This is a genomic window from Desulfobaculum sp. SPO524, from assembly GCF_044987625.1.
Lineage (GTDB): Bacteria > Desulfobacterota > Desulfovibrionia > Desulfovibrionales > Desulfovibrionaceae > Desulfobaculum.
Genome location: NZ_JBJDSB010000001.1, coordinates 286,186 through 747,558 on the forward strand (window position 1 = coordinate 286,186; position 461,373 = coordinate 747,558).

379 protein-coding genes, 2 tRNA genes and 2 riboswitches (2 of these 383 cut by a window edge) are annotated in these 461,373 nt (G+C 62.7%); of the genes, 161 read left to right on the top strand and 220 right to left on the bottom strand.

The features are described from left to right. The 8 genes from ACI3L3_RS01240 to ACI3L3_RS01275 all read right to left on the bottom strand — a co-directional run. A protein-coding gene (locus tag ACI3L3_RS01240; protein ID WP_404843268.1) for a PEP/pyruvate-binding domain-containing protein crosses the window boundary here: on the bottom strand, nt 1-2,501 show its 5' portion. Its footprint begins 172 nt before the window's first position; 2,501 of the gene's 2,673 nt are visible here — the first part of the coding sequence; it begins with the start codon at nt 2,499-2,501; the stop codon falls past the left edge of the window. A 152-nt stretch (nt 2,502-2,653) separates the two neighbouring features. Further along, a complete protein-coding gene (locus ACI3L3_RS01245) occupies nt 2,654-3,406 on the bottom strand; it encodes a hypothetical protein (RefSeq protein WP_404843269.1) in 753 nt (250 codons plus the stop codon). A 2-nt stretch (nt 3,407-3,408) separates the two neighbouring features. Then, complete coding sequence (locus ACI3L3_RS01250; protein WP_404843270.1) at nt 3,409-4,692, bottom strand: sulfite exporter TauE/SafE family protein; 1,284 nt, start codon at nt 4,690-4,692, stop codon at nt 3,409-3,411. Between the two features lie 148 nt (nt 4,693-4,840). Next, a complete protein-coding gene (locus tag ACI3L3_RS01255; RefSeq protein ID WP_404843271.1) occupies nt 4,841-5,251 on the bottom strand; it encodes a response regulator in 411 nt (136 codons plus the stop codon). A gap of 9 nt (nt 5,252-5,260) precedes the next feature. After that, on the bottom strand, nt 5,261-5,701 hold the full coding sequence (locus tag ACI3L3_RS01260; protein WP_404843272.1) for a response regulator: 441 nt from the start codon (nt 5,699-5,701) through the stop codon (nt 5,261-5,263). Nucleotides 5,702-5,747: 46 nt separating this feature from the next. Beyond that, complete coding sequence (locus ACI3L3_RS01265) at nt 5,748-7,532, bottom strand: ATP-binding protein (protein ID WP_404843273.1); 1,785 nt, start codon at nt 7,530-7,532, stop codon at nt 5,748-5,750. A gap of 582 nt (nt 7,533-8,114) precedes the next feature. After that, nucleotides 8,115-9,548 (bottom strand): sigma-54-dependent transcriptional regulator, encoded by a 1,434-nt coding sequence (locus ACI3L3_RS01270; protein ID WP_404843274.1) that lies wholly within the window; start codon nt 9,546-9,548, stop codon nt 8,115-8,117. Next, nucleotides 9,530-11,017 (bottom strand): sensor histidine kinase, encoded by a 1,488-nt coding sequence (locus ACI3L3_RS01275; RefSeq protein ID WP_404843275.1) that lies wholly within the window; start codon nt 11,015-11,017, stop codon nt 9,530-9,532. Before ACI3L3_RS01275 ends, ACI3L3_RS01270 begins: the two co-directional genes overlap by 19 nt. 222 nt (nt 11,018-11,239) lie before the next feature. Here ACI3L3_RS01275 and ACI3L3_RS01280 point away from each other — a divergent pair, with 222 nt between their 5' ends. Further along, nucleotides 11,240-11,710, top strand: a complete 471-nt coding sequence (locus ACI3L3_RS01280; protein WP_404843276.1) for a LexA family protein — start codon at nt 11,240-11,242, stop codon at nt 11,708-11,710. A 10-nt stretch (nt 11,711-11,720) separates the two neighbouring features. Next, nucleotides 11,721-13,031, top strand: a complete 1,311-nt coding sequence (locus ACI3L3_RS01285) for a Y-family DNA polymerase (RefSeq protein WP_404843277.1) — start codon at nt 11,721-11,723, stop codon at nt 13,029-13,031. Between the two features lie 68 nt (nt 13,032-13,099). Here the strand turns inward: ACI3L3_RS01285 and ACI3L3_RS01290 are convergent, their stop codons facing one another. The 3 genes from ACI3L3_RS01290 to ACI3L3_RS01300 all read right to left on the bottom strand — a co-directional run bounded on the left by ACI3L3_RS01290 (nt 13,100) and on the right by ACI3L3_RS01300 (nt 15,040). Continuing rightward, nucleotides 13,100-13,615, bottom strand: a complete 516-nt coding sequence (locus ACI3L3_RS01290) for a hypothetical protein (protein ID WP_404843278.1) — start codon at nt 13,613-13,615, stop codon at nt 13,100-13,102. A gap of 181 nt (nt 13,616-13,796) precedes the next feature. Further along, nucleotides 13,797-14,426 carry a TetR/AcrR family transcriptional regulator gene (locus tag ACI3L3_RS01295; RefSeq protein WP_404843279.1) on the bottom strand — a complete coding sequence of 210 codons (630 nt, stop codon included), beginning with the start codon at nt 14,424-14,426 and terminating at the stop codon, nt 13,797-13,799. Continuing rightward, entirely contained in the window at nt 14,423-15,040 is a 618-nt protein-coding gene (locus tag ACI3L3_RS01300) for a class I SAM-dependent methyltransferase (RefSeq protein ID WP_404843280.1), read from the bottom strand. Before ACI3L3_RS01300 ends, ACI3L3_RS01295 begins: the two co-directional genes overlap by 4 nt. Nucleotides 15,041-15,701: 661 nt before the next feature. Between ACI3L3_RS01300 and ACI3L3_RS01305 the strand changes: the two genes are divergently transcribed. The 9 genes from ACI3L3_RS01305 to ACI3L3_RS01345 all read left to right on the top strand — a co-directional run bounded on the left by ACI3L3_RS01305 (nt 15,702) and on the right by ACI3L3_RS01345 (nt 25,941). Beyond that, a complete protein-coding gene (locus ACI3L3_RS01305) occupies nt 15,702-16,451 on the top strand; it encodes a (Fe-S)-binding protein (protein WP_404843281.1) in 750 nt (249 codons plus the stop codon). After that, nucleotides 16,444-17,865, top strand: coding sequence for a LutB/LldF family L-lactate oxidation iron-sulfur protein (locus ACI3L3_RS01310; protein WP_404843282.1), 1,422 nt, complete (start codon nt 16,444-16,446; stop codon nt 17,863-17,865). Before ACI3L3_RS01305 ends, ACI3L3_RS01310 begins: the two co-directional genes overlap by 8 nt. Further along, nucleotides 17,858-18,523 (top strand): lactate utilization protein C, encoded by a 666-nt coding sequence (locus tag ACI3L3_RS01315; RefSeq protein ID WP_404843283.1) that lies wholly within the window; start codon nt 17,858-17,860, stop codon nt 18,521-18,523. Before ACI3L3_RS01310 ends, ACI3L3_RS01315 begins: the two co-directional genes overlap by 8 nt. Before the next feature lie 137 nt (nt 18,524-18,660). Further along, complete coding sequence (locus ACI3L3_RS01320; RefSeq protein WP_404843284.1) at nt 18,661-19,590, top strand: DUF362 domain-containing protein; 930 nt, start codon at nt 18,661-18,663, stop codon at nt 19,588-19,590. 26 nt (nt 19,591-19,616) lie between these two features. After that, nucleotides 19,617-21,980 carry a carbamoyltransferase HypF gene (gene hypF / locus ACI3L3_RS01325; protein WP_404843285.1) on the top strand — a complete coding sequence of 788 codons (2,364 nt, stop codon included), beginning with the start codon at nt 19,617-19,619 and terminating at the stop codon, nt 21,978-21,980. Between the two features lie 116 nt (nt 21,981-22,096). Further along, nucleotides 22,097-23,185 (top strand): lytic transglycosylase domain-containing protein, encoded by a 1,089-nt coding sequence (locus tag ACI3L3_RS01330; protein ID WP_404843286.1) that lies wholly within the window; start codon nt 22,097-22,099, stop codon nt 23,183-23,185. A 144-nt stretch (nt 23,186-23,329) separates the two neighbouring features. Then, on the top strand, nt 23,330-24,205 hold the full coding sequence (locus ACI3L3_RS01335) for a DMT family transporter (RefSeq protein WP_404844106.1): 876 nt from the start codon (nt 23,330-23,332) through the stop codon (nt 24,203-24,205). Nucleotides 24,206-24,289: 84 nt separating this feature from the next. Beyond that, nucleotides 24,290-24,646 carry a hypothetical protein gene (locus ACI3L3_RS01340; protein ID WP_404843287.1) on the top strand — a complete coding sequence of 119 codons (357 nt, stop codon included), beginning with the start codon at nt 24,290-24,292 and terminating at the stop codon, nt 24,644-24,646. Between the two features lie 503 nt (nt 24,647-25,149). Beyond that, nucleotides 25,150-25,941: a DUF169 domain-containing protein gene (locus ACI3L3_RS01345; protein ID WP_404843288.1), complete on the top strand. Its 792-nt coding sequence runs from the start codon at nt 25,150-25,152 to the stop codon at nt 25,939-25,941. A gap of 901 nt (nt 25,942-26,842) precedes the next feature. Here ACI3L3_RS01345 and ACI3L3_RS01350 read toward each other — a convergent pair. The 10 genes from ACI3L3_RS01350 to aprB all read right to left on the bottom strand — a co-directional run bounded on the left by ACI3L3_RS01350 (nt 26,843) and on the right by aprB (nt 43,327). Next, entirely contained in the window at nt 26,843-28,750 is a 1,908-nt protein-coding gene (locus tag ACI3L3_RS01350; RefSeq protein WP_404843289.1) for a SurA N-terminal domain-containing protein, read from the bottom strand. Between the two features lie 32 nt (nt 28,751-28,782). Then, nucleotides 28,783-30,708, bottom strand: a complete 1,926-nt coding sequence (locus ACI3L3_RS01355) for an aconitate hydratase (RefSeq protein WP_404843290.1) — start codon at nt 30,706-30,708, stop codon at nt 28,783-28,785. Between the two features lie 56 nt (nt 30,709-30,764). After that, entirely contained in the window at nt 30,765-31,034 is a 270-nt protein-coding gene (locus ACI3L3_RS01360) for a hypothetical protein (RefSeq protein WP_404843291.1), read from the bottom strand. Further along, entirely contained in the window at nt 30,997-32,667 is a 1,671-nt protein-coding gene (locus ACI3L3_RS01365; protein ID WP_404843292.1) for a chorismate mutase, read from the bottom strand. The genes ACI3L3_RS01360 and ACI3L3_RS01365 overlap by 38 nt, the downstream gene beginning before the upstream one ends. 2,532 nt (nt 32,668-35,199) lie before the next feature. Beyond that, nucleotides 35,200-35,877, bottom strand: a complete 678-nt coding sequence (locus ACI3L3_RS01370) for a hypothetical protein (RefSeq protein WP_404843293.1) — start codon at nt 35,875-35,877, stop codon at nt 35,200-35,202. 60 nt (nt 35,878-35,937) lie between these two features. Beyond that, nucleotides 35,938-37,113, bottom strand: coding sequence for a quinone-interacting membrane-bound oxidoreductase complex subunit QmoC (gene qmoC / locus ACI3L3_RS01375; protein ID WP_404843294.1), 1,176 nt, complete (start codon nt 37,111-37,113; stop codon nt 35,938-35,940). Nucleotides 37,114-37,125: 12 nt separating this feature from the next. Next, a complete protein-coding gene (locus ACI3L3_RS01380) occupies nt 37,126-39,390 on the bottom strand; it encodes an FAD-dependent oxidoreductase (protein ID WP_404843295.1) in 2,265 nt (754 codons plus the stop codon). Between the two features lie 6 nt (nt 39,391-39,396). Continuing rightward, nucleotides 39,397-40,635 carry a CoB--CoM heterodisulfide reductase iron-sulfur subunit A family protein gene (locus ACI3L3_RS01385; protein ID WP_404843296.1) on the bottom strand — a complete coding sequence of 413 codons (1,239 nt, stop codon included), beginning with the start codon at nt 40,633-40,635 and terminating at the stop codon, nt 39,397-39,399. Nucleotides 40,636-40,783: 148 nt separating this feature from the next. After that, nucleotides 40,784-42,778 (bottom strand): adenylyl-sulfate reductase subunit alpha, encoded by a 1,995-nt coding sequence (aprA, locus tag ACI3L3_RS01390; protein WP_404843297.1) that lies wholly within the window; start codon nt 42,776-42,778, stop codon nt 40,784-40,786. Between the two features lie 63 nt (nt 42,779-42,841). After that, nucleotides 42,842-43,327, bottom strand: a complete 486-nt coding sequence (gene aprB, locus ACI3L3_RS01395; RefSeq protein WP_404843298.1) for an adenylyl-sulfate reductase subunit beta — start codon at nt 43,325-43,327, stop codon at nt 42,842-42,844. Between the two features lie 897 nt (nt 43,328-44,224). Here aprB and sat point away from each other — a divergent pair. After that, a complete protein-coding gene (gene sat / locus ACI3L3_RS01400) occupies nt 44,225-45,508 on the top strand; it encodes a sulfate adenylyltransferase (protein ID WP_404843299.1) in 1,284 nt (427 codons plus the stop codon). Between the two features lie 547 nt (nt 45,509-46,055). Here sat and ACI3L3_RS01405 read toward each other — a convergent pair. Together ACI3L3_RS01405 and ACI3L3_RS01410 are read right to left on the bottom strand one after the other, a co-directional pair. Next, entirely contained in the window at nt 46,056-47,231 is a 1,176-nt protein-coding gene (locus tag ACI3L3_RS01405) for an amino acid permease (protein ID WP_404843300.1), read from the bottom strand. Nucleotides 47,232-47,813: 582 nt separating this feature from the next. After that, nucleotides 47,814-48,989: an amino acid permease gene (locus ACI3L3_RS01410; RefSeq protein WP_404843301.1), complete on the bottom strand. Its 1,176-nt coding sequence runs from the start codon at nt 48,987-48,989 to the stop codon at nt 47,814-47,816. A gap of 391 nt (nt 48,990-49,380) precedes the next feature. Between ACI3L3_RS01410 and ACI3L3_RS01415 the strand changes: the two genes are divergently transcribed. From ACI3L3_RS01415 to ACI3L3_RS01510, 20 genes are all read left to right on the top strand, one after another. After that, a complete protein-coding gene (locus tag ACI3L3_RS01415) occupies nt 49,381-49,914 on the top strand; it encodes a hypothetical protein (RefSeq protein WP_404843302.1) in 534 nt (177 codons plus the stop codon). Next, nucleotides 49,911-50,933: a glycosyltransferase gene (locus ACI3L3_RS01420; protein ID WP_404843303.1), complete on the top strand. Its 1,023-nt coding sequence runs from the start codon at nt 49,911-49,913 to the stop codon at nt 50,931-50,933. Before ACI3L3_RS01415 ends, ACI3L3_RS01420 begins: the two co-directional genes overlap by 4 nt. Before the next feature lie 81 nt (nt 50,934-51,014). Then, nucleotides 51,015-52,115: a nicotinate phosphoribosyltransferase gene (locus ACI3L3_RS01425; RefSeq protein WP_404843304.1), complete on the top strand. Its 1,101-nt coding sequence runs from the start codon at nt 51,015-51,017 to the stop codon at nt 52,113-52,115. Nucleotides 52,116-52,196: 81 nt separating this feature from the next. Next, the gene (locus tag ACI3L3_RS01430; protein WP_404843305.1) at nt 52,197-53,045 is read left to right on the top strand and encodes a TatD family hydrolase; all 849 of its coding nucleotides are present in this window, start codon (nt 52,197-52,199) and stop codon (nt 53,043-53,045) included. A gap of 305 nt (nt 53,046-53,350) precedes the next feature. Continuing rightward, nucleotides 53,351-54,091, top strand: a complete 741-nt coding sequence (locus ACI3L3_RS01435) for a basic amino acid ABC transporter substrate-binding protein (RefSeq protein ID WP_404843306.1) — start codon at nt 53,351-53,353, stop codon at nt 54,089-54,091. Nucleotides 54,092-54,171: 80 nt separating this feature from the next. After that, on the top strand, nt 54,172-54,969 hold the full coding sequence (locus ACI3L3_RS01440; RefSeq protein ID WP_404843307.1) for an amino acid ABC transporter permease: 798 nt from the start codon (nt 54,172-54,174) through the stop codon (nt 54,967-54,969). Beyond that, nucleotides 54,956-55,696 (top strand): amino acid ABC transporter ATP-binding protein, encoded by a 741-nt coding sequence (locus ACI3L3_RS01445; protein WP_404843308.1) that lies wholly within the window; start codon nt 54,956-54,958, stop codon nt 55,694-55,696. Before ACI3L3_RS01440 ends, ACI3L3_RS01445 begins: the two co-directional genes overlap by 14 nt. 195 nt (nt 55,697-55,891) lie before the next feature. After that, entirely contained in the window at nt 55,892-56,878 is a 987-nt protein-coding gene (locus ACI3L3_RS01450; protein ID WP_404843309.1) for a 4Fe-4S binding protein, read from the top strand. A gap of 132 nt (nt 56,879-57,010) precedes the next feature. Continuing rightward, complete coding sequence (locus ACI3L3_RS01455; RefSeq protein WP_404843310.1) at nt 57,011-58,522, top strand: ATP-binding cassette domain-containing protein; 1,512 nt, start codon at nt 57,011-57,013, stop codon at nt 58,520-58,522. 54 nt (nt 58,523-58,576) lie between these two features. Further along, nucleotides 58,577-60,145: a hypothetical protein gene (locus tag ACI3L3_RS01460; RefSeq protein WP_404843311.1), complete on the top strand. Its 1,569-nt coding sequence runs from the start codon at nt 58,577-58,579 to the stop codon at nt 60,143-60,145. 17 nt (nt 60,146-60,162) lie between these two features. Next, the gene (locus ACI3L3_RS01465) at nt 60,163-60,876 is read left to right on the top strand and encodes a phosphoribosylanthranilate isomerase (protein WP_404843312.1); all 714 of its coding nucleotides are present in this window, start codon (nt 60,163-60,165) and stop codon (nt 60,874-60,876) included. Nucleotides 60,877-60,947: 71 nt separating this feature from the next. After that, nucleotides 60,948-61,781: a hypothetical protein gene (locus tag ACI3L3_RS01470; protein WP_404843313.1), complete on the top strand. Its 834-nt coding sequence runs from the start codon at nt 60,948-60,950 to the stop codon at nt 61,779-61,781. A gap of 186 nt (nt 61,782-61,967) precedes the next feature. Further along, nucleotides 61,968-62,759 (top strand): tetratricopeptide repeat protein, encoded by a 792-nt coding sequence (locus ACI3L3_RS01475; protein ID WP_404843314.1) that lies wholly within the window; start codon nt 61,968-61,970, stop codon nt 62,757-62,759. Nucleotides 62,760-63,042: 283 nt separating this feature from the next. Continuing rightward, nucleotides 63,043-63,351 (top strand): late competence development ComFB family protein, encoded by a 309-nt coding sequence (locus tag ACI3L3_RS01480; RefSeq protein ID WP_404843315.1) that lies wholly within the window; start codon nt 63,043-63,045, stop codon nt 63,349-63,351. A gap of 75 nt (nt 63,352-63,426) precedes the next feature. Then, the gene (locus tag ACI3L3_RS01485) at nt 63,427-63,906 is read left to right on the top strand and encodes a hypothetical protein (RefSeq protein WP_404843316.1); all 480 of its coding nucleotides are present in this window, start codon (nt 63,427-63,429) and stop codon (nt 63,904-63,906) included. Nucleotides 63,907-63,958: 52 nt separating this feature from the next. Beyond that, the gene (locus ACI3L3_RS01490) at nt 63,959-64,444 is read left to right on the top strand and encodes a hypothetical protein (protein WP_404843317.1); all 486 of its coding nucleotides are present in this window, start codon (nt 63,959-63,961) and stop codon (nt 64,442-64,444) included. A gap of 192 nt (nt 64,445-64,636) precedes the next feature. Beyond that, nucleotides 64,637-65,824: an aminotransferase class I/II-fold pyridoxal phosphate-dependent enzyme gene (locus ACI3L3_RS01495; protein ID WP_404843318.1), complete on the top strand. Its 1,188-nt coding sequence runs from the start codon at nt 64,637-64,639 to the stop codon at nt 65,822-65,824. Then, entirely contained in the window at nt 65,818-67,104 is a 1,287-nt protein-coding gene (locus ACI3L3_RS01500; protein WP_404843319.1) for a homoserine dehydrogenase, read from the top strand. The genes ACI3L3_RS01495 and ACI3L3_RS01500 overlap by 7 nt, the downstream gene beginning before the upstream one ends. Before the next feature lie 207 nt (nt 67,105-67,311). Beyond that, complete coding sequence (gene apgM / locus ACI3L3_RS01505; protein WP_404843320.1) at nt 67,312-68,502, top strand: 2,3-bisphosphoglycerate-independent phosphoglycerate mutase; 1,191 nt, start codon at nt 67,312-67,314, stop codon at nt 68,500-68,502. Next, nucleotides 68,499-68,918: an acyl-CoA thioesterase gene (locus ACI3L3_RS01510; protein ID WP_404843321.1), complete on the top strand. Its 420-nt coding sequence runs from the start codon at nt 68,499-68,501 to the stop codon at nt 68,916-68,918. Before apgM ends, ACI3L3_RS01510 begins: the two co-directional genes overlap by 4 nt. Nucleotides 68,919-69,619: 701 nt before the next feature. Here ACI3L3_RS01510 and sucD read toward each other — a convergent pair. After that, nucleotides 69,620-71,710, bottom strand: a complete 2,091-nt coding sequence (gene sucD / locus ACI3L3_RS01515; RefSeq protein WP_404843322.1) for a succinate--CoA ligase subunit alpha — start codon at nt 71,708-71,710, stop codon at nt 69,620-69,622. Nucleotides 71,711-71,958: 248 nt separating this feature from the next. Further along, complete coding sequence (locus tag ACI3L3_RS01520) at nt 71,959-74,952, bottom strand: NAD-glutamate dehydrogenase domain-containing protein (RefSeq protein WP_404843323.1); 2,994 nt, start codon at nt 74,950-74,952, stop codon at nt 71,959-71,961. A 152-nt stretch (nt 74,953-75,104) separates the two neighbouring features. On the opposite strand from ACI3L3_RS01520, the gene ACI3L3_RS01525 reads away from it, so the two are divergent. The 3 genes from ACI3L3_RS01525 to ACI3L3_RS01535 are packed head-to-tail and all read left to right on the top strand — an operon-like array spanning nt 75,105 to nt 77,310. Then, nucleotides 75,105-75,599, top strand: a complete 495-nt coding sequence (locus tag ACI3L3_RS01525) for a MarR family winged helix-turn-helix transcriptional regulator (protein ID WP_404843324.1) — start codon at nt 75,105-75,107, stop codon at nt 75,597-75,599. Further along, the gene (locus ACI3L3_RS01530; RefSeq protein ID WP_404843325.1) at nt 75,596-76,339 is read left to right on the top strand and encodes a DUF429 domain-containing protein; all 744 of its coding nucleotides are present in this window, start codon (nt 75,596-75,598) and stop codon (nt 76,337-76,339) included. Before ACI3L3_RS01525 ends, ACI3L3_RS01530 begins: the two co-directional genes overlap by 4 nt. Further along, a complete protein-coding gene (locus ACI3L3_RS01535; RefSeq protein WP_404843326.1) occupies nt 76,339-77,310 on the top strand; it encodes a 4Fe-4S binding protein in 972 nt (323 codons plus the stop codon). Before ACI3L3_RS01530 ends, ACI3L3_RS01535 begins: the two co-directional genes overlap by 1 nt. A 9-nt stretch (nt 77,311-77,319) precedes the next feature. On the opposite strand, the gene ACI3L3_RS01540 is transcribed toward ACI3L3_RS01535, so the two are convergent. The 3 genes from ACI3L3_RS01540 to ACI3L3_RS01550 form a co-directional block, all read right to left on the bottom strand. Continuing rightward, the gene (locus ACI3L3_RS01540; RefSeq protein ID WP_404843327.1) at nt 77,320-77,928 is read right to left on the bottom strand and encodes a chemotaxis protein CheW; all 609 of its coding nucleotides are present in this window, start codon (nt 77,926-77,928) and stop codon (nt 77,320-77,322) included. A 50-nt stretch (nt 77,929-77,978) separates the two neighbouring features. Beyond that, nucleotides 77,979-80,483, bottom strand: a complete 2,505-nt coding sequence (locus ACI3L3_RS01545) for a glycogen/starch/alpha-glucan phosphorylase (RefSeq protein WP_404843328.1) — start codon at nt 80,481-80,483, stop codon at nt 77,979-77,981. 306 nt (nt 80,484-80,789) lie between these two features. Continuing rightward, the gene (locus ACI3L3_RS01550) at nt 80,790-81,350 is read right to left on the bottom strand and encodes a hypothetical protein (RefSeq protein ID WP_404843329.1); all 561 of its coding nucleotides are present in this window, start codon (nt 81,348-81,350) and stop codon (nt 80,790-80,792) included. Between the two features lie 131 nt (nt 81,351-81,481). On the opposite strand from ACI3L3_RS01550, the gene ACI3L3_RS01555 reads away from it, so the two are divergent. Both ACI3L3_RS01555 and rfaE2 read left to right on the top strand, forming a co-directional pair. Then, nucleotides 81,482-82,252, top strand: a complete 771-nt coding sequence (locus ACI3L3_RS01555; protein ID WP_404843330.1) for a YkgJ family cysteine cluster protein — start codon at nt 81,482-81,484, stop codon at nt 82,250-82,252. Then, a complete protein-coding gene (rfaE2, locus tag ACI3L3_RS01560) occupies nt 82,252-82,758 on the top strand; it encodes a D-glycero-beta-D-manno-heptose 1-phosphate adenylyltransferase (protein WP_404843331.1) in 507 nt (168 codons plus the stop codon). Before ACI3L3_RS01555 ends, rfaE2 begins: the two co-directional genes overlap by 1 nt. 588 nt (nt 82,759-83,346) lie before the next feature. Here rfaE2 and dnaA read toward each other — a convergent pair. From dnaA to ACI3L3_RS01600, 8 genes are all read right to left on the bottom strand, one after another. Next, complete coding sequence (gene dnaA, locus ACI3L3_RS01565; RefSeq protein WP_404843332.1) at nt 83,347-84,885, bottom strand: chromosomal replication initiator protein DnaA; 1,539 nt, start codon at nt 84,883-84,885, stop codon at nt 83,347-83,349. A 559-nt stretch (nt 84,886-85,444) separates the two neighbouring features. Continuing rightward, on the bottom strand, nt 85,445-85,675 hold the full coding sequence (locus ACI3L3_RS01570; RefSeq protein ID WP_404843333.1) for a hypothetical protein: 231 nt from the start codon (nt 85,673-85,675) through the stop codon (nt 85,445-85,447). An 8-nt stretch (nt 85,676-85,683) separates the two neighbouring features. Further along, a complete protein-coding gene (gene thyX / locus ACI3L3_RS01575) occupies nt 85,684-86,358 on the bottom strand; it encodes an FAD-dependent thymidylate synthase (RefSeq protein ID WP_404843334.1) in 675 nt (224 codons plus the stop codon). A 34-nt stretch (nt 86,359-86,392) separates the two neighbouring features. Beyond that, the gene (ruvB, locus tag ACI3L3_RS01580; RefSeq protein ID WP_404843335.1) at nt 86,393-87,361 is read right to left on the bottom strand and encodes a Holliday junction branch migration DNA helicase RuvB; all 969 of its coding nucleotides are present in this window, start codon (nt 87,359-87,361) and stop codon (nt 86,393-86,395) included. Next, nucleotides 87,362-87,976 carry a Holliday junction branch migration protein RuvA gene (ruvA, locus tag ACI3L3_RS01585; RefSeq protein ID WP_404843336.1) on the bottom strand — a complete coding sequence of 205 codons (615 nt, stop codon included), beginning with the start codon at nt 87,974-87,976 and terminating at the stop codon, nt 87,362-87,364. Nucleotide 87,977: 1 nt separating this feature from the next. Then, nucleotides 87,978-88,490, bottom strand: a complete 513-nt coding sequence (gene ruvC, locus ACI3L3_RS01590) for a crossover junction endodeoxyribonuclease RuvC (protein ID WP_404843337.1) — start codon at nt 88,488-88,490, stop codon at nt 87,978-87,980. Nucleotides 88,491-88,503: 13 nt separating this feature from the next. Further along, nucleotides 88,504-89,253 (bottom strand): YebC/PmpR family DNA-binding transcriptional regulator, encoded by a 750-nt coding sequence (locus tag ACI3L3_RS01595; protein ID WP_404843338.1) that lies wholly within the window; start codon nt 89,251-89,253, stop codon nt 88,504-88,506. 88 nt (nt 89,254-89,341) lie between these two features. Then, entirely contained in the window at nt 89,342-89,941 is a 600-nt protein-coding gene (locus tag ACI3L3_RS01600; RefSeq protein ID WP_404843339.1) for an RlmE family RNA methyltransferase, read from the bottom strand. A gap of 77 nt (nt 89,942-90,018) precedes the next feature. Here ACI3L3_RS01600 and ACI3L3_RS01605 point away from each other — a divergent pair, with 77 nt between their 5' ends. Together ACI3L3_RS01605 and ACI3L3_RS01610 are read left to right on the top strand one after the other, a co-directional pair. Further along, nucleotides 90,019-91,566, top strand: a complete 1,548-nt coding sequence (locus ACI3L3_RS01605; protein ID WP_404843340.1) for a glycosyltransferase — start codon at nt 90,019-90,021, stop codon at nt 91,564-91,566. Between the two features lie 86 nt (nt 91,567-91,652). Continuing rightward, nucleotides 91,653-91,728 (top strand) — tRNA-Ala (locus tag ACI3L3_RS01610). Between the two features lie 222 nt (nt 91,729-91,950). Here ACI3L3_RS01610 and ACI3L3_RS01615 read toward each other — a convergent pair. Further along, the gene (locus ACI3L3_RS01615; RefSeq protein WP_404843341.1) at nt 91,951-92,586 is read right to left on the bottom strand and encodes an NAD(P)/FAD-dependent oxidoreductase; all 636 of its coding nucleotides are present in this window, start codon (nt 92,584-92,586) and stop codon (nt 91,951-91,953) included. 445 nt (nt 92,587-93,031) lie between these two features. Here ACI3L3_RS01615 and ACI3L3_RS01620 point away from each other — a divergent pair, with 445 nt between their 5' ends. Continuing rightward, nucleotides 93,032-93,613 carry a pentapeptide repeat-containing protein gene (locus ACI3L3_RS01620; protein ID WP_404843342.1) on the top strand — a complete coding sequence of 194 codons (582 nt, stop codon included), beginning with the start codon at nt 93,032-93,034 and terminating at the stop codon, nt 93,611-93,613. Between the two features lie 116 nt (nt 93,614-93,729). On the opposite strand, the gene ACI3L3_RS01625 is transcribed toward ACI3L3_RS01620, so the two are convergent. The 4 genes from ACI3L3_RS01625 to ACI3L3_RS01640 all read right to left on the bottom strand — a co-directional run bounded on the left by ACI3L3_RS01625 (nt 93,730) and on the right by ACI3L3_RS01640 (nt 97,043). Continuing rightward, entirely contained in the window at nt 93,730-94,368 is a 639-nt protein-coding gene (locus tag ACI3L3_RS01625) for an NAD(P)/FAD-dependent oxidoreductase (protein ID WP_404843343.1), read from the bottom strand. 216 nt (nt 94,369-94,584) lie between these two features. Then, nucleotides 94,585-94,833, bottom strand: a complete 249-nt coding sequence (locus ACI3L3_RS01630) for a zinc ribbon domain-containing protein (protein WP_404843344.1) — start codon at nt 94,831-94,833, stop codon at nt 94,585-94,587. Nucleotides 94,834-94,925: 92 nt separating this feature from the next. Beyond that, nucleotides 94,926-95,222, bottom strand: coding sequence for a DUF5320 domain-containing protein (locus tag ACI3L3_RS01635; protein ID WP_404843345.1), 297 nt, complete (start codon nt 95,220-95,222; stop codon nt 94,926-94,928). A gap of 207 nt (nt 95,223-95,429) precedes the next feature. After that, nucleotides 95,430-97,043, bottom strand: a complete 1,614-nt coding sequence (locus ACI3L3_RS01640) for an alpha/beta hydrolase family protein (RefSeq protein ID WP_404843346.1) — start codon at nt 97,041-97,043, stop codon at nt 95,430-95,432. 261 nt (nt 97,044-97,304) lie between these two features. Between ACI3L3_RS01640 and ACI3L3_RS01645 the strand changes: the two genes are divergently transcribed. Both ACI3L3_RS01645 and ACI3L3_RS01650 read left to right on the top strand, forming a co-directional pair. Further along, nucleotides 97,305-97,919, top strand: coding sequence for a class I SAM-dependent methyltransferase (locus ACI3L3_RS01645; protein ID WP_404843347.1), 615 nt, complete (start codon nt 97,305-97,307; stop codon nt 97,917-97,919). A 149-nt stretch (nt 97,920-98,068) separates the two neighbouring features. Further along, entirely contained in the window at nt 98,069-99,247 is a 1,179-nt protein-coding gene (locus tag ACI3L3_RS01650; RefSeq protein WP_404843348.1) for a histidine kinase dimerization/phosphoacceptor domain -containing protein, read from the top strand. 84 nt (nt 99,248-99,331) lie between these two features. Here the strand turns inward: ACI3L3_RS01650 and ACI3L3_RS01655 are convergent, their stop codons facing one another. From ACI3L3_RS01655 to ACI3L3_RS01665, 3 genes are all read right to left on the bottom strand, one after another. Beyond that, nucleotides 99,332-100,159: a metal ABC transporter permease gene (locus ACI3L3_RS01655; RefSeq protein WP_404843349.1), complete on the bottom strand. Its 828-nt coding sequence runs from the start codon at nt 100,157-100,159 to the stop codon at nt 99,332-99,334. Continuing rightward, on the bottom strand, nt 100,156-100,998 hold the full coding sequence (locus ACI3L3_RS01660) for a metal ABC transporter ATP-binding protein (protein ID WP_404843350.1): 843 nt from the start codon (nt 100,996-100,998) through the stop codon (nt 100,156-100,158). Before ACI3L3_RS01660 ends, ACI3L3_RS01655 begins: the two co-directional genes overlap by 4 nt. 87 nt (nt 100,999-101,085) lie before the next feature. After that, nucleotides 101,086-102,303 (bottom strand): cation diffusion facilitator family transporter, encoded by a 1,218-nt coding sequence (locus tag ACI3L3_RS01665; protein WP_404843351.1) that lies wholly within the window; start codon nt 102,301-102,303, stop codon nt 101,086-101,088. 202 nt (nt 102,304-102,505) lie between these two features. Here ACI3L3_RS01665 and ACI3L3_RS01670 point away from each other — a divergent pair, with 202 nt between their 5' ends. Next, entirely contained in the window at nt 102,506-102,913 is a 408-nt protein-coding gene (locus ACI3L3_RS01670) for a response regulator (protein ID WP_404843352.1), read from the top strand. Between the two features lie 83 nt (nt 102,914-102,996). Here the strand turns inward: ACI3L3_RS01670 and ACI3L3_RS01675 are convergent, their stop codons facing one another. Beyond that, entirely contained in the window at nt 102,997-103,374 is a 378-nt protein-coding gene (locus ACI3L3_RS01675) for a response regulator (protein ID WP_404843353.1), read from the bottom strand. Between the two features lie 400 nt (nt 103,375-103,774). Here ACI3L3_RS01675 and ACI3L3_RS01680 point away from each other — a divergent pair, with 400 nt between their 5' ends. Further along, on the top strand, nt 103,775-104,698 hold the full coding sequence (locus tag ACI3L3_RS01680) for an ADP-ribosylglycohydrolase family protein (RefSeq protein WP_404843354.1): 924 nt from the start codon (nt 103,775-103,777) through the stop codon (nt 104,696-104,698). 120 nt (nt 104,699-104,818) lie between these two features. After that, nucleotides 104,819-105,802 (top strand): hypothetical protein, encoded by a 984-nt coding sequence (locus ACI3L3_RS01685; RefSeq protein ID WP_404843355.1) that lies wholly within the window; start codon nt 104,819-104,821, stop codon nt 105,800-105,802. Nucleotides 105,803-105,872: 70 nt separating this feature from the next. On the opposite strand, the gene ACI3L3_RS01690 is transcribed toward ACI3L3_RS01685, so the two are convergent. Next, nucleotides 105,873-106,442, bottom strand: coding sequence for a hypothetical protein (locus ACI3L3_RS01690; protein WP_404843356.1), 570 nt, complete (start codon nt 106,440-106,442; stop codon nt 105,873-105,875). A gap of 141 nt (nt 106,443-106,583) precedes the next feature. Here ACI3L3_RS01690 and ACI3L3_RS01695 point away from each other — a divergent pair, with 141 nt between their 5' ends. Further along, nucleotides 106,584-107,306 (top strand): hypothetical protein, encoded by a 723-nt coding sequence (locus tag ACI3L3_RS01695; protein WP_404843357.1) that lies wholly within the window; start codon nt 106,584-106,586, stop codon nt 107,304-107,306. A gap of 27 nt (nt 107,307-107,333) precedes the next feature. Here the strand turns inward: ACI3L3_RS01695 and ACI3L3_RS01700 are convergent, their stop codons facing one another. The 3 genes from ACI3L3_RS01700 to ACI3L3_RS01710 are packed head-to-tail and all read right to left on the bottom strand — an operon-like array spanning nt 107,334 to nt 111,340. Further along, complete coding sequence (locus ACI3L3_RS01700; RefSeq protein ID WP_404843358.1) at nt 107,334-107,993, bottom strand: energy-coupling factor transporter transmembrane component T family protein; 660 nt, start codon at nt 107,991-107,993, stop codon at nt 107,334-107,336. Further along, a complete protein-coding gene (locus ACI3L3_RS01705; protein WP_404843359.1) occupies nt 107,983-109,323 on the bottom strand; it encodes an ABC transporter ATP-binding protein in 1,341 nt (446 codons plus the stop codon). The genes ACI3L3_RS01700 and ACI3L3_RS01705 overlap by 11 nt, the downstream gene beginning before the upstream one ends. A 31-nt stretch (nt 109,324-109,354) precedes the next feature. Further along, the gene (locus tag ACI3L3_RS01710; protein WP_404843360.1) at nt 109,355-111,340 is read right to left on the bottom strand and encodes a TonB-dependent receptor plug domain-containing protein; all 1,986 of its coding nucleotides are present in this window, start codon (nt 111,338-111,340) and stop codon (nt 109,355-109,357) included. 333 nt (nt 111,341-111,673) lie between these two features. On the opposite strand from ACI3L3_RS01710, the gene ACI3L3_RS01715 reads away from it, so the two are divergent. Next, nucleotides 111,674-112,432 (top strand): SDR family oxidoreductase, encoded by a 759-nt coding sequence (locus ACI3L3_RS01715; RefSeq protein ID WP_404843361.1) that lies wholly within the window; start codon nt 111,674-111,676, stop codon nt 112,430-112,432. Between the two features lie 78 nt (nt 112,433-112,510). On the opposite strand, the gene ACI3L3_RS01720 is transcribed toward ACI3L3_RS01715, so the two are convergent. From ACI3L3_RS01720 to larB, 5 genes are all read right to left on the bottom strand, one after another. Then, the gene (locus tag ACI3L3_RS01720; RefSeq protein WP_404843362.1) at nt 112,511-112,954 is read right to left on the bottom strand and encodes a hypothetical protein; all 444 of its coding nucleotides are present in this window, start codon (nt 112,952-112,954) and stop codon (nt 112,511-112,513) included. An 18-nt stretch (nt 112,955-112,972) separates the two neighbouring features. Continuing rightward, nucleotides 112,973-113,263: a DUF4911 domain-containing protein gene (locus ACI3L3_RS01725; RefSeq protein ID WP_404843363.1), complete on the bottom strand. Its 291-nt coding sequence runs from the start codon at nt 113,261-113,263 to the stop codon at nt 112,973-112,975. Next, entirely contained in the window at nt 113,260-114,333 is a 1,074-nt protein-coding gene (locus ACI3L3_RS01730; protein ID WP_404843364.1) for a M24 family metallopeptidase, read from the bottom strand. Before ACI3L3_RS01730 ends, ACI3L3_RS01725 begins: the two co-directional genes overlap by 4 nt. Before the next feature lie 155 nt (nt 114,334-114,488). Next, entirely contained in the window at nt 114,489-115,253 is a 765-nt protein-coding gene (locus ACI3L3_RS01735; protein WP_404843365.1) for an acyl-[acyl-carrier-protein] thioesterase, read from the bottom strand. After that, nucleotides 115,254-116,057 (bottom strand): nickel pincer cofactor biosynthesis protein LarB, encoded by an 804-nt coding sequence (gene larB, locus ACI3L3_RS01740; protein WP_404843366.1) that lies wholly within the window; start codon nt 116,055-116,057, stop codon nt 115,254-115,256. Between the two features lie 167 nt (nt 116,058-116,224). Between larB and ACI3L3_RS01745 the strand changes: the two genes are divergently transcribed. Together ACI3L3_RS01745 and ACI3L3_RS01750 are read left to right on the top strand one after the other, a co-directional pair. Then, the gene (locus tag ACI3L3_RS01745) at nt 116,225-117,655 is read left to right on the top strand and encodes a sigma 54-interacting transcriptional regulator (protein WP_404843367.1); all 1,431 of its coding nucleotides are present in this window, start codon (nt 116,225-116,227) and stop codon (nt 117,653-117,655) included. A gap of 86 nt (nt 117,656-117,741) precedes the next feature. Next, complete coding sequence (locus ACI3L3_RS01750) at nt 117,742-118,935, top strand: pyridoxal phosphate-dependent aminotransferase (protein WP_404843368.1); 1,194 nt, start codon at nt 117,742-117,744, stop codon at nt 118,933-118,935. Nucleotides 118,936-119,160: 225 nt separating this feature from the next. On the opposite strand, the gene ACI3L3_RS01755 is transcribed toward ACI3L3_RS01750, so the two are convergent. The 4 genes from ACI3L3_RS01755 to ACI3L3_RS01770 all read right to left on the bottom strand — a co-directional run bounded on the left by ACI3L3_RS01755 (nt 119,161) and on the right by ACI3L3_RS01770 (nt 122,850). Next, nucleotides 119,161-121,017: a carbamoyltransferase gene (locus ACI3L3_RS01755; protein WP_404843369.1), complete on the bottom strand. Its 1,857-nt coding sequence runs from the start codon at nt 121,015-121,017 to the stop codon at nt 119,161-119,163. A gap of 416 nt (nt 121,018-121,433) precedes the next feature. After that, nucleotides 121,434-121,583 (bottom strand): DUF5989 family protein, encoded by a 150-nt coding sequence (locus tag ACI3L3_RS01760; protein WP_404843370.1) that lies wholly within the window; start codon nt 121,581-121,583, stop codon nt 121,434-121,436. A gap of 46 nt (nt 121,584-121,629) precedes the next feature. Further along, nucleotides 121,630-122,049, bottom strand: a complete 420-nt coding sequence (locus ACI3L3_RS01765; RefSeq protein ID WP_404843371.1) for an SxtJ family membrane protein — start codon at nt 122,047-122,049, stop codon at nt 121,630-121,632. A gap of 591 nt (nt 122,050-122,640) precedes the next feature. Beyond that, nucleotides 122,641-122,850 (bottom strand): Trm112 family protein, encoded by a 210-nt coding sequence (locus tag ACI3L3_RS01770; RefSeq protein ID WP_404843372.1) that lies wholly within the window; start codon nt 122,848-122,850, stop codon nt 122,641-122,643. A 144-nt stretch (nt 122,851-122,994) separates the two neighbouring features. Here ACI3L3_RS01770 and ACI3L3_RS01775 point away from each other — a divergent pair, with 144 nt between their 5' ends. Together ACI3L3_RS01775 and ACI3L3_RS01780 are read left to right on the top strand one after the other, a co-directional pair. Further along, a complete protein-coding gene (locus ACI3L3_RS01775; protein WP_404843373.1) occupies nt 122,995-123,855 on the top strand; it encodes a PHP domain-containing protein in 861 nt (286 codons plus the stop codon). Nucleotides 123,856-123,859: 4 nt separating this feature from the next. Then, nucleotides 123,860-125,092, top strand: a complete 1,233-nt coding sequence (locus ACI3L3_RS01780; protein ID WP_404843374.1) for a peptidase U32 family protein — start codon at nt 123,860-123,862, stop codon at nt 125,090-125,092. Between the two features lie 946 nt (nt 125,093-126,038). On the opposite strand, the gene ACI3L3_RS01785 is transcribed toward ACI3L3_RS01780, so the two are convergent. Further along, on the bottom strand, nt 126,039-127,475 hold the full coding sequence (locus ACI3L3_RS01785; protein WP_404843375.1) for an HD domain-containing phosphohydrolase: 1,437 nt from the start codon (nt 127,473-127,475) through the stop codon (nt 126,039-126,041). A gap of 281 nt (nt 127,476-127,756) precedes the next feature. Between ACI3L3_RS01785 and ACI3L3_RS01790 the strand changes: the two genes are divergently transcribed. Continuing rightward, complete coding sequence (locus ACI3L3_RS01790) at nt 127,757-130,429, top strand: HDOD domain-containing protein (protein WP_404843376.1); 2,673 nt, start codon at nt 127,757-127,759, stop codon at nt 130,427-130,429. Next, nucleotides 130,426-131,955 carry a MinD/ParA family protein gene (locus tag ACI3L3_RS01795; RefSeq protein WP_404843377.1) on the top strand — a complete coding sequence of 510 codons (1,530 nt, stop codon included), beginning with the start codon at nt 130,426-130,428 and terminating at the stop codon, nt 131,953-131,955. Before ACI3L3_RS01790 ends, ACI3L3_RS01795 begins: the two co-directional genes overlap by 4 nt. Nucleotides 131,956-132,159: 204 nt before the next feature. On the opposite strand, the gene ACI3L3_RS01800 is transcribed toward ACI3L3_RS01795, so the two are convergent. From ACI3L3_RS01800 to ACI3L3_RS01820, 5 genes are all read right to left on the bottom strand, one after another. Beyond that, nucleotides 132,160-133,467 carry an OmpP1/FadL family transporter gene (locus ACI3L3_RS01800; RefSeq protein ID WP_404843378.1) on the bottom strand — a complete coding sequence of 436 codons (1,308 nt, stop codon included), beginning with the start codon at nt 133,465-133,467 and terminating at the stop codon, nt 132,160-132,162. Between the two features lie 570 nt (nt 133,468-134,037). Then, a complete protein-coding gene (gene pyk, locus ACI3L3_RS01805) occupies nt 134,038-135,462 on the bottom strand; it encodes a pyruvate kinase (RefSeq protein WP_404843379.1) in 1,425 nt (474 codons plus the stop codon). A gap of 206 nt (nt 135,463-135,668) precedes the next feature. Further along, a complete protein-coding gene (locus ACI3L3_RS01810; RefSeq protein WP_404843380.1) occupies nt 135,669-136,646 on the bottom strand; it encodes a UDP-glucuronic acid decarboxylase family protein in 978 nt (325 codons plus the stop codon). A gap of 249 nt (nt 136,647-136,895) precedes the next feature. Then, a complete protein-coding gene (locus tag ACI3L3_RS01815) occupies nt 136,896-138,497 on the bottom strand; it encodes a sodium:solute symporter (protein WP_404843381.1) in 1,602 nt (533 codons plus the stop codon). After that, the gene (locus ACI3L3_RS01820) at nt 138,494-138,652 is read right to left on the bottom strand and encodes a symporter small accessory protein (protein ID WP_404843382.1); all 159 of its coding nucleotides are present in this window, start codon (nt 138,650-138,652) and stop codon (nt 138,494-138,496) included. Before ACI3L3_RS01820 ends, ACI3L3_RS01815 begins: the two co-directional genes overlap by 4 nt. 194 nt (nt 138,653-138,846) lie before the next feature. On the opposite strand from ACI3L3_RS01820, the gene pgi reads away from it, so the two are divergent. Further along, on the top strand, nt 138,847-140,487 hold the full coding sequence (gene pgi, locus ACI3L3_RS01825) for a glucose-6-phosphate isomerase (protein ID WP_404843383.1): 1,641 nt from the start codon (nt 138,847-138,849) through the stop codon (nt 140,485-140,487). A gap of 96 nt (nt 140,488-140,583) precedes the next feature. Here pgi and ACI3L3_RS01830 read toward each other — a convergent pair whose 3' ends face one another. Both ACI3L3_RS01830 and ACI3L3_RS01835 read right to left on the bottom strand, forming a co-directional pair. Next, on the bottom strand, nt 140,584-142,098 hold the full coding sequence (locus tag ACI3L3_RS01830; RefSeq protein WP_404843384.1) for an L-lactate permease: 1,515 nt from the start codon (nt 142,096-142,098) through the stop codon (nt 140,584-140,586). Between the two features lie 678 nt (nt 142,099-142,776). Beyond that, nucleotides 142,777-142,959, bottom strand: coding sequence for a hypothetical protein (locus ACI3L3_RS01835; RefSeq protein WP_404843385.1), 183 nt, complete (start codon nt 142,957-142,959; stop codon nt 142,777-142,779). 347 nt (nt 142,960-143,306) lie between these two features. On the opposite strand from ACI3L3_RS01835, the gene ACI3L3_RS01840 reads away from it, so the two are divergent. Both ACI3L3_RS01840 and ACI3L3_RS01845 read left to right on the top strand, forming a co-directional pair. Further along, nucleotides 143,307-143,621: a hypothetical protein gene (locus tag ACI3L3_RS01840; protein ID WP_404843386.1), complete on the top strand. Its 315-nt coding sequence runs from the start codon at nt 143,307-143,309 to the stop codon at nt 143,619-143,621. A 411-nt stretch (nt 143,622-144,032) separates the two neighbouring features. Beyond that, the gene (locus tag ACI3L3_RS01845; RefSeq protein ID WP_404843387.1) at nt 144,033-145,553 is read left to right on the top strand and encodes a mucoidy inhibitor MuiA family protein; all 1,521 of its coding nucleotides are present in this window, start codon (nt 144,033-144,035) and stop codon (nt 145,551-145,553) included. Nucleotides 145,554-145,680: 127 nt separating this feature from the next. Here ACI3L3_RS01845 and ACI3L3_RS01850 read toward each other — a convergent pair whose 3' ends face one another. The 26 genes from ACI3L3_RS01850 to ACI3L3_RS01975 form a co-directional block, all read right to left on the bottom strand. Continuing rightward, nucleotides 145,681-146,772, bottom strand: coding sequence for a hypothetical protein (locus tag ACI3L3_RS01850; RefSeq protein ID WP_404843388.1), 1,092 nt, complete (start codon nt 146,770-146,772; stop codon nt 145,681-145,683). Then, on the bottom strand, nt 146,769-147,917 hold the full coding sequence (locus ACI3L3_RS01855) for a radical SAM protein (protein WP_404843389.1): 1,149 nt from the start codon (nt 147,915-147,917) through the stop codon (nt 146,769-146,771). The genes ACI3L3_RS01850 and ACI3L3_RS01855 overlap by 4 nt, the downstream gene beginning before the upstream one ends. 11 nt (nt 147,918-147,928) lie before the next feature. After that, nucleotides 147,929-148,924: a glycosyltransferase gene (locus tag ACI3L3_RS01860; RefSeq protein ID WP_404843390.1), complete on the bottom strand. Its 996-nt coding sequence runs from the start codon at nt 148,922-148,924 to the stop codon at nt 147,929-147,931. Then, nucleotides 148,921-150,789 carry an asparagine synthase (glutamine-hydrolyzing) gene (asnB, locus tag ACI3L3_RS01865; protein ID WP_404843391.1) on the bottom strand — a complete coding sequence of 623 codons (1,869 nt, stop codon included), beginning with the start codon at nt 150,787-150,789 and terminating at the stop codon, nt 148,921-148,923. The genes ACI3L3_RS01860 and asnB overlap by 4 nt, the downstream gene beginning before the upstream one ends. A gap of 1 nt (nt 150,790) precedes the next feature. Beyond that, nucleotides 150,791-151,837 (bottom strand): SGNH/GDSL hydrolase family protein, encoded by a 1,047-nt coding sequence (locus ACI3L3_RS01870; RefSeq protein WP_404843392.1) that lies wholly within the window; start codon nt 151,835-151,837, stop codon nt 150,791-150,793. Beyond that, on the bottom strand, nt 151,834-152,583 hold the full coding sequence (locus ACI3L3_RS01875; protein WP_404843393.1) for a glycosyltransferase family 2 protein: 750 nt from the start codon (nt 152,581-152,583) through the stop codon (nt 151,834-151,836). Before ACI3L3_RS01875 ends, ACI3L3_RS01870 begins: the two co-directional genes overlap by 4 nt. After that, a complete protein-coding gene (locus tag ACI3L3_RS01880) occupies nt 152,574-153,794 on the bottom strand; it encodes a protoporphyrinogen/coproporphyrinogen oxidase (RefSeq protein ID WP_404843394.1) in 1,221 nt (406 codons plus the stop codon). The genes ACI3L3_RS01875 and ACI3L3_RS01880 overlap by 10 nt, the downstream gene beginning before the upstream one ends. 95 nt (nt 153,795-153,889) lie before the next feature. Next, a complete protein-coding gene (locus tag ACI3L3_RS01885; RefSeq protein WP_404843395.1) occupies nt 153,890-156,904 on the bottom strand; it encodes a hypothetical protein in 3,015 nt (1,004 codons plus the stop codon). After that, a complete protein-coding gene (locus ACI3L3_RS01890) occupies nt 156,901-158,679 on the bottom strand; it encodes a hypothetical protein (RefSeq protein WP_404843396.1) in 1,779 nt (592 codons plus the stop codon). Before ACI3L3_RS01890 ends, ACI3L3_RS01885 begins: the two co-directional genes overlap by 4 nt. Continuing rightward, on the bottom strand, nt 158,679-160,136 hold the full coding sequence (locus tag ACI3L3_RS01895; RefSeq protein ID WP_404843397.1) for a B12-binding domain-containing radical SAM protein: 1,458 nt from the start codon (nt 160,134-160,136) through the stop codon (nt 158,679-158,681). The genes ACI3L3_RS01890 and ACI3L3_RS01895 overlap by 1 nt, the downstream gene beginning before the upstream one ends. 3 nt (nt 160,137-160,139) lie before the next feature. Further along, a complete protein-coding gene (locus tag ACI3L3_RS01900) occupies nt 160,140-162,578 on the bottom strand; it encodes a hypothetical protein (protein ID WP_404843398.1) in 2,439 nt (812 codons plus the stop codon). A gap of 36 nt (nt 162,579-162,614) precedes the next feature. Further along, on the bottom strand, nt 162,615-164,429 hold the full coding sequence (locus tag ACI3L3_RS01905) for a sulfatase (protein ID WP_404843399.1): 1,815 nt from the start codon (nt 164,427-164,429) through the stop codon (nt 162,615-162,617). Between the two features lie 147 nt (nt 164,430-164,576). Continuing rightward, the gene (locus ACI3L3_RS01910; protein WP_404843400.1) at nt 164,577-166,505 is read right to left on the bottom strand and encodes an alkaline phosphatase family protein; all 1,929 of its coding nucleotides are present in this window, start codon (nt 166,503-166,505) and stop codon (nt 164,577-164,579) included. Further along, nucleotides 166,502-166,732, bottom strand: a complete 231-nt coding sequence (locus ACI3L3_RS01915; RefSeq protein WP_404843401.1) for a hypothetical protein — start codon at nt 166,730-166,732, stop codon at nt 166,502-166,504. Before ACI3L3_RS01915 ends, ACI3L3_RS01910 begins: the two co-directional genes overlap by 4 nt. Nucleotides 166,733-166,763: 31 nt before the next feature. Then, on the bottom strand, nt 166,764-168,038 hold the full coding sequence (locus ACI3L3_RS01920) for a GTP-binding protein (RefSeq protein WP_404843402.1): 1,275 nt from the start codon (nt 168,036-168,038) through the stop codon (nt 166,764-166,766). Beyond that, the gene (gene cysD / locus ACI3L3_RS01925) at nt 168,038-168,835 is read right to left on the bottom strand and encodes a sulfate adenylyltransferase subunit CysD (RefSeq protein WP_404843403.1); all 798 of its coding nucleotides are present in this window, start codon (nt 168,833-168,835) and stop codon (nt 168,038-168,040) included. Before cysD ends, ACI3L3_RS01920 begins: the two co-directional genes overlap by 1 nt. An 11-nt stretch (nt 168,836-168,846) precedes the next feature. Next, the gene (locus ACI3L3_RS01930) at nt 168,847-170,700 is read right to left on the bottom strand and encodes an alkaline phosphatase family protein (protein WP_404843404.1); all 1,854 of its coding nucleotides are present in this window, start codon (nt 170,698-170,700) and stop codon (nt 168,847-168,849) included. Next, nucleotides 170,690-173,602 carry a sulfatase-like hydrolase/transferase gene (locus tag ACI3L3_RS01935; RefSeq protein WP_404843405.1) on the bottom strand — a complete coding sequence of 971 codons (2,913 nt, stop codon included), beginning with the start codon at nt 173,600-173,602 and terminating at the stop codon, nt 170,690-170,692. The genes ACI3L3_RS01930 and ACI3L3_RS01935 overlap by 11 nt, the downstream gene beginning before the upstream one ends. Next, nucleotides 173,602-174,648 carry a glycosyltransferase gene (locus tag ACI3L3_RS01940; protein WP_404843406.1) on the bottom strand — a complete coding sequence of 349 codons (1,047 nt, stop codon included), beginning with the start codon at nt 174,646-174,648 and terminating at the stop codon, nt 173,602-173,604. The genes ACI3L3_RS01935 and ACI3L3_RS01940 overlap by 1 nt, the downstream gene beginning before the upstream one ends. Nucleotides 174,649-174,689: 41 nt before the next feature. Continuing rightward, entirely contained in the window at nt 174,690-175,604 is a 915-nt protein-coding gene (locus ACI3L3_RS01945; protein WP_404843407.1) for a glycosyltransferase family 2 protein, read from the bottom strand. Continuing rightward, entirely contained in the window at nt 175,597-177,426 is a 1,830-nt protein-coding gene (locus ACI3L3_RS01950; RefSeq protein ID WP_404843408.1) for an ArnT family glycosyltransferase, read from the bottom strand. Before ACI3L3_RS01950 ends, ACI3L3_RS01945 begins: the two co-directional genes overlap by 8 nt. After that, the gene (locus ACI3L3_RS01955) at nt 177,410-178,195 is read right to left on the bottom strand and encodes an acyltransferase (RefSeq protein WP_404843409.1); all 786 of its coding nucleotides are present in this window, start codon (nt 178,193-178,195) and stop codon (nt 177,410-177,412) included. Before ACI3L3_RS01955 ends, ACI3L3_RS01950 begins: the two co-directional genes overlap by 17 nt. Then, nucleotides 178,188-178,838 carry a class I SAM-dependent methyltransferase gene (locus ACI3L3_RS01960; protein ID WP_404843410.1) on the bottom strand — a complete coding sequence of 217 codons (651 nt, stop codon included), beginning with the start codon at nt 178,836-178,838 and terminating at the stop codon, nt 178,188-178,190. Before ACI3L3_RS01960 ends, ACI3L3_RS01955 begins: the two co-directional genes overlap by 8 nt. 3 nt (nt 178,839-178,841) lie before the next feature. After that, complete coding sequence (locus tag ACI3L3_RS01965) at nt 178,842-180,248, bottom strand: B12-binding domain-containing radical SAM protein (RefSeq protein WP_404843411.1); 1,407 nt, start codon at nt 180,246-180,248, stop codon at nt 178,842-178,844. 150 nt (nt 180,249-180,398) lie between these two features. Continuing rightward, a complete protein-coding gene (locus ACI3L3_RS01970; protein ID WP_404843412.1) occupies nt 180,399-181,394 on the bottom strand; it encodes a glycosyltransferase in 996 nt (331 codons plus the stop codon). Further along, complete coding sequence (locus ACI3L3_RS01975; protein WP_404843413.1) at nt 181,387-182,406, bottom strand: glycosyltransferase family 2 protein; 1,020 nt, start codon at nt 182,404-182,406, stop codon at nt 181,387-181,389. The genes ACI3L3_RS01970 and ACI3L3_RS01975 overlap by 8 nt, the downstream gene beginning before the upstream one ends. Nucleotides 182,407-182,598: 192 nt before the next feature. Here ACI3L3_RS01975 and ACI3L3_RS01980 point away from each other — a divergent pair, with 192 nt between their 5' ends. The 6 genes from ACI3L3_RS01980 to ACI3L3_RS02005 are packed head-to-tail and all read left to right on the top strand — an operon-like array spanning nt 182,599 to nt 191,672. Beyond that, nucleotides 182,599-184,218 (top strand): DUF2079 domain-containing protein, encoded by a 1,620-nt coding sequence (locus tag ACI3L3_RS01980; protein WP_404843414.1) that lies wholly within the window; start codon nt 182,599-182,601, stop codon nt 184,216-184,218. Continuing rightward, nucleotides 184,215-185,498: a polysaccharide biosynthesis protein gene (locus tag ACI3L3_RS01985; RefSeq protein ID WP_404843415.1), complete on the top strand. Its 1,284-nt coding sequence runs from the start codon at nt 184,215-184,217 to the stop codon at nt 185,496-185,498. Before ACI3L3_RS01980 ends, ACI3L3_RS01985 begins: the two co-directional genes overlap by 4 nt. A 12-nt stretch (nt 185,499-185,510) precedes the next feature. Then, nucleotides 185,511-188,159, top strand: coding sequence for a hypothetical protein (locus tag ACI3L3_RS01990; protein WP_404843416.1), 2,649 nt, complete (start codon nt 185,511-185,513; stop codon nt 188,157-188,159). Beyond that, entirely contained in the window at nt 188,156-189,445 is a 1,290-nt protein-coding gene (locus ACI3L3_RS01995) for an oligosaccharide flippase family protein (protein ID WP_404843417.1), read from the top strand. The genes ACI3L3_RS01990 and ACI3L3_RS01995 overlap by 4 nt, the downstream gene beginning before the upstream one ends. Next, nucleotides 189,418-190,554 carry a glycosyltransferase family 4 protein gene (locus ACI3L3_RS02000; RefSeq protein ID WP_404843418.1) on the top strand — a complete coding sequence of 379 codons (1,137 nt, stop codon included), beginning with the start codon at nt 189,418-189,420 and terminating at the stop codon, nt 190,552-190,554. Before ACI3L3_RS01995 ends, ACI3L3_RS02000 begins: the two co-directional genes overlap by 28 nt. Continuing rightward, entirely contained in the window at nt 190,551-191,672 is a 1,122-nt protein-coding gene (locus tag ACI3L3_RS02005) for a glycosyltransferase (RefSeq protein WP_404843419.1), read from the top strand. The genes ACI3L3_RS02000 and ACI3L3_RS02005 overlap by 4 nt, the downstream gene beginning before the upstream one ends. 109 nt (nt 191,673-191,781) lie before the next feature. Here ACI3L3_RS02005 and ACI3L3_RS02010 read toward each other — a convergent pair whose 3' ends face one another. The 7 genes from ACI3L3_RS02010 to ACI3L3_RS02040 all read right to left on the bottom strand — a co-directional run bounded on the left by ACI3L3_RS02010 (nt 191,782) and on the right by ACI3L3_RS02040 (nt 202,793). Continuing rightward, complete coding sequence (locus ACI3L3_RS02010; RefSeq protein ID WP_404843420.1) at nt 191,782-193,932, bottom strand: hypothetical protein; 2,151 nt, start codon at nt 193,930-193,932, stop codon at nt 191,782-191,784. A gap of 408 nt (nt 193,933-194,340) precedes the next feature. After that, on the bottom strand, nt 194,341-194,691 hold the full coding sequence (locus ACI3L3_RS02015; protein WP_404843421.1) for a DUF2304 domain-containing protein: 351 nt from the start codon (nt 194,689-194,691) through the stop codon (nt 194,341-194,343). Next, entirely contained in the window at nt 194,688-195,422 is a 735-nt protein-coding gene (locus ACI3L3_RS02020) for a glycosyltransferase family 2 protein (RefSeq protein WP_404843422.1), read from the bottom strand. The genes ACI3L3_RS02015 and ACI3L3_RS02020 overlap by 4 nt, the downstream gene beginning before the upstream one ends. Beyond that, nucleotides 195,419-197,485 (bottom strand): hypothetical protein, encoded by a 2,067-nt coding sequence (locus tag ACI3L3_RS02025; RefSeq protein WP_404843423.1) that lies wholly within the window; start codon nt 197,483-197,485, stop codon nt 195,419-195,421. Before ACI3L3_RS02025 ends, ACI3L3_RS02020 begins: the two co-directional genes overlap by 4 nt. Next, nucleotides 197,461-199,467 carry an STT3 domain-containing protein gene (locus tag ACI3L3_RS02030; protein ID WP_404843424.1) on the bottom strand — a complete coding sequence of 669 codons (2,007 nt, stop codon included), beginning with the start codon at nt 199,465-199,467 and terminating at the stop codon, nt 197,461-197,463. The genes ACI3L3_RS02025 and ACI3L3_RS02030 overlap by 25 nt, the downstream gene beginning before the upstream one ends. Then, on the bottom strand, nt 199,464-200,648 hold the full coding sequence (locus ACI3L3_RS02035; protein WP_404843425.1) for a glycosyltransferase: 1,185 nt from the start codon (nt 200,646-200,648) through the stop codon (nt 199,464-199,466). Before ACI3L3_RS02035 ends, ACI3L3_RS02030 begins: the two co-directional genes overlap by 4 nt. A 6-nt stretch (nt 200,649-200,654) precedes the next feature. Continuing rightward, nucleotides 200,655-202,793: an STT3 domain-containing protein gene (locus ACI3L3_RS02040; protein ID WP_404843426.1), complete on the bottom strand. Its 2,139-nt coding sequence runs from the start codon at nt 202,791-202,793 to the stop codon at nt 200,655-200,657. A 221-nt stretch (nt 202,794-203,014) separates the two neighbouring features. Here ACI3L3_RS02040 and ACI3L3_RS02045 point away from each other — a divergent pair, with 221 nt between their 5' ends. Continuing rightward, nucleotides 203,015-204,220, top strand: coding sequence for a type II secretion system F family protein (locus ACI3L3_RS02045; RefSeq protein ID WP_404843427.1), 1,206 nt, complete (start codon nt 203,015-203,017; stop codon nt 204,218-204,220). An 81-nt stretch (nt 204,221-204,301) separates the two neighbouring features. Here the strand turns inward: ACI3L3_RS02045 and ACI3L3_RS02050 are convergent, their stop codons facing one another. Then, on the bottom strand, nt 204,302-206,614 hold the full coding sequence (locus ACI3L3_RS02050; protein ID WP_404843428.1) for a transglutaminase family protein: 2,313 nt from the start codon (nt 206,612-206,614) through the stop codon (nt 204,302-204,304). Here ACI3L3_RS02050 and ACI3L3_RS02055 point away from each other — a divergent pair. After that, nucleotides 206,582-207,442 carry a VanZ family protein gene (locus ACI3L3_RS02055; protein WP_404843429.1) on the top strand — a complete coding sequence of 287 codons (861 nt, stop codon included), beginning with the start codon at nt 206,582-206,584 and terminating at the stop codon, nt 207,440-207,442. The genes ACI3L3_RS02050 and ACI3L3_RS02055 overlap by 33 nt on opposite strands. Here ACI3L3_RS02055 and ACI3L3_RS02060 read toward each other — a convergent pair. The 3 genes from ACI3L3_RS02060 to ACI3L3_RS02070 are packed head-to-tail and all read right to left on the bottom strand — an operon-like array spanning nt 207,429 to nt 211,835. Beyond that, a complete protein-coding gene (locus ACI3L3_RS02060; protein ID WP_404843430.1) occupies nt 207,429-208,916 on the bottom strand; it encodes a GspE/PulE family protein in 1,488 nt (495 codons plus the stop codon). The genes ACI3L3_RS02055 and ACI3L3_RS02060 overlap by 14 nt on opposite strands. A gap of 3 nt (nt 208,917-208,919) precedes the next feature. Further along, nucleotides 208,920-211,013, bottom strand: a complete 2,094-nt coding sequence (locus ACI3L3_RS02065; RefSeq protein ID WP_404844107.1) for a secretin N-terminal domain-containing protein — start codon at nt 211,011-211,013, stop codon at nt 208,920-208,922. 48 nt (nt 211,014-211,061) lie between these two features. Further along, on the bottom strand, nt 211,062-211,835 hold the full coding sequence (locus tag ACI3L3_RS02070; protein WP_404843431.1) for a PDZ domain-containing protein: 774 nt from the start codon (nt 211,833-211,835) through the stop codon (nt 211,062-211,064). A gap of 168 nt (nt 211,836-212,003) precedes the next feature. Here ACI3L3_RS02070 and mrtJ point away from each other — a divergent pair, with 168 nt between their 5' ends. From mrtJ to ACI3L3_RS02125, 11 genes are all read left to right on the top strand, one after another. Beyond that, on the top strand, nt 212,004-212,474 hold the full coding sequence (mrtJ, locus tag ACI3L3_RS02075) for a JDVT-CTERM system glutamic-type intramembrane protease MrtJ (RefSeq protein WP_404843432.1): 471 nt from the start codon (nt 212,004-212,006) through the stop codon (nt 212,472-212,474). A 40-nt stretch (nt 212,475-212,514) separates the two neighbouring features. Beyond that, nucleotides 212,515-213,906 carry a hypothetical protein gene (locus ACI3L3_RS02080; protein WP_404843433.1) on the top strand — a complete coding sequence of 464 codons (1,392 nt, stop codon included), beginning with the start codon at nt 212,515-212,517 and terminating at the stop codon, nt 213,904-213,906. After that, a complete protein-coding gene (gene gspG / locus ACI3L3_RS02085; RefSeq protein WP_404843434.1) occupies nt 213,903-214,319 on the top strand; it encodes a type II secretion system major pseudopilin GspG in 417 nt (138 codons plus the stop codon). The genes ACI3L3_RS02080 and gspG overlap by 4 nt, the downstream gene beginning before the upstream one ends. Continuing rightward, entirely contained in the window at nt 214,319-214,753 is a 435-nt protein-coding gene (locus ACI3L3_RS02090; RefSeq protein ID WP_404843435.1) for a Tfp pilus assembly protein FimT/FimU, read from the top strand. The genes gspG and ACI3L3_RS02090 overlap by 1 nt, the downstream gene beginning before the upstream one ends. Nucleotides 214,754-214,761: 8 nt before the next feature. Further along, on the top strand, nt 214,762-215,130 hold the full coding sequence (locus ACI3L3_RS02095) for a prepilin-type N-terminal cleavage/methylation domain-containing protein (protein WP_404843436.1): 369 nt from the start codon (nt 214,762-214,764) through the stop codon (nt 215,128-215,130). Further along, nucleotides 215,127-215,684: a prepilin-type N-terminal cleavage/methylation domain-containing protein gene (locus ACI3L3_RS02100; RefSeq protein ID WP_404843437.1), complete on the top strand. Its 558-nt coding sequence runs from the start codon at nt 215,127-215,129 to the stop codon at nt 215,682-215,684. The genes ACI3L3_RS02095 and ACI3L3_RS02100 overlap by 4 nt, the downstream gene beginning before the upstream one ends. Next, complete coding sequence (locus tag ACI3L3_RS02105; RefSeq protein ID WP_404843438.1) at nt 215,681-216,655, top strand: general secretion pathway protein GspK; 975 nt, start codon at nt 215,681-215,683, stop codon at nt 216,653-216,655. Before ACI3L3_RS02100 ends, ACI3L3_RS02105 begins: the two co-directional genes overlap by 4 nt. Before the next feature lie 72 nt (nt 216,656-216,727). Continuing rightward, nucleotides 216,728-217,825, top strand: a complete 1,098-nt coding sequence (locus ACI3L3_RS02110) for a hypothetical protein (RefSeq protein WP_404843439.1) — start codon at nt 216,728-216,730, stop codon at nt 217,823-217,825. Between the two features lie 8 nt (nt 217,826-217,833). Then, on the top strand, nt 217,834-218,325 hold the full coding sequence (locus ACI3L3_RS02115) for a hypothetical protein (RefSeq protein WP_404843440.1): 492 nt from the start codon (nt 217,834-217,836) through the stop codon (nt 218,323-218,325). 12 nt (nt 218,326-218,337) lie between these two features. Beyond that, nucleotides 218,338-219,168, top strand: a complete 831-nt coding sequence (locus ACI3L3_RS02120; protein WP_404843441.1) for a hypothetical protein — start codon at nt 218,338-218,340, stop codon at nt 219,166-219,168. Nucleotides 219,169-219,188: 20 nt separating this feature from the next. After that, on the top strand, nt 219,189-219,875 hold the full coding sequence (locus tag ACI3L3_RS02125; protein ID WP_404843442.1) for a prepilin peptidase: 687 nt from the start codon (nt 219,189-219,191) through the stop codon (nt 219,873-219,875). Between the two features lie 85 nt (nt 219,876-219,960). On the opposite strand, the gene ACI3L3_RS02130 is transcribed toward ACI3L3_RS02125, so the two are convergent. After that, the gene (locus ACI3L3_RS02130; protein ID WP_404843443.1) at nt 219,961-220,710 is read right to left on the bottom strand and encodes a LarC family nickel insertion protein; all 750 of its coding nucleotides are present in this window, start codon (nt 220,708-220,710) and stop codon (nt 219,961-219,963) included. A 168-nt stretch (nt 220,711-220,878) separates the two neighbouring features. Between ACI3L3_RS02130 and ACI3L3_RS02135 the strand changes: the two genes are divergently transcribed. The 5 genes from ACI3L3_RS02135 (at nt 220,879) to ACI3L3_RS02155 (ending at nt 226,595) form a co-directional block, all read left to right on the top strand. Next, on the top strand, nt 220,879-221,586 hold the full coding sequence (locus tag ACI3L3_RS02135) for a CBS and ACT domain-containing protein (protein WP_404843444.1): 708 nt from the start codon (nt 220,879-220,881) through the stop codon (nt 221,584-221,586). 234 nt (nt 221,587-221,820) lie between these two features. Further along, nucleotides 221,821-224,844 carry a PAS domain S-box protein gene (locus tag ACI3L3_RS02140; protein ID WP_404843445.1) on the top strand — a complete coding sequence of 1,008 codons (3,024 nt, stop codon included), beginning with the start codon at nt 221,821-221,823 and terminating at the stop codon, nt 224,842-224,844. A 137-nt stretch (nt 224,845-224,981) separates the two neighbouring features. Continuing rightward, nucleotides 224,982-225,296, top strand: a complete 315-nt coding sequence (locus tag ACI3L3_RS02145) for a YbjQ family protein (RefSeq protein ID WP_404843446.1) — start codon at nt 224,982-224,984, stop codon at nt 225,294-225,296. Between the two features lie 8 nt (nt 225,297-225,304). Continuing rightward, nucleotides 225,305-225,754 (top strand): YbjQ family protein, encoded by a 450-nt coding sequence (locus ACI3L3_RS02150; RefSeq protein ID WP_404843447.1) that lies wholly within the window; start codon nt 225,305-225,307, stop codon nt 225,752-225,754. Next, a complete protein-coding gene (locus ACI3L3_RS02155) occupies nt 225,726-226,595 on the top strand; it encodes a M48 family metallopeptidase (protein ID WP_404843448.1) in 870 nt (289 codons plus the stop codon). The genes ACI3L3_RS02150 and ACI3L3_RS02155 overlap by 29 nt, the downstream gene beginning before the upstream one ends. A 66-nt stretch (nt 226,596-226,661) precedes the next feature. On the opposite strand, the gene ACI3L3_RS02160 is transcribed toward ACI3L3_RS02155, so the two are convergent. The 7 genes from ACI3L3_RS02160 to ACI3L3_RS02190 form a co-directional block, all read right to left on the bottom strand. After that, nucleotides 226,662-227,444: a tRNA1(Val) (adenine(37)-N6)-methyltransferase gene (locus ACI3L3_RS02160; protein WP_404843449.1), complete on the bottom strand. Its 783-nt coding sequence runs from the start codon at nt 227,442-227,444 to the stop codon at nt 226,662-226,664. Nucleotides 227,445-227,447: 3 nt separating this feature from the next. Beyond that, entirely contained in the window at nt 227,448-228,662 is a 1,215-nt protein-coding gene (gene serB, locus ACI3L3_RS02165; RefSeq protein ID WP_404843450.1) for a phosphoserine phosphatase SerB, read from the bottom strand. A 57-nt stretch (nt 228,663-228,719) separates the two neighbouring features. Further along, entirely contained in the window at nt 228,720-230,246 is a 1,527-nt protein-coding gene (gene murJ, locus ACI3L3_RS02170; protein ID WP_404843451.1) for a murein biosynthesis integral membrane protein MurJ, read from the bottom strand. 18 nt (nt 230,247-230,264) lie between these two features. Beyond that, entirely contained in the window at nt 230,265-231,107 is an 843-nt protein-coding gene (mutM, locus tag ACI3L3_RS02175; protein WP_404843452.1) for a bifunctional DNA-formamidopyrimidine glycosylase/DNA-(apurinic or apyrimidinic site) lyase, read from the bottom strand. Between the two features lie 6 nt (nt 231,108-231,113). Continuing rightward, the gene (locus ACI3L3_RS02180) at nt 231,114-232,340 is read right to left on the bottom strand and encodes a ChaN family lipoprotein (RefSeq protein ID WP_404843453.1); all 1,227 of its coding nucleotides are present in this window, start codon (nt 232,338-232,340) and stop codon (nt 231,114-231,116) included. Nucleotides 232,341-232,354: 14 nt separating this feature from the next. After that, on the bottom strand, nt 232,355-233,620 hold the full coding sequence (locus ACI3L3_RS02185; RefSeq protein ID WP_404843454.1) for a phenylacetate--CoA ligase family protein: 1,266 nt from the start codon (nt 233,618-233,620) through the stop codon (nt 232,355-232,357). Between the two features lie 215 nt (nt 233,621-233,835). Then, nucleotides 233,836-234,780 carry a tRNA (adenine-N1)-methyltransferase gene (locus ACI3L3_RS02190; protein WP_404843455.1) on the bottom strand — a complete coding sequence of 315 codons (945 nt, stop codon included), beginning with the start codon at nt 234,778-234,780 and terminating at the stop codon, nt 233,836-233,838. A 100-nt stretch (nt 234,781-234,880) separates the two neighbouring features. On the opposite strand from ACI3L3_RS02190, the gene ACI3L3_RS02195 reads away from it, so the two are divergent. From ACI3L3_RS02195 to ACI3L3_RS02220, 6 genes are all read left to right on the top strand, one after another. Continuing rightward, nucleotides 234,881-235,876, top strand: a complete 996-nt coding sequence (locus ACI3L3_RS02195; protein WP_404843456.1) for a radical SAM protein — start codon at nt 234,881-234,883, stop codon at nt 235,874-235,876. Nucleotides 235,877-235,932: 56 nt separating this feature from the next. Then, nucleotides 235,933-237,387, top strand: coding sequence for a ribonuclease E/G (locus ACI3L3_RS02200; protein WP_404843457.1), 1,455 nt, complete (start codon nt 235,933-235,935; stop codon nt 237,385-237,387). 66 nt (nt 237,388-237,453) lie between these two features. Further along, nucleotides 237,454-238,008 carry an epoxyqueuosine reductase QueH gene (locus tag ACI3L3_RS02205; protein ID WP_404843458.1) on the top strand — a complete coding sequence of 185 codons (555 nt, stop codon included), beginning with the start codon at nt 237,454-237,456 and terminating at the stop codon, nt 238,006-238,008. Nucleotides 238,009-238,011: 3 nt separating this feature from the next. Continuing rightward, nucleotides 238,012-238,458, top strand: coding sequence for a hypothetical protein (locus ACI3L3_RS02210; protein ID WP_404843459.1), 447 nt, complete (start codon nt 238,012-238,014; stop codon nt 238,456-238,458). A 90-nt stretch (nt 238,459-238,548) separates the two neighbouring features. Further along, nucleotides 238,549-239,718 carry a radical SAM family heme chaperone HemW gene (hemW, locus tag ACI3L3_RS02215; protein WP_404843460.1) on the top strand — a complete coding sequence of 390 codons (1,170 nt, stop codon included), beginning with the start codon at nt 238,549-238,551 and terminating at the stop codon, nt 239,716-239,718. Nucleotides 239,719-240,191: 473 nt separating this feature from the next. Then, nucleotides 240,192-241,070, top strand: a complete 879-nt coding sequence (locus ACI3L3_RS02220; RefSeq protein WP_404843461.1) for a flagellin — start codon at nt 240,192-240,194, stop codon at nt 241,068-241,070. A 553-nt stretch (nt 241,071-241,623) separates the two neighbouring features. On the opposite strand, the gene ACI3L3_RS02225 is transcribed toward ACI3L3_RS02220, so the two are convergent. The 5 genes from ACI3L3_RS02225 to ACI3L3_RS02245 form a co-directional block, all read right to left on the bottom strand. Further along, nucleotides 241,624-243,039: an aspartate ammonia-lyase gene (locus ACI3L3_RS02225; RefSeq protein WP_404843462.1), complete on the bottom strand. Its 1,416-nt coding sequence runs from the start codon at nt 243,037-243,039 to the stop codon at nt 241,624-241,626. A gap of 89 nt (nt 243,040-243,128) precedes the next feature. Continuing rightward, complete coding sequence (locus tag ACI3L3_RS02230; protein ID WP_404843463.1) at nt 243,129-243,653, bottom strand: metallophosphoesterase family protein; 525 nt, start codon at nt 243,651-243,653, stop codon at nt 243,129-243,131. Nucleotide 243,654: 1 nt separating this feature from the next. Continuing rightward, entirely contained in the window at nt 243,655-245,172 is a 1,518-nt protein-coding gene (locus ACI3L3_RS02235) for an MlaD family protein (protein WP_404843464.1), read from the bottom strand. A gap of 46 nt (nt 245,173-245,218) precedes the next feature. Continuing rightward, entirely contained in the window at nt 245,219-245,974 is a 756-nt protein-coding gene (locus tag ACI3L3_RS02240) for an ABC transporter ATP-binding protein (protein ID WP_404843465.1), read from the bottom strand. 6 nt (nt 245,975-245,980) lie between these two features. Then, nucleotides 245,981-246,751: an MlaE family ABC transporter permease gene (locus ACI3L3_RS02245; RefSeq protein ID WP_404843466.1), complete on the bottom strand. Its 771-nt coding sequence runs from the start codon at nt 246,749-246,751 to the stop codon at nt 245,981-245,983. Nucleotides 246,752-246,947: 196 nt separating this feature from the next. On the opposite strand from ACI3L3_RS02245, the gene ACI3L3_RS02250 reads away from it, so the two are divergent. Together ACI3L3_RS02250 and ACI3L3_RS02255 are read left to right on the top strand one after the other, a co-directional pair. Then, nucleotides 246,948-248,255 (top strand): HD domain-containing phosphohydrolase, encoded by a 1,308-nt coding sequence (locus tag ACI3L3_RS02250; RefSeq protein WP_404843467.1) that lies wholly within the window; start codon nt 246,948-246,950, stop codon nt 248,253-248,255. Nucleotides 248,256-248,330: 75 nt separating this feature from the next. After that, a complete protein-coding gene (locus ACI3L3_RS02255; protein ID WP_404843468.1) occupies nt 248,331-250,424 on the top strand; it encodes a PocR ligand-binding domain-containing protein in 2,094 nt (697 codons plus the stop codon). 52 nt (nt 250,425-250,476) lie between these two features. Here the strand turns inward: ACI3L3_RS02255 and ACI3L3_RS02260 are convergent, their stop codons facing one another. The 4 genes from ACI3L3_RS02260 to ACI3L3_RS02275 form a co-directional block, all read right to left on the bottom strand. Further along, on the bottom strand, nt 250,477-251,124 hold the full coding sequence (locus ACI3L3_RS02260) for an HD family hydrolase (protein WP_404843469.1): 648 nt from the start codon (nt 251,122-251,124) through the stop codon (nt 250,477-250,479). A gap of 22 nt (nt 251,125-251,146) precedes the next feature. Further along, a complete protein-coding gene (argJ, locus tag ACI3L3_RS02265; RefSeq protein WP_404843470.1) occupies nt 251,147-252,325 on the bottom strand; it encodes a bifunctional glutamate N-acetyltransferase/amino-acid acetyltransferase ArgJ in 1,179 nt (392 codons plus the stop codon). Between the two features lie 140 nt (nt 252,326-252,465). After that, nucleotides 252,466-254,985, bottom strand: a complete 2,520-nt coding sequence (gene secA, locus ACI3L3_RS02270; protein ID WP_404843471.1) for a preprotein translocase subunit SecA — start codon at nt 254,983-254,985, stop codon at nt 252,466-252,468. A 46-nt stretch (nt 254,986-255,031) separates the two neighbouring features. Then, nucleotides 255,032-256,225, bottom strand: a complete 1,194-nt coding sequence (locus ACI3L3_RS02275) for a (Fe-S)-binding protein (RefSeq protein ID WP_404843472.1) — start codon at nt 256,223-256,225, stop codon at nt 255,032-255,034. Nucleotides 256,226-256,428: 203 nt separating this feature from the next. Between ACI3L3_RS02275 and ACI3L3_RS02280 the strand changes: the two genes are divergently transcribed. Next, nucleotides 256,429-257,322, top strand: coding sequence for a DMT family transporter (locus ACI3L3_RS02280; protein ID WP_404843473.1), 894 nt, complete (start codon nt 256,429-256,431; stop codon nt 257,320-257,322). Here ACI3L3_RS02280 and ACI3L3_RS02285 read toward each other — a convergent pair. From ACI3L3_RS02285 to ACI3L3_RS02380, 20 genes are all read right to left on the bottom strand, one after another. Beyond that, entirely contained in the window at nt 257,294-257,746 is a 453-nt protein-coding gene (locus ACI3L3_RS02285) for a hypothetical protein (RefSeq protein ID WP_404843474.1), read from the bottom strand. The genes ACI3L3_RS02280 and ACI3L3_RS02285 overlap by 29 nt on opposite strands. After that, a complete protein-coding gene (locus ACI3L3_RS02290) occupies nt 257,743-258,018 on the bottom strand; it encodes a hypothetical protein (protein ID WP_404843475.1) in 276 nt (91 codons plus the stop codon). The genes ACI3L3_RS02285 and ACI3L3_RS02290 overlap by 4 nt, the downstream gene beginning before the upstream one ends. Nucleotides 258,019-258,132: 114 nt before the next feature. Beyond that, entirely contained in the window at nt 258,133-258,573 is a 441-nt protein-coding gene (locus ACI3L3_RS02295) for a hypothetical protein (protein ID WP_404843476.1), read from the bottom strand. A gap of 27 nt (nt 258,574-258,600) precedes the next feature. Continuing rightward, a complete protein-coding gene (locus ACI3L3_RS02300) occupies nt 258,601-259,047 on the bottom strand; it encodes a hypothetical protein (protein ID WP_404843477.1) in 447 nt (148 codons plus the stop codon). A 206-nt stretch (nt 259,048-259,253) separates the two neighbouring features. After that, a complete protein-coding gene (locus ACI3L3_RS02305) occupies nt 259,254-260,621 on the bottom strand; it encodes an FAD-binding oxidoreductase (protein WP_404843478.1) in 1,368 nt (455 codons plus the stop codon). Between the two features lie 146 nt (nt 260,622-260,767). Then, nucleotides 260,768-261,238, bottom strand: a complete 471-nt coding sequence (gene smpB, locus ACI3L3_RS02310; RefSeq protein ID WP_404843479.1) for an SsrA-binding protein SmpB — start codon at nt 261,236-261,238, stop codon at nt 260,768-260,770. A 4-nt stretch (nt 261,239-261,242) separates the two neighbouring features. Further along, nucleotides 261,243-263,024: a phosphoenolpyruvate--protein phosphotransferase gene (ptsP, locus tag ACI3L3_RS02315; protein ID WP_404843480.1), complete on the bottom strand. Its 1,782-nt coding sequence runs from the start codon at nt 263,022-263,024 to the stop codon at nt 261,243-261,245. Beyond that, a complete protein-coding gene (locus tag ACI3L3_RS02320; protein ID WP_404843481.1) occupies nt 263,024-263,323 on the bottom strand; it encodes an HPr family phosphocarrier protein in 300 nt (99 codons plus the stop codon). Before ACI3L3_RS02320 ends, ptsP begins: the two co-directional genes overlap by 1 nt. A 63-nt stretch (nt 263,324-263,386) precedes the next feature. Beyond that, entirely contained in the window at nt 263,387-264,208 is an 822-nt protein-coding gene (locus tag ACI3L3_RS02325; protein WP_404843482.1) for a PTS system mannose/fructose/sorbose family transporter subunit IID, read from the bottom strand. A 9-nt stretch (nt 264,209-264,217) separates the two neighbouring features. Continuing rightward, complete coding sequence (gene rsmI, locus ACI3L3_RS02330; RefSeq protein ID WP_404843483.1) at nt 264,218-265,102, bottom strand: 16S rRNA (cytidine(1402)-2'-O)-methyltransferase; 885 nt, start codon at nt 265,100-265,102, stop codon at nt 264,218-264,220. 81 nt (nt 265,103-265,183) lie between these two features. Beyond that, the gene (locus ACI3L3_RS02335; RefSeq protein WP_404843484.1) at nt 265,184-265,579 is read right to left on the bottom strand and encodes a YraN family protein; all 396 of its coding nucleotides are present in this window, start codon (nt 265,577-265,579) and stop codon (nt 265,184-265,186) included. After that, nucleotides 265,561-266,199, bottom strand: a complete 639-nt coding sequence (locus ACI3L3_RS02340; protein ID WP_404843485.1) for a ribonuclease HII — start codon at nt 266,197-266,199, stop codon at nt 265,561-265,563. The genes ACI3L3_RS02335 and ACI3L3_RS02340 overlap by 19 nt, the downstream gene beginning before the upstream one ends. A gap of 63 nt (nt 266,200-266,262) precedes the next feature. Next, nucleotides 266,263-266,613 carry a 50S ribosomal protein L19 gene (gene rplS / locus ACI3L3_RS02345; RefSeq protein WP_404843486.1) on the bottom strand — a complete coding sequence of 117 codons (351 nt, stop codon included), beginning with the start codon at nt 266,611-266,613 and terminating at the stop codon, nt 266,263-266,265. 42 nt (nt 266,614-266,655) lie between these two features. Beyond that, nucleotides 266,656-267,945: a tRNA (guanosine(37)-N1)-methyltransferase TrmD gene (trmD, locus tag ACI3L3_RS02350; protein ID WP_404843487.1), complete on the bottom strand. Its 1,290-nt coding sequence runs from the start codon at nt 267,943-267,945 to the stop codon at nt 266,656-266,658. A gap of 51 nt (nt 267,946-267,996) precedes the next feature. Beyond that, a complete protein-coding gene (gene rimM / locus ACI3L3_RS02355; protein WP_404843488.1) occupies nt 267,997-268,638 on the bottom strand; it encodes a ribosome maturation factor RimM in 642 nt (213 codons plus the stop codon). 90 nt (nt 268,639-268,728) lie between these two features. Next, nucleotides 268,729-268,962: a KH domain-containing protein gene (locus ACI3L3_RS02360; protein ID WP_404843489.1), complete on the bottom strand. Its 234-nt coding sequence runs from the start codon at nt 268,960-268,962 to the stop codon at nt 268,729-268,731. A 72-nt stretch (nt 268,963-269,034) separates the two neighbouring features. Next, nucleotides 269,035-269,283 (bottom strand): 30S ribosomal protein S16, encoded by a 249-nt coding sequence (gene rpsP, locus ACI3L3_RS02365; protein WP_404843490.1) that lies wholly within the window; start codon nt 269,281-269,283, stop codon nt 269,035-269,037. A 132-nt stretch (nt 269,284-269,415) separates the two neighbouring features. Next, the gene (ffh, locus tag ACI3L3_RS02370) at nt 269,416-270,948 is read right to left on the bottom strand and encodes a signal recognition particle protein (protein WP_404843491.1); all 1,533 of its coding nucleotides are present in this window, start codon (nt 270,946-270,948) and stop codon (nt 269,416-269,418) included. A 296-nt stretch (nt 270,949-271,244) separates the two neighbouring features. Then, a complete protein-coding gene (locus tag ACI3L3_RS02375; RefSeq protein ID WP_404843492.1) occupies nt 271,245-273,893 on the bottom strand; it encodes a cytochrome ubiquinol oxidase subunit I in 2,649 nt (882 codons plus the stop codon). 1 nt (nt 273,894) lies between these two features. Further along, complete coding sequence (locus ACI3L3_RS02380; RefSeq protein WP_404843493.1) at nt 273,895-274,962, bottom strand: hypothetical protein; 1,068 nt, start codon at nt 274,960-274,962, stop codon at nt 273,895-273,897. 206 nt (nt 274,963-275,168) lie between these two features. Here ACI3L3_RS02380 and ACI3L3_RS02385 point away from each other — a divergent pair, with 206 nt between their 5' ends. The 4 genes from ACI3L3_RS02385 to ACI3L3_RS02400 all read left to right on the top strand — a co-directional run bounded on the left by ACI3L3_RS02385 (nt 275,169) and on the right by ACI3L3_RS02400 (nt 279,468). Beyond that, a complete protein-coding gene (locus ACI3L3_RS02385) occupies nt 275,169-275,966 on the top strand; it encodes a type III pantothenate kinase (RefSeq protein ID WP_404843494.1) in 798 nt (265 codons plus the stop codon). Nucleotides 275,967-276,057: 91 nt separating this feature from the next. After that, on the top strand, nt 276,058-277,350 hold the full coding sequence (eno, locus tag ACI3L3_RS02390; RefSeq protein ID WP_404843495.1) for a phosphopyruvate hydratase: 1,293 nt from the start codon (nt 276,058-276,060) through the stop codon (nt 277,348-277,350). 104 nt (nt 277,351-277,454) lie between these two features. Beyond that, on the top strand, nt 277,455-278,315 hold the full coding sequence (gene folD, locus ACI3L3_RS02395; protein ID WP_404843496.1) for a bifunctional methylenetetrahydrofolate dehydrogenase/methenyltetrahydrofolate cyclohydrolase FolD: 861 nt from the start codon (nt 277,455-277,457) through the stop codon (nt 278,313-278,315). Nucleotides 278,316-278,490: 175 nt separating this feature from the next. After that, nucleotides 278,491-279,468: a mechanosensitive ion channel family protein gene (locus ACI3L3_RS02400; RefSeq protein ID WP_404843497.1), complete on the top strand. Its 978-nt coding sequence runs from the start codon at nt 278,491-278,493 to the stop codon at nt 279,466-279,468. Between the two features lie 114 nt (nt 279,469-279,582). On the opposite strand, the gene ACI3L3_RS02405 is transcribed toward ACI3L3_RS02400, so the two are convergent. Continuing rightward, a complete protein-coding gene (locus ACI3L3_RS02405; RefSeq protein WP_404843498.1) occupies nt 279,583-281,889 on the bottom strand; it encodes a PAS domain S-box protein in 2,307 nt (768 codons plus the stop codon). A 239-nt stretch (nt 281,890-282,128) separates the two neighbouring features. Between ACI3L3_RS02405 and ACI3L3_RS02410 the strand changes: the two genes are divergently transcribed. Together ACI3L3_RS02410 and ACI3L3_RS02415 are read left to right on the top strand one after the other, a co-directional pair. Then, nucleotides 282,129-282,590 carry a YbhB/YbcL family Raf kinase inhibitor-like protein gene (locus ACI3L3_RS02410; protein WP_404843499.1) on the top strand — a complete coding sequence of 154 codons (462 nt, stop codon included), beginning with the start codon at nt 282,129-282,131 and terminating at the stop codon, nt 282,588-282,590. A 164-nt stretch (nt 282,591-282,754) separates the two neighbouring features. Beyond that, complete coding sequence (locus ACI3L3_RS02415) at nt 282,755-283,534, top strand: hypothetical protein (protein WP_404843500.1); 780 nt, start codon at nt 282,755-282,757, stop codon at nt 283,532-283,534. Nucleotides 283,535-283,623: 89 nt separating this feature from the next. On the opposite strand, the gene ACI3L3_RS02420 is transcribed toward ACI3L3_RS02415, so the two are convergent. The 12 genes from ACI3L3_RS02420 to ACI3L3_RS02475 all read right to left on the bottom strand — a co-directional run bounded on the left by ACI3L3_RS02420 (nt 283,624) and on the right by ACI3L3_RS02475 (nt 304,878). Then, entirely contained in the window at nt 283,624-283,929 is a 306-nt protein-coding gene (locus ACI3L3_RS02420; RefSeq protein ID WP_404843501.1) for a Dabb family protein, read from the bottom strand. Between the two features lie 35 nt (nt 283,930-283,964). Next, complete coding sequence (locus ACI3L3_RS02425; RefSeq protein ID WP_404844108.1) at nt 283,965-284,459, bottom strand: acyl-CoA thioesterase; 495 nt, start codon at nt 284,457-284,459, stop codon at nt 283,965-283,967. Between the two features lie 209 nt (nt 284,460-284,668). Next, nucleotides 284,669-286,828 carry an L-lactate dehydrogenase (quinone) large subunit LdhH gene (ldhH, locus tag ACI3L3_RS02430; RefSeq protein WP_404843502.1) on the bottom strand — a complete coding sequence of 720 codons (2,160 nt, stop codon included), beginning with the start codon at nt 286,826-286,828 and terminating at the stop codon, nt 284,669-284,671. 1 nt (nt 286,829) lies between these two features. Further along, the gene (locus tag ACI3L3_RS02435) at nt 286,830-287,456 is read right to left on the bottom strand and encodes a lactate utilization protein C (protein ID WP_404843503.1); all 627 of its coding nucleotides are present in this window, start codon (nt 287,454-287,456) and stop codon (nt 286,830-286,832) included. A gap of 122 nt (nt 287,457-287,578) precedes the next feature. Beyond that, on the bottom strand, nt 287,579-288,796 hold the full coding sequence (locus tag ACI3L3_RS02440; protein WP_404843504.1) for an acetate kinase: 1,218 nt from the start codon (nt 288,794-288,796) through the stop codon (nt 287,579-287,581). A 27-nt stretch (nt 288,797-288,823) separates the two neighbouring features. Next, entirely contained in the window at nt 288,824-290,938 is a 2,115-nt protein-coding gene (pta, locus tag ACI3L3_RS02445) for a phosphate acetyltransferase (protein ID WP_404843505.1), read from the bottom strand. A 54-nt stretch (nt 290,939-290,992) separates the two neighbouring features. Further along, complete coding sequence (locus tag ACI3L3_RS02450) at nt 290,993-292,288, bottom strand: (Fe-S)-binding protein (RefSeq protein ID WP_404843506.1); 1,296 nt, start codon at nt 292,286-292,288, stop codon at nt 290,993-290,995. Between the two features lie 4 nt (nt 292,289-292,292). Further along, on the bottom strand, nt 292,293-293,672 hold the full coding sequence (locus tag ACI3L3_RS02455) for an FAD-binding oxidoreductase (protein WP_404843507.1): 1,380 nt from the start codon (nt 293,670-293,672) through the stop codon (nt 292,293-292,295). A 136-nt stretch (nt 293,673-293,808) separates the two neighbouring features. Further along, nucleotides 293,809-295,521, bottom strand: a complete 1,713-nt coding sequence (locus ACI3L3_RS02460) for an L-lactate permease (RefSeq protein WP_404843508.1) — start codon at nt 295,519-295,521, stop codon at nt 293,809-293,811. 1,186 nt (nt 295,522-296,707) lie between these two features. Continuing rightward, nucleotides 296,708-300,364 (bottom strand): pyruvate:ferredoxin (flavodoxin) oxidoreductase, encoded by a 3,657-nt coding sequence (gene nifJ, locus ACI3L3_RS02465; RefSeq protein WP_404843509.1) that lies wholly within the window; start codon nt 300,362-300,364, stop codon nt 296,708-296,710. Nucleotides 300,365-300,773: 409 nt separating this feature from the next. Continuing rightward, the gene (locus ACI3L3_RS02470) at nt 300,774-302,237 is read right to left on the bottom strand and encodes a sigma-54-dependent transcriptional regulator (protein WP_404843510.1); all 1,464 of its coding nucleotides are present in this window, start codon (nt 302,235-302,237) and stop codon (nt 300,774-300,776) included. After that, a complete protein-coding gene (locus tag ACI3L3_RS02475; RefSeq protein ID WP_404843511.1) occupies nt 302,227-304,878 on the bottom strand; it encodes an ATP-binding protein in 2,652 nt (883 codons plus the stop codon). The genes ACI3L3_RS02470 and ACI3L3_RS02475 overlap by 11 nt, the downstream gene beginning before the upstream one ends. Before the next feature lie 662 nt (nt 304,879-305,540). Between ACI3L3_RS02475 and ACI3L3_RS02480 the strand changes: the two genes are divergently transcribed. The 8 genes from ACI3L3_RS02480 to ACI3L3_RS02515 are packed head-to-tail and all read left to right on the top strand — an operon-like array spanning nt 305,541 to nt 316,172. Beyond that, nucleotides 305,541-307,466: a hypothetical protein gene (locus ACI3L3_RS02480; RefSeq protein ID WP_404843512.1), complete on the top strand. Its 1,926-nt coding sequence runs from the start codon at nt 305,541-305,543 to the stop codon at nt 307,464-307,466. Nucleotides 307,467-307,472: 6 nt separating this feature from the next. Further along, nucleotides 307,473-308,006: a hypothetical protein gene (locus tag ACI3L3_RS02485; RefSeq protein WP_404843513.1), complete on the top strand. Its 534-nt coding sequence runs from the start codon at nt 307,473-307,475 to the stop codon at nt 308,004-308,006. A 21-nt stretch (nt 308,007-308,027) separates the two neighbouring features. Next, nucleotides 308,028-308,579 carry a hypothetical protein gene (locus tag ACI3L3_RS02490; protein WP_404843514.1) on the top strand — a complete coding sequence of 184 codons (552 nt, stop codon included), beginning with the start codon at nt 308,028-308,030 and terminating at the stop codon, nt 308,577-308,579. Then, nucleotides 308,554-310,197, top strand: coding sequence for a type IV pilus secretin PilQ (pilQ, locus tag ACI3L3_RS02495; protein WP_404843515.1), 1,644 nt, complete (start codon nt 308,554-308,556; stop codon nt 310,195-310,197). Before ACI3L3_RS02490 ends, pilQ begins: the two co-directional genes overlap by 26 nt. Nucleotides 310,198-310,224: 27 nt before the next feature. Continuing rightward, nucleotides 310,225-311,853 carry an AAA family ATPase gene (locus ACI3L3_RS02500; RefSeq protein ID WP_404843516.1) on the top strand — a complete coding sequence of 543 codons (1,629 nt, stop codon included), beginning with the start codon at nt 310,225-310,227 and terminating at the stop codon, nt 311,851-311,853. A gap of 47 nt (nt 311,854-311,900) precedes the next feature. After that, entirely contained in the window at nt 311,901-313,613 is a 1,713-nt protein-coding gene (locus tag ACI3L3_RS02505; protein ID WP_404843517.1) for a GspE/PulE family protein, read from the top strand. 14 nt (nt 313,614-313,627) lie between these two features. Next, entirely contained in the window at nt 313,628-314,845 is a 1,218-nt protein-coding gene (locus ACI3L3_RS02510; protein WP_404843518.1) for a type II secretion system F family protein, read from the top strand. A gap of 4 nt (nt 314,846-314,849) precedes the next feature. Then, nucleotides 314,850-316,172: a sigma-54 interaction domain-containing protein gene (locus ACI3L3_RS02515; protein WP_404843519.1), complete on the top strand. Its 1,323-nt coding sequence runs from the start codon at nt 314,850-314,852 to the stop codon at nt 316,170-316,172. A gap of 240 nt (nt 316,173-316,412) precedes the next feature. Here ACI3L3_RS02515 and ACI3L3_RS02520 read toward each other — a convergent pair whose 3' ends face one another. After that, the gene (locus ACI3L3_RS02520; protein ID WP_404843520.1) at nt 316,413-316,832 is read right to left on the bottom strand and encodes a type II secretion system protein; all 420 of its coding nucleotides are present in this window, start codon (nt 316,830-316,832) and stop codon (nt 316,413-316,415) included. 421 nt (nt 316,833-317,253) lie between these two features. Between ACI3L3_RS02520 and ACI3L3_RS02525 the strand changes: the two genes are divergently transcribed. The 7 genes from ACI3L3_RS02525 to ACI3L3_RS02555 all read left to right on the top strand — a co-directional run bounded on the left by ACI3L3_RS02525 (nt 317,254) and on the right by ACI3L3_RS02555 (nt 326,087). Then, the gene (locus tag ACI3L3_RS02525) at nt 317,254-318,144 is read left to right on the top strand and encodes a DsbA family protein (RefSeq protein WP_404843521.1); all 891 of its coding nucleotides are present in this window, start codon (nt 317,254-317,256) and stop codon (nt 318,142-318,144) included. Nucleotides 318,145-318,312: 168 nt separating this feature from the next. Beyond that, nucleotides 318,313-318,807: a Tfp pilus assembly protein FimT/FimU gene (locus ACI3L3_RS02530; protein ID WP_404843522.1), complete on the top strand. Its 495-nt coding sequence runs from the start codon at nt 318,313-318,315 to the stop codon at nt 318,805-318,807. Further along, nucleotides 318,804-319,232, top strand: a complete 429-nt coding sequence (locus ACI3L3_RS02535) for a prepilin-type N-terminal cleavage/methylation domain-containing protein (RefSeq protein WP_404843523.1) — start codon at nt 318,804-318,806, stop codon at nt 319,230-319,232. Before ACI3L3_RS02530 ends, ACI3L3_RS02535 begins: the two co-directional genes overlap by 4 nt. A gap of 9 nt (nt 319,233-319,241) precedes the next feature. Beyond that, complete coding sequence (locus tag ACI3L3_RS02540) at nt 319,242-322,301, top strand: CFI-box-CTERM domain-containing protein (RefSeq protein ID WP_404843524.1); 3,060 nt, start codon at nt 319,242-319,244, stop codon at nt 322,299-322,301. 25 nt (nt 322,302-322,326) lie between these two features. Next, nucleotides 322,327-323,250 (top strand): hypothetical protein, encoded by a 924-nt coding sequence (locus ACI3L3_RS02545; protein ID WP_404843525.1) that lies wholly within the window; start codon nt 322,327-322,329, stop codon nt 323,248-323,250. Nucleotides 323,251-323,274: 24 nt separating this feature from the next. Next, nucleotides 323,275-324,483, top strand: coding sequence for a type IV pilus twitching motility protein PilT (locus tag ACI3L3_RS02550; RefSeq protein WP_404843526.1), 1,209 nt, complete (start codon nt 323,275-323,277; stop codon nt 324,481-324,483). A gap of 335 nt (nt 324,484-324,818) precedes the next feature. Beyond that, on the top strand, nt 324,819-326,087 hold the full coding sequence (locus tag ACI3L3_RS02555; protein WP_404843527.1) for an MFS transporter: 1,269 nt from the start codon (nt 324,819-324,821) through the stop codon (nt 326,085-326,087). Nucleotides 326,088-326,551: 464 nt separating this feature from the next. On the opposite strand, the gene glpK is transcribed toward ACI3L3_RS02555, so the two are convergent. The 9 genes from glpK to ACI3L3_RS02600 form a co-directional block, all read right to left on the bottom strand. Beyond that, nucleotides 326,552-328,063: a glycerol kinase GlpK gene (gene glpK, locus ACI3L3_RS02560; protein WP_404843528.1), complete on the bottom strand. Its 1,512-nt coding sequence runs from the start codon at nt 328,061-328,063 to the stop codon at nt 326,552-326,554. A 135-nt stretch (nt 328,064-328,198) separates the two neighbouring features. Further along, a complete protein-coding gene (locus tag ACI3L3_RS02565) occupies nt 328,199-329,908 on the bottom strand; it encodes an ABC transporter substrate-binding protein (RefSeq protein ID WP_404843529.1) in 1,710 nt (569 codons plus the stop codon). A gap of 154 nt (nt 329,909-330,062) precedes the next feature. Continuing rightward, nucleotides 330,063-330,362 (bottom strand): DUF2160 domain-containing protein, encoded by a 300-nt coding sequence (locus ACI3L3_RS02570; protein WP_404843530.1) that lies wholly within the window; start codon nt 330,360-330,362, stop codon nt 330,063-330,065. Nucleotides 330,363-330,365: 3 nt separating this feature from the next. Continuing rightward, nucleotides 330,366-331,163, bottom strand: coding sequence for a carbohydrate ABC transporter permease (locus ACI3L3_RS02575; RefSeq protein ID WP_404844109.1), 798 nt, complete (start codon nt 331,161-331,163; stop codon nt 330,366-330,368). Nucleotides 331,164-331,165: 2 nt separating this feature from the next. Then, the gene (locus ACI3L3_RS02580; RefSeq protein ID WP_404843531.1) at nt 331,166-332,023 is read right to left on the bottom strand and encodes a carbohydrate ABC transporter permease; all 858 of its coding nucleotides are present in this window, start codon (nt 332,021-332,023) and stop codon (nt 331,166-331,168) included. A gap of 93 nt (nt 332,024-332,116) precedes the next feature. Then, a complete protein-coding gene (locus ACI3L3_RS02585; RefSeq protein WP_404843532.1) occupies nt 332,117-333,223 on the bottom strand; it encodes an ABC transporter ATP-binding protein in 1,107 nt (368 codons plus the stop codon). A gap of 15 nt (nt 333,224-333,238) precedes the next feature. After that, on the bottom strand, nt 333,239-334,342 hold the full coding sequence (locus ACI3L3_RS02590; RefSeq protein WP_404843533.1) for an ABC transporter ATP-binding protein: 1,104 nt from the start codon (nt 334,340-334,342) through the stop codon (nt 333,239-333,241). A gap of 55 nt (nt 334,343-334,397) precedes the next feature. Next, nucleotides 334,398-335,675 carry a glycerol-3-phosphate dehydrogenase subunit GlpB gene (gene glpB, locus ACI3L3_RS02595; RefSeq protein WP_404843534.1) on the bottom strand — a complete coding sequence of 426 codons (1,278 nt, stop codon included), beginning with the start codon at nt 335,673-335,675 and terminating at the stop codon, nt 334,398-334,400. Next, on the bottom strand, nt 335,665-337,266 hold the full coding sequence (locus ACI3L3_RS02600) for an FAD-dependent oxidoreductase (protein ID WP_404843535.1): 1,602 nt from the start codon (nt 337,264-337,266) through the stop codon (nt 335,665-335,667). The genes glpB and ACI3L3_RS02600 overlap by 11 nt, the downstream gene beginning before the upstream one ends. 219 nt (nt 337,267-337,485) lie before the next feature. Here ACI3L3_RS02600 and ACI3L3_RS02605 point away from each other — a divergent pair, with 219 nt between their 5' ends. The 4 genes from ACI3L3_RS02605 to ACI3L3_RS02620 all read left to right on the top strand — a co-directional run bounded on the left by ACI3L3_RS02605 (nt 337,486) and on the right by ACI3L3_RS02620 (nt 341,580). Beyond that, the gene (locus ACI3L3_RS02605; RefSeq protein WP_404843536.1) at nt 337,486-338,364 is read left to right on the top strand and encodes a DeoR/GlpR family DNA-binding transcription regulator; all 879 of its coding nucleotides are present in this window, start codon (nt 337,486-337,488) and stop codon (nt 338,362-338,364) included. After that, entirely contained in the window at nt 338,357-339,649 is a 1,293-nt protein-coding gene (locus ACI3L3_RS02610) for a (Fe-S)-binding protein (protein WP_404843537.1), read from the top strand. The genes ACI3L3_RS02605 and ACI3L3_RS02610 overlap by 8 nt, the downstream gene beginning before the upstream one ends. A gap of 96 nt (nt 339,650-339,745) precedes the next feature. Further along, complete coding sequence (locus ACI3L3_RS02615) at nt 339,746-340,459, top strand: hypothetical protein (RefSeq protein ID WP_404843538.1); 714 nt, start codon at nt 339,746-339,748, stop codon at nt 340,457-340,459. A gap of 518 nt (nt 340,460-340,977) precedes the next feature. Beyond that, the gene (locus ACI3L3_RS02620) at nt 340,978-341,580 is read left to right on the top strand and encodes a MarC family protein (RefSeq protein ID WP_404843539.1); all 603 of its coding nucleotides are present in this window, start codon (nt 340,978-340,980) and stop codon (nt 341,578-341,580) included. A gap of 41 nt (nt 341,581-341,621) precedes the next feature. On the opposite strand, the gene ACI3L3_RS02625 is transcribed toward ACI3L3_RS02620, so the two are convergent. The 16 genes from ACI3L3_RS02625 to ACI3L3_RS02700 form a co-directional block, all read right to left on the bottom strand. Beyond that, complete coding sequence (locus ACI3L3_RS02625) at nt 341,622-342,986, bottom strand: hypothetical protein (RefSeq protein ID WP_404843540.1); 1,365 nt, start codon at nt 342,984-342,986, stop codon at nt 341,622-341,624. 57 nt (nt 342,987-343,043) lie between these two features. Continuing rightward, on the bottom strand, nt 343,044-343,520 hold the full coding sequence (locus ACI3L3_RS02630) for a hypothetical protein (protein ID WP_404843541.1): 477 nt from the start codon (nt 343,518-343,520) through the stop codon (nt 343,044-343,046). Beyond that, the gene (locus ACI3L3_RS02635) at nt 343,511-343,972 is read right to left on the bottom strand and encodes a hypothetical protein (protein ID WP_404843542.1); all 462 of its coding nucleotides are present in this window, start codon (nt 343,970-343,972) and stop codon (nt 343,511-343,513) included. The genes ACI3L3_RS02630 and ACI3L3_RS02635 overlap by 10 nt, the downstream gene beginning before the upstream one ends. Before the next feature lies 1 nt (nt 343,973). Continuing rightward, entirely contained in the window at nt 343,974-346,073 is a 2,100-nt protein-coding gene (locus ACI3L3_RS02640) for a hypothetical protein (RefSeq protein WP_404843543.1), read from the bottom strand. Beyond that, complete coding sequence (locus ACI3L3_RS02645; RefSeq protein WP_404843544.1) at nt 346,067-346,627, bottom strand: hypothetical protein; 561 nt, start codon at nt 346,625-346,627, stop codon at nt 346,067-346,069. Before ACI3L3_RS02645 ends, ACI3L3_RS02640 begins: the two co-directional genes overlap by 7 nt. A gap of 2 nt (nt 346,628-346,629) precedes the next feature. Next, a complete protein-coding gene (locus ACI3L3_RS02650) occupies nt 346,630-346,962 on the bottom strand; it encodes a hypothetical protein (protein ID WP_404843545.1) in 333 nt (110 codons plus the stop codon). 83 nt (nt 346,963-347,045) lie between these two features. After that, on the bottom strand, nt 347,046-347,432 hold the full coding sequence (locus tag ACI3L3_RS02655) for a hypothetical protein (protein ID WP_404843546.1): 387 nt from the start codon (nt 347,430-347,432) through the stop codon (nt 347,046-347,048). Nucleotides 347,433-347,440: 8 nt separating this feature from the next. Further along, nucleotides 347,441-348,355, bottom strand: coding sequence for a major capsid protein (locus tag ACI3L3_RS02660; protein WP_404843547.1), 915 nt, complete (start codon nt 348,353-348,355; stop codon nt 347,441-347,443). A 79-nt stretch (nt 348,356-348,434) separates the two neighbouring features. Further along, nucleotides 348,435-349,226 carry a hypothetical protein gene (locus ACI3L3_RS02665; protein WP_404843548.1) on the bottom strand — a complete coding sequence of 264 codons (792 nt, stop codon included), beginning with the start codon at nt 349,224-349,226 and terminating at the stop codon, nt 348,435-348,437. Then, complete coding sequence (locus tag ACI3L3_RS02670; protein ID WP_404843549.1) at nt 349,223-349,471, bottom strand: hypothetical protein; 249 nt, start codon at nt 349,469-349,471, stop codon at nt 349,223-349,225. Before ACI3L3_RS02670 ends, ACI3L3_RS02665 begins: the two co-directional genes overlap by 4 nt. Next, a complete protein-coding gene (locus tag ACI3L3_RS02675) occupies nt 349,468-351,195 on the bottom strand; it encodes a portal protein (RefSeq protein WP_404843550.1) in 1,728 nt (575 codons plus the stop codon). The genes ACI3L3_RS02670 and ACI3L3_RS02675 overlap by 4 nt, the downstream gene beginning before the upstream one ends. 2 nt (nt 351,196-351,197) lie before the next feature. Beyond that, entirely contained in the window at nt 351,198-351,419 is a 222-nt protein-coding gene (locus tag ACI3L3_RS02680) for a hypothetical protein (RefSeq protein WP_404843551.1), read from the bottom strand. A 38-nt stretch (nt 351,420-351,457) separates the two neighbouring features. Beyond that, nucleotides 351,458-352,990, bottom strand: a complete 1,533-nt coding sequence (locus tag ACI3L3_RS02685) for a hypothetical protein (RefSeq protein WP_404843552.1) — start codon at nt 352,988-352,990, stop codon at nt 351,458-351,460. Next, on the bottom strand, nt 352,987-353,406 hold the full coding sequence (locus tag ACI3L3_RS02690; RefSeq protein ID WP_404843553.1) for a terminase small subunit: 420 nt from the start codon (nt 353,404-353,406) through the stop codon (nt 352,987-352,989). Before ACI3L3_RS02690 ends, ACI3L3_RS02685 begins: the two co-directional genes overlap by 4 nt. Nucleotides 353,407-354,008: 602 nt before the next feature. Then, nucleotides 354,009-354,440, bottom strand: coding sequence for a DUF5675 family protein (locus tag ACI3L3_RS02695; protein WP_404843554.1), 432 nt, complete (start codon nt 354,438-354,440; stop codon nt 354,009-354,011). Nucleotides 354,441-354,500: 60 nt separating this feature from the next. Beyond that, the gene (locus ACI3L3_RS02700) at nt 354,501-354,965 is read right to left on the bottom strand and encodes a hypothetical protein (protein ID WP_404843555.1); all 465 of its coding nucleotides are present in this window, start codon (nt 354,963-354,965) and stop codon (nt 354,501-354,503) included. A gap of 108 nt (nt 354,966-355,073) precedes the next feature. Between ACI3L3_RS02700 and ACI3L3_RS02705 the strand changes: the two genes are divergently transcribed. From ACI3L3_RS02705 to ACI3L3_RS02715, 3 genes are all read left to right on the top strand, one after another. Continuing rightward, entirely contained in the window at nt 355,074-355,328 is a 255-nt protein-coding gene (locus ACI3L3_RS02705; protein WP_404843556.1) for a hypothetical protein, read from the top strand. A gap of 574 nt (nt 355,329-355,902) precedes the next feature. Continuing rightward, complete coding sequence (locus ACI3L3_RS02710; protein ID WP_404843557.1) at nt 355,903-356,241, top strand: hypothetical protein; 339 nt, start codon at nt 355,903-355,905, stop codon at nt 356,239-356,241. A 531-nt stretch (nt 356,242-356,772) separates the two neighbouring features. After that, complete coding sequence (locus tag ACI3L3_RS02715) at nt 356,773-359,346, top strand: putative bifunctional diguanylate cyclase/phosphodiesterase (protein ID WP_404843558.1); 2,574 nt, start codon at nt 356,773-356,775, stop codon at nt 359,344-359,346. Nucleotides 359,347-359,942: 596 nt separating this feature from the next. Here ACI3L3_RS02715 and ACI3L3_RS02720 read toward each other — a convergent pair. Continuing rightward, a tRNA-Ser gene (locus ACI3L3_RS02720) sits at nt 359,943-360,033 on the bottom strand. Nucleotides 360,034-360,412: 379 nt separating this feature from the next. Here ACI3L3_RS02720 and ACI3L3_RS02725 point away from each other — a divergent pair. The 5 genes from ACI3L3_RS02725 (at nt 360,413) to ACI3L3_RS02745 (ending at nt 365,392) form a co-directional block, all read left to right on the top strand. Next, on the top strand, nt 360,413-361,537 hold the full coding sequence (locus ACI3L3_RS02725; protein ID WP_404843559.1) for an AMIN domain-containing protein: 1,125 nt from the start codon (nt 360,413-360,415) through the stop codon (nt 361,535-361,537). A 103-nt stretch (nt 361,538-361,640) separates the two neighbouring features. Beyond that, on the top strand, nt 361,641-361,925 hold the full coding sequence (locus ACI3L3_RS02730; RefSeq protein ID WP_404843560.1) for a ferrous iron transport protein A: 285 nt from the start codon (nt 361,641-361,643) through the stop codon (nt 361,923-361,925). 212 nt (nt 361,926-362,137) lie between these two features. Beyond that, nucleotides 362,138-362,377 (top strand): ferrous iron transport protein A, encoded by a 240-nt coding sequence (locus ACI3L3_RS02735; RefSeq protein WP_404843561.1) that lies wholly within the window; start codon nt 362,138-362,140, stop codon nt 362,375-362,377. A 3-nt stretch (nt 362,378-362,380) separates the two neighbouring features. Then, nucleotides 362,381-364,570 carry a ferrous iron transport protein B gene (gene feoB / locus ACI3L3_RS02740; protein ID WP_404843562.1) on the top strand — a complete coding sequence of 730 codons (2,190 nt, stop codon included), beginning with the start codon at nt 362,381-362,383 and terminating at the stop codon, nt 364,568-364,570. 324 nt (nt 364,571-364,894) lie between these two features. Beyond that, nucleotides 364,895-365,392, top strand: a complete 498-nt coding sequence (locus ACI3L3_RS02745) for an RrF2 family transcriptional regulator (RefSeq protein ID WP_404843563.1) — start codon at nt 364,895-364,897, stop codon at nt 365,390-365,392. Between the two features lie 238 nt (nt 365,393-365,630). Here ACI3L3_RS02745 and ACI3L3_RS02750 read toward each other — a convergent pair whose 3' ends face one another. After that, on the bottom strand, nt 365,631-366,077 hold the full coding sequence (locus ACI3L3_RS02750) for a Fur family transcriptional regulator (protein WP_404843564.1): 447 nt from the start codon (nt 366,075-366,077) through the stop codon (nt 365,631-365,633). 85 nt (nt 366,078-366,162) lie between these two features. On the opposite strand from ACI3L3_RS02750, the gene ACI3L3_RS02755 reads away from it, so the two are divergent. Next, entirely contained in the window at nt 366,163-366,804 is a 642-nt protein-coding gene (locus tag ACI3L3_RS02755; protein WP_404843565.1) for a cyclase family protein, read from the top strand. 78 nt (nt 366,805-366,882) lie between these two features. Here the strand turns inward: ACI3L3_RS02755 and ACI3L3_RS02760 are convergent, their stop codons facing one another. Further along, nucleotides 366,883-369,774, bottom strand: a complete 2,892-nt coding sequence (locus ACI3L3_RS02760) for an insulinase family protein (RefSeq protein WP_404843566.1) — start codon at nt 369,772-369,774, stop codon at nt 366,883-366,885. A gap of 85 nt (nt 369,775-369,859) precedes the next feature. Here ACI3L3_RS02760 and ACI3L3_RS02765 point away from each other — a divergent pair, with 85 nt between their 5' ends. Both ACI3L3_RS02765 and ACI3L3_RS02770 read left to right on the top strand, forming a co-directional pair. Beyond that, nucleotides 369,860-370,633: an SDR family NAD(P)-dependent oxidoreductase gene (locus ACI3L3_RS02765; protein WP_404843567.1), complete on the top strand. Its 774-nt coding sequence runs from the start codon at nt 369,860-369,862 to the stop codon at nt 370,631-370,633. Between the two features lie 77 nt (nt 370,634-370,710). Further along, entirely contained in the window at nt 370,711-371,754 is a 1,044-nt protein-coding gene (locus tag ACI3L3_RS02770; protein WP_404843568.1) for an HDOD domain-containing protein, read from the top strand. Nucleotides 371,755-372,122: 368 nt separating this feature from the next. Here the strand turns inward: ACI3L3_RS02770 and ACI3L3_RS02775 are convergent, their stop codons facing one another. Beyond that, entirely contained in the window at nt 372,123-373,412 is a 1,290-nt protein-coding gene (locus ACI3L3_RS02775) for a hypothetical protein (protein WP_404843569.1), read from the bottom strand. A 180-nt stretch (nt 373,413-373,592) separates the two neighbouring features. On the opposite strand from ACI3L3_RS02775, the gene ACI3L3_RS02780 reads away from it, so the two are divergent. The 4 genes from ACI3L3_RS02780 (at nt 373,593) to ACI3L3_RS02795 (ending at nt 377,077) form a co-directional block, all read left to right on the top strand. Further along, nucleotides 373,593-374,147, top strand: a complete 555-nt coding sequence (locus tag ACI3L3_RS02780) for an HDIG domain-containing metalloprotein (protein ID WP_404843570.1) — start codon at nt 373,593-373,595, stop codon at nt 374,145-374,147. Between the two features lie 129 nt (nt 374,148-374,276). Continuing rightward, nucleotides 374,277-375,617: a YhjD/YihY/BrkB family envelope integrity protein gene (locus tag ACI3L3_RS02785; RefSeq protein WP_404843571.1), complete on the top strand. Its 1,341-nt coding sequence runs from the start codon at nt 374,277-374,279 to the stop codon at nt 375,615-375,617. Between the two features lie 7 nt (nt 375,618-375,624). Continuing rightward, on the top strand, nt 375,625-375,894 hold the full coding sequence (locus ACI3L3_RS02790; RefSeq protein ID WP_404843572.1) for a cysteine-rich small domain-containing protein: 270 nt from the start codon (nt 375,625-375,627) through the stop codon (nt 375,892-375,894). A 43-nt stretch (nt 375,895-375,937) separates the two neighbouring features. Next, the gene (locus tag ACI3L3_RS02795; protein WP_404843573.1) at nt 375,938-377,077 is read left to right on the top strand and encodes a hypothetical protein; all 1,140 of its coding nucleotides are present in this window, start codon (nt 375,938-375,940) and stop codon (nt 377,075-377,077) included. Between the two features lie 80 nt (nt 377,078-377,157). Here the strand turns inward: ACI3L3_RS02795 and ACI3L3_RS02800 are convergent, their stop codons facing one another. The 5 genes from ACI3L3_RS02800 to hflK all read right to left on the bottom strand — a co-directional run bounded on the left by ACI3L3_RS02800 (nt 377,158) and on the right by hflK (nt 382,442). Next, a complete protein-coding gene (locus ACI3L3_RS02800) occupies nt 377,158-377,868 on the bottom strand; it encodes an aspartate/glutamate racemase family protein (RefSeq protein WP_404843574.1) in 711 nt (236 codons plus the stop codon). A 64-nt stretch (nt 377,869-377,932) separates the two neighbouring features. Continuing rightward, nucleotides 377,933-378,886: a hypothetical protein gene (locus ACI3L3_RS02805; protein ID WP_404843575.1), complete on the bottom strand. Its 954-nt coding sequence runs from the start codon at nt 378,884-378,886 to the stop codon at nt 377,933-377,935. 224 nt (nt 378,887-379,110) lie between these two features. Next, nucleotides 379,111-379,833, bottom strand: coding sequence for a helix-turn-helix domain-containing protein (locus ACI3L3_RS02810; protein WP_404843576.1), 723 nt, complete (start codon nt 379,831-379,833; stop codon nt 379,111-379,113). Between the two features lie 758 nt (nt 379,834-380,591). Then, nucleotides 380,592-381,443: a protease modulator HflC gene (hflC, locus tag ACI3L3_RS02815; RefSeq protein ID WP_404843577.1), complete on the bottom strand. Its 852-nt coding sequence runs from the start codon at nt 381,441-381,443 to the stop codon at nt 380,592-380,594. Then, nucleotides 381,444-382,442: an FtsH protease activity modulator HflK gene (gene hflK, locus ACI3L3_RS02820; protein WP_404843578.1), complete on the bottom strand. Its 999-nt coding sequence runs from the start codon at nt 382,440-382,442 to the stop codon at nt 381,444-381,446. It abuts the gene before it with no gap. 296 nt (nt 382,443-382,738) lie between these two features. Between hflK and ACI3L3_RS02825 the strand changes: the two genes are divergently transcribed. From ACI3L3_RS02825 to rnhA, 8 genes are all read left to right on the top strand, one after another. Beyond that, nucleotides 382,739-384,106: a phosphomannomutase/phosphoglucomutase gene (locus ACI3L3_RS02825; protein WP_404843579.1), complete on the top strand. Its 1,368-nt coding sequence runs from the start codon at nt 382,739-382,741 to the stop codon at nt 384,104-384,106. A gap of 59 nt (nt 384,107-384,165) precedes the next feature. After that, a complete protein-coding gene (locus ACI3L3_RS02830; RefSeq protein ID WP_404843580.1) occupies nt 384,166-384,621 on the top strand; it encodes a 4Fe-4S binding protein in 456 nt (151 codons plus the stop codon). Next, on the top strand, nt 384,614-386,365 hold the full coding sequence (locus ACI3L3_RS02835; RefSeq protein ID WP_404843581.1) for an aldehyde ferredoxin oxidoreductase N-terminal domain-containing protein: 1,752 nt from the start codon (nt 384,614-384,616) through the stop codon (nt 386,363-386,365). Before ACI3L3_RS02830 ends, ACI3L3_RS02835 begins: the two co-directional genes overlap by 8 nt. 47 nt (nt 386,366-386,412) lie before the next feature. Beyond that, entirely contained in the window at nt 386,413-387,648 is a 1,236-nt protein-coding gene (locus ACI3L3_RS02840; protein ID WP_404843582.1) for an efflux RND transporter periplasmic adaptor subunit, read from the top strand. After that, nucleotides 387,649-388,332 carry an ABC transporter ATP-binding protein gene (locus ACI3L3_RS02845; RefSeq protein WP_404843583.1) on the top strand — a complete coding sequence of 228 codons (684 nt, stop codon included), beginning with the start codon at nt 387,649-387,651 and terminating at the stop codon, nt 388,330-388,332. Continuing rightward, entirely contained in the window at nt 388,316-389,563 is a 1,248-nt protein-coding gene (locus tag ACI3L3_RS02850; protein ID WP_404843584.1) for an ABC transporter permease, read from the top strand. The genes ACI3L3_RS02845 and ACI3L3_RS02850 overlap by 17 nt, the downstream gene beginning before the upstream one ends. A gap of 112 nt (nt 389,564-389,675) precedes the next feature. Continuing rightward, the gene (locus ACI3L3_RS02855) at nt 389,676-390,185 is read left to right on the top strand and encodes a hypothetical protein (RefSeq protein WP_404843585.1); all 510 of its coding nucleotides are present in this window, start codon (nt 389,676-389,678) and stop codon (nt 390,183-390,185) included. 9 nt (nt 390,186-390,194) lie between these two features. After that, a complete protein-coding gene (gene rnhA / locus ACI3L3_RS02860; protein WP_404843586.1) occupies nt 390,195-390,677 on the top strand; it encodes a ribonuclease HI in 483 nt (160 codons plus the stop codon). An 81-nt stretch (nt 390,678-390,758) separates the two neighbouring features. On the opposite strand, the gene ACI3L3_RS02865 is transcribed toward rnhA, so the two are convergent. After that, nucleotides 390,759-392,729, bottom strand: coding sequence for a methyl-accepting chemotaxis protein (locus tag ACI3L3_RS02865; RefSeq protein ID WP_404843587.1), 1,971 nt, complete (start codon nt 392,727-392,729; stop codon nt 390,759-390,761). 516 nt (nt 392,730-393,245) lie between these two features. Here ACI3L3_RS02865 and ACI3L3_RS02870 point away from each other — a divergent pair. Further along, nucleotides 393,246-394,802, top strand: coding sequence for a flagellar hook protein FlgE (locus ACI3L3_RS02870; RefSeq protein ID WP_404843588.1), 1,557 nt, complete (start codon nt 393,246-393,248; stop codon nt 394,800-394,802). A 135-nt stretch (nt 394,803-394,937) separates the two neighbouring features. Here ACI3L3_RS02870 and ACI3L3_RS02875 read toward each other — a convergent pair whose 3' ends face one another. Together ACI3L3_RS02875 and acs are read right to left on the bottom strand one after the other, a co-directional pair. Beyond that, a complete protein-coding gene (locus ACI3L3_RS02875; protein WP_404843589.1) occupies nt 394,938-395,999 on the bottom strand; it encodes a phosphotransacetylase family protein in 1,062 nt (353 codons plus the stop codon). Nucleotides 396,000-396,061: 62 nt separating this feature from the next. Then, on the bottom strand, nt 396,062-398,167 hold the full coding sequence (acs, locus tag ACI3L3_RS02880; protein ID WP_404843590.1) for an acetate--CoA ligase alpha subunit: 2,106 nt from the start codon (nt 398,165-398,167) through the stop codon (nt 396,062-396,064). Nucleotides 398,168-398,191: 24 nt separating this feature from the next. Between acs and rnc the strand changes: the two genes are divergently transcribed. Next, nucleotides 398,192-398,902, top strand: a complete 711-nt coding sequence (rnc, locus tag ACI3L3_RS02885; protein ID WP_404844110.1) for a ribonuclease III — start codon at nt 398,192-398,194, stop codon at nt 398,900-398,902. A gap of 99 nt (nt 398,903-399,001) precedes the next feature. Here the strand turns inward: rnc and ACI3L3_RS02890 are convergent, their stop codons facing one another. Further along, a complete protein-coding gene (locus ACI3L3_RS02890; protein ID WP_404843591.1) occupies nt 399,002-399,913 on the bottom strand; it encodes a flagellin in 912 nt (303 codons plus the stop codon). A gap of 348 nt (nt 399,914-400,261) precedes the next feature. Here ACI3L3_RS02890 and ACI3L3_RS02895 point away from each other — a divergent pair, with 348 nt between their 5' ends. Further along, complete coding sequence (locus ACI3L3_RS02895) at nt 400,262-400,645, top strand: flagellar protein FlaG (protein ID WP_404843592.1); 384 nt, start codon at nt 400,262-400,264, stop codon at nt 400,643-400,645. 139 nt (nt 400,646-400,784) lie between these two features. On the opposite strand, the gene ACI3L3_RS02900 is transcribed toward ACI3L3_RS02895, so the two are convergent. From ACI3L3_RS02900 to dnaE, 16 genes are all read right to left on the bottom strand, one after another. Then, nucleotides 400,785-402,410 (bottom strand): flagellar hook protein FlgE, encoded by a 1,626-nt coding sequence (locus tag ACI3L3_RS02900; protein WP_404843593.1) that lies wholly within the window; start codon nt 402,408-402,410, stop codon nt 400,785-400,787. A 12-nt stretch (nt 402,411-402,422) separates the two neighbouring features. Beyond that, nucleotides 402,423-403,172: a flagellar hook assembly protein FlgD gene (locus ACI3L3_RS02905; RefSeq protein ID WP_404843594.1), complete on the bottom strand. Its 750-nt coding sequence runs from the start codon at nt 403,170-403,172 to the stop codon at nt 402,423-402,425. Between the two features lie 21 nt (nt 403,173-403,193). After that, nucleotides 403,194-405,344: a flagellar hook-length control protein FliK gene (locus ACI3L3_RS02910; RefSeq protein WP_404843595.1), complete on the bottom strand. Its 2,151-nt coding sequence runs from the start codon at nt 405,342-405,344 to the stop codon at nt 403,194-403,196. A 316-nt stretch (nt 405,345-405,660) separates the two neighbouring features. Next, nucleotides 405,661-407,097: a carbon starvation protein A gene (locus ACI3L3_RS02915; RefSeq protein ID WP_404843596.1), complete on the bottom strand. Its 1,437-nt coding sequence runs from the start codon at nt 407,095-407,097 to the stop codon at nt 405,661-405,663. A gap of 380 nt (nt 407,098-407,477) precedes the next feature. Further along, the gene (locus tag ACI3L3_RS02920; protein ID WP_404843597.1) at nt 407,478-409,187 is read right to left on the bottom strand and encodes a LytS/YhcK type 5TM receptor domain-containing protein; all 1,710 of its coding nucleotides are present in this window, start codon (nt 409,185-409,187) and stop codon (nt 407,478-407,480) included. A 131-nt stretch (nt 409,188-409,318) separates the two neighbouring features. Further along, nucleotides 409,319-410,113: a LytR/AlgR family response regulator transcription factor gene (locus ACI3L3_RS02925; protein WP_404843598.1), complete on the bottom strand. Its 795-nt coding sequence runs from the start codon at nt 410,111-410,113 to the stop codon at nt 409,319-409,321. Nucleotides 410,114-410,142: 29 nt separating this feature from the next. Then, the gene (locus ACI3L3_RS02930) at nt 410,143-411,594 is read right to left on the bottom strand and encodes a glycosyltransferase family 9 protein (protein WP_404843599.1); all 1,452 of its coding nucleotides are present in this window, start codon (nt 411,592-411,594) and stop codon (nt 410,143-410,145) included. Nucleotides 411,595-411,600: 6 nt separating this feature from the next. Next, nucleotides 411,601-413,301: a glycosyltransferase gene (locus ACI3L3_RS02935; protein WP_404843600.1), complete on the bottom strand. Its 1,701-nt coding sequence runs from the start codon at nt 413,299-413,301 to the stop codon at nt 411,601-411,603. A gap of 3 nt (nt 413,302-413,304) precedes the next feature. After that, on the bottom strand, nt 413,305-414,051 hold the full coding sequence (locus ACI3L3_RS02940; RefSeq protein ID WP_404843601.1) for an OmpA family protein: 747 nt from the start codon (nt 414,049-414,051) through the stop codon (nt 413,305-413,307). 6 nt (nt 414,052-414,057) lie between these two features. Continuing rightward, nucleotides 414,058-414,816, bottom strand: coding sequence for a motility protein A (locus ACI3L3_RS02945; RefSeq protein WP_404843602.1), 759 nt, complete (start codon nt 414,814-414,816; stop codon nt 414,058-414,060). Between the two features lie 13 nt (nt 414,817-414,829). Next, on the bottom strand, nt 414,830-415,942 hold the full coding sequence (locus tag ACI3L3_RS02950) for a DUF342 domain-containing protein (protein WP_404843603.1): 1,113 nt from the start codon (nt 415,940-415,942) through the stop codon (nt 414,830-414,832). Between the two features lie 27 nt (nt 415,943-415,969). Beyond that, on the bottom strand, nt 415,970-416,311 hold the full coding sequence (locus ACI3L3_RS02955; RefSeq protein ID WP_404843604.1) for an STAS domain-containing protein: 342 nt from the start codon (nt 416,309-416,311) through the stop codon (nt 415,970-415,972). Beyond that, nucleotides 416,293-417,894, bottom strand: coding sequence for a SpoIIE family protein phosphatase (locus tag ACI3L3_RS02960; protein ID WP_404843605.1), 1,602 nt, complete (start codon nt 417,892-417,894; stop codon nt 416,293-416,295). The genes ACI3L3_RS02955 and ACI3L3_RS02960 overlap by 19 nt, the downstream gene beginning before the upstream one ends. Nucleotides 417,895-417,914: 20 nt before the next feature. Continuing rightward, nucleotides 417,915-418,379, bottom strand: a complete 465-nt coding sequence (gene dtd / locus ACI3L3_RS02965; RefSeq protein WP_404843606.1) for a D-aminoacyl-tRNA deacylase — start codon at nt 418,377-418,379, stop codon at nt 417,915-417,917. A 2-nt stretch (nt 418,380-418,381) separates the two neighbouring features. Continuing rightward, nucleotides 418,382-418,777 (bottom strand): 6-carboxytetrahydropterin synthase QueD, encoded by a 396-nt coding sequence (queD, locus tag ACI3L3_RS02970; RefSeq protein WP_404843607.1) that lies wholly within the window; start codon nt 418,775-418,777, stop codon nt 418,382-418,384. Between the two features lie 39 nt (nt 418,778-418,816). Further along, nucleotides 418,817-422,269 carry a DNA polymerase III subunit alpha gene (gene dnaE, locus ACI3L3_RS02975; protein ID WP_404843608.1) on the bottom strand — a complete coding sequence of 1,151 codons (3,453 nt, stop codon included), beginning with the start codon at nt 422,267-422,269 and terminating at the stop codon, nt 418,817-418,819. A 369-nt stretch (nt 422,270-422,638) separates the two neighbouring features. Between dnaE and ACI3L3_RS02980 the strand changes: the two genes are divergently transcribed. The 3 genes from ACI3L3_RS02980 to ACI3L3_RS02990 are packed head-to-tail and all read left to right on the top strand — an operon-like array spanning nt 422,639 to nt 427,018. Next, nucleotides 422,639-423,790: an ABC transporter substrate-binding protein gene (locus ACI3L3_RS02980; protein ID WP_404843609.1), complete on the top strand. Its 1,152-nt coding sequence runs from the start codon at nt 422,639-422,641 to the stop codon at nt 423,788-423,790. 55 nt (nt 423,791-423,845) lie between these two features. Further along, a complete protein-coding gene (locus ACI3L3_RS02985; RefSeq protein ID WP_404843610.1) occupies nt 423,846-424,991 on the top strand; it encodes an ABC transporter substrate-binding protein in 1,146 nt (381 codons plus the stop codon). A gap of 17 nt (nt 424,992-425,008) precedes the next feature. Next, complete coding sequence (locus ACI3L3_RS02990; RefSeq protein ID WP_404843611.1) at nt 425,009-427,018, top strand: ATP-binding protein; 2,010 nt, start codon at nt 425,009-425,011, stop codon at nt 427,016-427,018. A 141-nt stretch (nt 427,019-427,159) separates the two neighbouring features. On the opposite strand, the gene ACI3L3_RS02995 is transcribed toward ACI3L3_RS02990, so the two are convergent. Then, nucleotides 427,160-429,067: a molybdopterin-dependent oxidoreductase gene (locus tag ACI3L3_RS02995; protein WP_404843612.1), complete on the bottom strand. Its 1,908-nt coding sequence runs from the start codon at nt 429,065-429,067 to the stop codon at nt 427,160-427,162. Nucleotides 429,068-429,157: 90 nt separating this feature from the next. Here ACI3L3_RS02995 and ACI3L3_RS03000 point away from each other — a divergent pair, with 90 nt between their 5' ends. Further along, on the top strand, nt 429,158-429,781 hold the full coding sequence (locus ACI3L3_RS03000; protein WP_404843613.1) for a YigZ family protein: 624 nt from the start codon (nt 429,158-429,160) through the stop codon (nt 429,779-429,781). 503 nt (nt 429,782-430,284) lie between these two features. Here the strand turns inward: ACI3L3_RS03000 and gap are convergent. From gap to surE, 3 genes are all read right to left on the bottom strand, one after another. Beyond that, nucleotides 430,285-431,286, bottom strand: a complete 1,002-nt coding sequence (gene gap / locus ACI3L3_RS03005) for a type I glyceraldehyde-3-phosphate dehydrogenase (protein WP_404843614.1) — start codon at nt 431,284-431,286, stop codon at nt 430,285-430,287. Between the two features lie 18 nt (nt 431,287-431,304). After that, nucleotides 431,305-432,228: a class II fructose-1,6-bisphosphate aldolase gene (fba, locus tag ACI3L3_RS03010; protein ID WP_404843615.1), complete on the bottom strand. Its 924-nt coding sequence runs from the start codon at nt 432,226-432,228 to the stop codon at nt 431,305-431,307. Nucleotides 432,229-432,421: 193 nt separating this feature from the next. After that, nucleotides 432,422-433,180 carry a 5'/3'-nucleotidase SurE gene (surE, locus tag ACI3L3_RS03015; protein ID WP_404843616.1) on the bottom strand — a complete coding sequence of 253 codons (759 nt, stop codon included), beginning with the start codon at nt 433,178-433,180 and terminating at the stop codon, nt 432,422-432,424. Between the two features lie 397 nt (nt 433,181-433,577). On the opposite strand from surE, the gene ACI3L3_RS03020 reads away from it, so the two are divergent. The 9 genes from ACI3L3_RS03020 to ACI3L3_RS03060 all read left to right on the top strand — a co-directional run bounded on the left by ACI3L3_RS03020 (nt 433,578) and on the right by ACI3L3_RS03060 (nt 440,566). Beyond that, entirely contained in the window at nt 433,578-434,609 is a 1,032-nt protein-coding gene (locus tag ACI3L3_RS03020; RefSeq protein ID WP_404843617.1) for a 3'-5' exoribonuclease YhaM family protein, read from the top strand. Next, a complete protein-coding gene (tmk, locus tag ACI3L3_RS03025) occupies nt 434,585-435,250 on the top strand; it encodes a dTMP kinase (protein ID WP_404843618.1) in 666 nt (221 codons plus the stop codon). Before ACI3L3_RS03020 ends, tmk begins: the two co-directional genes overlap by 25 nt. A 90-nt stretch (nt 435,251-435,340) precedes the next feature. Beyond that, on the top strand, nt 435,341-436,114 hold the full coding sequence (locus tag ACI3L3_RS03030) for a glycosyltransferase family 2 protein (protein ID WP_404843619.1): 774 nt from the start codon (nt 435,341-435,343) through the stop codon (nt 436,112-436,114). A 337-nt stretch (nt 436,115-436,451) separates the two neighbouring features. Next, a complete protein-coding gene (locus ACI3L3_RS03035) occupies nt 436,452-437,267 on the top strand; it encodes an amino acid ABC transporter permease (RefSeq protein ID WP_404843620.1) in 816 nt (271 codons plus the stop codon). 46 nt (nt 437,268-437,313) lie between these two features. Next, nucleotides 437,314-438,039, top strand: coding sequence for an amino acid ABC transporter ATP-binding protein (locus tag ACI3L3_RS03040; RefSeq protein WP_404844111.1), 726 nt, complete (start codon nt 437,314-437,316; stop codon nt 438,037-438,039). Nucleotides 438,040-438,071: 32 nt separating this feature from the next. Continuing rightward, a complete protein-coding gene (locus tag ACI3L3_RS03045) occupies nt 438,072-438,905 on the top strand; it encodes a transporter substrate-binding domain-containing protein (RefSeq protein ID WP_404843621.1) in 834 nt (277 codons plus the stop codon). A 54-nt stretch (nt 438,906-438,959) separates the two neighbouring features. Continuing rightward, complete coding sequence (locus tag ACI3L3_RS03050; RefSeq protein ID WP_404843622.1) at nt 438,960-439,844, top strand: amino acid ABC transporter permease; 885 nt, start codon at nt 438,960-438,962, stop codon at nt 439,842-439,844. A 114-nt stretch (nt 439,845-439,958) separates the two neighbouring features. After that, nucleotides 439,959-440,213, top strand: coding sequence for a glutaredoxin family protein (locus ACI3L3_RS03055; protein ID WP_404843623.1), 255 nt, complete (start codon nt 439,959-439,961; stop codon nt 440,211-440,213). Nucleotides 440,214-440,215: 2 nt separating this feature from the next. Beyond that, nucleotides 440,216-440,566 carry a ferredoxin-thioredoxin reductase catalytic domain-containing protein gene (locus ACI3L3_RS03060; RefSeq protein WP_404843624.1) on the top strand — a complete coding sequence of 117 codons (351 nt, stop codon included), beginning with the start codon at nt 440,216-440,218 and terminating at the stop codon, nt 440,564-440,566. Nucleotides 440,567-440,778: 212 nt separating this feature from the next. Here the strand turns inward: ACI3L3_RS03060 and ACI3L3_RS03065 are convergent, their stop codons facing one another. From ACI3L3_RS03065 to ACI3L3_RS03080, 4 genes are all read right to left on the bottom strand, one after another. Next, entirely contained in the window at nt 440,779-442,245 is a 1,467-nt protein-coding gene (locus ACI3L3_RS03065) for a sigma-54-dependent transcriptional regulator (RefSeq protein WP_404843625.1), read from the bottom strand. Continuing rightward, nucleotides 442,238-444,040 (bottom strand): nitrogen regulation protein NR(II), encoded by a 1,803-nt coding sequence (locus ACI3L3_RS03070; protein ID WP_404843626.1) that lies wholly within the window; start codon nt 444,038-444,040, stop codon nt 442,238-442,240. Before ACI3L3_RS03070 ends, ACI3L3_RS03065 begins: the two co-directional genes overlap by 8 nt. A gap of 106 nt (nt 444,041-444,146) precedes the next feature. After that, complete coding sequence (locus ACI3L3_RS03075; protein WP_404843627.1) at nt 444,147-444,647, bottom strand: periplasmic heavy metal sensor; 501 nt, start codon at nt 444,645-444,647, stop codon at nt 444,147-444,149. 278 nt (nt 444,648-444,925) lie between these two features. Next, on the bottom strand, nt 444,926-446,080 hold the full coding sequence (locus ACI3L3_RS03080) for an MFS transporter (RefSeq protein ID WP_404843628.1): 1,155 nt from the start codon (nt 446,078-446,080) through the stop codon (nt 444,926-444,928). Nucleotides 446,081-446,317: 237 nt separating this feature from the next. Here ACI3L3_RS03080 and ACI3L3_RS03085 point away from each other — a divergent pair, with 237 nt between their 5' ends. Then, nucleotides 446,318-447,295: a glycosyltransferase family 2 protein gene (locus ACI3L3_RS03085; protein WP_404843629.1), complete on the top strand. Its 978-nt coding sequence runs from the start codon at nt 446,318-446,320 to the stop codon at nt 447,293-447,295. A gap of 369 nt (nt 447,296-447,664) precedes the next feature. Here the strand turns inward: ACI3L3_RS03085 and ACI3L3_RS03090 are convergent, their stop codons facing one another. Continuing rightward, the gene (locus ACI3L3_RS03090; RefSeq protein WP_404843630.1) at nt 447,665-449,311 is read right to left on the bottom strand and encodes a Na/Pi cotransporter family protein; all 1,647 of its coding nucleotides are present in this window, start codon (nt 449,309-449,311) and stop codon (nt 447,665-447,667) included. Between the two features lie 96 nt (nt 449,312-449,407). Continuing rightward, the gene (locus ACI3L3_RS03095; RefSeq protein ID WP_404843631.1) at nt 449,408-449,608 is read right to left on the bottom strand and encodes a hypothetical protein; all 201 of its coding nucleotides are present in this window, start codon (nt 449,606-449,608) and stop codon (nt 449,408-449,410) included. 196 nt (nt 449,609-449,804) lie between these two features. Between ACI3L3_RS03095 and ACI3L3_RS03100 the strand changes: the two genes are divergently transcribed. Further along, nucleotides 449,805-450,998, top strand: coding sequence for an HD domain-containing phosphohydrolase (locus ACI3L3_RS03100; RefSeq protein ID WP_404843632.1), 1,194 nt, complete (start codon nt 449,805-449,807; stop codon nt 450,996-450,998). A 90-nt stretch (nt 450,999-451,088) separates the two neighbouring features. Here the strand turns inward: ACI3L3_RS03100 and ACI3L3_RS03105 are convergent, their stop codons facing one another. Together ACI3L3_RS03105 and ACI3L3_RS03110 are read right to left on the bottom strand one after the other, a co-directional pair. Next, entirely contained in the window at nt 451,089-453,875 is a 2,787-nt protein-coding gene (locus tag ACI3L3_RS03105; protein WP_404843633.1) for an ABC transporter substrate-binding protein, read from the bottom strand. 450 nt (nt 453,876-454,325) lie between these two features. Further along, nucleotides 454,326-456,131 carry an aldehyde ferredoxin oxidoreductase N-terminal domain-containing protein gene (locus tag ACI3L3_RS03110; protein WP_404843634.1) on the bottom strand — a complete coding sequence of 602 codons (1,806 nt, stop codon included), beginning with the start codon at nt 456,129-456,131 and terminating at the stop codon, nt 454,326-454,328. 287 nt (nt 456,132-456,418) lie between these two features. Between ACI3L3_RS03110 and ACI3L3_RS03115 the strand changes: the two genes are divergently transcribed. From ACI3L3_RS03115 to thiE, 6 genes are all read left to right on the top strand, one after another. Then, complete coding sequence (locus tag ACI3L3_RS03115; RefSeq protein ID WP_404843635.1) at nt 456,419-457,657, top strand: dicarboxylate/amino acid:cation symporter; 1,239 nt, start codon at nt 456,419-456,421, stop codon at nt 457,655-457,657. Between the two features lie 136 nt (nt 457,658-457,793). Then, nucleotides 457,794-457,899, top strand: a riboswitch (TPP riboswitch). A gap of 87 nt (nt 457,900-457,986) precedes the next feature. Further along, nucleotides 457,987-458,098: riboswitch (TPP riboswitch) on the top strand. 177 nt (nt 458,099-458,275) lie between these two features. Then, nucleotides 458,276-458,476, top strand: coding sequence for a sulfur carrier protein ThiS (gene thiS / locus ACI3L3_RS03120; protein ID WP_404843636.1), 201 nt, complete (start codon nt 458,276-458,278; stop codon nt 458,474-458,476). A gap of 5 nt (nt 458,477-458,481) precedes the next feature. Continuing rightward, entirely contained in the window at nt 458,482-459,252 is a 771-nt protein-coding gene (locus ACI3L3_RS03125; protein ID WP_404843637.1) for a thiazole synthase, read from the top strand. A gap of 2 nt (nt 459,253-459,254) precedes the next feature. After that, nucleotides 459,255-460,397, top strand: a complete 1,143-nt coding sequence (thiH, locus tag ACI3L3_RS03130; protein WP_404843638.1) for a 2-iminoacetate synthase ThiH — start codon at nt 459,255-459,257, stop codon at nt 460,395-460,397. After that, nucleotides 460,394-461,008, top strand: a complete 615-nt coding sequence (thiF, locus tag ACI3L3_RS03135; protein WP_404843639.1) for a sulfur carrier protein ThiS adenylyltransferase ThiF — start codon at nt 460,394-460,396, stop codon at nt 461,006-461,008. Before thiH ends, thiF begins: the two co-directional genes overlap by 4 nt. Continuing rightward, nucleotides 461,005-461,373 carry the 5' portion of a thiamine phosphate synthase gene (gene thiE, locus ACI3L3_RS03140; protein WP_404843640.1) on the top strand. The gene runs 282 nt beyond the window's last position, so the window shows 369 of its 651 coding nt (coding positions 1-369); it begins with the start codon at nt 461,005-461,007; its stop codon lies beyond the right edge, outside the window. Before thiF ends, thiE begins: the two co-directional genes overlap by 4 nt.

The following is a 461,373-nucleotide window of genomic DNA, read 5'->3' on the forward strand; positions in this document are numbered from 1 at the left end:
ATGACTTTGAGGCGCTCGCACATGGCGGGCCTTGGGAATCCTTCGAAGCGGGCAAAGACGCTGTCGCCGCGAACGTTCACGTAGAACCCGATTTCTTCGAGAATGCCGCCGATGAAGACGGCGCGGCGGCGGCGACGCTCGAAGTCGGCGGCGCCCCCGGCGAAGCGGAAATTGACGTAGTTGCGCTCGGGATGGTCGCTGACGAGGGCTTCGACGGTGGAGAAGTGGAAGCCGAAACGCGATTGCAGATTGCAGTACTCCTTGGAGATGAGGAAGTAGTTGCGGTTGGCGAACTTGGACTGCAGCGCCGGATGCAGGGCAGGATTGGTTGTGGCTTCGGCCACGATGGACATGAAGCCCTTGGCGTTAATTTTCGGGGGGCCTTCCCACGGTATGGCGCTGATGCCCTCCCACAGCGCGAGCATGGGCACGGAGGCAATGTTGGCGATGCGCACAAAGGGGCTTTTTTCCTCACGAAACAAGCCATCCTCAAGATCAACCACCCAAAACTGCGTGGGCGCGCCGCGGCTGACAAGCTGCATGCTGCCGCACTCACGGAAGTCGCGGTTGAGGTTGAGGTCAAACATCTCCTGCACGCCTTTTTCGTGACAGTAGCGGGTGATGTCGTGCAGCGTTTCGATGTTGCGGATGCGAAAGCCCGGTGCGTCGGGGTCCAAAAGGTTGAGGGGGCAAATGTGGCGGCTTGCGCCTTCGAGAAGCTCGCGCACGGGGCTGCCTTCCATGAGGTCCGGGCGCGGCTGCCCACGTGAGACAAGTTCTTCGACGCAGCCGGGGTAGACGACACAGGCGTCGGCGTCCACGGTGACCACTTGCCCGGCGGGCAAACTCTCAAGGGCGCCGGTGATTCCTGTGATGGCGGGCACGCCAAACTCGCGCGCCACGTTGGCGAGATGCCCGGTCACACTTCCCTGCTCCGTCACGACGGCGGAACACCAGTTGAGCAGCGACGCCCACTTGGGCAGGGAGAGGCGCGTGACAAGGACGGAACCGGGCGGAAACTGCAGGGCGTCGGCGTCACGCTCCACGACAAACACCGGGCCGCAGCCCACACCGGGGCTGGCGGTTGCGCCGCCGTAGGCAATGGGGTCGCCATAGCGGCCAGATTCATCCTTGGCGTGCGGCTCGCCGATGTCGCGGCGGGCAAGGGGACGGCACTGCAGAATGTACAGGTCCCCCTGCTTGTCCAGCGCCCACTCAATATCCTGCGGGCCGCCGTAATAGCGCTCCAACTGCACGGCCATGGCGGCAAGCTTGAGGGCCTGCTCGTTGGTGATGGAAGGCTGATCGGCCTTTTCGGGGTCCTGCTGCATGAGCACAACGCCCTCATCCTTGCGGGAGATGTACAGCTCCGGCTTGCGGGCCACCCAGCTTTCGCGCACGGTCATCTTGCTGATGTCGCGGCTGCGGTCACGGGCCACCACAAAGCGGTCCGGCGTACCGCCGCCATCCACAACAAGCTTGGGAAGTCCCCAGACGGAGTTGATGACCACGGCGTCGTCGCGCACGTTGACGGGACTGCGGGAATACATGACGCCGCCGGCCACGGACTCCACCATGACCATACCGCCAACGCACATGGCGACATCATCGTCGGGGATGCCGCGTGTCAGACGGTAGGTGAGCGCGGGCAACCCATAAAGGCTGGCGACGACTTCCTTGTAGGCCTCGGGGAGGTACTCCCGGTCCACGTTGAGAATGGTGCGGAACTGCCCGGCAAAGGATGTACCCGTGGCGTCCTCGCCCAGCGCGCTGGACCGGAGGGACACATGCACCCGCGCGCCGTAGTCCGCTTGCAGGCGGTCGTACTCGCGCAGGAGGGCGTCGGCGAGGTCCTGCGGCACCGGAGTTTCCTGAATTTTTTGCTGAATGGACGCGGACAGCTCGAAGCGCTGGCTCATGTCGTCCACATCTGTAGACGTGAGCATACGGTTAATGTCGTCCAAAAGGCCATCCTGCGCCATAAAGCTGTCAAAAGCGCGGGTGGTGGCGACAAAGCCCGGCGGAACGGGCAAACCGATACGCGACTTCATCTCGCCGATGTTGGCCATCTTGCTGCCCACGGCGTCGGCGAAGGATTTGTCCACCTCGTAGAGGGGGATGACAAGGGGCGTGTCCGGGCGCTCCTTGGAGGAATCGAGCAGGGCATTGACGGCGCTTTGAATCTCCTCAAAGCGCTCGAAAAGGCGGGTGTACTTGCCTGGGGCGATGCCGTCGAGATGCTGAATAATGCTGTACACATTTACCAGCACCGCCGAGCAGGACGAACGGATAAACGACGTGCCGAACACGCGCCCGCCGCGGAGCAGGTCCTCCATCTCGCTCATCAGCTCAAGGGCCTTGGAATTGGCCGAAAGCAGCATGCGGAAATGATGGTGCTGGGCACTACACGCGGCGCGCAGTTCCTCCAGCTGTTCCGGGGTTGGGCCTTCGTCGCGCTTAATGCCGACGAGACGGTCAATCACCTTGCGAAGCCAAGCCATCTGCACTCTTTCCGTTAGGGATTGTTGTCATTTTTCAAAGCCAAAGAAGGAGCGTACCGCTCCGATACACTCCCCCACTTTGGCTGTGGGGTGGACGGACAGGGTACCCTGCCCGGCCCACCCCGGTCAAAGGCCTCGTGGCCCGATTTCGTTTACACTTCCTTCTTGCTGCCAGCGCTCATGGCCAGCCCACATCCCTCAAAGATGTAGAAGATGGCCATGCCCCACCACAGGGTGTAGACAACGTAGAAGATAAGCGAGAAGGACAGAATGCCAGCGCGGTCCGAGGCCTTCTCCGGCGCAATGCCGTAGAAGTTGTAGCCCACTTCCACACCCTTCTTGATGCAGGTGTCCACGAACTTGGCCATCGCCACATTCTGCGCGCCGCCCTGAATCTTCAGTTCCTTGTCCAGTTGGCTCAGGCCGTGCCACCACATGAACATCGCCATGCGCTCGTCCATGCCGTACTTGTCGCGCACGGTGGCTCCGTCGTTGTTGAACATGAGGCTGGCGTCCTCAAGCACCACGGTCATCAGGCGGCCCATGTCGCCGCGTACGGCCACGGAATCGCCCTCCAGCTTCACTTCGGCCACGGTGCCCATCATGGCGGCCACGCGGGCGGCCACCTCGTCGGCCTTCACGTGCACGCCTTCGTAGGCTTCGGAGCTGCCGCTGTGGAAGGTCAGGGTCACGTCATAGCGCTTGCCCTCAAAGTCCGCCGCCTGCGACTGCAGCGAGGGGATGTACTCCGTTGAGCCCTTGGCGATGGAGTTAAAGAGCTGGTCCGAGTATTTCAGGGCGTTCACGCCGTGTCCGAAGATGGGCGAGAACATCACGATGAGCACGGCAAAGAACCCAACGCTCATCACCAATCCGAGCACAAGATGCTTTCTGTTGTCAGTCATGACTACGCCTCCTCCCTGAGCAGCTTCATGCTGCCGAGGAACTTCCCAATGACCCATACGGCAAAGATGCCGATGGCGATGAAGAACAATACGTTGCCAATATTCGTCAGCAGGTGCGAGGTCTCAGCCGACAGGGTGATAATCTTCATCTCGCTGAGCTTGCCCGGCAGCGCGAACAGGCGGTTCACGAAGCCCGCAATAATGGCCGTGGCGTAGAAGCCGCGGATGTAGATGCCCTTGACCACCTTGGTGGTCAGCGCGCCAATCTGAATGCCCAGCAGGGAGCCAATGAGCATGCCCATTGCCAGCGTGTAGAAGATAAAGCCGTAAATGGCGTACTGTGCGATGGACGCATACCCGGCGGTGAAGATGATCTGCAGAATGTCCGTACCAACGGTGGTGAAGGAGGACACGCCAAGGATGTACACGAACATGGGGAAGGTCAGGAACCCGCCGCCAACGCCCATGATGGCCGCAGCAAAGCCAACCACGCCGCCGCACAGGGCCACGAACAGGGCCGGAATCTTCTTGCCGCCGGGGGTCAGGTCTTCGTCAAAGGTGATGAGCGGCGGAATGCGGCTGGCCTGCAGGCGCTCGGGCAGGCTCTTCTTACCGGAGTCGGACGCCGCGCTGGACGCCTCGCCGCCGCCGTGGGCGTCCACGCCGCCACCAGCGTTGCGCAGGCGCAGAAAGTCAATCAGCGCGTAGATGCCAAGGAACCCAAGCAGCACCACGTAGATGACGCTGATGAAGGTATCCGACAGCAGGGGGTTCATCTCGTACAGGGCGCGGTTGATGACGCCGCCGCCGGTGACGCCCACGGCGGAACCGACGAGGAACGCCACCGCAAGGCCGACGGACACGTTACCCAGCTTCTTGTGGATGGCCGTACCCATGATGGCCTTGGCAAAGATGTGGAACAGGTCGGTACCAACGGCGAGGATGCCTTTCACGCCCGCGCTCATGAGCGCCGGAGTGATGATAAAGCCGCCGCCAGCGCCGATGCAGCCGGTGATAAGCCCGGCGCACAGACCAATAAGGATGGAGACGCCAAAGATAACAGGCGTGTAGTAGGCAGGCGAGTACGCCTTGTGTCCGCCCAAAATCTCCGGCAGTTCCGGTGCGGCAATCGCCACGGAGCCAATAAGGATGGGCACGACCATTGCGGCCAGAATCCACATCTTCTTGCGGCTTTTCAAGATGTTGCGGGATGTCTCAAGGTCCCACTTCGCATAGGCCATTGAGCCTTCCAGTAGGGTTCTGTAGAGCCTTCGTCCAACGTTCATGAGTGGTTTCCTCCGTTTTCAGCACGTTCCATGTTCACTATCGCCTCCGCGCATCGCGGAATCGTCCTGTGTCGCACCCGGTGGTCCGGGCGGGGCCGCCATCTCGCGGGCTGCCCTCTCGCGCCCCTGTGAGGGGATTGGCAAATTTCTATGACGCGCCGTTTGGTGGCGGGGGGCTGCCCCCGGCCACGGCCTCGCGTATTTTTTCCACCAGTTGTTCCAGCTCGCAGGGCTTGGTGAGGTAGTCGAACGCGCCCCGGGCCATGCCCTGCCGCGCTGCCTGCCGCGACCCGTGCCCCGTCAGCATGATGACCGGCATCTCCGGAGCCATGCGCTTGAACACATCCAGCACTTCAATGCCGTCCATGTCCTCCATCTTCAGGTCCAGCACGGCAACGTCGAAGTCGTTCCCGCGCATGAGGCGCAGCGCCTCCGTGCCCGACAGCGCGCCCGTCACGTCCATGCCGCGCCGCTCCAGGCGCTTGGTCAGGACGTCCACGTAGCCCTTCTCGTCGTCCACGAGCAGAATACGGAGTTCTCTGTCGGCATCGCTGGTCATGGTGGTCTCCTAGACGCCCTTGCGCAGGACAATGTCCATGCTTTCGGCTTCCAGAATCTTGTCCTCGTGCTCGGCCTTCTTGGCTTTGGCGGCCTCCACCTTGGCGGCCAGGTCCTCAATGTCGCTGGGCTTGAGCAGGAAGTCATATGCGCCCAGCTTCATGCCCTCTATGGCGGACTCCACCGTGCCGTGCCCGGTGAGCATGACCACCTCCACAAGGGGGTACTGCCGCTTGATTTCCTTGAGCGTTTCAATGCCGTCCATTCCGGGCATCTTCACGTCCAGAATCACAACGTCCACCTTGTCGTGCTCTGTCAGCACGGTGAGGGCTTCGTCGCCGGAATAGGCGGCCAGCATCTCAAAGCCACGCTTCTTCAGCCGCTTGCTCACGGCGTCCACAAACGCCCGTTCATCATCGACGATCAGTATGGTTGTGGTGAGAGTGGACATAGTGCACCTCCATGTTCATGCTGTTGGCCACGCCGCTGGCGGGCGCTTATGACGGTATCTCGCATCCCGGCTCGGGATGCTCGCCCATAGCGGGCAAAATCACGCGGAACACCGTGCCGACGTGCTGTTCGCTGTCGACGCTGATATCGCCGCCCATCTTCTTCACAATGCCGTAGATGATGGACAGCCCAAGGCCCGTCCCCTTGCCCACCGGCTTGGTGGTGAAGAACGGATCAAAAATGCGGGGCAGGTTCGCCTTGGGGATGCCCTCCCCGTCATCCTGCACCGTGACGACAATGGCGCCGTTTTCAAGGCAGGTGGACACGCCGATGTGCCCACCCTTGGTGCCAAGGGCGTCTATGGCGTTGTTGATGAGATTCAGCAGCACCTGCTGCAGCTCCGAGGGCGAGCCTTCCACTGCGGGCAGGCCGTCCTGCAGGTCCAGCCGGAGATCAATATTGCCGTAGCGCGTCCGCTGGTCGGACAGGCTGACCACCTCGCGGATAAGGTCGTTGAGGTCCACCTCGTGCACGGTGGGGTCTATTTTGCGGGCAAAGGACAACAGCTTGTGGGTAATTTCCTTGCACCGCGCGCCCTGCGTGCGAATCTGCTCCAGAGAGGAGCGGATTTCCTCGCGGTCCTCCTGCGTTGGGTCGTCGTCGCTGACAAGGTCGCCAATCCACCCGGCCTCCTCCACCATGATAGCCACGGGATTATTGATTTCGTGTGCAATCCCCGCCGCCAGCTCACCGATGGACGCCAGCTTGCCCGCCTCGATGACCTGATCGTTCATGACTTCCTTTTCATGGTCCGCCTGCTCAATGCGCTTTACGATGCGCCGCGACAGCAGCACCGCCATCAGCACAATGGCCACGGTGCCCACCAGCACGATGAACACGACAATGTTGCGGGTCTGGTAGAGGTCGGAAAAGGCGTCGGCCACGTCCTGCCGGTAGACGAGAATCCAGTCCCCGCCCTTGAGGCGCGTGGACACGTAGATGGCTGCCACGCCGTCGGTATCCGTGTGGCGATAGACGGACACCTTGCCCGGCATGATGGCCGACGCCCAATAGGAACGCACCGGGTGGTGCGGCGCCTGCGGCACCTCGCCAATGGCGACGGCGTCGGTCTGGGCGTTCATGGCGTCCAGCAGCCACCCGGTGTCGAGGGAGGCATCGCGGGGCGGTCCGGTCTGGAACGTCCCGGCGTTGTTGATGATAAAGGCGTTGCCCGTGCGGCCTATGCGGATGTTCTCCACAAGGGAGTTAAAGGCCATAAAGTCGATGGTCGCACGCAGAATCCACTGCTTGCCGTTCCAATTGCGGCGCACGGCAATGATGAAATGCGGCACCCCGCGCAAGCCGAGGAACACATCACTGATGTAGAACTCGCTCTCCATGGCGCTCTGGAACCAGTCCGCGCCGGAGTAGTCGGCATTGGCAAGGGGGTAGGGGCCTGCATAGGCCTGCTGGGTGCCGTCCTCGTTGATGAGGCCTATATCCACGAACGCACCGCTAAACTCTTCTTGCAGGTATCGCAGTTCCTCGGAGAGGCGGGCGTTGTCGCTGAGGTCCGCAAAGCCCCGCGTGCGCGCCACCAGGCGCAGCTCGCCGAGCTTTTCACTCAGAAAGAGGTCAATGGTCTGCTGGTGCTTCTGCACCATCTCCTTGAGATGGGCTTCCACCTTGGACTTGAAGGAATAATGGAACTGATAGGAGCTCACCGCGCTGATGAGCAAGAGCGGCGTCACGGAAACGAAAATGACGAGGGCCGCCATCGACTTGGTGAGGGTGCGGTAGTAGCGCCCGGTGTGCAGGTCGTCGATATTCATGCCGCACCTGCCTTGCCGGACATCCCCTGCATGGCAGAGGAGGTAGGGGACACCATGGGCGCGGGAGCAGGCCGCACCGGCCCTTCGCAGGCCATGGCGCACAGCCCGCGCCGCAGCGTCCGAAGGGAGCCTACCGGAGTGCCCCGGTAGACTCCTGACGGATGGACGCTATCGCTATGGGAAGCGATGCGGACGGGGAGCTGAGTGGTGCGCGGTGTTGTGGCCCGCGGTGCCATGGTGGTGTTTTCCATACCCCCCACTCAGCAACCGACGTGCCAGTTTTTGCACCACCGTCCAACTTGCCCCGCAGCCCCCGCCGCGCATGTGAAAAGAGCCACAAGACATGCAGGCCCCACGTCCCCCTTGTGGCCTGCGGGTGTCGGCGCGCTTTACAGGGTGTAAAAATTTTCGACACCCCTGCTGTCAGGATTCTTTACGCCCCACGCAAAACGGCGGCGCATGCTGTCTGCATACGCCGCCGTCACAACCTGGTGCCACTCGGGCACGGTGAAGAAGCCCTCTGGTCAAAGAACCGGGCCAGCCGCTGTCGCCGCCAGCCCCTTCGCGGGGAAGCCCCCCACGCTACCGCTGTTGGGAAATGAGGGCGTCCACCTGAATGCCATAGCGCTCAATACGCGAGAGGAGCGTGGGCCGCGACATGCCAAGGAGCTTCGCCGCCTGCGCCCTGTTGCCGCCCGTCAGCTTCAACGCCTCGGTCACGGCAATGGCGCCGAAGTGGTCCTGAATCTCCTCAAAAGCGCGGTCCGTGTCCGAGGACGCAAGCCGCCGCCGCATCCAGCGCGCGGCCACATCGTCCATGGAATCGCCGCGTGCTGGGCGCAGGGTGCGCTCGCCAAATACGGCGTGCTGCATGTTTTCCTGCGTTACCGGGCATTCGCGGGAAAAAATCATGGCTTTTTGCACGGCGTTGGCCAGTTCGCGCACGTTGCCCGGCCAATTGTGGGAGCGCACCACCTGCCGCGCCTCGTCGGTGAATCCCGGCGAGGGCTTGCCCATGCGCCGCGCGTACTTTGCCAGAAAATGTTCGGCCAGCAGCACCGCGTCGTCGCCGCGCTCGCGCAGGGGCGGCAGCAGCAAGGTGACAACCTTCAGGCGGTAGTACAGGTCCTCGCGAAAGCGCCCCTCGCTCACGGCCTGTTCCAGGTCGCGGTTGGTGGCCGCAATGATGCGCACGTCCACGGGCCGCGCCGCGCCGCCGCCAAGGCGCTCCACACTGCGCTCCTCCAGCAGGCGCAGGAGCTTGGCCTGAATGCTCAGTGGCATGTCGCCGATTTCGTCGAGAAAAATGGTCCCGCCGTCGGCCTGCTCAATCTTGCCCACGCGCCGCGACACCGCACCGGTAAACGCACCCTTTTCGTAGCCGAACAGCTCGCTCTCGAGCAGCGTTTCCGGGATGGCCACGCAGTTGATGACGATGAACGGCTTCTCCGTGCGCAGGCTGTGCTGGTACACCGAGCGCGCCACCAGTTCCTTGCCGGTGCCGGATTCGCCGCGCACCAGCACAGTGGCGTCGGTGGGGGACACGCGGCCGATGGACTTGTACACATCCTGCATGGCGGGGCTGCGCCCCACAAGGGCGTCCGAGGCCTCACTCTCGGGCGCGGCGTCCACATCCACGCGCGAGCGCATAAACCGCCCCGCGTCCAGCCCCTGCTCAATCAGCGTCAGGATGTCCGGAATGTCAAAGGGCTTGAGCACGTAGTCAAACGCGCCCAGCTTGGTGGCCTCGATGGCGGTTTCCGTGGTGCCGAAGGCGGTCATGACAATGACCGGGAGCTTTGGCTCAAAGGTATGCATGGCCTGAAAGCCTTCCAGCCCGGTCATGCCGGGCAGGCGCACGTCCATGATGACAAGGTCCGGGCACTGCCGCCGCACCTCCTCAATGCCCGTCTCTGCGGACTGGGCGGTGCGCACCTCGTACCCTTCCTGCTCCAAAAGCCGCCCGAAGCTCTGCCGCAGTTGGGCGTCATCGTCCACTATGAGGATCGAAGCCATTTTCCCTCCTCCCGTACGGGCAGGGTGATGGTGAACGTCGCTCCTTCACCGGGACGCGATGTCACGTTAATCCAGCCCCCGTGGTCCTCCACAATGCGCTTGGCAATGGACAGACCGAGGCCGGTGCCTTCCTCCTTAAAGGAGTAGAACGGCTGAAAAATCATGTTGCGGCGGCTGGCGGGGATGCCGGGGCCGCTGTCTGTAATGCGGATGGTGACCACCTCGCCAAGGGGATTGACGTAGCCTTCCTCCTCGGTGATGACGATGCGCCCGCCGCGCCCCATGGCGTCGCAGGCGTTGACGATGATGTTCACCAGCACTTCCTTGAGCTGTTCCGGGTCGGCCTGCACGTCGCGCAGGGCCGCTCCGGGGCTGTGCTCCACCTGCACCTCGTACGACTCCAAGCGGTGCTTCAACAGCCGCAGGGCGCTGGTGACCACATCCGTTGGCGAGACAGTCTGCATACGCAGTTTGGGCGGGCGTGAGAACTCCAAAAAGTTGCGGGCAATGGAATCAATGTGCGCAATCTCCTCGGTGATGACCTCAAAGTCCTCCTTTTGGTCCTCGGTCAGGGACAAGCTGCGGCCAAGGGAGAACAGACGAATCTTCACAGAGGTAAGGGGATTGCGGATGCTGTGGGCCACACCGGCGGCCAGTTTGCCCGTCAGCGCCCATTTTTCTGATTGTTTCAGATGCTCGCGGCTGCGGCGGAGCTTGGTGTGGGTGACGTCTACATCCTCCAGCAGGGAGCGCACGCGCGAGCCAAGGGTGGTGAGTTCGTCCGGGCGCAGGGGGCCGCTGCGGTCGTAGCCCATTTCCTCGGCCATACGCCGGATGGGCTGGAGCACATGGCGGATGAGGAACCACGCCAAAAACACGCCAAGGCCGATGACAAGGGGCATGGCCGCAATGGAGGCATTGCGCAGGTCGTCCAGACGCTCGGCAATCTCCGCATTGGAGGTGGCGATGGTGTTTTCATGAAAACGCCGATAGCGCTGGCACAGGTCCAGCAGTTCATGAAACTGCTGGCGGATGTCCTTGTGCAGGGCCGAGCCGTCGGCGAAGCGGTCGTGCTTGTAATAATCCAGCACCTGCGCGCGGGTGGCCACGTAGTGGACGTAGCGCTCCTCAATATCGCGCAGAATGGCTTCGGCCTCGGGCGGGAGCGGATTTTCGCGCGCGGCGGCCAGCCAATGCTCAAAGTTGCCGTGCTTTTCCGCCAGCCGGTCCAGCCAGCCGGGGTCGTGGTCCTGCACGTAGTATGTGGTCAGCCCCTTTTGGGTGACAAGGGCTATGGTGAGTTCCTCGGCGGCGCGGGTTCCGGCGTAGCTGCGGCCAACGGCGGTGTTCATGATGCCGTCCACGCGCAGGGCGTACCAGATGCCCACAAGCCCAACGCACAAGGTCACAATGACCATGACGAACAGGGTGAAGAGTATTTGTCCCCGCAGGGAAAGACGGTTCAGCATATCGTGGCCCGGGCTTCGCCCCGGAATGCGGCTAAGGATTTTCTCCATGCGTCAAAGGGACATGAGAACCGATGCGGCGGGCTTTGGGCAAGACAAAAATTCCACGCGCCTCCTCCCGCAATGCCAGAATTCACGTGGAAATCCGCACTGTTCGATGGGTTCTGCCGATTGCGCGGCGCGGAGTTTTCAAGGGGACGGGGCTGTGCTATTTTCGCAGGCGACATGAACGAACACACTCCCCACACGCCGTCCGGCGCGCCAAAGCGCCGCCCGCACCTTGAGGTCATCGGCTTTGAGCCGCGATCGCATATGGAGCTTCCGCTCAATCTGTGCGCCGTTCAGGCGGGCTTTCCCTCCCCGGCGGACGACTACATCGACAAGACCCTTGACCTGAACGAGCACCTCGTGCGGCACCCCGCCGCCACATTCTTTGTACGCGTCAGCGGCGATTCCATGCGAGACGCACGCCTGCACGACGGAGACATCCTCATCGTGGACCGCGCGGAAACCCCGCGCAACAATCAGGTGGTGGTGGCCGCGCTGGATGGCGAACTGACGGTCAAGCGCATCCGGCGCACGGCGGATGGCCTGTGGCTGATGCCCGAAAATCCCGAATATCCGCCCATTGAGGTGCACCCGGAACAGGGCCTTGAAATCTGGGGCGTGGTCACCCACGTCATCCATTCGCTGTAGGGAGCGCGCCATGCCACAGCCCCGCGCCACAGCGGCCCCGGTCTATGCGCTGGTGGACTGCAACAACTTCTACGTCTCGTGCGAGCGGGCCTTTGACCCGTCCATCCGTACGACGCCGACGGTGGTCCTCTCCAACAACGACGGCTGCGTCATTGCCCGCAGTCCCGAGGCCAAGGCCCTTGGCATCGGCATGGCGGAACCCGCCTTCAAACGCGAAGGGTTCTTCCGCCAGCACGGCGTGCGGGTGTTCTCGTCCAATTACGCGCTGTATGGCGACATGTCGCGGCGGGTGATGGACATCCTCGGCTCCTTTTCCCCGGATATGGAGGTCTACTCCATTGACGAAGCCTTTCTGCGCCTGCGGCCGGTGACGGGCCGCAGCCTGACGGACCTTGCCTGCGAAATGCGGCGCACCGTGCATCAGTGGACGGGGATACCCGTCTCCGTTGGGCTGGCGCCCACCAAAACCCTTGCCAAGCTGGCCAACCACTGGGCCAAAAAGCACACCGCCTCCGGCGTGTTCGACTGCGCCGCCTGCGCCGATGTGGACGCCCTGCTGGAGCGCATTGACGTTGGCGAGGTGTGGGGCATTGGGCGGCGCTACGCGGACAAGCTCCACCGCCTTGGGGTGCACACCGCGCGGCAACTGAAGGACCGCCCGGACCACTGGGTCCAGCGGCGCCTGACCATCAAGGGTCTCATGACCGTGAAGGAACTGCGCGGTCAGCCCTGCATTCCCATTGAAGACGCCCCGCCGCCGCACAAGTCCATTATGTCCTCGCGCAGTTTTGGCCGCCCCGTCACCACATGGGACGAAATGCTGGAAGCCGTGTCCGCCTACACGGCGCGCACGGCGGAAAAGCTCCGCAGGCAAGGGAGCGTGGCCTCCAGCGTGATGGTCTTCATCAAGACCAACCACCATAAGCCAGAAGACCCGCAATACTCCGCCACGCGCACCATGCAGCTCCCCGTGGCCAGCGCGCACACGCCCACGCTCATCAAGGCCGCGCAAACGCTCCTCCGCGCCATTTTCCGTACGGGCTACCGCTATTGCAAGGCCGGGGTGATGGTTGCGGGGCTGGAGCGTGAAGACTCGCGCCAACTCAGCCTGCTCACCCTGCCGCCGGACCCGCTCCTTGCGCAGGACCCACGGCAGGACGCGCTGATGGAGACCCTTGACGGCATCAACGCCAAATGGGGCCGCGACACAGTGCAGTACGCGGCCACAGGCCTTGGCAAGCCGTGGAGCATGCGCCAGAACCACAAATCCCCGCGCTACACCACCAGCTGGAACGAACTGCCCGTGGTGAAGATGGGCTAGCGCGCCCGCGCCAGCCCCATCACCTCCACGCCTCACGCCCTATGCGCGTTGCGCGAAGGGTACCCGCGCTACTTTCTCCGGCCGCGGCCACGCCCGGGGTGGTCCCTGTCCTGCCAGCCGTCCATATGGTCACCGTTCATGTGGCGGCCATCCATCATGTCGTCATCCATACGTCTGCCGGGCATACGCCCATCATTCATATGCTGACCGGGCACGTGGTCCTCATCCATATACCGGCCGGGACGTCCGTCCGGACCGCGCCAATCCTCGCGTCTGTCGCGGTACTCGTCCTTGCGCATGTCGCGTTCGCGGTGCATGCCATCCTTGCGGCGCTGCTGCCAGTCCTTGCGCTCATCACGCATCCTCTCGCGCTCCATTTTGTCCATGGCGCGCCTGTTGGCGTCGTCCTCGCGGCGCATCTCGCGCCAGCGGGCGTCTTCTTCGCGCCGTTGGGCATTGCGCCGCTTTGGCGTCAGCATGCCATCCTGCGCAAAGGCGGCCTGCGCCGTCACCGTGGCCGCCAATGCGGCAGGAACGCCAACGAGCAGCCGCAACATCTTACGGCGGGTCAATCCATGTGGCATACGATTTCTCCTGTACTGCTTGGGTGGCGGGGTGCGCGCGGCCCAAACGAAGCGCGACCATCGCCGCGCTCCCCTTTCGAAGCACGGGCACGCATACAAAAACACCCCAGTGGAGTGTACGCCACCGGGGTGCAGTTGAAAACCGACAGGAAACATTTCTTCACAGGACGCGGCGCGCGGGTCAGTCGCCCTCCCCGTCCCGCAGCAGGTAGCGCCCCAGCAGGTCCACTGCCGCGCCGGACATACGCTCCGCCCCAAGGGGCGACTCCATCAGCACGCTGCGGTGGGCCACTTCCTCCACCACAATGTGCGTCAGCTCAACAGCGGCGTCCATATCCTCCACCCGCAGCGCGGCGCGCATCGCACTCAAAAAGTCACGCAGGCGCTGACGCACGCGGTCCTCACCGCCGCGGATGTAGGCGGCCACGTCTTCATCCTGCATCTGCATGGCCAGCACCTCGCGGTGGAAGTCGCGGTTGGGGCGATGCGAGGCAATGGAAAAGGACACCAGCGTTTCAATGACTTCACGCGGGCCCGCCCCTTCACGGCGCAGGCGCTCCCCCGTTTCGAAGATGCCCTGCATAATGCCTTCCTCCAGCCGCATGCACACGGCCAGAAAAAGCGCCTTCTTGTCTTTGAAATAGCGGTAGAAGGAACCGGTCGCCACACCGGCGTCGGCGGCGATGGCCTTGGCCGTGGCTCCGTGGTAGCCGTCCTCGGAAAAGCGTTTGAGGGCGGCGTCCATAAGCCGCTCCTTCTTTTCCTCGGCGCGGCGCTGTTTGGGTGCGTATTCCCCGTTGGTCCATGTCATGCGGTTTGGTCTGTCTCCTCTTTACGGACAATGGCCGAGCGCTCACGAAAAACCTTGGGGCGAGATTCCAGTATCAATCCAGCCTCCTGCGCCATCGTCACTTCCTGTTCAAAACGCTCCGCCCCAACATGCCCCAGAGGCTCCATGATGTACAGCCGCCCGCCCGGACGCAAAATGGCGGCGGCCTGCGCCAGCGCGGCCCTCGGGTCCGGGAGTTCATGCAGGACATTGCAGGCAAGGATAAAGTCCACAGGCGTCTGAACGGGAATGACGCGGGGCGGGCACAGGACAGGAATCATCCGCCCCATAAGGCCAGCCCGGCGCGCGCGGCGGCGCAGCACCTTCAACGCGCCCTCCTGTACGTCCACGGCATAGACCACGCCGCCCGGCCCAACCATCCGCGCCATGCCAAGGGAAAAATGCCCCAGCCCGCACCCGATATCCACCACACGCATCCCCTCGCCCACATACGGCCCAAGCAGCTTCTGCGGCGGATGCATCAGTTGGCGCAGGGGATTGTCAAAAGTATAGGCCACCCACCACGGGCAAATCTTCCCCGCATGCTTGGCGTCGTCCCCGCGTGGCTGTCCGGCCGCCTTCCCGGATTGCCTCACCTGTCCTGACCCGCCAATATCCGACGCATCCCGGCGGACGGCATCTGCTACGGCAGAGTGTGACGCCGCTTGCGCACCGCCTGCCTGCGCCGCGCACTGTGGCAACGCCGCACCCTGCGCACCATCCTGCACCACCCCGCAGAGAGACGCAGCGCCCTGAGTGTGAATCCCCGCCGCCGCGTCCTGACCCTGTCCATCCGCTCCGTCGTATGCCGGCGCTCTTCCCTGACGCCCTGCGTCCACCTCGCCGCGTGGCGACATCGCGCCATTCACTGCCGCCGTATCCCGCGCGCCGCAAGATCCATCCACGGCGCGTTCCGTCGCTGCGGGAGACATCACACCCCCGCTCCTGCCGCCACGCTCCGCGACTTGTGCCCCTGTCGGCATCTGACCTTTCCGCATATGACTCTCCTTTTGTGCTCTTTTTGGAAAACATGAACCTGAGTTCATGTTCATGTCAAGCAAAAAGAAGTCGATAACAGTTCCTATTTGCAGTAAGAATTCATAGCGAAGCGCTCGAATTGCCGCATACCCCGGCAACTGCGGCGCATCCGGCAACGGCGTAGCACAGGAGGCCTGACAGCACACCGGGAGCGTGGTACAGTATCCGCAATATTTCACGCCTAGCGGCACAATTGATTGGAAAGCATCCGGAGGCGAAATGCGCATCTATCCGCGGAAACCGAAAAACGTCTATTATTTTGGAACATGCCTTGTGGATATGGCCTATCCTGATACCGGAATGTCCGGCATTCGACTGCTTCAGCGCGAGGGGCTGCGGGTTGTGTATCCGCAGGACCAAAGCTGTTGCGGTCAGCCCGCCTATAACTCCGGCTATATGGACGAGGCCCGCGAGGTCGCCCGCAAACAGCTCGACGCCTTCCCAGAGGACTGGCCCATCGTGGTGCCCTCCGGCTCCTGCGCCGGAATGATGCACCGCCACTACCCCAAGCTCTTTGAGGGAGACCCCGACGAACTGCGCGCCAAGGCCTTTGCCGACCGCGTGTTCGAGCTGACGGAGTTCCTCGTGAACGTCTGCGGGGCCACCTACACGGACAAGGGCCAGCCCGTCACCGTCACGTGGCACTCTTCCTGCCACGCCATGCGCGAGATGGGCGTCACCGAAACCTGCAAAAACCTCGTCAGCCAGCTTGAGAATGTGACCCTCATCGAGCTGGAGCGCGAGTACGAATGCTGCGGCTTTGGCGGCACCTTCTCGGTCAAGCAACCCGAAATCTCCGCCGCCATGGTCAAGGACAAGGCCCAAAGCGCCGCCGACACCGGGGCAACCATCCTGCTCAGTGGCGACTGCGGCTGCATCATGAACATCACCGGCGCGATGGAAAAGATGAACATTGCCATGACCGGCAAACACATCGCCGACTTCCTGTGGGAGAGAACCAATGGCTAAGGCGTTCAATTTCAAAAAGAATGTCGTGGAAGCCCTTGCCGACGCCCAGCTTCGGCAAAACTTCGCCACCGCCATGGGCGGCTTTATCATCAAGCGCCGCAACCTGCTCTCCGACGCCGAGGAGCGCGAGAGCCTGCGTGATGCGTGCTCCATGGTCCGCCGCCGCACACTGGCCAAACTGCCGGAACTGCTGGAACAACTGGAAGCCAACTGCGCGAAAAACGGCATCCACGTCCACTGGGCCGAAACCACGCACGAGGCCAACGACATCGTGCTCAGCATCCTGCGCCAGCACGACGCCACCCGCGTGGTCAAGGGCAAGTCCATGGTCTCCGAGGAAATGCACCTCAACACGCATCTGGAAAAGAACGGCATGGAGGTCACGGAAACCGACCTTGGCGAGTTCATCATCCAGCTTGCGGGCGAGCCGCCCTCACACATCATCGTTCCCGCCGTGCACAAAAACCGCCAGCAGGTCGGCCGCATCTTCGAGGAGCACCTCGGCGTGCCCTATACCGAGGACATCCCCGAGCTGAACGCCACCGCCCGCCGCACCCTGCGCAATAAGTACAAGGAAGCCGACGCGGGCATCTCCGGCGTCAACTTCGCCGTGGCGGAAACCGGCACCCTGTGCCTTGTGGAGAACGAGGGCAACGGACGCATGTGCACCACTGCCCCGCCCCTGCACATTGCCGTGATGGGGCTTGAAAAGGTCGTGGAGCGCCTGTCGGACATCCACCCGGTGTACCGCCTGCTCACCGCGTCCGCCACCGGGCAGCTCATCACCACCTATTTCAACATGATTACCTCGCCCCGCAAAAAGGGCGAGATGGACGGCCCGGACGAGGTGCATCTGGTTATTTTGGACAACGGCCGCAGCACCATTCTTGCCGAACCGCTCATGCGCGAGACCCTACAGTGCATCCGCTGCGGCTCGTGCCTGAACCACTGTCCCGTGTACACACGCATTGGCGGACACGCTTACGGGCACGTCTACCCCGGTCCCATCGGCAAGATTCTCACCCCGCAGATGACAGGCCTTGAGGAATCCGGCGTACTGGCGACAGCCTCCAGCCTGTGTAATGCCTGCGAAGAGGTCTGCCCCGCGCGCATCCCCATCCCGGACATCCTGCGCGCCCTGCGGCAGGAGAACAACGCCCGCAAGGGCACCGGCTCGGTGAAGGGCCACGGCAGCAAGCGCAAGCCCACCGAGGCCTTTGTCTGGAAGGGCTGGCAGCTGGTGAACACCACCCCGGCGCTCAACGCCGTGGTCACCCGCATTGCCGGGGCACTGGGCGACAAACTGCCGCCCGCAGGTCCCCTTGGCGCGTGGATGAGTGTGCGTACCCGGCCCAAGCTGGCCAAGAAGAGTCTGCATCAGATGTGCAAGGAACAAGGAGTGGACAATGTCTAGCGAATCCGCGCGCGAGCGCATTTTGAACCGGCTTGTCCTCGCCAACCGCAAGGCCGCCGGATATGTGGGAGAGGTTCAGGCCATGCCTGTACCCACGTGGAATACCAAACAGCGCGTGGAGCGCATGCGCAAGCTGCTCACCGCCTCCAGCGCCGAGGTTATCGTCTGCCCCAAGGCCAAATGGACGGACGAGCTGAAAAAGACCATCGCCGGACGCGGATGGAACGCCCTGCTCCACGCCCCGGACACCGCTGTGGGCAAAGACGTAGCCAAGGCATGGAAGGGCGACGACGCCGACCTGCCGCCGCTGGAAACATGGTCCGGGCCTATTGAAGAATACAAGGAGCGGCTGTTTGAGGTGGACGCCTCCATCACGGGCACGGTGGGGGCCGTGGCCGAACAGGGGGCCCTCGCCATGTGGCCGACGCCGGAAGAGCCGCGCCTGATGTCGCTGGTGCCAGCCGTGCATATCGCCGTGCTGGACGCCGCGGACATCCACGCCAACTTCCCGCAGCTTATGGACAAACAGCGCTGGGGCGCAGGCATGCCCACCAACGCGCTGCTTGTTTCCGGCCCCTCGCGCACCGCGGACATCGAAATGCAGCTGACCATCGGTGTTCACGGGCCCAAGGAGCTTATCGTCATCATCCGCGAATAGCGCGCTCACGCTCTTTTCGCCGCCCAGTCGTATTCGCGCCCGCATTCCGCCATGGGATGCGGGCGCGTTGTATTTCCCTACTGCGTACGCCTGCTCCGCGCTTGCCAGTGCGCAGCAGGCATTATACGGTACCCGCCATGTCTGTTGCTCTCCCGGTTCCCGTGGCCATGGCCCACTGCCCGCAGACCACATCCAACATGCTTGCGGAGTGCATTCCCCAGTTGTTTGCCGCCTGCGGCATAACGTATCGCCCCGGCGAGCGCGTTCTGGTCAAGCCCAACCTTGTTGCGGCCAAGAATCCCCTCGGCTGCACAGACCCCGCCGTGGCCGCTGCGGCATGCCAGTATCTGCTGGACTGCGGGGCGCGCGTGACCGTGGCGGACTCCCCGGCCTTTGGCTCCGCCGAGAGTGTGGCGCGCAAGTGCGGCCTTGTGGACGCCCTTGCCCCCCTTGGCCTTACCGTGACCACCCTGCGCGACCCGCGCCCACTGGCGCTGTCCTTTCCCGCACAGGTGGGCATTGCCACGCAAGCTCTGGAGGCCGACCGCATCCTGAACCTGCCCCGCCTCAAGGCCCACTGCCAAATGCGGCTGACGGCCTCGGTCAAGAACCTCTTTGGCTGTGTGTGCGGCATGCGCAAGGCCATCGCCCACACCCGCTTTGGCGAACGCGGCAACCGCTTCGAGGCGCTGATTCTTGACGTCTGCGCCGCCCTGCCGCAGGTGGATACGCTCCTTGACGCCGTCACGGCCATGCACGTCAGCGGCCCCACGGACGGCGAGGCCCTGCACATGGGCCTTCTGGCCGCATCGCCAAACCCCGTTGCGCTGGACACCGCCCTGTACACCCTGCTCACCCAAACGCCAGACAACGTTGCCCTGTGGCGCGAGGCCATCCGCCGCGACCTGCCCGGCTGCCGCCCGCAGGACATCAGCTACCCTCTCCAGCCGCCACAGGCGTTCGACGCCACAGCTTTCATCGTTCCTGAGGCTCTCGTCCCGGTAAGCTTTCGCCCAGCGCGCCTTGCCAAAAGCGCCATGAAGCGTCTGCTTGCCAGAATCCGCTGACCAAACCGTCAACCCACACGGTGCCTATGCTCGATACGACCTCCCAGACCTCATCGGCTCAGTCCCGGATTCGCTACACCATCACCGGCGCGGTGCAGGGCGTGGGCTTTCGCCCCTTCATCTACCGCATCGCCCTTGACCACTGCCTCACCGGCCACGTGCGCAACACCCCGGAAGGCGTTGTCATCGAACTGCAGGGCGCGGCCTCCCAGCTCGACGCCTTTGACCACGACCTGCACCACCAACTGCCGCCGCTGGCGCAAATCGTCACCTGCGACACGCAGCCCCTGCCCCCGGCTGACGACGAAACCGCCTTTGAAATCCATCTTTCCACCGGTGGCGAGGGGCACTCCGTGCTCATCAGCCCGGACGTCGCCACCTGCGACGACTGCCTCAGCGATATGCTGGACCCGGACAACCCGCGCTATCTCTACCCCTTCACCAACTGCACCAACTGCGGCCCGCGCTACACCATCACCCGCTCCATCCCCTACGACAGGGACAAGACCTCCATGGCCTGCTTCCCCATGTGCGAGATGTGCCAGAGCGAGTACGACAATCCGCTGGACCGCCGCTTCCACGCCCAGCCCAATGCCTGCCCCGAGTGCGGCCCCAAGGTCTGGATGGCTGACGCATCCGGCGCGTCCGGCGCGCACGGCCCGCAGGCCCTTGAAGACGCGGCCCGCGCCCTTGCGGACGGAAAAATCCTTGCGGTGAAGGGCCTTGGCGGATTCCATCTGGTGTGCGACGCCACCAACGCCCGCGCCGTCGCCACCCTGCGCCAGCGCAAAAACCGCTACGGCAAGCCCCTTGCGGTGATGGCTCCGGATATGGCCACCGTGCGCGGCATTGCCGACGTGACGGACGCCGAAGCCGAGCTTCTGGAAGGCCGCGAGCGTCCCATTGTTATCCTGCGCCAGCGCCCCGGCGCATCGGTCCTTGCTCCGGGGCTTTCGCCGGATACCCGCGACATCGGCGTCATGCTCCCCTACACGCCGCTGCACCACGTTCTGCTCCGCCACTACGCCGCATGCCGTGGCGACGGCCACCCCGCCACCCTTGTGGCGACCTCCGGCAATATGAGTTCCGAGCCCATCAGCATCGGCAACCGCGAGGCGCTCTCCCGCCTTGCGCACATCGTAGACGGCTTTGTCTTCCACAACCGCGACATTCTTATCCGCTGCGACGACTCCGTGGTCCGCGCCGTGGACACTCCGGACGGCCCGGCCACGCAATTCCTGCGCCGCGCCCGCGGCTTCACGCCCCGGCCGGTCTTTCTGCCCGCCGCCGGCCCAAGCGTCCTTGGCACCGGTCCGGAACTCAAGGCCACGCTGTGCGTCACCAAAAAGGACCAAGCCTTTGTCAGCCAGCACATCGGCACCATGGAGAATCTTGAAACCTTCGACTTCTACAAGGAAATCGCCGCGCATTTGGTGGACATTCTCCAAACCGCGCCGGAGGCCGTAGTCCACGACCTGCACCCCAACTACATGACCACAGACTGGGCGCAGGCCGAATCCGGCCTGCCCACCATCGCCCTGCAGCACCACGTTGCCCACGCCCACGCGGTGATGGCGGACAACGCCTTTGAAGGCCGCGCCCTCGTCCTTGCGCTGGACGGCACGGGCTACGGCGAGGACAAGACCCTGTGGGGCGGCGAATTCCTCCTTGTGGACAACGAGTCCCTGACGCACGAGCGCCTTGCCCACTTTGCGCCCATGCGCCTGCCCGGCGGCGAGGCGGCCATCACCCAGCCATGGCGCATCGCGCTGGCCTGCCTGCACGACCTTGGCCTGCCAACGCCCACAGACGCGCCGTGGCTGCCCGAGCATGCCGACGCCACTGCCCTGTGCGCCAACATGCTCACCAAAAACATCAACAGCCCCGTCACCACCAGTTGCGGGCGATTGTTCGATGCCGTCAGCGCCATGCTCGGCCTGTGCACCAGCATTGACTACGAGGCGCAGGCCGCCATCCGCCTTGAAGCCGCGCAGGACCATGCCGTCACAGAAGGATACGACGCCCCCGCCCTTGCGCCGCAGGGCAGCGGCCCCGCCATTGTGCGGACGGACACACTCTTTCAGCGCGTGGCACAGGACTGGGCGCAGGGCGCTTCGCCCGCCGTCATCAGCCGTAAATTCCACCTTGGCCTCATGGTAGGCCTTGCGGACGCCGCGGCCACCCTTGCCCGCGCCCATGGCGTGGACACCATCGGCCTCAGCGGCGGCGTCATGCTCAACCGCACCCTTGCCGAAGGTCTGCCGCGCCTGCTCGCCGAACGCGGCATGCAGGTTCTGCTACACACGCAGACGCCCCCCGGCGACGCGTGCATTTCCCTTGGACAAGCCGCCTATGGCTCGCGCCTGCTTGCGCGCCGGGGCGGGCGATAACACACTTTGCTGGCACCCGATGCCACCACACGGTGCCAGCGTCCCCCCAAATTTTCACCCAACCGACATCGACTTCTGCTTCACCTTCTCCCACTCCATCTGGTACAGGTTGGATTATGCGCACTCAGCACCACGTTCCCGACACCTCGCGCCGCAAGGCGCTGAAATCGCTTATGGCAGCGTCGCTTTTGCCCCTTGTGGGCACTGCTGTCGCCCGTCCGTCCCCTGCCGAAGCCGCGCCAGCCGTGGACCCGGCGGTCAACATCATCGTCCCCACCTGCTACGCCCCGCCCGTGGAGGGTGAGGACGCGGGGCGCTACTCGTGGCGTCTCGCCAAGGCCGTGCTCGACTTTATCGAGGACAACTACGCCGGGCGCAAACTGCCCATCTGGAAGCGCCGCTTTGAAGACATTGATCTGGAAAAGCGCATCACCAACATCTGCTACTGGATTGTTGAGGGCGTGCGCGAGGCCAAGGACATCTACCCCGTAGACCCGGCATGGGTAGCCGGGCAAATTATGGCGGAATCGTTCTTTTACGAATTCGCCGTGTCATGGGCCTTTGCCGTTGGTCCCTGCCAGTTCATCAGCTCCACGGCGAGCCGCTACGACATGCTCTGCGCCACGGACCGCTCCGCCCACGCCCACGCGCCCTACAAGCATCCGGAGTACGCCGGAGAGCTTGCCCGCTACTATGACCTGCGCAGCAAATGGAAGCGCGCCCGCCGCTTGCGCACCAAAATCGGCGGGGACCGTGGGGAGCTTCTCCGCACCGCCCTCACCGCCGCCCGCGACGGAAAACGCCTTGACATGGCGGACAAATATCTACGCGTAGACGACCTTGCGCAGGACCTGTACGACCAAATGAAGGAGGCCCGCTCGCGCTTTCGCACCTACATGCAGGCCAACCTTGAAGGGCGCGACATTTTCAACTCGCGCGATTTCGACTTTTTGATGAACTTTGACCAGCGCGTGGTCTACAGCAAGCCCATCCCCGCCATGGTGCTCATGCTGGCGCGGCATCTGCGCGCCCGCAGCGGCAATATCATCGCCGCCACCGCCGGCTACAATGCCGGGCTTAAGAACACCCGCACCTCGGAACGCATCTACTCACGCTATGGCCGACTGCCCACCTTCTCCGAAACGGTGACCTACGTCAGCCGCGTGTTCATTAATCATCATGAGATAGTCTCAAGAATCTCATAACGCACCACTATTCCAAGCAATTCGGCGCAAGTGAAAAACTTTTTTCAACTTGCGCCGAATTCTCTTGCAGTCCTATGCGGGCGGCGTTAGACATCCTTGCCCTACGATATTTCGTACCGGAGGAATGTCATGTTTCGTGGTGTGATGTACGCCCTGATTTCGGCGTGCAGTTTCGGAATTCTCCCTATCATGGGAAAATTCGGTTTCGAATGCGGTATGGATACTTTCGAGATCCTCCAATACCGCTTTATCTTTGGCTCGCTGATGTTGGCGCTGTTTTTTGCCGTCACCCGGCCGAGCCTGCTGCGCATCAGTCCACGGGCGCTCATGAAGGCCGCCATGCTCGGCTTTCTTGTCTACCCGGTGCAGAGCACAGGATTCATCGGTGCCGTCAAGTATATCCCGGCGTCCACGACGTCGCTCATTATTTACGGCTACCCGGCGCTGGTGACCATCCTATCCGCTGTCTTCTTCAAGCAACCCATAACCAAAAGCCTGACCACATCGCTGGTGCTTATCTTTGCAGGATGCGCCCTCGTCTTTTACGACGCCTTCCTGCAGGAGGCCGACATCCGCGGCGTTTTGCTTGCCGTTGGGTGCATGGTGGGCATCGCGGGGAATATGATTCTCTCGCAGGTGCTGCTGAAAGGTGAAAACGCCCAGTCCGTCACGCTGTACGTGCTGTTCTTTGCGGCCATCTTCTTCTCCGCCATGGCTGGCGGTCCGGCCACCATTTTGGACCTGAACGGACGGGGCCTCGCCCTTGCCCTCGGCATTGGCCTTGTGCCCACGGTGTTCGCCATCCTGTTCATGTACCTCGCCATCGAGCACATCGGCGGCACGTATACGTCCATTTTCTCCTGCATCGAACCGGTGACCACGGTCTTTGCCGCCTGGATTCTGCTGGGCGAACCAGTCGCCATGTGGCAGTTTGTGGGCGCGGCGCTGGTTATATGCGGCGTTATCTGGCCAAACAGAAAACTTCTGCACCGCGAGATGACCCCGACCCACGCGGCTTAACGCCCATTTCCGCTGGCAGGCCTCCATTGCAATGCCGCGCGTATGTGATATGCGTTATGCAAAGAGCAATGGAGGCTTACCCGCGTGGAAGAATACCTCACCATTATTCTCGTCATCATCAGACGGGGGCTTGAAGTCTCCATCGACCTCATGACTCCCGTAGCCATCGCGCTCTATGTCCTCATCATGGGCATCATCTACGCCGCCTACTACCGCCGAGGTTCGAGCTTTGGCGCTCTCATCCACATCGTCGGCGGCTGCTTTACCTTCTTCATCATCTGGAACCATCCGGCATATTCCTACTACAAGCACAACCCATGGAACGGGGGCTACATCTACGCCCTTATCATGATTGTCACCTACGTCTACGTACCCATGAAGCTCGCCGTCTTCACCACGGAGATCTGCCGCCAGCTCTTCCGCCCCGTAGACCGCCTATAGCACCAAGCCGTCACAGCACGCGCTGGTTCACGCTACGTCCTCGCCAAGTCGGCAAAGCGCCCTTCTCCGTCCGTATCCCACAAGCGCCCGACGACGCAGGCGACAATCGCCCCCGTCCTCCCCCCGACTTTTGCCTCCCGATCCTTCACGTTCCCATCCGCCCCCTCCCTCACCTCAAACTCCCCACACCGCGCCAAATGTCTCCATCCAACGTTTCAGCGCCGACCAGAACAAGCCCCCCCCTGCTTTCCTCACCATCCTCCGCCATCCAACACCCATCGCCGCCGCCACCAATCCGCAAATCCCACCAATATCCGCAAAAATCCACACCTTGTGAAAAAAAGAACCTCTCCCCCATTTTCTCTTTTCGCCGCCTTCGAATAACGCTACACCCCAATCTCGCGCTTCCGTGGTGGGAATTTTTCGCGAAGCGCAACTTATGACACATGCCCGGGCGAGACCGCTTTCGCCCTGTCGTATTCATCTTTTCGGAGGTAGAACACATGGCCAAGCTCAGCCGCGATTATGCGTCCATTCAGAAGACCCTCATGGACGACCTGCGCCTCATGCATTACCCCATCGCCGTCAAGTACATCTTTGACGAAGAGGAACTGAAGGACTTTCAGGAAAACTGCGAAGAATACTTCTGTCCCGTCAAGCCCATGACCTTCTGTCAGTGGGAACTTGCCGCACGCATGAAGGGACAGACCGTTCTCGCCTTCAAGGATGACCAGGGCTGCTCCAACGCACGCTTCTGCCTCGGCTGGAAGCCCATGGACGAAGCCGAAGTCAAGAGCCACAAGAAGTACTGCGTGGACGCGGATCAGGCCGAACGCTTCATCAAGACCAAGTCCCGCCTGCCCGAAGACAAGCTGCTCGCCATCGTCGTGTCCCCGCTGGCCGACACCTTCTTCGATCCGGATACCGTGCACTTCTACTGCGATAACATGCAGGCCTACCACCTCGCCGTGGACTACGCCGCCGCCATGGATGTGCACCCCATCCAGACCAATATCACCATCAACTCCTCCGCATGCGGTGGCAACGTCTACTCCTTCAATGAGAAGAAGTTCAACATGCTCCCCGCCTGCAGCGGCAGCTACAACGCCGGCAAGACCGAACGCGGTGAAATCAACGTCGTTATCCCCGGTGAACACATCGGCCCGACCATCGACCGCCTGCTCTCCCGTAAGGAACAGCACGGTTCCGCGTCCATCACCCGCCCCGGTGACAACTTCCCCGGCGCAGACGTCTGCAAAAACTGCCCGCTCATCATCTTCAAAAAGCAGAAATAATTCCGCGCGATAGGCCTCCTCATAGCGCCTGTCCGTGTGACCACACGCCCCGCAGTCTCGCCCCTGCGGGGCGTTTTCTTTTGGCACACACACGCTCGCCACAAGGAAGACGAAGGCGAAGAGGAAGAAAAGAGAGCCTCCGGCGGGTTAAGGAAATAATTTCCTTAACAATCCTTAGGATTTTCAGGAGCGGAAGCCGCTCCTGAAAATACGGGTGGGAGGAACTTTCGTGCCTTATGCCTTTTCTTCTTTCGCAGACCCAACAGGGATTCTCACCGCCCTTCACACAACGCCAACGTCACCCCAAAATCTCTTCCCCATCCACACGAACGAGAGCCTCACAGGGGTGACGACCGCCACCTACAAAGGCACCCGGCATGTGCGCAAATGGGATTCCAAAGGGCCCACGGCCCTTTGGCCGCCGGAGGCCCCAAAAAGCCGCACCACACGCCACCACCTCGCCAACGCCTCTCACTTCACCCGAGAGCCTCCGGCGGCTCAAGGGTATGATACCCTTGAGAATCCCCAGGATTTTCAAGAGCGGAAGCCGCTCCTGAAAATACAGGTGGGAGGAACTTTCTTGCCTTATGCCTTTTCTTCTGTCGGAGGCCCAACAGGGATTCTCACCGCCCTTCTCACAACGCAACGTCACCCCAAAATCTCTTCCCCATCCACACGAACGAGAGCTTCACAGGGGTGACGACCGCCACCTACAAAGGCACCCGGCACGTGCGCAAATGGGATTCCAAAGGGCCCACGGCCCTTTGGCCGCCGGAGGCCCCCAAAAGCCATGCACCACACGCCACCACACGCCACTACCTTGCCAACGCCACAACACGAAAAAAGCGGCCTGCCGGTAATCCGGCAGGCCGCTTGGAATGATCGTTGGTAACCGCGATGCTTATTGCAGCACGCGGGGCTCGACGATTTCGGTCTTGGCTTTGTCCCTGAGGGAGTTCAGATAGGCGAGGTACACTTCGCGCTGCTTGGTGCGGGTGAGGGTATCGAGCACGAGTTGCTTCTGCTGTTCCCACAGCTCTTCGCTGGGCTCGATGCGATCCTGCACACGGGCGATGAGCACGCCATCCTGCACGGAGTAGGTCTGCGGCAGCCATTCGCCTTCCTTGGTGGTGAACACGGTCTCGACGAGATCGGGGTTCATGCCGAGGCCGGGAATGAAGCCCTGACGGCCGAAGGAGCTGGTAACCTTGGAGGCTTTTCCGAAGAGGGCTTCAGCCTTCTTGGTGTTGCCTTCTGCGGTCAGCCCCTTGAGGGAGGACTGGGCGGCTTCCTGCGCGAGGGCCATTGCGCCCTTGCGCTTGAGGGCTTCCACAATCTGTTCCTTCACGGCGTCCAGCGGCGCGATGGTGGAGGGCTCGGAATCCTGCTTAAAGGCGAGGATGTAGCCGTCCTTCACATTCAGGGGCGAATCGGTGGCGGTGCTCAGCGGCAGATCAAACAGCAGGTCGGCGTCCTCTTCGCTGATGCCAAGGGCGGACACGAGGGTCTGCTTGGACATAGGACCGGTCTGCTGGAGTTTCATACCGAGGTCGCTGGCGATTTTTTCGGCGCTGTCGTCGACAAGAATCTGCTCAAGGGCCTGATCGAGCTTGTCGGACATGGCGCTGGTGGCCTTTTCCTCGGCGATGATGCGGCGAATCTCGGAGCGTGCTTCATCAAGGGACTTGACGCCTGCGGCGCGCTTGTCGTCAACCTTGATAAGGTGCAGACCGAACTGGGTGCGCACGGGATCGGAAACCTGACCGGGCTTCAGGGAGAAGGCCACATCTTCGAAGGGCTTCACCATGGAGCTGCGGGGGAAGTAGCCGAGGTCGCCACCGCGAACAGCGCTGGGGCCTTCGGAGTATTCCTCGGCCAGATCGGAGAACTTGGCGCCCTTGGCGAGCTTGGCCTTCACGGTTGCCAGCTTGCTACGTGCGGCCTTGACGGCGGCTTCGGGCGCGTTGGGGCTGAGCTTCACGAGAATGTGGCGAGCGGACACCATTTCGGGGCGCTTGAACATGGAGGTATTCGCCTCGTAGTACTGGGCGATTTCCTCGGCGCTGACATCCTGCCCGGAGGCGAGAGCCTGGGGGGTGAAGGTCAGCGTCGCAAGGCTCACGGTAGCGGGACGGCGGAAGCGTTCCTCGTTGGCCTTGTAGTAGGCGTCAATTTCGGCGTCGGTGGGGGTGACGCTGGCAGTGTAGTCCTGCCAGGGGAAGAGCTGGTATTCCAGACGCGCCTGCTCACCGGCGTAGCGGAACAGGTCGCGGGCTTCCTGCTCGGTCACGTTGACGGCGAGGGAGAGATGCTTGCGGAGCTTCTGCTCGCGAATGCCACGCTCGACGTCGGCCTCGAACTGCGCGGGGCGCAGATGGCTGCCACGCAGCACAGCCTGATAGACGGTGTTATCGAAGGCGTTGTCCTGATTGCGGAACGCGGGGATGTCGAGAATGTGCGCGCGGACTTCCTCTTCGCTGGCGGTGATGCCAAGCTTCTGGGCCTCGTTGCTGACGAGCACGTCGTTGACCATGGAGTTAAAGACGCTCTGCTTGAAGGCAGGGGTCTGAATTTCCTCGGCGCTGACGCCGGGGTTCTGCCCACGGTAATTTTCTGCGGCCCGCTGGTAGGCCATCTCGAAGTCGCGGATAAGGATGGGCGTTTCGTCCACATAGGCGAGGACTGCGCCTCCCTTGCCCCGGTTGCTCATCGTCCCTGAGCCGAAGGCAAAGACGAAGACAACGATGATAATGCCGAACAGGATCTTCACAATCCACGATCCGGCATTCTGTCGCATTCCGTCGAGCATAGATTCTCCCGATAGAGTCGTAGTGTATAGCGTTAGCGTGCAAGAGACTGGCGTACAGCATTCAGCAGGCCACCTGCCTGAATAATAGCCAGCTCTTTTTCCGTCAAATCATTTGTAACAAGAAGGCGTTGCGAACCATTCACCGTCACTTCCGCGGCTTCACCGGGGGTGATGCCTGTGGTATCAAGAGAAATTGCGTCCCCTTCACCGATGCGGTCGTAGTCCGCCTTGTCCACGAACACCAACGGCAGAATGCCGAAGTTGACGAGGTTGGCGCGATGAATGCGGGCCAGCGACTTGGCGATGACCGCCCGCACACCCAGATGGCGCGGACCAAGGGCGGCATGCTCGCGGCTGGACCCCTGCCCGTAGTTTTCACCCGCAACAATAACGCCGTGCCCGGCGCCGTGCATGCGCTCCACAAATCCCTTGTCCGTGCGGGAGAAAATATACTCGCTGATGGCGGGGATGTTGGAGCGCAGCGCCGTAATCTGCGGGCCTGCGGGCAAAATGTGGTCCGTGGTGATGTCGTCACCGACCTTAAGCTGCACGCTGGTTTCAAGAGCCTGCGGCAGCGTCTCGAACTGCTCCAGCGGCACGATGTTCGGCCCACGCTCGATGGTGACGCCGCTGCCATCCTCGGGCGGGAAGATGAACAGATGCCGAATATCGGGCGTTTCCGCGGGCAGTTCGGGTTTCGCCGGGGCCTCGCCCCACTCGGCCGGATCCGTGAATGCGCCGTTCAGCGCAGCCATGGCCGCGGTCTGCGGACTAGCAAGGTATACCTGCGCGTCCTGCGTGCCGCTTCGGCCCTCGAAATTGCGGTTGAACGTCCTGACGGACACCCCCGCACTGACAGGCGAACCGCCCATGCCGATGCAGGGACCACACGTACACTCCAAAAGGCGCGCACCAGCGGTGACGAGGGGCGCAATAAGCCCTTCCGCCGCCAGCATGTTCAGCACCTGCTTGGAGCCGGGGGAAATAAGCAAGTCCGTCTCGCGGGCGGCCTGCTTGCCTTGCAGCATCAGCGCCACGGTCTTCAGGTCCGCATACGAGGAGTTCGTGCAGGAGCCAATGGCCGCCTGATCCACCCGCATCCCGGCCAGCTCGCGCACGGGGACCACGCGGTCCGGCATGTGCGGCTGGGCGACAAGAGGCTCCAGTTCGGACAGGTTGACTTCCACGGTCTCATCGTAGGTTGCGTCCGCGTCGGCGACGCACTCGCGCCAGTCCTGTTCGCGGCCCATGGCGGCGAGGAACTGGCGGGTGACGTCGTCGGAGGGGAAGATGGACGTGGTTGCGCCCAGCTCCGCCCCCATATTGGTAATGGTCGCGCGCTCCGGTACCGAAAGCGAGGCAACGCCGGGGCCGCAGTATTCCATCACCTTGCCCACGCCGCCCTTGACGGACAACTGACCGAGCACGTGCAGGATGACGTCCTTGGCCGAAGCCCAGCCCGTGAGCTGGCCGGTCAAGTGCACCCGCACCACGCGCGGCATGGCGATGTAGTACGGCTCGCCCGCCATGGCGAGGGCAACGGAAAGGCCACCCGCCCCCATGGCCAAACTGCCGAGGCCGCCGGCCGTTGGCGTGTGGCTGTCGGAGCCGATGAGTGTCGCACCCGGAACGGCAAAGTTCTCAAGGTGCAGCTGATGGCAGATGCCGGTTCCCGGAGGCGAGAACACAATGCCGAATCTGGCCGCTACGGTTCGCAGATACCTATGGTCATCCGGATTTCGAAAGCCCATCTGCAGGGTGTTGTGATCCACATAACTCACGGAGAGCTGGGTCTTGACGCGGTCAAGGCCCATGGCTTCAAACTGCAAATGCGCCATCGTTCCGGTGGCGTCTTGCGTCAGCGTCTGGTCGATGCGCAGACCAACCTCGGCGCCGGGCGTCATATCGCCATCCACACGGTGCGCGGCGATGATCTTCTGGGTCAGATTCTGGGGCATGCGTCTACCTCTCGGGCTGGAGCGCGACCCGGATGGGCCGCACGGAATACCGGTTCCTAGTGAAGAACCCCGTTCTCGGCCACTGCCATGCGCAGTCTGTTCATGCGGCGCTTGCGGATTTCCATTTCCGTATCAAGGCGCAGCTTGTCCTGCTGCAATCTGTGAATATCCTGTGCGAAGAAGACTCCCTTCTCGAAGTCCTCTTCGCTGCGGAGCTTGCGAATCTGCGCTTCAACCGTCTCCTTTTCGAGCTTGAACTGGTCAAACTCCTGAGACAGCTGTTCCATATCAGCCGATTCGCACACGTCGTCCTTTCTTTCGTCCATCGTCTTCAGGCTCCTTCTTGTCAGGTTGCGGCTCAAAACCGTTGACATAGAGCTGCCAGAACTCCGGCCAGACAGCGGAAAGCCCGCCGGGATTCGCCAGCTTGATGCCCGGGGCGGCGTACGAGGCCAAAGCAAGACCCATGGTCCACTCCGGTGCGGGGCTCACCCACGCCTCGGCGCTCTCGTCCCACGTACTGCCCTTGGGGGATGCGGCAACAACCACCTTGTTCGGCTTCACGCGGACAAAACGGCCCAGACGGTCACCAAGTTCCATGGCCGACGTGCCGTCAAAATCATCCGCAACGCGAATGCGCGCGCCAGAGTGCGACGCCAAACCGGCAGCAAGGGCCAGCGGCGCAAAAATCGGGCACTCCGTCACGTCCAGGTCAATCTCTTCAGGGCGCTCGGCAAGCTCCGCAGTGATGCCGCTCTTGGAAACCTTCACCTCAAGGCCAAGGTTTTCCAGCAGCGTCACAGCGCTTTCTGCGTCGGCGTCCTTCTTGGGCCATGCGCCGTCAAGGTGCACGCGTCCGCTGCCAAAGTGCGGCGCAGCCAAAAGCGAGGTGCACAGCACAGGGTCCAGCGGGAAGGTCACGCTCTGGGGCATGGCCAGGATTGCGCGGTCCACGGAGAAGGAATCGTCCGTCAACGTGCACGGCACGCCGCAGTCCTTAAGGATGGCGGCTACACGGGACAAAAGTCCCTTGTCGTCGAATTCCTCGTCCCACGTGAAGGCAATGCCGTCCGGGTAGGTGGGACCAAACAGTGCAATGGCAGCAGCGGCTTCAGCCGGGAAATTCTCGGGAATGCGGAAGCGGTTGGTGGTCATGCCTCCACTTTCCATGCGCACCGGCACACCGTTGGAGTGCGGCTCCAGCGAGGTCAGACGCACGCCAAGACCAGAGAGCACATGCGCCACAGGGCGCAGGTCCATCACCTTCAGCGCGGTGCCGCCACTAAACATGGAGATGCCCGGTTCAGGCAGCGCCATGGCAAGCAGCATGAAAAAGTTCAGGGGGTCGCCACCGGCAAACACCGTCTTGCCGTGGAAATCAGGCTTCTGACCGGCTGCGGTCACCTTGCCCTTTTCACGCGACATGGATGCGCCAGCGCCATTCAGGCCCTTCACCAGCTCCACAAGCGGGTCATTGAGGACGATGGGGGCAATTTCGCACGTTGCGCCCGTCGCGCCAGCAATGGCCGTCCACATGCGGGATTCCTCCAGAGCGGAAGGACCGGACATGGTCAGGTCGAGCGGCGCGCGGCGGGGACGCATGGTAAACGTCTGCTCGCCCTCTTCGCCACCCTGCGCAAAGGAATACGCAAGGCCATTCGCCAAGTTAAACAGTTTCCGCATGGTTGCCGTGTCAAAGCCATGTCTGGAGACAAGGCCGTCCCAGGCGCGGCGCATGCGCTTTTCCTGCGTCGGGTCCACAAGGGCCTTGCCCTTGCGCTTGCGCGTTCCGGCAGCCTTGGCCAAAAGCCGCGTACGGCGGGCCAAAAGGCTGGTCAGCTGGTGATCGAGGTCAACCAGCTCATCCGTAATGGAGCGCTTGTCCCTATCCTGAGGGCCGCGCTCAAAGCGCTTCCCGTCACGTTTCGTGAATTTCTTGTCGTTCGTATAATTACTCATAAATTTTTTCCGGTATGCAGAAAGGAAGTCCACCTATCTATCCTAACTCCAACCGGGGAGCAAGTGCAGAGCAAGCCGTATCAAGGCTTGCGCCACAAAAATGCACCCCGTCAGAGCCACCCGCGACACACTCAAGAGCGCCACCTCCTCCAGCGCTGTACCAGTTGCACCAGTACCCACACCCCGCCTTCAAACCGCCCCTGCAGTATACGCGTCACGCACTGCCCTTCAAGGTTTGTTGGGGTGGTGCGGCATGTATGGGGAGGCGTGGTGGAAAGAAGCGGGACAAAAAGTGGAAAATTTGGTGGCGGTGTATGAGGGCGTGGTGGGGGTGGCGGTCAGGGAAGGTGGAAGAGATGGGGTGGTTGGGGAGTTTTGGGCTCACGGGGGAGGTTTTGAGAAGTGTGGGCGGGCTGACCGGGTGCTTTGCGCCGGAGTTCGCGGTGGGCGTCTGGCGGAGCGCGGGACGGGCTGGGCCGCTCTGGACGCTTGGAAGCGTCCGAAGGCTTTGGGATTCGGTGCTTCGCGCTGAGGGATGGTGGGTGGGGAGTTTTGGGAGGAAGGGAGGGGTTGGAGGTGGGCTTGTGTTGGCGGGGCTGAGAAGTGCGTTGGCATGAGAGCAACGGCGGGCTGGTTCTGCGTTATGTTGGCGGGGCCAAGAGATGCTTTCGGTGTCGAAGAGAAAGAGGCCTTGGTGGTGCGTTGTGGTGGCGGGGCCGAGATTTGCTTTCGGTGGTATTTCTATATGTTGTCGCCATGTCTCCGACGGCCAAAGGGTGATGGGGGAACCTTGCAGGATTCCCCCCGCACCCTCTGGACACCCGTCCCCCTCCAGCCGGAGCCGGATTGTTGGAAGTGGTGGGTGCGGAGCGGTCTCGGGCGTGGTTTTTAGGCTGTGGTTGGGCTGGCTGACCGGGTGCTTTGCGCGGAAGTTGGCGGTTGGGGAGTGTTAGGGCGAGGGGGGAGGCTTTGAGAAATGTGGGCGGGCTGACCGGGTGCTGTGCGCCGGAGTTGGCGGTGGGCGCATGGCGGAGCGTGGCACGGGCTGGGCCGCTCTGGACGCTTGAAAGCGTCCGAAGGCTTTGGGATTCGGTGCTTCGCGCTGAGGGGTGGTTGGGGAGTTTTGGGAGGGTGGATGGGGTTGGAGGTGGGCTTGGGTTGGCGGGGCTGAGAAGTGCGTTGGCATGAGAGCAACGGCGGGCTGGTTCTGCGTTATGTTGGCGGGGCCAAGAGATGCTTTCGGTGTCGAGGAGAAAGAGGCCTTGGTGGTGGTGCGTTGTGGTGGCGGGGCCGAGATTTGCTTTCGGTGGTATTTCTATATGTTGTCGCCATGTCTCCGACGGCCAAAGGGTGTTGGGGGAACCTTGCAGGATTCCCCCCGCACCCTCTGGACACCCGTCCCCCTCCAGCCGGAGCCGGATTGTTGGAAGTGGTGGGTGCGGAGCGGTCTCGGGCGTGGTTTTTAGGCTGTGGCTGGACTGGCTGACCGGGTGCTTTGCGCGGAAGTTGGCGGTGGGCGTCTGGTGGAGCGCGGCACGGGCTAGGCCGCTCTGGACGCTTAGAAGCGTCCGAAGGCTCTGGGATTCGGTGCTTCGCGCGGGGGGATGGTGGTTGGGGAGTGTTAGGGCGAGGGGGCGTGGTTCTGCTCTTGGATGGCGAGCTGACCGAGTGCTTTGCGTGAGAGTTGGTGGTGGGCGCGTGGTGGAGCGCGGCACGGGCTGGGCCGCTCTGGACGCTTGGAAGCGTCCGAAGGCTTTGGTGCTTCTGTGCTTCGCGCTACGGGTGGTGGTTGGGATTATGGCTGATGGCTCTCATAAGCGGAAGGGTTTCGGACGAAGGTCACTGCCTATACAATTTCATGGTGCAGAATAACTGTCTCATGCGCGCCCTTCACCCAGTGCACTTCGTGTAGAGGCTCCTCCTCCCTCCCCCCAAAAAACACTCTTCGCCCCATCTCAAAACGCGGGAGTTGTCAGGGGTGACGACTGGCCCTTAGAAAGGCAACCGGCCTGTGCGCTCATAGGATTCTCAAGGGCCCTCGGCCCTTGAGCCGTCGGAGACACACCCTCTCCACTCCCACGTCAGGCAATACACGCCAAGCTCAGCAAGGTCTCCGCCTATACAATTTCTTGGTGCAGAATGACTGTCTCATGCGCGTCTTTCACCCAGTGCACTTCGTGTAGAGGCTCCTCCTCCCTCCCACCAAAAAACAATCTTCGTCCTCTCTCAAGACGCGGGAGTTGTCAGGGGTGACGACAGATCCCTAGAAAGGCAACCGGCCTGTGCGCTCATGGGATTCTCAAGGGCCCTCGGCCCTTGAGCCGTCGGAGACAAAACCTCCCCACTCCCCCTCCAAACAACGCTCGCCAAGTTCCCTGCGCCCTCTGGCTCCCCGCCCTGCTCCTCCCAAACAGGCCCCGAGTCAGCTCCGAGTCACCTCAACCTTCCAGCGCAAGGCCCGTTTGCCACAGAAAAAGCCCGGACCGCGAGCGGTCCGGGCTTGGGTGCATTTCTGCATAGTGGGGGTCCGGTTTAGAAACCGAAGCCGCCACCGTCGTCGGAGGAGTCGGTGCCGAAGCCGAAGTCGGCGGAGACTTCACCGGGGGAATCGGTTGCGCCAGCGTCTGCACCGGCGTCGGCGGCAGCGGCTGCGCCTTCACCTGCGGCAGCGGTGACGACACCGTGCTTGATGACTTCTTCGATCTTGGCCAGCAGGTCGTCGACCTTGCCGGTGTAGGAATCGATTTTGCCTTCGGAAACCTGCAGTTTCTTTTCGCCTTCACCGAGCTGAGCCTCGTAGGTGGTAACCTTGGCTTCGGCGTCTTTCAGCTTGGCCTTGGTCTCGGCGAGCTCTTTTTCCAGCGAGGAGATCTTGGAGGCCTGCTCCTTGTTCTTCTCCTGGGTGTCCTTGAGCTGGCTCACGACGGAGGAGAGCATGTTGGAAGTCTCTTCCGGCAGGGGCAACAGGGACACGTGAGCGCCAAACTTTTCGGCATTGCCTTTAATGCCGGTCAGCTCGGGGTTCTGCTCGTAGATCCACGCTTTGGCAATGGCCGCGGCAAACGGCTCGGACGTGGGATCGATATCCATCTGGGTCATGTACGCCAGCATTTCACGGATGCCGGCACGATTGGCATCATACTCTTCACCGGTGAGGTACGCGGCGAAGGTGGACATGGGGAAAACCTTGCGGTCTACGCTCTCAGCCATGATAGCCTCCTTATGTGAGGAAAGTCGTCTTTCTGGGTTAAGTCCTGTTTTGCACCGAGCTTAGCTCAGGGGCACTCGACCGATGTACCTGGCGTACACGAGAGCCACGGAGCGGTACACGACGTGACCCAGTTTGGACCAGGGCAAGTAGGCGAAGAGCATCCACACGGACACCAGATGCAGGTAATACATCGGGTAGGCGAGGGACGCCACGTCGGCCAGCCTGAGCAGTTCGCTGAAGATGCCGGTGAGGCCTACGGCCCAGATGACACCCAGCAGGAACCAGTCGTAGTAGGACGACTTGGTCGTCTCTTCGTTCTGGTTCATGCGGCGACGGGTCAGGAGCGTCAGGCCGACGATCATCATCACGGCGCCAACGTTGGCAAGCAGTTTATGCGGAGCCCACAGCGGCAGCGGCGTATGACCGGCGGGTGCGATGAACTCAACGACCTTGCCACCCCAGTGGCAGAACGCGATGATGCCGGTAACGATAGCGAGGGCAACGAAGCTGTAGAACAGCAGCAGATGGCCCTTGAACTTTTCCTTATCGGCCTCGGTTTCTTCGCCGCAGCTGGTGAAGTTGGAGTGCTGGCCGATCTCGTTGACGAGAACGTCCTTGATGCACGCCCACACGCTGGGCTTGTCATACTGGCCGACAAAGAGGGTACCCGGCGTCGACTGGAAGGACTTGATGAGCTTGGAACTGCCAATCACAAAGCTGAAGACCATAAAGAAGAAGGTCAACGCCATGATGGGGTCAATGGTGTAGTCTCCGGGGAAGACCTTACCAAAGACGATCTCACCGCTGGGGATGCTGAGGCCGGTGGTCAGGGACCACACGAACAGCCACAGCAGGGCCGGGATGGCGATGAGGATGGGCAGGTACTTGGAGGAGCTCATCCAGGTGCCGATGATCTTGGGCTCGACGAGGTTCTTGTATGCCATGTTGCGCAGGGCGGAAAGCAGGTCGCCCGGCTTTGCGCCACGGGGGCACAGGTCGGAACAGGTGCCGCAGTTATGGCAGAGCCAGATGTCGATGTCGTTGACCAGCTTGTCCTTGAGGCCCCACTGTGCCCACACCATTTCCTTGCGCGGGTATGGCGCATCTGCGGGCGCCAGCGGGCAGGCCACTGAGCATGTGGCGCACTGATAGCACTTCTTGAGGGTGTCTCCCCCTACCGACTGCAGTTCTTTAATGAACTGCACATCGGGTTCAATCCGAACAGCTTTCGACATGACTATCTCCTCCTAGAAGCCCTTGAACGGGTTGGGGCCCTTCTCCAGAATCATGTTCTGGAATTCTTCGATCATTCCAGGCACCTGATCGTACTCGTCGATGGCGACCTGATACTGCTCGACGCGGTCCGGCTCAACACCAAGGCGCTCAAGGGTCTCGGCGATGTTTTCCTTACGGCGGTTGCAGATCTCCGAGCCTTTCACGAAGTGGCACTGGTAGTCGTCACCGTACTTGCAGCCCAGCATCATCACGCCGTCCACGCCCTTGGACATGGCATCCGCCACCCAGATGGCGTTGACGGAACCGAGGCAGCGCACAGGAAGGATACGAACGTACTGGCTCCACTTCTTACCGCGCATGGCTGCCATGTCGAGCGCCGGGTAGGCGTCGTTCTCACAGGCGAGCACAACGATGCGGGGACCGTCAGCTTCCATGTCGTCAGGCACGTTGATGGCCTTAATCATGGAACCAATCTGGTCGATGTTGTAGTTGTCGAAGCTGATAACGCGCTCGGGGCAGGCACCCATGCAGGTACCGCAACGGCGGCAACGCGTGGGATTCGGCTTCGGCGTACCGGTTTCGTCGTCGTCGAGGGCGCCGAAGGGGCACTCTTCCGTGCAGCGTTTGCACTGGGTGCAGCGCACGAAGTTGAAGACGGGGTACGTCAGGTCACCGGAGCGCGGATGCACGGACACGCCGTGATTCACGGATTCGATGCACTGGATGGCCTTGAGGGCTGCGCCCGCGGCATCTTCTTCTGCGGTATCCATGAGCATGGGCTGACGGACGCTACCAGCGGCGTACACACCGGTACGGCGGGTCTCGTACGGGAAGCAGATGTAGTTGGAGTCGCAGAAGCCGTCGAAGAGGTCCAGATCCGGGAACGCCGGACCCTGACGGTAGGCGAACTGCATGATAGGATCTTTGGCCGTGGTCGGGACGATGCCGGTGGGCACGACGACCATGTCGGCTTTCACTTCGAAATCGTAGCCAAGCAGGTTGTTGGTCACGGTGATCAGCAGGCTGCCGTCGGCGTCTTCCTTGACGGAAGAGATGCCGCCCTTGGTCATCATCACACCGGGGTTATCCTGAGCAGCCTTGTAGTACTTCTCATGGATACCCTGAACCATCATGTCCTTGTAGATGATGTAGGCCTGGCCGTCTTCATACTGCTCGGTGACGTAGCCAGCTTCCTTCAGAGCCACAACGGAGTTGACGGCGCTGGAGTACGGCAGGTGGCGGTCGCTTTCGAGGTCCTTGTGGACGATAACGGCGGGATCGGCTTCTTCACCCTCTTCCGCTGCTGCGGCTTCAGCCTGGATGTCCTCTTCCGTCTTGGGCTGGTAGAGGGTCTCGGGCTCAGCCTTCTCGGTGTTCAGCAAGAAAGCCACACGCTTGGCGGGCTTGCCGTCGGAGGGGCGCAGGAGCTGGCCCTTCTTGGCCATTTCTTCCACGTCCCACGTGGTGACCACGTTGGTGAAGGTGCCGTAGCCAAGGGGAGCGAGGATGGAAGGATCCTGCGGCACCCAGCCAGCGGCCAGGACAACGGCGCCGATCTTCTCTTCCTTGCCGCCGGTGAACTTGGCGGTGTAGGCACCGGGCGCACCTTCAAGGGAGGCCAGCGTGGTGCCGGTCAGCACCTTGATGCGGCTCTCGGCCTGCACATCGGCGATGAGCTTTTCAATGCCGGTGTCATGCGCTTCGGTGTAGGGGTGCATCAGGGGGATGGTCTTGTGCAGCTTCGCGGCGTGACCACCCAGCTCGCTCTCTTTTTCGATGAGCACGGTGTCGTAGCCGGAACGGGCTGCGTGCAGCGCGGCGTTCAGGCCAGTCCAACCGCCGCCAACGACGAGAACGGTCTTGACGGTGTCAATCAGTTCAGGCTCAGGAATAGTGGTCTTCTGGAGCTTGATGACACCCATATTGATGTAATCTTTGGCCATGAGGGACTTGGCGTCGGCTTCCGCATCATCAGGGCAACACATGCCGCACTGCTCGCGGAGGTTGACGCGCTCGACCAGCACATTTTTGCCAAAGTCAAAGAATTCCCAGTCAACTCGGGGGGACGAACCGCAGATCAGAACGGAGTCGATGGTCCCGGCGTCGATGTCGGACTTGATCATCTTGACGCCTTCTTCACCGGGCAGAACCGGGTGAGCGGCGACGACAGGACACTGGGTACTCCAGCGGGTCTTCACGTACTCGACCAGTTCCTCGACGTTGAGGTATGGTCCGACGCTGGATTCGTCGAAATAGACTCCAATTTTTTCGGCCATTGTATACTACCTCCCTCTCACCGTCTGGATCGCCTTCATCGCGGCCCCGGTTCCAGACTGAGCAGATTTCATGACGTCAAGCGGCTTTTTGGCGCAGCCGGCAACGAAGATGCCTTTTTCTGCATTGCCAGAGGCAAAGCCGTCTTCGTCAACGGAAACATCAAAGGGCAGCTGCTCCTCGGACAGGGTGGGCTGCATGCCGGTTGCCAGTACGACCATGTCGAATTCTTCGCGGGTCTTGGTGCCGGCGATGGCATTTTCCACAGTCAGCACCACGGAACCATTTTCACCGTCGGCAGCTTCGGCGACTTTGCCCTTGATGGTGTGGATGTGCTCATCCTGCATCACGCGGTCGCGGAACTTCTGGTAACGGTCGGGGGTGCGAAGGTCGATGTAATAGATAAAGACTTCGCAGTCCGGGTTCGTGTCGCGGACATAGGTCGCCTGCTTCAGGGACGCCATGCAGCAAATGTAGGAACAGTAGTTGAGGTGGTTCTCGTCGCGGGAACCGGCGCACTGGACAAACGCGATGCGCTTGGGCGCCTTGCCGTCGGAAGGACGGACAATCTGGCCGGAGGTCGGGCCGTTGGGAGAGGCGAGACGTTCCATCTGCATGTTGGATACGCAGTTGGTGATCTCCCCGGCGCCGAGGTTGGTCAAGTTGGTCACGTCGTAGGGCTTCCAACCGGTGGCGACAACGATGGATCCGACGCTAATTTCGACGGTCTTCTCGGCATCGTCCAAGTTTACACCTTCAACATCAGCAAGTTCTTTCAGCTCGTTACTCGAGCACTCGTCCTTTTCCAAGACGTAGCGGCTGGGGTAGGCGAAGGGCATGTCAATGTGCAGAGCCTTGCGGTTGCCCATGCCGAACTCGAATTCGCTTTCGGTGGATCCGGACAGTTCCTTGGCGGCCGCCGTAAGATCGACACTATTGGGGGTCGTGTAACGGGGCTTGATCTTCAACGTGACTTTGTAGTCACCCTTGGAGCCAGTAACGGAAACCACTTCCGCCAGAGTAAAAATATTGACCAAGGGGTTTTTCTTGATGCGCTGGAACTGAATTTCCAGCCCGCAGGAAGGCGGGCAGAGCTTGGGAAAGTACTTGTTGAGCTGAGAAACGCGTCCGCCCAGGAACGGCGTCTTCTCTACAAGAAAGACCTCGTGGCCGACTTCTGCGGCTTCAAGGGCGGCCGTTATGCCGCTGAACCCGCCACCGACAACGAGCACGCTGTTGTTTGGCATTTCAATCCTCCCTACGAAATCAGGTTCGGGCCAGTTTGAAAAATGGCCTAACCCTGAACAATGAACTCTTTCACTGCTGCTCAGGCTTAGACCATTTTTCTGAGCAGGCGGCCGCAGGCAGTACCTGCGGCCGCCGTTTCAGTAGTGTTTAGTCGGGGATGATCTGGTAGTAGGGCTTCTTGAACACAGTCGTTTCCTTCTTCTCAGGATCGTACTTGGAGTTCACGAAGCACTTCCACTTGCTGTCGTCCAGGCCCAGGAAGTCGCCGCGGTAGTAGAAACCGGGGTAGCGGGTTTCTTCGCGGAACCGGATGTGCTGCATGTGCAGACGGACGGTCCACAGGCGGTGGTAGTTCTCCCAGCAGCGGAGCAGTTCGTGGAGGTCACGAGCAGCCAGCTTCATGGAGTCTTCTTCCATCATCTCGAGCAGCCAGAAGCCGGTGTCGAGAAGAGCTTCGGAGGTGGTGTAGTAGGTACCCACACCGCCGCCGTACTCGTCGGTGGCCTTGACGAGGCGCATCATGAAGTTCTTGGGGGAGATGTACTCGGGGTTCACAACCGGGTCGGTGGAAGCGCCCTTGCCAGCCTCGTAGTTGTAGTACGGGCGGTAGATCTCCTTCTTCAGGTCTTCAGCGCTTTCCTTGATGGTGGGCTTGAAGTCCTTGTGATCGAGGTACCAGCGAACCATCTGCTTGCCGACGATGCGGCCTTCAGCGTGAGCACCGGAGGAGAACTTGTGACCGGAGGCGCCAACGCCGTCAGCGCAGGTGAACAGGCCGTTGACGGTGGTCATACGGTTGTAGACCTTGCCGTTGTCGGCGCGGACCTTGTAGTCCTCGGGCACCCATTCTTCGTCGGGGCCGGAAGTCCAGATGCCGCAGCAACCGGAGTGGGAGCCGAGCAGGTAAGGCTCGGTGGGCATGATCTCGGAGCCGCGTTCCTCAGGAGCGCAGTTCATGGCAGCCCAGAGGTTGGCCTGACCAACGCACATGTCGAGGAAGTCTTCCCAAGCTTCAGCTTCGAGGTGCTTCTGCTCGGCCGGGGACATGGTCGCGAAGGAGTTCTGCAGGGCAGTCTTCGTGTCCATGAAGATCGGGCCGCGGCCTTCACGCATCTCGCGGAGCATCATGTGGTTACGCAGGCAAGTCGGGATGACATGGCCCTTGGCGTAGCCGCGATCCTCGTAGGGCTTCAGCATGGCGCGGTTGGTTTCGCAGTAGTCTTCGCCCTTGTAGTTGGTGGCCTTCGCCTTGAAGAGCAGGAACCAAGCGCCAACCGGACCGTAACCGTCCTTGAAGCGGGCGGGGACGAAGCGGTTTTCCATCATGGTCATTTCAGCGCCAACCTGAGCACACATGGTGTAGGTGGAGCCAGCGTTCCAGACGGGGTACCAAGCACGGCCCATGCCTTCACCAGTGGAGCGGGGGCGGTAGATGTTCACCGCGCCGCCACAAGCAACAACAGCGGCGTTGCACTTGAAGATGTGCACCTTGTTGTCACGAGCGTCCAGAGCAACAGCACCGGCGATGCGGTTGGGCTCATTGGCGTCGAGGAGCATCTTAACAACAAAGATACGCTCCATGTAGCGCTCTTCGCCGAGGGCATTCTTGGCAGCTTCAGCAACGATGCACTTGTAGGACTCACCGTTGATCATCATCTGCCAGCGGCCGGAACGCACGGGCTTAGCGCCGGTACGCAGGGACTTGCCAGCAGCCTTGGCGGCAGCGCCGTCGAGGTTCTTGTCGTTGTCGTCCTTGCACCATACGGGCAGGCCCCACTCTTCGAAGTGGTGGACGGAGTCGTCAACGTGGCGGCCGAGGTCGAAGATCAGGTCTTCGCGGACCAGGCCCATCAGGTCGGTACGGACCATGCGGACGTAGTCGTCAGCGTCGTTCTCGCCGAGGTAGGTATTGATAGCGGACAGGCCCTGCGCAACGGCGCCGGAACGCTCGAGGGAGGCTTTGTCCAGCAGCAGGATCTTGGCTTCGGGGGCGTACTTGTTAGCCCAAGCAACGGCTTCCCAAGCAACACCGCAGTTGCCCATACCACCACCAACGAGGAGAATATCTACATCATGTTCCTCAATGGTCGGCTCGGCCAGAGCGATACCACGAGGCTCTTCTTTACTGGGAATCATCGGCATTGTCGTGCTCCTTAAGCTTAATGTCTTAATGCGTGAGACAGCGCGTAACGCACTTGAATCAGACTACAGGACGTCCTTGACGGTCCAAGTCTTGTCAGCATCAGCCACGTCGAACTTCTTGCCGAGGGCTTCCTTGGGGGCAACGAGTTCCGTCTCGGTGAAGAGCAGTTCGCTGTCCAGGTCGCCGGGCTCAGGCTTGCCTTCGAAGGGCTTGATGGAGCCTTCAGGAGTGGTACGGATGGGGAATTTGAAGCGCTTCACGGAACCATTACGGAACTTAATGGTCCACATGATGTCTTCGGAGGAACGCAGCGGAATGGAGGTACCGCCCATGGGAGCAAAGTCAGCGTAGGGACGTGCGGTGATAGCGCCCTGGGGGCAAATCTTCACACAGGAGTAGCACTCCCAGCAGGCTTCGGGTTCCTGGTTGAAGGCCTTCATCTCCTCGGGATCGAGGATCATCAGGTCGTTGGGGCAGATGTACATGCACGCGGTCTTTTCGCCGCCCTTGCATCCATCGCACTTTGAGGGATCAACATAAGTAGGCATAGTGAATCCTCCAACAAATTAGGGTTGAAATAACAACCATTCCAAAAACATCCCCACCACGAGCAGATGGAGAATGAAAAACCGAGATGACACCAAGCCGTCTCGTTTTTTTCGGTATCTTGACACTCTTTTCGCGGGATAAGCCGCGTATGGTGTCGAGCAAATTCAGAGAGCCATCCCACTCGTGTGGTGGGGCGCTTTCGCGTCTCAAGCCTGCGCCCTTCGGGGCATCCACCTTTGTCCAAACACCGGGGATCAGAGCCTTTTCCAGTGCTTGTGATGGAATGAACAAGCAAGGTCTGTCTAGCAAGGGGGCTACCCCCTGTCAAGACGAAAGTGAATTATATATCAAGCGCGGCCATTGGTGCCTAAATCGGCGGCCTTCCCTGACTTCCTCCCCTTTTCCCAATGGGGATACAGGGGAATTTGTAAAGGCATCGAAAGCTATACATTTATTGATTTTTCATTGCAAGCCATCGTGGCCTATTTCTATAAGAGAACTACGTCTGACCTAAGCCGACTTCCGTTCGTTTCGGCTATATCGAAATTTTTTCATCGCCATTCGTGAAAAAAACACTTAGCGTATGCCCATCGTTTTCAGCAACCCCGGATTAAAACTCCAAGAAGCTGAAAAAAGGGCAAAATGGCGCCTGTGTGGCGTTTTAGCCCCTTTGAACTGCAAAAAGATCGATTCTCCTCGTTAGGGGGTACTTGACATTTGCGCATTTTTTTCACAAACCCCAACGAACGGGCTTCATGCAAAGCTTTTTGGAAAGTCCGGCCGTCCTGTAAACGTTCGTGTCTCCCGGCTGACGGGTGGAAAACAGGGTCGACCGCTTGAAGACTAAGGCTGGGATTGTGAAATTTTCTACTAACTATTCGTAAAGGAGTCCCGAGATGTCCAAACTGCTCCCCCCTCATGGTGGTAAGGGCCTGGTTTGCTGCCTGCTGGAAGGCGCTGAACTCGAAGCCGAGATGAAGAAGGCCGAAGGCCTCAAGAAAGTCGAGATCTCCAACCGCGTGAAGGGCGACCTGATCATGCTGGGAATCGGCGGCTTCTCTCCCCTCGACGGCTTCATGGGCAAGGCCGACTGGAAGAGCGTCTGCGAAAAGATGACCCTCTCCGACGGCACCTTCTGGCCCGTTCCCGTCGTGTGTGACACCAACGACGAAAACGTTGCCGCTGGCGACGAAATCGCCCTCGTGAAAGACGGCGTCGTCTACGCCACCATGAAGGTCGAAGAAAAGTACGAGCTGTCCGACGACGAAAAGAAGTGGGAATGCGAGCTGGTCTTCAAGGGCCACGGCGAAGATTCCGAGCGCTTCTGGGACCTCGCTCTCGAAGACCACCCCGGCGTCAAGATGGTTATGTCTCAGGGCAAGTTCAACCTCGCCGGTTCCGTGAAAGTCCTCTCCGAGGGCGACTACCGCGACCGCTTCCCCGGCGTGTACCTGACCCCCGCCGAGACCCGCGAAATGTTCGAAGAGCGCGGCTGGAGCCGTGTTGCTGCCCTGCAGCTGCGTAACCCCATGCACCGCTCCCATGAGTTCCTCGCGAAGATCGCTGTGGAAGTCTGCGACGGCGTCATCATCCACTCCCTGATCGGTAACCTGAAGCCCGGCGACATCCCGGCTGACGTCCGCATCCAGTGCATCCAGACGCTGATCGACCAGTACTTCGTGAAAGAAAACGTCATCAACGGTGGCTACCCCCTCGACATGCGCTACGCCGGTCCCCGTGAAGCCCTGCTCCACGCGACCTTCCGCCAGAACTACGGCGTGTCCCACATGATCATCGGCCGCGACCACGCTGGCGTTGGCGACTTCTACGGCCTGTTCGAGGCTCAGGAAATCTTCGACCAGATCCCCTACGCGACCTTCGAAGAAGCCTGCGAAGTGCCCGGTAAGGCTCTGCTCTGCAAGCCCATGAAGATTGACTGGACCTTCTACTGCTTCAAGTGCGACGGCATGGCTTCCCTGCGTACCTGCCCGCACGGCAAGGAAGACCGCGTCATCCTGTCCGGCACCAAGCTCCGCAAGGCCCTCTCCGAAGGCGCCGAGGTTCCGGATCACTTCGGCCGCGACGAAGTCCTCGCACAGCTGCGCGAGTACTACGAAGGCCTCACCGAAAAGGTGGAAGTCAAGATGCAGGGCGCCGCTTCCGGCGACCAGATGAAATAGCATCCGCCTTCTCCGATCTGTACTCTCAGGGAGGCCCGCTTAGGGCCTCCCTTTTTTTGCCCCCCAGCCTCCCTCCTTTCCGAGTCAAAAAACGAAGAATAAGAATGCCTCCGGCGGGTTAAGGAAATAATTTCCTTAACAATCCTTAGGATTTTCTGGAGCGGAAGCCGCTCCATAAAATACGGAAAGCTGGACGGGATTCCTTTGCCCCTCTTTCCCCATTGCAAACGCTCATCAGGGCTTCTCACCGCCCTTCCCCATCCACACGGACGAGAGCCGTCAGGGGGGACGACTGTCCAATCCACACGCACCCGCCATGACCGCACTCAGGATTCTCAAGGGGTCGCACCCCTTGAGCAGCTCTGCTATCTTTATCTCTAAGGCCCTTCGTCCTTTCAGGCCGAACGACCTAAGAGCTCAAGCCGCCGGAGGCACCTCTTGAACCTCGCGTTACGACCCGCCCAGCCACAACAAAAAAGGCGGCACCCCGAAGGAGTGCCGCCCAAAGCGCAACCTGACACGCCGCGCTCTGCGCGGCGTGATGTCATTAGATGTAGCTTGCTGAAACGATAACGAGGCCGAGGACGAACGCGGCGACGAGGGCGGGGGTGCCGCCGGGAACCTGATAGTCGACGGGGCGCTTAACCTTGGCCTGCCGGAGCTTCCACACCATGAGACAAGGCAGGAAGATGGCGAGAATGGCGAGGGCCGCGCCTGCGTGTGCGAGGGCCTGAATAAACCGGCCGGGACACAGCGACGAGGCAACGAGGGGCGGCACAAAGACGATGAGGGTCGTGAGGGCGCGGTGCTTAAAGGAATCGGACAGCTTAAACACCTCGGCCTGCAGATCGAACAGCGCGAGGGACACACCGAGGAAGGAAGTCAAAAGCGCCAGCGAAGCAAAGGCCGAAACCACGGTGTTGAGCCAGCTAGAGCCGTTGGACAGGGTGTGCACGAGCATGTCGACGTTCTGCATGGCGACCATCTTCTCGGGGCTGGTGCCACCGATAGAGACGTAGACCCAGAAGAGATAACAGACAAAGGGCAGCGAACTGCCGACAAGCGTGACAAGCCGCAGCTTGCGCACTGGGACGTCGAGGTAGCGAATCACGCTGGGAATGCCCGTGTGGAAGCCAAAGGACGTAAACAACACGGGAATACTGGCGAAGATGAGCGCGCTGTCGGGATTGCCGCCGGTGAGGTTCTGCACCTCAACCTCTGGCGCAAGGCTGAACAGGGCGGTGAGCATGGCGGCAATCATAACAAAGAAAAGGAACTGATTGACGCGCACGATGATGTTGGTGCCGAGGAAAACGATGAAGGCGCCGAATATGCTGAAATAAATGGCGCCGGCCTGCGGGGTAAGGACGAGGTCCACGGAAGCGGCCGTGCGGGCGATGAGTTCGCCAACACCGGTGAGATAGGCGACCAGCAGCGCGTACTGCAAAAACATCATGCTGCCGGTGGCGACAATCTGCCCGCCGGGTCCGAGAACCTTCTTGGCCATGTTGTTAAAATTCTCGCCGGGGCCGACCTTGAGATTCACCTCAAGGAGAAGAAATGCCGAATACACAGCCAGCAGCCAGACGGCGACCATCACCCCAACGGCGGTTGTGAACCCCAGCTTGCCAATAACCATGGGCAGACCGAGCATGCCTGCCCCGATGGCGGTCCCGGCCACCACACTGATGGCCCCTATTTGTCGTGATGTTGAAGCGTTCATGATACCCTATGCGTTTGGAATATAGTGATATGAAAGAGCGCGCGGGAAGCGTTGCACCTGTCGTGCCCCCACCGGACTGCTTTTCCCCAAAAGCCCGGTGAGCGAAACATTGTGGTGCTCTCGCGCGTCTGCGACTTTCCACTTGCAAAGCGGACGCCGGACCATATGCCCGCCAATTCGTGACCGTCAAGGCCAAAAATCCGCGCCATTGGCCGATTTACAGCCATCCCGCCCCTCTATGAACTGACGCAATACTTTACATGCGGGACGAGGTGCTGCAGTGGCATCCCTGCCTTCTTCAACGCGTTGCGCCACACGATACAGACGACGGCGTGAGCAAATCCTCACTCCACACGGTCCTGTTGCAACGCAGTACACGAAACACAGACCGCTGCGGGCGCAGGCTGATACCCTGTCATGCGCGGCGCTTTGTGCGTAGCAAAGCCTTGGCCGCCCTCCCCACGAAAATGACGGCGTGGCTGGGATGCTGCGGAAAACAGCGCACACCCGCCATACTTTCGCTTTGGGGGGCCAAAAGCAAACCGGGCCGCCGCGATGACGCGACGGCCCGGAGAGTCGTTTCTAGACGTAGTTTGCCGTGACGATAACCAGCCCGAAGAGGACGGCGAGCACAAGGGCCGGAGTTCCTCCGGGCACCTGATAGACGCGCGTCTGGGCTTTATCCTGATGCCGCAACTTCCACGCCATGGCACACGGCAGGAAGATGGCAAGAATGGCGAGGGCCGCGCCGGCATGGGCGAGGGCCTGAATGAACCGGCCGGGACACAGCAGGGCCGCAACGAGGGGCGGCAGAAAAACCATCATGGTGGTGATGGCGCGGTGCACGACGGTTTCGCGCATTTTGCAGACTTCGGCCAGCAGGTCGTACATGGCGAGCGCCACACCGAAGAAGGATGTGAGCAGCGCGAGGGAGGCAAAGGCGGAGAGGATGGTCTGCAACCAGCCGGACCCGGCGGCAAGGGTTGCCACGAGGGAGTCCACACTGCTCATGGCGTGCAGGCTTTCGGGCGTGGTGCCGCCGATGGAAACGAAAATCCAAAAGAGGTAACAGGCAAGCGGCAGCGCACTGCCTACAATAGTGACAAGCCGCAGCTTGCGCACCGGCGCATCCAGGTACTTGATAATGCTCGGGATGCTGGCATGAAAGCCAAAGGACGTAAACAGCACGGGCAGGCTCGCCACGATGATGCCCTGCTCCACGCTGCCACTTTGCAGGTTGCCAACGTCCACTCCGGGCACAAGGCTAAACAGGGCGGTGACCATGGCCGCAATCATGGCGAAAAAGAGCAGTTGGTTCACGCGGACGATCATCTGGGTGCCGATGAAGACAATGACATAGGCGGCCACGGCAAAATACAGCGCGCCGCTCTGGGCGGACAGCTCCAGCCCCTGCGTGGTCATAGTCTGGGCAATGAGTTCGCCAAATCCGGTCAGATAGGCGACCAGCAGGGCAAACTGCAAAAAGATCATGCTGCCGGTGGCAACAACCTGGCCGCCACGGCCGAGCACGGTGCGTGCCATATCGTTGAAGTTCTTTCCCGCACCGATGCGCAGGTTCACCTCAAGCAGCAACAGCGCGGAATACACCGCAAGGCCCCAGATGACGAGCATGATTACGGTTGCCGGGACGAATCCCAGCTTGCCAATGACCATGGGCAAGCCAAGCATGCCCGCGCCAATAGCCGTTCCTGCCACCACACTGATGGCGCCGATTTCTCGTGATGTCGGTATCTGCATCGCTCCCTACGCATTGGATGCGGCTGTCTCCGCATAGGCGCAAGCACACCGCCGTGGAACACTCCCCTGATCCACTGCGGCTTCACACCTGCTCCCACGTCGAAACATCAGCCTCGTTCTATGAAATGAATGGGGGACGATATGCTGTGGCCTGTTGTGCGTCAAGCAAATGATAGTGTCCTGATAACAGTGGGTTACGATTGACGGGCGGTCCGACTTTATCACAGCGCGCTACTGCATCCCGCAGCATACAATTCCACGCCGAGAGCTTTACAAAGAAATTGAGGCGGTTGCGCTGACGGCGGCGGGAAACGCGGGGCGGACACTACGCGCACGGTCCCGGCGGGAGAGACGCCTTGCGCCACCGAAAGGGACGGGGTATGTCGCACCGATGCGAAATCGAATTGCCTTGACCCTAGAGCTGTGCCCCGCCCTCATCTTTGCCGCACTCCTGCTGCGCTATGGTCCCGGCGGGACCGACTGGCGGACGGTGTATTTTGCCGCCGGCGGTGCGGGCGCCATGGCAACTGCCGCGGCCTTTCTGCTGCGCACGAGGCCGGACGGCATTCTGCTGGGCGTGAACGGATATTTCCTCCTTGGTGCGGCGGCCTTCGGGCTTAAGCAGTACGACCTGCTGGGCCTTTTCATGCAACTGCGCGGCGCGGCGGTGATGGGCTGTGTGGCGCTGGTGGCCGCGGCCCAATTCGCCCTGCCCTGCCGCCGTGGTCCCGAGGTTGACGCCCCGGGCATCGATAAGGCCCACCTGTGCACCACGCTCATCGCCATTAACCTTGTGTATGTGTCGTACCTGCTGCGCGGGAGCGTCATGCTTTCCGTGGTGCTTCCCATCCTTGGGCTTTTCGCGGTACGACGACTCCTGCGCAGTGCCCTCCCTCACGCCACCACAGCCAAGGACGCCGCATGACCACAACGTTCATCTTTCTGCCCCCGCTGTCGAAGCCAACTGGCGGCCTTGCCGTCCTGCACCAACTGGCCGCCCACCTGCATAAGCAGGGGTTTGCCGTTTCGCTGGTACCGCGCAGTACGCAGTTCTGGTCTCCGCCCATCTCGCAGGATGTGCCGGTGACCCTGCTTGACGATGTGGCGCTGCGGAAAGAGGACATCTGGCTGGTGCCGGAGGGCTGGGTCAACAGCCTTGCCCCGGGCCTGAATGCCGGAGCGCGGTGCATGGTCTACGTGCAAAACTGGGCGTATCTGTTTTCGTCCCTGCCAAGCGGCGTAACGTGGGACAGGCTGCCTGTGTCGTTTCTTGCGGTCTCCGACCCTGTGGCATGGTTCATTCAGGAGAGTGTTGGCGTGGACGCTCCTGTCCTGCGTCCGGGCATCGATCTTGATTTGTTCCACCCTGCCCCCAGCGGAGAAGACGCGCCGCGCGGAAGCAAAACGACGGTGCGTGTCGCCTATATGCCGCGAAAGAACAAAGCCCACGCCCGCGCGATACGTGACATCGTCACCGCCCGCGCGGCGCGGCGCGGCGGCCCTGCCATCGAGTGGGACGCCATTGACGGCCTACCACCCACGCAGGTGGCGGAGCACCTGCGGCGGAGCGATATTTTTCTGGCAACGGGATACCCCGAGGGCTGCCCCCTGCCTCCGCTGGAAGCTATGGCCAGCGGCGCGCTTTGTGTGGGGTTTGCAGGTCTGGGCGGTTTCGACTATATGCGGCAAGCCGCCGACCACCCCGGCGCATACCGCCCATGGTTCCCCCTGCGCGACACGCCGTGGGGCGGCAACGGCCTGTTTGTTGCCGACGCCGACGTCACCGCCGCCGCGCTGGCGCTGGAGCAGGCCGTGGAGCACGCCGCCGGGGAGACGGCATTCTCCCGCACAGTACGGGACGCCGCGCTTGCCACGGCCCGGCACTACAGCGTGGACAACCAGCGCCAGAGCGTCCGACGCATCTGGGAGCGCCTTACCACCTAAGCCGCACCCGTAACGAACCATACGGCAAGCCCGCAACGACGAGACGGCCCACCGCCACTCAATATTCAAAAGGACCACACCATGTGTCATAGGCTGCCCGGAAGCCATATTCCATATACTGACGCCTACTTCCTGCGCTCCAAAACCATCCTTGAGCGCGAGGGACTCTGTCCCCGCGTGGTTATGCAGGTCTTTATCCGCAAAGGCCCGGGGTATGTGTACGGCATCGATGAAGCCGTCGCCATGATTGAGGCTTTTAGCGCGCAGGGCGGGGCCAACCTGACGGTCCATGCCCTGCCCGAGGGCGCATCCTACGCCCCGCAGGAAACATTACTGCGCATCGAAGGTCCGCTGCAGGATTTCATTGAGCTGGAAACGCTCTATCTGGGGGCCATCACTTCGGCGACATCCGTGCGTAATGGCGGCCCGGAGCCGGACCTTGCGGCCATCACCCGGCACGCCGCCGCCATCCGCGAGCTGCTGCCGGACAAGTCACTTATGTATTTCGGCTCGCGCCACTGGCATTGGACCATGGACGCCGCCATCAGCAAAGCCGCTATCGACGGCGGTTTCGACGCCTGCGCCACGGATGCCGGAGCCGAAGCGGCAGGGCTTGCCGGCGGTGTCGGCACCATTCCCCACGCCCTTGTTCTGGCCATAGCCCACGCCCATGGGCGCGAGGTCGGCACAGTGGAGTCCGCCAAGGCCTTCGACCGCCACATGGACGCCGCCATCCCGCGCGTGGCCCTTGTGGACACCTTTAACCGAGAGGTCGACGACGCCATCGCTACGGCGGACGCCCTTGGCGAACGCCTCTGGGGCGTGCGTTTTGACACACCCGGCGAAAATCTCGGTCAGGGCGGCGTTCCCTTTGACGGACGCGACTACTGGACCGGCAAAGGCGTCACCGTGGAGTTTATCCGCCACATGCGCCGCACGCTCGATGAGGCCGGGCACGAGCGGGTGAACATCGTCCTGTCCAGCGGCTTTGGCAATTTGGACAAGGTCCGCGCCTTTACCGAGGGCGAATCCCGGTATGGGCGGCTGTTTGAATCCATCGGCATTGGCAGTCTGTTCCCGGCGCACTTCGCCACAGCGGACATTGTGCAGGTAGAGGGCCAGCCCTTTGCCAAGGCCGGACGCGCCGAACGCCCCAATCCCCGCCTGCGGCGCGTCCTGTAGCGCCGCCCCCGGCGGCCCCGGCGCGGACGGTTGTCATCCGCACGCGCCGGTGCTACCACCGCCAGCCGAAGGAGACGCACCATGGCAAAAAAGAAACACCGGGCCGAACCTGAATCCCTCGGCCTGCCCTGCGGCGGCGTAGAAACGCACGCCCACCTTGATTCCGAAAAATTCGCGGACGACCTTGAAGCCGTCATTGCCCGCGCCCGCGCCTGTGGCGTCAGCGCTATTGGCCACGTTTTTCTCAGCCCCGAAGCCTACGAGCAGAATACGCCCCTGTTCGCCGCGCACCCCGAAATTTTCTACATCCTCGGCATCCACCCGCAGGACGCCAAGGACCTCACCGATGCCCGCCTTGAGGCCATGCGCCGCATCATTACAGATGACCCGCGCGTGAAGGCCGTTGGGGAAATCGGGCTGGATTACTACTACGAGCTTTCCCCGCGTGAGGTGCAGTTCAACGCCTTCCGCGCGCAGTTGGAGCTGGCCAAGGCTGTGGACCGGCCTGTGGTCATCCACTCCCGCGACGCTCACGAGGACGCCGTGCGCATCCTGCTGGAAGCCGGTTTTGATGGCCGCCCCGTGCTGTGGCACTGCTTTGGCAGCGGCATCGACCTTGCCGAGGAGCTTGTGTCCCACGGTTGGCACATCTCCGTACCCGGTCCGGTCACCTACAAAAAGAACGAGGCCGTGCAGGAGGCCGTCGCCGCCCTGCCGCTGGACCGGCTGGTCATTGAAACGGACTGCCCCTACCTTGCGCCCGAACCGTGGCGCGGCAAGCGCAATGAACCCGCGTTTGTGGGCTTTACCGCCGCCAAGATCGCGGAGCTTAAAGGCATGGACCCCGCCAAACTGTGGCGCATTACCGGCGACAACGCCCGCCGCTTCTTCGGCCTCGCCGAGACCTGCGAGGGTGGCGGCACCGACTAGCCCGCCCCTGTTCCCGCAGAACATTTGCGGGACCGACATTTTCGCCACAAGGCCGCGCACTGCGCGGCCTTTTTTTGGTTGAGCAACCACTCTCTTTTTCATTTTTGGCAAAATGGACCTCAAATCGCAAATCCGCGCAATCACAGACTTGTCAATTCCGGCCAATTCGTAGTACGTCATGCCATTCCATAATCATGCAGAGGGTTTTACGGCAGTATACTCGCAACACTCCCGCCCCTGCACTGTTCTTTTCCACGTCATCCGGGATTGGTGTCCGCCAGTCCCACCCAGACCGGAGGTTTCGCATGTTGAGGAAGTTCGTCTTAACCGTCGCCGCAATCGCCTTGATGGCTGGTGCCGCACAGGCCCGCACCATCACCTTTGCGTCCGACGCCACGTGGCCGCCCATGGAGATGGTCGACGCCGACAAGAGCATCGTCGGCTTCTGCCCCGAGCTTGTGCGCGCCATGGCCAAAGCCGGCGGCTTTACCGCCGAGATCAAAAACACCGCATGGGACGGCATCTTTGCCGGACTTGCCAACGGCCGCTACGACGTTATCGCGTCGTCCGTTTCCATCACCGACAAAAGAAAGCGCGTGATGGACTTTTCCGACCCCTATTTTGAAGTGAAACAGGGCGTGGTGGTGCAGAAGGGTTCCGCCATCGCGTCCGAGGCCGACCTTGTGGGCAAGCGCATTGGCGCGCAGATTGGCACCACGGGCTACTTTGCCGCCAAGAAGGTGGACGACGCCGTGCGCAAATCCTACGACGAAGTCGGCCTCGCCATCGAGGACCTGCGCAACGGCAGACTGGACGCCGTCATTTGCGACGACGCCGTGGCAGCGGGCTTCGCCCTGACCAATCCCAACTACAAGGGCGCTCTGGCGCTGCCCTTCCTCATCGTACCGGACGAGCCGGAATATCTTGGCTTTGCCGTGCAGAAGGGCGACAGCGACACCCTCGCCATCCTCAACAGCGCCCTCAAGGCTGTGAAGGAAAACGGCGAGTACGACCGCATCTACGCCAAGTGGTTCTCCAGCAATTAACAGGCCGCGCCATACCGTGACCGACGGTCCGGGCCGGCCTCCCGCGCCCGGACCGTTTCAAGACCCTTCAAGGCAATCAAATGGCTGAACGCAAGCATGTCACTATCGACATCGGCGACGGCGCGGCTATCCCCAGAAAGCGAGACATCGGGCTGTTCAACGCCTGGTGGCTGGCGTTTCTGGGTGCCTTCGCCATCATTACCTATCTCTGCGTCACCAAGCCGGACCCGTATCTGGATATTCTCCGTTTCGTGCCCGACGGTGTGCTCGTCACCTTTCAGGTGACCATCCTTTCCATCCTGCTGTCTCTCGTCATAGGGCTGATTACCGGCCTTGGGCGGCTTTCGCGCAACAGGGTGTTCAACCTCATCGCCTCCACGTATGTGGAAGTGGTCCGCGGCATTCCCCTGCTGGTCCAGCTCTTCTACATCTATTACGCGCTGGGCCGGCTTTCCATTTTCAGCAATCTGCCGCCGCTGGCGGCCGCTGTCCTTGCCATGGGCATCTGCTACGGCGCCTATATGGGCGAGGTGTTCCGCGCGGGCATCGAAGCCATCGACAAAGGGCAGGCCGAGGCCGCCCGCTCGCTGGGCTTTGACCGGCGTCAGACCATGTTTATGGTTATTCTGCCGCAGGCATGGCGCACCATTCTGCCCCCTGTGGGCAATGAATTCATCGCCCTGCTCAAGGACTCCTCCCTCGTTTCCATCCTTGCCGTGGCCGACCTGCTGCGCCGTGGACGCGAGTTTGCCAGTGAGTCCTTTTTCTACTTCGAGGCCTACACCATGGTCGCCCTTGTGTACCTCGTCATCACGCTGCTGCTGTCCAAGGTCGTCAGCAATATGGAAACAAGGTTGAACTACTATGACCGCGACTGACCCCATCATCCGCATCCAGAACGTGAGCAAGTGCTTTGGCACGCTGCGGGCGCTGGACAACGTCTCCCTCGATATTGAGCGCGGCGAAAAGGTCGTCATCATCGGTCCCAGCGGCTCGGGCAAGTCCACGCTGCTGCGCTCCATCAACCGGCTGGAGACCATTGACGCCGGGACCATCACCGTAGACGGCCAAAACGTTTGCGACCCCAAAAACAACATCAATGCCATCCGTCAGGAACTGGGCATGGTCTTTCAGAGCTTCAACCTCTTCCCGCACAAGACCGTTCTGCACAACCTGACCATGGCTCCCATGAAGCTCAAGAAGGTGCCGCAGGCCGAGGCGGAAGAGACCGCCATGCACCTGCTGAACAAGGTGGGCATCCCGGACAAGGCGGACGCCTTTCCGTCCATGCTTTCCGGCGGCCAGCAGCAGCGCGTGGCCATTGCCCGCGCATTGGCTATGAAGCCGAAGATTATGCTCTTTGACGAGCCGACCTCGGCGCTGGACCCGGAAATGATCGGCGAAGTGCTGGACGTTATGGTCAAGCTGGCCCGCGAGGGCATGACCATGGCCGTGGTCACCCACGAAATGGGCTTTGCCCGCGAGGTGGCGGACCGCGTGGTCTTTATGGACGCCGGACGCATCGTTGAGGTGGGCACGCCGGAGCACTTCTTCGAGTCCCCCCAGCATGAACGCACCAAGCTGTTCATGCAGCAAATCCTCTAGCTTCCCCTCCCCGCACCACGAGCACCACCGGCCCGGACGCCCTGCGTTCGGGCCGGTTTTTTGTTGCAGCGTCGGCTGGGCGCCACTTTTGCACAACGTGCACAAACTTGCGGCGCGGCACTGAAAGGAGTAGCCACGGGCGGACGCACCGCTGCTGCGGACGCAGTACTCATCATCCACAGACAAGGACGACGTATGCCGCGCAACCACTCCATATCCCCTTCCACTGTCCGCCTGATTGTACAGGCCGCCTTTGCGGTGTTTTGCCTGTATGTCGGGTGGCGGTTCTGGCTCTTTCTGGGCTGGGCTTCCGGCGCCCGCGAGGCCTTTATGCCCCGTCCCCCGGCAGTTGAGGCCTTTTTGCCCATCAGCGCCCTGCTGGCCCTGAAACAGCTACTGACAACCGGCATCTGGGACGTTATCCACCCGGCAGGGTTGACCATCCTCATCGCCGCCATGCTCATTGCCTTTGTGGCGCGCAAGGGCTTTTGCGGCGCCATCTGTCCGGTTGGGCTGGTCTCGCGCCTGCTGGCCGCGCTTGGCCGAAAGCTGGATATGTATCTGTACCTGCCGCGCCCCCTGCACTGGATTCTCACCAGCATCAAGTACGTGCTGTTTGCCTTTTTCGCCCTGTCCGTCCTGCGCATGAGTCCGCGGGGCATCCAGAGCTTTTTGCAGTCCAACTACAACATCACTGCCGACGCGCGCATGCTGGAATTCTTCCTGCACCCCAGCGGCACAGCGGTTGTGATCTTTGCCGTGCTGGGAGTGCTGGGCATTGTGGTGCCCTACTTCTGGTGCCGCTATCTGTGCCCGTATGGCGCGCTGCTTGGCCTTTGCTCCAAATTTTCACCGCTGGCCGTCACCCGTGACGAGGACGCCTGTGTGGACTGCGGCAAATGCACCCGCAACTGCCCCGGCGGCATCCATGTGCATACAAAGCGCCGCATCACATCGCCGGAATGCATTGGCTGTATGAAGTGCGTGGACGTCTGCCCGGTCAAGGACTGCCTCGGCCCTGCCGTGCCGGGCGTTGGACGCGTCAGCCCCTACCTGCCAGTGATTCTCGCCGTTGGCGTGTTGCTGCTCATGTACGGCTGGGCGCAATACACCGGGCACTGGGAAATCCGCGCCCCAAGCGAAATGCTGAAGCATTTTTACTCCCTCGCCCTTAAGGGCTAATTTATGACCGTTCAAGGCAGACGGCGGCGATAGTCGCCGTCTGCTGGCTTCGTCTGCTGGCTTCGTCTGTCGTACATGCTCCTCCACACCCTTTCCTTCCCAAACCCGGCCCGTCCGGTGTACGCACAGGGCATGTCCGCACACGCCACCACGCCCATCATCACCGTCCACAATGCCTTTGTCCGCGCCGGAGCCGACTTTGCCCTGCGCGGCGTCACATGGTCCCTTGCTCCGGGAACGCACTGGGCCGTCCTTGGCCGCAACGGTGCGGGCAAGTCCACATTCCTGCGGCTACTGCGCGGGGCCGTGCATCCGGCGCAGGGACGCGGCACATGCCAGTGGCACCTTGACGGCGCCCCCGCAGACGCCCTTGCCGCGCGTGACCGCATTGCCGTTGTCTCGCCGGACGAGCAGGACGCCTTTTTGCGCACCGGCCCCAACCTGACGGGCGAGGAACTCATCATCACCGGACTGCGCCGCACCATGGCGCTCTTTTCCCCGCCAACGGAAGACGAGCGCCGTACCGCCCATTCTCTGCTGGCCGCCCATGGCGCAGAGCACCTCGCCCAGCGCGCCGTGCGCGATCTCTCGCGCGGGCAGGGGCGGCTTGTGTTCATCATCCGCGCCCTCGCCACCGCCCCGGCGGTCCTGCTCCTTGATGAAGCCTTTGACGGACTGGACCGCGCCGCACGCGGGCATCTGCGCGCCGTACTTGACGATGCGGCGGCCAGCACCGCCGTTGTGCTCTGTTCCCACCGCCGCGCGGACCTGCCGCGCATCATCACTCACGTGGCGCTCATTGAGGACGGACGCATCACGCGCCACGGTCCGGTCGCTGACGAACTCGCCGCCATCAGGAACAGCTCCGCCGTGGACTGCACGCGCCGCGCCGCGCCCGCGCCACAGCTCACGCCGCTCCGCGCGGACGCACCGTCCTTTCTGGTGCGCATGCGCGGTGCCTCGGTCCGCAGGAACGGGCGCGACCTCGTCAGTGACGCGGACTGGACCATCCGCCCCGGAGAACGGTGGGCCGTACTCGGGGCCAACGGCGCGGGCAAGAGCACCCTGCTGCGCCTTGTGACGGCGGAATACCGCAGCGCAGCCCCCGGCACTGTAGAATGGTTCGGCCACAGCGGAGCAACGGATATCTGGAGCGTTCGCCGCCGCCTTGGCATGGTCTCCCCGGAGATACAGGCCAGCTACCGCTACGACGTTGCGGCGCTGGAATTTGTGCAGAGCGGCTTTTTCGCCAGCGTGTCCCTGTGGCGCGCGCCATCGCCGGAGCAAACGGAGCGCGCCCGGCAGCTTATGGAATTTGTCGATATGGCAGGAATGGACGCCCGGAGCATCCGCAGTCTGTCCTACGGGCAGTTGCGCCGCCTGCTCATCGCCCGCGCCCTTGCGCCGCGTCCGGACCTGCTGCTTTTGGACGAGCCGTACGCCGGGCTGGACACCCCAAGCCGCGCCCGCCTTGCCGCCATCATCGCGGCCCTGTGCGAGGCCGGAGCCAGCCTCGTCCTTACGGCCCACCGCGCGGAAGAGCTCCCGCCCGGACTGACTCACGCCCTCGTTCTGGACGGCGGGCGCATCACCACCCGGCGCGCCGTCACCAGCGAGCGCGACGCCCGCGCGCTGCTTCCCTAACCTTCCGCAACACCGCACCTTCCCCGGCGCGGCTGGGTCTGCTATACACAGGCTGTGCAGTATCCATCCGCCTCCCCATGCCTGCCCCGGCTCCTTGCCGCGGCGCTTCTTGCCTGCGTGCTGTGCGCCTGCGCCGCGCACACGCCAGCGCCCGAAGCGCGCCCTGATGACGCCCCCTTTACGCTGGGCATGACCTGCCTCACGCGGGGGCACGCGGACAGCGCGGCCCGCCATTTTGCGGCAGCGACGGACGCCGGAACGCCTCCGGACGCCGCATGCTGGCTCGCCCTTGCCCGCTGGTTTCAGGGCCATGCCGACGACGCCTCCCATGCCCTGCGCCGCCATGCTTCTGAAGCGGCCAATGCCTCAGCCCTACGCGCCATCGCCACGGAACTTGACCTTCTTGCCGCGCGCCTTCGCGCCCAGCGCGCCATGGCCGAGGCCGCAGCAGGCCTTGTGCCTGTCATTGTCCCCGAACGCATTGTGGTCGCGCCCATCCAGTTTGCCGAAGGATGTCCCCCTTCCCTGCGCGCCGCAGCCCCGGCCCTGCGCCTGCTCGTCACGCGTGCCCTGTCCGGCGCGGGCATCAGCGTCCTGCCGTGGCCATTGGTCCGCGCCTACGAGCGAGAATGCGGCCTTGCCCTGCCCCCGCAGGAGGCTGCCAGCCTCGCCCCGCGCCTGCTGGGCGCAGCGGTGCTGCTCATACCACGCATCACTCCAGCTCCCGGCGCTCCAGGGCACGTGCGCACGACCATCACCCGCCTGCGGCTGGAGTCCGCAAAGACGCGCCAACGCCGCCTGACGGAGGCCATTGCCCGCCACACCCAGCGCATCACCACCCTTCGCGGCGAACTGCACCAACTGCTGACCCACAAGGACGACTGCTCCCGCACGCTGTACGCCATGACCCGCTCTGCCCGCATCGACGCCCTCATCACCCGGCGCGGCGCGCTGGAGCGCGACATTATGGCCGCCAACGCGGCAGGGGACCTTGCCACCGCCGCGCGGCTGGTGCCCCAGCATGAGGCCGCCAACGCCCGCATTGCCAAGGAGACCGCAGCCCTCAACGAATTCCGGCGCTCCTTTGTTGGCATCCGCGTTGCGGCCTACCGTCTGGACCCGGCCTCCGCCGTACAGCGCATTCAGCGCCTGCGCCGCGCCGCCAACGACCTACGGCGCAAGCTCCTCGCGGCCGAGAGCGCGCGTGCCGCCCTGCGCCGCGACCTGCGCCATGGCGGCGGACAGAGCGTGGAATCTGTCTTCACCCTCCAGACGGCGGCTCCCGAATTCTGGCCCATCAGCGCCGCCACCACCTGCGCGCGTCTGCTCCAGCCCTCCGGAGCCCAGCTTTGCGCCCTGCCCACGGCGGCGGATATGCCGCCACGCGCCGCGCTCCCCTCCCTTGCGCAAGCGTTGACAGCATGGGATAACGGAGAATATGCCACCGCGCATGACTTGGCGCGACAGCACGGGCTTGCCGCCCTTTTTCCGGCGCCGCCCGCGCCGGGGTTCGACGTCCTTGCCCTGACCTCGCGCCCCGAGGCTGACGTGCGCCGCTTGCTGATCTCGCGCCTTCGCGCCGCGCTTGGCACCACCGCTGGCCGCGCGGAGCTTCACCCCTGACCGCCACGGAGCGTCCCATGAGCAGAACCGATTCCGCCCCCGTGTGTCCGCGCATCCAAATCGCGGGCGTTATTGATGCCGCCGAGGCCGCAATGCTCACCGGCCTTGGCGTGGACAGCCTCGGCTTTCCCCTGCGCCTTGCCGTGCACGCCGAAGACCTCACCGAGCAGGACGCCGCAGCCATCGTCACGGACCTGCCGCCGCACGTCGCCGCCGTGGTCATCACCTATTTGACTGACGCCGACGCCATCCTTCAGCTCTGCGACACCGTGGGCACCCCGCGCGTGCAACTGCACGCCGACGTCGAGCCGCAGCTCCTTGCCACCCTCAAGGAGCGCCGCCCGGACCTGCGCATCATCAAAAGCCTCATCGTCCCGCCGGATGTCACGCCGGACGCCATGGTGCAACTGGCCCAGCAGGTGCGCGCCTACGCCGATCACGCCGACGCCTTCCTGACCGATTCCTTCGACCCCGCAACCGGCGCAACCGGCGCAACAGGGCACCCGCACGATTGGCGCGTGGACCGCGAACTGGTGCGCCTGTCCCCGCGCCCGGTCATCCTTGCCGGCGGCCTGCACCCCGGCAACGTGGCCGAGGCCATCGCCACAGCACGCCCCGCCGCCGTGGACGCCCACACCGGAGTGGAAGCGCCAAACGGCCGAAAGTCCCGCACACTGGTCACGCATTTCGTTACCGCCGCGCAGGAGGCCTTTGCCGCACTGGACGGATAAGACATCCATTTGCCTTTGCGCCGTGTTTCAGGCATTTAAGAATGAGGACTGGACTCAGGCGTGGAGGTAACGTGGCAAGCCATGACCGACATCCGGGATATACCCTCGACTCCATCTCGTTCTCCGCGCGGGAGACCGAAATGGTCTGTACCATTGCGGCCCCGCGAAACGAGGTGCTCCTTGCCATCTACAACGCCCTGCAGCAGTTGGGGCACACCTCGGCGCTGGTGAACCGGGCCTTTGGCCTGCTCATCGCCCGCCCGCCTTTTTCCTTTTTGAACGTAGGGCGTCGGTTCACCTTTTCGCTCACCTCCGTAAACGGCGGCACCCAGGTGACGGCCACCTACACCCACGGTCTCGTCAGCTTCCAATCCCGCGCCCGGCGCCAACAGATTCTGGAATCCCTGCTCCGCGCCACGCGCCTCAACCTGCCCCCGCGCCCCGCCGAGCACAGCGAGACCGCGCAGGGCCACAGCGACGCGGCTGCATCGCCTCAGGGCACCTCGCAACACACCCACCAGCCCCCAAAGCACGGCGAAACATCTGAGCACGCCGCCCCGCAGGCGCCATCTGCCGCCGCCAAGGCCGCAGCACCAGCGCCGTCATCCCCTGCGTCCTCCGCTCCCGCTTCCGCCCCGGCGCCGGACACACCGCAACGCCCCGCGCCGCCTCAGGCTTCCGGTGCGGACGCGCCATCCGCCGACACTCCCGCCGCATCCAACGCGCCAGTGTCTCCCCCCACACCCGCCTCTCCCCCCGAATCCCCTGTTGACGACGAAGCCCACGCCTTTGTGGCCCCGCCACGGCACGGGCGCGTCAGCGCCGCAGCATGGCGGCTGTTTTGGTTCGTCATCGGCGTTGGGCTGATGGCGCTCATCCTTATGCTCATCGACGCCGCGCAATAAGCCCAGCGGCGCGCCCGGCCGCGACTTGGCGGGCGGGCGGCTTCCGTGCTATTTCCCTGTGTGACAGACCGCGCCGCCACAGCGCGACCACGCGCATCCAACGCGGCGCGGAAAACGGCACCGGCCCGTGGCGCTCAACAGCGGGAGCATCACCGGCGCACATCACCACCGCCAGCCAAGGCACACATGTCCGCAGCAGATACGTCCGACCGCACGCCAATCAAGGGCGTCTTTTCGACAATGGAACTCAAAAGGACCGGGCAGGGCGCAACGGCGCGCAAAACCCGCGTCAAACAATACTGGCTGGTCAACGAAACGAGGGATGGGCAGGCCGAGGTGCAGCCCATCAACGAAAGCCTTATCCCCATCGGCAAAAAGCGCACCGTCTCCGTGGACGACGTGCTGGAGCGCTTCCAGCCGGAACCGGAATTCTACATCCAGTCCGGCCTTGGCGGCGACAAGGTCGCCATGGACGACCCCATCCCCCTGCGCGACCCCATCGCCACGCCGGATGACGCCCCCACGTCCACATCCATTGAAGGGTTCGACATTTCCGGCTCCGCCGAGGAGATAGAGCAAAGCGCCCGCGCCACCTTCGGCATAGCGCTCACCTACCTCAAGCGCGGCAACCTGCAGCGCGCGCAGGACGTGTTTGACCAACTGGCCGAGGTTGAGGGCGACTTCAAGCCCGAGCACAAGCACATGTTCAACGACTTCGGCGTGTCCCTGCGCAAGCAGAACCTCTTCGACACCGCCATCAAGCACTATCTGCGGGCCATGGACCTCGCCGCCGGGGACGACAACCTCATGCACAACATCGCCCGCGCCTACTACGAGAAAAAGGACATCAAAAAGGCCGTGCACTTTCTTGAAAAGTCCCTCACCATCAACCCGGACCACGACATGTCGCGGCGCTTTTTGCGCTGGATCAAACGCAAGCACCCCGACGCCACAGGTCCCGTCCGGTTGGACTTTTAAGCCAGCGCACCTTCCGCCCGCGCCAGAGCCGCCCCCGGCACACACGCACAAAAGCGGCGCATCCATTCCGGATGCGCCGCTTTTTCTTGCGCTTTTTCCATATCTTGGGCTACGCAATACATTCACTTGCGGGAGCAAACATCTTAGGAGGCTCTGCCGCAACAGGCATCACCCCCTGCAGGCCGCCCCACCGCCTGCCGCGCCTCACCGCACAGATGCCGCATGGCAATTGAAGTCCCCCTGTCCCCATGCTAGATATACAGAACAACACAAGGAGCGTCGCATGGACAAAAAGACGCAAGATTCGCTGGACGCACTCAAGGTGCAGGGCACACCGCTGGCCCATATCCGCAACAAGAATGAACAACGCGTTGTGGAAGCCATGATTCGCATCCTGCCGGAATTTAGTGGCTACGAGCCCAATAAGCTCGACCTTGAGGACATCTACGCCCTCAGCCTCAACACACTTCCCGCCCGGTACATCCAGCGCGGCAGCATCGTCCTGCGCGAACCTGTGCGGGAGGAAGTAATTGAGGAAGTCGTGCGCGACGCCATCCTCACCGTGCAAAACAGGCCGAATTACAACGCCTAAGCCATCCACCAACGCCGGACGCACCGCCACCGGCCCCTGCGGAAGGGGCGTCCGGATACCCGTCACGGAGGCCGCATGCTTAAGGATTATTCGGAATCCATCCACCGCCTCGGCAAGGGGCTTGGCCGGGCGTTTCAGCGTTCGCCCATGGTTCTTGGCGTCCCCGGCATGTCCATCGCCGTGAAAATCGACCCGCTCTATTACATTGCGGTGATGCCCGCGTTTATTAACCGCGTGGCCGAATGGTCCGGCATGTTTCCGCACTCCGCGCGCGAGGCCCTCATGCACACCGGCAACCTCATCGCCAGCGGCGAGGAGCGCCAAACCGTGCTGAACCTGCACGTGGTGTGGGGGCCACAGCCCATCGTCAAACACATCCGCGCGTCCTTCATCCTGGCAGATTTTGTGGACCGCGCCCTGCGCATGCACGGCAACCGCCCGGACCCCATGCCAGTGGCGGATTTGCGCATTCTGGCAGAGGACCGCGAACTGGTCGACGCTTTCTTCAAGGAAAAGACTTCTCTTGACAAGACGGCGTTTAGCTCGCAAACCTGATGCCACGTAACGGCTTACGCCCCTTTCGAAAACAGTAAGGAAACGCGCACTCATGGCATCGGCACAGCGCCTGCTCACCATCTTCTTTTCGGCTCTCCTCGTGGCCCTTCTGGCCGCGCCCTGCGCCCTTGCGCAGGAAGCCGCCCCCGCACAGGACATCCCCGACACTCCGGCCACGCCGGATACCCTGCGCGTCACCCCGGTGAGCGTGGTGCATGACGACGTGGACAACGTCGGCACCCGGCTTGTCTTTCAGATCAAGGAAATCCTGAATTCCTCCTCGCTGTTCACCCTCTCCGCCAAGGATGAGAAAAAGATCAAGCTGGTCATCAAGACCAAGCAGGAGTTCCCCTCTCGTCCCGAGATTGGTTCCGCCTACAGCGCGGTGTGGATTTTCTCGTCCAATGATAACGTGTTGACGCATTACCTTGCCTCCGAGGCAGGTATCGTTACCGCTGCCAACGTGGCAGCAACCGCAGAGGCCCTCGCAGGGCGTACCGATGCCGTAGCGGCACAGTACGCCTATTTGTTCGAGTAAGCAGGCCCTGCCGGCCATTTCCGGTTCCAGCCTGTTTTCAGCGGGCGGAGCCGCCCTCCCCCCGCTCATATTCAGGCATCCCGCTTTGACAGGGAGCACCACCTTCCCTAAAGTGGCAAGGCACTTGGAATACCGGCACATGGCACGGTACTCTCCGTGCCCTTCCGTTTATACTTTAAGGAGCAGTGTCGCATGAGCAATGACTTCCCCAGAATGCACCGTCTGCCACCGTACGTGTTCGCCGTGGTCAACCAGCTGAAAATGAAGCTGCGTCGGCAGAACATCGACATCGTCGACCTTGGCATGGGCAACCCCGATACGCCTACGCCCCAGCACATCGTCGACAAACTGTGCGAGGCGGCGCAAAAGCCCGTCAACCACAGGTATTCCGCATCCCGTGGCATCCCGAACCTGCGCGCCGCCATCGGCGACTGGTACGCAAGGCGCTTTGGCGTCTATCTGGACCCGGATCAGGAATGCGTGGCAACCATGGGCTCCAAGGAAGGCCTTGCTCACCTTGCCTTGGCGATGCTGCAGCCCGGTGACGTCGTGTTCACGCAGGACCCGGCCTATCCCATCCATCCGTATTCCGCCGTTATTGCCGGTGCTGACGTTCGCCGTATTCCCATTGGGCCGGAGCGCGACTTCATCGCGGACCTTGAGCTGGCCGTCAGCCAAACATGGCCCAAGCCGAAACTGCTCATCTACTGCTACCCGCACAACCCCACTGCCGAAGTTGTGGACCTGGCCTTCCACCAGAAGATTGTGGACTTCGCCATGGAAAACAACATCCGCGTCATCCACGATTTGGCGTACGCGGACTTCACCTTCGACGACTACGAGGCCCCCAGCTTCCTGCAGGCCAAGGGCGCCAAGGAAGTCGGCGTGGAATTCTTCTCCATGTCCAAAAGCTATTCCATGGCCGGCTGGCGTATGGGCTTTTGCTGCGGCAACCGCGACATGGTGCAGGCGCTGACCCGCATCAAGAGCTACCTCGACTACGGCATCTTCCAGCCCATCCAGATCGCCGCCACCGTGGCCCTCAACGGCCCGCAGGAGTGCGTGAAGGAAATTGTGGACGTGTACAAGGACCGCCGCGACGTTCTGTGCGACGGCCTGAACCGCATCGGCTGGGACGTCACCCCACCCAAGGCAACCATGTTCCTGTGGGCCAAAATCCCGGAACAGTTCCGCGACATGGGTTCCGTGGAATTTTCGAAGATGATGCTCACCGAGGGCCACGTGGCCGTATCGCCAGGGCTTGGCTTCGGCAACTACGGCGACGACTATGTACGCTTCGCCCTCATTGAGAATAAACAACGCACACAGCAAGCCATTCGTGGCATCAAGAAGGTTCTGGAGGGAGCCAAGACGTGCTAGACAAACAGGTCATCAACATCGGTCTTGCCGGGTTCGGCACCGTCGGACAGGGGCTTGCCGATGTTCTTGAGGAAAGCCGCAACGACATCCACCGTCGTACCGGCAAGGACATCCGCATCAAATCCGTGCTCATCCGCAGTGAGCACAGACGGCCCGGCGTGGAAGCCATCGGCGCCACTCCGGTCACGGATTACCGCGCCCTTATCGACGACCCGGACATCGACATCGTTGTGGAGCTCACCGGCGGTATCGACTTCCCCAAACAGCTCATTACAGAAGCCATCTCCGCCGGAAAGCACGCCGTGACCGCCAATAAGGCTCTGCTGGCCGAAAACGGCATGGACCTCTTCGCCCTCGCGGCGGAAAAGAACGTCCATCTCGGTTTTGAAGCCAGCGTCGCCGGCGGCATCCCCGTTGTGGACCCGCTGAAGGAATCCCTTGCCGGCAACAGCATTCACAAGATTCTCGGCATCCTCAACGGTACGGCGAACTACATCCTCACAGAGATGACCGACAAAGGGCTGGACTTCAACACAGCCCTCGCCGCCGCGCAGGATAAAGGCTACGCCGAAGCGGACCCCACCCTCGACATCGAGGGCATTGACGCAGCCCACAAGCTGACGCTGCTCATCCGCCTCGCCTTTGGCCGCAACTATCCCTTTGCCAGCTTGCCCGTCACCGGCATCACCGTAGTGACGCCCATGGACATCCGCTTTGCGCAGAAGTTCGGCTACCGCATCAAGCTGCTGGCGCAGGCGCGCCTTGTGGACGGCAAGGTCGAGGCGGGCGTCTACCCCGCCCTCGTGCCCGAGGATAATCTGCTGGCCTCCGTGTCCGGTGCCTACAACGCCATCCGTCTTGAAGGCGGCGCAGGTCCCGTGGTGCTCCACGGCAAGGGTGCTGGCGACAAGCCCACCGGCAGCGCCGTGCTGGCAGACATCATGGCCATTGCCCGCGACGCCGCGCCCAACAACCTCGGCTTCGTTGACCCAGCCCTGCCCAAGGCCGACATTCTGGACTTGGACGACGCCGTGTCCCTGCACTATCTGCGCTTTATTGTGCCGGACAGGGCAGGCGTACTGCGCGACATCGCCGGAGTGATGGCGGACCGCAACATCAGCATCCAGCAGGCCACCCAAAAGCCGTCCATCGACGGCGGCGGCGTGCCGCTGGTCTTCCTGACGCACGAAGCCAAAGCCGGAGACATCCACGCCGCCATGCGCGACATCGACGCCATGGGCCTGACCATCGACAGGACAATGCATTTCCGCATCCTGTAGCCCGCGCGGCATATCCGCACTGCACGCGGCCCGCCACTTTGGCGGGCCGCTTTTTTTCATCCATGCATTTGACGCAGCCGCGCCAATCATGCACCCATGTGGCAAGCACACGCCCGCGCCGCAAGCAGCGCGGGCGCTGCCCAAAGGTTGCCCAAGCGCGGGCTGCACACAGACCAGTAAAACCGCACGCACAACGCATTGCACACCATGGCGCACGCACCACTTGCCTTTCTCATCGCCGACGGCATGGCGGACTACCCCCTTGCCGCCCTCGGCGGGCGCACGCCCCTTGAAGCCGCGCACACGCCGCACATGGACGCCCTTGCCGCCCAGTGCTGCGCCGGGACCATCGCCACCATCCCCCCCGGCATGTCCGCCGGGTCCGACGTCGCCTGCATGAGTCTGCTTGGCTTCAACCCGCGCCAGCACCACACCGGACGCGGCCCCATCGAAGCCGCCGCGCGCGACTGCGACCTCGGCCCCAATGACATCGTCTGGCGACTCAACCTCGTCAGCCTCGCCGACCGCCGCATGGCCGATTTCACCGCCGGAGCCTGCGACCCGCGCCTTGCCACGCGCATCATCTCGCACCTTGCCGCGCGCCTTCCGCATCCGCGTTTCACCCTTGTCCCCGGTCTCGGGTATCGGCATCTGCTCATAGAGCGCGGCGGCGCCAACGGGCCAGCATCCAACATCAACATCCGGCCGCCGCACGACATCATCGGTCAATCCATTGCCCCGGACGTCACGGTCCTCCAACACCACGCGCCCCTTGCCGCCTTTCTCGCTAGCGCGGAGCATGAACTGCGCGCCGCCTTCCCCAGCATTGCCGCCAACGCCCTGTGGCCGTGGGGTCAGGGCGCGCCGCTGCGTCTTCCCAATTTCACCACCGCCACCGGGCACCACGGCGCCATTATCACCGCCGTGGACCTGCTCAAAGGGCTCGGCCACGCCGCCGGAATGCACGTCCCGTCCATTCCCGGAGCCACAGGCACCATCGCCACCGACTACGCCGCCAAAGTGCACACCGCCATCCAGCATTTGCGCACTGGCGGCGATTTCGTCCTCCTGCACATTGAGGCCCCCGACGACTGCGCCCATCGCGGCGACATCGCCAGCAAGGTACGCTCCATCGAACTCTTTGACCGCGAAATCGTTGGGCCATTTCTGGCCGGCACACAGGACCTCGCCCCCGCCGTGCTCATCGCCTGCGACCACTACACGCCCGTCAGCCTCCAAGTGCACACCAACACGCCAGCGCCCTTCATCCTAGCCCAACATCCGCACAGCCCGCATCAGCTCTCAGCTTTTTCCGAACACCACGCCTCACAGACCGGCGTCCACATCAACCCCGGACATTCGCTTCTGCACCGGGTCACACAGAGGTTTCGCCAATGACTCAGCCCCCCGTTTGCTACCAGCACCGCGTCTCCTACGGGGAGACCGACGCCATGCAGGTGCTCTACTACGCCGAGTACCTCCACGTTTTCGAACGCGCCAGAAGCCACCTCATCCGCTCCTTCGGCATGAGCTACAACACCGTCGAACAACGTGGCCTGTTCCTGCCCGTCCGCGAAGCCAAAGCACGCTACAAACGCCCCATCCGCTATGACGAGCTCGTCAACGTCTACACCACCATCTCCGAATGGGGCCGCGCCTCCATCACCTTCTCCTACGAACTCTACAACGAAGACAACTCCGTCCTCCACGCCACCGGCATGACACAGCACGCCTGCGTCACACCAGAAGGCCGCCCCACCCGCGTGCCCGACTGGCTCAAAGACCTCATGCAACACCACCCAACCAACGCCTAAAACACACAGCCCCCACCAAGGTCCTGAGGACCAAGGTGGGGGCCGTTATCCATACTTTTTTTCGCCTCCGGCGGGTTAAGGAAATAATTTCCTTAACAATCCTTAGGATTTTCACGAGCGGAAGCCGCTCCTGAAAATAGGGGTGGCCGGGCGGGGTCTTCTGCTTTATGCCTTCCCTCTTTTCCCAGTGCCCGAACAGGGATTCTCACCGCCCTTCACACAGCGCCAAGCCCCCCCTAAAAAACATCCACACGGACGAGAGCCGTCAGGGGTGACGACCGGCCCAGTCAAAGGCAACCGGCATGTGCGCAAACGGGATTCCAAAGGGCCCGCGGCCCTTTGGCCTGCGGAGCACACTCTTCACTCTTTTTCGCCTCCGGCGGGTTAAGGAAATAATTTCCTTAACGATCCTTAGGATTTTCAGAAGCGGAAGCCGCTCCTGAAAATAGGGGGTGGGCGGGGTCTTCTGCTTTATGCCTTCCCTCTTTTCCCAGTGCCCGAACAGGGATTCTCACCGCCCTTCACACAGCGCCAAGCCCCCCCTAAAAAACATCCACACGGACGAGAGCCGTCAGGGGTGACGACCGGCCCAGTCAAAGGCAACCGGCATGTGCGCAAACGGGATTCCAAAGGGCCCGCGGCCCTTTGGCCTGCGGAGCACACTCTTCACTCTTCCGCCGCTTCCTGTTGCCCCCGGCTCGTTACACTGACGCGACTTCGGCCTGCTGTACCAGCGCTTCGGCGACGAGTCGCGGCAGGTTGGAGAGGTCGGGGCAAATGACGAAGCCAGCTTTGACCATGGCGCCGAGTTTCTCCTCGACACCGCGCCCGGATTCAAGAATGGCTCCGGCGTGGCCGAGGCGCTTTCCGGGAGGCGCGGTCTGTCCGGCGATGAAGGCGACGATGGGCTTGCTGAAGCCGGTCTCCTTGACGTAGGCGGCGAGGTCTTCCTCGGCGCGGCCGCCAATTTCACCGAGGATGACCACGGCTTTGGTGTTGGGGTCTTCGGCGAGGGGGGCGAGCATATCCTTGAAGGTGGTGCCCACGAAGGGGTCGCCGCCGATGCCGAGACAGAGGGATTGGCCTATGCCTGCGCCGGTAAGGCGCGCTGCGGCCTCGTAGGTGAGGGTTCCGCTGCGGGAGAGGATGGCGACGGGACCGGGAGAGAACGCATGCTTGGGCATGATGCCAATTTTGGTGCGTCCGGGGGCGATGACGCCGGGGGTGTTGGGACCGATGAGCTTGGTGCCTGTGCCGCGCAGCTGCTCGCGCACCATGAGCATATCCTGTTGGGTGATGCCGTCGGTGATGCACACCACCCATTCTATGCCGTTCTGCGCGGCTTCGAGGATGGCGTCCGGGGCAAAGGCGGCGGGGACGAAGATGATGCTGGCGCGAATGTTGTTCAGCTCCATGGCTTCTTCCACGCTGTTGAAGACGGGCACATCCTGCGCATACTGCCCGCCCTTAAAGGGCGTAACGCCAGCGACAATCTTGGTGCCGTATTCCCGCATCAGCCGGGTGTGGAACTGCGCAGTGCGCCCGGTAATGCCTTGCACCAGCACCTGCATACCTTCTTCGAAGGGAAGGGACGCGGGGAAGGGCTGCGGGGAAAATGCGGGGAGACTGCCGGTGACGACGCCGCTGGAGCGCGGCTCGTAGGTGGAGCCGTCAAGGTCCTTGAGGGTGGCGATGGCGTCGTGCATCTCGGACACGATGTAGAGTTTCGGCTCGCCAAGCTCGGCGAGAAGGGCGCGGCCCTTGTCGGCAAGGTTGCCGGACAGACGCACAACAAGGGGCTTTGCCGGCGGCTGCCCGTCGAGGGCTTCGGTCAGGGCGAGGGCGACCTTCTCACAGGAGAGCACGCCACCGAAAATGTTGATGAAAACGGTCTCGACGGCGGCGTCCTCGAACAGGAGCTTCATGGCGGTACGCACGCGGTCGAGGTCTGCTGCGCCGCCAAGGTCCATAAAGTTCGCTGCGGGCAAGCCGGACAGATTCAGCAGATCCATGGTGGCCATGGCAAGGCCCGCGCCGTTGACCATCAGCCCAACGCGCCCGGAGAGTGTGTGGAAGGATAGCCCGGCTTCACGGGCGCGGTTCTCCTCGCGCGAGGCATGCTCGGGCGTGTAGAAGCGCTCCAAGTCGGAGTGCTGCAGCAGCATGTTGTCGTCCACTTCCACCTTGCCGTCGAGGGCGGTCCACTCGCCGCTGTCGTTCATGACGAGGGGGTTTACCTCGGCCAAGAGGAGGCTAAAATCTGTCACTGCCTTGTAGAGGTTACGTACGAACTCGAAAAAGCCCGGCCAGTGGTGCTTCTCAATCCCCAGATGAAAGAATGCCGCGCGAATGTGATAATTCTTGAGGCCGCCGGACATGCCCACGCGTTGCACGAGCAGGTTGTGCAGGTCCAGATTCTCCACATCCATGCCGCCCTGCCGCCCAACGGTAAACACAAGGCACCCCATCTCGCGCGAGATGGCGAACGAGCAGTAAAACTCCCGCGAATAGTCGCACGCACGCTCAAGGCGCAGCAGCGGCACGTCCTTGTCCTTGATGCTCATGCTGAGGAGCTTATGGGCGTAGGGGACAAAATCATCAGGCGCGTCGATGCGCAAAATGCCGCCAGCCTTGCCGCGGCCACCCGCCAGCACCTGCGCCTTCAAGAACCACGGCAGTGGCCACTCCGGCTTCACACGTTCAAGATTCGCTTCCGAGACCAGCACGCCTTCGGGCACGGCTATCCCGGCCTCGGCAAAAAGTCGCTTGCTTTGATGTTCGTTGAGCAGCATATGTCGAGCCTTGCAGTCTTGATGGTTCGCGCCAGTGCCGCCGGGCCGCGCCGGGCACGCCATGCGGCGGGATTTCTACCAATGATTACGCCATGTAACACATAACGCACCGGAGAGGGAACAGACAATACGCCCATTCCACCCTCCGGTGCATTCTTTTTCAGTACAGCGCCCCAAACAGGCGCGGTGCATGCCGCGCCGCACACCGAATCACGCTGATGCAGGCTGATTGCGAAGCGCCGTGGCCGTTAGTGCAGCCCAAGCAGCCGCTCCGTCATGTAGCGGCACCCGGCCTGCGCAACGATGTCGCGCAGTTCCTCGCGGTCCTGCACTGCGGCGTGGTCCAGATGCTGAATGTGCTCATACATCCGGCGCTCCTGCTGTAAATAGAGCTGCACGGCCTCGCCCACATCGCGAATCTCACTGATGCGCGGCAACCAGCCAAGCCCCTCGGCGTACACGATACGCGACGCCGCATATGCCGCCACCATGGCCTGCAAATGCCCCTCGGGAATCCGCGAGAAGATGCGGTCCGCGTACTTCTGCGAAAGCACGGCGGGACAATACTCCAGCACCAGCTTGCGCAGTTCAGGGTCGGCGTGAATGGTGCGCCCCATGCGCAGGCCCGCGGCAAGTTGGTCGGCTATGGTGTTGATTTCCTTGGACAGCTCCATGGTCAGCGCGGTGAGGGGCTTGCAGGCGCCGCAGCGCTTATACTCCCGCAGCATCATGCGCGCCTCGCTACGGGCGCGCAGCCGCAGAATGTCCAGCACCTGCTGCACGTATTCTTCCTTGATGGCGAGGAACTCCTCTTCGCTAAGAGTCAGCCCGGCCAGAATCTCGTAGGATGAGCAGATAACGCCGGTCTTGTTGGCGCTGGCCCCGTGCATGATGAGCACGCCATGGTCCTGCAAATGCGCCCGCGCTCCGGGCGAGAGGAAGATGTTCGCGCCCTCGACAATAGCCTTGGCCGAGGGGCGCCCGTCCGGGAGCAGGAACTCGTTCCAGTTGGCGTCGTTGATGGTATCCGGCCGCCCACCGGAGGGGATGAAGATATCCGCCTCGGCGGTGTTGTGCAGACTGTCGCGCATGCGGACGCCCTCGGGTGTATCCGTCCCGGCTACGGCGGCCTTGCCGCCCTTCAGCTTGGCGGGGTCGAACTCGCGGATACCCCGGTTCTCGGCAATGAGCCGCCGGAGTTCGCCGTGGTCCAGACCTGTGGGGTCAAAGGCCGCGCCGTGCCCGTCCGTTACCCCCACAATGCGCGCATTTTCGCCGTACTGGTCCATCAGCAGCAGCATGGCGTTGCCCGCCACGTCGCCGCGCGGGCCGCCCGTAAACTTCACGCGGAAGCTGTCGCGATGCGGATCTATGCCCAAAACGCCCAACATCTCCTCCGCAAAGACGATAACGCCAATGGAGGTGACGCCGTATTCCTTGTGGTTGATGCCCGATGAGGGCTTGGAACTCATAAACGCCGCCGGCCAGCGGAACCCGCGCTTGCGGGCGCGCGCGACTATCCACTCGATGTGCGAGGGCGAGATGTGCTCGTCCGGGCCAAGGTAGATAATCTCGCCGCGCTTTAAGTAGTCCACCACGCCGGGCAGGGTGAAGGAGCCTTCGCCCGTGTCCCCTGGCATGACGATGATGTCGAGCATGGCGTCCACCGCGGCCTTCACCGCAAGGTCAATGTCGCCGCGCGGCCCAAGGAGCAAAACGGCCTTTGACCCGCCCTCGGGGATGTCCTTGTTCTTGTGCTGCTGCGAGCGCGCAAGGGCCGTGACTTCGGCAAACAGGCGGTTGGATTCCAGCTCGAAGTTTTCCTGACTGCGGGTGGTGACCACGCGCACGCCGCCACGCGCCATTTCGCGGTAGCGCACGTGGAAGCCCTGAAAATGCGCGCCGTGGAAGAAAAAGAACCCGTAGGGCTTGTCGTCGCTCTCCGCCACACCGCGCAGGGGCGGCAGGTGGTCGAGAATGTCCGGGTCCATACGGAAAGACAGCGCGAAACGGTTGGGCAGATAGTAGTTGGTGCGCAGAGTGTGCATGATGAAAAGTTCCATCACCCGGAAGGTATCCTGCACCACTTCGTCCGAAACGCCGGACAGGTAGGCGTGCAGGTCCGTCAGGCGGGCGTCGCAGTGGGCAAGGCGCTCCTCGTCGTTGGGATTGAAGCGGGCCTCGAAGCAGTCCAGTAGCTGCTGGGCGGCATCGGGATGCGCCAGCACGCTATGGATAATGTTGTGCGCGGTGTAGGCGTACAGGTCCTTGCCCAGCAGAAACTGATGCGCAAATTCCGTTGCCGCGTGCAGGAACATCACCTGCGAAATGCTCCACCCGCGCTGGTCTGCGAACCACTCCAGTACGTGCCCGCCCGCGTACCATTTCACGCGGCTTAGCTGGCTCTCCAGCGCCTCCCATGAGGCCTTGTGATGCAGGGGCGCGCTGTCGCACGCGGTGAGATAGAAGCTGAAAATGCCAAACGGCTCCACCGGCGTATCGTAAATATCGCCGTATGCACGCTCCACCTTGCAGCCGCAGCGCACCATAAGGCGCACCATTTCCTGAATGATGCCGCGTTTGGGCGGTGAGGTCATGGCAACCATGATGCGGGTTTCACCGGAGTAGACTTCGTCCTCGCGGTAGACCAGCACCCTGTCGCCATCGCTGACATCCTTGTAGACCTGAAAGTGCCGCACGGCGCGGTCCACTTCAAACTTATCCACGCAGTCGCCCGTAGCCGTCGCGAGGAATTCCTCAAAGGCGGGGATCTCATCCTGGGGCAACAGGTCAGCCTTGCGAAGTTCTTCCATGGCGGCGGCAAAGGCCGCGCCGTGGCGGTCCACGGTCTGTTGGGGGGACATGATGAAGGTATCCAGCCGCAGCAGGTCGTCCTTGCTGGCATACATGCGGGCGTTGAGGATGGTATCCTCGGCCAGCTCATCCAGCGCGGCCATGAGTTTGGCGGGCTCGCCGCCAGGAGAGATGTACGTCACCTTCGTCCCGCAGGGACTCTTGAGGGCGAGGGCGTGGCGATCGGTGGTGATATCCGCCGATATAAGGCCCTGAATGTGCCGAATCTGCTCCGCCGTGTCGTGCGTGCGGAAGTAGTAGTGCGGCATATTCTGCTGAAACCACGGCACAATGGACCGGGCGCGCTCCGTGAGGCCCTGTGTTACCAATTGCGCGATATCGCCCGTCTCTCCACCTGTAACACCGGAAACAGAAGAAGCGTCAGTCACGTCTCATCCTCCAGAGTCTTGCGGTATTGGAAGGGACCGGATTCATTCATTGTATTCTCACATCAAAGCAGGAATAACAACCTCCGCGCTGTTGACGGAAACCATTAGGCTCCTTACATTATAGCCCATCCTAATCACGTGATGGAGTTGTCATGTCCGACTACGACGCAACCACAAAATTCGACGCACTGATGTCGCTGTTCGCCATGCTGCCCGGCCGGGATACCGCCGCCGTGCAGGCGGTGGTGGAACTTATGGAAACCGCCTCGGCCATGGCCCGCTGCCTTGAGGACCGCTTTTTCAAGGGCGCCATTTCCGAAGGACGCTTCACCGTCCTCGCCCTGCTTTTTGATGCCCCAAATGGCGGCATGACGCCATCGGAGTTGGCCTCCGGTGCCGGAGTCACCCGCGCCACCATGACCGGCCTGCTGGACGGGCTGGAGCGCGAGGGGCACGTTATGCGCCAAAAATTCGCCGGCGACCGCCGCAAGCTCACCGTGCAGCTCACGCAGGCAGGGCAACAGTTCCTTATGGACGTCTTGCCAAACCTCTACGAACTCATGGACTCCATCGGCGAAGCCCTGCCCGTTTCGCGCCGCGACATCATGACCACGCTGCTCACCCGCATGCGTCAGGCCATAGCATGATTGCAGGCGTGGACGGCACGCGGGACGGCTGGGTGGTGGCCTTTGCCGATGGCTGGCCCTGCCCGTCTGTGCCCCGCATGCACCTTGCCGCAACCTTTGCGGAGGTCGTCACGCTCACTGCGGACTGTGACGCCGTGGCCGTGGATATGCCCCTTGGCCTGCCTTCACGCGGAGACGTCCGCCTCTGCGACGAGCTGGCGCGCAAGGAACTTGCCGCACGCTCCGGGCCGGACGTCAAAGCCGGCTCCCGCGTTTTTCTCGCCCCGCCGCGCGAGGCCGTCTATGGGCACGGGGGCAGCCCAAAGAACTTTCAGACCCTGCACCGCGAGCACCGCGGCGTTGGCGCGGGGCTTCCCGTCTGGGGCATTGTCCCCAAGCTCATTGAAGCCGACGAAGCCCTCTGCGCCCAGCCCGCCCTGCAGGACCGCATTGTGGAGTGCCACCCGGAGCTTGCCTTTGCGCGCCTTGCGGGGCAGGTGCTGCCGTCCAAACACGCCGCGCCGGGCGTTATGCAGCGCATGGCGCTGCTCAGCCGCCACATTGCCGGATTTCACGACATCGCGCTTTCTGGCGCCTTTCGCAGCGCGACGGTCGATGACATACTCGACGCACTCGTCTGCCTGTCCACTGCCGCCTATCTGGCGACGGAGGCAGACATTTCTTCACCTCAATCGCGCAGGCTCCCTTCCCAAAGCGTCCCGCGCGACGCACGCGGCCTGCGAATGGAGATCTGGTTCTGATGACCTTTACCGAACTCCTTGAAAAGCTCCCGGTACGGCGCTCCACCATCGCCTACCTGCGGGAGGCCGACACCATTCCCGGCTATACGTGGCTGGAGAAACTCCACGGCTACATCTATGGCCGGTGGTGCTATTTTTACATAGGCGTGGGCACGGGCCAGCACCCGCTGACAAAACTGGCGCGCCCGCTTGTTTGGCTTATGGACAAGCTCTACCCCCTGCACCCCGAGGAAGGCACCGGCATGTCCGGGCGCTTTTCGTGGGCGGACTCCTACCACGGCAAGGCCGTGCCGCTGGATGATGCCGTCAAGCTGGTGCAGGTGGGGCGCGATATTGAAATCCGCGACCTTGAGCACGTCATCCCCTACAACAAGGCGCGCGACATCGTCCTGCGCAACCCGGACCACATCATCGCCCTTGATTGCCCCTGCCGCGAGCTGCGCGAGAATCCGTGCACGCCCATTGATGTGTGCCTCATTGTTGGCGAGCCGTTTGCCAGCTTTATCGCAGAGCACCATCCCAGCAAATCGCGCTGGATAACGCCCGACGAAGCCGTGGACATCCTCAGGGCCGAAGACGAGCGCGGGCACGTCCACCATGTGTTCTTTAAGGAAGCCATGCTGGAGCGCTATTACGCCATCTGCAACTGCTGCAGCTGCTGCTGCGGAGCCATGCAGGCCCAGCGCAACGGCGTTCAGATGCTGTGTTCGTCAGGATTTCTCGCCGCCGTGGACACGGCGGCGTGCGTGGGATGTGGGCTGTGCACCGACTATTGCCAGTTCAGCGCCCTGTCCGTGGCGGACAAGACCGCCCATGTGGACGCCGAAAAGTGCATGGGCTGCGGCGTCTGCATCAGCAAATGCCCCAAGGACGCCCTCAGCCTGCACAAGGCGCAAGACAAGCCGGAGCCGCTCAAGATAGAACAGCTGCTTCACGACGCCTCGCGCCACAGTACGCCGCCCGTGCATTAGGGCGGCGCGTCACGATTGGGGCGTCTGCGCCTGAGCGCCCTCACCTGCGGATTCAGACTCGGCTGCCGGAGCTTCCAGCGGCCGGGTCTCTTCTTTTTGCGTTGCCTCGGCCGCGGCCTCCATGGGACCTGTGGCGTCGGCAAGGCGCACCGCCTGCAACTCCTCGGCGGAGAAGACCGTGTCGATATCCAGCAGCATGATGAACTGCTCATCCTGCTTGGACATGCCGCTGATGAAATTGGTGTCGATGGTTGTGCCCATGCGCGGCGGCGCCTTGATTTCATCCGGCGTCAGCTCAATAACCTCGCGCACGGAGTCCGCCAGCGCGCCAAGGATCAGCTCGTCCCCGTCAAGACGCACTTCCATAATGATGATGCAGGTATTCACGGTGTATTCCGTGGCGGACATGCCAAACTTCAGGCGCATATCCACCACCGGCACCGCGTTGCCGCGCAGGTTGATAACCCCGCTCAAGAAGTCCGGCGTCCGCGGAATGCGCGTCACCTCCTGCACTTCCAGCACCTCTCGCACCTTGGAAATGTCCAAGGCGTACAGTTCCCCGGCCAAGACAAAGCTCAGGTACTGGCCCGAAGCCCCCTGTTCCTGCTGCTGTGCCATACAACCCCCTCCGGCGGCTGTCGCCGCCAAGTCACGGTTCGTCTCAACCGTTAACGCCGCTTGCCATTTTGCACGGGCTGGGCGTGCCAAATTTCCTCTGCGTACTGGCGGATGGTTCTATCACTGGAAAAGTGCCCCATGCCCGCCGCGTTGAGGATAGACCGCCGGGTCCACTCCTCCCGGTCCATGTACAACTCCGCCACACGGGTTTGCGCGTCGATGTAGGAGCGGTAGTCCGCCATCACCATGTACTTGTCGCCATTCTCCAGCCACGAGTCCGTAATGGGCCGGAAGATGTCCTTCTCACGCGGGGAGAAGAAGCCATCGCGAATCATGTTCACGGCCTCGCGTAGCTGGGAATCCTCTTCATAGTATCGTCTGGGAGTATACCCTTTTTCCACCAACGCGGCGACCTCTGGCGTATGCATGCCGAATATGAAGAACAAGTCCTCGCCAATCTCCTGCGCCATCTCCACGGTGGCCCCGTCCATGGTGCCGATGGTCAGCGCGCCATTGAGGGCAAACTTCATATTACCCGTGCCCGACGCCTCGGTCCCGGCAGTGGATATCTGCTCGGACAAATCCGTAGCCGGAATAATCTTTTCCGCGTTGGAGACGCAGTAGTTCGGCACAAACCCCACCCGCAGCAGGGAGTTGGTGTCCGGGTCGCTATTCACCACCGCTCCCACCGCGTGGATGAGGCGGATGGTCAGCTTGGCCATGGTGTACGACGGGGCCGCCTTGCCACCAAAGATGACCATGCGCGGCACGCATCCCAGCGGGCACACGTTGGGCGGCGTCTTTTTCAGCGTGTTGTACAGCGTAATGACGTGCAGCACGTTGAGCAGTTGGCGCTTGTATTCGTGGATGCGCTTCACGTGCACGTCAAACAGAAACTCCGGCGGCGCCAGCACCCGCGCACGCGGCAGCATATAGCGCGACAGGCGCTCCTTGTTCCGCTGCTTCACCTCGTGCCAGCGGCGGCGGAATTCCGCGTCCTCGGCAAGGGGTTTGAGCTTCACCAGCTTTCCAAGGTTGGTCACCCAGTCCGGACCAATGGCCTCGGTAATGAGCGCCGACATGTCCGGGTTGGCCTGCCGCACCCAGCGGCGCGGCGTCACGCCGTTGGTCATGTTCACAAAACGCCGTGGGAACAGCCGGTAAAAGTCCTTAAACACGCGCGTACGCAGCAGGTCCGTATGCAGGGCGCTCACGCCGTTGACCTTGTGGCTGCCCACAAGGGCCAAGTGCGCCATCCGCACCCGCCGGCCATGCTGTTCGTCAATGAGCGACATCCGCTCCAGCATGTCGTCATCGCCCGGATATTGGATGCGCACGGTTTCCAGGAAACGCGCGTTAATCTCGTAGATGATTTCCATATGCCGGGGCAGCACGCGCTCCAGCGTTTCCACCGGCCAGTGCTCAAGCGCCTCGGGCAGCAAGGTATGGTTGGTGTACGAGAACGTACTCACGCACACGCGCCACGCCTCGTCCCAGTCCAACCCTTCCTCATCCACCAGCACACGCATCATCTCCGGAATGGCAATGGCGGGGTGGGTGTCGTTCAACTGCACGGCAACCCGGTGCGGCATGGCCGCAATGCCGCCCTCCTGCTTGCGCGAGCGCCGCACGATGTCCTTGATCGTCGCGGCCACAAAGAAATACTGCTGCTTCAGCCGCAGCACCTGCCCCTCAACGCGCGAGTCGTCGGGGTAGAGCACCTTGGAGATATTTTCGCTGACGGCCTTGTCCTGCACGGAGCCAATGTAGTCGCCCGCCTGAAAGTCCTCCAAGCCAAACTCGCGGCTGGCCTTGGCCGCCCACAGGCGCATGTTGATGACCACACCGTTCTTGTACCCCGGCACCAGCATATCGCACGCCACGGCCAGCACATGCTCTGCGCCCACCCACACGCGCTGCTCATGCCCCTGCTCGTCCGTCAGCACGCGCACGTAGCCGCCAAACTGCACCGGATACAAGAACTCCTCCCGCTCGAATATCCACGGACTGCCAAAGCGCATCCAGTTGTCCGGGCGCTCCACTTGCCGCCCGTTTTCAATCAACTGCCAAAAGATGCCAAATTCGTAGCGGATGCCGTAGCCGTACGCCGCGTAGCCCTTGGTCGCCAGCGAATCCATAAAGCATGAGGCCAGCCGCCCAAGACCGCCGTTGCCAAGCCCGGCGTCCCACTCCATTTCTTCCAGTTCTTCCATGCTCAGGCCGTAGTCATCGGCCACAGCCTTGGCCTCGTCCTCCAGCCCCAAGCACAGAATCGTATTCTTCAGCGACCGGCCCACCAAAAATTCCAGCGACAAATAGTACACACGCTTGGCGTCGCTCTCATAGTAGGCCCGCTGGGTTGCAATCCACTGCTCGGCAAGGCGCTCGCGCAGCGCAAAAGCCATCCCCTTATACACATCTCGCGAATTGGCGCGGTCCGCATCGGCTCCGGTGTAGCAGACGATATAGCGGCGCACGGCCTCCCGCAGGTCAAACGAACCCTTCTCGGGTGCCCGATTGCTCCCCGGCTGGTCCTGTGGCTGCTTCAAGCTCATAGTGCCTCCACTGGCGGTGTACGGTTGTTTCATAAACAGGTTCCCACTCTCCTTTGTGCACCGCCGTGCGAACTTCTGCAACCCCTCCGCCGCGTTTTCCCCTCTTCCCCGCGTCGAATTCACGGCCCCCGCTTCCGTGCCTGCCAGCCCACTCACACGCCGCTACTGCGCCCCCGCCCTGCGTAGCGCCCCGGACCTGCTGTCGTGTCTGCCGCCACCTTCCCCCCCGGACTTTCAGCATAAAAAAGCGCCGCCGGAATATTCCGGCGGCGCTCAAAAAGGCCACAACGCTCTGTGCAGAGGCGCTTACCCGTGCAGAGTCTCGTGGATGTCGGCCATCACCGAAGACAGCATATCCACAAGCGCGGACGACGCCATTTCCTCAATGGTCCCCCGCGTCGGCAGGTCCTGACGGTCCCACTGGCCAGCATAGGTTTTATCAAGGACGACTTCCTTGCCGCGCTGGACCACCACATGGAGCGTCATCTGCATCGTATGGTGCACGCCGTCCACGTCCAGCACCGCGCGCAGCACCTCGCCACCAATGTTCACCTCCGGCGCAAAGGGCGAGTCCGGGGCGTCCTGCGTCACCGTAAAGCTGCGTGCTTCAAGCTCGTCGCACAGCGCCTGCGTCACCCACTTGGCCACGTCCTTGTCGGTTTCCAGCGCCTTGCCGTCCTTCACAACAAAGGCGGGCGTGGGACGTGCGTCCTCAAAGCCATGCAGGCCCACAACGCCATCGCATTTCGGGCTCCAGCGGTCGGCATCGTACCCAAGGCGTACCGGGCCACTGCCCGCGCATCCCGCAAGCAGAAGCATCGCCGCAACGGTCACAAGCGCGCTCAAACGCGCGAGTCGATTCCACATATGTCTATCTCCGTATTTTCAGGTTTGCCGCAGGCTAGCCAAGTGCCCGCCGAAGAGCAACCCCGCACCTTGCTTGACATCGCCGTCACAGCGTGGGATTCCCCCATGCAACAGCCAAACTGGAGAATGCAATGTCCGATCTTGATGCAACTCAGCAATTTCTCGAAAGTCTTCCGGAACTCAAAAAAGGGCAACGGTTCTCCTTTGCCTGCCATCCCGGCGTCCCCTGCTTCAACGCCTGTTGCAGCGACCTGAACCTGATGCTCACCCCCTATGACGTTCTGCGTCTGCGCACCGCCCTCGGCCTCAGCAGTCAGGAATTCATTCAGGATTACACCGTCTTTACCATGGCCGCCGACACCGGCTTCCCCCTCTTCCGCCTGCGTATGTGTGACGACTCCCGCAAGAGCTGTCCCTTCGTGCGCCCCGAAGGCTGTTCCATCTACCCGGACCGCCCCGGCGCGTGCCGCACCTATCCCCTCGGACGGGCGACCCGCATCGGCGACGACGGCTCCATCTCCGAACGCTTCTTCATCGTTCGCGAGCCGCATTGCAAAGGCTTTCAGGAAGAACAAAACTGGGTCTCCGGCGAATGGCTCAGCGACCAAGGGCTCGTCACCTACAACGAGAACAACGACCGCTACATGCAGCTCCTCGCCCGCCAAAAGGACAAAGCCGAGCCCATTCAGGCCGGGCAAAGCAATATGGTCGCCCTCGCCCTCTATCAGCAGGACAACTTTCTGCGCTTCATCTCCGATACCGGCCTCCTCGGACGCCTTGATATGGACGACGAACGCAAACAGGCCATCCTCACCGACGAGGAAGCACGCCTGCACTTTGCCATAGACTGGCTGGAACTCGTCCTCTTCGGTGAAAACGACTCCCTGAAGGTGCTCCGCTAATGATTCGCGCCGTCACCCCCGTCACCAGCAAAATTCTCGCCCGCGACAGCGTGCAGGACGCCCTGCGCCCCCTGCATGATACCGCAAGCATCGTCTTCACCAACGGCTGCTTTGACATTCTGCACGCCGGGCACGCCGACCTGCTGGCACGCGCACGCGCTCACGGCGATATTCTCGTCATAGGCGTCAATGCCGACGAATCCATCCAGCGCCTCAAAGGCCCAACGCGCCCCCTCAACGCCCTCCAAGACCGACTCTTCGTCCTCGCCTCACTCGAATGCGTGGACTACGTCGTGCCCTTCACAGAGGATACGCCCTACACCCTCATTCAGGACGTGCAACCCAATATCCTCATCAAAGGCGGCGACTGGAGCGTAGAAAACATCGTCGGACGCGATATCGTCGAAGCTACAGGCGGCACCGTCCTCTCCCTGCCCCTCAAACCCGGATTCTCCACCACAGGACTCATCAAAAAAGTCCTCACCACCTGCACCGACGAAGCCTAAAGGGCGCCACAACCTGCATACAAAAAGGCCGAAGCGAAAGCTTCGGCCTTTTTGTTAGCGGGAGAGGCAGGCAAAGAGGAAGAGTGCCTCCGGCTGCTCAAGGGTATGATACCCTTGAGAATCCCCAGGATTATTTGAACGGAAGCCGTTCAAATAATTTGGGTTTGGTAGGTAGAAATGAGGTTGGAGTGATTGGCGAGGCCTGGCGAAGGGGATGATATGGGAGAAAGGGAGAATTCGCAGAAGCACGCGGGGCAGCTTGCCCCACAGGGCCCCACGTCCCCCATCTTCCCCACAACAGGGATCCTCACCGCTCTTCTCACTCCACCAACGCCCACCCCCCAAAAAATCTCCCCATCCACACGAACGGGAGCCACACAGGGGTGACGACTGTCCCAGACAAAAGCACCCGGCCTGTGCGCACATGGGATTTTTAAGGGCCCACGGCCCTTAAACCTGCGGAGCACACTCTTCTCTTCGCCTCCTCTTCTTCTGTCCGCCCTACGCCAACGCCACAGCGCATGTCCAAAAAAAGGCCCGCTACGATGAGCGGGCCTTTTTGGTGGCGTTGTTGGACGGGGGTGGTGTTTAGAACGACTTGATGCGTTCCACCACGGTGTCGAGCTGCCGTCCGAGGGGGGTCTGGAGGGAGATTTCACGTTCCACGTTGGTGATGCCCTTGAGAACGGTGGAGTGGCGGCGGTTGAACTGGCTGCCAATCTGCTTCAGACCGAGGTCGGTGTACTTCCTTGCGAGGAAGAAGGCGGTGTTTCGTGCCATGACGATATTCCGCTTACGGCTCTTGGAGGCGAGCTGCTCGTTGGTGAGGTCGAAGCTGGAGCAGATGTACTTAACGATCTTCTGAAGCCCAATGGAGCGGGAGTCGTTGGTGACCGTGTAGTTCTGCAGCACTTCGGCGGCGAGGTCCATGGTGATGTGCTCACCGAGGAGCCGGGCTTTGAGCACGAGGTTCTGAATACAGCTTTCGATCTGTCGCACGTCGTCGCGGAGGTTATCCGCGAGGTATTCGGACACGTCTCCGGGGAGCACGACCTGATGCAGGCGGGCTTTGGAGTCGAGAATACGGCGACGGGTGTCGAAGTCGGGGGCGTCGATGGTTGCGAGGAACCCGGCGCACATACGCGAGGCCAACTGCGAGTCCACGTCCTTCAACTCACGGGGGAGGAAGGAGCTGGACATGACGACTTTACAGCCGCGGTTTTCGAGGGCGTTGAGGGTAGCGAGCATTTCATCCTGCGCCACCTGACGGCCCTGCAGAAAGTGGACGTCTTCGAGCAGGAGGACGTCGAGGCTGTCGCGATACTGGTTCTTAAAGCGTTCGACTTCCTTGGCCTTGATGGCAAGGATGAGCTGTCTGGTGAACTCTTCGGCGGTGGCGTAGCCAATGCGCACGTTGTCGCGATTGGAGTGTCCGGCGACCTGCGAGCCGATGGCGTGAAGCAGGTGCGTTTTGCCGAGGCCGGGGCCGGAGTTCAGGAACAGCTGATGCGTGGCCAGCTGATCGCGGCAAATGCCGCTGGCGGCGGCAAAGGCCAACTGATTACAGGGACCGACGATAAAATCATTGAACTGAAAGCGCCAGTTGCTGAAACTGACGGGTTTGGGCGCGGCCGGGGTGAGATTGGGCAGGCCAATCTGCACGGGGCGAGCGGGCGCCTTTCGCGGGGTCCTCTGCGGGGCCTGCGGCTCTGCATGCTGCTGCGGCTGCTGGGACGGCTGAGGCTGCGCGTGCTTTGGTTCCGGCTGCGACTGGGCGGCGGACACGGCGGCGGCCACGGTTGTGGCAGCGGCTTCGGAGGGCGCGCCTCTGGACGTCATGACGGGTCGCACGCCACTATGCTCGACGATGTCGCGATTCTTTCGGCGGTCCCTCTGGCGCACCTTGATGTCCACTTTAGGTCGTCTTCCGAGGACCTGAGTGGCGGCGTCTGCGATGACGTCGGTCAGCCTGTCCCCAATCCAGGAGGCCACGAAGCTGTTGGGCGCCAGCAACGTCAGAACACGATCGGAGACCTCGGCTTCAAGGGGTTTAATCCATACCTTGAACGTGCCGGGTCCGGTCGTTTTAGCGAGTATATCAGTTATTTGAGCCCAAGCTTCAGACATGAACTGTGTCCTAGTCAGGTTTCGAGAAAACGGCAACGAGTGATACTATCGCGTTGCACTTGAGTGACAACGCATGTTCTCCCCACGTACTGCCTCTTCCAAGTTGCCGTTTATATTCACAAATTTTGAAATCCACCAGAATCGGCCGTTTTCAGCCACCTCTTTTGAGGTGGCGCGGATAAAGGACCGAGAGATGACTTCACTTTTTTATCAACAGCGGTGGAAAACTTTTTCCACACCCTGCTCTGCGTTATCCGGCGAATTTCTCAGAAATTAAATCTTTTTCTCTGGTGCTACGGTGAAAATGTCAGCATTTCACCAAAAAATTCCTTGACAACGCCCTCCGGCCCCTTCGTGAGACCTTCTGGAGCCTTGCCCTCGTCAACAGGCGGGCGAAGATACACCCTGATGCCCCGCAAGACAACCGGAAATCATAGCAAAAACACGGCTGAGGGGAGGAATTGCACAGGCAAATCCCCTCAGCACAGATGTGGCGCGACTCCTCGGGTTCCGGGCGTCCGGTTGTTCCCGATTTCACGCGAAAAATAGGGCGTAGACCCTAACCGGCGTCCGGTTGCGGCGTGTCCTTCAACTCATCCGGATAGTCCTCATGCGAGTAGAGCTTCCACACCGCTTCGGGTGCGCCAAGCTCGATGAGCGTTTTTGCTATGGACTGCCCGCCGGCCCACCAGCGGTAGGCCTCGTCGCAGTCTCGGGGGATGATGAGCACGCCGTCATCGGTGATGTAGGGCTGTGCTCCCCCGGTGGGTGTCTCGTGAGCCGTCGTCATGGTCTGTTTTACTCCACGTCTCCGGCCAGTTGCCGGAACTTCTCGATATCACGGGAAAATTTCTCCCGCAAGTCATCGAACACGACGGGCACGCGCCGTGCGAATTCGTCCAGCAGCGGCAGCATGACTTCGCGAATCTGCGGATGCGCGGCGCCATCGCAGCGCAGCTTGAACACGTGGCGCCATTCGCGCAGGTTTGCGGTCATGACGATTTCGGTCTTGAGGCTGTTGGGCAGGACGGAGCGGGCCTCCTGCGCCTTGGCGCCCTTGTCGATGAGGTCCAGATACAGGCGTTCGGCCTGCTCCATGGCCTCATACCACAGGCGGTAGGCTTCGGAGTCCTCGTCCCAAAACACAGGCTTTACGACGGTGATTTCGTTGCCGAACTTGTCCTTGGAGTAGTTGGCGTAGCGCGTGCTCTCCTGACTGAACGCGGCGATGCGGTGCCGCACCAGCTCGTGGGTGACGCCCCTGTCGCACACAAAGCGCACCGTGGCCGAGCCGTGCTCGATGACGCTCTCGTGCCCGCTGGCGATGATGCGCCGCACGAACTTGCGCGCGGAATCCGAGGTAATCTTGTCCTCGGACTTGTAGCAGGTGCGCCCTGCGGCCTCGATGTTGCGGATCATTTCCTCGCCGTCGGGCAGGAACATGATGTCGAAGGAAGGTCGTACGATCTTCATGCGTCGGGGAGTCCTATCGTAAAGTTAAAACGTTCTAGCTTTGGAAAAGTTTCATGTGCGTGTAGGCCTTGGCCGAGGCCACACGACCGCGCGGGGTCCGCTTCAAAAAACCGCACTGGATGAGATACGGCTCGTAGATGTCCTCGATAGTGCGCACCTCTTCGGAGCACGCCACGGCAAGGGGCTTCACGCCAACGGGCCCGCCCCCGTAATGGTTGATAATGGTCGAGAGGATTTTGCGGTCCATGTAGTCCAGCCCCTGCTCGTCCACATCCATCCGGGTCAACGCCTTTTCGGCGATGTCGGTATCAATGGAACCGCCGCCGTCCACCATGGCGAAGTCGCGCACGCGGCGCAGCAGACGGTTGGCGATACGCGGCGTGCCGCGGGAGCGGCGGCCAATGATGTAGGCCCCCTCCTCGGAGATGCCAACACCCAGAATACGCGCGGAGCGCTGCACCACGCGGGCCAGCTCCTCGGGCGAATAAAATTCCAGACGGTTGATCACGCCAAAGCGGTCACGCAGGGGCGACGTCAGCAGACCGATGCGCGTGGTCGCTCCTACAAGGGTGAAGGGCTCAAGGTCAATCTTCACCGTCCGCGCGCCCGGCCCCTGCCCGATGACGAGGTCCAGCTTAAAGTCCTCCATGGCGGGATAGAGCACTTCCTCCACAGCGGCGGGCATGCGGTGAATTTCGTCAATGAACAAAATATCGTAGCGGCCAAGGTTGGTCAGAATGGCCGCGAGATCGCCACTGCGCTCCAGCACGGGACCGGAGGTGGAGACAAGGTTCACGCCAAGCTCGGACGCGATAATCTGCGCGAGGGTCGTCTTGCCAAGGCCGGGGCTGCCGTAGAGCAGCGTATGGTCCATGGCCTGCCCACGCTCTCGCGCGGCACTGATGAACACGCGCAGGTTGGCCCGCAGGTCCTCCTGCCCGATGAATTCATCAATCCCCCGTGGGCGGATGGTTTCATCAAGGGTGCATGGGTCTTGAGACATCTAGTTCGCCTTGCTTTGAGAAATGGCCTTCAGCGCCTCGCGAAGTGCCTCGCCGACATCCAATCCCGGCTTCTCGGCAAAGACTTGTTCAAGCACCTCGCGCGCTTCGCCATCCTCATACCCCAGATTGGTCAATCCGGCCAGAGCGTCTCGGAACACGGCAACACTGCGGCCGTCCATGTCGGGCATGGTCTGAGCGAGCTCTGCTGTGGCTTCCAGCTTGTACTTCAGCTCCACAAAAATGCGCTGGGCGCTCTTTTTGCCGATGCCGGGCACGTTGACGAGGGGCGTGTAGTCATCGGAGATGACAATGCGCCGCAGGTCGTCCGGGCCATACTGCGAGAGAATGGCCAGTGCCAGCTTGGGGCCAACCTTGGTGATGGCGAGAAGCGTCTCAAAGGTGGTCTTTTCGTCCCACGTGGCAAAGCCGTACAGCTCAATGGCGTCCTCACGCACAATGGTGTGGACGAAGAACTCCACTTCGGCGCCGGTGGCACCAAGGGCGGCAATGCCGGGAACGGTAAGACCGATGTGGTAGCCTACGCCGCCAGAGGTCAGCACCACACAGGCGCTGTCGGTCTTGGCGACGATGGTCCCCTTGACGAATGCAATCATCCTAAACTCCGGCCAGCCGCCGCATGCGGCGCATGTTGAGATGACAAATGGCAATGCCGAGGGCGTCACTTGCGTCCTCCGCCCATCCGGAATTGCGCACGCCAAGGACCTGCGCCACCATGAAGGCGACCTGCGCCTTGTCCGCGCGCCCGGTGCCCACAAGGCTCTGCTTGACCTTGGTCGGCTCGTAGGCGGAGACGGGCAGTCCGCCCACGGCGCACGCCGCAATGGCCGCGCCGCGCGCCTGCCCCAGCTTCAGGGCGCTCATGGTGTTCTTGGAGACGAACACATTCTCAATGGCGGCCTCGTGCGGGCGGTGCGTCTCGATGAGTCCGGCCAGCGCGCTGTAGATGCGGCCCAGACGCTCTCCAAGGTCCTTCACGGAAGCCACGCGTATGGTTCCGGCTTCAATAAGCTGGGCGCAACCCGAGATCTCGCGTACCAGTCCGTAGCCTGTTACGCGGGATCCCGGATCGATTCCGAGCACGATGGTCTCGCCGGATGTTTCACCCATATGTGTCACCTGACTAGCCAGCGTATTCCTCGAAGGCTTCGTCGGGCACGTTGGCGTTGTGGTGGACCTTCTGCACGTCGTCGTGGTCTTCCAGCAGCTCCAGCAACTTGATGAGCTTCACGCCCTGAGCGGTGTCCAGATCAATGTTGTTCTGGGCAAGCATGGAGACTTCGGCGCTGGTGGGGTTCATGCCTGCGGTTTCAAAGCCGGCCTGCACGTCGGAGAAGTCCTCGGGGGCGGTGCGCACTTCCCATGCGTCATCGTCGTCGCGGATGTCGTCCGCGCCGGCCTCAAGGCCCACTTCCATGACCTGCTCTTCGGAGTAGGTTTCCTTGTCGAAGTACAGGGTGCCCTTCTTCTCAAACATCCACGCAACACAGCCAGCTTCGCCCATGTTGCCGTTGTTGCGGGAGAGAATGTGGCGGATTTCGGCGACGGTACGGTTCTTGTTGTCCGTCGCGGCGTCCACGAGCAGAGCGACGCCACCGGGACCGTAGCCCTCGTACATCACTTCAAACATTTCGCCGCCATCAAGCTCGCCGGTACCCTTCTTGATGGCGTTTTCGATCTTGTCCTTGGGCAGGTTCACGGACTTGGCGGCCTGCACGGCAGCACGGAGGCGGGCGTTGGTTTCAATGTCGCCACCGCCATCCTTGGCGGCGATGATGATTTCCTTGGCGGCCTTGGTGAAGGCCTTGCCGCGCTTGGCGTCCTGACGGCCCTTGCGGTGCATGATATTATGCCATTTACTATGTCCAGCCATATTGTCCTCCGGCTCCTTTGTCCAAATTGTAGTCTTGAAAAAACGACACGACCCGCCCACCCCGTGCAGGAGCCAGGCGGCGCGTCCCTTACTCGGTCAGTCCTTTGAAGCCCATGCCGACGAAGAAGATTTCCTTGGATTCGGCACGGGAGCTTTTGGGCTTGAAGGTCTTCATGGTGTCAAAGTAGATTCGAAGCGTCTTGCCGTAGGCGGCTTCGTCCGGCCCCTGAAACACCTTGACCACGAAGTGCCCGCCCTTTACCAAGGTTTTACAGGCCACGGCAAGGGCTTCCTCGGCGAGATTCATGGACCGCGCCTGGTCGGTGAACTTATGCCCCGTGGTTTTGGGGGCCATGTCGGAGATCACCATATCGAAGGGACCAACGGCCTCAATCTCGGCTTCAAACTCCGGCGTGCGTTCAAAAACGTCTTCCTGATGGAAGGCCACATTGGGCGGGAAGGCCGTTTCCGTGTTCTGAATGTCGGCGGAAAGGACATATCCCTTCTCCCCCACCTTTTCGGCGGCGAAGAGCGTCCACGACCCCGGAGCAGCGCCAAGGTCCATGACCTTCTGCCCGGGTTTGAACAGCTTAAAGCGCTTGTCCAGCTCCTTGAGCTTATAGACTGAGCGCGCGGGATAGTTGTCCTTTTTTGCTTTAAGGAAATAATGGTCGCGGTACTTTTTCATGATGGTATCGCCTGAAGTGTGTCATCTTTTATCAGGGGCAGCGCCCCTGCACAAGCCGACGGAGAGCCGACAGTCCCATGCCGCATCGCCCCAAGCGTCCTCGCATCCAGACGGAACTCGGCAAAATGCAGACGCCACCTGACGGGGCGCGGCATATCGCGCACTTGCCCGGAAAGGGCGACGTGCTCATTCTCGGGGCCGGACCGGACCCGGCAACTGTTGCGGGGATGCTCCCGGCGGGAAAGGCCGTATACGTCATTGAGGCCCATCTGTTCAAGTCGCAGATGTCCGGGGACCCAAAACGCTCCATCCCCCCGCACTGGCGGGAGATTGCTCCCGAATCACTCACCGACGACGCCCTGCGGGACGCGGATATTTTTCTCTATCGCCCCGGTTTGCGGCATTTTCCATCCTTTTTTGGCCCGCTTGTCGCCCGGTGCCGCTGGCTCAAGACCTTGGACTCCGGCATTCCGGAACTGCGGCGCTACGCCATCCTGCCCGGCAATGAAGACAGCCTGCTCATCCCCGAACTTCTTGACGCCTTTGAGCGTACGGGACTGAAAACGCGGCGCGTGCATCCCAAGCAGGCGGGCTCGCTCATGCCCCACCTGCTCCAGCGCGAGCGCCCGGCGCTGTTCTTCAGCGTCAATTTCAGCGGATTTGATCCGTACGGCGAACTGTTCCACCTGCTGCGCGCGGCGGACGTGCCTGTCGCCACATGGTGCGTGGACAATCCCTTCCACCTGATAAGCGGCCTACGCTCGCCCTTCTGGCGCGAGATGCCCATCTTCGTCACCGACGCCTCCTTCATCCCGCTGCTGCACGACCACGGCGCAGAGCAGGTCTTCCACCTGCCCCTTGCGGCGTGGCCGGAGCACGCCGCCCCAACCGCGGACGCCGCCCCGAACTTTGCCGTAGAGGGCCGGCTCACCTTTGTCGGCCGCTCGGCGTTCCCGAACAAGGGCAAATTTTTCGCCGGATGCCGCGTGGATGAAGCCCTTAGCGCCGCAGCGCAGGCTATGCTCCGCGCGGGCCAGCGTCCAGATTTCTCGTGGTGGGTCGAGCAGACGAAAACCTCTCCCCTCTGGCCCGGCAACGCCGTGCGAAACGCCGGATTCGGCGCGGAAGCCGCCAGCCGCCAGCGACGCATCATGAGCCTGCAACACGCGGCCACGGGGCTGCCGCTCGTGGTCTTCGGCGACAGCGCGTGGAAGGAGCACTTGCCACAGGGCACGGATATCCGCTCCGGAGTGGACTATTACACTGAGCTTCCCGGCATTTACCGCCAAAGCGCGTGGAACCTCAACGTGACGAGTCTGCTCCTGCCCGCAGGCCTGACCCAGCGACACTTTGACGTCTGGGCGGCTGGCGGATTCCTGCTCACGGACGACACACCGGGGCTGGACATCTTCCCCGATGAACTCACGCGTGAAATCACCTTTGCCGCGCCCGGCGACATTCCAGAGCTCGCCAAACGCCTCGCCCCGGACACCACCCTGCGCAAGGACCTTGCCGCCGCATGGCGCCGCCATATCCTCGACCAACACACCTACGGCCACCGCGTGCGCCGCGTGCTGGATATCCTCGGCATCGATTCCAGCCCCACCCCAAGCCCCATTCCCTAGCCCCAGCCCCCACAGCACACAAAATTTCCCCTTGCATCCCGCTGCGAAGGAGCGTAAATCCTTTTCCGTTCCACGGAACACCACACGGGGATGTAGCTCAGTTGGGAGAGCGGCGCGTTCGCAACGCGTAGGTCGTGAGTTCAAGTCTCATCATCTCCACCAGAAATGACAAGGGCCTAGAGGCAATGCCTCTAGGCCCTTTTTTTCGCTCATTCAGTTTGGTCATACCCCTAAGTAGAGCCACAACCTTTTTGACGCACACGAGCGATAATCACGTCAGGCCCGCGGCCTCGGATGTGCTCGCCTCCCCCCCTCAAACCACAAGGCAAAGCTCAGCCCGCGCATTGAAGTGACCTTTGCCGTTGTCACAAGCTCAGGACTCCATCACACCAGCGCCCGGCGGACGGTCTCAATGCCCCGCTCCTCCAGAAAGTGCGGCACGCGCTGCATGATGAGGGCGTTTTCGCGGTAGTAATCGAGGAAACGGGCGATAAGGTCGAGGGCTTGGCTTTGGGATTGTTCTTCCGCCAGCACGTCGGCAACCCGCGCGCTGCATCCGGAGCTTCCGCCAACGAGTACGGTCCAGCCTTTGCGGGTGCCCACCAGCCCAAGGTCACGGACGTAGCTTTCCGCGCAGCAGATAAAGCATCCGGACACCCCCAGCTTGAGCTTTGCCGGGACCGTGGCGCAAGAAAAGCGTTTTTCAACTTCCGCCGCCATCTCCAACGCGTCCTGCACGCCAAACTGGCACCACTGGTTGCCGGGGCAGGCCTGCACGTAGTGCCCTGCGACCTTGAAGGGCAACTCGTCGCACACGGGGCCGACTTCGTCCTCCTTGAGGCCGAGTAGCGTCAGGCGCTGGCCGGAGGTAATTTTCAGGACAGGGACGGCATACTTGCGGGCCACCCGCGCCACGGTCTCCAAATCGTCGGGGGTAAGCATTCCGGCAGGGGGCGTTACCCGTACACCGTAGGTCTTCTTGTCACGCTGTTTGACACAACCGCTCGGGAGCTCGATCATTTTGGCCTCCTTGAAACAGTCTGCCGCAGCCTTCTGCGGATAGGACGTTATGCCTTTCGGCACCCTCTGACTTCTCCACTCAGACCACACAGTCTGCCCAAGGCAAGGCATTAGAGCAACATCTATGTCCCTCAAATAACTGTAAAAAAGTAGACAAATTCCTTTCCATTCGCTGTCCTGAGCACGGAAAGAGGCGTCCTCACGCCTCCTTGCGCCCACAGCCCGAGCATACGAAACCGCTCTCCCGCGCTTCCCCCTTCATGCCGCGCCCTTCACCCCCACCACGAAGCCCCAGCGCCAATCAACAGCCGCAACGCCGGCACCATCCCCGCCGCGCCACCCGCCATTGGCGGCCCCACACTTCGCCGCGGCCTCTTGAGTTTCCCGCACGGCAGACGTATCCTCACTCGCCACGCCACAGACACACAGCGCCATGGAGCACAACATGCCCACAACACTTCCCGAAGGCGAATACGTTGGCACCCGCTTCCAGGGTGAGGATTTCGCTGATGCGGACCTTTCTGAAATTGAATTCTACAACTGCACATTCACGGATTGCGTCCTCCAAACGGCCAGCCTGCGATTCAGCTTTTTTGAGAAGTGCCATTTTGAGCGGTGCAATATGACGCTGGCGGGATTTCGCGGGGCGCGGATGGTGGACGGGGCGTTCAAGGACTGCAAGCTCCTTGGCATCAACTGGGGGGAATGCGGCGGGTTCTTTCGGGCCAGCTTTACGGACTGCCTGCTGGACGAGGCCTCCTTTGCCAATATGAACCTGCAGCGCATGCGCTTTACGGGTTCAACCTTCCGGGGCGGCACATTCTCCAACACCAACCTTTCCCTCGCCAGCTTCGAGGACTGCGACCTTGAGGGCTGCCGCTTTAGTAACGCCAATCTCTACAAAACCGACTTCACCACGGCCCGAAACTACTTCATCAGCGCCGAGGACAACACCATCACCAAAGCCAAATTCTCCCTCCCCGAGGCCGTCTCCCTGTTACGCAACTTTGACATTACGCTTGTGTAGCTTTGGCGGGCACAGGCGGCTCGTGCCGTCCCTCATCCCCCACACAACAACAAAAGGCGGGACCGCTCAGGAGCGGTCCCGCCTTTTTCATACGGGGGTAGTCAGCGCGGGGCTGACTAGAGGCCGAGGGCCTCGCGGATGGCGTCGATGCCGTGGGCTTCCACGAAGCGGGCGACGCGCTGTTTCTTTTTGCCGTTCTCGCGGTAGTAGTCGAGGAAACGGTCGATACAGTCCAGTGCCTCTTCGGTGCTGAGGCCCTCGGTGAGGACGTCGGCAATGCGGGCGCGGCTACCGGAGTTGCCACCGAGGACGATGGTCCAGCCCTTACGGCTGCCAACAAGGCCAATGTCGCGGACATAGCTTTCGGCGCAGCAGATGGGGCAGCCGGACACGCCGAACTTAATCTTGGCGGGCACTGTGGCGCTGGAGAAGCGCTGGTCGATGGCGTCGGACATGGCGAGGGAATCCTGCGTGCCAAACTTGCACCATGCGTTGCCGGGGCAGGCCTGCACGTAGTGGCCCGCCAGTTTGTAGGGCAGGGCCTCACAGGCGGGATTGACGGCTTCTTCCTTCAGGCCGATGAGGGCAAAGCGCTGGCCGGAGGTGATTTTCACCAGCGGCACATTGTGCTCGCGGGCAACCTTGGCCACGGCTTCCAGTTCATCGGGGGTCACCACGCCGGAACGCGGAGTGATGCGCACGGCGTAGGTCTCCTTATCGCGCTGCGCTATGCAGCTCGCGGGGAGGTTAGACATCTGGATTCTCCTTGAAATATGTGTCCCGCAGGGCTTGCGGGCATGGAGTTCTGGGAAATTGCCAAGGCGCGGCAATGCCGCGCCGAGCTGTGCAGTCTGCCCAAAACCGCGGCGCACTGCAACCGCAAATCCCCCACTCACGCAGGGCTCTCCAGACGCACAAACGGCCCAAAGTCCGCAGGACTCCGGGCCGCAAAAGATGATGGCCGCCGCTGATCAGTGGACCTTGCCGCAGCAGGAACCGGGCACGCAGCCCTTGTCCGAAGGACGGCTGCCACAGCACCCGCGCCCGCCGGCATCCGGCGTGCGGAATGTACTGCGCCCAACACTTGAGGCACTGGTGGACAGCAGACGCTCGCCGCCTTCAGCGCCGCAGAATTCGCACGGCTGGACCGGGGCGTCCCCAATCTGCAATGCCTCATAGACCTTGCCACACGACGGACACTTGTATTCATAAATCGGCATTCTTTCCCTCCTGAACTCTGCGCCCGGAAGCGGACCTGCTTCCGGGCGAGTTGTGGTGACGTTTCCCCGCACGGGGTGGTGCGGGATGAGCGTTAGTCGTCGCCCTCGCGACGCAGGGCCTGACGCAGGGTGGCGGCCTCGGTTTCCAGCGCGCTCAGGCGCTGCTCCAGTACGGCGCGCGAGTTTGCCGCTGCGCCGCCCCAACCGCTCCCGCGCCCCATGGCGCGGCCACCGCCCATGCCACCGCGAAAACCACGGCCACAGCCGCGTCCCATACCGCGAGGCGCGCCGCCCGCAGGGCCAGCAGGCCCCGCCGAGCCACAGCGCCCGAAACCGCCGCCAGTGCGCGGTCCCTGACCAAGAGGACCTGTTCCATCGAACCCAGGCATAGTGCTCCTCCTTTGCTATTGTGACTGCATGGGGAAGAAACGCGTCCACGCGCTCCTCCTCTCTGTATTCACAGCACAAGGCATGCCACAGGATTTTTTCCCATAATATTAGAGGGATACAAAAATATACAGATCCATCACCACCGGGCAAACGGCGCATTTTTCGCCCGCCACAGCCCCTCTGCGACGCACTCTGCGCCCTCTCACCTACTTGGTGCGCACACGGCGTGATACGGGGCGCGGCAGGCCCTGCTTATCGCTCCAGCCCACAAACGCCGCGCCATACCGCAGGGGCAAAGGAAGGACGGTCTCCGGCTGGGCCGCCGCATCCTGCAGTCCGCCGAGAAGGACAAAGCGGCTCGACGCCCCCTTCACCGCGCCAAGGCGCCGCCGCAACTCCCGCCACGACTGCGCCGGGTCCGGCCCGGCAAGAAGCCACAAGGACGGCACCTTCAGCCCCTGCGGCGCCAATGCGACCTGCCCTGTGCGCCGCGCCGGGCCGCGCGTCACAAGGGAGCAGACCAAAAAGCCCTGCTCCAGTTTCTTCGCCGCCAGCAGGGCCAATTCGGCCCCACCCTCGTCACCCCACAGCCCGACGCGGGATTCGGGCAAATCCATTGCCGCGCGCAGGGCGCTGTGCGCCGCGAGGGCGTCGCTCACCTGATGCGTCCGGGTCAGCGGCCCTGTCACCACATCCGACCCACCGCAGCCACGCCCGTCGTACACCAGCACCGCGCACCCACGCAGGGCCAGCAGGCGCGCCATGGACAGGGCCGATTCCTGCGGGGTGCAGTGCTCGCAGTGCACCAGCACAAACGCCGCGCGAATGGGTACATCCGGCCTGCGCACAATGGTCCCCTGAAGCCGCACGCCCTTATTGGTGATGGTGATTGGCTCCTCCATGAAGGTGATGCGTGTGCCGTATTCCATGGGCGGATTCGGCGGCATCCACATCAACTGGGCGGGCTTTTTGATGAGCGGATTGTTGTACCTGTCCTTCTTGGGCAGGATGGTTACCACGCCTTCCACAGGTTCCTCGGGCAAAAAGTCGGGCCCGTAGGCAAAAACCATTTCCCCATCGCGCCGCAGCGCCTTGAAGAGCCCGGTTTGCGAGTCGTAGAACAAAAAAGCATCAAAGGCGTCGCGCCCGTCAATGATACTGACGAAACGCTCCCCGCCCATGTGGTAGTGGCCGAAATAATCGCCGGGCACAAAGGTATCCGCGCCGCAACGCTCCAGCGCAAAGGTTTGGGCGAATCCCGCAAACCCACGCAGACCGCCGACATGCACGGTGCCTTCCTCGTCGGTGTAGGCGCCGGGCATGGCGGACCCGTCATCTGGTGCGGGCTGTGAAGTGGCGGGCTGTGGTGGAGGCGGTGCAGACGCGGCGCCATGGCTGCTCACAGGCTTTGGGGCGCTGGCCTGCGGCGGGCCAGATTTCGGTGGTGCAGAAGGCGGCGCAGAGGGCACCGATGACGCCGCCGGACGCGGCGCGGGCGATGCCGTCTGGCGCTGTGGGGCGGGCGGCGGCGTGGCGGGTTGCGGCGTCGCCACAGGCTTTTTGGCCGGATGGGCGGAGGTCTGCTCCTGTGGCGGCTTAGTCTGTGGCGGTTCTGGTGGCGGCGGCTCTGCTGGCGGCGCGGCAGGGTGCTGGCCCTCGGCCACCAGCGGCGGCACGCGGTCCACAATATCCACGGTGTAGACGTCCGGACGCATGGGGATGAGCCGCAACTCCACGCCAGCGAGCCAGATGGCGGCGGCAAGCACCGTCACATGCAGGGCCGTGGACGCCACGGCGCAGAGTATCCGAAGCCAACGCATCCAGCCGCTCCTTCACGGCGCGCGGCGCGGCACCATGCCGCACCCGGCGCGGGTCCCATAAGTCTACACCAGTTCCAGAGCGGCATAAAGCGCAGTATCTTCATATGTTGCGAGGCCTTGCGCACCGCGCCGCAAAAGTCCTCTCCTCCCCGGCCCCGGCTGGCAGGCTTCCCTGCGTCCTGCTTCCCCAGCCGCCGCGTGCCGGAGTCCACCCTTGCCTCCCTCAAGGCGGGCCACTATGCTGGCCCGCAGGAGACGCCAATGAACCACCGCATCTACAAGAACGTCACAGACTACTACGACGCCAACGCCCGGACCTTTACGGCCGAGACCAAAGACCTTGACCTCTCCCACGCGTGGGAGCCGTTTCTTGCCGACCTGCCAAGCCCAGCGCGCATACTGGACGCCGGTTGCGGCTCCGGGCGCGACGCCCTCGTCTTCCTGCGGCGCGGACATGATGTGACGGCCTGCGACGCCTCCGCCCGCATGGTGGCCGAAGCCCGCGCAAACACGGGCTTGCCTGTGCACCACATCGCCTTTCACGACATCCCGTGGCAGCAGGCCTTTGACGGCGTGTGGGCCAACGCTTCGCTGCTGCATGTGCCCCATGCGGATCTGCCCACCGCCCTTGAGCGGCTGGGGCGCGCCCTTGTTGTTGGCGGCACGCTGTATGTCTCCTTTAAGCATGGCACGGACGAAGGCATGGCCCGTGGCGGAACGCTCTTCTTCTCCCGCTGTGATGAAGACAGAATGCGCCGACTTGTGGAGACCCAGCCCACCCTGCGCCTTGACCGGGTGTGGACCACGCCGGATACACGCCCCGCCCGCAGCCATCAGCGCTGGCTGCACGCCCTTCTCTCGCGCGTGGAGCCGTAAGGCGCCGCATGCTCCCTGCCGCGCCCCAGAAGGCCCGCCATCCACAAACGCTTTGACTCCATTCTTCACTATGCAGTAGACTCTGGCGCATATAACTCCGTGGTCCGGCTTGAGGTTCTTCGTCTTCAACCGCGCAAGGAGCACACAGGATGAGCGACTCCGATATGACGTCCACCACGCCCGCAAGCGACATTTTCCCCCCTGAACAGGCCGCGGGCATCACCATTTTGACCATTGACGACGAGGCCATGATCCGGGAAAGCATTCAGGCTTTTCTGGAGGACTGTGGATATAAGGTCCTACAGGCCGAAAATGGCCGTGTTGGTCTGGACGTCTTCCGCAATAAACAACCGGACCTCATTCTGGTGGACCTGCGCATGCCGGAGGTGGACGGACTGGACGTGCTGGCCAGCGTCACGCGCGAATCGCCACTCACGCCCGTCATCGTCGTCTCCGGAACGGGCATTCTGCACGACGCCATTGAGGCCCTGCGCCTTGGCGCGTGGGACTATGTGACTAAACCCATTCAAGACATGTCCATTCTGGAGCGCTCCGTCACCAAGGCGCTCACCCGCGCCAAAAACCTGCACCGCCGCGTCCGCTACCGCGAGGAACTGGAGCGCGACGTGGAACTGCGTACCCGCGAACTGCTGGAAGCCAACCACCGCCTCAATGAACAAATGCGCGAGCGCGAACGCGCCGAGCAGCGCCTTATAGACTCCCTGCGCGAAAAGGAAGTCCTGCTCAAGGAAATCCACCACCGCGTCAAAAACAACCTGCAAATCATCTCCAGCCTGCTGTACCTGCAATCCCAGCACATTGAGGACGACCACGCCCGCGCCGTGTTTACGGAAAGCCGCAGCCGCGTGAAATCCATGGCCCTCGTGCATGAAAAGCTCTACCAGTCGCAGGACCTCGCCCGCATCGACTACCACGAGTATCTCGTCAATTTCGTCGGCTACCTGATGCAGACCTACCACTCGCCCCAGCGCACCATTCAGTTGGACCTGCAAGTCGACGACGTCTATTTGCCCGTAGACAGCGCCATCCCCACCAGCCTCATCATCAATGAGCTGGTCACCAATGCCCTCAAGTACGCGTGGAGCGAGGACGAATCCGGCACCCTTACAGTGTCGCTGGCCTCCAACGGCTCGCGCGTGGAACTGCGCGTCAGCGACGACGGGGCGGGCCTGCCGGACGGCTTTGTGCCCGAGAACTCCGAAACCCTTGGCATGCAACTGGTGGTGAACCTCGTCACCCAGCTCCACGGCGAGTTTGAAGTCCGCACAGAGAACGGAACCGCCTTTATCATCAGCTTTGGCGTGTAGCCCCGCTCCTTCCGCCACAGAACGCGAAACGGGCCGGGAGGCATTGCCTCCCGGCCCGTTTCGCATCGTTTCTATGCCGCCGCGCTACTCTAGGCGCTTCATGGCGCGGCGCTTTTGCACGCGCGCGCCAAGGCCGCACACGGCGTAGACAACCACCGCCACGGCAATAATGGCCGCGCCGGAGGTCAGGTCAAAGACGTACGCCAACGCCAGCCCCGCCACACAAAAGCCCGCCGCAAGCAGCGCCGCCCGCCACATCATGGAGAACAGCGACGGCGCGCGGTGCACAACAATACCCGGCGGAATGGACAGCAGTGCAATGACGAGGATAAGCCCCACCACGCGGATGACCATCACCACGGAGGCACCAATCATCGCCAGCAGAACAAAATGCAGCGCCACCACCGGCACGCCGCGAACGCCCGCAAACGCGCCGTCATAGGACATGGCCTCAAAGTCCTTATACAGCGTCAGCGTCACGCACAGAATAAGCACGTCCAGCCCCGCCATCAGCCATAAATCCTGCGTGGGCACCGCAAGGATGCTGCCAAACAGAAAGCTCATCAGGTCCACATTGTACCCGGGGGTGAAGTCGAGCAAAATCATGCCCAGCGCCATCCCCCCGGCCCACATCACGCCGATAATGCTATCTGCCTGCTGCATATTGCGCGCAGTCACCGAAGCCATGGCCCCGCTGGCCGCCACGGAAAAACCCACCGCGCAGGGCAACACGGGCCAGCCCATGAACGACGCAAGGCCCAGCCCGCCATAGGCCGCATGGGCCACAGCGCCGGACAAAAACACAATGCGGTTCACCACCACAAGCGAGCCGATAACCCCGCAGGCTATGCTGGCCAGCATGGCCGCCATCAGGGCGTTTTGCATAAATTCAAACTGCAGCGCTTCTATCATCCACGGCCTCCGGCATCCTTTGTGGCGGAGCCGGGCACGGTGACGCCCCAGTTCTCGCTGTGTTCGCATGGCGCAACAACGCGGTGCGGCACGTCCCCATGGGCAAAGACCTCCACCGGGCAAGAACCCTCGGGTTCACTGCCATACATCATCATAAGCATGTCGCGCGTAATCTCGGGCCGGTCATGGAAGTGCAGGGTACGGTTCACGCACGCCACGGTATGCGCCCCGGCGGCCACGATGCTAAGGTCGTGGCTCACATGGACGATGGTCATATCCGCATTCAGCTCCGACAGCAGTTCCAGCAGGCCGGAGCGGCCCGCGGCGTCTACGCTGGCGGTAGGCTCGTCAAGCAAAAGCAGTTCCGGGTCGGACACAAGGGCGCGGGCGATGTACACGCGCTGGCGCTGGCCACCGGAGAGACGATCAATGCGCCGGGTGCGGTATTCCAGCATGCCCACACGGTCCAGCGCCTCATGCGCGCGGCGCTTTTCCTCGCGCGAGAAGAACCACCCGCGTCCGGTCTGACCGATAAGGCCCATGAGCGCCACCCGCTCCACATTGATGGGAAAGTCGCGCGCGGCCTCATTCAGCTGCGGCATATAGCCAATGCGCGAAACCACGCGCCCCGGCCGCTCGCCCAGCACACGCACGGTGCCGCTGACCGGCGTCAACGCGCCAAGCAGCAGTTTGAGGAGCGTACTCTTGCCCCCGCCATTGGGACCAAGCACCGCCAAATAGTCCCCACGCTGGACCGAAAGGTCCACGCCGTCGAGGATGCGGCCGCCCCCGTCATAGGCAAAGCTGACGCCTTGCATTGCAATCACAGTATCGTTCACGGTTCGCCTCCGGCGAAAAAAAGAGCGGACGCACCGCTCCATCATCATTCAACGGAAGAACGTGTTGTAATCCCGGTCCAAATTCTGTCAAGCACCTGCGGTGTCCTCCGGGGCGCCTTCCGCCTCGGGTTCGGCCTCGCACACGCTGCCATTGGCGTCCACCAGCCGGACGCCCGCCTCGCGCAGCACAAAGGCGGCTGTGCGCCCCGCGCCGTGCGCCACCACAACCTCGTCAGGCCGAAAGGACAACAGCCAGCGCCCAACCAGCAGCCCCTTGCCGCGCTCCGCACCGGCGTGGGGGTTCTCCACCACTTCGGACTCCTGCACCTCGCCGGTTTCCGCGTCGACCACCTCAATGCAAAATGACGGGGCCGAAGCAAAGTGCACCGGCGCCTCCGGGTCCGGACCGGGCATGGGCGTCATACGGCGGAAGGTGCTGCCATGGTCATGGTGGGTGCGGATGTGCGCCATAACCACGCGCGGGAATTGCCGGTACAGGTCTTCCTCCAGCCGGTCGGCCACGCGGTCCGCCACGGTGTGCGACGCCGTGCGCAGCACCACATCCAAATTGATGATAAAGCGCCCGCCAGCGGTCCTGCCGATACACCGTTCAACATAGCGCACTTGCGGATGGCGTTCCATAAAGTCCACCACCTCGCGGCGCACGGCCGGGTCCATGCCCGCGTCCATCAGGTCCTTGAGCGTCCGGAAAAGGAGCGAGCCGCCAGCCCAAAAAACGAAAAGGGACACCGCCCCGGCGGCGTAGCGCTCCAGATGCAGGCCGTAGGCCTGCCCCACAAGGCTGCCCACAACCACAAGGGTGGACAGGCTGTCCGCCAGATAGTCGCGGGCATCCGCCACCAGCGCTGTAGATCCAAGGCGTTTGCCCTGCCCAAGCTGGTACAGGCCAAAGGCCAGCGCCACCACAAAGGACCCCACCGCAACAGGCAGGGCCACCTGCACATCAGGCACGCCCGGCGTCCCAAAAATCACCCAGCGTCCGATCTCGTAGGCAGCAAGGATAACGGCAATGCTGATAACAAGGGTCGCCACGGTCTCGGCCTTGTACAGCCCATAGGGGAAGGACGGATGCCGCCTGCCCGCCAGCCACAGCCCTACCCACGCGGCGGCGGAGGCCAAAACATCCGTAGCCGAATGCAGCGCGTCGCCCATAAGGGCGGCACTGCCCGACGCCACGCCCGCCACGCCCTTAACCACGGCAAGAGCAAGGTTCAGCGCAACGGATGCAAGGGCGCGCCGCCGTGCGGCGCTGATTTCCATGCGGGCAACGTCCTGTATCTCCACGAAATTTCCTCCACTTCCCACAAAGGGCATTCAATGCGATAATATTCCTGACACGTTACAGACCGAGCGCCCCGAGTCAATGCCGGGACCACTCTTTCTGCGTTGACCACGCGGAGCAAATCGTGCATGGACGCACTGCCGGAGGGACGCACCGCTATGACGGGTCAGCCCCCGGACGTCACGAGAAAAGACGGATTCCGCCATGCTACATAAAAAGAATATACGCATCCTTGTGGCCGACAGGTCCGAGCTGATGCAAAAATACATCCGCCGCATCCTTCAGGACGACGGCTACCCAAACGTGGTGACCGCGGACACGGGCCTTGAGGTCATCGACCAGCTCAAGGCGTCGCACGTGGACTGCATTGTCTGTTGTTGGGATCTGCCCAAGATTAAGGGCATAGACATTCTGCGCAATCTGCGCGGGATGAACCGGACCCGCAACATCCCGTTCATCATGGTCACGGCCAAAGGCGGCGCGGAATTCCTTGCGCAGGCGCGTAAGCTCGGCGTCTCTGCCTATGTGACCAAGCCCTTCACCCCGGACACCTTTAAAAAAGGGTTCATCTCCGCCCTCGTCCGGCACGGGCACATCACCCGCGCGGACTAGCCGCGCTACATCCGCAGATGCGACGTGACGTGCGCGCGGCACGTGTCTGCCGGTGCGCCAGCCCTCTCCCTTCCCCCCGCAAATCAGGCAGAAGCACACACGCTGGCGCAGAAGCGGTTCAGCACCTCGCGCAGGTCCGCGTCCTCCACGGGCTTGGTCAAAAAGGCGACCCCGCCGACCTCGCTGGCCCGCTGCGCCGTTGCCCTGTCGGACGAGGCCGACACGAACACCACGGGTACCGGGCAGATGCCGCGGATGGCCTGCGCGGCCTCAATACCGTCGCGCCGTCCGGCGAGGTAGACATCCATAAACACCACATCCACAGGCCGCTGCCGCACACAGTGCAGCGCGCTGCCCGCGCAGTCCGCCACATCCACAGCCGTGATGCCCATGGCCCGCAGCTTATACGTCAGTTCCATGGCGATAATGGTTTCATCCTCCACCACCAGCACTCGGCACATTGACTCCCCCTTCACGCTCTGTCCCACAGCATTCTCACTTTCTCCGGTGCTCCGAAGTGTCCTATCCGGTCCGTAGAGTGCCACGTGTTGTGACAGCGTTATGCCGCATCCCCCACCCCATGGCGCGTCCGCCATGCCCTTGTACGATACACGCAAAAGATGAATCGATACAAGAACGCTTTTCTTGCACACCAGCATCGCGGCACGCCGCGCCCGCCTGCAACACTGCGGTGTTCCATGGACCTGCTGCGCCGTATTCGCCTGCCTGCGCCCCGCATCGTCCACGCCTGCGCTCCTCCCACGCTCTGTCTTGCGTTCGCATCGCCGAACACATACACTGCCAGTGCAGAAGACGGTCCATCCTGTCCGCCAGTCCATGCAACACGCCGGAGGGTTCCCCATGTCGTCCATCACCGCCACGCAGCGCGCCCTACACGCCGTTTGGGGCATGTTCGCCGCAGATTCCTTGGCCCTTACCGCCCACTGGATGTACGACACCGCCGCCATCGCCAAAGAGGTCGGACGCCCGGAAACCCTCGCCGCGCCCGTCATTTCGCGCTTTCACCCCAACCGCAAGGCCGGGGAGTTCACTCACTACGGCGACCAAGCCCTCGTGCTGCTGCGCTCTGTGGCGGCGGAGAAGGGGCTGAGCATTTTGGATTTCTTTGAGCGCTGGAAGGCACTGTTTGCGGACTACGACGGCTATGTGGACGGCGCCACACGCAACACCCTCGCCCGCATCGACTTTGGCGAAGGGCCGGACACGTCCGGCTCCAATTCCACGGACCTTGCCGGTGCCTCGCGACTGCCCGTCTTGCTGCCGCTATTCCCGGATGACGAGGAAGGCCTCGTGCAGGCCGCGCGGCTACAGACCAAGGTCACCCACAATTCCGCGCAGGTGCTGGACGCGGCGGAGTTCTTCGCCCGCGCGGCGTTTTGCGCCCTTGGCGGGGCCAGCGTAGCCGAGGCCGTGGACCACGCCGCCGGATTCGACTACATCAGCGCGCCCATTGCCGCGTGGACCGACGAAGCCCGCCAGTACGCCTCGCAGGATGTTGTGGCCGCTGTGGCCCGCTTTGGGCAAAGCTGCAACGTGGAAGGCGCCTTCCGCGCCACGGTGCAGATGCTGCTCCGCCACGCCGATGACCCACGCGAGGCCCTTATCGCCAACGTGATGGCAGGCGGCGACAGCGCCGCGCGCGGCATGCTGGCCGGGGCCATTCTTGGCGCCTGTGGCGCGCCGGACGCCATCCCGGCCGACTGGCGCGACGGCCTTGCGCACGGCCCGGAGATAGCGCGACACCTTGACGCCATCACCGCCTAGCTTTTCCTTCCACTAAAGTAGGGTTTTCAACCACCACCGGGCTTGGTATACCTGCGCTGGCCTTTCCGCAGGGGTGCCTGCCCTGTGCCCATCACACACCGCTAACCGCATCAGGACGCCATGACGACGACACCCTTCCTGCGCTCCGTAGGCGCAACCTTTCGCGACGCCACGCGCGCCAGCATTGACCTGTTCAAGGTGATGGTTCCCATCATCATCGCCGTCAAGATTCTTCAGGAGCTTGAGCTTGTAGGCTACCTTGCCATCCCGCTATCCCCAATTATGGAGATGGTGGGCCTGCCGGCCAGCATGGGCCTTGTGTGGGCCACAGGCATCGTGGTCAATATCTACTCCGCCCTTATTGTGTACGTGTCCATCGCGGCGGACGTACACATGACCGTAGCGCAGATTACCACCCTCAGCACCATGCTGCTCATCGCCCATGGCCTGCCCATTGAGTGCAAAGTGGCCCAAAAATGCGGCCCCTCCCTGACCGGGCAGATGGTGCTGCGCGTTGTGGCCGCGCTGCTGTGCGGTTTTCTGCTGCATCTCATCTATTCCAACACAGGCTCACTGCAGGAAACAGCGCAAATATTCTGGACGCCCGGCGCGCCGCCGGAAACGCACCTTGAATGGGCCATTGATCAGGCATGGAATCTCTTCTCCATCTACTGTCTGGTGGTGGGGCTGATGTTCATGATGAAGATTCTGGACAAGCTGCGCATCACCCACGCCATCAACTGGGTACTGCGCCCCATCCTGCGGCGCATCGGCATTGGTCCCTCCGCCGCCACGCTGACCGTTGTGGGCCTCACCCTCGGCATGGCCTACGGCAGCGGCCTCATCATCCACGAAAGCCGCTCCGGCAAGGTCTCGGACCGCGACGTGTTCTATTCCCTGACCCTCATGGGCATGGCGCACGCCCTTATCGAGGACACCTTGCTCATGACCATGGTTGGGGCGCATATATCGGGCATCTTCTGGGGCCGCCTCGTCTTCTGCCTGCTCTTTATGGCGATACTGGTGCAGGTTGTCTCGCGCATGTCCAACACGCGCTTTATGCAACTGTTTATGCACTCCTCTCCAAACAAACAGCCCGCCTAACCGCACAGAACACAGCGGCGCGCCCCGGAGGTTCCGGAGCGCGCCGCTGCATTTTATCTGACCCAACACATCAATCAGCAGGCGGGGCAGGGCCGCCACGCACAACGCCCGCACGGCGCACCCGCCGCACCAGCCCCGGCACGAACAGCGCCCCGGCGCAGCCAAAGGCCGCACCGGCCAAAGACTTCAGCGCCACATGCGGCAGTGCCACATCAAGCTCCATCCCCACCAACCAGTCCACAAGCAGCACGCCCGGAAAGCGGCACATCGCGGCCAGTCCGCCAACGCCACCGCACAGCAGCACGGAGCGCGTCACGTCGCCAACCAGCAGCACCGCGCAGTCTATGACCAGCCCGGGCAACACAAACTTGACCAGCATCAGCGGGCCGCCCTTGCCAGCGGCAAGGGCAATGGCCAGCAGCCCCGCCAGCAGCGCCGTGGCCGTGGCCACGAAGCGGCGGTCAATAAGCCCCCGCGCCACCAACAGAAAAAATATCACAAAGAACATGGAATGCCCCGGAATCTTCAGGTGCATCCGAAACGCCAGCTTGGACACCACAATAAGCACGGCGCACAGCCCTGCCAGCATGCCTTCGCGCAGGTCCAGCCCGCCCCAAAATGTTGTCTCTGCGCGTGTCATGCGCGTCCTCCCTTGGGTCATAATCCGGCGGACGCCGCTCCGCCCACGCCATGACTTTTGCCGAAAAATCGCCTAGATTCCACCTGTTTTTCACACCGCACCCGGCCCGGCGTCCGCCGCCAGACCGACAAGGAGCCATTCATGCGCATCTACGCCAGCTTCGACGATACGGACATTGCAGGCGCACCCATCGGCACGGGGCGTCTGGCCCGGATGTACGCCGCCACCCTGCCGGAACACTGCTCCATCTGGGGCGTACTGCGCCACCAGCAGCTAGTGGCCGAGGGCATCCCCTACACCTCGCAAAACAGTTCCGCCTGCGTGGTGGTGGACGTGCCGGGCGACGCCGTCGACGACACCCGCGCCCTGATGACGGAGCGCGCCGTGGACCATGTCCGCCAGTACATGAGCGACGGCAGCGACCCAGGCGTGTGCATCGCGGACGAGCGCGACGACCTCTCCGCCCTTGTCCCCTTTGGCCAGCGCTGCACCGTGACCCCGGTCACCCAGCAGGACGCCATGGACGCGGCCTCCGGCGTCTTTCTTGTGGGCCTCGGCGGCACCAACGACGGCATCATCGGCGCCACCGCCGCCATCGGCCTGACCGTGGCGGGCTGGTGCGGCCGGTTTATTGAATTCGGCAACCTGCGGGGCTTTCCCGACCCGTGCCCGGTGAGCGAGCTGCACTCGCGCGGGGTGCGCGTGGTCTCCACGGACCGCAACGCCACCGTCCCCGCCCCGGAGCACATGCTGCACCATAACGACTGGATACGTCCGCAACTCTGGGGCCATGGCCCGGTCCTGCCCGTGGTCGCCACCGCGCCGGGGCACTGGACCACCATGCACACCAAGAACAAAAAATAAGCTCTCGGCCGCCTCCGGGCGGCCTTTTCACACCCCGCCGCCCATGCCGCGAGAGGTCGCGGAAACGGCAATATCACGCGCCACAGCCATCATGCGGATGATGAGCGGCACAATGACGCAGCGCACAAGGTCGCGCCAGTTGAGGGGATTGGCGAGGTGCCTTGGCGTAATGCGCGCCCCGCGCAGGACTTGATGCAGATAGATGCTCTTGGTCTCGCGCATGACCAGCGGCACAAAGCGCAGGGACGTGAAAAGGACGAAGGACAGGCGCTCCGGCAGCACGCCGCGAAGCCCGCGCATCAGTTGTTCCGGGCGCGTGGTACGTTGCAGAAGCAAGGTCGGCAGCAGGGCAAAGGCGAGCTGCAGGCTGACCACCACCGCGCGCGAGGCCGCCACCTCCGGCGCAAAGCGCAACAGGTACAGCCCCAGCACCACAGGAAATTGGAGCAAGAGCGGTCGCACATCGCGCCACACATCGCGCAGGCGAAACCCCGCAATATGGTACGCGCCCACATGCACCGCACCAAGCACGCCAACGCTCAGCCCGTCGCGGGCAAACAGGGCGCAGGTGGACAGCGCCAAGGCCGCGAGGAGCTTCACGCCCGGCGGGCAGGCGTGCACCGGCGAGTCGCCCGGCGTGTACTGTCCGGGGTAGCCGTCGGCCATGTCGAACAGTCTAGACCGCATGACACCGCCCCCCGCGCATCACGTAGTGCTCATCGGCCCAGCCGGGACAACGCGGGTCGTGCGAGACCATCACCACCGCCGCGCCTGTGGCGCGCACGTAATCGTCCAGCAGGTGCAAAACCGTGGCCCGCACCCCTTCGGCAAGGCCGGTGAAGGGTTCATCAAGCAGCACCACACGCGGCCCCGCCGCAAGCACCGACGCCAGCGCCACAAGGTGCTTCTGCCCAAAACTCAAGGCCAGCGGCGCGTCCGGGGCCAAATGCTCCAGCCCCACCGACCGCAGCACGGCGCTGGCCTGCTCCTGCGCGGCGGCGCGATCCCTGCCAAGGCGGCGCAGGGAAAAGCCCACCTCGTCCAGCACGGTATCCTCAAAAAGCTGCTGCTCCGGGTTCTGCCCAAGGTACCCCACCAGCCCGCACAGGGCCGCCGGGCGCGGGGCATCCAGCCCGCACACGCGCACCGCCCCGGCGCGCGGCGTCAGCGCGCCCACAAGGCAGGCCAGCAGCGTGGACTTGCCCCCGCCATTGTCGCCGCTCACCAGCACCTTGCGACCGGGACGCACTGTCAGGTCCACCCCGCACAAAATCTCCGGGCGCGCGCTATAGCCCGCCTCCAATCCGGTAACGGCCACCACGGGGGCACCGTCCCACTCCCCGCGCGCCGTGGCGGGAAAGCCCCCGCAGGCGCAGGGGGCGTCATCGGCGGCAAAGTCCACACGGCTTGTGGCCAGGCCGTCCAGCCAGCCCGGCACATGCTCGCTCACCACCACAGCGCCGCCGCGCGCCATAACGCTGCGCACAATGTCCGTCAGGCGCTCTCGCCCGGCAGGGTCCAACTGGGTAAACGGCTCATCCAAGAGGAGCAGGTTCGGACGCAGGGCCAGCGTGGCCGCAAGGGCAAGGCGGTGCTTCTGCCCCATGGACAGCGCCTCCACAGGCCGCTCGGCGCAGGCGGCAAGGTCCACGGCCTCAAGGGCGGCCATGGCATCGCTCTTCGCCTCTGCCGCGCTTCGGCCCATATTGCGGGGACCGAAGGCGGCCTCCTCCTGCACCGTGGCGCACAGCAGCTGCGTTTCAGGATTCTGGAGCACGATTCCCGTCCGCCCCGGAGCCGGATTCTGCTCCGGAGCGGACGGAAAGCGCCTCATCTCGCCACTGACGCGGCCGGGCTCCACAAGCCCGGCCGCCGCCAGCAAAAAGGTGGTTTTGCCGCACCCGGACGGCCCACACAGCAAAACGCACTCCCCCGACTTCACCGAAAAGTCAGGAAGGCGCCCTGCTGCGCCGCCACCATGCGGCGCGAGGTGCGCGTAGCCGCGCACCTCAAGCACAGTCCGCTGTCCGCTCATCGCGGGGATGCGGTTAGAAGTTCCATGTCACTCCCGTATAGACCTGACGGCCGGGACGCGGCAGGGCGTAGCCCTCCTCGTAATCCTCATCAAAGAGGTTGTCCGCACCGGCAAAGACCTCAAGAGTATTGTCCATAAAGCCCTTGGACACGCGCAGGTCCACCACGTTGTAGGTGTTCATGGCCGTCTTTTCCGTTGCGTCGCCATTGAAGGCCCAGCTCCGGCCCACGTACATCCACGAGGCATACACCGAGAAGTCCATGGGCAGGTCGTACCAGCCTTCCACCGTCACCTTGTGCTCGGGGCGGTGCTGAAGTTCGTCCAGCGCGGCCTCGTCGGAGCGGTTTTCGGCGTCGAGGTAGGTATAGGCACCGCGCAGGCGCAGATTCTCGATGGTGGTGTTTTCACCCGCGAACTCCACGCCCGTAAAGCGGTATTTGTCGTTGTTCTCGTAGATATCGGCCGTGCCGACCTTCTCAATAAAGTCCTCGGCGTCGATGCGGAACAGGCTGACGCTCAGATCCGTCTGGATGGCCGCAATGGCCTGATCCACACCAATCTCGTAATGCATGGTGCTTTCCGCGTCGAGGTCGCTGTTGCCGGCGTCCACGTCGTACAACTGCTTCACGGAAGGAAAGCGCACCTTGCGCGACACGGAGGCCCGCAGAGTCGTGGTGTCGAACAGGTCATAATGCGTGCCGACCAGCCAGCTCCAGTCGTCGGAGTCCGTGTCATCGGAGCGGTTTTGCCCATGCACGCCCGCGCCCAGCACCACGCCAAAGCGGTCAAAGGGACTCACCTCATACTCCAGCGCGGCGTTCCAGTAGCCCACGGCGCGGTCGCCTTCGGTGACGGTCTTTTTGGTGGCGTCATCAGGACGCTCCGTCAGAGTGGAATCCCACGACGTCCGCTCCGCCGACAGAGCCGCCGTCAGCGCGCCGGGCGCGCCAAAGTCGTACCGCGCCTGCACCGCGCCGCCGACACGCTTGGTCTCGGACTCCGCATCGTAGGCCTTTTTGCCTGCCTGCGTGTCGTAATCCGAATCATCGTAGCGTTTTTCCAGCTCGGACAGCACATTGGCGTACACCCAGCCCTTAACGGTGAGGGGCATATCAAACTTATGCGTCACACCAAGCTGCGCGCCAAAGCCTTCGGAGTCATCCATCCGCTCAAACTTGGCCTTTTTGGTAAAGTCGCCGCTGGCGTCAGCCACGTTGGGCTTGCCATAGGAGCCTTGGTGCATGTTGAGGGCGAGGCCGATGGAGGTGCCCTCTTCCGGGGTGATGACGGTGTTCACAAACATGGTGCGGCGGCTGCGGTCGGAGTTTTCGCGCCTGCCGCCGTCTTCCAGCGACTCGTCCGTGGCGTCGAAGGAATCCGACGTATTGTAGCCATCGCGGTCATAGATGCTGCCGGAGGCGAACACGCTCACGTTGTCATTGCTGCCGCCAAAGGTGGCCTGTCCGTAGCGCTCGTTGCCATCGCCGACGCGGGCGGTCACGCTGCCCTCAGCGTCTTTCCCGCCGCGTTTGGTGATGATGTTGATAACACCGGCATTGCCGCCGGAGCCATACAGCACGGAGCTTGCGCCCTTGGTCACCTTGATGCGGGCAATGTTCTCCACCGGAACAAAGCCGGGGTCGAACTGGTTGTCAAAGGTGGAGTTCATGGGCACGCCGTTCAGCAGCAGGATGACCTGCCGCGTGCGCATGCCGCGCATATCAACGCGCGCCGCGCCATCGGTGCTGGTGCGGATGTACACCCCCGGCAGCAGGCGCATAGCCCCGGTGAGGGACGTCACACCGGCGGCCTTGATTTCCTGCGCGGTCACTTCGCTGACGTTGGTAACCTTTTCCACGCCCGTGGGTCCCTTGGCGCTGACGACAACCTCGCCCAGTTCAAAGACCGGCGTGTCGGCATCGTCCGCGGCAAAGGCGGCAGGACACCACGCCAACAGCGCGCACAACCCAGCGCACAGCACAGCTCTTCTTACGCTCATCTGTCCTCTCCCTCTTCTGGTCCGATTCGCAAGAGGCGGGCGGCACCCCAGACCACGTACACAAGACGTCCGCCCGCATAACTCCCCGGCATGATCACAAAAACCACACCGTCCGAACTGACTGTGCTACTGATTCAAGATCATAATCGTCAATATTTCTCACACGTTTCAGTAAGATAAACCTATACAAACCAAAACTGACTCTTTGTGACAGCACGCCGACATTTCACAATCCCTGCGGGGAGAATGCCCCCAACCTGTTGTGCAGTGCCCCCATGATGCGGTACACCTTGCCCATTCATTTCATGGTCATACAGCCACAGAGGAGGCTCCATGTCTCAAACCGTACTCATCACCGGCGCAACTGCCGGATTTGGCCTTGCCACTGCCCGCCGCTTTGCCGCGGAGGGCTGGACGGTGGTCATCACCGGCCGCCGCAAGTCCCGTCTTGACGCCATTGTGGACGAACTGGCCCCGGCCAAGGTCCATCCCCTGCAGTTCGACGTGCGCGACAGCGAAGCCATTGAAGAGGCCCTGTCCTCCCTGCCTGAGGAGTTTAAAAACATCGACCTGCTGGTGAACAATGCCGGTCTGGCCCTTGGCCTGGAGCCCGCGCAGGAATGCCGCTTCAGCGACTGGGAAACCATGGTCGACACCAACATCAAGGGCCTGTTGTACATGACCCGCCTCATCGCGCCGGGGATGATTCAGCGCGGCCGCGGCCACGTTGTGAACCTTGGCTCCATCGCGGGCACCTACCCCTATCCGGGCGGCAACGTCTACGGCGCCACCAAAGCCTTCGTGAAGCAGTTCTCCCGCAACCTGCGGGCGGACCTGCTTGGCACGCCCGTCCGCGTCACCAACATTGAGCCGGGGCTGGCGGAGAGCGAATTCTCCGTGGTCCGCTTTAAGGGCGACGCGGAAAAGGCCGCCAAAGTCTACGAGAACGTCTCCCCCCTCACCCCCGAGGACATTGCGGAGAGCATCTTCTGGGCGGCCAGCCAGCCCGCGCACGTCAACATCAACTCCATTGAGCTGATGCCCGTGCAGCAGGCCTTTGCTCCGCTGGCGGTCCACCGCAGCGACAGCTAACCCCGCGCCATACACGCAAAAAAGCCCGCACCGGATGCATCCGGTGCGGGCTTTGTCATATGTCTTGCGGAAGCAGGATTACGGCGCGGGCGTCGCCTCCTGCTGCACAAAGGTCACCCGCCGCACGTCGCGCGCGGCAAGGCGGAGCATGCCCCACTTGGTGCGGCCATAAAAGTTCACCCCCGGCTCCACGCGCACCTTGCGGGTACTGCCGTCGCGGTAGGTGACCACGGCGGCAAGGGTCGGCTCATCGTACTGGAACTCCACACTGCGGATGGCGGCGAAGTCAATGCTGACCTCGGCCTTGCCGAGGGTCACCGGCACCAGCGTCAGACCCTCTACGGAGAATTCGCGCACGGTGTAGGACGTGTCCTCGGCGTCCACCACCTCGGCAGTGAACAGCCGGTCCGGCTCAGGCACCTTGGTCACTTTTACGGACTGGCCCATGCTGCCCATTCCAAGGCAGACAAGGCTCACCAAGGCCAACACGCTCACAATCGCCATTCTCCGGGTGCGTCCCATGCTCAGCCGTCCTTGTGGTTAGTCTCCGGTGCAGGATTTGATAATGGTGAAGCCGAGTTCCTTGCGCATATCCTCAAGGAAGGTCAGCGCCTCCCGCTCCTGCCCTTTGGTATACACAAACTGCGCCACAGCGCTGTACCTGTCCACTGTACTCAAATAGGCCAAATTGTCATACCCCTCCAGAATAAACTTGAGGTACGCCATATCCGCCGGATTCATGCGCAAATACACGCGGCGCGAGCGCGCGGGGCGGATTGCCGCCTCCGCGTAGGCGCGGCTTTTGGCCTTTCCTATACGTCGTTTTCTCACAAAACCTCACAGCCGTCTTCGGTGACCAGCACCATGTGTTCCCAGCGGATGCCGCCCCACTCCGGATAATACAGCCCCGGCTCCGCCGTGACCACCATACCGGGGCGGAATTCGCCCTCGCTTCGCGGCCCGACGCCGGGCTGTTCGTGCGTCTCCAGCCCCACGCCGTGGCCGAGGGAATGCGTAAAATGCTTCTCCACGCCATACTTTGCAAACACGTCCACAGCGGCATCGTACGCCGCGCGGATCGGCACGCCGGGGCGGATGACCTTGATGGCCGCGGCCTGCGCCTCGCGCGTTCTGTCGAGAGCGTAGCGGAAGGCGTCCGTTGGCGCGTCTCCCACCCAAAAAGTGCGGGTCTGGTCGGAGCAATAGTCCTCCACGCGGCACCCCTTGTCGATGAGCACGGGACAATTGTCCGTGATGGTATCCGCGCCGGGGATGGCATGCGGCAACGCGCCATTGGGACCAACGGCGGCGATGGTGGCAAAGGCCAATTCGCTTGCGCCCTGCTCGCGGTAGCGCTTTTCAATCTCCCACGCCAACTGGGCTTCGGTAAGGCCGGGGCGCAATACGTCGCGCTCCACCTGCTCAAAGACCTTGTGGTTCAGGGCGCAGGCGGCGCGCATGGCGGCGATTTCCCGCTCGTCCTTCACAAGGCGCAGCTTCTCCACCATGCCCGTGGTGGGCATCAGGCTCACGTGGCCGGACAGGTCCTTCCAAAAGCGGTAGCTGAAGCTCGTGCTCTCAAATCCCACGGGGCCGGTGCACTGGTCGCGCAAAAACGCTCCCACGCTGTCGTGCCGGGGAGCCTTGTAGATAAACACGCGCTCCGGGTCCCACAGCCGCGCCGCGGCGTCCACAAAGCGCGAGTCCGTCAACAGCCAGTCCTCGCCGGAGCGGGTCACCAGCACCATACCCGAGGATTCGTTGCACTGCGGGTCGTGCAGTTCAAAGCCACTCAGGTAGTATCTGTTGGCCGCAAAGGAGATGAGCACCGCGTCAAGGCCATGCTCCACAAGCTTCATGCGCAGTCTGTTCCGGCGCGAGGCGAAAATGTCTGAAGTCATCAGTCGTCCTTTCCGTTGTCTGGTCAATGTGACGGGGAGCACGCTCCGGGATGTCCCTTAACAAGAGTGCGGTGCAAGGCGCAAAAACATGCCGCGCCAACGCGGCCCACGTTCCATGCGGGGCCGCCCGCCCAGCGCGTGGAATCCGCGCCCGGTTATTCACCACTCTCCTGCGCCCACGTGGTGGCAAGCCGGGCCACCTCCACGCCGTCCTCCTCGCGCACAAGGCTGTGCAGCACCCTGCCGTCCACGCGTCCGGCGTGGGAGAGGAGCATCTGCCCCGCTCCAGCCTCCGCGCGGAAGGTGATGTCGCAGGTCAGCGGGCGCGCGGGAAGCTCCTCCGGGCGGGCCTCCATGGCCCACTCCACATAGTGGACATTGTTCACGTGCCCATTGCTGTCGAGGTCGCTGCGCCGCGTCAGAATACGCGCCGTCCGCTGCCTGGCGTCGTCCCCAAGGCGGGGGACCTTGCCTGCGGGCAATTCCACGCTGTGGTCCGGTGTATCCGGATAGGCGGCGGCCACAATGGCCGGTATGGGCGCAATGCGGCGGCTGGCAACGTCAATGGTCACCCACACGCTGGTGGCGACGCCAAGGCGTTCGCCATCGCGCCCGGTGAGCACAAAGTCGCGCCGCGCACGGGTGCGCGTGAGGGACGCGGGCCACGTGGTGACGGTGACCGGCTCGCCAATGGCGGGATAGCGGTCCATGGCGATGTATTCACGCACCAGCACCCACGCCACGCCCTCGGCGGCCAGCTTGTCATTATGAAAGCCAAGGTCTGCGGCGTGCCCCGCCGCGCTGTTCTGCAAAAAATCCGCAACTGCGGCAATATCGCATATGTCGTCCACCCCGGCGTCGGCAATGCGTACGCAAAAGGGCATGTGCCCACGCGCCGGGGCTGTTTGCAATTCGTCCACTCAGTCCTCCGCTCTGGCCGGATGCGGCGCTGGCGCTCTGTGCACAGCGCGCACCACCTTGGCGGCAAAGGCCGCCGCGCCGAAGCCGTTGTCGATGTTCATGACGGAAACGCCGGGGGAGCAGGAGTTGAGCATAGCCATCAGTGACGACACACCGCCCATCTGATTCTCCCGGCCCGATGTGCTGGGTACCGCAACAATGGGCGGGGACACAAGTCCGGCAAGCACGCTGGGCAGCGCGCCGTCCATCCCGGCCACAACAATCAGCACCGCCGCACTCGACAAGGCCGCCAAATGCGGCGTCAGCCGGTGCACGCCCGCCACGCCAACATCCGTCACCAGCCCGCAGTCCAGCCCAAAGAACCGCGCCGCGCCGTAGGCCTCCAGCGCCACGCCCATATCCGAGGCCCCAGCCGTCACCACGCACACCTCACCGCGCTGCGGATACGGCCCCTCAAGGCCCAAATCCGCACCAAGAATAAACATTCCGGACTGTTCATGGTAGATTCCACTAGGCAGACGCTCGCCGAGCGCGTAGCCTTTTTCCGGCGCCACACGGGTGGCCAGCGCACGTTGGCCTGCATCCTGCAACCCACGAAGACAGGTTTCCAGTTGCGCCAAAGTTTTGCCAGGGCCGAAGACCACTTCGCCAACCCCAGTCCGGGCAAGACGGTGCGGATCAAGGGTAACGCCGCCCGCCAGCTCCGCGATGGGCATGGCCGTAAAGCGCTCCAGCGCTGCATCGGGCGACAGGCCCCCTTCTGCTATCTGCGCAAAAAGGGCCAGCAGATCGGAACCGTTCATGGGTTCTCCTTTTTTGACCGTGTGTCCACGTTTTTGACGAAAGGCCAGCACCAACGCCGAGGGTGCGGCCCCTTCCCGCCACCAGACCGCCGCCGCGGCGGGAAGACACGTCCTCCTGGCGGCCAAACGATTGAAAATACTCGGCGGAAAGGATATTGACTTGTCTCATGTCGGGCAAGACCATACTTTTTCTGTCTAAACCCCAGTCCGTGACGGAGCTGTTTCCTGCCTTTAAGGAAGCAGGCATCACCGCGGGACTGGCCGAGAACCTTTCCGGCGCTCTTGACTTTATCGCCAAGAGTGGGCCGTGCGTTGTGTTTTCCGCCAGCACGCTGCCGGGCTACAAGGTCGACGACCTGCTGACCCACGCGGCCACTGTGGCGGACTTTCCGCCCGTCATCGTTTTTACCGAGCGCGGCTCCGCGTCCGAGGCGCGGCGCATTCTTGAGCTTGGCGCGCGCGACTACTGGCTGGAGCCTCTCATCTGGGAAAAAATCCGCGCCGTTCTACCGCAGTCCAACGGCTCAAAGCCTGCCCCGCAGGCCGCGGAAGCGCCCGCCGCTTCCGCCAGTGGGTCCGGATCCGGCGTCACCATCATTGGCCGCCACCCCGTCATGCGCCGCGTGCTCGCCCTTGCCGCGCAGGTTGCGCCGTCCAAGGCGTCCGTCCTTATCTCCGGCGAATCCGGCACCGGTAAGGAAATGTTCGCCCGCTTCCTGCACCACAAAAGCAAGCGCGACGGCGGCCCCTTTGTGGCCATCAACTGCGCGGCCCTGCCCGAGCACCTGCTGGAAAGCGAACTCTTCGGCCACGAAAAGGGCGCATTCACCGGCGCAATCAGCCGCAAGCTCGGCAAGTTCGAGCTTGCCAGCGGCGGCACCATCCTCCTTGATGAAATCACCGAGATGGACCTCGGCCTGCAGGCCAAGCTGCTGCGCGTATTGCAGGAAGGCGAAATCGACCGCGTTGGCGGCTCGGACACCGTGAAGGTGGACGTACGTGTGCTGGCCACCACCAACCGCGACATTGAGGAAAGCGTCAAGGAAAAGACCTTCCGGCAGGACCTCTTCTTCCGCCTGAACGTCATCCCCTTGCGCCTGCCCCCGCTGCGTGAACGCGGCGAGGACATCATCCTGCTTGCGCAGTTCTTTGTGGACCACTATACCAAAGAATACGCGCTGCCCAAGCTGGCGTTCTCCGACGAGGCGCGCCAGTGGCTCTTGTCCTACGACTGGCCGGGCAACGTGCGCGAGCTGCAAAACCTCATGGAACGCGCCGTCCTGCTTGCCGGAGACGGCCCCATCCGCGAGGTGCACTTTCTGCTGGATACGGACTCTTGGCCCCTGCCGGAGGACGACGTTCTCAGCGCACTGCCGGAGGACGACATCGGCGCCGCAGCAGACGACGATTCCCCGCTGGAGGACGCCCTTGGCGCCAACGACATGCGCCTGCAGGACATTGAGCGCATCGCCATCCTCAAGCGGCTGGAGCAGACCGACGGCAACCGCACACAGGCGGCGGAACTCTTGGGCATCTCTGTGCGCACCCTGCGCAACAAGATCTCCGAATATAAAAAACTGGGACTGACCGTTCCCTGACGCAACACACGGGGAACACGGATACCGTAACGTAAGCGCCCTCTTCGCAACAGGGCGCTTGCGGCACTTGCAAAAAGGATAGAGCTATGCAGATTCTGGCCTCTGAAATTACGGAACATCTCAAGGGCGCATCCATGATCCGGAAGATGTTCGAGGCCGGGCTGGAACTCAAGGCGAAATACGGCGAAGACGCCGTGTGCGATTTCAGCCTTGGCAACCCGGACCTTCCCGCACCGCCCGCAGTGGGGCAGGCACTCTCCGACTTGGCCGCCGACGCCGACAAGCCCTTCACCTTCGGCTACATGCCGAACTCCGGCTATCCCTTCGCGCGCAAGGCCCTTGCCGACTATCTTTCCGGCGAGCAGGGCATCGCCATCGACGCGGACGACCTCATCATCACCTGCGGCGCAGCCGGCGGCCTGAACGCCATGTTCCACGCTGTGCTTGAGCCGGGAGACGAAGTCATCTGTCCGTCGCCCTATTTTGTGGAATACGGCTTTTATGTGGGCAACCACGGCGGCAGCCTGCGGCCCGTGCCCGCGCGCCCCGGCACCTTTGAGCTGGACATCAACGCCATCGGCGACGCCATCACGGCCAAGACCCGCGCCGTGCTCATCAACTCGCCCCACAACCCCACCGGCGTGGTCTACACCCGCGAGCAGTTGACCGAACTGGCCGCCCTGCTCACCAAAAAGACCGAGGAATACGGCCGCCCCATTTTCCTTATCGCGGACGAGCCGTACCGCTTCCTCGCTTTTGACGGGGTGGAGGTGCCCTCCATTCTCCCGCTGTACCCCTACGCCGTAACCATCAGTTCCGTCTCCAAGAATCTCTCCCTCGCCGGAGAGCGCGTGGGCTACGTTGTTCCCTCGCCCAATATGCCGGAGCTGCGCGAGTTCATCGGAGCCATCACCCTGACCAACCGCATCCTTGGCTTTGTGAATGCCCCGGCCATCGGGCAGGTGCTTATGGCCAAGGCCATCGGCTCGCAGGTGAACGTGACCGTCTACGCCGAGCGCCGCAAGGCCATGACCCGTGTGCTCGACGATGCGGGCTACAACTTTGTGATGCCTAAGGGCGCGTTCTACTTCTTCCCCGAGGCCCCCGGCGGGGACGACAAAGCCTTTTGCGCCGCCCTGCAGGAAGAGCGCATCCTCGCGGTGCCCGGTTCCTGCTTCGGCTGTCCCGGCCACTTCCGCCTCACTTTCTGTGTGGGCGAGGAAGTTATCCGCCGCTCCGCCGAAGGCTTCAAGAAGGTCTACGACCGCTTCGCCAAATAGTGCAGAGCGACCACACGCCACAACAAAGCCCCCGAGCCTGTGCTCCGGGGGCTTTTTCTCTTGCGCAGCCCGCCTGCCGCGCGGGGGCGGCGTGCCACGTCTCTTACTCATGCCATGCGCAGGGGCACGCTCTGGGCAAGCAGAACGCGGGCTGGCGGCATGGCGCAGGCAGCCCGGCCCCGCACGTTGTACGCCTCGTCGCTTGCCCCGTCCCCCGCACATCCGTCAATCCAGTTCAAAGCTCTCGCGCCAGTCGCCATCCTCGTTCCACGCTGGTTGGCGCTCCTTCACAAACACCATGTCGCCCATGACAAGGACGTCCATCTCCGTGCGCATAAAGCACGTATACGCGTCGTCCGGCGTACATACGATGGGTTCCCCGCGCACATTAAAGCTCGTATTCACCACCAGCCCACAGCCCGTGCGACGCCGGAAGGCATCTATCAGCGCCCAGTACCGGGGATTCGTCTCCCGGTGCACCGTCTGGATGCGCGCGGAGTAGTCCACGTGCGTCACCGCCGGAATCGTCGAGCGCTGCACGTACAGGCGCTCGTACATGGGCATTTCCGCGTAGCCCTCGGGCAGCGGCTTCTGCACGCCTTCCGCCACCGGAGCCACCACCAGCATATACGGCGATGGTCTATCAAGGTCAAAATTCGCTTGGCGTTCCTCATCCATCACCGACGGCGCAAAGGGCCGGAATCCCTCGCGGTATTTGATCTTCAGGTTCAACTTTTTCTGCATCTCCGGGTCGCGCGGGTCGCCGACGATGCTTCTGTTGCCCAGCGCGCGAGGGCCAAACTCCATGCGCCCCTGATACCACCCCACGACCTTGCCCTCGGCGATGTACCCCGCCACCGTCTCGGCCAGCGCATCATAATCATCATGCGTTTCATACACCGCGCCAAACCGCCGCGCCGCGCGCAGTATCGCCCCGGCTTCAAACTCCGGCCCCAGATACGCCCCGCGCATGGCGTCGCCCTCCGGCGCCGGGCGCTCCTCGCCCTTCCAGATATGCCACGCGGCATAGGCCGCGCCAAGCGCGCCCCCGGCATCGCCCGCCGCAGGCTGCACCCACACATCATCAAACATGCCCTCGCGAATCAGCTTGCCATTTGCCACGCAATTGAGCGCCACGCCCCCAGCCATCACCAAATTCCTCTGCCCCGTCAGCTCCCGCGCCGTACGAGCCAGCCGAAAGACGGCCTCCTCCGTCACTTGCTGAATCGCCAGCGCCATGTCCATGTACTCCTGCGAAATCTCAGTCTCCGGCTGGCGCGGGGCAATACCAAACAGCCGCTGCCATTTGTCATTGCAGCACATGGTCAGGCCCGTGGCGTAATTGAAATAGTCCATGTTCAGCAGCAGGGAGCCGTCCTCGCGCAGGTCCACCAGTTCATCCAGAATCCGCGCCTTCCACTCGCGCACGCGCTCGCTGCCGTCCCTGCCATACGGCGCAAGGCCCATCAGCTTATATTCGCCGCTGTTCACCCGAAATCCGCAAAACGCCGTAAACGCCGAGTACAAAAGCCCCAGCGAATGCGGGAACCGCAGCTCCCGCAGCATCGTCACGTCCTTGCCCTTGCCCACGCCAATACTCATGGTCGCCCATTCGCCCACGCCGTCCAACGTCAAAATCGCCGCCTCCGCAAACGGCGACGGGTAAAACGCCGACGCCGCATGCGACAGGTGGTGCTCCGGAAAAAGCAGCTTCACCCCATGGTCCAGCGCCGGGCCAAGCTCCTCGCGCAAGAGCCGCCGCATGAACAGCTTCTCCTTAATCCACACCGGAATCGCGGACAAAAAGCTCGTCAGCCCACGCGGCGCAAACGCATGGTACGTCTCCAGCAAGCGCTCAAACTTCAAGTACGGCTTGTCATAAAACACCACCGCATCAAGCTCGTCCAACGTCAGCCCGCCCTCACGAAGCACGTAGCGCACCGCGCGCCTCGGAAAATCCGGGTCGTGCTTGCGCCGCGTAAAACGCTCCTCCTGCGCCGCCGCCACAATCACGCCGTTCTGCAGCAACACAGCGGCACTGTCATGATAAAACGCCGAGATTCCGAGTATCGCGCCCTTCATCCGTTCCTCCCAGTCTCAAGCAAAGGCGATGTGCAGGTCATGATGCAATGCGATTTTGTGAAAAGAAGAGGAAGAACAAGGCAGAAGAGGGCCTCCGGCGGGTTAAGGAAATAATTTCCTTAACAATCCTTAGGATTTTTTGGACGGAAGCCGTCCAAAAAATAGGGGTGGGTAGGCGGGTTTTCTGCTTTTTTTGCGCACCCCTGTCAGGAATTCTTACCGGTCTGCACTTGGCGACAACGCCCCCCCCAAAAAACTCTCCCCATCCACTCAGGCGTGAGCCGTCAGGGGTGACGGGCGCTTCATTCAAAGGCAACCGGCATGTGCGCACTTGGGATTTTTAAGGGCCCACCGCCCTTAAACCTGCGGAGCACACTCTTCCCTCTTCCTTCTTCGTTCTTCCACTTTTTGCGGCCTTAGAACACGGTGTAAATAAATGGCGCAATGGCGGTGCCGCTGGTCAAGACGATGAGCACGCCAAAGACGAGGAGCGTTAAAATAATAGGCAGCAGCCAAAACTTTTTCCGAACGACTAAAAAGCCCCACAAATCACGCAGAAACTCCACTTCTGCCTCCTCCCGGCTGAGGGTGAATTGGGGCGCACGGATGCGCCTAGTACGGACGGTCCACGTCGGCGGCGGTGAATGTGTGGTCGCGCTGCACAAAGACCGAGCCGCCCCCGTCCTTCCAGCGCCGGCGCAGCAGCGGGTCGCGGCCAAGGACGCGGCGAAGCAGGCCAACAGGCGTCACCAGCACGTAATAGATAATGGTCAACAGCACCTTGGACACCACGGTACCCAGCGCATGCGACGCGCCAAACCACACCACGGCAACAGGCGCAAACACACGCGGCACCACCATCGTCAGCACAATGCACGCCGTCGCCGCAAGCGCCCACGCCCGCACCCCGGTCACAAGAAAGGCGATCAGGCACACCAGTACCATGGCCTGCCCCGTGTCCACCGCACGCCGCCGCGCATCCGTCACAGCCGTGGCCGCCGGATCACTCCGGCATTGCCCAATATCGCGCATCGTCGTCCCCTCTGGAATAAAGATGTCAGTCACCCCGCAGACCTACGCACACACTTTTCCGATCATCTGAAAATAGCCGCTCCACAGCCTACACGCAAGCAAAATCCCGATTTTGCACGCGTTCTGTACGTCCATCTTAAATGACGCCTCATATGGCTGGAGCCAGAGGAAAAGAGGGCCTCCGGCGGGTTAAGGAAATAATTTCCTTAACAATCCTTAGGATTTTTTGGACGGAAGCCGTCCAAAAAATAAGGGGGTGGGCGGGCGGGTTTTCTGTCTTTTCTTGCGCACACCTGTCAGGGATTCTCACCGGCCTTCCCCACGCGCCGAAGCCCCCCAAAAAACCTTCCCCATCCACTCAGCCGAGAGCCGTCAGGGGTGACGACCGTCCAATCCAAACGCACCCGGTCTGTGCGCACATGGGATTCTCAAGGGGGCACGCCCCTTGAGCCGCCGGAGGCGCTTCTTCCTCTTTACGCCACCGCCACCCTGCCCCCTCCCACAACCACCGACGCCACCCACAAAACGCACAAAAGCCCGCTGCTCGTATGGAGCAGCGGGCTTTGTTGCCATGTGTATGCGCTTACGGGTCTAGTCGGCTTTTGCGGGCTGACCGACGCCACCGGGCCAATCGTTGGCGGGCACGGCTTCTTCGACCAGCATGATTGGAATCTCATCACGGATGGGGTACACCTTTTTGCAGGCGGCGCAGTAGAGCCCATCCCCTTTGGGGGTCAAATGAATGGATTCCTTGCACTTAGGACAGGCGAGAATATCGAGAAGTTCCTTGTTCAGAGCCATTTCAATCCTCCTTGCTGGCGCTTGCCACGCTATACCCGCATTCCTTCTGCGACACAAGGCCGGGCGTTGACCTCCCGGCGCGTATGCACTAGCCAATGCCTCAAGCCTATACCACCTGCCACACGGCGAACACAAGGACGCAGCATGCCCATAATCGACCTCCACACCCATTCCACGGCCTCCGACGGCACCCTGACCCCAACGGAACTCATCCGCCTTGCCAAGGAGCGCGACATCGCGGCCCTGGCCTTGACGGACCACGACACGGTTTCCGGGCTGGGCGAGGCGTTTGCCGCTGGTGAGCAGTACGGGGTGGAAGTCATCGGCGGCTGCGAACTCAGCGTCAGCTCGGACCATGGGTTCATGCACATTGTTGGGCTGTTTCTGCCGGAGCGCCCCGAGCGGCTGGTGGAAAAGATTACAACGCTGACTGAGCACCGCCAAAACCGCAACACGCTCATCCTAGAAAAGCTCCGCAGCGGCGGCGTGGCCATTACGGACGAGGAGCTTCGCGCCAAGGCCGGAAACGGCAGTATCGGCCGCCCGCACATTGCCCAATTGCTCCTTGAGAAGGGGCACGTGCCGACCATTCAGGCGGCGTTTACGGACTACCTCGGCGACAAGGGCCGGGCGTATGTGCCCAAGGCAAAGCTGACGCCCGAGGAAGCCATCGCGCTGCTGAAAAGCGAAGGGGCGACGGTCATCCTTGCGCATCCGTTTACGCTGCGCCTTGCGTACGAAGACCTCTACCACTGCCTCAAGGGCCTAAAGGCCATGGGGCTGGACGGGCTGGAGTGCCACTATACCGAGCACTCCAACCGCCTCACAAAGGAATACGAAGGCCTCGCCTACCGGTTGGACCTTGCCGTCAGCGGCGGCTCGGACTTCCACGGCAGCGTGAAGCCAGAGGTCCAGCTTGGGACCGGCAAGGGCAATCTCGCCATTCCGGTCAGCGTGCTGGACGCCATAAAACAACGACGCATCAAGCAGGGACTTCCCGCCTAGAATCATGAACGCCACCATCCCCGAACTTCTGGCCCCGGCCGGAAACCGCGAAAAACTCGAAACAGCGATGACCTACGGCGCATCCGCCGTGTACCTTGGCGGCCCCACCATGAACCTGCGCGCCAAAAGCGCCGGGTTCACATGGGACGGCCTCGCCGACGCCGTGCGCACTGCGCACGCCAGCGGCGTCAGCGCCTATGTCTGCCTCAACGCCCTGCCCCGCCAGCAGGACCTGCCGCGCGTGGCCGAAGCCATGGAGCGCCTTGGCGACATGACGGACGCGGCGCGCCCAGACGCCCTCATCATCGCCGACCCCGGCGTCCTGATGCTTGCCCGCAAGCACCTGCCGGACATCCCGGTACACCTTTCCACGCAGGCAAACACCGCCAACGCCGCATCCGCCGCTTTCTGGAAGGACTTCGGCGTCACGCGCGTCAACCTTGCGCGAGAGCTTGGCCTGCGCGGCATCCGCGACATCGCCGCCGCCACGCCCGGGCTGGAGCTGGAAGTCTTCGCCCACGGCGCAATGTGTATGGCCGTCTCCGGACGCTGCACCATGTCCGCGCACATGAACGCGCGTTCGGCCAACCTTGGGCAGTGCACGCACCCGTGCCGCTTCAACTACGGCGTCCGCGCCATCGCCGTGGAGGAAAAGACCCGCCCCGGCGAACTGGCATGGGAAATCCACGAGGAAGACGGCTGGAGCAGCATCCTCGCGGCGGAAGACCTCTGCCTCGTCAAGTTCCTGCCGTGGTTCATGCGCATGGGCATCACGTCCCTGAAGATTGAAGGCCGCATGAAATCCGGCGGCTACCTCGCGCAGGTGGTGGACGCCTACGCCACGGCACTGCGCGACGTGCAAAACGGCACGTTCCGCCCACAGGCTTACCTCCACGAACTGCTCAACACCGCCTCGCGCCCGCTGACCACAGGCTTCTTCCTGCCCGGCGACAAGCGCGTCACCTACCCCGCGGCCCCAGAGCAGCGTCCCGTGCTCGCCCGCATCGTGGAGCAAACCGGCGACGACGCGTGGACCGTAGCCGTGCGCTCTAAGTGGGACACCACCCAGCCCGTGCGCATCCTCGTCCCCGGACTCCAACGCCCCGTCCTCGACGCCGGAAGCTACGCGCTGGAAAACGACCTTGGCGAAAAGCGCGACGTCGGCCACTCCGGCCTCACCCTCACCCTGCGCGCCAACCACCCCGCCCTCGCCAAAGGCCTGTTCCTGCGCCCCTAGCCGCACCACACGCGGCCGCAACGCCAAACACCTTACGCCCCAAGGCCCGCTGATTCCGTGCGGGCCTTGGGGCTTTTTGCCACCGTTTTTTTGCTCCGCAGGGTTAAGGGCCGCGGGCCCTTAACGATCCCATTCATACGCCACTTTGCCGTTCCCCCCACACAGCCTCTATCCGTCCCCGACATGGCCGCCCCACCAACGCGGCCAACTCCCCAGGCCTACAGCAAAGCACCCCACCCCTTTTTTTCGGTCTGTCCCAGACCGAAAAACCTCGGGATTCTTAAGGGGCCGCGCCCCTTAAGCCAGCGGAGCTAACCTCTGGAACCCGGCGTAACGAACAGACCAACTTTTTGCTCCGCAGGGTTAAGGGCCGTGGGCCCTTAACAATCCCGTTTATACGCCACTTTGCCGTTCCACCCACACGGCCTCTCTCCGGCCCCGACATGGCCGCCCCACCAACGCGGGCAACTCCCCAAGCCTACAGCAAAGCACCCCACCCCCTTTTTTCGGTCTGTCCCCAGACCGAAAAACCTCGGGATCCTTAAGGGGCCGCGCCCCTTAAGCCAGCGGAGCTAACCTCTGGAACCCGGCGTAACGAACAGACCAACTTTTTGCTCCGCAGGGTTAAGGGCCGTGGGCCCTTAACAATCCCGTTTATACGCCACTTTGCCGTTCCACCCACACGGCCTCTCTCCGGCCCCGACATGGCCGCCCCACCAACGCGGGCAACTCCCCAAGCCTACAGCAAAGCACCCCACCCCCTTTTTTCGGTCTGTCCCCAGACCGAAAAACCTCGGGATTCTTAAGGGGCCGCGCCCCTTAAGCCAGCGGAGCTAACCTCTGGAACCTCGCGGAACGACCCGCCCTGCCCAAAGATAAAACCGCCGCCCCGAGAAACTCGGGGCGGCGGTTTTGCGTATTGCGTCAATGGTGGCGCGAGGCGGCGCTAGTTGGGCAGGAAGAGGAATTCCTTGTGCACCACGTCGCACCATGCGTCGACGATGGCGGCATCCCATTGTGTGCCGGCGTTGCCGCGCAGAATGGAGACGGTATCCTCGACGCTCCGGGCCTTTTGATAGGAGCGGTCGGAGGTCATGGCTTCGAAGCCGTCGACGACGCTGATGAGGCGGGCGAGAAAGGGGATGCTGTCGCCGATGAGACCATCGGGATAGCCTGCGCCGTCCACGCGCTCGTGATGGTGATAGATGATGGGCACCAGTTCCTTAAAGGAAGAAATCTTGGAGACGATGTCGCGTCCCATGGCAGGATGCTGGCGCATACGCGCGAATTCGTCTTCGGTAAGGCGGCCCGCTTTGTTGAGAATCTCGTCGGGAATGCCAATCTTGCCGACGTCGTGCAGAATACCTGCGAAACGGAGAAGTTCCAGCTCACGCTCGGGCAGGCCCATCTGACGGCCGAGGAGGACGGCGTACTGGCCGACGCGCTCGGAGTGGCCCTTGGTGTAGATGTCCTTGGCTTCCACGGAGGCGACGTGCGAGGTGATGATTTCCAGATTCATCTCCTGCATCTTGCGGCCGACGCGCAGGGTCTCGAAGGCGCTGGTGCCGTGCATGGCAAAGAGTGCCAACAGGCTGAGGTTTGCCGAGGTGTAGGCGCGGGACTCGCACGAACGCATAACGACGAGATACCCGCCCCGGCCCATGGCGACGGGCGCGCACATCACGGAGACGGCGGAGGGGCAGTCGGGAACATACGCGGTCAGCTCGCCGGGGCTGAAAAGCGCGGGATCATCGCTGGTGAACAGATGCGGCGCGGCGGCCTCGAACCAGTCGCACCCGCCACGGAAGGCCTCGCCCCAGACAACTTTGGGGCTGGGCGCGGCGCCTTTGCTGCCGACGAGATAAAGGGCTAATCCGTCGGGGTCGAACACTTTGCGGGTGTGACTGAGCAGTTCACGAACAATGGATTTGAAGTCGGAATGCGCGGCGATGGCTTCGCGCAGGTTATGAACAAGGCCAAGGGCGTCTGGTGCGTCGAGCTGGGCGCGGCGCTGCTGGCGCTTGTTGAGCACGGCGTGCACCTTGTCGCGAAACTTAAAGACGTTGAAGGGCTTTTCCAGATAGTCGCTTGCGCCTCTGCTCAGGCACTGCACGGCGCTGTCCACGGTGGCGTATCCGGTAAGAAAGATGACGTCGGCATCCATGCCGCGGCGGCGCATTTCGTCAAGCATGGCGTGGCCGTCGAGAACGGGCATACGAATGTCGGAAACCACAAGATCAACGGGCTGGGCGGCCAACATATCAAGCGCCTCGCGGCCATTGCCTGCGGTAAGCACGGTATGGCCTTCCTCTTCGACCACCTCGCGGTAGATGTCGAGGATTCCGGCTTCGTCGTCCACGAGAAGAATGGTGTGCTGCTGCATGCCTGTCTGTCTGGATCGTTTGTCGGGTGGGAGCCCTGTTTGGAAAGCGTGCGAATTTGCGGGAGATGTCGCGGCCGGGGGGCCACTTTCTCAGTTGCTCTCCTGCCATACATGACGGCGGCGCACCTTGTCCAGACGGCGCAGTGGGCCTTTGTTCCGGCGTGGCGCATCCCCCCTCGGCTTTTGCCTTTTTTGCCTACTTCCAGTAATGCGGAGAACAGAAGATCCGTTCCGGACCCGCTCCCCGGTCCACCGCACACCCGTTACGAAAAAGGCTGGCCATGCACTCCGACGAATCCAGAACTTCCGGCGGCGCTGATGTCAAAGCCGTCATCCGCCACATTGAGCAACTGCCCGCACCGCCGCCCGTGGCCGTAAAAATCCTGACCGAAGTCATGGAGGAAACGGCGGACTTCGTCCATATTTCCCCCCTTATCGAGTCCGACCCGGCGCTGACCGTCAAGGTCCTGCGCATGGCCAACAGCATGAAGTACGACTACCGCGGCCACATTGAAAATGTGGAGCAGGCGCTGTCTACCATTGGCTTCACCAGCCTCAAGAACGCCATGCTCTCTGTCATCATCCGCGACACGTTCTTTGCGGAGCCGCAGCAGGGCGACACCAACCTGACGAACATCTGGAAGCACACCCTCGCCAGTGCCGTGGCGACGGAATTGCTGGCTGAGGAGGTTGCGCCGGAACTTGCGTCCGTGGCCTTTACCGCCGGAATGGTGCACGACTGCGGCAAACTTGTCCTGCTCATGGCGATGCCGCATGTCTACGAACGCCTGCTGGACGAGAGCAAAACCACGGGCGCGCCCATGCTGGACCTTGAAACCGAGGCCATTGGCGTGGACCACACGCAAGCCGGAAAATGGCTGCTCCAGCAGTGGCAGCTCCCCGCCCGCCTGACGGATGCGGCGTGGCTGCACCATCAAACGCCGGACGCCCTTGCGGGGCTGGGAGTGGACCGTAGACTTATTACCTTGGTCCAGCTCGGAAACCTGCTGGCGCATGACGTGATGGTGGATGGCTGGTCGCGCCCGCAGGACACCACGCGCGACGCACTGGTGGCGCACTTTGGCCTGACGGACGATGCGGTGGAGGCCATCAAAAGCCGCATCGGGCACGGGTACGCCAAGCGCGCGGCCATTTTTGATCTGGATGCCGACGCGGCACGGTTCTATTTCGAGGCACTGCAGCGCGCCAATGCCAGCCTTGCGGGCATGAACGCAAACCTCTTCGACACGTCGGAGCGCCTGCGCCGCGCGGGGCGCATTCTGGAGACCATTGGCGTCGTGGGGCCAAGCCTTGCCGCCATGCACGACCCGTGGGACGCATTTATCCTTATGGCTTCCACCATGCGCACGCGCCTTGGCTCGCGCGAGGGCTTTGTGTACCGCGTCAATGCAGACCTCCCGGCCATGGAGGGACTGTACTGGAACGGCACCACCACGCAGGAACTGCGCCTGCCCCTCACCGAAGAGCTTGCCCTGCCACAGGATGCGGCGGAAACCATCCCATCCGGCGCGCTCGCCGCGGTTCTGACGGGCTACCTGTCGCGCTCGCCCGTGCCGGATGGCGAAGCGCCAACGCGCCTTATCGTGCAGTCGCCGTTTTGCATTGCGCCGCTCGCAACGGGCAGCGCCTTTATTGGGGAAATGCTTTTTGTGCCCGAACAGCCCTCTGCGCGGCTGCTGACGCAGGAGCACATCGGCTACTGCCAGCTTGCCGGACTGCTGGCCGCCACGCTGGAGCGCCTTGACCTGCTGGCGCGGCTCGAAAGCCGGGCGGAGCACCTTGCCACCACCCTGCGCAAGCTCAAAGGCCTCAACTCCAAACTGGTGCAGGCCGAACGCCTCGCCGCCGTGGGCCAGCTTGCCGCCGGGGCCGCGCACGAAATCAACAACCCCCTTGCCATCATCTACGCGCGCACGCAGCTCATGGAGCACCGCGAGCAGGACGAGAAAAAAAAGCGCGACCTCAGCCAGATGAAGGAGCAGATTGAGCGCATCACGTCCATCCTCAGCAATCTGATGGACTTTGCGCGCCCCATGCCGCCCAAGATGCAAAAGACAAACCTTGCGGACGTGGTCACGCGGACGCTGGCCCTTGTGCGCGGCGAAATGGGCAAGCAGGGCATCCGGCTGGAGACCGACCTTGCCCCGGATTTGCCCCACATTCTTGGCGACGCCAACCAACTGGAGCAGGTGCTCCTCAACCTTGTCATCAACGCGGAACACGCCATTACCGAGCGCGAAGACCCGGCTACGCCGGGGCGCATCCACGTCCGGACCCGCCTGACGGGCAGTGGCCGCCGCGCGGTGCTCACGGTGACGGACAACGGCGTGGGCATGACGAATGAAACCCTCAAAAAAATTTTCGACCCCTTCTACTCCACCAAGGAGGAAGGTAAGGGCACGGGCCTTGGGCTGTCCACGTCCTACAGCATTGTTGCGGGACATGACGGCGAAATGACGTACGAAAGCGCGCCGGGGCGCGGCACCACCGCCCGCGTGACCCTGCCCCTTGCCACGCCGGACGCGCAGGCCAGCACGCCCACTCCCGCCCCAGCGCCGCCTGTGGATGACGCCATCCTTGTCGTAGACGACGAACGCCACATCCGCGACATCCTCAGCGAATCGCTGGAGGCCAAGGGCTACCGCGTTGAGACCGCCTGCAATGGTGAAGAAGGCCTTGCCCGCCTTGCTTCCCACAGCTACCGCCTGCTGCTTTTGGACCTACGCATGCCCTCGCGCGACGGGCTGTCCCTACTGACCCACGTGCAGGACAAGCTAGCGGACATGCCCGTTGTCATCCTGACGGGTATGGCCGGTCCGGACGAGGTCGACCAAGCCATGCGTCTTGGGGCAAGGCGGTGCATCCGCAAGCCCTTTGAGATAAACGCCCTGCTGACCGAAGTGGAGACCCTGCTGGGGAAGGAGGAGTCATGACGCACATGCCACCGGGAGAATCGCCCACGCGCATCCTGTCCATCGCCAGCGGCAAAGGCGGCGTGGGCAAGACCAACGTCACCGTCAACCTTGCGTGGGCACTGGGCGAAATGGGCCACAGCGTGTGCATTCTGGATGCAGACCTCGGGCTGTCCAACGTGGACATCCTGCTGGGCATCCAGCCCCGCCACACGCTGGAGGACGTCCTCTTTGACGACCTGCCCATGCGTGAGGCCATCATGCCCGTCGGTCCCGGTGTGGACCTTATTTCCGGCGCATCCGGCGTGCCCCGGCTGGCCGAGCTTACCCGCCCCATGCGCAAGCGTCTGGTGACGCAGTGCGCCTCCCTTGGCAGTTATGACTACATCATTATCGACAATTCACCGGGCATTACCGCGCAGGTGACCTCGCTGTGCCTGTCCGCCAAGGACGTCATCCTTGTGGTGAACCCGGAGGCCACCTCCATCACCGACGCCTACGCCCTGACCAAAGTCCTCTCGCGCGAGGGGCTGTGGTGGATGCCGCGCATCCTCGTCAACCGCGCCCGCAGCGCCAAACAGGCGCGGCTCATCTTTGAAAAGCTGCGCGCCACGGCTGGCCAGCGCCTTGGGCTGAACTGCTCCTTCCTCGGGCATATTCCGGAGGACAGAAGCATCGCCTCGGCCTCGGCATTTCAGCGCCCCCTTATGGAGACGCACCCCGGCTCCAACGCGGCCATGGCTCTGCGGAACGTGGCCTCGCGCATCCGCTCCACCGCCGTGTCCAAAAACCGCATGATCAGCCCGCACCGTTTTCTGGATGCCTCGGTCATGCGGCTGAAGCAAACCACGGACGCCCCGCGAAAGGCCCCCGCCACAGGAGCGTCAACGCCCATCCTGCGCCACGCCATCCACGAACTGGACCGCATCGACGCCTTGCTTGAAAGCATCGACACGGACGTCAGCCCCGCGCAGACTGCGGCCACACGCTCCGTGGTTCGAAAGCGCATCAGCGACCTGCGCGCCCGGCTCCAAAGCTCCCATACGGCGCCCCCTGCGGCCCAGCCCGCGCCGCTTCGGCCCATCTCCCAACAGCCCGCACCCCTGCGTGCGCCTCAAGATGCATTTGAAGGCGACACTTCCAGCACCCCGGCGGAGCCGAAGATGGAGCCTGCCGCCCCGCCTGTGGAGCGGCACCCCGCGCTGCTTCTGTGCCCGGACGATGCCCTGCGCGACCTGCTGGTGGAAATGCTGACGGATACGGGTTACCGGGTGGACCTTGCGCCGCTGCCCACGCGCTCGTCCATGCCGGACTTTGCGCCCTACCGCCTTGGCGTGGTGTGCTGGGACGGCCCGGCCGCGCATATTGAAAGCCTGCTGGCGCGCACCGGGGAGACGCCTGTGGTGTGGCTGCGCGGCTACCGCCGGCCCCCGGCGGCAGAACCGCACCTTGCCCCGCAGGTCACGGTTATCGACAAGCCCTTTTCCGTCTCGGACCTGCGCCGCACCTTCACGGAAGCGGCAAAGCCCGCGCACGAGGTGGCGTAACGGCGCGCACGCCACTCCTCTGGCGCAAGCGCCCGGCTTCGTCCTCCAGCCGCCCGTGAATGGTGAACGGCTGGGCACCACACTGATGGACCGGCGGCGAACGCCTCCGCCCTTCTCCCCCTGCACGACACTTTTCCAAAACAAAAGCGGCCCGGATGTCCAAGGACATCCGGGCCGCGTGTTTTTCGCGTCTTCAGCGGGCTGCTAGAAGTCGTAGCCCACGGTCACGCCCACAAGGTGGGTGAAGGTGTTGTGTCCCTTGGAGTCGTAGATGGCCTCGGCCTTGCGCTCATCAAAGTGGCGCTCCTCGGCGACGAGGTAGGTGTAGGACAGGTCGAGGGTCCAATGCTCGTCAAAGCGGAAGCCGGTACCGGCGGAGAACAGGTGCCTGTCGCCCGTGGGCAACAGGTACTCGGCGTATTCGTCCTCGATGGGGGACTGGTCGAACACGTAGCCACCGCGCAGGGTCAGCCAGTCGTTGTACTGGTACTCCGCACCAAGCTGCACGCGGATGGTGTCGTTGTAGTCCTTGGTGGAGCTGGTGCTCAAGGCTGGAACATCTTCGTTTTCGATGTTCAGCTCATTGTACAGGCTCCAGTTGGTCCACACGAGGTCGGCTTCCACGGAAAGGCGATCCGTCACGTTGTAGGACACGCCGGCAAAGATTTCATCAGGCAGGATGATGGTCGCGCCAGCATTGGCGGTCTTCAGCAATGGCTTCAAATTGTTATCCATTGTCGCATCATCATAGGAAAAGCTGACCTCGCCGTTCACTTCCTGCTTCACCTGACTGCGATATGTCAGGCCAAAAGCAAGGTCGTCATTATACTGGTAGTGCATGGCCAGCATCAGACCCATTCCGAGGCTGTCGCCCTCAAGCGCGGAGTCGAAGTCGGAACCGTAGGTCGAAGGGTTGTAAACTCCATCTGCACTCGGAGCGATTCCATGCTTCACCTTCAAGGCATTCTGATCCACTACCTTCTCCTGCCGGAACTTGAACCACATGAACTCCGGGCCGATGGCGAGGGAGAGCTTGTCGTTGGCTTTCCATGCGATGGAGGGGCTAAAGGACACCGTTTCGATGCCCGCGTAGTTCACGTTGTAGCGGCCGGACCAGTCTTCCTCGAACTCCGTGCCAAGGCCGAAGCGGGAGAACGTGGCGAGGTTGATCCACAGGTTTTCACCCTGCTGGTAGGTGAAGTACATGTGCGGCGGAATCCATACATTGGATTTGCCCGTGGCGTCGCCGTACTTGTCATCATCAAAGGTGATGGTGGAGTACGGATTAATGGCCGTGAACCCGGCCTGAAAGTGCGTACCGGGCAGATTGGTCACGTTGGCGGGGTTAAAGACAGCCGTGGAGGCATCGGGCGTGCGGGCTATGAGCGCACCGCCCAGCGCGTTGCCGCGCGCGCTATATTCGTACAGGCCATACCCCGCGGCCTGAACATTCTGGAATGCGCACATCACGATGAGCGCCGTCAGGACAAGACACTTCAAAACAGATTTCATACAACCCTCTCTTCATCATCTCAGCTGCATCAGTGATTCGGGACCGACGTATTGCGGTGTCAATTATCCGCCGCCTGAACATGGCGTGCGCCATTGATACGGCATAGTTCACCGCCGAGATAAACCGTTGTGCTTAACAATAAATTGCGAACGCAATTTTACCGGCACCGATTCAAAACTTTTGGAATCCGGACGGCATACCCTAATTCCTTGCAGATGACTAGTCTTGTCAGAAATGCCGCTGTGCACGCCTCGCAAAACGCAGCGCCCATATTTTCACAGCACAAAACGAAAAACACACCGCACCGAGCAGGCCGGATACACACAACAGCCTCGCCGCAGAATGCATCACGGCGCTACACACCATTTTTCATACACGAAGTGCCACGACCACACCCGTCAACACACATCAAGTACACACAACCCATCACCACAACTCCACGCCACAGCATACAGGTATCCGCCCTTGGATTTTGCACAGGAAAAGTGCCCCCAACCCACGCCACCCACGCAAAAGCGCCCCGCAGCCGTCGGCTGCGGGGCGCTGTCTGTTTCCGAAGAAAAAAGTTTCTACTTATAGAACAATTTAATGGTGTTCGTTTTGGTCTCGGGCTGTCCCGGCGGATGCGGCTGCCCTGAAGTAATGACCACAGAGTGTCCGGGGGCTATGCTCTCCTCGGCCCGCACAAAGGCAATAGCGCGCTGAAGGTGGCTTTCAATGCTGGAGTCCGTACCCCGCGGCACCACACCCCAGAAAAAGTTCAGCATCCGTAGCGCCTTTTCATCCGGCGACAGCGCATACATGACCAGCGACGGCCTGCGGCTGGACAGCATCCGCGCCGTGCTGCCGCTGGTGGAATGGCAGACCAGCGCCGCGCTTTCGGCATGCTCGGCCACCACGCAGGCGGAATAGGCAAGGTACTTGACGATGTTCTTCTCCGGACTCGGCCGGAAGGCGCCGCCAAGGCGCTCCAGATAGTAGTCCTCGCAGTACTGGGCAATGCCCTGGATATACGCGCAGGTCTCCACGGGATAGTTGCCGATGGCCGTCTCCTCGGACAGCATCACGCAGTCCGCGCCGTCCATAACGGCGTTGCCCACGTCCGTTGCCTCGGCGCGGGTGGGGCCGGGATTCTTGACCATGGACAGCATCATCTGCGTGGCGACGATGACGGCCTTCTGCTTGTGGCGGCAGGCGCGGATAATCCGCTTTTGCACCACGGGCAGGGTGGACAGCGAGCACTCCACGCCAAGGTCGCCGCGCGCCACCATGATGGCGTCCGCCGCCTCAACAATGGACTCCACATTCTCCACAGCGCGCTTGCGCTCCAGCTTGGCAACCACGGGCACCGACGACCCATGCTGGGCAATCAGGTCCTTCAGCTCCTTCACATCCGCCGCCGTCTGCACAAAGGACATGGCAACAGCGTCCAGCCCGATGGGCAGGCCTTCGGCGAGGTCCTGCTTGTCCTTTTCCGTCAGGGCGGGAAGCGGGTGAATTTTGTCCGGGAAGGCAATGCCCTTGTGCGAGGTGAGCAGGCCTTCGGTATTGGCCTCCATCTCGAACAGTTCGTCCTGTTCCTGCACCTCGGTCACGGTAAAGCGCAGCATGCCGTCGGCAAGGTACACCGCGTCGCCAACGCCAAGCCCCTGCAAAAGTTCGGGCACATCAAGGCTGACAAAAGTCCGGCCAATGGTCTGCGGCTGGTAGCTCGGCAGGCCAAGGAGCACCCGGTCGCCCTTGTTGATCTGCAAGGGGGAGCCTTCCACCTCCCCGATGCGGATTTTGGGACCACACAGGTCGCCCATGATGGTCAGGCGGATGCCGGTCTCCTGCTCCAGCTTGCGGATATCCGCCACCACGGGCTTGAAGGCCTCGGCATTGGAATGCGAAAAATTCAAACGAAAAATGCGGACCCCGTGCTCCACCATACCCTTCATGATGTCGTACTTCATGGAGGCTGGTCCGAGCGTGGCGATGATCTTCGTTCGCATACTATCCTTCCGGGTTTAGACGTTCGTGCCCGTCCCTCATTTCGTGTGCCGCCGCCAAGGGCGCGTGCCCAGACGGCGCAGGACGGGAAGCGCGGGGAGTTCAACTCCCGCTCCCATCCACGAATACCAAACTCCAGCCCCAAGCAAAAGGGCCGAAGCACGCGCAGGGGAAAACCCGCCCCGCGGATACCGCTCCGGCCCCGGCGTTAGTTCAGACGGCCCAGGGAGATGTCGTCCATTTCGCGCAGCAGGTCGTCAAAATACGCGATGGTGCTCTTCAGGCCATCACGCAGCGCGACCCTCGGCTCCCAGCCCAACGTCTCACGGGCGAAGGTGATGTCCGGCTTGCGCTGGGTGGGGTCGTCGCCGGGCAGGGGCTTAAAGTCGATGGAGGAGCGGCTGCCGGTCATCTCGATAACGATTTCCGCCAGCTCCAAAATGGTGAACTCGCCGGGGTTGCCAAGATTCATGGGCCCGGTCACCTCGTCCGGCGCGTCCATCAAGCGAACAAAGCCTTCAATCAAGTCGTCCACGTAGCAGAAGGAGCGCGTCTGCGAACCGTCGCCGTACACCGTGATGGGCTTACCGCGCAGCGCCTGCGTGATGAAGTTGGACACCACGCGACCGTCGTTGGGGTGCATGCGCGGGCCATAGGTATTGAAGATGCGCGCCACCTTGATGCCCAGCCCGTGCTGGCGGTGGTAGTCGAAAAACAGCGTCTCGGCGCAGCGTTTGCCCTCGTCGTAGCATGCGCGGCGTCCAATGGGATTCACGCGGCCCCAGTAGGCCTCGTTTTGCGGATGCACCTCCGGGTCGCCGTAGACCTCGGATGTGGAGGCCTGAAAAATTTTGGCGCGCGTGCGCTTGGCAAGGCCCAGCATATTGATGGCCCCGTGGATGGACGTCTTGGTGGTCTGCACCGGGTCGTGCTGGTAATGGATGGGCGAGGCCGGACAGGCCAGATTATAAATCTCGTCGCACTCCACATACAGCGGAAAGGTCACGTCGTGCCGCATCAGCTCAAAGTACGGGTTATCCAGCAGATGCGTAATATTGCGCCGCGCACCCGTGAAGTAGTTGTCCACGCACAGCACGTCGCAGCCATCATTCAGCAGCCGCTCGCACAAAAACGAGCCAAGGAATCCCGCGCCACCGGTCACAAGCACGCGCTTTCTGATATGCATCGTCAATCCTCTGTCCTAGGAAGGGTTTCGGAGCGCCGACGGATTCCCGACGCGCCCCACCAAAGCGGAGCCATGCAAGCAAGAATCGCACCTGCCCCGCTCACGGCGCGTGGGCGCACCACAGGGCAATGCATCACCATACCTATCATACACAGCGCCCCTCGCACCAGCACAGCGCACCGATATGCCAAGAAAAAAGGGGAACGCGCCACGCGCGTTCCCCTGTAGGTCGATTCATTGTGCCCAGCGTCAGCGGAAATACCGCCAGCACCGCGCAACGTGCGCGGCGTCCATTGGCTGGGTCATGCGGCTGACCACCACCGCCAGGGTCATGCTCACGGGCAGGGCCACCACGTTGGGGTCCAGCCATTGCAGCAGCCACAACGTGCTGCCCTCCGGCGCGGCCGCCGCAAGGGACGGCACACCAGCAACAGCCTCACACAGCCCAAGGGCCGCCGATTCCTTGAGGTGCACAAAAAGCAGCCAAAACATGGACACGGCAAAGCCGCCCATCATGGATGCTATGGCCCCGGTACGCGTCATGCCCCGCCAATACAGGCCAAGGCAATAGGCGGGCAAAAACGCCGCGCCGCACAGCCCGAAAAAGAACGCCGTCGCCCGGGCGATTACGCTCCCCGGTAGCACCCACGCCCACACAAGGGTCATGAAGATGGTCACGGCCACGCCCATCTGGGTGACCTTGAACGTTTCGCCATTGGACAGGCGCAGGGCCTTGTGGAACACGTCGCGCCCAAGGGACGTACCGCCCACATGATACTGGGACGACAGCGTACTCATGGCCGCGGCAAACATCGCCATAAGGAACAGCGCGGAGAACCACCCCGGCATAATGCGCTCGATGTACAGCGGGATAATGCGGTCATAGTTCCCCTCGGCCATGACGATGGCGATTTTGCCGAAGGTCTCATAGAACACCGCGTTGGACAGCGCGCCAACAACGTAGGGCACGCCGGGCAACAGCAGGATGAACACCCCGCCGTAGAGGACGGCGCGGTTGAGTTCCTTGTCGCTTTCCACAGTCATAAAGCGCACGGCAAGCTGAGGCTGCGCCAAGACGCCAATACCCACCCCGTAAACGATGGTGGTAAACACGGTGAGCCAGATGGGCGTGCCAAAGCGAATGCCCTGGGTCCAGCCCTCCATGCCCCCTGCGCGCAGGGATTCCGGCATCAAGTGCGCCATGGACGCCAGCGTCTGATGCGCCTGCGTCACGCCGCCCAGCTTGGAGTAGGTCACGGTAACCAGCACCACCATCATGGCGGCCATAATGGTGCCCTGAAAGGCGTCCGTGTACATCACGGCCTTCAGGCCGCCGGTAATGACGTACAGCGCAAGGATGAGCGTAAAGCCCACCATGGCTGTCTCCAGCGGAATGCCGAGGGACACCTCAATCATATGCGAGATGCCGAGCAAAACCGCCGCCGCATACACGGGGACGAACAGAAAAATCACTCCCCCGGAAAAGCCCTGAATAAAGCGCGACTGATACCGCGCCCCCAAAAGCTCGGGAAAGGTCAAACAGTCCAGCGCAAGGCCAAGGCGGCGGGTGCGCTTGCCAAGGACGGTCATGGCGAACAGCACGCCCACAGCAATATTCAAAAAGGTGAGCCACATCAGCGAAAAGCCGAACATTCCGGCAACGCCGCCAAAGCCGATAATGGCCGATGTGGAAATAAACGTCGCCCCGTAGGACATAGCCATAACAAACGGATGCATCCGCCGTCCGGCCAGCATGTAGTCCGTGGCGACCTTGGTGTCCTTCCAGCCTCTGTAGCCCAGATAGAACACCACCAGCATGTACAGGGTTGTGGCCAGAGCCTTCAGCATCATTCGTGCGGCTCCTCCCCGGAAGATGACGTACCGACCCCTTCGGCGTCCTCTCCTCCCCTGTTCCAGTTGACCACGCCGTAGATGACGCTCGCGGCGGCGGCCCCAAGGGTCAGCCACACGGCAAGCGCAACGGCGCCATTGTCAAAACCAAGCATGTCAAAGACCTCCCTATGCGAAAAAAACCGGAAGGATATCCGATTGCGAACTGGTTGAGTAGGCAATGGTTGTCCTTGCTGTCAAGAACCTCATCCGGCCGCGGCGTTGACTTCCCGCCGTGTTTCGTCCAAATTAGACTGCGAACTAAAGCGGTTATCACCTTGGTCCGAAAACCACATATAGAGGAACTGTCATGACAACCCTTACGCAGTCGGCGGCTTGGAAGGCCCTGAAGGCGCACTATGATTCCATCAAGGACGTGCACATGCGCGAGCTGTTCGACGCCGATCCCCATCGGTTCGAATCGTTCTCGCTGCGTCTGGAAGACATCCTCTTCGACTACTCCAAAAACCGCATCACGCAGGAGACCATGGACCTGCTCCTTGCCCTTGCCGCGGAGCGCGGCCTGGCTGCAAAACGCGATGCCATGTTCGCAGGCGAGCACATCAACTTCACCGAAGACCGCGCGGTGTTGCACGTGGCCCTGCGCAACCAAAGCTCGCGCCCCATCCTCGCGGACGGCAAAGATGTCATGCCCGGCGTGCGCGCCGTGCTGGCCAAGATGAAGGACTTTTCCCAGCGCGTCCGCTCCGGCGCGTGGACGGGCTTTACCGGCAAACCCATCACGGACGTGGTCAACATCGGCATTGGCGGATCGGACCTTGGGCCGCTGATGGTGGTCCGCGCCCTTGGGCACTACGCCGATGGCCCGCGCGCCCACTTCGTCTCCAATGTGGACGGCACGCACCTGAGCGAAACCCTGCGCCCCCTCTCGCCGGAAACCACCCTGTTCATCATCGCCTCCAAGACCTTTACCACGCAGGAGACCATGATGAACGCGGCCTCGGCCAAGGCGTGGCTGCTGGGGGCCACCGACGACGACAGCGCCGTGGCGAAGCACTTTGTGGCGCTGTCCACCAACACCGAGGGCGTCGCCGCCTTTGGCATCGACACCGCCAATATGTTCGAATTTTGGGACTGGGTCGGCGGACGCTACTCCCTGTGGAGCGCCATTGGCCTGTCCATTGTCCTCAGCATCGGCATGGAGCGCTTTGAGGACCTGCTGGGCGGCGCGTTCGAGGTGGACGAGCACTTCCGCACCGCCCCGCTGGAAAAGAATATTCCCGTCATCATGGGCCTCTTAGGGGTGTGGTACAACAATTTCTTCGGCTGCGGCACCCACGCCATTTTACCCTACGACCAGTACCTCGCCCGCTTCCCCGCCTATCTCCAGCAGGGGGATATGGAATCCAACGGCAAGGCCGTCAATGCCGAGGGCATCCCCGTGGACTACAGCACCGGCCCCATTATCTGGGGCGAACCCGGCACCAACGGCCAGCACGCGTTCTTCCAGCTTATCCATCAGGGCACCAAGCTCATCCCCTGCGACTTTATCGCCCCCGCGCGCAGCCTGAACCCGCTGGGCCAGCACCATGATGTGCTCATGGCCAACGTCATCGCCCAGTCCGAGGCCCTGATGCACGGGCGCACCACCGAGGAAGTGGCGCGCGAGATGCAGCGCGCAGGCGTGGACGCGGACCGCATCATCGCCATTGCCCCGCACAAGACCTTCACCGGCAACCGCCCGTCCAATACCATCCTCATGCGTGAGCTCACGCCCACCAGCCTTGGGGCGCTCATTGCGCTGTACGAGCACAAAATCTTTGTGCAGGGCGCGCTGTGGGACATCAACTCCTTTGACCAGATGGGCGTAGAGCTGGGCAAACAGCTTGCCGCCACCATCCAAAAGGAATTGGCCGACGACGTGCCCGTGGCCTCGCACGACGCCTCCACCAACGCCCTCATCAACGCCTACAAGTCCATGCGCCGCTAAGGGCGCGGCCAGATTGCATAACGAAGCCCCCGCATCGCTTAGCGACGCGGGGGCTTTTTTGACGCGTTTTCGCCGTGGGCGAAGACGTCCTGCGGGCTAGACGAAGCCCAGCATGATGACCGCGTAGGTCAGCACACCGTACAGGGCAAGGTAGCCGATGCAGACCTTGACGGTCTGGCCAAGGATTTCACCCTCGGAGCCAACAAGGCCGGTGGCGGCGGTGGCCACGGCGATGGACTGGGGCGAAATCATTTTGCCGGCGGTTGCGCCGCCGGCGCTGGCGGCAACCAGCCAGCGCGGGTCCACGCCAATCTCGCGGGCAATCTCCAGCTGCAGCTTACCAAACAGCACGTTGGAGGACGTATCGGAGCCGGTCACAAAGGTGCCAAGCGCGCCAATCATCGGGCCAATAAGCGGGAAGAAGCTGCCCGTCACGGCGGCAACCACCACGGCGATGGTGTTGATCATGCCGCTGTAGGCCATAACCTTGGCCATGGCGACAATGGCGATAACCGTCACAGCGGACATGGCAAGCTGGCGGGTGGTGTTGGCAAAAATCCCGGCAATGCGGCCAAAGGACTGCCCCTGCAGCATGCCGCCAAGGAAGGTGGCAATAATGATGAGCGTTCCCGGCGTGGCAATCCACTTAAACGTGAAGGGATGGTCGCCGTAGATGGCAACGGTGGTCTTCACGCTGGACAGCGCGTGCTTGATGCCGGGGAACAGGTTGCTGCACAGGATGATGAAGGCAAAAATAAGAATGTAGGGCAGCCACGCCATAAACTTGTCACGGCCGGAGGTGCCGTCCGTAGCTTCGCCGGCGGTGTGGCGGTACATGGTGCGCGCCACCAGCGTGGTGACGGCCATGCTGCACACACTGCCCGCCAAACAGGGCAGCTCCGCGCCAAGGTACTTGGCAACCATCAACTGCGGCAGGGCAAAGGACACGCCAGACACGAGAGTGATAAAGAACACACCCTTCACGCCGCGCACGCTCTTTTCCGTCAGCATCACCAGCAGGAAGGTGATAACCATGATGAACGGCGTCAGCTGCAGTGCGGTGAAATAGCTCAGCTCCGTGACGGGCAGGCCGGTGACGCTCGCCATGGTGGTCACCGGAATGCCGATGGCGCCAAAGGCTGTGGGCACGGTGTTGGCAACCAGACAGATAATGGCGGCGAACAGCGGATTAAAGCCCATGGCCGCAAGGATGCTGGCGGGGATGGCCACAGCGGTGCCGTAGCCCGCAACGCCCTCAAGGAAGCCGCCAAAGCCCCACGCGATAATCAGCACGAGGATGCGCCTGTCCGTGGTGATGGACGAGAGCATGCCCTTGATGATTTCCATGCTGCCGGTGGCGATGGACAGGTTGTAGGTAAACACGGCCGCGATGATGACGATCATGATGGGCCACACGGCGAGGGCGGCGCCCTCCAGCGCCGCGCCGGCGGCATCCGCTACAGGCATCTGCCACCAGCCGAACACGGCAATGGCAAGGGTGGCGACAAGGGTAGCCGTACAGGTTTTGTAGGCGGGCAGTCGCAGAACGCCCAGCGAGAACATGAGCCAGATGATAGGGAGGATAGCCACCCCGAATTGCAGGAATTCCATTGTACCTCTTCCAGATAACATGACGTTTACACAACATGCGGCCCTACCAGCCGCGGACCCCACACAATCCCTGCACCTGCTCACTCCGGCACAAATCCGGAGCACTTTTCCCCTGCAGGAAGATACTGGTTGTGCGCTCAAACAGTCCTGTGCGTCAAAGCTGTTTGGTTGCACAAACAGTATTGCAGGCCATCCACACGAATTTCTTCGTGTACAACAGCGAAAGTGAATGACCAGAAAGCTCAGCGAAAGTCAAGCTTGTGCAAGTTCACACAATCCCGTCATACGGGGATATTCCTGCATTCCGCCATCTGTTGCTTACGCATTTTAAGCACACACCCCACCGCCATAGCGCCCCGCACAAGAGTGCCCATGCATTGCAAAAAAAGTTTACTGCAGAGCGCAAAACAAAACAGGCCGCAGTTCCCACTTCAATGGGAACTGCGGCCTGTTTCAGGCAGATGCCGCGGCACTGCCGGATGTCCTGAGCCTATGCCTTCACGACGGACGCCGAAAGCAGTACAGCCAGCACATAGAGCGCCACGCCAAGAACGATGCGAAGCGCCAGCATGGGTTTTTTCTTCATGACTGGTCCCAGACTCCTTTCCGGATGAAAGCACGCTTTAAGCATTCTCATGCAGCACCACATAGCACCACCGCAGCAGAAAGAAAAGCCTTTCAAAACGTCCATTTTTCCGATCCCTTGACCCAATCGCCAGAAAATCCGGGCAGTTGCCGATTTTCGTTTTGCAAAGGAATTTGCCCATGTGCGACATTTTCCTCGCTAAACAGCTTAAAACATGTGCTTTTCCGTTGCCCCAAAGCCAAATACTCACCGTGGAGCGGCGCGTGTTCCTCCATGCGGCACATCCTGCTCCATGCCTGCCCCCCTTGCAGGCTACGCCGCGCACAGCCATGGTCCAACAAGTGCGGGCGACCAGCCCCAGCGCCCCCTCTCCAGCCCCGCTCAGCCGCACCTGCACGCGGAGGGATTTTACAATCCGAAACATCGTGCCTCCGCCAGTCCGGGCAGAGCACTGGCAACGGCCAGTTTTGCGGTATTGCTCCAAAAAATGCTGATGAAGCCTTGAGCCGCGCCGCGTCTCGCAGTATGACGGAGGACGCACGATACACCCGTGCCTGCACAAACAACCGCCCGCACCGGGCCAAAGCATTTGCGAGAGTTTGCGATGGAAAAGGGATGCACTGTGTACGAAGGTTGGGTTTACGGCATCGGCGAATGGTCCTTCAGCAAGGTGAACAAGCTTCTGAATAACGCTTTCGAAACAGTGTCCTACCAGCACATGGACGGCTCCGGGGCTGTCTATATCAGCGGTGCGGCCCCCATGTTTGAAGACGACGAGGAAAACCGCTCGTCGGTCTTTGACCTGCTTGCCGATGTGGTGGACGAAGACGGCAAGGGCATCATCATCGGCAAGGACTGGTCCCCACACGGCACCCTGTCCCTTACCGCCTACGACTTCACGCACAAGGACTGGTCCTCGCGCACCATTGACGTCTGACTCTTCTCTGCCACATCCGGCGCGGCGTATGGCCCATCCTGTGGGCCGCCGCGCCAGCTGGGGGCGTAGCCCGCGCCCGTGCCCCGTGCCCCCTGCCCACCGGCGTCCCTTTTGTCCTGCGCATGCGGGCGCATTCGCCCATCGGCCTTCGCTCTGCGGCCCCAATATCCCCCCTGCCGCAGCAAGCGTCACCGTTTTGCCGTGCACGGCGCCGCCAGCTCTCCATGTTGCGCCGCAACGCGCCCTGCCGCCAACGGCCCGCAGATGGTGCCGCGCCATCCCGCACACGCCAGACAACCTCCACCCCGCACCGCGAAAAACGCCCCGCCATATTGACCACCCCTGCCGCTGACGATACACCTGAAGGACTGTCCGGCAACAGCATTGCCGTTAACTTTTCAGGAGGATATCATGCGCCTACTCACGGTCATCTGTGCCGCTGTCATCGCGCTCTACCCGGCGCTCAGCGCCTTGGCCGCCCCGGTTCGGGCGGTCGTCTATCCCGATTTTGCCCGCGTTACCGAAACCGCCACCCTGCCGCTGACGCAGACCGAAGGCGGCGCCACGGCAACCTTTACCCTGCCCCACTCCGCCGACCCGAACAGCCTGCGCTTTTCCCTTGAAAACGCCGGCGACCTGACCCTTAAGGACCTCAGCGTCGACAAGGACGTCCGGCAGGAGGAAGCCCGCATCGCCGCCGCGCGCGAGGCCCACGCCAAGGCCGTTGCCGAGTTGCAGGACCTCATCGATGCCCGCGCCGCGCACACCGCCACGGCCGACTACTGGAAGTCCCTGAGCACCGCCGTCACCAGGCGCGACGCTTCGGAATTTGCCACCGCCATCCACACAGGCGTCCTCAAATCCCTGCGCGCGGCCTCGGAGCTGATTCCGCAGATTCAGGATGCCGAGGACAAGGCCGCCCGCCTGCGCCGCAAGCTGAACGACCTGACAGGCGGCAGCGACACCGCTTGGCTGGTCACCGCCCGCTTCTCCGGGCACCCCGCGGCTACGGCGCGCGCCATGTACTCCTACCGCCTGAACAATTGCGGCTGGTCCGCGCACTACGTCATCAACGCCCATCCCAAGAAGGGCGCTGTGGATGTGGCGTGGGACGCCGTCATCACCCAGAAGAGCGGGCAGGAGTGGAAGGACGTCGCCCTCACCCTGTCCACGGCGCGCTTTACCGGCGGCACGGTGCCCCCGCAGAACCGCCCGTGGGTTATTCAGCCCGTGCAGGTGCGCCCGCGCGTCAAAACCCTGCGCGCCGCTGACGCCAACATGGAAATGGCCATGATGGCCGCCCCCGCTGCTGGCGGGCCACAGGCCACCCAGCGCACGGCCTTTGACGAATACGACGCAGGCACCGTGTCCATCCAGTCCGGCGACACCCGGCGCATTGCCCTGCGCCGCCTGACGTGGAAGGCCGACTTTGACGCCATCATCCGCCCGCAGGTATCGGACCGCGCCTACGTTCACGCCGCCATTGAACTGGACGCCGCCCCCAGACTGCCGCGCGGCGAGGCCTCGTTCCTTCTGGACTCGGCCTTCATCCACAAGCGCAGCTTTGCCATGAACGATACCACGGCGGACCTCTACTTCGGCGCGGACCCGTTCCTCAACGTGTCCCTGACCACGGACGACAAGACCTCCGGCAGTGAAGGGTTCCTGACCACCAAGAATACCTACGACTGGAACTGGACCCTCACCGTGCGCAACCAGCACGCCACGCCGGTGGATATCCGCGTGGAGGACGCCCTGCCCCAGCTGCGCGACAAGGCTATCTCCGTCGATATGCGCCTTGGCGGCGCGGACAAGGAGGACGGCCTTGCCGTCTGGACCGCCACCCTCGCCCCCGGCGCAGAGGAGCGCATCCAGTACGGCTACTCCCTTGAGTGGCCCAAGGACATGCACCTTGACCTCGGCGGACGCTAGTCTCCGCTTCCATGCACCACACACTGCGGCGGGCCGCCCCACAAGGGACGGCCCGCCGTTTCTTTTTGGCCTCACATCTCGCCTGCGCGCAAAGCGCTCACCGCCGCGCCCAGTTCAACGCGGCGCGTCAGCGCGCCCTGCACCGCCGCACCCAGCACCAGCCCAGCACCACAAGGCACACCCCAAGGGTGCCAAGACTGATGGCCGCGCCGGTTAAAAAATACCGCTGTGGCTCAAATTCCACCACAACTTCAAAGTCGATGCCCTCCGGGCCTTCGCGCCAGTAGCCGGGCTGGTTCTCCGTTGCCTGAGGCAGCAGGCGCACAAGGCGCGGGTCCACCCACCAGCTATTGGCAAAGCCATTGACCACCCAGTGCAACTCCGCGGGCCACTGGTAGCTGGCCCCCGTCCCGGACGAGGCTGTCCAATGCGCCGGGGCAAAAGGCTCGTCCACGTCCAACCACTCCTTCGCATTGGCGGCAATGCGCCCTGCGCCCCAGTTTTCATCGTACGACCCGGCGGGCAGGTTGTCGTTTTGGATGCTGCGGTGGTAGGCGCGGGAGACAAAGTCCACGGTATACGTCTCCACATGGTCCACGTAATCGCGTCCGTCCTCGTCAAAGCCGTAATGCTTGCGCGATTTCTCCGCGCCATCGCCCAGCGTACTCACCCAGCCCTTGCCGATAAACTCCCGCACACGCTCCGGCGCGGCCTGACCGGCCTCGTTGCCTTCCAGAACGCGGTACTGCGCCAGCAGGGCGTCCATCTGCCGGCGCGGCTGCGGCGTAAAGGGGCGCAGGTACAGCCGCCACTGGGGATGAAAGGTCTCGTTCACCAACAGCGGAAACCCGCCCCGCGCGCCATGTACGCGGATGCGGTAGCGCACGGGACTCACCTTACGAAATTCCATCATAGGCAGGGCAAAGTCCGTCAGCGTCCGCGTCATCTGCACCGGCTGCTCGCGGTCCTGCTTCAGGAGCAGCCGCCCGCCCACGCCGCGCTCGCGCATGACGGCGTCAAGGAGCGCCGCGCCGTCCTCATTCTGGTCCGCAAAAAAGACGCCCGTCTCCAAGGTGAAGGAAGGGTCGCGTACAATGTCCACCATCAGGGTGCGCGGGTCCGGCGGCGGGGCGTCCTCTTCGGCGCGGGCCGCGCCCGCACACGTCAGCAGGCACAGCGCCAGTACCATGGCGGCAACAGCGCTTTGGCGCATGGTCATGACGTTCCCCCTTCGGCAAAGTGGTATTTAAGGGCGCAGCACCGGTAGCACGGCGGCGCGTTGGGATGCCGCGCGATGAAGGACCGGAACTCCTTGGCGACCGGGCTTTTCCATGCGCGGTGCACCCGCGAGGACGTGATGTTGCCAATGACGTGACCGTGACACATTTCCAGATCGCCATTGGCGCGGATGCTCAGCTCCGACCACGGAATGGAGCAAAACGACTGCCGCGACGGAAACCCCGGCGTATAGTAGGCCTCCACGCTGTTGGTCGAAGGCCCAAACCCCACCTTCACACCGTGCTGGGCCTCCAATTCCGGCGCGTTGGCCATAAAGGCCGCAATGCGCTGAATCTGCTCCGGAGAAAAACACCGCTCACCCACGTCCATGCCTTGGAAGGAATCGCCATAGGGCAACTTTTCCGCGTAGTGACGCTGCGGCTCACGGCACACGTCATCCACAAAACTGAGGTGCTGGAAGGTAATCTCCGCCACCCCAAGGCGTCCGGCAAGGGCCACCAGATATTCCAAATCGCCAAGACTCTCAGGAAAAAACGTCGCGTTCAGCTTGATGATGGGAAACACGGAGCGCCGGCGCGCCGCAATGTCCTGCATGGCCTCAATGCCCGCCACAGCGTGGGCAAACGCGCCTTCCAGCCCCCGGTTGGCATCGTGCACCGGCTCGCGCGCATCAATGGACACGGAGAGAAAGGTCAGCCCCGCGTCCAACAGTTCCTGCGCGCGCTTTTTCAGCAGCAGGCCATTGGTGGTCAGCCCGGTCAAAAGCCGCCGCTGCGAGGCCATGGCGATGATGTCCGGCACCTCGCGGTTCATGAGCGGCTCCCCGCCCGTGAAGTAAAACCCCGTGCCCCATGGCCCGGCCTCATCCAGCACAGGGCGCATGGACTCGGCGGTGATGGTCTCGCCATCCGCGCCGAACTGCTCGCGCGATTTCCACACAAGGCACATGGGGCAGCGCATATTGCACCGCTCCGTGGCAAACACCGTGATGATGCGCGGGAAGCCCAGCTCCTTGCGCTGGTTGAAGCGCTCCACATACAGCTTGGGCAGCAGCTTGATAAAGGTGGGCCAATACCGCAGGCCAAGGGCCACACTCTGGCGGAATCCAAGTTTTTTTTCGTCCATGCCCTCTGTCCTTACACCCGTTCGTAGGCGTCTCCGCCCCCGGCAAGCCGTCCAAGAAGCCGCGTCATGCAGTACAGGGCCAGCACCCGGTAGGTGATGCGCAGATGAAACAGCCCCAGCCCCGGGTCCACCTGCCGCACGCGGCGCGCATCGCGCCACAGGGGCAGCACCAGTGCCGCCCGCAGAAACAGCCGCGCCCAGTCCCGCAGGGTAAAGCGGTAGGAGTAAAACGCCCGCACATCGCGGTCCACCCGGCGCATAACGCGCCGCTTCTTCTTGCGCACAAAGGCTTCCGCGTCACCGGCGTGGATGTGCACCACCCCGGCCCGGACCTTGGCGAACGCTCTGCGTCCGCTCTTGACCAACAGGTGCACCACATCCACATGCAAAAACGGCGCATGCGGCACACGCATCAGGTCCGCCCGTCGCACAATGAAGCCGTTGGCCCCAAGGGGCGGAATACGGTCCGGGTCCGTCAGCACCGCTTTAATGTAGTCTCCCCTGTCCTCCTCGGTGCGTGGCGCTCCCGTCCAGTCGCCGGTGACGGCGGAAAATCTGTCGTAATAGCCAAGGTACAGCGCCACAGGGTCGTCCCCGCCAATGGCGGCGCAATAGCGCGTGGGCACGCTGTCCCCCTCGCGCGCCAGATAGTTAAGCGGCTCGCTGGCGCAGATGTCCGGGTCGGCAAAGGGCGCTGTCATTCGCGTCAGCCAGTCCGCGCCGACAAGGACGTTGTCGCTGTCGAGGCAGCACACAAGCTCCCCGCGCGCGGCGGCAAAACCAATGGGGCGGCCCTTGGGATGAATGACGTGCGGATTCTCCAACACCGTCGCGCCATACTCCTGCGCCACCTCACGCGTGCCATCCGTGGAGCCGCCGTCAAGGATGAGTACCTCCACAGCCTCTGGCGGATAGTCCTGCGCCGCAATGGACGTCAGGCACTCCCGCAGCACCGCCGCGCAGTTGTAGGTAGGAATCACGAAGGACACCACGGAATGCGCGCTCACAGATACGCCCTCCTCCACTGCATGTAGACCAGCATGGCCCACAGCAGCTTTCTGTTGTCCCGGCGGCCGTCCACGTGCTCCTCAATGCGGCGCGTCACGTAGCCGGGGGCAAAGTGCCCGCACGCGGCAAGCTCACTTTCGGCCAACGCCTCGCGCATGATTCCGGCAAGCTCGCGCCGCAGCCAGCGCCCAAGGGGAAAGCCAAAGCCCTGCTTGGAGCGGTGCACAATCTCGCGCGGCAAATACCGCTCCGCCACCGTGCGCAGCACGCTCTTGGTCCGCCGCCAGCCCCACTTGTAGCGCACGGGCAGGGCGTGGACATAGCGCGCAAAATCATGATCCAAATACGGAGCGCGCACCTCAAGGGCGTTGGCCATGCTGGCGAGGTCCACCTTGTGCATGATGTCGCCGGGCAGATACCATTCAAGGTCCGCGCGCTCCACGCGGCGGCTGGTCGGCGCGCCCGGCAGAAATTCAGCTTCGGCCTCACGCGGAAAGCGCGGTGCGGCCAGCGCGCCATCGGCAAACAGCCCTTCGCGCTCGCGCGCCATCACATGGGCCTGCCACTCAAAGTGCCGCTCCAGCACCGGCAGGCCAAGCCCCGCCGTAAACCGCCGCAAACGGAAATCAAGGCTGAAGTCCTTATACGAGGTAGGCAGCAGATCCACACCCCGCCGCACTCCGGAAAACACCATTCGCGGCAGCCAGCCCACGGTCCCGGCAAGAGCATGGGCAAGGTGCGTGGGATAGCCGTAAAAAAGCTCGTCCGCGCCATCACCGCCAAGGGCCACGGTCACATGCTCACGCGTCAGGCGCGAGAGGAGATACGTCGGCACCAGCGACATATCCGCAAAAGGTTCATCCAGCAGCGCGCCGATGTCCCCCGCCACCGCGCGCGCGTGCCCCTCCTGCATGGGCAGATAGGTATGCTCCGTGCCAAGGTGCTCCGCCGCCATGCGTGAATAGCGGCTCTCGTCAAAGGACGGATCGTCGTGCACCACGGAAAAGGTCCGAATGCGTGGATGCTCGCGCGCGGCAAGGGCGGCCACAAGGCTGGAATCAATGCCGCCGCTCAGGAACACCCCGAGGGGCACGTCCGCCTCCAGCCTGTCGGCCACCGCGCGGGTGAGGGCGCGGTCCACACCGTCCACGGCCTGTGCGTAGGTGACGCCGTTGAGCGACCCCGCCGCGCCATCAAGGCTCCAATAGCGCCTGCGCTCCACGCGCCGGGTGGCCGCGTCAAAGACCAGCATCTCACCGGGGCACAGCTTGGACCATCCGGCAAAGGCACACTGCGGCGCAGGGATGTAGCCCAACACAAAATACGTCGATAGCGCGCCCACATCCTCACTGAGGGGGACTGCGCCGCGCATGGCCTTCATTTCGGACGTAAAGGCCAGTGCCCCACCCTCGCGCCGCCAGTAGAGTGGCTTCTCGCCAAAGCGGTCGCGCGCAAGGATAAGCCGCCGCCGCGTGCGGTCCCACAAAGCAAAAGCGAACATGCCGCTCAGGCGCTCCACAAAATCGTCGCCCCACTCCAAATACGCGGCCGGGATGACCTCCGTATCCGAGTGGCCGATGAAGCTATAGCCGCGGGCGGTAAGCTCGGCCCGCAGCACGCGGTGGTTGTAGATTTCGCCGTTAAAGACCACCACAGCGCGGCGCGTGGCATCGTGCATGGGCTGACGGCCATTCTCGGACAGGTCAATAATGGACAACCGCCGGTGCCCAAGGAGCACGCCCTCGTCCTCCCACACGCCGGACTGGTCCGGCCCCCGGTGGGCGATGGCGTCGAGCATTGTGGTAAAGGTTCCAGCGTCTACGCCAAAGGCGGACGGCTCCACCATGCCAAGGATGCCGCACATGCTACGCGCCCCCATCCGTGGCGGCGACGGAGGTCGCCTTGTCCTTGGGAGCAACAACAGCGCTCAGCAGTTTGCTCCGCTGGAGCGTGTCGTACAGGGCCGCAGCAATAACGGCGTCCCCCGGCGGGTGCAGATGGATGCCATCCTTACGGAAATAGGTTTCGCGCACCACTTTGCGCGGCAGGGCATCAAAGATGCGCTCCAGGTCGCACAGCGCCGCGCCGCGCTCCTGCGCCACCTCGCGCACAATGGCGTTGTAGCGGCGGTGGGTGGGGATGAGGTCCGCAAGGTCATGCAGCCAGCGCAGTTTGAGGTACTCCGGTTCCTTACCGCGTTCATGGGATGTGGGAGCGGTCAGCAAAACGGGCGAGGCCCCGGCGGCGCGGCACATATCCACCATGGCCTCCATGTTGGCGCGGTAGTCCGCCTCGGTGACGCGATTTGTACCAAGGGTAATCACGCCGGGCTTGACGAGGTTGGTCGCCCACAGCTTGTTCATAAGCTGCACGACCCGCAGGTGGCTGAGACCCATGGGCAACAGCACAGACGAGATGTCCTTGTCCTCCACCCCAAAACTGGCCCAGTGGTCATTCCAGCCAAAGTAGATGGTCACCACCTTGGGCTGAAGCGGCAACACGTCGCGCGCCACCTGCACACGCCCCTGATAGGACGACCACCCGGCCACACCGGCGTTGAGGTACGGCACGCTCTTGCCGGGGCTTTCAGCCGCCACCAGCTCCGCAAACTGTGTGTCGTAGGAACCAATCTGCGTGCAGGAATCGCCCACAAAGACGATGCGCGGCGGATCCTCCCGCGCCTTCTGGAATGAATCCGCGTAGTCCTTGGTCACCCAAAACAGGTCATCATCAATGGTGTAGGCCTCGCGGATGGCCTTGGGGTGCGGCCAGCCGAACTGCACCTGCGTCAGGTACGGCTCAAAGGACCACCCGGCAATGCGCAAGGTCGCCTCCACCAGCCCCACGGCAAACAGTACCGACACAGCAACAAGCGCAAGGGCGATACGCCACCGCCGGAAACCACCACTCATGATGCGTCCTCCTTGTGGGCCTGTGCAGGGATAACCGTCTCCGCCGTCCATGGCCGCCGTGCGCCGCGCCGCCGCAGTTCACGCGCAAAAAAGCAGAGAATGCGCCAGCCCGTGGGCAGCGCCTTGAAGTGCGTTGTCCCGGCCAGCCGCCCGCCCTCACGCACGGGGAATTCCGCGCGCGGCAGGCGCATGCGGTAGGCGCGCACCACCATTTCCAAATCAATGCTCACGCCGCTGCGCTCCAGCCCCATGCGCCAGAAGGCGGCGGTGGTAATGCCGCGCACGCCGTGGAGCACATCGCCAATGCGCGCGCCTTCGCGCTTCCATACCAGCGCGGCGGCAAGGGCCAGCCCCTGCACAAACCATTTGCGCGGGCGAAAGAAGGTGTCGTCCTCCTCATTACGCCCGCCGGGCGCGTTGCGGCTGGCCACCACCAACTGCGCCCCGGCGTCGAAGGCTTCGCGAAAGCGCAACACGCAGGCGGGGTCAATGCTGCCCTTGGGGTGAAAGAACACTATGGCGTCGCCCGTACACTGCTCCACAGCCTCAAAATACGCCGCGTTGTAGCCCTTGCGGCGTTGGGCGCGCACGTCCACGCCCTGCTCCCGCAGGTATTCCACCGTGCCGTCGTCACTGCCGCCATCCAGAGCAAACACCTCGTCAAAGGCGTCCATGGGCAGGCGCAAAATGTCATGACGGCATCCGTCCACCTCGTTCCAGCACAATATGCACAGCGTCAGCCGCATGCACGCTCCCCGCCGCAGTCCCGCGCAGTCATCCGGTCCGCCATGGCAAGGGCGCGGGCCACCGCCACATCGGAATTCACATGCTCCCACTCGCCCCAACGGCCAAGGCCGGTAATGCCCATCCCCTCGGCCCAGCCAAGGATACGCCGCATGCGCTCCGGCTTGCGGACGGTATTCAGCGGATAGGCGTACTCATGCGCAAAGCCTTCGCCCTGCGGCGCGCGGTGCAGGGCCGTCTCGGTCCAGCCGCCGCGCGAGCCGGGCAGGAAATTCTGCCGCCACAGTTCGCGGTGGTGCGCCACATTCTCGTCCGGCACATACACCCAGTGCGCCCGCGTTTGTGGCCGCTCCGCCACAGGAGTCACACGCACACCCACATGGCGCAGGGCCGCCATGTCCCCCGCCACGGCATCCGGCACCCCCGGAAACTCCCGCCACAACGGCCACGGGATGGTGGTGACGATACGCTCCGCGCGCCACTGGCCGTTCACCGTCAGGGTGCCCGCCTCCACAGCGCGCACAGGGGTTGCGGTTTGAAGCCGGTCCCCCAGCGCCTCGGCCATGCGCAGCCACACCTCGCCGTAGCCCGCCGCGCGCGGATAATAGAACGCGGCATGCGCCGGAACCTTCCCCACCGGCCGCCGCGCAAGGCAACTCTCGATGCTGTCGCGCAGGGAGACGTCCGGGAGCTTCTCCAACCAGTACGTGCCAAGGCGCGACAGGTCTTCGCCCCACAGCTTGCGGTTGTAGGGCAACATGTATTCGTCAGCGATGCGCCGGCCCAGCTTCCACACAATCCAGTCCTCAAACCCTGTGGGCCGCGGCGCTCCCGTGGTGCATCCGGCCTCGGCAATGGAAACCAAAAACGCCACCTGCTCCTCCAGCGGCAGCTGCCAGAGGTTCGCCTCAAAGGGATAGTCCATCTCCACGCCCTTGTAGCGGATGGTGGAGCGGCGCTCATGCCGCGCCCACTCGCTTTGGGGCATGAAGGAAAAGAGCAGGTCCAGCACCGCCGGGTCGCGCACATCAAGGAAGTGCCCTCCGCCGATGTCGCAGGCCGCGCCATCCACCTGCGCACTGCGGCACAGCCCGCCGGCCTCCTCCTCGGCCTCCAGGACGACGAAGGAGTCCTCGCCCCGGCGCAGAAGCCCATGGGCAAAAGCAAGGCCTGACGGCCCCGCACCGAGGATGGCAAACCGGACATGCTTCACGGGCGCGCTCCCTGCCGAACAATGGCGGTTCTTTGAAACATTTCAGAGATTCATGCCACAATACACGCTCCGCACCACTGCGCCAAGGCGGGGCGTCATCTTTTCGGGTCCGGGACCTGCGCGCGCTGCATCAGCGCCGCCTCGTCCACGCGCACCGCCCACTTGGGTTTCATGCCCGAAAAGCGAAGCGTCACCGGCAAAACCTGCGGCGACATCAGCCACGATGGGGCGGCATCCAGCGGAACAATATACGTCCCACTGCCACCGGAAAACGTCACGCTGTGTCCGGGACCGTCGCCCCACCGGGCCTCAACACGCCCCACCGCGCCGGGAACGTTGTACCGCAGGCGCAGCACAAGCAGCCCGGCACCGCGCCCGGTTGCGTCGTCCCCGCCGGGGACGATGGTCACGGCGTCGCGTCCATTCTTGGGGCGCAGCCAGCCGCCAGTGACAGGAACATCCGGCTCCGGCTTCACAGCGCAGGCCGTCACGGGCCGCATCTGGTCAGCAAGGCTGGCCTCGGACTGCCCCCACGAGGCCGGCAAACGCTCCACGTCGCGCTGGTAAAACGCCCTGTTCCACAGCGACAGGGCCGTCTCGTCCACCATACGCGCCACGGTCACGCCGCCGGGGATGGCCTTGGCGCGGTCCACCACATCGGGCCGCAGCAAAAAGACCAGCCCGTACCACTCACAGGGCACGTAATTTTCCATAACGTAGCGGTAAACAAGATGGGCGCGCAGGGCGGCAGTGCCACCGTTGTGGTTTTGGTTGTCGGCGTAGGCAAGGACAAGGGGCGGCGGGTCCGCGCTCAGCCGCGCCACGGCGCGGCGCTGCTGGCCGGGATGCGGCATGTTGTACACGGCGGGAATGTTCACGGGGACACGCTTCCGAAAATAGAAGTACTGCGCGTTGTGGTTGGTCATGTCAAAATACGTCTCGCCGCGGCGCAAAACGGCGTCCAGAAGCATCCGCACCTTTTGCAGGCGGTTCATGTGCCGCGCCTCGCGGTCGGGGCGCTTTTTGATATAAAAGGTCTGCAGGCTGGGGATGCCGATGTCCGCGCCCTCGAACAGCGGCTCGGAATAGCGCGGCATATGAAACAGCGCCTGCACGCGGGCCTGTGGCAAAAATTGCCAAAACCCGTAGACCATACCCACCACTCCGGCGGCAAGGGCCAGCCCCCACAGCCGCCGCGCCTTGGGCCATCCGCGCCGCCGCGCAAAAAGCACAAGGGGAAGCAGCGCGCCCATGGCCCACATGGTGGCCACACCCGGCCGCGACATGCCGGAACCAATGCTCCCGGCTGAGCGCACCACAAACAGCACCATCAAGACGCTCACGGGCACCGCCACAACGGCAAGGCGCTCCCAATGCGGGCGCCCCCAGTCGCGCACCAGTAGCACCACAGGGACGACAGCCATAAAGATGAAGCCAAAGCGGAGGAACTCCCACAGCCCCGGTGCGGTCTTAACCGTGGGCTTGGCCAGCGTCAGCGACCACGGCAGGGAGTTGGCCACATCGTTGACCTGCGCATTCTCCAGCCCATAGCGCACCGCGCCGAAGATGATGCTCCCAAGGGGGGTCAGGAACAGCACCCCCACCGCCACAGCCGTCCCCACCACGGCAACGCGCGCCAGCAGAGCGCGCTCACTGCGCAGCGCCCCCCACAAAGCCATGCCGCCAAGGGGAAACGTCGCCAGCACCAATAAGCCCCCCTGTCCGGGCGCAAACAGCACCAACGCCGTGCCTATGGCCACCCACGCGGCCAGCCACCACGACGGCGACAGCCGCCACCAGAGGAGCGCCAATCCGCACAGGCCCACAGTGAGCACGGCGTGAATGCGCAGCAAGCCATCAAGAGGCAAAAAGATGATGCACACCAGCGCCGGAATGCGCCCCGCCACGCGCGAGACTGCTGCATACACGGGCAGCAGCAACAGCAGCATCTGCATGTTGCGCGCAAGGAAGAACGTCCCGGTCGAGCCATCGCCAAACAGGTCCGTGAAAAACATCTTGCAGTAGCTGACCAAGCCCCGAACAGGGTCGAAGTCCACATACGGCAGTGCGCCGTGCTCCTTCAGCATCCACCACGGCAGCAGTTGCTCGCCGGTGTGGTAGTCGCTGCGCTCCAGATGCGGGATCATACTCCCCGAAGCCTTCATGAAAAACACCGCCGCGCACACGCACGCCGGAGACAGGGCGGCAAAAAGTCCGGCGCCCCCCTTGCGGCTGCGCAGCGTCACCCGGACAAGGTCCGCGTACGCTCCGGCCAGCATCACCGCCGTGAAGCCTTCCAGCGCATGCCCACGGGCAAAGGTGTACTCCACGCCATCCACCATCCACGGCAACGGGAGCAGGAGCAGGAGAATGCACGGTACGGGAATTTGCACGGCCACAAGGAGCCACCGCAGGCGCCGCCGCACAGCCGCCCGCCGCCCGCCAATCACGGCGCTCAGGGCCGCGCTTGCCGCGCCAACCAGTCCGCCGGTGGTCAGGGCCGTCATGGCCTGCGGCGCGTGCAGACCGGGCGCGTCAAATACAAGCCGGTCCGCCACCGCCATAACGCCCACTCCGGCGGCCATGCCCATCAGTCCCATCACGGCCACACCGCCAACAGCCTCGGTCAGCGCCGCCTCATCGCAGCGGCGTACCCGCCAGAGGACGATGCAGGTCAGCGCGCCCACACCCAGCGCGCCCGCGGCCGAGGCATACAGCAGATGCTCCATGGCAGAGGTCAGCGTCACGCGCGAGGCCAACCACAACAGCGCGGGGACGGCCATCACCGCCAAAAGGCCAGCATACGGCTGCCCAAGCCCGCGCCGCAGGGCCTGTGCGCCAGCCCACGCGAGGGCGGCAAACGCCGCAAGAAAGGCCCCAACACCGCAGTAAAACGCCGCATAGTCGCCGCTCTTGGTCCAGCCCTGAAAGGCCAGATTCCCCGCCACAAAAAAGGAATAGTCCACCGGCGCATCCAGCATGCGCCAGCCTAAATACGCCGCGCCCGCGCCAACGCACAGCGCGGCAAGGGCAAGCTCCGGCAAGATGGCCCGTAGCCCCCCTGCGGCCATCTCGGCCCGGTTGGGGGCTTCCCGGAGTGTTTCGGTCATGACCCTGCCTCCACCGTCAGCGCCCGTGGGACGGGGCGCACCATGGGCGCGAACCCGCGCGGCGCGTACATATCGCACCACGGCCCGCGCACCACCCGCGTCAGCGCGCCGGACTGCTCCAGTGCGTCCTGCATGCTCCGCCGCCCATTGCGCCACACCATCATAAGGGGACCGTCCTCCTCCACATCACGGCGAAAGAGCACGGCCTTGGCCGAAAACAACGCATTCAGACGCTCCACGTCGGCGCTGTCCTGCTGCTTGTAAAAGCGCTGCGTCCACGCCCGCACAGCGGGAAACGCGCCGGAAAAGGGATAGGCAAACACCGCCGTATCCGGGCAGGCCTGCACCAGCATGTCCCCGGACTGGGCCGCCACTTGATGCGTGTTCGCAAGGTAGCGCGGGCTGATGCTCACGGGCAGAAAGGTCACCCGGCCAAGGCGGTCATCTGCCCGCGCGCCCCACAGCGCCGCGCCGTACTCCTGCGGCACCGTGTAGTTATCCAGCACGCCAACCTTTTGGGGCACCAAGCGCTCGCGCCCAAAGTCGCCACTCCAAAAGGACGCCCCGCGCAGGAGCAGCAGCGCCGTGACAACAAGCACCAGCCCCGGACGGGTGGAGCGCGCGCCAAGGGCTATGGCCAGCACAAAGGGAAACAGCACCGTCGGCAACACCATCAGCCGCTGGGGCGAGCGAAACAAATGCGTCACCGGAATATTCTCAAAGGCCCACATGAGCACCGGCGCAAATACGCCCTTGCCCACCGCCGCCACACCAACAGCCACAAGCCACGCCCCAACCAGCAAGCGCTCGCGCCTGTCCAGCGCCCGACCAAGGCCCACCATCCGCCACAGCACCACGGCAAGCACGCCGCCGGACGCCGCCAAAAACAGCAGCGTGGACGGATGCGCGCGCAGAAAAAAGTCACGGTTGTTGTATCCCGCACCAAAGAAAGTCAGGTGCAGCGCCTGTGAGGTTCTGGGAATGCCCTCGGCCTGCAGGCCGTAGTCCTGCATGGTGACGCCAAGGCCAAGGCCGCTTTGCGTCAAAAACAGCGGCGCGAGGGCGTACATGCACAGAAGGATGCTCACCCCGGCCACAAGGGCAAAGCCCGCCACATTGCGCCACGACAGCCACCACAAACAGCACAGCGCAAAAAAGCCCCAGCATAAAACGAAATTTTGCGCGGAAGGCAGCACAAGGGAAAGGAGCACAGCCAGCGCCACCACCTCCCCCGCGCCATACCGCCCGGAGGCGAAGCACACCACCCGCCACACCACAAGGGGCAGCAGCGGCAGGGTCACATACTGCGGCACCGCCCCGCCGATGGTGATGTTGAAAACAAACGGGGATATGCCATAGGCCACGCCGCCAAGCCACGCCGCCATCTGCACCCGCTCATCCTGCGCGCGGCCCTCGCCCGCCGCCGTCAGCACCCGCACCAGCACATACCGCATGCTGAGCATGGACAGCGTCAGCACCGCAAACAGCAGTCCCTTGGATGCCACGTGTCCATCCAGCCCCAGCACCCCAAGGCCGCTGTACAGCCACACAGGGAGCAGCGTGGTCAGCTTCATGCCCATCAGCCCGCCAAGGGCGTGCTTTTCCCACGCAGACGGGGCGCAATGAAAGATGTCCGCCAGATAGAACGAATACGGGGCAATGGGCGCATCCCAATTGTGGCCCACCGTGCCCGGCTCAAGGGCAAAGCGCCACAGCGCCCCCGCCGCCAGCGCGGCAAAGGCCACCACAAGAAGCACGCGACGCCCGGCGCTCATTACCGCTCCCCGAACTTCAACCAGCTCAGGGCGTAGTCCAGCGCCACCCACTCCACGGGGAAGGCGAACAGCTTCTTTTGCCAGCGCCACTGCGCAATCTTGCACAGGCTGTAGTGGATGGCCTTGAGGAGCTTTCTGTTCTCAAGGATGCCCGCGCCCCGGTAGCCCCGGTAGGCAAAGTCAAACTTGGTCAGCAGGGTGATGGTGCGGATAAGGCGGAACATGGAGCGCTCAAAATGCGCCAGATTCTTGGGGTCGTTGTAGTAGAACTCGCCCCACTCTTCGAGGGAGGCGGGGGGCGTGTAGCCTTCATCAATGCAGTTTTGCATCAGCGCCGTCCCCGGCAGAGGGGTAAAGGCCGAAATCTGCCCGATCCACACCTTGTCGTACATGTTGGAGCATGTGTCGATCAGCTCAAAGGTCTGGCGCATTTCATCCACCGATTCACCGGGGAAGCCGATCATAAAGGACAGCCCGGCGTTCAGGTCATTGTCGCGCAAAATCTCCACGGAACGGATGACCTGATCCACGGTAATCTGCTTGTTGATGAGCTTCAGGATGCGCGGGGAGCCGGACTCCACGCCAAAGTTGATCCAGTCGCACCCGGCGCGGCGGATAAGGTCCAGAAACTCTTTGTCGTACTTCACCACGTAGTTGGCGCGCGAGAAGATGGGCCACTTGAGCTTCACCCCGCGCTTGATGAGCAGCTCCGCAATGGCGGCCACGCGCTTTTGGGAGACGGCGAACTCGTCATCGGTGAACCATACCTGCTCCACGCCGTACTTGCGCACCACGAATTCCAGCTCGTCCACCACACGCTCCGGCGATTTGGAGCGCCACTTACGCTTGTGGAACACCGGGTCGTAGCAGAAGCCGCACTTGTGCGGGCACCCGCGGCTTGTCTCCAGATAAATGATGGAGGGCTTGCGCTGGAACTCCACATACCGCTCGGTTTTCAGAAAGTCGTAGTTGAGGAACGGCGTCTCATCGAGGTTCAAAAACGGCCTGTCCGGCGTGGAAACGACTTCGCCGTCCTTCGTATAGGTGATGCCCTGCACCGTGGACAGGTCGCCGCCATCCACAATGGTCTCCACCAGTTCGCAGGTAGTGATTTCACCTTCCTGCCGGGTGACGATGTCCACCAGCGGATGCTCTGCGGTCTGCTCGGGCAGTAGCGTCGCGTGGACGCCGCCGAAAACAATAGGCGTCTGCGGGCAACGCTGGCGCACAGTGGCCGCCATGGCGAGGGCGCTCTTAATTTGCGGGCCGGACAAAATGGAAAAGCCCACAAGGTCGAACCCCTCGGGGTGAAAATCCGCCATGTTCTCCACCTGCGCGTCAAAGACCACGGCCTCGTGCCCGCGCGCCTTCAGGTAGTTGGCAATGGGAATGAGGGAATACGGGAACCGGTAGCCCAACAGCCGCAAACTCGGATACACCAACAGCACTCTCGCCATAGCTCATTCCCCCACGGATTGCTCGGTCTGCGCCATATGCGCCACGCGGCGGGCGCCCCACGCCCGCGCAAGTCCCTCGTCCAGCGCCGGAAACGTGGCCGCCACAAGGGCCGTCCCGGCTAAGTAGTACATGGCCGTGGTCACGGGCGTTATCAGCGCGCGGCCATGGAGCACGCTGTCCAGCGCTACCGCCACGGCCAAACAGCCGCCCAGCACCAACGCGGCCGCCACAAACAGCCGCTCCGGCGCGGCAAACACGCCGCCCGGCCCTTCGCCAATACGGCGGTGGGCAGCGCGGCCGGCGTGCCACACCACCAGCACCAGCGCCATCCCCCCAAGGGTGAAGGCGTCGTAAAATGTCCGCAAAAAGATCACCTCGCCCCACGGCGCGTCCCAAAACGGCACCTGCGTGCGGGCGCGCATAAAGGACGGCCAATACGTCGCCGCGCCAAGCGCCAGCCACGCGGCGGCCAGCGCCGGGTCCGGAATGCGGGCATACGCCGCGCCAACCCCGCGTACCAGCCGCCCACGCCCACGCAGGGCAATAATGCCAAAGACCACGGCAAGGGCCACAATCCCCTGCATCTTGGACGGCCCCTGAGCGGCCAACGCGGCCTTGGGCGCGCCTGACGTCGTCCACGCCGGAGACGACAACGCCACCGCCCCGCCAAGCCCGCGCACCAGCGGCGCGTACCCGCGCAGGGCGTACACGCCGCACTCTTTGGCCTCGCTTTCCTGCTGCAGGGCGGCCATGGCTGGCAGAGTGCGGTCCAGCACCTCACGGTTCTCCAGCCAGATGCCTTTCAGGCGCGAATGGTCCTCCACGTCACGGCGTATGACGAGCTCATAGGCGGAAAACATCCCACCCAGCATGGCGATGCTGCGCTCGTCGCCTTCATAAGCGGTCCATGTCAGCGCATTGAGATACGGATACGCGCTGTGGAAGGGGAACACATGCACTGCCGTCTTCGGGCAACTCTGAAAGACAGGGTCGCCGCCTGCGGTTGGGCGTTGGTAGCGGCGCGGCAAATACTTCGGCGAATGCGACACCGGCAAAAACAGAATGCGCCCACTGCGCGAGTCCACAGCCATATCGCCAAGAAAGTGTGCGAACTCCGGCGCGGTACGGAAGTTGTCCATGGCGCTATTTGTCGGCTCGTGCTCCAGCTTCCAGATGCCAAGGTCGCCGCCATAAAAGGACGCGCCGCGCACAAGGGCCAGCGCCACAAGCACGGCGCACACCACCCCGCCCCGCCGGGACGAGCGCACATACCGCGCCCCCAGCATCGCCACCACAATGGCGAAAAAGAGCGTCGGCAGCAGCATCAACCGCTGGGGGGAGCGGAAGATATGCGTCGCGCCAATATTCTCATACCCCAGCATCATAATGGCGGCGAAAGGCCCCTTGCCCGATGCGGCCACACCAACGCTCACAATCCACAGCGTGATGAACAGCCGCTCGCGCCAGCCAAACTCCCGCCGCCAGCGCAGCACGCCCGCCCCGGCCATAAGCAACAGCGGCGCGGCGCACGCGGCAAACAGCCACGGCGTCAGCGGAACAGCCTTCAGGAACAGGTCCCGGTGCTTCCACCCCGCGTTCAGCGCGGTCAGATACAAATTCTGCGCATGGCGGATGATGCCGCTGGCCTGCGCGGTATAGTCCATGCCCTCCACGCCGCCGCCAAGGCCGCCGCTCGCCAGAAAGAGCGGCAGAAAGCTGTAGGCGTTCAGGAGGCAGGTCAGCGCCGCCGTGGCCGCGCAGGCCGCCACCAAGCGCCAGCGCCACCGCACCACGACGATGAGCGCAAACAGCCCCCACATGATGAAATAGTTCTGCACCGAGGCCACAACCAGCGAAAAGCACAGCGCCAGCCCCACCACGCGCGGCGCGGCGGGCCGTCCCTCGGCCAGTTCCAGCATCAGCCGCAGCATGGGCGGCAGTACCGGAAACATAAAAAACTGCACAAAGGACCCCGTCACCACCGAGCCGAACACAAAGGGCGAAAGGCCGTACAGAATGCCTGCGCTCAGGGCCACTGCCTCAGCGTGCATGGCGTCCATGCGCCGCGTGCTCTCGCTTGTGGTGAGCAGCCAGCGGCACAGCGAGGCCATACCCCACACGGACCCGCCAATGAACACCGCCACCCACAGCTTGGTGGCAAGGTGCCCATCCATATCCATAAGGCCAAAGGACGAATACAGCGTCACCGGGATGATGGTGGTCAGCTTCATGCTCATCACCCCGCCAAGGTAGTGCTTTTCCCATGCGTGAAACGCGCTGCGGAAGACATCCGCCAGATAGAAGGAATGCGGCGGCACAAGCCAATCGTTCAAGTGTCCCATGCATCCGGGCACCAGCAACAGACGCCACATGCACGCCACCGCCAAAAGAACGGGTGCAAGGCGGATGAGCCACCAGAGTGCTGTGTCTCTGCGCGTCATGGCATTCCCATTTCCGGATGCTGTGTGTGAACGGGGCTAGAGGTAGCCAAGGTCCTTCAGCCGCTGAATAAGCGCCGGGTCCTTGTGGATGTCCGGCGGCACAAAGTCCGCGTTGGCGTAGCGCGTGCGCAGCGCCGCGCAGCGGGACTGGGCGGCCACCAGCGCCGCATTCAGGCGGTAGCCGGCTTCCCCTGCGCTGTCGGCGGCATTGGTCCGCTCGCCGGGGTCCGCGCCAAGGTCATAAAAGGCGTAGCTCCCCGTCATACGGCCACGTATGAGCTTTGCCCCGCCGTAGACCATGGCGTCCTGCGCCTCGGGCGCAAGCTTATGGTTCAGCACCTCGCTGTACACCGGGCCGGCAGGAGCGCCGTCCAGTACGTGAGGCAGCAGTCCCGGCTCCCACATGCCATCGGCCTCATACCCAAGGCCCGCAAGGTCGAGGATAGTCGGCCCAAGGGCCATCTGGCTCACCGGAGTCGTCACCAGCCCATGGGGCATTCGGCCACGCATGCGCATCCACAGAGGCACACGGATTTGCTCGTCCGTCAGGCGCTGGCCATGGCCCCACCCGCCACGGTCGCCCAGCTCCTCGCCGTGGTCGGCGGTGAGCACCACAAGGCTGTCGTCATAGCGCCCACTGCGGCGCAGTTCGCCAAAGATGCGCCCTAGCTGAAAGTCCGTGTAGCGCACCTCGCCGTCGTACATGGCAACAAGGTCCTCGCGGCGGACGGTTTTCTTGTCGCATTTGTAGCACCCCGCGCCGATGGAATAGTCTTCCAGCGCTTTGTAGTCGCCGTGGCCCGGTTCAAGGTAGCCGCGATAGAAGTCCCGCGGCGGGCGATACGGCGCGTGGGGGTCGATAATGTTGATGAAGGCAAACACCGGCAGGTCCGCGTAGCGCGCAAGCTGTTCGGCGTAGGCCTCGGCCGAGTAGCGCGCAAGCTCCATACGAAAGCGCCGCCCCCCTTCGGGCAGGTCCACACTCTCGCGGATGTAGCCATACTGGTCGAAGCCCTGCGCAAAGCCAAACGTCGGCGCCAAATTCCCCACCGTGTACAGCCCAAGGGTCAGGTACCCCGCATCACGGAAACGTTCGGCAAGGGTGGTGAACTGCGGCCCGACGGCCTCCAGCCCCGGAACCAGTCCCTCATGCGCCACACGCTTGGACACCGCCATGTGTACCGACGGCGGCAAACTCGTGAGCAATGAGGCATAGCTTGGCCGCGTCCATGGCGCGGCGGAGTAGGCCCGCTCAAAGAGCGTCCCCTCGCCCATGTGGGCGTCAAAGACGGGTGTGGTTTTGCGGTGGTAGCCGTAGGCCGACATATGGTCGGCGCGCAGCGTATCGATGGTGACGAGATAGACGCTGGGGCGCTGCTGCGCGCGCTGCGGCGTAAGTACCAAGGGATTGCCGATGACCACCTGCCCTGCCGAGGTCGCCCCCTTCACCATCACGCGCGCCGCGCCGCCAAGGCCGCCCACCTGCGCCGTCAGCGTGGCAAAGGTGCCCGGCTCGGGCGAGCATTCACGGGTGATGCTGCCTTCTGGCGTATCGATGGTGACGCGCAGGTCCTGCCGCGGCGCGTCCTCCTCAAGGCCTATGGCGACCTCAAGGCGGGACCACCGCGCCGTGTGGAAGGAGCCTATATCCAGCGGCTGGCCAAGCTCGGCCACACGCGCGGGCATGGTCTGCCCGCCAAGGGTGACCTCGCGCACGCCCTCGCCGCCGGGGACCATGGGGCGCTGGACGGGCGGGATGTCACTGTCCACAGCCGTTATCCGGCACGCCGGAGCAAACAAAGAAGCCAGAGCCACACCGCCGCAGCCCTTCAGGAAGTCACGTCGTTTCATGGCAATATCCACTTGCGTTACGAAGCCAGGTGCAGTTGCACAGTCAGATGAAACGGAAGGTCCAATCCAGCACGAGGCGCAGCGTGCGCGGCCACAGCCGCGCCAGACCAATGCCGCCTATCCGGAAGCACTACGGCCGGGTGCCGCCTACGCGAGGGGCGCCCCGGTGTAGCGTTTTGGAACCGGAAGTCCCAACGCGGCAAGCACGGTTGGCGCAATGTCGCGCACGCTCGGCGCCTTGGCGGCCAGAGGAACGTTGGAGCACACAATTCCGGGCACAAAGCCCGGGGCGATGCAGTGGTCGCCGCTCCATTTTTTGCGGTTGGCGGAGACCATCATCTCCGGACAACCGCCCACGGCGGTTTGCCAGCTGGAGCGGTATCCCGGCCGGAAGCCCAGTACGATGTCCGGCGCGCCCGGCGCATCGCCATACAGCTTTTTGCCGTCAAAGGCCTTGGCCACGGCCTGCTCGCCCGTGTCATGATGGCGGAAGGATTCAAGGTCTGCGGCGATGCGCCGCACAAGCTCATCGCGGCGGGACGGGGGCACAACGCCCTCGCCCTCGCGGCCCTGCAAATTCACGTACACACTGTTCAGCCCCACGGCGTAGGCCGCCGTCTGCGCCCAATCCACATTGGCAAACAGCGCCCCGGCGTCCGGGTCCGCAGGGTCCGCCGCGCCCGTCAGCGTCAGGTGCCCCTTGGCCGCCAGCAGGCGGTTTACATGCACGGAGTGGCGGTAGGTGCTGAACCCATGGTCCGAGAAGGCGAGCAGCAGCGTCCTGTCGTCCACAACCTGCATCAGCCGGGCAAGACGCGCGTCCATGCGCTTATACAGCTCAAGGAGCACGCCGCCATAGCGCGTGGCGTACTGCTTGGAATACAGCGGATGCTTGGGATCCAGCGCGGCCCAGAACATGTGCTGGATGCGGTCCGTGGTGAACAGCACCCCGGCCATGAGGCCCTCTGGCGCGTGGGCAAAGCCGTAGTCAAACAGCTTTTCCTGCTCGGTGAGCAGGTCGTAGCACAGGGTCAAAAACGTTTCGTTGGTCAGGCGGCCCTCGGTGAGGGCCTTGGTGTCCGCGGGAATGCCAAGGGTGGCGAAATTGCCGATATTTTCGGCCAGTTCGCCAGCGTAACCCGCCGGGCTGCTGATGGGAAAGGCCGGGGCCGACGGAGTCAGATTCAGCGGCGTCAGGTACAGCCGCACATGCGGGGTCGCCTCCACAAGGCAGAAGCGCCCCATGGCGCTCACCGTGCGGCCAAAGCCCATGTTGAAGGAAAAGGTCAGCCACGGCGAAAACGCTCCGGGCGCAAGGCTGAGGTCATGCTCGCCCGCCACAAGGCGCACGCCGTCCGCCGTGCGGCGTACGGTCATGTCCACGGTGGCGGGCTTGGTGCCGGTCAGCCCCGCCACCAGCGGGCCGCGCACCTCGGTCTGGGCCGCCGCGCCGGAAAAGGCCAGCCGGACCACCTTGTGCCCAGCCGGGCCGCCATCGTCCGGGGCGTCCGTATAGAACGCATACCGGCCAATATTCCCCTGCACATCAGGCACGCCCATGCCGGAGAGGAGCGTTGCGCGGCTCTTGTCCGGCGCGGGGAAGGTGACGGGCCATTTGAGCACCGTGGCCGGAATATCCGCGTCCGCCACATCCTCCCAGAAAGGACGCGCCTGCACCGGATTCACATACTCCGGCGCGCCAAAGAGCGCCCCGCCGCTTTGCTGTCTGGTGATGGCAAGGCGGGGGGTGTAGGACTCGGGGTCGCGCTCCAGAAAATCAAACATGCCGTGCTGGCCGGGACCAACGCCCGTGGCGATGCTGGTCCACGATACCGGCGACTGCGGCGGCGTGGTGGTGGCCAGCGGCGCGGCCTTGCCGCCCTCAAGCAGCGCCTTGAACGCGGGCAGCTCCCCGGCGGCGGCGTACTTGTGCACAAGGCCAAAATCGATGCCGTCCATGCCAAGGAGCACCACCCGGCGGTAGCCCTTCGGCCGCGCCCGCACCACGGCGGGAAATCCAAAGGACGCCATGGCGCCACACGCGGCGCAACCTTTCACGAACTGGCGGCGGTTCATCCGTGCTCCTCGACCTTGGTCGTCTCCGGGTCCTTGCGGCCACGGACTTTGCGGTACAGCTTGATGATGGGCCGAAACAGCACCGCCGCCCCAGCGCCCACAAAGGCCAAAATATACGCCAGCCCGCCAAACACGGCGCTGGTGGTTCCCGGATCCACATACGCCCATGCCGTCGCCGGAATCAGCACCACGCCAAGACCGGCCACGCACACTGCGCCTTGCTTCATACGTTGCACCACGTCTGTTCCCCTTTGCTGATTATGCCCGGTCGTTCACATCCGCCGTTTCCTCCACCACGCCGACCGCGACGGCCTCTCCGCCGCGCTCCACAACCATGCGGCCCAGCTCGGGGCACCGCAGGAAGGGCAGGAACGCCACAGGCTTTTCCACCTGTATATTTCCTACCATAATATCACCGAAGAAAACAGCATCTCCCTCCTGTTCGCCGGTCCTCGCCCCTGCCGCGTCAAAGCTCATCCGCGTGGCAAAGGGGCCAAGCCTGCACGGCACCTCTTGATGCCCAAGGCGCAAAATATAGCCGTCCTCGGCCCCGAGGGGCGCTTCGCTCAGCGAGGCCAAACGCACCGCAATACTGTCGCCAACGCTCAGCGCCACATCGGACAACACATCCCCGCGCGCCGGTTCGGCCTCGCCCTCCAGCACCACGCCCACGTTCTCCCCGGGGCTGGCCGAAGCGATGACGCCTTCGGGAAAGCGCACCAGATGCGCCACCTGCGCCTCGCCCCCGCCGGGTTGCACGGCAACGCGCGCGCCCGGTTCCAGTACGCCGCTAAGGATGCGGCCCACATGCACTGGAGTGCCGTCCATGTCGTATCTATCCTGCACCGGCAGGCACGCCGCGCCCGCAATGGGGGCAGGCAGGGGCTGGGCGTCCAGCGCCTCTACCAGCGGCGGGCCGCCGTACCACGGCATGCGGGGCGACTGCTGCGCCACATTGTCGCCCCGCACGGCGGAAACGGGCACCATGGCCGCCACCTCGCACCCAAGGCGCGCGGCAAAGTCGCACACGGCCTCCTCCACGCGGCGGAAGGCCTGCTCCGCGTAGTCCACGGCGTCCATCTTGTTCACGGCGACAATCCACCGCCGCACACCAATCATGTGCAAGATGGCAAGATGCCGCAGCGTCTGATCGCCTATGCCCTGCGCCACATCCACAATGCCCACGGCCATGTCCGCCTGTGTGGCTCCGGTGACCATGTTGCGGATGAATTCCCTGTGCCCCGGCACGTCGATGAGCACATATTGCCGCATCTGCGTAGAAAAGAAGGTCTGCGCCGTGTCCACGGTGATGTGGTCGCGCCGCTCCTCAGCAAGTGCGTCCATCACGCGGGAAAAGTCCGGCCCGCCGTCTTTGGCGGAAAGCTCCAAATCATGCAGACGGTCCGCATCCAGACTGCCCGTGTCAAAGAGCAGCCGCCCGATGAGGGTGCTTTTGCCGTGGTCCACATCCCCAACCACCACCGCGCGGCCGGGTCGCTGGCCATCAGGATTCATTCTGCGCGCTTCGGTCATTACAAGTACCCCAGTGAACGCAGTTTCTGCATGGTGAAGGCGTCCTCCTTGTCCTGCGCGCGGCCCGCGCGCTCGCCCACGCTGGTGTGTGTGAGTTCCGCGATGACGGCCTCAATGCTTGCGGCCTCGGACTCCACAGGACTGCAACAAGGCATGCACCCAAGGCTGCGGTACCGCTTGCCGTCATTGGCAAAATACAATTCATTCAGTTCCAGCCCTTCGCGCAGGGCGTATTCCCAGACGTCCACTTCCGTGAAGCCCAGGAGCGGATGGATGCGCAGGTGGTGCGTCTCCTCGCTGCGGCTTTGGTACAGGTCCCACATTTCAGCGGGCTGGCGCATGTAGTCCCAGCGGAAGTCCTCGCCGCGCGGCGAAAACACGCGCTCCTTGGCGCGGATGCCATGCTCGTCGCGGCGGATGCCCACCATCACGGACTCCAGCCCCATGCTGGTCAGCGCATCGCGCAGGACGTTGGTCTTGCGCTGGGTACAGCAGTCCAGCTTGCTGGAGCCGTCCGGGCGGGCGGAGACGCTGTCCGGGCAGGTGAACACGCGCACGTCCAGCCCCCACTGTTCGGCCCAGCGGTCGCGGTAGGCGTACATCTGCGGGAACTTGTAGCCCGTGTCGATATGCACCACAGGGACGGGAATGCGCCCCAAAAAGGCCTTCATGCACAGCCACAGGAGCACTGTGGAGTCCTTGCCCATGGACCACAGGATGGCCGTCCTGCGCGAGCGGGCGTATGCCTCGCGGATGATGTACACCGCGTCGTTCTCAAGCCGTGTCAGCCTGTCCATATGCACTCCGTTCAGCGTTTGACGAGTGGTTCGCCCTGCATGGTGTCCGGCCGGGGGATGCCCAGCACCTCCAGCACGGTGGGGGCGATGTTCTCCAGCCCCGCACCCTGCGTCTCCAGCGGCAGGTTCGACAGCAAAATTCCCGGAACATTCTGCGGCGCTTGGCAATGGTCGCCGCTCCAATGATTCATATTGTCCTCAAAGACGCCCTCTCCCGGTCCGCCGAGGGCGCTCTCCCACGACACGCGAAAGCCCGGCGCCATGCCCAGCACAAGGTCCGGCGCGCCGGATGCAAACGGCCCGCTGTAGACGTCCTGCCCCAGCGCCACGTCGCTGACGGTGCGCGCTCCCGTTGCCGGGTGCCGCAGGTCCATAAGCCGGGCGCGGATGTCCTCCTGCACCTCGCGGCGCTTCTCCGGCGGCACCACGCCGCCGCCCTCGCGTCCGCGCTCGTTGATGTACACGGCGTTGAGGCCAGCGGCGTAGGCCGAGGTCTTCTCCCAGTCCACACCGCGAAAGAGCGTTCCGTCGCCCTCCGCGTGCTGGGAAAGCAGCCCCTCGCCGGACAGCCACGAATTGATGTGAAAGCTGTGGCGGAAGGTCTCGAACCCATGGTCGGAGCAGACGATGACCGGCACGTCCGGCCCCAGCCTGCGCACCACCTCGGCAAGGATGGCGTCGGCGCGCTGGTAGTAGTCGTCCACCACGCCGCCGTACTGCGCGGCGGCTGCGGCGTCGTGGAAGGGATGCGCCGCGTCCTTGTGCCGCCAAAAGAGATGCTGCACGCGGTCCGTGGTATCGAAAACAAACGCCAACACCCCGGACTGAAAGTCATCCAGCAGGGCAAAGAACATCCGCCGCCACTGGTCCATAAGCTCATCGCACAGGGCCAAAAAATGGTCCTCGCCGATGCGCAGTTCGCTGACGGCCTTGGTGTCCTCGGGCATGCCAAGGGTAAAGAAACTGCGCCCGCCGCCAAGGCTGGCCGCGAATTCCGCCGGGGCGGACAGCGGCAGGTACTGCGAGCGCGGATCAATCTGGATGGGCGACACATACAGCCGGAATTCCGGCTCCGTCTGCACCAGCAGCATCCGGCAGATGCCCCACGCCTTGGAAAAGGGCGGCAAGGGGAAGCGTACCCGCAGCCACGGGCTCCACTGCCCCGGCTCCAGATGCATGGTGGAATCCGGCAGATGCACGTCCACGCCGGTGCCTGCGCGCTCAAAGGTCATGGCGACCTCGCTGGGCTTTGGCTTGCCAAGGGCCTGATACAGCGGCCCTTCCAGCGCGGCCTTGGCCTTGCCGCCGGAGAACGTGACAGGGCGCACCTTTTCCGCGCCACTGCCCGTCAGGTCGGCTTCGTCCGTGGAGTAAAAGAGATAGCGCCCAAGGTTGCCCTGAATGTCCGGCATACCAAGGCCCGCCAGCATCCGCGTGCCGTTCATGGGCGGGGGAAATGTCACGGGCCAGCGGATGACGGTGGCGGGCACCTTGTGCCGCGAGGCCTGCTCCCAAAACGCCACGCCCCCGCGCGCCGGGGAGTACTGCTTGCCCGGCGCGGCAAAGGGATTGCGCCCGGTCTTTTTGAGGATGGACAGGTCCAGCCGGTACTCTTCGGGCGCGCGGTGGACAAAGTCGTAAATGCCGTGGCCACCGGGGTTGCACCCGGTGGCAATGGTGGACCATGCCACGGGCGACTGCGGCGGCGTAGTGGTGCGCACCGGTGAAAACGCGCCGCGCTCCGCCATGGCCGAAAACGCAGGGAGCCGCCCCTCGTCCATCAGCCGCTGCACTTCGCGCGGGTCCAACCCGTCAAAGCCAAGAACGACAACCTTGTCATGAGCCTGCACTGTGCTACTCCACATACCCAAGGTCCTGCAGGGCCTTGAGGTTCTGGTTGAGCGTCACGTCCAGCCGCGTGGTTGCGCGGCCCGCCTGCGCTCCGGCGCCACTGCCCAGTCCCCGGTACCACTTGGCGCGCCACAGGGCGGCGCGCTCCAAATCCGGCGCGGCCATGAGCAGACGTTCCTCGGCATCGTTGGCGGTAAGGCGGGTCCAGCCCTGCCCAAGGTCCATGACCACCTTGCCGTCCGCCCGCATAAAGGCGACGCGCTGGGGGGCCTCGCGCGGGTCAATCTGCGCAAAGGCCACGCCTTGCGGCGCGCGCCCATGCGCGGCAAGCAGGCTCGCCCCGCGCAGCAGCTCACTGCCCGCCCCCTCCACAAGGTCCACAAGCGTGGCGTAGACGGACACCGTGGATACCGGTCCCGCCACCGTACGGGTCGCCCCGTCAAAGCGTCCGGGCACATGCACAATAAGCGGCACATGAATCTGCTGGTTGTACAGCGACGAACCGTGCCCATACACGCCATGCTCGCCAAGGGACTGTCCATGGTCGGCGAAATAGAGCATCGCCACCCCGCCGTCGGCACCGTCCGCGCCATAGCGTGCGTCCAATGCATCGAGGAAAGCGTCGAACTTGGCGTCAAAGTACATCCACTTCATGCGGTAGCCGTCGCGGAAGTGCTGCAACCCTTCCGGAGGGTATTGCTTGCCGGTCTTCATCGTAGGCGGGGTACCGCGCGGTAGCGGATCCGCCGCGGCCATCTCCCGCGCCTCGTCCAAAAAGGCGACAAGCTGACGCGAGCGCGTATGCCGGGCCACACTGCGCACGGTAATGCGCCCGCTCACCGGCGCGTCAAAATGCAGTTGCAGCACCTGCGGTCCGGTAAACGCCTCCAGCGGCACATCCACCGCGTCCGGCCCGCCGCGCAGCATGTGGGAGACATTCACGCGGAAGGTCACCTCCGCGCCGTCCTCGGCAATGGGACGGGCCTCAGCGTACATCTGGCTGGAGCCATCCTCGCGGAAGAGGTTCACCTCCACATGCGACAGCGCGCCGCGCATGGCCGCACTGCCAAACTCCACTCGCACGTCAAAACTGCGTAGAACCACATCGTCATCAAAGGGCACCAGACCACCGGGGGCAGTGCCCATAAGCAGCCGCTGCGCGCCATTAACGGTGACTGCGGCCTCCTGCGCGTTCCACTCAAAAGCGTCGGACGCGCCCTTGTAATTGGTCAACGTCATGTCCTGCCCCTGCCGCACCCGCGTCACGGTGCCCATGTCGGCAAAGGGCTTCTTGCCAAGGTGGCGCATGTACTGGACAAGGCTCTCCGGCTTGTCCATGCAGTCCGACACCACGCGCCCTACCGCATCCGGAGAGTGCGTTTCCATGGCCTGAATGAATACAAAGGCCGGGCGGCCATCAGCGTCGCGGCGGGCCAGAATCTCCTCCGCCGCTTTGAACAGCTTCTCCCCATGCATGATGCCGAAGTGATAGATGTATTCGTCCACATAAAATTCCAAACGCGGAATCAAATACGGATTGGTGGTGACGCAGTAGGTCCGGTAGCCATGCGAACGCATGTAGGCAAACAGGTTTGAGGGCTGGGCCGGATAATAAAAGATGGGGAACTCCGCCAAATGCCGCCCGTGCAGCACAGCGTTGGTGGAAGGCGTCGTCGTGTTGGAGGGCGAATACGCGTGGGTAAAGGTCAAAGTATCCGGCCGCGCCATAAGCCGCGCCAGCCCGCGCCCGGAGCGCAGCAGGCGCTGGTCGTAGGCGGTCTGCGCGCGCAGTGAGTCCGGCACCACCACCACGATGTCCTGCGCGCGGCCAGGCGCCGCGGCGGGGACAACGCCCGTCACGCTCATGCCCGATACAATGCCCACCCCGGCGGGAAGGCCCGGCTCGCCGCCCTCGGCCTCGGCCCGCAGTACAAGGCGCACCCGCTCGCCGGGGGCAACGCGCAGCGGCACACGCACGGCGCGCATGGACCACGGCGCGCCGTCCACGTCCTGCGCGGGGTCAAAGCTCTCGCGCCACAGGGACGTTCTGCGTCCGCCCCGCTCCGCGAGCAGTTCCAGCGTAACGGGACTGAGCACGCCAAGAGGCGCGGCGCTCACGTCCATGCGCACCTCGCCCTCTCCGGCAAGGGTCACGGTCTTGGCCACCTCGGTCCCGGCGGCAATGAGCAGCGAGGGACGCACCCTGCTGTGCTCCCCATCAATTGAGGACTGAAAGAATGACGAATTCACCCCGCTGTCCCCAAGGGGCAGCATGCCGCCAGGCAGCGTAAACGAGGCGGCGTAGGGGTAGAAGATGCGGTCCAGAAAGAGCGCCACGGCAACGGCGCGGTCATGCATGGCGGCGTCAAGAGCCACGGCGCTTACGCTTTCAACGCGCAGGTCATTGCGCAGCAGTTCCGGTGTGGCGTGCCAGCGCGGGGCGTCGGATCCGGGGTCGAGGGGAACGCAGATACTGCGCGCCTCGGCCGGCGCCGCAGGCAGAAACATCTGCCGCTCGCGCCCGAGGAGGGTGTAGCTCAGCGTGGTGGGAAATGACGCCGTGTACGCCACTTGCAGGACAACGGCCTTGTCGGCGTGCCCCTTTCGCGCGGCGGCGCAGGCGGCGGAAAAATCCTCGGCAAAGGCGGTCCAGCCTGCGTTGCGCATGCGCTGGACGGTGTCGCCGCCAGCGGCCACCGGCCCGGCAGAACCAAGAACGCGCGGCGAGCCTGCGGCCACTATGCGCGTCGCCATTGTGTGCAGGGCCGCTGCGTCCACGGCCTGCATGTCCGCCCCGCGCACGTCCCAGTCGCCCGGCCAGTCCTGCGTCACCATCTGGCGCACGGCTGGCGACGCGCCGCACACGCCCGGAAGAAGCAGCATCACAATGGCAAAGAGTACAACACAGCGCCGCATTATTTCGACTCCTTCAGCGCGCCGGGCGCTGGACAATGGGTGCGGTCCTCCGGCTCATCCCACCAGCCAAAGAGGATGCCCCGAATCATACGCAAGCCAAGGCGGAAGGCGACCATAGCATTGACGTTGCCGCCCTTGCTCAGCCCCACCCGGCGATAGAACGTCACCGGGCACTCCACGATGGACTGCCCCGCTTCAAGGGCCTTGTCCATGAAGTAGGCGTTAAACTCCAAATTGATGCGGTAGAAATCCAACCCGTCCAACAGGCCGCGCAGGGCGTCGTTGCGGCACATCTTGTAGGTGGTGCCCACGTCGGACAGCGTGCACCGGCCAATGTGCTTCATCTCCAGCATCTTGCCCACAAAGGTGTTGCCGTAGTGGATAAAGGGGGTCACCTGCGTGCCCTCCTCCTGCAACTGGTCCACGGTGCGCGTGCCCACCACGATGTCGCAGTGCGGCAGATAGGCAAAAAACTTGTCGATATCCGCCGCGCGAAAGGTCATGTCACCCTCGCACAGCACGGTAACGGCCGTGTCGTCCCACTTGAGGCCCTCCTTGAGGGCGCGGTGCACGCACGCGCCGTAGCCCTGCACGCACTCGTTGTAGGCAATGGCGCCAGCCTCCTTGGCGCGCTCCAGCGTGGCGTCCTTGGAGTTGTTGCTGATGACGATAACGCGCCGTACCGCCGGATGGGCAAGGAAGTCCTTCACCGCCGGGCCGATGGCTTCCTCGTCGTTATAGGCGGTGAGGGCCACGGTGCAGGTCTGCTCGCCAATGTCGTCAAACCGGACGGTGCCGCCGTTTTTAAACCGCGGGCGAAAGACGTAGATGTCCACGCAGATAAAGAACACGCCTATGATGGCCGGGATGCCGCTGTACAAAACGATGGCGCGGTTTATCCACGTCAGCGTGTCGTTGTGCGGAAAGAAAATGTTGCGCGGAAAGCCCAAGGCCACGCCGATGACATACATGGCCAGCGCCACGCCAAAGAGCACAATGCCATACAGCGCCAGTGGTACCCGTCTTGCCCGTTTCCGGTCCGTCATGAAGACTCCCCCTGAAGGGTTTCCCAAGCCGTGTCGTCACATCACCCCACCCCGGCAAAGCGTCCTGTCAGCCCATGGGCCACGCCGCGAAGCGTGGCCCACGCAATGTCCGGCCGCCGAAAGCGCAGGGACTGCGCCACATAATACCCGGTCAAAAGCGGCATAAAACACACAAGAAACACGCCAAAGCCCACGCGGCTGGCGTTTTTGCGCATAAACAGCACCCGGTTGCGCGACACAAGGTACCCCCGCCCGGCGTTGCGCAGGCCAATGGCGTTTTGGATGCGCTGGTCCGCGTCGGAAAAGTCCGCAATGGACAGCTTGTGCCACGCCGTGGCACCGGGCACCACGCGCACCTCGTACCCCGCGCGCAGCACGCCCTCGGCAAAGTCCGACTCCTCAAAAATGATAAAGAACCGCGTATCGAAACCGCCCACGGCGCGAAACACCTCGGCCCGTACCATGAACGCCGTGGGAATGTGCCCCGTCGGGTACGATGTCCCCCGGTCCGGCGGCGTGGTCAGATACGTGGTGCGCCCGGTGACAAGGTCGATATCCGCCCCGGCAAACCACACGCGGTCCGGCTCGTCGTAGTAGTTGATGACAGGCCCGGCCATGCCGCACTGCGCGTTGACCACAAACTCGCTCACAAGGCGTGATATGGCGTCCGGCGCAACGGTGGCGTCGCTGTCCACAAAAAAGAGAAGCTCCCCTGTTGCGGCCTCACCCCCGGTGTTGCGCGCCAGCGACGCGCCGCCGTTGTGCGGCGTGGCAACATAGCGCGCCTGCGGAAAGCGCTCGCGCACCATGGCGGCGGTGTTGTCCGTGGAGCAGTCGTCCGCGACCACGATTTCAATGGAGCCATAGTCCGAGGCCTGAACGGACCGGATGCACTCCTCAAGGTCGCCCGCGCGGTTGTGGGTCGGGATGACCACGCTCACCAGCGGCTCAGCCATTGTGTCCTCCTGTGCTGCGCGCGGACGAACCATCGCCGGCGGCCACGCCCGTTTCTCCGCGCACGTCGTACACCCACGCCACAGGCACCCCATCCACGGTAAAGGTCTTTACCGGGTCAAAGCGCTCCTCAATCTGCTTGCGCAAACGGTTGTGCCCCTCGCCGGGGAACATGCCGGGGTAGCGGAACAAACGGTGCACCACCACATGCGTGGCCCCGCTGCGCTGGAGGGCGTCAAAGCCCATGCGGCGGCTTGTCTCGTCAAAGTAGGGGAACCGAAAGGTCAAATCCCCGGCCCCAAAGCCCTCTAGGGGATAGATGGACTCGTTCTGCGGCATGCCTTCCTTGTCACGCGCGGTGAACACGGCGCTTCCGGCCAGGGAGCGCGGCACATTGACGCGGCTGGAGTACATGAAGGCGTTGGGCTTGGTGCCCCACACCCACACCGTTGCGCCGGGTGGCGCGACCTCGTCCACGTACTCTATGGCCTCGCGCTGCCCTACGCCGCTGTCGGCCACGATGTAGTCCTCGCTGGCCCCCTGCATGCCGCCCACAAAGGCGTTGAAGTAGTCCTTCTGGTGCGGAAAAACGATGGCGTTGGAGGCAAGAAGCCAGCCGCCGCCCACCACCACGGCGGCAACGGCCACCACCCGGCGCAGGGCGTCCTGCCGCCGCGCGGCCCATGCAAGCAAACGGTCCACGCCGTAGCCGCCCATAACGGCCAGCGGCACAAAGGCGGGCATAATGTGGCGGTAGCCGCCATGCTTGCCCTTGCTCAGGGTGATGATGCCAAAGGTAAACGCCACCCACAGGGCAAGGAACCAAAAGTCCCGCCGCCGCTCACGCCACAGGGCCACCCCGCCGCCAAGCATGGCGATGAGGAACGGTATGGGCGTGCAGATGGCAAGGTAGACAAGGTAGTAGTCCGGTCCCAGCTCTGTTGTGCCCTTGTAAAAGCCATGCCCCACAATGGTGAACTGCACGGCGAGGTTCTTGAAAAACAGCGTGGGATCCGTCCACAGCCACGGCCACACCGCGTACAGAACCAGCGGCGATATAGGGAACCAGAGGAGCGCCTTACGGTTGGCGGACAGCCACGCCATGCCCGCGCCGCGCCCGTGCTCGCGCACGTACCACCACGCCAAGAGCAGCATATAGGTGGCAATGACAAAGCCGATACTGCCGGAAAAGAGCTTCGTCCCGGCGGAGAAGCCCACAAAGACGGCAGACAGGAAATACCGCCGCCACGAGCCGTCGCGCAGGGCGGTCATGAACAAATACGCGGCCACGGCCTGCGTGGCGACCATGCCAATCTCCAAATACGCCACACTGCCCATGCCCGTGAACGGCGGCAGGGCAATGAGCAAAAACGCGCTGAACATGCCCACGCGGCGGCTGCCAAGAATCCGCTCGCCCCAGCGCCACGCCACAAAAACCACCACAAGGGCCGCAACCACACTGGGCACGCGAAAGGCCATCACCGCCGCATCGCTCTTGAGCAGGCCCGCCGCCTGCGCGGCAAGCTCGGCCATGGAGCCGGGAAGCCCCGTCACCGCAACGTTGGCCAGCACATACACGGCAAACGCCCCGCCATAGAAATACATCATAAACGGCGGGTGAAACTCAAAGCTCCAGAACTGCGGATCAAAGGTCAGGGTGGCGAAATTGCGGAGCGCCGTCGCGCCGCCCACAACGTAGGTCAGCTCGTCGTAGAGCAGTTCCACATGCGCGGCGAGCACCGTCAGCAGCAGCCCCGCCACGGCCAAGGCAAGCGCAAGGGGACGGGCGCCCGGCGATCGGCCCGAATTACGGCGTTGACTCATGGTCTGCCTCCTGCTTGAGGGGTTCGCTCACGCGGGTCCACTGCTGCGCGTCGTCGTCATAGCGCAGGATGGCCCGAGCGGGATTGCCCGCCACCACCGTGCGTGGCGGCACGCTGGAAAGCACCACGGAATTTGCGGCCACAACGCTGTTTTCGCCAATTTCCAACAGCCCGCCCGAGGCATGCACCACCACATTGGCGGCCAGCCACGCCCCGCGCCGCACCACCACACGGCCGCCGGTCTTGATGCCCTGCCGCGACACGGGACGCGTGACGTCCTCGTAGGCGTGGGCATGGTCCAGCACGGTGACGTTGGGACCAAAGAGCACGTCGTCCTCAATGTCCACGCGGTTTGCGGCGGCAAGGGTGCATCCCGGCCCGACCCGCACGCCGCTGCCAAGGCTCAGATAGGCGCGGGCATCAGGGCGCGGCATCTCCACAAGGGGGACGCACAGCCAACTGCCGCGCTGCACCCACACCCTGTCCCCAAGGGCGATAAAGCGCGCGCCGTCCACACTGCACGTGGGGTCCACAATGACCCCCCGCCCGCAGGAGCGGAATCGGTGCCGCAACGCCCGGTGGATGCGCGCCCACACCATAAGCCGCAGGCCCTTGCACGCCAGTTCGCGCAGGGTGTAGCCCTGCCCCAAAAAGTACGTCAGCCGCTGGCGCAGGGTCCCTTCCGAGGGATGCGTGATGGCGCGCATGTCCTGCTCCGGCGCCGCGCTCTGCGCGCCATGGCGCGGGGTCATGGCCTCACCTTCATCCATCACTGCCTCCGGGCCGGACTGCGCACAGGAAGAATTGCCCGGCCATGGGCCGGATAGGGCTGCGCAAATACAGCCGCACCAGCCACGGGGCCTTGGGCAAGCGGCTCTTCATGGAAAAGGGCAAAAAGCGCGGCTCGACACGCTCCACGGCAAAGGCCAGACTCTCCAGCCAGTCCTTCATCCCCGCATCGGTAAAGATGAGGCGGTGGGTGTAGTCGTCAAAATAGGAATCCGCGCAGTATTTGAAGTTGGGCTGGATGACGAGGAGCCGCCCGCCGGGCCGCAGCACGCGGTGGATTTCCCGCGCGCAGGCCTCGAAGGTATCGCGCTCCAGGTGCTCAAAGAAGTTGCTGGCCAGCACCACATCCATGGAACCGGTCTCAAAGCGCGACAGGTCCGTGGCGTCGCCCACGTGCGCGGTGATGCCCTCGTCGGCGTAGCGCCCCACGTCCGCAAACAGGTCCATGACGTGCTTTTCGCCCGCGGGCACGGCGTTGATGAACTCGCAGTAGCCGCCGCCCACCTCCAGCACCCGCGCCCCGTCCGGGACAAAGGGGCGCAGATAGGCCGCAATCTCGTTCCACACCCCGCGCCGCCGCGGGTCGTGGGTAAAGCGTGTGGCGTGATAGTCGCTGTGCTGCATGGCCTATGTCCTGCTGAAGTCCGCCAGATGCGCAAACAGCTTGCGACCGGCGCGGATGAAGAACCGCACATCGTCCACACTGCGCACGGACACCACCTTGCGCATAAGGAACGACGGTGACAGCGCCGCGCGGTAGAGTTCCTGCGTAAAGCCCATCACGTCATCCTCGTCCACCGGGCTTTTCCACACGGAGCGCTTCATGTCGTAGTCGTCCCAGTCCTCGGTGGTCAGCCAGCCGTTTTCGCGGGCCTCCTGAAAGAGCGGCGTCCCCGGATACGGCACCACAATGGTGGCCTGCAGCGTGTCGATATACCCGCGCGAGAACATATCCTTGGCAAAGGCGATGGTCTGCTCGGCCTCGGCGCGCGTCTCCCACGGGTAGCCGACCATGGTGGTGATGTGCGGCTCAAGCCCGGCCTGTTTGGCCCATTGCAGAGTCTGGGAAATCTGCTCCACCTTCAGGCCCTTGTTCAGCCGGTCCAGCGTGGATTGCACCATGCTCTCAAGGCCAATAAGGATGAAGCGGAACCCCGCGCGCTTCATGAGCTTCCACTGCTCCGCGCTCAGCGCGCCGCAGCGCATATTGCAGCCCAGCACCACCTTGCGGTGCAGGCCGCGCTCTATGATGCCCTCGCAGAATTCCTCCAGCCACTGCCCTTTGGGAAAGCAGCCGCTGTCGTCAAAAATCTCCCGCACGCCAAGCTCCGTGACCAGCCGCTCCACTTCGTCCAAATGGCGATTCACGCTCACGGTACGGTAGGTTGCGCCGGGGTACAGCGTGGTCCAACTGCAAAAGGAGCAGCGCCCCCACCAACAGTCGCGCCCCGCCATCACATAGGTGCCGGGCGTGTACTTGAAGTTGCCGTTCTTGTAGGCGTAGCGCTCCCACTGGGTTAGCTGGCGGTCGATGATGGGCAGTTGGTCCAGATCATGGCTGACGTCCGGCTCGCCGGTGCTCATGACATCCGCGCCGCGCCGGTGCCACACGCCGCGCGGCAACTCGCCGCCGTGGTCCAGCGCGTCGCACAGGTCCGCCAGCACGAAATCATAGTCCCCGCCCGTTATGACGTAGTCCACACCGCAGGCGTCCATGCTCTCGCGCGGCAGGGCCGTGACATGGTCGCCAAACAGCGCCACCTTCGGCCCCCAGTCGCACTCGCGCTTGATGCGGTCCACAATGGTCCAGTGGCGCTTGATGACCGGGGTCTTGCTCTCCATGGCGATGAGGTCCGGGCGCTCCACACGCAGGCGCGCAAACCAGCTTTCGTGGTCCATCTCCTGCGCGATGGCGTCGTCCCACAGCACCTCATGCCCGCGCGAGGCCAGCAGCGTGGCCGCAGAGGCCGGCACCATGGGATAAATGTAGGTGGGGTTGCAGAACCACTGGAACTGCCGGTTCTGTGAAAGCAAGGGAACCCCTCTGGATGATTCCAGAGGCGGATAGGTGATGGATACCTTCATGATGCAGTGCCCCGTTCTCGTTAGTCGGTTCCGGCGCGACGTTACGGATGCGGCCACCATGGCCGGTCAGAACGCGGAGGAAGCTCGCTGTCGTCGTAGCTATCGTCCGAGTGTGCTCTTGAGGTCCCTCACAAACAGGAACCCCTTCAGAAACCGCCACCCATACCAGAAGTGCGTCCCCACAACATAGGGGACCGTGGCAAGGGCGACGCGGGCGTCGCGCAGCCGCGCGAAGATGCCCAGCGTGGAAAAGGCGATGGCAAGGGCATAGAGCGCCCAGCCAAGGGTATACAGTCCGGCAAACACGCTCCCCGCAAACAGCGCCACCCAGCCCACCACCACAAACAGGAAAAACGCCATGGGCATAAAGTAGCTGAGGCGGCGCGAGGTTTCGGGATAGCGCTTGGCAAAGAACCCGCGGTGCAGGCCATAGTTGCCCACCTGCCGCATATGCCGCACAAACCCGGAACGCCGGTGGTGGTACACCACAGCCTCCGGCTCGTAGAGAATGCGCTTGCCGCGCTCCCGCACGATGTCGAGGCACAGCTTGGTGTCCTCGCCGGGCCAGTATTCGTTGTCGAAGCCGTTGACGGCGTGGAAATCCTCGGCCCGCACAAGCAGGTTCACCGAGGGCCAATCATCCACAAAGAAGCGGCGGTCTCCGGGCCAATAGCGCCACGCGGCAGAGCCATTGAGGGGCGAGACGAATATGGCGCCGGACACCTTCTGCCAAAAGCCGTCATCCGGCGGCGTCACCTGCGGCCCGGCCACCGCGCCGATCGTCTCATCCTCAAAATGGACCACGGCCTTCTCCAGCCAGTCCCCGGCGGGGTAGGCGTCGTCGTCGATAAAGGCCAGCACGCGCCCCGTCGCCACTGCCGCGCCCTCGTCGCGCTTGATGGCCGGACTCACCGGACCGGTGGGAAGAATGCGGACATCCAGCCCCAAGGCTTCGGACAGTTCGTCCTCCATAGGGCCGTCGGGCAGCAGGATGACCTCAAAGGACGGCCCGCGCAGGGTGCCAAGGTGGGTCAGGGTCTGGCGCAGATAGTCCGACGGCGCCTGAAACGGAATAATCACCGACACCTCAGCCATGAGCGTGCCACCTCCCGATATCGGGATGTTTACAGACGCTCACGCTGCGCTCCGGGGGCGAACCATCGTCCTCGGCAAGGCGGCCGCAGGCCTGCCGCACAATGAACAGGGGCCGCCCCACCACCTCCGTATGAATATGCCCGATGTACAGGGCAATCATGCCAAGCGCGGCCAAAATCACGCCCACCAGCAGCGTATTGAGCACCACCACGTAGGCCATGGGCGTATAGAGCACGTCCAGGAACACATCCGTGACCAGCATATAGCTCAAGAGGAGCGCGGAGATGAAAATGATGAATATTCCCAGATAACCGGTAAAGCGCAGCGGCGCGAGGGAGAAGGACGTCAGGCTGTTGACCGCAAGGCGCACGAGCTTGCGCAGGGAATAGGCAGGACGGCCGGAACTGCGGCGCGGGGCCACAAATTCCACAAAGCTCTTGTTAAAGCCCATCCAGTCGATGATGCCGCGGAACATACGCGTGCGCTCGGTAAAGGTGCACAGCGTTTCCACCACGCCACGGTCCAGCAGGCGAAAGTCCGTGCTATTGGGCGGAATTTCCACATCGGACAGACGCGTCATAAGCATATAGAACACCTTGGAGCCAATCCGCTTAATAAAGGACGTGCCTTCATTATGCTTGCGGATGCCCACCACGATGTCCGCGCCCTCCTCCCACTTGCGGATAAACTCCGGCAACAGGTCCGGCGGATGCTGGAGGTCCGAGTCCATAAACAGCACGGCCTCGCTGCCGTTCATGGCCGTGACGCCGGCGGTGAGGGCCATCTCCTTGCCGAAGTTGCGCGACAGGTTCAGCCCGCACACGCGCCCGTCACGGCGCGCCAGCTTTTCGATGACCTGCCACGAGTTGTCCTTGCTCCCGTCGTTCACGAACAGAAGCTCCCACTCATAGGCAGGCACGGCGTCAAACGCCTCGCTCACCTTTTCATGAAGGAGTTCAAGGTTTTCGGCCTCGTTGTACACGGGAACAACCACTGCGATGCGTGTCTTCATAGTGCAGCAAAACCGCCGTTTATACTGATAAATGAGACTTTTGCGATTATTCAATCATATACGGAAACGCGTCAGACAAGTCAAATGCAAACTTGATAAACAGCGCTACATTCCCTACTGTATCATACACTGACGATATTGCTCGAACTTTCTCCCCTTGTCCTGCACACAAAATGGCACAAACGGTGGTTCATGGCTGCTGATACCGACATGACGCATCTTTCCCTCCGCCTCCACGGGCTTCTGCCCGCCCTTGGGCTGTGCGCCATTTTGGCGGCCATGGCCACGGCCAAATATTTCACCCTGCACACCACCTTTGCGGACCTGATTTTACTGGTAGACCATCTGGAGCACCTGAGCGAACGGGGCTGGTGGCCGGTTCTGTTTTGGGGGCACTTGCAACCGCTCAAAATTCCCCTTGCGGTTCTGCACGCCGCCCTGCCGGACGCCGCGCGCATTCCGACGCTACTCATTGGACAGGCCGTCCTGCTTGCCCTGCCCGCCGCCGCACTCTGGCGGCGGCACGGGGTCATGGGCTACGCCGCGTACGCCCTTGCCTTTCCGCTGTGGTACATCGCGCTCTTTGACGTGCACATCGACGCCGTCGCCGTCCCCCTGCTCTTTTGGTTCGCCTTTGCTGAGGCAGATGGCCGCCTTGGGCGCGCCTGTGTTCCGGCCCTTATGCTGGCGCTGGTGAAGGAGACCTTTGCCCTGCAAACCGCGGCTTGCGGCCTGTTTCTGCTGGTGCGGCATGGACGGCGCGCCCGCGTGGCGGGGAGCGCCCTTGCGCTCTTTGGCGCGGCGTATTTTGTGCTGGCTGTGGGGGTCTTGCTACCGGGACTTGGCCCCAGCGGCGGCGGACCCATCGGGGCTGGCGCTTTTGGCTGGCTGGGCGGCTCCCTTGGCGAGATGCTGCGCACCATCCTGACGGACCCCGCGCGAGTCCTGAGCATGATGTTCGGCGAGCCGGGGAAGCTCCTCTATGTGGTCGCGCTCATTGCCGCATTTTTGGGGCTGCCGCTTCTGGCGCCGTCGTGGTGGATTGTGGCCCTGCCGCCCCTCGCCTTGTCCCTCCTGTCCACCCAGCCCAATCATTATGGACTTGGGCACCACTACACCGCCGGACTTCTGCCGCCACTGACCATGGCCTTTTGCGCCGCATGGCCCCGCGTGCGGGACTGCGCCGCTACTCTCGTCCGCCCGCGCACGGCCACGGCGCTGGCGTTGTGCGCGGTGCTGGCCGTACATGTGGCGCTCTCTCCCTCGCCGGTCTCGCGCCTGTTTTGGACGGACAAGATTTGGTCCTACGGCTGGCGCGCCTACGTCCCCACCGCGCGGGATGCGATGATCCGCCGCGCGCTGGACGAGCATATCCCCCAGAGCGGCGTCACCTGCATCAGCGCGCAGAACACGGTGGTCTGGCACAGCCTGCTGCGCGCAGAGCGCGTAGTCATCTTTCCCGCCGCTGCTTATGAGGCATTCGCCCTGCCGGATTTGCAGGCGCTGTCGGAACGCAGCGCATTTCTCCGTCGCTCCGCCGATGCCCCCGGCCACGCAGCGCGCACATCCGAGGTGTCCTTTCATGCTGATTTTGTGGTATTAGACCTGATGCGTCCCCTTTATCTCGGGGACCTTGGGTGCGACTGGCGCTACGGGGCCTGCACGGACGACACCGTCCGCCGCGGCTTCCTCGCCGCCGTGGAGCGCACCAGGCAGACAACCACGCCGGTTTTTGAACGCGACGGATTCATCATCCTCCGGCGGCGCGGCGCGCCGTCATCACCACCAGCGGGCAAGGATACGCCATCATGAAGCGCTTCCTGCGGCAGAACGTTCTTATTCTGGTGCTCCTGAACTCCGGGAACCTGTTCAACTACATGTTTCAGTTCCTCGTCGGGCGCAGCCTGCCGCCGCAGGACTTTGGCGTTTTTAACGCGCTCAACTCCCTTGCCGTGTTGGCATCCGCGCCCATGATTGTTGTGCCGCTTGTGCTCTCGCGCTTTACCATCCGCATGGAACCGGAGGGGAAAGAGGCCCTGCGCGGACTGCTGCGCACCGCCCTCCTGCTGCTGACGCTGGCCGGGGCGGCGGTCTTTCTGCTGGGCACGCTGGCGCACACCGGCATCCAAAGCTATCTGCACGTGGACTCCACCGGGCCGGTTCTGCTGATGCTGGCGCTGACCAGCATCAGCTTCATCATGCCCGTTCCCCTTGGCATCCTGATGGGCCTGCAACGCTTCACGGGCTTTGGCCTTGGCAACTGCTCCTCATCGGCCATCCGACTCATAAGCGCCGCCCTGCTGGTGGCCATGCTGGGTCACGGCGTTGGCGGGGCGCTGCTCTCGGGCATTATTGGCGTAGTAGGCGCGCTGGGTCTTGCCCTCTTTTTCCTGCGCGACCTTGTCATCGGTCCGGCGAAGCCCCTGCCTGCCAACATGCTGCGGCAGGTGGGGTGGTACACCGTTCCCGTGCTTCTGAACGCCGCGCTCATCATGGGCCTTGGCAATCTGGACCTTGTTCTGGCGCGCCACTACTGCACGCCCGAAGCGTCCGGGCACTACGCCATGGCCGCCGTGCTGGGACGCATTGCCTTTTTCCTGCCCAACGCCCTGCTGATGGTGCTCTTTCCCGAGGTTGCCAAGTCCAGCGCCTCCGGTGAGGAGAGCGGCAAAACCCTCGCCCTCAGCATGGGGCTGACGCTGCTGCTTGGCGGCGGCTTCGCCCTTGTGTGCGGGCTGTGGCCGGAGCCGGTTATCCTGGCGCTGTTTGGGCCGGAGTATCTGGCCTCGGCCCCGGCGCTGCGGCTGGTGGTGACGGCTATGGCGCTCATGGCGGTGGCGAACGTTCTGTTCACCTACTGCCTTGCCTGCTCGCTGTACGGGTACCTGTGGATACTGGGCGCGGGCCTTGCGGGCATGATTACCCTCATCACCATGTTCCACGCCACGGAAACACAGGTGGCGTGGAGCCTCTTCGCCGCCGCCGCAAGCATTCTGGCGGCCACCACGGTGTGGTTTCTGCTGGTGGGCAAAAAAGCCGAAGTGCGCCGCCGCATGGTCATGAACGGACACACCATGGAAGAAACCTCCTAGCCGGAGCAGCACATGCGCCTCGCCCTCGTCACGGTTCTCGCCCTTGTTCTTGCCGCATGCGCCGCGCCCGCACGCGCCGAGACATGCGCCGCCAACGCCGCCACGTGGCGATTCACCCTTGAGGAGGACCACACAGCCCTCGTCCGCGCGCGCATCACGCCCTGCACCATCCAGCGCGACGTGGTGCGCGACTCCCGTATTCTCACCAGCGCCCCCCGCACCATTATCAATGGACAGCGCGGCCAATTCCCCACGTGGCGCATAAGCCTCAAGGACGACCCCGCCCCCGTGGCGCGGCTTCCCTATCTTGCCGTCACATGGACCTCCAACGGCGCGCAGGCTTTGCCCAGCATTCAACTGCGCGCCCGCCTGCACGGGGCGCAGGACACCGCGCCCATTACCCTCGTGTATGAAAACGAACTGGACACCACACAAAAGCCGACGCGACGCGTGAGCATCGTCCCCGCCACCCTCGGCAAAAAGGACACGCTCTATCTGGTGCGCCGGGAGCTGGGACTTGGCGCATCCGGCGGCTGGCGGCGCACGTTTGACGGCCAGCATATGGTTCTGCAAGGGCGCGTGGACATTCCCGTCACCGACGGCGGCCTGCTGCGCCTGCGCTCCCCGCGCGGGGAGGAGCCCAAGTCCATCCAGTTTTCCCTGAACACCAACGCCGCCCCGGGGCGCGATGTGTTCCTCTACTCCGACGAGGTCACGCGGCAGGACACCACCATCGGCGACAGCACCGTCACCACGCTGAACCTGCGCCCCGCCCTGCGGGCGCGGCACCTGCGGCCACAGCGCGTCACCGTCATGGAGGTTCTGCTCTTCTATCCGGCGGATTCCCCGGCGGCGCGCTCCAGCGCCGAGCGCACGCTGTCCTTCCATGCCATGGACCTGAGCGGGCAGCGTCGGGAGGTGACGGCGCAATTTCTGCCCCACGGCGTCGCCAGTACCACCATGCTCATTGACCTGCGCCACGCCCTTGGCACCAGTACGTCGCCGTATGCGACCCTGCGGCACCTGTTGCTGACCGTGCGCCCCGCCCCGTCGCAGGCCATCACCGTCACGGGCATCCGTCTGCTGGACCTCACGCCCGCACAAATTCCCGCACTGGACAAAACCATCGGCGACGCCGTGCAGACATGGGCCGAAGCGCCCCGCGCCGCGTCCCCCTTCCTGCGTTCGGTGTCCATGCCCGTCCAAAGCATCTTTTCCCTGACGGACGACGAAATATGGCGCGCGCAGTACCTGCGAAAGGAGCGCCCCGCGGCCACGTTGTGGCGCCTTGGCCTGTGGCCGGAAGCCCCGATCCCAGCAGCCGTCAATGCCACGGCGACGGACGGCTCCGCCGCTCTGCTGGACCTGCCGCCACACTTCACCGCCCTAACCGGCGATATGGCGCAAAAGGCCATCACGACGCTGACCACCATCCCGGAGGATGGCCTCCCCATCCCCGCCGGGACAACAGCGCTCCTGACGCCGCTTCTCATGACCGAAAGCGCGGACTCACCCGTCCCCCTTGGCGCGCGCGAATGGTGGACGCGGCAGGAGACGCTGGTCATGCCCCACCACACGCATGCACGGGTGGCCCGGCAGGAGAACGGGGCACTGCTGGTTACGGCGGACATGGTCCCACCAACCAGCGTCCGCTTTACCGCGCCGCAGGTCACGGCGCTGCGCTGGGACACACTCCACGCCCCACTTGCGCCCTATCCCTCGCGCATCACCCTCAACCTGCCGGACGGAGGCAGCCGCACCCTTGCCCCGGGCGAAACCTTCTCCCTGAAGGACACGGCCCCGCACATGCGCGGCGGCTCCCCCCTTACTGTGGACGTCAGTTACCTTGGCGCCGAGCCATTTTTCGGCATTACGCCGCCGCGCGTTGAGCTGTATGGCGTACGGAGCCACACCCCAAAAACCCTTGCGGCGCAGCTCCTGCACGTTGAGGGCGCAACGGCGACTCCGGGGCTACCGTTAAGCAAAACATGGAACGGCGGCTGGGCGGATGCGGCGCAGATGCACCTTGCCGCCGGTGAAACCGCCATCACCCTGCGCCCGCATCCGCTCTTTGCCGTGGACGCGGTGGAAATCATCACCCAAACGCCGCCCCACCTGCGCCGCAGCCCCATTGACGAACACGCCGGGCAAAGGCGCGCCGGGCTCCCCTTCATCAGTACGGATGTTCTTATCCTCGCCATGGCAGGCCTTGCGATGTATGCGCTCTTTAAAACCGGCAGGTTTGGCCTTGGCGCGCCCGTCAGCGCCCTGCGCGGCGTCCGCCGCGCCTTTCTGCGGCGCTCCGCGCCGACGAGATGCGCCATCGCGGGGCTGCTCATTGCCGGGGGCAGCGGCGTGCATATCGCTCAGCAGGGACCAAACGCCACCGCCACGCTCTTTTCCGGCGGCGGGGCCGCCATATTGCTCGCCATGGCGGGCGCGGCGCTCACCCGGCGCTTTGCCCCGGACATTGCCGCCCATCCGGCGCGCCGCGCCCTTGCCGCCGCAGGGCTGGCCCTCCTCGGCATCATCCTCTGCCGCGCCGCAGGATTCCTCCCCGGCGCGGAAATGCTTGCCTTCGCCCTCTTTTACCTACTGGCGCTGGCCGGATGGCGCACGCGCGGCATGTTCGCGCCACAGCCCCATGAGGACGCATCATGAGCGCGCCGCCTAAAACCGCCCTCTTGGCCCAATGGGGCGCGGCTGGATACGTCGGCGTCGTCTCCATGGGCCTCAGCTTTGTGCTGGGGCGGCTTCTGGGACCACAGGGCTTTGGAGACTACTCCGCCCTGCTCACCCTTGGCGCGCTGTTCGCCATTGTGCAGGACGGCGGCTTCAAGACCCTGCTCTACCGAGAAGGCGCGCGGCCAAGCCCGGATATCGCCGCCAGCCTGCCGGAGCTTCAGGGACGGGCCACACGGCATGTCGTCCTTGTCACCGTGCTTGGCGCGGCGCTGTGCCTGCCCACGCCCGCGCCCTACGGCTGGCACGCGGCTGTGGCCCTTGTCTGCCTGAGCCTGCAAACGACCTGTGTGTTCGTCTCCGCCTCCTTGCGCGCCAAGGGCGATTTTCACGCCGACGCCGTGTGGCAAAGCGCCTACCGCACCGCCAGCGCCGTGGGCATTGTCGGCGTTCTCCTGCTTGGGGCCTCCGGCGCGCCGTGGCTGGTCTTTGCCGGGTGGGGGCTGGGGCTTGCGCCGATGCTTGTCATGATGCGGCGTCACCTTGGGCCACGGCACCTTGGGCGGCAGCGCACTGGCCGCCGCATGCGGCGCAGTCTGTTCACCGCGTGTGTGGCCTTTATGGCCGTGGACGCCGCAACCGCCATCTACTACCGCTGCGATATTTTGCTGCTGCGCCACCTTGGTTCCGGCGCGGCGGAAACCGGCCAGTACGCCGCAGCCTACCGTTTTCTGGACGGCATCATCCTGCTGGCCGCGCCCGTGGGAGTAGTGTGTTTTCGCACCCTACGCCAGTGCATGGACGCGCCGCGCGCCTTTCTTCGCCTGCTGGCCGGGGTCAGCCTTGCCCTTGCGGGCGCGGGCGGCATTCTGCTGGCCCTTGGCGTGCCCCTTGCCGCCCCCCTTGTGCGCCTGACCTTTGGCCCGGGCTACGACGAAGCCGCGCGGCTTCTGCCCCTGCTTCTCGCCGCGCTGCTGTTCATCCTGCCGTCCGGACTGTTGACGCAGGCCGCCATCGCTCTGAACATCGAACGCTTTTACGCCGCATGCGCCGCCGGCGCGGCCATCATGAACATCGCGCTGAATATCCTTCTCATCCCGGACCTTGGCGCGCACGGCGCCGCCTATGCCACCATCGCCACGGAAGCCGCGCTCATGACGGCGCTTCTTGGCGGGCTGGCCCGGCGCCTGCGCCGCATCGCCGCCACGCACCACGCCTCATCCCACAAGGACGCATCATGCCCAGACCACAACGCATCGTCGTAAATGCCATCCCCCTGTGCAACATCGCCACGGGCATCAGCCGCTACCTGCGGAGCCTGTACACAGAGCTGGAGCGCCAATACTCCGGCAAAGCGGAGTTCCTGTACTTTGACGGCGAGGCACTGCGCCGCACCATGCCCGCAGGCCCGCAGAACCTGCGTAGCTGGTCGCGCCTCGCGGATGTGTTCTGGCGACTGCCCCCGCGCGTGGCCTACGCCATACGCCTTGCCCTGCACGCACGGCGGGCGCGGCGATTCCGGCGTTTGACCGAGGGCTGCGCGCTGTACCACGAGGCCGCGTTCTTTCCCTTTGCCACGGCAGCGGGCTGCGCCACCGCCTTCACGGTGCAGGACATGTCCCTCGCCCGCTTTCCCGAGCATCACCCGCGCGAGCGCGTGCTGTATTTCAACAAACACTTTGCCAAGAGCCTTGACGGCGTTGACGCGTTTTTATCCATCAGTCAGTTCACCAAGGACGAGCTGACCGCCCTGACGGACGTCCCCGCCGAGCGCGTACGGGTGACGCCGCTTGCCCCCGACACCTCGCTTTTTTTTCCGCGTCCGGACTCCGCCCACACGGCCCTGCGGACCCGCTACGGCCTGCCGGAGCGCTTCGCCCTCTTTGTGGGCAGTGGCGACCCGCGCAAGAATATGCAGGTCATCCCAAGGGCCCTTGCCGCCGCCGGTCTCTCCCTGCCCCTTGTGGTCGCCGGGTGGGACGGCTGGCAGGACAGCCCTCCCGGCGGCGTTATCCCCCTCGGCTACATTGACGACGAAACCCTCGCCACAGCCTACAGCGCCGCCACCATGACCGTTCTGCCCAGCACCTACGAGGGCTTTGGGCTGCCGGTTCTTGAGGCCATGGCCTGCGGATGCCCGGTCATCACCACGCGCTCTGCCAGCCTGCCCGAAGTCGGGGGAGACGCCGCCGTGTATTTTGACCCGCCAGACAACGCGGCGGGCCTTGGCGAGGCCATGGGGCGCATCGCGGAGGACACCGCCCACCGGAAACTTCTCATTGAGGCCGGGTATGACCGTGCGGCGCAGTTTACTTGGGAGCGCACCGCCCGCCTCACGTGGGACGGCTTCACCGCAGCCTTGGAGCAATCATGACCGCGCCACTCATCCTGCACGACTTTTTCAGCTTTCCCGGCGGCGGGGAGCGCGTGGCCCTGTTCATGGCCCGCCACTTCGCGGCCCGCGTCGTCACCGGGCATGTGGACGTCCGCCCCTTTCCCGTTGACGCTTTTGAAGGCATCCCCATCACCAATCTGGACGCCTTTCGCGCCGCGCCGCTGCTGGCGCGCCTCTCCCAAACCGCGGCGCTGCGCAAAGCCTTTTGCGACCTGCCGCAGCAAGACGCGCCCTGGGGCATCTTCACCGGCACGGTCAGCCTCTTTGCCCATGCCAGCGTCAGCGGACGCAAAATTTTGTACTGCCACACCCCGCCGCGCATCCTCTTTGACCTGCGCCGCGAAACCCTTGCCGCCACCCCTGCGTGGCAGCGCCCGGCCATGCGGGCCTTCATGCGTTGGTTCAAGGGGGTCTACACCGACGCCCTCGGCGCCATGGACGTTGTGCTGGCCAACTCCGAAAATGTCCGCCAGCGCCTGCTGCACTACCTTGGGCAGGACGCCCACGTGGTGCACCCGCCGTGTATGACGCGCGCCTTTCCGTGGCGGGGGCAGGATGACTACTATCTGTCCTGCGCGCGGCTTGACGGCCTCAAACGCGTGGACCGCATCGTCACCGCCTTTCTCGGCATGCCGGAGAGGCGCCTCGTGGTGGCCTCCGGCGGCCCGGAGGAAGCCCGCCTGCGCGCCCTTGCCGCAGATGCGCCCAATATCAGCTTTACCGGATGGATTGACGAACCGGCGCTTGTTGACCTCATGGGCCGCGCCATCGCCACCATCTACATCCCCCGCGACGAAGACTTCGGCATGTCGCCGGTTGAGTCTATGGCCGCAGGCAAACCCGTCATCGGCGTGGACGAAGGCGGCCTGCGGGAAACCGTCGTCCACGGCGAGACCGGCATCCTCCTGCCGCCGGACCCGTCGCCCACAGCCATTGCCGAAGCCGTCTCCTCCCTGACACCAGAGCGCGCCCGCGCCATGCGTCCGGCCTGCACCACGCGCGCGCAGGACTTCAGCGAAGACGCCTTCCTCCACCGCCTCAGCGCCGCTGCTTTTGATAGTGCGCCCCGCAACTCGCCAGACGGCGCGCCAGCCTAAGCGCCTGCCCTGCCTCCAGCGCCCCCGCCAGCACATCCCAATGCACAAAAGAAGGCCGCCCGGCATATGCCGGGCGGCCTGTTTCAGGTTACGGATTGGTCCGAGTCAGCTACTTCTTCATGCGCCGGCGCACCAGGAATGCGGCAGGAGCGATAAGCAGCAGCAGGAACTCGATGCTCCATGCAGCGGCCGGGTTGAACACGCAGCCACCGTCGCTGTCACTATCGGAGGACGTGGAGCTGGACGTGGTACCGGACACGAAGCCACTCGGGTCAGTGATAGTCGCTGTAGATGTGTCCGCATCATACACACCATTGTTTGCAATGGTGAAGTACAACGTATAATCGAAGGCCTGATTCAGGGAGAAATTGGCCGGGATGAAGTACGAAGGCGTACCTTCGAACGACAGCCAATACTGTCCCTCTGCCAGGGTCGATGTACCGGGGTTGTAGGTGAAGGCCTTGGTGCTGTTCGCGGTCTGGGCAGCGGAACCTCCGCTTATCGCATCGCGTGCGGCCGTATACAGCTTGGTGTAGGTGCCAAGCGTGTTGGGCGTCTTGCCGTGGACCTGTGCACCGTCAATGGTGCGCTCGAAGATCGTCAACTCGCCAGCTGCAGGAGTACCAGACAAGGCTGCCACGAAGGAGGTCAGATTGGTTACCGCCTGCCCACTGCTCAGGCCGAACTGGCTCACCAGATCATCAGAACTCTTGTTGAGCACAGCACTGGCGTCGCTAGGAATGTTGCTAATGTCCACAGCCGTTGGGACATTCACCTCCACACCGGAAGCCAACGTGCCGAAGCTGCTTAAGATCGTGTTGACGTCGGCAGTGGAGGTCGCCGTTGCGGGCGGCACCACAAAGCCGAGGTCCGTCATGATCTGCAGGCCGAGAGTCCTGTCGCCTGCCGCGCCATACGCCGTGGTGGAGTTGGAAGTCCCGGCCGCGACCCAAATCCCTGCGACCACATCGCCGACCTTACGGCCGAGGAAGTGGGCAAAGTAGTTGTCGTCGGAGTCGAGCAGGGTCGCGTTACCATGGGTCACGCCGCCAAGGCTGCTGGATGTTGCAACGCTCCAGGTCATCTCGTCCATGTCCGCCATGGACAGGTCGGCGCCTTCGTTGTCACCAAAGGTGGCGTTAAAGCCCACGAAGGTGGCGTTACCGTCGGTCACTTCGCTGTCCTTGAGCAGGAACTTACCAATACGGCCCTGCGCGGTGGCGTTGGTCGCACTGGAGAAGCCCTGGCCGATACCGACGAAGGTCTTGGAGTCGTCATCAAAGTCCGTGGAAGCCAGCACAGAGGCATCCTTCAGCGCGATGGCGTACAGGAGTTGATTGGTGGAATCCAGAGCAAATCCGGACAGAATCTTGCCGTTCTTGCTCAGGTTCGCCTTTGTGAACAGCTTGATTTCCTCAGTGCCAGTGGTGGTCACCTCAACATACCCGTCGGAAACGGTGCTGTTGAACGAGGTTTCCGTCGTCACCGCGGAACCGGTAGTTTCGCTGGTGTCAAACTTGTACAGCTTACAAGCGCCATCATCGAAGGTCAGCGAGCCAAGGTAGGCTACGCCATCACCCGCGCCATCACCATCAGCGCCGTACGCGTAGTAGTACCACGTGGAGGAGCCGAAGGTTGTGTTGTTGGTGATGGTCTGGTTCTGGAACAGCACACCCATGGACGGACCGTCCAGGAACGCCGTTGCCGTGCAATCGATGGGCGAACGGCCAAGGCCCGCGAACAGGCTCTGGTCTTCGTTGGTGATGAAGTAATAGTTGAAGTAGTCGGTGGTGTTGTCCACGCTCTGGGTGGCGTTTGCCAGCCGTACGACGCCGTCAAGGCCCTTATACGCGCTGTTGCCGTCCCAGTTGTCGTCGGTCAGGTTGCCTGGGTCGTCGGAGAAGGCAACCTCGTCGCCAAACCACTTCGTTGCGTTTTCGGCAAAGTCCACAGCGCCAGCGGAGGTGTCCGTAAAGGACGTCCCGGCAAAGTTCCATACCGTTACGTCGGATACGGAGCTGTTACCAAGGCCGTTGGTCTGGGTTGTGGAGACGGGATTGTCGTTCGGGGCGAGGGACTCGATGTCCGGCCCCCAGAAGACAGAGGGCGTGGACGTCGCGTTTCCTTCAGCCGTGAACTGAATGCCCGTAAAGGTCCAGTTCGTGCCGTTCAGTATGGACGGGGGTACCCCCGCAAGTGCGGCACTGGCCATCGTGATGAAGCTCACAGTGAGCAGCCATGCCAACCATTTTTTCCTCATTGCCACCTCTCCTTTGCGTGTTGAATTCTTGGCTTTGAGAACAGAGCCAAACCATTCAATTTGATTGCAAAACTCTCCACCTGATGCCATACCCCTCACAGCTAGTGGTGCAACGGCCAACCTAAACCAACCTCTACCCTACACATAACGCATACAATATCGAACTTTTCACAGTGCTTCAACACACTCTGCAACATTTAACCGCCACTCACTGCATTTTTTTCTTTTTTCACCTCGTATACCATCAACATCACAGCACATTACTGCATTACACTAAAACCCTTACACTTTTCTCAACCACCCATCACAACATGTTCAAATGCCTGCACAAATCATTTCACCCGCCACGCAAGAAAAAAGGCGCCTCTTTCAAGGCGCCTCACCAAGATTCAGTGCGTCCACTACCGGTTAGTTTCCATCGCCCTCGCCCTGCCGTCCGCCCTCCAGCAGTGCCAGTTGCTGGGTCAGGCGACGTAGGGCGCGCTCCTGCCGCGAGCGGTCGATATCCATGACGAGGCACTTCACCCCCAGCAGTATGAGCGCAAGGAGCAGCACAAGGGTCGGTGGGTACGAGACGCCTAGGGCGTGGGCCACGCGGTCCGCAAACTGGGGCACCATGGCAAAGAGCACCACGCCCCCCGCCGCCGCCAGCCACTGCAAGGAGTAGCGCGTATGGAGCCTGTCGCGCCCCACAAGAAGCAGCACACACACCGCAAACCCAATGCCGATAAGCGCCGTGGTCAGCTGATAGCTCATCATGACCGGGACCTCCCTTTGACCTTGGAAACCATTTCGCGAACCCGGCCACCATAGGTCGTCCGGGTCAGAGCAAGAACAAGACTCAGCGCCATATACACGACAATAACGCGCCACGTGCCAAACACGCGGGAGTGGCCGTTCACGCGCGGGCACATGCGCACCTTGCGCTCCACTATCCGGCACCCCGAGCGTTGCAAAAGCAGCAGCACCCCAACGTCCTGATAGTCAAGAAGCGTTGCCTCGGGCGAGGCCAGCAGTTTCACCGCGCGCGGACCATAGCCGCGAAAGCCCGAGGTCACATCGCGAATGCGCAGCCCGCTCACCTTGCGGAACAGGCTCCACGCAATGCGCCGCAACAGGCTCCCCCGCTCCACGCATGCGCCAATGACCACATCCGCCCCGCCGGAACGCAGAAGCTCCAAAACAAGGGGCATGTCCTGCGCTTCGTGCTGGCCGTCGGCGTCCATGGTCACCACATGGGAATACCCATGACGGACGGCGTAGCGCATGCCGGTTTGCACAGCGCCCCACGCGCCAAGGTTGAGGGGAAGCCGCACCACTCCGGCGCCGGCGGCCCGCGCCTCGGCGCCAGTGGCGTCAAGGCTGGCGTCATCCACCACCAAGATGTCCACATCGGGAAATCCCTCCCGTATGGCGCGTACCACCTGCCCCACGCTGCCCTGTTCATTGTGGGCAGGGATGACCACAAGCTCGCGAGGCGTCTGCGTCATGACCGCTCCTCCCGCACCAGCCACACCCCGCCGCGTCCGGGACGGACGTTAAGGGGCGTAAACCACTCCCGCACCGTCTCCGGGCGGTACAGCAGGCGAAAGCCCACACTGTCGAACAAGCTGGCGCGAATGAAATAGACAATCCCTTCATCATGATAGACCACGCAGGCCGGGCCGGGATGCGGCGTCCGCGCCACGTCCACGCGGCCTGCGCGCACGTCCACCACATGCCCGATGCGCAGCGTGCCCTGCCCCTCGCGCCGCGCCACGCCAGTTGCCCGGTCTATGTGCAGGCCATGGCGGGGCAGCCGGTCAATGACGAAGCCGCGCGCCGCGCGCGCCTGCCGCGTGCCAAGGCGCTCCCACCAGTAGGCGGTGTCCACCATGGCCCGGTGCAGATACACCGCCACCGGCGGCGCTTTGGGGAAAAACAGGTCCCGCGCCTGAGGCGTCCAGTCCAGCCCACGCTGGCGAAAGACATCCGCAGCGCCCGCAGGGTCGAGAAGCACCCGCTCCGCAAGGGCAACACCGCGTCCGGCACGCCCCGCCACCTCGTCGGCAATATCAAGCACCCCTTCACCCCGTGCCGCCACAAAGCGCATCCACCGCGCGGCCAACCGGGGCTGACGCACCGCCAAGGGGTAGGCCACCGCAAACGTCAGCCGCGGACTGGTGCGGCCACCGTCACTCATGGTCATAAGACCCGAGGCGTACTGCACCATGTAGCCACTGTCCCACCAATTCCACACCTGCACCGTCTCCGGCAGATGGGTGCGCATGGACTCGGCCAGCGCCACGTCCTGCGCGGTGAGTGCAGGCGACACCCACTGCGTGGCGCTGCGCACCAGCCCCGGCGCCAGCAGGGCCACAAAGCCGCAGGCAAACAGCGCCTCGCGCAGGCCCGGCACATGGGCAAATTGCGCCATCCGAAACAGCGACGCCGCGCGCACCGCAAGCACGCCGTACCCAAGAGCCAAAACCGGCGTAGCAAAGATGAAAAATCGTGCGGACACAGCGCTGCCGCAGGCCAGCACCGCGCAGGGGAGCAGACACACGGCAAACAGCGGACGCTGCACCAGCACCACCACACAGCCCGCCGCCGCCAAAACCAACGCGCCCCAACTGCCCATCAGCGCCGCGCCCATGCCGCGCACGTCCACGCCGCCAAGCTCCTGTACCGAACGCGTCACCGAGGCAAATCCAGCCCCCTCGCGCCCCAGGACAAGGCGCACATGCTCCGCCACACGCACCAAAACGTCCGGCCCGGACGACACCACCCCAGCCACATACAGCGCCACAAACCCGGCGCAGGCGGTGACCGCGGCGGCCAACGTCAGCTTGACGCCACGCTCAAAGCTATGCGCCGGATGCGGAAAGGTCAGCGCGTAGGCCACAACCACCAGCGCCAGCACCGACGGCCACGCTTCCCACCACAGGGCCAGCACCACCGCATCACACACCAGCGCGGCGGCCCAGCCCCAGCGCCCGCGTCCGGGGGTTGTCACAAAACCATGCAGGAACAGCCCCGCGCCAAGGACAAGGGCCGGATTCAGGCAATCCGTGTCAAAGAACCCCGGCCCGGCGCGGATCATCCAAAACCCCGCCGCAAAGCTGGCAAAGGACGCCACAAGACCTATCCACAGGTTCCCCAGCATCCCCCCAGCGCCCAGCAATGCGGCCACAAGGGAAACGCCAAGCACAGCGGGCATCCAGTAGGCAACGGTCTCCCACGACGCGCCGCTTGCGCGCTGCACCAGCACGGTGGCGTCCGCCAAAAGCGGCGGCGGAGATGGGCGGCGCACGCCGCGCAGGGCGTCCACAGGGGCGTAGCGCCCTTCGGCCCGCTCCCGCGCAAGGCGCAAAAAATAGTAGCCGTCCAGATTGCGCAAAAGCGGGCGGCCCTGCTCCACGTAGTTGGCGCTGTCGTTGGCCATACGCCAATGCTGGGCGTAGCCCACGGCAAGCGCGTACACGGCCAAAACCGCGCACCCAAGGAGCAGAAGCGGACGGCTCTCGTCGCTCACGGCGCCCTGCCGCGTCAGAATTCCTGCTTCACCCGCCATACGCCACCAAACCGGGAATCATACGCCAGCGGCTGAAAGCCCCGTGTCCTATCCGGGGCCGCCAACAGCAGGCGGTAGAGGGTGCTCTCCAACATGGCGCCATCCACCAACACAAAATGGGGCAGCGCCTCAAGATCCACCAGCGCAGGCGCGCCCGACGCGTCATAGCGCCGCACGCCAACGCCCCGCCGCCCGGCATGCACCACGGCGGAAAGCTCACTGCTCACATCCAGCCCGCTCACGCGCCCACTGGCCGTCAGGACTTGATGCCCGGCCTTGGAGAGCTGCGTGAACCGGGCCTTCTCCCCCGCGCCTCCGGCCACGTCCCACGTGCCGAAGTAGCCAATCCACGGCGTACGTTCGAGGATGCTCATGGGCAAATAGACCACAACATCCGCCGCCGGGAACAGATAGTCGCGCATGTCCGCGTCATCCGGCAGGCCGTAGGCGGCAAGCACGGCGCCAACATCGGCGTCCTGCGCAAAGACCTCGCGCAGCAGGGCCACAGCGCGCGCCGGCGTGCCCACGCGGCCCTCCAAAGTTCCCAGCGCCCCCGGACCATGCGCCGTGAAAAAGCGCATCACCCGCGCCGCGCGCACGGGGTCACGGTCCATAAGCGCCCATCCGGCGGTAAAAGTCCGCAGCGGGTCCTGACTGCCGCCGTCAAAATACACAGGGCGCTTTGAAAAATAGCGCAGCATGTAGCCATAATCCCACCACGACCACACCACCGCCGAACGCGGCGACGCCTTGGCGATAAACGACGCCAGCACGGCCTCTGGCCCGGCAAACACTGGCGGCGAGGCGCTGCGTACAGCCACGGAAACCGGCCCGGCGGCAACCGCCACGGCAAGGACAAGAGAAGCCGCCTGCGCCGCGCGCTGAAACCGGCCGGCCCCGTGCGCGGCCTGCCACGCCTCGGCCACAAGCGCCCCGCACCCCAGCCCAATGAGGGGCGCGACAAACAGCATAAACCGTGCGGACACGGCGGATATGGCGGCAAGCCCCGCCACAGGCAGCAAAAACAAGCACGCGCCCCCGCGCCGCCACACAGCGCACCCCAGCCCAAGGATGCCCGCGACCATGGTCAGCCAGCCCCCACCGGCGTAGGTGACAAACTCCCCAAGCTCCGGCGGCTTCAACTCGCCAATGGAGACGGACACAGCGGGGTACACGCCGCCCTCCTGCCGCATCACCAACCGGATATGGTTCACCGCGTCCTCAAGGGAGCGCACCAGCCACTGGGGAAACGGCTCCAGCCCCCACACCGCCAGCGTCAGGGCCACGAGAGCCACACCGCCGCCAACAGCCAGCTTCACCGCGCGTTCCCCGCGCGTCGGCGTCCACGGCAGGGACGCGGCATAGGTCACGGCCAGCAGGCCGACACACGCCGCCGTCCCGGCCCGCCACCACCAGCCAAACAGCGCCAGCACCACGCCAAGTACGGCCAGCCACACCACGCGCCGCCGCCCGGTACTGCGTACAAAGCGCAGCAGCAGCCAACTGCCAAAGAGGACAAAGAAGACGTTCAAGCAGTCCGTATCTACATACCCAACACCGGCGCGCACATGCCAATACGGCACGCTCATGCCCACCACCGCCGCCACCAGCGCGGCAAAAATATTCCGCGTCAGGGCCCGGCCCCACAGCACGAGCGCAGCGCCGGTCAGCACGCCGCACAGCGGCGGCACAACGCTGGCCACAAGCGCCAGCGGCGCGCCAGTCACCCGCGCGCCATAAGCCGTCAGCACTGAAACCAAGGGCTCACCCAACGCTGACGCGCCATGCGCCACCGCCCGCGCCCGCTCCAGATAAAAATAGCCGTCCGTGGCGTGCAACAGCGGCGCGCCCTCGAAGCGAAACAGCGCATGCGTGCTCAAAAACAGCCAGTCGTCCACATACCCGGCAATGCCAAGAATAATGGCGAGCACGCAGGCCGCGGCCCACCACATGCGCCGCGCCCCCGGCGACCCTCTCCTCATGCCTCCTCCTCTGCGCGCTGAACCCATTCCCGCCCAAGAGCGTCGTAGTACACATCGTCCATGGCCTTTTGCACCGCCACAATGTGGAACTGCTCCACAAAGCGCTTGCGCGCCCGCTCGCCCATCCGTTGCCGCTCCTCGGGGTGGGCCATCATCCAGCGCAGCGCTTCGGACAGCGCGGCCGGATCGCCGGGCGGCACCACCAGCCCTGTTTCGCCATGCTTGTTCACCCAGTTCACACCGGAACCGGGGATGGCTGTCGTCACCAGTGGACGGGCGTGTGCCATGGCCTCCAAAAGCACCACCCCAAAGGCCTCGGTCCGCTCAATGGACGGCAGACAAAACACGTCGCACATGGCAAAGAGCTTGCGCAGTTCCACCTCGTCCACGTGTCCGGGGGCGGAGACCCGGCACGGCACGTCATATTGCTCCACAAGGCGAGAGACGGCCTCGTGGCGCGGACCGCTACCTGCGATAACAAGGCGCGCCTCGGGCACGTCCACCATGGCGCGCACCAAATGCTCATAGCCTTTATAATAGGCAAATCGCCCTACGGAAAAGATCATGGGCCGCGGCTCCTCACCGGGCACGGTGCGGCCGGCATTTGCGGTGGGGCCAAGGGCCGCGCCCACACGCTCCGGCGACAGGCCAAGGGGCACCACGCGGCACTTGTGCCGCACGCCGCGCAGGGCGTCGCTGGAGTCCAAATACGGCTGGGACGTCGCCACCACCACATCCGCGCGGCGCAGGAGAGCACGCTCAAAAATCCTATACAGCGGATACAGCACGCGCAGGCCCACATCAAAGCCAGAGGGGACAACATCGGCGTGCCAGTGCACCACCACGGGCCGCCCCTTCAGCCCCAGCAGCAGCCAAAAGGCCGAAACATTGGGCATATGCACATGCACCACGTCGGGCCGGATGCGGCGCAGGGTCCGCCACAAGGCCCAGCCAAATCCCGGTGCCACGGGCGCATAGACCAGCTGCCCATAGCTGCGCACCCGGCGCACGCGCACCCCGCGCTCCATAACCATCCGCCCCACTCCCGGCTCCTTGCCTGCGTGCACAAGCACCGTCACGTCATGGCCGGAGCGCGCCTGCTCCCGCGCAAGGTCCGCGACGAAGTTTTCAATGCCACCCGGACGCGGCGGATAATACTTGCCTATGTGCACAATGCGCATGACGTTCTACAATCCTTCATAAATACGAACGTAGGGAAATCCTTCGTAGACAAGACGGAGCGCCCCATCCAAACGCGGCGAATCCGGACGGACGAGCAGCAGCTGTACCAGCATGCTGGCATAGGTGGCGTCGTCCATCACATAGGCGCGGCTGGCCGGGACATTGATGACCAAATGCAGCTTCGCTTCCGGATAGGCGTGGAACTCGCGCCCCTCGCGCGTGAGTTGGTCCACGGTGGCAACGCGGAAGCGCCGCCCCTGCACCTCCACGGTGCCGGTATCAAAATCCACGGTAAACGCGTGGCGCAGGCTGCGGCACAGCCCATGCGTGCCACTGGCGAGAACCGGGTCCCACGTGCCGAAGTAGGTAATCCACGAGGCAAGCGCGAGGTTCTCCCACGTGACCACAAGATAGCGCGAGCCATCCGCAGGCGGCACGGCGCCGGGGCGCGCGAGGCCCAGCATCATGTCGCGCACCTGCCGCGCGGTCATGTCATCCCAGCGCCGCCACGGCTCGTCATCCTCCAATGCGGCAAAACGCATAATCTGCGCGGCCTGCTGCGGCGAGGGCGTGGTCAACGCCTTGGCCAACGGGTACAAATAGCGCCCGGTATGGCGGCCCCCATCGGCAAAGGTCATCCGCCCGGAGTAGTACATGGTGGCGTAGCCATAGTCCCACCACGTCCAAACCATGCTGTCCTGCGGGGCAAACTCGCCAAGGGCCTTCAGCGCCTTGCCGTGGGGGGCGTCAATCACCGGGGAAACACCAAGGGTGGCATACCCCCGCACCGCAGGGACAAACACCACAATGCCAACGCACAGCGAGGCCGCAAGAGCCACAGCCCCCACCCCCCGGCGCCTGCCCATGCACTGCCGCGCCAGCCACACCACGGCCACAGCCAGCCCAAGCGCCACCACAGGCCCGCCAAACATGGCAAACCGAGAGCCAAACCGCACCGCCAAAAACGGCATAGCCGCAAGCGGGGCAAGAAACACCGCGCCCGGACGGGCAATGAGAACCAATGCGAATCCGCACAGTCCGGACACAACGTACCACGCACTGCCACCAAGGCGACCCAGCACTTCCATCGGGTCCACGTTGCCCGCCTCAATGATGCTCTGCACCACGTTGGGGTAAGCCGGACCAGCCCCGCTGGACGAGGCGTTGTCTCCATGCTGGGCGGCATCCCACACATCCACGGCGGAGGATTTGGCATAGAGCAGCAGCTTGTCCGCCACGGACGCGCCAAGGCCGCGCACATCAGGCGCCAGCACCATGACCGCAACAAGGGCCAGCGTCAGGGGCAGGGACTTCGCCGTCGCCGCGCGCCGCCACCGGGGCGAAGTCCACAGCACGGCGGCCAGCCCCGCCCCGGTGACGGCGCCCCACACGCCAAAAAACGCCGTCATGCCGAGGAGCACCAGCCCCAGGACCAGCCCCCGCCGCGCGCCGCGCCGCCCAAGCAGCACAACAAGCGCAGCGGCCAACAGATAGGCCATGGCGTAATAGTCGGGAATATTATGGTGCCACTGCCCGCCGCAGGCGACGGCGGCAAGGCCGATGCCCACGGGCCACGCAAGGGTCTCGCGAGGGCCGGGCGCATCCGCCGGGGCATCCCCGCAGCGGCCACGCCGCACGAGGTCAAGGGGAGTACGCAGCCACGGTCGCAGCCACAGACTCAGCAATACGCCGTGCAGCAGGGGAAAGAGCAGGGTCACCATATCGGTATCGTAGTACCCGAGGCGGCTTCGCATGTAATAGCCCGGCGCAATGGTGGCGAGCATCCCCGCGCACAGCGCGGCCTCGGGCGCGCCAAGGGCTACGGCCCACAGGGCGGTGACCACGGCAACCAGCCCAGCGGCCACGGCAGGCGCCCAAAAGGCCACCGTCTCCATGGACGCGCCTGTGGCGGCGGAGACGCCCCGCGCCAGCCGCGCAAGGGGCGAACCGGTGCCCAGCCCCACGCCGCGCGCGCCAGCCAGCCACGCGTAGGCGTCGTGCGTGGCCAGGATACGCTCCCCGTCCACACGGTAGGCCTCGGAAGAATTCCACTTGGATACATCCATGGCCCGCACGCCAAAGGCCGCCGCAAACACGGCCACAGCGCACGCCACCAGCAGCATGCCCTTTATGTCCGCGCGCAACTGAGCCTCCTGTGGAAATCCATCAGAGCCTTGCCAATATTCGAGAAAACCATGTACTCTACACTAGGCATAAGCAGTGTCTCACTCTCGACAGAAGACGAAGCACACGATGCAGGCGAATCATCCAGACGATGGACAGACCTGAGCCTATCCATCATACGACGATGCATGGGGATTCTGTCAACAACTCTTCGAAATACATCAAAGAACGGGTCATTTTCATGCCAACATACCAGTACACCGCCGTGGACGCCGACAACAAAAAGGCCAAGGGCTACATTGAGGCGGACAGTTCCGCCCGCGCCATGACGCTCCTGCGGGACAAGGGGCTGACGCCGCTGAAGTTCGCCCCGGTAGCGGACAGCGCGGCGCCGCGGCGCGGGTCGCTTTTTTCGCGCCTTGTCCCGGCGGCGCGGGTGCGGCTGTCCGAATCGTTCTATTATCTGGGCATTCTCATCCAGAGCGGACACTCCCTCGCGCGCGGGCTGGACCTTGTGGGACGCATGGCAACGGGCAAAAGCTCGCGCATTTGGCTGGACATCCGCGACAAGGTGGAACAGGGCACCCCCTTTTCCAACGCCTTAGAGGATTACCCCCGCCAATTCCCGGCGGTGTATGTAGGGATGATTCGCGTGGCCGAAACCACAGGCCGCCTTGGCGCGGTGCTGGAACAGGTGGCCCGCAACGAGGAACGCCGGGGCGAAGTGCAGGGACGCCTTGCCACGGCCATGGCCTACCCCGGTGTCATCCTGTGCGTGGGCCTTGGCGCGGTGTGGTTTCTGCTGGCCAATGTCCTGCCCAAGATTTCGTCCATCTTTCAGGCCTCGGGCAATGATCTGCCCGCCACCACGGCGTTTCTGCTGAGCCTTGGGCGGATGATGGAGTCCCTTGGCGCGTCGGTCCTGCTGGTTCCCCTTGTGCTCGCGCTCCTTCTGATGGCGGCGTACCGGCGCTTCCCGGCCATGCGCCGCGTTATTTCGCGGCAAACATGGCGCATCCCGGTGGTGCAGAAGTTTCTGCTGGCGCGTTTTTCTGGCCTGCTGGGGTTTCAGATTCAGGCGGGCATACCGCTGGTGCAGGCCATGGAAAGCTCCGCCCGCGCGGTGTCCTCGGCATTTTTGCAGGAAAAGATCATGGAGGCCCGGGCCGAAGTGGCGGCGGGCCGCCCGCTGGACAAGGTGCTGGAGGCGCAGGGCATCTTTCCGGATGTGTACATCCTCACCCTTGCCTCGGGCCAGCGCACCGGCCAGCTTGGGCCTTTTCTCTCGCGCGTGACGGGCATCATGGAGCGCGAGGTGGACAACGTACTACGGCGCATCGTGGCGCTGGCGGAGCCGCTGCTCATCCTGTGCGTGGGCCTTGTCATCGCCTTTATTGTGGTCGCCATCCTTGAACCCATCTTCGACCTGACAACGCTGGTCCGCTAGCCCCCCTACAAACGCAACCGCGCCCGCATTCTCCGGACAGCCGGAAAATGCGGGCGCGTCGGTTTGGGCGCCTCTGCAGCGTTATTGTCCGTCCTCACCCTCTGGCGGCGGATGGTCCAGCGTCCGGCGGACGATGGTCGCCTCGCCGGGGCGTACTGTGTGCAGGCGCAAGCGCAGATAGGGCTGTCCCGTCACATCGCGGCTTACCGTCGTCACAACATACCGCCCGGCGGACAGCGCCACATGCACGCTGCCGCGCTCCGGGTCGCGCCGCAGTTTGGGATTTTCCAGCCGCCTGATGTCGCCGTCGGACTTTATGACGGCCACGGCAAACTCGCGCCCGTAGGCCAGCGCGCTTTCATCAAGGGCGCGGCCACCGGCGGCAAAGCGGATTTCCAATTCGCCCCGCTCCTCGTACCACGCCTTGGCGCGGGGCTCGGCCGAGGTATCGCCAACGCCCGAGGCATGCTGGGGATACAAGGGCCGCCACGCGCGGCCGTCGTGGAATTCCACCCACGGCAGGTCGCGGTCCACGCGTGCGGGCACGCCGAGGCTCCGCAACGCCGCCACAGCAAAGACAGCTCGCTCCGCCTCGCTGGTCACAAGGCCGGACGCGGCGTTTTGCATCGGCGTCAGTGGCGGGCCGAGCACCGTATCCGGCGTTACGGCAAGGGCCGCACTGCCCCGCGCCACGCGCCGCGCCGCGCCAAGGGCCGACATCCCGCTGGAACCAAAACGCTCCGCCAGCAACCGCCGCCAATGCGAATGCGGCTCATCCGCCACGCGGCCACTGAGGACATAATCCCGGAACAGGTCATCCATGGCAGGATGCCCCGCCCGCTGCCACGCATCGCGCGCAAGGCGGGCCTCGGCTTCGGCCTCCTCGGGCCGCATGGCCACAAGATCCTTGGGGCTCATGTGCTCAAGCGCCTCGCGCAGGGGGACGGTGGGCGTGCTGGCCGCCATGATGATCGCGCGGAGCACCTCGTACCCGTCGCGCCCGGCGGCGCGGACCACCTCAAGGGCGGTCTCGCTGCCGGGCACACTGCGCCGCTGCATCACGGCGGCAGAAATGCCCGCAAACGCGCCAAGTTCGCTCATGCGGCGGGTTTCGGCGGAAGTTGTCGCCTCCTTGCGCTGGGCCTTAATGCTCTCGTGCATACCGGAAAAATGCTGTTCCACCTCCGCATAGCGGGGAAAGCGCGCCCAGCGCCCGCCCTCGGGCACGCCGCCGCGCGCAAGGTCAAGGTGCACCTGCACAGCTTCGTCCGGGGTGACCGAAGTCCATGCGTAGGCCACATGCCCGCCGCGCCCCGCGCCAATGAGATAATCGCCGCCGCCAAGGGTGATGCGCCCCTCGCCGTCCTCATCCAGCACCACCCGCGCCGCGCGCGTCAAGCCGCCGCCATTCACCACAAACACATACGCCGTGCCGCCGCCAAGAGGCCCGTCACCGCCCCGCACACTGAGGAGCACATCTCCGGGCGGAGTGTATTCATGGGTGCGGTTATATATGTCGCAGGAACGCTTTTGGGCGTAGAGCGGCTCGTCCGACGGGCCATGGCCGTAGGCCGGGGCCAACACGATGGGCGCAGCAAGGGCGGGTTTCAGGAACCACCCAACGCCAAAGTCCGCGTCAATCTCCCCCGCGCCAAGGGGCCACCAGCCCCCGGCGGCCCAGACCTCAACCCACATATGGTTGCCGTCGTCATGCCGCCATGCGGGCACAAGGCATGGTCGCGCGGGAATGCTGAGCGACCGGCACGCCGCAACAAGCAGGGCCGAAAGTTCCTCGCACCGCCCGGCCCCGCGCGCCAAGGTATCCTGCACGCCTTGGTCGCGGCGCGAGGACGGCCCGTAGGCCGCGCGAGTGAACACCCACTGGTTCAGGGACAGCGCGGCGCGGCGCATGTCGCCGCTTAGGACGCCAAGGGGAGCCAGCGCGCTGAAAAATTCCCGCCGGTACGGCTGAACCGGCTCCTGCGTGACGCGGTGGGGGACGACATAGCGCAAGAAGATATCCCACGGTACGGAGGGTCCCCACGGCATGGCGCGGCGGGCGATGAAGGCGTAGTCCACGTGCTCGGCAAGGGCGGCCTCGTCCATGGTCATGGCGTCGGCAGGCGGCAGGTTGGCCACCAGAAACCACGCGGCGCGCCGCTGCCGGGAACCAGGCTCGTACCGGCTCAGAAACCGCCGCAGCTCCGGGGCATTGTCCCCGGCAACATCCAAAACGGCCCGGATGTTTTCCGCCGCCTGCTTGGCCCCGGGGGCGTCGTCGGGTATCATGGTCTTTGGGGCACTACGCCCCGCACACCCTGCACAAACGCACAACACCAGCACCGCAAGGAGCCGCGCCGGATGCCCGAGACACCGCATCGTCGTCCTGCCCATTCCGCCCTCCTGTGGCTGCTGTGCGCCGCCACGTACTGGCTTGCCGTCACCCTCGGGCACGACACGGCAAGCACGCTGTACGGCCGCATCTTTTCCCTGTTTGGCCGCTCGGTCATGGAGGCCGCCCTCCATGCCGCAAGCCTTGCCTTCCTCGCCCTGCTTGTACTGGCCCGCCTGCGCATTGGCCGTGCGCCCGGCCACCGCGAGGTTGGCGCATGGGCCATCCTTCTCGCCCTTGTGGCCCTTACCGACGCGTTGCTGGTGGTCACCAATATTGAGCGCGTCCACTACCCGCAATACGCCCTGCTTGGCCTGCTGCTTATGCTGGCGTGTCAGGACGCCGTGGCGGCCATGCTGCTGGGCGCCTTGGCGGGGTGCGTGGACGAAGCCCTGCAGTACGCCCTGTTTCCACAGTACACCAAATACCTCGATAGCAACGACTGCATTTTGAATCTTCTTGGCGTAGCCATGGGCGTGATGCTGTGGCGCTGGGCCAGCACCCGCCCGGCGCGCGCCAGCCAGCCAGCCCGCGCCATGGGGACCGGACTGTGGGGCCTTACCCTGCTCCTTGGCCTGTGGGCGGGACTGACGGGCCGCCTCATCCCCTACGCCGCGCCCGGAAATGACTATGCCGTGTTCCCCCTCATCGACGGAACACGGCATATGGTGCTGTCCTTTCTTCAGCCCGCGACCTTTTGGACCGTGGCCGAATACGGCAGACGCTATCACATTCTTTCCCCGGCGTGGGGGCTGGCCGCGTTTGCGGCGCTGCTTTTCGCCGTCACCGCGCTGGTGCGCGCGGCAACACGCCGCGCTACAGACGCGTAACGCGCAGGACCTCCTCCACCGTGGTCCGTCCCTGCCGCACCAGTTCAAGCCCATGTTCCAGCATGGAGCGGTGCCCGCCAGCGCGCGCATACTCCTGAATGCGGTCCACGCTGGCCTTGCCAAGAATCAGCCCGCGCAGGCCTTCGTCCACGGGGAGCAGTTCAAAAATGCCATGACGGCCCTTAAACCCCGTCTGCATGCATGCCTCGCACCCCTGACTCACCTGCTGCTCCACAATATCCTTCCCGGCCTCGCCAAGCAGGCGTTTGGTTTCTTCCTCAATGGGCCGGGGCGCGGCGCACTCGGGGCAGTTGAGGCGCACAAGGCGCTGCCCCATGGCAAGGGACACCGACGACGCCACAAGAAACGGTTCAATGCCCATCTCCAGCAGGCGCGTCACTGCGGTTGCCGCGTCGTTGGTGTGCAGGGTCGCCAGAACAAGATGCCCGGTGAGCGATGCCTGAATGGCGGTGCTGGCGGTTTCCTCGTCGCGGATTTCGCCCACGAGGATGATGTCCGGGTCCTGCCGCAAAAAGGCGCGGATGGCTCCGGCAAAGGTCACGCCCGCCGCGCGGTTCACCTGCACCTGATTCACGCCCTCAAGGTTGTATTCCACCGGGTCTTCCACGGTCATAATATTGCTGGCCTCGCTGACCAGCTCCGACAGCGCGGCGTAGAGGGTGGTGGTTTTGCCGCTGCCCGTTGGGCCGGTGACAAGGACAATACCGTGGGGCGCGCTCACCACCTGCCGGAACTGCACAAGGTCCTCCCCCTGCAACCCAAGGTCCGGCAGGGACAGGATGGTCTTGGACCGGTCCAGAATACGCAGGACAGCCTTTTCGCCCTTGAGGGTGGGCACGGTGGAGACGCGGATGTCCACGTCCTTGTGCCCCACCTTCACGCGGATGCGTCCGTCCTGCGGGGCGCGCGTTTCGGCCACGTCCATCTCGGCCATGACCTTGATGCGCGCCAGCACGGTGGATTGCAGCCGCCGGTCCAACTGACGCACGGTGTGCAGAACGCCGTCGAGGCGGAACCGGATAAGAAAGCGGCCCTCGCTGGCCTCCACATGCACGTCCGACGCGCCCTGACTCACCGCCTGCTGGATGACCTTGTTCACCAGCCGGACAATGGGCGCATCGTCGTGCCCCCAGCCAAGGAGTTCCTGACTGTCCGACGCGGCGTCAAGGTCGCCGTCCTCCTCGCTCTGCTCGCCCTCCTCCTCCCACAGGGACAGGGCTTCCTCCAGCGCGGGATAGAACGCTTCCTCCGCCACCACCTCGGTGCGCAGGCCCATACCCAGCATCCAGCTCAGGTAGTCCGCCTGCACAAGGGCGCGGTCCTTGAGCACCCACACGGTCACGGCGTCACCGTCCATGCCAACGGGCAGGAACTCGTTGCGCTGTGGGAAGGACAAATAGGCCTGCACCACGGTGTCGCTCAGGCTCTCCAGCCGGATGGACTGCTGGGGCATGGTCTACTGCTCCTCCATGATGGGCGTCTCGGTCAGCGGCTTTTCTCCCACTTCGGGTGTGGGCGTGGGCGCGGGCTTGCCGCCCATGCCAAAGCTTTCAAGGCTTTCGTCCACGGAGTTGGGCGGAATCTCGTCCTCGTCGAGGTTGAATTCCTTGTTGATGGCATCCTGCACGCCCTGCGTCTGCTGGCGCGCCTCGTCCAGCTTGCGGCGGCTCAGTTCCATGGCGTCCTCGCGCGTGTGCACGATATGGGCGGAGACAAAGAGCATCAGCGTGCGCTTGACGGCCGACGTGTTGCGGCTCTTGAACAGCCAGCCAAGGAGCGGCACCTCGGAGATGCCGGGCATGGCCTTCTGCCCGCGGTCCAAGTCGTCCTGAATCAGGCCGCCAATGACCATGGTCGCGCCGTCCAGAAGCTGAACCGAGGTTTTGGTGTTTCGCTTCAGGGTAATGGGCAGTCCGTCCGTGGCGGAAATGGCCGTCACGCGCGCCACCTCCTGATACAGATCCAGATGAATGAGGCCATCCTCGGCGTTGATGTGCGGGGTGACCTGCAACTTCACGCCGATTTCCTTTTCGCGGTACTGGTTCTGAGTGGTGCCGCCGTCGGTGATGTTGCGCCCTTCCAGCACAAAACGCTCCTCACCCACAAAGATTTCGGCCTCGGCATGGTCCATGGTCAGAATCTGCGGGGTGGAGAGAATGTTCACGCCCGTGGCTTCCTTCAAATAGGACACCAGCGCGCCAAGGGAGGGGTAGCGCACGCCGTCGTAGGTGACCACATCGCCCAATACGCCAAGGGTAAAGCCGCCGGGAAGCGCCGAAAAGTTCGGTCCCTCCGGGTCGCTCTCCAGCGTTGGGGCTTGGAAGGGAATCAGCGAGCTGTCGCCGGTTTTGGGGTTGTCAATAAAGCCAATGCTGGCCCCAACGTTGCTGCCGCCGCCGCCAGCCAGCCATTCCACGCCAAAGGACTGCGCGTTCTCAAGGCTGGTCTCCAAGATGAGCGCCTCCACAAACACCTGATCCAGCGGCCGGTCCAGCTCCTCCACAATGGCGTCCACCCGCGCGAGGAAATCCGGGTCGCCCAGCACCACCAGCGTGTTGGTATCCACATCCGACGACACAAGGAAGGAGTCTTCCTTATCCTTACCCGCCATGACGGAGGTTTTGGTCTTGGCGTCCTCGCCGCCCGCGCCCGCAGGCGAGGCGGATTCATCAAGGCGCTCGCCAAGGGACGAGAGCACATCGGCCACGGTGTTGGCCTTGGCATTGCGCAGGCGGTAAATTTTGTAATTGGACGTCACGTCCTCGCCGGTATCGAGGCGCTGGAGCAGGGCCTTCACCTCATCCACCTGCGCGGGCAGTCCGGCAATGAGCACGCTGTTGGACCAGCCAAGCACGTAGGACAGCGGCTCGTCGCCGCCAAAGCCCTTGGCCTTGAGGTCGCCGTAAAACTTGGCGATAACGCGCTGGGCGTCCGTGGCCTTGACCTTTTCCAGCGGGACAATGTCGTGCTTCCAATCCGGACGCGTCAGGGGGACGGAGTCCAGCACTTCCACAATGCGCCGCACCATAAGGCGCTTGTCGCTGATGAGCAGGGCGCGAGCCTGCGGGACGGGCAACGCCGCGCCGTAGCCGGGGCTGACCATACCGGCCACCAGCTCGCTGGCGGACTTGGGCTCCAGCCCGCCCTCCAGGCGGTAGAACACGGTGATGCGCTCGTCGTCGCCGCCGGGGCTGATGCTGGGATAAAGCGTGTCGCCAATCTCCTTCACCTGCCCACGCCGGACGATGTAGTGCACGTCGTCCTTGATGACCACATCATACCCCACCAGCAGCAGCATATGCCGCAGAATGGTCATCAGCTCGGACTCCGTGACCGGCTCCTTGGAATAGATGCTCACACGCTGGGCGGGGATGCCCTCGTCGTAGACAAAGTTCTTGCCCGTGTAGTTGGCCACAAACTTGACGAGGTCCCCAATGAGGATGTTGTCCAGATTGGCCTGCACGTCCGCGCCATCCTGCGCGGCGACCGCGCCGCACAAGGTCAGCACCAGCGCCGCGCACACCACGGCATTCCGCATCAGCTTGAGCATCACGTTTCCCCCTGTTCTTCCGCGATGTTGATTCTACCCTGCTTCCGTCTAGTCGATGTTCAAGAGAAAGGTCTTCACATCCTTGCCGCGCTGCACATCCACCGTCACGGTGGTGCCGGGCTTCATGTCCTTGTAGGCCATCAGGAGCTTGTGCGGGCCGTCCATGCGCCTGCCGTTGATGCGGATGAGGACGTCGTTATCCACCAGCCCGATGGTGCTGAGGATGGAGTCCTTTTTGATGTCCCGCAAGCGGAAGCCAATCACCTTGCCCCCCTCGCGGAAGGGCTTGAAATTGGCGTGGTTGAGCATCTGGGTGGGGTCCTTGAGGTACGGGGCAATCTTTTTGCCGTCGAGGTTCACAGCCACGGACTTTTCCACCGTTACCGGCGCGGGCAGGTTTTTCTGGTCGCGCAACTGCACGCGCTGTGTGTCGCCTCCGCGCGTCCACACCACGGCCTGCGGCTCCACGCTGGTGAGCTGCCAGCCCTGCTCGCTTTGCCCGGCGGACAGGGTCTTGAACTCCTGCCCCACCATGAACAGCCCATACGAGGGCTTGCCCAGCACGGTCCCAAGGAGCCGCCACGACGCGGGGTTGACCTTGGGCGCGGCCTGCTTGGGCGCGGCGGCCTTGGGCGCCGGCGTTGCCAGACCAAGGATATTGCGGTCGCGAATGTCCTTGATAACCCTATTCTGCTCCGCCGCGGAAGCAGGCACCGCCTCCGGCGCTTCAGGACGCGGCGGCACGGACACGGGCACAGCCCACCCGCTGACTGCATAGGCAGCGGCCAACCCCACAACAACCGGCCATATCCATTTCAACATATTGAATTTCATCGTCGTTATGCTATACACCTGTAATGTAGAGGTTTCCCCATCATTACTCGGTATAAGCGATTTCACCCTCTACTACAATACGTTTCCCAAATCATTGCACAAGGTGAGCGCTTTTCATCCAGCAGATAACGGCCTGTCACGGGCCTTTGAGGGAAAATGACCAAATCAGGCACCCAAACGCCCTCCCGCAGATTCACCCGCGCCCTGCTCCGGCAGTGGTCCGCCACATGGCGGGGACTTGTGTCGCCGGGGTACCTTGCGCTGGTGCTTGCCGGGGGTGTGGCCTACGCGCTGCCCCGGCCCGCAGCGGCCCTGCCCCTTGGCATGCTGCTGCTCAAGGCCTGCGCGGAAGAAGCCGCCTTCCGCTTTGGCCTGCAGGAGACCGTGCACCGGCTTATCTCAGACCGAACCTTTGGCCCCGTCAGCGTTGCCAATCTTGCGGCGTCGGGCACCTTCAGCGCCATGCACCTTGTCTCCCACAGTCCGCCGTGGGCGCTGGCGACCTTTGTCCCGTCCCTCGCCTTCGGCCTTGTGTGGGACCGCCACCGCAGCCTACCGCTGTGCGTGCTGCTGCACTTTGTCTACAACGCCCTCTATTTCCACCGCCCCTTGCTGGGCGCAGGCTAGACGGACGGCCATGACCGCCCGCCCTCGCCAAGGAGTCACCATGCACCTGCCACACCGTCCGCGCCGCCCCCGCCCCGCCAGCCGCCTTGTCCCTGCCGTGCTGGGCCTTGCCCTTGCCGCCCTTGTCTGCGCCTGCGCGCCGCGCACCGCCCCGCAGGACGCCGCGCAAAGCGGTCCCGTCACCGTGCATGACATCCTTGCCCAGCGCCTGACGCGCCAGCATACGCCCGTGGACTCCGTCTTTTCCCCGCCGGAGGACATCCGGCACCCGCGCCACGCCATACTGCTGTCGCGCCAGCATCCGGACGTTGCCCTGCTGCGCGGCGTCACCTGCGCTATCGCCAAGGAAGACGGCGTGGCCGCCGGGTTTGAAAACGGCACCGTGACCATCCTTGGCGCAGAGGACTGCCGCACCGCCGCCCTGCCCGGACGCGGTCCCGTGGACCGCATCAGTTGGCAGCCGGGGTATCCGGCCCTTGCGGCAACGCAGGCGGGCTCGCGCATGGTGCATGTGCTGGCGGTGGAGCGTTGCGCATGGGTGGGGGAACACCGCGTGCGGGGCGATATTGAGCGCATCGCCATTTCGCCGCGCGGGGCGTGGCTGGCCGTGGTGGACGCCGCCCACAAGCTGTGGCTGGGGTCCTCCGTTGGCGTGCTGGACCATGTGGGCACCCTGCGCTTCAAGGTGCTGGCCTTTGCCTTTACCCCCGGAGAGTCCGTGCTTATGGCGGCGGACAGCGCGGGCTGGGTGACGCTGTGGACCACATCGCCCATGGCCTTTGGCGGACGCTTTTTGGTCCCAGGTGGCCCATTTGCCGCCGCGCGCTTTGACGGGCGCGTGCTGACCCTCACCCCAAAGGACGGACGCCCCGTGGGCTTTGACGTGGCAACGCGCGCCCCCGCGCCCCCACAGCCAGACGACAGCCCATTCACTCTTGCCGGCGGCGTGCTCACCTACACCGTCCCGGACAAACGCTGGGTGAAGCGCGTCGCCTTCTCCCCGCCGCCCCTTACGGCGGCCATCGCGCCGCAGGCGGAGCGCCTTCGCCTTGCGGACATGGACGGCGAAACCCGCGTGTACAGCCTGCGCACCGGACGCGAAACAACAGCCCCGGATGACGCCGCGTGGGAAAACGCTTCCATCACCGTCACAGGCGAAATTCTGCAAGGCAAGGAGCGCTACCGCGTGGCGGATCCCATCATGCAATCTTCCGGCAAGCTGTTGCTCTGCCGGTATATTGCGGGTATAGGATTCTATTTATGGTGGGTGGAATCCCCTTCCGTTGAGGGGGTGCCCGAAGCGCCGCCCGGCGCACTGCCCCTGCGGACATCCATCCGCACGGACACACGCCCCGGCGGCGTGCCGCTTGCCAGCCCGCCAGCGTCAGAGGAGTCATCCACACGCGCCAGCGACAAGGAGTCCGCACCATGACACGCGCACGCACACCGCGCCGCACACGCGGCGGCTTCAGCCTCATTGAACTGATGGTCGTCATCGTCATCCTTGGCATCCTTGCCACGCTTCTTGTGCCCAAGATTATGGACCGTCCGGACGAAGCGCGCATCACCAAGGCGCGGCTGGACATCCAGTCCATTGAAACCGCCCTCAAGCTCTACAAGCTGGACAACGGCCGCTACCCCACCACCGAGGAAGGCCTTGGCGTGCTGGCCGGGGACTATCTGGAAAGCACCGGCCTGCCGCACGACCCGTGGGGCAATGAATACATCTACCAAGCTCCCGGTCCCGGCGGCGCAGACTACGACATCGTCAGCCTTGGCGCGGACGGCAAGGAGGGCGGCACGGACACCGCCGCCGACATCAGCGCGCTGGACGAGGACGGCTGATGCCCTCGCCCGTGCGCCGCGCGCCGTCTGGCATGACGCTTATCGAAATCCTCGTAGTGATGGCGATTGTTGCCGTGGCGTGGGGCCTTGTGCTGCCGCGTCTGGACATTGGCGCGGCGGGCGATGAGACCACGCAGCGCCTCAGCGCCCTGAGCACCGCGCTGGACGCTGTGCGCGAAGAAGCCCTGCGCACCGGGCGCACACAGGCGGTGACCATCGCCATCGGCGAAAAGATGCTGGTGTGGGATACAACGGAAATGGAACTGCCCGCCGCCGTCTCGCGCGCCAAGGTCAATGGCGAAAACCCCGGCGGACTGGCCTTTGCTTTCAACATTTACCCCAGCGGCGTCAGCGACGAGGTCCGCCTTGTCCTGCGCGACGGCAGCGCCCTGCGCCTTGACGCACTGGGGAACACCTTCGATACCAATTCATGAGGACGCCCATGCCCCATGCCCCCCGCACCGGGTTCTCCCTGCTTGAGGTGCTCATCGCTCTGATGGTGGCCGCCGTGCTGGCCGTAGGGCTGATGAGCGCGCAGGGGCATATTGTGCACCTTGCCGAGCGCGGGCAGGGCATATGGGACAACCTCAACATGACCGCGCGCCTTATGGCCGAGGACTATCCGGACCGCCTCTCCACCCCGTCCGCCGGATTTGTGCCGGACTCGGAGCAGCCCGGCGGAGAGTGGCAGCTTGAGCGCACGGGCAGCATCGACGGCCTGGGGCGCTACGCCCTCACCACCAAAGTGCCCGACGCCACCCTACGCTGGGAGTGGTTGCGCAACGAACGCATCGCCGGGAGCGGACCATGACCGCGCGCCGCACGGGCTTCACCCTTGTGGAACTCTTGGTGGCGCTGGTGGTGGGCGCTCTGGTCATGGGCATTGTGCTCGTCTCCGTGGACCGCACCATCCGCAACCACGCCGTGCTGGAGCGTCAGGGCGAAGCGCTCACGCGCATGGCGCGCCTGCGGCGGCTCTTGCACCGCGACTTCGTCAACGCGGATACCGACACCCTCACCTTCACCTCCGGCGCGCTGGAACTGCACACCACCCACGCCCTTGGCATGGACGCCCCCTTCCGCGTGCTGGTGGAATGGGACTTTTCCACCGGCGGCATCATCCGGCGCGAAACCGTGGAGGACATGGACCTTGAGCGCGAGCTTACCGTCCTGCCCCGGTACGACGACTTTACGGCGGAACTCTACGACAACGGCAAACGGCGCTGGCTCCCGGCGCGGACGCTTTTTTCCATGCAGTCCCCGGCCTTCACGGCCCTGCGCCTCACCCTGACCCCGCAAGGCGGCGAGGAGATGACCATCATTGAACGCCTGCCCGCCATGAAGACTCGGGAGACCGCACCATGACGCTGCGCCCTGCGGACAGCCACGCCCCCCAGCGCGGAGCCGTGCTCATCCTTGTGCTGGTGTGCATGCTGGCGGTGGCGTCCCTCGTCCTTGGCGCGCTGGACCAGAGTTTTCGCCAAGCGCGCGAGCCAGCCCTGCTGGCCAAGGAATACCGCGCGGACATGCTGGCCGAGGCAGGCCTTGCCGCCGCAGTCCAGCGCATCCAAAACCGCGACACCCTCCCCGGAGCGGACGGCCCGCTGGACGACTGGGCCGAGACATGGACCGGACCGGGCATGACCGTGCACATCATCCCCTGCAACGCCTATATCGACCTTGGCTGGCTGCTCCCCGGCGAAACGAAAGCCGAACAGCAAACCACAACGGAGGCCTCCAAACGCACGCAACGCGCTGTGGAAGAACTCCTGCGTGATGCAAAGCTCCCCATCACCGCCGCGCAGTACCTTATGGACTGGATGGACAAGGACACAGACCGCGAAAGGTTGCACGGAAGTGAAAAATCAGCATATAGTTCAACAGGGAAGGACTACTTTCCGCGCAACGACGCCCTGCCGCGTCCTGAAGAGGCCCTGCTTGTGCGCGAGTGGGACGACGCCACCCCAGAGTGGGTGCGCGAGCACTTCACCCTGTGGGGGGAAGACGAGGCCGCGCTGAACCTGAACTTCGCGCCGGAGGACGTTATCCGCGCCTTCCTGCCGGAGCTTGAGCCATATGTGCCAAGCCTCCTGCACTACCGCGAAAAGTTCGGCCTGCGCACTCCGGCGGACCTCATGCACGGCGACATCGGCGTGCCGCAGGAGGTTTTTTTGGAGGTGGATCAATACGTCACGGTGTCGGCAGGGACCTACCGCGTGATTATTGATGTGGACAGCCAAGGCTGGCACCAACGCATGCGGTGCATCGTCAACGTCAACGAAACGCAGTGGGAACTCATCTGCGCCGATGTGTTGGAGAATTGGCTGGAGGACTAAGACGCGACACGTACTCGGGCTGGCCGCTCCACAGCGCGCCGCCCCTCACGCCCCGGAAACAGGTGGGATACAATGGCCGCAAAGCGCTTCTACGCCCTGCACTTCGATGGCGACACGGAACACTGGGAACAGTTCGACGGCGCGCGCCTCGCCCCATGCGAGCCGCCCTCCGGCACGCCGGACTTGCCCGTTGTCGCCCTCATTCCGGACGACCATATCTTTTTCTTTCATCCAGATGATATTTCGCTGACCAAGGCGAGGGCCATGCGCGCGGCGTGCCTGCTGCGCATGGAGCATCTCTTTCCCCAGCCGCAGGACGGGCAGGAGCGCGGCCTTGTCCATGGCGGCGCGGGGGGCCTGCTTGGCTTTGTCACCGGGCCGGGGCTTGACGCGTTCTGGGAACGCCATGCCGAATCCCTCGCCCACGCCACCCTTGTCTCCTCCAAGTTTCTCCTTGGGTGGAACGTGGCGGCGCAGCGCAGTCTTGACCGCTGGACCATGAGCAACGGCTCCAGCCCGCACCTCCTCACCAAAGGCGGCATGGTGCACCGCACGCCGGACTCCGCGGAGCTGTCCCGCCGCATGGATGACGGGGACCAGCCCGCCGCCGTGGATTGGCGCGAGGCCCTCACCGAGGTGGGCACCCAGCCACGCATGTGGTCGCGCCTGCGTCTGCCGCTCACGCGGTCCGGCTCCCGCGAGGGGATGCTGCGCCACGTGGGCATTGCCGCCGCGTGCATCACGGTTGCCGCCGTTCTGGCACTGTCCGTAAGCGTGCGGCAGTACCTGCACTACAGCGCGGAGGCCGAAACACGCGAGGCCGCCCTGTCCGAACTCTACGCCCGCGCCCTTGGCCCGGACCAAGGCCCGGCCCCCTACCGGCGACTGGTGTCCCTGCACGCGCGCCTCAAGGGCGAGGATATCCCCGGCTTTGACGTCCTGAGCCTGCTTGGCACCCTCAGCGCCAAAGCGCCGCAGGGGCTGAAGGTGGACTCCCTGACGCTGGCACCGGGCAAAGGCTCCCTGCGCGGCACCCTGCCAAACTACGACGCGGTGGAGCAGTACCTGAGCGCCCTCAAGGACGCTCCGGGCTACACCTTTACACTCCAACAGGCGACCACAGCCGAAGGCGGCGTCGTCTTTGGCATGAACGTCACGGTCACGAAGTAGGGGGAACCATGTCGCTCTTCGACCATCCCGCCGTACAACGCATCCTCGCCCACCCGGACAAGGCCGCCATGCTTGCCCTCGGGGCGTGGGCGGTTGTGCTTTTGCTGCTGTGGGGGGCGGTTTCCGGCGCGGCGCAGACCGCACTGGCCCGCATCGAGGACACGGACAAGCGCTTTGCCCGCGCGGCCCCCCTCGTGCGCGAGGTCCTCTACATGCAGGCCCAGCGCGCGGAATTTGAATCCATGGAGCCGCTGGCCGCCGCCCGCAAGGTCACGCGCGACCTCAAGATGGACGACAGGCTGGCCGCCATCCGCCCCACTCCCGCGGCGGACGGCAACGACGGCATCCAAATGGTCTTTGAACGCCTGAACCTGCCGCAGACCCTGAACCTGCTCAAAAACCTGCGGGACCGGGTGGGGCTGAAGGTGGTGTCCTGTTCGCTGAATAAGCGCCTCGACAACCCCGCCCTCGCAGACATGCAACTCATCTTGGTGCGCTAAAGGAGCCCACACATGGCCGAAACAATTTTGCTGTCCGAAAGAAAACGCCGCCCCGCCCTGCGCGGAGCGGGTATTACGCTGCTCTTCATCGCCGCTTTGGTGGCAGGGCTCGCCTTTTTCACCCCGTGGGACCGGGTATGGTCCGGCGCGCTGCAGTTGACCCTGTCGCGCATGGACCAAGTGGAGGCCAAGTGGAAAGGACTTGACGAGGCCAGCATGTTCCGCTTCACCTTGTCGGACCTTATGGGCATGACCCCGAGCGTGCGCTTTGCCGCGGACGCCGTCAGCGCCAGCGTCAGCACCACGCCGCTGACGGCCACCAACGTGACCATCGACCTTGGGCACACCACGGTGCGCATTGACGAAGCGCGGCTGGAGGTTGGGCTTGCGCCCCTTGTCCGGCTGACCATCAGCACCGGCCCGGAACTCACGGCGGAGCTGTATGAAGGGAAAAAGCTCCTCGTCACCGGCTCCGCCCAGGCGGAAAAGCTGCTGTCCGGCCGCCACTTCAGCGGCGTGGTGGACCTGCTGGCGGACTGCCAATGGCAGGACGGATGGACGAGCTATCCCAGCACCGGCAATGTGGACATCTACGCCGACCAGTTGCAACTGCCAAACGGCGCAATGGCCAGCAAAGTCCGGCTGGACATGGACCTGCGCGGCGAGCGCGGCATCATCCGCACCCTGTCCGCAGCGGGGCCGCTGCCCATGGCCGCACAGGGCACCGTGGAGTTCCGCAAGAACCTTTTCTTCTCGCGCGTGGCCTTAAACGGCACCATCGGCTCCGGCGAAGGCCGCATCCCATTCGCCCGTGAAAACAGGCTGACCCGACTTCTGAACTGACGCGAACCCGGACCGGAAACATGACACTGCCCGACTTCACCTTCCCCGCCGCGGCAACGGCGCTGGGACTGGCCCTTGGTGTTCCCGCCGCCACCGCCGTGCGGCGCTATCTGCGCACCCTCCCCGATGACGAATACGACGCCCCGCCCCGCCGCCTTACCCTGCTCACCGGGCTGGTCATGGCCGCGGCCAGCCTTATGCTGGCCCTGCGCTACGGTCCGGGGGCGGCGTTCACCGTGTACTTCGCCTTTACCGCCGTGCTTGTCACAGCCAGCTTCATCGACCTGTATAGCTTCATCCTGCCGGATGCCGTCACCCTGCCCTGCGCCGTGGCCGCCCCGGTGGCGGCCATTGTCCTGCTGGATATGCCCGTGGTGGAATGCGTGGGCGGAGCCGTGGCCGGTAGCGGCCTGTTCTGGCTTTTGCAACTCATCTACAGACACGTGCGCGGCGTTGAGGGCCTTGGCTCCGGCGACATCAAGCTCATGGTCTGCCTTGGCGCGCTCACGGGGCTGACGCTATTGCCCCTGACTATTTTACTCTCCTGCTTTGCCGCCCTTGGCGCGGCCCTCGCCATCCACCTGCGCGGCTCCGCCGTGGGGATGCAGACCGCCCTGCCCTTTGGGCCGTTTCTGTGCCTTGGGGCGCTGTTGGCCCTGACCGCAGGCCACCGCATCATGGACTGGTACCTCGGCGCGGTGCTGTAGCCCGCGCGCAAAAAAGCGGAGCGCCCAGCATGGGCACCCCGCCATACCACGGCGCCGTGGCGCCGCGAGGTAAGCCTTCTTCGCGCTACTGCGGCGCGGCGCATCCTGTTGGCGCGCCCTGCCACGCATCCACCAGCATCAGGCGCAGGCCCACATTGCCGGGACCAAGGTCATGGGTGCCGTAGCCTGTGCCCGTAGCCGTCACCACGCCTTCCGGACCGCTGGCAAAATGGTCCGTCACGCTGTCCAGAATAAGTGCGCCCGTAGGGGTGATGATTTCCTGCCGGAACGCCGTAGGATACACGGGCTTGCCGCGCAAAAGCTCCAGCGTGGCCGGTGCCGGCAGGCCAAGGGTGCCGTGGGCGCACTGCACGCGCCCGGTAAACCACGGCAAGGGCGAGGACACAACCCGCGTCACGCCAAGGGCCTCCAACGCGTAAAAGGCACCCACCACGTCCACAAGGGTATCCACCGCGCCCACTTCATGAAAATGCACCTGATCCACAGATATGCCGTGTACAGCGGCCTCCACCTTGGCCAGCTTGAGAAAAGCCTGCGACGCACGCTCACGCACGGTTTCGCTAAGCGGCATAAATGAAATGATGGCGATAATCTCCGGCAGATGCCTCAGGGGCTGGGCCGTATCGCCCTCCACGACAAGGCGCATGCCCACAAGGCCTGTGGCATGGGTCTCTTCCGCACGCACGCGCACATTAACCCCCAGCGTGCGCAGGGCCGCCCCCACCGGGGCAATATCCACCCCAAGGCTGGCCGACGCGGCAAGGAACATGTCTCCGGCAATGCCGAAGCCGCAATCCATAAACAGTTCTGGCATATTCGCTCCATAGGCGGGAGAGGGACCGGTCAAAGCCGGAGAATCCCCTTGAAATACCACGCCCTCTGTGCAACGTTACATACTATCAGAAGCCGTGTCCTTCCGGGGCGGGGCGCACAGCGCGCCACGCGGCACGGCGTCGTCTTCTGCCACATAAGGAGAAAGCGCATGCTGGTCGGCAATTGGATGAGCACCGAACCCGTCACGGCCCCTCCGGATACCTCCATGATGCGCGCCGCCAAGCTCATGAAGGACAAAGGCGTGCGCAGCCTGTCCATCGTTGACGACGCAGGGCTGCTGCTTGGCATCGTCACCGACCGCGACATTAAGGAGGCCTCGCCCTCGCAGGCCACCACCCTTGATGTGCACGAACTGTACTACCTGCTTTCCGAGATACGGGTCAAAGACATCATGACCGCCCGGCCACGCCTTGTCACGGTTTCGCCCGAAGACTCCGTGGAAAAGGCCGCCGTGCTCCTCCAGCGCCATAAAATCGGCGGCGTGCCTGTGGTCACCGGCGGCGACAAGCTGGTGGGCATCCTCACCCAAACGGATGTTTTTGACGTGCTCATCACCATTACCGGCGTGCTGCACGGGGGCTTTCAGTTTGGCATCGAACTGCCGGACCAGCCCGGAACCATGGCCGGTCTGGTGGAATTTCTCAACTCCCACCACGCCCGCATTATGAGCATCCTCACCGCCTACGAGCCCGTGGGCGCGCCAAACCGCCACGTTGTGGTGCGCGTGCAGGACATGGACCCCACCGCGCAGACCACCATGCTGGACGAGCTGGCGGAGCGCTACGCCGTCCTCTACATCCTGCGCGAGGACATCGAACCCGCACCGGATGACGGCGCCAGTCCCCACCCTGCGTAGCCTGCCCCTTTGCCCTGCGCCGTCTGCGTCGGGTATGGCAGATGCGGCAACGCGCCCTAATGCTTCCGCAATTTCTGCCGATAGGGAAACGTCTCGCGAGCATACCCGGCATGGCGCTGCCGATGCGGCAACTCTTTTGTACCGCACAGGGCCGTCACTTTGCCGATATATTGTGCGGGGAATATCTGCTAGAATCGTTGTAGACCACAATTCACTGCCAACCCCGCATATTCTATGAAACGGCTTCGCCACGTTTTTGTCCAACTGGGACTTTTGGCCTGCGTCTGCGTCCTTTTGGGCGTATGGAGCACCCCCGCGCTGGCGCATTTTGGCGTGGTGAACATTGGCGTGTTGTCCAAGCGCGGGCAAGCGGGCAGTTTCGCGCGCTGGAACCTCACCGCCGCCTACCTCTCCGCCACTGTGCCGGGGCATGTTTTCCGCATTATGCCGCTGTCCTTCGGGCAGGTGCGTCCCGCTGTCGCCAACCGGGATATCGACTTTCTGCTGTGCAATCCCGCCCTGTTCGTGGAGCTGGAGAAGACCAACGGCGTCAGCCCCATGTTGACGCTCAACACCACCCGCCTTGGGGTAACCAGTTCGCGTTTTGGCGGCGTCGCCTTTACCCTGTCGGACCGCGTAGACATAGAAAACATCTCCGACCTGCACGGCATCCGGTTTGCGGCGGTGGACAAGTCCTCCCTTGGCGGCTGGCTGGCCCTGCGGCGCGAGTTGCAACACATCGGCATTATTCCGGCCAAGGACCTGCGCGAACTCATCTTTACCGGCTCGCACGATAGCGTGGTGGACGCCGTCCTCAGTGGCACGGTGGACGCGGGAACGGTGCGTACCGGCACGCTGGAACGCCTCAGCGCCCAGCGCGGCATTCCGCCGGGCACCTTCAAGGTGCTCCCCCCCATTGGCGGGCACTCCATCACCTTTCCCTACGAGCACAGCACCCGGCTGTACCCGGAGTGGCCCCTGTCGCGTATGCCGCACACTCCCGAAGACCTCGCCCGCCTTGTGGACGCCGCCCTGCTGGCCATGCCTCCGGACCATCCCGCCGCCATCAGCGCCGGCATTTCCGGCTGGAGCGTGCCCCGCAACTACGAGCCCGTCCATGACCTGCTGCGCGAACTGCGCGTGGCCCCCTACGAGGACTACGGCACGCTGGACCCGGCGGCCTTCCTCTCGCGCTATTGGCCCTTTATCCTTGGCGCACTTCTCGCCGCCCTTGCCCTTGTGGGCATTACGCTGCACATTCTGTGGCTGTACTCGCGCCTAAAGGTGACGGAAACCAACTACCGCGCCCTGTTCGAGAGCGCTACGGACATGACCTTTGTCTGCGACGGCGAATTCATTATGGACGCCAACCCCGCGGCCTGCCGTACCCTCGGTTTCCCGCGCGAGGAGCTTATCGGCGCGCGGATGCAGGACATCATCGCCGAGCCTATGCACGAACTGCCGTGCGAAAATGCGGAGGCCTCGCACACCGCCCACACCTACAAAACCAGCTACCGCACCCGGGACGGGCGCACCATTCCCGTGGAGCTTAACACCAACGTCATCGAGTACATGGGCGAGGAAGCCGTCTTCCACGAAGCCCGCAACATCACCAGCCGCGTGCAGGCCGAAGCCGCCCTGCGCCAGAGCGAAGAAAAGTTCCGCGCCTTCTTTGAACAGCACTCCGTGGTCATGATGGTGGCGGACGTCGCAACCGGCGTCATCGCAGAAGCCAACGCCGCGGCCGCCGATTTTTACGGCTACCCTCTGGACACCCTGCGCGGCATGCACGTGACCGAGATCGACACGGACGACCCGGAAACCATCGCCGCCGCCATGGGCGAAGCCATTAAAGGCAAGAAGCAAATCTTCCCCCTCACCCACAAGCTCCGCTCGGGCGAGGTCAGAAGCATCGAACTGCACGCCGTGCCCATGATTGTGGACGGCAAGCAAACCATCTACGCCATTATCATCGACGTAACCGAACGCCAGCGCATGGAGCAGGAACTGCGCAGCGCCAACGCCTTTCAGGAACTCATGCTGGAAAACGGCATGATTGGCATCTGTTATGTCAGCCACACCACAATACAGTGGACCAACTTCCGGTTCACGGAAATCACGGGCTACTCGCAGGAGGAGGTCCGCCACAAGCCAGACCGCCTGTTCATCTCGGCCAAAGACTTTCAGCAATTCCGCGAGGACACGGAAAACACCTTCCAGCGAGAGGATATCTACGACGCCATTCACGAATTGATCCGGCCCGATGGCATGCGCTACTGGTGCCGCATCACCGGCAAGGCCATTGACGGCGCAGCACCGCGCGATGGCACGCTGTGGCTTATTGACGACGTCACGGAAGAAAAAATCATGGAGGACCAGCTCCGCGACACCAACCGCATGCAGCAGGTTCTGCTGGAGAACGATATCCTCGGTATCGGCCTTGTGCAGGACACCACCTTCCAGTGGGTAAACTCCCGCTTTGCCGAAATGGTGGAGCGGCCGGAGGAGCAGCTGGTCGGCGCGAAAATCAACACCCTCTTCCCCTCGCAGGACGACTTTCAGGAGCTGCGGACCAAAGCCTATGAGGACCTCGCCCGCGGCGAAACCACCGAAAGCATCATCCGCATGGGCCGGGGGAGCTACGATTCCTTCTGGTGCCGCCTCATCAGCCGTTTTCTTGTGCCGGGCGATGCCTCCAAGGGCGCCGTATGGATGATGGAGGATGTGACAGAACGCCGCCGTATGGAGGAGGAACTGCGCCTTATGGCCACGCGGGACGCCCTCACCGGCGCCCTCAACCGCAGGCGCTTTATGGAAAAGGGAGAGAACGAAGTCCGCCGCGCCCGCCGCTACGGCCACGCTCTTACCGCCCTGATGTTGGACCTTGACCATTTTAAAGTCATCAACGATACCTACGGCCACCATACCGGCGATGAAGTGCTGCGCGCCGTTGTGGACGCCTGCCACGACACCCTGCGCGACTCCGACGTCTTTGGCCGCCTTGGCGGCGAGGAATTCGCCGTCATCCTCACGGAAACCGCCGCAGAAGCCGCCTGCGACGTTGCCGAACGCCTGCGCCAGCGCATTGAGAACATCTCATCCATCAGCAGGGAGGGCGAGCCCCTGCACTTTACCGCCAGCATCGGCCTGTCCACTCTCCGGGATACCGACACCACGCTGGAGGACGTGCTCCGGCGCGCGGATGACAACCTCTACGAAGCCAAACAACAAGGGCGAAACCGCCTCGTCTGCGCCTAAGCCCATCCCTCTTCGTGTTACCAATGTCATTTTTTTGTCATTATCGCCCCTGCAATTATTGGTGTTGACATGCATACCCCCCTCACCTATGAGACTGTTCTCTTTCACCCTCAAACAGTCTCAAGAAGGAACTGATCATGATCATCACCAATGTCGAAACCGTCCCGGGCAAGACCATTACCGAGCACTACGGGCTCGTTTCCGGCAACACCATCCGCGCCCGGCATATCGGTGTCGACATCATTGCCAAGTTTAAGAATATATTCGGCGGCGAGCTTCGCGGCTACACCAAGCTGCTGCAGGACTCCCGCCAGGAAGCCATCGACCGCATGGTGGCCGAGGCCGAGCAGATGGGCGCCAACGCCATCGTCAACGTCCGCTTTGCCACCTCGTCCATCACCGGCGGCGCCGCCGAACTCTACGCCTACGGCTCCGCCGTGCTGGTGGACTAGGAGGCCGCATGCTCGATCTCCTTTTCCTCCTTGCCTTGCTTGCCATTGGCTACGCCATTGGCCGTAGCGTTGAGCGCAAGCACTACGCCTCCATCGAACGGCGCGAAGAGGAACAGGTCGCCGTGCCGACCTTTCCCTCCCGCCATCTCACGGCCAGCGACGATGACATCCGCTCTGCCAAGGTCGTCTATGGCAGCGCCGTCATCTCGGTGGACTTCTTCAAGCGCTTTTTGGCCGGCCTGTACGCCATCATCGGCGGCCGCGTCACGTCGTACGAGCCCCTGCTCGACAGGGCCCGTCGCGAAGCCATCCTGCGCATGAAGGAGCAGGCCCAGACGGCCGATATGATCATCAACGTCCGCGTGGAGACCTCCTCCATCAGCAAAGGGCGCTCCAACAAGGCCGTCGGCTGCGTAGAAGCCGTTGCCTATGGTACGGCGGTTGTGCTGCGTGGCTAGCCCCCGCATCCTTCCCCGCCGCGCGCGGACCAACGTGAACGTCTCCGACGAGCACCCCCTGCGCAACCTTGTGGCGATTCTGGGCGGCATGCTGGCTCTGGCGGTGCTGTGCTACTGGATTCTCGGCTTTGCCGTGGATATTGTCGCCCCGCACATCCCCCTGAGCACAGAACGCCGCATCAGCGACCTGCTCCTTGACGCATCGCCAAAGCTCAAGGACTCCATGAAGCCCGCACCGCGCCTACAGCACATCGCCGAGATGCTGCATGAGGACGGGGTGGACATGCCCGTGGAGGTCTACCGCAGCTCCGCGCCGATCGTGAACGCCTTTGCCCTGCCGGGCGGGCGTATCGTCATCTGCAAGGGGCTTCTCGACAGCGTCCGCTCCGAAAACGAGCTGGCGTTCATCATCGCCCATGAAATGGGGCACATCGCCCACCGCGACGCCATCCGCAAGCTGGGGCGCGCCCTCGTCTTCATGGCCATCTCCGCCAGCTTCGGCGGTGTGGAGAACGACCTGAACACCACCATCGCCGGCATGCTGAACGTGACCGAACTCGGCTACAGCCGCACGCAGGAAACCGCCGCCGATGAATACGGCGTGGACGCCATGCTGCGGGCCTATGGCCATTCCGGCGGCATCACGGACTTTTTCGAGCGCCTTGCCGAAAATAACGAGACCGTGGGGTGGTTCGACGGGTTGACCTCAACCCACCCGGAACTGCAAGACCGTATCAAACACCTGCGGGAGTATGCCCGCAGTCACGGTGGGACCGAAGGCCCCCTTCTGCCCGTACCGCCCGAACTGGGCGACGCGGCGCACAGCCTGCCCGCCATATAGCCCACACGCAAACGGCCCGGATGAATCGCTTCATCCGGGCCGTTTTTTTGGGAAAATATAAAGCGGTCAGCGCGAACGCGGACCGGCGTTGCACGCCATAAAGGGGCAAAACTCCACCGCGGAGTCCGTCAAAAGCGTTGCGTCGCCGCGCCCGGCGTACAGCGCAAGGGGGGCTTCCACGGTCATGCCGGGCTTTGCGCCCCGCACGCCCTCCACCAGCACCAGCCGCGCGGCGTCCTCAATGCGGGAATGCACAAAGCGCATGCGCTTCACCTCCAGCCCGCTGGCCGTCATGTCAGCCAAAAGTCCCGCAAGGCGCTCCGGCAGGCCGATAAAACACGCGCGCCCCTTGGTGCGCAGGGCATACGCCGCCGCCCGCACAAAGTCCGAAACCGGCGCCACAGCCTCAAAGCGCGCGGCGTCGCGCCCGGCGTCCTTGGGGCGGCGTCCCGACCCCGGCGTACGGTACGGCGGATTGCAGACCACAAGGTCATGCGCGCCGCCTTCAATGGCGCTCCCCCGCACCTCGCTCACGCTCCCCGGCATGACCGAAAAGCGCTCCGTAAGGCCAAGGCGCGCCGCGTTGGCCGTCGCGGCGCGGACCATCTCCGGATTCACGTCCAGACCGGTGACGCTGGCCGACCCCGCACCATCGCGCAGCAGCAGGGCAAGCCCCACAACGCCGCAGCCGGTACCAAGGTCCACAATGCGCCGCGCCGCGCCCGGTCCGGCAAAGCACGCCAAAAGCAGCGCATCCGCCGAAAACCGAAACCCCGCCTCCGGCTGCACCAGCCCACGGGGAAAATACTCCCGCGCGGCCTGTGCCGTCATGTGTTCGCCCGCGTCCATGCCCTACTCCAAGGCCTCCCGGTCGCTCAGTCCCAGCAGGTACAACACGCCATCAAGGCCAAGGTTGGAAATGGCCTGCCGCGCGCCCTCGCGCACCACGGGTTTGGCATGGAAGGCAATGCCAAGGCCCGCGAGGTGGAGCATGGGCAAATCGTTGGCGCCGTCGCCAACGGCCACCACCTGCTGCAGGTCAATGCCTTCCTTCCCGGCAATCTCCGTGAGCAGTGCGGCCTTGCGCGCGCCGTCCACAATCTCGCCCACCACGTTGCCGGTCAGCTTCCCGTCCACAATTTCCAGCTCGTTGGCGTGCACGTAGTCCACGCCGAATTCCTTCTGGAGCTGCTCACCAAAGTAGGTGAACCCGCCGGACAGGATGGCGACCTTGTAGCCCAGCTTCTTGAGGTTGCGGATAAGGCGTCCCGCGCCCTCGGTCATGGGGATGCTGGCCGCCACCTCGGGCAGGACCGAGGCATCCAGCCCCTTCAGCAGGCCCACCCGCTCGCGCAGGCTGGCCTTGAAGTCCAATTCCCCACGCATGGCGGATTCCGTAATGGCGGAGACCTTGTCCACCACGCCCGCGCGGCGCGCCAGCTCGTCAATGACCTCGCCCTGAATAAGGGTGGAGTCCATATCAAAGCACACAAGGCGGCGGTTGCGGCGGAAGACGTTGTCCTCCTGCAGGCCGATGTCCACGCCAAGCTCGCGGGAGATGTCCATAAACTCACTGCGCATGGCCTGCACGTCCTCCGGCTCCCCGCGCACGGAAAACTCCACACAGGCGCGGGGATTCTCCTCCGGCGTCACAAGGGAAGCCCGCCCGGACAGGCGCGTCACGGAGTCGATATTCAGGCCGTGGGCGTTGATGACGCCGGAAACGCGCTGCATCTGCGAGGACGTTACCTCACGCGAGAGCACGGTGACGATGTGCCGCCTGCGTCCCTGCCCGGCGACCCACGCCTCGTGGCTGTCTTCGCTCACGGGGGAGAAGGTCAGGGTCACGCCCATTTCGTGGGCGCGGAAGAGCAGGTCCTTAAGGATGGGGGCCGAGGCCTGCTCCTTGGGGATGTCGATGATAATGCCGAGGGACAGGGTGTTGTGGATGACGGCCTGCCCAATGTCCAGAATGTGGACGTCGTAGCTGGCAAGGGTCGTCATCAAGGAATTGAGAATGCCGGGCCTGTCGTCCCCGGTCACGCGAATCAGAACAATCTCGTGCATTGCGTTCTCCGCTGCAATCCGCTTGCGCGGCAGTTGGCTCAGGAAAGAATAGTCACATCACCGGGTCAGTCTGCGCCGCAGCACGTCCGACACCATGGTTGCCTCCGGCACCTTAAGGAGCACGGTCAGCGCGGCGTAGGCCACCGCCCACAGCGGGATAAGCGCCACGGACCACAGGCCAAGGTCCACTGTCAGCCATGCGCCGCCGCCAATGGCCGCGCCCAGCACGGCAAACAGCGCCGCCCCCTTCTGGAAGGTGGCCCACTGCCCCAGCTTGCGGCGCAGGCCCCACAGCAAAATGGCCGCGTTGCCCCACGAGGCCACCGTGGTGGCAAGGGCAAGGCCCACATGGCCAAGGGTCTGCATCATACTCACGCCGCAGGCCACGTACAGCGCCACACACAGTGTGGCGGCGATAACGGGCGTGCGCGTGTCCTCCAGGGCGTAGTAGGCCGACACCAGCGGCCGGACAATGGCAAAGGCGGGCAGGCCCGCGCTGTAGCCCATCAGGGCAAGGGCCGTGGCCTCTACAGCGCCGTCGGCAAAGGCCCCGCGCTCAAAGAGCAGCGACACCACAGGCTCGGACAGGGCGCACAGCCCCGCCGCGGCGGGCAGACTGATAAACAGGGTCAGGCGTAGGCTGGCGTTCAGGGCCTCGCGAAAACCGTCCATGTCCGCGCGGGCGCTGAGCTTGGACAGGCTGGGCAGCGCCGCCGTGCTCACGGCCACGCCAAACACGCCTAAGGGGAACTGCACCAGCCGGTCGGCATAGTACAAGTAGGAAATACTGCCCGCAGAGAGCAGCGACGCCAAAAACGTCCCAATAAGAATATTGATCTGGTACACGGCCGCGCCAAACACCGTGGGCAGCATCAGCCGCCCGGTGCGCAGTACGCCCGCGTCCTTAAAGCTCCACGACCCGCGCCAGCTAAAGCCGCGCTTGCGCAGGGCCGGCTGCTGCATCACAAACTGAAAGTGCCCCGCCGCCAAAACGCCGTAGGCCAGCACATGCGGCACGGAAGCATCCAGCGCCACAGCGGACAGCGCCGCGCAAATGAGCACCACGTTCAGCACGCACGGCGCCAGCGCCGGAGTGAGAAAGTGCCCCTCGGCGTTGAGGATGCCCATGCTCAGGGCCACGCCGCAGATGAATATGGTGTACGGAAAGCAGATGCGCACCAAATCGGCGGCAAGGGCCAACTGTTGGGGGTCCGCGGCAAAGCCGGGGGCAATAGCCAGCGTCAGCTGTTTGGAAAAGACCATCGCCACGGCGGACAATCCGCCCAGCACGATGGCCAACCATATATGGGCCGAACGCGCGGTGGTGAAGGCCGCCTCCCGCCCCTGCTCCTCGCGGATGCGCGAGTACACGGGGACAAAGGCCATGGTCAGCGACCCCTCGCCAAACAGGCGGCGCATAAGGTTGGGCAAGCGGAACGCCACAAAAAAGGCATCCGCCAGCGGCCCAGCGCCAAGGGCAAAGGCGATGATAAGGTCACGCAAAAAGCCCAGAATGCGCGACAGCAGGGTGGCCCCGCCGACAACGGCGGCATTCCGGGCTATTCCTCGAGAATGACTGTTCATTGGTGTCCTGTCAGGGTGTCATCGCTGACACGTCGGGCAATAGGTGGAAGTACGGCCCGCCACTGTACGCCGCTCCAATGTGGTTTGGCAATTGCGACATGGCTGTCCGTATTTTCCGTAGACCCTGAAATCATTCTGGAAGGCGCCGGAATCGCCGTGGGCGTCGCGGTAGTCGCTGATGGAACTGCCGTTGGCGTCAATGGCCTCCAGCAGCACCTCCTGCAACGCACCGTGTAAGGCGCGCAGGCGCTCCTCCTCCACGCCGCTGGCCGGGGCGTGCGGCAAAATCCCCGCACGGAACAGGCACTCGTCAGCGTAGATATTGCCCACGCCCGCAAGGAAGTGCTGGTCCAGCAGAAGGGACTTCACCTGCCCGCGCCGTCCGTCAAACAGCTTCACAAAGGCGTCTTCGGTAATTTCCAGCGGCTCCGGGCCAAGGCTGGCAAAGAAGGGCCAGCGCTCCATGGCTTCCGGCGGCATAACGCGGCAGTAGCCAAACTTGCGCGGGTCCGCAAAGTGCAGGTTCTGGCCTTCGGTCAGGCGGAACAGAATGCGGGTGTGCTTGTGCGGGGCTTCCCCTGTGGGGCGCACCACAAGGCGGCCGGACATTTTGAGGTGGAAGCACACGTGTAGCAGGGGATATTTGGGGCTGGCGATATTGATGCACAGCATTTTGCCGCGCCGCCATACGCCCTGAATAACGCTGCCGGGAAGGGCGCGCTCAATTTGGGCGGGGGACAGTGCGCCGCGGCCTTTTTCCACAGCGCCCTTGGACAGCAGTTCAAAGGACAGGATGCGACGCCCGCGAAGCTCTTGAAGCAATCCGCGGGCGATGGTCTGAATCTCAGGAAGTTCTGGCATGATACTTTATGATGTGCCGGGCGGCTGTGCACCGGAACCGGGTCTGGTGAGTTGAATGATAATGTCGCGCTCTGCGCCGTCGCGCCGAAGGGTCAGGCGCAAGCGGCCGTCGTCCTCGCGGTTGGCCTTCACGGCGGCCTTGTGCAAGGTCCACAGGGCCTGAACAGGCATACCCTGCGCCTTGACGATAACATCGCCCTGCCGCATTCCGGCGCGGTCCGCGCGGGTGTCCGGGGCAATGGCCGTCACCAGTGCGCCCTCAGGATGAAGCTCCACGGCAAAGCCGAGGCGGCTCTCGTGACGCAGGGGGCACAGGAAGAAATAGTCAGCGGCGTCCGCGTCAATCGGCTCAAGGCCGCGCCACGGCAGAACCGTGGTCACACTCGCGTCCGGAGCAAGAACCGTCAGCCGGTGGGGGATGCCCCAGCCGTACTCCACATGCCCCGCACCAACGATAATGGCGACAGGCCGGTGCAGGCGGCGGCTGGCGTCAACGGCGTGCTGCGCCATGACGGTATCCCACAGGGACTGCACGCGCACAAAGCGCTCAATTCGGGCGTCGAAGTCCTCGCCGCCATGAGCCATAATGTCGCGGTGCCGTTCAAATTCCTCGCGCAGGGACTCGCGCTGGGTGTCCATGGGACCGATGATGCGCTCCGGCACCAGCGCCCGCTTCGTGGCGGGCAAGGCCTCCAGCTCGCCCGCGCTCACGGCGCGGACAACATCCTTGGGGATGTTCAGCGCCACAAGGGGCAATCCATACTGCTCCGCCACGCGGAAGATGGGGCGGTACAGGGAATACGCATAGCCCCACACATCGTCCCAGCCAAGGGCGTCTGGAAGCGTGTCGGCGGTGAGTTCACCAGCGTTGAAGCGGTCCAGCGCCTGCTGGTGCGTCACCGGGACCATCTCAAGCCCCACGGCGGGGACCGGACGGCCTGCGGCGCGCGCGGCCTCGGCCATCTGGGCGAGGACATCGGCCTGCACGTTATGGTCGCAGGGGTTGGTGTGCCCCTCGCCAAGGAGCACGTACCGCACGTCCGCCACGGCAGCGGCGAGTTCGGCGGCGGCAACCTGTCGGCCGCTGTCGGTCACGATGTCGCCGGGCATGGCTGAAGGGATGGCGGAGTCAGACGTCCCGCTGCGGGGGGCCTGCTGCGGGGACAGCGCGGCGCAACCGCTCAGGGCCGCCGCCAAAATGACGGCGGCCCCAAGACGGAGTATGTGTCGCATATGTGAGGCCGGGATTAATCCCATTTCCTCTTGTCCTCGATGGGACGGATCTGTGCGGGAAGGGTACCGGGCGCAACCACGTTCAGTTGCGGACGGAGCTTGATCTGCTGGCGGAAGGCGTGCAGCAGCTCGTCCTGACGTGTGAAGTTGCTGGCCTCGACGTTCATGGTCATTTCGTCGATGCCACCGGGGTTGGTGACCTCAATCTGCCAACGCTTGATCTCCTCGAACTGGGACATCACCTGCTCCACCTGGTGGGGGTACACGAACATACCCTTGATGCGGGTGGTGGTGTCCACGCGGCCAACGATGTTGCCGAGGCGCGGGGAGGTACGGCCGCAGGCGCAAGGCGTGCGGTCGATGTAAGACAGATCGCCCGTGGCCAGACGGATAAGCGGATAGGTGTGGTTAAACGCCGTCACGACGATTTCGCCCACCTCGCCATCCTTGAGCGGGATGCCCGTGTCGGGATGGCAGATTTCCACGTAGGCGCGGTTGGCAAGGTGCAGGCCGTTGCAGTGGTAGCACTCGTAACCAATGCAGCCCACATCCGCCGTGCCGTAGCCCTGGCGCATGATGAGGTCGAACTTCTTCTCGATGGTGGCGCGCATCTTTTCGGAGAATTTCTCACCGGTGACGAAGGCCACTTCGAGGAACAGGTCCTTACGCAGGTTCAGGCCCGCTTCTTCGGCCTTCTGCGCAAGGTGCATCAGGTAGCTGGGCGTACCCACGTAGCCCGTGGTGCGCAGCTTCTGCATGATCTCAAGCTGGGTGTTCGTATTGCCCGGACCGGCGGGAACAACAGCGCAGCCGAGGTTGCGCAGCGGCTCCTCGAACATGAGACCTGCGGGGGTCAGGTGGTAGTTGAAGGTCACCTGCGCGAGGTCGCCGGAGCGGAAGCCCGCCGCGTAGAAGCCTTCGGTCCATCCCCAGTAGTCGTCGTTGCGGTCCTCAGGGTCAAAGATGGGACCGGGAGACAGGAACACGCGGCGCAGTTCGCCAAGGTCCTTGGTCAGCAGTCCACCAAGACGCGGCCCCATGGACTGCAGGAAGATGAGTTCCTTCTTCTTGATGATGGGGATGTGCTTCAGGTCGGAGAGCGTCTTGAACTTGTCCACGTTGAACTGCGCACGGTCGAAGCGCTTCTTGACGTCCTCGGAATACCTGTAGGCATAGGTCAAAAGCTCTTTGAGCTGAATCTGATAGTATTGGCGTCGTTCAGACTCGTCGAGCACCTCGCGACGGCTGTAGATGCCTTCGGTACGGTCCTTTCGGGTCATGTTCTTAACCTCGTCGTATATGGAGTGAATGGATGGGAATATAAGCGTGAGTGCAACAAGACGAAGTATCACATTTCCGTTACGCAATACAAGCCATGTTGCCAAAACACGAAAATTCGCTTCGACTTTTCACGCTTTATCGAGAAAAGTCGAAACGAATAGTTTTTCACTCGGCACAATCGAGTGCAGCTGGCTCTAACAAGCCAAAAACGCGTTTACGCGTCCGGTTCAGTAGCGTCCGATGCGGAAGCGTCCTTCTCCGGCGTTGCAGGCGCGGCTGCCTCAGCCTTGGCGGCTTCGGCCTTGCGCTTTTCACGCGCGGCCTCCTGCTTGCGCTCGCGGGTGCCACGGGGGCGGTGCTTTTCGTAGTCCTCGCTGCCATCCTGATGGCGCGCAAAGACAAGGAAACCCGTATGGGCGACCATACGGTCCTCGGGGCGCAGCCTGTCAGGGACGGTCTTCCAGCGGCGGACCAGAATCTCCAGCACCTCAAGGTCGGCGTAGGGGCCGCTCTCCAGCGCCTTGAGCAAATCGCTCACCTGCGAAATGGTGGGCAGCAAAAACGCCACGGGCGAGCCGGGGCGGATGGCGCCGGGGATGAGGTGGGTGTATTCCCACGGGGTGCGGACATCGAGAAACAGCGCATCCGCGAGGGTGTCCTCGTCGGCGGTGTTCTTCACAAAGCCGTCGGCGATATCGTGGCCGACGATTTGCTCAACGTTCTTGCCAAGGCCATAGCGTTCCAAATTCTTGCGACACAGGTTGGCAAACTCGGGGCGGCGCTCATAGGTGAACACCTTGCCCGTGTCGCCCACGGTGTGCGACAACGCAACCGTCAGGCTGCCGGAGCCGCTGCCCGCTTCGATAACGCGCGTGCCGGCGCCAATGCCCAGCTTGACCAGCAAGTAGCCGATCTCCTTGGGATAAAGCACCTGCGTCTGCCGCTTCACACCCTTGACCATATCCGCCAAGGTGGGGCGTACAAGCCGAAACGGCTTGCCAAGATGTGTATACACCAGCGAGCCGAAATCCGCCGCGGCCACATCGGCCATGGCGACTTTGCCTTCTTGCGTATGCAGGTCCTGTTCAAGGTCCAGAACCTTCATGTAACGCTTGCCCTTCGGGCTGATGAGCAGTACCAGTTGACCGGGTTCAAGCATAATATCCTCCAAATTAGACCCCGTGAGGTATGGGTACACGGTAGGAAAGTCAAGCCTCTTTCCCCCTGTCCATAAATCGAGTATAAGAGGAAACGCTACGTTGGGATACACATTCGTCTTTGGTCCGGTACACTCCGGCAGGCTCGGCCTGTCCCTCGGCATTGATGTTTTGGGCGACGCGGTCTGCACCTTTGACTGCACCTACTGCGAGGTCGGCAGGACCACCAGCCTGACCTGCGACAGACAGCCCTATGTCCCGGCACAGCACGTGCTGGATGAGTTGAAACACTGGAAGGACGAGGCCGTCCGCCTGCCAGACGTCGTCACCCTCGGCGGACGCGGCGAACCGTGCCTCAACAGCGATATGGGCGCCATTATACGCGGCGTCAAAGACATTTTTCCCAAGATTCCCGTCGCTGTGCTGACGAACTCCACGCTCCTGACGGACCCGGCGGTCCGCCGCGACCTCGCAGAGGCGGACGTGGTGCTCCCTTCCATCGACACCCTCGTCCCGGACGAGATGCGTCGTCTCAACCGTCCGCACCCCAGTCTTGACGTCGCCGCGCTGCGCGAAGGCCTGCTGGCCTTTGCCCGCGAGTATACGGGCAAACTCTATGTAGAGGTTCTGCTCGTTCAGGGCGTTAACGACAGCGACGAAAACCGCGCGCTGCTCAGGCAGTTCCTTACGGAACTCCAGCCAGACAGGGTCGACATTGTCACCATGACCCGTCCGGGCACACTGCGCGCCGCCTCGCCCGTGCCGCCGGAGACCCTCGCCCTGTGGCGAAGGGAGCTTGCTCCACAGCACACTGGCGAAACGACACAGCGGTCAACCCCCTCCACCGCGGAGGGAGACAACTTTTCAACGGAGACTGGAGCGGCCGCCACACATCGGCGCGACCTCTCCGAGACTGCCGTGCTGGAACTCGTGCTGGGTTCCGTGTCCCGCAGGCCCCAGACCGCCCGGCAACTGGCCGAGGCCCTGGTCCTGCCCCCCGCCGACGTCCGCCGCGCGCTGGACGCCCTGCTGCAGCAAGGGCACATCGCCGCCGAGGACGATGGCGGAGAAGCCTTTTACGGAGCTTTCCGGGACTAGCCGAATCACCGCATGCACGGCGCCTCCGCACATTTCTACATCAGAGGCGATATTTTATGGCAAAAAGCAAACGGCAGAAGATGTACATCAGCGTCCTGCCCGGCGAACAGGTGGAAATGGCCATCACGGAAGACGGCAAGCTCGAAGAATACTACGTCGAGATGCTGCACCAGGCCAAGACCAAGGGAAACATTTACAAAGGCGTCATCAACAACATCGACCCCAGCCTGCAGGCCGCCTTCGTCAACTACGGGGCGGAGCGCAACGGCTTTCTGCAGGTGGATGAGGTCCATCCCGAATACTACCACTCCGATTTAAAGCCCCAGAAAGGGTTCAAGTATCCCCCCCTGCAAAAGGTGCTGCGCTCCGGCGACGAAGTCCTTGTGCAGGTGGTCAAGGAACCCACCGGCAAAAAGGGTGCATTCGTCACCACCTTTCTGTCCCTGCCCGGACGCTACTTCGTGCTGACCATCGGCCGCGAGCAAATTGGCATCTCCCGCAAGATTGAGGACGAAAAAGAGCGCGCCATGCTGCGCAAGGTGGTTGAGGAGCTGAACCTCGGCCCCGGCATTGGCGTCATCGTCCGCACCGCCGCCGCCAGCGTGAGCAAAACGCGCCTGACCAAGGACCTGAAAATCCTCAAGCGCCTGTGGAAGGACCTGCGCGGCAAAGTCGCCACCCAGAAGACGCCCTCCCTCGTCTATCAGGAGATGGACCTCGCCTCTCGCGCGGTGCGCGACTACCTCACCAGCGAAGTGGGCGAAATTTGGGTGGACCATGAGGAGACGTCCAAGACCGTGGCCGAAATGGCCGCCCTCGTCTTCCCGCGCCGGCCTAATCTGGTGAAACTGCACACCGACCATGAACGCACCCTGTGGGAGCGCTTCAACATCGAAAAGCAGATTCAGTCGCTGTACGACCGCGAGGTGGTGCTCCCCTCCGGCGGCAGGCTGGTGTTTGATTCCACCGAGGCGCTCACCGCCGTGGACATCAACTCCGGCAAAATCGGCGGCAAAAAGAATTTCCGCGAGATGGCCCTCAAGACCAACCTTGAGGCTGCCGAAGAAATCGCCCACCAGTTGCGCCTACGCGACATCGGCGGACAGGTGGTGATTGACTTCATCGAAATGAAGGACAAAAACCACTGCCGCGATGTAGAAAAGACCATGCGCGCCGCCGTAAAGATGGACCGCGCACGCACCGATGTGGGCCGCCTGTCGCGCTTTGGCCTTATGGAAATGGTGCGCCAGCGCCTTGGCTCCTCCGCGCTGTCCGTCAGCACGGAGCCATGCCCCTGCTGCGGCGGCACCGGCACGCGCCGCAATCTGGAGTGGCAGTCCCTGCAGGCCCTGAAGCATATCTTCCGCCTGCTGCGCAAAAACGGCACCACAGACAGCATTGAATACCCCTGCGACTGCGAACTGGCCTCCTACCTCTCCAACCACAAGCGTACCAAGCTGTGCGAACTGGAGAGCGAATTCGGCGTCAGCATCATCATCCAGCCGCAATAAATCCACAGACCACGGCGGGGCGTCCACACGGGCGCCCCGCTTTTCCAACAGCCAAAAGGAACCACTATGCCACGAATCCTCCTGCACATGTGCTGCGGCCCATGCGCCATTGCCCCTGTGCGCCGCCTTCAGGACGCGGGCTTTGAGGTGACGGGCTTTTTCTACAACCCGAATATCCACCCGCTCATGGAGTACAAGCGCCGCCGCGACGGCGCGCTGGAAGTGGCCGAACGCCTCGGCTTCAAGGTCATCGTCAAGGACGAGGAGTACGACACGCAAAAGTACTTCCGCGCCGTGAGCTTCCGCGAGCAGAACCGCTGTTTCCACTGCTACACCATGCGCCTTGAGCGCACGGCCCAAATCGCCGGACGTGGGCGCTTTGACGCGTTCTCCACCACACTGCTCTACAGCAAGTTCCAAAAGCACGACGTCATCGCGCAGGTGGGCCGCGACATGCAGGCCGGATGCCCATCCGCCTTCCACTACCAGGACTTCCGCGAGGGCTGGAAGGAAGGCATCGACACGTCCAAGGAATGGGGCATCTACCGCCAGCAGTACTGCGGCTGCCTCTACAGTGAAAACGAGCGCTACAAGCACGAGATCAAACCCGAATCCCAATAGCCCATGCTGGAAGAGACTCTGTACCGTTCCACCCTGTTCCTCTCCCCCGTGGAGTGGCCCAAGTACGCGGCCATTATCGCGGCGGGGCTGCCCGGCCTTGTGCTGGGGGCGGCCTTTGCCAAACGGGGGATGGGGCTAGTCGCCGGCCTCCTGTGGGGCGTGGCCCACAGCGCGCTGTTCATCGGCCTGCTGAAGCTGACGTCCGGCAAGTACGCCTACAGCCTGTTCACATGGTGCAGTCCGCTGGCGGACCTTGGCCACACGGCCATCGTCAGCACCGCGCTGACCGACCGCCTGCTTACCTATGTGCTGCCCGCCGCCGTGCATGGCGTTGTGGCCGCCATTGTTGGACTTGTCGCATGGTCGGCCCTTGGGCCGCGCCGCCGTGCGCCGCGCCGCGCCCGGCGCACGGCACCTCCCCAGCGCCGCACCACAAAGCGGCGGTCCTAACCACTTCGCCGCTTGCCCGCTGGCCCCGACCAGCGTATATCATCCGCTGATTCACCGCCCACACCACCCACAACACGAGACTCGCGCCGCATGCTCCTGTACGTCCACGTCCCTTTCTGCACCCGCAAATGCCGCTACTGCGCCTTTCATTCCGGCCCACCCGCCGATGGCGATATGCGCGGCTACGCCGCCTTTGTCAGCAAGGAAATCCGCTACTGGGGCAAACGCCTCGACCATCCGGAGCTGCGCACCATCTTTTTCGGCGGCGGCACCCCCAGCCTGCTCCCCCTGCCGCTCTTGACGAACATCGTCACCGCCATCCGCGACTCCTTCTCCTTCAAGACGAATCTCGAATTCACCATGGAGGCCAACCCGGAATCCCTAACGGACTGGTCCTATCTGCACGGCATCCGCTCCCTTGGCGTCAACCGCCTGAGCATGGGCGTGCAGAGCACCGACGACGACGCCCTGCGCCTGCTTGGCCGCCCGCACAGCGGCGCCGAGGCGCGCGCCGCCTTTGACACCGCGCGCATGGTGGGCTTTCAAAACATCAGCGTGGACCTTATCTGGGGCCTGCCCGGCCAGCGCCTGTCCGAATGGCTGGGCCAACTGCGCCGCGTGGTGAAGTGGAAGCCCGACCACCTGTCCTGCTACGGCCTGACCATCGAACCCGGCACTCCCCTCGCTGACAGTGACGAACGCGGAGAACTGGAATTCGCCGGAGACGAGGAATTGTCCAAGATGTTCATCTATGGCGCGGAATACCTCGAATCCATGGGCTACCTCCAGTACGAGATTTCCAACTTCGCCCGCATGGGGTTCACCAGCCGCCACAACCTTGGCTACTGGGAAGGCCGCGACTACCTCGGCGTTGGGCCGTCCGCCGTGTCCACCATCCGTGGGCGCCGCTGGCAGGTGCCCTGCGCCCCGCGCGACTACGCCACCGCCCTGCGCTCCGAAACCCTCGATGCAAACGCCGAGGAACTGGATTTCGTCACCCGCCTTAAGGAAATGATCATGCTGCGCCTGCGCACCTCGCGCGGGCTGCGCCTTGGCGCGTACAAGGCCATGACGGGCCGCAGCTTTACCGAGGACTTCGCGCCCATGGTGCAGGCCCTGCGGCAAAACGGCCTCATCCGCATGAGCGGCGGCTACCTGCGCCTGTCCAAGACGGGCATGGTCGTCTCGGACACCATCCTTGCCAACCTTTTCGACAGCCCGGTGTGGGATACCGTGCAAAAGCCGGAGTCCGCCGAGTAATCCACCCTTTTGGCCCGTGATGCGGCAGAGTCCGCCGCCAATTCCGCCCTTATAATGAGAATGGACCATGTGCTGCGTCCGGCAGCATGGCGCAGCGCGCAGGTCCCGTCCTTAGCGTCTTTCCCAATCAGCTTTCCTCTCGCCCTCTGTTCCAACCCCTTTTTCTTGCAGACCTTCACCCCGGCCGGGGAGCTTCAATCCTTCTTTTGATAATGTCTCAACATGCCTTTATGGGATGTTTTGGGCCAATTTGCCGCTTTTTAACGACAATTGCGCATGCAAAACATCGCCATTCGCAAAACTTTCGTTATCCTCGGAACATAGAGCTGGCGCGGGTTTTCTAGACTTTCATGAAAAAAAGACATTTTTTCCCTAAACACTTTCGCCTTAGCCGCCGAAATACTTAGCAAGTGATTACGGGCACGGGCCCAACTCAGCAAGGACGCTGAAATTACATCTATGGAGGGAATACTATGTCTCTGGTAATCAACCACAACATGATGGCCGCCAATGCCGCTCGCAACCTGAGTGAATCCTACGGTGCTCTGGGCACTTCCACCCGTCGTCTGTCCTCCGGCCTCCGTGTCGGCACCGCGGCTGACGACGCAGCCGGTCTGGCTGTCCGTGAAATGATGCGCTCCGACGTTGCCGCCCTGCACCAGGGTGCACGTAACGCCAACGACGCCATCTCCATGGTGCAGACCGCTGACGGCGCCCTCGGCGTCATCGACGAAAAGCTCATCCGTATGAAGGAACTCGCCGAGCAGGCCGCTACGGGTACCTACAACGCCGACCAGCGCGCGATCATCAACTCCGAGTACCAGTCCATGGCATCTGAGATCACCCGTATCGCCAACGCCACGGACTTCAACGGTATTCACCTGCTCAACGGCAACCTCTCCGCCGACCACGACGACTCCGACGGTTCCGGCGCCATGCGCGTCCACTTCGGTACCAAGAACGACGAGAAGGAGGACTGGTACGACATCAAGATCGGCACCACCACCGCCAGCGCTCTTGGCCTTGGCGACCAGGCTGCCGACGGTGCAGGCAAGACCATTGACACCCAGTCCAACGCACAGGCTGCCTTGGAAGCCATCGACACCGCCATCGAGTCCAAGGACAAGATCCGCGCTGACCTTGGTGCCATGCAGAACCGCCTGAGCGCCACCATCTCCAACGTGACCATCCAGGCCGAGAACCTGCAGGCCGCTGAATCCCGCATCTCCGACGTGGACGTTGCCACCGAGATGACCGAGTTCACGCGCCAGCAGATCAAGGCGCAGGCCGGCGTTGCCATGCTTTCCCAGGCCAACTCGCTCCCGCGTATGGCCATGCAGCTCTTGGGCTAGCACACGCGCTGACCACTCTGCCCACACCGGCAGTTCCAAGGCCCCCTCTTCGGAGGGGGCCTTTTTATGTGCGGCGCGCGGCGTCTTCGTCCGTGCGGGACGCCGCCCAGTGCGCCCGAAGGCATCAATGCATCAGCAAGGCCCACGCCCTCGGGAATACTTCTTTGCCTTTCACGGCGACCGCATTCCCCCACGCAGGCCCCAGACAAGCCCCCAGTCCCCCAAAAAACAAGCACGGCCCCAGCCACCGCGCCGAACACAGCAAGCGACACGTCCACAAGCACAGCCCCCAGACGCAGGACGAACAAAAGCGCCGCACCGTAAACGGTGCGGCGCTCGGAATGTCGTCGCTCTCGCCCTTTGTGGCAAAGGCTCTTCATTGGGTGGCGCCTTTTCTGGCGCACGGGGCGCTCGGGGTCACGTCCTCCAGCGGCGTGCTTTTCCTCCTTCGGCGCTCAGGGTCACGTCCCTCAGCGGCGTGTGTTCCTTCTCCGCCGATGCGGGGCACCTTTCCCGCCCAAGCGCGGCGCCCTCTCACCTTCGGGAGGTGCGGCTACTCGCCACCCTTTTTGGCGCTGGGCTTCGGGCGGGTCATGGAGAGGGGGTCGAGGACGTGCTCGGCGTCCTCGCGGCTCATGTGGCCATGCTCAACCACCAAATCAATCAGCGGGCGCTGATTGCAGGCGGATTCCTTGGCAAGGGCCGCGGCGGCCTCGTACCCGATATATGGCGCAAGGGCCGTCACCGCGCCAACGGAGCGGTGGACCATCTCCTCGCAGCGCTCCTTGTTGGCCGTGATGCCGTCAATGCACCGCTTGCGCAGCATAAAGCACGCGCGGGCCAGCATATCCACGGACTGGAATAGGTTGAAGGCGATGATGGGTTCAAAAACATTCAGTTCCAGCTGTCCGGCTTCCGCGGCAAGGGTCACGGTCACGTCGTTGCCGATGACCTGATAGCACACCTGATTCACAGCCTCGGGGATGACCGGATTCACCTTGCCAGGCATGATGCTGGAGCCGGGCTGCATGGGCGGCAGGTTGATTTCATTAAAGCCGGTGTATGGCCCGGAGGACAGCAGGCGCAGGTCGTTACAGACCTTGGACAGCTTGACGGAAATACGCTTGAGGATGCCGGACACCAGCACAAACACGCCCGTGTCGCTGGTGGCCTCGATAAGATTGGCCGCAGGCACGATGTCCAGCCCGGTGATGTCCGCCAGCTTGCCGCACACAGCGGCGGCGTAGCCTTCGACGGTGTTGATGCCCGTGCCGATGGCCGTTGCGCCCATGTTGGACTCGCGCAGATGCTCCACGGCCTCTTCAAGGCGGACGGCATCTTCGCCGATGGTCACGCCGTAGGCCGCAAACTCCTGCCCAAGGGTCATGGGCACGGCGTCCTGCAGCTGGGTCCGCCCCATCTTGATGATGTCCGCGAACTCGTCGCCCTTGGCCTGAAACGCGGCCACAAGGGCGTCCATTTCCTTGAGCAGGTCATGGCAGTACCACGTCAGCGCAATTTTCAGGCTGGTGGGGTACACGTCGTTGGTGGACTGGGACAGGTTGACGTGGTTGTTGGGGTGGATGTGCTGGTACTCGCCCCGCTCATGTCCCATAATTTCCAGCGCGCGGTTGCAGATGACCTCGTTGGCGTTCATGTTCACCGAGGTTCCAGCGCCGCCCTGAATAACGTCCACGGGAAAATGCTCGTCAAAGTGGCCTTCGCGCACCTCGCGCGCGGCTTGGACGATGGCGTCGCAGATGGCGTCGTCCAGCAGGCCAAGGTCGCGGTTGGCCATGGCGGCGGCCTTTTTGACGCAGGCCACGGCCTGCACCAGCCGGGTAAAATGCGAAAACGGAATGCCCGTTATCTGAAAATTTTCCAGCGCGCGCACGGTCTGCACGCCGTAGTAGGCGTCCTGCGGCACTTTGCGCGGGCCAAGGCTGTCCTTTTCGGTGCGAAACTGCATATCTTTCCTCGCGGCGTCCTTGCCGGACGCCAGACCCGCCGCATGGCGGGGCCAGATTCACGTTTGCGCCGCCACAGCGCGCCAGGGCGCTATGCGCCGCCGCGCCGCACGGCCTCTACCGTGCCCGGAACGGACACGGATTCATGCGTCAGGTCACCATCCGGACCAATAGTCACATAGGCCAACGTCGGGTCCGCCCCGCCCTCGCGCAGGCTGCCGGGGTTCACCACGCGCATGGCGCCATAGCGCGCCCATTCCGGCTGGTGGGTATGCCCAAAGCACACAAGGTCCGCCTGCCCGTCAAAGGCCCGTGCAAGCGAGGCGGAAAGCCCCACACGCGGGCCGTAGCCAAAGCCGTGGACCATGGTGATCTCCACGCCGGTCAGCCGCAGAGAGCGGCGCACGTCCAACTCCTGCGACAGGCTGTAGTCGTCCATATTGCCCGCCACGGCGTGGAACGCGGGATGCTGGGCCAGCCACGCCCACACGGACATGCTGGCAAAATCGCCGCAGTGGAGCAGTACATCCGCCGGGGCGAGGTACCGCTCGTACACGGCCTCCATCCACGGCGTCACGTCGTAGGCGTGGGTATCGGAAATGATGGCGAGCTTCATGCTAATTGCCCATGGGTACCGGCGCGTTGCCGATCAGGTACTTGATATCGTCGTCGGTGAAGTACAGCCCAAGGCCCGTGTAGAAGGAGCTGTCACCGGAATCGCTGGCAAAGTCGTCCACACCGGCCATAGCGTAGAAGTTCTTCATGAAGAAGAGCTTGGCTCCGGCCTTGAGGTGCGGCGGGTCATCGTCGTCAAAGTCGAAGGCCTCAAAGGTCAGCTTCACGCGGTCGTCCCACAGGTAGTAGTCCGCGCCCGCGCCGCCGGTGGATTCAAACAAGCCGCCACGCAGGGCAAGGTCGCCCCAGCGCTTGCCAATCTGCGCGTTGAACTTGATCTGGTCGCGCTCGGTCTTCTCTTCCAGTTCCGTGACGGTGGAGCGGTTGCCGCTGCCGTCGATGCGGGTGGTTGTGGTTTCGGTCTCCTTGGTGCGGCCCTTGGGGTCGGAGACAACGCCCACCATGTAGAAGTGGTCCGCGGACGGCTCGATAAGCATGTTCAGGTAGGTCTTGGTATCGCCGGAGTCCGCCAGATACTCAGCGGAAAAGTCCACACTGGTCTTGAAGCTCTCCTGCTTGCCCAGATAGGTGTTGATGCCTTCCAGCGCGCGGTCCAGCTTTCGGGCGGTGGTGTCGTCGTTGACCAGCTTGCCAAGGGTGCCCTGCCCCTCGTCAATCTTGCGGGTCACGCTCTCCAACGATGCTACGGCCTCGTGCAGGTTCTGGCCCATCTCCTCATCGTTCACCAGCCGTCCGGCCGTGCCCTGCCCTTCGTCAATCTTGGCAAGCACGCTGTCCATGCGGTTCAAGGTACCCTTAAGCCCCGTGGAAGCGGATTCAAAATTGGTGATGATGGAGTTGATGTTCTGCTTGTTGGCCGAGGAGATATCCTTCAGGTCCGTGGAGAAGTCGCGCATGTTGGCGACGATGAGGTCGATGCTCTCCACGTTGCGCTGGACCATGTCGTTCAGGGTGACGGCAAGGTCGCGCATGCTGTGGAAGGTGCGCCGCAGGTCGCGTTCGCCATCAGGTCCGCCCATAACGCTGGACACGCTCTTGGACACCGAACCGATGTCGTCGGCAATCTGGCCGACCTTTTTCATAAGCACTTCAAGGTCCGCCGAACGGTCCGTACGCTGAATAACGCCGCCCTCGGCAATCTGGGGCAGCTCGCGCGAGCCAACGGACAGCGAGACATACTTGTCGCCAAGCACGCCTCGGGTCATGATGCTTGCCTGCGCATCGGAGCGCAGGGCGATGTCCTCGCGCAGTTCAAGGGTCAGCCGCGCGCGCCCGTCGTCCAGACGGATGTCGCTGACGCGTCCCACCTCGATGCCCGCAATCTCCACGGGCGCGCCCGGTTTCAGGCCGGTGACGCTGTCGAAGTAGACGTTGACGTCATACACGCCGCCGCGCAGAAAATCCGTTTCGCCCACCTGCATTGACATGAAGGCAAGCAACACCACGGCAATGAATACGAAGATGCCGACCTTGACCTCGGCTCCACTTTTGCCAGCCATACGCTCTCTCTTTGTCTGGGTCCATTGTCCCGCACAAGGGGCGGGGTTACGTCAGGCCAATGGGGCCGTCCGCGCGCCCCTGAATGAACTGCTGCACCACGGGGTCATCCGCATTCTGAATGTCCTGCGGTGTGCCGCTGGCAATGATGCGCCCGTCGTACAGCATGAAAATGTCGTCCGCAATGGCCATAGTGGCCTGAATATCATGACTGATAACCACGCACGTTGCGCCAAATTCGCTCTGCGTACGCAGAATAAGGTCGTTAATGGCGGCGGACATCACCGGGTCCAGCCCGGATGTCGGCTCGTCAAAGAGCACGATTTTCGGGTCCAGCGCCACGGCGCGGGCAAGGCCGACGCGTTTGCGCATGCCGCCGGACAGCTCCGCTGGCATCTTGGCCCCGGCACCGGACAGCCCAACCGCCGCCAGCTTGTCGTGCACAATATCGCGGATGTCGCTGCGCGAGAGTGACGTGTGCTCCATAAGGGGAAACGCCACATTTTCCTCCACGGTCATGGAGTCGAACAGCGCGGCCTCCTGAAACAGCAGACCGAACTTTTTGCGCACGGGCACAAGATCCTTTTCCGAAAAGGCCGTAATGTCCTGCCCGTCCACCACAACACGCCCCGAATCCGGCCGCATAAGGCCGATAAGGTGCTTGAGCAGCACAGACTTGCCGCCGCCGCTGCGGCCAATGATGACGCTGACGGCGTCCGGCTTCACGGCAAGGTCCAGTCCACGCAGGACGGCCTGCTCGCCAAAGCTCTTCTGGAGATTTTCGCAGGTAATAATCGGTTGCATATCGTCCTACATCATCAGTGCCGTCAGCACGTAGTCGCTGGCCAAAATAAGCACGGAGGACAGCACCACGGACTGCGTGGTGGCCCGGCCCACCCCCTCGGCCCCGCCAGTGGTGGTAAAGCCCTTGTAGCAGCCAACCAGTGTCAGAATAACGCCGAACACGGCGGCCTTGATGAGTCCGTTATAAATATCCTCAAGCGCCACAAGTTCATAGACCTTGTTCATGAAAATGGCGGCATTGATGCCAAGGAGCTTCACGCCCACCAAATACCCGCCAACCATGCCCACAAAGTCGGACAAAACGGTCAGCAGCGGCAGCATCACCAGCCCCGCAATGATGCGCGGCACGGCAAGATACTGCACGGGATTGATGGCCATTACCGTCAGCGCGTCCACCTGTTCCGTCACGCGCATGGTGCCAATTTCCGCCGCAATGGCCGAACCGGCGCGCCCCGTGACCATCAGCGCAGTGATAACCGGCCCCAGCTCACGGGTCATGGACAGCGCCACCGTGGCCCCCACAAGGGACTCCGCGGAAAAAAGGCGAAAGGCGTAGTAGGTCTGCAGGGCCAGCACCATACCGGTGAAGAGCGAGGTCAGCGCTACCACGAACAGCGAGCGCACCCCCACAAACTCCATCTGCCGAAAAAAAAGAGACAGCCGAAACGGCCGCCGCACCAGCCACGCGCACGCGTCGGCAAACAGCAGGGCCATACTGCCCATCTCATGAACGAGGGCGATGGTTCCGGCACCAATCCAGGCGAAAAAGCGGGTCATTACGTGTAGCTTCCGTCCTCTCGTGATATTGGCCGGAACGGGACGTCCCGGCAGCCTTCATCCATTATCATGTATCTCTACGGTTTACCAGTTAAGCGCGTGCCTACGGCCCTTTTCTCCGCCCGGCATCTTGACGCACCCCCGCCATCATCTACAATAAAAGACTGCCCGACCTGACGAGCGATTTGGAGGAGCCATGGCCGATCCGTGCCCGTGCCCTAAGGCACACGAAGACATCGTCGCGGAAATTATTCGCGTCAACGATGAACTGTCGCAACTCAAGGACCTCGACGCCATCCTTGACCGCATCCTCACTCGGGTGCGCAAGGTGACCAAGGCGGATGCGGGAACCATTTATCTGGTCAAGGAAGGCAAGCTCCACTTCAGCTACGTGCACAATGACACCCTCTTCTCCACCGCGGTAAACAAAGAAGTCTATGGCAACTTCGCTATGCCTATAAACGATACATCCATCGTTGGCTACGTTGCCGGGCACGGCGAACTGCTTGCCATTGACGACGCCTACGACATGCCAAGCGACTCTCCGGTGCGATTCAATCCCGCCTTTGACCAAAAAACCGGCTACCGCACGCGCTCCATCCTCACCATTCCCATCAAGACCTCGCAAAACAAGGTGGTAGGCGTCATTCAGGTCATTAACGCCAAGGACGACACCGGCGCGTCCGTGCCATTTTCCGACGAGGCCAAGCAGTACCTGCCGCTCTTTGCCACCACGGCTTCCGTGGCCATTGAACGCGCCATTATGACGCGCGAGCTTATCCTGCGCATGATGCAAATGGCAGAGCTGCGCGACCCATCGGAAACCGGCGCCCATGTCCAGCGTGTTGGCGCGTATTCGGCGGAAATCTACCACCTGTGGGCGCAGCGCAAGGGCGTCCCCGAAGATGATCTCAAAAAGACCAAGGACCTTATCCGCATTGCCGCCATGCTCCACGACGTGGGCAAGGTGGGCATCTCGGACAAAATTCTCAAAAAGCCCGCCAAGCTCACGGACGAGGAATTCGCCACCATGCGCTTTCACACCGTGTTTGGCGCCAAACTCTTTAACAACGCCACGTCGGAGCTGGACGCCCTGTCCGGCGAAATAGCCCTGTGCCACCATGAAAAGTGGAACGGCAAAGGCTACCCCGGCAGCGTGAAGAATATGGACATCCACGCCAAAAGCGCAGGCAAGCCCATGCAAGGCGAGGATATCCCCATCGCCGCGCGCATCTGCGCCCTTGCCGATGTGTTCGACGCGCTGTCTTCGCGCCGGTCGTACAAGCCGCCGTGGCCGGACGAAAAGATTATCGCCGTCATCAAAGAGGAATCGGGCCAGCACTTTGACCCCGACGTGGTGGACTGCTTTTTGGACATCTGGGACGTCATCTCCGCCATCCGGGCCAAATACACCGAGGACCTGCCAGTGGACGAACAGCCCATTACGGACAATTCCAAGGCGCCCGAGGGGAAACAGACGCCCTCAGACCCGCCCAGCACGTGATGTCTGCCTGCTGCCGCCGCGGCTTTGCGCCCCCATCCCTCACGCCTCTGCACGACGGCACCACGCGAGGACACAGTGACGCATGACCATACCCTGACCGAGCTCATCAACCTCGATGAACTGCGCGAACTTACCGAGGCCTTTTCCGCGGCCACGGGCATTACCATCGGCATTGTGGACACTGCCGGGGCGGTGCTGGTGGAAACGGGCTGGCGGCGCATCTGCACGCAGTTTCACCGCGCCAACCCAGAAACAAGCACGCGCTGCACCGAAAGCGACAATTACATTGCAACGCGCCTTGGCGACGAACCCTACGTCGCCTACAAGTGCAAGAATGGAATCTGGGATGTTGCCGTCCCCATCATCATCGACGGCGTCCACCTGGCGTCCCTCTTCGTCGGACAATTTTTCTACGACTATGAAACCATTGACGAAGAGGCCTTCCGCACGCAGGCGCGGGAGTTCGGCTTTGACGAGGCGGACTACATGGCCGCCCTTGCCGAGGTTCCCGTTTACAGCAAAGAGCAGGTGGAAAGCATTATGCGCTTTGCCACCCTGTTGGTGAATATGCTGTCCTCGCAGGGGCTGAGCACCCTCCGCCTCCAGAAGGAAATCGCGCGGCGCAAACAGACCGAAGACGAGCTGGAAACCGAGCTGAGCTTCATCCAAACCCTGCTGGATACCACGCCCGTGCCCATCTATTTCAAGACCACGGACGGCATCTACCGCAAGTGCAACGCTGCGCTGGCGACCTTGTACGGCATGGAGCAGGAGGACATCATCGGCTCGGCCATCTCCGAGATTACCCCCCAGCAGTACGCCGATGTCTTTGAGGGCAAGGACGAAGAACTCCTGCGCGAAGGCGGCGCCCAAACCTACGAGGCCCACCTTCCCGGCCCGGACGGCACGGACCGCGACGTTATCATCTCGCGCGCCATGGTCCACACCGACGGCCAGCCCGCGGGCATCATCGGCGTCATTCTGGACATGACGGAGCGCCTTGCGGCCCAGCGCGAGGCCCGCCGCCTGCGCATCATCATGGACAACACCTTCAACTCCATGCCCTCGGCCCTAGTCATCGTCAGCCCCTCGGGCGCGGTGACAAGCTGGAACTCCGCGGCGGAGTCGCGCCTTGCCGTGCCGCCCGATGCCGCCAAGGGGCAGCAGTTTGTGGACATATTCCCCAGCATGAACAAATACCAGCCCATGCTGGAAAGCGCCCTGCACAAGGGCGCCCCGTCACGCCAAACCAAAGTCAAACGCCTCGTGGGCGAGGACGTCTACTACGAGGACATCACCGTCTTTCCCCTCAGCGGCGGCGAGTCCGCCGGGGCCGTTGTTCGCGTGGACGATGTGACCGAACGGGTGCGCATTGACAACATCATGATCCAAACAGAAAAGATGATGTCCGTCGGCGGGCTGGCTGCGGGAATGGCGCACGAAATTAACAACCCCCTCGGCATCATCATGCAGTGCATCCAAAATATGGAGCGCCGCCTGACCCCCACCCTGCCCGCCAACATCCGCGTGGCCGACCCCTTGGGCGTAGATCTCGCCGCCGTAGGCACCTACATGCAGCAGCGCGGCATTACGGGGTACATAACCGGCATCCGCGACGCCGCCACCCGCTCCGCACGCATTGTGCGCAATATGTTGGACTTTAGCCGCAAGAGCGAATCCCACCGCGAAAAGACCGACGTCAACGCCCTGCTGGACCGCACGCTGGAGCTGGCCGCCAGCGACTACGACATGAAGAAAAGCTACGACTTCAAGCAAATCGCCATTGAAAAGGACTACGCCAGCGACCTGCCGCCGGTCCCCATGGTCCAGACGGAAATCGAGCAGGTGGTGCTCAACGTTCTGCGCAACGCCGCTGAGGCCATGTCGGAGCAGGGCTTAACAGCAACATCACGCATCACCCTACGCACCCGGCGCGACACGGACGGCGTCCGCATTGAGATAGCGGACAACGGCCCCGGACTGAACGAAAAGACACAAAAACGCATCTTTGAACCCTTCTACACCACCAAAGCGCCGGGCATCGGTACCGGCCTTGGGCTGTCCGTGTCCTACTTTATCATCACCACCAACCATGGCGGCCTGTTCACCGTGGAGTCCACGCCCGGCCAGGGGGCCACGTTCATCATCCGCCTACCCGTCGCCCCCTAGCCCAGAAAAAAGCGCCCGGCTCATATGAGCGGGGCGCTGTGCAGTTTTGCGGCTAGTCCTTTGTGCCGTGGCCGTTTTTTCGGCTCCACCACGACTGGTCCGGCCCAAGGAACCACCAATCGGAGTGGTCCGTTGTGCTGATTTTTTCGGCAAGCTGCTGCCCTTCCGGCGTACGCAGACGCTGGAGCGCCCCCTCCAGCCACTTGGTGGCGTAGGTATTGCCCAGGTCCGCCTGCTCCTTGAGGTTCAGGATGAAGTCAATCTGGTCCGCATCCTGCGCCAGTTCGGCTTCCTTGGTTCCGGCGTCCTCCAGCTCCACCCACATGTTCAGCAGGCCTTCGGTGAGGCCGGTTCCGGCCGTAGCGTCGCGCAGGGCGTCGGTGCGGCGGGAATCATTATACATGCGGTTCACGTAGTTAAAGTCGCCGGTTCGGGCCTCGTGCAGGTCGTGGAACAGGCACAAAAGCGTGGTCCGCGCGGTGTCGGCCCCGGCCATTTCGGCAAGGACGTATCCCACAACAGCGGTGCGGAAGCTGTGCTCCGCCACATTTTCCTGTCCCGTGCCAAGGAACTGGTACCCCGTGCGCGGGGTTTTGCGGAGCATGCCGACCTCAAACAAAAAATCCGACAGCCGCTTCAGGCGGTCCATGTCCAGATTCTTCAGGGCCGGGGAATCGTAGGTGCTTTCATCATCATGCATTGTCGTCTGCTCTGCCTTCGGACTACGAGCGGTAGTCCGCGTTGATGCTCACATACTCGTGCGTCAGGTCCGAGGCGAGCAGTTCGCACGCCCCCTCCCCGTCGCCGAGGGAAATGGTTATGTCGATGTCGGGCCCCCGCAGGTGCGAGGCCAACAGGCTGTCAAAGTCCACATCCACGGGCTGTCCGGCGCGGAAGATGACCAGCCCGCCAATGGCGATGGTCACATCCTCCGGCTGAAAGACCGCGCCGCAACGGCCAAGGGCGGCGGCGATGCGGCCCCAGTTGGGGTCCTGCCCGAACATGGCGGTCTTCACAAGGGGGGAATTGCCCACGGCGCGGGCGGCCATATCGGCCTCGGCGTCGGTCTTGGCGCCGCTGATGGTGATGCGCACCACCTTGGTGCCGCCTTCGGCGTCCTGTACAATCATATAGGCCAGCGAACGGCAGACCTCAGTCAGCGCCTCGGCAAAGGCCTCCTCGCCCACAGCGTCCAGCGACACGCCACTTGCGCCGTTGGCAAGGCCATAGACGGTGTCGTTGGTGCTGGTGTCGCCGTCCACGGTGACGCAGTTGAAGCTGCCGTCCACGGCACGGCGCACAAGGCGGCGCCATACGGGGGTATCCACTTCGGCGTCGGTGAGGATGCAGCCAAGCATGGTCGCCATATTGGGGGAAATCATCCCCGCGCCCTTGCACAGGCCAAAAATGCGGACCGCGTTCTCCCCTTCACCCACCGTGGCCCACGCCACCTTGGGGAAGGTGTCCGTGGTCATGATAGCTTTGGCGACCTCCACAGGGCCGACCTTGCCAAGGGCCTTGCCCAGCTTGGGCGTGGCCGCGCGCCACGTATCCATGGCAAACTGCGCGCCGATAACGCCCGTGGATGCGGGCAGGATGGCGTCGGGCTTCAGCTTGGCGGCTTTGGCGACAAGGGCGAGGGTTTCGCGGCAGTTGGCAAGGCCCTCCTCACCCGTACAGGCATTGGCCTGCCCGGAGTTCATGAGGATGGCGCGCGCCGTGTTCGATTCCGTCATGCGCTCGCGCCCGATGAGCACGGGTGCGGCCTGAAAGCGGTTGGTGGTGAACACACCGGCCGAGGCGGCCGGAACATCGCTGACGATGAGGGCAAGGTCATCCCGTCCGGGCGTTTTAAAGCCCGCGGCGGTGGTGGCGCATCGAAATCCCTGAGGGAACTGCATGGTCGTCTCCGGTGGTGAGGGGTCGAGGGGGGATGCTGGTCCGCGGCGGCGCAGAGGGCCGAGCCGCCGGAACCGACGAAGGCGAAAGGCTCTCGCCCTCCGCCTTCTACGCCGTGGTCTGTCAGGACCGCTGTGCGGACCTAGCGGCCACAGCACTTCTTATATTTTAGTCCACTGCCGCAGGGGCATGGGTCATTGCGCCCCACCTTGGGGGCGTCGCGCCGCACGGGCTTGGTCTTGGCCTCCGCGGCCTGGTCGCCCGCACCGGCGTACTTGACGTCGGCCACCTGCTCCTTGTGCTGGAAATCGTCCTCCTGCACCTCGTTCTTGATGCGCAGGCGGCACAGGGCGCGCAGGGTGTTTTCCTTAATGCGCTCCAGCATATCCTGAAAGAGTTCAAAGCCTTCGCGCTTGTACTCCTGCTTGGGGTCCTTCTGCCCGTAGCCGCGCAGGCCAATGCCCTCGCGCAGGTGGTCCATGTTCAGCAGGTGTTCCTTCCAGCTACGGTCAAGGTTATCCAGCAGGAAGTAGCGGTAGATTTCCCAGTACATGTCCGGGGCGTCCACCTTCAGGCGCGCCAGCTTGCCGTGCACGGTCTTGCGCGCGTCATCAAGGGCGGGCATGGCGTCCTTGAGGTCGTCGGCGCGGCCAAGGTCAAAGACCTCCTCCAGCCGTCCGGCAACAAACTCCTGTGCGTCCTCATTGTCCGCATTGGCCGCCTCCAGCTCCGCGTAAAGGCCTTCCAGCGTCTGGTCGATGAACTGGGTGACCATGGCCTCCAGCTCTTCCTGTCCGGCGGCCATGATGTCGCGGCGCTGGGAGTAGATGACCGTACGCTGCTGGTTCATGGTGTCGTCAAAATCAAGCAGCTGCTTACGAATATCAAAGTTGTGGCCTTCCACGCGGCGCTGGGCGTTCTCAATGGCGCGGGAGACCATCTTGTTCTCAATGGCCTCGTCGTCCTGCAGGCCCAAGCGGTCCATAACGCCGGACAGTTTGTCCGAGCCGAACAGGCGCATCAGTTCGTCATCAAGGGCAAGGTAGAAGCGGGTGGAACCCGGGTCACCCTGACGACCGGCGCGGCCACGCAACTGGTTGTCGATACGGCGGGACTCGTGACGCTCCGTACCAAGGATATGCAGGCCGCCAAGCTCCTTGACGCCCTCGCCCAGCACAATGTCGGTACCACGGCCAGCCATGTTGGTGGCGATTGTCACTTTGCCCTGCTGTCCGGCCTCGGCCACGATTTCAGCTTCCTGCTCGTGGTGCTTGGCGTTGAGCACGCTGTGCGGGACGCGCTTCTTTTTCAGCAGCGTGCCCAGCAGTTCGGACTTTTCGATGCTGGTGGTACCAACGAGGACGGGACGGCCCTCTTGATGCAGCTCCGCCACCTCGGTGGCGATGGCCTTGTACTTGGCTTCCTGATCCTTGTAGATGACGTCGGGGTGATCCTTACGCACCATGGGACGGTGGGTGGGGATGACGGAGACGTCCAGATCGTAAATCTGCTTGAACTCCACGGCCTCGGTGTCTGCCGTACCGGTCATGCCCGCCAGCTTGTCATACATGCGGAAATAGTTCTGGAAGGTGATGGAAGCCAGCGTCTGGTTCTCGGCCTCGACCTTCACGCCTTCCTTGGCTTCCAAGGCCTGATGCAGGCCGTCGGAGAAGCGGCGGCCGGGCATGAGGCGGCCCGTGAATTCGTCAACGATGACCACCTGGCCTTCCTTGACCACGTAGGCGTCGTCGCGGCGGAAGAGCTTATGCGCCTTCAGGGCCTGCAGCACGTGATGCTGGTAGGTGATATTGGCCGGGTCGTAGAGGTTGTCCAGTCCCAGAATTTCCTCACAGCGGGCCACGCCCTCGTCGGTGAGGGAGACGGACCGGGCCTTTTCGTCCACGGTAAAGTCGCGCTCGGCCGTAAGCTTGGCGACGATGTCGTTCATCTGGGCGTACATGCCGACGGCTGTCTCGGCCTGACCGGAAATGATAAGCGGCGTCCGCGCTTCGTCGATGAGGATGGAGTCCACTTCGTCAACGATGGCGAAGTTCAGTTCGCGCTGAACCAGCTGGTCCAGATAGAACTTCATGTTGTCGCGCAGGTAGTCGAAGCCGAATTCGTTGTTGGTACCGTAGGTGATGTCCGCGCCGTAGGCGGCCTTGCGTTCCTCGTCGGTCATTCCGTGGAGGACGGTGTCCCACGACAGGCCGAGGAAGTTGTAGATATTGCCCATCCACTCGGCGTCACGCCGGGCGAGGTAGTCGTTGACGGTGACAACGTGCACGCCCTTACCGGACAGCGCGTTGAGCACCACGGGCAGGGTCGCCACAAGGGTTTTACCCTCACCGGTACGCATCTCGGCGATGCGGCCCTGATGGAGCACCGCGCCGCCGATGAGCTGCACGTCAAAGTGGCGCATCTCCATAGTGCGGCGTCCAGCCTCGCGGACATAAGCGAAAACCTCGGGGAGCATGTCGTCCAGACTGCGGCCGTTTGCGGCCTGCTGGCGGAACTCCGCGATGTGGGTGGGGAACTCGGCGTCACCAAGCGCCCGCACCTTGTCTTCAAAGCTGTTCACGCGGTCCACAATGGGGGTGAGCTGCTTGAGGAAGCGTTCGTTCTTGGTTCCGAAAAGTTTGCGGCCAATGGCACCGAGCATATATTTCTCCTAAATGTATGAGTAGCCGCGCCCCGCAGGGCGGGCCTTATTGACGAAAAATGACGGCATCCAGCCAGTGGATGACGTCCACGCCGTCCGGCGCGCTGGCGGCAAGCTGCGTTACGCAGCCGCTACAGCCCGTGAGCACCGTGGCCGGCGCCTCTCCGGCAAGGTCCTGCCAGCACGCGCCCGCCACCGTGGCGGACAGGTCCGGGGCGGCAAGCTGAAGCACGCCGCCCATGCCGCAGCACCGGGGCCGGTCCGGGCGGCGCAACCGCCCGTCTGTAACCGCGCCAAGCAGTGCGGCGTCCGGGTCATCCTGCGGCGCGTGGCAGGGCCGGTGATAGGCCACACGCCGGGGGGCGTCGTCCGTCTCCCGAAACACGGCTCCGGCAAGGAGCGCGCTCAGGGGGGTGACGGCCCCAGAAAAGTTCCGCGCCTCGTCCTCACTGTCAAAGAGGGAGGCGTCCGCCGCGTAGGCGGCGAGTCCGGCGTGGCAACTGGCACAAAAGGTGACCACAAGGGGTCGCCCGGCCTTGCGCCACAGCGAGACATTGCGCCGGCGCGCGGCCTGCATGGCGTCCGGCAATCCGGCATGGCCAAGGGTGGCGCCGCAGCAGTCCCAACGCGGCATACGCCCCGCATCCACGCCGGCAAACTGGAGCAGCTTCTCCGCCGTCGCCGTCCACGACCGGCGCACCGAAGCGGCCAAACATCCCGGGAAAAGTACGGCCTTATCGCCCGGAGCGCAAGCCGGGGGCGTTTCGGGCACAATCCATGGCGTAACAGCGCCCGTGGTCCCCATGGCGGCAAGGCGGTCCACAGCGCGGCCCACCTGCCCCTGACGGGGCGATTCGCCGCGTCCAAGCAACGCGCCAAGGCCGCCGGCAGCAGGCCATGACAGCTTAGACGACCCAACCCACGCCTTCCACAGCCACCGGGCAAAGCCGGGATGCGCGGCGCGCACGCGGGCCACAGCGGCGGGGACGTCCATATCCTGCGGACAGGCCTGGGCGCAACGCCCACAGGTCAGGCACATGCCAGCAAGGCGGGCGGCGTCCTTTTCGGTGAGGGTTTCCGGGGCCTCGGCAAGACGGTCCAGCAGAAGCATTTTGCCCCGTGGGCCAAGCTCTTCGCGGCCCGTGGCCGCCACAAGGGGGCAGACCTCAAGGCAGCGCCCGCACTGGATGCACTGCGCCTGACATGCGCCGGTGGTGGATGATGGTGTGGATGTCTTCATGCGGTGGGAGTTCCTTGCGCCGCCGCGTCATATGGCAGTGGAAAAACGCGGCAGCAGCGCAAGTGAAGACAATACGTCCGCACCGGGCTCCAGTCAATGCGGCGCCCCGCAGCAAAACCGAATTCGCTGGACTTCCACATGCCGGGCCGATAGACAACGGCAAACCGCAACACATCCCACAACCCGACGCAAGAGGACCTCGAATGCCGTCTCGTCCTACCACGGGCACCCTCATGCCCTACATTGTTCTTTTCGCCGCCATTCTCCTCTGGAGCAGCTCCTTCGTCGCCATGAAGGTTGTCCTCCAGTACTTTGACCCCTACGTCATGATTTTTGGCAGGCTCACCGTGGCCAGCATCGCCCTCGCCCCGTTCTACAAGCTACTGCGCACCGTGCGCTACCAGCCCGGCGACTGGAAGACCCTTGGCTTTATGGCCCTGTGCGAGCCGTGCCTGTACTTTGTCTTTGAATCCAACGCGCTGCAGTACACCTCCGCCTCGCAGGCGGGCATGGTGACGGCCACCCTGCCCCTGCTGGTGGCGGTGACCGCTGTGCCCCTGCTGGGGGAGACCATTTCGCGGTCCATGATGATTGGCTTTTGTATGGCCATGGGCGGCGTCATCTGGCTGAGCCTGTCCGGCACCGCCACGGAAAGCGCGCCGAATCCCATCCTTGGCAACGCGCTGGAGGGCCTCGCCATGTGCGCGGCCACGGGCTACATCATTTCACTGAAAAAGCTGTCGTTTCGGTATTCGCCGCACTTTCTGACGGCGTTTCAGGCTGTGGCGGGCGCGGTGTTCTTTTTCCCGCTGCTCTTTTTGCCGGGGACGGAGCTGCCCACCAGCTTCCCCATGGAACCGGTTTTGGCCATTGTCTACCTTGGCGTGTGCGTCTCCCTTGGCGGATACGGCATGCACAACTACGCGGTGAGTAAGATTCCGGCCAGCAAGACCACGGCCTTTATCAATCTCATTCCGGTGTTCACGGTCATCATGGGCTGGATTATTCTGGGCGAGCGCCTGAACCCGCAGCAGATGGCGGCGTCCGTTCTGGTCCTGTGCGGCGTGCTTATGAGTCAGTACGCAAAGCGGCGCTAACCGCGCCGCGCGCGGCCTGCACGTCCGCCGGGGTCACCATCTCCAGCAGGACGAGCACTTCCTCTAAGGGCAGCTCGCACCGCGTGCCGGAGCAATACTCCTTGGCCTTGCGAAGGTTCGCCTCGGTGAGTTTGCCCATGCGCACCAGCCATTGCGCCACCGAGCACTGCTCGCGGCACTGCCGGCGCTCCGCCACGGTTCCGGCTTCCTCGCGCAGTTCCTCCATACGCTGCCGGAGTGCACTTTGGCGCTGGTCAAGGCACTCGCGCTCGCGAAGCAGACCGTCGCGGCGGTGCTCAAGGCGCATGCGCTCCAGCTCCACCATGTGTACCACCCGCTGGTAATCGCGCCGCATACGCGACACAAACAGCGCCCAGCACGAGCCAAGCAGCAGCATAAGGGCGGCGGTCAACAGCAAGCTCATGCCGCGCCCCCGGCCTGCTCCAGCGCCTTTTCACGCTCCGCATTACGGATGATTTCCCGCTCGCGCTCAAGCACGTCGCGCTCCAGCTTGGTCACGGCCTCGCGGCGCTGCGACACACTCTCCCCAAGGTGCGTCACATCGTCCTGCAGCCGTTCCACAACGCTGCGCGCCTCGTTCAGGCGGCGCAGGCACTCGCTGCGCACGCTCACCGCATGGGCGGCGCACAGGGCCACCCCTCCGGCAATCACCGCTGCGCAAAGCAACTGTTCCATACTCCCTCCCGGATGATTCAAATCCGCGCAATGGTATAGAACAGCCATAGAAGAATCAATACAGTCACGAAAACGACAGAGTACACATTACAGCGCATGCAAATGCCGCGCAGTTCACTTCCCGGCCACCTTCTTTTTTGCAGATTCCATATCATACGACGACACGATATCGAGCATTATCAGTACTTCTTCTAAGTCATACGGACTTTGTGAGCCGTCTTTGAAGTCCTTTGCCTTTTGCAGGTCCTCCTGCCGCAGCTTGCCCGCCTGCATCAGGTAGCCGATGGCGGAGTCGTACTCCACGGCGGATTCGCTGAAAGACGTCAGCCCGTGCTGCGCCTGCACAATGGCAATCTGCTCGGCCTTGAGTTCGTCTTCGCGTTCCTGCAGAACGTCGCGCTCGGCCAGCAAGCTTTCCAGTTCATCGTCCAGCTTTTGCACCTCGTACTCCAGCTTGCGGATCATATCCGTATAGCCCTTGGTCATGCGTGTGTAATAGGCCGGACCTATCATAAGAAACAGCAAGATAAGGATGGAGATATAGATGACCGTCATGGGCGGCACTCCATGGGCGGGGCGCTCTTAGCGGCGGGATGTGGCCTTGGCATTTTGCACCTCTTCGGGGCTGACAATCTCCAAAAGTACGAGCACTTCCTCAATGCTCGCTTCGCTGCCCGACTTGGCGCGGAATTCCTCGGCGCGGTCGATGTCCTCCTGCGACACGCGGCCCATGGACTCCAGCACGGACAGCGCTGTACGCTCCTCACCTGCCGCGGCCTCCTCGGCCAAACGGCGCTTTTCGCGCTCGTGCTCAAGGCGCAGGGTCTCCATGTGCCGTTCCAACAGCTTCACGTTTTCCTTACGGATGGCGATGTCGTTCTGCGCGTCGCCCATATCGATTTCCTTGCGGCGACGCTGCACGCGCAGCCGCTGGATGGTCTCGATATATTTTTCGCGCACGCCGCGCACATACAGCGCAAAAATCACGGCGAACACAAAAATGACGCCAGCAAGAATGAAAAACGGCATCCATCCCTCCAGAGCCTTGCCGGAAACGGACTTCTCGTATCATCCAATAATTACGTGAATTCGCGTATGCGGGCAACCCGGACACGGCCTCCGGCGCGCTGTGCTGTGCGCGCGCGGCGCCGCGGCTTGCGGCCATAAACGACAAACGGGCCGCCCCATCGCCACGGATGGAACGGCCCGTTTACAGAAAACCCCGCGAAAACAAGTCAGTAGGCTTTGCCCGGATTCAGAATACCGTTGGGGTCGAAGCTGGCCTTGATGCTGCGCATCAGGCGGCGCTCCGCCGCGCCAATCTGCTCGTCAAAGTACGGATACTTGGTCAGCCCCACGCCGTGCTCGCCGGACATGGTCCCGCCGGCGCCCAGCACCACGCCCAGCACCTCGCGCTTGAGGGCCGTGGCGCGCTCCAGTTCGCCGCCCGCCTTGTCGTACATGATGTTCACGTGGATATTGCCGTCCCCAAGGTGACCAAAGGTGAGCACGGTCAGCCCGTGCCGCCCCGCGGCCTCGCGGATGCCCGCAATGGCGCGCGCCACCTCGCCGCGCGGGACGGTGACGTCGTCGCTCATCTTGTCCGGGGCCACGCGGAACGACGCCGGATTGATAAGGCGGCGCACCTCCCACAGGCCTTCCTCGGCCGCGCCCTGCCCGGCCTCCAAAAAGGCGGGGGACTCGGCGCCAAGGGAGGCCTCAAGACGCGCCAACTCGCCGGGCAAGGACTCCTCGGAGCCGTCAATCTGCAGCAGCAGTGCGGCCTGCGTGCCCTTGGGCCACGGGGGCACCGTCACATGCTCCAACGCGGCCAGCACCTCTGCGGCCATAAATTCCATGGCCACGGGCAATATGCCCGCCCGAAACACCGCTGCCGCCGCCTCCAGCGCCTGTTCAAGGGTCTCGAACCCCACCAGCACCGAGGCCGTGGCCTGCGGCCGGGGCAACAGCTTCAGCGTCACCTCCGTCAGACACCCAAGGGTGCCCTCCGCGCCGACAAAAAGCCGCGTCAGGTCAAGGCCCACCACATTCTTGTGGCAGCGCCCGCCCATGCGGATGACCTCGCCGCCGGGAATGACGGCCTCCAGCCCCAGCACATACTCGCGGGTAACGCCGTACTTCACGGCGCGCATCCCCCCGGCGTTGGTGGAGACGTTGCCGCCAATGGTGGAGATGCGCACGCTGGCCGGGTCCGGCGGATAGAACAGTCCCTTGGCCGCGCAGGCGCGCTGCACATCGGCCGTTACGGCCCCCGGTTCCACCACGGCCACAAAGTCGCGCCCCGAAATATCGATGATGCGGTTCATGCGCAGGGTGGAGACCACGACGCCGCCGCCCTGCGGCACGCACGCGCCCACAACGTTGGTCCCGCGGGAGCGGAAAAACAGCGGCACGCGCTCCGCATCGGCCCAGCGCAGCAGCTCGCGCACCTGCTCCCGCCCTTCCGGACGGACCACAGCCCACGGCTGATGGAACAGGCGGCTGGAGTCGCCGCCAAAGGCGCAGGTTTCCTCAGGCGACAGCGCGCAGGCGTCGCCGGGGAACAGACCGGTCAGAAAACGGCTTTGGGCCGATGTCAGCATGAAAACCCCTCCTCCAGCAGAGAGCGCCCGGTTCGCGGAGCACCGCGCCCAGTGTACGAAGCGCCGGGCGCGGGAGCAACCACGCCGCAGCACATGAAAAAAGCCGCGCGGGGCGGCTTATTATCGGTGTCGTCCACGCGGGCGGGCTACTTGTAGCGCGCCACTTCGCGGGCGGTGTCCCGCGCGATGTCGCGCTTTTTGATGTCGTCGCGGCGGTCGTAGGTCTTTTTACCCCGTCCGAGGGCAATCTCTACCTTTACCTTGCCGCGCTTGAGGTACATCTTCAGCGGCACCACGGACAGGCCCTTCTGATCCACCTTGGCGGACAGGGCGTCGATTTCGCGGCGGTGCAGCAGCAGCTTGCGCTCGCGCTCCGGCTCGTGGCCGGTGTGCACGGCGTTCTCATACGGCGCAATGTGCACGCCGATGAGAATGGCCTCGCCGTCCATAATGCGGACGTAGCCGTCCTTGAAGTTCACGCGGCCAGCGCGCAGGGATTTGACTTCCGAGCCCATGAGGGAAATGCCCGCCTCGAAGGTGTCGAGGATTTCATAGTTGCGTCGGGCGTTCTTGTTCTGGGCGATAATCTTGATGCCGGATGGTGCTGGTTTTGCCATATGTCTATATCGATTCGTCCGCGTCGAGCAGTGACGAGTAGAATGTGAGTTCTTCCGGGAAACGCTGGAAGATGGAATCCATGACGAGATGATTAATCTTGGTCACGGTGCGGCAGTCCAATATGCGGCGCAGCAGCTCCTTGCATTCGTCCAGCGTGGTTTGCCTGATGATGCGCTTGATGCCCGGAATGGCCTGCGGGTTCATGCTCATGGAATCAATCTGCATACCGAGCAAAATGGGCACGCAGAAGGGATCCGAGGCCACCTCGCCGCACAGGCTCACCTCAATGCCGCTCTGGTGGGCGGCGTCCACAACGAGCTTGATGGAGCGCAGCACGGCCGGGTGCAGCGGCTGGTAGAGGTACGACACGTCCTTGTTGGTCCGGTCAATGCCAAGGGAATACTGGATGAGGTCGTTGGTGCCGATGGAGAAGAAATCCACTTCCTGCGCCAGCAGTTCGGCGGTCATCACGGCCGAGGGCAGTTCAATCATGATGCCCACGGGAACGTTTTCGGCAAAGGGCACGCCCTCGCGCCGCAGGTCGGCCTTGACCTCGTAGAGGACCTTGTTCGCCTCGCGCAGTTCCCGCAGCCCCGAAATCATGGGGTACATCATGGCGCAGTTGCCTTCCAGGCAGGCGCGCAGGATGGCGCGTAGCTGGGTCTTGAACATCTCGCGGTGCTTCAGGCAGTAGCGGATGGACCGCAGACCAAGGGCGGGATTGCGCTCCTGCGACTGGGCATACTGGGTCATGTTCTTGTCCGACCCAAGGTCCAGCGTGCGGTAGGTGACCTTGCGCCCGTCCATGATAAGGGCGAGGTCGCGGTATTCCTCGTACAGCTCCTCCTCCGTGGGGAGGGTTTTGCGGTTCATGTACGAGTATTCCGTGCGGTAGAGGCCGATGCCGTCGCCGCCGTGGTCGAGCACTGCGGCAACTTCCTCAAAAAGTTCAATATTCGCATTCACCTGCACGCGGTAGCCGTCGGTGGTTTCGCCGGGCAGGTGGCAGTTGCTGTGGATGCTCTTTTCGTAGGTCTCGAAGCGGCTTTGCAGGTCGGAATAGAACGTGATTTCGCTCTCGTCCGGCTCCACAAGAATGCGGCCCTTGAGCGCGTCGATAATGATAAACGCGCCGTCCTGCACGCTTTCCTCCAAACCGCTGACGCCAACGATGGCCGGAATCTGCAGGGAGCGGGCAAGGATGCCCGTATGGGAGGTCTTGCCGCCCTCGGTGGTGGTAAAGGCCATAATCTTGTCCACTTCCAGCCCGGCGGTGTCCGACGGAGCAAGGTCGTGAGCAAGCAGGATAACCCGGCCCTCAATGGCCCGAAGCTCCGTGGACAGGCCCATCAGCTTGGAGAGCACCCGGTCCGCCATAAGGCGCACATCCTGAATGCGTTCGCGGATGTAGTCGTCCTTGATGGTGGAAAAGGCCTGCTCCATATCCTTCACGGCTTTGAGCAACGCCCACTCGGCATTGATGCGCATGTCCTCAATGTAGAACTTGGCCGTCTTGGCGAGCTTGGGGTCGCGCAGGATGGTGATGTGCGAATCAATGAGCAGGGCGTGGTCGCGCAGCTCGGCGGGCAGCCCTTCGCGCACGTCGGAAAGGTCCGCCGCGGCCTGCGCAATGGCTTCATCAAGGCGCGACACCTCGTCGGCGACAATGGCCGAAGCGATGGACTGGCGCGGGATGGTGCCATGCAGCCTGCGGTTCATGAAGAAGGCCTTGCCGATGGCAATGCCCGAAGAGACCGGAATGCCGGTGATGACCTTTTGGGCCACTATTTATCCTCGCCGAATCGCGTCTGGAACAGTTCTATCAGCGTCTTCAGTGCCTCTGCGGCGTCGTCGCCGCTGGCACGGACCACAAGGTCGCACCCCTGCGGCGCGGCCAGCGTCAGGATGTCGAGGATGCTTTTGGCATCCACTTCCTGTTCATCCATGGTGAGCGTGATCTCGGCGGCGAACCGCTGCGCCTCCTGAGCGAGGCGCGCTGCGGGACGGGCATGCAGGCCCAATTCATTTCGCACGCAGACTTCGGCGCTTTGGTAGCCCTCGGCGTCTTCTTCCGGTTCGATCACGATATCCTCCAATATATCATCACCCGTACGGGGGTGCTGTCGTCACAGGCATGTGCTGCGTATTCAGGTAAAGAGACCGGCGACCAAACGCTCCAGCCAAGGATACCCAAGGTACCCGGCCACAAGAAGCGCAAGGATCACCTCGCGGGACAATCCGGCGGTGAACACCACCCCGGCCAGCCCGCCAAGGGCCAGCACAGCGGCCAGCCATTCGTACCAGAGAAACGGCTCCGGCCACGCAAGGCCCCATACAAGCACCACAAGTGCGGCGTTGCAGACCTTAACGCGCTGGCCCCAGTTGATGAGGTCCCACCGCTTGAGGGTGGGAACAAACTGAAGCCCCTGCCTGAACCCTTCAAGGAAGGTGTATGCCTTGAACGCCTGAAGCGCCGCAAAACACACCACCCCTACTATCACGGCCAGCCAGCCATATCCAGCGGCCCAAAGTAAAAATGTCACCAGCGACCACAGCACCAGCACGCTGCCGCCAAAGAACGAATCCCCAATGGCGGACAGGGCATAAATGGTGGTGCCCCGCAGGCTGTCAAAGGCTTCCGGCGCAAGGAGACCGCGTGAAATCTTCACCTCCACCCCAAGGAACACGCCAACAAGCAGCGGCGTCCAAAACGGGTGGGTGTTGTAGTGCCCCACATAGCGGCGGCGGGCTTGCCGGAGCGGCTCTCCGCCGCCATACAGCGCCCGCAGTCCGGGGTCCATGGCATTGGCGAGACCGATGTTCTGCATGCCGCGCGTGTTGAACCCCGCGCCGACCAGCAGCGTGCGCACAAAACAGGCATGCAGGACCCGGGCCGAAGGAAACGTCTGCCGCTTCCCCGCACCGCTCTGCGCCTGTTTTCCGCGCTGCTTCATCTGCCCCTCAGCCATTTTGTTCCCCTACGCTGTGGGTTCGTCGTCCTGCGCCGCCGGCCCCTCACCGGTCATCAGCGCGTACACATCCTTGGTGGACCAGCCCGCCATGCGCTCGGCCACGCGGCGCGCCACCTGACGGGGCTTGCCGCCTGCGCGGCGTTCCTCCTCAATGGCGGCGAGGACGGCCTCACGGCCCGCTTCCGCCTCCTCGGCCGGCGGGCCAATCACAACGGTAAACTCCCCAAGAAGCGGCACGTCCAGTGCCGTCAGGGCGTCCAGCCGTCCATGTATAAATTCCTCATGCGTCTTGGTCAATTCCCGCGCAACGCACACCTCGCGCGGACCAAGGGCGTCATGGGCGGCCTGAAGGGTCTCCATGAGGCGGTTTTTGCGCTCGAAGAAAATCAGCGTCGCACCGGTTTGCGCATGGGCGGCAAAAAATTTGTGACGGTCTCCGGCCTTGCGCGGCGGAAACCCAAGAAACGTAAACGGCAACGGCGGCAAGCCGCAGGCGCTCAGCGCCGTGAGTGGCGCGCTGGGGCCGGGCACAGGCACCACGGTGATGCCCCGCTCGCGGCAGGCGCGCACCAGCGTAAAGCCGGGGTCGGACAAAAGCGGCGTGCCGGCATCGGACACCATGGCCACGCTCTGCCCTGCCTCCAGGGCCTCAACCACGCGCGCGGTGCGCTTCTCCTCGTTATGCTCGTGAAAGCTCACAAAGCCGTGCGAGGGGATGCCTAGGCGCTGGAAGAGCTGCCCGGTGCGGCGGGTATCCTCGGCCAATACCATATCCGCGGCGGCGAGAATGCGGCGCGCCCGCGGCGACAGGTCGTCGGCGTTGCCGAGGGGAGTCGCCACGACGTAGAGCGCGGCGTCCAGTTCTGTATTCTGTGCAATTTCATCAGTCATGGCTATCAGGTAGGCACGCAGCCGCGCCGGAAGTTTGCTCTTTCTCTACGCACTTTCGCCGCCGGGCACAACAGAGGGTGCTCACCACGGCTGCCATCCGCCACCGGCGGACAGCTCAAAGGCGTTTTCGTAATGGGTGATGCGCGGGGCCTCGCCCTCGGCGTCGCGGACAATGGCCACCACATCAAAGCGGCACGGCACATCCCAGCTCCCCGTCCGGGTCAGGTATTCCGCCGCCGCGCGCGACAGGCGCTGGCGCTTGCCCGCGTTCACGGCCCCGGCCGGGTCGGCTTGCGCGCCGCCGGTGCGGGTCTTCACTTCCACAAAGACGATGGAGCCCTTCCGGGAGCAAATGAGGTCCAGCTCACCGCCGCGGCAGCGCCAGTTGCGCTCCAGCACGCGGTAGCCGCGCTTTTGCAGATAGTCGGACGCAGCGTTTTCGCCGCGCCTGCCAAGGCTTAGATGCCGGGCAGACACAGGGATTCCTGCTTCGGCTTTTCGTCCGGGCGCACGCCCCGAAAGGTGAGACGGTGCATGCGGCACGGCCCAAGGCGGCGGATGGCCTCCAGATGAACCTTGGTGCCGTAGCCTTTGTGTTCGGCAAAGCCGTAGCCGGGATAGCGGCGGTCCAGCGAGGTCATAAGCCGGTCGCGGAAGGTTTTGGCAAGGATGGACGCGGCGGAGATGGCCGCGACCTTGCCGTCGCCCCCAACAACGGAACTCTGGGGAATATCAAGAGGGACGGACTGGTTGCCGTCGATGGCGAGGTACACGGGCTGCACCTTCATGGCGGTCACAGCCCGACACATGGACGTCAGGGTGGAGCGCAGAATGTTGATGCGGTCGATTTCCACCGGCCACCCAACACCAATACCCCACGCCACGGCTTGCGCCTTGACACGGGGTTCGAGCATGGACCGCTTCTTCTCGGTCAGCTTTTTCGAGTCCGTCAATCCGGGGAGGTCAAATTCCTCCGGCAGGATGACGGCGGCGGCGACAACGGGACCGGCGAGGCAGCCTCGGCCAGCTTCGTCTACACCAGCAAATGGCCGGGGATAGGAATCCCCGGCCATTGTCTCACATGCAAGCAACGGCATGGACAACGTCTCCTGCCGTCTGCGTCGCCCCCGGCCGGGACGGCCGGACGGCTCTGCGTGGGATTAATCCCACTGGTTCTTGGTCTTGATGCGAGCGGCCTTGCCCTTGCGCTGGCGCAGGTAGTACATGCGGCTGCGGCGGACTTTGCCTTCGCTCAGCACTTCAACGCGCTCGATGAACGGGCTGTTCAGCGGGTAGATGCGCTCGACACCAATGCCGTCGGAAACCTTGCGCACGGTGAAGGTGCTGTTGGTGGCACCACGGTTCACGCGGAGCACAACACCCTGGAAAACCTGGATGCGCTCTTTTTCGCCCTCAATGATGCGCTGGTGAACCTTGACGGTGTCACCACCCTTGAACTTCGGGAGGTCAAGGCGCAGGTGTTCACTTTCGATTTTACGGATAGCGTCCATATCAAAACTCCTTCGCGGGATATATTTCGTCGCCGAAACTTTTTAATACGCGTCGCCCAAGACGCGGTCAACGATAATGGCTGTGGCGGAACGGACGGAGAGATGGTTGTAGGCACCAAGACTCCGCACAGGGCGAAGCACTGCATCCGCATCCTCCAGCACTTCCGGCGCCAAGCCGGAAGCCGTCCCCATAACCAGAAGCACCGGCCTGTCCTGCAGCATATTCTGCACAGCAGGAACAGTAGCGCTCCCTGCGCCGCGCGCCGAAGTGGCGACGACTGTCGGGCCCTGCCCCGTCTTGCGCTCCACGTCGGCGATGATCTCTTGCAGATCGTGCGCCGTGGTGATGGAGCCAAAGGCGTCGGTGCGGTCGCGGTTGGCCTTTCGGCCCGGACCTTCGAGCCAATGCCCGACCAGCCTTTCGAGCAGGCTACGCTGGTCGGCGAGGGGGGTTGCTATATAGTACCCTCCAAGACCGTAGGTGCGCGAAACGCGGGCTATATCGTGAACGTCGAGATTTGTCAAAGACACAGCGACGGTTTGCCCAAATTTATTGAGCACCGGCGCATGCAGTAACGCCACGTATAAATTGCGCCCAAGCGTTCCAACTCCGCCAGCAGCCCGAATTTCGCGCATGGTGCGGATATCGCTCTCGGTCAATGCTGCATCAGCCAGAATGTCCGGACGGTGCGCAAGTGTCACTTCCAGTGCCTTGCGTCGCCGCCACTCGGCAATGCGGCCATGGTCACCGCAAGTCAGAATATCCGGCACCTTGCGTCCGCGAAATTCCGCAGGTCGCGTGTAGTGGGGATACTCCAAAAGCCCATGGGAGAAGCTCTCCTCGTCTCCGGAGTCCTCGTGGCCCATAAACTCCGGCACCAGCCGGGACACAGCCTCTACGACGCACAGCGCGCCTGCCTCGCCCCCATTCAGGACGAAGTCGCCCACCGAGACGCCCTCGATGGGATATTCCTCGAACACACGCTCGTCTATGCCCTCATAGCGGCCACAGATAAGCGTTATGTTCTCCTCCTGGGCAAGCTCACGCGCGAAGGCCTGGTCCATAGGACGGCCGCGCGGCGTCAGCGCCAGCATGCGCCCGGGGGTTTCAATGCTGTCCAGCGCCTTTGTCAGCGGGTCGCACATCATCACCATACCGGGACCGCCCCCGTAGGGCCTGTCGTCCACGGTGCGGTGCCGGTCTTCCGTAAAGTCCCGGGGATTGATGCGGGTAAAGCCCACCAGTCCTTCCTCCACGCCTTTGCCCAGCATGGCGCTGGTCAGCGGGGAATCGAAGAACTCGGGGAAGAGAGAGACAAGATGGAACTGCACGTAGGATGATCCTTTCCGGTCAGGACGATGCGCGCCGCGAGACGGCGGACGCTAGTCGTCCCCAAGATACAGGTCGAGCAAACCGGGCGGCGGCGCAATGACCACGACGCGGGCGTCAAGGTCCACATCGCGCACGAATTCCTCGGCAACGGGGAAGAGCACTTCCCTGCCGTCCGGGGTATCAATGGCCCAAAGCTCCTGACCAGCGGGCATCTGCACTTCACGCACGGTGCCGAGCGCCTCGCCGCCCTCCAGAACCACACTCAGGCCCTCTATCTGATACAGATACAGTTCCTCGTCGGTGAGTTCGGGCAGGTCGGCCTCGCGCACGAGCATTTCGTGCCCGCGCAGAGCCTCCGCCGCTGTTCTGTCCGCCACACCCTCAAAGGTGACAAGCACCGCGCCCTTGTGCGAGCGCCACGACGCGACGCTGTAGCGACGCAGACGGGGCTTTCGCGGACGCATGGGGCGTCTGCCGCGCCCCTTGCGGGGTGGCGGCGTGGGTTCTTCGGCCTCTTCGGCCTGAGGACCGGGGCGGAGGTACACAGCGGAGAGCTGGTCAAAAAGAGAAGGGGAGTCCGCATACGAGCGTATGCAGACTTCCCCTCTGAGTCCGTGTGGCTTCGTCACCTCGCCGATAACGACGAGGTCTTTGCTGCCAACCGGCATGCCTTGCGATTTCGCGCTGCTCATAAGCATTCACACGATGAACCGCGTACAGCACGTCGCCGCGCAGCACGGCACGTGGCGCAGGGCGAGGGAGCCGGGAGAAAGGCCCCAGCCCTACTCGATGATTTCCAGCACAGCCCGTTTCTGGGCCTTGGTGGAAGCCGCGCCTATGATGGTTCGCATAGCCCGGGCGGTGCGCCCCTGCTTGCCGATAACCTTTCCGAGGTCTTCCTTGGCGACCTTAAGCTCGATCACCGAAGTCTGTTCTCCCTCAATTTCCGAAACCTCGACCGCATCAGGATTATCGACCAAGGATTTCGCAATGTAGGAAATCAGATCCTTCAACATGATGACCTCCGGCTGGGAAATCAGATTTACTGCAGAACACATCGCCGCGTGTGACGTCCGTACGAACGGATACTACTCGCTGGCAGACTCGGCCTTTTTCAGCAGGGAACGAACGGTATCGGAGGGCGTAGCGCCACGCTCCACCCATTTCTGCACCTTCTCGGTGTCGATCTTGATTTCCACGGGCGTGACCATGGGATTGTAGTGGCCCAGGAATTCCAGCGGCCGACCGTCGCGACGGGTGGCGCTGTCGATAGCGACAAGCCTGTAGAAGGGACGCTTTTTGGAGCCCATACGGGTGAGTCTCAGTTTAAGAGCCATGTGGTTTCCCCCATTCTGATAGATAGTATTACAATTGAAAGAAAATGCAAGCAGTCTGCGCAAAACCCGCACCTGCCTGACCGCGATCCGAGCCGGATTCGGGCCCACACCGCGGCCCGCTCTACTCCGGTATTACTTCTTTTTCCGCTTTTTATTCTTGCCGGCGGTCTTTTTACGCTTTTTGCGCTGGGTTTTGGGCTTGGATGAGCCGCCACCGGGGGCGCCCATGCCTTCCAAACCGTCCATCCCTTCCATGCCGGGCATACCGGGCATTCCAGGCATCCCACCAGGCATCCCGCCGGGCGCACCGGGCAAGCCGGGCATCCCCTTGGGCATGCGGGGCATACGGGGCTTTTTGCCCTTGCTGCCACCGCCCATCATCTTCTTCATCATCTTGCGCATCTGCTCGAAGTTCTTCACCAGTTGGTTCACGTCGTTCACAGTGACGCCGGAACCGCGGGCGATGCGCTCCTTGCGGCTGACATTGATGACGGAGGGATTGCGGCGTTCCTCCATCGTCATGGAGTTGATGATGGCTTCTACGCGGGCCATTTCCTTATCAGGCATGGACATCTCGCCGAGCTTGTCCTTCAGCCCGCGCATGCCGGGAATGAGCTTCAGCATCCCCTCAAGGGAGCCCAGCTTCTTCAGCCGGCGCATCTGCGTGCGGAAGTCTTCGAAGTCGAATTCCGCGCGCTGAAATTTTTTGCCGATGGCTTCGGCTTCTTCCGTGTCCATCGTGGTCTGGGCTTTTTCGATAAGGGTGAGCATGTCACCCATACCCAGAATACGCGAAGCGGCGCGGTCCGGATGGAAGACCTCCAGATCGCTCACCTTTTCGCCAACACCCACGAACTTCACCGACTTGCCGGTGACGGACTTAATGGACAGGGCCGCACCACCGCGGGCGTCGCCGTCCATCTTGGTCAGTACAACGCCGGAAATGTCAAGCCTCTCGTTAAAGGACTCGGCAACATTCACGGCTTCCTGACCGATCATGGCGTCGGCCACGAACAGGATTTCGCCGGGCGTGCAGGCCGTCTTGATGTTGGCCAGCTCCTGCATCAACTCTTCGTCGATGTGCAGGCGGCCAGCGGTATCCAGCAGGACAACGTCGCATCCTGCCTCCTGCGCGGCCTTGATGCCCTCGCGGCAGATGTCCACAGGATTCATATCCGGGGTGGACGGATACACCGGCACCTCAAGCTGCTTGCCGAGGGTCTGGAGCTGGTCGATAGCTGCGGGGCGGTAAACGTCGGCGGGGACGAGATACGGCTTCAGCTTCCGCTCGCGGCGAAAATGCAGCGCCAGCTTGGCGGCCGAGGTGGTCTTACCCGAACCCTGCAGGCCCACCATCATAAGGACGGCGGGGGTGCCGCGCAGGTCAACGTCCTGCGTTTCACCGCCCAGCAGTTCCACCATTTCGTCGTTGACGATTTTGATGACCTGCTGGCCGGGGGTCAGGCTGCCGAGCACCTCCTGCCCGAGGCAGCGCTCGCGGATGCGGTCCGTAAACTGCTTGACGACCTTAAAGTTGACGTCGGCCTCAAGCAGCGCAAGACGCACCTCGCGCAGGCCCTGCTGGATGTTTGATTCGTCAAGGCGCCCCTGGCCCTTGAACTTCTTAAAGACTGAATCTAGGCGGTCTGAAAGGCTGTCGAACATAATATACGTTTCCCGTCCCAAAAAAATAAAAGAGGTTCTTGTTAAAGAACCTCTCCCATTTAGTCAAGCTTGACTGGCGCGGGATGTTTACCCGACGCACATGCAAAGGTCAAGAGGCTCAGCACAAGGAGACACTTTGTCCATCATTTAGCACTGCTATGCACGGCGCATGCAGTGCGTGCCGAGGGATATAACGCCACAGGCCGAGGTGCCCCGTGGGCAACAGACACCCCGGCCACGCCATAGGCATGGCCGGGGTGCGCTTTATGATTGTATCGGCTCAGGGCCCGCCAATGCTAGCGGAAGCCCATGGGATGATGCGCGGAATCCTCCGGCGTCATCTCGGTCCCCACGTGGCACAGCGCGCAATTTCCGCGCGACCCTATGGGCCCGGCGTGTCCCATATACTGCAATGGAGCGATATTGTCACGGTCCTTACCGTAGCCGTTTTCCTGTACCGCGGGATACTCCGCATGCGGACTGCCGTGACAGGTGCCGCACATCAGCGCGCCCATGTAGCCCTTGCGCATGCGGAACAGGCCATCGGCCCCTTCCGTCCACGTATTAAAGGCATCCATGGTTTCAGGCGGCTGGAAACCAGCGTGGCAGTTGAGACAATCGGGCTGATTCACCCACGGTACACGCGGGTTGATGTCGGCCTTGCTCTCCACAGCGCGCGGACGCAGGTGCTGCATCAGGCGCTTCGCACCGGGCTTGCCCGCTGCATCCTCATGCTTCAGCAGCGACAGGGCGTGGTCCTCCAGCGTGCCGTGGCAACTGGTACAATCCAGCCCCACTTCGGCGTGGATGCCGCGCAGGCACTTGGTCGGGCCTTCGGGATTGTTGGGATGGCAGTAAGCGCAGGCCTCCGCACCACGATTCGTCAGGTAGTTGGCATGCCAGCCATGGATGGCGGCGGGCAGATTCAACAGCTCCGGCTTGCCCTCGGCGGCCAGCACCGGGTCCGGGTGGCAACTCTGGCACAGGCGCGGCTCGCCCTTCTCGGCCATCTCAAGGAGCTTGGTTTTGGTGTTGCGGTCATGCACGGCCAGCACATCGGCCGACGTTTCGTCCGAGAAGCCCGCCACCCCGGCCACACGCCACTCACCGCCGTGGCAATTCTTACAGCCCATCTCCGTAGAAGTAGGCGCCACGGTCTTGGTCGTAGCCAACACTTCGCCGGTGGCCTCGTCACGCGCGGTGATGGTGAACACGGGGTACGGGTGATAGCCGCCGGAATCCGGATACGGCACCACAGGGATCAGTCCGGCTTCAAATGCGCCAAGGGATTCGCTGTAGTGCATTTCCCCGCTTAAGCCGTTGCCGGAAACGCCCACATTCTCGGGCAGCTTTTTGCCAAAAAGCTGCTCCGCGAATTCCCAAAAGCGCACATGCTGCGCCGGGTTCTCAAAGCCCTCTTCCACCTCGTAGGTGATGGTCACGCCATCGCTGACCACTTCGGGCATTTCGCCGCGGCGCACAAGCTGGCAGTAGAGGTCATTGGCCGGCGGCAACAGAATCCAATACGGGTCGGAATCCGAAATGCAGTGCATGCCGAGGTTGTTCCACGACAGCAAAACATATTCATCATTCTCCGCGTCAAAGGGCGGCATCTCGGGCGTGGTGGCCTCCACCAGTTCCGTTTCCGGCTCAGTTTCAGTTTTGCCGTGCAGGCCCTCGACAATATAGGACGCCAAGGCCCAGCGTTCACGCTCCGTGCCGAAGAATGGCGGCATGTAGTTGTTGATCTTGCCCTGCCCGTCAAGCTGAGAATCCATGCCCAGCACGGAGAACTTTTTGGTCAGGGGCAGAATGTCGTTGGAGGGGCCATCAATGCTGTGACAGCTAAGGCACTGTTTCATGAACAGATCGCGCCCTGCCTCAAGGCGGTTCTCCGGCGTGACGTCGGTATGGCGTACCCATTTGGCCGTCTTGAGGAAGCCGTTCTCGTTGGCCTCGGCAGCGTCCGCCAGCGTCACACCGGAGGAGAACATATAGTCGTAGATGATGTACGGGCGGCGCGCGGCCTCGCGAATCCACTCAAAGGAGCCAATCTGCACAAACCCCGCCACCAGCAGCAGCGAGGCAAACAGGGTTTTCAGCTCGCGCGGCATGCGCAGGGTCAGGAACATACTCAGCACCACGATGATGGGCGCCACGGTGATAAATGCCTGCAGGAAGGGCATAATTTCATTGTTGCGCCCGGTGATCATGGCCTGCGGCACGTCAGGCAGCGCCTGAAAATACCACCACGACACCGGCACCATCAGCAGCACCGGCACAGCCGCCCAAATGGCGGAGAAGCGCATCAGATTGAGGCGCACCGGCTCGTCCTTCACGCGGGAGGCCGTCAAAAAGGCGAACAACCCGGCGATGGTAAAGGCCAACAGCGAACGGAACACAAGGGCGGGCCAGAAGGAGGGATTGAAAAACCCGTCCCAGAAGTTGCCCGTCTCCACCCACTGGCCGGGGGTCAGCATATACCCGATAATGCCGTTAATCATAAACAGCGACAGCCAGCCAAAGGCAAAGTACAGCCAGCCCACGGTCAGGTGTTTGCGCCGCTCCATGCGCCCAAAGGTGTAGTAGTACACCAGCAGGGTCACAATCTCGCCCACGAAGAACACCCACTCCGTCGCCCACCCAAAGGTAAAGGTCCGGATAAGGGTCAGGGTTGCCGCCGGATTGGTGAGGGCAATGATAAACCAGATGCCCACACCCGTCAGACTGCCAAAGACCATGGTCAAAAGCAGAAAAAACTTGGTGTGCCGCCGCACATATTCAAGGATGGCGGGATTGTTTTCACGGTGGCCTTTCATTTCCGTCAGCACAAGGAACAGGCCCCCGCCCACAGCGAAGTGGGCCACAAACACATGCACCACGGCGATGATGGCCACAAGCAGCCCGCCGCCAAAGAATGGAATCTGCCAGACTGGATAGTCCATGCTACGCTTCCTCCTTCCGGACTTCCGATGCAAGCCTGAGCACATAGGCGATGACGCCAAGCCCCACACACAATGACACGATAAACATGACAAGCGGCGAATGCTGGCCCGACGAGGGCAACTCCGCCACCTTGTAGAAGGGTTCGAGGTACGCCACACGCGCCAACTCGCGCAGGCCCACCATGGCCATCACGGTCAGGACAAGGGCAACCGCCGCAGGAACCACGCGCCCACGGAAGCCGAAGATAAGACAGCAGGCCACAAGGGCCAGCGCTATGAGGAAGACGGCGGTGTTAAAGGGACGCCCGCCCATGAAGGTGAGCATCACATCGCGGGGCATGCTCACCAGCCACCACGAGCCAACGGCAATCTGCACGGCCGTGGCGTAGGCGAAGACATTCATGCCGCGCGCGGCAGTGGCCTGCGCACCGGGCAGACTGCGCCGCCGCTTGCGCGACCAGTAGATTCCCTGTACCAGCCCACCAACAGCAATGGACGCCACCACAAAATGCAGATATCTCGGCACAAGGGTTGGCTCGCCAAAGTTCAGGAACGTGCCGCCCGGCGCCTCAAAGTACTGCGCCCAGCGCGCCGGCGTCAGCATCATGGACACGTTGTTGGTGAACAGGAAGGCCACGCCAAGCAGCAAGACGATAACCGCCCCCAATATCACCTGACGCATGCCCCCAAGGCTGTCGAAGCGAAAGTCCCAGATATAGGACCCGTAATAGGCAAGAATAACCAGCCCAACAACGGCCAGCCAGTACGGGCCCATAAGAATGTCGGAAACATAGAAGAACTGCCCATACAGCACCTGCATAAACAACAGCGGCGCAACGCCGAAGTTGACCGTCAGGGCAACAGTGGTGGGCAGCTTCCGCGAGACGTGGCGGCCAACCGGGGTGCTGCTTCCCTCCCGCATGCCCTCGGCAAAGGCCATAATGGCACTGCCAAGCAGGGTGTTCATGAAGAGCAGGTGACCAATGAAGGTGAGCAACTGGAAAAATTGAAACCAGCCCCACTCCACCATCAATCCTCCCGGACGCGGCACAAGTACAGACGGATCCATGCGAGCCTCCAGATATTCGGGTTCTATGCTCTGAAAATCTTGATATTCTCAACCGTAATACTTATACGCCGATGCACCAAAGGACAAGGCGGTCACACGACTTTACGTAAAATAACCGCTTGAAATTCCGTCTCAAACCTTTACAGTCGCTGACGAGTGACAGGACATGGAAACGCCACCCGTTCGTTTCAATGGATGAAACACCCATGCATGCATCCCACGTCATCTTTATAGATATAGGCAATACTAACACGAAGGTCGCGCTTTGGTCACCAGAAGCCGGCCCTTTTCCTGTTGCAACGCTTGCGCTGCCCACCGTTGCGGATTCGCCTGATGCGTGGGCCCAGCGCCTGCTGCACGCGGCGCGGGTGTGGGACGTTGATACGCGGCGTATCTCCGGCGTTGCCGGGTGTTCCGTTGTGCCTGCCGTTGTTCCGCACATCTGCGAGGCCGCGGAGCGCGCCTTTGGCGTCAGCGCCCGCTTTGCCCCGGACCACCTGCCCCTGCCCTTCGACAACATTGCCGACGTGCCAGACAACGTAGGCCCGGACCGCCTTGTGGCCGCCTATGGCGCGCGCCGTATGGTGGACTCGCGCAACCTTGTCGTTGTGGACTTTGGCACCGCCACTACTGTGGACTGCGTGCAGGGAAACACCTTTCTGGGCGGCGTTATCTGCCCGGGTATGGAGAGCGCGGCAAAGGCCCTCTCCTGCGGCACCGCCCGCCTGCCCGAACTCACCCTCGACCTGCCGGGCGAGGAATTCTCCTTTAGCTTCGACACCATGCACAGCCTCAATCAGGGCTTTATCTTCGGCTTTGCCGCCATGATTGAGGGCCTCATCACCCGCATGACCGGAGCACTCGGCGGCGGCGGAACCGTGCTCGCCACAGGCGGGCTGGCCCAAAGCGTGGCCCGTGTCTGCCCCTCGCTGGACATTGTGCGCCCGGACCTGCTCTTTTGCGGTCTGGCGTACGCCTGTATGGATGAATCCCCGCGCTTCTGATAGTATTTTGACGTTTGCGGGCATGCCCCGTTGTGGCGCAGGCCCGATTCTTCCGCCATGAACAACCATTTCGTATAAAAAGGAGCGAGCCATGAGCACCATCGTGAACGTATGGGCCCGTGAAATTCTTGATTCCCGCGGCAATCCCACCATCGAGGTGGAGGTCACCACCGAGTCCGGCGCGACTGGCGTCGCCGCTGTGCCCTCCGGCGCATCCACCGGCACCCGCGAAGCCCTTGAACTGCGCGACGGCGATACCGCCCGCTACATGGGCAAAGGCGTGACCAAGGCCGTGGAAAACGTCAACGGCCCGCTGGCCGAAGGCGTTGTGGGCATGGACGTTACCCGCCAGACCGCCATCGACAACACCATGCTGGACATCGACGGCACCGACAACAAATCCAGCATGGGCGCCAACGCCATGCTGGGCGTATCCCTCGCTGTGGCGCGCGCCGCGGCCAATCACCTTGGCCTGCCGCTGTACCAGTACCTCGGCGGCGTCAACGGCAAAGTGCTGCCCGCTCCCATGATGAACATCATCAACGGCGGCGAGCATGCCCCGAACAACCTGGACATCCAGGAGTTCATGATCATGCCGCTGTCTGCCGGCTCCTTTGCCGAAGCCCTGCGCATGGGCGCGGAAACCTTCCATAATCTCAAGAAGATCCTCGCCAAGGACGGCCACGTCACCTCCGTGGGCGACGAGGGCGGCTTTGCCCCCAACCTCAAGAGCCACCGCGAGGCCTTTGAGTACATCATCCGCGCCATCGAGGCCGCAGGCTACACGCCGGGCCGCGACATCGCCCTTGGCATCGACGCCGCCGCCAGCGAGTTCCACAAGGACGGCACCTACACCTTTGCGGGCGAAGGCAAATCCTTCAACGCCAAGGAACTGGTGGATTACTACGCCGAACTCACCCGCGACTTCCCCCTCATCTCCATTGAGGACGGCCTGGCCGAAGGCGACTGGGAAGGCTGGAAGCTGCTGACCAACGAACTCGGCGACAAAATCCAGTTGGTGGGCGACGACATCTTCGTCACCAACCCCGAGATTCTGTCCCGCGGCATTGAAGAGGGTGCGGCCAACTCCATCCTCATCAAGCTGAACCAGATTGGTACCGTCACCGAAACGCTGGACACCATCGAAATGGCCAAGCAGGCGGCGTACACCACCGTTATCTCCCACCGCTCCGGCGAAACCGCGGACCACTTCATCGCGGACCTCGCCGTTGGCGTGAACGCCGGGCAGATCAAGACCGGCTCCCTGTGCCGCTCCGACAGGATTGCGAAGTACAACCAGCTCCTGCGCATTGAGGAAGATCTGGAAGACGAAGCCATCTACTTTGGCCCCATCATGGCCGAACAGTGGTTTGACATGGACTAGATACGGTTGTAACGACTGCTGCACAACATTCGTCACAGGGGCGCGGAAACACGGTTTCCGCGCCCTATCCAGTTCATCCGACTCTTTTCAAGGGGGAACCGAGCATGATTCTGCTGGACGGCAAGAAGACCGCCGCCGCAATTCGCAGCGAACTGAGCGAGCAGGTGGCTGAACTTGCGACAACCCACGGCAGGGCCCCCGGCCTCGCCGTTATCCTTGTTGGCGACGACCCGGCCTCGCAGGTCTACGTGCGCAACAAGGAAAAGGCCTGCGAAAACGCAGGCATCACCTCGCTGGCCTTCCGCAAGCCTGCGGATGTGACCCAGCAGGAGCTGGAAGACCTCATCCGCGACCTCAACACCCGCGAGGACGTGGACGGCATTCTGCTGCAACTCCCCCTGCCCAAGGGGCTGGACAGCCAAGCCTGTCTGGACCTCATCGACCCGGCCAAAGACGTAGACGGCTTCCATCCCGTCAGCATGGGCCGCCTGGCCCTTGGCCTGCCCGGATTCGCCCCCTGCACGCCCGCCGGCGTTATTGAACTGCTGAAGCGCCACAATGTCACCACCGCCGGTAAGCGCGCCGTCATCATTGGCCGCTCCAACATCGTGGGCAAGCCCATGGCGATGATGCTGTGGGGCTATGGCGACTTTGCCAACGCCACCGTCACCGTGGCGCACTCCCGCACGCCCGGCCTGAAGGAGCTGTGCGCCGAGGCCGACATCATCGTCGCCGCCATCGGCCGCCCGCACTTCGTCACCGGCGATATGGTCAAGGACGGCGCCATCGTCATTGACGTGGGCATCAACCGTACGGACAACGGCCTTGTCGGCGACTGCGACTTTGACGCCATCAAGGACCGCGTCAGCGCCATCACTCCCGTTCCGGGCGGCGTTGGTCCCATGACCATCGCCATGCTCCTGAAAAACACGGTGCAGTCCTACAAAGGCCGCGTCGGCGCCTAGGCTCTTTTCTTTCCGCAAAGACAAAGCGCCCCGGTGGCAACACCGGGGCGCTCTTGCGTCCCGCGCTTCGCTCGCGCACATCCGTCAACTGCACACTTGACGCCGCGCCCGCTTCAGCGAAAACTTACAACTGGGCAGCCCTGCGAAACCACACAAGCACCGGAGCCGTTACGGCATGGAATTTCTCGCGCTCATCAAAGACAACATCCCATTTCTGTATCTGGGAATTGTCGCCATTATCGCCATCCTCATCCTGTGGCGCGCCCAGCGGCATGTCACCTCGGTCAAGGAGCGCAAACTTGAACGTCTGGACAAAATCAAACGTCTGGACCCCCTGCCCAACGATGCGCTGACCCGCCGCTCCAAAATCAAGCGCAAGCGCAAACTCACGGAGCAGGTGGACCGCCGCTTCTCCGTCATCCAAAAGTTCCTCTTTGGCGGCGTGCTCACCTTTGCCATCATCGCCGGAGTGATGCCGTTTATCGGCAACATTCCATCCACCATGCTCTCCATGTTCATCACGGCGTTTACCGTCATCCTCGGTATTGCCGCGCGCCCGTATGTGGAGAACATGATTTCCGGCGTTGTCATCTCGCTGTCCAACCAAATCCGCGTTGGCGACGTGGTCATCATTGACGACCACTACGGCACCGTGGAGGACATCTCCCCCACGCATACCAAGATCAAGATTTGGGACTGGCGGCGCTACGTCATCCCCAACAGCCGGATGATGACCAAGGAATTCATGAACCTGACCATCACCGAACGCATCATCTGGGCATATATTGAGTTCAAAGTCGCCTACGATGTGGACATTGAATACGTGGAGCGCAACGCCAAGAAAATCGCCACCCAGAGCGACAGCTTCTCCGACCGCGACGACCCGCAATTCTGGGTGATGCGCCTTGAGCCGGACGGCGTGGTGTGCTGGATTGCCGCATGGGCCGAAAATCCATCTTCCGCATGGAGCCTCAAAAGCGACATGACGCGCGGGCTGGCGACCCTTTTCCGCGAGGAAGGCATCGCCACGCAGTACACGCGCCACGGCATTACGCACGAGCCGCCCCACCCAGAAGGCGCCCCACCCGCACCCAAAGGCGAACACACCGTGCAAACCGAAACGGCAGCGGCGCCCAAGCGCCCCCGCTTCTAATCACGCAAAAACACAAAGCGCCCCACACGGGGCGCTTTTTTCATGGGCCGTCTCAACCTGGCGGCGGTGTTGTTTGGGCTTTGGGCCGCAGAGCGCCCAGCCGCGAGGGCAGGCTTAGTCCGCAGTGTCTTCGGCGTCGGCAAGGGTGAAGCCGTTCTTACCCTGCCGCTTGGTCACGTACAGAGCGCGGTCCGCCCAGCGCACCAGTTTTTCCGGGTCCTCGCCGTGCATGGGGCACAGGCTGCCGCCAATGCTCGCGCCCACCTGACACGACACCCCGCCACAGACGCACGGCTCGGACAAAGCCGCCAGCAGGTCCTCGGCGTAACGCCTCAGAGCGTCCGCATCCTCCACATTCCACAGCAGAATGCCAAATTCATCCCCGCCAAGGCGCGCGGCAACGTCGGTCTTGCGCAGGTGGGTCGTAATGCGCCCCGCCAGCACAACAAGCAGTTCATCCCCTGCCTGATGCCCGTGGCGGTCGTTCACCTGCTTGAAACCATCGAGGTCGAGGGCAAGGATGCCCACATTCTCGCCCGTACGGCGCGACTGCGCCACCATGCGCTCCAAGTTTTCGTAAAACACCGTGCGGTTGGACAGCCCGGTCAAGTCGTCATGCATGGCAAGGCGCTGCAGTTCCTCGGCCTTTCTGTGCCAACTGGTCACGTCTGTGACGATGCCTTCAATGCGCTCCAGTTCGCCATCATCCGAAAAAATGCCCCGGTAGCTGCTGCGCACCCAAAAGATGGAGCCATCACGGCGGCGGGCTTCGTACTCAAAGCCGTGCACCATGCCATGCTCGCGTACGGCATCCAGCACCTTGCCGCGCATAAGCGGGTCCACATACAGTTCGCGCCCTATGTCCTGCACCTCGGCCACAAAGGCCTCCGGCCCGGCGTAGCCAAACATCTCGGCCATGGCACGGTTCGCCGCGATGTAGCGCCCGCCGGGCAGAGACGTAAACACCCCTTCGGCAGCGTTCTCAAAGATGGTGCGGTAGACAACCTCGGCATTGCGCAGGGCGTCTTCCATACGCTTTCGTTCGGTGATGTCGCGCCCGACGCCCACCACGCCGATGATATCGCCATCCGGCCCCAGAAACGGCGTATGCAGCGTTTCAAACAGGCGCAGACCACCGCCCGGAAAGTTCACCCATTCCTCGCGCGCCAGCGTGCGCTTGCTGCGCAGCGTCTCGCGCTCATGCTCCTCAAAACGGGCGGATATATCGGCAGGGAAAATCTCACGATTCCGCTTGCCAATGAACGCCTCCACAGCAAGGCACGCCTCATCGGCAAAGGCTTTGTTCACGCCCAAGAAGCGCAGTTCCGTGTCCTTGTAATAGACAATGTCCGGCACGGAATCGATAAGGGCGGAGAGCAGGTTCCGGCTTTCCTGCACCGTGTCCATCATGCGGCGGTTGTCGGTGATGTCCAGCACCACCCCCACAATGCCAAGGGGCTTGCCCGCCTCATCCAGCAGGAGTTCCTTGGTGATGAGGGTGTCGCGGAGCATGCCGCGCCGGGATTGGACTTTGGTCTCGTAACGCTGGGTTATCGCGCCGCCGCTGGCGATAAGCTCGGCGTCCATGCGCTCGTAAATATCCGCATGCTCCGCCGGGAACAACTCCCGGACGGTCTTGCCGATGACCTCGCTCGCTTCTCGCCCGGCAATATCCTCGTAACAGCTATTGACCAGCTCAATACGCCCATGGATATCCTTAAAGAAAATCGCAATGGGCAAGGCCGAAACAAGAGACTGCATAAAGGCGTTGCGGCTACGCAGGGCAGACTTGAAATGCATCTGCTCCGTAATGTCCACAAACACGCCCTCAATGGTGCCGTCGCCAGTGGCGGTTCCCGAAAAGACCGCATGGCGTAGCTGCCCATCCCGGCGGCGGAAGCGGATGGGCACCCCACCAACGCGCCCGGTCTGCCGCACCTGCTCCACAGCCCGCTCCCGAGCCTCGGAATTCTCAATGAAGCTGCGTTCATTTTGCTCCCGGACAAGCTCCTCCGGCGAGGTGAACCCCAGCATCTTCGCCAGCGGCATATTGGCCGACAGCAAACGCGTGCCGTCCATATTCGAGCGGCACGCACCAATGGAGGCAAGGGAAAACAACGCGTTTTGCTCCGCAAGGCGGGCCTCGGAAATGGCCAAACGCCGCTCCGCATCGCGGCGGGCAGCGCTGTGCTCGCGGACGGAGCGGGACAAGCTGAGAACGCGGAGCACCAAAGCCGCCACCACTGCGACCACCGCCACAGCACCAACGACCAGTACCCAGTCCTGCGCGGTTGGACCTGCCCCAACGGACATATCAAGGCGGCATCCCGCCAATCCAAGCACGGCGGCCCCGGCGGTCACAAAACGCGCCCGGCTTCGCCATGCGGCGCATCCATGCGCCCTCTCACCCGTGTTCGCCACGTTGCTTCCCTCTCCCCACATTTCCGAAAAGACCAACAATCCCCTGCGTGCATTGGCAAAACCTATCGGTATCATAGCACAACCGGAAACACCAACGGGATGACATTATGCAACCTGCCTACAACCTGCCGGAATATAAGGCTTTATCAAGAATCCACCCTCCCCATCCATCCCCTTTGCCACCCGGTGCCCCCTCTGCTAGGATGCGCCGACCTTACAACCAGCAGGAGATTAGCCCCATGAAACTCTACAGCAGCTCTTTTCAGGAGGGGACGCGCATCCCTCTCCAGTTCACCTGCGACGCCAGCGACTTTTCCCCAGCACTTGACTGGGACGATGCCCCCGAGGGCACGCAGTCCTTTGCCCTGCTTTGCGAAGACCCGGACGCTCCGGGCGGCACGTGGACGCACTGGGTTGTCTATGGCATCCCCGGCGTGGCCTTTCGCCTTGCGGCCAAGATTCCCCGCACCGAGGAGCACCCCTCCGGCATGAAGCAGGGGCTGAACTCGTGGGGCAACCTCGGCTACAATGGTCCCTGCCCACCCGAAGGCCACGGCAAGCACCGCTACATCTTCACCGTGTACGCGCTGGACTGCGAGTTGGACCTTGACCCCAAAAATGCCACGCGCGACGCCCTCCTCGCCGCCATGGACGGACACATTCTCGACTCGGCCCAAACCATGGGCACCTACTCCCGATAGCCGCCAGCCGCTGCCCCTCCCGGTAGCGGCTTTTTTTTGCGCTCTACCCTCCCGGCATTGCAAGGCATCACGCCGGGGCTTCGCGCATGGGCCATTTTCCCCTGCACTCCTGCCCGTCCTGTGCTATGGTGTGCCTTTCGTGACATCCATCCCCGGAGGGCTCCATGCCAATACGCTCGTGGCTGATGCCATTCTACATCGGCCTTGTCCTTCTTGCGGCGCTGGCCGCGTGCGCCGGCTACCCCACGCGCCTTGCGCCCGTGCCGCAGCAGTTGCCCGCACGCGGTGACGCTATTCCCGCCGATGCGGACTACGCCGCCCGCGCCATCTTCGCCACCATACAAGGCGCCCCCCTCAACGGCGCCCACATGCCGCCGGAAGTCGCGGACGCCCTTGACGACGACTTCGACTACCCCGGCTTTACCGTGGCCGAACATACGCTCTACGACTCACGCGAGCGGGGCGACGGCCCACAGGGGCGTTTTGCCAGCGGCATACTCCGCGTTGCCGACGCCAACGGACGCGCCGCACGCATCATGTACAGCGCCACCTACACCGTAGGCCGCGGCGGCCTGCACATCGACGCCGCGCAGGCCGCGCCTGTGTCCGTAGAGCATCCACGCATTACAGCCATGCTCATCCCCAAGGATGCCATGCCGCAGGCCGATGAACTGCCAAAACACTGGACCGGCATCTATCATACCCTCAGCGCCCTCAATGTTATGCCCGAAGACGGCCTGACCAGTCTCGACCAGCTTTCCACCCACACGCTGGTGGTCTTTGTTATGGACCGCCTACCCGCCGTGGCCGAAGTCCGCATGGCCTTTGACCTCTCGGACATCGTCCGCCTCGGCAAACCGCTGGCCCTGTCCTACGATCAATATCTGGACCTTGGCGGCTGGCGCATCGCCGTCGTGCAATTGCGCCCACAGCGCACCATCTGACCTATTGCCCCAAAACGACAAACGGCCCGCCAAAGGCGGGCCGTTGAAGCGTCTTGCGCAGCGCTCATCGCCGCGCGAAAAAACATCACCTAGTCTACGCGGTAGTCCACGCAGCGGCGCTCGGTCACGACCTTTTTGATGAACTCCACCACCTTCAGGTGCTCGGGGTGCACGGCGTAGGCGGCAAGGGCGTCGGTGTCCTCGAAGGTGGTGTACAGCGCCACATCGCTCACGCCGCCTTCGGGGTCGATATTGATGCCCACTTCAAGCTCCAACGGGCCGGGGACGCGGCCCCTCAGGTCTTCGAGCATGGTCTTCATACGTTTGGCGTTTTCAGCCTTGGGCGCACCTTCGGCTTCGTCCTTCAGGGTCCACATCACGATATGCTTGATCATTTTGGCCTCCAAGCCGCGCGGGAGCGGGCTGAGTGTCAGGGGTTGCCGTGCTGGGATTCGCTCTCGCGCTGGCGCTCCTGCCTGCGGATGCGGCGGCGGTTTTCGGCCTCATTCCAGCGGCGGTGGTCTTCGTCTGTCTCCAGAATCAGGGGCGGGACCTCGCGGGGTTTGCCGTCCTTATCGAGGGACACAAAGGTTACATAGGCCGAGGCGCAGTAGCGCTTCTCGCCCGTGAACATGTTCTCGGACTCCACACGCACACCAATTTCCATGGACGTACGGCCCGTATAGTTCAGACTGGCCTTAAAGCTGACCATCTCGCCCACGTACACGGGCTGCAAAAAGTTCAAGCGGTCGATGGACGCGGTGACGGCGTTGGAACGGCAATGGCGCATGGCCACGGTGCCGGCGGCGATGTCGATGTACTTCAGCGTAACACCGCCATGGACGTTGCCCGCGGGGTTGGCATCCTGCGGGAGCATCCGTTGGTTCAGCGTGGTGGCGGACTCGCGCTTGGTCTTTCCTTTCATCATTCCTCCCTGTGCGTCGCCGCGGCGGGTGGGCCCCGGCGTTTCTGGATGCAGAATAGCGGGAAACGTCGCCGTTGTCCTCTGCTTCCCGCCCATCTGGACAGGGGGCTCCAGAGCGCCCCTTCAGATACGGCAATCCCCCGGCCATGCTGGGCATGACCGGGGGACGCCGTGGCCGGAGCCACCGGGATGGCTCCGGCTTCAAGGCATTATTTCAGGCGTTCAGCCAGTGCCTCGGCAATGTGGCGAACCTTGATGGAATCGCCACGGCGGCGGGCACCGCCACGAAGCTGCATCACGCAGCCGGGGCAGTCCGTCAGCAACTGCTTGGCACCGGTCTTCTTGATGTTGTCGAGCTTCTTGTTCAGCAGCTCGCGGGATTCCTCGGGGAACTTCACGGAGAAGGTACCCCCGAAGCCGCAACACACGTCTTCCTCGTCGGCCTTGGCGTAGTCGAGGCCGGACTTCTGGATGAGGTCCTGCGGGGCTTCCTTCACGCCGAGGCCACGGCACAGGTGGCAGGGAGCGTGGTAGGTGGTCTTCTCGGTGACGGCCACGGTCTTGAAATCGTCCGTGTCGTAGCCGAGGACGTCGCGCACAAAGGAGCTGAAGTCGATGACCTTGTCCGCAAACTGCTGCACCTTCACCTTCATGGCGGCGTTGTCTTCAAGCAGCTTGGGGTAGTTGTGCTTGAGGTGCGATGCGCAGGAGGCGCACAGGGTGATGATGTAGTCGTATTCCGCCGGATCAAAGGCAGACACGTTCTGCTCCGCCACCTCGGCGGCGTGAGACATCTCGCCCATCATCTGCAGGGGCAGACCGCAGCAGGACTGGTCCATGGGGAACGCCATCTGGACGTCCTTCTTCTCCAGCACTTTCACGGCGGCGTCCATCTGCTCGGGGTACACAAAGTCCTGCACGCAACCGGCAAAGAGGCCGACACGCAGGCCGCTACCCTTCAGGCGGGGCTCGATCTCCTTCCACATATCGCGGAAGGGCTTGTCCGCCACGGTGGGCAGAGCGCGGAAGTTGTGCTCCTTGAAGAACATCAGCGGCAGGTGCCGCAGGAAGCCTTCCTTATCCTTCATGGGCACCTGACCAACCTTGGCCGTGCGCAGCAGGGTGTGGAAGAGCTTGCGGTTCTTCATCAGCTTGCCCAGCAGCGTGGAGTACAGGGGGTGGCCCTCTTCCTCGACGGTACGGGCGTGCACTTCCTTGATGAGGCGCGGCAGATCGATGCCCGCGGCGCAGACTTCCTTACATGCGCCACAGTTGATGCAGTTCTGCACAAGGTTCTTGGCCTTGTCGCGGCCGTGGAAGAAGTAGGTCAGGATGAGGCCGATGGCGCCGATGTAGACGTGACCCATCTTGTGGCCGCCAACCAGACGGTACACGGGGCAGACGTTGGCGCATGCGCCACAGCGCACACAGCGCATCACCTGCGAAAAGTCCTTGTCCTCGGCCATGGCGCTACGGCCGTTGTCGAGGAAGACCACGTGCATTTCCTTCTTGCCGTCCGTGGTGGTGGCACACTCGTTGGCACCGGTAATCCACGTGATGTAGGAGGTCAGAGCCTGACCGGTGGCATTACGCGGCAGGGCCTTGAGCACGCGCAGGGCGTCGTGGATGGTGGGGGTCAGCTTGTCCAGGCCACACAGGGCAACGTGCACGCGGGGCAGCGTGCTGACCAGACGGGCGTTGCCTTCGTTGGTGACCAGGCCGATGGTGCCGGTCTCGGCAACGGCAAAGTTGCCGCCGGAGATGCCCATGTCTGCCTCGGCAAAGTGGCGGCGCAGTTCGCGGCGGGCCACTTTCACCAGCTTCTGGATGTCGGAGTCCTGCTGCTTGCCGGTGACGTCGGTGAAGAGGTCGCGCACCTGATAGCGGGACAGGTGGATGGCCGGCATGACCATGTGCGAAGGGCCTTCCTTGCGCATCTGGATGATCCATTCGCCAAGGTCGGTCTCCACCACTTCAAACTCACTTTCGAGGTGATGGTTGAGGTGGGTTTCCTCAGCGGTCATGGACTTGGACTTGATGATCTTCTTCACGTCGTTGTCGCGGGCGATCTTGGCGATAAGCTCGTTGGCTTCGCGGGCGGTCTTGGCGAGGTGGACGTGCACGCCTGCGGCCTCGGCCTTGGCCTTGAACTCTTCAAAGAGCTCGGGCAGGCGCTGGATGGCTTCGTCCTTGGCATCGGCAATGTGGCCGATGAGCTCGCGCTCATTCACATCGGCAAAGGCATTGATGCGGTTGGCGCGGTAGGCGGTGGCAAAGTTGTCCATGGCCTGACGCAGAAAGTCGTCGTCGAGGGCTTCCTTACAAAATTTGCGGTAATCCGAGAGGGATTTCGTCTTTACGTCCTGCATCCTAGTCCTCCAGCAGCAGAATGTGCAGTTCCAGCGGGCCATGAACACCCATGGCAAGCACGCGCTCGATGTCGGCGGTGCGGCTCGGTCCGGTGATGAACGCCATGTAGCTGGGGGAATCGTCCACCATGGAGACGAAATCCTTCTCCACCTCGTAGGTAGTGGCGCGCAGGCGGGACTTGGGCAGAATGGCGACATGATTCTCGGCAATCATCGTGGTCAGGCGGACCTCTTCGCTGGAGGACTGCTGCACCAGGGTGCCGGAGTCCGCAACGCCGTAGTCAGCAACGGTCACGCCGATGTCGATACCGGCCAGATGGTTGCGCATGCCTTCCTTGATCAGCGTAAAGCCGCCCTCCTCGCACAGGCCTGCGAGTTCGGCAAAGGCGTCATCATCAAGGGCAGGGGCAGAAATGACTTTGTCCTGCTTGGCGTCACAGGTAGCCTGCGCGCCGTCGGACAGAGCCTCGCCGCAGCCGGAAAGCAGCAGCTGGCAGGCGTCCTTCTTCGAGCAGAGATCCATGGTGTAGGCAAAAGCCTCGGAAAGGCTCTTCACCTCGGAGACGGTAGCGCCGACCTTGGTGGCGCGCTCCGAGAACTCCGTAACGAGTTGTTCATTTGAGCTCATACGTATTCCTCCCCATATCGGGCACGTTACTGTCCATTCCGCACTCCGTCAGGACGCGGATTCCTTAAAGAAAAGGTAGGGACCTCCGGCACAGAGGAGGTCCCTACCCTTATGTGAGTGGATTACGCAGACTTGGTGCCGATAAGGGCCTCAGTGTGCTGCGCGATGGCAAGCTCTTCGTTCGTGCGGATGACGAACACGGGCGTGCGGGAGCTTTCAGTGGAGATGCGCATCCAGTCGCCGGGGCGCTGGGCGTTGGCTTCGGTATCCAGCTCGATGCCAAAGTTCTCCAGACCGCTCAGGGTCTTGGCGCGGACGATGTCGTCGTTCTCGCCGATGCCGGCGGTGAAGACGATGCCGTCAACGCGGCCGAGTTCGGCCATGTAGGCGCCGATGTACTGGCGCACACGGTGGCAGAGCATGTCCAGAGCAAGCTGAGCGCGCTCGTCGCCCTTTTCGCAGGCGGCGTGGATGTCGCGCAGGTCGGACATACCGCACAGGCCCTGCAGGCCAGACTTCTTGGTGACCATTTCGTCCAGTTCATCAATGGTCATGCCCTTTTCGCGGGCGATGAAGCCAAGGATGGTGGGGTCGATGTTACCGGTACGGGTGCCCATGATGACGCCGCCGGTGGGGGTGAGGCCCATGGAGGTGTCGATGCACTTGCCGTCCTTGATGGCGGTCACGGAGCTGCCGTTACCGAGGTGGACGGTGATGAGGTTCAGCTCGTCCAGCGGGCGCTCCAGCAACTCGGCGGCCTGACCGGCCACGTAGCGGTGGGAGGTGCCGTGGAAGCCGTAGCGGCGCACGTGCAGTTCCTCGTACATCTCGTAGGGCAGCGCGTAGTGGTACGCGTGCGGGGGCATGGTCTGATGGAAGGCGGTGTCGAACACAACCACATGGCCGGCATTGGGGAACAGGCGCTGGGCCACGTTGATGCCGGCGAGGTGACCGGGGTTGTGCAGGGGCGCGAGAGGTGCAACCTCTTCAATGCCCTTCTTCACTTCCTCGGTAACGATCATGGGAGTGGTGTACTTTTCGCCGCCGTGGACGATACGGTGACCCACGCCCTCGATCTCGGACGTATCGGTGATAACGCCAATCTCCTTGGAGACCAGCTTCTCGATGACCAGCTCCATGCCGACCTCATGGTCCGCGATGGGCTGTTCGAAAACGCTTTTGGATTCCTGATCGGTGTCGGGGTAGCGCTTGTGGGAGAGGACACCCATGTCCAGACCGATGCGTTCCACAACGCCGCTGGCCAGCACGGAATCGGCGGCCATGTCGAACAGCTGATACTTGATGGAGGAGCTGCCGGAATTGATAACCAAAATCTTCATGTTTCTATCCTTTCTATTCAAACGGGCCTAGACGAGCCCTTTTTCAGCCTGCGCCTGAATGGCGGTAATAGCCACGGTGTTCACGATATCGGGGATGGTGCAGCCACGGGACAGGTCGTTCACGGGCTTGTTGAGGCCCTGCAGCACGGGACCAATGGCCACCGCGCCAACGGAGGAACGCTGCACTGCCTTGTAGGTGTTGTTGCCGGTGTTCAGGTCCGGGAAGATGAACACAGTCGCCTTGCCCGCAACATCGCTGCCGGGCATCTTGGTGGCGGCCACGTCGGGATCCACGGCGGCGTCGAACTGGAGCGGACCTTCGAGCGGCAGCTCGGGGGCCTTTTCCTTGGCCAGCGCGGTGGCTTCCTTCACCTTTTCAACGTCGGCACCCTTGCCGGAAGCGCCCGTGGAGTAGGACAGCATGGCCACGCGGGGGTCCACACCAAAGATGCGGGCCGTCTGGGCGGAGCCGATGGCGATCTCGGCCAGCTGCTGGGCGTTGGGGTTCGGGTTCACGGCGCAGTCGCCGAAGACGTGGACGCGGTCCTTCAGGCACATGAGGAACACGCTGGAGACGATGGACGCCTCGGGCTTGGTCTTCACGAACTCAAAGGCCGGACGGATGGTGTGGGCCGTGGTGTTGATGGCGCCGGAAACCATGCCGTCGGCGTGGTCCTTGTGCACCATCATGGTACCGAAGTACGTGGGGTCGAGCATCTTGTCGCGGGCTTCGTCGATGAGGATGCCCTTGTGCTTGCGCGCCTCGAAGTAGGTCTGGGCGTATTCGTCCAGCAGGTCGGAGGTGGCGGGGTCGATGATGGTCGCACCGTCGAGGTTGACGCCCAGCTCGGACACCTTGGCCTTCAGCTTGGCGGTGTCGCCAAGAATGATGACCTCGCACACATTGCGGCGCAGCAGAATCTCGGCGGCAAGCAGAATGCGGTCGCACTCGCCCTCGGGCAAGACGATGCGCATTCTGTGGCTCTTGGCCTTTTCCACAAGGTTATACTCGAACATCTTCGGGGTGACCTTGGTGGACTTTCTGGCAACCAGACGCTCGGAGAGTTCCGCGCCGTTGACGTGGCTCTCGAAGGTGCCGAGGGCAAGGGCGATCTTGCGCTGGTCCTCGGGGTCGATGCGGCCGTAGAGTTCGGCCAGCTTCTGCGTGGTCTGGTAGGTGTGGCCCTTCACGGAAAGGATGGGCAGCGGCACGCCGGTCCAGCCTTCAATAAGGCGGTGCATGTTGGCCGAGGGCTGCAGGCCGCCGGTCAGGACGATGCCGGAGATGTCGGGGTAGGCGCCAGACAGCCGGGACGCCAGAGCAGTAATGATGATGTCTTCACGGTCACCGGGGGTGACGATGAGGCTGCCCTTGGAAAGATAGTCGAGGAAGTTGCCAATCTGCATGGCGGCGACGAGGTAGTCGTCCACCAGCGTTTCCAGGCGGCCATGTCCGTACAGGACCTTGGCGTCCAGCCAGCTCATCACGTCCTTGATGGTAGGATTGCCGAGGCCTTCCTCCTCCGGAATGACGTAGACGGACAGGGGCTGGGCGCAGCGCACCTTGCATTCGATGTCGGACTTGATGGAGGCGATGTCCGCATCCTTTTCGGCCCTGTTCACAACAGCCGCAACAACTTCAACACCCTTCTCTTCCATCGTGTCGATGGTCAGCTGGGTGGATTCGACAATCTCCTCGTCGCTCTTGGAACGGCCGGAAACGATGAGCATCACCGGGCAACCGAGGTTGGCGGCGATGTCGGCGTTGAGGTCAAACTCAAAAGCGGCGTCCTTGCCCTGAAAGTCCGTGCCTTCGCACAGCACAAAGTCGTACTCGGCCTCCAGGGCCTTGTACTTGGCAAGGATGTTCTCAAGCAGCTGAGCGTGCTGGCCGCTGTTGGTCAGTTCGCGGGCCTCGGTCAGCGTGCAGGCGTAGGTGTCCTCGTAGGCGATGTCCAGATTGAACTGCTTGAGGATGAGGTTGATGTCGTGGTCCCGGGCACCATCAGCGTTGTTGTTGATGATGGGACGGAAGAAGGCGACCTTGCGCACATCGCGCGTGAGCAGCTGCATCACGCCGAGGGCGATGGCCGACTTACCGCTCCGGGATTCGGTTGCGGTGATGTACAGATTTTTCGACATGGCGATTCCTCTGTTTCCGGGCGGCGGCCATGGCCGCCGCCCGTACGCGGTTTGTTAGCCGAGCGTTTCCGCGTAGATCTCGATGACATGCTTTACGGTGATGCCATCGCCGTGCTGCGAGAGTAGATCGCTCATCTGCAGCATACACGCGGGACAGCCGGTCGTGACGACCTTGGCCCCGGAGTCGACGATGTTCTGTCGTTTGCGTTCACCGATCTTCTTGGAAACGTCGTAGTGATAGAGGTTAAAACTGCCGCCATTCCCGCAACACCTGTTGTGCTCGTTCATCTCCCGGAAGTCGTAGGCCGGGTTTGATTTCAGCAGAGCACGGGGCTGCGCGGTGACGTGCAACGACTTATCCAAATGGCACGGGTCGTGGTACGTGACGGGAGTGCCGCCCTTGGGGGCCTCTTCCGCGACCTCGACGCCGAGCTTGTCCACAATGAACTGGTTGATGTCGATGGCCTTGTCGGCCAGCTCCATCGCCGTGTGGCGAATGGCGGAGGGCATCTCCGCAGCAAACTTGGGCCACACTTCTTTAAATGCTGCCGTGCAGGAGCCGCAGGGAGTGACCAAATAGTCGAACGGCACCTTGCCGAACATCTCCACGTTCTTCTGCACCAGCCGCATAAAGGACTCCATATCGCCGGAAGCCAGCGACGGAAGTCCGCAGCATGCCTGCCCTTCGGGCATGAACACGCCAACGCCGTGGTGCTTGAAGATCTTCAGCGCGGACATGCCGACACTGGGGAAGAACTTGTCCACAGCGCATCCGGGATAGAAAGCAATCTTAATGCCAGAAGCGCCCGGCGTGGTATCTAAACTCGGAACTTCGCGGTGGAAGGCCTTCTTCGCCAGCGGCTTGAAGTGCCTGTCGCCGATGATGGGGCTCATCAGCTTGGAGCAGGACGTTCCGATAATGTCGTCCGCCTTGGAGGTCACCAGCCCCTGGAACTTGCCGCCAACGTCCAGCAGGGCGTTGAACAGCTTCGGGCGGGTGAGCATACCGCGAAGGATAGCCTTCTTGGCAGGAGAAAGGCCGAGGTAGCCGTTCACAATGCAGCGCGCCTTCAGGAAGATGTCCATAATCCGAACACCAGAAGGACAACTGGCCGCACAGGAACCGCACAGCAGACACTTGTTCAGACGCTCTTTGACGCCGTCGGCGTCCTTGATCATCTCGTGCGCCAGATTCTCCAGCAGCGCGATCTTGCCGCGCGTGACGTCGGCCTCGGACATGGATTCCGCAAACACGGGGCACACGCCCTGACACATGCCGCACTTCATGCAGGCGACCATCTGGTCGTCCAGTTCCTGCAGCATGGTTGCGAGTTTTTGCAAGTCAGCCATTCCTCTACGCTCCTATGATCTTGCCGGGGTTCAGGATACCCTTCGGGTCCACGGCCGCCTTGATCTTCTTGGCGTAGTCGATGGTCGCCTTGGAGGTCTCCTTCTCCAGCCATTTGGCCTTCGCAAGACCGATGCCATGTTCGCCGGACAGCGTGCCCTTAAGGGACAGTGCCACGTCGAAGATTTCGTCAACAGCCGCTTCCACACGCTCGAACTCGGCCTTGTCGCGGCGGTCGCACAGGATGGTCGGGTGCAGGTTGCCGTCGCCAGCATGGCCGAAGGTGCCAATCATCACGTTGTGCTTCTTGGCAATCTCGTTGATGGAACGAATCATGTTTGGGATCTGGGAGCGCGGCACAGTGGCGTCTTCCAGAACGGTGGTCGGTCTGGCGCGGGCAAGCGCGGGCAGAGCCGCGCGGCGGGCTTCCCAAATGTTGTGGCGCTCGGCGGCGTCTTTGGCGGCCTTCACGTCGATGGCGCCGCACTTCTTGGCGATTTCGATAACCTTTTCGGCTTCGTCGGCAACCTGTGCGGGGTGGCCGTCAACCTCGATGAGGAGGATGGCGTCTGCCTCGGTGGGCAGGCCAACCTTGGTGAAGGCTTCCACCAGCTCGATGGTCTTTTTGTCCATCAGCTCAAGGGTGCAGGGCACGATCTTGTTGGCGATGATGGCGGCAACCGTCTCGGAGGCTTTGTCGATGGAATCGAACACGGCCATCATGGCCTTGTTGTCCTGCGGCGGAGCCACGAGCTTGAGGATGATCTCGTTGATGACGCCGAGGCTGCCCTCGCCCGCCACCTGCAGTGCGGAAAGATTGAATCCGGTCACACACTTGACCGTACGGGAGCCGGTTTTCACCAGTCCACCGTTTACGTCAAAGAAATCGACGCCCATGACATAGTCTTTGGTAACGCCGTACTTGAGGCCACGCAGGCCGCCTGCGTTCTCGGCCACGTTGCCAGCCAGAGTGGAGACGTTCTGAGACCCCGGATCCGGAGGATAGAACAGACCACGCTTGGCAACCTCGTTGGCGAACTGCGCGGTGACAACGCCGGGCTGGACCACTGCGTACAGGTCTTCCTCGTTAATCTCAAGAATCTTGTTCATGGCATTGGTGAGAATCACCACGCCATTGCGGCCCGGAATGGTTCCGCCGGAGAGATTGGTGCCAGCGCCGCGAGGCGTAATGGGCATGCCGTTCTCGTTGCAGAGCGCCACAACCTTGCCAAGTTGTTCACTATTGGTCGGGCGAACAACCAGTTCGGGGATTACAGGATCAAGAACGGCAGAGTCGTACGAGTACGCCTGCTTATCAGGCTCGGCGTCCATTACGTTCTCTTTGCCGACTACGGCTTGAAATTCCTTTATCAGGGCATCATTCATCGTACTCTCCTGAACTCTGGGCTGACGTTACGAGATGGACCGGGGGCGGTAAAGCCCGCCCCCGGCATCTCGACATACACACGTTGTATTGGTTTCGGGCCACTTTCGCGGCGAGAAACCCTTCAATTCTTCCCGCTTAGAAGAGGTGCGGGAAGAAAACGAAGCTCATCAGGCTGGCAACAATGCCAACGACCAAGCCGTACAGCAGGAAGGGCCATACGGTCTTCTTGAGGATCTGTCCTTCCATGCCGGACAGGCCAACCACGGCGCACACAGCCACGATGTTGTGGATGCACACCATGTTGCCCATGCCGCCACCAACGGCCTGAGCGGCCACGATGATCTGGCGGGGCAGGTCAAGCGTAGTGGCAACGCCCCACTGGAACTCAGCAAACAGCAGATCGGAAACCGTGTTGGAGCCAGTGATGAAGGAGCCAAGACCGCCAACGAAGGAGGCAAACATCGGCCATGCGTTGCCAACCATGGCGGCAACCATCTTGGCCATTGCCAGCGGCATGGAGGGATAACCGTTGGGGTTGAACATCTCGTTGCCAACACCGGAACCACGGAAGATGGACACCAGCGCCACAGCAAAGAACAGCGCGATGGCGGGGTTCTTCATCTTCGCGATGGACTCGGTCCATGCCCGCTTCACTCCATCACCGTTCATGCCGTGGATGAAGATGGTCAGGATGGCAACAAGAATAAAGGGAATGGTGCCGGGCAGGTACAGGTACGCGATGGCACCGTCAACGCCCTCGTATCCAAGGATGTTGGTGAAGGAAATCTTCTGGGCAGCGAGGAAGCCCTTCAGGCCAAGCTCGGGGATACGGGTGATAACAAGGATGAGGCCGATGAGCACGTAGGGGACCCATGCGCGGAACTGGGTCATGTGCGGGCGGAACTCAGCCTTTTCGTCAGGGGCGATAGAACCAGTCCATTCGGCCTCCCACTTGCTGTGAGGACCAAAGTCCCACGTGTCCTCAGGCACGCAGAAGCCACGCTTGGCACCAAAGATCAGGATGCCGAGACCAATCAGACCGCCAATCATGGACGGGAATTCGGGTCCGACAAACCATGCGAAAATCATATACGGCACAGTGAAGGACACAGCCGCAAACATGCAGAACTTCCATGCCTTAAAACCGTCAGACCAGCAGCGGTTGGGGCCGAACACACGGGTGATGAAGCCCAGCGTGAACACAGGAAGGATAAAGATCATGGGCAGGTGCAGCAGCGTAGCCCACTTGCCAACCAGCATGTTGAAGGACTCCATGCTGGTGAAGTTCACACCAGCAAGGCCGGAAACGGCAGCAGCTTCCACAAGGTCCTTCAGGAACTTCAGGCCGAGGACGACAGGCGTACCAACAGCACCAAAGGTCACCGGGAAGGAGTTGTACACCAAACAGATAACGGCAGCGGCCAGCGGCGGGAAGCCGAGGCTCAGCAGCAGCGGTGCAGCCAGCGCAGCGGGAGTGCCGAAGCCAGCAGCACCCTCAATGAACGCCGCGAACATGTAGCCAATAATGATGGCCTGCACGCGTCTGTCGCGAGAAATATTCTGGAAGCCGTACTGAATGGTTTCCATACCACCACTGTACTGCAACGTGTACAGAATAAGGATTGCGCCAAAGACAATGATCAAAATGCCAATGGCAGTTACAAAGCCCTGAAGAGTCAGAGCGGCCACGTACCCGGTAGGCAGCTGCCACGCCAAAATAGCGCCCAGTGCGGTAACAAGCCACGCCAGAGGCATAGCTTTAGTTGCAGGCCAACGAAGGCCCACCATAAGCACCAGTGCGAGCGCTATGGGAAGAACGGCGACAAGGGCCAAAACTCCTATGGACATAGAAGGCTCCTTGGAAAGCGAGTTAGAGGTTGAACGATAATCCACACCCTCTTCAACAAATTGCGTGCCAAAACATCACCAACCACACTTTCCCAAGGATAACAGCGGTTTATGAAATCACAGCTCTGGTGATTCCACAAACACAAATCCGCACGCTGTCTGAAAAAAAGGACTCACCAAAACGCCGATCCAACCCGGGAAACCCTGCGCGATATGTGGAGCCTAATCCACTCAAATAGTTTACTCTTTTTCACTTCCCTGCACAGGCAACATCCCAGTTAAGCAGTATACTACACGGGTTTTCGCCATTTCTAAAGGGTGTCCGGCAATTCAGACGGCCACGCAGAATCTGGAAAATCAGACACCAGTCCCCTTCTGGTGAAATTTGCACTTTCCCGCATGATTCCTTGGTTTACGGGTTGACGTTCACTTTTGCGGAACACTTTTTCCCGCAAAAGTGAACAAAATGACCCTTTTTGAGGGTCCACGCCAGTGGACAAAACACCGGCACATACGACTATCCGAACCAATACGCCCCACAAAAATACCAAGCGAGGCACTTTTTTTAGCTGGGCAGGCACAATTGAAGAGAAAGAGGGCCTTCGGCGGGCGAAGGGAATCAAAAAGGAAGAGGGCCTCCGGCGACTTGAGCTCTTAGGTCGTTCGGCCTGAAAGGACGAAGGGCCTTAGAGATCAAGATAGCAGAGCTGCTCAAGGGAATGATTCCCTTGAGAATCCCCATGATTTTCGGGGCGGAAGCCGCCCCGAAAATAGGGGTGGGCGGGCTGGTTCTCTTGTCTTTTCCTGTTCGTTCTCTTTTCCTCATCCACGCCTAACAGGGATTCTCACCGCCCTGCATACAGTGCCAACGCCCCCCCCCAAAAAAAATTCTTCCCATCCACACGGACGAGAGCCACACAGGGGTGACGACTGCCCCCGACAACGGCACCCGGCCTGTGCGCACATGGGATTCTCAAGGGCCCACGGCCCTTGAGCCTGCGGAGCAAATGCCTTCCCGCCTTCTCCCCTCCCCCAGCCCTCATCCGCTCTCAACCATTCCCCCTCATCACAGCCCTCCCCACTCCTCCCGCATCAACACCTCTAAGCGCTGGATACAAAAAAAGAGGGGCGCGGCAGATGCCGCGCCCCTCTTAGGGAGCGTCGTATGACGATGGCTTACGAGAGCTTATTTGCCCTTGCGGCCGTCGTCGCATGCGTCGCCGGATTCGGGGCGGGCATGCTCGGGGGTTGCGGCGGTGGCGCACTGGTCGCCAGCATCGCCACCCTTCAGCTCAACGTCGTCGGGGCTGACGACCTTGGGGCCTTCGAGCGCTGCGAGAGACTTGTAGTACTCGAAGCGGTGCATGTACTGCTGCTCGATGGCTGCGCGGAGCTTCTTGGACTCCTCGGGGAAGGTACGTTCCAGCAGGCCGTAGCGGTTTTCGCCGCCCATGAACTCCTGAATGGTACCGTCGGGGTCCTTGGACTCGAAGATGAAGGGGTTCTTGCCTTCTTCAGCGAGCTGGGGGTTGTAGCGGTACAGGGGCCAGTAACCGGACTTGACGGCCAGTTCCTGCTCGTACTGGGAGCGGCCCATGCCCTTACGGATGCCCTGGTTGATGCAGGGAGCGTAGCAGATGATCAGGGAAGGACCGGGGTAAGCTTCTGCTTCCTTGATGGCCTTCATCATCTGCTGCTTGTTGGCGCCCATGGCCACGGAGGCCACGTAGACGTATCCGTAGGTCATAGCCATCTGGCCGAGGTCCTTCTTACCGGTCTTCTTACCGGAGGCAGCGAACTTGGCGATGGAGCCGAGAGGCGTTGCCTTGGAGGACTGGCCACCGGTGTTGGAGTACACCTCGGTGTCCATGACGAACACGTTGACGTCTTCGCCGGAAGCGAGGATGTGGTCCACGCCGCCGAAGCCGATGTCGTAGGCCCAGCCGTCGCCACCGAAGACCCAGAAGGACTTCTTGGTGAAGAGGTCTTCCATGGAGAAGATCTCGTCGAGGAGCGCGGTGGGAGCCACTTCGCACAGCTGGCCGCGGAGCTGATCGCCGTACTTCTTGGAGAGGTCGGCGTCGTCCTTGTTGTCCAGCCAGTTCTGCATGGTTTCCTTCAGCTCGGCCGGGATGTCGGAAGCGATGGCTTCCTGCACGAGGTCGGCGAGCTTGTTGCGGCGCTGGATGACACCCATGGACATGCCGTAACCGAATTCGGCGGCGTCCTCGAACAGGGAGTTACCCCAGGTCGGGCCGTGGCCGTTGCGGTTGGTGCAGTAAGGCGTGGTGGGTGCGGAAGCGCCCCAGATGGAGGAGCAACCGGTGGCGTTGGCGATGACCATGCGCTCACCGAAGAGCTGGGTCAGCACCTTCACGTAGGGGGTCTCTCCACAGCCGGCGCAGGCACCGGAGAACTCGATGAGCGGCTGGAAGAACTGGGAGTTCTTCACGTTGTCGCGCTTGGCGAGCAGGTCGCTCTTGTCGCTGATGTTGGCGGAAGCGAAGTCGAGGTTCTCCACCTGAGCGTCGAGCTGGGTGTGCAGGGGCTTCATGACGAGAGCCTTGTCCTTGGCGGGGCAGATGTCTGCGCAGTTGCCGCAGCCGAGGCAATCCTGAGCGTAAACCTGCATGCGGTACTTCATGCCCTTCATTTCCTTGGGGGCCTTCACATCGATGGTTGCGAAGGTCTCGGGGGCGCCGTCCAGCTCATTCTCATTGGCCACGAAGGGACGAATGGCGGCGTGGGGGCACACAAAGGAGCACTGGTTGCACTGGATGCAGTTTTCGGGGATCCACTCGGGCACGTTGATGGCGACGCCGCGCTTTTCAAAGGCAGCGGTGCCAACAGGAGCCAGACCGTCAGCCTCGAAGGCGGACACGGGCAGATCGTCGCCCTTCTGGGCGAGGATGGGACGAACCACGTCGGTGATGTACTCGGGCTCGGCCTTGGCGCCGCAGCAGCAGTCGTCGGCAGCGGTCAGCCAGGACTCGGGCACCTTGACCTCGACGATAGCGTCGGCGGCCTTGTCCACAGCCTGGTGGTTCATGTTGACGATCTTCTCGCCCTTCTTGCCGTAGGCCTTGACGATAGCGTCCTTGAGGAGCTTCACGGCCTGATCGAAGGGAATGACGTTGGCGAGCTTGAAGAACGCGGTCTGCATGACCATGTTGATACGGCCGCCAAGGCCCACTTCGCCGGCGATCTTCACGGCGTCGATGGTGTAGAACTTCAGCTTCTTCTCTGCGATTTCGCGGCGGAGGGAAGCGGGGATTTCTTTTTCCATCTCCTCAACGGACCAGGGGCAGTTCAGCACGAACACGCCTTCGTCCTTGATGCCGTCCAGCAGGTCGTACTGGTGCACGTAGGCCGGGTTGTGACAGGCCACGTAGTCGGCATGGTTGATGAGGTAGGTGGACTGGATGGGCTTTTCACCGAAGCGCAGGTGAGAGATGGTGATACCGCCGGACTTCTTGGAGTCGTAGGCGAAGTATCCCTGAGCGAACATGTCGGTGTTGTCGCCGATGATTTTGATGGCGCTCTTGTTGGCGCCAACGGTGCCGTCAGCACCCAGGCCCCAGAACTTGCACTGCACGGTGCCTTCGGGGGTGGTGTCGACCACGTCGGACACTTCGAGGGAAGTGTGGGTGACGTCGTCGTTGATGCCCACGTTGAACTTGGTCTTGGGCTGGTTCACCTTCATGTTGTCGAAGATGGCCTTGACCATGCCGGGGGTGAACTCCTTGGAGCCCAGGCCGTAGCGGCCGGCAACGATGGTGGGCATTTCGCCGCGTTCCATGAAAGCGGTGCAGACGTCCTGGTAGAGCGGATCGCCCAGTGCGCCGGGTTCCTTGGTGCGGTCGAGCACGGTGATGGAGGTGGCGGTAGCCGGCACCACGGACAGCAGAGCGTCGGTGGACCAGGGGCGGAACAGGCGCACCTTCACGAGGCCAACGCGCTCGCCCTTGGCGACGAGGTGGTTGATGACCTCTTCGATGGCTTCACAGCCGGAGCCCATGGCGATGATGACGCGCTCTGCTTCCTCGTGGCCGACGTAGTCGAACAGGCGGTAGCGGCGGCCGGTGATGGACTCGACCTTCTTCATGTTCTCCAGAACGATGGAGGGCAGCTCGTTGTAGAACGAGTTACATGCCTCACGGCCCTGGTAGTAGATATCGGGGTTCTGGGCGGTGCCGCGAATCTCGGGGTGTTCCGGATTGGCTCCGCGCTGGCGGAACTCTTCGATGGCTTCCCAGTTAACGATCTTCTTGATGTCCTCGTAGTCGATGACTTCGATCTTCTGAATCTCATGAGAGGTACGGAAGCCGTCAAAGAAGTGCATGAACGGAACGTTGCTGTCGATGGCGGACAGGTGCGCGACCAGAGCGAGGTCCATGGCTTCCTGCACGGATGCGGAGGCCAGCATGGCGAAGCCGGTCTGGCGGCAGGCCATGACGTCCTGATGATCGCCAAAGATGGACAGAGCGTGCGCGGCAAGGGCGCGTGCGGAGACGTGGAACACGCCGGGCAGCAGCTCGCCGGAGATCTTGTACATGTTGGGGATCATCAGCAGCAGACCCTGAGACGCGGTGAACGTAGAGGTCAGCGCGCCGGCAGCCAGGGAACCGTGAACGGCACCAGCGGCGCCCGCCTCGGACTGCATCTGCTTGACGTTCACAATCTGGCCGAAGATGTTCTTGCGGCCCTGTGCTGCCATTTCATCAGCCACCTCGCCCATGGTGGACGACGGGGTGATGGGATAGATGGCGGAACAGTCGGACAGCGCATATGCGATATGCGCTGTGGCTGTATTGCCATCCATGGTCTTCATGTGTTTAGGCATAAATCCTCTCCTTAAGATTCATGAAACGGTTTCCGATGCATCGGCACGGAACCCGCGGACATGTGGGAAAAGCGCCACAAAGCCAACAAGAACCGTGCCAGAACCTTACCATTTCTTTTTCCCTGCAAAACCGGGAAATTGGCGATAAACCGTACGAACCCACCAGCCGCTCCCGCGGCCGGAAAGTCTGTTTTTTCGGACGAAATGCCCGCGCACCTGTTTATTCGCTCAACCAGTGGCATACAGCCACTACCATCTTCTTCCTTCCATTTCGAGTATAAGTTGTCCACAAAAAATCCGCCGAAGCGCTGAAATCAACGGGTGGACGGCATGCGCCCACCGGGACCGGCCTGCGGTCTGTTTTTTCGGACAAAGTGTCAGCTGTCTGAAAAAAAGGACAACCGAAACATCATTTTGAAGAGATGCCCATCTTCTTCAGCAGCGCATAATAATGCGAGCGGGAAAGACCGGAAATCTCAAGAATTGTAGACAGTTCGCCGTCATAGCGCTGGAGAAGATACTCCAGATAATGCTTCTCCATGCGGGACTTGAAGTCCTTGAGGCTGGGCACCTGGCCGTCAAACTGCGCCTCCAGCCATGAGGCGGCGTCCTGCGCCGGGCCACCGGCAGGCGGCATGCCGGGCGCGGATGCGGGCTGGTCGTCCTTGCCGCCCTCCAGCGTGGCCTTGGCAACCTTGATGCGCACGTCCTGCGGCAAATGCATGGCGTACAGCGTCTTTTCCTGCCCGGAGGCCACAAAGGCACGCTCCAGCACGTTGAACAACTCGCGGACGTTGCCGGGCCAGCCATAGGCTCCAAGCACATCAAAAAAGTCCGACCCAAAGCCCTTGACGGGCAGCTTGTAGTCCTCGCACAGCTTGTTGATGTGATGAATGGCCAGCGGACGGATGTCCTCGGCGCGGCTGCGCAGGGGCGGCAGTTCAATGGTGATGGTCTTGAGACGGAACAGCAGGTCCTCGCGGAAGTCACTGTCCCGGACCATGGACTCAAGGTCCTTGTTGGTGGCCGCAATGAGGCGGAAGTCGCTCTTTTCCTCCTGCGTGGAGCCTACGGGCCTAAAGCGCTTTTCCTGCAAAACGCGCAGGAAGGACTTCTGGAGGGAAAGGGGCATCTCGCCGACTTCGTCGAGGAACAGGGTGCCGCCGTCGGCCATTTTGACCAGCCCCGTACGGTCCTTGTCCGCGCCGGTGAACGCGCCCTTGCGGTGGCCGAAGAGCGTACTCTCCACCAGCGTTTCGGTGAGGGAAGCGCAGTCCACCACCACAAAACGCCCGTCGCGGCGGGGACCATTTTCGTGGATGGTGCGGGCTGTGAGTTCCTTACCGGTGCCGGTCTCGCCAGTGATGAGGGTGGACGAGGCCGAGCGCGCGGCCTGCGCCATCTGGTCAAAGACGGTGTGCATGCCAGGGCCATGGCCCACCACATTTTCAAGGTTCAGGGCAATGACCGGGGCTTCGGCGCGCTTTTCCTCGCGGTACTTGAGGGCGCGCTGCACGCTGAGCATGGTCTGCTTGATGGGCGTTGGCTTGACCAAGTAGTCCCACACGCCGCCCTGAATGGCCAATTCCGCCCCATCCGGGTCACCCTGCCCGGTGAGGATAATGACTTCCGGCGAACCGGGGATGGATTTGATTTCGGGAAGCGCATCCAGTCCGTTGCCGTCGGGCAGACGGACGTCGAGGAAGACCACGTCGAAGTCGCGCTCGCGCATGGCCCGCAGGCCATCAGCCAGCGTGCCCGCGGTTTCGCAGTGCAGGAGCATGCGCCCCAGCAGGCTCTCCATGGTCCCGCGGACCTCGGGGTCGTCGTCCACAACGAGGATGTTCCCGAATATGTTCTCGTCATTGAGCATTGGTCTGCAAGATTTCCCTTATGGCTTCGGACAGGGTGTTTCTGTCGTAGGGTTTAAGCACAACCTTCACGATGTTTGGCATGGCCTGCGCCGCCTGCACCGCCCGCTCGCGTCCGGAGACCATGAGCACGGGCATGCCGGGCGACACCTCGGCAAGACTGCGGGCCAATTCCACACCGTTTTGCCCCGGCATGTCATAGTCCGTGATGACAAGGTCAAACGGCGTGTCGTCGTGGGCGATGCGGTCCAGCCCGGCTGCCGCGTCGTGCACGGGCACCACGCGGTATCCCAGCATTTCCAAAACGCGGGGGATGGTGGCTAGCTGGTCCGGGTCGTCTTCGACGAAGAGGATGCGTCCCTGTCCGGGAGTTGCGGATACCACGCTCCCGGCACTCTCGCCAGTCTCTTTTGCCACGCGCGGCAATCTGACGACGAAAGCGGTCCGCATTCCCGGCGCGCTGGTCACTTCCACACTGCCCTTGTGCACCTTGATGATGCCCAGCACCACGGCAAGCCCAAGGCCGGTGCCCTCGGCCTTGCCCTTGGTGGTGAAGAACGGATCAAAAATCTTGTCCACAATCTCGGGCGGAATGCCGGGACCATTGTCCGCCACGGTCAGCACCGCATAGCTGCCCGGCGGCAGGTTGCGCAGCTCGGAGGTGGAGACGTCGATTTCCTCGGTCTCCAGCGTAATCTCCAGCCGTCCGCCTGTGGGCCGCAGCGCGTGGAAGGCGTTGGTGCACAGGTTCATCACCACTTGATGAATCTGCGTCGGGTCCGCAAGGCAGGTGCCCATTTCATTGCCTATCTGCGTGGTGACCTTGATATTGCGCGGCAGAGAGGCCTTGAGCAGTCCCACGGCGTCGCGCACCACGTCCTCAATCTTGACATATTGGAAGCCCTCCTGCGAGGGGCGCGAGAAGGTCAGAATTTTTTTGACCAATCCACTGCCGCGCTGCGCGGCCTTGAGCACGCGCTCCAAATCCTGCCCCGCCGGGGTCTGGGTGTCCACATCCAACTGGGCCAGCTCCGTGGAGTTGATGATGGACGTAAGGATATTATTGAAATCATGGGCAATACCGCCCGCCAGCGTGCCGATGGCTTCCATCTTTTGCGACTGGAGCAGTTGCTTTTCAAGGTTGGCTTCCTTGGTGACGTCCTCGCCCGTGGTCAGGGTGCCCATGACGCTCCCTTTCTCGTCAAGCAGGGGCACCTTGTTCACTTCCAGCACGCAGGTCTGGCCCTTGGCATTGATGACCGTCCGGCGCTGGCGGCGGATGGGACGCTCCGTCTCCATGACCTGCCTATCCAGCGGCTCATCCCATTGCAGGTAGTCATTGAGCACCGGGATGGCGGATTCCTTGCGCCCTATAATCTTGCTGGGCGAGGCAAGGCCAAAGAAATCCGCAAAGTAGCGGTTGGCACCAAGGTAAATCTGCTTGCGGCCCTTCCACGTCACCAGCATGGGGATGGTGTCCATGAGGATTTCCTGAAAGGACAACTGCTTTTCCATCTCCATCTCCGCCATGCGGCGGCGGGCGATGTTGCGCACAAGAAACAGCGTCGTCACCATCAGCAGGAAGAAACTCACCATGATGGTCCAGAACAGCCCGCGGTCCACCTCGTAAAACGCCTTGGGCGCGTTGACGATGATGCTGTCCACGGGCAATTCGCTCTCATCAATGCCCATCTTCTGCAGTTGGTTGTAGTCGAATTCGAAACGGCTGGGGGTGGAATGCACCACGGGGATATCCCCAGCCCGCTCGCCGCCAAGCACGCGCAGGGCGAGTTCCGCGGCCTTGCGCCCATGCTCCTGCCCGGAAAGCAGCTTGCCGCCGACAATCCCATGCCCTAGGAGAAACTCCCAACTGGAGTAGATGGGCGACGACGTATTCCGGGACGCAATCTCCAACAGCTCCGCCGCGGAATAAAAGCGCCCCTTGATGGACTGATAGAAGGGGATGAAGAAGAAAAACGTGTCGTCCGAGGCCTCGCGCACCTGCTTGCGCAGTTCGTCGGTGTCGAATCCAGACCAGTACTCCACGTCCAGCCTGTCCTTGAAGCGGGGGGTGGCATCCAGCAGCTGGTTACGGATGGCCACGCCGGTGACGGACTCATCACCAATAATGACAAGGCGCTTCTTTTCAGGGTGGAATTTGAGGGCGATGCCAAGGGTATCGGCTACGTCAAAGTTTTCCACCACGCCCGTCATGTCGCGCCCGGAGATCACCTCCGGCGAAAAGTCGTTGATGCCACAAAAGACCGCCGGGACGCCGGGAAACAACTCCGCCCCGCGTTCAAGATAAAAATTGAAAGCGTTGTTGTCGGACAGGACGATGACGTCAAAGTGCATGCCCCGGAATTTCCGCTTGTACAAGTCGCCAAGCAGGGACGACAGGAAGCCGAGCTCGTACTTCTTGTAGTCCATATACTCCACCTGCAACTCCACCTCGCTGTGGCCCTGCAAGCCTTCGCGCAGTCCCTCGAATATATCGTCGGACCACGAATACCCGTCATGGTAGGAGTTCAGGTACAGGATATTCCCCCGCACCGGAGCCGCGCCCGCGTCACCGCCAAACGGCAGCACACACACAAGCGCGCAGAGCACAGGTAGCGCCAGCCGCAAAATATGCCTCTTCATCCCAAACCTCAGATGCTGATTTCATGTATTGCCATCGCGATATAATTGCGCTTACAACGATGTGGCTGTTTACGAAAAGTGTTGGCCCACCGTGGTTTTCTGCAATGGCAGTGCCACAGTGCGCGCGCCATACCCACGCGCGTCAGCATCAGCATGCCCGCTTTTGCGCGCAAACGGAAGGCCAAGACACACACCGGGGAGGGCGACGGGGCTGTGGCGCACTGCTGTGCGAAGCCGCGTCGCAGACGGCTCCGCTGCCCCCTCAGTGGACGTGCGGAATACGCGCTCCTGCGCACCAGTCCAGCCGGCCTTTCCCATGGGAAATACCTATCAATTCCCAGCCTAATAGGGAGACACCCCTATTTTCTTGGCAATGGCATTGACATAACGTAAACGGTGTTTGTAATAGGTCGTTCCTTTTTTGCGCGCTATCTCGGGGGGGGGGAAGGAGCGCGGGACACACCCCTTGCTTATATTATTTTGGAAATATTTCCTTGTGGCCATGTCGGCCACATCCTGTTCACGACCACCCAATCGCAGGGGCGCGCCGCTGGCCGCTTGCTGAGACGGAGGGGGAATTGGCGACTCGTAATGACTCTAGCTCTACGGAGCGCCTGCTGAGGACGATCCGGGGGGACGCCTCATCAGCACCGTCAGCTCACGTGGCTGAGACGACGGCGTCAACCGTTCAATCGGCAGACGGCTCCACATCACCAAAGGACACACGCGGCGCACTGCGTGGCGGCAAGGCCAAGGGCGTCACCCTTGGGCTGGACATCGCCCCGTACGCGCTGCGCATTGCCGTTATGGAACGCAGCGGCGGCCGCACCATGCTCCGCACCCTGCGCGAAGCCCCCTACCCGCCGCAAGCCGGACCGGGCAGCGCGGGCTTTGCCGAGTTCCTGCGCATGCAAATTTCCGCCGTAGCAGGCAGCACCAATCCCGACATCTGGGTGCTTGTTCCCACTGCGGAGGCCGACCTGTGGCGCGTGCGCATCCCAAAGGTACCCAAAAAGCGCGAATCAGAAACCTTCTGCTGGGCCATCAAGCGCGACAAGTCCATCAATGAAGCCGAACAGCTTCTGGACTTTGAAGTGCAGGGCGAGGTGCTGGACAAAGGCATCCCCAAGCTGCAGGCCATCGCCTACACCGTGCCCCGCAAGGCCCTTAAACGCTCCGTGGATATGCTGCGCGATGCCGGCTTTGAGCCCGCAGGCGCAACCATCCCGCCGTTGGCCCTGCAAACCGCCATCCGCTCCACGGATTTGGCGCGCGGCTCCGGCACCTGCGCCTCGGTCTTCATCGGCCGCGGCTGGTCGCGCATTGATGTGTTCGACGGCGACAACCTTGTCATGAGCCGCGGCATCAAGGCCGGCCTGGGCAGCATGGTGGAGGAGCTTCAGGCCGCCTACTCCATGCCCGCAGTCGCCCCGCAGCCGGCCGAGGACGACGTCCCGGTCATTGACCTGGACATGGAAGCCACAGACCACGCGCCAACCTCACTGGACGGCGTGGACTTTGAGCTGGAGGTCCACCCAGAGGAGCCAGCGCCCGCCGCGCCGACTCCCGCCCCGGCCACCGAACTTACCGACGACGAAGCCAAGGCGCTCATCCTCGCGCGGCTGCTTGGGGAGTCCATCGACGACAACGCCCCCGGCGCGGAACTCAGCACCGACGAGGTCATGGCCCTTATCCGTCCGGCCCTCGACCGCCTTGTGCGGCAGATTGAGCGCACCTTCAACCACTACGTCAACGCCGAAGGCGGCGACGCGGTCCGGCGCATCCTGCTGTCCGGACAGGTGGCGGCCAGTGCGCCCATCCGAAACTTTCTGTGCGAGCAGCTCTCGCTGGACTGCGGCCTCTTTGATCCACTGGCGTCGTCCACGCTGGCCAGCGCCGAAACCGCGCCGCCCCGCTCCGAGGCGCGGCGTATGGAATTCAACCTCCCTGCGGCCCTCGCCTTCTCGGACACGGCAACCACCCCGAACCTGCTGCGCAACTACGCCCAGCGCGACCGGGACTGGCAAGCCGCGCGGCAGGCGCGCATTATCTACGCGACCTTCCTCGCCGCCATCGCCCTGCTGGGCGGTGTGTTCGGCTGGCAGAGCATGCAGGAAAGCGCCGTGCAGACCAAGCTGGACGCCGTCAACAGGCAAATTGCCGCCTACGCCCCGCCCATCAACGAGCAGTTGCTGCTCAAGATGGCGTCGCAGGTGCAAAACAAACAGCGCGACCTCAAAGCCCTCGCCCGCAAGTACGAGGGGCTGGCCGTTCTGCGCGAGGTCGGCACCCTGACGCCGGAATCCGTTAAAATCCGGCAACTGGACCTGACCCTCGGGGCCGAAGCCGCACCCAAGAAGGACAAACGCGCCCGCCGCGCCCGCAACACCGAGCCGCCGCGCCTGCTCGTCCTTGAAGGCACCATCCCCGACGCCGAAGAGTCGCGCGACTCCATTCTGGCGTCCTACATCGTCACCCTGCAAAGCTCGCCGCTGTTCTCGGACCCCGTGGTCCACAGCCGCGAACTGGTGGGCCGTGGCGCCAATACGGGCTTGCACTTTATCCTGCACGTCAACGTGGAAAGGTAGCCGGACATGCCCAGCACACCCACACTCACCAAACGCAACATCCTGCGGACCGTCATCTGCGTGGCCATTGCCGCCGGGTTCTTTGCGCTGTTTAACTTCCGCTCCGCCGCCAGCACAGCGGCCCTGAAGGACGACATCGTCAAGGCCGAGGCAACGCGCCAGCGCCAGAAAATTCTGTTCCCGGTGTACGCCGAGTTCGCCAAAACGCTCAAAACGCGCGCCTCCACCCTGCCGCTGCCCGAGCCGACCACCCTCACCAACGACCGCATCGGCGGCGTCCAGCCCGACATCAGCGCGCTGGCCCGCAGCTGCAACCTGACGCCCCAGTCCGTGGTGTGCGACCCGCTTTCGCTGGCCATGGAGACCGGGCGCATGGCTGTGGACATCACCGTCACCGGCAACCTTGAGGACTTTCGGGAATTCTACGTGGAGCTTGGCGCCCTGTCCTACCTGCGGCGCATCGAGCACATGCGTGTGACCGAGGCCCCCGGCGAAACCCGCTTCCAACTCAAGACATGGGTCGCGGTTCAAAGCGGCTAGCCGATACGAGGGAGAAGACACATGCAAAAGCGTGAAATTGTACTCATATGCCTCATGGGCGCGGCCATCCTCTATGGCGGCTATACGCTCCTGTTCGGCACCACCACCCGCGTGGACGCCACGGCCAACGCCGTGGCCGCCGCCGACCTCAAGGCCATGGTCCGCGAAATGCGTACCTCCGTCGCCAAAGAGCACCCCAGCGAGCTGGATATGTACAAAATAGCCCTCGCCGAGGGCACGGAAATCGCCGACCCGTTCCTCAAGGTCGTCCTGTCGGACAGCGACGTCAAAGCCCAAGACGTGCTGGTGACCACCAACAGCACGGACTTTACGTACAGCGGCTTCGTCAAGCTGGGCAGCCGCAGGCTGGCCATCGTCAACGGCGAGGAATTTGGCGTGGGCGAACGCCTGAACGAGGAAGGATGCTTCGTGGTCGCCATCGGGGAAGATGCTCTCCGGCTGGAACGCCCCGAAACAGCAGGTGGCATGAGAGAACACATCATCGTCCCCATCACCGAGGACACCATAACCTTCACCGAGGACAGAGATGCGCAGAGAACTCCGCAGCACTAAGGTCATTCTGCTCGGCGCCCTGACCCTGTGTCTGGCACTGGTCATCACCGGTTGCGCCCACGACAAGGAGTCCATGGACACCAAGCACTTCCTCGACAAGTGGAAGACCATCGCGTCGCAGTCGCAGGGCTACTCCCCGGCGTACAAACCTCACAAGCAGGAAGCCATCATTCCCGCTCAGGAGGACACCGCCGCCATCGAGGAGCGCGACCTCCCCGACATGGAAGCGTCCCTCAGAATGCACGACGCCAACATCGTGGCCGTGCTGCAAGCCCTTGGGCGCATCGCCGACCAGAGCATCATCGTCAGCCCCAATGTGACCGGCTCGGTGAACGTCAACATCGTCAAGCAGCCCTGGAAGGAAATCTTCCAGAGCATCATCAAGACCAACGGCCTCACCTACGAGTGGCAGGGCGACATCCTGCGCGTTATGACGCCGGATGACCTGGAAACCGCCATCAAGCTGAGCGAGCTGAAAAACCGCCAGCCGCTGGCCTCCACCCTGCTCAAGGTCCGCTACGCCGACGCCGCCGGCCTGAAGGAGAACCTCAACAAGCTCCTCACGCAGGACAGCGAAGGCAAATCCCGCGGCAACGTTGAGGTCAACGAGCACAGCAACTCCCTCATCGTGCAGGCCGTGCCCGAAGACCTGCGCAAGATTGTCAGAATCGTCGAGTATCTGGACAGGCCAAGCCGCCTTATCCGCCTGAAGGCCCACATCGTGGAGACCAACTCCGACACCGCGCGTGAACTGGGTGTCCAGTGGGGCGGCGCATACAAGAGCGACGGCCTCGGCGGGCATAACAACAATATGTGGGTGCTCCCCGGCGCGTCCGGCGGCGCCACCGACGCCGACCCCATCGCAGGCGGCAGCACGCCGAACCTGAACTCCGGCGCAACGGGTAACTCCGGCCACGGCATGGTGTCCAACTTCATCCCCAAGGGCTTTCCCGAGGATGGACGCGGCATGAACCTTGGCCTGATGTTCGGCCACCTTGGTGGCAATATTCTGGAGGCCCAACTTGCCGCGCTGGAAGAGGACAACAAGCTGCGCATCCTCTCCAGCCCGTCCATCTCCACGCTGGACAACCAGACCGCCTTTACCGAAAACGGCGCGGAAGTTCCCTACATCTCGCTGGACGAAGCCGGCAACGCCGACGTGGAATGGAAGGACGCCACCCTGCGTCTGGAAATCACCCCCCACGTCATCGACGACGAGACCCTCAAGCTGAAAATCCTCGTCAAAAAGGACGAAGTGGACCAGACCCGCGAGGTGCAGGGCAACCCCTACATCATCAAGAAGCAGACCGAGACCACCCTCGTCACCCGCAACTCCGACACGGTGGTTATCTCCGGCCTGACCAAGCGCCGCACCAGCAAGGGCGATTCCGGTGTGCCCGGCCTGAAGGACGTGCCCGGCCTTGGCGCGCTGTTCTCCAGCGACAGTAGCTCCAACGACCTCGAAGAAGTGCTGATCTTCATCACCCCGACCATCCTCGCAGAGTGGACGCCCAACTTCGAGACCAAGACCATCGACCAGCTTGAAAAGGAATACGACGAAAAAGTCGCCAAGGAAAAGGCCGAGGCAGCAGCCGAGGCCGCAGACGGGGACCTCTAGGCCCCGGAGGACGCACCAGCGCGCGCCATGGAATACTACGGCATACTTGGCTTTGGCAGAGAGCCTTTCTCCAATTCCCCGGACCCGGACTTTTTCTATCAGTCCGAAGGGCACATGGATTGCCTGCACCGGGTGGAGATAGCCATTCGCCTGCGGCGCGGCCTCAATATCGTACTCGGTGAGGTGGGCCTCGGAAAGACAACCCTCTGCCGCCAGCTTCTGCGGAATCTGGATGTGGAGGACGCCGAGACCCACCTCATTTTGGACCCGTCCTTCGACTCCTCGCGCGAGCTGCTCCGCTGGCTGTGCACGGAGTTTACAGGCGAGGCCCCCGGCCCGGAGGCCGGCTCGTGGGAAATGAAGGAAGCCATCAAAAGCGCCCTGTTCACCAAAGCCGTGGACAAAGGCGCCCTTGTGGTGCTCATCGTGGACGAAGGGCAGAAAATCAGCGCGGATTGTCTGGAAATCCTGCGCGAACTGCTCAACTACGAGACCAACAGCGCCAAGCTCCTGCAAATTGTCCTCTTTGCCCAGCCCGAGTTTACCACCCTGCTCTACGCCATGGACAACGTACGCGACCGCGTCAACGAGCACATCACCCTGCGCCCCCTGACCCTTGCGGAAACCACACGCATGGTGGAGCACCGCATCGCCCTCGCGGCGGAGACGTACGACACGCCGGTGCTGTTCTCGCGCGGGGCCTACACGGCGCTGTACGAAGCCACAAGCGGCCACCCGCGCAAGGTGGTCGCCCTGTGCCACAAGGTTATCCTCGCCCTCATCATGAAGAAGGGCACCAAGGCGGACGCCGCCCTTGTGCGCGCCTGCGCCAAGAGCTTGCCCACACCGGCGCGGCGCGGCATGCCCCGTTGGGCGCAGGTCGTGCTCATCGTGGCAGGCTTTGCCACCCTCGCGGCGCTGACGCCGCAGGTCCGAACCGGCGTCTCGCGCCTTGTGGCGCAGTATGCCGCCCCGCTTGCGGGCCAGCATCTGGATGCCAACACCACGGTGCGGGCCTCGGCCCTGCCGCCCTCGGTGGCTGTTTCCGCCAACGCCACGGCGCCGAAAGGAGCCGAAGACTGGACCACTCCCTGCAGCGCCGCGGCACACAATGCCACCACAGCCCCGCAAACCGAGGTCCCGGCCCCCTTTGAGCCGCCGCGGTATCTGGGCAGTGTGCCTGTGCCGCACCGGGAGTCCTTGTCCATCATGATGGCGCGCATCTACGGCGCCTACGCCGAGGCGGACCTGCCGCCGGTGCTGACGGCCAATTCCCAGCTCACGGACCCCGACATTATCGAACCGGGCCAGTACCTGCGCTTTCCGCGCATTGCCAGCTATCCGGCCGAGAGCCTGCCGCCCGTCTTCTGGGTGGAACTCGCCCGCAAGGCCACCTTGCGCGACGCCTACGCCGCGCTGCACGAGGACTGCACAGCGTGCCGCATCCTCGCCTATTTTTCGCCCCGCACAGGGCTGACGTTCAGCGTCATCCGCCGCGCCGTCTACACTACCAAGGACGCCGCGCAGATGGCCCTGAGCGCCCTGCCGCAGAACCAACGCGCTTCCGCACAGATTCTTGGCGGCAACACACCGGGCATGATCTATTTCGGCGGAACGGGCTTTACGCGTATCTTCGCGGCCCGCTCCGGCGCTTAACCCTGCCACGGCAGGCATACACGCGAAACCCGCGTCTGGAGAGACACATGAGTGTTCGCAAACGCTTACGACTTGGTGAAATGCTTGTTCAGGCCGGAATGCTTGGCGACAACGAGCTTCCGGGCATCCTTAAGGAACAGTCGGCCTCCGGCATGCGCCTTGGGCAGTTTCTGGTCCAAAAGGGCTACCTGAAAGAGTCACAGATGGTGGAGCTTATCAGCGAACAGCTGGGCATTTCCATCTACCGTCCGGACACCTACCCGCTGGAGGTTGGCGCGGAATCCCTCGTGCCCGCCGAACTGGCGCAGAAGCATCACCTTGTGCCCCTCAGCCGCAAGGGCCGCCTGCTCACCGTCGCCATGACCGACCCCATGGACATCAACGCCATTGATGCCGTGGAAATCTACGCCAACATGGAAGTGGACCCGCTCATCTGCACCGAGCGCGAGTTGCAGGAGCTGACCTACGCCACCTACGGCATCCAGTCGGACATCGACGACGTACTGGAGTCCATGGAAAATCTGGACGTGGAGACCGACGAAGGCCCGGACCTTGCCGCCCCGGACGAGGACATCGCGGTGGACTCGCTGGAGGGCGCGGCCAAGGAAGCCCCGGTCATCAAACTGCTGAACTCCATCCTCTCGCAGGCCGTGCGCGAGGGCGCGAGCGATATTCACATCAGTCCGGAAAAGAAATTCATCCAGCTACGCTTTCGTGTGGACGGCAAACTGCGCGAGGTTCCCGCGCCGCCCAAAAAGTATTTCCTGCCCATTGTCTCACGCGTGAAGATTCTGGCGCACATGGACATTGCGGTGTCCCGCATTCCGCAGGACGGGCGCTTTTCCTTCCAGTTCGAAAAGAAGGAAATCCACGTCCGCGCGTCCAGCCTGCCCACCATCCACGGCGAAAATATCATCCTGCGTCTGCTGGCGCGCGACGGCGACGTCGCCAAGCTGGAAGACCTCGGCATGAGCGAGCCAGACTACGCCAAGGTCCAAAACGCGCTGTCCAAACCCTATGGCATGATTCTGACCACCGGCCCCACCGGCAGCGGCAAGAGCACCAGCCTCTACGCCGCCCTGAAGCGGCTGAACAACTCGGACATCAATATCGTCACCCTTGAGGACCCGGTGGAATACCGCGTGCCCAAGATTCGACAGGTGCAGCTGAACCGCCGCGCGGGCATGACCTTCGCCAGCGGTCTGCGCTCCATCCTGCGTCAGGACCCGGACGTCATCCTTGTCGGCGAAATCCGCGACGCGGAGACGGCGGGCATTGCCGTACAGGCCGCCATGACCGGCCACCGCCTGCTCTCCACCCTGCATACCAACGACGCCGCGGGCGCGGTCACACGCCTTATCGACATGGGCATTGAACCGTTCCTCGTCGCCTCCACGCTGCTGGTCTCCATTGCCCAGCGTCTGGTGCGCAAAAGCTGCCCGCACTGCCTTGAGGAGTACCAGCCCCCGGCGCCGGCCCTGCGCGCCATGGGCCTGCCCGAGTCCGGGCACACCTACTACCGGGGCAAGGGCTGCCGCATGTGCAAAAACACCGGCTACGCCGGACGTGTGGCCGTCTTTGAGGTGCTGGAAATCGACGAATCCATTCAGGACCTCATCATGAACCGCGCCTCGGCGGCGGACATCACCCGCGCGGCCGTTGCCGCCGGCACGCTGCACACCCTCAAGCAGGACGCCGCGCTCAAGGTTCTGCAGGGCGTGACAACCCTTGAAGAGGCCGCCTCAACCGTCCTCATCTAAAAGGTCCACACAGTATGCAAAAGTACAAATATCAGGCACTGACGGACAGCGGCTCCTCCATCACAGGCGTGGTGGAGGCCGAAAGTCAGGAAATGGCCATGGAACTGGTCGTCTCGCAAGGCTACATCCCCTCGGATGTTCGCCCGGCGGGCATCGGCACCGGACTCAGCCTGAAAAAGCTGGACGAGGTTATCGCCACAGTTACAGCAAGTGACCTTATCCTGTTCACCAAGCAGTTCAGGACCATGGTCAACGCGGGCCTGTCCATCCTCAGCGTTCTTGAAGTGCTGGAACAGCAGACCGAGAACCCCAAGCTGAAAAAAGCCGTCATCAGCATGGAAAAGGACATCCGCCAAGGCTATTCGCTGTACGAGGCCTTCAGCAAATTCCCGCACATTTTCGACAACCTCTACTGCAGCATGCTCCGCGCCGGTGAGGTCAGCGGTAACTTGTCCGAGGTGCTGGAGCGCCTCATCTACATCATCCAGCACGAGTTTGAGATCAAACAGCAGATCAAGTCCGCGCTGACCTACCCGGCCATCGTGGTCACGGCCCTGTTTGGCGCGTTCCTGTTCCTCTTAACCTTCGTTATCCCGAAATTTATGGGCATTTTCCGCTCCGCGGGCATTGAACTGCCCATGCCCACCAAGGTGTGCATCTTTCTGTACGAGGGGCTGAACGCCTACTGGCCGTTTATCCTTGGCGGAACCGTGCTGGGTGTTATCGCCCTTGTCATGTACGTGCGTACGCCACAGGGGCGCCTTGTGAAGGACACCGCGCTGCTCAAATCCCCGCTCATCGGCAAGGTGATGCTCAAGGCCGCCATGTCGCGCTTTGCGGCCATCTTCGCCCTGCTGCAGTCCAGCGGCGTGTCCGTCATCCACTCCGTGGACGTGTTGTCCAAGACCATCGGCAACGCCGCCATCGAGCGCGTTTTTGAGGGACTCAAGGATGAACTTCAAGAGGGCAAGGGCATTTCCAAGCCGCTGCGCTCGTCGCCATTTTTTACGCCACTCATCATCAACATGATCGCCATTGGTGAAGAGTCCGGTAATCTTGATGAAATGCTGCGCGAAGTTGCCGCTCACTACGACTACGAAGTGGAATATCAGGTGAAGAAGATGGCCGAACTCATTGGCCCGATTCTCATCCTTGTTCTGGCCGCGGTTGTGGGCTTCTTTGCGCTGGCCGTGTTCCTGCCCATGTGGGACCTCACCAAAATGGCGGGATAATGCTATGCGGCTGCGCATCGGTCTTGGCTTTCTGGTTCCCTTCGTCCTTGCCGGGGCGACGGTGTTTGCGGTCCTGTTCACGGACCGCGTGCTGACCTATGTGCACCCGGAGTTTGCCCATAATCCCGAGGCGCGGCTTGCCGCGCTGTGTATTGTGGCGGGCGGGGTGTGCTTTGTGGCCTCCCTGCTGGCCTTTCGCTGGCTCACAGGCCCGCTCCAGCGCTTTTTGAAGCGGGCGCGGGCCATCAGCATCCTGCCGGACGTGGCTGAAGACGAAGGCCGCGACACGCCCGAGACCGACCCCGCCATCCTCGACGACCTGTTCATGCAGGTGTCCAACGTCCTCAGCGCGCTGGACGCAAAATCACTGTTCCCGGACATCGTGTGCCAAAGCCGCACCATGCGCGAGGTGCTCACGCAATCCGCCAAGGTCGCGCCCACGGACGCCACCGTGCTTGTGACGGGTGAATCCGGCACAGGCAAGGAGCTTATCGCCGCAGGCATCCACAAATGCAGCCGCCGCGCCGACGCCGCCTTTGTGGCGGTGAACTGCGCGGCCATCCCGGACCAGCTCCTGGAGAGCGAGCTTTTCGGACACGAGCGAGGAGCCTTTACAGGCGCAACCTCAGCCAAGCCCGGCAAATTCGAATTGGCGCACAAAGGCACCCTGTTTCTGGATGAGATCGGCGATATGCCGCTGGCCACACAGGCTAAGATTTTGCGGATGCTGGAGAACGGCGAGTGCACGCGTCTTGGCGCGACCAAGGCCCGCCGCTTTGACGTACGCATCATTGCGGCCACCAACCGCGACCTGCCGCAGATGGTGGCGGACGGCACTTTCCGCGAGGACCTCTACCACCGCCTCAACGTCTTCCCCATCCACATCCCGCCGCTCCGCGAACGCCGCGAAGACATCCCCGCCCTTGTGAACCACTTTCTGGAGCAGCTTGGCCGCGACCACACCTGCCCGCCGGAAATGCTACATCTGTTCATGGCGCGGGAATGGAAAGGGAACATCCGCGAGTTGAAAAACCACGTGGAACGCGCCTCCGTGCTGGCCGCCGACGACACCTCCCTCACCACCCCACCCCACCCGCTGGCAGACACGGCGCACGCAGACCACGCGCCAGAAACAACGCCCAAAGGCGGAGACGGGACGTCGCTGGACGACTACCTCGCAGCCATGGAACGCCAAATCATCTGCGCTGCCCTGCAACGCTCAGGCGGCATACAGGCCAAGGCAGCAGATATTCTGGGCATCAAGCCGCGGAGCCTGTGGCACAGGGTAAAGAAGTTCGAGATTGATGTGGGGGAGTATAAGAACTGATTGAGAGGGCGCGAAGTTAGGAAGAGGGGGAGCGTAGGGGGCGGCTTGGGCGGTGGTTGAATTACCTGCCGCTTTTGTGGTCCTCTTTCTAAAAGAGCCTAGGTGTACATATGCATCAGGCCGCCGGGAAAGCCCTACAAGTACATTATGAGGATCGACCTACTTGCTCACAAAAAGAAAGCGGACTGGATTATCCAGTCCGCCAACTATTTCTCTGTAATTAATCACAAAGAATAAGACTTAATCGTCGTCACCAGATTCCACTGGATCCGCAACGTGGATATACTGACCAGTCACCGTGCCAGAGAGCCCCCCTTCACTGATCGTGATGGTGCACGGATCAGACTCCGTACCTGTTGTTCCACCGATCACGACATTAAACGTACCCTTTTCAAGGTTCCACGTCGTATCAGCACCGGACTCAGCAGTCGGATCACCAGGGCACTCAAAATCATTTCCAGACAAAGCGGATCGAGCGCTAGCGATAGAACAAACACTCATCCAATTTGCTTTCAACGCACTCGCAGATGCAGTCCGCGCATCATCACGGGCGTCCAAGAAACGCGGCACAGCGGCGGCGGCGAGGATGCCGAGAATCACGATGACCGCGATGAGTTCGATCATGGTGAAGCCATTTTTCTTACGAGTGTTCAAGTTCATCTCCATCTCCTCTTGTGTTGGTGTCGAAACGTTGTGTTCGGCCATTCCGAAAGATTGTACAGCCAATCGAAACGCTGTTGCCCTTGTATAAGCACCTTGCGTGCCAAGTTGGCATCAGGGCAGCGATTATTACGGAATACCCTAGCGCCGTGCGGCAAAAAAAGGCAAGGACAAAGACGTGTTGCTCCATGCCTGACTGTCCCAATCTCCACAGCGTGGAGCCGCATCTCCAAAGTTTGGAGATTGCTCCTCGTTCAAGAAATGATGCGGGCTTTCTTTGCGGCAAACGCGCGCGAAGACTAATGACAATGGCCGCTGGTTTGGGGTAAAAACGGGGCCATCCGGCGGGCCGTGTGCGCCGCCTTGTACGCTGGTTTTTCACACTCTGCACCACATTTTCGCTTCGCACAGGATGACGAGCATGCACAGTTCCCTTTCGCCTCGGACAACTCCGGACACAAACCGCCGTCTGGCCATTCTTTCCAGCCTTGCCGGAGCGCTGTTTTGCGTCCTCGCTGCGCTTGGGCTACTTGACGCCGCGTGCGTCACCTCCGGGTGCGCCGTGTTCAAGGGCACGGCGTTTCTTGGCCTGTCCCTATGGTGGTGGGGCGCGGCGTGTTTCCTCGCCATTGCAGGGCTTTGCATCATGCGGCTGTTCCCCGCCGCACGACTGCTCACCGCCCTTGCTGTCAGCGTCGACGCCTTCCTGCTTGGCTGGATGGCCCTGTCGGCCACGTGCACCAACTGCGTGCTGGCTGGCGGCCTGTTTGCCCTGACCTTTCTCTGCCTCTTCCTCGGGCGCATACAGCAAAATGCCAAGGCCCTCGCCATCGCCGTCGCGTGGCTCGTGGCCCTGTCGCCCAACCTTGTGACCATCGCGCAGGAGCGCATTGACCCATGGATTCTGGCAGGGCCGGAAGCCTCCCCGGTACACCTGTATTTTTCCCCGTCGTGCCCGGCCTGCCGCAAGGCGCTCGCAGACCTCGCCTCCAACCCCGGCGTAGCCTATATCCCCGTTCCCAAAAACGGCGGGGACGTTCTGCGCACCGTGCTGGTTGCCCGCGCGGTGGACGCCGGAACGCCTCTCCCGAAGGCCGTGGACGACGCCCTTGCCGCCACCACATTCCCGGATGACCTCAGCACGTGGGACACTCTTGGCCTGCGGCTGCGACTTTTTTTCAACACAATGCAGTTCAAGCGTTTCGGCTCGCACAATCTGCCGCTAATGACGACCACAGGCTGGTATTCGTCAGATGCTCCAAAGGCGCAACCGGAACATCAAAAGATGGAGCAAGCGCAGATCGCCCCATAGGGCAGGCTGAATGCCGCCCTGCGTATGGCGCAAACCACATGCCGGCCGACGCCACATGCCATTGCGCCACATTTTCCGCAGTGGTATTGGTATTGCATGCTCCCCGGTAGTCTTAATGACATGATTCCGCACTTTTTATCCGCATCCTTTCGCAGTGAGCACAACGTAATGCGCAGACGCCCCGTCACATCCTCACACCACGCCGCCGGGTTCACCATGATTGAACTCGTCACGGTCATCGTGCTGCTCGGCATCCTCGCCGCCACAGCCATATCCGGGTTCATGAACATGACCAGCGTTGACCTGCAAGCCCAAAACGAAGTGCTAAAGCGGCACATCCGGTACGCGCAGCACATGGCCCTCAGCACCAGTTCCGTCTGGGGCATCCGCACCGCTGAGGGCGGAGCCGCCTACGCCCTGCACGCCGCGCCCGTTGCCACCTCCGCTGCGACAGCGCTGCCCGGAGACGATGGGACGCCCCACGAACTGGAGCGCGGCGTCACCACCGGAACGTGGTCCGTCAGCTTCGACGCCGACGGCGTGCCCACAGTCACGGGCGAGGGCGCCCAGCGCACGGCCGAAGGCTGGAGCATCAGCCTCGCCGACGGCAACGGCGGCAGCGAAACCCTCACCATCACCGAAGACACGGGGTTCATCCCATGACCACGCGCAGCCCGCGCCGCAACGGCGGCTTCACGCTCATAGAAATCATCGTCACCATCGTCATTCTCGCCTTTGTGGCGACGATGGTCGCTACCTACATGACCAGCGCCGTGGCCAACAGCGCCCTGCCTGTCAACCGCGTTATCAACCGCGGTTCCGCGCAGGGCATCATGGAAGCCGTGAGCGCGGACTACCGCCAGCTCATGCTCCAAAACTCCTCGAACCTCGGCAAAGCACTGAGCGATCTTAAGGCGAACATCGAAGAAGGCACCTACAGCAGCTACAGCGGCGCGTACACCGGCGCCGCCCAGTACATCACCTTCGACACCAACGGTGCGGAGCAGTCCGCGTCCGGCACCTCGCCCATACTCAAGGTCACCATCACCGTTGGGGACCAGACCGTGGTTGCACTTTTCAGCAGATAGGAAGAACCAATGTCCTGCCATGACCACTACGCGACCCAGCGCGGCTTCACACTTATTGAGATCATCGCCACGACGGTGCTTCTTGGCATCATCGCCGTTGCTGGCGGCATGTTTATCTCCGAAGGGACGCGGGGGTACATCACCACCCGCGAGAACAGTGAAGCCAGCCAAAAGATGGATATCGCCATCATGCGCCTGGAGCGCGAACTGCGCGAGGTCATGGACGTGTACGCCCTGTCGCAGGCCGCCTCGGAGTCCGGACGCTTTCAGGCGATCACCTTTGAGCGCCCCGCCATGGACCGCGCCATCGCCCTCGTGGATGATTCCATCAAAGTTGAAACCGGGCGCACCCTGCCCACGGCAAACACCGGGCACGTTTTGGTGGACCACATCACAGCCTTTTCGCTGGAGCCCATGAAAGGGGACGATGCATGGACCACCAGCGACCCCATAGAGGAACTCTCCGCCATCCGCCTGCGCCTTGCCTACGACCACGAGACCGCGGGCGCACTCAACGTCACCACCACCATTTTTCCGCGCAACAACGGCAACTTTGGCGGCGCTCCCGAGCCGGAAGGTCCAGTGGATATCCCGGATTATTGCTTTGTGGCCACCGCGGCCAGCGGCGATTTTTCGCACCCCATGGTCTCCGCCCTGCGCGCCTTCCGCGACAATTTCCTCCTGACGTGGTCCGGCGGGCGGGCGTTTGTGGACTTCTACTACACGCACGGTCCCGCGTGGGCGGCGTTCATCAAGACGCACCCCTTAGCGCGCGGCGCGGCCTACATCGCCCTCTTGCCACTGACGGGGCTGGCGCTTCTGCTGCTCTGGTCTCCGCTGGCCGCTGTGGCCGTGCTGTGTGGCGTGCCCCTTCTTCTGCGCGTCCTGCGGCGCGCGGCGCGGCACCACGCCGCCGCTTCGGCCCAGTCCGGCAGTGTCATGCTGGCGGTCATCGGGGCGCTGGTCTTCATGGGTATTGTCGGCAGCGCTATGGTGCCCATGTTCAGTACCTCAATCACCGACCAAGCCATCATGAATCAGGGCAGCCGCAGCTTCTACCTTGCTGAATCGGGCTACGCCGTTGCCGCACAGGAATTCCTCAACGCCGAGGATAAAGACGCCACTCTCATCAGCCTGCACAACAAAGCCTACACGCTTGCGAACAACGACGGCAGCTTTTCCCTTGAGGTCTATCCCCGGTGGTTCAAGGTCTCCAGCGTTGCGGGCAACACCGTTACCGCCATTGTGCTGGGCGGCAAGGAAGACAACTTCCCTCCGTCCTCCGGGCGGCTGTCCATCAACGGCGCGCCCTACACCTACACCAGCGCCGCATCAGCCGGAACCATCTCCTACAGCGGACACGATGCCCCGGCCATCCGCTTTCAGTTGCAATCAACGCCCACTGGCATCATCGCCGGTGACGACGCCCAGCCCGTGGCTCTCGCCAGCTCCGGCACCGTCACACGAAACGGCAGCCTCACCCTTGCGACCGGGGCCTCGGCGTTTCCCGAGCTGAACGGCTCCTTCATTCTCGACGGCCTCACCTACTCCTACGTAAAGCGTGAAGGCAGCCGCCTGACGCGCGTGCGCAAGGCCGATGCGCCGGAGGAGACCTTCTCCCTCGACGTTGCCCAAAACTCCCGCGTCATTCTGGACAAGTTCGTCACCATCCGCTCCACGGGCGAATTCGGCGAAGCAACGCACCAACTCACCTACAACACCCCCATCGGCTGGGTGGTGGACAACGCGGCGCGCAACCAAATTGCCATTGAAGACCGCTTCAACAATTTCAACAACTTCGACCTGACCAGCGCCAAGCACGTCGGCTCCCATGCTATTGTGGATGGCGCGCTGAAGGTGACGGGGACAGAGTCCTTTTCGCGCTGGTGGGACTGGCGCGACCAGCACGACTACCGCGAGGCCCTTATCCCATACAGCCCGAGTGAGACCTCGCCCATCAACTGGAATAGAATCTGGGCCGCCAACGGTCACACCTTGACCTACGACGTGCAGACCAAAATCAACATCCCCAATACGACCAGTAATGACTACGACCGGTTCTTCATGACCGGCATCAACTTCCGCTTTCTGCACCATGTTGGTACATCCCGGCGGTATTCCTACTGCGCATCATTAACGCGCTTCCGCCACCGGATAAGCAGGTGGGACTATATTTCGGGCAGCCATGACCAGTGGACGTCCAACGATGCATGGAAGAACGACGACTTCATGCTGCTTTCGCCCAGCTTTTCCCAGTGTCGGCGGGATGTTTTTGATGCCTCCACCAATATCGAAGTGGAACGCAGGGGCAATTATTACTACGGCTACTCCGACCCTGCGCTTATTCTGTGGCGCAAGGAAAATCAGGACTATGCCATCATGGACTACAAAATGATTTCCCCTGCCGATGGGCTGACGCACAACGTCAATGGCGAGCTGCACCTGAAGCCCTGGGTCACCCTTGGCATCAGCATCATGGAAGGCGCGCCATGCCGCTTTACCATCACCAACGGCACCCTCAAGGCCGGCGCGCGCATCACGCTGGAAAATGGCGGTTCAGCCTACGTGGCTGGCGAACCCTTCGTCAGCAACGGCCATAACTACGCCCTGCTCTACAACAAGCGCAGTTTTTCCACCGGCAATGCCTCCTTTGTGAACCCAGACCAAACCAAGGGCGCCATCCGCGTGCTGCGCAATGAAAACGGCGCCACCAATGCCATCCGCGCCTTTATTGCAGACCAAGACGGCAAGAATCCCGTCACCACAAGCTGGACCGACACCAACAGGCTCCCTAACCCGCGTGACCGGTTCAACTGGCAGCCACGCGACAGTTCGGACGTGACAAAAGCCAACGATTTCTTCACACTGACGCAGTGGAATTCTGGCGGATCGTTCGTCATCAACGACTATTTCATCACACAGGACTGGGACTACGCACCGTCCAACGAGGTAGGACTGCACGCGTACGGGTTCTCCGCCACCAACGTCTCCTTCGACGACTTCTCCATCAGAACGTGGGAGAAGGGGCGCGGCAAGGGCTTCCGGCCGCCCATCATGTACTCCAACTAACCCCTTAGGGATTCAGCAGCACACTATGGCTCACACGACACATATCAGGCACCGTCTTCGGACGGTGCTCTGTTTTCTTTTCTCCTGCCTGCTCCTCGCCCTTGGCGGGTGCACTGGCTCCTCCCTGGAGGACGCCCGCGTTGTCGTCCCCGAAGACATTCTGCGGCGCGTTTCCCTCGCCGCTTTTATAGACCCGGACATCGTGCAGGAGCGCATCACGCTCGAAGACGTCGTCGCCTACAGCCACGAGGACTTCACCGCCACGACGACCTTCGGTGAGGCCGACCCCAACGGCCCGCGCATTGCCGGAAAGCTCAAAGACGGAGACAAGGCGGCGCGCCCCTACGCGCTGGAGTTCCGCCCTGTCGACGCCGAGCGCTCGGCCTATAAGCTTATCCGCATTGGCGCGGCAGCACATCAGCAAGCCCCAACGCCCGAAGACTGGGAGCGCATCCTCACCCCCTTTGTCGAGAACGCTGTCCTCGACGGCGACATCACCCCCGAGTTCGACCGCTTCACCAAGGATGCCCTTAAGGAAATGGTCCGCGCGCAGATGTCCTACTATGTGGACCATTCGCGCTTTGCCGCTACAATCGGCGCGCTGACGCGCTATGGCGTTGCCGAGCCGCCCTACGCCATGCCCGTTCAGGTGCACCTCGCCAATGACGGGGCCACGTGCCTTATGGTTGCGCGCCATATTGAAGGCACGGACATCTTTGCCGTCACCTTGCCGGACACCACCATCACCAATTCGCGCGATGATATTCTCCTCGCCATCCTTGGCGCCGCCGAGGCTGACCCCGTCGAGGACATCACTCCATTGCTCTTTGGCGCGCTTGACCTCAGTACGACCAACAGGGGCGGCAAAACAGCCATCGATATTGCCTCGGAAAAGGCTTTTCCATCGACGCTTCGGGCGCTTATCGACTACACGCCGCCCGAGAATTAACCGTCCTTTCAAGTGAGCACCATCATGAACAAATTCAAAAAACTCGTCGCCGCTTGCCTCAAGGAAGGCATCACGGATATGCACATCACGGGCGGACATCCCGTGGTTTTTCGCCGCCACGGGCAGGTCTTCCCGCAGCGAAACGCCCTGTTCTCCCCCGCCGAGGTTGACGGCCTCGCCACCGCGCTTCTGAACGCGCGGCAAAAGGAAATTCTCCGCAGCCGCTGGTCCGTGGACTTCGCCATTACCGAATGCGGCGCGCGTCTACGCATCAACATTTTTTCAACAACGCGCGGGCTGTCCATGGCCATCCGCTTTTTGCCCGGGACCATCCCAACCATTGAAAATCTCAACCTGCACCCGTCCATCAAGGACTTCTGCACCTTCTCCTCCGGCCTGCTCCTCTTTTGCGGCGCAACAGGCAGCGGCAAGACCACCAGCATCGCGGCCATGCTAGGCGAGATTAACCGCACCCGCTCCGCCCACGTCGTCACCCTTGAAGACCCCGTGGAATATCGCTTCCGCTCCGGACAGTCCTTCATCGAACAGCGCGAGCTTGGGCTGCACTTTCAGAGCTACGAGCAAGGCCTTATCGACGTGCTGCGCCAAGCACCGGACGTCATCGTCGTCGGCGAGATGCGCGAATCCGAAACCATGCGCCTCGCCCTCAATGCCGCAGAGTCCGGGCATCTGGTCATCACCACGCTCCATTCCAGCACGCCGGAAGAAGCCATCTACCGCATCTGCAACTCCTTCCCCCTTGAAGCGCAGGAGTTCGTCCGGCTCCAACTGTCCTCGTGCCTTGCAGGCATCATCGTGCAGCACCTCGTTATGCAGCCAAACATCGGCTACCGCGTGCCGCATCTCTCCGTCATGAGAAGCAACGACGCCCTGCGAAACACCATCCGTGAAAACAAATTTTCGCAGATTGAAAACATCATGGAGACCAGCAAAAACGCAGGCATGTTCTCCTTTAGGCGCTACGAAGAAGACTACCTCCGCCGCCAGCCCACCTTCACCCCGCCAACCGTCAGCCTGCGGCCCTCGAAAGCAAACGGCACCGAAGAGGAACACCGCTCCCCGCTCATTGACTACAACGCCGGACGCGTGCCCGCCGCCCCCATCAGCTCCGCCGCACCGCAGGACGCCGCAAACTACGACAGCCAACACCAATACACCATCGACGACTCCGCGCCCCTGGACGAGATTATTCAGCGGATTACCGACAGATAGCGGAAGAGGGAAGAGGGCCTCCGGCGGCTTGAGCTCTTCGCTCGTTCGGCCTGAAAGGACGAAGGGCAAAGAAATAAAGAGAGCCTCCGGCGGCTCAAGGGTATGATACCCTTGAGAATCCCCAGGATTTTCGGGGCGGAAGCCGCCCCGAAAATAGGGGTGGGCGGGCGGGTTCTCTTGTCTTTTGCCTTTCCTCTTTCAAACATCCAAGCAGGGACTACTCACCGCCCCACACACAGTGCCGACGCCTCCATCTTTGACAATAAAACCCACAATGTCCTAGCCTTGGCTGCATCTTTTGTGATGCTTCGACACAAACGAACAAGGAGCCAAGCGTGACCATAAGCAAAAGGCATACGGCAATCCTCGCCGGGTTTATCGGCAATGTCGTTGAGTGGTACGACTTCGCATTATACGGCTATATGGCGGGCATTCTTTCCGGGCTGTTCTTTCCGGACAAAAGCACCTCTGCGTCGCTGATTGCCACATATGGCGTCTTTGCCGCGGGCTTTATTATGCGGCCTCTTGGGTCGGCAGTCTTTGGCTGGCTTGGTGACACTATCGGGCGCAGCAAGACCATGTCTCTGTCAGTGACTATGATGGTGCTGCCAACGTTTATTTTGGGCTGTTTGCCGACGTTCCAAAGCATTGGCCTTTGGGCGCCAATTCTGCTGGTGCTTGTGCGCATCGTCCAAGGCCTCTCGGTGGGTGGCGAGTTTAGCAGCTCCGTGACCTACCTTGTAGAAACGGCCCCACAGTCCCGAAGGGGCCTTGCGGGCAGTTGGGCCAATTCCGGGAGCATGCTGGGCATGCTCCTTGGTTCTGGCGCTGCGGGGGCTGTGACGTCGTTCCTCCCCGACTCTGCTGTACAGCAGTGGGGCTGGCGGTTGCCGTTTCTCGCTGGCGGCGTGCTGGGGCTTGTGGCCATCGCCCTACGTCGCAAGCTTCCAAGCTCCGAGCACTTCCAGCGCCACCATAACGACCGTCCAGACACCTCACCACTTATTCAGTCCTTCACCGTCAACCGCAAGCAAACCATCAAGGCTATCCTCTTTGCCTCGGCCTACGGCGTGCTGTTCTATATCCCGCTGGTCTACCTGCCCGAATGGCTCCACCGCGAGACGGGTATGGCGCTCTCGACGGCGCTGCACATCAATACCGCCGCAACGGCGACACTGCTCGTACTCATCCCCATCTCCGGCTGGCTTGGCGATGCCATTCTTCGCCGGACGCACTTACTGGCAGGTGCCATGCTCATCACAGCCGTTCTCGCATGGCCGCTCTACCGCTGGCTGGTCGTCGGCGGCGTCACCGCCGCCATTGTGGTTCAAGTGGTGCTCATTGTGCTTATCGCCGCACCGCTCGGCTCCGCGCCAGCCATGTTTGCAGAACTCTTCCCCGCCGAGGACAGACTCTCGGGGTACTCCGTCGCCTACAACCTCGGCCTCGGCGTGGTAGGCGGCACCACCCCCATGGTGGCGACATGGCTTATCGACGTCACCGGCATCTCCTCCGCACCAGCAGGGCTGCTGACAGGCATCGCCGTCCTCGCCTTCGGCACCTTGCTCACTATCCGCGACCGGAGCCGTGAACCTCTGCGTTAGGCGTGTGGAAAGCGTTCTTTTTTGTCTCCGACGGGTCAAGGGAATGATTCCCTTGACAATCCCCAGGATTTTCGGGGCGGAAGCCGCCCCGAAAATAGGGGTGATGGGCGGGGTCTCTTGTTCTTTCTCTTTTTGCTTACACACCCCAAACAGGGATTCTCACCGTCCATAACTCAGCGCCAACGCCCCCCAAAAAGTCTCCCCATCAACACGGACGGGAGCCGTCAGGGGTGACGACCGTCCCTTAAAAACGCACCCGGTCTGTGCGCAAATGGGATTCCAAAGGGCCCACGGCCCTTTGGCCTGCGGAGCACAAAAAGTCCATCGCCCCCCCCAAACACACCTCTCGCCCACAAGAAGCGGCCCGGCTGTTTCCAGCCGGGCCGCTTTGCTCACAAGAGATTGCCCCACACGCGGGCCGCGGCGGTAACCGCCAGCGTGCCGCCTGCGCGCGTGTTTGGTGCCTATTCTACCCAGTTGTAGGTCCGCTCCACGGCCTTTTTCCACCCGGCGTAGCCTTCCTTCCGGCGGTCGTCGCCCATCTTGGGCGTCCACTTGTAGTCTTCTTCCCAGTTGGCGATGAGTTCGCTTCGATCGACCCAGAAGCCGGAGGCGATGCCTGCGGCGTAGGCGGCGCCGAGACAGGTGGTCTCGGTGACGCGGGGGCGAATGACGGGCACGCTGAGAATGTCGGACTGGAACTGCATAAGCAGATTGTTGCGCACCATGCCGCCGTCCACCTTGAGGGCAGTGAGGGGCACGCCGGAGTCCTTGTTCATAGCCTCAACGATGTCTCGGGTCTGATAGGCTGTGGCTTCAAGCACGGCGCGGGCGATGTGGTGCTTGTTGGCGTAGCGGGTGAGACCGGCGATAACGCCGCGCGCGTCGGGCCGCCAATACGGCGCAAAGAGGCCGGAAAAGGCAGGAACGACGTAGACGCCGCCGGTGTCCTCGACCTTGGCGGCGAGCTCTTCGACCTCTGAGGCATCCTTGAACATCTCAAGGTTATCGCGCAGCCACTGCACAAGGGCCCCGGCAATGGCGATGGAGCCTTCGAGACAATAGGACGGCTCGCGCCCGCTGAATTGATAGGCAAGGGTCGTGATCAGCCCGTGGCGGGAGACGACAGGTTCGTGCCCGGTATGCAGAAGGAGGAAGCAGCCGGTGCCGTAGGTGTTCTTGGCTTGCCCCGGCTCGAAGCAGGCTTGGCCCACAAGGGCGGCTTGCTGGTCGCCGAGCGCGCCGCAAACGGGCACGCGCGCGGAGAGGGGGCCGTGCTCATCGGTGGTGCCCCATGTGCCTTCGTCGGAGGATGGGACAATACGCGGCAGCGCCTGACGCGGCACACCAAGCACCTTGAGAATGTCGTCGTCCCACGTGAGGGTGCGCAGGTCCATCATCATGGTGCGGCTGGCGTTGGTGACGTCGGTGACGTGCGCCCCGCCCTGCGGCCCGCCGGTAAGCCACCAGATGACCCACGTCTCCATGGTGCCAAAACAGGCGTCGCCACGCTCAGCGGCGGCGCGGGCCTCGGGAACCTCGTCCAGAATCCACTTGATCTTGGGGCCGGAAAAATAGGTGGCGATGGGGAGGCCGGTAACGTCGCGGAAGCGGTCCTGCCCGCCGTCGGCCATGAGGTCCTTGCAGATGCTGTGGGTCCTTGTGCATTGCCAGACGATGGCGTTGTAATAGGGCTGGCCGGTGTTGCGGTCCCACACGACGGTGGTTTCGCGCTGGTTGGTGATGCCTATGGCGGCAAGCTCGGAGCCTTTGATGCCGGACTTAACCAGCGCGCCGCGGATGACTTCCTGCGTGTTTTGCCAGATTTCCATGGGGTTGTGCTCAACCCACCCGGGCTGGGGGTAAATCTGGGTGTGCTCTTTTTGGTCCATGCCGACGATGCGGCCACTCTTGTCGAAGATGATGAATCGGGTACTGGTGGTGCCTTGGTCAACCGCACCGATATATTGTGCCATGCGTTCTCTCCTCGGTTGTCGTTTCCCGGCCCATCGGAGGGCGTCGGTCGCCACAGGCGCGCGGCACGCGGGGACGGACGGCTCCCGATGGAAAGGGGCGGGCCGGATAACCGGCCCGCCGTCTGGAGTTGTGTACTACTGGGAACGCCAGGCCTTGAGCATTTCGTCGTAGGGCATGGTCTCGCCCTTTTCGTCGGGGCGCTCGGGCTTGGGCGAACCGGGCTGACTCAGCCAGTATTCGCGGTCCTTCTTGGGGTTCAGCTTGGGCGAATACTTGGGCAGACGCAGCTTACCCATGAGTTCGTCCATCTTGTAGGCGAGCTGGTCCATGGCTTCCTGCGGTGTGGACTCACCGGTAACGGCGAGGGCCACGTGCTTCCACCACTGCTCGGCCAGCACGGGGTAATGCGGCACGTTGGGGCCGGAGTCGGTCCACATGTTCTCCACGGGAGATTTGTAGAACGTCACGATGCCGCCGTAGGTGCCCTTTTCTTCTTCCTTCGCCAAATAATCGGAGAAGACGGTGGACTTGCGCACCGGGGTGCGGCCAACCACGAACTTCTTCAGGCTCACGGTCTTGGAGATGCAGAACTGCGCCCACAGCCATGCGGCTTTGCGCTCGTCGCCTTTAACGGAGTTCTTGAGGATGGTCCAGGAACCGGCGTCCTGATAGCCAACCTTCATGCCTTCATCCCAGTACTTGCCGTGGGGTGTGGGGGCCACACGCCACAGGGGCTTGCCGTTGTCGTCGGTGACGGGGCTGGAGGGATCGTTAAACGCGGGGTCGGCCAGCCAGGTGATGTACTGGAATACACGCTGGGCCACGTTGCCGCGCGCTGGGGTAGGACCGGCCTCGGACCACGTCATGGACGCGGCGTAGGGCGGGGCGTACTTCTTGAGCCATTCCACGTACTTGGTGGTGGCGTACACAGCGGCGGGGCTGTTGGCAGCGCCGCCACGCTCAACGGAAGCGCCAACGGGGATCTTGTTTTCGCAGCGGATGCCCCATTCGTCCACGGGGTAGCCGTTGGGCAGCCCCTTGTCGCCGGTACCGGCGATGGACAGCCACGCGTCGGTGAAGCGCCAGCCAAGGGACGGGGACTTCTTGCCGTAGTCCATGTGGCCGTACACCTTCTGGCCATTGATGGTCTTGCCGGTGAAGAATTCCGCGATGTCCTCATAGGCCTGCCAGTTCACGGGCACGCCGAGTTCATAGCCGTACTTGGCCTTGAATTCTTTCATGAATTCGGGATTGGTGAACCAGTCGTAGCGGAACCAGTAGAGGTTGGCGAACTGCTGGTCCGGAATCTGGAGCTGGTTGCCGTCGTAATCCTGCCCGAATTCGGGGTTCAGGAGGTCGGCCATGTCCAGATAGGGGTCGGTGACGCCTTTGCCTTCGCCGTTCATGTACTCGGTGAAGTTCAGGGCGCTGTCGGCGCGCAGATGCGTGCCGATGAGGTCCGCGTCATTGACGTAGATGTGATAGATGGGGCGGTTGGTCTGAATCTGGCGCTGGACGCGGTCCACGACCTCGCCTTCGCCGATGATGTCGTGGGTGACCTTGATTCCCGTGAGTTCATAGAAGGCCTTGGCCAGCACTTCGGATTCCCACTTGTGGGTGGCGATGCCTTCGGCCACGGATTTGATTTCCATCCCGCGCAGAGGCTTGGAGGCCTCGACGAACCATTCCAGTTCCTTCTTTTGCTGCTCCTTGTCCACGGCGCAGGGTTGGAAGACCTCGATCCATTTTTCAATGACGGCGTCCTTGGACGCGGCCGCCGCCGGAACGACCAAGGTCAGGCACAACGAGAGTGCGGCAAACAGACTTATAGACCGTTTCAGCATGTCCCAGTCTCCTTTTGAAGTCGTGATTGAGTATTTGCTCTCCACCAAATCCGCTGCCAATCGTGTCGACAGAACCTCCTTGCAGAAATCCGTGCTGGTACATCACTTCACTGCGGCGCACAGGCCGCTTGAACTCTTTGAAGGCGGCCGGGGGTCAGCCCCAGCGCCCCTGCACAAGCCCCCAACCGAGGGCAATGGCCGTGGGGACGAGCAACATCGTGTCGCCCACCACACCGAGCCAGATAAGGAAGATGAGAATGGCGGACATGATGCCGATAAAGAACCTGTCGCCCCGCCGCGTCTTCATGGGGTAAAAGCCCCGGCGCGGAATGCTGGGGCTGACGGCGTCCCACGCCGCCATGCCGCCAATGGCCAAAAACAGCGTGCCGATGGCAATGCCGCTTGGCACCGTCCAGTACATCCATGCCGTCTGATCAAGAATCCAGTTCCACATGCGCTAGACCCTCCCGAGGGCGAAGCCCTTGGCCATGTAGTTACGGACAAAGTAGACCACGATGGCGCCGGGGATAATGGTCAAGAAGCCCGCAGCGGCCAACAGGCCCCACTTCACGCCCTCCGCGCCAATGCCAACGGTCAGCTGCACCACCGCGGGCTTGGCGTTGGTCACGGTGAGCGCTTTGGCAAGGATGAGTTCCACCCACGAGAAGGTGAAGCTAAAGAACGCCGTCACGCCGATGCCGGGACCAATAAGCGGGAAGAAGATTTTCCGGAAAAACTGCGGGAAGGTGTAGCCGTCCACAAAGGCGGTTTCGTCAATCTCGCGCGGGATGCCGGACATAAAGCCTTCCAGAATCCAGATGGCGAGGGGGATGTTGAACAGGCAGTGCGCAAGGGCCACGGCCCAGCAGGTGTCGTACAGGTGCAGGATGTAATACAACTCCGTAAAGGGCACCATAAAGACCGCGGCGGGCGCCATGCGGTTGGTCAGCAGCCAGAAGAACAAATGATGGCTGCCGCGGAAGGTCCAGCGCGAGAAGGCGTACGCGCCGGGTATCGCCGCCAACAGCGTAATGATGACGTTGAGGCCAACGTAGGTCAGGGAATTCTGAAAGCTAGCCCGCCAGAAGGGATTGGTGAATATCTCCACGTAGTTCTTGAACGTCAGCTCGTGGGGATAGAAGGTGAGTTCCTTCAAAATCTCATTGTCGGTCTTGAGTGAGGTGATGATCATCCAGTAGATGGGAATGAACAGCACAATGAAGTAGAGAACGAGCAGAATGGTGCGCTTTTTCATTTTCATGACTGCTCTCCTTTGCCGGTATTGGTCATGGCCTGGAAGAAGAGGAAACTGAACAGGATGACGATGAACAAATAGATGATGGACACGGCCCCGGCGTAGCCCAGCTCATACGATTGCGCCTTGCGCGCCACGTGCAGGCTGAAGAACGTTGTGGAACTGCCCGGTCCGCCCCCTGTAAGCAGCAGCGGCTCCGCGTAGATTTTGAACGAGTCCATAAACCGAAGCAGCACGGCAAGGATGAGCACGGGCTTGAGCTTGGGCAGGGTCACGTAGCGGAAGGTGCTCCAGCCAGACGCGCCGTCAATCTCGGCGGCCTGATAGTAGGCGTCGGGTATGGCCTGCAATCCCGCAAAAGCCAACAGCGCCACCAGCGGCGTCCAGTGCCACACGTCCAGAACGAAGATGGTCACCGGCGCGTCCACGGGGTCCAGCGCCACGTTGTAGGATGCGCCGAACAGCCCGAACAGGCTGGGCACCACGCCGATGGACGCCTGCGTAAACAGCCGCCAGATGATGCCCACCACGTTGTAGGGGATAAGCAGCGGAATGCCGAGTAGCACAAGGCTCACGGCAAGGCCTATGCCCTTGCGCGGTATCGCCATGGCAATGAGGATGCCAAGGGGAATCTCCACCAGCAGCACCATCAGGCTAAAGCCCATCTGCCGCAGAAACGCGCCCCAAAAGGCGTGGTCGTTCAGCACTTCGACATAGTTTTCAAAGCCGACAAACGTCGGCGCGGAGCCGGAAAAGATGTAGTGCAGGGAATAGTTGATGACCGTCATCAGCGGGATAAACGCACTGATGGACATAAGGACCAGTGCCGGTATGAGGAAGAGCCAGGCTCTGTTTTTCATAAACGCCTCTCTAGGGGGACGAAGGACTCTAAGCGTGAACCTCTGACAGCGCCGTCAATCCGGGGCACGGCGTGCTTGCGCCCGCCCGGCCCGTCAGTCCGGCGCGGCAAGGCGCTTGCCGCCCGCAAAGAGTTTGATGCCGCTCTGCGGAAAGTGCACGCCAATCTCGTCGCCCTCCTGCACCGCAAAGTCATTGGCCGCGCGGGCCTTGATGCGCATATCGCCCTGACGCAGGGTCAGGATGCGGTAGGCCCCCGTGTCCTCAATAACGGAGACGGTAAAGGCCACGCTCTCATCATCCGGCGCATGGCGCGGCTGAACGAACTCCGGCCGGATGCCCAGTTCCAACTCGCCGACAGCGGACGCCGCGTGTTCGCGTATGGGGGCGTCCACAGGGATGCTGAACGGTCCGCAATTCAGGCCGGAATCATCCAGGGTGCAGGACAGCACATTCATCCCCGGCGAGCCGATGAAATACCCGATAAACGGCGAGGACGGATCGTCGTGCAGGTCCTTGGGGCTGCCCTTCTGCACCAGCACGCCGCCCCGGACCACAGTGACGTCGTCGGCAAAGGTGAGGGCCTCGTGTTGGTCATGGGTGACGTAAATCATGGTCTTGCCCAGGGCGCGCTGCACTTCGCGTAGCTGGCGCCTAAGGCCCCATTTAAGCTTGGGGTCAATGACGGTGAGCGGTTCATCCAAGAGGACCGCCGCCGTACTCTCGCGCACAATGCCGCGGCCAAGGGAGATTTTCTGCTTGTCGGCGGGGTTGAGGCGCGTGGCGTGGGTCCGGAGCATTTTCTCCAGCCCCAGTATGCCCGCCACCTCGTGCACCTTGGCGTCCACTTCGGCCTTGGGGCGGCCTTCGTTGCGCAGGGGAAAGGCGAGGTTGTCATAGACGTTCATGGAGTCATAGACCACCGGGAACTGGAACACCTGAGCGATGCCCCGTTCGCGGGGTTTCATGCCTGTGACGTCGCGCCCGTCGATGAGCACCTTGCCGCGCGTTGGCGTGGGCAACAGACCCGAGATGATATTCAGGAGTGTGGTCTTGCCGCAGCCGGAAGGACCAAGAAGCGCGTTGGCGCTGCCGTCCTCCCAGACGATGGACAAGTCCTTCACCGCCCATGTGCGCTCGCTGTCTGGCGTTCCGGGCGGATTGTAGGAATGGGAGACATTAACAAGTTCAACCGTAGCCATCTGCACCCTCCTCGCCTATTCGACGAACGTCTTCACCACCAGCTCTCTGGTGTCGGTATCAAACAGGAAGAGCCGGTTCGGATCGAGATACAAATCCACCTGCTCGCCAAGGTGATACCGCGCCACCTCCTGCTCCAGAACAACCATGGGCTTGTCGTGGAACGTGCAGTGCAGTTCCGTATCCGAACCCAGCGTCTCGGACAGAGCAACCTCCGCCGTCAGGTGCACAAGGTCGTCGCGGACCCTTTTGGTGTAGAGGTTGTAGGCGCGGATGCCCACGAGGTACTCCCCACGCGCGAGCTTGTCGCTAAAGTGGCTCACCTCCACGGCAAGCTCGTCGGCAAGATGGATGAAGGTCCGCCCGTCCTCCTTCACACAGCGTCCGGGCAGAATGTTCATGGTAGGATAGCTGAAATAGCGCCCCACATCGGCTAGCCCCGGATAGCGGTACACGCTTTCAAGGTCGCCGTACTGGAGAATTTCCCCATCCTGCATGTAGCCGACGTGGGTCGCCATGGACAGCGCGTCCACCGGCTCCGGTGTGGCGTAGACCACCACGCCGCCCTTGTCGGAGAGGATGTTTTTCAGCTCACCGCGCAGTTCCTCGCGCAGTTTGTAGTCCAGGTTGGCCAGCGGCTCGTCCAAAAAGGTAAAGGTCGCCTCCTTGATAAGTGCGCGGGCGATGGCCGTGCGCTGGCGCTGGCCGCCGCTGACTTCCTCCGGATAGTGGCTGAGCACGGCGGTCAGGCCAAGAAGCTCGGCGTACTGGCGGACCTTGCGGTCCAGCTCGTCCTTGCCGGGTTTCGGCCCCCGCCCCGCCAGCAGGGGCGAGGCGATGTTGTCGTACACCGTCATGGACGGGTAGTTGATGAACTGCTGGTAGACCATAGCCACCGGCAGCTTTTGCACGGGTTCGCGCGTCACGTCCTTGCCGTTGAAATACACACGGCCCCGCGTGGGTTTGTCGATGCCGGCCATGATGCGCAATAGCGTCGTCTTGCCAGCCCCCAACCCACCGAGCAACGTGAGGAACGAACCATCCTCGATATCGACAGACACGTCCTTCAGGACATCGACACCGTCGTAAGTCATGGTGACGTTCTCGACTCGTATGCCCAAAGCGACACTCTCCTTGCTTACCGGCGTGCGCATCGTGCGGCCGCGCCGCACCGGCTTATCCAACCTGTTCTGCGAAACTGGCCACCGCCCTGTCGGCAGTTGCCACGGCCAACCCAGCACCACTTCGCGTCCGGACCCAATCCTGATGCGCAAGGATGGACCCGGCAGCATACATCCGCGGGTGATAAGGACGGCCATCCGCGCCAATGACGCACATGTTCCCGTCCACCTCCACGCCCACGGCGTTGATGTCATGGCCACCGGGATCAAAATATTCCAAACGGTGCCAGTCCGACCGCGTGGGCGGCTGCGTGACGGGCACGCCCAGCACCGTTTCCTCCACACCGGTGCGCAGCGCCCGCAGACCGCCGCCAAGAAAGCGCCCCGTCGCCAGCACCGCGCCCGTGGCCGTCACCCGCACCTCCGGCGTGCGCGCACCGGCCATAATCTCCAGCCCATCCGGCACCTGCGTTACGGACAGCGCGTCCTTGCGCGCCAGCAGCCGCACGCCCAGCCGGGGCATGGACTCCTCAAAGGCCTCGCGCAGGCGGATACCCGCTAAGGACGGCGGCATGGACGGAATCTCAAACACCGTCACGCCAAGGAGCGCCTCCAAAGCCGCCAGCACCTCGCCCGGAGCGTGGATACCCAAAATGGCAGGCAGCCCCAGCGCCTGCACGCCCTCGCAGTGGGGGCGCAGCACCTCGGCAAAAGCTTCACGGTTTGCGGGAACTTCCAACGCGCGGGCCACATGCTCGGCAAAGACTTCGTCGTAGCCCTCCAGCCCCGGAAAAGGCACCTGCGCCGCGCGGATACCGCGCTGCGGACCGCAGCAATTGGCGGCCACCTGCTTGGCGGAAAAGCCCTTCAGCCCCTCAATGCCAACAATGACGCAGGCCGCGTCCGAGGCGAGGATGTCCGGCCCCTTGGCCATGGTGGCGGGCATGGCCCACGTGGGCTTGAAGGTTCCGGCCGGGGACAGGGCGGACAGATTGCGGTCACCGCCGTGGACGTAGTCCAGCCCGGCATCGCCAAGAAATGCCACGAACTGCTCCATGGCCGCGCGGACGTCCGATGACGCCATGCGCGCGTAGGGGTGCTTGGGATTGGCCGCAGCCATGCCCCGCAGCCCCTGCCACGGGTCGCCAAAGACCTCCTGCGTTCCGGGCAGCAGCCCAAAAACATCCAGATAGCCGCTGGTGAACACAATGCCGCCGGTACTGCCAAGGAGCACGGCGTCCAAACCACGGCGCGAGGCGCTCACCGCCGCCGCCACGCCGGCAAGACCACACCCGATTATCGCAAGGTCCGCGCGCACATGCTCAGTGTTCATGCTCGTCACCTCCCCCGCTGTCGTCAGTGCCGTCAGGCTCCCCGGTCTGCACCCTATCCAGCCCCATCAGGCCACAGTGCAGGGCTTCGGCCAGCTCCGCCTGCGCAAGCTGCACGCCCCACAGCACAGGCCGCTGGCCCTTAAAACGCTCCGAGAAAAATTCGCGCATGCGCACCAGCCCTTCGGGGGAATCAAACTCCCCGGCGTCGTACAGGTGCGCCCCCACGCGGATACCGCAAAACGCGCCCTGACACGCCCCCTTGCCCACGCGGCTGCGCAGGCCAATGGCCCGCAGCGCCGGGCGCGAGGCATATTCCCGGCAGCCGGACATAATGTCGTCCACAGTGCTGCGGGGCACCATTTCGCACTCGCACAGCAGGGCGTCGTCCGGGCTGTGGCGGCGCGCCCATTCGCGCGGGGTCAGGCCCGGTTCGGTCCAGCGGCACCGGTCCGCCGGGGGGAGCGGTTCCTCATGGGTGCTGCACGGGGCGTCCACCCCAAGGCGCTGGCACACGAGGTCGGCGGTCTTCTCCGCCATCAGGCGATAGGTGGTCAGCTTGCCGCCGGTCACGGTGAAAAAGTTCTCCACCCCGTCCTCGGCATGGTCGAAGAGTTCAAACCCACGGCTCACGGCGCGGTCATCACCGCTGCCGCCGAGGTCGATGAGGGGGCGCACTCCGGCGTAGGCCCGCACATAGCGCGCCGTGGCAAGGCGCGGCACCATGGGCGCGCCTTCGATGATATTTTCGTCAACTTCGGGGATGGTGGGACGGATGGTGTCGAGGTTATGGACGCGCTCCGACGTGGTCCCAAGGACGGATACCGTGCCGCCCGGTACCACGATGTCGCCGTTGCCGGGAGGACGCAGGCGGTTGATGACGTGGTCGGTCATGCGCTCATGCGTGACGAGAAGCGTGCCCTTGGAGTAGCGCATGGGGATGGTGATGTCCGCCTTGGCCGCCACCCACGCGGCCCACGCGCCGGACGCGCTGACCACGTATTCCGGCTCCACAACGGTTTCCCGCCCGGACCGCGTATGGCGCAGGTGCACCCCCACAATGCGCCCGCCGTCCACCTCGAACTTCTCCACAACGGTGCGGCGCATATAGCCCGCGCCCATGTCGCGGGCGTGGTACAAATTCTCAAGGGACAGGCGGAAGGGATCAATGGAGGCATCGCGCACGGCGTAGGCGGCGATGGTCTTGGGCGAGAGTTCCGGCTCGCGCTCTAAGGCGTCCTCTACCGCCATGGGCGTGCAGGGCACGCCGCTGGCCTCGCACAGCCCGGGGAACCGGGCGACATAGTCTTCATCATCACCCGCCACGGCAACAAAAAGCCCCCCTGTGTCCTCGACACATTGGGGGGCGATACGTTTGATGATTTCGGCTTCTTCCCGGCACTCTGCGGCAGAATGCGGGTCGCTGTGCACGTAGCGCGCACCACTGTGCAACAGGCCATGGTTGCCGCCCGAGGCGCCGGCGTTCACATCGCGTTTTTCCACAACGATGCTCCGAACACCACGCAGGGCCAAATCCCTTGCGAGGCCGGTGCCCGTCGCTCCTCCGCCTATAATCAGCACCTGTGTCTGCATGCGCGCCCCGTTGGCTATTTGCCGACATCTTTCAAAAGTACAAGAAATTGCCAAGCAAATGTACCCCATACGCACAATTTGTCAACACAGCACAGCAGAAAGAACACCACACTCACCAAAGCGGTGTCACATTTTGATCAGCAGTGACAAAGAACCGCCATATGTGGCATACTGCGTACCGAATACATACTGACCAACCACCAAGCCATAGCGGTACATATGCCACACACCACAGAGGCAACACACAACAACGCTACTGCCACGGGCAATTTTGCCGATGCGGCCACCCTTGCGCTGTCCGCCAGACAAAAAGGCATCCTCCGGGGCATCCTCAGCCGTGGCTTTATGCCGCTGGACGCACTGGCCGAGCATTTTTCCTGCTCCACACAGACCATCCGGCGCGACGTCCGCGCCCTTGCCGCGCAGGGGCTTATCCGCCGCTACCACGGCGGCGCGGGACCGGCCTCCGGCTCGCACAATGCCGCCTATGGCGTCCGGCGCGAGCTGTGCGCCCCGCAAAAGCGGCGCATTGCGCGCCTTGTGGCCAGCCGCATCCCGGACCATGCCTCGGTGGTGCTGGATATCGGCACTACGTCGGAATTCATCGCCGAGGCGCTGGCCGGGCACACCGGGCTGCGCATTATCACCAACAACCTCAACGTTGCCGCCCTGATGCGCGGCGCGCGCGACGTGGACATTCTGGTCGCTGGCGGACGCCTGCGCCAGCGCGACAACGGCATCATCGGCGAAAGCGCCGTGGAATTCTTCAAACAGTTTCGCCCGGACTATGGCGTTGTCACCCTCAGCGGCATCGACACCGACGGCACCCTGCTGGACTTTGACGAGCGCGAAATCCGCATTACGCGGTGCATTATGCGCACCTGCCGCCGCGCATTTCTGGCGGCGGACAAGAGCAAGTTCGGACGCGGCGCGATGATGCGCCTTGGTCATATCTCCGACGTGGACGCGCTGTTCACCGACGGCGCGCCCCCCGGACGCTTCCGGGAAATCCTCTCACAGGCCGGAGTCTGCCTGCACGTTGCCGCCGCTGGCGACGAGGACGCCCCCGGCCCCGACAAGCGAGGGCACAATGACTGATACCGCCACGAGGGCGCGGGACATCCCCGCCTTTCGCGACCTCTCGCGCCAGCTGTTTCCCACCGGAGGCAGCTTTGACACCTGCCTGACCTGCGGCATGTGCTCATCGGCCTGCCCGGCCACAGGGCTGGCAGGACTGGACCCGCGCAAATTCGTGCGCATGGCCACGCTAGGCATGGACGATGAACTGGCGCGCACGCCGTGGGTGTGGATGTGCACCATGTGCCGCCGCTGCGTGCACGTGTGTCCCATGCAAATCGACATCCCCGCCTTGGTCTACGCCGCCCGCGCCGCGTGGCCGCGTGAGGAGCGCCCACGCGGGATTATCGGCTCCTGCGATCAAGCCCTGCGCACTCCCGGCGCCAGCGCCATGGGCGCCAGCTCCGAGGACTTCGCCTTCGTGGTAGAGGACGTTCTGGAAGAGGTGCGCGACACGCAGGACGGCCAAGCCGCGCTGGACGCGCCCATCGACAAGCACGGCGCCATGTTCTTTCTGAACCAAAACTCCCGCGAGCCGGTCACCGAGCCTGACGAAATGGTGCCGCTGTGGAAAATTCTGAACGTGGTGGGGGCGGACTGGACCTACGGCTCCGTTGGCTGGGCCGCAGAAAACTACTGCATGTTTGCAGCGGACGACGCCAGTTGGGAGCGCATCGTCCGAAAAAAGGTGGAGGCGGTTGAAGCGCTGGGCTGTTCAGTCTGGCTCAACACTGAATGAGGCCACGAATTTTACGCAGTCCGGGCCGGACTGGAAAAATTCGGCATTACGCCATCGTTTCGACTGGAGAGCATCATTCCGTGGTACGCGCGCTGGATTCGCGAGGGCAAGCTGCCCGTCAACGCAGACTGGAACCGCGACCTCGGCCTGACCTTCACCATACAGGACCCGTGCCAGTTGGTGCGCAAGACCCTTGGCGACCCTGTGGCCGAGGACCTGCGCTTTGTCACCAAGGCCGTGGTTGGCGAAGAAAACTTCATTGAAATGCACCCCAACCGCTCCAGCAACTACTGTTGCGGCGGCGGTGGCGGCGCGCTGCAATCGGGCTACGCCGCGGAGCGCCGCGCCTACGGCAAGTTCAAGGCGCAGCAGATTCTGGCCACGGGGGCGGACTATGTCATCACCCCCTGCCACAACTGCCACTCGCAAATCCACGATTTGCGCTCCGTGTACAATGGTGCGTGGCACACCGTGCACCTGTGGACGCTTCTTTGCCTGTCCCTTGGCATCCTTGGCGAAGCCGAGCGCACGTACCTAGGGCAGGAACTGCAATCGCAGTGTCTGTAGCGCGCAAGGCGAAACACCGCAAAAAACCTGTAAATTTCGAAACGGGATGCATTGTTCTTTTGACAATGCATCCCGTTTCGCCATACAACTTGACACATGGACATTCCCACAGCGGAAGCAATCATCCCCGTCGCCATTCACGAACAGGATGATTACCTGTGCGACGTGAAGCAGGTTGTCCTCCACGACGTGATGAAGGCCGCGCGGAATGCGTACAACGACGCCATCAGGGCGCATTGTCGGCACTGCTACAAGCCGTTCACCCCTACGGTACTGCGGGACCTCACGACCCATGAGGAACGCTGTCACGCATGGGCATGGCATCTTGTGTCCGGTGTGGACTCGCCCCTGCCCGAAAGCCTGCTCACGCTCATTGCCAAGCGCTTTGCCGCAGCGCTGGCCGCCTCGCCCCCCATTCCCTCAACAGGCTTTCCCCGTCCGCCCCGGTTCGACTTTCTGCGCTTTTTCCCCTTCCCCCAAGGCCATATAGAAATCCGCAAACTCCCCGGTCCTCCCCGGCGCTATATCCTCACCAGTCCCATTCTGCGTAGTTCGTGGTGCACCTTGGACATGGCCAGCACCGCCGTTGGCGACCGCGCCTTTTCCCTGCCGCCGGAGGACCTCCCCCTCACTCTCGCCCTTGGCTGGAACGCCCCGCCAGACGCCCCGCACTGCCGCATTCTCGCCGAACTTGCCGAAGACCGCCGCCTCATCCACAGCGCCCAAATGGAAGCCCAAGCCGACGGCCTGCGTCTGCGCCTGCGCTACCGCCGCGCCCTGCACGTCACCGGAGCCGAAGCCCCGGTGTAAGCCGCCCCGCGCACACGCCCCCAGTCGCCATCCGCCAACAAACCTACACCCCATTTCAGTTTCCTTTTCCACACTACGCCATGCGCCCCAGCCGGAGTGTTCCCCGCCCACTGCGCCCTTACTCCGCGCCGCCGCGCACCACCAGCACAACGCTCCCAGCCTGCCTCCTTCGTCCACCGCCCCGCACGGCGCACTGCCCCTGTTGCCACCGTCACATCAATCGCACTTTTCCCACCGCCCCACGCATCACTCTGCGTTCCCTGTCCCCCTGCCATTCCTTCGCACGTCTCTACATCTTTCTCCTTATGCGAATCATGCAAAATGCTGTGACATCTCAAACTGTTTCATTCGCCCTTCTGCGCATTTTCCTGCGGCGACGCCCGGACATCCGCACATTGTGGTTGACGCGGAGGGCATCAAGGCAGTAGTGAGCGCGCCTTGACACACATTGGCCCCGCCGCACCCGCAACACTGCGCCGGGGCCGCGCTACTTCCTTTTTTTCGCATGAGGTATGGGAATGAGTCTCTTCATCAACATCTTCACGAAGTTTTTCTTCGTGCTGGCCCCCTTTTTTGTGCTGTCCATGTTCCTTGCCCTCACCAAGGGCATGACCAAGCAGGAACAGCACGGCATCGCCATCCGCACCACCATCTCCACCATTGTGCTGTGCGGCATCATCTTCTTCTTTGGCAACCCGCTGTTCCGGATTCTGGGCATTACGCTGGATAGCTTCCGCATTGGCGCTGGCGCGCTGCTGTTTTTGTCCGCCGTCGCACTGGTGCAGGGCAATAAGGACAAAAAGAAGGACGACAAGGTTGACCCCGGCGAAGGCGACATCAGCGTTGTGCCCCTTGCCATCCCCATCGCCGTCGGCCCCGCCACGGTGGGTGTTATGATGGTTATGGGCGCTGGGCTTGGCTCCTCGCTGGAAAAGGCCATCGGCTTTGCGGCCATGTCCGCCGCGGTGGTGTGCCTGGGCGTCATTCTCTTTATGGCCTCGCGCATCAAACGCGCCCTTGGCAATGTGGGAATTGAAATCCTCACCAAGCTCTCGGGCCTTGTGCTGGCGGCCCTCGCCGCGCAAATCGTCTTCACAGGCATTAAGAATTTCATGCAGTAACGCAAAAGCGCCCCAGCCTTTCGGCCGGGGCGCTTTTTTCATCAGGCGGCCGTGCCGCCGTACGCGCTGATGATACGCTCCACAAGGTAGCCGGGACTCCCCGGCGTCAGCGCGTCAAAGACCGCTTCAGCATTCCCGCCGCACACGTCCAGCCGCGCCAAAATATCACGCGTTGCCGCGTCCGCCAGCTTCCGCCCGCTCTCGTCCGCGCCAAAGGCGGCGTCCACACGCTCCACCCCGCGCATAAGAAGTACGCTCCACGGCTTCTGCGCGAGGGCAAACACTGCCGCAATGCGCCAGGCGTCGTCCGCGCTGTATATCGTGCCAACGCACCACAGCATCTGCGACTTGCGCCATTCGCCGCGTAGGCACAGCAGCACCCCGCGCACCATGGATCCGGGATACGTGGTCCACTGCTCTTCCTCCAGCACATCCAGAAGGGTTGTGTATTCCTCCTCGCCAAAGACGCCGCGCGCGTCGTCCACCGCCGCAAACGCCGCCGCGCAGTCGCCCTGCTCATAGGCCGTCATCATCTGTTCAATGGCCGCCACCCGCGCGGCCTCGCGCTGGGCAAGGGCCACCCGCTCCGCTGCCGCCCGCCGCGACCGCACGCGGGACGCGGCGCGCTGGGCGCAGGTATCGTCAATTCCCTGCGCACGAAGCGCCGACGACGGTTCAAGGGCCTCCAACGCGGCGTCATAGTCCACCTCTCCGTCCGCGCCTGTGGCGTCCTGCTCCACAAGGGCCACCACATGATGCACCAGGGCCTCAAAGCTCAGCCGCTCGGCAAGGGCGCGAAGCTGGGCCGCTTCAGCCTCGGGCAGGCTGGCAAGGGCCTGTTCATCCTCCACCGCGCCGGATGAGGCCACAATGTCGTGGCGCAGGCGGCTGACGGTGAGCTGCTGCTGAAAGGACGCCGAAAGCCGCTCCACCTCGCCGCTCCGGAGCCACGGACGCGCAGCGTCAAGGCGCTCGCGCAGGCCGGCTTTAGCGGTTTCCACCGCCATCTCGCCCTGCTCCACGGCTTCCACATAAAAGCGCAAATCTGTCCCAAGGCGCTCCACGCGGTCTTCCCGCTCCCGCGCAATGGACCGCTGACGGTTCAGCGCCATAACCCGCCGCGCCTGATAGCGGCAATAGCGCCCAAGGCGCTCGCGGATTCGCGGGTCCGTCCCCTCATCGGCCACCACGTCATCGTGGTAGGTTTCAAGGGCGTCCCACGCGCCGTCGATGTCGCCCTTTTCCGCCGCTTCGGACACTATGCGCACCACGTCGCGCTCCACATCCACCCGGCGCGAGGCTTCATCGTCCACGGCGCGAAATTCATCCAGCCGCTCCATGTCCTGCGTCGCCACCTGCTCAAGTGGGCGTCCGTCCTGCGCGGCCCTCTGTGCTATCTCCGCCATATCGGCACCTTCCTGTTCGTTGCTCATATCTCGCGCCACTGTGGCGCTGGATTCGCGCTATCTGGCGGCAAGCAGGGACGACCCAAGGCCGATCATCTTGCCGCGGATAATACTGCCTTGGCGCTGACGCGCGGCATCGGCGCGCAGGTCGTACTGCCCTGCCGAGTACCTGCCACCGTAGCGCGCCTGCCGGGCGCGGTATTCGGCGTCACGCTCCATCTCGACCATGCTTCGTTCATGAGCCGCCGCCTGTCCAGACAGCACCTCCACGGCGGAACCACCCGAGGCATCAAGGCCGTGAACGCCGTACTCCACCAAACTCTGCGCCGCCGCGCGCTGGGATGCGTCGCGCATTCTCAGTGCGTTGTGCTTTGCCTGCCGCTTGATGCGTTTTGCTTCGTATTCACCCGCAATGCGGGCGTTTTCGGCCTGCTGTTTTGCCAGCCGCTCACTTTGCTGGGCGCTCTTGATTTGCGTCCATGTGGATGTTGCCTGCAGTCCGGCAATTGCCGCTACGGGGAGCATCACTGACATGTCTCTATCCTCCCATAAATGTAATAGTCCCTGCCGCCATACAGCCGCCGGAGCAGTCCCTCGCGCCGAAAGCCCAGCCGCGACAGCCAGCGGCAACTGGTGGCGTGGCCCCTCACCACAAGGGCCTGCAGCCGCTCAATCTCCGCCTCGGCCACAAGGCGCGGCAGCATCCGCACCACCGCCCGCTGAAAGGACAGGGCAAAGCGCGGAGTCTGCGGACTGGTCAGCGCCCAGCAATCGCCAAGGCCGGGGCGCGACACCACAATGCCCGCACTCGCCACAACGCGCCCCTGCCATAGACCGCTAAAGGCCGGACCGCTGGCCGCATACATCCGCCCCGTCTCCAGTGGGTCCGCCGCAGCGGGCGCGCCCTCCAGACCAAGCGCGTCCAAGGGCCGCAGCCGGATGCGCGCCGCATGCTCAGGGACAAAGGGAACTATCTCCAGCCGCATATCAATTTCCTCCCACCACTTCGGGCACGCAGCAGATGAGCGTCATGGGCAAAGGGTCGTCCTGCCGCACCGTAAACAGCCCGTCGCGGTCAAACCCGCCGGACAGGCGCACCAACCTATCGCCGGAGTACAGCCCCGGCGCCACGCCGGCACGCACATCATGCACATGGGAGAGGATGGTCTCGTAGCGGCCTTCACGGTCATCGCCGGAGCACACACGCCCGCCCACTGTTTCCAAAAAGCGCAGCGTCACGCCCATCACGCGCTTGCGCTTGGTCTGCGAGGTGCCGCCCCCCGCGCCAACCTCCAGCCGCATGGGCTGCAACACACTGGAATACCCCAGCCCAACATGCACCCGCCGCGCATTGCGCCGCAGGTCCACACCGCCCCCGCGGACCACACGCTCGCCCAGCACGCAACCGTCCGCCAGCACCTGCACGGTCTCGCCCTCCAGATGGGACAGGCCGTCCACATGGTCCACGGCTTCGCCCGAGTAGGACAACCCGCAGTCCACAAAGAAGGCGTCGCTGGCATCGGGCGCGCCATGGGCGGCAAAGCCCGGGTCCATACGCTCCACATAGCGGCGCACCTGCCCCTCAACCGTACGCCGCACCAGCAGCCACACCTCGTCGCCCCACGCGCCGGGGATGACGGCCACGGATTCCACGCGTCCATCCCCGCCAAGGGGATGCCGGTGCCATGCGCGCACGTTTTCCTCGCTGAGGTAGGTACAGCCCACCAGCGCCCCGTCACTGCGCACACACCACAGCACGCCGTCGGGCTCACGCGCGTAATCCATCTCGCACAGCCCCGGACCGGTGGCGTGCTCCGCAAGCAGCGTCAGTTCCGGTGCGGCGTAGCTATAGGACGCGTAGTCAAAGGTCATTTCGCGAATTTTACGCCCGGAGCGGGTCACATAGAGCACGGCGTTGGAGATGAGCTGGGCGGGCATGGACGCACTGCCGTGAGCGGACTGGCGCTTGCGCTGGCACTTGGCGGGGGTCATGCCCTCGCCCTCAACGCCGGACCAGACCTTCACCTCCGAGGCATTGGTCCCCACCAGCAGGTGCTCCTGATCCATCAGCCACCGAATGGGATTGACGCGGGAGCCGGACAACGTGATTTCAATGGCGTCATCATCAAGAGGCTCGCCCTGAATGCCATGGTCAAAGAGGCTGGTATTCAGGCGAAAGTCCTCGTACTCGCCGGTGCGCGACAGCCACAGCGTCAGCGGCGCTTCGGGCGTGGCCGCCAGCACAAGCCGGTCCTCATAGAAGCCAATGCACGACGGCCAGCAGCCATCCTTCCACGCCTCGGGCATGGTGTGGCCCTTGGAGATTTCCTTCCAGTACTTGGTTTGTAGCTTGCCATTGGCGTAGATGCTTTCAACCTCGTCGTCGGCGTCCTCGTTTGGGGAGTCCTTGAAGGTCACCTTAAGTTCTCTGTCCAGCGCATCAAACTGCCGCGTGCCGATGTACTTGAACCAGTAGGTCACCGTGAACGCAACGCGCCTCAGCAGCCAACAGCACTCAAACAGCGCCCCTTCGGGCAGGGTAAACGTATCGCCCTGAAAGCCCTTGCCGCCGCACAACTCGCCCTCGTAGATGTCGATATCCCAGCCCGGAGCGTGGAACTCCAGCGGCGCAATGGTCCAGTCGTCATGCCCGTGGCGCGTGAGCTTGTGCGGGCGCACGTGCGGATGCACCAGATAGAGCACATCCGCGCTCTGGGCCACATTCACGTCATGAATCTGGTCCTGCGTCCACGGGGTTTCAATTTCGTACGGGGCATTGTCCTCGCCAAGGATGACGCCGCCATCGGTGTAGAACCGCATATACTTGTCACCAAGCTCCAGAACGTAGCTCTGGGACTGGGTGGCGTTGAAGTCAAAGGGGATAAGCCGCGCCGGACGGTCCGCGTGCTTGGCAGGAGCCACAAACCGCGTGCCCGGCCTGCGAAACACACTGCCGTGGGGACGGGGGATGAAGTTCTCCAACCTGCGGCAGCCGGAGTAGTACTTTTCATGGTCCGTCCTGCCATCCATATGCGCGGAGAGTTCGCCAGCGGTGAAGGCGTTGATGATGGGGGTTGCCGTCAGCATGACGCGCCCCGCGCGGTGATGAAGCCGTCCGGGCGGCGCGTAACGGGCCGGCCACCGCCCTGCGCGTCGCGGCTTTTGGCCGTGCGCAGGCGCTGGCGGTACAGATTCTCCATACGCTCCTTCTCCGCCGAGGAGCCGGTGATTTTCTTAGCCGCATGGGCGGCAATGCGCGTCGCCAGCGCCACCCGGAAGGTGGGCGGCATTTCGCTGACGCGGGTCACCCGGCGCACGTAGCGCACCTTCATGGTGCCGCTGTCGGCCAGCAGGGCGCGCCCTTCAATGCTAAAGGGGACATCCGGCTGCACCTCCATGACGTACAGGCAATCCGGCGGGAGCACATAGGCCCTGCCGTACCCAAAACCCGGCCCTTCGGCCGCCCGGGCCAATTCGGCCCGGGCGATGGCGAAGTTCCACGGATGCTCCTCCAGCAGGGCGTCCCGCTCCTCCTCATAGAGGGCCGAGACGATGCGGGCGCGCTCCGTATCCTGATCCGCCGATGTGATGCGGTCCTCACCCAATTCGATGAGAGCCGCGGACAAAATCCGCGCAGGCACGGCTACATCCCTCCGTCAAACACGCCGCGGAAGAAGTCCTCGTCCTCGTCGCGCTCCGGACGGCCGCTCTCCTGCGGGGTCAGGCGCGTGACCTCAAGGGCGAAGGCAACGCCGCCGCGCCCATCGCCATGGCCCTGCGGCTCGCCCACTGTGGCCCGCCCAGCAAGGGCAAACACATCACCGGGGGCGGGGGCCTCTTCCACGCCAAGGCGGCGCAGAGCCTTGACGTCCAGCATCAGCCGGGCGGAACGCTCCGCACCCTGTCGGGGCGTGCCGCCCTGCTCACCCTGCCGCTGACCCGGACCTGCCACGTCATCCAAGCGTCTGAACTGCATATATCGTTCTCCTTCCCGCCGCGTGGCGGCGGGGCTGCGTCGTCGTATGGGCGGGCCGCACATGGCGGCCCGCCCCGCGCCCGCTATCGGGCCAGATATTCACCGTAGATGGAAATGGAGCCGCTGGCGGACGGGTCCGAGGTCTGCACCATAGCCTTCACACCAGGCTGCGCATCCGTGGGGACCACAAAACGGCCCAACACTTCACCAGCGCCAATGGGCGCCCCGCCATACACCTTGCACACGGTGCCCAATTCCTCTGGCATGCTGCCGCCATGCAGCAGCTTCACCGTCAGCGTTTTGCCCTCGGCAAGGGCAATTTCGGAGGCGGCCTCCACCACCACCTGCGCCGCGCCCAGGGTGCCGGTATAGTCCTGCGGCGTGCCGTTGCCGTTGGCCGTGGTGTCCTTGGGCAGGGGCATATCCTTGGCCAGATAGCCGTCGTGCATCTTCAGGGTCTGCGTGTACATGCGTCCTCCTATTTCTTGACCGTGACGCTCTGCTCGGTCGCGTCCTCGAAGTTGTAGCTGGTGATGATAGGCACGCCGTTCCATTCGGCGATGCGGCGGTCCACATTGCGGTCGCCGGGGGCCATCTGGAAGGCTGCGCCCTTGCCCGCCTCGGCGAGGATGGACAGCACCTTGCGGTGACAGAACAGGAAGGTGCCCTTCTGGGCGCGGACCATGTCCAACAGATTGTCCACCATCACGGCGGTGGGCTTTTTGTCCTCGGTGATGTTCACCAGGCCCGCCACGGTATGGGGGTTGGCCACCTGCATGCCGAAGTAGCCCTTGTAGCGCACGCCGTAGCCAAGGATGCCGTTTTCGTTCTCGTACAAGCCACCGTTGTTGATGGCGGTCACGTTCAGCAGACCGCCCTGCTTGAAGCCGACGGGGCTGTACAGGCCGGTGGTCTCGCCGGAGACGAAGCGCACCGCAAGGATGGACCAGCAGCCGCCAGAGGAGCCGCCGGCATTGATGAGGGCGTTGTTGTCCAGGGCGAACTGGCGCAGGTTTCTGTAGATGATGGCCTTTTCCGCATCCACGCCCAGCTTGCGCAGGGCCTTGGGGGTCTTTTTGGCGAAGTACTTGTCCCTGCCGCCAAAGGCACGGGCCTTGTCCTCCGGGCAAAACATCTTGGCGCCCATGATGGAGAGGTCCACCTTGCGCAGGCGGGAATCCACGTCGATGCTGTCCAGCGGCGCGTCCATGTCCACAAAGCCGCCGCCGGAGACTTCCGCCACTTCCTCATACACGTTCCACAGGGCGTGGGAGGCTTCCTCAAAGGGGATCACGTCAAGGACGGGAGTCTCCTCGGTCAGCCAGTCCACCTGTTTGGGCTGCTTTTTGGCGTAGGCCGCGGAAATCTCGCGCAGTGTTCCGGTAATGCTCATGAAATGTGCTCCTTTCGCACGTCTGTTGGGGCTTGGCCCCCGTGTTCATCGGCCCGGAACCGTCTCCGGGCCGCCCCGGTCAGCCGCCGAAGACCTCTTCGGCGAAGAACCGTTCCGTGGACATGGTGGGGCGACGGCCCTGCGGACCACCATTGCCCGCCGCCCACGTGTCCTCTGTGAAGGCCATTCCCACGCTGTGGAACAGGCGCACCATGGCGGCGTTGTCGCCAAAGGCGTCAAGCACGCCGCGCGCCTCGCCCTGCGTCAGGCCCGCCTGCTCGGCAACGCGCCCAAATCCGCGCCGCGCCACGTCAAGGTTCCTGTCCGTCTGCTCACCCCACAACTGGCGCAGCTGCTGGCCTGTCTGCTCGCGGCGCGCTCCGGCCATGGCCTCGTCGCCCTCGGCAAACTGCGACACAAGAGCGTTGTAACGGTCGGCCAGGCCCTGCGCCTGCTGAGGTGACAGGCCAAGCTCGTGGGCGGATTCGCGGAACCAATCCACAAAGGTCCCGTCCGCATCCACGCCTTCGGGCATAGCCAGTTCGTAGCCCTCCGGGGCTTCGGGCACGCCCACCATCTTGCGCAACTCCGCATCAAAGGCGGCCTGCTCCTCGTCGGTGGCGTCCTCGCTGGGCGGCGTCAGACCAATGGTCTTGCGCCCCACCAGAGAACGCGCATGCAGAAGCGAACGCGCCATATCCGCCGGGGACTTGAACTCCCGCAGGCTCGGGTGCTCGCGCAGGGGCACGTTGTGGCCGTCCACATCAATGGCGGCGTCCTCGGGAATGACATCCTCTATCCAGTGAGCCGGAGTGGAAGGTGTCTCAATGCCGTTTCCGGTTTCGGGGGCGGGGGAGGCTTCCATATTCATGGTCCGTCAGCTCCTTTCGCAGCAGTGTCCTGTGCGGTTTCAAGAAATTCGAGAAGTTGAAATAGCGTCATGCGGCCGTAGCGGAAGGCCACCTGTTCGCCGCTGTGCCAGTCCGTGGGGGCACCGGTGGGCGCCATAAAGCAGTGGGTGCGCAGCACCTCCCGCAGCACGCGGCCCGAGGGCGTCCCCAGCGCCGCACGCACATGCGCGGCAATGTCCTGTTCCGTCATGCCGTCCAGGGTCATGTGGCGTCCTCCATCCCGGTGAGCAGCGCCTTGGCCGGGCTGCCCTCTTCAGGCGCGCTGGACAGGTCCGGAAAGACCTTGGCGACCTCGCGCAGTTCCGAAAGCTGCTCCTTCATGGCGAGCTTGGCGGTGTTTTCGTCGCGCTCACGCCGGACCCTGCGCACCGCCGCGCGGGAGCGGATGCCCCGCTGCGGGAAGCCCCGGCTCTCCATGAGCCGCCGCAGATTCTCGTCGTGGTCGAAGTTATCCAGCACCTCGGGCGCAACCGCGGCCAACTGTCCGGCATCCGCGTAGGTCTGCAACACGGTCTGGGCGCGGCCCTCCTTCTGGGCCAGCATCAGCGGGCTGACGTACTCCGCATGCAGCCGCCGCCCCACCAGCTCCGGCGGCGGTGCGGGCAGTTCCCCGCGCCGTTCCAAGAGCCTGTGGAGCCTGTCAAACAACCTGCCGAAGTTTTCCTGCTGTTGATTGACGAGCAGCGGCCCCAGCAGGAACATGCGCTCGCTGGCAAGCTCCGCCACCTCCCGCGCGGTGGGCGTAGCCCCGGCGCTGCTGCGGGAGCGGATAGTCAGGAACAGGTCCACAAAGAACGCCGCGTCGATGTCCTTTCGCGTGGCCTGCATAAGCTCCCACGAAAAGCGCGGATCGCCGCCAACGGACAGCGGGCCAAAGTCCGCAAGGCTGTTGCCCTCGGCGCGGCGGTAGTAGTTCATGGCCCGCGGCTCAAAGGAGAAACGGCCCACAAACCCGTCGTCCGGCACCAGATAGGGCGGAGCAACGGCCAACTGACCCGCCTCAAGAATGAGGCGCTTCATCTCGTTGAGCATCTTCACGTCGGCAAGGGCTTCCGTACCCGGACTGGTGGAATAAGCGGTGCCCGGCAGGCGGTGGTAGCGGGCGACGATGTAGGGCAATTCCTCATAGCCGCCTGTGGACACGATGTTCCGGGAGCCAAGCTCCAGATATACCGACGCAAAGGGCAGCGCCCCTCCGGCAGTGCCCGGCGCTCCCCCACCGCGCGGAAACACCGCATGCAGGAAGTCGAACCGCTCGCCCTGCCGCCGCACCTCCTGCGCCGCGCGGCGCACAGTGTCCGGCATATTGTCCAGCCCCCAGCGCGACGCCGCATCCCGCGCAGTCAGGGTGAAGCGGCGAAACACCGTATCCACCACGCCCTGCGCGTTTTCCTCGATGAACACTTCAGACAGGGGCAGCGCCTTAAAGCGCACGCCGCCGTCTGCGCCCTCGTCCAAATACATGCACTGCCAGCCGAAGAGACCGGACTGGTGATAGGCCAGCGCCTGCTCGCGGTAGAAGCCGCCCTCGGCAAGCGCCGCGTAAAAGGCGTCCTCCACATCCTGCAGCCATGTCCGCACGTCCGGACGGTCCGCAACATCGGGGTCGTCCAGCTCCAGCGAAAACCACCGCTGCGCCGGGGAGCACGCGCCGGAGAGCATGCCCGCGGCAAAGACTCCCGCCGCGCGCGTTGCCGTGGCGTCCACGATTTCTGGGCGGCGACGGATTTGCGGTTCACTGCCGGAAAAGCCCGCGTACTCCGGCCCCATAAAGGTGGCGACGTCCTCCCACACGGGGTCGAAGGGCTGGCGCGCCTGCCGCGCGGCGTCAAAACGCCGCAGCACTTCCCGCGCTGTTTCGCGCTGTGCGTTGCCGCGTTCTGGTGCGCCCTGGGGCGGGGCGGAGCGCGCGTTGCGTTGTGTCTGCATGGTCACCCCAGCGTGGTTTTGCGCACCCGCGCGGACGAGCTGTCACCCGTTGCGCTGGTGGCGATTGTGGATGCCGAAGCGCGCCTGCGGCGCTCTGCCTCGCGCCGCCGTGCGGCCTCAAGGCGCTTTTGCGCCTCCAGTTCCGCGGTGTCCGGCTCCTCCGGTGGCGGGGGCGGTGGCGGCAGGTCCGGTTTGGACGGTTTGGAAAAAATCACTCCACCCATGCTGCGTTCCTCCTTGTGCTGTCGTGGTGATGCCCGCCTCAGCAGGCGTGGGTCTGCATGGCGCTCTGCATGCCGCTTTCGCCAACCTCGGCGTAGCGCTGGCGCATGCCGCCCCCCCGTACGGGGTGGGCAAAAGTCAGGGCCAGCGCGTCGGCAAGGTCGGGGCTGCGCAGGCCGCGCCGTTTCATGTCATCCTTGGACTCCAAAACAAGCCGCCCGGAACTGTCATAGGAGTACGACGGGGCCACGATGTCCGCGTGCAGGGCGTCATCGTCGGGAATGTCCGCCTGCGCGGCGTCCCCCAGCCACTGCCGCATCAAGCCCCACATCTCCGCGCGTCTGTTGGCGTAGCGCTCCGGCCTGTTGGCCCGGCTGCCAAAATTCACTGCGCTGACGCGGCCACTCAGGCCCATCTCGCGCAGGCGGTCCACCACCCCGGCGCCCAGCCCGCCAGCATCCACAAACAGCCGCGCCACATAGGGACGTTCACTTTCAAGGATGCGTACGCACTCCCCGGCCACCTGCATGGTGTCGCGCCGCACCAGCCGCCGCTGCCCAAAGGCCAAACGCCCCTGCCGGAACATCACGCCCGTGGCGTCATTGCCAAAGCGGGCGGGGTCTACGCCGCACACCACAGGGCCGCACCCTGCCGCGTCCGCCTTGCGCGCCCGCATCACCACCTCCGGGGCAATAAACGGCTCTACACCGGTAAAGCTAAACGCCTCCGCCGCCGTGGCCGGATACTCGCGCCGAAACAGCACCGCATCGCGCAGTTCCGCAATTTTGTTGCGCCGCCAGACGATTTGCTCCATGTCCAGCCCATGGGCGGCGCGGTACTGCTGTTCCTCGTCAGTGGGCACAAAGTCTTCGGGCACCTCGCGGCGGTATTCCGGTTGCCAAAACCACGGGATAAACACCGCCATAAACGGCGATTCCCCAGCCTCGGCCCGCTGCCACTCCTGATGGAAAAAATCGCCCATGCCATTGGCTGTGGACTCAAGCACCACCTCGGTGCCTTCGGCATCGGGCACGGTCTGGAGCATGCCAGCGGCGTGTTCGGCGGCGTTCTTCCAAAACGCCACCTCGGACCCGTGCAGATACTGGATGGTCTGGGAGCGGCCCGCGCCGCGTGCACCAGCCGTTGCCACGCGGTAGCCGGAATCAAGGCGGGGGAACTGCAGTTCACGCGAGTTGTCGTGCCCAAGGACGGGGCGTACTGCTGCGGGGCAATGGTCGTAGTAGCGTTTGACCATACCCAGCAGTCCGCGCGCGGCTTCCATCTCGTGCGCCATAACCAGCGCGTGGCAGCCGCGGGCGTGCGTCACCCGCCAAAAATACCGGGCCGCAACATAGGTGGAGCACCCCTGCTGTCGTCCTTTCAGAATCAGTGCCCGCACCCGCCCCGCGCTGTGGCGCTGGTCCTCAAGCCGCGCATGGAGGGTGCGCTGGGCCTTATTGAGCCGCAGGGGCGTCAGCCCGTCGCTCTTGGTCCGCACCCACAGACACCGCTCTGCGTAGTGCGGAAAGTCCGTTTTCAGGCGCCTGCGTATATTGCGTTCACGTTCTGTCATTCCAGTTCTTCCAGCCGCTGTTCATGTGTGCCGCCGGTCCGTGCCGGGTCGGCCTTGTCCGAAAACATCTGCAAATACTTGCCAAGCAGGCTCAGCGCTCTGTTGGCGTTGGAGGCGTCAAAACGGTACTCGCCTCCCTCTACCGCGCTGCGCCCTGCCGGCGCCGGGGCGGCCTGCATGCACCGCTCCGCCACTTCCTTCAGGCGCGCCGTCACCCACTGGCGCGTCACCGCGTCGTGCATGCGCGCGTCCTCCTGCATGGTGGTCACGGCCTGCGACACCCCAGAATGCCGCAGCAGACGCTTGCCCGTGGCGGATGCTGTACGCTCCGCATACCCGGCCTGCACGGCGGCCTGCTCCTCGTCCCCCAGCACGGCGTACGCCGCTGCAAAACGCTCCTGCCGCTTTGTGAGCATTGTTCTCCCTCATTCTTTCGTTTCCTCCGAATTTCCCGCCTGATGGGGTTTTCCTTGCCTGCCCCACTTGCAGCGCGCCGGAAAATCATCCATACTGAAAGTGCCTGGGACACAGGCGAGATGTGACGATCTTGAGAATGAACACAAGCAGTACGCGACGTCCCCGCCGTTCGGCTCTGCCGTCTCGGGGGGAGCACGCAGGGGGTAGCTCCCCATTACAAAAAAGTGCGTTCTGGATTACGTCATCCGCGGTGCTCCCGGGCTTTTTCATGCCCGTGGTCAGCCTGCGCGAATGCTCCGCCTTTTTCCCGCCGTATCAGGCCCTTTCAACGTTCCAGTTCTTCTGCTAGCACCTTCGTTCATCGGGGTGGGGCACATGTGCCATGTGGCACCACAAACCTAAATTTTCCGCCGCGGTATCAATGGCGGCGGCGCGCTCCTCATCAGCGAGCGTGCACATGCGTTCCTCCGTGCGGAACACGCGCTCGCACACGCGGCAGATTCGGATGCGAAACATCAGGTCATTGCCACAGTGTCTGGTCCGCAGCACCCGGGTCTTTCCTGCACAATCAGGGCAATACATGGCGTATCTCCTTGCCGCGCTAGTAGGCGCGGGTAATGGTCAAATGAAACGTCTCCTCCCCAATGGCCCGCGTCAGCGCCGCCAGCGCCCGGCGCGATGCCAGCACACCACGCGCCCCGCCAACACGGCCCACCCGCTCACCGGGCACAATGCATCCCGCCGTATCCGACGCGGTATTCCCCGCATGAAAGACAATCCCGGTACGCCCCGGCACGTCCTGCACGGCGTACACACTGCCGAACCGGGCGCTGTGGCGCCTGCGGCACAGGTACTGCCCGACGGGGATGCAGGACCGATTCACCGCGTTGGCGCGCTCCGGCGGCTCCAATGTGCAGCAGCACAGCCGCTTGTCCACACGCGCCACGCCAAAGGTCCCCTGCGCCGAGGTCTCCACCCGAATGAGCTCCACAACGGGCATGCGCCACATTGCGCCGTCATCCCGCTTTGCCATGCTGCCTCCCTGTCTGCGCCACCCGCGGTCCGTGCAGCGCGTATTGTGTCTAAACCGTTGTTAGAATCCGCACACCGGGTCCGCCCCGGCTGCATCGCCGCCTATGGCGCCACTGGCCCACGGGCACGCCGTCATGACATGCTCTGGCAGGGCATAATTGGCGTCGTCCCCGTCCTCGTCCTCCGGCATGCGCTCGCGCCACACGGCGCTCCGGGCATGAGCGCGGTTGAGGCGGCACACCAACTGCCGCGCGCCGCGCACCCACACCTGCGGGTCCGGCATGCTGCCACCAAACGCCGCAAACACCTCCGGCACGGCCAGCGTCAGCACCCCGCCCCCCGCCAGCCGAAGCCGATATGACACCGCTTCGCGCCCCGAAGCCGGGAGCACCGGCCATTGCCACGCCAATTCATCAGGCTCCGCCGCGCCGCAGCGCCGGACCAGCCCTGCGGCGCACATTTCGTACGCGCCGCCGGTGCCAGGCACGGGAACAAAGCGTAGCCCCCCTTTTCCATCACCTTGCATATTGCCTCCTTGCTAGGCGCATTTTGCCTATCACCAGATACACCACACCCGCCAATTAGGCGCTTATCGCCTATTGCAAGATGGGCGACTTCCTGCATAAATACACATATGCAAGACGCCATCTCCTTTACCCACGCCTTCCTCGACGCCATTGAGGACGCCAGAAAGACCCAAGGGCGCACCCATTCCGACATCGCACGGTCCGCTTTTCCGGACCTGCGCGACCCGGTGGGGGCCTATCGAAAAATTCGCAACTCCGGCCAATCACTCCGTCTGCCGGACGCCTTCCGCCTTGCCAAGGCTGTACATCAGGATTTCCCATCCCTGTGCTGGAAGGCCATGCAGGTCGCTGGCGTGTCCTAAGCTGTGGCGCGCAGCAGGTTTACCACTCCGCTCATCCACTGCCGTCCGCCTGCCGTCTGGCGGAGCCATCCTCACCCACCTGGCAGACACCGGACCGCCGCGCTTTTCATTCGCCGCCGCGCTCCTGCCCGCTGTATTCACTCTCCACAGTGCCGGGCCGCCACCTTTTCTGTGACGCATCATGCACCGGCAGCGACGACACCCACACAATAGATAACGCTATAGCCTCCGCAAAACGCATTTTTCTTTCCACACTCCCTCCACCATACAGCGCCGCCCCACTCACGCCGCACGGTCCCCGTTCTCTGCGCTCCTTATGTACAACGCCTACTCCATGCTATTCTCCAGCCATACACTGGGGACAGAACGCAGCGCAGGCGCTAGGCATAACAAAGAAAAAATAGTAAAGGGTAGAAAAAGCCCCATATGAACTCAAATTTGCAATTTTACAAGTAAATTTATATTTATAGCTCGACTGGTATAGAACAGTGCGTTAGCCATTGCCATCACAACAGAGCAAGGACGTTGCCACAGCAACGCGTATCAGTCGAACAACTGTCCATATGGAGTTTGTATGTGTACCGCATCTTCACCCACCTCAACCGATCCCATCACGTCCCTCTTCGAGATTGCCGACGCATTGCGCTATCTGCATGACACCTTGGGCACCGCCCCCGCCGACGGTGGCGGGCATCCTGGCGCCGCCGTCATCGCCGGCATGCTGAGCGACCGCGCTTCCACCATTGCCTCCACCCTGTGGGATATTGAGGAAGCCCCGGCAACAGAGGGAAAAACCAGCCAACCCTGTGCCACCCCCAGCCGCGGCACCATACTGCGCCCGCGCCCTACAGCCGGTAAACGATTGCCCACAGGCACGCACCGCTCGCGGTCTTCTCGCCACTTCAGCGCCTAACCACCCCTTGACAGCTAGGCAATTTACGCCTAGCTGTCAATACATGAAAACACATATTTTCAGCAGACGCTATTGCATCTACAGATCATGGGAAGACGCCGAGGCCCTGTGGCTGTGCATTGAGGACAGCCTTCCCTGCGGCGAAACGCGCTCTGAGCGCCGCCCCGCAGAGCGCTGCCCCCTGTTCCTGCCCAGCCCCTACCCGTGCCCGGACTGCCTCGACTGTTCGCCAACGCCCCCATACCAGACAATGCGCCTCCGCCCCGGCCTTCCGGCATCGGCTGACGCGCTGGTGTGCCGAGCCTGCGGACGCCGCGCCTCGCGCGTGGAACACGCGGCAGACATGGGGCGCACCCTTGAGGGCACCCCCCTTCCCCTCATTCTCCACAACACGTTCACGAGGCAGCACAGCCCACACCCCGCCCGGAAACAAGTTTCACATTGATGCATGACGGTGCCCGCGCACCCGTGGTACGATGATGAGCCGGAATCCGCCTGCGCGGATGCACCCTTTCTATGGAGTACTGCCCCATGCGCATCATCACAGCCATGTCTTCAGCGCGCCTTCCCGGACTTTTGGCGTGTGTGGCGGCTGCGCTGTGTACGGCGGGACTCGTTGCATGGAGCGTTGACCGCGACAAGGCGCACCGCTTTGCCACCCACGCGGCGCTCCTCACCCTGACCACCCAATTGGAGCACGTCACCTTCGAAGAAACCCTACCGCAGGACCGCATTCACGCCCTGCGCACGGAGCTGGGGCGCTTCATCGCCGAAGCGCCTCCCAAGGCGAAGGACGCTCTGCAACAGATATCCACAATGCTGACCCAAAGCGAAGCGAATCCGGTGCTTCACCCGCTCCCCAGAGCACGTTACCGCCGGCTCATCAGCCAAGCACAAAGCGCCCTTGCCGCATCTGCCCCAGAACCCACAGCGCCACTTCGCCGCGCTGTTGTGCCGCTCTTTCTCGGCTCTGCAACACTCTTGGCCGTCGGACTGGCGCTTCTTTCCCTGCTGCGGCCACCGGAGCACCCCCCAAAACCCGATATGCCCGACAAGCCGGAAGCCGCCCCAACAGAGAGCGACATGGAACAACACCGGCGCACCACCATTGCCGAAACCACGGAGAACCCATTCCTCTCCTCCCTGAAACTTGGGACGAATAGAGTCATCACCGTCTTCACCACCAACGACGGCGGAGCCACGTTCTTTTCCCCGGACGCCCCGGAAACAGCGCACCTGTTGTGCGCGTCGTCCAGCATGGACAGCGGCCCCTCCGGAGCCGCGCTGGACCTGGAAGCGCGCATCCGCGAGGTGTGGGAAAACGGCCTGCCTCTCATGACGTCCTTCACCACGGATACCGGCACCCACCCGGCGTACCTTTTCCGCCTTAGCACCGGCGATGTAGGCGTCATCCACAGCGACAACGCCACATGCCGCCTGCCCCTGTATGAAAAGATTTTTGAAAGCACGCTGGAGGGCATCGCCCTTATCAACCGCGACGGCACCATTGCCGCCGTCAACCCCGCATTCACAAGCATTACCGGCTACTCCGCGCAGGAGATTTTGGGACAGCTCGTTACCAATTTCCGCTGCCGCCTGCACGACGACGCCTTCTACCGCGACCTGTTCAACAGCATCCGCATCCACGGCCGCTGGGCCGGGGAACTGTGGGCGCAGCGTAAGGACGGTGAGGAATTCGCCCAGCAAATGAGCATCACCGCCATTTCCAACGACAGCGGCGAAACCACCCACTACACCGCGGTGTTCCACGACATCACGGACATCAAGCACAAGGAAGCGCTCATCACCCATCAGGCCTATCACGACGCGCTCACGGGCCTGCCAAATCGCCAACTGCTGACGGACCGCATGCAGCTTGCCCTGTCCCGCGCCAAGCGCCACCGCCTGCTGCTGGCGGTTATCTTCATCGATCTTGACAACTTCAAAACCATTAACGATAGCCTTGGCCACTCCACGGGCGACCTGCTCCTGCAGGCTGTGGCGCGCCGCGTGAAAACCATCCTCCGCAACGAGGACACATTCTCGCGCCTCGGCGGTGACGAATTCGTCATCATGCAGGAAGACTTGCAAGACTCGCGGCAGGCCGTGCTTCTCGCCGCGCGCGTGCTCAAAGAACTGGAAACGCCCTTCCAAATTCAGGACCGGCGGCTGTTTATCACCTCCAGCATTGGCATTTCCTTCTTCCCCAACGACGGCGCCACGCCGGACACCCTCATCAAGAATGCGGACCTTGCCATGTACAAGGCCAAGGAAATGGGACGTAACAACTACTGTCTGTTTACACCGGAGATGAATACCCGCGTGGTACGGCGGCTGTCGCTGGAGGGAAGCCTGCGCACCGCGCTTGAGCGCGACGAATTCTTCGTACTCTACCAACCCAAGCACGACACCATGTCCCTTGCCGTTACAGGCGCCGAAGCGCTTGTGCGGTGGAACAGAAGCTCCGAAGGCATCGTCAGCCCGGGCGAATTTATCCCCCTCGCCGAGGAGACCGGTCTCATCGTCCCCCTTGGCGACTACGTGCTGGAAACCGCCTGCGCCTCAGCGCAGGCCATCGTTGAGGCGGGGCACGCCCCCTTCCAGTTGTCTGTGAACCTCTCCCCCAAGCAATTCCAGCAGCATGGCATCGCGCAAAAAATTGACAGCATCCTTTCGCGCACGGGCTTCCCCGCACACTGTCTGGAGCTGGAGATCACCGAATCCATGCTCATCAGCGACCTGGATACCGTCATCAAAAAACTGTCGGAAATTACGGAGATGGGCATCCGCCTCGCCATTGACGACTTTGGCACCGGATATTCCTCCCTCAACTACCTGCGCCGCCTCCCCATCCAGTGTCTGAAAATCGACCAAAGCTTTGTCCGCGAGATTACCAAGGACTCCAGCGCCGCAGACCTTGTGGGCACCATGATTCTCCTCGCCCGCAACTTCAACAAACGCATCATCGCCGAGGGCGTGGAAACCAAGGAACAGTACAACTTCCTCCTCGCCAACCGCTGTGATGAAATTCAGGGATTCTACTTCAGCCATCCCCTGCGGCAACACGAGCTTGCCACCTACTTCCTGCGCGATATTCCTCTCTAGCATCGCCGTGCTCTGCCATTCCCGCGCCCACGCTCACCGCGCGGGCCTCTCATGCGCAGCGCATGAAGCCCCCCAGCACATCGCTGCCGGACGCCGCACGCGGCCAAAACGTAGCGAAACGCATCGCCCATCCCACACCCAAAGCCCCCCTAACGGCCCGCCCCGCTTTCAGGCGGACGCCCCGCGAAGTGAAGCATTGAGGAAAGACAAGCAGGGAAAAGACGAAAAGACAGAGAGAAAACAGCAGAGGATGTGGGCGCGCAGCGGAGCACACAGCGCCGTCACAGGGCAGACTTACTCGCTCGCCCCCCCCAGAGAAGGAGCCACGCAAAAATGGCAAGGATAACGAAGCACGCGCCGCGAAAGCGGCGAATTTCAGACTTACCGATGAGGCGCTTCATGTCTTTGGGAATTGCCCTACGGCAAGAGAACACCTGTCCCTGACGGAGCAAATACGAGGGGGCTGTGGAGTACATTGAAGGAAATCCTTCCCGTCCATTGGGAGACGGCTTTGCACTCCCGCACTGTACGAGGAGGGATTCTGGGGAAGCCCCAAAAAGAAAAACCCCCTGAATTTCAGGGGGTTCTGTTCACTATGGCGGAGAGGGAGAGATTCGAACTCTCGATAGGGTTCCCCCTATACACCCTTAGCAGGGGTGCGCCTTCAGCCAGCTCGGCCACCTCTCCAAGTGTGCACGCGGTGCGCGCTTTGGGTGCTCCATGCGGAGCGATGCCAGCGCCATTGGCGTCGGCTGACGCTTCAAATAGGTGTTTCCCGGCCTGTTTGTCAACATCAAATTTGAAAAATCCTCGCTAGCGCCCCAGCATTGTCCCACAAAGTCCCTCCGCCCCTGCGCGCCGCCAAAACAGCACGCGCCCCATTTTACCCAGCATATGTCGCCTCAAAAACCGCCTCGCCCCAGCATAATCGGAAAAAACGCCACTCACATGTCAGCAGAGCCAAGCTTCGGCAAAACCCCTTGCGCAAAGATGCAAAGCCGCTACAATGCGGACTATCCTTCCACCCGGCGCATGGCGTCAACACAGCAGAAGGACGGAGGAGCGCATGCAATGCAGTGAATGTGGATACGACCTTGTCATAGGCCTGCGGCACAAGGGGGTGAAGCGTCTTTTGTCCCTGCTGCCCGTCCAGCCGTACACCTGTCTTCGGTGCGGCAAGCGCAACTGGGTTGCCGGTGACAGCGCCGCCCCGCTGACGCGGACGCTAGGCCTTGTCATTCTGCTTGCCGGAATTGGCGCCGCCCTGTGGCACTCGGGCTACCTGCCCATCAGTGGCGAGGAGTTCACCGGCACAAACTCCGTACGGCGCAACGTTCAGCCCATGACGGCCACAAACGCCACCACAGTGCGCATGACGCCCCCCGGCGCGGAAAGCGTGCACAGCGCATCGGTCAACGCGGCCAAAGAAAGCCGCCAAACCGAAGCCCCCGCAACACGCGTCGCCAAGGCCGCCCCCCTACATGCCCCCGAAAGTGCCCCCATCCCCAGCCCGAACGCCGTGCTCAAGGACGCGCGCCCCAAGGTCGCCCCCGGCGCCACCCTCGCACAGCGCAGCGCCAGCCCTGCGCCGTCGTCCGCAGCAGCGGTGCCCAATCCGCACACCTTCACGCCGGACGCCGCCAACCCCAAACCCGCCTCTCCGCCCACGCCGGCGCCCGAGTCCGACACAGGACCTCCCGCCACTGCGGGAGGCGCCCAGCCCGGCACCGCGCCTGCGCCTCCCGTTGCAGCCGCTCCCCCAACAGCCCCAAAAACCTTGCCACCGGACGCCTTGCCGCAAAACGCCCTGCCACCGGAAGAGCCACTGGAGACCATCCCCGCCCCGCAGGTCGCTGAAGCCGCGCCGCCATCGCGGCCTGCAGTCGCGACACCCGTAACCTTTTCCACCTCCCCGGACGCCCTGCGCCTTACCCTGCCCACAACCCACGCGCCCGGCGACATCCGCACCTTTTCCCTTGGCGGGCCAAGCCGCTTCGTCATCGACGTACCCGGACGCTGGCACTACAAGGGCGACACCACCACCCACGTCAACACCGGCGGCGTCAAAAGCGTGCGCACCGGCGTGCACGCGGACAAGCTCCGCATGGTCATCGACCTCGCCAAACCCCTGCACAGAGCGCCCACAATCAGCGCAAACGGCTCCGGTCTGCACGTAACCATTCTCCAGTAATATCAGCCCTTCACGCCAAGCACCCCTACGATATCCCGACCATTTTGCTCTTTATTACACATGAGCACTTGACATTCATTATCAACGGGCATAGTTCCTAGGCATGTGGAAACGGAAATGCCATCGTCGGCGACACGGACGAACCCTGTGTGACTACCCCTGCGGAAGCCGGGTCGCCATTGCGGACATCCAAGGCTGTCCCAAGCTTCGGTGCAGGCTCCTCGCCATGGGGCTGACCCCGGGCACAGAGGCCGAAGTCTGCTCCCACGCGGCTGGCTCATGTTGCCTGCGGGTACGCAACAGCGACCTCATCCTTGGTGATGATATGGCGCAGAACATCTTTGCCACCCCGCTCTCCGGCCAGAAGAACCAGGTCTCTGCCTCCTAGCCGGGCACGTCTCCACCCTTTTGCTCTTGTACGGCGCTTAACCAGTATGGTTCAGCGCCGTTTTTCATTGCCCTGCGGGGCGAGGTGGGAATTTTTTCTCCCGCCTCTTCACTGGCGGTCCGACGCGTCTTAGTGTATAGCGGAGCCGGAAAAAATGAGAACGAATATCACCCTCACGCCGCACGGCGCGGGTGATGCTATAAGGAGACCCCATGGGCACCATCATCAATATGCGCCAGCTCAAGGTCGGCCAGAGGGCCATCATTAAAACCGTTGGAGCCAACGGCGAACTGGGCCGCCGCATCCGGGACATGGGTCTTGTTCCGGGCACGGAAGTTCAGGTCGTCGGCCGTGCGCCCCTCAGGGACCCTGTCGCCCTGCGCATGAAAGGCTTCACCCTCTCCCTGCGCAACAACGAAGCCGACCACATCACCGTGGACATCGTGGAGTAGCCCATGCCCGAAACCATTTCCATGGCCCTTGCCGGCAACCCCAATGCCGGCAAGACGACCATGTTCAACGCCATTACCGGCGCGCGCCAGCATGTGGGCAACTACCCCGGCATCACCGTTGAGAAAAAGGAAGGCTACGCCGACATCAACGGCACACGCTTCCACATCGTTGACCTGCCCGGCACCTACTCCCTCACGGCCTACACACAGGAGGAAATCGTCGCCCGCAACGTGCTGGTGGACGATAAGCCGGACATTGTCGTCAACGTGCTGAATGCCTCCGCCATTGAACGCAACCTGTACCTTGCCGTGCAGGTGATGGAAATGGGTATCCCCGTGGCCCTTGCCCTCAATATGATGGACGAGGCCCGCAAACACGGCATGACCATTGACGTCGGGCGCCTGTCCGAGCTGCTCGACATGCCCGTGGTGGAAACCGTGGCCCGCACCGGCGAGGGCGTTCCCGAACTGCTGACGCAGACCGCCGCCTACGCCCGCAAGCGCGATGGCCGCTGGACGCCGCTGACCATCTCCTACGGTCCGGACCTTGATCCCGTGCTCACGCGTATGACGGACCTCATTGAGGCGGAGTCCTTCCTGACCAGCCGCTACCCTTCGCGCTGGCTCGCCCTCAAGTACCTTGAAAGCGACGAGGAAATCCTCGCCGTGGGCCGCAGCGCCGATGAAGCCGTCGCCGCCTCCCTTGAGGAGATGACCGCCGAGGTCAGCGAGCACTGTCAAAAAACGCTCAGCACCTACCCCGAAGCCATCATTGCGGACTACCGCTATGGCTTTATCACCTCGCTCCTCAAGCAGGGCGTCCTGACCCGCAGCACGGACCACCAGCGCATTGATTTCTCGGACCAGCTGGACCGCGTGCTCACGCACCGCTTTTTCGGCCCGCTGGGCATGTTCCTTGTGCTGATGGCCGTCTACAAGCTCACCTTCACCCTTGGGGAAGTGCCCATGGGCTGGGTGGAGGCCTTTTTTGGCTGGATGTCGGACACCACGTCCGCGGCCCTGCCGGACGGCCTGCTCAAGTCGTTGCTGGTTTCCGGCGTTATCGACGGCGTGGGCGGCGTGCTGAGTTTTGTGCCGCTCATCCTGCTCATTTTTCTGTTTATCTCGTTCCTTGAGGACTCGGGATACATGGCGCGCATCGCCTATATGCTTGACCGGCTGTTTCGCATCTTTGGCCTGCATGGCTGCTCGGTGATGCCGTTTATTGTCTCCGGCGGCATTGCAGGTGGCTGCGCCGTTCCCGGCGTCATGGCCGCGCGGACCCTGCGAAGCCGCAGGGAAAAGCTGGCAACCCTGCTCACCGCACCGTTTATGACCTGCGGGGCCAAGCTGCCAGTATTCATCCTGCTCATAGGCGTCTTTTTCCCCGGCCATCAGGCCAAGGCGCTCTTTCTCATCACGCTGGCGGGGTGGGCCGCCGCCCTTCTTGTGGCGCGCATCCTGCGCGTGACCATTATCAAAGGCCCCAGCACCCCCTTTGTCATGGAACTGCCGCCCTACCGCTTCCCCACCCTGCGGGGCATGCTCATCCACACGTGGGAGCGCACATGGCAGTACATTAAAAAGGCAGGCACGGTTATTCTTGCCATTTCCATCCTGCTGTGGGCGCTTATGACCTTTCCGGGCCTGTCGGATGACCAGCAGGCCGCCTTTGAGCAAAAACGGCAGGACATGACGGCCGAGCTGGCCACCGTGCACGAGGACTCCTCCCGCGCCATGATTCTGCGCGCCAACCTACGCGGACTGGACGCCGAGCGCGACGAAGCCCGCCTGCGCGGCTCCTTTGCGGGACGTATGGGCACGGCCCTTGAGGGCATCGGCTCCCTTGCCGGGTTTGACTGGCGCGTGAACATCGCCCTTGTCGGCGGCGTTGCGGCCAAGGAAGTCATCGTTTCCACGTTGTGCACGGCCTACTCCCTCGGCGACGCCGCCGAGGAGTCCGGCTCCCTTGCCAAACGCCTTGCCGGATCGCAGGATTGGAACCCGCTGCGCGCCTCGGCGCTGATGCTCTTCATCCTGCTGTACGCCCCATGTTTCGTGACCCTCGTCGCCATCAAAGGCGAGGCCGGCTCATGGAAATGGGCGCTCTTCTCCCTTGGCTTCAACACGGCCTTTGCCTACTTCATAGCCGTTGCCGTCTATCAGGGCGGGCGCCTCGTAGGCCTCGGCTAGCTGACGCCTCGCCACAAATGCATAAAAGGCCTCCACCTCTCCAGGCGGAGGCCTTTTTCCGTCAGCGCGCTGACAAAGCGCATGTACCACAACGCGGGCACCCACCCTGTTGGGTTACAGCTAATAGTTGCGCTAGCATATCCATACCCCACAAGGATGCTTTCCAGCACCACTTCGCACCCTACTGGCTAAGTAGGACAACGCACCACTTGACGCCATTGCCGCTTTTGCATACGAAAAACATGCTCTATTGCATTGATTTTTTGCATTTTCCCTTTGGAGCTACTGTGCACCCCATGCCTCACCCCGTCCAAGGAGCCGACCATGCGCATTTCGACCCGAAGCCGCTACGGGTTGCGAATGGTGCTCGACATCGCCGTGAACGGTCAGTCCTCACCGGTCCGGATACACGATGTCGCTGCACGCCAAGGACTCTCGGTCAAGTATCTTGAAAAGCTCATCAGAATCCTCAAGGACCACGGTTTCATCCTCAGTAAACGTGGGCCGCGCGGGGGGCATATGCTTGCCCTGCCGCAAGAAGACCTCCACATCGGCAACATTGTCAGCGCCCTTGAAGGCGACCGGCACATCATCGACTGCACCGCGGACCCTCAGTGCTGTGAAGCGCAAAACAGCTGCCCCACCCGCAAGCTGTGGGACAACGCCGCGCGCAGCATGTTCGACACCCTCAACGCCGTCAGCGTTGCCGACATGGTAAAGGAAATCTCCCGCGCGGATGGCCTGCCCTCTGGTCCCGCAACAGACCCCACGCTTTCCGAAACGAAAATCGCCATGGCCGACCCCGTGGACGCCGCCAGCTAAGGCCGCTGCCACCTCTCCCCCTTCCTCGTCCCCGCAGCCTCGCCGGGGTCTTTGCGTTCGCCCCTGCGCCAAAGCAGCGCGACACTTCCTTGCGGATGTCGCTCGCACCTGGCGCGCCAACTCAAATTGAGGATATTTTGTCGATTTGACGCGGGACCGCATAAAAAAAGCGCCGCCTCGTAACGAAGCGGCGCAGTGTGGTCATATGGGGTACTGGCGTGGTGGCGCGGAGGGCGCGTTAGCCGTGTTCGGCCTTTTTGCTACGGCAATCCGCGCAGATGCCGTACAGGTACATCTCATGCCCGGTCAGGATGAAGCCGTGGGCCTCGGCCAGCTTTTCCTGCAACTCCTCAATGCGCTCATCCACCACGGCAAGGGCCTTGCCGCATTCCTGGCAGATGATGTGGTCATGATGGGAGTGGCCGTACTTGCGCTCGTAGCGGGTGACGCCGTCGCCAAAGTTCACTTCCTTGGCCAGCCCGGATTCCGAGAGCAGCTTGAGGGTACGGTACACCGTGGCCTGCCCGATGGACTTATCGGCCTTCTTGACGATAGTGTACAGGTCCTCGGAGGTATGGTGGCCCTTCTCCTCCAGAAAGATGTCCAAAATCAACCGCCGTTGCGGCGTCATTTTCAGGTTCTTTCTGTTGAGGTAATCGGAAAAAACTTCGAGCGCCTCTTTCATGCTACGTCCCCTTGGCATTTTTTCGCATTTATTCAAGCTAGAAGCATTCTGTCAAGCTGGCTGCACAACTCATACCGGAGCACTCATGAATCCCCACGCCAACTGCATCGACATCTCCCTCGCCCTTGGGCGCGAGGATGCCCCGTGGCCGGGGGACCCGGCATTCTCAACAACTGCTGCCGCAACATCGGATACAGGCGGCATCACGTCAAGCCTCAGCCTGTGCGCCCACAGCGGCACGCACATTGATACCCCGGCCCACATTCTGGATGGCGGCGCGCGCCTTGCGGACTACGCCCCGCATGATTTTTTCCTCCACGCGCTGGTGGTGGATATTCAGGACGCCCCGCACGTCGCCGCCCAGCACATCGCCGCACTGCCTGATGGCGGCCCGCAGGCGCTGCTCTTCCGCACGCGCAACACCCGAAACGGCCTCGCGCATCCGGGGCAGTTTTCACCGGACTTTGCCGCCTTTACGCCGGATGCGGGGCGCGCCCTTGCCGGGCGGGACCTGCGCCTTGTGGGCATAGACGCCCCGTCCGTTGACGCCGCCAGCGCCCATGACCTGCCGGTGCACCACGCGCTGCTCTCGCGCGGCATTCTGCTGCTGGAAAACCTGAACCTGCACCACGCCGCGCCGGGGCTGTACACCCTGTGCTGTCTGCCCTTGTCCATGCCGGACCTTGAGGCCTCGCCCGTCCGGGCGGTGCTGCTCCCCGCCACGTAACACAAAAAAGGCGGCCCGGAATGCATTCCGGGCCGCCCTGTTTTTTTTGGATCGTGCTTCGCCCAAGGAGGCGGGACCTTACATGACGTCCGTCACCGCAAGTCCGGCGGCGGACCCCGTGATGCCGTCCTTGGAGCCGAGGACCGCCACATCGCCGTCCTGCATCAATGCGGCCAGCACCTCGCCAAAGGCGTTGAAGTCCGCCTGCGTGGTCGCCAGCAGTTCCTTGCGCATGGCGCTGCGGCGCTCTGGCGTATCGCCCACCAGAATGCGCGCCATGGCGGTGTAGCCCTGCGCATCAGGCAACATGTAGGCATCCACTTCACCCATGGCGCCGATGATGCTCTTGACCAGTTCGTCCTTGTCGAGGGTGAGGCTTTGCAGGTACTGCGCCGCGCCGTCGTACACCGACAGCGTCCCGTCAAGGTTCGGGTCGCGATAGGAGGCAAAAGCCATGGTCTTGCTGAAACGGTCCAGCGCGCTGAACGCGCCGTACGCACCGCCCTGCACGCGCACCTGATCCCACAGGTAGTCCATACGCAGATAGCGGTTCACGCACAGATGCGCGCCGCTAAAGGCGTAGCCGGCCTTTTTGAGGTCCACAATCTTGCCCACGTAGTTCACCTGCGCGGGGATGGTCAGGCCTTCGCGGGACGGCAGAGGCTGCGGCGTCCACGCAGCGGGCGCTCCCGAGGCTTCGGGCAACCCGCCAAGGAAGTCCCCCAGCGCGCCGTTCACGCCAGCCAGCGCCTCTGTGGACGCCGTCACGTTCACCAGCATGTCGCGGCGGGTGATGATGGCGCTGCGCAGACCCTCCAAGCGGGCACGCACGCCGTCCCAATCCGCGTCGATATCCTTGAGCAACTGGCGCAGGAAGAAAAGTTCCTCCACGCCGCCCATGGCCTCGTTCATCCATCCCGCCAAACCAGCGCGGGCGCGCAGGCGCGACATGACCACCATATGCCCAGCCGGGATGAGGCGCTGTTCCATGCGCGCCTTTTCCTCCAGCACAATGCGGCGGAAGCGGTCCTTGTCATCAAAGCGGGCGGTAAGCAGGACGTCCGTCAGAATATCCAGCAGGTCGCCGGTATTGGCGGCCATGGCCTTGCCGCGCAGGAACAGGCGCGCCACGGTGTCGCCGTCCACGGTCTCGGCCACGAAGGTGTCGGGATCAATGCCGCCGGTCTTGCGGGCGATGCGCATGGTCAGGGTGGAGAAGTCTTCCTTCTCGGTGCCCATCTCAAGCAGTGCGCGGCCAAACAGCGGAATAAGCGGCACATCGGGCTGCGCCACGCCGCGGATGTCGAATCCGGCGTCAAGGTAGACGATGCCCTGCGTGGGCAGGTCGTGGCTCAGGACGCGCACACCGGCCACATCCGTTTCGGCTGTGGGGATGGCCTTTTCCTGTTCGGGCAAATCGTCAATGCCCAGCATGGGGATGGAGGCGAGGTCCTCGGGGTTGTCCGGGGCCTCCTGCGCAGCCTTCAGGGCGCGGGCGGAGTCGATAACCGCCTGCACGTCCTGCTCGCTCATCCCGGCCTTGATGGCGGCCAGCTCTTCGCGTTCCTCGCGGTCGCGGCGCTCGGCCAGCTCCGGGTCCGGAGTCAGGAGCACGGTCACGCGGTGGCCGTTGCCCAGCAGGTACTCGCGCAGCAGATTCTGGAAGACGGGCACGCCCTCGGCCAGTTCGGCCTTCAGGCGCTCAAGAGGCCCTTCAAAGGCCAGCGGCGCAAAGGGGTCGCCGTCGTACAGCCATGTGGTCAGGGACATGAGCATCATGGACAGGCCCTTGGGGAAGCGCCCGGTGTTCTGCTCGCGCAGGTCAAATTCCACGCTGTTCAGGGCCGCTTCCACCATCTCGTCCGAGGGGCCGTTTTCGCCAAGGCCGCGCAGCACATCAAGGATGATGCCCTCGGCCTTTTCGCGGTTCTCGGCGTCCATGCCTTTAAGGCCAACGGAGAAGGACATCTGGCGCAATTCGTCCTCAAGGCCCACCCCGGCGAGGTCTTCGCCAAGGCCGGATTCCATCAGCGCGCGGCGCAGCGGCGAGGACGGCAGACCAATGAGCACATGCTCCAGCACCTGCAGGCGCAGGGCAAGGTCACGGTCCGAGGTTTCGGGCAGCAGCCAATTCATGGTGAACATGGCCTTGGCGTCCGCGCCGCCAGCGTAGTGGCGCTCCACCACGGCGGGCTGATTGGTGGGCGTTTGCACCTCCACCTCGGAGTCCACGGTCAGCGCCTCAAAGCCGCTGAGGGCGTCGGCCAAAATCTTCAGGCGGGTGTCTTCGTCGTCATCGCCATAGAACCAGAAACGCGCGTTGGAGGGATGGTACAGCGTACGGTGGAACTCCATGAACATTTCATGGTTCAGGTCCGGGATGTGGCGCGGGTCGCCGCCGGAGTCCAGCCCGTAGGTGGTATCCGGGAACAGCTCGCGCTGGGAGAATTCGTGCAGCAGGCTATCCGGAGAGCTGTACGCGCCCTTCATTTCGTTAAAGACCACACCCTTGCGGGTAAGTTCGCCCTCTGGGGAATCCAGCTCATAGTGCCAGCCTTCCTGCTGGAAAATCTGCTCGGTGATGCGCGGGTGGAACACGGCGTCTATGTAGACGTCCACAAGGTTGTAGAAGTCCTGCACATTGGTGCTGGCCACGGGGTAGCAGGTCTTGTCCGGATAGGTGAAGGCGTTGAGGAAGGTCTGGAGCGAGCCCTTCAGCAATTCCACAAACGGCTCCTTGACCGGGTACTTGGCGGAGCCGCACAGCACGGAATGCTCCAGAATGTGGGGCACGCCTGTGGAATCGCGCGGGGGCGTGCGGAAGCTGACGCCAAAGACCTTGTTCTCGTCGGGGCAGGTCAGGCTCATGAGTTCCGCGCCGGTCCTCTGATGGCGGAAGTGCCGCGCCTTCACGCCGAGTTCGGCAATTTCCTTCTCAACAAGCAACTCGAATCCGTGTATAATCGTCATCCATTCCTCCCGCTTTGCGCCAAAGGCTAAAGGGAGCCAAGGCGGCGGTACTTTGTCGTTTTTTTAGCCACGAAGGGTGTTGTACATGAGCTTTCTCGCAAATAAAACCGTCATCGTCACCGGCGCGTCGTCCGGCGTTGGCCGCGCGGCCGCGCAGGAGCTGGCCGAACGCGGTGCGCGCCTTGTGCTGTCCGCCAGAGCTGTGGATCCGCTGAAAGCCGCGCTGGAGGCATGCGCAAACGCCTCGCACGAGGCGGGGTTCCCCGGCGATCACGCCATGATAGCCGGGAGTGTCGCAAAGGCCAAGGTCGCAGAAAGCCTCGTTGCCACGGCCATGAATATGGGGGCGTTTACGGGTCTCATCCACGCGGCGGGTGTGCTGGCCCCCGGCCCCGCGCTGTGGGAGCTGGACCCGGACCGCTTTCAGGACGTGTTTGACGCCAGCGTCCATGGGGCGTGGATGCTCATCCATACGGCCATGCCCGCCCTCAGCCATATGGAGAACAGCTTTGCCGTGTTCCTTGGCTCCGGCGCGGCGGAAATCACCCAGCCCGGCATCGCCGCCTACTGCGCGGCCAAGGCCGCGGAGGAGCACATGGTCCGCCAACTGGCTGTGGAACTGCCGCAGGTGGCGTCCATGGTCTACCGCCCCGGCATTGTGGACACGCCCATGCAGGCCAAAGCCCGCGCCAGCACGGGAGAGATGGCGGACAAAGTCAGCGCCGTCTTCAGCGCTTGGCACGAGCGCGGCGAGCTGCTGACCCCGCAGGAATCCGCCTGCGCCCTCGTCTCCCTCATTGAGGGCGGCGTCCGGCGCTTTCATGGCGGCATTGCCACCGTGGCGGATGCCTCGGGCTGACGCCGGGCACACTGCCACCACCTCGCCGCCACGGCGCGGCGCACACCACAACGACACCACGCAGGAACAGACAGTCCATGACCACGCAGACAGACCACCACACCACCGCGCAGGCACTTGTTGACCGCCAATTCGCCTTTGCGGACCTTTCGCATCCGGCCATGGCCATGCTCCACAGCCTCGCCATGACCGATACCACAGAAGCCCTTGCCAGCGGCGCGCTGACGCCGCCGAAGCCGGGCAACACGCCGCCCCTGCCTGAGCCGCAGGCCCCGCTCAACGCCATAGACCTGCTGCGCGATGAAATCTCCCTGCCGTCCCTGCCCTCGGTCTATGCCGAACTGCAATCGGTCATCGCCGACACCAACTCCTCGGCCAGTGATGTGGCGCGGGTTATCTCGTCGGACACCAGTTTGACGGCCTTTTTACTGCGGCTGGTGAACAGCGCGTTCTATAGCTTCCCCTCGCAGATTGACACCATCTCGCGCGCTGTGGCCGTGGTGGGCACGGCGCAACTGTCCACCCTGGCCCTTGGCACCTCGGTCATGACCATGTTCACCGGCATTCCTGAGGAGCTCACCAATATGGAGGACTTCTGGCGGCACAGCATCAGTGTGGGCGTGCTGGCCCGCGCCATTGCCGTACGCAGCGCCACGGGCGAGCCGGAGCGCTTTTTCGTTGCGGGGCTGCTGCACGATGTTGGCCGCCTTGCCCTGTGCAAAGTCGCCCCGGACCGCTTTGGCGACGCCATTGCCACCGCCCGGGCCAAGGGCATGCTCCTCTACGAGGCCGAGCGCGAAGCCCTTGGCGTTGACCACGCCACCCTTGGCGGCATGCTGCTGCGCAAGTGGAACCTGCCCTTTAGCCTAGTCAACGCCGTGCTCTACCACCACGACCCGGCGCGCGCCTCCAAGCCCGAGGCCTCCGCCGTTATCCACCTTGCGGATATTCTCTCCTGTGCACTCTTCCACGGCCACACCACAGAGCGCCTTGTGCCGCCGCTGTCCAGTGAAGCGTGGGACGCCCTGCGCCTGAGTCCGGACGACCTGCCCGCCTGCGTCAACGGCGCGCAGGGGCAGATTGACGAAACCCTCCACGCCCTGTTGCACGGCGGCACCTAACCCCGCACGGGACCCAAGACGACGCGCTGTAACGCCGCGCCCCGTTATTGCCCAAACAGTGCGCCCAGACAATGGCCTCTGCCGCCCCGCCGCCGCACGGACGGGACCCTTCCTCCGCCCTGTAGCGCGCGGCGTCCGCCACAGCCCCCAATGCACCAACCCCGGACGCGTTGCCGCATCCGGGGTTGAAAAGCGTGGCCCGCCGCCACAAGCGCGCCATAAGGCTGGCGCGCCACGTATTTTTCCCAGCCAAGCTGGCTCGTTGTCTTGCTGACGATTCGAACAAAGCGCGGCTCAAGGCGCACGGATGGTCCACGCCCAAAGGGCAACCGCATTACGCGGCCACAACGCCGCCGGTCTCCGCCCGCCTAGGCGAGCATGCCGGACAGGGTCGCATCCCCGCCGTCGAACAGCGACAGCGCAAGCTCCATCTCGCTGGCAAAGCGGCTGTGCACTGCACTGCGGACCCGCTCCGTGGAGGAGCCGAACTGGCCGCTGCGGTGGGCATACACTTCCTGAATAAGCGACTTGCCAAAGTCCTCGCCGCCATTTCTGTTCACGGCGTCCACGGCGCTGGCAAAGATGCGCGCCGAGCCGGATGCCCCGTGCTGTACGGCGGTGCTCCACAGCACCTGCGCCAGCACGCCGCCCTCGCCTTCAAGGTCCAGCCCTGTCAGCTCGGCCACCTTGCGCGCCGCCGGCAGAAAGTGCGTCTCGCGGATGAACTCGTGCTGTACATCGGCAAAGCGCTCCGGCTCCGCCTGCGCAATATCCTCCCACGCAGCGGGAACGGCTCCCGTGGTGGACCCGGTGTTGGCCTTGCCCGCGCCGCGCAGAGCCTCGGCCCATTTGGGCGCGTGGCGGTCAAGGTATGTCAGAAAACCGTCAAAGGTCCCCGCGCGTGATGAAATCTGGTACATGCCGTAGGACGTGCCGCCCACCCGGTCATACCCGATCACGCCGGGATCGCCATTGGATTCAAAACGCGCCGCCAGCAAGCCTGCAAGGCGCGCGGCCTCGCTGCTGCCGTAGGCCTTGTTTTCCATGGCCTGCGTTGCCGCCTGCCGTGAGGGCGACTCGGTGGGCGTATGACCTGCGGCCTGCGCCATCACAGCGCCGGCTGCGGCATCTGCGTCAGTTGTAGCCCCCGCCGTGGCGGCCTGCACGGCCGCACTGCCCGGCTGGGCGCCGGCGTCGGTCTTGGCGCTGACGGTGGCAAAGGAATCGCCCGCAGCGCCGTGTTTCTGCGCCGTGGTCATGGACTCGGTGCGTTGTCTGTGGTGGACGTTTCGCAGGGTCTCCAGCATGGTTGCCAACGCATTGGCGCCGCCCAGCGCGCCGGGGAAGGCTCCCTCGCCGTCGCCCCGCGCGTCGCCGCCGGAGTCCGACAACGTGTCGATGAGCATGGAAGCGTCCGTCAGCCCTGCGAATTCGCTGGCCTGATGCGCCCCCCCCTCACCGGTCATACCGTTTATGAATTCCCGGCCCAGCATCAGCTGGCCTTCAACGCCCGTGTATGTTCCCGGGCCGCCGGTAAGAATGCTCTGCAACATGCTGCCAAAGGCCGCATCCCCCAGCGGCAGGCCCTGCCCGCCGCGGAACTGCGATATCTTCTGAAGCGCCGCAATCTGTTTGGTTATGCTACTTAATCTATTCATGTACACGCTCTCCTAACGGGAATGACGACGTCGAAAAACCGACGATTCCCCCTCTCATGAGGGTATTGAGCAATAAGCATGCCTAGATACTGAAACACTGCAATTCCAGCGAAGCATTTGCCCTTTTTAGCGTCTTTCCTGTAGGCTTGCCGCATACATTATCATTTTGAGGAGATACCAATGATGACACGAGACGAAGCGCTGGCCCTTATCACCGCGCAAAATCCCGAACCGCACCTGATCAATCACGCCAAACAGACCGAAGCCATCATGCGCGCCCTTGCGCCGCAGTTTGAGGCGGACGCCGAGCTGTGGGGCATCACCGGCCTGCTGCACGACCTTGACTACCCCATGACCAAGGACACGCCCGAACAGCACGGCGCCATGGCCAAGGATATGCTGGACGGCCAAATGCCCGAAGACGCCCTGCACGCCATCATCGCCCACAATGAAGAATGCACAGGCGTTGCCGCCGAAAGCACGTTCGACTACGCCCTGCGCGCGGCAGAGACCGTCACCGGTCTCATCTCCGCCGCCGCCCTTGTGCGCCCCACCCGCATGGACGGCATGAAGGCCAAGAGCCTGAAAAAGAAAATGAAGGACAAATCCTTCGCCGCCAGCGTCAACCGCGAGCGCATCCACGAGTGTGAGAAGCTGGACATGGACCTTGGCGCATTTTTGACCCTGTCCATCGCCGCCATGGCCGGCGTGGCCGAGGAAACCGGCATCGCCTAGCCCCGCGGCCAAGGCCCGCGCCAGCTTGACCAGAACCAAACACGGGCACGAAGCCGCCACAGCGCCCTTCGTGCCCGGCACTCGCTCACCCAGCGGATGCCCGCATCCGCGCCACCATTGGAGGACGCCGTGATCCGCCTCCCCCGCGTTCACGACCCGCTTGATGAAACCAGCTCCTTTGCCGAAAAGCAGCTGGCGCGCCTGATGCGCTGGTTGTACATGATTGGCCGGGGCTTTGTGGCCGACCAGTGCCTGCTGCGCGCCTCGGCGCTGGCCTATACCACCGTCCTCTCCATGGTGCCGCTTTTGGCCGTGGCGTTCTCCATTTCCAAGGGCTTCGGGTTCCAAAACTCCACCTTCATCCGCACCCTGCTCATGCAGGCCACCACCGGCAACCCCGAAGTGGTGGAAACCATCATCGGCTACATCAACAACACCAACGTCAGCACGCTGGGCGTGGCCGGCGTGACCCTGCTCTTCATGACGGTCATCTCGCTGCTGGGGAACATTGAGGCGAGTTTTAATTCCATCTTCGGCGTGAAGAGCCAGCGCAGCCTGTGGCGCAAGTTTTCGGACTATCTGGCCGTGACCATGGTCTGCCCACTGCTCATCATCGTGGCCATCAGTTCCACGGCGTCGCTCCAGAGCACGCACGTGGTCCAGCAGATTCTAAGCGTTTCCGTCTTCAGCACGCTGTACATCGCCCTGCTCAAGCTGCTGCCCTACTTCACCACGTGGCTGGCGCTTCTCTTTATTTATGTCTTTATCCCCAACACGCGGGTACGCTTTCCCGCCGCCCTTGGCGGCGCGGTTATCGCCGGCAGCCTGTGGCAGTTGGTGCAGATGGCCTACATCCAGTACCAAGCCACCTCCACCAACTACAACGCCATTTACGGCAGCTTTGCGCAGGTGCCGCTCTTTCTCATCTGGACCTTTATAAGCTGGATTATCGTCCTGCTGGGCGCGGAAATCTGCTTCGCCCTCCAGTACAGCGAAAGCTACTACAGCGAGGCGCGCATGAACGAGTACAGCTTTGACGACAGGCAAAAGCTGGGGGTACTCGTCCTCGCCCTTATCACGCATATGTTTCAAAGCGGACGGCCCACACCCACCAATGAGGACATCGCCCACCGCCTTGGCGCGCCGGTGAAGCTGGTGAACCATGTGATGTTCATGCTTGCCCAAAGCGGCGTGGTGGTTAAAGTTGACCGCGAGCGCGGCGAGGCATACACCCTTGCCCGTCCCCCGCAGAGCGTGCGCATCGTGGATGTGATGCAGTCGCTGTCCCTGTACAGGGACACCACAGGACGCGAGCCCTTTGAAAGCAACGCCGACTTTCTGGCTCCTATATTTGCGCAAATCGGGCAGGCCGCACGGGCAAGCGAAGGCAACCTGACCCTCGACGCCTTTGCCACACATTGCGCTGGGCATGCCTTTTGCGATACATCTCGGCACGATGAAGAGACGTGACACACAGATGGAACATAATCACAAGTATTTCCGCAACACGGATTGCCGATACTTCCCCTGCCACAAGGACGCGGACCCGGAGCATTTCAACTGCCTGTTCTGCTTCTGCCCCCTGTATTTTCTGCAGGACTGCGGCGGCAATCCCACATGGCGCGGCAAGGTGAAGGACTGCACCCATTGCACCGTCCCGCACTCCCCCGGCGGCTACGTGCATGTCCTCGCCCGTCTGAAACCCGAGTTCGAACGGATGCGCGCCGCATCCGACGACGAAAGCTAACCAGCACCTCGGCAGCAACAGCGCAACCAAAGGACAGACCGACATGAACGCCCAACGCAAATCGCTCCTCACCCTCGCAGTGGTCCTCATTGCCATTGGTGCCGGATTCTGGCTGTGGAATGCCCGCACTGCCCCCGCACCGGACGCCCAGACCGAATCGCGGCAGGACGAAGCCGACGGCGCGGCCTCGTATCTGTCCGAGTTGCCCCGCGTGCCCGTGACTGACGACGGCAACGCCACGGCAGAGGCAACAACGCAGCCGCAGCCCGCCGCCCCCGCGCAGGAGACCAACGCCTCGCAGGTGCGCGGCAACGCCACACCCAGCGAGCAACGCACGGACGCCGTGGTCACGCCGGACTTTGTCCGCGACCTCGCCCGCTTGTGCGCCACCAATTACCACCCCCCGCGGACCCGACATAATCCCTCCGGCGGCGGCATCACGACCCTCACGTTCAAGAAGCTCAACATGCACTACGGCATTGAGCTGACGGGCCTGCGCACCGGCTCGCGCGACGTGCTGGAAGGCCGCACCGCCGTGCTGCGCCACCTGATGTCGCCCATCGTCCTGCGCACCGTGTACGCCCTGTTTGGCGACGCCTTTGTGGCCGCCCTTGCCGAAGAAGGCATACACCAAACCCGTGAATTCAAGGCCCCCGAAGGCGGCTACGCCTTCCGCGCCCTCACGGCCAAGGAAGCCGAAAACATGCTGGACGTCTACGCGGCCATGGTCCGCGAGGTGGGCAGCACCTTCCGCGCCTTTGCCAAACGCCGCGACCTTGTGGACGTGATGGAGCGCTACAGCCGCGCCGCCCGCCGCGTCACCGACGCCTACGGCGCCTACGCCGACCTTGAGGCGCAGGACGCACCGGCCAAGCAACTGGACCGCATCTCCGCAGAAATCAAAAAGGCCCTTGTGGAGCGCGACAGCATGCGCGCCACCATCCTGTCCATGGCCTCCCCCAAGAAGACCCGCAAGCTCCTGTCCGAAGGCGACGTCATGGACATTGCCACGTGGATTTCCCGGCGGCTGACCACGGACAAAGAATACATCAACGCCATCGGCGCCATTGCCTCCCTCAGCGAGGAGCTGGCCATGGACCTGAAAGGCTTTGACACCACCGCCCTTGCGGCCAATGCCGCCAGTTCTCCCGCACCCGACGGCGCCAGCGCCACCGCGCAGTAGCCCCGGCCATACAACGACAAACAGCCCGGTATGCGTGACGCATACCGGGCTGTTTTTGCATTGTGCTCTGGATCTGGCGGCTAGCTGGCCGCGCCTTCGCCCGCAAGGGCAAATTCCACCGCCGCAAGGGCGTGCAGACGCGTGGTATCCAACAGCGGCACGTCGGTGTGCTCGGGACCGACCAGCAGCGGAATTTCCGTGCAGCCAAGCACCACGGCCTGCGCGCCGTTGTCCTTCAGGCGGCTGATGGCCTCAAGATACGTGGCGCGGGAATCGTCGCGCAGTTCGCCCTTTACCAGTTCCTCAAAGATGATGCGGTTGATTTCCTTGCGTTCGGCCTCGCCGGGCACGCACACCTCAACGCCATGGGCGTCGGCAAGGCGGCCCCGGTAGAAGTCGTACTCCATGGTGAACGCCGTGCCCAAAAGCCCCACGCGGGACCAGCCGCGCGCTGTGCATTCGCGGCCCGCCGCGTCGGCGATGTGCAAAAGCGGCACGGAAATGGCGGACTCCAGCTTGGGAGCGATATTGTGCACGGTGTTGGTGCAGATAAGCATGCACTCAGCGCCTGCGGCAATCAGGGACTCCGCCGTGGCCGTCAGCTTGGCCGCGACATCGTCCCAGCGCCCGGCATGCATGAGGTCCGCGACCTGCTGAAAGTCGTAGGACTGCATCACGATGTCGGCGGAATGGACGCCACCCAACCTGCGGGCGATTTCCTCATTGATGATGCGGTAATACTCGATGGTGGATTCCCAGCTCATGCCGCCAAGAAGGCCAATACGTCGCATTGTCGGCTCCGGTGTTGTCAATATGTCGTGCGTTCGAGAGAAGGTCCGGGCTACCCGGCCCCTCTTAACCAAAGAAATAATACAGCGTGCCCGTGGTGATGATGGACACGACGCGCAGCGTCTGGTTGGCGGCGATAAGCCGCAGAGCGATGCGCGGTTTAAAGATGCCTGCATAGTACGGAAACTGGTGGCGAAACGCCCGCATGGGCGAGGACAGCACATTGCCCAGCACCAGCGCGAGGACGATTTCCCGCGTGGTCAGCGCGCCTTCCTGAATCAGCGCGCCAGCCGTGGCCAGCCCGGCGGTAAACTCCGCCGCCACGTGGAAGACCACGATGGACAGCGCCTCTGTCGGCAACCACGAAAAAAAGGACACATGCTCGGCCAAGAAGTCCTCAAACACTCCAAACGCGCCGTAGCGGTTCAGCAGGTAGATGGCGATGTAGATGGGCACCGTGATGCGCAAAATCTTGCGGATGCGCTTTTTGAAGCGGCTCCACGTTTTTTTGAGGGCTTCACGCCAGCCCGCGCTGCGCTGCTCGTCCAAGCGGCACGTCACACAGCCCGGCGGCAACGGCGGCAGAACCAGCCGCCCAAGAAGGATGATGAATGCCGTGCGCAAAAACGCCGCGCCAAGGGTCAGGCTCACATACACTACCGCCGCGCTGCCAATAAACGGCACGGTGATGAAAAACAGCGTGGGCATGTGCAGAAAATACGTCGGCAGACTGTTGAACAGGTTGGAGATCATCAATTCCTTGTCCGACAGGGTGCCCTTTTCGTGGGCCTCGGCCAGCATGGTGTTGGCCGCAATGCCCGAGAAAAACGCCATGGAAAAACTGGCCCCGGTCACGTCCTTGAGGCGGGCGATGCGCGTAATAGGCTCGGCCACGCGCGCCACAGCGCGCGTCCAATTGAGCGCCTCAATAAGGTTACCAATCATCAGGCCAAGGGAAATATAGAAAATTAGGCGGCACAGCGGCCAGCCCAAACCATTCCAAAGCAGGTCAAAATCCATGGGGTGTCATCCGTTATGTCTCATCGTTGCGGAGCTTCCGGTGAAGCTCAACAGGCGCAAATCGGGCCGGGAGGGAACCGCTCCGCCACCCGTGCGGCGGATGCGGCGTGTTAGCCTATCAGCATAGCCCACCACCCACAACACCCGGCAAGAAACAACAAAGCCCCCGGTGACGGGGGCTTTGTGAAACCGCTGATGCGGTGAATATCCGGGGAATGCTCGGCTTACGCTTCCTGCATGGACCAGATCATGCGACCAACGACCTTTTCGCCGTATTCGTCGATGGACAGCTGCTGGTCCACATGATTGGGGTTCTCCGACTTGAGGACGAAGAGATTCTGCTGGGCGTCAAAGTACACGCGGCGGATGACCAGTCCCTCGTAGGGAACCAGCACGCCGTAGACTTCGCCGGAAGTGATGGCCTTCTGGTCGCGGTCCAGCCCCACAAAAGCGCCGCGGCGCAGCAGAGGCTCCATGCCCGCACCGTCCATCTGCACCACAAGCAAAGACTCGCGGTCAAAGGCGGAGGGGATGATAATCTGGCCTGCGGCGGTGGGCTTCCACTGGCCCTGCTCGCTCAGTTCGCCGGCCATACCGTAGTAGGTGACCACCTTGCCGGAAGCCAGCGGATCGCCGTAGGGCGCGCCCTCTTCATGCAGCGTCTCGGACAGCGCAGGCTGATCAAAAGGCTGGTAGCCTTCCTTGGTCTTGATGTGCTCAGGACCGCGGCCCATGGCCAGCCAATCGGGGTTGAGGCCGTACTTGCGGAACAGCGTCAAAAACCAATCCGCGGGGACGGAGTCCCTGCGCTTGGCGTCGGAAATACTGGACTGGCGGATACCCAGAACACTGGCCAGCTCGACCTGCGTCCTCGTTCCGGTTGCTTCCTTTATCCGTTCAACGACCGGTCCGAACCCTTGTCCGTACTTGGAACCTGTCTTACTCATTAATAAACCCTTCTTTTCCATAGCAGAGTATTGACAAGACTATCAGCTAGTCTATACAGTCAAATCGCTAGGACATCGTTATGGAACAAAAAATTCACACATCCTTGGACCAACACCCCTGCGGCCGACAGGCGGCTCTTCGGGCCTGGCTGGCGTACCACGGCATCCCAATGAAGGAGCTGGCGCGTATGATAGGGGTTCATCCCTCAATGATGACGCACATCGTCAAGGGCAACCGCTCTCCTGCCAAGCGTATTGAGCAGCTTGTGGCACTTGGAATTCCACGGCACCTGCTGCCGGAGCCATCACGGCCGCCGGGGCGCCCACCGAATCAAGACCCACTGAAGACGAAAGGGGGACAGGCAGCGCATCGAAGTGAAAACGCGCGGGTGGAAGGAAAAATGTGAGGTCGTATATCCACACGGAACCATTCGATCAGAATTCTGCCAATGTCGACACAGGCGCGCCTTAATCTATATGCACTCGCGCCCTTGTGTGCATTGTCCTATTCAGCCGGAGCGGCGTAGGCAATAATCATACTAATCTGGTCCAGTTTGTCAAATCCCTATCGTTCTCGCCAACTCGTTTTGTTGCTTGCGCAGTAATCATTCAATTCCCGCGGGAAAAATGCAACCCCTTTTTGAATGGCCCCGCCGATATTGTCAATCAATTTACCACATGTCTATCTTGCCATCCATATCCAAAAAAACGCCCCACCTCGGCGAGATGGGGCGTTCTATGTTTCAAAGCGGTGCAGTTTAGCGCATGTAGCGCATGAACTCGTTGTCCGGGGTCATAATGATTCTGGTCTTGTCGTCAAAGCTCTTCTCGTACGCTTCAAGGCTGCGCTTGAAGGAGTAGAAGTCCGGCGACTGCTTGAGGGCACCAGCGAAAATCTTGGTCGCTTCGGCTTCGCCATCGCCTCGCAGCACCTGAGCCTTGCGCTCGGCTTCGGCGAGGATGAGGGCGCGTTCCTTATCGGCCTGCGACTTGATTTTTGCGGATTCCTCCTGACCTTCGGAGCGGTACTGCTTGGCCTGACGCTCACGCTCGGCGCGCATGCGGCCGAAGATAGCGCGTTCGTTCTCCGGGGGCAGGTCCGTACGCTTGATGCGGACGTCCACGACCTCGATGCCGTATTCGCTGATGAGCGTGGAGGAACGCTTGGTCACCTCTTCCATAATCTGCGCGCGCTTGTGGGCCACGACCTCACCGAGGGTGTAGCGGCCAAGAGAGGCACGCAGCTGGGAGTAGATGATGTCGTCCAAGCGCGAGCGGGCGGTATTCACGGTCCGCAGGGTCCGGTAGAACTCCAGCGGGTCCACAATGCGCCACTTGGTATAGTTGTCCACCAGCATGGTTTTCTTGTCGCTGGTGAGGATTTCCTCGGGGCGGGCGTCGTATTCGAGCACGCGCTTGTCGAAGAAAATGACGTTCTGGACAAAGGGCAGCTTAAAGTGCAGCCCCGGCTCCATAATGCCGCCAACGGGCTTACCAAGCTGGAGCACAATGCCCGATTCCGTCTCATCCACGGTATACACGGTCTGCGTTGCGCCGACGAACAGCGCCACCAGCAGCACAATAAGGGCTACGGATTTGTTGGAAGACATTTAGTTGCTCCCTCCCTTGCCAGAAGGCCGCGCGGAAGAGCCACTGGGGGAAAGCGGCAAATAGGGCACCGCACCCCGCAGGGCTTCGTCGGACATAATGATCTTTTCCGTGTTGGGGTTGGAGAGGATGTGTTCCATGGTTTCAAGGTACAGGCGCTTGCGCGTCACGTCCTTGGCCTTGTTGTACTCCTCAAGCACGGCGAGGAAGCGTGCGGCGTCACCCTTGGCCTTGCGCACCTGCGTCTCCTTAAAGGCCTCGGCCTTGTTCAGGAGCACAGCCGCCTGACCACGCGCCTTGGGGATCAAGTCGTTGCGGTAGGCGTCGGCTTCGTTGATGAAGCGGCTCTTGTCCTCGCGCGCGGATGCCACGTCCTTAAAGGCGTCGATGACTTCCTTGGGCGGGTGCACGTTCTGCAGCTGTACAGCCACAACGCGTATGCCAGCTTCATAGCGGTCCAACATTTCCTGCATCAGCTCGCGGGTTTCGTTCTGGATGGCGAGCTTGTCCGTAGTAAGCACCGTATCAATCTTGTTGCGGCCGATGACTTCACGCATTCCGGCTTCGGCCACGCTCTTTACAGTCTCGTGCTGATTCTGCACATTAAAGAGATAGTTCTTCGCATCGCGAATAAGGTACTGCACGATGAACTGCACGTCGACGATGTTCTCGTCACCGGTGAGCATCAGCGATTCCTGCGGCACGTCCTGGAACTGCCCCGAGGAAATCTGCGTGCGGCGGCCTACGGTACGAAGGCCCACCTCAACACGGCGAATCTGCGTCACCTTCGGCGTTTGCACCGACTCGATGGGGAAGGGCCACCTGTAGTGCGGGCCGGGTTCCGACTGTCGTTCAAAAGCCCCAAAGCGCTGCACAACGCCGACCTCGTCCGGTCCGACGATGTAAATGCCCGAGGCAAGCCACAGCACAAGGGCTATGAGAAGCACAATGCGCCATGCCGGGAACTTGAAATTCTTGAAGCGGTCCCAATCGACGTTCACGTCGCCGAAATTGGGGCCTCCGCCTCCGCCGCCCGGCTGCCTTTTCCGTTTTTCCTGGAGTTTTTCCCAATCCCAATTCATAATAACACCAATTACGTTCAATGATTTCAGAGGTCAAGCAGACCTCCTGAGCATGTCGCCCTCCGGCGCAGTGCCATGGAAACGGCGTGGGCCGGGCCGCACACGTTTTGCGTCCGTCCCGAAAAATGTCGTACACCCAATCCTAAGTGTAGTATGGTAGTGCCGGGTTCCGCAATGAATATACGAAAGAAAATGCCAAGAAATACGGAGGACAAATGAAACCCGTCAATCAGGAGATCTTCAGGGCCTATGACATCCGCGGCATCGTGGACACCGACTTCGATGCAGAATGGGTCGAGACCCTCGGGCGCGCCTGCGGCACCTACTTCAGGCAGCAGGGGCACACGCAGGCCGTTGTGGCCCACGATTGCAGGCACTCCTCTCCCCTGTACCAAAAGAGCATCATCAAGGGCCTTACCGAGACGGGAATTGATGTTGTCTATCTGAACATGGTCGCCACGCCGCTGTTCTACTTCGCCTGCAAAACGCTCCATCGCAAGGCCGGCGTCATGATTACCGCCAGCCACAATCCCCCGGAGTTCAACGGCTTTAAGGTCTGGTCCGGTGAGACCACCATCCACTCCGAGGAAATCCAAAAAATTTACCAGATCATGCAGGCCGGTGAGTTTGAAACCGGTGCCGGCGTCGCCAGCGAGCACAACATCGTGCCCGCCTATCTCGACGAGCTGGCCGCCCAGACCACGCTGAACAATCCCGTCAAGGTCGTCCTCGACGGCGGCAACGGCGCGGCGGGCGAGGTCTGCCGCGAGCTGCTCACCCGCATCGGCGCAACGGTCATCGACCAGTACTGCGACCCGGACGGCGACTTCCCCAACCATCACCCCGACCCCATCGTGCCCAAGTACATGGCGGACCTCATCCAGCGCGTACAGGACGAGGGCGCGGACCTTGGCATCGGTCTGGACGGCGACGGCGACCGCATCGGCGTCATCGACGAAACCGGAAACATGATCTACGGCGACCAGCTCCTCGCCATCTACGCCCGCTCGGTACTGGAAAACATCCCCGGTGCCACCATCATCGGCGAGGTCAAGTGCACCCATCTTATGTACAACGACATTGCCGAGCACGGCGGCGTGCCCATCATGGGCCAGACCGGGCACTCCCTCATCAAGGCGCGCATGCAGGAAACCGGCGCGCAACTGGCCGGCGAAATGAGCGGCCACATGTTCTTTGCCGACCGCTACTACGGCTTTGACGACGGCTGCTACGCGGCCCAGCGCATCGTGGAAATCATGAGCGAAAAGCCCGGCGTGCCCATCAGCACCTACCTCAGCGACTGGCCAAAGACCTACAACACCCCGGAAATCCGCAAGGACTGCCCCGACGCCATCAAGTTTGACGTGGTGCGCCGCGCGCAGGACTACTTCCGGGAAAAATATGATATCATCGACGTTGACGGCGTCCGCATCACTTTCCCGGACGGATGGGCCTTGCTGCGCGCGTCCAACACGCAGCCCGTGCTCGTCCTGCGCTTTGAGGCGCAGTCGCCAGAGCGTCTGGAAGAAATCCGTAAGGTCATCGAGGTTCCGCTCGCCGAGTGGATTGCCGAAATGGCCTAACTCCGACCGAACCCATGCCGCCGGGGCACTCGCCCGGCGGCATGGTGGAGCCATGCACCATGAAGATACTCCGTGCCAGCCATATGGAACGCTGCATCGGGTGCCATTCCTGCTCTCTCGCCTGTTCCCGTCTCGTCCACAGCAGCCTGTCCTGGTCCCGTGCGGGCATCCGCATCGGCTCGGCGGGCGGCCTCACCACCGGATTCGAAGCCCGCTACTGTCTTGCCTGCGACCCGGCACCATGCGCCATTGCCTGCCCCACCGGGGCCTTTAGCCAACGCAAGGACGGCGGCGTCAAGGTCAAGCGAGAGCTGTGCATCCGCTGCGGCGAATGCGCGGCCGCCTGCCCCGTGGACGCCATCGCCATGAGCGACGAGGACGGCCTGCCCTACGTCTGCATCCACTGTGGGCGGTGCGTCCCCTTCTGTCCGCACGACTGTTTGGAGCTTGTGGACGCGGGAACGCCGCAGCCCTCCTCCGCCACCCCAAGCCGCAGGGAGGCGTCCGATGAGTGACCGCATGTTCCACATCCTGCACGTGAATCTGGACACCGGAAAGGGCAAGCGCTCGGACTTTGCCCCGGTCAGCGAAACCCTTGGCGGGTCCGGCCTTGCCGCCGCGCTGTTTGAGCACTTCGGCAGTCCGGACCACCCGGCGGAGCATCCCTCCCAGCCCCTAATCTTTGCCATCGGCCCACTGACGGGCATGTTCCCGCTCATGAGCAAGGTGGTGTGCGCCTTCAAATCGCCCTACAACGACGAATACGCCGAATCCCACGCGGGCGGACGCCTGGCGCTGTCCATGCGCTTTGCGGGGTACGACGCCATTGTCGTCACGGGCAAGGCAAAGGAGCTGTCCTTCCTCACCGTGGGCGGACGGAAAATCGACGTGGAAAACGTGGAGTACCTACGTGGGCGCGACGTGTTCAGCACCGGCAAGTACCTGCGCAAACGCCGCCCCACCCACGGGCACGGCAGCATCATCCGCATCGGTCCCGCCGGGGAAAACGGCGTGGCCTACGCCTGCATCAATGTGGACTCCTTCCGCCACTTTGGCCGCCTTGGCTCCGGGGCGGTGATGGGCTTTAAAAACCTCAAAGGTCTCGCCGTCATCGGTGACCGCGAACTCGATTTGCCCGGCGGCAAGGACTACAAGGACCTGTTTAAGGACATCTACACGGAAGTCACAGACTCCGGGATGATGAGCAAGTACCACAACCTCGGCACTGCCGAGAACCTGCTCGCCCTGAACGAACTGAAGGCCCTGCCGTGGGACAACCTACGCAAGACCACCCGCCCGGAAATCGACGGCATCTCCGGCGAGCGCTTTGCCGAACAGCTTCTGCTGCGGCAAACGGCATGCGCCGGGTGCCCGGTGGGCTGCATCCACATCGGCCTGCTGCGCGAAAAATTCGCCGACGAAAACGAATACCTCTACCGGCAGGTCTCCTACGACTACGAGCCTATTTTTGCCTGCGGGTCCATGCTTGGGCTGACCTCGGCGTCCGACGTGCTGGCCATTTTGGACGAGTGCGAGCGCCAAGGGCTCGACGTGATGAGTGCGGGCGTGGCGCTGGCGTGGGCCGCCGAAGCGCTGGACAAGGGTCTCATTAGTCAGGAGGACACCATCGTCCCCCTCGTCAGCGGCACAAAAAGCGGCTTCATCGACGCCGTGCCCCTGCTGGGCAGCCGCGCCAATGAATTCTACGCCCGCCTTGGGCAGGGCGCACTGGCCGCGGCCAAGCACTACGGCGGCGAGGAGTTCGCCTGCGTCCTCGGGCAGGAGATGGCGGGCTACGCCACGGGCGAAGTATATTTTGTTTCGCAGGCGCTGGGCTTTCGGCATTCGCACCTCGACAGCGGCGCGTACTCCTATGACCAAAAAGCCAAACCCGGCGAGCAGGACGCCGACGACGCCGTAGCGTTCATGATAGAGGACGAGCGCAAGCGCGTGATGCTCACGGGTATGGTGTCCTGCCTGTTTGCGCGCAAGGTCTACAGCACAGAGCGCCTGCAGCAGGCGCTGACCTCCGTGGGCCTTGCCGACGCGGCTGACCGCCTGGACGACCTCGCGCGCGAGATGCAAATCCTGCGCTGGCGGCACAAGCTGGCCTGCGGCTTCGACCCGCGCGCCGTGAAAATCCCCCGCCGCTTCCTTGAGGTTGTCACCTGGAAGGGCGGCATGGACGAAGCCTACCTCAATGAAATCAAGGAGAAATACGCCGCGGCGATACTGGACCTCGCCAACTCCGCAGAGTAACCTGCACTTTCGACTTCCCATGGACCCTCGACGCCACAAGGATTCACGTGCGTAGAAGACTACTGCTTATCACTCTGGCGCTGGCGCTTTTGGCTGGTGGAGCCTTTCTTTGGTTCTCCGGCAACAGCGGCGGCGCCATTACCGTGCTGAAGACCGACACCGTCCGCAAAGGACAAGTGCGCAAACAGCTGGACGCCACCGGCATCGTCAAGGCGCAGGTGGGTGCCATCGTCAAAATCGGCGCGCAGGCCACCGGGCGCATCACCAGCATGCGCGTCAAAGTAGGCGACGCCGTCACCAAGGGCGACCTGATCGCCATCATCGACGACCGCGAACTCCACGCGACGCAGACCGAAGCCACCGCGCGCCTTGAGCGCACCAAGGCCGAGCTGGACCGCGTGCGCACGGTCTACCCCCTGCAAATCACCGAGGCCGAGGCCGACTACGCCGCCGCCGAAGCGGAAGCCGACTACGCCATCCAGAATCTGGCGCGGCAGGAGCGCCTGTACGCCAAAAATCTCATCGCCCGCGACACGCTGGACAGCGCCGTCCAAAGCGCGGACGTGAAGGGCAACCAGTTGCGTGCCCGCAAGGCCGCCCTCGCCCGCCTGCGCAAGGAATTCATCAAGGAGCGGCGCAAAGCCGAAAAGGCCGTACTGGAAGCCCGCGCCAATCTGGACTCCATCCGTACGCGCCTGTCCTACACCCGCATCAAAAGCCCCATCACCGGCGTGGTGAGCAAAGTCACCGCGCAGGAAGGCGAAACCGTGGTCTCGGGCCTGCAGGTGACGAACCTCATCACCGTGCTGGACCCAACGCGCCTTGAAATGTGGATTTACGTGGATGAAACGGACATCGGGCAGGTGAAGCAGGGCATGCCGGTTGAGTTCCTTGTGGACGCCTACCCGGACACGGTCTTCAACGGCAGCATCGACCAAATCTACCCGGAGCCGGAGGTCCGCGACAATATCGTGTACTATCAGGCCCTCGTCACCCTTGGCAGCGATACGGCCCTGAGTCTGCGCCCGGAGATGACCACCCAGTGTCGCATCATCGTCCAAACCAAGGACGACGTGCTCTCCCTACCCAACAGCGCCATCAAATGGGTGAGCGGTGAGCAGGCCGTGTACGTGGTGGACAAGGGCGAAACGCGGCGCACCTCGCCGACCTTCGGCCTCGCCGGAAGCCAGCGGACGGAAGTCCTGGAGGGCCTCAGCGACGGCGACACCGTCGCCACCCAGCTCGTGCTGCCCGGTGCCAAAAAGAAAAAGGCGTCCAAGTAGATGACAGACGCCCCGCTTATCCAGCTTGACGACATCCGGCGCGACTACACGCAAGGGGATATGGTCACAAGCGTCCTCAAGGGCGTGTCCATGACCATCGCCCACGGCGATTTTGTGGCGCTGCAGGGCACGTCCGGCTCCGGCAAGTCCACCCTGCTGCACATCCTCGGCCTGCTGGACCGCCCCTCCTCCGGGCGCTACCTGCTCGACGGCGCCAACGTGGCGAACATGGACGACGATGAAGCCAGCAGCCTGCGCGGCACGCGCTTTGGCTTCGTCTTTCAGAGCTTTTACCTCATCCCCTACGCCTCGGCCCTTGAAAACGTCATCCTGCCCGGCCTGTATGGCGACACCTCGCGCCGCGAACTCACGGCGCGGGCGCATGAGCTTCTGGGCCTTGTGGGGCTTGAGGACCGCGCCTCGTTCCGCCCGTCCCAGCTTTCCGGCGGCCAGCAGCAGCGTGTGGCCCTGGCCCGCGCCCTCATCAACGGCCCGGCGGTCATCTTTGCCGACGAGCCGACAGGCCAGCTGGACTCCGCCACCAGCACGGAGATCATGGACCTGCTCTCCCGCATCAACCAGCAGGGGACCACAGTCGTCATGGTGACCCACGACGAGGACACAGCACGCCATGCCTCAACACGCATCCTCCTTGCGGACGGCCAGATTGCGTCCAACCTGTAGGGCCTGCCGCCAGTTGTACCGCGCCCTCGGCTTTGCCGCCGAAGCCGTGTGGGCCTACAAACTGCGCAGTGCTTTTGTGGTCTCCGCCATCGCCCTTGGCATTGCGGCGCTGACCATCATCGTCACGGCCATTGACGGCGCGGAGCGGCGCACCATGGAAATCATGGAAATGTTCGGCCCGGACGCCGCCTTCATCCTTGGCGGCGACATCCGCAGCCGCGCCGTGGGCAAGCGCACCCTCACCCTGTCGTGGACGGACGTGCGCCGCCTGCGCGAGTCCCTGCCCGGCGCGTATTTGGTGGTGCCCATGCGCGGCAAGGGCAACATCACGGCCAAGTCGGGCAACAAGAATATGCAAGTGCCCGTGGTCGTCGGCGCCACTGAGGGCTACTCCGAGGTCTGGAACTGGCCGCTGGCCGCCGGGCGCGACTTCACCAAGGAGGACGTGACGCGCGGGGCCAAGGTCGGCCTCATCGGCGAGGCCGTCTCGCAGGAGTTGTTCGGCGACGAATCGCCCATCGGCAAGGTGGTGTTTCTGGACGACCTGCCCGTGCAAATCATCGGGCGGCTGTCGTACCGGGGCTTCACAGGCGGGCGCGGCAATATTGACGAGCGCATGGTCCTGCCCCTGACCACCCTGACCCAGCGCTTCAATATGGACCGCAAATACTTCCGCGCCATCCGCGTCAAGTTCCACGACCCGGAGCACATGAGCGCCCACGTGGAGAACCTGCGCTCCTTTTTGCGGCACCTGCACGGCCTGCGCGCCGATGAACCGGACGACTTCACCATCCTCACCGCCGATGAAATTCTCAAATTCATCAGCATCCTCAAGGGCGGGCTGGTGGCGTTTTTGGGCGTTACCGCCGCCGTGGCCATGCTGGTGGGCGGCTTTGTCCTTGCCAACCTCTTTTATATCAGCGTCAGCGAACGCATTACGGAAATTGGCCTGCGCAAGGCCCTTGGGGCGTCCTCGTGGGTGCTGACGGCGCAATTCCTCATGGAGGCGCTGCTGCTCACCTGCGCCGGGGCGCTCATCGGCATGGCTCTTGGCATGGGCCTTGGGCAAACGCTGTCCCGTCTTGGCATTTTGGAGATTCAGTTCTCGGCCAAAGTCTTTGTGCTGGCGCTCCTCTCCGCGTCGGCCATTGGCGTCGTGTTCGGCATCCGTCCGGCGCGGCGCGCCGCCCTCATGGACCCGGTTGCCGCCCTGCGAGGTGAGGAAAACTAGACCGCCCTACCGCCTTGACGGCGCACACCCCCTGCGCATACCGTGCGGCATCGTCCACCACGCCCTTATGGCGCCGCCTTCCAGCGGGCCGGGCAGCTTCAAGGAGACCCCCATGCGACTCAACATCCTGCCGCCCAAATCGGAATCGGGCGGCATCCGCTTTCTGCGCATCATGCTCCTCATCTGCGTCTTTCTCGGCGTGGGCTGGCTGTACATGCAGCACTTTGACAGAACCATAGAGGACATCAAATCCCGCAGTACCCTGCAGGACGCCACGGGCCTTATGAGCAAGGCGCAAAAGAAGCACCTCTACGAGCTCTCCAGCATGTTCGAAGAGGAATTCGGCGTGGAGCTGCGCCTGTCCATTCAGGACGGGCCCGTGGAAATCCCGGCGCTGGACTCCAAGACCATATTCTTCGGCCTTGATACCGCCAACGAAAAGCTCATCGTCTTCTTCCCGCCGCTGGTGGAGCGCGCCCTTGGGCCGGAATTCATCACGCAGTTGCAAACAACGCACATGGCGCCGTACTTTGCCAGCGACAGCTGGCCCACAGGCCTTATCAAGGCCCTCGCCCTGACGTGGCAGCGGCTCATGGACCTGAACCACACGACGACCCCATAAGGATACAGCATGACCGACACACCAGACGGGCAGACCGTCATCATCCATACCGACGGCTCCGCCCTCGGCAACCCCGGTCCCGGCGGCTGGGGCGCGGTGCTTCGCTTTGGCGACACCAAAAAGGAACTCTCCGGCGGCTTCCGGGAAACCACCAACAACCGCATGGAGCTTACCGCCGTTATCGAAGCGCTCTCCGCCCTCACGCGCCCCTGCGACGTGGAACTGCACTCCGATTCCAAATACTTTCTGGACGCCATCCGGCAAAACTGGATTGGCAACTGGCAAAAGCGCGGCTGGAAAACCGCCGCCAAAAAGCCCGTAAAAAATCAGGACCTGTGGCAGCGCATCCTGCCGCTTATCGCCAAGCACAACATTTCCTACAACTGGGTCAAGGGCCACAGCGGCAACCCGGACAACGAACGCTGTGACGAGCTTGCCAAAGCCGCCGCCCAGCAGTCCGGCCTGCCCGTTGACGAGGGCTACCCCGGCTAACCTCCCCCCGCCCCGGCGAAAAAAAACGGCCCGGAAGGACATCTCCTTCCGGGCCGTTCGTTATAGTTCCGGTACGATGTATCAGCTGGCGGCGCGCAGTTGCTGAATAAGGCGCTGCAACTGCTCGGCGCGTCCGGCAATGCCGCGGATGGCTTCGGCGGACTCCACAGCGCCCTTGGCCGTCTCGTCCGTCACCACGCTGATTTCCTCCACGGAGCCGTTAATCTGCTCGGAGGCGGAGGACTGCTCCTCGGCTGCGGTGGCGATGTTCTGCGCCATCTGGGCCGTGCCTTCCACGCTCTCCACAATGCCTTCCAGCATCTCTCCGGCTTCGCGGGCATGCTGGACTGTGGCCTGCAGGGCATCCTCGGCCACGCGGCGCTTGGCCACCGTGCTTTGCACGGATTCCTGCACGCCGGAGATAGCCCGGCCCACTTCCTGCGTGGCGGCCATGGTCTTCTCCGCCAGTTTGCGGACCTCGTCGGCCACAACAGCAAAACCGCGCCCGGCGTCGCCCGCGCGGGCGGCCTCAATGGCGGCGTTCAGGGCAAGCAGGTTCGTCTGGTCCGCAATGTCCGCGATAACGTTCATCACCTCGCCAATGGAGCTGGCCTTTTCGCTCAGGTCGTCCATGACAGCGGAAAGTTCCTCGGTGCTGGACTGCACCTTTGCCACGTCCTTGACCGTATTCTCCACGCGCTGGCGGCCCTCCATGGCATCCTCGCGGCTCTTGTGCGCCATCTCCGCCGCGGAGGCGGAATTGCGCGCCACCTCAAGGATGGACGCCGTCATCTGCTCCATGGCCGTGGCGGTCTGCCCCACGCGCTGCTGCTGCAGCGCCGCGCCCTCGGTGGTTTGCTCCACTTCGGCGGCCAGCTGGGCAGACGCGGCGGACAACGCCTCGGTAATCTCCACAGACTGCTTGGCAACATCGGTAATGGTGCCGAGGAGTTCTCGCACCTGCGCTTCGCGCTCGTGGGCTTCGTCCATGGCCTTCTGCGCCTTGACCGCCTGCTGGGCGGCCTCCCCGCTCTTGGCGTGGGCGTCGTCCATGGCCTTGCGGATGCTGGCAACCATCAGTTCCACATCCGCCCGCAGCGCCTCAAACTCGCCGGTAAAGCCCACCTTGGACACCGCCTCGTAATCGCCCTGCGCCACTTTGTCGGAGCAGTCCTGCAACGCCGCAAGGGGGCGTAGAATGGAACGCCCAACAAGGTAGATGCACACAATGAGCGCCAGCGCCGTAGCCAGCGCCGCCACAACAGACACAATGACGTTTGTCTTGAATGCGGAATCCTGCCGCGCGGCGGCGTCCTGCGCAATGCTCAGCACCAGCGGCTCCACACTGCGGGCGGCGTTGATGAAGGCGGCCCGCTGGTCGTTCAGAGCGTGGCGCGTCTTCACCAACTGGGCAAAACTGTTCACATAGGCGTCAAGGTCGCTGGTCAGCTGCGAGCGCAGGGCGGCATCAATGTCCGCAGAGGCATCAAGAGCCGTGCGCATCTGGCGGACGGCCCCGGCAAATTTCTGCTCCGCCTTTTCACTGCCGCGGATGATGAAGTCCTTTTCGTACCGGCGCAGCATCAGCTGGCGGTACTGCAGCTCCGGTACGTCCACACGCGCAAAGGTGTTTTCCATGTCGTGCACGCTGCGGCGCATCTCGCCGCGCAGGCCTTGATCCTCACTGAATCCAAGGCGCTCTTCGTACATGACCGCCGTTTTGAAGCTGCCCTCATAGCTTTCAAGGTAGCTCAGCGCCTTTCCGGCGCGCGCCGCAAAGTCCGGGTCGTTGTGCTGCAGATGGCGCAGCCGCGCGCGCACATCGCCTAGGGCGTCTATGGCTTTGTCCGCCCATTGGCGCTCCATGCGCAAGATAAAATTCTTTTCATGCCGCCGCGCCTGAAGCATGGCCGCCCCGGCGCTGCTCGCTTCCTTCTCCAGCAGCATTGTCTGCCGCACACTCCAGCCGCCATACACACTAATGGCGAACACCGCGACCAGCCCGACAAGGGCTATGGCCCCGATGCTGGTCAATTTCATCCGTACAGACATGTCCTCTCTCCCTAACGGGCCGAAGAGCCTTCAGCCCAATGCAAAATTGTCTGTGAACACTCTATCCGCAGATTGCTCCAGAGCCGTACTGCATATCCCTCAGGCGCAGTATGACTTCAATACGCTTAAGCGAATCTATACAAACAACTTTATCATCTGAAATCAAAAGCTTTTTGCCGCCCCGCGCATCTTTGTGCCCGGCCGCGCACTCGGGACGCAGGCCGCGGGCACGCACCATCATCCGCTGCATGACGATGATGCAAAACGTGCCTCCTCACTGCGTGAGCGCACGCGTCCACTCAGCACAAAAGCGCAACTCTTGCAAGGTACAAACTCCGCGAAAACAGCCGCAATCCCGGCATTTTAACGCATCAAACCCTTATGCGCCGTGCATTAGCGTCGCGCACAGCACATCCGTCGCACACTCCTGCACATTCTGGCACGGCCTTTGCGATATACCCCTGCGAAGGCAAAAAATGCCTTCCGGGCAAAAATCGGTAGTGAAGGAGAACACGTATGAGTTTTTCATCCATGTACGTAGGGACGACGGGCATGAAGTCCCACGGCGAACGCATGGGCAATATCGGCAACAATCTGGCCAATGTGAACACCCTCGCCTACAAGAGCGCGGACGTTCACTTCCAGACGCTGATGAGCCAGTTTGCATCCACGGGGTCCTCCCCGGATGTAAGCATGTCGCAAAAGGGGCTTGGCGTCGGGCTTGGCGGCATCCTCACGGACTTCAACATCGGCGGCTTTCAGCCGGGGGCCGAGGCCACGGACCTCGCCATTGCCGGGGACGGATTCTTCCGCGTGACGCAGGACGACAAGGTCCGCTACACCCGCGCGGGCAATTTCCGCTTCGACAAAGAGGGCTTCCTTGTGGACCCCAACGGCTACCACGTGCAGGGCAAGACCATTGACGACAACGGCAACGTTGCCGCCGCCACCACGGACATCCAGTTAACCATGGGCGAGGGCGGCCTTGTGACCGTGCCGCCAAAGGCCACCTCCGCCGTATCGCTGAACGTCAATCTTGGCCTTGCCGCCGACGAAGAGCGCACCTCCGACGCCACGGACCCGTTCTTTGCCCTGCTCAAGAGCTGGGACGGCACCAATGAGGACGGTCCCCTCAGCACCGAAGCCACGGCCTACTCCGCCGCGGTAAAGGTGTATGACGACCAGGGCAACGCCCACACCCTCAACGTGCACTTTGACCCTGTCTCCGCCAGCAACGCGGGCGGCGAGACCACATATGAATTTGTTGCCGGATTCGACCCCGGCGAAGACGGCCGCGCCGCAATGGCGGGAACCAAGGGCGCAGGCCTTGCCATGGCTGGCACCCTGACCTTTGACTCCTCGGGCCAGTTGAAGGGCATGTCGGCCTTCAACTACAGCGGCACCGGCGACGCCAACGACCCCGCCAACTGGACTCCGGCAGGCGTCTCCGAAGATGGCGCGCCCACCTTCGACATGACTTTCCTCAGCGCCGACGAAACCGGGGCCACGGTAACCTCCGGGCCAAGCACCATCAGTCTTGACCTTGGCCTGACAGGCACAGGCTTTGACAGCGGAACAATCGCCTCGGCGGCGGACATCGGGACCGACGCGTCCCTGCTGCCCACCATGACCGGGGCCACCCCGGCCAGCAGGCCGACGACCAACTTCATGGGCACCAGTTCCACCATTACCAAGGCGCAGGACGGCTACGCCGAGGGCTTCCTCTCCAGCATCAGCGTGGACCGCAGCGGCGTGATGGTCGGCAACTTCTCCAACGGCGTAAACAAGGACCTGTTCCAGTTCTCCCTGTTCACCTTTACCAATGAATGGGGCCTGAGGCGCGAAGGCGCCAACCACTTCAGCGCCACGCAGGACTCCGGCGAAGCCGTCGAAGGGACGCCCGGAGAAGCCAACTTCGGCGTCCTTTCAGAACGCACGCTGGAGACCTCCAACGTGGACATGGCCGACCAGTTCGTGAAGATGATTTCCACGGAGCGCGGCTTCCAGGCCAACTCCAAGGTCATCACCACCTCGGACTCCATTTTGGAGATGCTCATCAACATGAAGCGCTAATCTTTCAAGCGCACAGCGAAAAAGACCGCCCCCACCGCACTCTGCTGCTGTGGGGGCGGTCGTGTTTTGTGCCATAAAAAAACGGAGCGCCCCCAAGGGGACGCCCCGTCTCCACTCTGACAAAAGGCCGTCTGGCTACAAACCAAGTGAAGACTTAAAGAATTCGTAATCAATGCTGGAACTCACCAACTGCGCGCCCTGACGGATTTTGATGATGTCGCGCAGTTTGTGGCGCGAGAGGATGCTTTCCATCTTTTTCGCCACGGAATAGGTATCCTCGCGCACGATGACTATGGGCACCTCCAGCACCTCGGAACGGGTGAGGATGATGTCGTTGGGGTACAGATTGCCGGTGAGCACAAGGCAAGGGCAGTTGCCCTCAAGGGCCACAAGCTGCACGTCGGACCTGTCGCCGCCAACGATGATGGCGGAGTTCTTGTTTTTGCGGAAGTGGGTCATGAAGTTCTCCACCTGCATGGTGCCGATGAGAAAGTTCTCCACCACCTTGTCCGCCTTGTTCTGCGCGGAAATCACCTTGCCCCCAAGGCGCTCCGCAAGGTCGGACACCTTGATGGCGCCCATGAGCGGGTCCTTGGGAATAACGCCCAAAACGCGCACGCCCGCGCGCTCCAAACAGGGGCGCAGCATGCCTTCCACCTCGTCCATAAAGGACGGCGGAATGTCGTTCAGGATAACGCCAAGGAGCGACTCGCCAAGGGCTTCGCGCATGGCCATCAGGTAGTCGTACTTCAATTCTTCCTGATACCTGTCGATGATGATGGTCTTCAGGCCAAGGCGTTTGACCACATTGATGGCGTCCACGTCGCAATATTTGCCCGAGTACATGCTGCCCGAGCCAGCAACAATGGTCACATCGTGCCCGGCGCTGACGCGTTTGTAGGCGGACTCAATGTCGCCCATCAGGTCGCCGCATTCGCCGGAAAAGGCGCGGACCTTAAAATCCTGCGTCACCAGCACGGGGGTGACGTCTGCGGGGTCGTCCTTCAGGCCCAGAATGTCCTGCACGAAATAGGCGTCCTCGTCGCAGGGTTTGCCGTCAATCTCGGTGGGCATGGCCCCGACGGGCTTCATGTAGCCGACGCTGTAGCCGTCCTTTTGCAGCTTCAGGCCGAGCCCCATCACGACCATGTTCTTGCCGGAAAACCCGGAGGTCGAGCCTATGTAGATGCCTGACATTGTGTCCTCCTCATCGTTCGTATGGCCTGTTGTCGTTTGCTGCTTCGTGTATGGCCGGCCCATCAATTGGTGCACAGGGTAACGCGCACATCCGCCACCGTCGCTCCATTGTTGTCCACCAGTATGGGGTTGAACTCGGCCTCGAAAATGTCCGGGATGTCCACCGCAAGCTGGGACATAGTCAGCAGGATATCCTCTATGGCGCCAAAATCCACCGGAGCCTCCCCGCGTACGCCGCGCAGCAGGGGGTAGGATCGGATTTCGCGTATCATATCGTGGGCGTCGGTCTTGGACAGCGGCGCAAGGCGGAAGGCGATATCCTTCAGCACTTCCACATACACCCCGCCAAGGCCAAACATCACCAGCGGGCCAAACTGCGGGTCGCGTTTGAAGCCCACAATGACCTCCTTAGCCCCCTTGGGGGCCATGGCCTGAACCAGACAGCCCGAGATGAACGCGTCCTTGCGCAGGCGCTGGGCCCGCGACGTCACGTCCATGAATGCCCCGCGCACCGCCCCGGCATCGCCAAGGCCAACGCGCACGCCGCCCACATCGCTCTTGTGCGAAATCTGCGGCGAGGCGATTTTCACCACAACGGGATAGCCGATCCGCTCGGCAATGGCTACGGCTTCCTCCGAGGTCCGGGCAAGCTCCGTCTCCGGCAGGGGCAGACCGTAGGCCTTCAACAATTCCTGCGCCTGAAATTCCACAATCTCCACACACCCACGGCGGCGGGCCTTGTCCACCACCTCGGCCGCGCGGGTCGCGTCGCGGATAATGCTCATCTCCAGCGCCTTGGGGCGCGCCTTCCACATGGCGTGGCGGTACATGGTCTCAATGCTGTGGATGGCTGGCTCAGGAAAACCATAGCACGGCACCCCGGCCTTCAGCAGAAGCTCTCGCCCCGGCCCCACGCGCTCCTGCCCCATAAAGCAGGCAAACACGGGCTTGTCGCTGGTGGCGGCCACATCCGCCACGGCCCTCGCCGTCTCCTCAATCTGCGCCGAGGCCGTTGGCGTCAGCAGCACAAGCACGGCGTGGACAAGCTCATCCTGCGCCACGGCCTCCAGGGTTTTTCTGTAGCGCTCGGCGTCCGCGTCGCCAATGATGTCTACGGGATTGTAAAAGGAGGCAAAGGGCGGCAAAAACGTCCCCAGGCGCTCCACCGTAGCGGCGGACAGCGGACTGATAAGCAGATTGCTCCGCTCGCAGGCGTCGGCGGCCATAATGCCGGGGCCGCCGGAATTTGTTACAATGCACAGGTTCGGCCCTTCCGGCAGGGGCTGCATGGAAAAGGCCTGTGCCAAATTGAACAGCGTGGCCACGTCCCGCGCGCGCATGATACCGGACTGCGCAAAGGCCGCAGCATAGGCCTGCTCGGACCCGGCCATGGCTCCGGTGTGGCTGGAGGCCGCCTTGGCCCCCGCCGCCGTGGTGCCGGACTTGATGACGATGACGGGCTTCTCGCGCGTGACCTCGCGCGCCACCCGCATAAAGCGCACCCCGTCGTCCACGCTCTCCATGTACCCAAGAATAACGTTGGTCTGCGCGTCGTCGCGCATGTGCTCCAGCATGTCGGACTCGTCCAGCACAGCCTTGTTGCCAAGGCTGATAAACGAAGAAAAGCCAATATTCTCGCCAAGGGCCCAGTCGAGAATGGCGGTGCACAGCGCCCCGGACTGCGAAAAAAAGGCGATATTCCCCTGCCGGGGTTGCCCTGCGGCAAAGGTAGCGTTCAGGCCGCAGGCAGTGTTATTGAGTCCAAGACAGTTTGGCCCAAGCAGCGCGATATTCTTCTCGCGGGCAATGGACGTGAGTTCCTGTTCAAGGTAGTACCCTTCCCGGCCGGTCTCCTTAAAGCCCGCAGTGATGACAATGACGGCGCGCACCGGTAGCTGGGCCAGCTGCCGCACGGCATCCGTCACGCCACGGGGTGGAATGCAGACCACGGCCAGATCAAGCGGCGAAGGCAAGGACGCGATGTCCTGAACCACAGGCAGGCCGAGAACCTCGCCCCCCTTGGGGTTGACCGGGAAAATTTCCCCCTGGTATCCGGCCTCCACCAGATTGGCCACAACACTGTGACCAACCTTGCCCGGCGTAGCCGATGCACCAATAACCGCAACGGCCGCAGGCGTGAATAGCGCTTCAAGATTGTGCTCGGGCATGACGACCTACATGTGGAGAACATGATGAAACAGGACCTCGAAACACTGCAAACGACTATTTCCTATCGATTTTCACAAGTCAAGCTTCTGCAAACAGCGTTGACGCACAGTTCGTACGCCAATGAACACGGCAACGATACAGAAGACAATGAACGGCTGGAATTTCTCGGGGACGCGGTATTGGAGCTTAGCACTTCGGAAATGCTTTTTGCAAAATTTCCCGAAGCGCCTGAAGGTCAAATGACGCGTCTGCGCGCCAAGCTGGTGAGTGAACCCGCACTGGCTGAAGTTGCGCGAGAATTGGAGCTGGACCGCATACTGCGGCTTGGAAAAGGCGAGGAAATGCAAGGCGGACGGGACAGGGACTCCCTGCTCTCCGACGCTGTGGAAGCCATCCTTGGTGCGGTTTTTCTTGACGGTGGCTACGACCCGGCCAAAGCCGTGGTCAACACCATGCTGGAAAACCGCTGGCCCGAGCACTGCGACGTGCGACGGGTGAAGGACGCCAAAAGCAGGCTGCAGGAACTCACGCAAAAGCTCTTTAAGGAGCGCCCGGTGTACGCGCTGGCCGACAGCGTGGGGCCGGAGCATGCCAAGACCTTTGTGGTGCAGGTCACCCTGCCCGACGGCACAGTTCTCTCCTCCGAGGGAACCAGCGTCAAAAAGGCCGAGCAGAATGCAGCGACCAAGGCTTTGGAGTTTTTGCAGGAAAAGGAAGAGACGAAGAAAAAATAAGACGCATATCCCGGGGAGGCCGTACAGCCTCCCCGGCATACGTCTTTGGTCCGGCAACAGATGGCCACATGCACCAACGCGCCGCCGGATGCGGCCGACTTACGCGCCGCCGCCGATGAGCTGCATAGCCATACGCGGCAGGCTGTTGGCCTGCGCCAGCATAGCGACTGCGGACTGGGTGAGAATCTGGTGGCGCACAAACTCCGTCATCTCGGTGGCGACGTCCACGTCGGAGATGCGGGATTCTGCGGACTGCAGGTTCTCGGCCTGAATCTGCAGGTTGGAGATGGTGTTCTCCAAGCGGTTCTGCAACGCACCGAGGTTGGCCCTGATCTTGTCCTTGGACACGATGGCGGCGTCCAGAGCGTCCAAGGAAGCCTGCGCCAAGGACTGGGTGGAAATGGTGTTACCCGCGGGATTGGACGTATCCGCGCCGGAACCAAGGCCAAAGTGGCTGGCCGTGGCACCACCGATGGAAATGAAGTAGTAGTCCTCGGACGAATCGTTGCCCGTACCGAAGTGGATCTTCATGGGACCGGAAGGCTGGAGTCCGGAACCGTCGTGGTCACCAGGGATGGAACCGGTGAGGGTACCGTCCAGCAGGTGCACCTGGTTGAAGTCCGTCGCGTTGGCGATACGGGTAATTTCCGACGCCATGGCCTGATACTCGGAGTCGATGATCAGACGCTGGTCGGAGTTGTAGGTACCGGTGGCGGCCTGTTCGGCAAGCTCTTTCATGCGGATGAGCTTTTCGTCGATGACCTGCAGCGCGCCGTCGGCGGTCTGCACCATGGAGATGGCATCGTTGGCGTTACGCACGCCCTGATGCAGAGTGGACACGTCGGAGCGCATCAGCTCGCGGATGGCAAGGCCTGCGGCGTCGTCAGCAGCAGTACCCACGCGAAGACCAGAGGACAGGCGGCGGGTGGATGTCGCCAGCTGACCGTAGCTGTGATTCAGATTTCTGGCCGCGTTCATGGCCATCAGATTGTGATTTATGACCAAAGACATTGCAAAACCTCCTTGTTTTGGCTTGCCTAGTATTAAGCACCCCCTGTGCCAAAACACTTTTCTCCAATAAAAACAGTATATTAACTTTTCTCCTTCGCCATTTTTCTGCGAAAAATCGTCATTTCGGGATTATTTTTCCCTTTTCAGGTCATCTCCCTGACGCCGCTCTGCCCAAAGCAAGGCGGTGAAGTTGCAGATAATTCCCACCTCACACCCGCCCGCGCCCCCGCCACGCCTGCAAAACACGCCGCAATCCCCCCTAAAGACCCCCCCGCAGTGTGCCGATGTGACAACTGAGGACCTTTTCTTTCCGGAGCAGCTTCCGGAACATGGAAAGGGAGGTGGACCATGAACATCAAGAACATCCACATTACGGCAGCAGAGGCCTACGGCAGCAGCGGGACTGGTCTTCGCCCGGCGCAGCATCATCCGGATGCGCGGCAGGACAAGGCGACACCCTCGCCGACTGCCCGTGAGGAAACGCAGGCGCAAAACGCACGCAAGCAGTCCGTTCAGGCCGCGCGAGAGGTGCTGGAACCTATGGAGCGCTTTGCCGAAAACGTTGGCGTAGACCTGAAATTCCACATCAATACGGAAACTGGTGAGATGCAGGCCGAAGTGCGCGACGCCTCGGGCCAAAAGGTCATCCGCAAGGTGCCCGCAGATGAGGTGCTGCGACTTGCCGCCTCCATCAAGGAGCTGTCGCACAGCTTTTTCGACCGCTCGCTTTAGGCGTGTCCGCCGCCTCCCATACAACGCAAAACGCCCCCGGCAGAATGTGCCGGGGGCGTTTTTTTTCGGGCGTCGGCCGGGACCGGGCAGTGCCCCGGCCGACTGTGAGTGAAGGAGATCGGTTCTCTGATGCGCGGCGTTAGCGCTTCATCATGATAACAGTCTGCATCATGTTGTCCGTGGTGGTGATGACCTTGGAGTTGGCCTGGAAGCCGCGCTCCGTGGAGATCATGGTCACGAACTCCTTGGCGAGGTCCACGTTGGACTGTTCCAGCGAGTTGGACGCGATGCTGCCGTAGCCGTTGGCATTGGCCGGTCCTGCGGCGGCTTCGCCGGACTCTCTCGTCTGCGCGAAGAGGTTGGAACCGTCGCGCCTGAGGCCCCACGGGTTCACAAAGTCGTAGAGCGTGATCTGGTAGAGCTCCAGCACTTCACCGTTGGAGTACCTGCCGGTAAGGATGCCGTCACGGTCCACGGAGACGTTCTGCAGGAAGCCGAATGTGTAGCCGTCCTGCGACTGGAACTCAGTAGAGCTGGACCCGGAGAAGCTGGTGGACGCCTTGGAGTTGACCTCCACGTCAGCAAAGTCGGGCAGAACGGTTACGTCAGTGCCGATATCGTCTGCGGTAAAGCCCGCCGCAGAGGTCCAGCCCGCGCTGGGGCTGTTGTTGGTCAGCCCAAAGTTCACCGCGACGGGATGCGCATTGGAGTTGTTGATGTCACTGCCACCGGGCTGGTTGGTAAAGTTGGGGACAAACACGGGCTGACCGTCGGTGTTGAAGCTGGCGGGCTCCCAGTTGGTCAGGTCCTTGTCGCCGGGCGCCGTTGCGCCGGAGTTCAGCGTAAACGCGCTCTGGCCCTTGAGCTGACCGGCGGAGTCGAAGGTCAGGGAACCAACCATCATGACGCCTGCGGCAGAGGTGGTGTCCATTTCCACACCGTCGAGCACGCGGCCGTCTTCGTTGGGCGGAACGGTGACCATGTATTCCCAGTACTGCTTGCCGTCGTCGGCGCCAGTGGACACCTGGTCAAAGTAGACGGTCAGCTCATGCGCGGTGCCGCCTTCGTCGTAGACCTTGATGGTGCTCTGGTAGGTGTACTGCGAGTCGGCCAGCGGCACTTCAGCCTGTCCGTCCCAGTTGCTGAACATACTGAAGAACGGGTGCGAGGCGAGGGTGGAATTGTCCTGTCCGGCCGTACCGTCAACGTTCACAATCATATTCACGTTTTCGGTAGCCTTGGGCTTGGCGGTAAAGTCCTCAAGACGGATGTCCTTGGGCGCACCGGTGCCCTTGATGCTCGACGTGGAGGACGAGCTGCCCGTGGTCAGGCCCGTGGCGATGGTGGTGTTGGAGGACTGCGGAATCTCCCAGCCCTGCAGCACGTAGCCGTGGGGGTCGACAAGGTAGCCATCCTTGTCGAAGCGGAAGTTGCCCGCGCGGGTGTAGTAGTTGGTGTCCTCGTTTTTGACCTTCACCTTGAAGAAGCCCTCGCCGCCAATGGCAAGGTCCGTCGCCTCGGTGGTGGTCTCAAAACCGCCCTGGCCGTAGTCGGCGTAGATGGCGCCTATGCCAACGCCTCGGCCAATCTGGCCTATGCCTGCGGCGGTATTGATATCCTGACTGATGAAATCTTCAAAATGCATCCGTGCGCCTTTGAAGCCCACGGTGTTGACGTTGGCGATATTGTTGCCAATGACGCCCATCTTCTCACCGTGCGCCTGCAAACCCGACACACCTGTCCACATGGATGATGACAGACCCATTACCGAACCTCCTTATTCGTCATCTGTGGAGCCGTCCTGACCGGTGTCGGAACCGTCCTGGCCTCCGTCCGTACCAGTTCCAGACTCCACGACTTCCTTCACAAAGTTGAATCCGACTACTCGACCGTCCGACAGGCGCAGGTAGTTCTGCCCGTTGGAGTACTGCACGCCTTCCACTCGTCCGGAAACTTCCGTCTGGGTCATGATGGCCTCGCCGTCCTTGCCCTCTGCCGCCAGGGCGACGTAGTAGAGGCCTTCCGGCAGTTCCTTGCCCTTCCAGTCCTTTCCATCCCACTGGAATTCGTGCTCGCCCGCCGCCTGTGCACCAAGCTGGACGGTGCGGATGATGTTGTTGTCCTTGTCGAAAATGTTCATGTACACGTTCTTCGCCTCGTTCTTGAGGGCGTAGTACATTGTACTGACCGAACCGTCCTCGCGGATGCTGAGGTTATCGCCAAGGGCCCTGACTTCCCTGCCAATGAAGTTGGCGGCGTTGACCATTTCCTGATGGATGGTCTGCTGGGACAGTGAGGAAACGCCCTTGTTGATGGCCTGGAGCTGCTCAAGGTTCGAGAACTGTGCGAGCTGCGAGGTGAATTCCTTGTCGTCCATGGGGTTAAGTGGATCCTGATTCTGCAGCTGCGTCACAAGCAGGGTCAGGAAGTCATCCTTATCCAGTTCGGACTTGCCGGTGAACTTTCTGGTATCGTAGAGTTCTGATTCCGCTCTGCCGATGATATGTCCTGCGTCGAATTGCTGCATGATCTGTAACCTCGTGTATGACTAGGCGAAAATATCCAATCCGCCCTGGGAATTATTTACCTGATGCATGGTATTTTGCATTTCCCGGGCCAATCCTTCGCCGCCATCTTGGAGGCTCTTCCACATTCCACGTAACTGTCCGGAATTCTTCTGTTGTTGTGCAGAATTATGGTGCCCGGCGCCCTGCCAATTCTGGCCGAACTGGTCACCGGCAAGCTGGGTCTGCACCTCCAGCTTCTGCACCCGAAGGCCCTGCTGCTGCAAAGTCTGCCGCAGGTGAGCCATCTGATCGCCCAGCACCTTGCTGGCCTCGTGCGAATCAACACGGATGACGGCAGAGACTTCCTTGTCCCGAACCGACAGCACCACGTTGAGCTTGCCAAGGTCAGCGGCGTCCAGCTTCAACGTCATCTGCTTCCGTCCTCCTGACAGATTCCGCAGCATGGCGTTTTCCACCTGACGCATCAGCCGCGAAGACAGCTCCTTATTAAAGGCGCTCTCCCCGCTTCCAACGGTTTCAGCCTTGAGCAGGTTCTTGGTCGCCTCCGCGGCCTTCATGGCCTCGTTTGCGACAAAGGCCTGCTCCGCACCGTTGCCATCGGTCTTCACCTTGCCGAGAAAATCCATCCATGGATTCCGCTCGCCAGCGCTGGCTCCGGCACCCGAGTCCTTTCCTCCTGAAAAGCCCTCGCCGCCGTATCGGCCTGCGCCGCTGTCCGAACCGGTCTTTCCGTGACCAGCCTTGCCTTCCGTGGCGGATCGAACACCGGCATCCTTGCCAGCATCAGCATTCTTTCCAGCGAGTACGGCGCTCTTGACGTCCTTGTCCTGAGCGGTCCGTGCCGCGTCATCGGCAGACACGGTGGTCTTGCCGCTGTGGTCGGCCTTGGTCGAGGCTTCTGCGCCCTTGCCCGCCGCGGCTGCGGCGGCCTTCTTGCCGTCCACGTTTTTGGGGTCGGCCTTCAGGACGCGCTCGGCAACGCTTTCGTCGCCGTCTGCGCCTGCCTTGGCGGCCTTATCCCCTTCGGCGGCGCGGGTGCGCCGCTCATGCTCGGCCAGAACCTTCTTGTTTCTGGCATCATTGTCCGCTCCGGCATCGGCCAGCTTGGCGTGCTCCGCACGCTCAAGGGCCTTCTCCAAAACGGCGCCAAGAGATTCCTGCATCTTTCCGGCGGTGAGGGCGTCACCCTTCACGTCCGCGGCCACCTCCGACTTGAGCTGCGCCATAACCTGCCGCAGCCCATCGGCGGTGAGTGTGACGTTTTGCTTATCGCCAATCAGCGACTTCAGGCGGGCTATGCCCTTTTCCGACAGCTTCACCACCTGCCCAAGCAGCTGCAATTCGCTGCTGGAAACATCGATCTGCGTCCCGGCCGGAACCGAGGCCAGCTTGTCCGACACCTGCTTCCACACGCTGGAGAACTTGCCCTGCGTCAGGTCACCCACCAGCCCCTCGGCCGCGCCGGGCGTGAACCCCATCTTCTGGAACAGGCTCTGGAGTTGGCGGGATTCGTCGGCGGTGAGCTTCACCACGGCGGAGTCAAGCGCGCCAAGGCGCGACGCCAGCGCGGAGACAAGCTGTCCCCACGTGACGCCGGCGTCACTGGCAATCTTGTCGCCAAGGGCGCGGATTTCCCTGTTCGTCAGCCCAAGGGCCTTCAGGTCGTCCTTCAGGTCGGCAAAGTCTTCCCGCGTCACCTTCAGACTCTTGATGTCCGAAAGCTTCTGCGCGCCGCCTTTGCCCAGCAGCCCAAGCAAAGCCGTCTTGCCCTTGCCCATGCCCTTTTCCGTACCAGCACCCGCCAGCGCCTGCAGAAGCATCACGGCATCCTTACCGCCCGAGGCGCGGGAGGCGCCATCGGCAAAGGACTCGCCAGCGCTCATCAGCGCACGGGCTTCCATGGCGGCATACTGCGCGGCCTCGCGCGAGCGGCGCAGGTCCTCGTCGCTGGCAAAGGAATCAAGGTTGCGCCCTTCCTCGTACAGGTGATTGCCGACGGACTGCGTCAAGCCGCGTTCCATACGGTCCTGAGCCAAGGCGTTGTATTGGGACATCTGGGTATCGAAATAACTGGCAAAGTCCCCGGGGCGGCGCTCGTAGCTCTCTTTGAGCTGGGCGTCGGTCCCGAAGACGTCGTTTGCCGAATCATTCATGGAAGGAAATATCTGCATGTGTCGTGTACCTCGCCCTCTATGTTACAAAGCGCGTGCCAAACACTATATGCCCATTATTTCAATAAGTTACCTCCCACAAAGGGGCAGATATTGCCGCCCTGCTGGCGCACGCGCCCACGGAAAAATCCTCCGCAAGACCGGGCAGTTGGCAGAGTTTGCCTGCGCGGGCAGCGGGCGACTCTGCGCTCGGGACTGCGGCCCGCCAAGGCCCTGTGATGCCGCAAAAAAGGCCGCCGTTCCGAGGAACGGCGGCCTTATGAGAGGCGGAGGGCGCGGTGCCCTGCGAGCTATGGAATCAGAACGTCGTCACGTTCTAGTTGCCGGACTTGCCAGCGGCGGCCAGCTGTGCGCCCTTGCCGAAGCAGTACTTCACGAGGAAGAGAATCAGGGCGGCCACGGCGATGACAGCGCCACCGATGTAGGCCACGTCCAGAGGCAGATTGAAGCCAATCTTCGCCTGCAGGATAAAGGTGGCGGACACGGCGGTCATGAAGGTTGCCGGGATGGTGGCAATCCAGTGGAGCTTGCCGCTCTTCACGAGGAAGACCGCGGCGGACCACAGCACCAGCATGGCCAGCGTCTGGTTGGAGAAGCCAAAGTAGCGCCAGATGGTGGAGAAGTTCTGCGTGGAGATGATGTAGCCGAGGGCGAACAGCGGCACGGCAATCATCAGACGCTTGGCAACTTCTGCCTGGTCCACCTTAAAGGCTTCCGCAAGGATGAGACGGGTGCTGCGGAAGGCGGTGTCGCCAGAGGTGATGGGCAGCACGATAACGGCGATAACGGCGAGGAAGCCGCCCACCGGGCCGAGCAGCGTACGGGACACTTCGTCAACAACGGCGGAGGGGCTGCCAGCGGCGATAACGGCGCTCAGAGCCTCGGGAGAGTTGTAGAAAGACATACCAAGGGTGGCCCAGATAAGGCCGATGATGCCTTCAATAATCATTGCGCCGTAGAACACGGAGCGGCCTTCGCGCTCGTTCTTCACGCAGCGCGCCATCAGCGGAGACTGCGTGGAGTGGAAACCGGAAATCGCACCGCAGGACAGCGTGATGAACAGAAGCGGCCACACGGGCTTGCCACCGGGGTGCAGGTTTGCGGTAACGTCAAGGTTCGGAAGAATGGTGTAGTCGCCGACAAAGAGGGCCACACACAGCGCGCCGGTCATCACCAGCAGCAGCAGACCCATGGCGGGGTACAGGCGGCCGATGATCTTGTCGATGGGCAGGATGGTGGCGAGGAAGTAGTAGGCGAAAATACACGCCACGAAGATGCCGGTGTTGTAGCCGGTCAGACCCGTGAGCAGCTTGGCCGGGGCGAGGACGAACACCACGCCAACCAGCATCAGGAGCACAACGGAGAATACGCGCATGACCTGACGGGCGGTCATGCCCATGTATTCGCCCACAATCTCCGGCACGCTGGCGCCACCGTTGCGCACGGAGAGCATGCCGCTGAAGTAGTCATGCACAGCGCCGGCGAAGATACAGCCGATGACGATCCACACAAGCGCCACCGGGCCGTACAGGGCGCCGAGGATGGGGCCGAAGATGGGGCCGATGCCCGCGATGTCCAGCACCTGAATAAAAATGAGCTTCCACTTGGGAAGGGGCATGAAGTCCACGCCATCCTGCTTGGTGTAGGCAGGAGTGGTGCGGTTCGGATCGGGACCCATAATACGGTCCACAATCTTGCCGTAGGTAAAGTAGCCCACGATAAGGGCGATCAAACACGCGAAAAAGAACAGCATAGTTGCCTCCTCAAAGCATCTCGCACCGGCCGCGCCGGGGGTTTCTTCTTACGCCCTCCTTCTACAACCAGTAAAAAAAGGCGCAAGACCCAAAGCGCGAAGTGTCGCTTCGAGGGGCTGAACTGCACGCAGCCGGGAATGAAATGCACGCCCTTTTCACGCAGGCGTCACAGCGGGGCCAGAAAAGCACGTCGAATCCCGTCATACGGGCCTCTTTACCCATCCGCTCCGCGCAGCGCGCCGGGGCCGCAACCATGCAACGCGCCGCCCGGTCACCATGCAAGCAACGCCAAGCGCCCCGGCTGGCCCTCCCCAACGGGACGGCGCAACCGGGGCGCTTTGGGCCGCCACACAAGGCGGCAGGAACAATGGCAGGGCCGCTAGGTGTCGGCCACGGTTTCGCTGCACCGGGGAATGCGGAAGCTCACCACGGTGCCCTTGCCGGGACTGCTGGCAATGCGCAGGCGGTGGCGCACGCCAAAGAGCTGCTCCAAGCGGTTGTTGCAGTTGGACAGTCCAATGGAGTCGCGGCGGGAGCCAAGGCCGCCCGCCAGCACCTTGGCCGCCTTTTCGGCCGACATGCCAAGGCCGTCGTCCTCCACGGTGACCACAAGCTCGTCCTCCTCCACACGGGCCACAAGCCGAACAAGGCCGCCCTCCTCCTTGCGGGAGATGCCGTGGCGGATGGAATTCTCCACCAGCGGCTGGATAAGCAGCGACGGCACCCGCCACTGGTAGCACTCGTCCGCAATGTCAATCTCCACCCGCACGCGCTCGCCAAAGCGCGCCTGCTCAATGGTCAGGTACGAGCGCACCTGCTCCACCTCTTCGTCAAGGCCCACAAACCCGCGCGAATCGAGATTCTTGCGCATAAAACTGGCAAGATTTTTCAGCAGTTCCCGCGCGCGCTCCGGACTGGTGCGGCAAAAGGAGGCGATGGTGTTGAGGGAATTGAACAGGAAATGCGGGTTGATCTGGGCCTGCAAGTGGCGGATTTCCGCATTGGCCCGTAGTTGGGACTGAATCTGGATGTCCTCCAGCTCCAGCTGGGTGGAGAACAACTGCGCAAGGCCCTTGGCCAGCTCAAAGCGCACCTCGTCCAACATGGCGCGGCGGCTGCCGTAAAACTTGAGGGTTCCCACGATGCGCCCGCCCTTTTGCAGAGGCACGATGATGCCGGAGCGGAAGGGGCAGTTTTTATGGTCGCACCCAATGCTTCCGGCCCGCCGTTGGTACACGGGAGTGCCCGTATGCAGCACCTCGCGCGTGGACTGCGTTCTAATGGCGCGACCGGGCAGGTGATGGTCCGCGCCTTCGCCAACGTGGGCAAGCACGTTGTCCGTATCCGTAATGGCGACGGCGGCCACGCCCACACGCTCGTAGATAATCTTTGCCGTGGCGTTGGCGGCGTCGGGATTCAGCCCCGTGCGCAGATGTCCCACGGTGTGGTTGGCGATGGAAAGAATATCATGGGCGGTGCTGGACTCGCTCTTCTCGCGGTGGCGGGAGAGGAGCTTGATGGTCTGTACAAACAGCCCCGCGCCAATGGTGTTCACCAAAATCATGGGCAGGGCAATGAGTTCCACCAGCTCCACAGCGCTATGGAAAGGCCGCGAAATAATAAGGATGAGGGTCATGTGCAGCACCTCGCCCGCAAAGGCGATGCCCGCGGCGTAGCGCCAGTCGAGGCGGCGCTCGCCAAGGCGCGTCGCCATAAAGCCCGCCACAGTGCCCTCAATGATGGTGGCCAGCCCGCACGGCAGCGCCGAGAACCCGCCCACGTCAATGAGAATGCGGTGTCCGCCCGCAATCAGCCCGGCGGCCATGCCCACAAGCGGACCACCAAACAGCCCGGCCGGAACCACGCTCATGGCGCGCAGATTGGCTACGCTGTTGAACACCATATTGCCGCTGTAGGTGCCCATGATGCCGAACGCGCCGAACAGCAGAATCTGGAACACCCGGTTGGCCTTGCCGGGATGCTTCAGCCCCATCTGCCGAACGGGATTGAAATGCAGCAGCAAAAAGGCAGCGGCAATGATGAGCCCGAACCGCTCCACAAGGGAGAAGAGAAGGACTCCGATTGTCATAGATTTGCTCCGGGAAAAACGTTGGGCAGGGGAACACACGCGTCCCGCACCGGAAGGCAGGAATACCACCACCGGCGCGCCGCGCGCAAGGCCGTGGACACCGGCCCGAAAACACAGGAAAAAGACAGGCCCTACAGCCCGAGGCGTTCCTTGAAGCCCGCCACGCGCGCCCGGCTCACCGTCACCTCGGTGCCCTCGGCGTCGTCAAGGACGATATTGTACTTGCCGTGGAACCACGGCGAAAACTCGCGCACATGGGACAAATTCACCAAAACGCTGCGGTTGACGCGGTAGAAGGAATGGTTCTCAAGGCGCGACTCCAGCCTGTCGAGGGTCATACCGCCGTGGCATGGGGCGCTAAGCGCTCTGGTATGCGCCACCACCTTTTTGCCGTCGGCGCGGATGAGCACCACATCCTCCGGAGCCACCAGCACCACGCGCCCGCCCTGCTCCAGCGCAATGCGCGTGAGCTGCGGGGACAGCCCCATGCCCTCCAGCACGCGTTCCAGATTGCGCTGCACCTCGCCTGCGGCTTCGGCCCCGGCCTCGCCCGTACGCTCGCGCACGCGCTCCAGACACTGCTCAAGGCGCTCCTCGGAGACAGGCTTCAGCAGATAATCCACCGCGTTGGCCTCAAAGGCGCGGATGGCGTATTCGTCAAAGGCCGTCGCAAAAACGAACAAGGGCCGCGGCTCCATGTGCATGGTCTCGGCCACAACGTGAAAGCCGTTGCGTCCGGGCATCTCGATGTCCAAAAACACCACGTCCGGCTCCTCGGCCTCAATGAGCGCCACCGCCTCCGTGGCCGAAGCGGCCTCGCCCACCACCTGAACGTCCTCGAACCGGGACACCAGATAGGCCAGTTCGTCCCGCGCGGGCGGCTCATCGTCCACTATGACAACCCGAATGTGCTTTGTCTCCGTCATCGTCTGCTCCACGCGTTGGCGAGTCTCACTTACCGCGCCGCGTCTGCGCGGCTTCTGTACGGTTCATCCAGCGCAATAAGGTGCTCCGCCGCCTCCAAACACTCCCGGAAGGCCGGACGCGACCAGTCGCTGTTGGCAAGGTGCATCTGGCACCAGCTCCGCAGGGGCAGCATCGCCGGGATGGAGGCCTTCCAGAATCCCGCATCAAGACGCACGCCGTCCCGCAGGGCCGGACCAAGGTCGCGGCTAAAGCCCACAACGGACGCGGCCATGGCCTCGCGCACGCGCGGGGCCGCAGCGGCAAGCTCAGCATACGCACGCGCCGCTCGTCCGTCATCCCACGCCCCAAAGCGCTCGCCCCAAAAGGCCCGCCAAAAGCGGCTCACCAGCTCGCGCGTGGTGGGCGTGTGGTCCTTCAATACCGGACGCAGGTCGTACAAGCCGTCCGCCGTATGCGCCGTGCGCAGCACCTCCAGCCCGGCAAAGCGCAGGCTGTCCAGCCGCGCGCCGCCGCGTGTGGCAATGCGGTGGGCAATGACCGCAATATCCCGCGCCCGCATGCCGTCCTTGCAGCACGGGCTGGGCCGTGTGCATTCCCAGCATCCCACACAGCTCATGCGCCGCCGCACCACGTAGTGCCCGGGCTGATACGGCCCGGTCTCCCACGCGCTCACGTTGCCCATGGACAGATTCAGCGTCCGCAGGCCACTCCACGCGGCAAGGTGCATCGGGCCGGTATCCGGCGTAATAAGCAGCCCCATGGCCTGACCGGTGTAAACAAGCTCGGACAGCGACAGCGTCCCCGCAAGGTTGAGCAGCGTTGGGGGCAGGCCCTTGGCAACCTCGGCAGCAAGGTCCTTTTCCGCCGGACCACCAAGCAGGATGGGGCGCATGCCCCGGTCCAGCAAATGGCGGGCAAGACGGATCCAAAATCCCGCGTCCGGACGCTTCAGCGCGTCGCTGGCGCCAAGAAAGAGGCCAACCGTACGCTGGGACTCGGGCGTCAGGGTCCGGGGGGCTGGCCAATGCGTGCTGCCCATGAGGGCCGTCGGCACGCAATCCAGCGCGTTCAGGTCCGCCCAATGAAAGAGATTATGCCGGTTGCCGCCAACAAGCGTGGTCCGGTAGAGCTGCCACGCCCCGCGCACATAGTGCGAGCCGTCCGCGCTCTGCACGGGGCCTAGGGTCTCCTCGGCGCGCAGGTCATGGGCAAGGCGCGCGGCGCGGGCATCGTAGCTGAGGTTGACCACCAGATGGAAGCTCTGCTGGCGCAAATGGCGCAGGGCCGCGTCATCCCAGCCAAAGTACACCACATTGGGTCCAATGGGCATAATATGGCGCGAGAACATCTCCTCCGCGGCCACCCACACCGGATGACCGGGATACTGCCGCGACAGCCACAGCATCAGGGGAAAGGACATGACAAGGTCGCCCATGCGCAGGGTTTGCAGCACGAGGATTGGCTTTTTCTGCTCCGCCATGCCGCCCTACCCGTAGATGTCGCGCATGGCGGTAAAGAGCGCTTCGAGGCGGTGCTCGTAGGTATGCTCGGCAAGGATGCGCTGGCGGGCATTGGCGATAATGCGCTGGCGCTCCTCGGGATGCTTCAGATAGTAGGCGATGCGGTCCGTGGCTTCCTCCGGCGAGGCATAGGACGCGATTTCGCGCCCCGGCTCAAAGAGGGCGTCCATCTGGTCGCGCTGGTCCGTCAGCACAAAGGCTCCGGCGGCGGGCGCGTCAAAGATGCGCTGGTTCACCGCGCCCTTCATCTGCTTGCTGGTACAGTTGAAGTTCACCTCGGAGAGGGGATAAAAGTCCGGCAAATCGTCGTAATAGCTGAGGGTATCGTGCCAGCGCCAGCCCTCGCCCTCGTCGTCGAAGGTCCGCAGCCAGCCGTCGTCGCCCACGATGAGCGGATTGAACGGCAACGTCGCCGCCACGCAGGAGCGGCGGTACTGCCGCGTGGCCTCCCACGTAATCATGGTCTCGTAGGTCAGGCGGTTTTCGTCGTCGGGCAGGGCGTCGAACACTGTGGCAAGGTCCGGATGCTGGGCGCGCAGGTACGCGCTGACGCTGCGCTCGTCGCTTTCGCCAAACCCTGCGGCCACCTTGCGGTAGCTGACCAATAGCTCCCGCGGAAACTTGCCCGCCTTCATCCTGTGCCCCACCTTGTAGACCATGGAATTGCCCACAAAGGACACGCGCGAGGCCCACTCATGCCCTGCGGGCAGGGGACGCTTTGGCGGAGTAAAGCGGGTGGCGTCCGTAGCCAGCGGCAGGTAGTGCACATGCTCAAAGCCCAGTTGCCGCAGGGAGGCAACATTGTCCGCATCCCACGTAAATATGGCGGTCCAGTCGCTGACAAGGCGTTTGTACATGTAGAGGATAAGGTGCGGATTATCCACAAACCAAGACGCCAGCGGCAGTTTCAGCCGCTGTAGCAGATCCACCAGTACGCCCTCGCGGTCCACGCCAAGGTGATTGATGGTGAACACAAAGTCCGGCTTAAACTCCACCACCACCTTGAGGAGCATCTTCACGAAGTCCGTGCAGCCCGTCTCGCTGGAGCCGATATTCAAAAAATAGTGTGGAGTGCCAAGGCGCTCGCTGGCGCGCACCAGTTCGCCCACAAGAAAATAGTCGCTGGTCAGGTACAACACGCGCGGCGGCCAGCTCTGGAACTTGGGATAGTCCGCCTTGGCCCAGAAATCGAAGGACGCGCTGGCCTGCAGGCGCTCGGCCACCTCGCCGTAAAAGGCGCGGTCCAGCCGGCGGTAGGCGGGCAGGGGCAATGGCGCGAGGGGCGCGCCGCCCTCCTGCATCTGCCAGCGGGTCAGCGCGCCAAGGGCGGTGTCCACATCCGGGGCGTCCACCCACAGCACGCGCTCGTTCCCGGCGTACTGCGCGCGCAGGCCGGTCAGGTCCTGAATCGGCGCCTCGCGGTCCACCACGGCAACGGGACCGTCCGTTGCGGCAAGCAGCCGCCGCAGGGCATAGCCCGCGCCACTGCCCACAAGGACAGGGAGCGTGCGCCCGCCGTCATAGGAGGCGACAACGCGCTCCTCCATCTCGCGGGGACTGCGGCCAAACAGGGAAAATTCACGGGAATCCTTTCGGATGCGGACATCGACAAGGGCCTCGCCGTCGCGGACGGCCTCGGCTGTGTAGAGCGGTTCCGAGTGGGGCATGGCTTACCAAGCTTCGTTATCAGGTCTGTGCAGGAGGAATTCGACGCGGCGGTTTCGCGCCCGGTCCTCGGCCCTGTCGTTGGGCACAAGGGGGCGCGTTCCGGCGTAGCCCACGGCCTTGAGCCGCCTTGGGGCCACGCCGCCCTTCTCCACCAGCCAGCGCAGTGCGGCTGCGGCGCGCGCCGAAGAGAGTTCCCAGTTGGAGGGGTAGATGGAGCCTGCTTCCTCGCGGTCATCGGTGTGGCCGCGGATAACACAGTTAAAGTTATACTCCTTCATAATCTTCAAAACATTCTCAAGCATTTTTTCCGCACCGGGGCGCAGTTCCGCCTTGCCCGGTGCAAAGAGGAAGGCCGTCTCCACACGCACCAGCACGCCCTCGCGCTCGGCAGTGACGCCGGTGGAGCGCTTCAGCTCGGTGTCGTCCTCAATCATGGCCCGGAGCTGCATGGTCAGGTCCAGCACCACGCGCTGCTCCTGATTGAGCTTGACGCCCTTACTCTCAAGCCGCGTTGGAGAATAAGCGGCAAAAGTTGCCTCGGGGCGCTTTTGCTGCACACCGAAGGCGTCGCGGATGGAGCCCATCAGGGTGCGGAAGTTCGCAAGGTCCTGATTGGCAAAGGACAACATAAGCACGAAGAAGCACAGCAGCAGCGTCATCATGTCCGCAAAGGTCGCCAGCCATGCCGGCAACCCCTCTTCCTGCGGCTCTTCGTCCTTGCGTTTTGGTGCGTTTACTGCGTCGGCCATGGCGTCCTACTTATCGGCCCCGCGCATGGCGGGAGACAGGAAGGCAAGGAGCTTTTCGCGCACAATCTGCGGGTGCTCGCCATGCAGGATGGATATCACGCCCTCCATGGCAATTTCCATGTACAGCGATTCCTCCTGCGAGCGCTCCTCCAGCTTTTTGGCAATGGGCAAAAAAATCACGTTGGCCAGCACCGCGCCATAGAAGGTCGTCAACAGCGCAACGGCCATGGCCGGACCAATGGAGGCCGGGTCGGACAGATTCTGGAGCATTTTCACCAGACCGATAAGGGTACCAATCATACCAAAGGCCGGAGCCATGGTGCCCATGCCCTTAAAGACGCCCTGCCCCTGCCTGTGGCGCTGCTTCATGAACGAAATTTCGGTATCCATCACCGCGCGGACAAGGGACTCCTCGGTGCCGTCGGCCACCAGCAGGATGCCCTTTTTGATGAATTCATCCTCGATGGCGACTTTTTCCAGTGCCACAAGGGATTCCTTACGCGCCTTTTCCGCCAGCATGACCAACTGGTCAATCATGGCCGACGCGTCGGAACTTTTGGCGAAAAAGGCCTTCATGGCCACCTTGAAGGAGCCAAACACCACCTTCATGGGGAACATGATGAACGCCGTCGCCATGGTACCACCCACAACGACCAGCACGGACGGCACGTCGAGGAAGCCGCCGATTGCGCCGCCCCCAAACATAATGGAGCCGACGATGAGGCCCATACCGGCCAAGAGTCCAAGGAGAGTTCCTATATCCATTGATGATCAGACCTTATTTCTGCAATGCTGGCGATTCGACGATCACTTCATAGTCCCGGTACCGGAAGCACACATTTTCCAAATAATCGCGAACCACATACCGCGCTTCGCCGATGTTGATTTCCACCCCCGGGCGCACACGGCCGGGCACAAGCACCCGGCACGACTCCAAATTACGCACCTTGTTGATGTCGTTCCACACGGCGCGGTGGCGCCCCTTGAGCCGTTCGAGCTTATCTTCCTGCTTGGCAAGTTCGGGGAACGTGCCGCTGCGCAGGTTATGGCGTTTTTTGAGCTTGAGGCGGCTTTCCTCAATGCTGGCGTTCAGGGCAATGATTCTCTGCCGCAGCACGTTCACCCTGTGCAGCAGCGCGGCGTCGTAGCCCACAATGAGCACCGTCTCCGTGGACAGACCGCCACCAAGCTGGTCCTCCACATAGATGATGCGCGAGCTGACAGCCTTGCCACCAACAAGCATGCCCTTTACCGCAAGCTGGCCCACGGAATAGACGTCGCTGTGCATACACGCGCCGTCCACAAGCAGGCACTTGCCGGCAAGGATTTGGGCGTTCTCCACAAAGGCCGCGCGCACATTGTTCTTGGCCCGGAGCACGGCCTTGCCGCCGCCTTTGATGCCCGTCTCGGCGACTATGGAATTCTCCGCGCGGATGCTGGCCCCCTCCACAATGTCCTTCACCATGACGTTAACGCCCTGCACGCCAAAGCCGGAGCGCACACTGCCATGCACGATAACATTGCCGAGGAAGAAAATCTTGCCTGTGTGGAAATCAACGTCACGGCGCACGTTGAGGGTGCGCTTTACGGTGATGAAGCCGTCCATGTAAAAGACGTAACCATCCGCCGCCGCAAGGAGTCTGTCCGGATTCTCCGGATCGACGACGGTGTTTTTTCCGGCGGGAAAAACCTTCTCATCGTACACGCATTGGATGACGCCAGAGTCGTCGTCCAGCGGCTCGTCGCACCACTCGGCAAGCAGGTCTCCGGTGCGGACGTTTTGCACGTAGCCAAGGTTGTAGAAATCCACATTGCCGTCGGAAAGCTGCCGTGGCTTCAAATTCTGATAGTCGAATGTTGGGTCGAAATGATGCAGCAAATAGTACGGCATAGGCGTTGCCTGTTGGTTCCGGTGTCGCTAGATGGTCAGTGCCGCAAGTTCCTCGTCGCTTCGCAGAATCTTGAAGTAGCGTTTCAGCTGAACAAGTTCCAGTGTTTTCAGCACCTGAGCGCCCGGACGCAGCAGGTAGAAGGACTTGTCCTGCTCCTCAATGCGGGTGGACAGCGCCACCAAAAACCCAATGCCGGAGCTGTCGATAAACCGCACTTCCGACAGGTCCAGCACAAGGAAGCTGTACCCGCCGCCACCAAGTTCGGCCTCAATGCGTTCCCGCAGGCGCGGCGTCACATCAAGGGTAATCTCGCCGGAACAGGTCACCAGCACGGCCTTGTTGCGTTTTTCTATCTGTAGGTTTTCCATGCGTCCTTCCCTATGGTTTTCCTCAGCGTCACAAGGGTCTTGCCCGGACCGGAGCAAATGCGCACCTCGTCCATGACCTTGCGCATAATGTACAGCCCCCGCCCGCATTCGGCCTGCGGCTGGGGCACGTCCTCCTTGGCGGACGGCTCAAATCCTTGGCCGGTATCGATCACGTCCATCTCCACGGCGGAGCCATGGTCTATGCGCACACTCACGGCAACCCCCTCCGGCTCGGCGCCGGAGTAGGCGTGCTCCACCACGTTGGCGCACGCCTCGGTCAGCGCCAATTCCATATCATACAACAGACTGCCGTCATGCAAAACAGCGGCAAGCTCCTGCATGGCATCCTTCACCAACGCCCGCGAGGCCTCAGGATTCGCGCGGCAGGTGAACAGCTTTTCCTTGCCGTGCACGCCAAACTCCACCCACAGGGCGGTGGCGTCGTCGCGCCATGTGGCGGCGTTGCCGCTGCGGCGCGCTATCTGCGCCTGCAACAGTTCCGGCACGTCTCCACGCATGCACGTGACGTACCGGACCACATCACGAAAGGCATCAAAATCAAAAAAACCGCCGCCTTGCTCCTCAAAGTCATAAAACCCGTCGGTGTAGAGCAGCAGGCCACCGGAGGGCGGCAAATCCCGGCGCGTCTCGGCAAAGGGCATAGTACGGAAAAAGCCAAGGACGCTGGCCGTGGCGGGCAACTCGTCAACATTGTCGCCGTGGCGCAAAAATGCCGGACAATGTCCGGCGTTGATATAGGACAGCGACTGCCCCTCCACATCAAGGTCCACGGCCAAAACCGTAACAAAATCCTCTTCGCTGCCGATGATGTCGCACAGGTGGCGGTTAATCTGCTCGAAGGTGTCCTCCAGCGTCATCCCGCTCTCGCGCGAAACGCGAAACAGCGTGCGCACAATGCCCATGATAAAGGCCGCACGCGCGCCATGCCCCGACACATCCGCCACCACCACGCGCAGCAGGCCGTCGTGGGTGGTAAAGTAGTCAAAATAGTCGCCACTGGCGCGGCCAGAGGGGCGGTACACATTGGAGACGTGCACCCCAGGCAGGTCCGCGCAGGCGGCGCAATGTGCGGTGGAGTCGCCCTGCGGCAGCAGGCGCTCCTGCAAGGACGCCACGTGGGCGATTTCGCGCCCCATCTCATCGCGCGCGCGGCGCAGGCGGCGCGTCAGGCGCACTTGCCGCGCGCCAACGCCCACGCGGGCCAAAAGTTCGGCGCGGTCAAAAGGCTTGTACAAAAAGTCGTTGGCGCCGGAGCCAAAGGCCCGCATCTTACTTTCCGGCGCCTTGGCCGAGGTCATCATGGTGATGTTGACCTCGTCGTCGCCGTAGGTTTCGCGGATGCGGCGGATAACCCCAAACCCATCAAGGCGGGGCATATTCATGTCCAGCAAAATGATGTGCGGACGAAACGCGGTGTAGCGCACAAGGCCTTCCACGCCATCGGCGGCCACCTCTACGGCGTAGGCGAAGTTCGCCAGCATCTCGCGCAGCGATGTTCGCAGGTCCTCCTCATCCTCAATGACGAGGACGCGTATGGCATCTCCACCGGTATGTTCGTCCAATGCGGCCTCCCGGACCGTCTCTAAAACTCCTCGCTGTCCAGCAAAATGGTCACCGGTCCCCAGTTGGTCAGGCTCACGTCCATCATGGCGCCAAAGCGGCCCTCCTGCACTTTGCCGGGGAGCATGCCGCGCACATCGGACACAAGTCGCTCATACAACTGTAGGGCATTATCACCCTGCGCCGCAAGGTGAAACGACGGACGGCGGCCCTTGCGGCAGTCGGCGTACAGGGTGAACTGCGACACCAGCAAAATCTCGCCGCCATAATCGCGCAGGGACAGGTTCAGCTTGTCCGCCTCGTCGGGGAAGATGCGCAGGTCCAGCATTTTGCCGAGCATGGTCTTCCAGGTGCGCGTCCCCGGCAGGTCCGGTCCGTCCTCGCGGCTGAGGCCAACAAGGGCCAGCAGGCCTTCGCCAATCTCACCCACGGTCTCGCCATCCACGACCACGCTGGCGTTTCGCACACGTTGCAGATGCAGGCGCATGGCTACTCCTCGAAATACGTCGCGGACTGGGCGGGCTTTTCGCTGACGGTGATGCTCTTCATGCGCACGCCGCTGCCCTCAAGGCGCTGCTCCATCTCCTTGTAGATAAAGCGGGCGATGTTCTCCGAGGACGGATTGCGCTCGGTAAACGCCGGATGCTCGTTCAGGTGGCAGTGGTCCAGCCCGGAGAGAATCTCCTTGAGCATGGTCTTGAGCACCTTGAAATCGATGAGCATTTCGGTCTTGGGCTGCAGAGCGCCGCCTTCCACAACGGCCTCGACGCCAAAGTTGTGGCCGTGCATGCGCTCGCACTTGCCTTCGTAGTGGCGGAGCTGATGGGCCGCGGCAAAGTCCGTGCGCACGGTCAGGCGCCACGTGCCAGTTTTCTGCGTCGTCATATCGTCTGGTTCCTTTTTCTCGTCGTAGGGAATGCCGGGCTACAACGCCTCGACATCCTTCCAAAATTCACGGGTGGGCGTCACACTGTACTTGGGACCGAGCTGGAGCTTGCACTCGTACTGGTCCACGCGCAGCAGCATCTGCACAGGGATGCGCCCGGTGTGCTGCGCCAGCACGTCCTTCAGGCGCTTGCGGCCATCCTCGGTAAGGCGTTCGGCCTCCATGACCAGCATCACTGGCTCCTGATTGCCCGCCAAGGCATCGGCAAGGAGCTTAACCTCATCAAGGATGAGCTTGGCGCGCTTGGGCACGCCCTCCTCTTCCTGTGGGCCGCCGTCGCGGTCACTGACCTTGCCGATGAAGAGAAGCGGCTGCTCGGAGTCCAGCATTTCACGGTTTTTGGCATACGCCTCGGGAAAGACCACGGCCTCGCCCGAGCCGGTCAGGTCCTCCACCTCCAAAAAGGCCATCTTGCCGCCCTTTTGGGTGATGTGTTCCTTGCGGCCCGTTACCAAAAACGCCGTGCGTACTTCCGCGCCGGGACCATAATCCGCCACCTGAAGCAGGCTGGGCAGGCGCATGCGCGCCAGCTCATGGCGGAAGGAAAGTAGTGGATGGCTGGACAGATAAAGGCCGAGGGCGTCCTTTTCCAGCTTCAGCTTTTCATCATCGGGCCACTCCTCAATGGGCGGGCCGTCGGTATGGATGCCCGTGCCGGGCAGAGCGGGCATTTCCATGCCGGCCACCGCCATCAGGGACATCTGGCCGGAGTTCTTGTCCTTGGCCTTTTTCTGCGCCACGGAGACCACCCGGTCCAGCGCGTCCATAAGGCCGGCGCGCGGTACATCGAAGCCGTCCATGGCGCCGGCCTTGATGAGATTTTCCAGCACGCGCTTGGTGACCTTGCGCAGGTTCACGCGCTCGCACAGGTCCAGCATGCTCTTGAAGGGACCGCCCTCCTGCCGGGCGTCCACAATCTCGCGGATGGCTTCGTCGCCGACGTTTTTGATGCCCGCAAGGCCGTACCGCACCTGCCCGTCGGCCGGCACGGTAAAATGGCGCATGGAGCTGTTCACGTCCGGCGGCAGCACTTCAATTTCCATATCACGGCACGAGGCGATGTATTTCAGCACCTTGTCCGTGTTGTTCACTTCCGAGGTAATCATGGCGGCCATGAATTCCGTCGGGTAGTGCGCCTTGAGGTAGGCCGTATGGTAGGAGATGAGCGCATAGGCCGCAGAGTGCGACTTGTTGAAGCCGTAGGCCGCGAACATTTCCATCAGGTCAAAGATTTCGGTGGCCTTCTCGGCGGAGACGCCCTTTTCCAGCGCGCCCTTGTTGAAGATTTCGCGCTGTTCGGCCATGGCTTCGGCGTTCTTTTTCCCCATGGCGCGGCGGAGCAGGTCAGCGCCGCCAAGGGTGTAGCCGGCGACCACCTGCGCAATCTTCATGACCTGTTCCTGATAGACGATGACGCCGTAGGTATCCTGCAGCACCGGCTCCAGCTCCGGCAGGGGATACACGACCTCCACCTCGCCGTGCTTACGCTTGATGAACTCCTCAACCATGCCGGAACTCAGCGGTCCCGGACGGTACAGAGCGAGCATGGCGATAACGTCCTCAAAACAGCTGGGCTTCAGCATACGCAGGTACTTGCGCATGCCGTCGGATTCCACCTGAAAGATGCCGTCGGTGTCGCCGCGGGCGTACAGGTCAAAGGTCTCCTGGTCATCAAGGCCGAGGGTATCAAGGTCCGGCGGCTCCTTGCCGCGCTCGGCAATGATGTCCACGGCGTCCTGAATCACCGTCATGGTGCGCAGGCCAAGGAAGTCGAACTTCACAAGGCCCACCTTTTCGACATTTTTCATGTCGAACTGGGCCACAACCTCGCCCTTTTTGCCCTTGTACACCGGCAGGTAGTCCCACATGGGACCGTCGGAGATAACCACGCCCGCCGCGTGGGTGGACGCGTGGCGGTGCATGCCCTCAAGGCGGCGCGAAATGTCAATGAGCTTGGCAACGCGGGAGTCGTTCTCCATGCGTTCCGGCAGCTCCGGCTCCATGTCCAGCGCCTTGTCGATGGTCATCTTGAGGTCTTCGGGGATGAGCTTGGCGATCTCGTTGACCTCGGGGAAGGACAGGCCAAGGGCGCGGCCCACGTCGCGGATGACGGCCTTGGCCTTCATGGTGCCGAAGGTGGTAATCTGCGCCACAGCGTCGTGGCCGTACTTGTCGCCCACGTACTTGATGACCTCGCCGCGCCGGCGTTCGCAGAAGTCCACGTCAATATCAGGCATGGACACGCGCTCGATGTTCAAGAAGCGCTCGAACAGCAAGTTGTACGGCATGGGGTCAAGGTTGGTGATGCGCAGGGCGTAGGCCACAATGGACCCCGCCGCCGACCCACGGCCCGGACCAACGGGAATGCGGTTGCGCTTGGCCCAGTTGATGAAGTCCTGCACGATGAGGAAGTAGCCGGGAAAGCCCATCTCCATGATGACGCCCAGCTCCATCTCAAGGCGGTCCCAATAGACCTTTTCGTCCACCTCATAGGGCAGGTTTTCCAAACGCTCGCGCAGGCCGTCGCGCGCCATGTCGCACATCTGGTCGTCCAGACTCTTGCCGGGCGGCACATCGTACACAGGGAAGAAGTACTGGCCCATGCGGATTTCCACGTTGCACTGCTCGGCAATGCGCACCGTATTTTCAATAGCCTCCGGACAGTCCGCAAAGGCGGCCTTCATCTCGGACGGCGGACGGAAATACAGCTTGTCCGTGTTGATGCGCATGCGCTTTTCATCGCTGACGCAGGCGTTGGTCTGCACGCACAACAGGATGTCGTGCGCCTCGTGGTCCTGCGCGGTGAGGTAGTGGCAGTCGTTGGTGGCCACCAGCGGCAGCTTGGTGTGCCCCGCCAATTCGCGCAGCAGGGTGTTGGCGTGGTCCTGCTCCTTCAGACCATTGGCCTGAAGTTCAATATAGAAACGGTTGGGGAAAATATTTTCATACAGCTGCGCCGTCTCGATGGCCTTGTCCATGCCCTCGTTGAGCACATGCTGGACCACCTCGCCCTGCAGGCAGGCGGACAGGGCAATTATGCCCTCGCTGTACTTTTTGAGGATTTCATGGCTGACGCGGGGCTTGTAATAAAAGCCGCGCAGGTAGCCCTCGGAGACGATTTTGGCCAGATTGTGATAGCCCACAAGGTTCTGCGCAAGGAGCACCAAGTGGTAGCGCTTTTTGGCGTCCGCGCCCTCGACGTTGGTGTGCGGGCCTTTGGAGACGTAGACCTCACAGCCGATGATGGGCTTCACGCCTTTTTTTTTGGCTTCCTGAAAAAACTTGGCGGCGGCGAACATGTTGCCGTGGTCGGTCACCGCGGCAGCGGGCATGCCAAACTCTATGGCCTTGGAGCACAAGTCGCCGAGGCGTATGGCGCCATCAAGAAGACTGAACTCCGTGTGGCAATGCAAATGGACGAAATCGGACATCGATATATGTATCTCTGAAAATTTGTGATCGTTGGTGGATTGTGTACGGCCATGAGGTAGCAGAAAACGCCCCCGGCAACAAACACCCGCTTTGCCGGGGCGTTACTGGACACCCTTCCTCTTTCTCCTTTGAATTCAAACCATTACAGCGGCGCGCCTCGCCACGCCAATTCCGCGCCGAGCAATTTTCCATACCCCGCCAACGCCTGCTGCGCACGGCTTTTCGCCCTCGGGCGGGCTTGCGCCTTGCCTTCGGGCCGTGGCTTTGTCATTGTGGAGGCTGGAACACGCCCCCCTTTGCGCCTCGTCACCTTGCCTCCTCCCCTCGCCCTCGGCGGTTCCCCTTTCACCTTTCAGCAAGGGGCAGCAATGCGCGGCATTTTCATCATTTTGTGCCTTTTGGCCTTGTTTCTTCCCACCGCGCATGTCTGCGCCCATGACCCCGTCCGTATAGGCGTTATTCTTGCCAAAACAGGGCAAGCCGCCATCAGCAACTTGCCCAGCTTTGGCGCGCTGCGCTTCGGGGTGGCTCGCATCAACGCCGCAGGCGGCGTGCTGGGCCGTCCTGTGGAATTGGTTGAGCTGGACAATCAGAGCACGTCCATTGGCTCCGTGCTTATGGCGGAGCAAGCCATCTTGGCCAATGTGGCGGGCGTTATTGGTCCCTCATGGAGTTCGCACGCCCTTGCCGCCGCGCAAATCCTCCAGCGGGCGGAGATTCCCATGGTAGCGACCTCCGCCACGGCCGACGCCGTTACGCAAACCGGCGATTTTATCTTCCGCGCCTGCTTTACCGACGCCTTTCAGGGGCGCGTTGCCGCACGCTTTGCCCTTGAGGACCTTGGCGCAAGACGCGCGGCCATTCTCGTCAATGTCAGCAACGCGTACAGCATCGGCCTTGCCAAATCCTTTGGCGCCAACTTTCTGCATGGCGGCGGCTCCATCGTCTACACCGGCGAGTACCATTCCTCCACCCGTAATTTTACTCCGCAGCTCTCGGCGCTCAACGCCACAGAAGCCGACGTCATCTTTATGCCCGGCTATCCCCGCGACTCGGCGGCGGCCATCGCACAGGCCGGACGCATGGGCATAACCAAGATTTTCCTTGGCGGCGACTCGTGGGGACCGATGTATAAATTACCGCTGGAATTCGACAACACCATCACGGCCTACTGCATCTCCCACTGGCACGCCGACGCGCCCTTCCCACAGAACAAACCATTTATGAAGGCCTACGCCGCATCGCCCTATGCGCCGCATGACACCGAACTGGAAGCTGGAAACGTGCTGGCCTACGACACGCTCAACCTGCTGGTCAGCGCCATTGGCCGGGCCGGAACCACCGCCCCCAAGGCCGTGCGCGACGCCCTTGCCGCCACCACGGACTTTGTCGGCGTCACCGGACGCTTTGACTACATGCAGGACGGCAGCCCCCACAAGGACGCCGTCGTTCTCAAACTGACTCCAACACGCCTCATCTACAAGAAAACGCTCTCCGGCTTTGACGGGGCGCCCCAGTAGTTCCCGCCACGCAGCCGGGGACTCTCAAACGATTCGTAACCAGAGGAACACCCTGATGCGCTCTCTGTGTATTTGGTTCGTCTTCCTGACGCTCTCCTGCCCCGCCTTTGCCGCGCAGGACGACCCCATTTTGCTGGGCGCCGTGTTCGCCAAGACAGGCCTTGCCGCCAACCCCAATGTCCAGAATTACACCCTTGCACGGTTCGCCGTGGAGGAAATCAACGATCAGGGCGGCCTGCTTGGCCGGCGCGTTGTTCTGCTGGAATACGACAACCGCAGCTCCGCCCTTGGCGCCCGCGCCGCCGCAGAGCGCGCCATACAGGACGGCGTCTGCGCCGTGGTGGGCCCGTTTTGGAGCTCGCAAGCCTACGCCATGGCCCGCGTGCTGCAAAAGGCGGGGGTGCCGATGATTGCCGCAGCCGCCACCAGCGATGGCATATCGCGCATTGGCGACTTCATCTTTCAGGCGGGCTTTTTGGACAGCTTCCAGGCCGCCCTTGCCGCCGATGTCGCCCGTACCACCCTTGGGGCAAAAACCGCCGCCATCCTCACCAACATCAGCACGCCCTACAGCACCGGCATGGCGGAGCACTTCAGCGCCCACTTCAAACGCGCCGGGGGACGCATCCTCCACCGCGGTGAATACCTCATGGATACCGCAGACTTTGCCGCGCAGCTTGAAGCAATCAAAACCCACGCCCCAGACATCGTCTTCGTCCCCGGCCACTCGCGCGACGCGGCCCTCATCCTCAAACAGGCCGAAGATATGGGGCTTTCCGCCACCTTCATCGGCGGGGATGGCTGGTCCAATCTCTATCAATCAAGCACTTTCAGCACGGACCTTTCCCGGCGGCATTATTTTATCTCGCACTGGCATACACAGGTGCCCATTCCGGCCAGCCGGGCCATGCTGGCGCGCTTTACCGCCGCGCGCGGTGCGAAGGCCGCCGCCCGCATCAACGGCGCGCACATTCTCACCTATGATGCCGTAGGCCTGTTTGCCGATGCCGTCCGCCGCGCCGGCAGCTGCGACCCAGCAGCCATCCGCCGCGCCCTCGCCTCCACCATCGCCTACCCCGGGGCCACCGGTCCCATCACCTTCAGCAGCCACGGCAGTCCCATCAAAGGCGCCGTTCTGCTTGGCGTGGGGCGCAATAAAACGATAGAGTACATAAAGAGTATCCCCCCCAAGAAACCCTGAGCACACCGGACCAATCCATGCGGCTGACGTTAAAGAACAAACTCAACATCACCATCGCCGCCACCGTGGTCTTCATCGCTGTGGTCTCCACAGCCGTGCTCACCGACCTCAACAACAAACGCATCGCCACCACCATCGAAAACGTCACCCTGCTGCTGGAAACCCTCGTCCAACGCGATTTGGAACCCCTCGCCAACGAACTTTTTGAAGGCCGCATCCGGGCGCTGGACCTGCGCATCAACCAAATTCTCGAAGTACCTGGAATGCTGGAGGTCTCCATCTTCGATGCATCCGGGCAACTTCTTGTCAGCACGCACCAACCCGAACGCAGCGGCGTGAACAAGCTGCCCGCCGAGGACCTTATCAAGGTCCAAAACAGCGCCTTCACCCGCCGCACGCAGTGGCAGGACACCAGCGCGTTATACTTTGCGCGCGACATCCGCATCATTGGCACCAGCCTTGGCGTCATTGCGCTCACCTACTCCCTGCAGGAGGTGGAAACCGCCCTTGCCGCCGCGCACCGCAACATCCTGCTCCTCATCTCCGGCATATTGGTTGTGATGGTTATCGTCCTCAACCTCAGCATGATCCGCACCATCATCCACCCCATCCACGACCTGCGCGACGCCATTGACGAGATGCGCCGGGGGGACTTTAGCCACCGTGTCGCCATCACCAGCAACGATGAAATCGGCGAGCTGGGCACGGCGTTTAACCATATGTCCGACCAGCTTGCGGCCTCGTACGAGGAAATCGACGCCAAAAACTCCGAACTGCGCGAGCGCAACGCCGCCCTGCGTAACGAAATAGCCGACCGCCGCAAGGCCGAGCAGGAAGCAAAACGCCTGCAACAGCGCCTGACCAGCGTCTTCGACTCCATGCCCTCCATCCTCGTCAGCGTGACGCCAGAGGGCGTCGTCAACCAGTGGAACCGCCGCGCCACGGACGACACAGGCCTCTCCCCCATGCAGGCCATCGGCTCCCCCCTTGCCGACGTACTCCCCCGCCTTGCGCCGGAGATGAGCAACGTCCTTGCCGCCATCAACGAAGGTTCGCCCTATGTCATGCGCCGTCGCCCTCACACCGTGGATGGCGAAGAATGCTACGAGGATGTCGCCATCTATCCCTTGCTCTCCAGCCGCGAGGCCGGCGCGGTCATCCGCGTGGACGACGTCACAGACCGCGTCCGCATTGAGGAAATGATGATCCAGACGGAGAAGATGCTCTCCGTTGGCGGCTTGGCCGCAGGCATGGCGCACGAAATCAACAATCCCCTTGGGGCCATCCTCCAAGGCGTGCAAAACGTCGAGCGCCGCCTATCGCCGGACCTGCCCGCCAACATCCGTGCGGCGGACGAATCCGGAACCACGCTGGACACCGTGCGCGAGTATATGGAACGCCGCAAAATCTTCCGCATGCTCACCGGCATCCGCGATGCAGGAAAGCGCGCCGCGCGCATCGTCTCCAACATGCTGGACTTTAGCCACAAGAGCGAATCGCGCATGCTCCCCACACGGCTGGAGGACATCGTTGCCGACACCATCGAGCTTGCCGCCAACGACTACGACATGAAGAAGAAGTACGACTTCCGCAAAGTGGACATCGTGCGCGAGCACGCCGACGGCCTGCCTGAGGTGGTCTGCATCCGCACCGAAATCGAGCAGGTTCTGCTGAACATTCTCCGCAATGCCACCCAGGCCATGGCCATCCACGGCACCAACGGCGCGCCGCCCCAAATTACCGTGCGCACCAAAAAGGAACGCACCATGGCCGTTATAGAAATAGAGGACAACGGCCCCGGCATGGACGCCGCCCTGCAAAAGCGCATCTTTGAACCGTTCTACACGACCAAGCCGCCGGGAGTGGGCACAGGCCTTGGCCTGTCCGTGTCGTACTTCATCATCACCCAGAACCACGGCGGCGAATTCCACGTGCGCTCCGAGCCAGGCCACGGCGCGTGCTTCATCATCCGTCTGCCCCTTGGCGAACGCCAAACCGGCGAAGGCAACCTTGCCCACCGGGCCTAGCCCGTCCCCTGCATCGGCGCGCCTCTTCATATCTTGAATCTTGTGTCGACTTGACGCGCCGCCCTGTCCCAGCAAAGAGGGCGGCCCCTCCCGCAGGAAGGACCGCCCTTTGGCATCACCGTACGGCGGAGCCGCGCCGCGCTAATTCTCCAGCCGCACGCGTTGGCTGTAGTAGGCCGTGCCGCCGCCAAGGTCGGTTTCACTCGGCGTAATAAGCGGATTCAGGCACCGCTGGTGGCGCATCCAGCCGCCGCGACGCACCACAATCACCCCCGGATGCAGGCTTTCATCCAGCCGCACGCGCACGGCCACGCGGCCACGCGCCGTGGCCACGTACACCTGCCGCTCCAGATCCAGCCCCCGCAGTTCCGGACTCTGCGGCGAGACGAACGCTTCCGGAGCTTCCGGGTCCTCGTCAAAGGGAATCTGTGAGTGGATGGCGCGCTTGCTGACCAGCGTCAGCAACTGGCTGGGGTACGCCGCGTCCGCCTCCGGTTCCTCGTGCAGATGCTCGGGGAAGCGGTACAGGCCGTCCGCGTGGCTGAACTCCAGCCCCTCAAACGCGACCCTGGGCCACTGCCCTTCAACAAAGCCGCGCTCACGCAACGTCTCCGGCGTCACACCAAGAGAAGGCGAATCCAGCGCCGTTTTCAGAACCTCTTCCGGGTCCGGCAGGTGGATGGGCTGCTCCAACCTGCGGCCAAGCTCGGCATAGATGTCCCAGTCGCACCGCGCCTCTCCCGGCGGGTCAAAGCATTTGGCCGACCAGTTCACGTAGTTGTGCATGGACGAGCCAACCACGTCCTCGCGCTCCATCATCAGCGCGCACGGCAGAATCACATCCGCCCGCAGCGCCGTGTCCGTAAAGAACGACTCCACCACAACAACAAACCCGCACTTGCCGAACGCTTCCTCAAGGATGTCGCCAGCCGGAATCTGGTTCACGGGGTTCATGCCGTCCACCCATATCATTTCCACAGGCGGGTCCGCCCGCAGGATGGCGCGGCCAAGGTCGTGGATGGGCAGATTACGCGATGGGGTTCCCGCGTCCTTCGCCCACTTCACAAAATTTCTGCTGGAGGAAATGCCATAGTAGCTCCCGCCCCCGGACACGCCGATATTCCCCGAGAGCAAGGCTACCGCGTTAATAAACCGCACATTCTCGCCGCCGTGCACGTAGCGCTGCAGGCCCCAGCCGATCAGCATTGCCGTGGGTCCGTCCTCCGCATACCACCGCAGCAGCTCCGCGTAGTCGCTGGGCGTAACTTCGCACCGCGCCAGCAATTCCGCCACGGTCCAGCGCTCCAGCCCGCGCGACAGGGCGTCCAGATTGGCGCACCGGCGCGCCACCGCCGCGTCCACGCCCTGCTCCATCAGCCCCTTGCACAGCGCCGCCGCAAGGAAGCGGTCCGTCCCCGGACGGATGCGCACCAACGCATCAGAAAAATCCGCGTTGCCATCGCCGCCCGGTGAAATGGTCAGCACCTGCGCGCCGCCCTTTTTCGCCTGACGTACCAACGCCGCCAGGTGCACCGAACTGCGCGACAAATCACGCCCCCAGTTCACAATGCGCCGGGCACGCAGCAGGTCATCCGGCGCATTCTGCGCCAGCTCGCCAAAGTCCTGCTCGCACGCGGCAATGCCCGCTTCATCACACACAGAACCACTGGTGGCCGACGCCCCAAGCGAGCGGAAAAAATACTTCGATGCATCCGCCAGCACGCCGCGGTAGCCAAAGCCCCGCACATGCAGGATGGATTCCGGCGTTCGCCGCAGCTTATTCACACGCCGGGCAATAAGCGAAAACACTTCATCCCACGTCACAGGCCAATAATTGCCGCCCTCGCGGACCAATGGCTGCGTAATACGCTCGCCGTGCGTCAGGCGCTCGCCAAAGCGCTGCGTTTTGCTGCACATAAAGCCGCGCGTAAAAGGGTGATCAGGATTGCCCCGGAGCCGTATCGCCCCGTCCTCGTCCCGCTGCGCCACAAGAGAACACGTATCGGGACAGTCCAATGTACACGCTGTGATGCATCGTTCGTTCTTCATCCTGCCTCGTTAGCCCAGGTGAGCCGCACTCGTCAAAGCCACACGCGCCGCCGATTGCACTTCCGCGCACATCCCGGTATGCATCCACCCATGTCACAGGAATACGCCATACCCGCCATCCCCCGCCACAGCGCCGAGGATTCCATCAAGCGCAGCCGCTTCATCACCACCATCGCCCACGTGACCACCGTGGACGAAGCCCGCGCCTTCATCGCCGACATCAAAGCTCAACACCCAGACGCCAACCACAACTGCTGGGCCTTCAACGCCGGACCCGCCGGCGACTCCGCCTTCGTTGGCTGCTCCGACGACGGCGAACCCTCCGGCACCGCAGGACGGCCCATGCTGAACGTGCTCATGCACTCCGGCGTCGGCGAAATAGCCGCCGTGGTCACCCGCTACTTCGGCGGCATCAAACTCGGCACCGGCGGCCTCGTACGCGCCTACTCCAGCATGGTGCAACTCGCCCTCGACTCCCTGCCCACAACCCGGCGCTTCGAAGCCCTGCGCCTGTGCATCAGCATCGACTACAAACACATCACCCTCTTCAAACGCGCCCTGCCTACCTTCGAAGCAACCATAGACAACGAAACCTACGCCAGAGACGCCGCCTTCACCCTCACCCTCCCCAAAGACAACGCCCAAGCCCTGCAAGATCACATCACCGAACTCACCGACGGCACAGCCCGGATTCATGAGGTGAAAGAAGAGTAGGAAGAGGGAGAATAAGAGGGCCTCCGGCGGCTTGAGCTCTTAGCTCGTTCGACCTGAAAGGAAGAAGGGGCTTAGAGATCAAGATAGCAGAGCTGCTCAAGGGAATGATTCCCTTGAGAATCCCCAGAATTTTTCGGGCGGAAGCCGCCCGAAAAATAGGGGTGGGCGGGCGGGTCCTTTTGCCTTCTCCCTTTTTCTTCGTACACATCCCCAACAGGGATTCTCACCGCTTGGGCCGAACCACCAACACCCCCCAATACAATCGCCCCCATCCACGCGGACGAGAGCCGTCAGGGGTGACGACCTCCATAGATAAAGGCAACCGGCACGTGCGCACGCAGGATTGTTAAGGACGGTAGTCCTTAACCTGCCAGAGGCAAAAAAAGCCCCTGCCAAACCACCTCCCTCAGCCACATCCCCCACAAGACGCAAAAAAGGGAGACTCCTTTTAAGGAGCCTCCCTTTTGAATTCTCGTTCATTCGCGGCGGTGCGCGGTGACCTTTTACAGGTCTTTGGCGACGCGGCGGATGAAGCGAAGGAGCTGGTTGGAGTAGCCGCCTTCGTTGTCGTACCAGATGATGAGTTTCACCATGCGCTTGTCCATGACGGAGGTCAGCAGGGAGTCGACGATACCGCCGTAGGAGCTGGACACGTAGTCGATGGAGACGAGGGGTTCTTCGGAGAAGCCCATGTTGCCTTTCATGGGGCCTTCAGCGGCGGCCTTGAGGGCGGCGTTGACTTCTTCGACGGTGACGTCCTTTTCCACTTCCACAACGAGGTCCACGAGGGAGACGTTGGGGGTAGGCACGCGCATGGACATGCCGTCGAGCTTGCCCTTGAGTTCAGGGATGACGGCGGTCACGGCCTTGGCGGCACCGGTGGTGGTGGGGATGATGCTCATCCCTGCGGCGCGGGCGCGGCGCAGGTCCTTGTGGGAGCCGTCAAGAATGCGCTGGCTCATGGTGTAGGAGTGGATGGTGGTCATCAGGCCGTGCTTGATGCCGAAGGTGTCATTCAGCACTTTGGTGGCGGGGGCCATGCAGTTGGTGGTGCAGGAGGCGTTGGACAGCACGTTGTGCTGTGCGGGGTCGTAGAGGTCGTCGTTGACGCCGGGCACGACGGTGAGGTCCACGTCCTTGCCGGGGGCACCGATGATGACTTTCTTTGCGCCGCACTTGATGTGTTCGGCGAGACCTTTGCCGTCCTTCACGCGGCCGGTGGTTTCCACGACGATATCAACGTCGCAGTCGCTCCAGGTCCACTCGCCAATGGCGTGGCGGGTGACTTTCACCTGCTGGCCGTCGATGACGAAGCCGTCTTCGTTGGCGACGATTTCACCGTCGTAACGTCCGTGGACGGAGTCGTACTTCAGCAGATGCGCGAGGGACTCGTTGTCTGCGCGGGCGTTGATCATTGCCAGTTCGAGGTTCTCGTCCTTGGCGATGAGGCGGGTAAGAAAACGGCCAATACGGCCAAAACCGTTGATACCGACTTTAACTGCCATTGTATAATCCTTCTCAGCTTAGATGGCGTTGGAAGAGCCGAGCACGTTCTTGATCTTGTGCTGCACCATGTCCTTGACGGCCTGTCGTGCGGCGCCAAGGTACTTGCGGGGGTCGAACACAGCGGGCTGCTCGGTGAGGGTCTTACGGATGACGGCGGTCATGGCAAGGCGGATATCGGTATCGATATTGATCTTGCAGACGCCGTACTTGGCGGCCTTGCGCAGCAGGTCCTCGGGCACGCCCTTGGCGCCGGGGATTTCACCGCCGAAAGCATTGGCCATGTCGAGGTATTCCTGCGGCACGGACGAGGAGCCGTGGAGCACCAGCGGGTACTTGGGCAGCATGTTGGTGATGGTCTCAAGGCGCTCAAAGTCGAGGCGCGGCTCGCCCTTGAACTTGTAGGCGCCGTGGCTGGTGCCGATGGCGATGGCGAGGGAGTCACAGCCCGTGCGCTCAACGAATTCCACAGCCTGATCAGGCTCGGTGTAGACGTTTTCCTCGGAGACGACATGCTCTTCGATGCCGGCCAGACGGCCGAGTTCGGCCTCGACCCACACGCCCTTGTCGTGGGCGTATTCGACAACCTTCTTGGTGACGGCGATGTTCTCCTCAAAGGGCAGATGCGAGCCGTCAATCATCACGGAGGTGAAGCCGCCGTCGATGCAGGCCTTGCAGATATCGAAGTCGGCGCCGTGGTCCAGATGCACGCAGATGGGCAGGTCGGACTCGACAAGCGCGGCCTCGACCAGCTTCATCAGGTACACTTGGCTGGCGTACTTTCGTGCCCCGGCGGAGACCTGGAGAATAAGCGGGGCGCGCTCCTCCTCGGCCGCGGCGATGATGCCCTGAATGATCTCCATGTTGTTCACGTTGAAAGCGCCAACGGCGTGACCACCAGCATACGCCTTCTCGAACATCTCCTTGGGTCCGGTAAGTGGCATGAAGTCCTCCTCGGTATCCTGTTTTGATAAAGATATGGGTAGGGGCAACCGTCTGCTTTTTCTGACATTTTTCACGTGTCAGCAAAGGGACACTGCCCTGCCTTGCGCACTACAAACCCACCCGAACCGGTCTACCGGTCCGGGCGGACTGACTGTGAAACCACTATTATATAGTCCCGTCAGGGGCTTGCTGTCAACGAACGCCAAGGGCATCCAGCTGCTTGAGCAGAGCCTCGTCAGTCAAACGAAATTGCAGGGGCGTCAGGGTGATGTGCCCTTCGCTCAGCTTGCCGCGGTCCGTCTCCGGACCAACGCGCTCGTGGGGGATTTCGCCTTCCAGCCAGTAGTAGGCGCTGCCGCGCGGGTCATGCCGCTCCTGATACCAGTCGCGGTAGGAAGTGCTGGTCTGCGGGCAGAGGACGAGTTCCTTGGCTTCTTCGATGGGGCCTTTGGGCAGATTCAGGTTCAGCAGAACATCCGGCGGCAGGGCGTCCCAGTCGGTACGGCCGATAAAGTCCGCGGCCCACTTGGCCTGCCCGGTCATATCCTGCGGCGTCCAGTCGTCGTAGGACACGGCAATGGCGCGAATGCCTTCCAGCACGCCTTCGGTGGCGGCGCTGACGGTGCCGGAGTAGATGATATCCACGCCAACGTTGCAGCCGCTGTTAATGCCGGAAACCACAAGGTCGGGGCGCTGCCCGCCAAGGAGCGTGGTCAGGCCCAGCTTGACGCAGTCTGCCGGGGTGCCGTAGACGCCAATGCCTTTGAAGCCGTTTTCCCTGAAGTTTTTCACTTTAAGGGGCATGGCGATGGTGATGGCGTGTCCAACGGCGGACTGCTCGGACACGGGGGCCACCACCTGCACGGTGTGCCCGGCATCCAAAAGCGCCTTGTAGATGGCCCGGAGGCCGGGGGCCTGAATGCCGTCGTCGTTGGTAAGAAGAATATTCATGGATTTTTTGGTCGGTTAAACGTGAGCGGATGGTCGCCGGCGCGGCTACGCCGACACATTCCAGCCGACGATAGCCCAAGCGCAGATGACCCGCAACGCCCAAGGGGAAATCCCCTCATCGCGGTGTGAAACGCAGGGTCGGGCGTGGGCCTGAATACGGCAGAAAGCGCGGCGAAAGAGCACTGCCAACGCCACGAGCCACGGCCGCAAAAAACACCAAAAACTCCGGCGCGATGCGCCGCGCGCGGCGGGCGCGCACATTGCGCCCCCGCGGGGACTCTGCTATGCCTCGGTGCTGTGGGGACAGCCGTCCGCCGCAATTGACGATGACGCGGCCGCACTGCCAAAGCGGGGCCGCTCCTTATAGAGAGACACCTTGACACGACAAGACGGAACCATGACCCGAAAGCAGACCTTCGTGCACGACCTCTCCCCCGGTCAGACGGTGGACGACGTGTTCGTCCTGACGGAAGCCCGACTCGGGCAGGCAAAAAACGGTCCCTTCTGGGGCCTGACGCTCGCCGACAACTCCGGAGAGGTTCCCGCCAAGATTTTTTCGCCGCACAGCCAAAACTGTCCGGAACTTGCCGCCGGGATGGTCGTCCGCATCCGCGGGCAGGTCGGCACCTACCGCGACCAACCGCAGGTTGTGGCCGATGCCGTCAAAATCCTCGACCCCGACGCCGAGGGCCTGCGCATTGGCGACTTTATCCCCTCCAGCGAGCGCGAGCCGGAAGACATGCTGGCGGACATTGAGCGCCTGTGCAAACGGCATCTGGAGCACAAGCCGTGGCGCACCCTGTGCCGCAAGGTGCTCACCGCGCCCGAGGTCAAATCGCGCATCATGAAGGCTCCCGGCGCCATCAGCATCCACCACGCCTACGCGGGCGGCCTGCTGGAGCATACCCTTGCCGTATGCAACCTGTGCATGAGCTACTGCGACCTGTACCCCAATCTGGACCGGCAGGTGCTGCTTGCCGCCGCCATTTTCCACGACCTCGGCAAGGCGTGGGAGTACGCAGAAGGTCCCGCGCGCGAGCACACCGACATGGGGCGGCTTCTGGGCCACATCCAGCTAGGGTTGGACGTTCTGGAACCGTTCCTCGTCAAGGCCAAAGACCTTGAGCCGGAGCTGAAGATGCACCTGAAGCATCTCATCCTCAGCCACCATGGAGAGCTGGAATTCGGCTCACCCAAGCGCCCCAAGACTGCCGAGGCCTTTGCCTTGCATTTTGCGGACAACATGGACGCCAAGATGAACACCGTTTCCGGCGCGTTGGAAGACATCCCCGACGGCGAAACCGGCTGGAGCCAGTATCTGCGCGCTCTGTCGCGCCCCGTCTACCGCCCATTTCACACGCCAAAGCCGCGCCCCGAGTGCGACAAAGAGGAAAGCAACCAATTATGTTTGTTACCTTTGAAGGGATAGAAGGCTCCGGCAAGTCCAGCGTCCTGCGCGCCGTCCAGAAGCATTTGGAGGAAACGGGGCGCGAAGTCCTGCTGACCCGCGAACCCGGCGGCAGCCGCATCGGCCGCGAACTGCGCAAACTGCTCCTCGACATCGAGAGCACGGACCTGACCGGCCCGAGCGAGCTGTTTCTCTACCTTGCGGACCGCGCCCAGCATGTCTCTACGGTTATCCGCCCTGCTGTTGAGGCGGGCAAGATTGTCATTTCGGACCGCTACGCCGACTCCACCGTGGCGTATCAGGGCTACGGCCGCGGGCTGGACCCCAAACAGCTGCACAGCTTCAACGATGTGGCCGTCTCCGGCATGTGGCCGGACCTGACCCTGCTCTTCGACTTGCCCGCCGAGGTCGGCCTTGGCCGCGCGGTTTCGCGCAATATGCAGGAACAGAAGTGCGACACCGAGGGCCGCTTTGAAGCCGAAAGCCTGAACTTCCACAACACCGTGCGTGAAGGCTATCTGACGCTGGCCGCCCTGCACCGCAAGCGCTTCCGCATTGTGGATGCCTCGCAGCCGCTGGAGGCCGTGGTGGCCGACGCCATCGCCATCATTGAAGCAAAGCTGGCCGGAGACGACAGCGAAGCCGAGGCCCCGGACTTCTAGCGCCCGCGCGCCCTTGGCCCTGCACGAACACTTTTTCACCGCCCGCCGGCGTGGCACCCCACGCCGGCGCGGCACCCCCCAAAAGCACGCATGAACCAAAACATCACCGGCGTTATCCTGACCTTCAACGGCGAGAAGTGGCTCGCCAAGACCCTTGCCAGCCTCGACTTTTGCGACAGGCTTTTGGTGGTGGACTCCGGCAGTACCGACGCCACCCTCGATATCGCCAAAGCCGCCGGGGCGGACATTCTGCACCGCGACTGGGAAGGGACCATCCCGCAGTTCCGCTTTGCCTTTGAACACGTGGATACGCCGTGGATTATTACCCTTGATCAGGACGAATTTCTTTCGCCGGAGCTGCGCGCCGGTGTCCTCAGCGCCCTGGCCGACCCGCAGGGGGCCGGGGGCTTCTGGTGCCCGCGCCGCTCGTGGTATCTGGACCGCTTCATCATGCACAGCGGCTGGTACCCGGACCGCCTGCTGCGCGTCTTCCGGCTGGACAGCGTGGAAATCCGCGGCATGCTCCCGCACGAGGAGTTCCACCCCACGGCCGCCACGCGCACCCTTGAGGGCGACATCATCCACTACCCCTACGCCGACCTTGCCGAGCATCTGGACAAGATCAACAGCTACACGTCCCTTGCCGCGCGCGAGATGCAGGCCAAGGGACGCCGCGCCGGTGTCGGCACAGCGCTGGCCCATGCCTTTGGCAAATTCCTGAAGCAATACGTCCTCAAGCAGGGCTTCCGCGACGGACGCGCGGGACTGGTGCTGGGCGTGCACGCCTTTATTTACGCCTTCCACAAGTATATGAAATTGGTGGAGCGCTCCTGCCCGCCCACGCCGGACGACCACAGCGGGTAGCTGCCGGGGGACACACGCCCCCGCGTTTGCAAATGCCTCAGGTTCTGCTACGCTGAAAAGCCGATACCGAAAGGATGCCCATCATGCGAACCCGCCAGACACAGCGCTTGCAGTACGCGCGCCAGACATCCGTGGTCTTTTACGGCCCCGGCGGTGAACTGTGCGCCATAGCGGACACGGAGCACTAGCCCATGCCTTCCCCTGCCGCCCTGCTCCGCCCTCTGTCCGCACCGTGTTTGCATGCGCCGCGCCCCGGCGCGTGCGGGCGGCATGCCTTCTCTCTTTCCGCCAGCCTCATGCCCCGCCTGTCCCGGCCACACCGCAGGGAGCCGCAGGCATGACCACGGCCACCCTCACCAGACCAACCATGCGACGCTCCGCCATCGACATCGCCAAATTCCTTGGCCTTGGCGCATTTATCCTGTGGCTTTTGTTCCTTGGCGAGGGCGGGCTAGGATACCAGTGGCAGTGGTACCTTGTGCCGCGCTATCTCTATTCCTTCTCCGGGGGCACCTTCACTCCGGGACCGCTCCTTCAGGGGCTGTGGGTCACGCTGCAGATTACGGGGCTGAGCCTTGGCCTGACCCTCATCTTTGGGCTGACCGCCGCCGTGCTGCGCCTGTCGGACTCCTTTATGGGCCGCGTGGTGGCGCAGGGGTACGTGGAGCTTATCCGCAACACGCCGCTACTCATCCAGCTCTTTTTCATCTATTTCGTCATTGCTCCTGTGCTGGACATCTCGGCCTTTACCGCTGCGGTGCTCACGCTGTCCCTCTTCGAGGGAGCCTATGCATCGGAAATTTTCCGCGCGGGCATCCAGTCCGTGCAGATGGGCCAATGGGAAGCCGCATACAGCCTTGGGCTGTCACGCTTTGACACCTACCGTAAAATCATTCTGCCGCAGGCCATCCGCCGCATTTTGCCACCGCTGACGGGCGTTGCCGTGTCCCTCGTCAAGGACTCCGCCCTCGCCAGCACCATTGCGGTGTACGAGCTGACCCAACAGGGCCAGCTGGTCATTGCGGATTCCTTTTTGACCTTCGAAATCTGGTTCACCGTGGCCGCCATCTATCTGGCCGTCACCATCAGTCTGTCGTGGGTTGCTTCCGTCCTTGAACGCCGGCTCTACAGCGAGGAACCCCATGCTCATTGATACCTCCGCACAATCCACCAAAAGCGGCGCACAGGACGCAGCGCCCATCATCACGGTGGACGGCGTGTCCAAGACCTTCCCCAACGGCGTACGCGCCCTGCAGGGGGTCAGCCTCAGCGTTCTGCGCAGTGAAATGGTCGTCATCATCGGCCCGTCCGGGTCTGGAAAGTCCACCCTGCTGCGCTGCCTCAACGGGCTGGAAGACATTGACGAGGGGCGCATCGTCATTGACGGCATCCCCCTGAACGGCGACCGCAAAAACCGCGACGCCATCCGGCAGGACGTGGGCATGGTCTTTCAGTCCTTTAATCTGTTCCCGCACCTGACGGTGCTGGAGAACGTGAACCTTGCCCAAACCCTTGTCCGCCGCAAATCCGACGCCGATGCCACCCAAACCAGCATGGACCTGCTCACGCGGGTGGGGCTTGGCGACCGGGGCGACAGCTACCCGGCGCAGCTCTCCGGCGGCCAGCAGCAGCGCGTCGCCATTGCCCGCGCCCTGGCCATGCATCCGGGCGTGATGCTCTTTGACGAAGCCACAAGCGCACTGGACCCCGAAATGATCGGCGAGGTGCTTGAAGTCATGCGCGACCTCGCCCGCGAGGGCATGACCATGGTTGTGGTCACGCACGAGATGGGCTTTGCCCGCGAGGTGGGCGACCGCATCATCTTTATGGAGGATGGACGCATTGTGGAGGAGGCCTCCACCGACGTCTTCTTCGATACCCCGCGCGAGGAACGCACCCGCCTGTTCCTCAGCCAAATTCTGTAGTCCGGCACCACATCACCGCAAAGGAGACCCTGATGAACACCCAAGCCAAAAGCATTTGCGCGGTCCTCATGGCCCTTGTCCTTCTGCTGTTTGCCGTGGCGGCACACGCGGGGGATACCTCCCGGCAGCTCACCGAGGAAAGCACCCTGACCACCATCCAAAAGCGCGGCACCCTGCGCGTGGGCATGGACACCTTTGTGCCATGGGCCATGAAGGATAAAACCGGAACATTCATCGGCTTTGAAATCGACGTCGCCCGCCGCCTCGCCAAGGACATGGGCGTGGACGTCGAATTCGTGCCCACCTCGTGGGACGGCATCATCCCCGCCCTGCTGGCCGGCAAGTTCGACCTGCTCATCGGCGGTATGAGCATCCGGCCGGACCGCGCCGTCAAGGTCAACTTCACCATCCCCTACTACAGCACGGGCATGTCCATCGTCGCGCACAAAAAGAACGCGCCGGGCTTCTCCTCCCTTGACGACTTCAACTCCAAGGACATCACCATCGCCGCGCGCAAGGGCACCACGGCAGCCAAGGCCGCCCAAAAATACATGCCCAACGCCCGCATGAAGCTGTTCAACAAAGAGCCACAGGCCGTGCAGGAACTCCTGAACGGCCGCGCCGACGCCTTTGTAAGCATGGCCCCCCTGCCCGCGCAGGAAGCCATCAAGCACCCGGAAAAGCTCTACATGCCCTTTGAGGAGCCGTTCACCAACGAGCCTAACGCCATTGCCGTGCGCAAGGGCGACATCGACATTCTGAACTTCCTCGACAGTTGGATCCGCGTGGTCCGCGCCGAGGGCTGGATTCAGGAGCGCCAGTACTACTGGTTCAACACCATGGACTGGCAGGACCAGCTCCAGTAGCTCTTTCGCGCCGCCGCTTCGGCGGCGGCGCGCCATCCGCACAAAAGCATCACCGTGATTCCAGAAAAATCCACCCGCTTTGGCGTCCTTGACGTTGTTCTGCTGGCGCTTATCGCCGCCGCCGTGGCCTACATGGGCTGGCGCATTGAAACGCGCCTTGACTACGAATGGCACTGGGAGCGCATCGGGCAGTTTCTCTTGCGCCACGACACGCAGGAGGGCTGGGTGCCCGGCCTGCTGACGCAGGGACTGCTCACCACCATCCGCCTCAGCCTGTGGACCATGCTGTTTGCCACCATCATCGGTACGGCCATGGGACTGGCGCGCACCAGCCACAGCCTGTTTTGGCGGCTGACGGGCAAGGTCTACGTGGGCCTTGTGCGCAATACGCCGCCCCTTGTGCTGGTGTTCATCTTTTACTTTTTTCTGTCGGACCAGCTGCTCATGGCGCTGAATGTGGATGGCCTGGTGCGCGGCGCGCCGGACTGGGCGCAGGGCGTCATTGCATTCACCGCCGCCCCGGTGAACCGCTTTTCGGCCTTTTTGTCCGGTCTTATGACCCTTGCGGTGTACGAGGGCGCCTACATCACGGAGCACGTGCGCTCGGGCATCCAATCCGTGGAGCGCGGGCAGTACGAGGCCGCCTACGCCCTTGGGCTGTCGCGCTGGCAGCGCATGCGCCGCGTTATTTTGCCGCAGGCCCTGTCGCGTATAGTGCCGCCGCTGACCGGGCAGTTTATTTCCACCATCAAGGACTCCGCCATCGTCTCCATCATTTCCATTCAGGAGCTGACCTTTCAGGGCATGGAGCTTATGGCCGCCACGTATATGACCTTTGAAACGTGGATTACCGTGACGGTGCTGTACCTGCTGCTGACCAGCGCCTGCTCCGTGCTTGCGGCCAAGGTGGAACGCCGTGCCAGACGCGGACTGGCCTAGCCCGGCGTCCCCCATTGACCTTCCACTTGCAAGCTTTTACACAAGAAGGACAACCTGACATCAACCGCCCCCACGTTGCGACACCGCACACATGCTTCGGGCACGGAGGTTTCAATGGCCAGCCACGTCAAGGTCTACGCGCTTACTACCTGCGTCCACTGCCGAAAAACAAAAGAATTTCTTGATGAATGCGGCGTTGAGTACGACTGCATCCACGTTGACGACCTCAAGGGCGAAGAGCGCACCAAGTGCATCGACGAGGTCCGCAGCCACAACCCCGCCGTCTCCTTTCCCACTATCGTCATCGACGGCGACAAGGTCGTTGTCGGCTTCCGCAAGGACAAGCTCAAAGACCTGCTCGGAGTCTGATCATGGATGCCAAGGAACTTTTCTCCCGCCTCGGGCCCATTCAGGAGGCCAAGGGCTTTTACTTCAACCCGGACATGGACATGACCATGCCCCTGCTGCAAAGCCTGCTGGATAACCGTGACCGCTACGGCTACATGGCCTGTCCGTGCAGATTGGCCAGCGGCGGCTTTGATGCGGACCGCGACATCATCTGTCCCTGCGTCTACCGCGACCCGGATATTGAGGAATACGGCTCGTGCTACTGCGGGCTGTATGTCTCCAAGGCGTGGATTGACGGCGCTCTCCCCCACAAAACCGTGCCCGAACGCCGCCCGCCGGAAAAGCTCCTCGCCGCCCTTGGCGTGGACGACTAGCGGCGCCCACTGCGCAACGCAAAAGCGCCCGGTCCATATGGACCGGGCGCTTTGTTTTGCCGTTTTCCAGCACGGCTTCGGCGCGGCTATCAAAAACCATTCAGGCTGTTCTGGCCATGCAGGCCCCTGTTGCGGGTGGCCTTCACTGCCCGCGCGGCGAGGAAAGACGCAGGGGCAAGAAGCGCCTTCACCTCTGCGCCACAACGCACCTGCTAGGCGCGCCGAGTCAATCCATACTTGCGCAATTTGTATTGCAGGGTGCGGCGGCTGATGCCAAGGGCGTCCGCCGTCTTCTGCCTGTGGCCGCCGTGGGCCTCCAGCGCTTCCACAAGGGCCTGCTTCTCCGCATCGTCTAGGGATGTAGGGCCGGGGCGGCCAAGGCCGGACGCATCGTCCGCAGACCGGGCCGCAGGCTGGGCGGCGTCCATGGCCGCGGTGCTCACTACACCGCGCGTTGCCGGGGATGGCGCGGCAACAGGCTGCATGCCCTCCGGCGTACCACCGGCGCGCACCTGCGGAGGCAGGTCCTCCTCGCGCAGGGAATCGGTGCGCGACAGCACAAGAGCACGCTCAAGGGCGTTTTCCAGCTCGCGCACGTTGCCGGGCCACGCGTAATGCGACAGCACCTCCAGAAAACGGGGGCTGACCTCGCGCATCTGCTTGCGGTTTTTGCGCCCCAGCTTTTCCAGCAGGTGCGCCACAAGCAGCGGCATGTCGTCCATGCGCTCACGCAGCGGGGGAATGCGGATTTCCAGCACGTTCAGGCGGTAGTATAAATCTTCGCGGAAGCGGCCCGCCGCCACCTCGGCGGCAAGGTCGCGGTTGGTGGCGGCAACAATGCGCACGTCCACAGGCACCGCGCCCACCGCGCCAAGGGGTTCCACAATGCGCTCCTGCAGGGCGCGCAGCAGTTTCGCCTGCAGCTCAAGGGGCATCTCGCCTATTTCATCAAGCAGCAGCGTCCCGCCCGAGGCCAACTGAAAACGGCCGGGTTTGTCGCGGGTTGCGCCGGTAAAGGCGCCCTTCACGTAGCCAAAGAGTTCACTCTCCAGCAAATCGCCGGGCAGCGCCGCGCAGTTGACCTTGATAAGCGGACCTTTGGCGCGGGCGCTGACGTCGTGCAGGGCCGCGGCCACCAGTTCCTTGCCGGTGCCGGATTCGCCCATCACAAGGACCGTGGCCTCGGTAGGCCCGGTCTGGGTGATAAGGTCGCGCACGCGCTCCATCTGCGGCGTTTGGCCGATGAAGCCCTCGCTGATGCCCGTCTCCTGCCGCAGTTCGCGGTTTTCGGCCACGAGGCGGGAATAGTCCCACGCCTTATCGAGCACGGCTTTGAGTTCCTCGTTATCCGCGGGTTTGGTCAGATAGTCGAAGGCGCCCTTTTTCATGGCATCAACGGCGGACCCGACGGTCCCGTAGGCCGTCAGCATCACCACCGGCACACCGGGCACGGCGGCGCGGATGGCGCCAAGGGCCTCCAGACCGTCCATACCGGGCATGCGCATGTCCAGCAGGACCACGTCCGGTCCGGCATCGGGCAACATGCCAAGGGCATCCTCGGCGCTTTCGGCCTCCATGACGTGCCAGCCCGCATCGCGCAACACAGCGCCCACAAGCAGGCGAAGAGCCGGCTCGTCATCCACGACGAGAACCCTTCTGGCTTCCCCATATTCACGCATCGTTGTCGACTCCGTCTAAGCGTTCTTCTTCAATGACCAGCGGAAAGCTCAGGCGCACCTCGGTGCCATGCACGCGCTCGTCCGTGGTGGAGACAAGGGACACCTGCCCGCCATGGGCGCGCATGATGCGGTGTACGATGGCGAGTCCAAGCCCCGTCCCCTCCTTGCGGGAGGTAAAAAACGGCTCAAGGGCATGTTCGCGGTCTTCATCGGTCATCCCGTGGCCATTGTCGCGCACCGCCACAATGGTGGCGTTGCCTTCCTGATAAGTGGCAACCTCCACGCGGCCCGTCTCGCCAGAGGCGGCGTCCGGAACGGCGTTGAGGCTATTAATGACAAGGTTCAGCAGCGCCTGCTTCAGCATATCCGGGTCGGCATGTACGGGCGCATCACTCAGCTGGGTGCCAAACTCCGCCCCGCGCAGCTCAAAATCGCGCGACAACAGGTGCCGCAGGTCCGCCGTCAGCTGCTGCATATCCACAGCGGAGCGCTCCGGCGTCCGCGGGCGCGACAAAAACAGCAGGTCCGACACCACTTTGTCCAAACGGTCCGCCTCGCGGACCATGGTATCGGCGTACTGTTCCTCGGGCGATTGGCCGCGCAGCTTGTCCGCAAAGAACTGGGCAAAGCCGCGAAGCGCGCTCAGGGGGTTACGGATTTCATGCGCCAGTCCGGCGGCAAGGCGGCCCACTGCCGCAAGGTGACGCACCTCCACAAGGTCGTCCTCCAGGGCCTTGATTTCCGTTCTGTCGCGCACCAGCACCAAACGCTCGCTGGCTTCGTCCGCGCCGCGCTCCGAGGGCGGAATGGGCAGGCACAGCACCTCAAGGCTGCGCCCCGCGTACTCATACTGCACCCATGTGCGCCCGGAGCCGCACTTGTCCTGCGCGGAAATGTCGCGGCCCCCGGCACTGCGCAGGGGCAGGTCCGTCCACATACGCCCGACAAGGCGCTTTTTGCCCTCCACCTCAAGGATATTCTCCGCCGCCGGGTTGGCGGCGCGGATGAGGCCGTCGTCATCAAGAGTGACAAGGCCGTCGGGCATGGTGTCCAGCAGGCGGGAGTGGAAGCGCTCCAAGCGGTTCAGACGGCGCCCCTGGTCGCGGCGGCGCAGGTAGGCAATGGCCAGCCCCCACAAAAAGAGGGCCACCAGCAGCACATACAGCGTCTGGTACATGGCCGTGGAGCGAAATTTCTTAAACTGCTGCAAGTGGCGCGTGGCATCCAGTCCCACAACGAGGTACGGCACGCCAACACCGGTTGTGCCCATGCCGGAATCCATCTCGCACAACTGGCCAAGGCCGCGGCGCGAGCGCAGGGCCGCCACGAAAATATTGCGTTTGTCTCCGGAATAGAAGGCCTGCCACTCGCCGGTGGATTGCAGCACATCCCACCCGTGGCCGGGAATCTCCGGATAATTGAGGCCCTCCGCGCCAACGGACAGCAGCATGCGTCCATTTTGGGCGTACAGGGACAAGAACTCCACCTCGCTCTGATTCACGAGGTCGGAAAGCATCTCCACCACCTGCGGCTTAATGCTGGGCAGGGGCTGTTGCTGCTGCATCATGCCGCGCATGCCGTGCCGCCTGTGCCCGCGCATCTCGCGCATAAGGCTTGTCTCAATCCCGCGCAGAATCACGCGGGAGGACAAAAACATGTGTTCATTGATGGTTTCGCGCTGCTGGCGAAGGTTGTGCCACGTGACGTAGCTGATGCCGAGACCAAGCACCACAAGGGCGATGGCGGCGACGAGGAGGGGATTCGAATCCTTGTTTGACCGGAGACCAAGTTCCATTGGGTCATCCTGTAATAACAACCCCGGGGCCAGTCTATACCGACCCCGGGGACGCTATGAGGAGGGGCTGTAATGTTGTCCTCCGCCACGTGGCGAAGGTTCGGGGCTAGTCGAGAGCGGGGCAGTTGCCGTAGTAGCCGCCGCCACCGCCGCCGCGATGGTAGCCGCCGTGGCCGTAACCACCATGGCCGTAGCCTCGGCCCATGGGCATACGGATGCCGGTTTCGCTACCCATCTGCTGGCGGAACTTCACGCGCTTTTCAAAAAGCTGGCTGCGCAGATTGGCGATGTCCTTGGTCACGGCGTCGATGCGGCTCTGGTCGGCATTGGGGCTGGCCAGCAGAGCTTCCAGCTCGGCGCGCTTGGCGTACATCTGCTCGCGCAGGGGCTTGGTGTCCTGATAGAACTGCTGCGCGATGGCGTCGGCCTTCTGCTGCTGTTCGGGGGTCAGTGCTTCATAGCCCTGCCCGCAGTATCCCTGTCCCCAGCCGTGGCCGCCCATCTGGCCGCGCATCTGTCCGTGATGCGGTCCGGCGTATGCCACAGCGGCGAGGGTCAAAACCGCTACCGCGACAAATGCTGCGATGGTGGTGTTCTTCTTCGTCATAGCTTGTGCTCCTTTTTTGGGGCTTTTGCGTTTTCTTAAGCTACAGCACGAGGCGTGCCAAAACATAAACCGCAACTTTTTCAAGCTATTATGGAAAAAGCACTCAGCCGCCACCCTGCCGTTGTGCAAGCGGATTGCACCACACCAGTGCACTTTGTGCAAGCATGTGCACTTGTGCAATTCCTGCCGCCGGTATGTGCACATCCCCCTCCCGGTCCGGCAGGCCGCCGCCACGCCCGCGCCCCATACGGCCCGCCACCCGCGGCATTGTGGTGAGCCTAAGCGGCGCCGTCTTCGGCTTTCGGAATGCGGATGCACTGCACAAATCCCAGTGAAACCGCCGCCAAAACCGCCCCGCTAAAGAACACCCACGAGGGGTGCAGCAGCCACACCGCCCCGGCGCAAAACGGAATAACCACCGCCGCCACATGGTTGATGGTAAAGCCCACGGCCATGCTGGGCGCAATGTCCTCGCGCTCCGCAATTTTCTGAAAATACGTTCTGATGGCGATGGAGCAGTTGAAGACCACATGGTCCAGAATATACAGGAAAGCGACCACCATTTTGCTCTCCACCACGCCGTAGGCGGCAAAGACCACAATAAGCGTCGCGTACTCCACGCTCAGCACGGCGCGCTCGCCAAAGCGATTAATGGCGCGGCCGATGCGCGGCGAGACGAACCAATTCACCACGTTGTTGAAAATGAACAGCGCCGTCACCTCCTGCACGGTGAACCCAAGGCGCTCCACCATGAGGAACACGGAGAAGGCCACAAAAATCTGCCGCCGCGCTCCGGCGAAAAAGGTCAGCAGGTAATACAGCCAGTATTTCTTGCGCAGGAGCATTCCCTTGCGCTGCGGGCGCGCCTCCACGTCCGCAATGGGGACAAAGAGCGCCCCAAGGCCCGCCACCACAACCACCAGCCCCACTCCGGCAAAGAGCATGGGGTAATCCCATACCTCGGCCAAAAGAAAAATCGCCCCGCCAACGGCAAGGTTGCCCACCGACGTCAGCCCCTTGAGCCGCCCTGATACCAGCGGCGCGGTGGCAAGGTCGTAATGCTGCAACGTCAGGGACTGGTTCACCGTTTCAAAGTAGTGAAAGCCAAAGGACATAATGAGCGTGGTGGCCACCAGCCCCCACGTGGTGGGGAAAAAGCCCGTCAGCGCCACCCCAAGGCCCACCACGGCGATGGAAAATGCCGCAAGCCGCCGCTCCGTAATAAACAGCAGCAGATACACCACCAAAAAGGCCAAAAAACCCGGAACCTCTCGAATGGACTGAATAATGCCCATTTCCAGACCATCAACACCCACCACATCAACGGCGAAGTTATTGACCAGCGTCCGCCAGCCCTGCAAGCCCACCGCACCAGCGAGGGTGAGTATCATCAGGAATATGTACAGACGGCGGGCAGAAGGAGACATGTTCATGCAAAGCACCTCATCATGCAGGGGGAAGGACGCATATTTCTCTCCCGAAGCACTATTTTTTTCCATCGGATTCGTGTAGTGTTCCAACCAGTTGAACACCCCACTGGATTTTTTTTATTCCGCCCCGATTTTTTCCCTAAAGAAATTTTCCGTAACGGCCGATCACATGTTTGACAAAGAGGCAGACTCCACCCTTTTTGTCAGCGTGATTCACCGTAGGCCGCCGGGAGCGGGCACATGGCACAGATTATCGACATCACCCCAAGGGCCAGAGACGTCCATCCAGTGCTGATGCTCATCACATCGCACCGCATGGATTGCTTTGTCCTGTGCCTCAAGTGCCTTGAGCTGTACACCGACCTCTCCCGCTTCAAGAAGATTTACATCCTCGCCAACGATGTTTCGGACGAGCACTCGTTGCTTATCAAGTCCTTCCAACAGCGCCACCCCGGCGTCATTGACGTCTACACCACCCCGCGGGGCTACGTGCCGGCCGTGGTCGCCATGCAAAACATCATCATGGCCCGCCACATCGACGACGTCATCATCAAGATGTACGAGGACGTCTTTGTCACGCCCCGCTGGCTGGAACGGCTCATCGCCGCGTACAAGATGCACAAGAACCACCCCCGCGTGGTGCTGGCCTCCACCGTTGCGCCCGTGAGCGTGACCGGGCGGCAGGTGATGGACCGCGCCCTGCGCGCCCACTACCAGCGCGAGCGCTCGCGCCTGCCGGGCACCAGCGTGGCGCACAACGCCATCCTGCACCGCTTTGTGTGGGAAAAGGTGCTCTTTGACGGCTTTGAAGAAAAGTTCCTGAACCTAAAGCGCCCGGAGTTCTCCTACGTACCGCGTCTGTCCACGGAATGCATCATCTACGACCGGCGGCTGATGGACCTCATCCTGCCCATGCCGCTGAGGACCGTGCAGGGCAACCACCGCGTGGAGGAATACATCATCAACAGCGCGCTGGCCTCGCAAAAGCTCCAGGCCGCCGTTATCACCAACGCCGTGGTGCACCACTTCAGCCACATGGAGTCCGAAGCCTACCTGCGCAGGCACATCAGTATGGATGACATCTGGTGGCACATGACTTTTCTGGATGAAAACCCGGCCTACAAGGACAGCAACGATCTGTCCCCAAGGCTGCCGGGAACGCGCAACCTCAAGCTGCGCAAACTCATGAGGGACCGTGAACTCCGTCTTCTGAGTTGACGGCGATAACCAGAGATAGGCGGTGCGGATCTTCGGGAGGGGAGATGCGGCACACTTTCCAAGTATCCGCCCGCCCCGGACACACAGCCCCCGAAAGGGGGCTTTTTCGTGGTGACGCTGGGGCGCGTTTACAGGCTGCTCGCCCCCTGCCCCGCGTACAGATGCGGACTCCGGCCATACGGCGAAGCACAGCCTCGCCGCCCTCCCACGCCCGGCGACGCAGCGGGGATGCCTTGGATGCGCCCCTGCCTCAAGGGCGAGGCGCACACGGCTCATAGCACAGCGCCAAGCGCCCACAGCCCGCGCCATAAAACGCGGCGCAAGCGGGCGAAACGCGCAGGCGCAGCAGAGCACACCGGGTGGCGCCAGCTACCCCTTCATAGCGGAGCGGGCCTTGCGCACCACGGAGGCGGCGCGCACTTCACTGAGCTGGCACGCGCCCTTCACCACCTGATCCACCATCCGGTGCACGCAGGACATATAGTCCAAATGCGCCACCATCACCGGAATGGCAATGCCCGCCCGCGCCCCGGCGTCCAGCAAGGCGAGCTTCAGCTCCTGGTACCGCGTCTCGAATTCGCGCTCCCGCGCAAGGAGCCGCCGCTCGTCGTAGCGTTCATCCACGGGGTCGGCGTGCAGGATAATGGACTGCGCCTGCTCCAAAACATCCAGCCACAGCGGCTGCACGGAAGCCCCTTCCAGGTCTTCCAGCTGGCCCACAATGGCCACGGCCTCCTGCGCCTGCTCGCCCGCCATGGCAAAGTACCGCGCGGAGCGCAAAATATCCGGCACCACCTCCGCCGCACGCTGCGACAGACCTGCCTTGGACACCCGCGTGGCAAAGTCCGCAATGGCCGCATGCAGCTTGTCCATAATGGCGCGGCTTCGGTCCACCTCGCGGCAATGGCCCGTGGTACAGTTGAGCGCGCTGTGCATCACCCGGCGGGCGATGTCGGCCATGCGCTCCGTCTCCTTGCCCAGCGCGCCAACGGCCACAGCCGGGGTGCTCAGGGTGTTGCGGTCAAGGTAGCGTGGCCGTCCTTCGTCCTCCTCCGCGGTGCGGAAGCGGTTCTCCAAAAAACGCACCAAAGCGGGCGTAATAGGCACCATCACCAGCACGCCGAGCACATTGAACACCGAGTGGAACAGCGCCAACACCGACGCCGGCTCCGCATCCATGCCAAGGGCGGCGCGCGCAGAAATGATGCTGTCCACCAACACGGGCAGCAGCGCAATAGCCACACACCCCGTCAGCAGGTTGAAGACCATATGCAGCGCCGCCACACGCCGCGCCTGCGGCGTTGCCCCAATAACGGCAAGGGCGGCGGTACTGGTGGTGCCCACATTGGCGCCAATGACCGCAGCGGCCGCCTGCTCAATGGGAATCATCCCCCCAGCCGTAGCCGTCAGCACCAACGCCATCGTCGCGCTGGAGGACTGCATAAGACAGGTCAGCGCAAAGCCCACCGCGGCAAAGGCGGCGTACCCGGCCAGCCCCGGCAAAGCGATGGTCGTCAGGTCAAAGGAGGTGCCAAGGTCCAGAAAGGCGCCTTGCAGATATTCAATGCCAAGGAAAAAGAGACCAAACCCGGCAAGGGCCTCGCCAAGGGCGGCGCGGCGGGACACCGCACCGGCAATCCATAGCGCGGTGCCGACGGCGATAAGCGGCAGGGCAAGGGCCTTGATGCTGACCTTGAGGCCCAGCATCGCCACCAGCCACGCCGTGGTTGTGGTGCCGACGTTGCTGCCATACACCACCCACACGCAATGCGTCAGGGCCATGATGCCCGCGTTGACAAAGCCAATGGCCGCCACGGTCACCGCCGACGACGACTGCACGGCAGATGTCATGACAAAGCCGGAAAGGATGCCGCGAAGCGGCGTTTTTGTGGATGCAGTAAGAGCGCGGCGCAAAAAGCCGCCTGCGGCGAGCTTGAGACCGTCCGTCATGAGCTTCATGCCCAAGAGGAGCAGGCCAAGCCCGCCAGCGAGAGTAATGAGGTCCGTTGTGTTCATGCGCCTCCCTATATGGCCGAATGTCACGCAAGAAGTGTCGATTCGCCGCGAGAGTATAGATGAGACGCGTGCCGGGGAAAAGGACGGATTTTCAGCCTACCACGGCGTGGGCAGGTCCATCTCGCGCTTTTGGGGGCGTTCGCAGGTGCCGTCCTCAAAGATTTTGGCGTGGCACTTTTCGCAAACACGGTACGAGCGGGAGGTGAACCTCTCCTTCAGGCAGCAATGGTAGCGCTGGTAGGTCTGTTCGCCACAATTGGGGCAATAGCGTTGAAGAAGTACACTCATAATGCCCATGGCTATACCTCTTCCTTGTGCGGTGGTAAAGCCAGAACCCACCGCCAAAACAGTATTTTTTCTGTGGCGGCTGCGTTGCATTTTGGTGTTTTTCCGCGCGCGGCCACCCTTCCTGCGCGTCTGGGAGTTGCCCGCACCCTGCAAAGAAGGTACATATACACTATAAAACCACTCCCCAAAGCCTATTCGGAGAACCATGGACCCTTCATCCCGGCATACCCCCCAGCATGACCCGCTCATGTCCGAAGCCATGGCCACCATTCTCTGCATCGATGATGAAGAGATGATCCGCCAAAGCATCGGCGATTATCTTGAAGATAGCGGCTACAACGTCCTGCAGGCAGAAAACGGCCGCGTCGGGCTGGAGGTTTTTCGCGAGCGTACGCCGGACATCATCCTTGTGGACCTACGCATGCCCGAGGTGGACGGGCTGGCGGTGCTCTCCAACATCACCAAGGAAAGCCCGGAAACGCCCATCATTGTCGTCTCCGGCACCGGAGTTTTGGAAGATTCCATCGAGGCGCTGCGCCGCGGCGCATGGGACTACGTCACCAAACCCATTGAAGACATGGCCGTCCTTGCCCACGCCATCGACAAGGCCTTGGAACGCGCCCGCCTCCTGCGCGAGAACCGCCTGTATCATGAGCACCTTGAACGCGAAGTGCAGCAACGCACCGCCCAGCTCAAAACCGAAATGCTGGAGCGCATCCGCGCCGAAAAGGCCCTTGCCAAGCAGCGGCAGGAAATCCTCGACTCGCAGAAAGAAATCATCCTCATCCTTGGCGAAGTGGTGGAAACCCGCTCCAAGGAAACCGCCAACCACGTTCGCCGTATGGCGGAATTCACCTACCTCCTCGCCAAGGGCGCGGGGCTGGATGAAGAGGAAGCCCGCATGATCCGTATGGTCGCCCCCATGCACGACGTCGGCAAAATCGGCATCCCGGACTCCATCCTCCTCAAGCCAGACCGCCTCACCGCCGAGGAATACGAAGTCATCAAAAAGCATACGGAAATCGGCTACGCCATCCTCAACGCCTCGCCCAAGCGCATCATGCGCGCGGCCGCCATCCTCGCCTACCAGCATCATGAACGCTGGGACGGCTCCGGCTATCCCCAAGGCCTCGCAGGCGAGGAAATCCACCTCTACGGACGCATTGGGGCCATTGCCGACGTGTTCGACGCCCTTTTGTCCAAGCGCGTCTACAAGGACCCGTGGTCCATCAAGAGCATTGGCGACTACTTCCGCGACAACAGCGGCATTCTCTTCGACCCCAAGCTGGTGAACATCTTCTTCACCATTGTGGACGACATGCTCGCCATCCGCGAAGCCTACCCCGACGACAGCGACGAGGACATTCAGCATACCGGGCGAGCCTCTACCCCGTCCTAATCCCCAAATTTGCTACAAAAAAACACCGCTCACGCGGTGTCATCCTTGTGCCCCACCGGGGACCATTGCCTCGGGTTCTCCTCCAGCTCTCTACAGCTTCAAGTCCACGCCGTTTGCTCCGCTTTCCTGCCCGCCGTTTTCGTCATCACCGTTTGAGCCTTCTTCATCCCGAAGGGCGCGTACCGGCAATTCCACAGTAAACACCGTTCCGCCACCGGGGCGGGTGCTTACGCGGAACACGCCATTATGGGTGCTGGTCACAATAAAATACGCCACGGACAGCCCAAGCCCTGTGCCCTGCCCCGGCGCCTTGGTGGTAAAGAACGGCTCAAACACCCTGCGGCGCGTGGCCTCGTCCATGCCGGGGCCGTTATCCGAAATCGCCACAAACACCGCCCCGCGCGCCGTGCCCGTACGCAGGCTGATGGTGGGCGGATTATTGTCCGATGTGCCCTCACCAAGGGCCTCTGCCGCGTTCTTGACGATGTTCAGAAACACCTGCTCCATCTGATTTCGCGAACAGACAATACGCGGCAGGTCGTCTGCGTATTCCCGCCGGATTTCTATCTGCTTAAAGTCGTACTTTTTTTTCAGGTCGTAGTCGCTGGCGGCAAGCTCCAGCACTCCGTCCAGCAGGTCGTGCAGGTCGTTACGGCTCATGTCCTCCTCGGAGCGGCGGCTGAACTTGAGCATGGAGCTCACAATGCGCGCCGCGCGTTCCCCTGCCTCCGCAATGCCGTCGAGGTATTTGCCGATGCCGCGCGCCTCCATATACTGCCCAACAAGGCCCAAATCGAGGCCCAAACGTTCGGCCACGCGCGTATTTCCGGGCAGGTCCTCCTGAAAGCGCCGCCGCAGATTCTGCCCGCTCTGCAAAATGATGCCCAGCGGGTTGTTGATTTCATGCGCCATGCCCGCCGCCAGCCCGCCAACGCTCATCATCTTCTCAGTCTGGATCATCATCTGCTGCAGTCGTACGCGCTCCGTCACATCATCCACATGCACCACTGCGCCCTGACCACCCGCCAAAGGATACATAGCCAGGTCCACAAACCGCTCCTCATGGTCCACGGCAACGCCGGATTCAAGGTAAGGCGTGCCGCTGGCTATAACGCCATGCACAAACTCCAGCCACGGCGACACGTACGGCAGGACCTCCTGCAAGTCCATGCCCTGCCGCAGCGGTTTACCCTTCATATTTTCAACAGCCTTGCGGTTCCACAGCGTCAGCCGCAGGTCCTTGTCCACGGCCACCAGCATGGATTCCAGTGAATCCACCACATCCTGCAGCACCTTGCGCAGGCGGCGCGATTCCTCCGCTGCACGTTTGCGCTCCGAGATGTCACGGCCCTCGGCAAGGATGTACACCACATTGCCGTCAGAATCCGAAATGGGCTTCAACGAAAAATCAATAACCCGCAACTCGCCCCGCACATCCACATGTTCGGCCTCGTCACGGATAACGCGCCCCTGCCGCGCCAACAGCAGACCTTCCTGCACGCGCTCGCGCTCGGCCTCGGAGTGCCGCCACCACGGCGTTTCCCAAAACGGTTTCCCTACAATGTTTTCCGCCTCGTCATCCACAAAATCCAGCGCGGTTTGGTTCACCATCTGCACCACGCCCTCCGGCGAAATAATGGCGCACAGCTGGTACGTTTGGTCGAACAGGGCGCGGAACTTCGCCTCGCTGCGCCGCAGGGCGTCCTCCGCCGCCGCGCGCTCGCCAATCTCCGCGAGCAGCATGTCATTGGCCTGCTCCAAGCGCTGCGTATGCCGCGCTATGCCTCGCTTCAACCGCCAGTTGAACCACAGCAAAAGAAACACACCAGCACCAACAAGCACCAAGACCCCAACAAAAAGGTTTCGGTGCCGCGACAGCAATTCATTGCGCAGAGGAAACACGAACCCATCCAGCGACACGTCCGGCTTCACCAGCCCCGCGCTCACAATATCCCGGCGCAGGCGCTCCAAGCGCTCCGGAGAGACCGTACCTATGGGAATGATATTCGGCTGGATATGCGCGCGCAGGATCTCCGCCTCATATCGCAGGCGTTGAACCTGCGCATTGGGCAAGTACCGCTCACGGATATACTCCACCATCTCGTCCACATGATGTACCGCATATTCCCAGCCCCTCACCACAGCGCGGCGCATCCGCCGCACCCGCTCCGGGTGGTTTTGCGCCTCGTCCACATTCGTGAACAGGCAGTCGCCATACGTGTCCACTCCATAATCGCGCGGGTGCAGCATCGTCACCGGAATTCCGCGCTTTTGCAGCGCATGGGGCGCATCAATGCTATACGCCACCACCGCGTCAACACTGCCGTCCGCCAAAGCGTCCATCTGCCCGGACCCCGGAACCAACACCAACTGCTGGATGCTCACGCCTTGCTTCATCAGCATCAGCACAAGGCTCAGCGGCAGTCCGCTCGGCACCATCACCCTGCGCCCCACAAGGTCCTTGGGGCTAATAATGCCCGAATCGCTCCGGGCGATGAAGACAAAGGGATTGTGCTGGAAGATTGCCGCCACCAGCTTCACAGGCGAGTCATTGATATAATCCAGAATAAGCTCGGCCGTCGCCACGCCGTATTGGGCGCGCCCCTCGGTCACCTCGTCCACAAACGATATGCCCGGACCGCCCGCACGGATCTCAACGTCCAGCCCCTCCTCTGTAAAATACCCCAGCTTCTGCGCGGCGTAGTACCCCGCAAACTGGTACTGGTGGTGCCACTTCAACTGCAACACAACCTTGTCCTGCGCCGCAGAAGGGAGCGCCCAAAGGCACAACACAATGGCCGCCACAGTCAGCGCGCCAAAGCACGCCCGCACCAGCCATACGCCCCACGCCGTCATTGTCCATCGCCGTCTCTGCATATGCTCCTCTCCGCACAGGACAGAACTCCACATCAGAATAGCAGACAACACAGAAGGCGTATACTCAGGAGGACATTTTGGGCGAGGGCGAGCAGAGAGATGCGGCGAGAGAAGGAAGGTGAAGCGTTTTTTTGCTCCGCAGGCCAAAGGGCCGTAGGCCCTTTGGAATCCCATTTGCGCACAGACCGGGTGCCTTTTATGGCACAGTCGTCACCCCTGACGGCTCCCGTCCGTGTGGAGGGGGGATTTTTTTGGGGGGGGAGCGTTGGCGCTGCGTGAAGGGCGGTGAGAATCCCTGTTCGGGATGTGAAAGTAATCGAGAAAAAGAGACGACAAGAGAACCCGCCCACCCCTATTTTCGGGGCGGCTTCCGCCCCGAAAATCCTGGGGATTCTCAAGGGTATCATACCCTTGAGCCGCCGGAGGCTCTCTTCCTCTTACTCTTCGCTCTTACACCAGCTCTTCCGCCGCACTTTCGGCGGCGGCACTGGGCTGTGGCACCCCGCCGCCCATATCGAGAATGGCGGCGGCGTATGTGTGGCGGACGGCGTCCATGTAGGCGGGGTCGACGGGGCCGCGGGCGGTGACAACTTTGGAGAAGCGCTTGGGGATGCGCACGGTCCTCGGGTCGTAGCCGGACTGCAGGCGCAGTGTCCAGCGATGGCGCTGCACGGCGTCGGCGGCGGCGTCGAGGCTGTCGGCGGTGGCGTCATAGCCAAGAAGGCGCATGCAGTCGGCGAAGACGTCGGCGGTGTAGATTTTTCGGCCGAACATGCAGCCGACCATACAGTTGACGAGCGTCCGGCGGCGTTCGTCGGCCATAAGGACGTCAACGGCGGCCTTGGCATCGCGCTCAAAGTGCTCGTAGTCGTAGCAGTAGCAAAGGTTATCGAGGTGCGAATGCCGAAAATTGAGGGCCTGCGCGGCAAAGAACACTTCGCCTGTGGCGTAGCCGGACATCTCCTGCCCCAGAACGCAGGCAAAATCCCCGCCGCCGTAGACTGCCGCAGCATGGGCGGCGCCGCGTCCGAGCACGCGGTAGAACTCGTTGTAGGCGCAGCCGAGCATGGCGATGGCCTCGGCGTAGGCCGGGGCGTTGCCAAAGGCGAGGGGCACCATGGTCTGCGTGGCGGAGATAAGGCCCTGTTCTGTGGCCTCGGTGGCCCAGGCCAGACAGCCGCCCGTGCTCATAATGTCCAGTCCCTGCCGTTCCACGGACAGAATCAGCCCCATGACGGCGTGCGGATCGGTAATGCCCAGCATGGAGCCAAGGGCGAAAATATGCTCGTAGTCGTAGCTGATGGACTGCGGATCCGTTGGCGCGCCGTTGTAGGGCGTGGTGACGCGCCCCAGATGAATGCAGGCGGCGGTACACCCGGCGCAGGAACGCTTACTCACGCAAATATCGCGCAGAAAGGCCTCGCCGGAAATATGCTCAGCTCCGGTGTCCCTGCTGTCCTCAAGGTTGCGCCACGGAAGCGCGCCAAGGGCGTTGATGGACTCCACGATGCCAGCGGTGCCGGGTCCGCGATACTTGCTGGTGGCTTGCGAGGTCGCGCACTCGCGGCTGAGGCGGGCGAAGGCGGCTTTGTATTCGGCGGTGGCGGGCTTGGACACGCGGCGCGCACCGACCACGGCGATGGCTTTGACGCCTTTGAGGGCGAGGGCGCGCCCGGCTCCCATGCGCCCAAAGTGGCGATAGGTATCCACGGTGGCGCAGGCGTAGGTGCACCCGGTCTCGGCCGCGGGACCGATGCAGCATATTGACGCGCGCTGGGCGTCCGCGCCAAGGCGGGCCTTAACGGCGTGCTCCGTGGCAAAGGTATCCAGCCCCGCAAGCTCGGGGGCGGGCACAACGCGGCAGCCCTCCGGGTCGATGCGCAGCATCACGGGGCCTTCGGCCACTCCGCGCAGCTCAATGGCGTCCCACCCGGCGCGGGCCATACACATGCCCAGCCGTCCCCCGGCGTGGGATTCCGTGTACTGGCCGTGATAGGGCGACATGAAGCCGCAGACGACCTTGGTCATCATGGGAAAGCGCCCGGTCAGCGGGCCAATGGCGAAAATAAGGGGCTGGTCGGGATGCCGCGCGGGCTGGTCCATGCATCCGTGCTGCGAAAAGATGGCCGCCGCAAGCCCGCTGCCCCCCAGATGCACGGCAACGTCATGCGCAATATCACACGCAAACGCCCCCTGCGTGAGGGAGACATTGAGAATGCGAAACTGCTGTCGCGGATGAAACGTGGTGTCTGACACGGATGGAGCGGCCTCAAGGTTGGGGAAAATGGGGGTGCACCGGGAATGCACAAGAAGCGGAAATGGTTTTCCCCGAGAACGCTCATGCTGTCAATATACAAAAAGACGGCTAATGATACCGCAAATTTTCCATATGTGCCTGATAATAGCTAACTTTTGACTGCTGCCGAACCCCGCGGAGGCCACGCCGGGCTTGACAAACAGGGTAATTCATTGTCTGTAGCCTTGCCCCGCCGGGGGGGAGTACCGCGCGGGAGACCAATTCCGATCGGGAGGAGCGAAACGTCATGAAACTGTATCACAAGATTGTCCTTGGCCTTGCACTGGGCCTTGGGGCGGGCCTTATTTTTGGAGAGGACGCCACCGTCCTCAAGCCCATCGGCGACATCTTCATCCGGTGTCTGAAACTCATCGTGATGCCCCTCATCCTCGCCACGCTGGTCAACGGCGTCGCAAGCGCGGGCAACATCAAAAAAGTTGGGCGCGTTGGCGTCAAAACCCTCATCTATTTCATTTTCACCACCGCCATCGCCGTCAGCATCGGCCTGCTGGTCGCCAACCTGATGCACCCCGGTGCAGGGCTGACCATCGGCTCCGTAGACAGCATCAAAAAGGCAGAGGCCGTCACCCTGTCCGGCATGCTGGTGAATATGGTGCCGACCAACCCCATCGCCGCTTTGGCAGACGGCAAGGCGCTGCAGGTCATCGTCTTTGCGCTGCTGTTTGGCGCGGCCCTGTCCGCCAGTGGCGAAAAAGGCCGCCCGGTCGCGAATTTCTTCCAGTCCCTTGCTGATGTCATGCTCAAGCTGACGGACATCATCATCAACATGGCTCCCATCGGCATCTTCGCCCTCATCGCGTGGACCGCGGGCAAGTACGGCGCGGACATCCTGCTGCCGCTGGTGAAGATCATCCTTGCTGTGGCGACGGCGTGCTTCCTGCATATTCTCGTCTCCTACAGCGCCATTGTGGGCCTTGTCGCACGCATCTCTCCCATCCAGTTCCTCAAAAAGGTTCTGGAGCCCGCACTGGTTGCCATCTCCACGTGCAGCTCCGCTGCGGCGTTCCCCTTCTCCATGCGCGCCCAGAAGCAGCTTGGCGTGCCGGAAAAAATCTCCGGCTTCACCCTGCCGCTGGCCCTGACCATTAATATGGACGGCACGGCCATGTATCAGGCCGTTGGCGCCATCTTTGTGGCCGATGCCTGCGGCGTGCACCTGACCGTGGTCCAGCAGGCCACGGTTGTGCTCACCGCCGTGCTGGCCTCCGTCGGCACCGCCGGCATCCCCGGCAGTGGCCTCATTATGCTGACCCTCGTGCTGCAGTCCGTTGGTCTGCCGCTGGAAGGCATCGCCATTGTGGCGGGCATTGACCGCGTGCTGGACATGTTCCGCACCCTCGCCAACGTTGTGGGCGACAACACCGCCGGTGTGGTCATTGCATCCCTGGAGGGCGACCTGGACCGCGAGATGTCACACACACCGCTTGACCAGCTAGAAGAAGAACCCGTGGTGGCCGAAGCCTAACCGCCACACGGTATTGTATCGGATACTCCAGCGCCCCCACCACACGGTGGGGGCGCTTTTTCTTTGGCATTGGTCAGCTAAACAAGAAATTCACTGCCGCCGCTTTACAGCGCGCGCAATTTCCCCTAGCGTCAATTTCACGAGCTAGGGGGGCCGCGTAAGGCGGCTGAGATGGAACCGCGTTCCGACCCTTTGAACCTGACGCAGCTTACACTGCCGGAGGGAAGCCGGTCATCGTTTGCACATCACGCGACGTCCGCCTCCCGGCGGACGTTTTTTTTTGCGCCACTGCTCGTATATATCTGCGTACCGGGCTTCTTGCACCGGTCCTCAGACGCTAGGGGGGCTCCTGACGGGGCTGAGATGGAAAACACAGGCGTTTTCCGACCCTTAGAACCTGATGCGGTTCATACCGCCGGAGGGAAGCGTCAGCCAGCATCACCGATGCAGACAGGCCTCCCCCCGTGGGAGGCTTGTCTGCTTTTCACGGGGCGTCTGTCTCCGGGCGTCACACTCCCTCCCTTCTGCACTCGCGGCCACCGGACCACGTGGGAAAAGCGCCGAAGCACCGCTTCGGTCCACTGCCGGTACTCACAACCCGAAACGGGAAGGGAACACATGACCATCACACTCAATGGACAGTCCACCCCCTGCGCGGATGGGTCCTCCATTCTCAGCCTGCTGACGGAGCACGGCCTTGCGCCCGAAACCGTCGTTGTGGAGCTGAACAGGACCATTATCCCGGGTGAGAACTATGCCAGCACAGCCCTCGCCGACGGCGACCACGTGGAAGTGCTGCGCTTTGTCGGAGGAGGATGAAGACAATGACGGAGACACTGACCATTGGCGGCGTTCAGCTTGAGAGCCGTCTGTTCATCGGCACAGGAAAATATGGCGATGACGCCCTTATCCCCGAGGTTGCCGCGGCGTCCGGCGCATGCGTCATCACCGTGGCGCTTCGGCGCGTGGACTTTGGCGCGGGCACCGGCAACGTCATGGACCACATCCCCCGCACCATGCAGCTCCTGCCCAACACTTCCGGCGCGCGTAACGCCGACGAGGCCGTCCGCATCGCCCACCTTGCCCGCGCCGCAGGCTGTGGCGACTGGATCAAGATTGAAGTCATCTCCGACAGCCGCAACCTGCTGCCCGATGGCTACGAAACAGCCCACGCCACGGAGCGCCTCGTCAAGGACGGCTTTACCGTGCTGCCCTACATGAACCCAGACCTCTACATCGCGCGGGACCTGGTGAGCGCGGGCGCGGCGGCGGTGATGCCCCTTGGCGCGCCCATCGGCACCAACCGAGGCCTGCAAACGCGCGAGATGATCGGCATCCTCATTGAGGAAATTGACCTGCCCATCGTCGTGGACGCCGGTCTCGGCAAGCCCTCCCACGCCTGCGAGGCCATGGAAATGGGCGCGGACGCCTGCCTTGTGAATACGGGCATCGCCTCCAGTGCCAACCCCGTCATGATGGCCCGCGCCTTTGGCGAGGCCGTGCGCGCGGGGCGCGCAGCCTATCTTGCCGGACAGGGCGCGCTGCGCGAAACCGCGACGGCCTCCTCACCGCTGACCGGATTTCTGGAGGGCTAGCCATGTCCTTTGCCGAAATCTGCCAGCACGCGCAGAACGCCGAGCTTGAGGCCACCTTTGCGGCCACGGACGAAGACCATATCCGGCGCATCCTTGCCAAGCAGACCATCACTGCCGAGGACTACCTCGCCCTGCTTTCCCCTGCGGCCAGCGGCCTGCTGGAAGACATGGCCCGCAAGGCCCAAAGCATCACCCAGCGGCACTTTGGGCGGACCGTCCAAATCTTCACGCCGCTCTATCTGTCCAACTTCTGCGCCAACCACTGCGTCTATTGCGGGTTCAACGCCAAAACCGGCATCCACCGCCGCAGGCTGACGCTGGACGAGGTCCGCGCCGAGGGCGAAGCCATCGCGGCCACAGGCCAGCGCCAGCTCCTCATCCTTACCGGAGAATCCCCGGCCAAGGCTGGCGTGGACTACCTTGAGGACTGTACGCGCATCCTGCGCGACATCTTCCCGTCCGTCGCCATTGAGGTCTACGCCCTGACGGATGACGAATACGCCCGCCTCGCCGCCGCCGGCGTGGACGGCCTAACCATGTTTCAGGAAACCTACGACCAAACCCTCTACGAGCGCCTGCACCCCGCCGGTCCCAAGCGCGACTTCAGCTTCCGTCTGGACGCGCCGGAGCGCGGATGCCGCGCGGGCCTACGTGTGGTGAACATCGGCGCGCTCCTCGGCCTTGCCGCCGACTGGCGGCGCGAGGCCTACACCACGGGCCTGCACGCCCACTACCTCCAGCGCAGGTATCCGGGGACGGACATTGCCATCTCCCTGCCACGCATGCGCCCCCACGCCGGGGCCTACCAGCCCGCCAGCAAAGTAGGCGACGCCGAGCTTGTGCAGATTATGCTGGCCCAGCGCATCTTCCTGCCCTCCGTCGGCATCACGGTTTCCACGCGCGAGACGCCGGAATTCCGCGACAATATCCTGCCCCTTGGCGTCACCAAGATGAGCGCCGGGGTCAGCACGGCCGTGGGCGGCCACGCCGAAAATGATGACGCCAAGGAGACCGGTCAGTTCGAGATTTCCGACGACCGCAGCCTTGACGAATTCACGGCCATGCTCCGCGCGCGCGGCTACCAGCCCGTCTTTAAGGACTGGGAACCCATCGCCGCGCCAAGCCAAAGGCGGTGGTCAGCATGAACCACACCCTGCACGGCATCGCCAGCCACATCGGCGCCCCCGCCCTCGCCCGGCTTTACCGGGTGCGCGTCGGCATCGCCGGATGCGGCGGACTCGGCTCCAACTGCGCCATGCACCTTGTGCGCAGCGGTTTCGCCTCCCTTGTGCTGTGCGACCATGACAGCGTGGAAGCCTCCAACCTGAACCGGCAGTTCTTCTTCGCACGGCAAATCGGCCAGCCCAAAACCCACGCGCTGGCCGAAAACCTCCGCGCCATCAATCCGGAACTGCACCTGCGGCTGGAGCACCGCGCCCTTACCCCCCAGAGCGCCGCCGAGGTCTTTGCGGACTGCGACGCCGTTGTGGAGTGCCTTGACGAGGCAGAAGCCAAGGCCATGCTGGCCGAGGCCCTGCTCCCGCGCGGCGTCTTCTACGTTGGTGCCAGCGGCATCGCCGGGTGCGGCGGAAACGACGCCATCGTCATCCGCAGCGTACGCCCGGACCTGCACATCGTCGGCGACGGCGGCGACGAAGCCGGACCGGACGTCCCGCCCCTGTCGCCGGGCGTCGGCATCGCCGCAGCCAAACAGGCGGGCCTCGTTCTCGCCCATTTCCTCAAGGAGCATGCATGACACGCCCCATCACCCGAAACACCATTCTGGACACGGACCTCTACTGCCTCACGGCGGAAAAGTTCTCCGGCGGACGAAGCAATATCGACGTGGTGCGGGACATGCTGGCCGCCGGGGTCAGCCTCGTCCAGTACCGCGAAAAGTCCAAATCCATGCGTGACAAGTACGAGGAATGCCTCGCCCTGCGCCAGATGACGCGCGAGGCGGGCGCAGCCTTCATCGTCAATGACGACGTCCACCTCGGCGTCCTTACGGGCGCGGACGGCGTCCACATCGGGCAGGACGACTTGCCCGTCGCCGCCGTGCGCCAGCTTGTTGGCGAGCATGTCGCCATCGGCGTTTCCACACACTCCCCGGAGCAAGCC

Bases quoted from the DNA above. Each gene is read 5' to 3' on its own strand.
- ACI3L3_RS01305 (WP_404843281.1), top strand. From the start codon at position 15,702: ATGCGCATCTATCCGCGGAAACCGAAAAACGTCTATTATTTTGGAACA.
- ACI3L3_RS01480 (WP_404843315.1), top strand. From the start codon at position 63,043: ATGGACAAAAAGACGCAAGATTCGCTGGACGCACTCAAGGTGCAGGGC.
- ACI3L3_RS02070 (WP_404843431.1), bottom strand. From the start codon at position 211,835: ATGTTGAAATGGATATGGCCGGTTGTTGTGGGGTTGGCCGCTGCCTAT.
- ACI3L3_RS02340 (WP_404843485.1), bottom strand. From the start codon at position 266,199: ATGCCGTTGCTTGCATGTGAGACAATGGCCGGGGATTCCTATCCCCGG.
- ACI3L3_RS01910 (WP_404843400.1), bottom strand. From the start codon at position 166,505: ATGAACCGCCGCCAGTTCGTGAAAGGTTGCGCCGCGTGTGGCGCCATG.
- ACI3L3_RS02770 (WP_404843568.1), top strand. From the start codon at position 370,711: ATGACCACGCAGACAGACCACCACACCACCGCGCAGGCACTTGTTGAC.
- cysD (WP_404843403.1), bottom strand. From the start codon at position 168,835: ATGGACAGGCTGACACGGCTTGAGAACGACGCGGTGTACATCATCCGC.
- ACI3L3_RS02870 (WP_404843588.1), top strand. From the start codon at position 393,246: ATGAGTTTTTCATCCATGTACGTAGGGACGACGGGCATGAAGTCCCAC.
- ACI3L3_RS02930 (WP_404843599.1), bottom strand. From the start codon at position 411,594: ATGGCGGAGCAGAAAAAGCCAATCCTCGTGCTGCAAACCCTGCGCATG.
- tmk (WP_404843618.1), top strand. From the start codon at position 434,585: ATGTTTGTTACCTTTGAAGGGATAGAAGGCTCCGGCAAGTCCAGCGTC.
- ACI3L3_RS02900 (WP_404843593.1), bottom strand. From the start codon at position 402,410: ATGGGTCTGTCATCATCCATGTGGACAGGTGTGTCGGGTTTGCAGGCG.
- ACI3L3_RS03060 (WP_404843624.1), top strand. From the start codon at position 440,216: ATGGATGCCAAGGAACTTTTCTCCCGCCTCGGGCCCATTCAGGAGGCC.
- ACI3L3_RS01810 (WP_404843380.1), bottom strand. From the start codon at position 136,646: ATGCATATCAGAAAGCGCGTGCTTGTGACCGGTGGCGCGGGATTCCTT.
- larB (WP_404843366.1), bottom strand. From the start codon at position 116,057: ATGAACGGTTCCGATCTGCTGGCCCTTTTTGCGCAGATAGCAGAAGGG.
- ACI3L3_RS03085 (WP_404843629.1), top strand. From the start codon at position 446,318: ATGGCACAGATTATCGACATCACCCCAAGGGCCAGAGACGTCCATCCA.
- ACI3L3_RS01680 (WP_404843354.1), top strand. From the start codon at position 103,775: ATGTCGTCCATCACCGCCACGCAGCGCGCCCTACACGCCGTTTGGGGC.
- ACI3L3_RS01830 (WP_404843384.1), bottom strand. From the start codon at position 142,098: ATGGAATTCCTGCAATTCGGGGTGGCTATCCTCCCTATCATCTGGCTC.
- sat (WP_404843299.1), top strand. From the start codon at position 44,225: ATGTCCAAACTGCTCCCCCCTCATGGTGGTAAGGGCCTGGTTTGCTGC.
- ACI3L3_RS01995 (WP_404843417.1), top strand. From the start codon at position 188,156: ATGAGCGCGCCGCCTAAAACCGCCCTCTTGGCCCAATGGGGCGCGGCT.
- ACI3L3_RS01310 (WP_404843282.1), top strand. From the start codon at position 16,444: ATGGCTAAGGCGTTCAATTTCAAAAAGAATGTCGTGGAAGCCCTTGCC.
- ACI3L3_RS02220 (WP_404843461.1), top strand. From the start codon at position 240,192: ATGTCTCTGGTAATCAACCACAACATGATGGCCGCCAATGCCGCTCGC.
- ldhH (WP_404843502.1), bottom strand. From the start codon at position 286,828: ATGCAGGACGTAAAGACGAAATCCCTCTCGGATTACCGCAAATTTTGT.
- ACI3L3_RS01940 (WP_404843406.1), bottom strand. From the start codon at position 174,648: ATGACGGACCGGAAACGGGCAAGACGGGTACCACTGGCGCTGTATGGC.
- ACI3L3_RS02245 (WP_404843466.1), bottom strand. From the start codon at position 246,751: ATGACCCGCTTTTTCGCCTGGATTGGTGCCGGAACCATCGCCCTCGTT.
- ACI3L3_RS01525 (WP_404843324.1), top strand. From the start codon at position 75,105: ATGTCCGACTACGACGCAACCACAAAATTCGACGCACTGATGTCGCTG.
- ACI3L3_RS02755 (WP_404843565.1), top strand. From the start codon at position 366,163: ATGAATCCCCACGCCAACTGCATCGACATCTCCCTCGCCCTTGGGCGC.
- ACI3L3_RS01550 (WP_404843329.1), bottom strand. From the start codon at position 81,350: ATGTGGAATCGACTCGCGCGTTTGAGCGCGCTTGTGACCGTTGCGGCG.
- ACI3L3_RS03055 (WP_404843623.1), top strand. From the start codon at position 439,959: ATGGCCAGCCACGTCAAGGTCTACGCGCTTACTACCTGCGTCCACTGC.
- ACI3L3_RS02005 (WP_404843419.1), top strand. From the start codon at position 190,551: ATGACCGCGCCACTCATCCTGCACGACTTTTTCAGCTTTCCCGGCGGC.
- ACI3L3_RS01790 (WP_404843376.1), top strand. From the start codon at position 127,757: ATGCACTCCGACGAATCCAGAACTTCCGGCGGCGCTGATGTCAAAGCC.
- thiH (WP_404843638.1), top strand. From the start codon at position 459,255: ATGTCCTTTGCCGAAATCTGCCAGCACGCGCAGAACGCCGAGCTTGAG.
- ACI3L3_RS02615 (WP_404843538.1), top strand. From the start codon at position 339,746: ATGGACATTCCCACAGCGGAAGCAATCATCCCCGTCGCCATTCACGAA.
- ACI3L3_RS01255 (WP_404843271.1), bottom strand. From the start codon at position 5,251: ATGACCAGCGATGCCGACAGAGAACTCCGTATTCTGCTCGTGGACGAC.
- ACI3L3_RS01315 (WP_404843283.1), top strand. From the start codon at position 17,858: ATGTCTAGCGAATCCGCGCGCGAGCGCATTTTGAACCGGCTTGTCCTC.
- ACI3L3_RS01370 (WP_404843293.1), bottom strand. From the start codon at position 35,877: ATGGCTGAGAGCGTAGACCGCAAGGTTTTCCCCATGTCCACCTTCGCC.
- ACI3L3_RS01350 (WP_404843289.1), bottom strand. From the start codon at position 28,750: ATGCTCGACGGAATGCGACAGAATGCCGGATCGTGGATTGTGAAGATC.
- ACI3L3_RS02790 (WP_404843572.1), top strand. From the start codon at position 375,625: ATGGAACATAATCACAAGTATTTCCGCAACACGGATTGCCGATACTTC.
- ACI3L3_RS02670 (WP_404843549.1), bottom strand. From the start codon at position 349,471: ATGACCCTGGACGGCATGACGGAACAGGACATTGCCGCGCATGTGCGT.
- ACI3L3_RS01745 (WP_404843367.1), top strand. From the start codon at position 116,225: ATGTCGGGCAAGACCATACTTTTTCTGTCTAAACCCCAGTCCGTGACG.
- ruvA (WP_404843336.1), bottom strand. From the start codon at position 87,976: ATGATTGCATTCGTCAAGGGGACCATCGTCGCCAAGACCGACAGCGCC.
- ACI3L3_RS02200 (WP_404843457.1), top strand. From the start codon at position 235,933: ATGGCAAAAAGCAAACGGCAGAAGATGTACATCAGCGTCCTGCCCGGC.
- ACI3L3_RS01845 (WP_404843387.1), top strand. From the start codon at position 144,033: ATGCGCCTACTCACGGTCATCTGTGCCGCTGTCATCGCGCTCTACCCG.
- glpB (WP_404843534.1), bottom strand. From the start codon at position 335,675: ATGAACACTGAGCATGTGCGCGCGGACCTTGCGATAATCGGGTGTGGT.
- ACI3L3_RS02505 (WP_404843517.1), top strand. From the start codon at position 311,901: ATGAGTGTTCGCAAACGCTTACGACTTGGTGAAATGCTTGTTCAGGCC.
- ACI3L3_RS03100 (WP_404843632.1), top strand. From the start codon at position 449,805: ATGGACCCTTCATCCCGGCATACCCCCCAGCATGACCCGCTCATGTCC.
- ACI3L3_RS01410 (WP_404843301.1), bottom strand. From the start codon at position 48,989: ATGCAGATACCGACATCACGAGAAATCGGCGCCATCAGTGTGGTGGCA.
- ACI3L3_RS01955 (WP_404843409.1), bottom strand. From the start codon at position 178,195: ATGGATGAAGGTGAGGCCATGACCCCGCGCCATGGCGCGCAGAGCGCG.
- ACI3L3_RS01835 (WP_404843385.1), bottom strand. From the start codon at position 142,959: ATGGAGGAACACGCGCCGCTCCACGGTGAGTATTTGGCTTTGGGGCAA.
- ACI3L3_RS02545 (WP_404843525.1), top strand. From the start codon at position 322,327: ATGGCTCACACGACACATATCAGGCACCGTCTTCGGACGGTGCTCTGT.
- ACI3L3_RS01655 (WP_404843349.1), bottom strand. From the start codon at position 100,159: ATGATAGAAGCGCTGCAGTTTGAATTTATGCAAAACGCCCTGATGGCG.
- ACI3L3_RS03000 (WP_404843613.1), top strand. From the start codon at position 429,158: ATGTCACAGGAATACGCCATACCCGCCATCCCCCGCCACAGCGCCGAG.
- ACI3L3_RS02455 (WP_404843507.1), bottom strand. From the start codon at position 293,672: ATGAATGATGCCCTGATAAAGGAATTTCAAGCCGTAGTCGGCAAAGAG.
- ACI3L3_RS01345 (WP_404843288.1), top strand. From the start codon at position 25,150: ATGGCCAAGCTCAGCCGCGATTATGCGTCCATTCAGAAGACCCTCATG.
- hemW (WP_404843460.1), top strand. From the start codon at position 238,549: ATGCTCCTGTACGTCCACGTCCCTTTCTGCACCCGCAAATGCCGCTAC.
- gspG (WP_404843434.1), top strand. From the start codon at position 213,903: ATGACACGCGCACGCACACCGCGCCGCACACGCGGCGGCTTCAGCCTC.
- ACI3L3_RS03035 (WP_404843620.1), top strand. From the start codon at position 436,452: ATGACCACGGCCACCCTCACCAGACCAACCATGCGACGCTCCGCCATC.
- ACI3L3_RS02660 (WP_404843547.1), bottom strand. From the start codon at position 348,355: ATGAGCATTACCGGAACACTGCGCGAGATTTCCGCGGCCTACGCCAAA.
- ACI3L3_RS02055 (WP_404843429.1), top strand. From the start codon at position 206,582: ATGCCCGAGACACCGCATCGTCGTCCTGCCCATTCCGCCCTCCTGTGG.
- ACI3L3_RS02080 (WP_404843433.1), top strand. From the start codon at position 212,515: ATGCACCTGCCACACCGTCCGCGCCGCCCCCGCCCCGCCAGCCGCCTT.
- ACI3L3_RS02925 (WP_404843598.1), bottom strand. From the start codon at position 410,113: ATGACGGAGACAAAGCACATTCGGGTTGTCATAGTGGACGATGAGCCG.
- ACI3L3_RS01850 (WP_404843388.1), bottom strand. From the start codon at position 146,772: ATGACCATGCGCCAAAGCGCTGTTGCCGCCATGGTACTGGCGCTGTGC.
- ACI3L3_RS01820 (WP_404843382.1), bottom strand. From the start codon at position 138,652: ATGCTTGGTTTTGACAATGGCGCCGTTGCGCTTGCCGTGTGGCTGACC.
- feoB (WP_404843562.1), top strand. From the start codon at position 362,381: ATGCCCGAAACCATTTCCATGGCCCTTGCCGGCAACCCCAATGCCGGC.
- ACI3L3_RS02300 (WP_404843477.1), bottom strand. From the start codon at position 259,047: ATGCCGTTTTTCATTCTTGCTGGCGTCATTTTTGTGTTCGCCGTGATT.
- ACI3L3_RS01695 (WP_404843357.1), top strand. From the start codon at position 106,584: ATGCGCATCTACGCCAGCTTCGACGATACGGACATTGCAGGCGCACCC.
- ACI3L3_RS02380 (WP_404843493.1), bottom strand. From the start codon at position 274,962: ATGGATCCGTCTGTACTTGTGCCGCGTCCGGGAGGATTGATGGTGGAG.
- ACI3L3_RS03030 (WP_404843619.1), top strand. From the start codon at position 435,341: ATGAACCAAAACATCACCGGCGTTATCCTGACCTTCAACGGCGAGAAG.
- ACI3L3_RS01670 (WP_404843352.1), top strand. From the start codon at position 102,506: ATGCTACATAAAAAGAATATACGCATCCTTGTGGCCGACAGGTCCGAG.
- ACI3L3_RS01250 (WP_404843270.1), bottom strand. From the start codon at position 4,692: ATGAACGTTGGACGAAGGCTCTACAGAACCCTACTGGAAGGCTCAATG.
- ACI3L3_RS01920 (WP_404843402.1), bottom strand. From the start codon at position 168,038: ATGACCGAAGCGCGCAGAATGAATCCTGATGGCCAGCGACCCGGCCGC.
- ACI3L3_RS01285 (WP_404843277.1), top strand. From the start codon at position 11,721: ATGCCACAGCCCCGCGCCACAGCGGCCCCGGTCTATGCGCTGGTGGAC.
- ACI3L3_RS03020 (WP_404843617.1), top strand. From the start codon at position 433,578: ATGACCCGAAAGCAGACCTTCGTGCACGACCTCTCCCCCGGTCAGACG.
- ACI3L3_RS03045 (WP_404843621.1), top strand. From the start codon at position 438,072: ATGAACACCCAAGCCAAAAGCATTTGCGCGGTCCTCATGGCCCTTGTC.
- ACI3L3_RS01730 (WP_404843364.1), bottom strand. From the start codon at position 114,333: ATGACTTCAGACATTTTCGCCTCGCGCCGGAACAGACTGCGCATGAAG.
- ACI3L3_RS02470 (WP_404843510.1), bottom strand. From the start codon at position 302,237: ATGCTCAATGACGAGAACATATTCGGGAACATCCTCGTTGTGGACGAC.
- ACI3L3_RS02130 (WP_404843443.1), bottom strand. From the start codon at position 220,710: ATGCCAGAACTGTTTATGGATTGCGGCTTCGGCATTGCCGGAGACATG.
- rplS (WP_404843486.1), bottom strand. From the start codon at position 266,613: ATGGACGCTATCCGTAAAATCGAAAGTGAACACCTGCGCCTTGACCTC.
- ACI3L3_RS03080 (WP_404843628.1), bottom strand. From the start codon at position 446,080: ATGAACATGTCTCCTTCTGCCCGCCGTCTGTACATATTCCTGATGATA.
- ACI3L3_RS02210 (WP_404843459.1), top strand. From the start codon at position 238,012: ATGCTGGAAGAGACTCTGTACCGTTCCACCCTGTTCCTCTCCCCCGTG.
- ACI3L3_RS02095 (WP_404843436.1), top strand. From the start codon at position 214,762: ATGCCCCATGCCCCCCGCACCGGGTTCTCCCTGCTTGAGGTGCTCATC.
- ACI3L3_RS02980 (WP_404843609.1), top strand. From the start codon at position 422,639: ATGCGCGGCATTTTCATCATTTTGTGCCTTTTGGCCTTGTTTCTTCCC.
- rimM (WP_404843488.1), bottom strand. From the start codon at position 268,638: ATGAGCAGCGCGAAATCGCAAGGCATGCCGGTTGGCAGCAAAGACCTC.
- ACI3L3_RS01335 (WP_404844106.1), top strand. From the start codon at position 23,330: ATGTACGCCCTGATTTCGGCGTGCAGTTTCGGAATTCTCCCTATCATG.
- ACI3L3_RS02420 (WP_404843501.1), bottom strand. From the start codon at position 283,929: ATGATCAAGCATATCGTGATGTGGACCCTGAAGGACGAAGCCGAAGGT.
- hypF (WP_404843285.1), top strand. From the start codon at position 19,617: ATGCTCGATACGACCTCCCAGACCTCATCGGCTCAGTCCCGGATTCGC.
- ruvC (WP_404843337.1), bottom strand. From the start codon at position 88,490: ATGGGTGAAACATCCGGCGAGACCATCGTGCTCGGAATCGATCCGGGA.
- ACI3L3_RS01945 (WP_404843407.1), bottom strand. From the start codon at position 175,604: ATGGCTGAGCCGCTGGTGAGCGTGGTCATCCCGACCCACAACCGCGCG.
- ACI3L3_RS01270 (WP_404843274.1), bottom strand. From the start codon at position 9,548: ATGGCTTCGATCCTCATAGTGGACGATGACGCCCAACTGCGGCAGAGC.
- ACI3L3_RS02425 (WP_404844108.1), bottom strand. From the start codon at position 284,459: ATGAAAGGAAAGACCAAGCGCGAGTCCGCCACCACGCTGAACCAACGG.
- ACI3L3_RS01570 (WP_404843333.1), bottom strand. From the start codon at position 85,675: ATGACGACGGCTCACGAGACACCCACCGGGGGAGCACAGCCCTACATC.
- acs (WP_404843590.1), bottom strand. From the start codon at position 398,167: ATGCCCGAGCACAATCTTGAAGCGCTATTCACGCCTGCGGCCGTTGCG.
- ACI3L3_RS01295 (WP_404843279.1), bottom strand. From the start codon at position 14,426: ATGACATGGACCAACGGGGAATACGCACCCAAACAGCGCCGCGCCGAG.
- ACI3L3_RS02765 (WP_404843567.1), top strand. From the start codon at position 369,860: ATGAGCTTTCTCGCAAATAAAACCGTCATCGTCACCGGCGCGTCGTCC.
- ACI3L3_RS02385 (WP_404843494.1), top strand. From the start codon at position 275,169: ATGCATGCATCCCACGTCATCTTTATAGATATAGGCAATACTAACACG.
- ACI3L3_RS01405 (WP_404843300.1), bottom strand. From the start codon at position 47,231: ATGAACGCTTCAACATCACGACAAATAGGGGCCATCAGTGTGGTGGCC.
- surE (WP_404843616.1), bottom strand. From the start codon at position 433,180: ATGAATATTCTTCTTACCAACGACGACGGCATTCAGGCCCCCGGCCTC.
- ACI3L3_RS02520 (WP_404843520.1), bottom strand. From the start codon at position 316,832: ATGAACTTGAACACTCGTAAGAAAAATGGCTTCACCATGATCGAACTC.
- ACI3L3_RS02360 (WP_404843489.1), bottom strand. From the start codon at position 268,962: ATGTTGAAGGATCTGATTTCCTACATTGCGAAATCCTTGGTCGATAAT.
- ACI3L3_RS02915 (WP_404843596.1), bottom strand. From the start codon at position 407,097: ATGCTGTTCTTTTTCGCGTGTTTGATCGCCCTTATCGTGGGCTACTTT.
- ACI3L3_RS02565 (WP_404843529.1), bottom strand. From the start codon at position 329,908: ATGCTGAAACGGTCTATAAGTCTGTTTGCCGCACTCTCGTTGTGCCTG.
- ACI3L3_RS01540 (WP_404843327.1), bottom strand. From the start codon at position 77,928: ATGGCACAGCAGCAGGAACAGGGGGCTTCGGGCCAGTACCTGAGCTTT.
- ACI3L3_RS01265 (WP_404843273.1), bottom strand. From the start codon at position 7,532: ATGAATATCGACGACCTGCACACCGGGCGCTACTACCGCACCCTCACC.
- ACI3L3_RS03070 (WP_404843626.1), bottom strand. From the start codon at position 444,040: ATGGAACTTGGTCTCCGGTCAAACAAGGATTCGAATCCCCTCCTCGTC.
- ACI3L3_RS02625 (WP_404843540.1), bottom strand. From the start codon at position 342,986: ATGGCGGAGATAGCACAGAGGGCCGCGCAGGACGGACGCCCACTTGAG.
- ACI3L3_RS02825 (WP_404843579.1), top strand. From the start codon at position 382,739: ATGAAACCCGTCAATCAGGAGATCTTCAGGGCCTATGACATCCGCGGC.
- ACI3L3_RS02485 (WP_404843513.1), top strand. From the start codon at position 307,473: ATGCCCAGCACACCCACACTCACCAAACGCAACATCCTGCGGACCGTC.
- ACI3L3_RS01720 (WP_404843362.1), bottom strand. From the start codon at position 112,954: ATGGGACGCACCCGGAGAATGGCGATTGTGAGCGTGTTGGCCTTGGTG.
- ACI3L3_RS02540 (WP_404843524.1), top strand. From the start codon at position 319,242: ATGTCCTGCCATGACCACTACGCGACCCAGCGCGGCTTCACACTTATT.
- ACI3L3_RS02675 (WP_404843550.1), bottom strand. From the start codon at position 351,195: ATGCAGACACAACGCAACGCGCGCTCCGCCCCGCCCCAGGGCGCACCA.
- ACI3L3_RS01700 (WP_404843358.1), bottom strand. From the start codon at position 107,993: ATGCGGTCTAGACTGTTCGACATGGCCGACGGCTACCCCGGACAGTAC.
- ACI3L3_RS01260 (WP_404843272.1), bottom strand. From the start codon at position 5,701: ATGTCCACTCTCACCACAACCATACTGATCGTCGATGATGAACGGGCG.
- ACI3L3_RS02550 (WP_404843526.1), top strand. From the start codon at position 323,275: ATGAACAAATTCAAAAAACTCGTCGCCGCTTGCCTCAAGGAAGGCATC.
- ACI3L3_RS02015 (WP_404843421.1), bottom strand. From the start codon at position 194,691: ATGATGAGCTATCAGCTGACCACGGCGCTTATCGGCATTGGGTTTGCG.
- ACI3L3_RS02160 (WP_404843449.1), bottom strand. From the start codon at position 227,444: ATGGACGCGGGCGAACACATGACGGCACAGGCCGCGCGGGAGTATTTT.
- ACI3L3_RS01900 (WP_404843398.1), bottom strand. From the start codon at position 162,578: ATGACGCGCAGAGACACAGCACTCTGGTGGCTCATCCGCCTTGCACCC.
- ACI3L3_RS01425 (WP_404843304.1), top strand. From the start codon at position 51,015: ATGTGTCATAGGCTGCCCGGAAGCCATATTCCATATACTGACGCCTAC.
- ACI3L3_RS02700 (WP_404843555.1), bottom strand. From the start codon at position 354,965: ATGCAAGGTGATGGAAAAGGGGGGCTACGCTTTGTTCCCGTGCCTGGC.
- ACI3L3_RS02235 (WP_404843464.1), bottom strand. From the start codon at position 245,172: ATGGCTGGCAAAAGTGGAGCCGAGGTCAAGGTCGGCATCTTCGTATTC.
- ACI3L3_RS02290 (WP_404843475.1), bottom strand. From the start codon at position 258,018: ATGGAACAGTTGCTTTGCGCAGCGGTGATTGCCGGAGGGGTGGCCCTG.
- ACI3L3_RS02190 (WP_404843455.1), bottom strand. From the start codon at position 234,780: ATGCTTGAACCCGGTCAACTGGTACTGCTCATCAGCCCGAAGGGCAAG.
- ACI3L3_RS01770 (WP_404843372.1), bottom strand. From the start codon at position 122,850: ATGGCTCTGAACAAGGAACTTCTCGATATTCTCGCCTGTCCTAAGTGC.
- ACI3L3_RS02110 (WP_404843439.1), top strand. From the start codon at position 216,728: ATGGCCGCAAAGCGCTTCTACGCCCTGCACTTCGATGGCGACACGGAA.
- ACI3L3_RS01780 (WP_404843374.1), top strand. From the start codon at position 123,860: ATGAACGCCACCATCCCCGAACTTCTGGCCCCGGCCGGAAACCGCGAA.
- ACI3L3_RS01365 (WP_404843292.1), bottom strand. From the start codon at position 32,667: ATGAGTAATTATACGAACGACAAGAAATTCACGAAACGTGACGGGAAG.
- ACI3L3_RS02450 (WP_404843506.1), bottom strand. From the start codon at position 292,288: ATGGCTGACTTGCAAAAACTCGCAACCATGCTGCAGGAACTGGACGAC.
- ACI3L3_RS01710 (WP_404843360.1), bottom strand. From the start codon at position 111,340: ATGAGCGTAAGAAGAGCTGTGCTGTGCGCTGGGTTGTGCGCGCTGTTG.
- ACI3L3_RS01595 (WP_404843338.1), bottom strand. From the start codon at position 89,253: ATGGCTGGACATAGTAAATGGCATAATATCATGCACCGCAAGGGCCGT.
- ACI3L3_RS01495 (WP_404843318.1), top strand. From the start codon at position 64,637: ATGAGCAATGACTTCCCCAGAATGCACCGTCTGCCACCGTACGTGTTC.
- ACI3L3_RS02795 (WP_404843573.1), top strand. From the start codon at position 375,938: ATGAACGCCCAACGCAAATCGCTCCTCACCCTCGCAGTGGTCCTCATT.
- ACI3L3_RS01750 (WP_404843368.1), top strand. From the start codon at position 117,742: ATGCAGATTCTGGCCTCTGAAATTACGGAACATCTCAAGGGCGCATCC.
- ACI3L3_RS01625 (WP_404843343.1), bottom strand. From the start codon at position 94,368: ATGTCTAACCTCCCCGCGAGCTGCATAGCGCAGCGCGATAAGGAGACC.
- ACI3L3_RS02225 (WP_404843462.1), bottom strand. From the start codon at position 243,039: ATGCAGTTTCGCACCGAAAAGGACAGCCTTGGCCCGCGCAAAGTGCCG.
- ACI3L3_RS02150 (WP_404843447.1), top strand. From the start codon at position 225,305: ATGCTCGATCTCCTTTTCCTCCTTGCCTTGCTTGCCATTGGCTACGCC.
- ffh (WP_404843491.1), bottom strand. From the start codon at position 270,948: ATGTTCGACAGCCTTTCAGACCGCCTAGATTCAGTCTTTAAGAAGTTC.
- ACI3L3_RS02905 (WP_404843594.1), bottom strand. From the start codon at position 403,172: ATGCAGCAATTCGACGCAGGACATATCATCGGCAGAGCGGAATCAGAA.
- aprA (WP_404843297.1), bottom strand. From the start codon at position 42,778: ATGCCGATGATTCCCAGTAAAGAAGAGCCTCGTGGTATCGCTCTGGCC.
- ACI3L3_RS02060 (WP_404843430.1), bottom strand. From the start codon at position 208,916: ATGCCCCAGCAGTCCATCCGGCTGGAGAGCCTGAGCGACACCGTGGTG.
- ACI3L3_RS02725 (WP_404843559.1), top strand. From the start codon at position 360,413: ATGCAATGCAGTGAATGTGGATACGACCTTGTCATAGGCCTGCGGCAC.
- ACI3L3_RS02690 (WP_404843553.1), bottom strand. From the start codon at position 353,406: ATGCTCACAAAGCGGCAGGAGCGTTTTGCAGCGGCGTACGCCGTGCTG.
- ACI3L3_RS02240 (WP_404843465.1), bottom strand. From the start codon at position 245,974: ATGCAACCGATTATTACCTGCGAAAATCTCCAGAAGAGCTTTGGCGAG.
- ACI3L3_RS01330 (WP_404843286.1), top strand. From the start codon at position 22,097: ATGCGCACTCAGCACCACGTTCCCGACACCTCGCGCCGCAAGGCGCTG.
- rsmI (WP_404843483.1), bottom strand. From the start codon at position 265,102: ATGACTGATGAAATTGCACAGAATACAGAACTGGACGCCGCGCTCTAC.
- ACI3L3_RS02435 (WP_404843503.1), bottom strand. From the start codon at position 287,456: ATGAGCTCAAATGAACAACTCGTTACGGAGTTCTCGGAGCGCGCCACC.
- ACI3L3_RS02140 (WP_404843445.1), top strand. From the start codon at position 221,821: ATGAAACGGCTTCGCCACGTTTTTGTCCAACTGGGACTTTTGGCCTGC.
- fba (WP_404843615.1), bottom strand. From the start codon at position 432,228: ATGCCACTTACCGGACCCAAGGAGATGTTCGAGAAGGCGTATGCTGGT.
- ACI3L3_RS02415 (WP_404843500.1), top strand. From the start codon at position 282,755: ATGCCAATACGCTCGTGGCTGATGCCATTCTACATCGGCCTTGTCCTT.
- ACI3L3_RS02705 (WP_404843556.1), top strand. From the start codon at position 355,074: ATGCAAGACGCCATCTCCTTTACCCACGCCTTCCTCGACGCCATTGAG.
- ACI3L3_RS01775 (WP_404843373.1), top strand. From the start codon at position 122,995: ATGCCCATAATCGACCTCCACACCCATTCCACGGCCTCCGACGGCACC.
- ACI3L3_RS01380 (WP_404843295.1), bottom strand. From the start codon at position 39,390: ATGGCCGAAAAAATTGGAGTCTATTTCGACGAATCCAGCGTCGGACCA.
- ACI3L3_RS02750 (WP_404843564.1), bottom strand. From the start codon at position 366,077: ATGAAAGAGGCGCTCGAAGTTTTTTCCGATTACCTCAACAGAAAGAAC.
- ACI3L3_RS02955 (WP_404843604.1), bottom strand. From the start codon at position 416,311: ATGGAAAACCTACAGATAGAAAAACGCAACAAGGCCGTGCTGGTGACC.
- ACI3L3_RS02845 (WP_404843583.1), top strand. From the start codon at position 387,649: ATGACAGACGCCCCGCTTATCCAGCTTGACGACATCCGGCGCGACTAC.
- ACI3L3_RS02685 (WP_404843552.1), bottom strand. From the start codon at position 352,990: ATGACAGAACGTGAACGCAATATACGCAGGCGCCTGAAAACGGACTTT.
- ACI3L3_RS01630 (WP_404843344.1), bottom strand. From the start codon at position 94,833: ATGCCGATTTATGAATACAAGTGTCCGTCGTGTGGCAAGGTCTATGAG.
- ACI3L3_RS02030 (WP_404843424.1), bottom strand. From the start codon at position 199,467: ATGAGGAGAGGGTCGCCGGGGGCGCGGCGCATGTGGTGGGCCGCGGCC.
- ACI3L3_RS01905 (WP_404843399.1), bottom strand. From the start codon at position 164,429: ATGAAACGACGTGACTTCCTGAAGGGCTGCGGCGGTGTGGCTCTGGCT.
- ACI3L3_RS01895 (WP_404843397.1), bottom strand. From the start codon at position 160,136: ATGGCGAGAGTGCTGTTGGTGTATCCGAGTTTGCGGCTGTTGGGCTAC.
- ACI3L3_RS01485 (WP_404843316.1), top strand. From the start codon at position 63,427: ATGCTTAAGGATTATTCGGAATCCATCCACCGCCTCGGCAAGGGGCTT.
- ACI3L3_RS01355 (WP_404843290.1), bottom strand. From the start codon at position 30,708: ATGCCCCAGAATCTGACCCAGAAGATCATCGCCGCGCACCGTGTGGAT.
- ACI3L3_RS02910 (WP_404843595.1), bottom strand. From the start codon at position 405,344: ATGCAGATATTTCCTTCCATGAATGATTCGGCAAACGACGTCTTCGGG.
- secA (WP_404843471.1), bottom strand. From the start codon at position 254,985: ATGCTCGGTGCCATTGGCCGCAAACTTTTCGGAACCAAGAACGAACGC.
- ACI3L3_RS01445 (WP_404843308.1), top strand. From the start codon at position 54,956: ATGACCGCGACTGACCCCATCATCCGCATCCAGAACGTGAGCAAGTGC.
- ACI3L3_RS01635 (WP_404843345.1), bottom strand. From the start codon at position 95,222: ATGCCTGGGTTCGATGGAACAGGTCCTCTTGGTCAGGGACCGCGCACT.
- ACI3L3_RS02260 (WP_404843469.1), bottom strand. From the start codon at position 251,124: ATGCATGATGATGAAAGCACCTACGATTCCCCGGCCCTGAAGAATCTG.
- pyk (WP_404843379.1), bottom strand. From the start codon at position 135,462: ATGCGAACGAAGATCATCGCCACGCTCGGACCAGCCTCCATGAAGTAC.
- ACI3L3_RS02230 (WP_404843463.1), bottom strand. From the start codon at position 243,653: ATGAAGCTCGCCATCATTTCCGATACCCACGCCTACGACGTGACGCCG.
- ACI3L3_RS02805 (WP_404843575.1), bottom strand. From the start codon at position 378,886: ATGGATTTTGACCTGCTTTGGAATGGTTTGGGCTGGCCGCTGTGCCGC.
- ACI3L3_RS02895 (WP_404843592.1), top strand. From the start codon at position 400,262: ATGAACATCAAGAACATCCACATTACGGCAGCAGAGGCCTACGGCAGC.
- ACI3L3_RS02935 (WP_404843600.1), bottom strand. From the start codon at position 413,301: ATGCCCCACTCGGAACCGCTCTACACAGCCGAGGCCGTCCGCGACGGC.
- ACI3L3_RS01415 (WP_404843302.1), top strand. From the start codon at position 49,381: ATGCGAAATCGAATTGCCTTGACCCTAGAGCTGTGCCCCGCCCTCATC.
- thiS (WP_404843636.1), top strand. From the start codon at position 458,276: ATGACCATCACACTCAATGGACAGTCCACCCCCTGCGCGGATGGGTCC.
- ACI3L3_RS02525 (WP_404843521.1), top strand. From the start codon at position 317,254: ATGCACAGTTCCCTTTCGCCTCGGACAACTCCGGACACAAACCGCCGT.
- ACI3L3_RS01510 (WP_404843321.1), top strand. From the start codon at position 68,499: ATGACTCAGCCCCCCGTTTGCTACCAGCACCGCGTCTCCTACGGGGAG.
- ACI3L3_RS01950 (WP_404843408.1), bottom strand. From the start codon at position 177,426: ATGAGTCAACGCCGTAATTCGGGCCGATCGCCGGGCGCCCGTCCCCTT.
- ACI3L3_RS02635 (WP_404843542.1), bottom strand. From the start codon at position 343,972: ATGCGGCTGGAGATAGTTCCCTTTGTCCCTGAGCATGCGGCGCGCATC.
- ACI3L3_RS02375 (WP_404843492.1), bottom strand. From the start codon at position 273,893: ATGGACTATCCAGTCTGGCAGATTCCATTCTTTGGCGGCGGGCTGCTT.
- ACI3L3_RS02830 (WP_404843580.1), top strand. From the start codon at position 384,166: ATGAAGATACTCCGTGCCAGCCATATGGAACGCTGCATCGGGTGCCAT.
- ACI3L3_RS02800 (WP_404843574.1), bottom strand. From the start codon at position 377,868: ATGCGACGTATTGGCCTTCTTGGCGGCATGAGCTGGGAATCCACCATC.
- ACI3L3_RS02500 (WP_404843516.1), top strand. From the start codon at position 310,225: ATGGAATACTACGGCATACTTGGCTTTGGCAGAGAGCCTTTCTCCAAT.
- ACI3L3_RS01615 (WP_404843341.1), bottom strand. From the start codon at position 92,586: ATGATCGAGCTCCCGAGCGGTTGTGTCAAACAGCGTGACAAGAAGACC.
- rpsP (WP_404843490.1), bottom strand. From the start codon at position 269,283: ATGGCTCTTAAACTGAGACTCACCCGTATGGGCTCCAAAAAGCGTCCC.
- ACI3L3_RS01990 (WP_404843416.1), top strand. From the start codon at position 185,511: ATGCGCCTCGCCCTCGTCACGGTTCTCGCCCTTGTTCTTGCCGCATGC.
- ACI3L3_RS02890 (WP_404843591.1), bottom strand. From the start codon at position 399,913: ATGTCTTTGGTCATAAATCACAATCTGATGGCCATGAACGCGGCCAGA.
- ACI3L3_RS02125 (WP_404843442.1), top strand. From the start codon at position 219,189: ATGACACTGCCCGACTTCACCTTCCCCGCCGCGGCAACGGCGCTGGGA.
- ACI3L3_RS02050 (WP_404843428.1), bottom strand. From the start codon at position 206,614: ATGGGCAGGACGACGATGCGGTGTCTCGGGCATCCGGCGCGGCTCCTT.
- ACI3L3_RS01600 (WP_404843339.1), bottom strand. From the start codon at position 89,941: ATGAAAAAGTACCGCGACCATTATTTCCTTAAAGCAAAAAAGGACAAC.
- ACI3L3_RS02775 (WP_404843569.1), bottom strand. From the start codon at position 373,412: ATGAATAGATTAAGTAGCATAACCAAACAGATTGCGGCGCTTCAGAAG.
- ACI3L3_RS02680 (WP_404843551.1), bottom strand. From the start codon at position 351,419: ATGGGTGGAGTGATTTTTTCCAAACCGTCCAAACCGGACCTGCCGCCA.
- ACI3L3_RS01605 (WP_404843340.1), top strand. From the start codon at position 90,019: ATGCCGCATCGCCCCAAGCGTCCTCGCATCCAGACGGAACTCGGCAAA.
- ACI3L3_RS02065 (WP_404844107.1), bottom strand. From the start codon at position 211,013: ATGCTCAAGCTGATGCGGAATGCCGTGGTGTGCGCGGCGCTGGTGCTG.
- rfaE2 (WP_404843331.1), top strand. From the start codon at position 82,252: ATGATTCGCGCCGTCACCCCCGTCACCAGCAAAATTCTCGCCCGCGAC.
- ACI3L3_RS03125 (WP_404843637.1), top strand. From the start codon at position 458,482: ATGACGGAGACACTGACCATTGGCGGCGTTCAGCTTGAGAGCCGTCTG.
- folD (WP_404843496.1), top strand. From the start codon at position 277,455: ATGATTCTGCTGGACGGCAAGAAGACCGCCGCCGCAATTCGCAGCGAA.
- sucD (WP_404843322.1), bottom strand. From the start codon at position 71,710: ATGCTGCTCAACGAACATCAAAGCAAGCGACTTTTTGCCGAGGCCGGG.
- ACI3L3_RS02640 (WP_404843543.1), bottom strand. From the start codon at position 346,073: ATGCTGACGGCAACCCCCATCATCAACGCCTTCACCGCTGGCGAACTC.
- ACI3L3_RS02515 (WP_404843519.1), top strand. From the start codon at position 314,850: ATGCGGCTGCGCATCGGTCTTGGCTTTCTGGTTCCCTTCGTCCTTGCC.
- ACI3L3_RS02180 (WP_404843453.1), bottom strand. From the start codon at position 232,340: ATGCGACACATACTCCGTCTTGGGGCCGCCGTCATTTTGGCGGCGGCC.
- apgM (WP_404843320.1), top strand. From the start codon at position 67,312: ATGGCGCACGCACCACTTGCCTTTCTCATCGCCGACGGCATGGCGGAC.
- ACI3L3_RS02025 (WP_404843423.1), bottom strand. From the start codon at position 197,485: ATGGCGGGTGAAGCAGGAATTCTGACGCGGCAGGGCGCCGTGAGCGAC.
- ACI3L3_RS02855 (WP_404843585.1), top strand. From the start codon at position 389,676: ATGCGACTCAACATCCTGCCGCCCAAATCGGAATCGGGCGGCATCCGC.
- ACI3L3_RS01890 (WP_404843396.1), bottom strand. From the start codon at position 158,679: ATGAGCGCCGGGCGTCGCGTGCTTCTTGTGGTGGCCTTTGCCGCGCTG.
- ACI3L3_RS02920 (WP_404843597.1), bottom strand. From the start codon at position 409,187: ATGACAATCGGAGTCCTTCTCTTCTCCCTTGTGGAGCGGTTCGGGCTC.
- ACI3L3_RS03115 (WP_404843635.1), top strand. From the start codon at position 456,419: ATGAAACTGTATCACAAGATTGTCCTTGGCCTTGCACTGGGCCTTGGG.
- ACI3L3_RS01985 (WP_404843415.1), top strand. From the start codon at position 184,215: ATGAAGCGCTTCCTGCGGCAGAACGTTCTTATTCTGGTGCTCCTGAAC.
- dnaA (WP_404843332.1), bottom strand. From the start codon at position 84,885: ATGTCTGAAGCTTGGGCTCAAATAACTGATATACTCGCTAAAACGACC.
- ACI3L3_RS01640 (WP_404843346.1), bottom strand. From the start codon at position 97,043: ATGCGTTGGCTTCGGATACTCTGCGCCGTGGCGTCCACGGCCCTGCAT.
- ACI3L3_RS01280 (WP_404843276.1), top strand. From the start codon at position 11,240: ATGAACGAACACACTCCCCACACGCCGTCCGGCGCGCCAAAGCGCCGC.
- ACI3L3_RS01430 (WP_404843305.1), top strand. From the start codon at position 52,197: ATGGCAAAAAAGAAACACCGGGCCGAACCTGAATCCCTCGGCCTGCCC.
- ACI3L3_RS02530 (WP_404843522.1), top strand. From the start codon at position 318,313: ATGCGCAGACGCCCCGTCACATCCTCACACCACGCCGCCGGGTTCACC.
- ACI3L3_RS02000 (WP_404843418.1), top strand. From the start codon at position 189,418: ATGCCCAGACCACAACGCATCGTCGTAAATGCCATCCCCCTGTGCAAC.
- ACI3L3_RS01875 (WP_404843393.1), bottom strand. From the start codon at position 152,583: ATGCGGCTGACGCTGTGCATATTGTGCTGGAACGAGGTGGACGGATGC.
- ruvB (WP_404843335.1), bottom strand. From the start codon at position 87,361: ATGTCTCAAGACCCATGCACCCTTGATGAAACCATCCGCCCACGGGGG.
- ACI3L3_RS02135 (WP_404843444.1), top strand. From the start codon at position 220,879: ATGCTGGTCGGCAATTGGATGAGCACCGAACCCGTCACGGCCCCTCCG.
- rnhA (WP_404843586.1), top strand. From the start codon at position 390,195: ATGACCGACACACCAGACGGGCAGACCGTCATCATCCATACCGACGGC.
- ACI3L3_RS01360 (WP_404843291.1), bottom strand. From the start codon at position 31,034: ATGGACGAAAGAAAGGACGACGTGTGCGAATCGGCTGATATGGAACAG.
- queD (WP_404843607.1), bottom strand. From the start codon at position 418,777: ATGACGACGCAGAAAACTGGCACGTGGCGCCTGACCGTGCGCACGGAC.
- ACI3L3_RS01420 (WP_404843303.1), top strand. From the start codon at position 49,911: ATGACCACAACGTTCATCTTTCTGCCCCCGCTGTCGAAGCCAACTGGC.
- dtd (WP_404843606.1), bottom strand. From the start codon at position 418,379: ATGCGCCTGCATCTGCAACGTGTGCGAAACGCCAGCGTGGTCGTGGAT.
- glpK (WP_404843528.1), bottom strand. From the start codon at position 328,063: ATGGCACAATATATCGGTGCGGTTGACCAAGGCACCACCAGTACCCGA.
- ACI3L3_RS02650 (WP_404843545.1), bottom strand. From the start codon at position 346,962: ATGCAGTTCAGACGCTTGGATGACGTGGCAGGTCCGGGTCAGCGGCAG.
- smpB (WP_404843479.1), bottom strand. From the start codon at position 261,238: ATGGCAAAACCAGCACCATCCGGCATCAAGATTATCGCCCAGAACAAG.
- ACI3L3_RS02940 (WP_404843601.1), bottom strand. From the start codon at position 414,051: ATGGCCGACGCAGTAAACGCACCAAAACGCAAGGACGAAGAGCCGCAG.
- thyX (WP_404843334.1), bottom strand. From the start codon at position 86,358: ATGAAGATCGTACGACCTTCCTTCGACATCATGTTCCTGCCCGACGGC.
- ACI3L3_RS02600 (WP_404843535.1), bottom strand. From the start codon at position 337,266: ATGCAGACACAGGTGCTGATTATAGGCGGAGGAGCGACGGGCACCGGC.
- ACI3L3_RS03095 (WP_404843631.1), bottom strand. From the start codon at position 449,608: ATGGGCATTATGAGTGTACTTCTTCAACGCTATTGCCCCAATTGTGGC.
- ACI3L3_RS02990 (WP_404843611.1), top strand. From the start codon at position 425,009: ATGCGGCTGACGTTAAAGAACAAACTCAACATCACCATCGCCGCCACC.
- ACI3L3_RS02735 (WP_404843561.1), top strand. From the start codon at position 362,138: ATGGGCACCATCATCAATATGCGCCAGCTCAAGGTCGGCCAGAGGGCC.
- ACI3L3_RS01975 (WP_404843413.1), bottom strand. From the start codon at position 182,406: ATGAAGACACGCATCGCAGTGGTTGTTCCCGTGTACAACGAGGCCGAA.
- ACI3L3_RS02400 (WP_404843497.1), top strand. From the start codon at position 278,491: ATGGAATTTCTCGCGCTCATCAAAGACAACATCCCATTTCTGTATCTG.
- ACI3L3_RS02510 (WP_404843518.1), top strand. From the start codon at position 313,628: ATGCAAAAGTACAAATATCAGGCACTGACGGACAGCGGCTCCTCCATC.
- ACI3L3_RS01785 (WP_404843375.1), bottom strand. From the start codon at position 127,475: ATGCAGCAGCACACCATTCTTCTCGTGGACGACGAAGCCGGAATCCTC.
- ACI3L3_RS02305 (WP_404843478.1), bottom strand. From the start codon at position 260,621: ATGCTGACATCGGCCCAAAGCCGTTTTCTGACCGGTCTGTTCCCCGGC.
- dnaE (WP_404843608.1), bottom strand. From the start codon at position 422,269: ATGTCCGATTTCGTCCATTTGCATTGCCACACGGAGTTCAGTCTTCTT.
- ACI3L3_RS03065 (WP_404843625.1), bottom strand. From the start codon at position 442,245: ATGCGTGAATATGGGGAAGCCAGAAGGGTTCTCGTCGTGGATGACGAG.
- ACI3L3_RS02440 (WP_404843504.1), bottom strand. From the start codon at position 288,796: ATGAAGATTTTGGTTATCAATTCCGGCAGCTCCTCCATCAAGTATCAG.
- pta (WP_404843505.1), bottom strand. From the start codon at position 290,938: ATGTCGAAAAATCTGTACATCACCGCAACCGAATCCCGGAGCGGTAAG.
- ACI3L3_RS01765 (WP_404843371.1), bottom strand. From the start codon at position 122,049: ATGCGCGATATTGGGCAATGCCGGAGTGATCCGGCGGCCACGGCTGTG.
- ACI3L3_RS02585 (WP_404843532.1), bottom strand. From the start codon at position 333,223: ATGGCTACGGTTGAACTTGTTAATGTCTCCCATTCCTACAATCCGCCC.
- ACI3L3_RS01935 (WP_404843405.1), bottom strand. From the start codon at position 173,602: ATGCGGCGCTGTGTTGTACTCTTTGCCATTGTGATGCTGCTTCTTCCG.
- ACI3L3_RS01755 (WP_404843369.1), bottom strand. From the start codon at position 121,017: ATGAAGGGCGCGATACTCGGAATCTCGGCGTTTTATCATGACAGTGCC.
- ACI3L3_RS02035 (WP_404843425.1), bottom strand. From the start codon at position 200,648: ATGCGCATTGTGCACATAGGCAAGTATTATCCGCCGCGTCCGGGTGGC.
- ACI3L3_RS01275 (WP_404843275.1), bottom strand. From the start codon at position 11,017: ATGCTGAACCGTCTTTCCCTGCGGGGACAAATACTCTTCACCCTGTTC.
- ACI3L3_RS02575 (WP_404844109.1), bottom strand. From the start codon at position 331,163: ATGAAAAAGCGCACCATTCTGCTCGTTCTCTACTTCATTGTGCTGTTC.
- ACI3L3_RS02985 (WP_404843610.1), top strand. From the start codon at position 423,846: ATGCGCTCTCTGTGTATTTGGTTCGTCTTCCTGACGCTCTCCTGCCCC.
- ACI3L3_RS01475 (WP_404843314.1), top strand. From the start codon at position 61,968: ATGTCCGCAGCAGATACGTCCGACCGCACGCCAATCAAGGGCGTCTTT.
- ACI3L3_RS01870 (WP_404843392.1), bottom strand. From the start codon at position 151,837: ATGAGTGGTGGTTTCCGGCGGTGGCGTATCGCCCTTGCGCTTGTTGCT.
- ACI3L3_RS02945 (WP_404843602.1), bottom strand. From the start codon at position 414,816: ATGGATATAGGAACTCTCCTTGGACTCTTGGCCGGTATGGGCCTCATC.
- ACI3L3_RS02250 (WP_404843467.1), top strand. From the start codon at position 246,948: ATGGCCGATCCGTGCCCGTGCCCTAAGGCACACGAAGACATCGTCGCG.
- murJ (WP_404843451.1), bottom strand. From the start codon at position 230,246: ATGAACAGTCATTCTCGAGGAATAGCCCGGAATGCCGCCGTTGTCGGC.
- ACI3L3_RS02410 (WP_404843499.1), top strand. From the start codon at position 282,129: ATGAAACTCTACAGCAGCTCTTTTCAGGAGGGGACGCGCATCCCTCTC.
- ACI3L3_RS01970 (WP_404843412.1), bottom strand. From the start codon at position 181,394: ATGGCTGAGGTGTCGGTGATTATTCCGTTTCAGGCGCCGTCGGACTAT.
- ACI3L3_RS02105 (WP_404843438.1), top strand. From the start codon at position 215,681: ATGACGCTGCGCCCTGCGGACAGCCACGCCCCCCAGCGCGGAGCCGTG.
- ACI3L3_RS02145 (WP_404843446.1), top strand. From the start codon at position 224,982: ATGATCATCACCAATGTCGAAACCGTCCCGGGCAAGACCATTACCGAG.
- ACI3L3_RS02275 (WP_404843472.1), bottom strand. From the start codon at position 256,225: ATGAAGACATCCACACCATCATCCACCACCGGCGCATGTCAGGCGCAG.
- ACI3L3_RS01290 (WP_404843278.1), bottom strand. From the start codon at position 13,615: ATGCCACATGGATTGACCCGCCGTAAGATGTTGCGGCTGCTCGTTGGC.
- ACI3L3_RS01980 (WP_404843414.1), top strand. From the start codon at position 182,599: ATGGCTGCTGATACCGACATGACGCATCTTTCCCTCCGCCTCCACGGG.
- eno (WP_404843495.1), top strand. From the start codon at position 276,058: ATGAGCACCATCGTGAACGTATGGGCCCGTGAAATTCTTGATTCCCGC.
- ACI3L3_RS02780 (WP_404843570.1), top strand. From the start codon at position 373,593: ATGATGACACGAGACGAAGCGCTGGCCCTTATCACCGCGCAAAATCCC.
- ACI3L3_RS02995 (WP_404843612.1), bottom strand. From the start codon at position 429,067: ATGAAGAACGAACGATGCATCACAGCGTGTACATTGGACTGTCCCGAT.
- ACI3L3_RS02835 (WP_404843581.1), top strand. From the start codon at position 384,614: ATGAGTGACCGCATGTTCCACATCCTGCACGTGAATCTGGACACCGGA.
- ACI3L3_RS02010 (WP_404843420.1), bottom strand. From the start codon at position 193,932: ATGAGGAAAAAATGGTTGGCATGGCTGCTCACTGTGAGCTTCATCACG.
- ACI3L3_RS01650 (WP_404843348.1), top strand. From the start codon at position 98,069: ATGAGCGACTCCGATATGACGTCCACCACGCCCGCAAGCGACATTTTC.
- aprB (WP_404843298.1), bottom strand. From the start codon at position 43,327: ATGCCTACTTATGTTGATCCCTCAAAGTGCGATGGATGCAAGGGCGGC.
- ACI3L3_RS02295 (WP_404843476.1), bottom strand. From the start codon at position 258,573: ATGACGGTCATCTATATCTCCATCCTTATCTTGCTGTTTCTTATGATA.
- ACI3L3_RS02115 (WP_404843440.1), top strand. From the start codon at position 217,834: ATGTCGCTCTTCGACCATCCCGCCGTACAACGCATCCTCGCCCACCCG.
- ACI3L3_RS01465 (WP_404843312.1), top strand. From the start codon at position 60,163: ATGAGCAGAACCGATTCCGCCCCCGTGTGTCCGCGCATCCAAATCGCG.
- ACI3L3_RS01545 (WP_404843328.1), bottom strand. From the start codon at position 80,483: ATGAGCTTGAAGCAGCCACAGGACCAGCCGGGGAGCAATCGGGCACCC.
- ACI3L3_RS01915 (WP_404843401.1), bottom strand. From the start codon at position 166,732: ATGAAGCAAGGCGCAGTGTGCGTGGCCGGTCTTGGCGTGGTGCTGATT.
- ACI3L3_RS02760 (WP_404843566.1), bottom strand. From the start codon at position 369,774: ATGACGATTATACACGGATTCGAGTTGCTTGTTGAGAAGGAAATTGCC.
- ACI3L3_RS01855 (WP_404843389.1), bottom strand. From the start codon at position 147,917: ATGGACGAAAAAAAACTTGGATTCCGCCAGAGTGTGGCCCTTGGCCTG.
- argJ (WP_404843470.1), bottom strand. From the start codon at position 252,325: ATGCAGTTCCCTCAGGGATTTCGATGCGCCACCACCGCCGCGGGCTTT.
- ACI3L3_RS01620 (WP_404843342.1), top strand. From the start codon at position 93,032: ATGCCCACAACACTTCCCGAAGGCGAATACGTTGGCACCCGCTTCCAG.
- asnB (WP_404843391.1), bottom strand. From the start codon at position 150,789: ATGTGCGGCATCCTTGGCATGGTGGAGCCGTCCGCCTTTGGCGTAGAC.
- ACI3L3_RS02325 (WP_404843482.1), bottom strand. From the start codon at position 264,208: ATGGCTGAGGGGCAGATGAAGCAGCGCGGAAAACAGGCGCAGAGCGGT.
- ACI3L3_RS02490 (WP_404843514.1), top strand. From the start codon at position 308,028: ATGCAAAAGCGTGAAATTGTACTCATATGCCTCATGGGCGCGGCCATC.
- serB (WP_404843450.1), bottom strand. From the start codon at position 228,662: ATGCACGAGATTGTTCTGATTCGCGTGACCGGGGACGACAGGCCCGGC.
- nifJ (WP_404843509.1), bottom strand. From the start codon at position 300,364: ATGCCTAAACACATGAAGACCATGGATGGCAATACAGCCACAGCGCAT.
- ACI3L3_RS02100 (WP_404843437.1), top strand. From the start codon at position 215,127: ATGACCGCGCGCCGCACGGGCTTCACCCTTGTGGAACTCTTGGTGGCG.
- ACI3L3_RS01530 (WP_404843325.1), top strand. From the start codon at position 75,596: ATGATTGCAGGCGTGGACGGCACGCGGGACGGCTGGGTGGTGGCCTTT.
- mutM (WP_404843452.1), bottom strand. From the start codon at position 231,107: ATGCCAGAACTTCCTGAGATTCAGACCATCGCCCGCGGATTGCTTCAA.
- ACI3L3_RS01535 (WP_404843326.1), top strand. From the start codon at position 76,339: ATGACCTTTACCGAACTCCTTGAAAAGCTCCCGGTACGGCGCTCCACC.
- ACI3L3_RS01685 (WP_404843355.1), top strand. From the start codon at position 104,819: ATGACGACGACACCCTTCCTGCGCTCCGTAGGCGCAACCTTTCGCGAC.
- qmoC (WP_404843294.1), bottom strand. From the start codon at position 37,113: ATGTCGAAAGCTGTTCGGATTGAACCCGATGTGCAGTTCATTAAAGAA.
- ACI3L3_RS01450 (WP_404843309.1), top strand. From the start codon at position 55,892: ATGCCGCGCAACCACTCCATATCCCCTTCCACTGTCCGCCTGATTGTA.
- ACI3L3_RS02950 (WP_404843603.1), bottom strand. From the start codon at position 415,942: ATGCCGTACTATTTGCTGCATCATTTCGACCCAACATTCGACTATCAG.
- ACI3L3_RS02120 (WP_404843441.1), top strand. From the start codon at position 218,338: ATGGCCGAAACAATTTTGCTGTCCGAAAGAAAACGCCGCCCCGCCCTG.
- ACI3L3_RS02045 (WP_404843427.1), top strand. From the start codon at position 203,015: ATGCCAACATACCAGTACACCGCCGTGGACGCCGACAACAAAAAGGCC.
- ACI3L3_RS02580 (WP_404843531.1), bottom strand. From the start codon at position 332,023: ATGAAAAACAGAGCCTGGCTCTTCCTCATACCGGCACTGGTCCTTATG.
- ACI3L3_RS01930 (WP_404843404.1), bottom strand. From the start codon at position 170,700: ATGTGGAGTAGCACAGTGCAGGCTCATGACAAGGTTGTCGTTCTTGGC.
- rnc (WP_404844110.1), top strand. From the start codon at position 398,192: ATGAAACAGGACCTCGAAACACTGCAAACGACTATTTCCTATCGATTT.
- ACI3L3_RS01245 (WP_404843269.1), bottom strand. From the start codon at position 3,406: ATGACTGACAACAGAAAGCATCTTGTGCTCGGATTGGTGATGAGCGTT.
- ACI3L3_RS02810 (WP_404843576.1), bottom strand. From the start codon at position 379,833: ATGAGTAAGACAGGTTCCAAGTACGGACAAGGGTTCGGACCGGTCGTT.
- ACI3L3_RS02285 (WP_404843474.1), bottom strand. From the start codon at position 257,746: ATGAGCTTGCTGTTGACCGCCGCCCTTATGCTGCTGCTTGGCTCGTGC.
- ACI3L3_RS02745 (WP_404843563.1), top strand. From the start codon at position 364,895: ATGCGCATTTCGACCCGAAGCCGCTACGGGTTGCGAATGGTGCTCGAC.
- mrtJ (WP_404843432.1), top strand. From the start codon at position 212,004: ATGACCAAATCAGGCACCCAAACGCCCTCCCGCAGATTCACCCGCGCC.
- ACI3L3_RS02280 (WP_404843473.1), top strand. From the start codon at position 256,429: ATGCCGTCTCGTCCTACCACGGGCACCCTCATGCCCTACATTGTTCTT.
- ACI3L3_RS01440 (WP_404843307.1), top strand. From the start codon at position 54,172: ATGGCTGAACGCAAGCATGTCACTATCGACATCGGCGACGGCGCGGCT.
- ACI3L3_RS02475 (WP_404843511.1), bottom strand. From the start codon at position 304,878: ATGAAGAGGCATATTTTGCGGCTGGCGCTACCTGTGCTCTGCGCGCTT.
- gap (WP_404843614.1), bottom strand. From the start codon at position 431,286: ATGGCAGTTAAAGTCGGTATCAACGGTTTTGGCCGTATTGGCCGTTTT.
- ACI3L3_RS01490 (WP_404843317.1), top strand. From the start codon at position 63,959: ATGGCATCGGCACAGCGCCTGCTCACCATCTTCTTTTCGGCTCTCCTC.
- ACI3L3_RS01455 (WP_404843310.1), top strand. From the start codon at position 57,011: ATGTCCGCACACGCCACCACGCCCATCATCACCGTCCACAATGCCTTT.
- ACI3L3_RS01815 (WP_404843381.1), bottom strand. From the start codon at position 138,497: ATGATGCTGAAGGCTCTGGCCACAACCCTGTACATGCTGGTGGTGTTC.
- ACI3L3_RS03105 (WP_404843633.1), bottom strand. From the start codon at position 453,875: ATGCAGAGACGGCGATGGACAATGACGGCGTGGGGCGTATGGCTGGTG.
- ACI3L3_RS01385 (WP_404843296.1), bottom strand. From the start codon at position 40,635: ATGCCAAACAACAGCGTGCTCGTTGTCGGTGGCGGGTTCAGCGGCATA.
- ACI3L3_RS01320 (WP_404843284.1), top strand. From the start codon at position 18,661: ATGTCTGTTGCTCTCCCGGTTCCCGTGGCCATGGCCCACTGCCCGCAG.
- ACI3L3_RS02090 (WP_404843435.1), top strand. From the start codon at position 214,319: ATGCCCTCGCCCGTGCGCCGCGCGCCGTCTGGCATGACGCTTATCGAA.
- ACI3L3_RS02185 (WP_404843454.1), bottom strand. From the start codon at position 233,620: ATGACCCGAAAGGACCGTACCGAAGGCATCTACAGCCGTCGCGAGGTG.
- ACI3L3_RS02205 (WP_404843458.1), top strand. From the start codon at position 237,454: ATGCCACGAATCCTCCTGCACATGTGCTGCGGCCCATGCGCCATTGCC.
- ACI3L3_RS01435 (WP_404843306.1), top strand. From the start codon at position 53,351: ATGTTGAGGAAGTTCGTCTTAACCGTCGCCGCAATCGCCTTGATGGCT.
- ACI3L3_RS01645 (WP_404843347.1), top strand. From the start codon at position 97,305: ATGAACCACCGCATCTACAAGAACGTCACAGACTACTACGACGCCAAC.
- ACI3L3_RS02630 (WP_404843541.1), bottom strand. From the start codon at position 343,520: ATGTCAGTGATGCTCCCCGTAGCGGCAATTGCCGGACTGCAGGCAACA.
- ACI3L3_RS02655 (WP_404843546.1), bottom strand. From the start codon at position 347,432: ATGTACACGCAGACCCTGAAGATGCACGACGGCTATCTGGCCAAGGAT.
- ACI3L3_RS02715 (WP_404843558.1), top strand. From the start codon at position 356,773: ATGCGCATCATCACAGCCATGTCTTCAGCGCGCCTTCCCGGACTTTTG.
- ACI3L3_RS02605 (WP_404843536.1), top strand. From the start codon at position 337,486: ATGCCACACACCACAGAGGCAACACACAACAACGCTACTGCCACGGGC.
- ACI3L3_RS01675 (WP_404843353.1), bottom strand. From the start codon at position 103,374: ATGTGCCGAGTGCTGGTGGTGGAGGATGAAACCATTATCGCCATGGAA.
- ACI3L3_RS02535 (WP_404843523.1), top strand. From the start codon at position 318,804: ATGACCACGCGCAGCCCGCGCCGCAACGGCGGCTTCACGCTCATAGAA.
- ACI3L3_RS02620 (WP_404843539.1), top strand. From the start codon at position 340,978: ATGAGTCTCTTCATCAACATCTTCACGAAGTTTTTCTTCGTGCTGGCC.
- ACI3L3_RS02460 (WP_404843508.1), bottom strand. From the start codon at position 295,521: ATGTCCATAGGAGTTTTGGCCCTTGTCGCCGTTCTTCCCATAGCGCTC.
- ACI3L3_RS02155 (WP_404843448.1), top strand. From the start codon at position 225,726: ATGGTACGGCGGTTGTGCTGCGTGGCTAGCCCCCGCATCCTTCCCCGC.
- thiF (WP_404843639.1), top strand. From the start codon at position 460,394: ATGAACCACACCCTGCACGGCATCGCCAGCCACATCGGCGCCCCCGCC.
- ACI3L3_RS02020 (WP_404843422.1), bottom strand. From the start codon at position 195,422: ATGACGCAGACGCCTCGCGAGCTTGTGGTCATCCCTGCCCACAATGAA.
- ACI3L3_RS01555 (WP_404843330.1), top strand. From the start codon at position 81,482: ATGTCCGATCTTGATGCAACTCAGCAATTTCTCGAAAGTCTTCCGGAA.
- ACI3L3_RS01800 (WP_404843378.1), bottom strand. From the start codon at position 133,467: ATGAAATCTGTTTTGAAGTGTCTTGTCCTGACGGCGCTCATCGTGATG.
- ACI3L3_RS01885 (WP_404843395.1), bottom strand. From the start codon at position 156,904: ATGACCGAAACACTCCGGGAAGCCCCCAACCGGGCCGAGATGGCCGCA.
- ACI3L3_RS01715 (WP_404843361.1), top strand. From the start codon at position 111,674: ATGTCTCAAACCGTACTCATCACCGGCGCAACTGCCGGATTTGGCCTT.
- ACI3L3_RS02695 (WP_404843554.1), bottom strand. From the start codon at position 354,440: ATGGCAAAGCGGGATGACGGCGCAATGTGGCGCATGCCCGTTGTGGAG.
- ACI3L3_RS01690 (WP_404843356.1), bottom strand. From the start codon at position 106,442: ATGACACGCGCAGAGACAACATTTTGGGGCGGGCTGGACCTGCGCGAA.
- ACI3L3_RS02710 (WP_404843557.1), top strand. From the start codon at position 355,903: ATGTGTACCGCATCTTCACCCACCTCAACCGATCCCATCACGTCCCTC.
- ACI3L3_RS02875 (WP_404843589.1), bottom strand. From the start codon at position 395,999: ATGTCAGGCATCTACATAGGCTCGACCTCCGGGTTTTCCGGCAAGAAC.
- ACI3L3_RS02865 (WP_404843587.1), bottom strand. From the start codon at position 392,729: ATGTCTGTACGGATGAAATTGACCAGCATCGGGGCCATAGCCCTTGTC.
- ACI3L3_RS01960 (WP_404843410.1), bottom strand. From the start codon at position 178,838: ATGCAGCACAGCGACTATCACGCCACACGCTTTACCCACGACCCGCGG.
- hflC (WP_404843577.1), bottom strand. From the start codon at position 381,443: ATGTCTTCCAACAAATCCGTAGCCCTTATTGTGCTGCTGGTGGCGCTG.
- ACI3L3_RS02730 (WP_404843560.1), top strand. From the start codon at position 361,641: ATGTGGAAACGGAAATGCCATCGTCGGCGACACGGACGAACCCTGTGT.
- pgi (WP_404843383.1), top strand. From the start codon at position 138,847: ATGACAACCCTTACGCAGTCGGCGGCTTGGAAGGCCCTGAAGGCGCAC.
- ACI3L3_RS02665 (WP_404843548.1), bottom strand. From the start codon at position 349,226: ATGAATATGGAAGCCTCCCCCGCCCCCGAAACCGGAAACGGCATTGAG.
- ACI3L3_RS01795 (WP_404843377.1), top strand. From the start codon at position 130,426: ATGACGCACATGCCACCGGGAGAATCGCCCACGCGCATCCTGTCCATC.
- ACI3L3_RS03090 (WP_404843630.1), bottom strand. From the start codon at position 449,311: ATGAACACAACGGACCTCATTACTCTCGCTGGCGGGCTTGGCCTGCTC.
- ACI3L3_RS03075 (WP_404843627.1), bottom strand. From the start codon at position 444,647: ATGACGAAGAAGAACACCACCATCGCAGCATTTGTCGCGGTAGCGGTT.
- pilQ (WP_404843515.1), top strand. From the start codon at position 308,554: ATGCGCAGAGAACTCCGCAGCACTAAGGTCATTCTGCTCGGCGCCCTG.
- ACI3L3_RS02570 (WP_404843530.1), bottom strand. From the start codon at position 330,362: ATGTGGAACTGGATTCTTGATCAGACGGCATGGATGTACTGGACGGTG.